This window comes from Paenibacillus sp. FSL R7-0210 (assembly GCF_038009085.1).
GTDB lineage: Bacteria > Bacillota > Bacilli > Paenibacillales > Paenibacillaceae > Paenibacillus_AQ > Paenibacillus_AQ silagei.
Genome location: NZ_JBBPAR010000001.1, coordinates 1,960,590 through 2,421,962 on the forward strand (window position 1 = coordinate 1,960,590; position 461,373 = coordinate 2,421,962).

A 461,373-nucleotide genomic window follows, 5' to 3' on the forward strand; every position below is an offset into this window, starting at 1 on the left:
TAATTCGGTAATACTCATTTTGTTTTGGGTGAAGTGTGATATTTATTATATCGAAAAAGAGTATCTTTTGAACTATTTTCTCCGGAGAGGTCCGCAAAAAGAAGGAATTAATTCTTCTGAAGCGAATAACATCTACTGTAGTGGAAGAAGAACACCATCATTTTCCCAGGGGAGGTACTTACTATGGATGTATTAAAAGTATCAGCTAAATCCAATCCAAATTCCGTTGCTGGCGCATTAGCAGGTGTTCTTCGCGAACGTGGATCGGCCGAGCTACAAGCTATTGGAGCAGGAGCACTGAACCAGGCCGTGAAGGCCGTTGCCATCGCCCGGGGATTTGTCGCACCTAGCGGAGTGGACTTGATCTGTATTCCGGCTTTTACGGATATAGTGATTGATGGGGAAGACCGGACGGCTATCAAACTTATTGTAGAACCTAGATAACTCAAGTGAATCATTTAGATTAGGGGGCTGTCCCAAAAGCCATGAAATGGCTGCTTGGGACAGCTTTTTATTTTGGAGTAGGATCAACGTGAGCACTTGGGTGGACGCTTCGCGAACGGACCGTTGTTTGGGTCGCTGTGGTCTCCAGATTTTTTTCATTCCCTTAGCGGTGAAAATCCGGAGACCAAGGCGACCGCTGCCGCTTTTTCACAATCGTTCCGTCCTCTCCGCTGTTTAAGCGGGAAAAGTTTCTTCAAATCTTTCTAAAATCACAAAAAGAAACCTCTCTTTTGTTAAAATGGAGTTACCACACAACCATTTCAAAGGAGAGGTTTCTTTTGTACATTCAATATACCATGGACCAGCTTTGCTTGCCAATGGATCTGGAAGAAGATATCCCGGAAAATCACCTCGTTCGCGTCGTGAATGCCGCCGTCAATCGGCTGGACAACGCCATTTTTGACGCGGCCTATCCCGGCGGCGGCCGTGACAGCTACCATCCTAAAATGCTCACCAAAGTCATCATCTACGCTTACACTCAGCGAATCTATTCGTCTCGCCAAATCGCCAAAGCGGTCCGGGAGAACATTCCCTTCATGTGGCTGGCCGGACGGCAGCGACCCGACTTCCGCACGCTGAATCGCTTCCGTTCCCAGCGGATGAGAAAGGTCCTCGAAACGGTATTTACCGCCGTGCTTCAGTTTCTGGCTGACGAAAAATACGTGTCTCTGGAGCATTATTTTGTGGACGGAACTAAGATCGAAGCGAATGCCAATCGCTACACCTTTGTCTGGAGCAAAGCGGTCAGCAAACACAAAGCGAAACTGCAAGATAAGGTACAGGCCCTATTCGCTGACATTGAAGCAGCGGAAGAGCAGGAAGAACAAGAGAATCAGGGCAAAGATCTGGCTGAACTCAGCACGGGTTCGCAAATGGACAGTGAGAAACTCGAACAAGCCGTGCAAAAGCTTGAAGCTCAGCTTGCCGAAAAACCGAAAGACAAGCCCCTAAAAAAGACGGTTCGGAAGTTGCGTAAGGATTTGCTCCCTCGACTGCAGAAGTACGAACAATATCAAAAGCTGCTTGGGGACCGGAATAGTTTCAGCAAGACCGATCCCGAGGCAACGTTTATGCGGATGAAAGAAGATCACATGCAAAATGGCCAACTGAAGCCAGGTTACAATCTACAGATCGGGACCGAAAACCAATTTATTTTAACCTACAGTCTACATCAAAGACCGGGTGACACCCGCTGTTTAGAACCACATCTGGCAAAAACAAAGCAATTCCTCGGAAAACTTCCAAAGACGGTCATTGCAGATGCCGGCTATGGAAGTGAAGAAAACTACGCCTATCTGGAAAAGAGCGAGATACAGGCCGTCGTGAAATACAGCACCTACCACAAAGAAAAGAGCAAAGCCTGGAAAGCCGACGTCGGAAAAATCGAGAACTGGACCTACGACGCATCCGAGGATCGCTGGACGTGTTTAGCTGGATACCCGCTGTATTTCCAACGAGAGAGCAAGGAAACCACAGAGAGTGGATACGAAATTAAGAAGCGTCATTACCAAAGTCAAAGCTGCGGAGGTTGTCCGCTAAAAGAAAACTGCACGAAGGGAAGCGGAAACCGGGAAATCGCAGTCAGTTTGGAGCGGCTTAGATACCAGAAACAGGCGAAAGAAATCCTCCGAAGCGAGGAAGGCTATCTATTGGCCGTACGTCGAATGACGGAGCCGGAAAGTGTATTTGGACAATTAAAAAATAACCGGGGCTTCCGGCGCTTTCTGCTTCGCGGCATGGAAAAAGTGACGCTAGAGGTCGGTTGGCTTTCGCTTGCTCACAACCTGCTGAAGCAAGCAGCGAATGACCAGAAACGCAAGGGAGCGATCCTCCAATAACGGAGAATCGCTCCCTTTCTTACAAATTAATCCTTTAAGAAGGCATGGAATTTTTCCCCACCAGTAGAGTATCTACTTTTGGGACAGCCCCTTTTTGCTGTGCTGACTGCCGCTTCAGTTAGGTGCATATACATGAAATAGACGCTGGGCTGTCAACGGTTCATTTGGATATTCAGGTGAAGAAAGAAGGAGAGCTGACCTATGGTGGGAAACAGGAGGCTGAAGGTGGCGGATTTTCATTGTGATGCTCTGAGTAAGCTGCAGGCGAATCCAGGGATAGACTTCAAGAATGATCCCCGGCTGGATGTGACCGCAGAGCGGCTGACAGAGGGAAATGTCGGACTGCAGGTTTTTGCCATCTATTTGTCTGCGGTGCGCGGAAGGGCAAAGTTCGAGGATATTCTGGGGCAAATCGAGTGCTTCCATCAAAAGGTTACCGGTCCTGGAGGGCTGCAGTGGCTGAGGTGGAAGGAAGAAGCGCAGGAAGGCAGCTTCACTGCACCGGCTTATGGAATGCTCTCTCTGGAGGGTGTGGACGGTCTGGAGGGCAATCTGTTCTATGCCCAGTTATGCTTCGAGCTGGGTGTGCGTTGCCTGGGGATTACCTGGAACTATGCCAACTGGGCGGCGGACGGTGTGCTGGAGCGGCGGAACGGCGGTTTCACTGAGCATGGCCGGCAGCTGATCGACTGGTGCAACGGGAGCGGAATGCTGCTGGATGTGTCGCATTTGGCCCCGGCAGGCTTCTGGGAGCTGCTGGAGCACAGTACCCGTCCGTTCATTGCTTCGCATTCGAATTGCGCAGCGGTATGCAGTCATCCCCGCAACCTGAGTGATGATCAGCTGAAGGCACTGATTGTAAGGGGCGGGCGAATTGGGCTTACCTTTGTCCCCTGGTTCGTGCGGGATGAAGGAGCAGCCCGGAGGGAGGATATGCGGAGGCATATTGAGCATGTCTGTGGTCTTGGCGGGAGCGGACAGCTGATGTTCGGCTCGGATTTTGACGGAATTGAAGCGTGGGTAGAAGGGCTGGAGCATCCGGGGCAATACGCGGAGTTCGCCGAGATGCTGCTGAAATACTATCCCGAAGCTGAGGTACGGGGCTGGCTGTATGAGAATGCGCTGGGGTTCTTGAGGGAGCAGCTGCCTTCTTCCGCAGGTTTACCCTCTCTTCTCACCAGGAAGTGACTATGAATTGGAAAAACCAGGATGAAGCATTCACAGAATCGTAATATGCCCGGAAAAAAGCCTCGCATTGTGATGCGGGTCTTTTTATTTTCGGGTAATTAGATGTATAATGTTCAGTGGCTTGTACAGATACTAGAGAAAATACAAGGAGTGACTTGAAAATGAGCAAGACTGTACCCGTAGGTGTGTCGGCCCGGCATATTCACCTTACGCAGGAGCACGTAGAAGCATTGTTTGGCCCAGGTTATCAATTGACCGAGTTCAAACCCCTGTCCCAACCCGGACAATTCGCAGCGAATGAGCAAGTGGCTGTCATTGGTTCGAAAGGGAAGTTCGACAAAGTAAGAATCCTCGGACCTGCCCGTCCGGCTTCGCAGCTGGAAGTATCCCGCACAGACTCCTTCAGCCTCGGCGTGAAGGCACCTGTCCGTGAATCCGGCAATATTGAAGGAACACCAGGAATTACGATTAAAGGACCTGCCGGTGAAGTTGAGCTGGAGACTGGTGTTATTGTAGCAGCGCGCCACATTCACTTCCACACTTCCGAAGCAGAAGCTTGGGGCATTGCCGATAAGCAGCTCCTGAAGGTACGTCTGGGCGGCGAACGCGGCCTGGTGCTGGAGAACGTGATTGCACGCGTATCCGACAGCTTCAAGCTGGACATGCACATCGATACCGATGAAGCTAACGCTGCCGGTGCCAATAATGGCGATACCGCTGAAATCCTAGACTAGTATTTTATAATAGGTAAGACAAGAGCAGGGGATCCTTCCTCTGCTTTTTTGTTGTCGATTTTTTTGAAAAGAAAGAAATGAAAGTTTTCATATTTGCTTTTCTGTGTTATCATTATGTGTTATGACTTTGCTGAGCGCTATGTGGAGACGCCGCAAAAGGAATATACAGTAATTGAATTAAGGATTCACCAATATATGTATGCACAATGAAGGAGATAAAATGACATTTAACGATTTGAACCTGATCCCCCCGATTCTTAAGGCGCTTAGCCTGGAAAACTATACATCCCCGACCCCGATCCAGGAAGAGTCTATTCCTGCGGCATTAGCCGGCAGAGACATCCTTGGCTGTGCACAGACAGGTACCGGTAAAACGGCGGCCTTCTCGTTGCCGATTATTCAGCTGCTGAGCCAGCAGCCGGGCAGAACCGGCGGAGGCAAGCGCATCCGTTCCCTGATTCTTACGCCTACCCGCGAGCTGGCGCTGCAAATTCAGGAGAATATTCAGGCCTACAGCAAGTTCACAACGATCCGTTCGACAGCCATTGTCGGTGGCGTATCACAGAAGGCCCAGGAGCGGGCGCTGGCAATTGGTGCCGATATTCTGATTGCTACACCGGGCCGTCTAATCGACCTGATCAGCCAAAAGCGTGTGGATCTGCAGTATGTGCAGATTCTCGTGCTGGATGAAGCGGACCGCATGCTGGACATGGGCTTCATTCATGATGTGAAGCGGATTATCGCCAAGATGCCGCTTAAGAAGCAGACGTTGTTCTTCTCAGCGACTATGCCTGCGGAGATTTCGCAGCTGGTGAAAACACTGCTTGTCAATCCGGTGAAAATCGAGATTACTCCGGTATCCTCCACGGTAGACAGAATTGAGCAGTCGATCTATCTGCTGGAGAACGGAAATAAGCAGAATCAGCTGAACCGTCTGCTGCAGGACCCGTCGATTGTATCGGCGCTGGTATTCACACGCACCAAACGCGGCGCGGACCGGGTAACCCGGGATTTAACCCGCATTAATATTACAGCACAGGCTATTCATGGGAACAAATCACAGAATGAGCGCCAGAATGCGCTGAGAAATTTCAAAAGCGGAGCGACACGCGTACTGGTAGCTACAGACATCGCTGCGCGCGGAATTGATATTGATGAGTTGTCCCATGTCATCAACTTCAACCTGCCGAATATTCCGGAAACCTATGTTCACCGTATTGGCCGGACCGGCCGTGCGGGGATGAGCGGCATCGCCATCTCGCTGTGCGAAGCGGAGGAAATTCCGTATCTGAAGGATATCCAGAAGCTGATTGGCAAGACGATTCCGGAGATCAAGGAGCATGCGTATCCGATGTCTAAGAGCAATCTGGCATTGCTGGCAGACCGTCCCGGCAAAGCGCCGGTCAAACCGTCGCAGAAAGCCAAGACGAATCCGCCCCGCAAGCCGAAGTCGGAATGGTTCGCGCAAGGCAAACAGCAGAGCGGCGGCAACACAGGTGGCGCTAAAGGCGCTTCTGGAAGCGGTCATGCAGGCAGTGGAGCTAGAAGCGCATCGGGCAGCAGTTATGCTGGCGGTGGAGCGAGAGGTGCTTCGGGGGGCCAAGCTAATGCCAACGGGCGTCCAGGCGGCAGCCAGAGCCAGAAATCGCCCAGCGGCTCATACGGCCGTTCAAACCCTTCGGGCAGCAGACCTGGCGGTCAGAGCGGACGTCCGTCCAGCCGTCCAGCGGCTAAAGCGGGCCGCTCGTAATTCGATTTTGTAACGTGCAGTAATGCTTGACCTTATCTAACACAAACACCCGCCATTCTCAGTATCTCACTGAAAATGGCGGGTGTTTGTCTGCTCCATGGCCTCTTAACGGTTATATCGCTTCTTGTCTGCCGCTGACAGCTTCCGCTGCAAGGTAGGCGCCCAGCTCCTCGCGCAGCGCGGTGCTAATGGAAGTCATTGGCAAGCGGAGCGTGTCTGAGGAGAGCTCTCCGAGTTCGCTGAGCAGCCATTTGATCGGGGCCGGGTTGGACTCCTTGAACAGCAGCTTCATCAGCGGCACTAGCTGATCATACGCAGCCTGTGCAGCCTCAATCTGACCGGCTCTGTACTGCTCGTAGATGCTGAGGAAGCGGCCTGTATGTACATTGGCTGAGGCCAGCATGCCTCCGGCGGCCCCATAGCCCAGCATGTCGAAGAAATGCAGATCGTCGCCGCAGAGCACGGGCTTGCCGCCGCTCTTGGACAGCTCGGAGACGAGCAGGGGGGAGCCGGAGCAGTCTTTTAACCCTACGACATTGTTCATCTCCAGGATCGTACGGGCGGTGTCCAGCGTCATGCCGACTCCAGTGCGGCCCGGGATATCGTAAGCCATAATGGGCAGACCCACCTCTGCCGCCTTGCGGAAATGAGCGATGATGCCTTCCTGGGACGGACGGCTGTAATAAGGGACAACCACCAGTGCGGCATCGGCACCTGCGTTCGCCGCCAGCTCAGTACGGGCCACGGTAGAGTAGGTATCATTTGTACCTGTGCCCACCACGAGCGGGATAGAGCTGGACTTCAGAAGTTCCCGTGAGGTATCCACGAGCGACTGTAATTCCTGTATATTGACTGTCGGCGATTCTCCAGTGGTTCCATTGACGACCAGACCATGAATATTGTTCTTGATGATGTTGTTCACATAACGCTGATACGATTCCAGATCAAGCTCACCAGCAGCATGGAACGGGGTGACCACGGGAACATAAATTCCATAAATCTGTTCTTCTGTTAACATGAATATCGTCCTCCAAAAATGTAAAATCCGTTTGTTCTACTGTACCATGGATTATTACATCGTTGTTAGCTATAATAAATGATGTGGGTTATCAATAATATTGATGTTAGGGTGAGACGATGGATTTAACGTATATGCGGACCTTCCGCGAAGTGGCCAAGCGGCAGAGCTTCACGCGTGCGGCTGAAGAGCTGGGCTATGCACAGTCCAGCGTCACGACGCAGATACAGAAGATTGAGAAGGAATACGGCGTGCCGCTTATCGAACGGCATGGCCGCGCCTTGCGCTTGACACCGCCGGGAGAGGAACTGCTTAAGCTGTTCGTGGAGATTCTGGATCTCTATGACCGCTCTAAGGAAACAATCGCCCAGCAGATCGGCGGAACGCTTACGATTGGAACGATTGATTCGCTCGCCGCCTTCTATTTGCCGCCGTTCCTGCAGCAGCTGCGGACGATGTTCCCTGGTCTGAATATTCATTTGCAGACCGAGCAGGAGGCCAATCTGATCTCTAAAATCAGGGACGGAGAGGTTGATATCGGTCTTCTGCTGGACCGCAGCACGGTGGATAGCGCGCTTACGCGAACGATTATCCGCGATGAGCCGCTTGTCCTTGTGGCACCAGCCAGCCATCCGCTGGCCCGGCTGGAGCAGGTGACCCTCCAGGATCTGAACAACTGCGAGCTGATTGTCTCCGAGGAGAGCTGCATTTACCGCAGCCTGTTCGAGAACCTGCTCCGGGACCACGGGATCGTGTTCCGGATTGGTTTTGAGCTGTCGAATCTGGAGGCGATTAAGCGTTGTGTACGCAATGGCCTGGGCATAGCGCTGCTGCCGCGGATTGTGGCGGAGGAGGAGATCGAGCGGGGGAACCTGTCCGAGCTGTCTTTTGCCCACCCGGAGATTCATTTCGATCTGCAACTGCTGCTGCATCCGAAGAAGTGGAAGTCCCTGCCGCTCCAGTCGCTGATTCAGATGCTGCTTGAGGATGCCAAGGCGAAGACTGTTGCGCTGTGAAAGTAACGTACGGAGCAGAGGGGAGCCGTCTCGTAACAAATTCATATCAGTAGAAGAGCACTGCCGTATCGCCCTCATGAAGGGTGCGGCAGTGCTCTTTTTGAGTTATAAGCTAATATTGATGATTACTTTAATACCTTTCCAGAATCAGCTGGGTCTTGAGGCCATCAGCAGGAAGAAGCCAGCCCTCGGCGTTCAGCAGGCTCATCAGCCCGGCACGTAACCCGGTTACACTGGTGCTATCGGTGGTTTTGAACGAAATTTCCACGATATTCTGGATGCCGCTTCCCGCCTCATCACGCACTGGCCATACCTCAAGAGTGATCTCCTGATTGTTCCAGGTGCCTGTATACCGCTCGAAGGTCAACGGGCCATGCGCCCGGGAGGCTGCCAGCTTCTGCTTCCCCCAGTTCGATGCAGACCAGTTCTTCAATTTGCCCGGCAGCTTGTCCAGCAGCAGCTTCAAGGCTTCTTCCTCAGAAGGGAGTACGGCTCCGGCAGCTTTGGTGCTGACCTTCTTGGTATTAGAGAAGCTAAGGGTCTGCTTGCCATACCCCCAATCCACCTCTGCTTCATAGTTATCATCTGAGGCGTCGAAGCCCTCCTGATTCGCCAAGGTGAGCGCTGCCTGGATATTTCCGTTCACGACAGGATAACGTTTCTTGTAGGTCAATTCATAATCGGATTTGTTCTCTTTTTTGCGCAGCCGTATATCCCACCCCTTGCTGTTCAGCTCAAGCGTGTCGGTATCGAAATACCCGACTCGAATTGCCTGTGGAGTAGAATTCAGGTCGAATGTATCCACGACCTCACTGCGCGGTGATCCGCTGCTGTCCAGTACAAGATCAGGGTCTGCCAGAAACTTCACCTCATAGGCTGGAACGGCGTTAGCTGCGGCTGAGACGCGCTCCGGCAGCAGGATGCCCTGTCCGGCCATTCCACCCCCTACTGCCACAATACTCAGCATGAAGGACAGGGTAAGCTTTTTCCATTTTCTCAAGCATCATCACTCCTATGATCAGGTTTGGGTACATGACCCACTTTACGGGTTGAGTATATGGGAGCAGTTAAAGTGAAAGGGGAATTGCGTTAATCCTGCATAGACTTACTCAATGACGGCTAACAGTTTTTGGTGGCCAGCAGGCTGCTCCGGAAGCTCTCCATCTGCACTGAAGGATGCCGGTCCTTGTTATGCACGGCATAGATATAACGCGGTGACATCTCCCCTTGAATAGGCAGCACTTGAATTAGACCTTGCTGCTGCTCCCACTGTACCGCCATCCGGGACATCACGGAGATGTGGCCGCCCAGCTGCACGAGCTGCTTGATGGCCTCCAGTGAATCGACCTCAATCGTATTGCGCAGCTGCAGCCCTTGCTGTCCGAACCAGCGCTCCGTCAGGCGGCGGGTACTGGATTCGCTTCCATGCAGCGCAAAGGGAGTCTTACTGATCTCCTCCATATTAAGCTGAGTCTTGCGGGCGAGCGGATGCTTAGGAGAACAGATCAGAACGAGGTCATCTGTAATCAGCGATTCCGCCTGCAGGGCAGGCTCCGTGAAAGGCTCGGAGGAGATCACACCTAAGTCGATTTCGTGGCGGATCAGCATCTCCCGGATGACCGGGGAGGGCTTCACAGACAGAGCCATGCGGATGCCGGGGAACTCCTGGGAGAACGCATGTAATATGGATGGCAGCAAATAGGTTGCAGGTACATAACTGGCCCCAATCAGCAGCGTTCCCCGGTAGAGGGTGTCGAATTCTCCGGCTACCCGGCGGGCCTCACGGGCAAGCGCATTAATCTTCACGGAATAATGCAGGAGGGCTTGTCCTGCCTCGGTGAGAAAGGTTTTGCCGCTGCGGGCCTCGAACAGCCGGACCCCGAGCTCTTCTTCAAGCGACTTCATATGAAAGGTTACGGTCGGCTGCTTGATCCCGAGTACCTCGGCTACGCTGGTCATATGGTGCAGCTGGTCGATCAGTTCAATAATTTGCAGTTTCATCAGATTCATGGAGTTACCTCTTCCAATCGTTAGTGGGATATCCCCCACCATAGATTTTATCTATGAACGTTAACAGAATTCATATATAAAGTTAATTACGTGTTTACATGAAAAATAAACAACCTGCGAATACAGACGTTAGACTGAGGACAGCTCAAGAAGACAGGCAGGGATCGAAATGAATATTCAGATAAAGGGGATTCATAAAAGCTTTGGCGGACAACCGGCGCTGCTGCCTGCCGGGCTTGAATTGAAGCACGGTAAGTTCACTACCTTACTGGGGCCTTCCGGCTGCGGCAAAACCACGCTGCTGCGGATGTTAGCGGGCCTTGAGCGCCCGGATGGCGGGGAATTATACGCTGACGGGAAATGTTATTTCTCCGCTGCGCAGCGGATCGATGTTCCGGTGCACAAGCGGAATTTCGGGATGGTATTTCAGGATTTTGCACTCTGGCCGCATATGACGGTGTATGAGAATGTGGCTTTCGGGCTGAAGGCCTCAGGGCAGCGTGCGCAGCTGCGGAGCAAGGTACTGGAGACACTGGAGATGGTCCGGCTGCAGGGGATGGAGAACCGGTATCCGCATCAGCTGTCGGGCGGCCAGCAGCAGAGGGTTGCTTTTGCCAGAGCGGTAGTTGTCCGTCCGGGTGTGGTGCTCTTCGATGAGCCGTTAAGCGCGCTGGATGCCGTACTCCGGGAAGAGATGAGAGTGGAGATGATGTCGCTGGTGCGGGACATGGGTCTCACTGCACTCTACGTGACCCACGATCAGATCGAAGCGATGTCGATGTCCGACGAGATTGTCGTTATGAAAAGCGGGCGGATATTGCAGACTGGAACTCCTGAAGCGGTATATGAGGCACCGTCAGAACCGTTCGTGGCCTCATTCATCGGCAAGTCGAACTGGCTTACGCCGGAGCAGGAGATGGTGCGGCCTGAGCATATCGGATGGAGCCGGACGGCGGGCGATGATCTGTGTTATTCCGCTGTTGTACGAAGTGTCAGTTATGTCGGAGAACGTTATGAGATCCGTGCGGAGGTGGAGGGGGCCGGAATATGGACAGCCTATCTGAACAACCGGATTCCTGTAGGAGAAAGGGTTCAGCTCTATGTCTCACCGCGGCGGATATGCCGGATGAATTCGAATTCAAATGAAGAAGAACCTAAAAGGAGCGAATTATAACCATGAAATGGAACAAACCGCGTAAACAAGGGGCAATGCTGCTGTTATCTGCTGTGATGAGTATGAGTCTGGCGGGTTGTGGTACGGGCAACAGCACCAGTGCCGGCGGGGCCAGCACGAGTACACCTGAGGCAACTGGGGCAGCTTCGTCAACTCCTGAAGCTACAGAAGCTGCGTTAAGCGGCAAGCTGGTGCTGTATTCCGCCGGACCGCAGGGCCTGGCAGACAATATTGTGAATGGCTTCAAGGCCAAGACAGGTGTCACGGTGGAGATGTTCCAGGGAACGACCGGCAAGATTCTGGCCCGGATGGAAGCGGAGAAGGCAAACCCGGTGGCCGATGTGGTGATTCTGGCTTCCCTGCCTTCCGCACAGGCTCTTAAGGCGGAGGGGCTGACGCTGCCCTACCCGGAAGCGGCCAATAAGGACAAGCTGATTCAGGACTGGTCGGATGCAGAAGGCAATTATTTCAGCTCAAGCGCATCAGCATTGGGGATTGTCTATAATACGAAGCTGGTAGCGAATCCGCCCAAGACCTGGGCAGAGCTGGCAGATGCGGAGTGGAAGGATGCCGTTAACATTCCTGATCCGACACTGTCAGGCTCGGCGCTGGATTTCATCACAGGCTATCTGAGTGTGAACGGCGAGCAGGGCTGGGAGCTGTTCAAGAATTACAAGGCGAACGGTGTTGCCATGGCTGGAGCGAATCAGGAGGCGCTTGATCCGGTGATTACAGGAGCTAAGAGTATTGTGGCAGCTGGAGTAGATTATATGGCCTACAAGGCCAAAGCCAAAGGAGAGCCGCTGGATATTATCTATCCTGAGGAGGGTACGGTGGTAAGTCCGAGACCGGCAGCGATTCTTAAATCAAGTCCGAACGTGGCCAATGCTAAAGCATTCATTGATTATCTGTTGTCTGATGAAGCTCAGCAGCTGGTAGCGGATGCGTATCTCATACCGGGCCGCGAGGATATTGAAGCTTCGAACCGGACCAATCTGAAAGACATCCCGCAGCTTAAGGCAGACTGGACCTGGATGAGTGAGCATGGAAATGAGACGGCTTCGAAATTCGCGGAAATTTACAAATAAAGGCTTAAGGTTGAGGTGAAAGCAATGAGTCCAGTCTCCATGGACAGTAACCGGATACTTCGGAGAGCGGGCTTGCTGCTCTCCTTCTTTTTGCTGGCAGTCAGCATCGGCATTCCGCTTCTGCTCATCTTCTGGCAAAGCGTTACCCCGGATCAGCGGTTGGACTGGATGGCCCCTCTCCGTACGATCACCGGACAGAGTCTGTCCGGGGTGCTGCTGAACTCGGTATGGCTTGGTATATGCGTAGTGGCAGGAACTACGCTGCTTGCGATGCCGCTGGCCTGGATGATGGCCAAGACCCGCATGGGGCTGCACCGCTGGATTGATGTTATTCTGCTGATTCCATTCATGACCCCGCCGTATATCGGCTCCATGGGCTGGATTCTGTTCATGCAAAAAGGCGGATATCTTCAGCAGTGGCTTCCGGGTGCGGTTGCGTTAAGTGATTCTTTCTTCAGCTTCTGGGGAATGGTCTTCATTATGAGCATGCATCTGTTCCCGTTCCTGTATCTGCTGCTTCGGGATGCACTTATCCGCATAGGCGGCAATCTGGAAGAGGCGGGAGCGGTGCACGGGGCAAAGGCAGGCTACCGCTTCCGGCGGATCATCATGCCGCTGTTGCTGTCGGCCTATGGCATGGGGGTGATGCTCGTCTTCGTCAAGACGATTGCGGAGTTCGGAACACCGGCTACCTTCGGCCGCAAGATCGGCTATTATGTCATGACCTCGGAAATTCATAAATATATTTCCAGCTGGCCGATTGACTTCGGCAAGGCTACATCGCTCGCATCGGTGCTGTTGTCGGTCTGTCTGGTCATCTGGTACATGCAGTCGGCGGTCAGCCGCCGGTTCACTTACCGTCTGGTGGGGGGCAAGGGACAGCGCTCCAAGATGTATTCCCTGCGCGGCGGTGCAGGCTGGCTAGCGGGCCTGTATCTGGCTGCCCTGCTGCTATTATCCATAGGCATCCCCTACTTCTCGATTATCGCCGCCTCGCTGATGAAGCTGCGCGGTTCCGGGCTGTCGCTGGACAATCTGACGCTGGATCATTACAGGGAGCTGCTCTCCTGGGGATCGGCGAGCCTGAAGGCGATTGGGAACAGTCTGGGGCTGTCGCTTGCCGCAGCATCGGTGGCTGTCGTGCTTGGAGCCGGCCTTGCCCTGGCCATCGGCAGGTCTTCGGGGCGGCTGCAGCGGATCATTGATCTGCTGAGTCTTTTGCCTAATACGGTTCCGGGCATTGTAATGGTGGTGGGGCTGATTCTGCTCTGGAATGCGCCATGGATGCCCTTCACGCTCTACAACACCTACGGGATGGTAGTGCTTACGTATGTGGTGCTGTTTCTTCCTTATACCGTGCAGTATGTGAAGTCCAGCTTCTCGCAAATTAACGGGTTGCTGTTTCAAGCGGCCCAGGTGAGCGGAGCAGGCCCGTTCTATATCTTGCGGCGGATTCTGCTTCCGCTCATTATGCCCGGTATGCTGGCAGGCTGGATGATGACCTTCACCATATCTGTACGGGAGCTGGTTGGATCGCTGCTGATTCTGCCGCCTTCGATGCAGACCTCGGCTACGTATATTTTTGCCCAGTTCGAACAGGGGCAGGTATCGCTTGGCATGGCCATGGCGGTGGTATCGGTTGGCTTGACGGTGCTGCTGCTGCTCGGCATTGAACTGCTGAATTCCAGAACAAAGTGGACCGGATTATGACGAAGCTGACCATATGGGGCGGAGCCGGTGAACACGGGCGTTCCGCTTACCTCCTGAGTGGAAGGGGCTACCGTCTGCTGCTTGATTGCGGCGTCAAAAAAGGCGGAGCCGGACAATATCCCCTCATCGAACCCGGGCAGGCGGCAATGCTGGACATGGTACTGCTCTCTCATGCCCATGAGGATCATTCGGTAGCGGTGCCGCTGTTGTATGCGCAGGGTTACAAGGGTGAGGTATGGACAACGCGGGAAACGCGGGCGCAGCTGGATGCCTATTTCCGCTCCTGGCGTTCGAATATTAACCGTGAGGGCCATGAACTGCCATACACTGAAGCAGATGAACAAGCGATCCGTTACCGGTATCTGGAGGAGGAGGGCAACTGCCTGTCCTGGTTCAGACTGATTCCCGGGGTTCAGGTCATGTGGGGACGAAGCGGGCATCTGGCGGGATCTGTATGGTTCCTGATCGCTGCGGAAGGGCACTCAATGTTCTATTCCGGTGATTATACGGCGGAATCCTTGTTACTTGCGGCTGATTCACCAGCTGAGGCGATACAAGCAGCCGGAGGCATCCCGGATGCGGACCAGAGGCTGAGGGTATGGTCGTGCGGCCAGCGTCTTGATCTGGCGGTTGCCGATGCGGCGTACGGAATGGACGAGGAGAGCCAGTCTGATAAGCTGAGGCAGCTGGAGCAGGCCATCCGCAGGACTGCGGCACGGGGGGGCAAGGTGCTGCTCCCGGTTCCGGCAGGCGGACGCGGCCAGGAGATGATGCTGTGGGCCGCCAAGCTGTTCGGTGATCTGCCGATGGTAGTGGAAGCGAAGCTGATAGAGGGGATGGGGCGGCTGGCAGCCTCGCCGTTCTGGCTTAGGAGTGCTGAGCGAACAGGGGGGTATTCCGCAGCGGATCACATAGCAGACTTTCTTGCCGCCCGCCGCTGGACGATGCCGCAGAGCGAGGTGGAACGGGAGGAGCTGCTGTCAGGCTCCGGTCCTTCCCTGTGGTTCGTGCCGGATGGCATGATGCAATCGTCCTTGTCCCGCTGGTACTATGCGAGGTGGGCGTCCCATTCAACCTATTCCGTGCTGATCACCGGTCATGTAGCGGCCGGTACCTTCGGATACAAGCTGCTGCATGAACCGGGACAGCATGGAGTATGCGAAGTGCTTAAGCTGCGTTACAAGGTGCATCAGGGCCTGGAAGATGTGCAGCGTATGCTGAAGTCTCTTCCGGTCCGGCACGCCGTACTGGTTCATGCCGCGAAGCCAGAGACCGACAAGCTCCGTGAAGCCTTGATCCAGGGCGGGCAGCTGACGGGCTGCACGCTGCATTCTATGGGACCGGGGGAAACGCTGGATTTGGGTTAACTATGAAAAGATGAAAGAGGCTGTCTCGTAAGCGGAAATTTGCTTATAGAGATGGTCTCTTTTCTTATTTTTTAGGAAATTATGAATTTCTTCGGATGTCTAAAGGGGAGCGGATGGAATGTATTTGAAAAACCGAATACAACTTGTTGGGGGGCGGCGCGTGGGCCAAATGTAGGCGGAAAACCGAACACATTGGGCAGTGCGGAGGCGCGTGGACCCAATGTATGCGGAAATTCGAATACAATCGTTGCTGCTGCGAGAAGGAATGCACCCCATGCTCCGCAGCCTGTAACATTGTTAGAAAAATCCTGCAAGAAGTGCAGCAATACGGCCGAATAGAAACGACTGATGCTAAATTCCTGCAGGAAATGCAACAAAGCTAGTGTTAACTTGCTCTGAACACCGGAATTTCTGCAAATGATGCAACAATGTACCACAACCAGTAACTTTTTTAGTGAAGTCCTGCAAAATGTGCAACAATGCTGCTTCATACAAGCGGTTGGTGAGAGAAAACGCTCAGAATTGGTGAGAGATGGGCGGAACACCGCCAGAAAAGGAAGAAAGATTTTAGGACGTATGCGAAAATCGACTACGAGGTGTGTAAAAGGAAAATGGGCTGGAAGTATATCACCAGAAGGCGATGAGGCACCAGTATACTTCGCCCGTTAGGGGGATTTTGTCTGCTTCCCGCATAAACAGCGGAGCGGGCAGAATGATTGTGGAAAAGCGGAGCGTTCGCCTTTGTGTCCGGATTTTCACCGCTAAGGGGGAATGAAAAAATCTGGACACAACAGCGATGGGAACAACGTTCTGTTTGCGGAGCGTCTACACAAGCGCCTATGTTGATCCTGCCTCGTTCATGGCATTTGGGACTTCCGCTTTTCAAAGCGCCTTCCTGCCCTTATTCAAATACAGGAAAACAAAGCTCACAAAGATGCCTGCTGACCATGTCTTCCGTGTATCTCTCCATAACTGGCCGCCCGGGATCAAGCTTATGGCCGCTGCGTGACAACGCCGGGAGAATCTCGGCCCATGCTTGTCCGACAGCTTCAGCCGTATGCTGGAGGGTTACCACTGCGTAGGCTCCGCCGGGAAGCTCGCCGTAAGGTACTGAGGCCCCGGAGGGAGGATTCTCAGGCAGGCTGATGCAGGCATCATATCGGCAAAGCTCCGGCCTTGTAGTTGCAGGGTTATCCTGCGGAATGCCGAACAGCACCGCCGAGCCTTGAAGCAAGCCTTGTTCCCGCGCCCACAGCTTCAATTGTTCCATCGCCTGAGCGTTGCCGGGGCCGTAGGGGCCTGTCTGCCGTACATAAGCTATACGTGTTGCCGGAATGCTTTCGAGCTGAATGTTCATCATTAATCATTATCCTTTCTGTGGTTAAGTGGTCAAATGGAGTACAACCCGAATGCTAACATGGACTAAAATAGAATGCATTTCTTTTTTTGTGGGCTTACTAGGCGGCAAGATGTTGACATCAAAAACTAGAATATGGTATATAAAAGGGAGTGTTAGCACTCAAGTGAGTGGAGTGCTAAACGATGCTCGCAATCCGAAGGTTACTTTTGAAAGGAGATTTATTTATTCATGGCTAAAAAAGAGTTTAAAGCTGAATCCAAAAGACTGCTGGAAATGATGATTAACTCCATTTATACGCAGCGCGAGATTTTTCTGCGGGAGCTGATCTCCAATGCAAGTGATGCCATCGATAAAATCTATTACAAGGCACTGGCCGATGATAGTCTGGTGTTCAATAAAGAGGACTACTACATTAAAGTAAGCGCCAACAAGGATAGCCGCACGTTAACCATTGCCGACACCGGCATCGGGATGACGCAGGAAGAGCTGGAGAACAATCTGGGGATTATCGCGAACAGCGGCTCGTTTGCTTTTAAGAAGGATAATGAAGCTAAGGATGGACACAACATCATCGGACAATTCGGGGTCGGATTCTATTCCGCATTCATGGTGGCGGACGATGTGACCGTAATCAGCAAGGCGCTGGGCAGCGAGCAGGCGTTCAAATGGGAATCCCAGGGTGCGGACGGCTACACGATTGAGCCTTGTGAGAAGGATACGGTCGGTACCGAAATTACGCTGAAGATCAAAGAGAACACCGAGGACGATAACTACGACGAATTCCTGGAAGAATACCGTCTGAAATCAATCATCAAGAAGTATTCGGACTTTATCCGCTTCCCGATCAAGATGGACATTACCAGCAAACAGCCTAAGGAAGATGCTGAGAATGAATTCATCGATGTCACCGAAGAGCAGACGGTCAACAGCATGGTGCCGATCTGGCGCAAGAACAAGAAAGAGCTGACCGAAGAAGATTACAACAACTTCTATGCAGAGAAGCGTTACGGGTTCGACAAGCCGCTGAAGCACATCCACATCAGTGCGGACGGCGCAGTGGTCTACAACGCGATTCTGTTCATTCCGGAGAATACTCCGTTTGACTACTATACCAAGGAATATGAAAAAGGCCTGGAGCTCTACTCCAACGGCGTGCTGATTATGAACAAATGCGCCGATCTGCTGCCGGATTACTTCAGCTTCGTCAAGGGGATGGTCGATTCCGAGGATCTGTCGCTCAATATCTCCCGTGAGATGCTGCAGCATGACCGCCAGCTGACGATGATTGCTAAGAACATTAAGAGCAAGATCAAGAGCCAGCTCCTGAGCCTGCTGAAGGATGAGCGTGAGCAGTATGAGACGTTCTATAAGTCTTTTGGCAGACAGCTGAAGTTTGGGGTCTATAACGACTACGGTATGGAAAAAGAAACACTGCAGGACCTCCTGATGTTCCACTCCTCCAAGGAGAAGAAGCTGGTGACGCTGGCTGAATATGTTGAGAGAATGCCGGAAGACCAGAAATATATCTACTACGCTTCGGGTGAATCGGTAGAGCGCATCGAGAAGCTGCCGCAGACCGAAATGGTGCTGGACAAGGGCTATGAGATTCTCTACTTCACTGATGATATCGATGAATTCGCAATCAAGATGATCATGGCTTATAAGGAGAAGGAGTTCAGAAATGTCTCCAGCGGCGACTTGGGGATTGAAGAGAGTGCCGAGGATAAGCCATCCGAAGAGGAAGAGAACGAGAACAAGGGATTGTTCGAAGCTATGCAGGGCATTCTGTCCGGCAAAGTGAAGGCAGTCAAAGCCTCCAAACGGCTGAAATCCCATCCGGTCTGCCTGTCCACTGAAGGCGAGCTCACGATCGAGATGGAGAAAATCCTCAAGGCCATGCCTAACGGCGGCCAGGATGTGCAAGCGGACAAGGTGCTGGAAATCAACATTCACCATGATGTCTTCAAGTCCCTGAAAGCGGCTGCCGAAGGCGACAAGGAGAAGCTGGGTCTGTACACCAACCTCTTGTATAACCAGGCGCTGCTGATCGAAGGATTGCAGGTTAATGATCCGGTGCAGTTCACGAACGATATTTGTAAAATCATGGTCTAACACCGGCGCTGCCGCCGGGCTGTTGACCTTGACTGATTAAAAGACCCCGCGACTGGCTGCTTAGGCCGGCGCGGGGTCTTTTTGGAAAGAATTTATATGTTTTGTGGGGTTATTTAGTGCATATATGGAAAGCGTCCTGCGGCAGGATGACCGGCGCAGATAATGGACATCCTCCAGAAGGAAGGGGCCTGAGCGTGTTCACAGTGACTTGAAGGTCTCGATGAACTTGGTAGCCATGGACGACAAATATTTATCCTTCATCCATACGGCGGCTACGCGGGTGCGCAGGGTCTCGCAAAGGATCTCTTTGTAGATCAGGTTGCTGTGATTAGCCAGCTCGAACGCCGACTTGGGCACGATGCCGATCCCGAGTCCTGCATTGGCCCAGAGCAGCGTGGTCCGGGCATCATCATTCATACAGAAGATCTGTGGCCCAAAGCCGTGCTCCAGGCAGGTCTCGCGGATGAGCTGCTCGAAGCGGCGGTAGATAATCAGCGGTTTGTCCTGCAGCTCGCCAAGCTGAGCAGCACTCTGGCTAGGGGCCCAGTCATAATCAGCGGCCATCACCGCGATCATCGGCTCCGAATGGAAATACAGGCATTCCAGATTGCTGGTGTTGAACGGGGTGCGGATAATGCCCACCTCAACAATGCCCTTGTTCAACAAGTCGATAATCATGAACGTATTGCCTTCATGAATCTCAAAGGTTACGCCCGAATACCGCTTATGGAACGCTGTCAGCGGCTCGTGCAGCAGGGTAGCGCCTGATGAAGAGACCGTTCCAATGGTAAGGCTCCCCTTTAGTCCTTTGGCATAGTCGCTGATCTCCCGGGCGGTGGAGTCCGTTAACTCCAGGATCTGCTGGGCCCGGTTACGCAGAATGATTCCGGCATCCGTCAGCTGGATGCTGCGCGGTCCGCGCTCCACCAGCTTGACTCCGAGCTCCTCCTCCAGCAGCTTGAGCTGCTGGCTGAGCGGCGGTTGGGCCATTTGCAGCTTCCTGGCTGCGGATGTAATTTGTCCTTCCTCGGCAATCGCCAGGAAATACTTTAATTGGCGGATATCCATGGTTGAGCCTCCATTTGTAAGGGTTATGACATACGTTATCCATATGGGATAGATACGAAACCAATATTATGAATATGTAAGCGGGTATGACATAATCATAACGGGTCTTTTATTTTTTTCAAGAAGGATAACAGAAACGATATGTTGAGGAACAATAAACAAGGGGGTGAGACCCTGCAAACCGTAACGATTCAAATCCGCATTTTTCCACCCCGTCCGTCTGTACTGGTGGATATGGGGGGCGAATATATTCGAACCGTCAACGAATTAACGGAGCAAGCAGAAAGATCTGGAACGTTTCCGAAACTAACTTCAAAAACCGTTCATGCCAATCTCCCCTCTGCTGTAAAGAATCAAGTGATTCGAGATGCCAAAAGCCTATTTCAGCGGTTCAAGAAAACGAAGAAGCGACCTCTTCTCCAAAAGAGGGTGTACTACGTGAACAATCAAAATTATACGATTTGGGGCAACACCATTTCTTTCCCGGTGATCCTGGATGGAAAAGTACAACGTCTTGCGGTTCCTGCGCTTCTTTCGGATCGGGAGCGAGACATCCTTTCGAATGGGAAGCTTGGACTTCTGCGCGTGGTTCAAAAATCAGCAAAATGGTTTGTTCAAATTTCAATCGAACGCCTCACCAAACCAGTCGATGGTGATGAAGTGATGGGGATTGATCTAGGCTTGAAAGTGCCTGCTGTTGCCGTAACCTCAAGTGGCAAGACCAAATTTTGCGGAAATGGACGTAAAAACAAATTTGTTCGCCGTAAGTACAGCAGCTATCGCCGCAAATTAGGAAAGCTTAAAAAGTTATCCGCGATCCGTAAACAGAGCGACAAGGAAAGTCGTTTTATGAAAGATCAGAATCACAAAATCAGCCGCCAGATCGTGAATATGGCGATTCAAGAAAAGGTGTCTGTCATCAAGCTAGAGAAACTGACGAATATTCGTAAGACGACAAGAACAAGTCGTAAAAACGCTAAAAATCTACATCAATGGTCGTTCTATCAGTTGCAAATGTTCATCGCATATAAGGCGACACTTGCTGGAATCCAAGTGGTTGAAGTGAATCCGGCATACACCTCGCAAGCCTGTCCCTCTTGTGGAGAGCGGAACAAAGCAAAGGATCGAACGTATCATTGCAACTGCGGGTATACAGCACATCGGGATCGGGTCGGTGCCATCAACATCATGCGTCAACCTGTGGCAGATGGTAACAGTCTGCCAGCCTAGATAGCTATAAGCTCTGATCTAGGATGGGCGAATGAACTCGCCCTTAACTTAGCAGTAGGGCAAAGCGGAAACGTATGCGCCCGCTAACTAGCTAAGAATCCCACCCTTTTAAGGGTGTGGAAGTTCAAATACTACGCTAAGTTAGGTGAGGATGAATGTGCGCAAAATTGCAGTATTCTTAAAACCGTACAAGAAAGAAGTGACAATTGGGCCGATTTTCAAGCTGCTGGAGGCGATTCTCGAGCTGCTGCTGCCGACGATTGTAGCCCTGATCATCAACAACGGAATTGGCAAGCAGGATAGCAGCTACGTCTACCGGATGGGGTCCCTGATGGTGCTGATGGCTATTCTGGGCTTCGGCTGCTCCATGGTATGTCAATATTATGCGGCGCGGGCCTCACAGGGGTTCGGCACTACGCTGCGCAACAAAATGTTCAAGCACATCTCTTCGCTGTCGTATGCCGAGCTGGATGTCATCGGCACGCCTTCGCTGATCAACCGGATCACGAACGACGTTAACCAGCTGCAGTTGGCAGTAGCCATGCTCATCCGGCTGGTCATCCGTGCGCCATTCATCTGTATCGGGGCTATTATTATGGCGATGATTCTGGATTTCCGCCTGTCGCTGATCCTGATTGCCGCCACTCCGGTCTTCGGTGTTATTCTGTACTTCATCATTACGCGCAGTTCACCGATGTACCGCAAATATCAGGCGAAGCTGGACGCTCTGGCGCTGGTGCTCAGCGAGAATCTCTCAGGCATCCGGGTGATCCGGGCCTTCGCCGAGAGCCGCCGCGAGAAGCAGCGCTTCAATGAAGCCTCTGAGGATCTGACGCAGACGGCCATCCGTGTCGGACGGATCTCCGCTTGGTTGGGACCGATGACGACACTGGTAGTGAACGCGGCGATTATTGCCATTCTATGGGCAGGCGGCATTCACATTGAAGCCAGGAGTCTGTCGCAGGGTGAGATTATTGCATTCATTAACTATGTAACCCAAATCCTGCTGGCCCTGATCGTAGTCTCCAATCTGGTCATTCTGTTCACCAAAGCCTCGTCGTCTGCCAGCCGCATCAATGAGGTGCTGGCGATGACAGCTTCGGTTGTTGAAGTGCCTGCTCATGCACCTGCTGCGAAGCGGGACGGAGCAGCGCCGGTGATTTCCTTCCGCAATGTCTCTTTCGGCTATAACACGACCGGTGAGCTGGCCCTGGAAAATATCTCTGTAGATATCCTCAAGGGGCAGACGGTAGGATTAATCGGCAGTACCGGCTCGGGCAAGAGCACCTTCGTGAATCTGATTCCGCGCTTCTACGACGTTGTGGAAGGGGAGGTTAGGGTCGAGGGTGTAAACGTACGGGACTATCGGCTGGAGCAGCTGCGCAGCAGAATAGGCATTGTGCCGCAGAAGGCGGTGCTGTTCACTGGGACGATTGCCGAGAATATCCGCTGGGGGAAGGCGTCTGCTACCCGGGACGAGATCACGGCTGCAGCGGACGTTGCCCAGGCTGAGGAGTTCATCACCCGGCTGCCGGAAGGGCTGGATACGCTGGTGGTACGCGGCGGGCATAACCTGTCCGGTGGCCAAAAGCAGCGCCTGACCATTGCCCGCGCTGTCGTCGGACGTCCGCCGATTCTCATCCTGGATGATTCCTCCAGTGCGCTGGACTTCGCTACGGATGCGGCACTGCGCCGCGCACTAAGCAAGAACAGTACAGATATGACCGTACTGCTTGTATCCCAGCGGGTGAGCACAGTAAGGCAGGCTGATCAGATTATCGTCTTCGATGAAGGCCGGATTGCCGGAATCGGTACGCATGAGGAACTGCTGGAGAGCTGCGCAGTCTATCAGGAAATCTGCATGTCACAGCTCTCAAGCGAGGAGGCTTTACAATGACCAGTACAATGACCTGGAAACGTCTGTTTCAATATACCCGTGAGTACCGGAAAATAACGTATGGAGCTATCTTCTGCGCCATCCTGAGCGTGGTTGCCAGCCTGATCGGGCCGCTCCTGATTGGCCGCGCCATCGACCATATGATCGGACCGGATCGGGTGGAGTTCCCGGAAATTCTGCGCCTGCTGCTGATTCTGGGCAGTGTATATCTGGTCGGCAGCTTCTTCGGCTGGCTGCTCACTTATTATACGAATAAGCTGGCGTTCCGCACGGTCTATGACCTGCGCCGCGAGCTGTTTGACAAGCTGGACGCCCTGCCGCTGAAGTTCCATGATAACCATCCCCAGGGCGACAGCATCAGCCGGTTCGTGAACGACATGGATGCCGTCTCTGACGGGCTGCTGCAGGGCTTCTCTACGCTGTTGACGGGGATCGTAACCATTGCGGGGGCCATCGGGCTGATGCTCTATATCAGCCCGATAATGACGCTGGTGGTGCTGCTGTCTGCCCCGGCAACCTTCTTCGTTGCCCGCTTCATTACGATGCGCTCCCAGCAGCTGTTCCGTGAGCAGGCCAAGATTCTCGGGGGGCTGAACGGCTATGTTGAGGAAATCGTCGGCGGGCAGAAGGTGGTGCAGGCTTATCATTACGAGGACCGCTCCTTTGCAGGCTTTGCGGAGCGGAATAATGAGCTGTACAAGACAGGGACGAAATCGCAGTTCTATGGCTCGCTCTCGAACCCGACTACGCGGCTGGTTAATAATATCACCTTCTCGCTGATTGCGATGATCGGAAGTGTGCTTGTTATCGGAGACCTGTTCTCCGTAGGGGACCTGTCCAGCTTCCTGATCTATTCCAGTCTGTTCGCGAAGCCGTTCAATGAGATAACCGGTGTGATCACACAGCTGCAGTCCGCCACAGCTTCGGCGCAGCGGATCTTCACCATTCTGGATCTCCCGCAGGAAGCCCCGGACCAGCCGGATGCATATGTGATGGAGAACAGCCGGGGGACGATCACCTTCGACAAGGTAAGCTTCGCTTATACACCGGAGCGCCCGCTGATCAAGGACTTCAGCCTGGAGGTGAAGCCGGGCACACGCGTGGCAATCGTCGGCCAGACCGGGGCGGGCAAGACCACATTGGTCAACCTTCTGATGCGCTTCTATGAAGTAGACAGCGGAACGATCCGGATTGACGGAGTAGATATTACCTCCATCACCCGCGACAGTCTGCGGCGCAATTTCGGCATGGTGCTGCAGGAGACCTGGCTGTACGGGGCTTCCATCCGCGACAACATTGCTTACGGCAAGCCGGAGGCCTCCGAAGCGGAGGTGATTGCGGCCGCCAAGGCCGCGAATGCGCACAGCTTCATCAAGCGCCTCCCTGAAGGCTATGACACCAGGATCAGCACCTCGGGAGATAATCTCTCCCAGGGCCAGAAGCAGCTGCTCACCATTGCCCGCGTAATGCTGGTTGATCCGCCGATGCTCATTCTGGATGAGGCGACCAGCAGCATTGATACGCTGACAGAGGCGCGGATACAGAAGGCCTTCCTGGCGATGATCACCGGGCGGACCAGCTTCGTCATTGCCCACCGGCTGTCCACGATCCGCGAGGCGGACCTCATCCTGTTCATGAAGGATGGAGATATCGTGGAGAGCGGAACGCATGACGGGCTGCTGGAGAGCGGAGGCTACTACGCCCGCTTGTACAACAGCCAGTTTACGGCGGTGTAACTAGGAATACGGCTAGCGTGAATAGCTGCGGCAGCACTTCTCCGGAAGTGTGCCGCAGCTATTTTTTAGCCCTGCGCAGATCAGGTATGATCCTTGCCCGGATGCAACTGGTTGCGCATAACCCCTGGAGTCACTCCATGGGCCTTGCGGAAGACCCGGATGAAGTAATTGGTCTCCATGCCAAGGTTGAGGGCGATATCCTGCACGGGACGTTCAGGGTCCTCGGTCAGCATCTGCATGGCGCGCTGCAGCCGCAGGTTCTGTAGATACTTATGCGGAGTGACCCCGTATTCCTGCAGGAACAGACGCTGGAAATGCTGGACGGAATAACCGACAGCCGCCGCCAGATTGGTGATCAGCAGCGGCTCGGTGAAATGCTCGTTGATCAGGCTGACTGCTTTGTTCAGTGCCTCGTTGCGGACGTTTTCGTTCTCCAGCCGGGTCGCTGCACCTGTGGAGACTTCACTTCTGCGCAGCATCAGCAGCAGCCGGTACAGCGTCACCGACAAGTCCTGCATCGACTGTTCCTCCTGACGCGCCGAGCTGTTCCCATTCACCGTGTGCCAGATCCCGCCCAGCATCTCCCAGCACTCCTCGAACCGTTCGAGGCGGAACGGGGCTGGCGGCAGCAGGCTGAGACCCTCCAGAACGGAGGCAGACTGGCTGCCGTGGAACCCGATGAAGCCGACATGCCACGGCTCGTGGGATAACGGATAATATTCATGCCCGCGGTCAGGCGGAAATGCATAGGCCATCCCAGGCTGCAGCACCGTTTCGGTGCCGTCCTCCAGGTCACGGAACCGCCCGCTGCCGCTGCGGATCAGGAAAATCTGATGCACCGGGAATCCGGCAGGACGCACATGGTGATACTGGATATGACGGCCGACAGAGTACGGATAGAGAGGGAAAGCATTCAGGTCACGCGGCATTTCAATCAGAGAGAAGGGGAGCATACGAACACCTCATATTCATTTTGTGCTATGCAAACGCTATAATTATCCTACCATTGATCACGGATTATCCTTTATTATAAATAGTGTAAATCGTTATAAGCAAGAGGGACAGAGCCGCAGAAGAAATTGTATCAGTGAAAAGTCCCATCCTGACATCTACCATCACACCTAAACGAGAGGATGAAATAATATGAGCAGCAAAGTTCCTGCAATCAGCAGCAAGGCTCCTGTAATGCTTCACGGCGCCGACTATAATCCCGAGCAATGGCTGAAATATCCGGGGGTGCTGGAAGAAGATATCCGTATGATGAAGCTGGCAGGCTGTAATGTCATGTCTGTCGGGATTTTCTCCTGGATCTCCCTGGAGCGCGAAGAAGGGGTATTTAACTTTGAGTGGATGGACCAGCTGCTGGACCGTTTTGCGGAGAATGGTATTTATGCGTTCCTGGCTACTCCGAGCGGTGCGCGTCCGGCATGGATGTCCGAGAAGTATCCTGAAGTGCTGCGGGTGGAACGGAACCGGGTGCGCAATCTGCATGGCGTCCGTCATAATCACTGCTTCACTTCTCCGGTCTACCGTGAAAAAACAGCGCTGATCAACTCCAAGCTTGCTGAGCGTTATGCGCATCACCCGGCAGTGATCGGCTGGCATATCTCTAATGAATTCGGCGGCGAATGTCACTGTAATTACTGTCAGGATGCCTTCAGAGACTGGCTCAAGGAGAAGTACAATAATGATCTGGATGAGGTGAACCACGCTTGGTGGGCTACCTTCTGGAGCCATACGTATACTTCCTGGGAACAGATCGAGTCCCCTGCTCCGCATGGTGAGACTCAGGTTCACGGGCTTAACCTGGACTGGCGCCGGTTCGTAAGCGATCAGACGATCAACTTCTGCCAGCATGAGATTGACGCGGTGCGGGGCTTTAACCCTGACCTGCCGGTGACCACCAACATGCATATGATTGACGGCGTAGACTACCGTAACATGGCGAAGATTCTTGATGTGGTATCATGGGATGCTTACCCGGACTGGGGATATACCGAGGACGATGATGACGCCCGTCTGGCCGCTTGGACAGCGATGCACCATGATATGTACCGCAGCTTCAAAAAGAAGCCTTTCCTGCTCATGGAAAGCACGCCTTCCCTCACGAACTGGCAGATTGTCAGCAAGCTGAAGCGTCCGGGAATGCACAAGCTGTCCTCACTCCAGGCAGTAGCGCATGGTTCAGATTCTGTACAGTACTTCCAGTGGCGTAAAAGCCGCGGCTCCAGCGAGAAATTCCACGGCGCTGTGATCGACCATAGCGGACACACGGAGACCCGTGTCTTCAGGGATGTAGCTGAGGTAGGCCGTACCCTGGCAGGACTGGAGGATGTTGTAGGTACAACAACTCCTGCTGAGACAGCCATTTTGTTCGACTGGGATAACCGCTGGGCGGTGAAGGATGCCCAAGGTATCCGCAATTCCGGCCTGAAATATGAAGAGACGGTGCTTCAGCATTACCGGGGACTGTGGGAGCTGGGAATTCCGGTGGATGTGGTAGGCTCAGGCGATGACCTGTCCGGCTACAAGCTGGTGATTGCTCCTATGCTGTACCTGATCAGCGAAGAGAACGGGAAGCGGATTGAGAAGTACGTAGAGCAAGGCGGCACCTTCCTTGCCACCTATTGGTCGGGAGTGGTCGGCGAGACCGATCTGTGTCACCTGGGCGGCTTCCCTGGACCGCTGCGCAGAACACTGGGCATTTGGGCCGAAGAGACAGAAGGGCTGCATAGCCGCGACCTGAATGGTCTGGTGCTGGACCCTGGCAACAGCTTGAAGCTGAGCGGGGAATACGATGCGCATGAGATCGCCGAGCTGATTCATCTCGAAGGCGCGGAGGCGCTGGGTCATTACCGCAGCGACTTCTATGCTGGCCGACCTGCACTCACTGTGAATAAGCTGGGAGCGGGTAAGGCTTATCATCTGGCAACACGTGTGAAGGACGCGCAGTTCTATGTGGATCTGTACGCCGCAATTACCGGAAAAGAGCGGATCAGCCGCACACTGAACACTGAGCTTCCGACCGGTGTAACTGCCCAGCTGCGTTCCGATGGTGAGCATGAGTATGTATTCGTGCAGAATTTCAGCGGCTCCGAGCAAGTAGTGACGCTGGACGGACAAGCCTATACTGATGTAGAATCCGGCGCAGCGGCTCCGGCCGAGCTGAAGCTGGCAGTGAATGGACTGGCAATTCTGAAGCGTGCAGCGGCCAAAGCATAAGTGAAGCAGCTAAATCGCGTAATATAGTTACAAGTATCAGCACAGATAGAGTGAGTTACAAAAGAAGGCAGAACCCCATCGACGGGTTCTGCCTTTTGAGTATGCTTTAGGTTGTGGCTGGACCGTACAACCGCTCAATCCCCTCAATCACCTGCCTGAAGTATTCACGCTCATGCGGGACAAAGTGCGTGAAGTCCACCAGCTCGTCGATGTCCGTTCGTTCACTGTTCCCGGTGACCTGGAAGCCCTGCACATGAAGCTTGCTGTCTGCTCCCGAGATGAAGCTGCGGAAGTCAGCGAAGCGGGCCTCTACGATTCCAGCCACTTCTTCCAGCTGCGGGGTGAATTCACTTAGTGCATAGCGGTTCTCGTAGACAAATACATGCGCCCGTTCACGGTCCATGAATCCGGCGGAATCCATCTGGTAGGGGATGACCCCCAGCGGCTGCAACTCGTCAAAAGCAATTGAAAGTCCCAGTTCCTCCTGTACCTCGCGGATACCGTCCATAACGGTCTCGTCAGCCAGCAGATGTCCGGCAGCGGTGATGTCGAGGAGCCCGGCATAATCTCGCTTCTGCTCACTGCGCAGCTGGAGGCAGATCCTCAGCCCGCTGTCAGCTTTGCGGACAAACCAGCAGTGGAAGGTCTCATGCCAGAGTCCTTGGCGGTGAACCTCGTCGCGGGGAGCCGTCCCCGTCCGGTTCCCTTGTTCATCAAACGTAGTAAGTATTTCCTGAACCATAATAGTTGCTCCTTCACAAAATGCTAATTGATCCCGTGCACGATACCGCGCAGGGGTTGACGATAAGTTATAAACATCTTACCATAAATAAGGAAATACAATAATATCCAGTAAATTAGAGGATAGAGCCCTAGAGCACATGATGGATGAACGGGGGCGCCATGAAGGCTGTGGCTTCGGCTTCGCTCTGGCCGGATTCCTGTTCTATATGTATAACAATTGAGGAGGAACATTAGTGACGCTGGTAACACAGCCTGATCCTTATAAGTGGCAAAAGACCCCCGGAGCTTCAATCGAAGCCCCGGGGGTCTTTCTCTATTAAATCTTGTAATGGCCGTATACTAGGCTGTACTTATCTAGCCAACCAGCCGCCATCCACATTCAGAATGTGGCCGTTCAGGTAGTCGGATGCTGCGGAGGCCAGGAATACGGCAGGGCCCTTCACATCATCGGCAGTTCCCCAGCGTCCGGCTGGAATACGCTCAAGGATGGAGTCGGAGCGGCTCTGGTCCGCACGGATCGGAGCGGTGTTCTCGGTAGCCATGTAGCCCGGAGCAATCGCGTTGATGTTAAGGCCCGAGCCTGCCCATTCATTGGCGAAGGCTTTGGTCAGACCGGCTACGGCATGCTTGCTTGCGGTGTAGCCCGGCACGTTGATGCCGCCCTGGTAGGAGAGCATGGAGGCGATGTTGATGATTTTACCGCTCCCCCGTTCCAAGAAGTGACGTCCGGCAATCTGCGACAGCAGGAAGACAGTGTTCTGATTGAGGTTAATGACATCGAACCAGTCTTTCTCACTGTGGTCCTTGGCCGGAGTACGGCGGATCATGCCTGCACAGTTGACGAGGATATCCACTTTGCCGGTGAAGGCAACGGCTTCGTCGAACATGCCTTGAAGCTTGGAATGGTCGCTGAGGTCTGTGGCGATACTCAGTGCTTTGACGCCAAAAGCTTCACAGGCTGCTACGGTCTCGTCACTGGAATTAAGAGATACGGAGACTACGTCTGCACCGGCTTCTGCGAAGGCGATGGCAATGCCTTGTCCAAGACCTTGCGCTGCGCCTGTTACGATTGCTGTCTTACCTGCCAAGCTGAATAAAGATGACATATGATTATTCTCTCCTTTGAGCGATTTGAATTGTGAAATTAGCCGCATTCAATGTTGACGCCGGCCTTGTGGAACAGCTCTGCGGTCTCCGGGGCAAGCCCGCTGTCTGTCAGCAGCACATCGACCTCCCGCAGGGAGGCGAAGGTGCGCAGCGCGGTCTGTCCGAACTTGTGATGATCGCAAGCGGCGAACACCTGGCGGGCCGTGGAGACTAACGCCTGTTTGAAATCTATAAGATCGCCGGTATAGATGGACAGGCCGTGTTCAATATGAACGGCTGTGGCCGAGAGAAAGGCTTTTTGAATATTAAGCTTCTGTACATAGGACACGGCTTCGGGACCGGCCAGCATATTGCGGACACGGTAGCCGCCGGGTACGACCAGACGGATGTTATCTCTCTGGACCAGCTCACTGATGATGTAGACATCATTGGTAATGACCGTAAGAGGCATATTCGTAAGCCGCCGGGCAATCTCAAGCGTTGTGCTTCCGCCGTCCAGGGCAATGATGTCATCCGGAGCGATATGCGCCAGGGCACGCCGGGCAATCTCCGTCTTCTCCTCGGCGTATTTATCCAGCGGATTGCGCAAGGGCAGAATGCCGAACTGATCGCTCTGTGCCAGCACGGCACCGCCGTGGACGCGCATAATCAGTCCCTGCTCCTCCAGCTTGCTTAAGTCCTCGCGGATCGTTTTGCCGGTGACCTGGAGCTTGTCGCTCAATTCATTCACGGTTACATCCTTCTGGTTCAGCATAACTTCCATAATCATCTCGTGCCGCCGTATCGGGTTCATCCGCCTGCCTCATCTTTCCGTAGTTGATTTGCTACTATTGTAATTCTTTCATCCCTACGGGGTCCATATCATCATACCGCTTGTTGTCTCCGGCCATGCTCCAGATGAAGGTATAGTTATGTGTACCGACACCGCTGTGAATGGACCAGCTTGGCGAGATGACAGCCTGTTCATTGTGCATTACGATGTGGCGGGTCTCGGTCGGCTCGCCCATCAGGTGGAAGACGATGGAATCATCCGGCAGATCGAAATAGAAGTAGGCTTCCATCCGGCGCGGATGCGTGTGGGATGGCATGGTGTTCCACATGCTGCCCGGCTTCAGCTGAGTCATCCCCATTACAAGCTGTGCGCTCTGCACGCCGTTCGTGTGGATGAAGCGGTGAATCGTCCGTTCGTTGGAATTCTCCAGACCGCCCATGGCTCCGGATTCGGATTCAGCCAGCGTAGTCTTCGTAGTCGGGTAAGACTGGTGTGCCGGAGCGGAATTCAGATAGAATTTTGCCGGCTTAGCGCTGTCCGCACTCTTGAAAATAACATCCTTCGAGCCTTGGCCCACATACAGGCATTCCTTGAAATCAACCTCATATTCAGTATCGTCCACAACAACCGAACCCGGGCCGCCGACATTGATGATTCCCAGCTCGCGGCGTTCCAGGAAGTAAGTTACGCCAAGCTCCTTGAGGTCCGTAGTCAGAGTTACCTCTCCGTTCACCGGATTCGCTCCTCCAACGATCATGCGGTCTTCATGGGTCAGGACAAGCTTCAGCTCGTCTGGTGCAAAGATAACCGGGATATGGAACTCCTTACGCAGGCGCTCAGTGTCAAACTGCTTCACTTCATTCGGATGTGATGCAAAACGTCTTTCCATCGAATATTCAGTCTCCTTAGAAAATATATTTTCGTTCGTATAGGTACAACTTAATCCATTTAAGTTCATATATCAAGCATAATCTTTTTTAGTACGTTTATTTTAGTTTATTTGTTCGGGAATAAGATTGCCATCTGAACTGAAAGCGTGCACAATAGAGCTGGAGTACAGGGGAATTATTCAGGATTGAAAATATGGAATTCATACCTACGGAGGGTGAACGAGATGGCAGATATGCCTCAGCAACAGACGACTTCTAAAATACGCCAGCGGCAGATTATATCCGCTATCGCGGTGGAGGCGGAGCGCCGCCCGCTGCTGTACAGCGGACTCTGGTTCCATGATGATGTGCGGAACAACTTCTATTATGCGTCTTATCTGTTTGCCGCTGCGGTGGATGACACCCTGGAGCTGCCGTTTGGCAAGGAGGATGCCAAGCGGAAAGCCGAGTCTGTACTATTAGAAACCGTTAGGCTTCAGAACCGGATGCCGGGGACCCCCCTGTATGGACATTGGCCGCTGGGGCTGCATCCCACTCCGGGAGAGGCTGCACCGCATGAGCTGCCGGTTGAGATTATGGGCAGCCTGATGGTCTGGTTCAACCGGCAATATTGCGACCGGTTCAGCGCGGGACTGCGGGTGGCGTTCCATACGGCTATCGGCCATATCTACCGCAGCGCTTTCTTCCGTAAGCAGGTAGCGACCTTCGGCCATCATGAAGCCAAATATACGGCCGCGAAGCTGATCTTCGGCAGGCTGTTCGAGGATGATCTGCTGAGGGAGGACGGGCGGCACAGTCTGGAGCTGACGCTGGCACATATCCGGGCGAAGGGAATGCCGGAATATGGCAGCCTGCCGTGGTTCTGGCACTGGATTCAGGCGTTCACCTGCGCCTGGGAGCTGGAAGAGGACAGCAGCCTGAAGTCTACACTTGGGGAAATGCTGGACTACCTCTGGAGCGAACGGAGCCTGTGGTACCTTAAAGGCGCCTGGGCAGGCGCCCATTCCCGGGGCTGGCCGCATGATGTTCCGGCAGACGGCAATCTGCTGCATGATTATGTCCAGTTCGGCGATTTCGCGCTGCCGGAGGAGATGCCGCGCACCGAATATGCAGGGTTCCTCTATTATGAAGCGCCGGAGGAGGCGCGTTCCGCTGCCCTGAACCGCCAGATACCGGTAGAGGTCTGCAAGAAGACCGAGAAGGTGGTTGCCGGTTCCCCGGAGCGCCAGCCGGCGCTGCATTCCTACGCCTATCTGACGAAGGATTACGCGGCAGGCGGGATGTGGGAGCGGGTGGAGGAATTCGACAATGAGCAGCTGCGCTGGGCCTTCTCGCTCCCGGTTCCGGCGGCGGCGGGCGTGAACCGGCTTTATTTTTTCCATCCGGGTCAAGGCTATCAGCCAGGAGATCCCCGGCACCAGAGTCCTTATATGGAGGTGCTGTATCATCAGAACACGATCCTGTCGCTGTTCCCGGTGCCCGAAGGAAAGGATACAGCCATCGTCGGGGTGCTCCCGTTAGGCGAATGGATCAGGCAGCCCAAGGCACTGCTTGGCTATGCGGGCAATGTGTATTTTGCCGTCTATGTATCACAGGAATATGAACTGCTGGAGCGGCCATCCTATCTGGAGGTAACGTCCAAGAACATGCCCGGAGCCGTCGTGGTTGAAGCGCTAAGCACAGATCAGGCGGCGGAGCTGGGGATACACTGTCTTGAGGAATTTACCGCAGCCGCTATACAGCGGGCACCGGAATTTACGGAAGGAGAGATCCTCTCGGCAGCGTATACGGCTTGGAGCGGGAATGAGCGCCTACAGCTCAGGATAGACAATAAGCATACGGGAATACAGGCGTTGATTAACGGGAAACCGGTATCATTTGAACATTATAAGGTCTAAACGGGATGCTTCGCTGCCTGGGGATATGAAGATTTTTTCGGATTGGAACTATCTTAAATTTTAAGCTACAATGACATAGAGCCCGGGGGTCAGCAATGGCTGCCGGGTTCTTTGCGCTACCCGCATAGGCCTTAAGCATGGCGCAGCAATGAAGGTAATATCTTTGGCGCTGCAAGGAAAGAATAAGTTGACTAATTTGCAGCAGAGGATCTACTACTGAAGACATGGGGGAGAGCAGGATGACAGAGACGGAATATCGGCTGGAGAAGGATTTTTTGGGCAGCAAGCAGGTGGAGCATCAGGCCTATTACGGGATACAGACCCTCCGGGCGGTGGAGAATTTCCCGATTACAGGCTACCGTGTGCATCATGAATTAATCAAGGCGATGGGGATTGTCAAAAAATCCGCTGCGCTCGCCAACATGGAAATCGGCCGCCTCTATAAGGGCCTGGGTGCGGTGATTGTCCAAGCAGCAGACGAAGTGATCGCGGGGAACTGGGATGAGCAGTTCATCGTTGATCCGATTCAGGGCGGCGCAGGCACCTCGCTGAATATGAATGCCAATGAAGTGATTGCGAACCGTGCGCTGGAGCTGCTGGGCAAGGCCAAGGGGGATTACCTGCAGCTCAGTCCGAACACTCATGTGAATATGGCGCAATCGACGAACGATGCTTTTCCGACGGCAATTCATATTGCCACGCTATCGCTGCTGGAGCAGCTGCTGATCACGATGCGGACGATGCACGGTGTATTTTTGCAGAAGGCTGCTGAATTCGATTCCGTCATTAAAATGGGGCGGACCCACCTGCAGGATGCGGTGCCAATCCGTCTGGGACAGGAATTCGAGGCGTACAGCCGGGTGCTGGAGCGTGATATTCAGCGGATCGAGCATACGCGTGGCCATCTCTATGAGGTGAACATGGGAGCTACCGCCGTGGGTACCGGACTGAACGCCGATCCCCGGTATATTACGCGGGTCGTTGAGCTGCTGGCTGAGATCAGCGGGCTGCCGCTGGTCAGCGCCGAGCATTTGGTGGATGCTACGCAGAATACGGATGCCTATACCGAAGTCTCGGCCTCGCTGAAGGTCTGCATGATGAATATGTCCAAAATCGCCAACGATCTGCGCCTGATGGCCTCGGGCCCGCGTTCCGGCTTCAATGAAATTACGCTGCCGGCCCGCCAGCCGGGATCGTCCATCATGCCCGGTAAGGTGAATCCGGTGATGGCCGAGGTGATTAACCAGGTGGCTTTTCAGGTGATTGGCAATGATCACACGATCTGCCTCGCCGCTCAGGCCGGTCAACTGGAGCTGAACGTTATGGAGCCGGTGATGGTGTTCAATCTGATTCAGTCGATCAGCATCATGAACAATTCCTTTCGGGTGTTCACCGACTATTGTCTGGCAGGGATTGAAGCCAACAAGGAGAAGCTTGCGCGTGAGGTGGAGAGAAGCGTCGGTATCATTACCGCCGTGAACCCGCATCTGGGGTATGAGGTCGTCTCGAGGATTGCCAGGGAAGCTATTCTGACCGGAGAATCGGTGCGGGCCTTGTGTCTGAAGTACAATGTGCTTAGCGAGGAAGAGCTGAACCTGATTCTGGACCCGTATGAAATGACCCATCCCGGCATCGCGGGGGCAGCGCTATTGAATCATGAATAATAATCGTGATTTGTGTAAAATCAGGCTTCCTCTCATGGTATAATAGACACGAGCATTTACACCGGGCATTATCCTATATTCTGTAATGGCTTACTGGAGGCAAAGTGTGGCGAAGGCAAAAGTGGCAAAACGTCCCACCCGCGACGAATTCGTGCTTGAGGAGCTGGGCAACCAGCTGGTAGAGGCGAAGCAGGAGGATTCCGAGATTCTGCTGACAGTCTGGGGGAAGGAAGAAGAGGTGCGCGGGGTGATTGTAGAGATGGATTCGCGTACCGGCAGGGTGCATGTCAGAAATAACGAAGAGATTATCAAAGTGCCGTTCATGGACATTATGCAAATCAATTATCCCCGGGATTAGGGGGAGCGGCAGATGAACAAAACGAATGCCATGCGCATACTGGATGCAAGGAAGATAAGCTACACCATTCATAGCTACGACAATGAGGACGGGCTGATTCACGGAACAGCGGTTGCTGAGAAGATTGGCCTGCCTCCTGAGGTAGTATTCAAGACACTGGTCGCACACAGCGGACCGCAGCCGTATGTCTATGTGATCCCGGTTGTTGAGGAGCTGGATCTGAAGAGAGCCGCCAGAGCCGCCGGAGTGAAGAAGATTGAGCTGCTGCCGCTGAAGGACCTGCTGAAGTACACGGGATATGTCCGCGGGGGCTGTTCCCCTGTCGGGATGAAGAAGCTTTACCCTACGTTCATTCACAGCAGTGCGGCGGAGCTTGAGACAATCGCGGTCAGCGCAGGCCGGATCGGCGTTCAGATGGAGCTTGAGCCGAAGCTGCTGGCTGAAGAGGTGTCTGCAGTTTTTGCAGAGTTGATTAAAGAGTAAATGTAACGAATAAAGCCGGAACTCCTATGTGTGTAGGGTTCCGGCTTTTGCTTCAAGCAGTAGTCCATTCGCTGAAATGCTCCGCTATGAATTGCAGCTCGCGCTCGTAGTGGGCCAGGTGGCCTTCTTCCACCATTGTGACAAAAGCAGGATTGCCCGCCCCGGCCTCCTTCTTCAGCGTATCGCACATAGCCGTGAGCCGCCGGGTCAACCAGTCGTGCAGATCTTCCGGGACAGGGAGTCCATAGGCTTCAAAAAACAGCTGGATCCGCCGCTGCCGGTCTGCTGCATGCAGGTCTGCCTGGTAAGGTACCGTGGAGCCTGTCAGATAGTCAGGAGCAAAACCGGCGAGCGGAACTGAGGTGTAGAGGCTATAGGCAATGTCCCATAGGCGCGGGCCTGGACCAGACATATCGAAATCAATCAGCGCCACAGGCGCACCATGCTGAAACACCACGTTGTACAGCGCCGCGTCATTATGGCAGATCACTTCATGTGCGGCAGGATCGGCATAGGGAAGCTGCCACTCCGTATGTATACTATTCGGTACAAAGCCCTCTGTTGCATCATGATAGCTGCGTAACAGGCGTGCCAGGCCCGTAAGGGTCTCTTCAGACCACATGTACGGCTCCAGCTCAGGATAAGCGTTGCCCGGAACCTCGCCGGGAAGAAAGGACAGAATCTCGCGCCCTGCTTCATCTACGCCTAGGAATCTGGGTGCTCCTGCGAAATTCTGCTGCTCCAAATGCTGTAGAAGTGCATGAATACTTGTGCTCCAGCTCCCTGTGGGACGGCGGACGGTGTCTGCCTTGCGGATGATCTCATTTACATTTCCGCCGGTTAATTTCTCTTCATCGTACGGGTTCATTGGTTAAAGGTACCTCGCTTTCTTTGATGAGCGTGCAGCCAGCTGCAGGGGTCAAGGCAGCAGCTTCGCAGCGATTAACCCCAGATACTCCTTCAGCGCCAGCCCGGTTGTGGAGACGGCTCCGGCAGACGGAGTGAATTTGCTTACATAGAGTGACATAGGACGGCTGGCCTGGAAATCTACCGGAAAAGCCTGCGGCGTAAGTCCGGCATGCCCGAACTGGACCATGCTGCGCGGCATATGGAAGCCCGAGGTCACCAGAACGGGACGGCTGAAGCCATGCTCCTGCATGAGCTTCGCGGTGTTGACCGCATTCTGCTCTGTATTGAGCGAGCGGTTCTCCGGCAGGATGTCCTCTGCGGGGATGCCGAGGCCGATGAGCTGCCGCCGGGCGATATCCGCTTCATTGCCGCTGTCGGCGAATACCTGTCCCCCGGAGAAAATAATCGGCAGGCCGGTCTCGCGGTACAGCCGCGCAGCTGCCAGCAGCCGGTTCGCTGCCGGACCGGACATATTGCCCTGCCCGTCCAGATCCGGGGTGCCGGAGGTGGCCCCGCCGCCGAGGATTACGATCACATCCCCCTCTGCGGAAGCAGGCTGAGGGTACTTCCGCTCCAGGCTTCCGATCAGCGTGTCGCTGACGGCAGAGGTCATCGACAGATAGAGCAGCAGCGTGACCGCCAGCAGCACGATTGCGGGACGGCGGCTGCTTCTCCACAGCCAGACCACCATTGCCAGCAGCAGCAGGACGAATAACCCGGGCGGCAGGACAAAGCTGTATACGAATTTAATGAGGTAGATCATACGGTCACCAACTTTTAAACATAGGATATAAGACATTTAACAAAAAAATCACCTGCATAGCAGGTCCATTCCAGTTGCAGGGTACCACGGGTCCGGCTGGAGTTCCCGGCTTCACCCGGCTGTTTTGGCGATCCGGCGCTGCGCTGTTTTGTGCTTCGCGCTTTACACGCCCTCCATGCGCGCTTTTGGTGAGCTTACAACTGAAGTGGACTGAGATTCCTTTATTTTTCCAAAATTAAGGTTGATAATGCCGAAACGGACTGAGATTCCGCTATCTTGTACTTTTGAGCCTCTAAGGACACATGTTAGGACGCATAAAGGATTCTCTGTCCGCTTAGCCCGGAATTTCACCTGATTTGCTCATATAGCGGAATCTCAGTCCTCTTAATGTTCAGTTAGAGAGTCATGTAGGCGGCGGGATTCAGCGAATCACCTTCAACAATAATCGCAGTCAGTCCTGAATCCGTACGGGTCTCATGCCATTCCCCTTGCTCCCAAAAGACGGCTTGACCTGCACTCACAGCTGTAAATTCAGCTTCCTCTCCGCGCACAACCCCTTCACCGTTCATAATGAGCAGCAGCTGCGGACAGCTCGCCTGATGAAAGCCGATTACTCCCTGGTGTCCAAGATATACGCAGCCGATATGTGTTAACCCCTCAGTCTGGATAATCCGGGATATGATGAAATCGGAATTAAAGGCTGCTATGGGTTTGCCGGATTCTGGTTTGAAATGGTATATCTTCATTATGTAACTCCTCCTAAGATGTACCTCCCCCTGAGTGTGGGAGGGGCGCTCCGTCGCCTGCCTTGCCCGGCTCCTCCGTAAGCTGGCGGTAGCCCATGGGGGGCAGGCCGGTCCAGCGCTTGAACTGCTTGCTGAAATGAGACACATCTCGGTAGCCCAGCCGGTAGGCGATGCTCTCCACAGACAGGCTGTTATCCAGCAGCAGCAGCTTGGCATGGCGGATAATGAGATCGGAGAGATACTGCCTTGGCGGGAGGCCATAGATCTGCCGGAAGGCGCGGTTGCAGTGGTTGGGGCTATAGCCGAGCCTGGCTGCGATCTCCTCGATGCTTCCGGCTCTGCTGCCGGTTGCCGCTGCCGTGAAGACGGATTCCTGCAGCAGCCCTTCAATGGCATTCGCCAGGGCAACGGTCTTCTCCGTCACTCCCGGCAGGGTGCTCCGGGCAGGGGAAGGCAGGGCAGCCAGCACCCAGCCGGTAAGGGCGGCGAAGAACTGGAGCGATGCGTTCAGCATCACGAGCCGGCCCCGCTGTGCATCACTGGCCTCCGGGAGAATGGTCGAGCGGATGATGTCATCCAGGGAGGAACGGATTGCCTTCAGCTCCGGGGTGTCTCCGCTTAGACTGACGGTGTCCATCGTCATCAAGGAGCGGCGCAGAACCAGATCGTCAATGTCGAAGTGCAGGCAATAATAAGACATCTCATCCCCTGCGGCTGCGCCCAGACTGGAATGCAGCACACCGGGGCGGATGAACAGAATGTCGCCGCTCTTCTGGATGTAGGATTGTCCGCCTACGGCCATGTGCTGCGAGCCCTGCAGAACGATGTTGATCTCGAACATCGGGTGAGTGTGTGCCGGATATTGCCATTCCTTGTTCACCTTGCGCCAGTGGGCGGCAAAGAGATGAAAGGCAGCTTGAACATCCGGGGACATGCGTCCATCCATAGAATGCTGTGTGCCGGGATCTAATACGTTCATGTTCAACCTCTTCTTTGTTAAAAGATGGATCTATTATAGCATAGGCCGCTGCGTCCGATTGATTTGTCCAAATAATTGGCGGCTTTGCGCCTGTTGCCTGAGGGGAGGGTAGCGCTAACATAGAGCTAGAGCCCGGCACGGCCGGGACACAAGCTGGAGGGAGTGTATATACTGTATGCCAACGAACAAATTCTTCAATGCCCATCATTCACCGATAGGATCATTCTCAAGCTTCACCCTCGGATTTCAAGGAGCGTCCGGCGGCTTTGACCTCGAACTCGGCAGGCCGCCGAGACAGAACATATATATCGGCCTTGCACGCAAGGATGGCCGCGGTTACGATACGTTGCCCTTCCACGAGCAGGGCAGCGACGATGAGAGCAAGCGCTACGACATCGAGAACCCGGACCCGAGCCCGGATAAGCCGCAGATTCTGTTTCACTTCGGGGAAGACGAGATTACGCGCGATTTCCGGCTGACCACCGACAGCTGGCAGGCAGGCGATCTGACCTTCCGCATTCTGTCACCAGTCCGGCCCGTTCCGGACCCGGGGACGGCTTCGGATGCAGAGATGAAGGAAGTGCTGTTGCCAGCCGTGCTGGTAGAGCTTGAAGTCGATAACACAGCGGGCAGCTCTGCGCGTCGTGCTTTCTTCGGCTTCCAGGGGAATGACCCGTATAGCGCCCTGAGAAGATTCGATGGAGGCAAGGAGGAGCTGACGGGTGTCGGCCAGGGCCGGTTCCTGGCGATTGCCGCGAAGCAGGGAAGTGTTAAGGCGGCAATGCATTTTACAATGGAGGATATTCTTGCAGCGGAGCTGGAGGAGAACTGGACGTTCGGGCTGGGTCAGGTTGGCGCGCTTATTATGGATGTGCCAGCCGGCGAACGCAAGGTGTACCAGTTCGCGGTCTGCTTCCACCGCTCCGGTTATGTGACTTCAGGAATGGATGCGAGCTATTACTATAACCGTTATTACAGCAATGTTGAAGCTGTTGCGGAATATGCGTTATCCCGGTTCGACACGCTGAAGAAGCAGGCCGAAGAGGCGAACGGGATGCTGGAGGGAACAGGCTTAAGTGACGACCAGACCTTCATGCTTGCTCACGCCATCCGCAGCTATTACGGCTCCACCGAACTCTTGGAGTACAGAGGCCAGCCGTTCTGGGTCGTCAACGAAGGCGAATACCGGATGATGAACACCTTCGATCTTACGGTAGACCAGCTGTTCTACGAGCTGAAGATGAACCCGTGGACCGTACGCAATGAGCTGGATATGTTCGTGGACCGGTTCAGTTATGTGGACACTGTCCGTTTCCCGAGAGATAGCACCGAGTATCCGGGCGGACTTAGCTTCACGCATGATATGGGAGTAGCCAACGCCGTGTCGCGTCCGGGGTACTCCTCCTATGAGCTGTACGGCATTGACGGCTGCTTCTCGCATATGACCCACGAGCAATTGGTCAACTGGATTCTCACTGCAGCAACCTATGTGGAGCACACGGGCGACCGCAGCTGGATGGAGCGCAATCTGACCGTACTGGAGAGCTGCCTGCAGAGCATGCTCAACCGGGATCATCCGGACCCGGCGAAGCGCAATGGCGTGATGGCGCTCGACAGCTCGCGGACCATGGGCGGTGCAGAGATCACGACCTATGACAGTCTGGATGTCTCCCTGGGCCAGGCGCGCAACAATATTTACCTGGCGGGTAAGTGCTGGGCAGCATATTTGGCGATGGAGAAGATTTTCCGCGATAACGGCAATACGGAGCTGTCACAGACTGCCGGCAGACAGGCCGAGCTCTGCGCAGCAACCATCGTGGGCAGTGTTACCGAAGGCGGCTATATCCCGGCAGTAATCGGAGAAGGCAATGACTCGAAGATTATCCCAGCCATCGAGGGTCTGGTATTCCCTTACTTCACCGGCTGCAAGGAAGCCTTGGAACGCGGAGGACGGTTCGGCGAATATCTCGAGGCACTGGACACTCATCTGAAGGCTGTGCTTGTAGAGGGAGTCTGCCTGTTCGAGGACGGCGGCTGGAAAATCTCCTCCACCAGCAATAACAGCTGGCTGAGCAAAATCTATCTCTCCCAGTTCATCGCCAGAGAAATTCTCGGCTTGAAATGGGATGAGCAGGGACGCGCGGCAGATCAGGCCCATACGGCTTGGCTTACGCATCCGCAGCTCTCGATCTGGAGCTGGAGTGACCAGATTATTTCCGGCGAGATCACCGGCAGCAAATATTATCCGCGCGGTGTGACGGCCATTCTGTGGCTGGATGAGCAGCGTGGGTAAGCATTCGTACGCCGTATAAGCGAAGGGAAGAATCGAACGTTGCACAAGTGAAGGAACGTGTTAAACATTATAAGTTGCATTCTTTGCAGGATTTTGAAGCGCAGATGTGGATACGCAGGATTATAGGGTGAGCTTTCAAGAAGCATACGTTTAAAATTACAAACAGCGAGCCTCCCGGGTGCGGGGGTTCGCTGTTTGTATTATGTGCGAATCCCCAATGATAGGGAGGCCCGCTGTTTGTTGTTATGCCATTACCAGACTAGAAAATACGGTGCTTCCAGCCGTTGAGCTTCGCTACGGCTTCAACATAGTAGTAGTCGCCATAGATCAGCGACACATCTGTGAGCGAATCGCCGCTGGCGGCTCCATGCAGCAGAATGGCTTCATGGTCCGGCTGGTCCCAGGTGGCATAATTCTCTGTAAGTGAACGCAGTATGCGCTCTGCGGCATCCGCATACACGCGTTTCTCGCCCGGCGGTACAAGCTCTGCCAGTTCCAGCAGGCCAGAGGCGGCGATTGCTGCGGCCGAGCTATCTCTGAACATGCGCTTGTCATCTGCAAGCCGGAAGTCCCAGTGCGGCACGTGATCCTCCGGGAGAGCCGCGATGAAATAATGGGCGATGCGCTTGGCGGTATTCAAGAAGCGCACGTCCCCGGTGTTACGGTAGGTGTTCGTGAAGCCGTACAGCCCCCAGGCTGAACCCCGGCTCCAGCAGGATTCAGGGGAATATCCCTGTCCGCCGAAGTTCTCAATATAAGCGCCGGACTCTGCATCGAAGGACAGAATATGCCTGGTGGACCCGTCCTCGCGCACACCATAGGTCATTGCTGTCTCCGCATGGCGGGTAGCAATATGGCTGTAGCGCGGATCGCCGGTGATCCGGCTGGCCCAGAAGAGCAGCGAGATGTTCATCATGCAGTCGATGATCACCCAGCCGTGCTTGTCCCCGTTCCAGGCGCGGATGAACCGGCCAGCCGGATTATAACGTGCAGCCAGGTAGTTAGCCGCTTCAAGTCCCCGGCGCAAGCCCTCTGCATCACCTGTAAGCGTATGCTTGATCACCGCAGTAGCCAGGAACTGAAAGCCGACATCGTGATGCAGCTCTTCGGTCGGCTTCGCGAACCACTGTCCAATCGTTTCGTCCCAGGGCCAGGCAGTATCCTTATAAGCATCCTTGCCGGTCATATCATACATAACCCAGAGTATTCCCGGCCAGAAGCCGGAGGTCCACCAGTCAGTCCCGGGATTATCGAATCTGCCGTCTGCTCCCGCAGCATGAGGACTCCGCTTCCCGAGCGCCTTGATCATGCCGTTTACTTTCGGTTCCAGACGGTTCATTACTTCCTGCCAATAAGCTGTAGTCATCGCTGATGCCTCCACTTGAATTAGATTATGGCCTCAGTATAACGCCTCTGGCGAACTGGAAGTTGTCATTTGATATCACGAAATGTTGTTATATTGTCCTATTCCTCGCAAGTAGGCTCTCAGGTTCCCTTGCGGTATTGCAGCGGAGAAAGGCCGAGTACCCGCTTGAACAGCTGGTTGAAGTAGGAAGGATTCGGGAATCCGACAGCGCTGCCGATTCGCTCCACCGTCAGGTCCGTCGTCTCGAGCAGCCGGCAGGCCTGCTTGAGACGACGGGCGGTAAGATAGTCGACCAGGCGGCCGCCTGTTTCCTGATGAAAAATCCGCGAGACATAGGATTTCGAGAGGTGAGTCTCCTCCGCAAGCTGCTCCAGATTCACCTCTTCCTGATAATGCGCTTCAATCCAGTTCATGATCTGCTCCGAATAGCGGAGCTTCCGCCGTTCTCCGGTATGAATCAGTGACTGCTCCCCTGTTCCCAGGCAGCTTAACAACTGCAGAAGCAGCATCGTGATATCCTCGGTATGTTCCCCGGATGATTTGCTCCGGCACTGGTTGTAATTCCCATAGATCCATTCCATAGTCTCCAGGCGGTCACCAAGATCGAAGCCGCAATAGGGATTGCTGCCTTGCCATAACGCATTGAACACCGCTTTACGTTTGGCGAAGCCCTGCAGCAGATGCTCTGCTGTCAGGGGGTCGAGATAGAAGATCGTCCGTATGAACGGGCATTCGGGTGAGACGTCCGAAGAAATCCGGTGCAGCTGATACGGCTGGAAAAAGAAAAGCATGCCCGGCCGGATATCATACATCTGCTGATTCACAACAATGCTGCCCTGCCCGCCGTGTACGAACATGATCTCACAGCACTGATGCCAGTGGTAATATCCCTTGTAATGATCGTCGGTATAGATGCGGTAGTCCCAGATCAGCGACTGCCGGTTCGCAAACAGAACAGGCTCGAATAGCTGTTTCATCCTTGGTTTACGCTCCTGTCATGACAAAATAAAGATATTTAATGGTTTCTATTATAACGTTGACCCCACCAGGGCGCTACAATAAAACAGGAGCTTCACTCTATGGATTAGCTTAGGAGGCAGCGCGCCGCTGCCTCACTTTGTGTACTACGAGAATAAGCAGTGGAAGTGCGAGCGAATAGGTTAAATTCCAGTCCACCCAGTAAGGGGGGATTTCTTTGACATAGAAGATGATGTCCTTGGAGATGAGCTGTGAAAGTCCGTAGATCAGGAACGCGACAGGGAAGATTAGAGGGCGGTGGCTTTTCAGCTTGAATATTTGCGCCATTCCGAGCACAAAGGCATAGAAGTAGAGTGCTGTTTTGAAATAGGTCGTGATAATCCAGGCGGTAGCCATCAGCGCTTCAAGCCGCTGCAAGAAGTTGGCGATATTGATTTTTTGGGCCAGGATATAGGCGGCATAGAAACTATGCTCCGAGAAATAGACGCCAAGAACGGTCAGCGAGAGAAACAGAATCAGGTTCAGACCTACGGAGCCTATGCAGAGCGCGATGAAGATATCACGGTTAATCTTACTGTTCTTGCGGGTGTAAGGGTAGATCATGAAGAATACGCAGATCTCTCCGAAGGGATAGAATACACCGATCATGATCGAATGCAGCATATCCGGCAGGGGTGTAGTCATCATGGGATAGACACGCTCCAGCCGGACCTGCGGAAATAAGAGCAGCATCAGGGCCACCAGGAATAAGGCAAACAGCGGAAAGAACACCTGCGCTGCCCGGCCGACCGTCTCAAGCCCCAGACGCAGACCGTACACCAGCAGAACAATGCTCATGAACCGGATTACTCCGCCGGGAGTTCCCTCGTAGATCTGGGTACACATGAAATCCTCAATTTCCCGGACATACGTAGAGGCCGCGATGATGAAGAAGAACAGATAGTACCCGCCTACCGCGCTGCCTAGCCATTTCCCTAGCACCTGCCGGCTGATCTCAATAATATTTTGGTCCGGACTGATATTTGCTACTATAACAAACAGGAAGACTAGTGCAATCCCTGGCGGTATACTGATCAGGGCGGCGATCCAGGCATCCTGATGGGCTTCGGAAGTCATGGCTGCAGGATAGACCAGGGCCATATCCCCGATAAAGGTGAAAAGACCGAGGATTACCAACTGCGCTGTGCTGATCCGCTCTTTTTCAATACTCATCTCTATCCCCCCTTTACATGTGACCTCCAGGGCCTATGAACCCGGAACCCTCTTAGTATGGCATCCCCTTCCAGAATTATGTGAATCAAGTACAGGTCTGAATTTGAGGAATAATTATCAAGAAATGCTACCAAACTAACCTGAATAGAAGGTTCACGGGAAGGAGAAGTGGCCTGGATGAAGAGTACGGTGGAGGGGAAGTTATCCAGCCGGCTGGAGGTCAATAATGAACAGCTGTACAAGCTGCTGGGCGAGAGCACTGACCTGGTGAGAAAACAGCTGAAGCTGGGAGAGCATACGGAGCTGGCTATTTTTTATATTGATGGCCTGATAGATAATCAGCTGCTGCATAATTCGATTCTGTATTCGCTTCAGGAGGGACGGACCACGGCTCTTCTGGAAGAACAGGACCCTGATAAGAAAATAGAAATCTTGACCAGCCGTGTGCTAATGGCCGGTGATCTTACCGTGGTTCAGGATTACGCCAAGTTCGTACACGACCTGTTATCCGGCAACGTGATGCTGATGGTGGAGGGGACGGCATCAGCGCTGCGGATCGGGCTGCCCGGCTGGGAAGACCGGGGTGTAAGTGAGCCGAGCTCGCAGTCTGTGGTCCGCGGACCGATGGAGGGGTTCAGTGAGAATCTGCGGACCAACACCGCGCTAATCCGCCGCAAAATCAAAGACAGTCAGCTGTGGCTGGAAACGATGCAGATCGGCCGCGTCACCCAGACCAGTGTCTCGATTATGTATCTCAGCCACATTGCGAATAAAGAGCTGGTGCAGGAGGTGAAGCGGCGCCTGAACAGCATCGATACGGACAGTATTCTGGAGAGCGGCTATATCGAGGAATTTATTCAGGACAAGGTGGCGACCCCCTTTCCCACGATTTATAACAGTGACCGGCCGGATACCATTGCGGCAGGCATCCTGGAAGGGAAGGTGGCAATCCTGGTCGATGGAACCCCTTTTGTGCTGCTGGCCCCGACCGTATTTGTCTCCTTCTTTCAGTCGGCGGAGGATTATTATCAGCGGGCGGATATTTCTACCCTGCTGCGGTTCATCCGGTTTCTATCTTTTTTTATCACCTTGTTTGCCCCTGCGTTCTATGTGGCTATCACAACCTATCATCAGGAGATGATCCCGACCAATCTGGTGATCAGTCTGGCCGCCCAGCGGGAGACGGTGCCGTTTCCGACTTTTGTCGAAGCGCTGATGATGGAATTGACCTATGAGATTCTGCGGGAAGCAGGCGTACGTATTCCTAAAAACGTGGGCCAGGCTGTCTCCATCGTCGGTACGCTGGTCATCGGGCAAGCGGCTGTTGCGGCGGGATTCATCTCCTCGGCGATGGTTATCATTGTATCCATAACAGCGATCTCGAGCTTTGTGATTCCCGAAGCCGGGATGTCCATCGCTGCACGCATAATCCGGTTTTTCCTGATTGCACTGGCCGGGTTCATGGGGCTGTACGGAATATTGTGCGGAGTATTCATAGTGGTGCTGCATCTCGTCAGCCTGCGCTCCTTCGGCGTTCCTTATATGAGTCCGCTGGGGCCCTTCAGGCCAACAGACCTTAAGGATTCGTTCTTCAGGTTCCCCTGGCCGTTCCTGAGAACAAGACCGCAAGAGAATAGAACACAGAATCTGCATCGCCAGAACAGATCCAAACGCGGAGGTTCCTGATATGACAAGCCGTATAAAGAGAGCCGTCGCTGCTTGCCTTTCCCTGCTGCTGCTTTCGCTATTGCTTAGCGGGTGCTGGGAGAGGAAGGAGCTGAATGAACTGGCTTTTGTGCTGGCGCTGGGCCTTGATAAAGCGGAGAACGGCTACAACGTAACGATGCAGGTGGTCATCCCCTCTTCTATCTCTTCACAGAATTCAGGAGGAACAGGGGGGAGCGGGGTTCCCGTAGTTGTCTATAATTTCACAGTGCCAACAGTCTATGAATCCCTCCGCAAGTTCAATCTGATCAGCTCCCGTTCTCCCTATCTGGGCCATATTCGTGTGCTGGTGATCGGAGAAGAGCTGGCACGGGAAGGGGTAGGCGAGACGCTGGATGTGATTAAAAGAAGCCGGGAGCCGCGTATGGACTTCTATGTGATGGTTGCACGGAAGACTACCGCCGAGAACGTTCTGAAGGTGCTGACCCCGCTGGACCGGCTGCCGGCCACTAAATTATTCAGCTCCCTGGACAAGTCCTACAGGATTTCATCCAAGACCGTCGCGGTCACATTGGATCAATTCATCGAGGACCTGCTCCTCCAAGGGGAGAGTCCGGTGTTAACCGGAGTGGAGGTGGAGGGTGATCCCGAGGCAGGCAGCGAGAAAAGCAACGTGGAACGGACAGACCCCAGGACGAAACTTCGCTATGAGGGTGTTGCCGTATTCAAAGGGGACAAGTTGCTTGGCTGGATAGATGATGACTATACGGTTGGCTTCAATTACGTGACTGATAATGTCACCAAAAATACGGGACACTTCAAAGACGAAGCCGGAGGTCTGATCATTATAGAGGCGCTTACTTCCGTTACCAAACGGAAGGTGAAAATCATAGACGGCGAGCCACATATATATTTGAGCGCCGAAACACTATGCAATGTGCAGGAGGTTGAAGGCGCGGATAAGCTGGATACGGAGGCCAAAATCATATCACTGGAAGAGGAGACAGAGGAACGGGTTGTAAAGCGGATGAAAGATGCTGTAGAGGGAATCAGCAGGCAGTTCAATGTGGATATCTTCGGCTTCGGGCAATCCATTTACCGCAAGAGCCCCAAGGCATGGGAGAGGCTGAAGGAACGGAAGGGAGAAGGCTATCTTAAGACCCTGCCTGTCCATTACGAGGCCAGTGTGACGATCAACCGGATCGGTACAATTGATAATTCATTTTATGAAGATATTAAGGAGTGAGCCTGTATGCTGCTGGTGTTGATGTTTGCTCTGATTGCCGCAGGCTGTGCAGCCATGGATCTGTCCTCCCTGAAGGGCAGGCAGAAGCAGCGCGATCGTGTGGTGTGGGGTCTGCTCTGGATCGGCGGAATGGCGGCCACGATATGCACGCTGCTCAAAATCCAGGTTCCCAGCCCGCTGCTGCTGATTATATTCATCTACAAGCCGATCAATGATTTGGTATCTTCATGGTTCTGATCATGAGTTCGGAAATCCCGGCAGGCCTTCTCGTTGAAGGCCTGTTATTTGTCATGCACCGGTAGTTTTTCGTAAATGTCGAATTGAGATTGACGAATTGATTTTATAGTCGTATGATGTGTTATAAAGTTCCTGAGTATTAATAAGTAACTATATAATAAAATAATAACAACGGGAGGAATGAAAGTGGAATCATCTACATTTGTACTTTTTGGCGCAACCGGGGACTTGGCGAAGCGGAAAATCTTCCCCGCTCTATACAACCTGTTCACTGATGGCAAGCTTTCCGGTCCTCTCTCAGTCATTGGACTGGGCAGAAGGGAGCTCACTAATGAGACGTTCCAGCGTCAGGTGCTGGACTCCCTGCGCACCTTCTCGCGCCGTTCGGTAGAGGATACAGCGGCGCTGCAGAATTTCCTGCAGGCTTTTGAATATAGTGTGCTGGATGTTGGGCGTCCTGAGGATTATGTGAAGCTGCTTGGGCATGTACAGCGCCGGGAGGAAGAGCTGGGGCTTCCGCAGAACCGGATGTTCTACCTGTCAGTCGGTCCCGAATTCTTCGGGGAGATTGCCGGTAATATCAATGCCAGCGGACTCGGGAATACCAAGGGCTGGAAACGTCTGATCATCGAGAAGCCGTTCGGACGGGATCTGCAGTCGGCGCGTGTGCTGAATGAGAGCTTGAGCGCAGCTTTTGCAGAGGAGGAAATCTTCCGGATTGATCACTTCCTCGGCAAGCCGATGGTACAGAACCTGGAGGTGCTGAAATACTCTAACCCTGTGCTGCGGGCCTTGTGGCAGAACCGGTATATCGCGAATGTCCAGATTACCGCCAGTGAGACGGTGGGTGTGGAAGAGCGGGCGGGTTACTATGATAAGGCTGGGGCGCTGCGTGACATGTTCCAGAACCATATGCTCCAATTGCTGATGATGATGGCGATGCAGCTTCCGAAGGGCAGTACACCGGAGGACGTCCGCAGCAAAAAACGGCATGTCATCCGTTCCGTCCGTCCGCTGCTGCCCGAAGAGGTATCACAACATGTAGTGCGCGGCCAGTATGCAGCGGGGGAGATGCGCGGACAGCAAGTGCCTGCGTATACCGCTGAACCGGGCATCGCAGCCACTTCACAGAATGAGACGTATATTGCAGCACGCCTATGGATTGAAGATCCGCTGTGGAACGATGTGCCGTTCTACATTCGTACAGGTAAGCGCATGAAGGAGAAATCCACGCGGATTGTTATAGAATTCAAAGAGCCGTTTAATGATGTGCATAACAAGAACCGTAACAAGCTGCCGCTTGACCCTAATCTGCTGGTGATTGATATTGGCCCGCATGAGGGCATCTCTCTGACTCTGAATACCAAGAATCCGCTTCAGCACGGGAAGCTTGAGCCGGTTAGCATTAAGCATGAGCCGGGCAATCCTGATGTGCCGGAGGCTTATGAGAATCTGATCTATGATGCTATGCTCGGCGACGCTACGTTCTTTGCCCACTGGGAGGAAGTAGAGTTGTCCTGGCAGTGGGTTCAGCCTATAATCGAAGCAACAGCAGATGGCAGCCTGCCGCTGCACCTGTATCCTGCCGGATCTAACGGCCCGGCGGCGGCAGATCAGCTCCTTGGCGAGTTCCACTGGTGGCTGGATGAGCCGGAGAATGCAGAGCCTGCACGCGTTCACCGTACAGCCGGGATAGAGCCGGAAGTCATCCGGCCGGGAGCGTAAGCGGCGGCGGTAACAGCAAGCGGACAGAGTTAGCTTATATATGACTACACAATTCGGAGGGATTCGTAATGAAAGTCGGTTTAATCGGACTTGGCAAAATGGGCTTCAATCTGGGCCAGAACCTGCTGGAGCATGCCCATGAAGTGGTAGCGTATGATGTGAATCCTGCTGCGGTGCAGGAACTGGCCGAACGCGGTGCGTCCGGGGCAGCAAGCCTGGAGGAGCTTACGGGCCAGCTTGATTCTCCGCGCGTTCTCTGGATCATGGTCCCCCATACTTTTGTGGATTCAGTAATTGCTGAACTGACGCCGCTATTATCCAAGGGAGATATCATTATTGAAGCCGGGAACTCTCATTATAAAGAGTCGATCCGCCGTCATGAGGAGCTGGGTGCCCACGGAATTCACTTCCTGGATGCAGGAACCTCCGGCGGAATGGAAGGCGCGCGCAATGGGGCCTGCTATATGGTTGGAGGCGATGAGGAAGCGTGGGCGGTGGTCGAGCCGCTGTTCCGTGACACTGCGGTAGAGAACGGATACCTGTACGCCGGCAAATCCGGAAGCGGACATTTCCTCAAGATGGTGCATAACGGCATTGAATACGGGATGATGGCTGCGATCGGTGAGGGCTTCGAGGTGCTGGAGAAAAGCGGATATGACTTCGACTTCGAGCAGGTGGCCCGCGTCTGGAACAACGGCTCGGTCGTACGCTCCTGGCTCATGGAGCTGATCGAGCGCGCCTTCTCCAAGGATGCCAAGCTGGAAGACATCAAGGGCGTCATGCATTCCTCCGGGGAGGGACGCTGGACACTGGAGACCGCCTTCGATCTCCAGGCAGCGACTCCGGTCATAGCCATGGCTCTGCTCATGCGCTACCGGTCGCTGGAGACCGACACCTTCACCGGCAAGGTCGTCGCCGCCTTGCGTAACGAATTCGGCGGCCATGCGGTGGAGTCGAAGTAAGCAGCGGCAATTAGGCTGAAGCGGTGATATCAGGGGGCTGTCCCAAAGCCATGAAATGGCTGTTTGGGCAGCCTCTACTATTTCGGCTTTGGGCGGAGCAGTGCTTTTCCCGCCAATGGAGAAGTACTGCTCTTTGTTGTGCCTGCACAGAGAATCAGACAACCCGCCCGAAGCATATAAGTACAGAAACATGAAAATGGACGGGGGAGATGGCAGGTGTCCCGCAATCAGGAATTCAGAGTCTATCTGGTCACGAAGAGAGATATTTTACGGTTTGTCGTGGTTGAAATCATTATCGGCAGTATGACGTATAAGCTGGCTTTGAACCTTTGTCATAATGCGATTCTGGCGGGGGCGGGCGGCTGGGCCTGTACGGAAGGGCTGAAGCGGCTGGTGAAGCTGGGCGGGTGATGGGTAATAACGGGGATTCCCCGGATTGTCTATCTGATGTACTATATATAGAAACAGATTAGACATAGATAGACAGACAGAGGGAATGGTGATGCACAGATGGTTAACCTACTGGAAGTATTACACAAAGAAATTATGCCGGCAGAAGGCTGCACTGAACCGATTGCGGTAGCTTATGCCGTCTCGTTGGCGGCTGAGCTGGTTGAGGAAGAGATTACAGGAATCGAGCTGTTCCTCAGCGGCAATATCATCAAGAATGCGATGGGTGTGGGGATTCCTGGTACAGGCCAGACGGGCTTGCCGATAGCGGCTGCCCTGGGTGCGGTGGTGCGCCGCTCGGAGCGGAAGCTGGAGATTCTGTCCGGGCTGACCCCGGCGGAGCTGGCAAGTGCAGAGGGACTGCTGGAGCGTAAGCTGCTGGAGGTTGAGCTGAAGGATACGCCGGAGAAGCTATATATAGAAGCGAGAGTACACAGCAAGAACCATACCGCCACAGCGATCCTGGTAAAAGAGCACACGAATGTGCAGTATCTGGCGAAGGATGGCCAGCGGCTTGAGCCGAAAATGGACAAGGCCGACTGCGGAGACCCGCTTAGTCTGGACCCCGAGGTATACTCGGTCTCACTCGAAGATATCTATGCCTTCGTTCAGAATACACCATTCGGGGATCTTCGCTTCCTGCTGGAGGGAGCGGTTATGAATAAGGCGATCTCGGAGGAAGGGCTGCGCGGGGAGTATGGTCTCCAGGTGGGCCGGAAAATGAGTCAGCAATCCGCCCTCAATCTGTTCGGCGCGGATGTGGCGAACCGGATCATTGCCGCAACGGCAGCCGCATCCGATGCACGGATGGACGGCAGTGCCATGCCGGTAATGACGACGGCGGGCAGCGGCAATCAGGGGATTGCCTGTACCATGCCGGTCATTGCCCTGGCCGAGCTGCTCGGCAAGGATGAGGAGACCCTGGCAAGAGCGATGGCGCTCAGCAATCTGATTACCATCCATGTGAAGCATTACATTGGCCGTCTGTCCCCGCTCTGCGGCTCAGGCATTGCCGGTGGAGTGGGGGCGGGCAGCGGCATTGTCTATCTGATGGGCGGGACGCTGGCGCAGATCAAGCACTCCATCCAGAATACGATTGCCTCTACTTCCGGCATGATCTGCGATGGTGCCAAGCCAACCTGTGCGCTCAAAATCTCAACGGCCACCAACGCGGCCATCCAGTCTGCTACTCTCGCCATGAACAATATCTCCGCGAGTCCGAGTGATGGTGTCATTTTCGAGAAGGTGGAGGATACGATCAAGAATATGGAGACCCTGGTCCAGGAAGGGCTTGCCGCCACAGACCAGGCGATTCTGAATATTATGCTCTCCAAGGGAGCCGCTTCTTCATAGGGAGCAGGACAAGTGCTGGATGTCTCAGCATTTAGCGTTTGTAATCCGGCTGCGGCAACGAAACGGGCTGTGGATTGGCAAGTACCCAATTCACGGCCAATTCGCATAATCTGGCCGGCTCATCATTGCCGTTGCCATGGCGCAGGTAACCGGCTAATTCCGCCGCTTCCTTGAGGTGCGCAGGGTCCAGAGGTGTGCCCGAGGCGAAGTGCCGGAGCAGCGCATTCAGCATTTTACGGAAATCGGCATCCCAGTTGCCTCCGCCGTTATTCATGATTTCATGTGAGATCCGGCCGGTGATGCGAATGACCTCTCCCTGCACGGTGAGCGCATGTCCTGACGCCGGGATTAGTAATTCCCACAGCTCCTGGTGCTGATCCTGCCATCTTGTGCTGTTTACCCCGATCTTGGAAACGCCGTCATGCATCACCCGCGCTGCTACAGGCTCCACATCGAATAGCTTGTACAGGGATTCGAGTGCATCTGCGGTTTCACTCAAGCGCTCTTTATTGAAATTGGATCTGGCGAATTCAAATGCTTTGCCGATCTTACTCACGGATTCCTTCATCTCCGGTGTGATCTCCGCTCCGGCATCAAGCAGGATCTGCGAGATTTCCAGCATGCTATCGATATCGCTATTCCGGCATTGTAATAAAGCTTTGGACAGCGGGGTGTTCCCCGACTTATTTACCGCATGGACATTTGCGCCATGGGCCACCAGATCCCGTACCGCCTGAGTCCGGTAATAGTTAACCGCAGCGTGCAGCGGGGTCTGGTTCTGATAATCCAGGGCTTCCAGCTCTGCACCAAGCTCCAGGAATAATGGAATATTGCCGGACCAGGTTCCAGCCTGGGAATACAGCGGGGTACGCTGGTATTTGTCCCTCGCATTAATATCGGCACCCTGCTCCACCAGCCAGCGGACCAGCTCATCCGGAATCTGCCGCATGCTGAGCGCGGGTTCTTTGTAATATCCCAAGGTTGCATCCCAATCACATTTTTCAAAAACAGCCTTTAGTGCATCGACATCCCCTGATTTAACCAGCTCGCCGAAGTCGGCGGGTAAGGTTTTTCTCTTTTTGCCCATTTGCCCATTTCTCCTCCCTAAAATGATTTCCCATGAACTTAGTACAGCACTTCCACATTCTTCTCGGACAACAGCTTCAGCCACGCCTCCGAAGGCTTGCGGTCGGTAATCAGCACATCGATCCGGCTTAGCTCTGCGAGCCTCGCGAAGGCCGTCTGGTCGAACTTGGTATGGTCCGCGAGCAGCACAACCTTATGTGCCTGGCGCAGCATATATTTCTTCAGCTCACATTCCGGTTCATTGGAATCGGTGACCCCGCGGTCCATATCGAGGGCCTTGCAGCTGATTACGGCGGTGTCCACATTGTAGCGCTGAATGGTCTCATGGGCTACGGGGCCGACAAGCGACAGGGAACGGTGGCGGAGTGAGCCGCCTGTAGAAATAATGCTGTGGCTCGAACTTGCGAACTCATGGAGAATGTTGATCGAATTGGTGATGATCATCAGATTACTTTTATTACCCAGCAGCTTCAGGAATTCAAACGAAGTCGAGCTGGGGTCGACCATCAGCGTATCCCCGTCATTAATCAGATCCAGCGCCTGGATCGCTATTGCGCGTTTGATATCCGTATTGAGTGCTCCCCGGGTCAGAAAAGGCAGGTCCTCATTGGTATGCCTGTTCAGCATGGCTCCGCCGTAGGTCCGGCTTACAATGCCATCCTTCTCCAGCTTCTCCAGATCTCTGCGGATCGTCTCCTCTGTCACCTCGAACATCCGGCTCAGATCGGACACCAGCACACGCTTGTCCTGATGGACAAGGTCGATTATTTTTTTGCGTCTTTCGGCAGCGAGCATACGTATCACCTTTCCAGAGTTGATAGTCTTAATATAGCCTGTTATTTCTGTGTTGTACAACACAATTCACCTGATTTGCTCTGAAACCCACAATAATGATTGCTTATTTCCCGTAAAACAAACAATAAACAAATAAAAACAACTTATTTAGTGTTTAAAGTGTTGACAACACAGATTAACGGCGATACGATGAGAAGGTCAACAGGGAGATGTGCGCTTACAGTGTTCATTAACTATTTACGTGCCCGGGAGGCTGGTTAAGCAATGAGTACTCATGTCTATTATGTGCCGTCGATTAACATGATGGGGAAGGGCTGTCTGAAGGACATCGCCCCGTACATTCAAGAGCTGAAGCTGAACAAGGCGCTTGTGGTCACAGACAAGTTCCTGATGAAGAGCGGAATCGCCGGAAGGCTGCTGGCTGTGCTGGAGGAGGCGGGGATTCAGTATGTGGTATATGATGAAGTGAAGCCGAACCCTACCTGCAAAAATGTTCATGACGGCGTAGATTTCCTGAAGCAGCACGAATGTGACTATCTGATCTCCATCGGCGGCGGCTCGCCGCAGGATACGGCTAAGGCCATCGGCATTGTTGCCACCAACGGGGGGCATATTGCCGATTATGAAGGCGTTCACAAATCCAAGAATAAATCTCTGCCGATTGTCGCGGTGAACACGACGGCCGGGACTTCAAGTGAAGTGACGATCAACTACGTGATTACAGATGAAGAGCGCAAGATCAAGATGGTCATGGTAGACAAGAACAGTATCGCCACCATCTCGGTGAATGATCCGGAGCTGATGGTCGATAAGCCTGCTGCGCTGACGGCGGCTACGGGCATGGATGCACTGACGCATGCGATTGAAGCGCTGGTCACTCCAGGCGCATATCCGGTAACCGATGCTACGGCACTGGCTGCGGTGGAGCTGATCTTCGGCAATCTGGCGCGGACGGTAACGAACGGACAGGATATTGAAGCGCGTGAGCAGATGGTCTATGCGATCTTCCTCGGCGGCCTTGCCTTCAATAATGCAGGCTTAGGCTATGTGCATGCCATGGCCCATCAGCTTGGCGGGGTGTATGATCTGCCGCACGGCGTGTGCAATGCAATGCTGCTGCCTTACGTGGAAGAAGAGAATGCCAAGCATGTGCCGGAGAAGTTCAGAGCAATTGCCAGAGCGGCCGGTATGCAGACTGAAGGACGCAGCGACAAGGAATGTGCGGATTACGTCATTGAGGCGATCAAGGCCTTGTCCAAAGAGGTTGGCATTCCTGCCAAGCTGTCCGAGCTGGGTGTAGCGGAAGTAGATCTCGATCTGCTGGCTGAGAACGCCATGAAGGATGCCTGCGCGCCCGGTAATCCTTTTATTCCTACCAAAGATGAAGTAATCGCGTTATTCCGCAAAATTCTGTAAATCACCTCCCATAGAATAGGAGATTCCCTATGACCTATCATATCGCCGTCGATATCGGCGCCTCCAGCGGACGGCTGGTGCTCGGACAGCTCGTGGACGGGAGCCTCCAACTGGAGGAGATTCACCGTTTCAGCAATGGCTTCACGGAGCAGGAAGGCTCCTGCTTCTGGGATATGGATTATTTATTGAATGAAATTATTAACGGTCTGCAGCAGGCGAAGCTAAGAGGCATTCACGAATGCACCCTCGGCATTGATACCTGGGCGGTAGATTATGTGCTGCTGGATGCCGAAGGCAAGCAGATAAGCCGGGTCTATGCCTACCGTGACCACCGGACCGACGGGGTGATGGAAGAAGTCGGGCGGCTCCTTCCGCCCGAGAAGGTCTACGCCAAAACGGGCATTCAGCAGCTTCCCTTCAATACGCTGTATCAGCTATATGCGCATGACCGGGAAGAACTGAAGGCGGCCGATCAGATTCTGCTGGTGCCGGATTATCTCTACTACCGGCTCGGCGGACGTAAGATGAACGAGGTTACCAATGCATCCACGACGCAGCTATTGGATCTTGCGGCCCGTGATTTCGATGCCGAGCTGCTGGAATTCCTGGGTCTGCGGCGTGAACAGTTCGCTCCGTTAACCGAGCCTGGGGAGGATCTCGGCTTCATTACGCAGGAGCTGCGCGCGGAGTATGATCTGCCGGAATGCCGCCTGATCTGCGTGGCTACGCATGACACAGCATCTGCGGTACTCGGTGTGCCTGCTCAGAAGGACCGTGCGTCAGCCTATCTTAGCAGCGGAACCTGGTCTCTGCTGGGAGTAGAGCTGGATCACCCGATCAATAACAGCAGAGCGATGGCCGCTAATTATACCAACGAGTGGGGCGCTTACGGGACTTACCGGTTCCTGAAGAATATTATGGGCCTCTGGCTGATTCAGGAAGTGCGCAGACTTGACGGCGGAAGATTTAGCTTCGCGGAACTAGCAGAGCAGGCCGGTGAATGCCCAGGCTTCCGCAGCCTGATTCCCTGCAATCATCCGCGGTTTTTGAACCCGGACGATATGATTCAGGAGATCCGACAGGCCTGCCTGGAGAGCGGCCAGCCTGTGCCGCAGACTACGGGCGAGCTGGCCCGCTGTATCTTTGACAGTCTGGCGTTATCCTACCGCAGTCATCTGGCTGAGCTGGAAGAACTCACCGGGGAGCTAACTCAAGTGCTGCAGATTGTCGGCGGCGGCGCTAACAATGGGCTGCTATGCCAGTTGACGGCAGATGTTACCGGCAGGGAGGTGCTGGCCGGACCGACCGAATCCACAGCCCTGGGTAATCTGGCTGTGCAGATGATTGAGGCGGGGCGCATGGCAGATATCCATGAAGCCCGGCAGATCATCTCACAGTCCTTCGCGATTCAGTCTTATCTTCCACAGCCGGTTCCTCAGCTGGCGGAGCTGCTGGTCCGCTGGGAGCAGCTTCATCCGGGAGCGGATGTTCACAATACGTATTAGGAGGCAACAGCATGGATCAGAGCATCATTAACAGCTACAACGAAGCCAAAAAATTATATGCAGCCCATGGAATTCAAACGGATGAGGTACTGGAGAAGCTGGCGCAGATCAAAGTATCGCTGCACTGCTGGCAGGGCGATGATGTACGGGGCTTTTTGTTCAAGGATAAAGAGCTGAGCGGCGGCATTGCCGTGACCGGCAGCTACCCCGGACGGGCCGGTACACCGGATGAGCTGCGTCAGGATCTGGAGAAGGCCCTCTCGCTGATTCCCGGCAAGCATAAGGTCAATCTGCATGCGATCTATGCCGATACGAAGGAGCAGGTGGATCTGGATGAGCTGGCGCCGCGCCATTTCGCCAACTGGGTGGAATGGGCCAAGGAGCAGGGCTTAGGCCTTGATTTCAATCCGACTTGCTTCTCGCATCCGAAGGCGGCTGACGGCTTCACCCTCAGCCATGCGGACGAAGAGATCCGCAGCTTCTGGATTAAGCATTGCAAGGCTTCCCGCAGCATTGCCGAGCACTTCGGCCGCGAGCTGGGCCAGCCGTGTGTGACGAATTTCTGGGTGCCTGACGGCTACAAGGATACTCCGGTAGACCGGCTGGCACCGCGCATGCGACTGAAGGAATCGCTGGACGAAATCTTCAGCGAGGAGATGGATCCGCAGTACACTATCGATGCCGTGGAGAGCAAGCTGTTCGGTATCGGCTCGGAGAGCTACGTTGTCGGTTCGCATGAGTTCTACATGGGCTACGGCCTGACACGCGGTAAGGCCATCTGCCTGGATGCCGGGCATTTCCATCCGACGGAAGTGATCTCGAACAAGCTCAGCTCTATCCTGATGTTCAGCGAGCAGCTGCTGCTGCATGTCAGCAGACCGGTCCGCTGGGATAGCGATCATGTGGTCACGATGGACGATGAGCTGCTGGAGATTGCCCGCGAGCTGGTTCGCGGGGATCTGCTGCCGCGTACGCATATCGGCCTCGACTTCTTCGACGGCAGTATCAATCACCTGGCGGCTTGGGTAATCGGCACGCGCAATACGATCAAGGCGCTGCTGCGCGCTATGCTGGAGCCGGTAGAGGAGCTTCGTGCCATTGAGCGGGCCGGAGATTATACCTCACGGCTGGCCCTGGTGGAAGAATTCAAGTCCTACCCGTTCGGTGCTGTCTGGGATTACTACTGCGCTTCGCAGGGGACCCCGGTCCGCGAGGGGTGGCTGGCTGAAGTGAAGCGCTATGAACAGGATGTATTGGCTTTAAGATAAGATCAGGCTGCTGAAATCACAATGACTGCTGAAATAATAAATAACAAGTACCCGCACGCTTAGGGTGCATATAGAAGGAGAGAGCATATGAGTACTTCCGTAATTGAATCCAAAGGGTATATATCCGGCGTCACCGCGCCTTTTATCGAGGAAATGTCCGAAATTACCCATCACATGTGGTCGCTGGGCTGGGATGAGCTGAACGGGGGCAACGTCAGTTACCTCCTGGATGAAGAAGAGGTAGCCAAGTATATCAATATCCGCGAGCCGCTGCGCACGATCAGCCTTACCTTCCCTGTAGCCGAGCTGGCGGGCAAATACTTCATCGTTACCGGATCAGGCAAGTATTTCCGTAATGTGATCAAGGACCCGGAGGCCAATCTGGGTGTGCTGCGTGTCAGCAGCAGCGGCGAGAGTGTGGAGGTGTTATGGGGATTGCGTAATGGCGCTGTTCCGACCAGTGAGCTGGCTTCCCACTTCATGAGCCATATCGAACGGCTGAAGGTAGATCCGGCGCACCGGATTGTGCTGCATACCCATGCAACAAATGTAATTGCCATGACCTTCACCCATGATCTGGATGAGCTGAAATTCACCAAGACGCTGTGGGAGATGTGCACAGAATGTCTGGTGGTCTTCCCGGATGGCGTCAGCGTCATTCCCTGGATGGTGCCGGGGAGCAGCGAGATCGGCCGGGCCACCGCTGACCGGATGAAGGAATACCGCGTGGTCATCTGGCCGCAGCATGGGATATTTGTTACTGGTGCGACGATGGATGCCACCTTCGGACTGGTTGAAACGATTGAAAAGGCTGCGATTGTCTATAACCTGATCGGCGGAAGAGAGATTCGGCAGAAGATCACCGATCAGCAGCTGGCAGATCTGGCTGCAGCCTTCCGGGTGACTCCAAAAGCCGGAGTGCTGGACTTATAAGACTTTTCAAATCTCTTGAACTGGCAGTCATTTGCATTTGCCGCCGGGAACCGTCATACTATGCTTACTTAAAGTAATCATCAAGTAAGTAATCATCGTATGAAATGGAGGCTAGTGAATTATGAATGCTGCTGCATTGTTTGAACCTTTTGAATACGGAGGCTTGTCCCTCAGTAACCGTGTGGTGATGGCGCCGATGACCCGGGTGCATTCTCCTGAGGGCGTACCTGGCCCTGAAGTGGCGGCGTATTACCGCCGCCGCGCGGAAGGCGGGGTGGGTCTGATCATTACCGAAGGCACGGCCATTGATCATCCGGCGGCAGTCAGCCATCAGGATATCCCGAACTTCCATGGCGAAGCCTCCCTTGCGGGATGGGCGCAGGTCGTGCATGAGGTGCATGCTGCCGGAGGCAAGATTATGCCTCAGCTCTGGCATGTCGGCATGGCCCGCAAGATCGGTGAGGGGCCTAATGCTTCGGCGCTGCCGATCGGTCCGTCCGGGCTGAATCTGGCCGGAGAGCAAGTCACAGAGCCGATGACTAAGAGCGAGATTCAGGCCATCGTCAGTGCTTTTGCCAAGGCAGCGAAGGCGGCCAAAGCCATTGGCTTCGACGGCATTGAGCTGCACGGTGCCCACGGCTATCTGATCGACCAGTTCTTCTGGGAGAAGACCAACCGCCGGACCGATGAATACGGCGGCGATCTGGAAGCGCGCACCACCTTCGCGGTGGAAGTGATCGATGCCTGCCGCCGTGCGGTAGGACCGGATTTCCCGATCGTACTCCGCTTCTCGCAGTGGAAGAGCGGGGCCTATGACGCTAAGCTGGCGGAGACGCCGGAGGATCTGGCCCGTTTCCTGACCCCGCTCAGCAATGCCGGGGTAGATATCTTCCATTGCTCCACCCGGCGGTTCTGGGAGCCTGAATTTGCAGGCTCTGAGCTGAATCTGGCGGGCTGGACGAAGAAAATTACGGGCAAACCAGCGATTACAGTGGGCTCTGTCGGCCTGGACAGCGCATTCACCAGTGCGGTTATGGAGAAGAATGAGGATAACAACCTTGAGCGGCTGCTGCTCCGGCTGGATAAGGGAGAGTTCGATCTGGTGGCGGTAGGCAGAGCCTTGATCAGCGATCCGGCTTGGCCTGCCAAGGTACAGGCAGGCAAGATTAACGAGATTATTCCGTTCACCTCGGAGTCTACCAAGACATTGTATTAATCAATAGAGCTTGATCTGTAACACCCTGTGCCAAGCCATTAGGTTAGACTTCAAGTCTATCAGCTCATGGCTGCCTGCATGGGGTGTTTTTTTGCGGGTGAATCTTTGAAGATGTACTGATTGTTACTGTTTCTTATAATAATGTCAATATGCCAACACTCTTCTGTTTTCTCTCGAATACTGCTATTAATATAGCTGGATTTAGCTTGAGAGGGGAGCTGGAAAATGGCCATTTTATCTACAGGACCGATTGAGAATAATATTGCAAGCAATACGGGGACCCGCCCGACTCAAAGGGTAACACTCAAAATAGACGGCCGTAATATAACCGGATTCTTCGATATTCTTATTTTGGGTTATACCCTGAACGGCATACGCACCTTATATGTGCAGGAGGAGATCAGTGTGGCCCCCTCCCAAGTGGTTACCAAAATTTACTATGCGGACCTGGATGCTTTTGAATTCGTGTTCAACACGACAGGAACAGCAGTCTCCGAGGCGCAGGTATCCCTATGGGGCCAAAATGCCAGCGGGCAGCTGGTGACAGCACACCGTCTGGTCTCGCAGGAGTTGCTGGGAGAAGAGGCAACAGGAGTCACCGGAGCCACAGGAGTAACGGGAGCCACAGGAGTAACGGGAGCCACAGGTGTGACGGGTGCAACGGGTGTGACGGGAGTAACGGGTGCGACGGGTGCGATGGGTGTGACGGGTGTGACGGGGGTAACGGGGGTAACGGGTGCCACTGGAGTAACGGGTGCAACAGGTGTGACTGGTGTAACGGGAGTCACAGGCGTACTGGCGTCATCTTATGCTTATATTTTCAATACGGCGGCTCAGACCGTGGCTACCGAAGCGGATGTTACTTTTGACAGCAATGAGAGTCTTGTCGGCTTCTCGCATACCCCTAATACAGCTCAGATTAATGTTGAGAACGCAGGAGATTATGCGGTAATCTTCATTATCACCGCAGTGGAACCGAATCAGTTCACTTTGTATCTGAACGGTGCACCTGTAGGTGGCAGCGTCTATGGTTCAGGAGCGGGAACACAGCCTAACCCCGGGATGGTTATTATCTCTGTAGTCCCCGGCGATGTAATCACTTTAAGGAACCATTCCAGTGCCGCTGCAATCAATTTACAGACCTTAGCCGGAGGAACGCAGATCAACTCCAACGCATCGATTTTGATCTATAGGCTTGGGGGTTAAAACGTCCGGAGGCAAGCTGGTTGTAATAAATAAGTCCGGGACCTTACATAGGCCGGGCTTTTTTGTCGTATAGGAACTTATATTATCCGTCTGTTGTGGATAAGAGGCATAGCGTGGGAAGAAGTACTCTTTGAATGATCCGGAGGCCGCATGAGTATATGAGGAGCTCAAAATGTATGCGGAAAACAGCATACATTTGCTGGCGCGCAGGCTGGTGGCCCGAATGTATGCGGAAAACAGCATACATTTGCTGGCGTGTAGGCTGATGGTCCGAATGTATGTGAAAAACAGCATACATTTGCTAGCGCGCAGCACATTTCTCGCTGAAACGGTACCGTCCTTTAAAAGGACGGCAAAGCGTTTCCACTTGCGCTGGAGATACTCCTGAGTTGCGTGCCTCATACTGAAGCTCTAAGCAATGAAGTTATTTTAAATCTGATGCTATACAAGAAGCAATAGTCGGACTACTGACTTGCCCTCTCTTCCTGCCGCCGCGCGGTAGGACCGGATTTCCCGATCGTACTCCTTATCCCGGCCCCAGGAGGAACTTCTTCTCGCATACAGACATTGCGCTATCCCCTCGGGATTTGTGGGTCGCCACTACCTCCCCGTCATACAGGATTGTGCAGCTTATCCAAGTGGCATCGGCATCCTTTTCAGCTTGTACCCTAGTAGAGGTTAACGGTATGAACGTGTCTTTGGGGACAGCGAATTCCTCTCTGTAAGGGAGTTGGATAGAATCGAAATACACACTCTGCGGATGGTCACGGGCATTGACTTCCACCTCCAGATTAAGTGCTGCATCACTATCACTTTCAATTAGCACCTCTACGAGTATAGCGTCCGCTTCCGGTTCAACCGTTGCTATTGACTCCTCAGCTTTCTTTTCAGGTATTGGATCTGTAGCTGTTCCACAGGCTGACAATAGGATCACTACTCCTGCCAGTACAGCCAGCATCCAAAGATTCTTAAGAATGCCCAGTGATTGTAGCCCTCTATTCATGCCGGTTCTCCTCTCTATGCCCAAGATAATATCCGATCATCTCATCTATAAAAGACATCATTGCGCTATCCATGCCCATCACGACAGGAGTCGCACCATCAGCGGGCCGGATCATTTCCCAATATCTATCCAGCAGCGTCTCATTACCTTCAAAAAGGTCCAGCGCCATGTTATATAAACGGCCAGCCAGCATTTGAGCTTCTGAAGAATAGGGGGACGAGGCCATCAACGATACGGCTTGCTCTAAAAGGCGTACAAGCTCCTCCGCTTTGTTGCTGCCGCCGCCCAGGATAGGGAGACGCTTAAGCAGCTCAACCTCCTCAACAGTTAGTGACGGCTCCTCCCTGAATTCGGCTGGAATGATTCCATCGCTTAGAGGACGGTCATTCATAGCCGCAAGGACCTGCATTAAATCTTGCAGATGCTCTGTACCTTTGAGCCGGACGGTATGAAGAGTAGACCTGAGATAATACTGCTTGCGGCTTAACTCTTCTTTTTTTTGTTCGATCAGCTCGATCTGCTCATGCAATGATGCTATCCAATGGTCATGTTCATCCGCAGGGCTCTGATTCTGTAACAGCTCTTTTATTTGCTCTAAGGTGTAGCCGATCGATTTCAATAACAGAATTTTTTGAAGCCGGATTACAGCTTGGTTATCGTAGAAGCGGTAACCGTTCTCAGAGACCCTTGTGGGCTGCAGCAGTGCAATATGCTCATAGTGGTATAAGGTTCTTTTGCTGATATTCGCTGTCTTCGCTAAATCGCCAATACGGATCATAGTCACGACTCCCTCCTTATCATCACTATAAACGATAACGTATACGTTACAGTAAAGCCCCTAGCTCCTGAAATGTTCAGAATGGATTATCTTGGGAGCGGTATGATATAATTTTACATTAGAAAGCACGGAAAATATGGGGACATCAGCAGAGGATGTGACTTTAGCATGGCGAAGGGGAGCAAGGATTACGGGCAGTATTTCGATTTCACGGATGCCAAGATCGTCAGCGAGACTGAAGGCAAGACCACTTACCGGATCAAAGGCAGGAACGTGCAGATCAATAGCCAGCCCGATTACAAGGAAGGCAAGCGGCGGGGCAAGGAAGAGATTGAAGTGCTGTATCATTTCGACATTCCGCCGGAGATGGCGGATTTCGGTGCAGGCAAGAGCTATCATATTACCACCTACGGCTGCCAGATGAATGAGCATGACACGGAGACGATGAAGGGGATGCTGGAGCAGCTCGGCTACCGGGCGGCTGAAGACCGCAGCGAAGCTGATATTATACTACTTAATACATGTGCGATCCGCGAGAATGCGGAGGATAAGGTATTCGGAGAGCTGGGCCATCTCAAAACACTGAAGCTGGAGAAGCCCGGCCTGCTCCTGGGGATCTGCGGCTGTATGTCCCAGGAGGAGGGCGTGGTCAACCGGATCATGAGCCGATACGGCTTCGTGGATCTGATTTTTGGCACACATAATATCCACCGCCTGCCGGAGCTGATTAAGGAAGCGGTGTTCAGCCGCGAGCTGGTCATTGAGGTCTGGTCCAAGGAAGGCGATATCATAGAGAATCTGCCGAAGAAACGGGAGGGTCTGCGCGCCTGGGTGAATATTATGTACGGCTGCGACAAGTTCTGTACGTATTGTATTGTGCCGTTCACCCGGGGGAAGGAGCGGAGCAGACGTCCCGAGGATGTCATTGCCGAGGTGCGGGAGCTGGCCCGCCAGGGCTTCAAGGAAGTAACGCTGCTGGGGCAGAACGTGAACGCCTACGGCAAGGATTTTACGGACATTGATTATACCTTCGGCGACCTGATGGACGACATGCGGGGGATTAATATTCCGCGTATCCGGTTCATGACCTCGCATCCGCGTGATTTTGACGATAAACTGATTCACGTGCTGGGCAAAGGCGGCAATCTGGTGGAGCATATCCATCTGCCGGTGCAGTCGGGAAGTACAGCCGTGCTGAAGCGGATGAGCCGCAAATATACCCGTGAAGCCTATCTGGAGCTGGTCCGTAAGATTAAGGCAGGCGTGCCGGATGCGGTGCTGACTACGGATATTATCGTCGGCTTCCCCGGTGAGACGGAGGAGCAGTTCGAGGAGACACTGTCCCTGGTGCGCGAAGTAGGGTATGATATGGCGTATACCTTCATTTATTCTCCGCGCGAAGGGACTCCGGCAGCCGGGATGGACGATAATGTTCCGCCAGAGGTTAAGAGCGCGCGTCTCCAGCGTCTGAATGATCTGATCAAGGAGCAGAGCCGTCTGGGGAATGAGCGGATGCTGGGCCGGCGGGTGGAGGTATTGGTGGAAGGTGCGAGCAAGAATAATGCCCGGATGCTGGCCGGACGTACCCGTGACAGTAAGCTGGTGCATTTCGAAGGCCCGTCCTCCCTGATCGGCACGCTGGTGCAGGTGAGCATCACCGGCGCGAAGACTTGGTACATCCAGGGGGACTATCAGGCGGAAGCCGCAGCGGTCCTCTAATTATAGAGAAATGAGGCGAGAAGAATGAGCCAGGAAGAAGCACGACTGAATGAATATGGCATGCAGACCCACAATACCCGCGATTTAATTGTCCGGGAGGATATTATGGGCAAGGCGAAGGACTTGGCTGCACTCATCTCCACCAGTGAGGAGGTCCGTCATTTCCAGCAGGCCGAGCAGAAGATTCTGAATCACGAGCGTGTGCAGGGACTTATTGCTACAATTAAGAAGAAGCAGAAGGAGATCGTGGCGTTCGAGAGCTTCAAGAACCAGGCGATGGTCGCGAAGATTGAACGTGAGATTGAAGAGCTGCAGGATGAAATCGACAGCATCCCGGTTGTGAACGAGTTCCAGCAGAGCCAGAGCGATATCAATTATCTGCTGCAGATGGTGATTTCAGTGATTAGGGATACCGTCTCGGATAAAATCAATGTGGAAGCAGGCACCGAGGCGCCGCCCTCCACTTGCGGAGATTAATGCAGAATCACCCGGGGGCGGATGTGAATCCGTCCCTTTTACATATCTGCGGCCTGCTCCGGTTGATTTTGGGCGGACAGGTTTGGTACATTAAAAGATACGAACAACAAACAATAGCTGCGGCAAAGGATGATCTATAGTGACTGAGAACGCGGAACAAACCTATAACGCCAAGAAGTACCGCACTCCGGATGGCGTTCCGGCGGATATTGTCATGTTTACACTGACCAAGCGCGAGCGGAAGACCGTCACGAAGACGCTGCCGCTGCGCGAGCTGAAGGTGATGCTGGTCCGGCGCAAAAAATGGCCGTGTGCGGGCATGTGGGCCCTGCCGGGCGGCTTTTGCCAGGAGGATGAATCGATCTATGATGCTGCTACGCGCGAGCTGAAGGAAGAAACGGGTGTGGACGGCGGACATCTGGAGTATCTCGGCGTCTACAGCCAGCCGGGCCGTGATCCGCGCGGCTGGATTATCAGCCATGCTTTCTTTGCTCTGGTGGAGGAGTGGATGCTGGAGCAGCGGCAGGCCTCGGATGATGCAGGCGAGGTTGGCCTGTTCACACTGCAGGAAGCGCTGGAGGAGCTGGAGCTGGCTTTTGACCACCATGATATTATTACCGATGCCTACCTGCGGATTCAGCAGCAGATGCTGCAGACGACGATTGCCCGGCAGTTCCTGCCGCGTCATTTCACGCTGAGCGAGCTGTACCAGGTGATCCAGACGGTGGTGCCGGAATTCAAAGAACCGAATTTTATCCGCAAAATTACGTCAACACGCAGCCGTCAGGGTATATTAAAAGAAGTGAGCGATGAAGCGGGAAATCCGCTCAGCTCCAATCAATACTCCCAGCGCCCGGCACAGCTCTATATGTTCACGGACCATGAGCCGTTATTATCCATTTATACGTAAGCTGCCGGGAAGTGCAGGCCCATTAACCTTTTAGGAGGCTATCCTACCATGAGAGCACTGATTGTAATTGATTTCACGAATGATTTCGTTGACGGGAACCTGCCTGTCGGCCAGCCCGGCATCGATATTGCGCCCAGAGTCAGTGAATTGACCGAGCAATTCGTGCGCAGCGGGGACTATGTGGTGATGGCTGTAGATCTGCATGAAGCAGATGACCCGTACCACCCGGAGACCAAGCTGTTTCCGCCGCATAATCTGCGGGGAAGCGAGGGCCGTGAGCTGTACGGCAGCCTGAAGGCTGTCTACGAGGCGAACCGCGAAGCCATCTACTGGATGGACAAAACGCGTTACAGCGCCTTCTGCGGCACGGATCTTGCGCTGAAGCTGCGTGAACGGGGCATTACCGAGGTACATCTGATCGGGGTATGTACGGATATCTGTGTGCTGCATACGGCAGTGGATGCCTACAACCACGGCTTCGGGATTACGGTGCATGAGGATGCCGTCGCCAGCTTCAATCCTGACGGTCATGTATGGGCGCTTGGACACTTCCGCGGCAGTCTTGGGGCGAACGTTGTCACGGGCGCTATAGAGAAGTAGCACATCAGCAGAGACAGAACCCAAATACAACAGTGGAATGACTAGGAGATGAGGACTTGAGGAGAGAACTTGCTCTACATACAGACAAATACCAGATTAATATGATGTATGCCCATTGGATGAATGGTACACACAAGCGCCGGGCGGTGTTCGAAGCCTATTTCCGCAAGCTGCCGTTCGGCAACGGCTTCGCTGTATTTGCCGGGCTGGAGCGGATCGCCCAGTATATCGCCGAGCTGCGGTTCACGGAAGAGGATATCCGCTACCTGTCGGAGCAGGAGGAGAACTATGCGCCGGCCTTCCTGGAGGAGCTGCTGCAGTTCCATTTCCAAGGCAGTCTCCACTCCATGAAGGAAGGGGCCCTGGTGTTCCAGGATGAACCGCTGATCCGGGTCGAAGGCACGATTATGGAGGCGCAGCTTGTCGAGACTGCGATCCTGAACTTCATGAACTATCAGACGCTGATTGCTACCAAGGCGTCACGGATCAAGCAGGTGGCCCCGAATGATACGCTGCTGGAGTTCGGAACGCGCCGCGCGCAGGAAGCGGATGCCGCAGTCTGGGGCGCTCGCGCCGCTTATGTCGGCGGCTTCCATGCGACTTCTAACATGCTGGCCGGCAAAAAGTTCGGTATCCCTACGAAGGGCACCCATGCCCATTCTTGGGTGCAGAGCTTCCCGAGCGAGCAGGAGGCGTTCGACGCTTACGCGCGGGTAATGCCGGACGGCGTGACGCTGTTGGTGGATACATTCGATACCCTGCGCAGCGGTGTGCCGAATGCGATCAACACGGCGAAGAAGCTGGAAGCGCAGGGCAAACGGATGAATGGCATCCGGCTGGACAGCGGTGACCTTGCTTATCTGTCCCGCAAGGCACGCGAGATGCTGGATGAAGCCGGGCTGCAGTATGTGAAGATTGTGGCCTCCAATGATCTGGATGAGAACACCATCATGAACCTGAAGTCGCAGGGGGCGGCGATCGACACCTGGGGGGTCGGAACCCAACTGATTACCGCTTCGGATCAGCCTTCACTGGGCGGTGTCTATAAGCTGGTAGAGATCGAAGCGCCAAGCGGCGAGATGATCCCCACGATCAAGATCTCTTCGAATCCCGAGAAGGTATCCACTCCCGGCAAAAAGGAAGTCTACCGCATTATCGGCCAGAACGGCAAGGCGCTGGCAGATTATATCAGCTCCGCCGATGAGCCAGCACCCCGCAGTGGAGTACGGCTGAAGCTGTTCAACCCGCTGCATCCTTATATGAAGAAGCATGTGGAACGCTACGACGCGGTGCGGATGCTGGAGCCGATTGTAGTGAATGGGTTCCAGGTCTATACCCTGCCGGAGCTGGCGGAGATCCGCCGTTACCATGAGGAGCAGCTCGACCTCTTCTGGCCGGAGTACTTGCGCAAGCTGAACCCGGAAGTGTTCCGCGTGAATCTCAGCGAACAGCTATGGAACCGCAAGCAGCAGCTGATTGCAGAGCATATGATTACCGATGTGGAGTAACCGGACTGTAGTGCAGGAATAGAGATGTTGACTTAGCCCCTTCAACCGGATGAATTGTCTTTCGGCTGAAGGGGCTGTTGCTGCATCAATGGAGGAAGGCCGCTGGGCAGGCTTCTATTTGCTATCATAACGGGCACTTCTTACGTAGGACCATATGCTTATTGACATAGATTCTCTGGAATAATATATTAAATATGTTCCGATTTACAATTTTGGTAGAAGAAGATTATTTTTTTGGGACAAAAGTTTAAGCGCTTTAACTTTTGTCCGGCAGGCAGCATCCGAAATATCCAGTAAGGAGGTGAACTTTTCCTACAGCTGTCCGTTTGTGAATACAATGGGTTCTCTTAAGTATCCACCCCAACCACAAGGAGTGAATGGATGATGAACAAGCAAGGGAAACGCAAGCTGCACTGGAAAAGTCTGATGCTTCTATGTCTGGCCATATTTATCCTGCCTGCCGGGTCTGCCTTCGCCGCTGTGAACAAACCGTTCCCGCAGCACACCACCTATACAAGCGGAACCATTAAACCGAATAATGTCACTCAGACCGTCATGGATAACGCCGTCAAGACCAAATGGGATGCCTGGAAAGGCGCATATCTTAAGCCTGCCGGAACAGGCAAATATTATGTGAAATATAATTCAGCCGGGGAGACGGTCTCTGAAGCACATGGCTATGGCATGCTGTTCACCGTGCTGATGGCCGGCTACGACAGTAACGCACAGACCTACTACAACGGACTCTACAATTATTACACAGCACATCCAAGCGCCATCAACCCCTATCTGATGTCCTGGAAGCAGAACAGCAGCTTCCAGAATATCGAAGGGGAAGACTCCGCAACCGACGGAGATATGGATATTGCCTTCTCGCTGCTGCTGGCCCACAAGCAATGGGGAAGCAGCGGAACCGTCAACTATCTGCAGGCTGCGACGAATATGATTAACGCCATCATGGATAATGAGATTAATCAGACCCAGTGGACGATCCGTCTCGGGGACTGGGCGAACAGCGGCTCATACAATACGGCTACCCGCCCTTCAGACTTCATGCTCAATCACCTGAAGGCCTTCCAGGCTGCTACAGGGGATGCCCGCTGGCAGAATGTAACGAACAAGACCTACACCTTAATCAACAGCCTCTACACCGGCTATAGCTCAACCACCGGCCTGCTGCCGGACTTCGTGGTCTACTCCAGCAATACCTATAAGCCGGCTGCGGCTAATTTCCTGGAGGATGCCAACGACGGCAACTATAACTATAATTCCTGCCGCACCCCGTGGCGGATCACCACCGATTATCTGCTGACAGGCGATAACCGGGCCTTATCCCAGCTGAATCAGCTGAACAGCTGGATCAAGACCAAAGCAAGCAATACGCCGGGTAACATCAAGGATGGCTATAAGCTGAACGGAACCACCTTCGGCAGCTATAACAGCGGCGCATTCTATGCCCCCTTCGGCGTAAGCGCAATGACCTCCTCCGCCAACCAGAGCTGGCTGAACTCCCTGTGGAGCCATACGGCGAACAGCGCGGCAGAGGATTACTATGAAGACAGCATCAAGCTGTTCTCCATGATTGTCATGTCAGGCAACTGGTGGGCGTACTAAGCGTTACCTAGCAGCTTCCCGGTGTAAACCTGGTGAAGCTGCTTTTTTAATTGATTAGGAAATTATGATTTACGTCCGATATGGATAAGTTGTGCATAAAGTTGGGGGAAGTGTCTTGGAGCATCGGCAGGATGACTATATTCTGGATCAGTAATAGGAATGACTTCGCTGATTTCACCGAATAGCCGGATATGGTCGAAAAACCGACCACATTCGGTGCGGCAGAGGTGTGTGGGCCGGATATGGTCGAAAAACCGACTACATTCGGTGCGGCAGAGGTGTGTGGCCCGGATATGGTCGAAAAAGCGACTACAATGGGGATGCCGCAGGCATTTTGTTCTGGCATTATGGAGAAGATTATCACTCTAGCAGTACTGGTTATAAATGGCTTGTTTCCTTGAGACGTTTATATTATGTCTACATCTGTCAGACTTTGTCCCTACATTGAATATGCAAGAATAGAGGAACATGACATAATGTGATATTTAATTCAACAATATAACAAATAATAACAAAATAATCTTCAGAAAATATATATCATTTGACATCTTATGGACTATATCAAAAATATAGGGACAGATGTATTATTTAAGTTGTAATCGGCCGATTAACAATGGTTGGAAAGGCGGAAGAATTGTGAAGATTAAAAAGTTTCTGTCTGTTCTTCTTATCTCTGCTGTCGTATTGATACCATCGGCTTCCGCATTTGCCGAAGAAAATGTACAATCCATGGAAATTTCTCCAGCATCGGTTGGAATTGGGGATACTGAGTCTACTGCAATAAGTTTAATATTGAATGGAGAAGGTGGGGTCTTAGGGGGAGTTACCTATGATCTTTTTATTCAAAATGGAACAGAACAAGATTGGTTTAAATGGACCAACACTACGCCTAACTATGTACGAGCTAATGCCTTAGTTGGAGGGTTCCCAGGCAATGGGCCCACTAGGGCGGCAGTTATCATAAAAAAGGAGGGCTGGGGTGACACTGGTCCTATTTACCTCGATCAAGCAAATACAGCGGAAAGACAAAATTTTGCTAATATGGTCATTGCCCCAGGAGCTACTGTATACGTAAGAGTTGATTCGCCCAATAACCCGAATATGTCGGCATACCATTTTGTATTTTTTGCACTTCCACTTTAATATGTAGAATGATAAAGGGCATCTCCTTTACAGGGGATGTTCTTTTTCATTTGCTAACTTACGTATTCTTCTACAGTATCAACAACACTAGATTATAAAGTTCATTCCCCCTTCACAAGGTAAAAAATACTACTTGTCTTATCAATTTCTTAAACATGCCAATGATACTGTACTAAGAGTAAATGTTGTTCCAAAAGGGATAAAGATCATTGACGATGCTTCGCATTACACGAAATTCTGTGATATTTTTAACATCTTAATTTTTAATTTTATTGCTAAATTAAGGATGACATCTCATCCACAGTTTGCTTGGGAAAGTGCGGAATTACACAGAATTTTCACATTTTGTCGTTTTCATGGAAGCTTTCTTTCTATTGAAATAACACCGCACTGTCGCATATAAAGAAACCTGCCCGAATCTATAAAGAACTGTGATTTCCTGAGCGTGGAAAATGCAAGATATGTCACTTCGCGGCTTGCAAAATCAAGTTACAATCGTTGAAAAAGTCAAAAGGATGTACTAAGAAAGGGGTTATGTCGGTGGTACAATTGCCAATAGTAAATGAACTGGGATTCTTTGAGATTCGTCTGGAATCCATTGGAGGCCTGGGCGCGAACCTGGCAGGTAAAATGCTGGCGGAAGCAGGAGTGGTCGGCGCAGGGCTGAACGGCGTCAGCTTCTCATCGTACGGTTCGGAGAAGAAGGGGTCTGCGGTTAAGGCTCACATCCGCTTCTGTGATATGGATACCCATATCCGCGATACTTCACCAGTCGAGCGTCCGCATGTTGTCGGCGTATTTCACGAAGCACTTGCCAAGACCGTGAATGTAACCAGCGGAATTCATGAACACAGCACCGTTCTTGTGAACTCGGCCAAGACGCCGGAAGAACTCAGAGAGCTGCTGAAGATGAAGGCCGGCACAATTGCGGTAATCGATGCTACCAGCATCGCACTCAAGGAGAAGAACCGTGTTAACATGGCCATGCTCGGGGCGCTGTTCCGGCTCTGCCCGTTCCTGGATACGGATATCATGAAGGGTGTCATTGAGAAGTCGCTCGGCAAAAAATATCCGCAGGCCGTCCAGTCGGCCATCACGACCTTCGAGCGCGGTTACAATGAAGTGAAATTCATGCAGTTCGAGCTGGCTGCCGGCGACAGCATGCCGGAATATGTCCGTTCCGATATCTCGGCTCTCGGTTATGAGACTCAGCCGATGGGCGGAACGATCACGAATCCGGGCGGCAGCTTCCTGAAGAATCTCAGCATCTCCCGTTCCGGTATGCTTCCGGCATTTGAGATCGAGTCCTGTATCAACTGCGCACAGTGTGACACGGTATGTCCTGACCAATGCTTCGTGTGGGAAGAGCGCCTGGACCGCAAGGGCCGTTCGCAGATGTTCCTGCTCGGTATTGACTACCAGTACTGTAAAGGCTGCCTGAAATGCATCGGTGCCTGCCCGACCTCGGCATTATCCAGCATGAGGGAGAAGGAAGGCTATGCGGACAGCCATGCCGTGAAGCATCAGTTCGATCTGGTAACTCCAGTCTAAAACCCGGAAGAAAGGTGGAATACATTGTGGCTATTGATTATGAAAAAGAACTAGGCTCCGCCAAGGTGGAGCAGAAATTCCTATACGAGTCCGGCAATGAAATGGCGGCCTATGCCGCACATCAGATTAACTATCATGTCATGGGTTATTTCCCGATCTCCCCATCGACTGAGGTGGCTCAGTTCCTCGATACGATGAAAGCCAGCGGCCAACACGATATTATGCTGGTACCGTCCGACGGCGAGCACAGCTCCGCCGGGATCTGCTACGGTGCTTCGACGGCAGGCGGCCGTGTGTTCAACGCAACCAGCGCTCAAGGGTACATGTTCATGCTGGAGCAATTACCTGTACAAGCAGGTACGCGGATGCCGATGGTCATGAATCTGGTCTGCCGTTCGATCTCAGGACCGCTGAATATTCACGGAGACCATTCCGATCTGTATTTCGCCCTGAACACCGGCTGGCCGATCCTGATGTGCCGTGATCCGCAGTCGGTCTATGATATGAACCTGATGGCGCTGAAGCTGGCGGAACACGCCAAAGTCCGGCTGCCGGTGATGGTAGCCTCTGACGGTTACTTCACCTCGCACCAGAAGCGCCGGGTACAGGCTTTTGCCCACCGTGAGGATGTTCACAAGTTCGTTGGCGAACAACCGCCTGCCGGCTTCACCGATACGCTGGACCGTAACAATCCGGTCACTGTGGGACCTTACATGAATGAACCGGATTACATCAACAACCGCTATCAGCAATCCGTTGCGATGTACAATGCGGGTGAAGTCTTTGAAGAAATCGCCCAGGAATTCGCAGAGCTGACCGGACGCCATTATGAGATGATCGAGCAGTACCGGATGGAGGATGCCGATGTTGCTGTCTTCCTGATGAACTCGGCTTCGGAGATCATTAAGGATGTAGTGGATCAGCTCCGTGAGCAGGGAATCAAGGCAGGGGCAATCTCCCCGAACATGATCCGTCCGTTCCCGCAGAAGCAGATTGCTGAAGCGCTGAAGCATGTCAAAGCCATTACTGTAGGTGACCGTGCCGATTCGGTCGGCGGACACGGCGGTAACATGGTGAACGAGATTAAGGCGGCACTGTTCACTTACGGCAACACAACGACTAAGGTGATTAGCCGGATCTACGGTCTGGGCGGTAAAGACTTCTATGCCGAAGACGGACACCACTTCTTCCAGCTGGCTATGGATGCCGTTGTTGCGGACCGTGTAGAGATTCCTTTTGATTACTATGGCCACAATCCGGGGGCGCCGGAGAATGCGCCGAAGCGCCTCTTGAAGCCGATGGACTTCGATAAGCTGAAGACCGGCCTGATCACGGTAACTCAGAACGAAGAGACCGGCAAGCTGAGTGTCAGAGTTCCGCCGGTCCGTTCGCTGATGAAGAAGCCAAGACGTCTGTCTCCAGGACATGGGGCATGTCCGGGCTGCGGGATTTTCTCCGGGCTGGAGCTGTTCTTCAAAGGGATCGAAGGGGATATCGTAGCGCTCTACCACACCGGCTGCGCGATGGTAACGACTACCGGCTATCCGTATTCCTCCCATAAATCGACGTTCATCCACAATCTGTTCCAGAATGGTGCTGCTACACTGTCCGGCGTGGTTGAGATGTTCTGGGAACGCAAACGCCGCGGTGAGCTTGACGGGCTGGGGCTGAAGGAAGACTTCACGTTCGTTATGGTTACCGGCGACGGCGGGATGGACATCGGGATGGGACCTGCGATCGGTGCAGCGCTGCGCGGCCACAAGATGATCATCGTGGAATATGATAACGAAGGATATATGAATACAGGGGCGCAGCAGTCCTATTCGACACCGCTTGGACACCGGACTTCCACCTCAAGCATCGGCAAAACCCAGCAGGGCAAGGTGACCCAGCACAAGGATACAGCGCAGATTATGGCAGCTACCAACATTCCTTATGTCTTCACCGGCTGTGAAGCTTATCCGCAGGATATGCTGAAGAAGGCGGCGAAGGCCCAGTGGTATGCGCAGAATGAAGGTCTGGTCTACGGCAAGATTCTTATTGCCTGTCCGCTGAACTGGATGAGCGACGACAAGGACGGCACAGATATCGTTTCCCTGGCTGTCGAATCCTGCTTCTTCCCGCTCTATGAAGTAGAGCAGGGAATTACGAGTATCACCTACAACCCGGAAGACAAGGACAAACGGATAGAAGTATCTGCCTGGCTGAAGACGATGGGCAAGACCCGCCATCTGCTGAAGCCGGAGAATGAACCGGCCCTGCGCAGCTTCGAGGGTGAAGTTCAGCGCCGCTGGAGCCGCCTCAAGGCGAAGCATGAGCATCCAGACTTGTAAGGTGTAAGGTCTATTGGAGTCTTAGCATTTGTAAGCAAGCAATAGCTAAAGTTTGTACCCGCCCGGCAGAGTCACTCTGCCGGGCTATTTTGCAGCTGTAACCAGAACGGAAGAATATTATAAAATAATCATGCAAAGTGATATAGTAACGAGGGGAAACGCAAATGAAAAAGGTTGCATTCAAGAAGCTTGCAACTCTATCGATGGTGTAGTTCACCTGCAAGGGAAGGGATAGGAGGGAAACATGGCAACGGTGTTCTTAATCATTATTTATCTGGCGTTCATCAGCCTGGGACTGCCAGATTCGATGCTTGGCGCAGCCTGGCCGATTATCCGGCTGGATTTCGGGGCGCCGGTCGAGCTGGCCGGACTGCTGTCGATGATAGTAGTCGCCGGGACGATTATCTCAAGCTTGGCCAGCAGTGTGGTGCTGAAGCGGCTCGGGACGGGGATGGTTACTTTTATCAGCGTGGCGGTAACCGCTCTGGCCCTGCTCGGCTTCTCTTATTCCTCTTCCGTCGTGTGGGTGGCTCTGCTGGCCTTGCCTCTGGGTCTGGGGGCCGGTTCGATCGATACAGGGTTGAATAATTATGTGGCGACTCATTACAAAGCGCATCATATGAGCTGGCTGCACTGTTTCTGGGGGATAGGGGCTATGCTGGGGCCGATTCTGATGTCGCGTTATATTGCGAATGGCGAGTCATGGAGAATGGGATTTTTCGCGGTCAGCATGATTCAGTTCGCGTTAGTCGTGGTACTGTTCTTCAGTCTGCCGCTGTGGAAGCGGGCGGGCCAGGGCAGCAGACCGCAGCCTCAGGAGATGCCGGAGCAGGCAGAATCTCTACCCGCTGCTGCATCCCTAGCGGGCAGCAAGGTGCTTCGCATCCCGGGCGTGAAGCTGGCGATGCTCACCTTCCTGTTCTATTGCGGAGTGGAAGCTACGGTGGGGCTATGGGGCAGCAGTTATCTGGTGAACGTCAAGGAGGTATCCCCGGCAACGGCGGCCGGATGGGTCTCGCTCTATTATGGGGGAATCACGGCCGGGCGGCTGATTACCGGCTTCATTACCTTCCGGTTCAGCAACCGTACGCTGATTCGCGGAGGGTTGGCAATCTCACTCGCGGGTGCGCTGCTGCTGGCCTTGCCGCTTCCGGCGATATGTTCACTCGTTGCTTTTATTCTGATTGGCCTCGGCTCGGCACCGATTTTCCCCTGCATGCTGCATGAGACGCCCGCCCGGTTCGGAGCGGAGCATTCGCAGAAGATTATGGGGTATCAGATGGCCTTGGCCTACACCGGCGGTGCGTTCTTGCCTCCGCTCTTGGGCTGGGCGGCGGCGCGGAGCACCTTCATGATTCTCCCGCCGGCAATGATTGGGTATATAATAGTGATGATAGTAAGCTCTGAAGTGATCAACCGAATGATGAGCAGACGACAAGGAGAGGTGAGCCTGTAATGAGATTCATAGAATGGCAGGATGGAGCATGGAGCAATGAACCGGTGTCAAGCAGCACCGCGGACGGTCAACTGGTGGCCCATGCAGCGGAAGGCAGCGATTACTGGGAAAAGACGATGTACGGCTTCCAGCATGACAACGGTCATGCGCTGCTTGCCCCTTGGGATAAGGCAGAGGCGATAGAGATCAGCTTTGCGCTGGACGGGTTCACGGAGCTGTACGACCAGGCAGGTATTATGCTATGGCACAGCGGTGAGCAATGGATTAAAGCTGGTATTGAGCTGAATGACGGTGTTCCCCATATAGGTGCAGTCGTGACGGATGGTTACTCTGACTGGTCATTGTCCCCTGTGCCCGAGTGGAAGGGCGAAGTGATTACGCTGCGGGCTTCACGGATGAAGGATGCGGTAATCCTCAGAGCGCGAACAGAGAATCATCCCTGGCGGACTATCCGCGTTGCCCGGTTCCCTTATGAGACTGGCAGCCAGGCGGGACCCTTCCTGTGTGCTCCAACGCGGGCCGGGTTTCAGGTCACCTTCACACGCTGGGCGGCTACAGCACCCGATGCAGACGTTCATATAGACCCGCCAATCGTATAGACTTCCCGGAAAAGGCAAAACCGCCGCTGCGCGTATCTTTCACGCGCAGACGGCGGTTTTGCCTTTTACAATATACTATCTTATAGACCGGAAGGCAGACTAGACTATCTTTTTCTGCTGCGCACCATTGCGGTAGGCCCGCACATTTCATCCCGGACAGAATAAGTGTAGATATGGTGAGGGACCGGAACACAGTGGTGGCGTCTGACGACCTCGACATGGTGGACCACCTGGACCACCTGGGGATGATAGTAATCTTCATATACAACCTGTGTGGGATCTGTAACCGTTTCAGCAGGACATTTCGGACAATTTCTCATTACACTCAGCTCCTTCGCAGTGGACTTATGCCAGTATACGCGTTATGCAGGAGCCTGCTTGTTCATTCGTCTAGATTCCGGCAAAATAGGTGTCCGGCCATGCTGCGTCTCACGAACGCTTGTAGATCTCGCGCATGACATGGCGCAGCTCGGGCAGGATTAGCCGTTCCATAGCCAGTTTGATTGCACCGGTGGAGCCGGGCATGGAGAAGACAGCGGTACTGCCGATTGTCCCGGCAATGGCCCGGCTGAGCATGGCGGCAGAGCCGATATCTTCGGTGAAGCTCAGTAGCCGGAAAATCTCCCCGAAGCCCGGCAGCGACTTGTCCAGCAGAGACGCTACGGCCTCATAGGTGGTGTCACGGGGGGAAATGCCGGTCCCTCCGGTCAGAAGCACAGCTTCGATACCGGAATGAACGGAGCTTTTGTAGACCAGCTCCCGGATATCTTCATAATCATCCTTGACGATGGTGCGGCCGGTCACGGTATAACCGGCGGCTTCCAGCAGACTCTGGATCAGCGGACCTCCGGTGTCCGTATCGATGGTGCGGGTATCCGAGACCGTTATGATGTAGCAAGCGACTGAATCCGGGGCTTCGCTCCGGTGTTCTTCGACGGATGATATACGAACCAGCTCCTTTTTGTATCTGCTGTGCAGCTTATATTTCCCATGATAGGGGATGGAAGCGGCAATAACAAGCTCCCCGGGGGAAGCTGATGTATGCCTCACCAGGCAGGGCCGCCTTGCACAGAGGCGGTCATTGTAGTACACTCGCTACCATAACCGATTGAGGCAGGGAGAGAGCAAACTTGGAACAGTCATTACCAGTATATATCTTGTCGGGATTTCTCGGCAGCGGCAAGACCACATTACTACAGCGTCTTTTGGATCATTGGAATCATCAGGGCCTTCGGCCGGCCGTGATTATGAACGAGCTGGGTGAGGTGAATCTGGACGGCTTGCTCGTGGAGCAGTCTGTGCCGATGGCAGAGATGCTGGGCGGCTGTATCTGCTGCACCAGCAGGGGGGACTTAAGTACGGAGCTGACCACGCTGGTCAAAAAAGAATCGCCGGATGTAGTTATCATCGAGGCTACAGGCGCAGCCAACCCGCTGGAGATTGTGGATGCAGTAACGGAGACTTCGCTATATCAGCAGGTGGAGCTGAAGGGGCTGATTACCGTTGTCGATGCCGCCCATCTGCTGGAGCTGTACCGCTCCCAGCAAGGGGCTACCTACCGTCTGATGCAGGAGCAGATCCGCTGTGCATCCGTCCTGATCCTGAACAAGACAGACCGCATTCAAGCCGCAGAGATTGCAGAGATCTCGGAGGTGCTGCGTAAGTGGAATGCGTATGCGGAGATTCTGCCGGCGGTACGCTGTGAACTGGAGCCAGAAGCGCTGCTTGGCAGTGTGGGAGCCGTTCATATGGAAGACCGGCCTGAGGGCGGGGAGCATACGGAGGGCGGAGCTGAAGGGGTGATGCATGCTTCGCATGATCATGTGATGGCTTACACGCATTATTTCCAGAATCCCGTGAACAGCGAGGAATTCGAACGGTTTGTGAAGGAGCTGCCGCGCGATGTGTACCGGGCCAAGGGGATCGTAACTTTTACCGATACCTCCAGCCGGTTTCTGTTTCAGTACGCCTACAGAGAAGCGGATTTCATGAGAATTACGCCCCAGGGCGAGGTGCCGGATGTTGCGGTATTCATCGGTGAGCATTTCTCCTCCGGTGAGCTGCGCAGGGAGCTTCTGCGCCTGGAGAGACGTCTGCTGACCAGACCCGCAGCGGTCAAACGAAGCCTATAGTTAACCATCTGCAGTTCCTTATGAATGGTTCGTTCTTATTCTTGCAGGTTAATACATAGGCATACCCTATACTAATTGCAGGAGGTTGTAAGGCTATGACCCGAATTCAATATCAGGAATGCATTAATGCTTTGATTAAATGTATGGATGCCTGTAACTATAGCTATGTCTCAAGCCTCAAGGAATATGATCTGGCCGATCTGCGGGAGAGCATCCAGCTGGACCGTGAATGCGCAGACATCTGCTCCTTCGCTATTCAGGCGATGACCCGGAGAAGCCCGTTCGTGGCCGAAATCCTCAAATTATGTGCTGACATCTGTGACCGCTGCGCGGACACAAGCAGCCGTCATAAGCATAACCATTGCCAGGATTGCATCGATACCTGCCGCAATGCAGCCATGGCCTGCAGAAGGGTCAGTGAAGCTGTTGAAGTCTACGCCTGATATCACCCTTTAGGACTAACTTATATAGCATCGAATACTTAACAGGAACCAGGGCGGGTGCGGATTTTTTTCTGCACAGTTCTGGTTTTTTCAATGTGAATTTCATGGATCTGGGAAAATAAAAAGGAGAATAAAGCCATTCCGGCGAATGTTACATAAGAGAATAATCAGGCTGCCGTTCGATGCGGCCCATAGGCATGCACGAATGGAAGGAGGCCTGGAAGCCACGAATGCAACATCTCTAATTACAATTACCGAAGGAAGCAAGCGCTATGGAAGCCGCCCGGTACTTACCGGAATATCGATGACAGTTCTTCCCGGCACGGCCACGGCTCTGATCGGCCGTAACGGGTCCGGCAAGAGTACGCTGTTATCCATCCTCGCGGGGCTGCTGAAGCTGTCCTCCGGTGATCTTACCTGCGACCGTCGGGCGATAACTACAGGTTATGCACCCGAGGCATTTCCCGGCTTGAAGCTCACCGCCGAGGACTATCTGCGCTGTATGGGCCGGATTGCCGGACTCTCCGGAGCGGCTTCGGCGTCCCGGATCAACGAACTGTTGCAGCTGTTCAGTCTAGAAGCCTACCGCACTCACAAGCTGGCAGGCTTCTCCAAAGGAATGCTGCAGAAGGTCAACCTGATCCAGAGCCTGCTCATCCGGCCGCAGCTGCTGTTGCTTGACGAGCCCCTGTCGGGACTGGATCTGCCGGCACAAGAGACGCTTATCGAAATACTGCTGGAGCTGAAGGCGGAGGGGACGGCACTCGTATTGTCCGTTCATGAACCGCAGATCATCGAAGCTGTTGCGGATACAGTATATGTATTACATGAAGGGCAGACCCTCCGGACGATTCATGGAGCGGAGAAGCTGAAGAGTGCTCCAGTAGTGGATATCGTCTATACAGCACTGCCGGGACAAGCCCAGCGGGCTCTGGAAGCCTTGCCTGGAGTCATCCATGTGCTGCCGGAGCCGGACTTCGCCGGTACAGCGTGTACAGGGTTGACTGTAGAACAGAAAATGTCAGATACCTGCCTGCTGCAGATTCTTGCTGCGGGCGGTTCCATAGTTTCAGTGAAGCCTCTCGGGGGATTAAGTGACCTGGCCGAGTGGATGGATCCCAAGGATCAGAGCGGGAGTGGACGCGGGTGAAAGGGCTAATCGGTTATTTTTTGCACAGTTATACAGTCTCCCAGCGGTTCTTCGGACCGGTTGCCGGTGTTATTATTGCGGTATTAATTCTCTATTCCTATAAGCCTAATCCGGTCATGAGCAGCTACTCGGCTACGGCAGTCTTTCTATTCATAGCCTGTGCGTGGCTCGGCTTAAGCTTCCTTAACCATGAGCAGGCGGTACAGAAGCAGGTGGTTATCGTTCAGCTCCGCAGTGCCCGCCGCTACAGTATCGGCGGTCTACTTACAATGGTCTTGCTTACGCTGCTGCTGGATGTAATCATTGTTATGTATCCCGTCTTGACCGGAAGCTTCCATGAACCTGCCGGACTTCAGCGGATCTTGCTTGGTTTGGCCGGACATGCTCTAATGGGGTTATTAGGGATTACACTCTCCTTGTACCTGCAATCCTCGTGGGTACCACGGGCTGGATATGCGGCCGGAATGATGCTGATCCTCCTCATTCTATCGATTAGCGCCGGTAAAGTGGCTGATGTCGTGCCTGGGCCTGTGGTGTCCATTCTCCTGCCGCCGGTATACCCGGTTATGGACAAGATGATGAACGCAGAGACTCTGCCGGTATCCTCCGTGTTAAGAGCCTATGCCCACGCATTGGCATACATACTATTGCTTGCCGGATTCTATATTTACCGTTCCGGCCGAATGGACTATAACAAAACAAACTGAGCTGTGTCCTTTGAACTTGATGATTTACAATTTGAAAAAAGTGGCGGAGGGGAAATTTGGAACTGTAGGAGCGGTAGCGTCCGCCTTTATGTTTGGATTTCTACTGCGGCTAACAGCTTGAATCGGGAAATCCAAACATAACAGCGGCCGGAAGTCCAAATGTTCACCGCAGCAACGGCCCTTCCAAAATAGAACGAAAAGTTCAATCTACACACAAATCAAATAACCAGATCAAGAACGGGAGGAACGATGAAGGATACACAAATACCGGAGAGTGAACAATCCAAAGAGCTATTTGCTTATTTCGGTCTGGCTGTCTACTATTGCCAGGCGCTGGAGCAGCAATTAACGAATCTGCTGCTGCTGACGAAGCTGTCGCAGGGCAAGACGCCAACTGACGCCGAAATCGCAGAATTGTATCAACGCAAGCTTAGCAATTCACTCGGCCAACTCATCAAAGAAATCCAGCATCACTTCCCCTTCTCTGAGGAAGAGACGAGTCAATTGCAGGCTGTATGGAAGGAACGCAATCATATTGTCCATGATTACTTCAAGGAACGAATTCAAGAGACCTTCACCCCAGCCGGCCGGGCCCATATGATCCGTGAACTGAAACGCTTTAAGAACAAGGCAAGCCGGCTGGAGATTAAGCTGCAGGGCTATTGTACAGAGATGTACAGCAAGCTGGGCCTTGAAGAAGAGCATATCCAATAAGGCATCCAATGAAATATAGCTAACCTTACGAGAAGACTCCCCCTAACGCAGCAAGACTGCGCCAGAGGGAGTTTTCTTTGGTTATACGAGCTGAGCGTAATATTGGGCCGGATGTATGCGGAAAACCGAATACACTAATGCCCCCGAATACGCCGGTTGCTCCGAAGTAGGCGGATGAGTATTGTGGGGAGGGGGTCCACCGACACAAGCTGTGTGGCCCCCTAAAGTTCTTACATCCTCTGCCCGCAGGATGATTCAGATGATTGAATTAATTTGTCTTTACAGGAGTAGCAGACAGCGCCTCCTCCAGCTCCTGCAGTCCGCAGGAGTGGACGATGTCTGGCGCGAAGCGGATCGCGGAGGCTCCGGTTGAGTGTTGCAGCGAGGAGAAGGCCCTGGTCAGCGCAGGGAGCATGGAGCGTTCAAGCGTCTCTCCGGCCTCCCACCACCAGCGGACAATGGTTAGAACACCTGTCTTCTTGTTCATCACCGGCTCCAGCCGGCCGATGAAGCGGTCGCCGTAGAGGAGGGGGAGGACATAGTATCCGTATTCCCGTTCAAGCACAGGCTTGTAGACCTCCCAGCGGTATTGAAAGCCGAATAGCTGGAGTATCAGCTCTCTGTCCCATAACAGATTGTCCAGCGGAGCCAGTGCCGCCGCGAAGGAGGCCGCTCCTCCGGCATGACCGGTCCCACCCTCATTACCAGCCTGCGGCCCGGCTGCGGATTCATTTTCACCCGCAGTATCATCCTGAAGCAATATAGCTTCAAGCTCAGGGACGTCTGCTGTGCGGATGTATAGCGGTAGCTTCAGGCCGTCCACCTGTACCTCGCGGAGCAGGTCTTTCTGCAGCAGCCGCTGCACGGACGCCGTCCGTTCTTTGCTCTTCAGGCCTGCGATGCCAAGCCAGCCGTCCCCGGACCGGTTCCATTGCAGGCCGATGCTGCCGATCCGGCGCAGCACATACCAATCGTGATGCTGCTCCAGCGTCTCGTTAGGATCGCTTGCGCTTAGCAGTTCAGGAGGCAGCAGCTTGGCCGTGTAATCGTAATAACGGCGGGTGTGCACCCGGTGATGGATGGATAGCTCGCCCCAAAAGTACATGCTCTCCATGGCAGCCCGGGAGAGTCTTGCCGGAGCCCAGGACCAGTCGATCTTCTCCGTACTCTCCAGGTCCAGTGACGAGAGTGGCCCTCGTGCATCCAGCTCCGCACGGACATGGGTAATCATGGCCGCCATGGCCTCGTTATGCTGATGCCTGGCAGCAGATTCCCTGCGTCGCTGGAAATACGGCCAGTCTTCCGTGCAGTAGATCGACATGTTCTTATCCCAGCCGTCAATCAGCAGTCTGTCCTTATATAGCAGCTCATTGGCCATCTCAGGCACGAAGCCGGGGATTCTCGCCTGAAGCACCAGCTCGTGGTTATGTCCGGCTATGCTGAGCGGATCATACTGGATACAGCCTACATGCCGGACGAAGTCATAGATGCTCTGCTTGCCGCCGGGCAATCCGTCCGGGACAAGCCGCTGATGGCGCAGCAGGAACAGCCGGGCTTGCCGCTTGCTAAGACTGTAGGTTATCATCATCTTCACCCCATCCATAATATGTATTGCTCCATTATACAGAACAAACGTTCTGATATCAAGTGAAAGACACCCCCTGATGCCTTCCTGCGTCAGGGGGTGTTCTTATTGTAATGTATGATAGGTATATGCGGTTGCCCGCCATTAGGCTAAGTTGCTGTCCTCAAGCAACTGAATTAGATCTGCTCCAGCGATGGCCGGAGTACAGCGGAAGAAGCATGGTCCCCGGATAGAGGAGCTGGCTCGCCTGAGCCGTTCCCGGCTCCCGCACCCAGCTGAAGCTGATACATGCGGAAGTACCTGCCGCCCTGCGCCATCAGCTCATCATGGTTGCCGCGTTCGACAATCTGGCCCCGGTGCAGCACCAGAATCTGGTCCGCACTGCGGATGGTTGACAGCCGGTGGGCGATGATGAAGGTGGTCCGGCCTTTTTTCAGCACCTCCAGCGCCTGCTGGATAATGCTCTCAGTCTCGGTATCGATGTTGGACGTTGCTTCATCCAGAATCAGGATCGCCGGATCGAAGGATAAGGCTCTGGCGAAGGAGATCAGCTGCCGCTGTCCGGCGGACAGGGTGCTGCCCTTCTCAATGACCGGTTCATCGAAGCCTTGCGGCAGATGAGCCAGCAGTTTATCGGCTCCTACCTCACGTAAGGCGCGTTCGACACGCTCTCTAGAGATCCGCTCGTCACCCAGACTGACATTGGAGGCAATGGTTCCGGTGAAGAGGTACGGGTCCTGAAGCACGATGCCCATATGACTGCGCAGCCATTGCTTCGGCAGATCCTTGACCTTTTGCCCGTCGATCGTTATGCTTCCCTGCTGCGGATCATAGAAGCGGAACAGCAGGTTAATGATGGAGCTTTTGCCGGAGCCGGTATGGCCCACAAGGGCGACAGTCTCGCCCGGGCGCGCCTCGAAGGAGATATCGCGCAGGACGAAGTCCTTTTTATAAGCAAAGGAGACATCCTTGAACACCACATTTCCCTTGTAACGCGGCATCGATCCGTCAGTGACCGGTTCTCCCGGCTCATCCATCAGCGTGAACACGCGGCCTGCGGAGACCATCGAGCTGTCCAGATTCGCCAGCTGGTTGACCATCCCCGTAATCGGCTGGAACATCCGGCCCAGTACATCGACGAAGGCATACAGGACGCCAAGCGATACGAAGGTCGACCCGTCTAGGCTGCCGAAGCCGAAGTACCACAGCACCAGCACGAAGGAGAGGCTGCGCAGCGAGTTCACCAGGTTGTGGGAGGTGAAGGCGTTCAGGTTGAGCATTTTGTTCTGATATTTCAGATAGTCGTCATTGAGCTGCTCGAATTCAGCGCTACTCTGCTTCTGGCGGCGAAAAATCCGGATGATCGACATCCCCTGAATCGATTCGTTGATAATGGCATTAATCTCACTAAGCCGCGAGCGGATGATCGTATTGTATTTGGTAGCGATTTTGCGGTACAGCACGATCCAGAGAATAATAATCGGCACGATGAACAAGCTGACCAGTCCCAGCTTCACATCGAGCAGGAAGAGGGCCACATAGACACCGGTGATATTGATGATTCCTGTAGCGAAGTTGGATAACACGGCAATGAAGAGATCCTTGACTGCTTCCGTATCGTTGGTAACCCGTGACACAACCTTACCGGCAGGCAGATTATCGAAGAAATAGACCGGCAGGCGCTGGATATGGGCATAGACATCGGTCCGCAGCTTGCGGATGACCTGATTGGCAGACGATTGCAGCCAGTAGGTTTTGCCGAACTCTGCAATAATGGAGATCACAAGGAACATGGCGTATAGAGCGACTAGCTGATAGATTCCCGGAAGCTCGGGCTTGTAAAAGGAAAACAGATCACCCGCCGATAGCTTGACGGCCGGATAGACCGTCGTCTGCTCGCCGTATTTGATCTGGAGCTTCCCATCTGCGAAGCTGCGCTCGCCTTCGGCCTTCGGTACCGCTTCATTGATGAAGTAGAAGCTTCTGCCTGCCTGAAGCAGACGGACTTCCTGGCCCTTGACTTCACCTGCGGCAAAACGGTCACCGCGTTTGTAATAAGTGTTGTTATATTCCGCAGCATCCTCCGGCGAGGCTGTCTGGAAGTAGGGCTTCTCAATCGCAAGCAGATGGTTGTCAATCATGCTCTTGGCGATAAAAGGCCCTGCCAGCTCAGCCGCTACTCCGATGGTCAGGAGCAGAAGGGCGGCGATGAAGGTCTTTTTGGCGGTCAGTGCATATTGCAGCAGACGTTTGCCTGTACTCTGTGTCAACGGTGACACCTCCTGTATGGGGTTATTCATTCGTCAGATTATTCTCGACCTGCTGGCGGTCGAACTGCTCACGGTACCAGCCGTTCAGTTCCAGCAGCTCCTGGTGTGTACCTTGTTCTGTAATATGCCCGTCTTCGAGGACAACGATCAGATCGGCATGCTCAATCGCCGAGAGGCGGTGGGTGGAGATGAGCGTGGTTTTGCCGCTGCGCTCCTCGCGGATGTTCTCGATGATCTTCGCTTCTGTCCGCGCGTCAACGGCAGACAGGGCATCATCCAGAATCAAAATATCGGGATTCGAGATGAAGGCGCGCGATATGGAAACACGCTGCTTCTGTCCCCCGGAGAGGGAGACGCCGCGTTCGCCAACCATTGTATCCAGCCCGTCGGATAAGGTACCAAGGTCATTCTGGAAGGCGGCGGCGGTAATTGCCTGCATGATCCGTTCATCGCTGGCCCCGGAGTATCCGAACTGGATATTCTCGCGCACCGATTTGGAGAAGAGGATCTGCTCCTGCGGCACATAGCCCATCCAGCTGTGAAGCTGGTCGAGGGCGATCTGGGTGATCGGCACACCGGAGATCAGAATCTCGCCTGTGCCCGCCGGGTATTCATGCAGCAGCTGCTTCAGCAGCGTCGATTTGCCGCTGCCGGTCCGTCCGACCACGCCAAGCGTCTGGCCTTGGGAGAGGGATAAGCTGACTCCGCTGAGATTATCGATGGTAGAGGTCGGATACCGGAAGGTCACATTCTTCAGCTCGATGGTGGTCGGCTGGTCAACCGGAACCGGATCAGCCACATCCTTGACATCAGGCTTGGCATTCAGCGTCTCGTCGATCCTCTCCAGTGAAGCGCCGCCGCGCTGCATGATATTAATCAGCTCGCCGATCGCGAACATCGGCCACACGATCATCCCGAGGTACATGTTGAACGACACCAGATCGCCCAGCGTAATCTGATTGCGGAATACGAGATAGATTCCGTAGGTCAGGGCGATGATATAGCTGAGACCCACGAACAAGCGGATCGTCGGCTCGAAGAAGGCATCGACCCGGGCGACCGCCATATTTTTGCGGTACACATCATCTGTAATGTCAGAGAAGCGCTTCTCATCGTGCCGCTCCTGCACATAAGCGCGGATGACACGGATGCCCGATACGGATTCCAGTACCTGGTCATTCATGTCGCCAAAGGCATCCTGCGCCAGACTGTAGCGGTCGTGGATCGCTTTGCCGTAGAACACCATGGCTACCGCAATCATCGGAAGCGGGATGACCGCGGCCAGTGTCAGCTTCCAGCTGACCAGGAACCCCATGGCGAACAGGACGACCGTGAGATATACGGTGGAGTCGACAAGAGTGAGCATCCCGAAGCCTACGGTTGCGGAGACGGCGCGGATATCGTTGGTGGCGCGGGCCATCAGATCGCCGGTGCGGTTACGCTCGAAGAAGGCGGGGGTCATCGTCATGAGATGATTCATGAACCGCGAGCGCAGCAGGCGCTCCACCAGATTCGATCCCCCGAACAGCTTGTGCATCCATATGTAGGTGATCCAGTAAATGATCAGCAGCATAAGTACGATCAGGCCAATGTATTTCATCAGTGAACCTGCAGTGATGGCGCCGGTGACGATTTCGTCAATGGCGTTGCCCAGCAGGCGTGGAGGCAGGAGTTCTAACACACCTACCACAATAAGAAGGATGAGGCCAATAGTATAGCGCCTTTTTTCCCGGCGGAAGAACCAGCCGAGATTTCGGAGTACGGAGAACAAGGTGAATCCCTTCCTTTCGTGCTTGAAGTAATTTCGAAGTTAGCTTGTTTAACGGAACATTTACGGACATTTCGCAGCGGATCATAACCTCATAGCACACGAAAAAGCGTACCATCCGAAAACGGATGATACGCCTCTAATTGCGGTTATCATGTCCACGGTGCTATAAGCAGCACAGAGACATGTGAGAGATAAGTTAAGCCTGTTCTCATACGTTACGCGTAATACGCATGAACCTCAGGAATTCTCCACTGCTCGGGCTGCTTCGGTATTCAGTTGGGTATAGTTTTCTACAATAGTGGCGAGGTATACCATATCCATATTCAACACCGAGATCACCCTTTCTTCATTTTGGTAATTACTTGAAGACGTTTCGTTATGTTCCGAGTTTATCATCACACTTTAAGAATTGTCAAATTTAAATTTTGTGGTGGAGACGGCACCTTGCCGTAATACCGCTTCGATTTGGTGAATTGAAGTTTTTTGGGTATGATTGGGGTAGAGGGGAGGAGTGGAGAGATGAACATATTAATTAGTCCGGAAGCAGCCGCCTGGTTCAAAAGAGAACTGAGCCTCCAGGAGGGCGCATATATCCGGTTGTTCCCCCGGTACAGCTCAGGCGGAGGCCTGCATCCCGGCTTCTCGCTGGGCATTGCTACCGAGCAGCCTGGACGTCCTGCTGTGCAGTTCGGGGAAGGCGGCTTGACCTTCTATATGGAGGAGCAGGATCTGTGGTATATGGAGGGGTACAATCTGTCGATTGTCTATTCACAGGCGGACGATGATATCGAATACAAGTATGAGCCTGTGCCGGTGGCATAAGGGGAGAGCTGGAGCAATTGGCAGATCCCGGCACTGCCGGGGATGCGGAACAAGCCCTTGCCGTCAGGCAGGGGCTTGTTCCAAAATATAAGAATTTATAGGTTTCACACCATAACTTATCCTACTATTTCTCGCTGAAACGGTACCGTCCTATAAAAGGACGGTCAGGCCGTGTCCACTTGTACGCACCAGGCCAACGAAGCTGCCCGCCGCTCAGGTGGCGCGATTAGTGCGAGCTGCGGAAGGTCTCTTCCTCCATGGCGAACTCGAAATCATCAATGTCATATACCTGGACGGGAACTCCGCCTTCGATGATGCGCTGGATCAGCTCGAACTGGTCGGTCAGAATCGGCACCTTCTCACGCTGGGACGCCAGCAGCAGCTCTGTCTCAATCGGATCGAACGCTTCGCCGTAGGAGGCATTGTCGATGCTGTTGATGATGGTAATCTGCGCGTGTCCGCCAAGGAGGATGCCGGAGCTTTTGGCCCAGGGGATATTCAGGCAGCGGTTGATCTTCTTGGCATTCAGCGGCTCCTCGAAATAGTTGATCAGCTCGCGGATTCTGAGTCTGACATGCTTGTCGTCATCCGCCTGGCTCATCACCGGCTCATCGCTGTCCCGCAGCTCGTAAAGCTCCATAATGGTGGTATAAGGGACTATATATTCTACAGGGCTCCGCGGGATGAGAAGCTGGCCGTAAATCGCCATCATGACGGCTTCCGTCACAAATTGTCTGGGCATCATTATCCTCCTGAATTTCGGTACTGCAACCGTAACTGTTTAAAAATAATAAAACACTGCAGCGCGCAAATGTCAACTGCACCCTGATGAAGAATGAATTGGAAAGGACCTGACACGCTGTGAAACCTTGGAAATCTTATTATACCTTTGTTCGGCCGTATATGAAATGGATTGTGCTCACTCTGATCATCGGGATGGTCAAATTCAGCATTCCGCTGACGCTGCCGATGATTCTCAAATATGTAGTCGATGAGCTGCTGGGTAATCCGGCATTGACGATAGCGGAGCGTGTCTCGAAGCTGATGACGGTAATCGGCGGGGGCCTGATTCTGTTCGTGATTGTCCGCGGGCCGGTGGAGTATTACCGCCAGTATTTCGCCCAGCTGATTACGAGCAAGGTCCTCTTCGATATGCGCAATAAGCTCTACGGGCATCTGCAGCGGCTGTCGCTGCGTTATTACCAGAATACGAAGGTGGGCGAGGCCATCTCCCGGTTCATCAATGATGTGGAGCAGTCGAAGAACCTGGTTGAGGTCGGAATGATGAATGTCTGGCTGGATATGTTCACCCTGCTCTTCGCCCTGGGCTTCATGCTCTATCTGAATCCGGTGCTGACGCTGGTGGCGATTGCCATTTTGCCGCTATATGGGATTGCCGTCAATACGCTGTACAAGCGTCTCAAGGTGCTGACCAAAGACCGGTCGCAGGCACTTGCCGTCATTCAGGGCTATCTGCATGAACGGATTCAGGGGATTGCGGTCATCCGCAGCTTTACGATGGAGCGGGTGGACCAGCGGCAATTCGAGGAGATCAACGGCAAGTTCCTGCAAAAAGCGCTGGCGCAGACGCGTTGGAATGCCTTCACCTTCGCGATTATCAACACCCTGACCGATATTGCTCCGCTGCTTGTCATCGGATACGGGGGATACCAGGTCATCCAGGGCAATCTGACGCTCGGGACCTTCGTGGCCTTCTTCGGCTATCTGGACCGGATGTATGCGCCGCTGCGCCGCCTGATCAACTCCTCGACCGTGCTGACCCAGGCTTCGGCATCGCTTGAACGTGTGCTGGAGCTGCTGAATGAGCCGTATGATATTGTCGATGCTCCGGGCGCGAAGCCGCTTCTGAAGGCAGCCGGGAAGATCGAATTCAGCAACGTGTGGTTCAAGTATAACGACGAGCACGAGTGGGTGCTGCGGGACATTAACCTGAGTATTGCTCCGGGCCAGACGGTGGCTTTTGTCGGAATGAGCGGAGGCGGCAAATCCTCGCTGATCAGCCTGATCCCGCGCTTTTACGATATCAGCGAAGGCAGCCTGCGCATGGACGGCCACGATATCCGCGGACTGACGCAGGAGAGTCTGCGACGGACGGTGGGCATGGTGCTGCAGGATAATTTCCTGTTCAGCGGCTCGGTACGCGACAATATCCGGTTCGGGAACCCGGAAGCGGGGGAAGAGGAGGTGATGAAGGCGGCGGTGTCTGCGAATGCCCACGACTTCATCATGCAGCTGCCGGAAGGTTATGATACCGAAGTGGGGGAACGGGGTGTGAAGCTGTCCGGCGGACAGAAGCAGCGCGTGGCGATTGCACGGGTATTCCTGAAGGACCCCAAGGTGCTGATTCTGGACGAAGCGACCTCCGCGCTGGATCTGGAGTCTGAGCATCTCATCCAGCAGGCGCTGCAGTCCCTAGCATCTGAGCGGACGACGCTGATTGTGGCCCACAGGCTGTCCACGATTACCCATGCCGACCAGATTATCGTGCTGGAGAACGGGGAGATCACCGAATGCGGCACCCATGAAGAGCTAATGGGACTTGCGGGGAGCTACGCCCGGCTGTTCAACGTTCAGCGGCTGGATGCATAACGCGGCTATACTATTCTTAGTCCAATAAAAGAGGCTGCAAGTCCACCCGCTTAGGTGGACTTGCAGCCTGTTTCGTCTTGCCTTGCTCTTGAGGTGGATACCGGCTTACATCCGGCCAATCAGCAGCGACAGGATGCCGGCGGCAATCAGCGGTCCCACGGGAACGCCTTTGAACAGAGCCACTCCAAGGACGGTTCCGATGAGAAGCCCGGCGACGATGGTCGGCTGGCTGCCCATGAGCACGGCTCCGCGTCCGCCCAGATAAGCGACCAGGACGCCAACTCCTATGGCGGCCAGGGATTTCCAGTGCAGGAACGAATGTCCGACGGTCTGGAGGGAGATCTTCCCGCTGGCCAGCGGCGTCATGACCCCGATGGTCAGGATGATAATGCCGACGGTCAGCCCGTATTTCTCCAGCCAGGGAAAAGCCTGCTGAAGTCCCAGCACACGGATCAGCAGCAGCACGACCATGGCGATGGTTATCGGTGAGTTACTGCTGATGACACCGAGCGCTGCCAGACCCAGCAGCAATAACGAGGTTATATCCATAGCTTGGATACACTCCTTCTCTTAAGTAAGCCTTGTACTCACAATATGATCGGCAATCAGCTTGCCGTGCCCACGCCCGCTTTCGATGAATACCTCGTTGGCATTCCGTCCGGAAGCGATAACCCCGGCGACATAGATGCCCGGTATATTACTCTCCATGGTAGCGGGGTTAAAGGCTGGTTTATCCATAGAGTCATCCATCTGCACCCCGGCAGAGGTGAGCAGGGCTCTGCTGGGACGGAAGCCGGTCATCGCCAGTACGAAGTCATTATCCAGCTCGGTAGGTTCCCCGTTCACAGAGGAGGTTACCAAGACCGAGGCCGGGGTGATCTCCGTGACGCGCGATTCCAGATGCAGCGTTATGCTCCCCTTCTGCACCATACTCTCGAAGATCGGACGCACCCAGGGCTTGATATTGTCCGAGATACTGCTTCCCCGGTAGACCATATCCACCTTGGCGCCTACCCGCAGCAGCTCCAGCGCAGCATCCACCGCTGAATTACTGCCCCCGATTACAGCCACCTTCATGCCGGAATAAGGATGTGCCTCGCCAAAATAATGCGTGACCTTCGGCAGCTCCTCCCCGGGAATCCCGATCAGGTTAGGCTGGTCGAAGTAACCGGTAGAGATGACTACGTTCGCTGCGCTGCGCTGCTGCTCCTCGCCGCGCTTGTTGACCGTATGTACAACGAAGCTGCCATCCTCCTGCGGCAGAACGGACAGCGCTTCTTCATAAGCGGCAATCTCAAGCTGATGCTGCGCGGCCGCGCGGCGGTAGTAGACCAGCGCCTCATGGCGGTAAGGCTTGTCATTCGGAGAGGTGAAGGGCACATCTCCAATCTCAAGCAGCGGGGTGGTGCTGAAGAACTGCATGTTGGTCGGATACAGGTAGATGGAATGGACAATGAAGTTCTTTTCCACAATCAGGCTGGAGAGCCCTTGGCGCTGGCATTCGATGGCTGCAGACAGTCCGCAGGGACCGGCGCCGATAATAATAACGTCTAGCATAATATCTATGTCCTCCTAAGGTAGTATTCTATTCAGTAAATGGTACCTTATATTTTTGTTTTTTGCCATGGCCGGCGAATTCCGCAAATTGGGTATTGATCAGATGTCAAGATGGGTATATAATTAGATATATATCTAAAGTATGAAATGGCAGTTCCCCCAGACTGCCTGACGAATATCCGTAGGAGCGTGATCCCGCTTGCAGTTAGACAAAATTGTCGCCTATCACAAGGCTTTATCCGATCCCACCCGGCTGCGCATTCTTCTGCTCCTGTCCCGGGGCGAGGTTCACGGTCACGCCTTAGCCGAGAAGCTGAATCTGTCACAGCCTACGGTGACCCATCATGCAGCCAAGCTGCGTGAAGCTGCTCTCATTCAGGAGCGCAGAGACAAGAACACTGTATATTTCAAGCTAAATCCCGAGTTTATCCAGTCAGGCTCTGAGGCCTCGCTGAAATTTATTTTTGCAAAGGGGGTGGAGGAGATGGAGGAAGAGTCGCCTGAACACAGTCTGAAGGAGTCGGTGCTCCGTAATTTTTTTGCCAAAGACGGACGGCTGCGCCAGATTCCCGCACAATACAAGAAGAAATTAATCGCGCTGCAATATATGGTGGAGAAGCTTAAGCCGGGTGTAGTCTATTCAGAGAAAGAGATCAACGAGTTCATTAAGCCGTTCCACGATGATTATGCCACAATCCGCCGCGAGTTCATTATGCACCAGTTCATGTACCGGGAGAATGATAAGTACGAGCTTAACCCGCCGGAGCTGTGGACTCACTGGGAAAATGTCAAATAATGATCTAATAAATGGGGATTTTTTATGACAAGTGCGAAACTGCTGATTAAATGTTCAAATAACGAATAAAATGGAATTGTAAGCGTTATCTGACATAACTTCGAAAGGAGACCTTCAGTATGATATTCAAACGTGCCAAAAAAAACTTGCAACCCGTTCATCCGACCGTTACCTTGCCGCAGATCAAGCAGGCTGTAAGGCAATTTGAAGAAGATATGCCCGCTCCCATTAACCGTACCGCTCTGATCCAGGAAGATAAGAGCATTGACCTGAACCGGCTCAAACGATATTTAGGCGGAGTCCCGCAGCAGAAATTCTATATGTCCAGCGAGACCTTTGAGATTTTTGAAGAATCTGACAAGCTGGTGCCGTACTACCTCGACATGGTTCAATCGGCGGTAGACAATTATATCAGTGACACCGGCAAGCTGCCGCTGCTCGAAGACGCCTGGCTCCCTGAGGTTCATTACCGGCTGTTGTCCACCGAGCGTTATCTGAAGGAGACACCGCCGTTCCCGCTCTACATTACCGACGAGGAAATGATGCTTACGCACCGGGCAGAGCATTTTGAACATCTTGAATCCTGAAAGCTCTGCGTACCTGATTCCCCTATACAGGCCATTCTGACGAAGGAGAGGTTATCCTTCCGGGCGGAATGGTCTTTATTTTGCTCCCCGGAGCGTAGTACAATAAGCATCTGGTGTTTTGACTGCAGAAATGGAAGACAGAAGGGGAGCGTATACATGAGAGAGGTACAAGCGTTGCTATTTGATCTGGATAACACCCTGATGGACCGTGATCAGACCTTCCGCAGCTTCAGTATGAAGTTTGTTCAGGATTTCCTGGGACATCTTAGCGAAGAGCAGGCCGCGGAGGTTGTAGAGGATATGATTATCAGGGATGCTGACGGATACCGGGATAAGGATGGGTTCTTCGCGGAGCTTAGCGAGGTTCTTCCTTGGGAGAAGGCATTGACCACTGCGGACATACGGGCCTATTATGACGAGACCTATATCCGTCACGGTGCGATGATGAAGCATGCGCTGGAGACACTGGAGTATTGCCGGGACCGGGGATATCCGCTGGGACTGGTCACGAACGGCGGCACAGATATTCAATATGGAAAAATCGATCTGCTCGGACTCCGCGGCTACTTCCGCACGATCGTCATTTCGGGTGAAGCCGGGATCAGCAAGCCTGATCCAGAGATCTACCGGTTAGCCCTGGAACGTCTGGGTTCCACGGCAGAACAGACTGTATTCATCGGCGATCATCCGGTGAATGATATCTGGGGGGCGGCGCAGAGCGGGATGGATACGATCTGGCTGAAGCGCAACCACCCTTGGGATGAATCACTGAACGTGAAGCCTCTCGCTGTCATTCAGGAGCTGGAGGAGCTCCGGGGTATTATTTAAGCAAGTTAGGCCCACTGTTGACAAACGGTATCCGGGCCGTATATTATAACAGCATATTATTTCGGAAGGAGACGATGTCAAATGGCAGTTTATACTAGCGGTTCAGGATTGGTTGCTACTGTTGTGGATACGTGTCTTCCGGGAAATGCGGCTGTGGAGTAATAATTGATCCCCAGCTTCGCAGGTAAGCTCTATGATGCCTTCTAGAGCCGCCGGGAACCGTATCGGTTCCGGCGGCTTTTTTGCGTGTGCAGGTCTGCTGCATCACGCCCGGATAGTGGATTCTGCTCTTCTCGCGCAGAGGAGCAGACTCACTACCCTGGAATGACTCTGCCCGCAGCGGACGGTCTTTGCTGTACAACAGCAAAAGCCGGACCGCGGCCGAGTCTGCCTCTGCCGCCGGAACCTTTGGGTTCCGGCGGTTTTTTGTGTGCGCATGTGGAGCCAATGCTGCCCGGAGATACATGGATGATGTGATAAGCGGAGGTATGAGAACGATAATAACCCATTCAGGAGGAAATGCATGAATATCGATATCAAGCTAGAACAGTACGGCTGGAATGAAGAATGGAACAGAAAATGGACAGATAAGCTGCGGCTGCTGGACGCCAGGGAGTATGCAGCGGGCCGGATTGCCGGAGATTTCGGCAGTAAATACAGGGTGATTACTGCAGCAGGTGAAATATGGGGTGAGCTGTCAGGCAAGTTCCGGCATTCGCTGAGCGGGTCCGGCGAGTATCCGGCAGTAGGGGACTGGGTGGTCCTGGCGATGCAGGATGGGGGAGCGCATGCGGTGATCCATGGTGTGCTTCCCCGTCACAGCATCATCTCGCGCAAGGTGGCTGGCCCGACTCAGGAGGAGCAGATTGTGGCTTCCAACGTGGATACTTTATTCCTGGTCAGTGCATTGAATGATGATTTCAATGTACGGCGGATGGAGCGTTATCTGATTATGGCCTGGAACAGCGGGGCGAATCCCGTCATTCTATTGACCAAGGCAGATCTGTGCACCGATGCGGAGCTGAAAATGGCCGAAATGCAGCAGGCGGCTCCCGGTGTCCCGGTCCATGTGGTCAGCGCCTTACTGGGCGACGGTCGGGAGGAGCTCCAGCCCTACATCGGCAGCGGCCAGACGGTAGCTCTGACCGGTTCGTCCGGCTGCGGCAAATCAACGATGGTCAACTGGCTCAGCGGCCGGAATCTGCAGCTCACCCAGGATGTGCGGGAAGGGGACAGCCGCGGACGTCATACGACCACACACCGCGAGCTGTTCGTCCTCCCGGATGGCGGAATCATCGTCGATACGCCGGGAATGCGCGAGCTGCAATTGTGGGAGGATGACGGCGGACTGGACCTGGCGTTCGGTGAGATCAGTACGCTTGCGGCGGAATGCCGTTTCAGCGACTGTACTCATAAACGGGAGGAAGGCTGCGCCGTGCTTGAGGCTGCCGCCAGCGGTGTGCTGGACGGGAAGCGGCTGCAGAATTACCACAAGACGCAAAAGGAGCTGCAATTCCAGAACAGCAAGGAAGCGAGACAGAAGCGCAAGACAGCCGCCGCTTCTGCCAAAAGCACCCCTCCCCGCGCCAAGGGCAACAGCTGGCAGCGGGTGCTGGACGAATATTGAGCGGCGCTGAAATCCCAAGGCGTTGTAGAAGCATGGAAGCGAGCATGCGAATAGGGATGAAAGTTTGCATGACGGAATAAACTTGCTAGATGCTGTGCATTGTGTAAGCAGGAGCTACGCCACCCTGGAGAGTAGTTGGAAAAACGTATCTTAATTTGGTGACTTAAGAGCATTTTGGGAAATTAGTTGGATAAACGTCACTTGTTACCCCGCTAATACCTCGATTGGGAAGAGTTGGAGCAGATTAAGTGCCTTTTTTCCAACTGCTATCTAGCTTAAGGCAACTTGTTCAATAGCAAGTGGAGAAAATCCACCTGCTTCAGCAACTGTTATAGCAGTGGCATCTGGACCTGTCCGTAAGAACTCCGTTTCAACGTCAAGGGAGCTATCCCACAATTAGATGTTCTACTGTGGAGCCAAGTTCCCGATTTTCTAAAAGCTTCAAACGTTAAAAAAAGCAGCGATTCTCCCATTATGGGGGAATCGCTGCTTTTTAGTGCTCAAGTTGATCCAACTCCGAAATAAAGAGCTGTCCCAAGTTTGGGACAGCCCGTTTTACGTATGCTGGTTAAAGTATTAGCAGATTAGAACGATGCTGCTGCTGTCTTAGCCAGTTGCAGACCGGAAGCGATAATGTCAGCGGATTTGTCCGGGTTCTGGTTGTGTCCTTCGATGATTACCTGTGTAGTTTCCTTGAAGCCCCAGAAGTTCAGGTTGCCCATGATGAAGTTAACGGCCATTTCAGCACTTGCTGCCGGGCCTTCGGAGTACACGCCGCCTCTGGCGTTAAGAACAGCTGCTTTTTTGCCAGTCAACAGTCCTACAGGACCTTCAGCAGTATACTTGAAGGTAGTTCCAGCCTGGTTCAGGTAGTCGATATAAGTGTGCAGTACAGCCGGAACGGTCATGTTCCAGAGCGGGAAGGCAAAGACTACTTTGTCAGCGGCCAAGAACTGGTCCAGATATTTCTTAACAAGTGCAGCGCCTGCTGCTTCTTCAGGAGTGGCTTCGAAGCCTTGAGCGGCTTTGTATACGCCAGTGATGAGTGTGTTATCGTAGTAAGGAAGCTGTTCAGCGAACAGGTCGAGTTCAGTAATCTGGTCCTGCGGATGAGTCTCCTTGTAGCTGGACAGGAATTCGTTGTAGAGCTGAACACTTACGGATTGCTCGGCAGGGCGGTTATTAGCTTTGATAAACAGTACATTCGACATTATGATTTCTCCTTAGATATCTATTTAATATTAACTATCGATAATATAGCATTTAATTTTTAGTTTGTAAATATCAGTCGGATAAAATTTTTATTCTGCCTATAGAAGCTGCTGTCCTTCGTCAAAGGTACCATATCTTCTATAACGGATTCTTAATTTGCCACTCAAAGGCCCATATGTAGTATGACTAATTTCGCAAGCGGTGGAGGCGCAGCCAGGGACAAGTTTAAGGAATCAGCGGCCCGGTTATATAGGTGATATAAGGAGAAGAGGAAATGATTCCCTCTCCAGATCACGGGACTAAGCCCCCATTTAAAGGAGCGATTGACATGTCCATCGACCGTTTCATCCTGAAGAAGCTGGACAGCTGTCACGAAGAGCATACCCGGCGTAACCTGGTGAAGTTGTTCAAATTGCGAATTAAAAAGGCGGAGAAAGAGGAGAACCGGAACCTCCGGATTGGCTGACTGATGGTATAATGTTGACTCCTAAGCCCCTGTAACCCATAGACTAAGCGCATCCCTCACTTGCGGGCATGTGCTTTTTTAAGTTGTTTAACTTTATATGTATACCGGCAAAAAAATATCCCTCTGTTTAATAGAGGGATAAGGCCAATGAATCATTTTCACTGTAACTGTGCAATATAGCTTCTGAGCCTTTAATTTCGATACTGATCAGGGAATTCAAACAGGTCTGCAGGGCGTTTTTGCCTTTTTGAATTTTGAGTTCAAGCGTACTGTTGAGCAGTCGAAGTACTTTTTGGGTCGGCTGTTTGTTTTCTGTTGTGAAATATACAGGGACAAGCTTGTTTTGAAAAGTGATGAGCATTCTCATTTTGAAAACCACCTCGCTAAAAGTATTTCATGGTATTGATCTTACCCTGTGTTTCTTAATTTTACCTTAAAATTAGCTTATGATAACATAAAGATTGCAAGTTTTATAGTTTTGCAGTTTTTTTGAAAGCCACTCATTTACATTAATACTTACATGTATGCTACAGAGGAAGGGATAAAGAATGTGAATAAGCAAGATTGTATCTGTCTGGCACAGTATCTGTTCCCGGGTGAGACCCGGCGTAGAGTGGTGGCAGAGCTCCTGCGCACAGCCTCCGGCTCCAAGCGGATCTGCAGAATGAAATTTAATGAGCGTGAATATGCGCAGGACGTATGCCTGCAAGTACATAAGGATAAGATCCTCCTGACAGGGTTAACGGAAGAGGAAGATTTCAGATGCGAGCTGAAAGAGCCGGCAGAGATGAAGCGCGCCTGCTATTACCTGTTCAATTGCTTCGAGCGTGCGCAGTCCCGGAAACCGTCCGCTCCTGCGGTATTCCTGTCCAGACGGAGTTATGAGGAGATTCATGAGAAGGCCGGAACATGGACGTTGTGTGTGCTGGCGGCTTCACTGGAAGCGGAGACAGGTGATCCTGACAGCTCCGCTGAATTGGCTAAAGTGCTTAAGAACCGGACAGCTTCCGGTGAACTGCGGTTATGTGCGAAGAATGGGGAAGGCTGGACCCTGCAGCAGATTTCTTACATTGAAGCTTCTTCGGGCGGATGGGTTCTGCGCAGCAGCAGTGAGCAGGATGACGGTTATATCATTGCGTTCCCGCTGACCCGGGCGGAGCTGTGTCATGCTTTTGGGGAATGGCTGCTCTATTAAGATTGTTCTTGCAAAATAACCCCGGCGGAAGCACCGCCCAATTCAGACGGGTCTGGCTCGCTGGTCCTGTACAGCGTGAATACGGCGCTGCGATCATTCATAGAGTGGGCGGGGTTGACGAACCGAATATAATGTAAGCGCTTCATATATTGTACTTTAACCTTTCCATAGACTCCCGCATATGCATAGAGCAAGGGCGAAAGACCCGGGAGGAAAGGAGTGGAGAGGATGAAAGGGTTCAAAAGACTGTCATTGCCGTTCTTGTTGATACTTGTGCTTGGCTCTGTTCTTGCAGGCTGCGGCAGTAAAACCGGTGATGTCAAGGTGAAAATCGGCGAAGTTACCCGTTCCGTGTTCTATGCGCCTGAATATGTGGCCTTATCGCAGGGCTTTTTCAAGGATGAAGGGCTGGATGTGGAGCTGCAGACGATACCTGGCGGAGATAAAACCATGACGGCCCTGCTCTCAGGGGCAATCGATGTGGCGCTGGTCGGTTCGGAGACCTCTATTTACGTGTACCAGCAGGGGGCGGATGATCCTGTAATTAATTTTGCGCAGCTCACGCAGCGGGATGGAACCTTCTTGTTTGCGCGTACACCGGACAGCCATTTTACATGGGACAAAGTGAAGGGGTCGACCTTCCTTGGGCAAAGGCAAGGGGGCATGCCGCAGATGGCGGGCGCATTCACACTGCTGAACAAGGGGATTGATGCGGGGAAGGATCTGACGCTGATCCAGAACATTGATTTTGCCAATATTGCCGGTGCATTTGCTTCCGGGACTGGAGATTATGTGCAGCTGTTCGAGCCTCAGGCATCGATCTTCGAGAGTGAGGGCCGGGGCCAGGTGGTCGCTTCCTTCGGGGTAGAGAGCGGGTATCTGCCGTATACCGTATTCATGTCCAAGCAGAGTTACATTTCTAAGAATCAGGACACGGTGCAGAAATTTACCAATGCGGTCCAGCGTGCCCAGTTGTGGGTGAAGGCTCATAGTCCTGAGGAGATTGCTGACGCGGTAATGCCGTATTTTGACAAGATTGACCGGGGCATTGTGGTCTCTGCCATCAGCCGTTATAAGGAACAGGATACCTATGCGGTGAATCCGGTGATCGATGAGAAGGAATGGAATAATCTGCTGGATGTCATTGACCATGCCGGTGAGCTGAAGGAACGGATTCCAGCCGCTAAGATTGTTAATAACAGCTTTGCAGAGCGGGCAGAGAGCACCATTAAGGAGTGAGGAGGCCGACCACTATGCTTCCAGTAGTCGAGTTGAAGGAAGTCACGCACGCCTACCTGGGAGACCGCGAGGCTTCGCTTGCTATAGAGGATCTGAATCTCAGCGTCAGCCAAGGCGAGTTCGTCAGCCTGGTCGGACCGAGCGGCTGCGGCAAAACGACGATTCTGTCGATCATCGCCGGGCTGCTGCAGCCTTCACGCGGTGAGGTGCTGCTCAGCGGACGTAAGACCGCGGGACCTTCGCCGGAGGTCGGCTATATGCTCCAGCAGGACTATCTCTTCCCCTGGAGGACGATTGAGGATAACGCGCTGCTCGGGCTGGAGCTGACCGGAAGGCTCACCGGAAGCTCGCGTGCCAAATCGCTGCAGCTGCTGGCCGATATGGGGCTGGAGGGCAAGGAGCAGGCTTATCCGGCACAGCTCTCGGGAGGGATGCGCCAGCGTGTCGCTCTGGTGCGGACACTGGCTACCGACCCCGGCCTGCTGCTGCTTGATGAGCCATTCTCGGCGCTGGACTACCAGATTAAGCTGCAGCTGGAGGATCTGGTCTCGGAGACGCTAATGCGCCGGGGAACCACGGCGATTCTGGTTACGCATGACCTGTCTGAAGCGATTGCGGTCAGCAGCCGGGTCATTCTGCTCCAGCCGAATCCGGGCAGAATCCGCAGGATTTTTGAGATTCCGGAAGCGATTCGCCGCACCCCGCCGCTGTATGCGCGGGACCTGCCGGGCTTCGCGGAGCTTTTTCACGAGGTATGGAAGGAAATGGAGCTGGCAGGGAGGGAAGAAATGTGAATACAGAAGCGCAGCCCCGTGAGACGGCCTCCCGTGCGCAGTGGCTGGAACAGAAGCATGCGGATTACAGGAAGAAGAAGCTGCGCCGCAAGAGTCAGGTGCTTATGGTCCGGAGCAGCCTGCTGCTGGTGTTCTTCGTGCTCTGGGAAGCCGGGGCCAGAATGGGCTGGATCGATGAGCTGTTGTTCAGCTATCCGACGAAGGTGTTCGGGCAGATCTGGGACGACATGGTCAGCGGGAGTCTGTGGCCGCATTTGGGAATGACCGTGGGCGAGACCGCAGTGGGCTTCATTCTGGGTACCCTAATCGGGACGATGCTGGCTGTCGTCATCTGGTGGTCACCTTTTCTGTCCGCCGTGCTGGACCCTTATATGGTCGTATTCAACAGTATGCCGAAGGTGGCGCTGGGCCCGATCTTCATTGTCATGTTCGGGGCAGGCTTCACCGCCATTGTCATTACCACCTTATCGATTACCGTGATTATCACGACTCTGGTAGTGTACAACAGTTTTTGCAGCGTGGACCCGAATCTGGTCAAGGTGGTCCGCTCCTTCGGTGCCTCCAAAAGCCAGGAGTTCTGCAAAGTCATTCTTCCGGCTTCATTCCCGGCGGTGGTCTCCACCCTTAAGGTGAATGTCGGCATGTCCTGGGTCGGGGTTATTGTCGGTGAATTTCTGGTTGCGAAATCGGGGCTGGGGTATCTGATCATCTACGGCTTTCAGGTGTTCAACTTCACCCTGGTCATGTCGAGTCTGCTCATTATTGCGGCTGTGGCTACGGCTATGTACCAGCTGGTGGTGTATGTGGAGAAGCTGCTGCTGTCGAGACGGTAAGAACCATGTCATATTGTGTCTCTTGGCAAAATCTTGTACCATGACTATATCTTTATTTAAATGATGAAGCTTAACGGTGTAGGAGAGATATTCACATGGGATTTCGTATTATTAAAACGGCGGCTGCAACTTTGCTGTCTATTCTGCTGGCAGCCGCCGCTGGTATCCCTAATGCGCAAAGCGCGGGACTGCTGGCCATTCTCGGGGTGGAAACGACCCGTAAAAGGAGTCTACGCACGATTTCGGCGCGCTTTTTCGCCTCATTGGTGGGACTCTTTTTGGGCTGTATCCTGTTCTGGGCCCTGGGCTTTCATTATTGGGTACTAGGACTGTATGTATTGTTCGGCTTCCCGCTGATTGTCAAAGCCGGATTCAAGGAAGGGATCGTCACCAGCTCGGTAATTGTGTTCCGCGTGTTTGGACAAGCTGATATCACGGTTCATATCCTGCTGCAGCAGGTGGAGCTGCTGATTATCGGCCTCGGCTCGGCCGGACTTGTGAACTTCATCTATATGCCGCAGACCGGCGGGATCATTGCGGGCATCCGCAAAGAGGTGGACGGCTACTTCTCGGTCATCTTCCGGCAAATGGCCAGAACGCTCCGTGATCCCGGTTATATCTGGGACGGGAAAGAGCTGATCGGGGCAGGGGAAGCTGTGGAGAAGGGGCTGAGCGCGGCATCCAGGGAAATGGAGAATCATGTGATCCACCCGGATGAAGCCTGGAATGTGTACTTCTATATGCGCAAGGAGCAGCTGGAGTCCATCCAGAATATGATGCAGCTGCTCTCGCAGGTGTACCGGCAGCTGCCGCATGGAGATATGGTGGCCGAGCTGTTCGACCAGCTTAGCGGTGATGTGCTGGCTGAGGAATATACCGGCCGGACCGAGCGGCTGCTTGAGGAGCTGCAGCAGGAGTTCCAGGAGATGGAGCTGCCGGATTCGCGTGAGGAATTCGAGATCCGCTCAGCGATTCTGCAATTATGCCGCGAGCTTGCGCTGTATCTTAAGATTGCCAAGCGCTATAAGAGCCCGGTGGAGCTGCGTCCGGCGAAGGATAAGCAGCCTGCGAAGGGCAAAGCGTAAGCAAATCCATGTAATTTAGGTGTCAGGTATTCACATTCCGGTGTAAAATAACGATAAGAAACATAAGCACCCAAAGTGAGCTTGTCTCTTAAGTTATGTCCAAAACCCAAGAATCTTGGTCTGGCAGGTGAGGAATATGAATAACAGCAATGATCAATATATCGGCAAACAGCTGGTAGCGAACCTTTTTAATCATAGCGGTGTATTTGTCTTGCCGGCATTGACCCTGCTCACCGGAGAGCATATCCGCCTGATTACGCAGCACAAGATCGTTCTGGAGCCGCAGGATGTGGTCCAGGTCGACAGCGCTGCATTCTATCAGCTGGCTGTGGATGATTGTACGGCGGCGATGGAGAGTATTTTTGAGCAGCTGCGCTATACGAAGACGAAGCGTCTGCCGATGATTGAGCTCAGGAATGAAGTGATCCCGTTCATCCAGCAGGTGAGCGAGAAGAATGATTTCTTTGGAATATTGTCTGCGCTGCAGACTAAGGATGACTATACATACAGGCATAATGTGGCGGTGGGCATCATCTCTACGCTGCTTGGCAAATGGCTGAAGCTGAAGCCGGACGAGCTGAGCATGCTGACGATTGCTGCGACGCTTCATGATATCGGCAAAATTATGATCCCGGCCGAGATCCTTACTAAGCCGGGTCCGCTGAGTGAGGATGAATATGCCCTGATGAAAAAGCACACCACCTATGGCTATGAGATGATCCGCGATACGGTGGGCACCAATCATATGCAGGCGCTTGTGGCGCTGCAGCACCATGAACGTATGGACGGAAGCGGCTACCCCTTCGGCGTGCTGGGCCACCGGATTACGGATTTCAGCAAAATCGTGGCGGTGGCGGATATTTTCCACGCGATGACTTCAGACCGGTTCTATCGAACAGCCGCACCGCTGTATGAGGTGCTTAAGCAGATGGACGAGAACGTCTACGGCAAGCTGGACCCGTATATCTGCAGTGTGTTCATTAATAAGCTAATGCAGTCGATGATCGGCAATGAGGTGCTCCTGACGGACGGGCAGATCGGCAAAATCATTATGATTCTGGCCCACGACCCGCTGCGTCCGCTGGTGAACATCGGTGAGGACTTCATCGATCTCAGCCGCCACCGGCAGCTTGGCATCGTACGTGTACTTTCCTAGCAGGGGGCCTCTGCCCTTCCCGGCTTAAAATGCTGGCACAACAAAAAGTAGCGGTTTTCCCGGTTTGGGGGAGCCGCTACTTTTGTTTTTTTTCGCTTCAGGAGACTCATAATGGACTAAATCCGGCAATAAAATGAAGCAAAGGGCTTCAGTTACGGCATCTGAGGGCTTACCCAAATTTATTTCTACTCTAACAATCAACAAATGCCCAGAACGTGCATACACTTGATAGTGAATGATTGTATGGAGGAGGTTCAAAGATGTCATTAAGCCATAAACGTCAAACAAGGGAGATCATTACGAAGGCAATTTGCGGCAAAGGTCGTAAGTTCTCTACAGCAACCCATACCGTGACTCCGCCACATCATCCGACTAGTATTCTGGGGGCTTGGATCATTAACCACCAGTACGAAGCGGTTGCCGCCGGGAACGGAATCGAAGTAATCGGTACCTATGATGTGAACATCTGGTATTCGTACGACAAAAACAAGCAGACCGAGGTTGCCAAGGAAACGGTCTCCTATGTGGAGCTTATTCCATTGTCGTACCTCGACCCGAGACACCGTGCTTCCACGGCACAGGTCTCTGCGGAGGCAACGCAGGAACCCAATTGTGTGGAAGCCGGGGTATCGCCGGGCGGAGGCAGTGTGACACTGCGGGTGGAACGCGAGTTCGATGCGGAACTGGTGGCTGAGACCAAGCTCCGCGTGTTTGTCAGTGATCAGGCCGATGATCTGGAAGACAAGGATTATGATTTTGAAGGCGAGAATTATGATTACGATGATTTGGACCCTGACGCCCTGGATGATGAGTTGTAGGAAGGTGTGCGCCGCTGCCTGAAGTACTGTGTGGGTTATGATCCATTATATGATGAGAGGGCAGCGGCGTAGAGGGCGAATGCCCTCTTTTTTTTAAAATATAAAAATATTTTTTGAATGGTAAGGATGTAGGCTTCATGCTGTTGAGTACCCTTCAAGGCGAAATGAAGCGGAGGGGGATGCTGGAGCTGGAGAAGCGTCATTAATCAGGAATATTAAACAGGGCAGCGTTCGAATGTTCAAGTATAGTGCGACAGGGTCTTTGTAAGGATGCTTGTGCTATTTCCATTTGATAATTTGGGGGTCAGGTTTCCTCAGCGGCTTATCGCTCAAAGGGTATTGTCCGGTACAGGACGGTGCGCGAGGGGATACGGCCCTGAGGAATTTTCGTATGGGCGGAGGCATTAGACATGAATGAAGGGCTGAATGTATTCCGGCAGCTTGCGCCGGAGCAGATCGAACGCAGGCTCCGGCGCTGCGGGATTGAGGCTGACTCCATTTCTATCGGCAGAGGGTCGCGGCGGCAAGATACAAGAGACACCCAAAACCACTCGGATGGACAAGACCCCGCAAGCTACAGACAGCATTACCGCGTGCTTATTTTCAATCTGTCCGTGCTGGACTGCCAGCCGCTTGGAGCGGGGGCGGCTATGGGCGGGGGGCTTGGGGCTGGATGGTTGGCTGGGGATGGGAGTGGTGGGGGAAGAGTTGGGGGGCAAGAGGAGTATGAGAGTGGTGGGGTAGGAGTTGGAGGGCAAGGCGGGAATGGGAGTGAGGGAGTAGGAGTTGGAGGGCAAGGCGGGAATGGGAGTGAGGGAGTAGGAGTTGGAGGGCAAGAGGAGTATGGGAGTAGTGGGGTTGGAGTTGGAGTGCAAGAGGAGAATGGGAGTGGGAGGGTAGGAGTTGGAAGGCAAGAGGAGTATGGGAATGGTGGGGGAGTAGCTGGGGGGCAAGAAGAGTATGGGAATAGTGGGGGAGGAGTTGGGGGGCAAGAGGAGTATGGACATGGTGGTGGAAGAGTTGGAGGGCAAGAGGAGTATGGGAGAGGTCGGGGAGGAGCTAGGGAGCAGGGTGAGTATGGGAGTGGAGTGGTAGGAGCTGGGGAGCAAGAAGAGTATGAGCGTGGAGGGCCAGGAGTTGAGGAGCGAGAGGAGTATGGGAGTGGTAGTGTAGGAGTTGGAAGGCAGGGTGAGTATCGGAATGGTGGGGATGAGTTTGGAAGTTTAGGTGGTGGAGGAAGGGAGTTGCGGGGGGCTGCAGGGGTTCTGCGGACCACTGCGGTGCGGGCGTTGTATAGTCTGGGACTGGACAGCGGCGAGGTGGAGCTGCGGGCCATGGGCGGGCGGCGGTACATGGTGACAGGCATCACTCCGGTGATGCCTGATCCCGCAGGAGCGCTGCATCAGCCGTACCGGTCAGCATCCGCAGCGCTTGCGCGGATGCTTGACAGTGAGCAGCCGGGCCGGCCGGGGCTGCTCATGGGCATGGACCCGGAGTTCCTGCTGCTCCGGAAATCCTCTGGCCGCGTCGTGCCGGCGTCGCGGTACCTGCCTATGGACGGCGTCGCGGGCTGCGACGCCGGACCCCCGGGAACGCGCGGCGTGTTCCCGGTGGCGGAGCTGCGCCCCGCGCCGCGCGGGGAACCGCGCGCGCTGCTGGCGCAGCTGATGTCCGCCGCACGCGAGGCGGACCGGCTCATTGCCGACCGCTCGCTGCGCTGGCGGGCGGGAGGTATGCCGCTGCGGGGCTGGGCCCTCGGCGGCCACCTGCACTTCAGCGGCGTCACGCTGTGTGCGCCGCTCCTGCGCGCGCTAGATAACTATCTGGCGCTGCCCCTGTTCCTGCTGGAGGACATCCGGGCTGCGGCCCGGCGTCCCCGCTATGGCGTACTCGGCGATTTCCGCCCTCAGCCGCATGGCGGCTTCGAGTACCGGACCCTGCCGAGCTTCCTGGTCTCCCCGGTCATCGCCAAAGGCGCGGTCTGTCTGGCTCACCTGATCGTGAGCCATTATGAAGACCTGCCGCTGCGCCCGCTCGACCGGGAAGACCTGCATGCCGCCTTCTACAGCGGCGGCAAATCTCCTCTGCGCACAGCCTGGCCTCCCCTGGAGGCGCAGCTGCGCGCACTGGGCGGCTACGCAGCCGCCGCCCGGTGGATTGATCCGCTGCTGCGCGCCATAGCGGAGCAGCAGAGCTGGGATGAGTCGCGGGATATCCGCGGCTCCTGGGTACGGAGCGCCCCGCCGGACTCCGGGGCGCTGCCCTCCGGGCGGGCGGATGCATATCAATAGAGCCCGCCGCCCGTCAAATCCCGATAGCCGCCAGTTACAGCTTTCCCGCACCGCTGGTTGCGGGAAAGCTGTAGCGATGGCGGCTATATTTTAAACAAACAATCGTACTTAAGTACTCCTCTCAATTCCTCTCAATTCCTCTAAATTACTCTTAATTTCTCTGGATTTCTCTTAAATACTTAAGTTAGTCAACCAATCATCCCCTTCAAACGTGCGCCCATCCATGAAACTTCGTTTGGAGCGAACATTCAGGGACAGGTGCATAGCGATAGGTGTACTCTGTACAACTATACACACTTCTAAAGAGGCTTTTTCCCTTCTAAGTGTAGTCTGTACAACTAAATTTGCCCGAATTGCGAGAACCCGGGTTCAGATGGATTTTTAAATGTACAAACTACAACTAAACGGATAATCGGTGGAATATCGGACGATTTAGTTGTATGAATTACAATTAAGCTTAACGCCCAATACAACTTACTATTCTAATCACGCTATCGCAACTATATGGGTCTGTTGAAGTAATTAACGAAGTGATTAACAAAGCTGATTATCTGAGTGATTGCATTTACTACAGCAGAATCGCCGTTTGCCAGCGCTGAGATCCATTCTGATGTAGTTCGTACATTAGATTTCTGGGATTTGGTCCGAAAACTCTCCTTTTAAGGATTTCTAATGTACGAAGTGCAATAGATCCTATTTTTCAGCCAATCACAGGGCCATCTAATGCACAAACTACAATAGAATAAAAAAACCTGCCGGGAACACTCTTCACCATGCTTGACTATGCCTGCCTGAGCCTCCGTCACCATATTTCGCACTCACACCTGCATCCGCAATTTCGCACTCACACCTGCATCCGCAATTTCGCACTCACACCTGCATCCGCATTTGCCACTCCACACTCGCACTCGCGTATACGCATCTGGACCAAGCATTCTCACCTGTATTCCCGCCACATATGGCCCGCACTCTGACCAAATATTCTCAGCTGCACTTACAGGCTCACCCACATCCCATACTGATTTTTTGACCAGCATTCGTAAACATACACATTACACTCTCATCTACACCTAACAAGCTACTCACGTCCGCCCTCACATCCTCACCCACATCTTCGTCCGCCCCAGCATCCCGCCTCAACCCGCCCTTACACCTGCCCCAACATCACCACATTCCTCCCACCCCAGACCCATACATCTCCCACACGCACACTTCACACTCCTCCTCACTACCCCCTAATCCCCCAAGCGCCAACCCGTCCCCATCCCCCAGAACACCCCGACCAACTTTTAGCACACGCTGCGGGCGTGCCGGGGGTAACCCGGGGAGCGGAGTTTCTGCTATAATAGAGAACAGTATGAAGTAGGTATGGAGGTAGACGATGGCAAACTATACGCCGATGATTCAGCAGTATCTCAAAGTCAAGGAAGGGGCGAAAGACGCTTTCCTTTTCTTTCGTCTGGGCGATTTCTATGAAATGTTCTTCGAGGATGCCCTCTTGGCATCCAAAGAGCTTGAGATTACATTAACAGGCCGCGACGGCGGGGTGGGCGAGAAAATTCCAATGTGCGGAGTGCCGTATCATGCCGCCGAGGGGTACATACAGCGGCTGATCGAGAAGGGCTACAAGGTCGCGATCTGCGAGCAGCTGGATGATCCTGCGGTGACTAAAGGGATGGTCCGCCGTGATATCGTCCGGGTCGTAACACCGGGTACGGTGATGGACGGCAAGATTATTTCGGACAAAAGCAACAACTACCTCGTCTGCGTAACAGAGGAAGACGGGATGATGGCGCTGGCCGCCTGCGATTTGACGACAGGTGAGCTGTATGTCACATCGGTACTCGCAAGTACCGAGTGGCTGCGCGATGAGATTGGCATCTATGAGCCTGCGGAGATTATCGGCGATTCGGCCCTGCTGGAGGAGCTGCGCAGTGAAGCTTCCCTGCTGGCCAAGCCTGTGGTCTATACGCCGTGGGACAAGCAGGAGGAAGCGCTGGCCCGCCGCCAGTTCGGCGAAGCGGCCTGGGTCCGGCTGGAGAAGGAGCGCGGCCGTGTGCTGGCGCTGCTGATCTCCTATTTCAGCGAGACCCAGCGGCGTTCACTGGGACAGCTTACCCAGATCTCACCTTACGAGCCGGGGAATTATATGATTCTCGATCCGTTCACCCGACGGAATCTGGAGCTTACCGAGACCGTTAGGGAACGCTCCAAAAAAGGCTCGCTGCTCTGGCTCCTGGACCGCACCGAGACCTCCATGGGCGGACGCCTGCTGCGCCGCCGGATCGATAAGCCGCTCTTGCAGCGCGCGCCGATTGAGCGCCGCCTGGAAGCGGTCGACTATCTGTATAACCAGTTCATCGTCCGCGAGGATCTGCGCGGGGCGCTGAAGGAGATCTACGATCTGGAGCGGCTGGTCGGGCGTATTGCCTTCGGCAGCGCGAACGGGCGCGATATGAACGCACTCAGATTGTCCCTGGCCCAGATTCCTGCGCTGAAGGAGATGTGCCTGACCTCCGGCTCTTCTACCTTAAGGGAGATCGGTGCGTCTATGGATGAATGCGCGGAGCTTCGTGAAGATATCGAGCGGGCGATTGTGGAGGATGCACCGGTGTCCGTGCGTGACGGCGGAATCATCCGCGCGGGCTACCATGAGCGTCTGGACGAGCTGCGGGAAGCCAGCAGCAGCGGCAAGCGCTGGATTGCCGAGCTTGAGGCGAAGGAACGCCAGGTGACAGGGATCAAATCCCTCAAGATCGGCTATAACAAAATTTTCGGTTACTATATAGAAATTACCCGCTCCAATCTGTCCTCGCTGCCGGAAGGCCGTTATGAGCGCAAGCAGACACTGGCCAATGCCGAGCGTTATGTCACTCCTGAGCTGAAGGAGAAGGAAGCCCTGATCCTGGAAGCCCAGGATAAGATGACAGATCTGGAATATAGTCTGTTCACCGAGCTGCGCGAGCGGATCAGCAGCCAGGTTCCGCGCCTGCAGGCGCTGGCCGAGAAGGTGGCGGAGATTGATGTGTATCAGTGCCTCGCAGCCGTCAGCGCGGAGCACCGGTTCGTGAAGCCGAAGCTGTCTGACAGCTACGATCTGCGGGTTGAAGGCGGACGCCATCCGGTCGTAGAGGCGGTGCTGAAGGATTCGGCGTTTATTGCCAACGGCAGCACACTCAGCAAGGACGATGGCAATATCCTGCTGATTACAGGGCCGAACATGGCCGGCAAAAGCACGTATATGCGCCAGGTGGCGCTCATCTGCATCATGGCCCAGATCGGCTGCTTCGTGCCGGCGGCCAGCGCCGAGGTAGCACTGATCGACCGCATCTTCACGCGGATCGGTGCAGCGGATGACCTGATCGGCGGCCAGAGTACGTTCATGGTCGAGATGGCTGACATTCAGGTCATGACCGAGAAAGCGACCGCCCGCAGCCTGATCATCATCGACGAGCTGGGCCGGGGGACCTCGACCAGTGAGGGGATGGCGATTGCCCAGGCGGTGATCGAATATGTGCATGATACCATTGCCTGCAAGGCACTGGTCTCCACACATTTCCATGAGCTGGCCCATCTGGAGCAGAGCCTTGAGGGGCTGCGGAATTATTCGATGGCGGTCCAGGAGAGCGGCGACAAGGTGAACTTCCTCCGCAAGCTTGTGCCGGGAGCTGCGGACAGCAGCTACGGGATCTATTGTGCAAGGCTGGCTGGATTGCCTGAAGGAATTATTGACCGGGCTTACGGGCTGCTCCAGAGCATTGAACAGGCTTCTCCGCCGGGCGCCGCAGCGCTGAATTACGGCACGGGTTACAGTGACCGGAGCGGGAGCGGAACGGTTATACAGGAGCATCAGGCTACCGCTGCGCAGACGCCGGATGCCGGAGAAGGAGCTGCCCCAGGCAGCCAGTCCTATTCGGCTGAACGCACCGCGCAAGCTCCAGCACATCCGGACCCGTATTCCGAAGCAGCAGCTTCTATGGCTGCCGGACAGCGGGAGGCTGCCGTATCCCTTGCTTCTCCCGTAGAGGAAGAGGACAATGAAGTGGTGCAGCTGTCTATTTTTGGCGAGGAAGAGCCGCGCAAGAACCGCAAGGGAGCAGCAGTGATGCCTGCTGTCAAAGACAATCCGCTGCTCAAAGAGTTAATCAACGCCGTGCAAGGCGCGGATCTGATGAACATGACCCCGCTGCAGGCGATGGGCCTCTTGAATGAGCTGAAGCTGAAGGCAAGAGAACTGTAGTTCAGCGGAACTGCTGCCGTTGAAGGTGTGCTTAAAACCGAATACGATTGGCTGTTACAGCGGAATAAGTAGCAAATATATGTGAAAAACAGCATACATTGTGCTCGCAAGCAGGCACACGGCCCGAAAGTATGTGAAAAACAACATACATTGTGCTCGCAAGCAGGCACACGGCCCGAAAGTATGTGAAAAACAACATACATTGTGCTCGCAAGCAGGAATGTGGCCTAAATGTATGTGAAAAACAGCATACATTGTGCTCGCGCGAAGGTAATCTTATTCATCCGTTAGGGTGATTTTGCAATGCCATTTCTACTTGTCCGAATAAGGCTTTTACAGTCCGTTTTTTACAGTCCGTTAATGTTCAATATGATCTATATAATAAATAAATGCGGGGTGAACGAATATGGCTAAAATTCATGTGCTGGATGAGCATATTGCCAACCAGATTGCTGCCGGGGAGGTAGTCGAGCGTCCTGCTTCTGTAGTGAAGGAGCTGGTCGAGAACGCGATCGATGCGGGCAGCACCCGCATTGAAGTCTCTGTGGAAGAGGGTGGACTGCAGAGCATCCGGGTGAAGGATAACGGCTCGGGGATCGAGCCGGAGGACTGTGAGACCGCTTTTTACCGCCATGCGACCAGCAAAATTGCCAGCGGCCGTGATCTCTTCCTGATCACCAGCCTCGGCTTCCGGGGAGAAGCGCTGGCGAGTATCGCAGCGGTATCGAAGCTGACCCTGCTGACCGCAAGCGGAGACGACGGGAAGGGGCGGGTGCTGGACATTGAGGGCGGCAGGCTGATCCGTAATGAAGATGCAGCTTCCGGCAAAGGCAGTGACCTTACCGTGCGGGAGCTGTTCTATAATACGCCTGCCCGCCTGAAGTATATGAAGAGCATCCAGACCGAGCTGGGCCATATCTCGGATGCCATGTACCGGATGGCGCTGGCCCACCCGGATATCTCCTTCACCCTCCAGCATAACAGCAATCAATTGCTGCATACGCTGGGCAACGGAGACCTGCTGCAGGTGATTGCTGCTGTATACGGCACCTCAGCGGCTAAGGCCATGCTCCCGGTGTCGGCGGAAGACCCGGACTTCCGGATCTCCGGCTATATCAGCCGTCCCGAATGGACACGCTCTAACCGCAATGCGGTTACGACACTGGTCGGGGGACGTTACATCCGCAGCAACGGACTGAACGCGGCCATCATGCGCGCTTACCATACGCTGCTGCCGATTAACCGTTATCCGCTGCTGGTCCTGAAGCTGGAGATGCACCCGTCACTGGTGGATGTCAACGTGCACCCGGCCAAGCTTGAAGTGCGCTTCAGCAAGGAACCCGAGCTGTACGGGTTCATAGAGCAGCAGCTCCGCTCGCTGCTGATGGGCCAGAGCCTGATTCCGCGCCCCACGAAGGAGATCATCGGCGGCAAGAACAGCAGCTCATTCATTCAGGAGCAATTCGCCTTTTCCAAAGGCGCAGCTCCGGACGGTATTCAGCAAGGTACGGAAGCGGGCGGTGCGGATAAGTTAGCAGATCCGCGCAGCTCCGGCCAGGGAATGCCTGGCGGTGCTGGCGCCGCAGCGGGCAACCAGCTGCCTTCCAGCGGACGGAGCGGCGCTCCATTCTCTGGCAGCGCTGGTCCATTAACGGACGCTGCCACTCCAGCCGCTGGAAGCCCTTATGCTGCTTCCCAAGCATCCGGGAATGCCCAGCCTTATAGCGGCAGCAATGCACAGGAGCAGCAGGCCAGAGAGACGGCCGCTGCATACAGCGGCGGGAACGCCATCCAGGGTTCATACCGCCAGCCGTCCTCCGGCCCCCGCGACAGCTACCGCCCCCAGGCAGCTATGGCTGGCCGGGGGCAGCAGCAGGCAGCCGGGGAGCTGTACGCTCCTGCGGAGCAGACCGGCTCCGGTCTTCCGCAGTTTCCCGAGCTGAATTATATCGGCCAGCATCATGGAACCTATATTATCGCCCAGAATGACAGCGGACTGTACCTGATTGACCAGCACGCTGCGCATGAGCGGGTGAATTATGAATTTTATTATGAGAAATTTGGCAAGCCTGAAGATGCCTCACAGGAGCTTTTGCTGCCGATTACGCTGGAGTTCACGCCTTCGGAGAGCAGGCAGCTTAGCGAACGGCTGCACTGGTTCGAGCAGGCGGGGGTTGTGCTTGAGCATTTTGGCGGGCAGACCTTCCTGGTCCGTTCCTTGCCGTACTGGTTCCCGGAAGGGGACGAAAAGGCGGTAATTGAAGAGATGGCAGAGTGGGTCTTAAGCGAACGGTCGATTGACCTCGCCAAGCTGCGCGAGAAATCCTCCATTCTCTGCTCCTGCAAGGCTTCGATCAAAGCCAACCAGAAGCTTACAGAGCTGGAAGTGGAATCGCTCCTCACCCGGCTCGCGGCCTGCCGCCAGCCTTATACCTGCCCGCATGGACGTCCGATCGTTGTGTCGTTCTCGGCCTATGATCTGGAGAAGCTGTTTAAGCGCGTTATGTAGTGGCTATATTGTACATTTATAGAGTGCAGAACGGAGGCAACATGATTATAACGACGGGCTTTGACCCGATACCGCAAGTGGTGGCCCGGGCCCGGGAGCTTGCGGACCGCACAGGCTGCGCCTATGCTCCGAGAGCGAAATTCTCGATGGGCAAGCTGGCAGAGCATTACGGGGACGAACAGATTCTGGTGGTTCTGCAGGAGGTCGTCCGGCTGATTGCGCCGGGAATGCCACCGATGGAATTCCATCCCAGCATGGGCTTTGTCCGCGCCAAAAGAATCTTAAGAGGCGAGCCGGACCCTATGATCGCTGCCGCAGGCATGCTCCCCGGAGACAGCGTGCTGGACTGCACGGCCGGACTTGGAGCAGATTCGCTGCTGTTCGCTGTCACTGGAGGGGAGACCTCCAAGGTGACGGCGCTGGAGAGCTCGCTGCCGCTGTATGCCCTCCTGCTGGAAGGGATGAGCGGTTATGTGTCTGGCCAGGTGAAGGTGAACGAAGCGCTGCGCCGTATTGATGTGCAGCACGGGGATCATCTGGAATATTTGCGGGCCCAGCCGGACAAAAGCATCGACATCGTCTACTTCGATCCGATGTTCCGGGTGCCGCTGACGGATTCGGCGGCGATCTCGCCGCTGCGGCAATTCGCCAATCCTGCTGCGCTGTCGACTGACAGTGTGGCTGAGGCCACCAGGGTTGCCCGCAAGACCGTGCTGCTGAAGGAGAAGGCGCTGAGCGGAGAATTCACCCGCCTCGGCTTCAAGGAACTGCTGCGGGCCAATGCCAAAACATCGTACGGGGTGATTACCATTGACAACTAAGACCAAACGCAAGGTGCTTGTCCTGCTGGGTCCGACTGCGGTCGGCAAGACCAAACTAAGTCTGGAGCTGGCCGAGGCCCACGGAGCCGAGATCATCTCCGGGGATTCGATGCAGGTCTACCGCGGGATGGATATCGGGACGGCCAAGATCACGCCTGAGGAGATGAAGGGCATCCCCCATCATCTGATTGATATTCATGATCCGCAGGACGCGTACTCCACGGCTGAGTTCCAGGAGCAGGGGGCACGGCTGATTGAGGAGATCAGCGCGCGGGGCAAGCTGCCTTTTATTGTGGGCGGAACGGGACTATATATTGAATCGTTATGCTACGGCTTCCGCTTCTCTGAAGCGGTAGCTGATGAGGCTTTCCGTGAGCAGCAGGAGGCTTACGCCGAAGAGCATGGGGCTGATGCCCTGCATGCCCGTCTGGCAGCGATAGACCCGGCCAGTGCGGAGCGGCTGCATCCCAATGACCGCAGGCGGATCATCCGCGCGCTGGAGATTTTTCACCAGACGAACGTCCCGTTATCCGACTCGCTGGCCGGCCAGAACAAGGAGTCTCCCTACGAATTATGCCTGATCGGTTTGACAATGGACCGGAAAATACTATATAAACGTATTGAAGAGCGAATCGATCAGATGCTGGCGGAGGGCCTCGTGCCTGAGGTGCAGCGGCTGCTGGATCAAGGCTACGGCAGGAGTCTTGTGTCTATGCAGGGTCTGGGCTACAAGGAAATTGCCGCCTACCTGGAGGGGGAGATGACGCTTGCGGAAGCCGTGGTGCTGCTGAAGCGTGATACCCGCCGGTTTGCCAAGCGGCAGTTGTCATGGTTTCGCCACATGAAGGAGATTCAGTGGATTGACGTTCTGGAGAGCCAAAACTTTTCTGAGAATTTTGCAAAATTAAATGGTATAATAGCAGGAAAGTTTCTCACAGGTCTTGAATATACTTCTGAACAATCTAATTGAACCATTGGGGGTACGTCATATGAACAAGTCCATTAATATTCAAGATACGTTCTTGAACCAGCTGCGCAAAGAGAATATCCCTGCTACAGTATATTTGACCAACGGCTTTCAAATCCGGGGAATTATCAAAGCGTTCGACAACTTCACCATTGTCATCGACAGTGACGGGCGCCAGCAGATGGTGTACAAGCATGCGATCTCCACATTTACGCCGCAGCGAAGCGTATCACTGATGCAGGACAATAACAGCGAGAATTAAGATTTTACCGTCTTGAAGCGAAACCTTTTTGTTTATAAATCGTTTGAATAGAGAGTGCGAGAGAGCAACCTGAGAAGGTTGTTCTTTTCATTCGTGAACATCATTTACGTTTTTTCCGTTAAGGGAGTCAGGAGGCAGCATGTCCAGAGACCAGTTAACCCGGAGCGGCGGCAACAGAAACAGAGGAAGTCAGCCGCCAAGCTCCCAAGGGAAGCCGAAGAAAAAAAAGAAAAGATTCTTAACCAAAAAGCGTGTGCTGTGGAGTTTGTTTTTTTCAGTTGCGCTAGCTATTTTTTGTGCGCTGGGCGGTTATTTGTTCATCATGCTGAACGGGCAGAAGCTGCTGGATGAGAACAGGGACAAGCTGACGATCAATCCGCCGACACAGATTTTTGACCGGAACCGGAACCTGATCGGAGAGCTGTCATTGGAGAAAAGCGATCCGGTGGAATATGAGGATCTTCCCCAGATGCTGGTTAAAGCATTCGTAGCCACCGAGGATAAACGGTTCTTCGAGCATAACGGGGTGGATCTCTGGTCCATCGGACGAGCGGCCGTTAAGGATATTGCGGCCCGCAGTATGGTAGAAGGCGGGAGTACAATTACCCAGCAACTGGCGAAGAACATCTTTCTGAACCGCGACAAGACCTTCTTCCGTAAGGCGACCGAGGTGTCGATTGCCGTTGCACTGGAGAAGCAAGAATCCAAAGAGAGTATTATCACGATGTATTTGAACCGGATTCCGTTCGGCGGAACCACTTACGGGATTAAGGCAGCATCGATCCGTTATTTTGGCCAAAGTAATCTGAATGAACTTAAATTGTGGCAAATAGCGACCCTGGCTGCAATGCCCAAAGGGCCATCCCGCTATAATCCGCTGCGTAACCCCGATCTGTCGAAGGAACGCCGGGGCGTAGTGCTTCAACTCATGTATGAGCAGAAGCTGATTACCAAGGAGCAGATGGACGAAGCGAAGGCCGTGGATTACAACTACAAGCCGCCTGAGAAGAAGCAGCGTTACCAGGCATTCATTGATTATGCGATTGGTGAGGCTGAGGACAAATTCGGGCTGACCGAGGATGATCTCAATATCGGCGGGTATAAGATTTATACAACCATGGATAAGCATGCCCAGGAGACGATCGAGGATGCTTTTGCCGACAGTGATAACTTCGAGAAAAGTGTGGACGATGAGCTGGTTCAGGGCTCAATGACCATTGTGAATCAGGAGAATGGCAGCGTTGTAGCCTTGATGGGCGGACGTAATTATGAGAAAAAAGGCTACAGCCGGATCGACGGCAGCCGCCGCTCACCGGGTTCTGCCTTCAAGCCCCTGGTATCCTATGCACCGGCACTGGAATCCGGCAAATTCACGAATGATTCCATGCTGAGCAATGAGAAGCAGTGCTTCGGCAAGTATTGTCCGAACAATCTGCACGGGTACTCGAAGTCGATCAGCATGGGCGATGCGCTGACGAAGTCGGAGAATATTCCGGCGGTCTGGCTGCTGAATGAGATCGGTGTAAATACCGGCTTCCAGTTCGCCAAGAAGCTGGGGATCAACCTGAAGGATGAAGACAAGAACCTGTCGCTCGCCCTCGGCGGGATGAGTGAGGGAACGAACACGATGGAGATGGCCCAGGCCTACAGTGCGTTCGCCAATGGTGGAGAACTGCGGGAGGCATACTCCATCAAGTCGATTGATGACAAAGACGATAAGACTGTCTACAAGGCAAACACCAAGCCAGACCGTGTAATGAGTGAACAGACGGCCTATCAGATGACAGAGATGATGCAGCGTGTTGTACAGGACGGTACAGGTAAAAAAGCAAAAATTAACCGTCCGGTAGCCGGTAAGACCGGTACAACACAAAGCGGATATAAGGGCATCAGCTCGAACCGTGATGTCTGGTTCGTCGGCTATACGCCGGAATGGACGGCAGCGGTATGGATGGGCTACGACAAGCCGAGCAAGACCCATCTGCTGAAGAACAGCAGTCCGCTGGCCGCGGCCTTCTGGGGCAAGGTCATGGAGAAGGCGCTCGAAGGTGTGCCTGCCAAGCAGTTCCCGGTGCCGAAGGGCGCTGCTCCAGAGGTAGAGGCTACGCCGACGCCTGAAGCGGTATCGGCGGTAACGGGCTTCCAGGCTGCGTATGATCCATCCACGATGACGGTCAATATGAGCTGGAATCCTGCTGCGGCCAGCGGTGTAGAATACCGTATTTACCGCCGCGAGACGTCTGAAGCAGACTTCACCCCACTCATGAACACTATGGCCTCGAATATCGGGGACATCAGTGCGATGCCGGGACTGTCTTACGAATATTATGTTACTGCATATTATCAGGAACTAGATCAGGAGAGCGAGCCTTCTGAGACTATAACGGTGTCCGTTCAGGATGAGCTTCAGACCCCTGAGCCAGAGATGACGCCTGACCCGAATCTGCCTACGGATAACCCCGATAACGGCGGCGATTCCGGAAATGGAGAGAACGGCGGCAATCCGCCAGACAATGGACCTGGGAATAACGGATCAGGTAATAATGGTCCAGGCAATCACGGTCCAGGTAATAACGGCAATGGTCAAGGAGGGGATAACGGCAGCGGAGCAGCCACAACCCCGCCTGAGATGACACCGCCGCCTGCGGCTGCCACGGCAGAGCCACTACCGACACCGGAGGCGACGACCGGTACTGTCGATCCTGGAATCATCCCTGACCCGAATGCCGGAACCGATCCGGCAAGTGATCCGGGCAGCGGTTTTGTTGAAGGACCCGGAAATGTGCATTAGACTGACTTGAAGTCAAATTCATAGCATTAACGATTACCCTGACAGCTCCGGGAGCTCTGCGCTATGCAGAATTGCCGGATGTCGGGGTTTTCTTGTTTTGAGTGTCTCTGCAAAATGTGTTAAGCTGAATGCACCATTATCAGAAGAGGGTTATTCATATGAAACGTAAATTCGGAGACCGGGCCAACTGGCGCAGGATTACCCGCCGCCATTTTGCCTGCCGCTATGTGGAGACCCGGGAGTTCAGCGGTTATATCACACTCTACACTATATACGGGCTGAAGGAGCCGCTATGGAAGAGTTACGGCAGGCATACATACCGCATTGCGGACAAGGGATATTCATGGCTGCAGTATTTTCCCAAGGACAGCCACTATATTGTGACGGCCATGTTTGATGAACGGCAAAATATTGTGCAGTGGTACATTGACACCTGCAAGGTCCAGGGCGTGACCGATCAAGGGGTTCCCTGGTTCGACGATCTGTATCTGGATGTTGTAGTGCTGTGGAATGGTGAAGTATTTCTGCTGGATGAGGATGAGCTGGAGGAAGCGCTGGAGCGGGAAGATATCACGGACAGTGATTATCAGTTAGCCTGGTCAACAGCCAATGCAATTCTGCGTGCGATAGACGCTCATGCCTTTCCGTATTTCTCCCTTTCACTGAAGCATCGTGCCGAATTGTTTCATCACGGAGAATTTAGGAGGAAGTAGATCATGGATTGGTATGTCTATCAACGGGGTTCATCCCCGATCCGCAAAGTGTCGCGCAAGCGCCACCACCGCACGAAGAGGGTGCTGATGGTCTCGCTGCTGGTACTGATTGTGGCCGGATTCATCTGGTGCGGAGTAGTCTTTAACAGAATTAACAGTGCAGCAACCACCTCGCCCATGGTGAAGGCGGACGCCGGAGTTATTCTGGGGATGTCGATGTGGGGCGATGAACCGAGCCCCGGGCTGAAGGAACGGCTGGATTATGCGCTTGAGCTGTATAAGTCTGGTGCATTCAGCCATTTTGTTGTCTCTGGAGGGCTGGATCAGCCGGAGTATAAGTACACGGAAGCCGAAGGCATGCAGAGGTATCTGGTTGCCCATGGAGTACCTGACAAGGTGATCTATCTGGAGGACCAGTCTACCAGCACTTACGAGAACCTGCTGTTCAGCAAGACAGTCATGCAGCAGGAGGGATTGTCTTCAGCTGTCGTGATTACCCATGATTTTCATGGCCGCCGCGCCTTGGAGACTGCGCGTAAGCTGGGGTATAAGAACCCGGAGCTTGGCGTCACGGAGTCTAAAGTGATGTCGATGCTTAAGTATAAGTCCCGTGAGATTCTGGCCTACACCAAATGGAAATTGCAGGAGCTGTCGCTGTAAATCTGCTAATTTCCAAAACTGCTAATAACGCCTTTTATACTGGAATAGACTGGTTAGAGCAAGTCAGACCTGTATAATGAGGTGAACTAGGTGAACGGACATGTAGCGGCGGCAAGCAGCGGACGGGAAGAACGCAGACCGTCCAGGCAGATTAACATTGTGCTGAATAATCAGGCTCCGGCCCCGGTGTCCGGCTTGCCGGCTGATCACGCAGGCGGCACGGCAGCTCCCAAGCCCGGCAGCCATAGCGGACTGTTCCAGGAGCTGAGCCGGGAGCTGGATGCACTTGTAGGTCTGGATAACATCAAAGAGCTGGTCTTCGAGATCTATGCCCTGCTGCAGGTGGCCCAGATGCGCAGTGAAGCCGGACTTGCCACCGGAGGCCAGGCCTACCATATGGTATTCAAGGGCAATCCGGGGACTGGCAAAACTACGGTTGCACGGATTGTGGCGAAGCTGTTCCAGCGGATGGGTGTGCTCAGCAAAGGGCATCTGATTGAAGTAGAGCGCGCAGATCTGGTAGGCGAATATATCGGACATACTGCCCAGAAGACGCGGGATCTGGTGAAAAAAGCGCTCGGCGGTATCCTCTTCATCGACGAAGCTTACAGTCTGGCCCGCGGCGGAGACAAGGATTTCGGCAAGGAGGCCATCGACACTTTAGTGAAATCGATGGAGGACCACCGCAGCCAGTTTGTCCTGATTCTGGCCGGGTATTCCGGCGAGATTGACTATTTTCTGATGAGCAATCCGGGTCTGCCCTCGCGGTTTCCGATCCAGGTTGAATTTCCCGATTATACCATCGACCAGCTGCTGCAGATTGCCGAGCTGATGGCCAAGGACCGTGATTATATTTTGATGCCGCAGGCCATACTCAGACTCAAGCAGCATTTGCTTATGGAGAAGACAGAGAGTCTGCATGCTTTCAGCAATGCAAGGTATGTACGCAACAGTATTGAGAAGGCGGTACGCGCACAGGCTGTGCGGCTCTTGAACCAGTATGAGAGTACAAGTCCGGGCAAGCAGGAGCTGATGACGCTGCGGACCGAGGATTTCAAAGGATAGTCCAGGAAGAATAGATGAGGAGCATGGAATGAATGGCAACTACAACACATGACACAGAGACAGAAGTGCAGGACCGGGCGATTCTTGTCAGTCTGGTGACTGACAAGATCAAACGCACCGGGATCGACCCTGAACTCTCGCTCCAGGAGCTTGTACAACTAGCAGAGACCGCCGGGGTAGAGGTTCTGGATGTATTACGGCAGAATAAGGAGACCCCCGATTCCAGGTGGTTTATCGGTAAAGGTAAGGTGGAGGAGCTTCGGATGGCCGCTGACGGGCTTGGCGCGAATACCGCGATCTTCGATCAGGAGCTGTCCGGGGCGCAGGTGCGTAATCTGGAAGAGGCGCTGGATCTCAAAATCATTGACCGCACGCAGCTGATTCTCGATATCTTCGCCGGACGCGCGAAGACCCGTGAAGGGATCATCCAGGTAGAGCTGGCCCAGCTGTCTTATCTGCTGCCGCGTCTGTCCGGGCAAGGCAAGAATCTGTCGCGTCAGGGTGGCGGAATCGGTACGAGAGGTCCCGGAGAGAGCAAGCTGGAGACGGACCGACGGCATATCCGGGAGCGGATTACCGAGCTGAAGCGCCAGCTGGATGAGGTGGTCAAGACCCGTGAGCTGCACCGTGAACACCGCCGCAAGAGCGGTGCGGTTCAGGTGGCACTGGTAGGCTATACCAACGCGGGCAAATCCACGCTGCTGAAGCAGCTGACCGATGCCGATGTGTACATCGAGAACCAATTGTTCGCTACCCTTGACCCGACTTCGCGTGTGCTTCAGCTTCCGGGCAGCAAGGAGGTCGTGCTTACGGACACCGTTGGCTTCATTCAGAATCTGCCGCATGATCTAGTAGCCTCCTTCCGCGCTACGCTGGAGGAAGTCAATGAAGCCAATCTGGTGCTGCATGTGGTGGATTCCTCTTCTCCGATGCGTGAAGAGCAGATGGAGGTCGTTCAGACGATTCTGCAGGATCTGGGCGCGGCAGGCAAGCCGCAGATCGTATTGTTCAACAAAATCGATCTGTGTCAGCCGGAGCAGCTGGAGATGCTCCCGACCGGTGAAGGCTTCCTGAAGATCAGTGCTTTTAATGAGGAGGACCTCTCAAGGATCACGGAGATCATCAGCGATCAGCTGGCCGGGGATACTCTGATCTTCCGCATTCCCGGTGACCGCGGGGATCTGTCCTCTCTGCTCTACCGGGTGGGCGAGGTGCTTGAACAGGATTATGACGGAAGCGATGTACTCTATAACGTGAGACTGAATAAAGAGGACTACGATAAATGGAGCTACAAGCTGGCTGAATTCGTGGAGCTGCAATAATGGCTTATCTGACCCGCTGGGAGTTGGCATGAACCGCTAAGATAGGAAGCATTCATAGCCCGCATAGCAACAGTCTGCTTCGGATATTGATCCAGGCAGGCTTTGTTGTGCGGGTTTTCCAGGAATCGATGCCTATCAGGCTGCACATCACTTGCGGAAGCAGGACACTATTATACAGAATGTTAGGAGAGATGAAGGGGACATGGCAGGATTTGCAGAGGATTTATTACAGGCAGCGGAAGCTGCAGAGCTAGAAATCGAAGGTGCGGTCAAGGTGCTGGACCGGATTGTGGATCATAATCAGTGGAAGGTGATCGAAGCCTTTCAGCGCCAGCATGTGAGTGATTTTCACTTCGCGGGTTCTACCGGATATGCCTACAACGACCGGGGGCGCGAGGTGCTGGATCTGGTCTATGCCGAAGTATTCGGTGCGGAAGCGGCGCTAGTGCGGCCGCATTTCGCTTCAGGAACTCATACCATATCTACCGCTCTGTTCGGTGTGCTGCGGCCCGGAGATGAGCTTCTGTACATTACAGGACGTCCCTATGATACGCTGCATAAGGTAGTTGGGAAGCCAGGAGACGGGACAGGCTCTCTGGCCGATTTCGGCATCGGCTACCGGGAGACAACGCTGACAGAAGAGGGTAAGGTTGACTGGGATGAGGTCGCCTTAGCGATAAATGACAAGACCAGGGTGATCGGAATCCAGCGTTCGCGCGGCTATGACTGGCGTTCGTCCTTCACGGTCGCTGAGATTGGCGAGATGGCAGCGCGGGTAAAAGCGATTAAGCCGGATGTTATCGTATTCGTGGATAACTGTTATGGAGAGTTCACCGAGACGCTGGAGCCGCCGCAGGTAGGCGCTGATCTGGTCGCCGGTTCGCTGATCAAGAATCCCGGCGGCGGAATCGCTGAGACCGGCGGTTATATCTGCGGCCGTGCAGAGCTGGTGGAGCTGGCGGCCTACCGCCTGACTGCCCCTGGAATCGGCGGTGAGGTAGGAGCGATGCTCGGCACTACGCGCGGCCTGTATCAAGGCCTGTTCATGGCCCCGCATACGGTGGGACAGGCTGTGAAGGGAAGTATCTTCGCATCGGCGGTATTCCAGCGCTGCGGCTTCACTACCAAGCCTGCCTGGCATGAGCCGCGTACTGATCTGATTCAGGCGGTGGCTTTTGACGGACCCGAGCATCTGATTGCCTTCGTACAAGGTATCCAGCGCGCAGCAGCGGTAGACAGCCACGTCGTGCCTGAGCCTTGGGATATGCCGGGGTATGAGCATCCGGTCATCATGGCTGCCGGGACCTTCATCCAGGGCGGAAGCCTGGAGCTGTCGGCCGACGCGCCCATCCGCGCACCATATATCGGGTATATGCAAGGCGGATTAACGTATTCTCATGTCAAATACGGGGTATTAATGGCCTTGCAGAGTATGAGGGAGCGCAAGCTGCTATAGTTCTTGAACACATAGGAGGCAGAGGCTGATGAACGAAGCAGAAGCTATCGAGGGATTGTTGCAGAAAAGGAGTGCGGACAAGGCTCCACTAGTCGTCATGATGTGCGGAGTAGCGGGTTCGGGCAAAACGACTTTTGCGCTTAAGCTGGAGCATGAGGGGTTCGTCCGGCTGTCCATCGATGAGGATATCTGGAGTACATATGGCCGCTACGGGATAGATTATCCTGAGGAGGAGTACGAATCCTTGAAGGAACAGTCGGAACGCAAGCTGCGCAAAGAGCTGGTGCAGTTGGTTCAGGCGAAGCGTCATGTGGTGGTGGATTTCAGCTTCTGGCAGCGGCAGCGCCGGGATGGTTACAAACAGCTGATCGAAGAGCATGGCGGGAAATGGGCTGTGATCTTCCTCAAGGTACAGCCTGAAGAGTTACGGCACCGGCTCCTGCTGAGGAGCGAGCGGATGGATGCCAATGCGGCATTCACCATTACCGAGGAGATTCTGACCCGCTTCCTGAACGGATTCGAGACTCCGGCTGGAGAAGGGGAATGGATCGTTGAAGCATGACATGCTATGAAGCATGTGCAGTAGCCTTTAAGGCCCCCGCAAAGCACCTGTTTCGTCATCGAAGCTGAAGCCCCGCTATATGGGCGGATTTTGCCTGCGGATTGCTCTTTGTGATATACTTCGGGGAAGCCAATCCCATGCATTTGACACTTTGATCTGTTAATCTCACAAAGGGTGAAAGAAATCTTGTGAGAAAAACTCACATACCATTGACACGCCATATAAGGAAATGTACAATGAGATGAGAAAAAGATCATTGGAAGGTTGGATGAGTCATGGGTGATGAAATCCGCAGAAATATGGCATTATTTCCTATTGGAATCGTAATGAAGTTAACAGATCTATCCGCCAGACAAATTCGTTATTATGAGCAGCACAGCCTGATCGTACCTGCGCGTACCTCCGGCAACCAGCGTTTGTTCTCTTTTAATGATGTGGAACGTCTGCTTGAGATCAAGGCACTGATTGAGAAGGGTGTTAATATTGCTGGCATTAAGCAGGTGATGAATCCTGTCTCGAAGGAATCTGAAGAAGCTACGGTTATTACCCCTGACACAGAGGTGAGACGTAGAGAGTTGTCTGATTCGCAGCTTCACCGTCTGCTGAAGCAGGAGCTGGTTTCCGGTAAAAGACCGGGACAAGTGTCTCTAATTCAAGGTGAGCTAACCCGGTTTTTTAATAAATAATATAGAGCTGTTGAAAGGGAGAGGGTAACGTGAGCTTTACTAAAGAGGATATTCTGCGCATTTCCAAGGACGAGAACGTCCGGTTTATTCGCCTGCAATTCACCGATTTGCTGGGAACGATCAAGAATGTTGAGATTCCGGTAAGCCAGCTTGAAAAAGCACTCGACAATAAAATGATGTTCGATGGCTCTTCCATCGAAGGTTATGTGCGGATTGAAGAATCCGACATGTATCTGTATCCTGACCTGAGCACCTGGGTTATCTTCCCTTGGGTGACTGACAGCCGTGTGGCACGTCTGATTTGTGATGTGTACATGCCGGATGGCACACCGTTTGCCGGAGACCCGCGTGGTATTCTCAAGCGTTGTCTGCAGGAAGCGGAAGAAATGGGCTTCACAGCTATGAATGTCGGACCGGAGCCGGAATTCTTCCTGTTCAGAACAGATGAGAAGGGCAATCCGACTACAGAGCTGAATGACCAGGGTGGTTATTTCGATCTGGCGCCGATGGATCTTGGGGAGAACTGCCGCCGCGAAATCGTATTGACACTGGAAGAGATGGGCTTTGAAATTGAAGCCTCCCACCATGAAGTAGCTTCCGGCCAGCATGAAATTGACTTCAAATATGCCGATGCCATCAAGGCAGCGGATCAGATTCAGACCTTCAAGCTTGTCGTGAAGACGGTAGCCCGCCATCACGGCCTGCATGCAACCTTTATGCCTAAGCCGCTGTTCGGTATGAACGGATCTGGTATGCACGCTCACCAATCCCTGTTCAAAGGCAAAGAGAATATGTTCTACGATGAGAGCGATAAGCTGGGCCTAAGCAAGACTGCCCGTTATTACATGGCGGGGATTCTGAAGCACGCACGTGCTTTTGCAGCGATCACTAACCCGACGGTCAACTCTTACAAACGTCTGGTGCCTGGTTATGAAGCCCCTTGTTATGTAGCCTGGTCTGCAAGTAACCGTAGCCCGATGATCCGTATTCCGGCTTCGAGAGGACTCAGCACACGCGTTGAAGTTCGTAACCCGGACCCTGCGGCTAACCCTTACCTTGCACTCGCTGTTATGCTGAAGGCAGGTCTGGATGGAATCAAGCGTCAGCTGGATCTTCCGGCTCCTATCGACCGTAACATCTATGTGATGTCCGAAGAAGAGCGGATCGAAGAAGGCATCCCAAGTCTGCCAGCCGATCTGAAGGAAGCCCTGAACGAAATGATCCGCAGCCACGTGATCACAGAAGCCCTCGGCGAACACGCCCTGGCCCACTTCTACGAGCTGAAGGAAATCGAATGGGATATCTACCGCACCCAGGTCCACGAATGGGAAAGAGATCAGTACATGACATTGTACTAGGATACAGCAGCCCCCGGCGCTATACGCGCTGGGGGCTTTTTTATATGTGGACGCGGGAGGATTTCTTTTTGTTTTTAACGATGTTCTACTCCAAAATAAAGGACTGTCCCAGTAGCCATTTCATGGCTTTTGGAACAGCCCCTTGTAATTCATCTTAGCAATGCCGCCGGCGTTTTTTATGCTTACAAACGATAATCGCTTTTTGACCCGGGTGCAGTTTTACGACAATTACTTTTCGATGCTTCGGGCAAGACATAGTAGCTGCCTCCTATTGATTTGACATATAACAGAATATGTTCCTGGGATCAATATGGAGTGGACGTAATTACTACACTTCAATAAAGGGGCGGGTTAACCAACCTCTCCTCGAAAATTGTTCAATCCCCACCAAGCCCCTGCAAATTAGAGGGGAATTGGAGCCACTGCCTCTTTTTGCGGGGATAGGAGCGGTGGAGAACTCTTGGGTTAATTCGGATTTAGGAGAATCTAAATAGCCAGTCACCGGTGGATTTCCGGCGACTGGCTGTTTGAACTTGCAAGATGTTGTGATCCCTGTCCCGTAACAGGGGGACCGCCACCTTAAGTGGTCTGCAGGCTTTTATCCATTATCATGAATAAGCTCTAGCTGCGACTCCGTATTGATAACGAATCCAGTACCTCCATTATCTGATGAAACTTTAATGGTATAGACTCCTGCTGGCCTGGCAGGTCCTTCTTTGTAAACTTGATAACCGTTACTTGCCGTAGTATGCCCATTAAAATAAACCGAACCATTAGGCGAATATATTATTATTTTCGTTCCTTTGTGGTTTTTGTCTACCAAATAATAAATCCCGGACTGCTGTTGGTATATGGAACTGAACGTCTCTGATTAGGTTAATGCATGATTATATATTTTGGTGATCCTCATGAAGAAGAGCCCTATATTCATTCTTTGTTAAACCAAACAACATAGAATCATGATATTTACCATTGATATAGAAGATTTGACGTCGGACTCCTTCTTGAACGCATCCTACTTTTCTAAGCATAGCAGCCGATGCCTTATTTCCGTCCAGAACATAATCATTAAATTTATTAAGTCTACGCTCGAAAAATGCATATTTTAAGAGCATGTGCACTGCCCTGGTACCGTAACCCTTACCTCGATAGGGATGATCAATTACAATACCTATGCTGAAAGTACCATTCCTCTCGTCAATGCTGTTTAGATTAATACCACCTACCGTTTCACCGTTCATATTTTCAATAGTAAACATGATTCGGCCATTAGTGGATGTAAATTCAACGTTCTCTTCAACGAATTTCTTCGCACCCGAGATTGTAGGCGGCAATTCAATAGTACATTCCAGTAAACGACGGGCAGGGGTATCGAATGCAGTTAAATATATAACTTCCCAATCCTCAGCCTCTATTGAACGCAATCTAATTTCATCATCCTGCCAATAATAGTTTGTATAATCTATATTTCGCATAAGTACACCTCCAAATAATATCACGATTCTATAAGTTTATCTCATGAAATATATATTTTGGAGGTGCTTTCTGATTATAAGTAATCTTAACATGTTGACATTACTTAGATGGTGAAGTTCTAAGATTATTGTTCAAAGTCAAACGGGGGAGGGCGGAAGATCTGTTACATTAGTGTATAAGTTATTCCGAAGTATGTTTATAAAAAAGCGCTTACTCCCACCAAACGTAGTATGTGCCTAGCTGCTCTGTAAGTTGGTTGATCGTAGCGAGGATCTCTGGCGAATATTCGGTGATCAGAACGCCTTGGATGAGCGGCATTGCGAGATAGAGCTTACTCAAAACGGCCGTTTCCGCTGGAAAAGCAGGCTTATGCTGCGACACGCTAATCCGCCATGATTCCATGAGCAACTGTTCATACTCTTCCTGGGTGTCTGGATTATTATGAAGCAACTGCTCGATATGCGTATCCGTCATAAACGGCAACTTAGTGGTTTCAAGTTCATTTGCATCTACTAAGCGGCCAGCCAGCTTCCTCATGATCGCGTTTACGCCGATGTTAGCCGGGGAAGCTTGCATACGGGCTTCTTCCCATATGAGCTCGGTGACACGCTCGCCGGCTTCCAGTGGGAACTGGAGACTCCCATTTCTATAGCTCACCGCTTCTAAAAGTTCACCAGCAGATATAGTCAGATAACCGCCGATAAAAGCACTTCTGACCAAGGAGTCCAGATGATCAGCATGAAGAACCCCGTCCTTGTTCCTCAACACGCTTCGCTTTGAGCCATCGATATAGTCCATAACCTCTGTTGCGCGAATACTCGCATGAGACAGGATGTCAACGATCTCCTCTGACAACAAAGCCTCCCGGGTCCATTTATGATGATCCGCACCGGGAAGGGATTCCAGCGTATGACTGAACGGCGCATGTCCGATATCATGCAGCAATGCTGCTGCCCGCAACGTACGGTTATCCGGCTCAAAATGCACTGTAAGCGCAAATACACCTAATGTATGTTGTAAGCGGCTGAAGGTATGGTGGGTATTGATGAATGAAGCTCCGCCATGCCGAATATAATGAAGACGCCGCACCCGCTTGCTTCGGAGTAGTGCTTTTTCTAGATCAGAGAGCTGAATCCTTAACTTCCATAGAGGTTCATAAATTTCGTCTAACGCACCGTCAAGCCTTAAGCGAAAATCCATTCAACGTTTCCTCCCAGGTTTCTTAGATTATTCTTCAATGGGAACCGAGGACCGGAAGGCATACCATAGCAGTCCATAAGCTATTCCAAAGTAAAGCAGTACACCCAGTATGGATATAGACAGAAGAATGATGATAACTTTATTTCCATTCATATATTTACCTCCTAAATAAAAACCTCTCCCAAGTTTTAGTGTAGGGGAGAGGCCGAAAAGAAAAACGCAAGAGGTTCTCACCCTCGCAAATTTATTGTAAACGTCACAGAATGTGTATGCAACACTGAAATTTCCAGGATTAATAGTAGGAATCTCGTATTCTTGGCCGGGGCGAGAGCAAGAGAAGTATGTTCTGCACTTGGGACTAGACTAATAGACCTTTTACATACTATTCCATCTCCTATATACTTAACCAGAAGAGAATCCTAGTGGGAGTTATGGGAGCGGATGATGAAGAATACATATAAGATTATGCTTTCGCTGATGCTCGTCCTGGCGCTAACCTGTTCGGTGGCTGGGGCGGAAGGAGCGGCTGTGCCAGCGGAGACCCAAGCAAGGCTTATGGAGCAATATGGGCTGGATGCGCCGGCTCTGCCGTTGTGGGATTGGAGCAGCATTGATGTCGGGGGCAGTGGAATTACAGGTGGGATGCTGTTCGTGTACCGGATGATATTTAATCCGCTGGGTGTCATGTTGCTAGAGATACTATATATTTTGTAGTAGAGGGGGAAAAGAATGAATTCGCGTTATGATACGCCAAGCCCTGCACGCAAAGTCCGCAGGAGATCGGGCGGTAAGTCGTTACTGGTCCTTATCCTTGTTCTGATTGTGATGGCGGTTACGAATCCGGGAAAGGAAGCATTCAGTGAATATTCTGTAAAGAATCTGGAAAATACGCTCGGTCAGGAAATAGGCGACGGAATTACCAAGCAGGTGGCCCAGCCTGTAATTGAGTCTTTGACCGTGAGGGATAACTACATTTTGTTTTCTGTATTCAGTGTACCGGACCTTAAGAATACCAATTTTTTTACCCGGGATGGCGGGGCCACGAAGAAGTATATCGGATTGTTCAAAATCCTGTTTATTAAGCTGTAAATATGGTTTACATATTGTTCCATGACCCGGTATAATTGAATAGATTCGAGACGGAATCTTTAATATGGTTGTGGAACAAGGAGGAACGAAGTTGAATACGGCTTATAAAGTACTGTCCAGTGATGCTGATCTATTCGCTGCCGCACTGGCACAGGTACAGGTCTACGTCGTTCAGCTGGTTGATGGCAAACCGCATGTGATTGCTGATTATGCCGGACCTGTACAGAAATGGACACCGGAGTACATTGTGCTGGCCGGAATGACTTATAGACGCGATGAATTTGAATTCCGGGTACGATTGAACAAAAAGTAAGCAGATTCGCTGCCCACTACCTGCAGCTCTAACTAACATTACTGCCGAATCACACAATCTTTGGAGCCATTTTTGGCATCTCTTATACTATCCAAGTGTAAAAGAGGTGTAAAGATGAGCCAAAGAGAACGTAATCGGATTCGCAGAGCCATTAATGTCCTGCTGACACAGCGGGCAATTCTGCTGGAGAGACTGGAAGAAATCAATGAGAATCTGCGCAGAGTGCCTAGAGGTTCGCGGGCCAGAAGAGAACTGCTGGCAGCCAGAGAATCGATCCGCGAGGCCATCCGTTTGAATACGGTGGCTATCCGTCTGTTGAGAAGTGTGCTGTAGTCTGTATCCGCTCTAATTCATATGAATCACAAAAACCCTTGGGACGCAATCTGGCGTCTCAAGGGTTTTTGCGACGTTCCTATTCCCGGATGGTGACACGGGTACCTATGGGAACGAGGGCGGCTAGAGCCAGAACATCTGCGTTATACATACGAATACAGCCGTGTGAGACCATGTGGCCGATGGAGGATGGGTCATTGGTTCCGTGGATGCCGTAATGCGGCTTGGACAGTCCCATCCAGAAGGCACCGAACGGACCGCCCGGATTGGGCTGTTTGTTAATGATGGTGTATTCGCCTACAGGCGAGACGGTTAACATTTTGCCGATGCCGACAGGGAAGCCTCTGGTGACAACGTCATTATCCAGCAGGTACAGCATGCGCTGTGACAGATCGACGATAATTCGGTAATTGGGCATACAGATCAGCACTCCTTTGTAACAGGATATGTGCGGAGCTAGACAGCGGTTCGCAGAAAAAATGGCCAAAAAGCCGAATGCGAACAAATGTTTGCATTCAGTTTTTTGGCCACTACACGAAGTAAAATGAACATAAAACAGGCTGCTTCGCATGGTGCGGAGCAGCCTGTTCTTAAGCGGGGAGTAGATTAGTGGATATCGCGGAATAATCCGATGACCCGGCCCAAAATCGTAACGCGGTTGAGGCGGAGAGGCTCGTACGCCGGATTCTCCGGCTGCAGCCTGATATGATCCCGTTCCTTGTAGAAGGTCTTGACAGTTGCTTCATCTTCTTCGGTCATCGCTACAACAATATCGCCGTTGTCGGCAGTCTGCTGCTGGCGCACGATGACATAATCCCCGTTCATAATTCCGGCATCCACCATACTGTCACCAAGAACAGATAGCATAAATACCTTGTTATCGCCTACATAATGAGCAGGCAATGGGAAGTAATCCTCAATATTCTCTGTAGCTGTAATAGGAACACCAGCTGTAACCTTACCCACGACCGGGATGCGGGTAACGGTCTGGACAAATTGATGCACATTCTCTGAATCTTCCTGGCCGAGTAATTCAATGGCACGTGGCTTCGTTGGATCACGCCGGATCAGGCCCTTCTTCTCAAGCCGGTCCAAGTGACCATGCACGGTAGAGCTGGAGGCCAGGCCGACAGCCTCGCCAATCTCGCGGACGGACGGAGGATAACCCTTGCTGCGGACTTCATTACGTATAAATTCCAGGATCGCCAGCTGACGACTAGAAATCTTTGACATCGGTATCAACCCCATATACTATGTTTGGGAAAATTATAACATAGAACTTCCGTTCGTACAAACATAAGTTCTAAAATGAGGAAAATAAGAGAATGAAAATAAAGAGAACAAATGTTCCGAAAAAACTATTGATCGAAACACATGTTCGTGTTATATTATTTTCGAAAGCAAGAACATGTGTTTGGAGGATGATGATCATGTTAAAGTATAGTACATACAACAGTATCTACAATAATGAGGATATCAAGGTGTCCGCTCCCGGTAATCCAACTGCTCATAGTTATGTAACCAAGATCAAGGACGGGATTCTTCATAGTCTCGCTGCGCTCTCATCACTATTCCGTCAGGTCAGCCTGATGAAGCTGGTTCTGGTGCTGATGCTTGTTATTTCGGGATTCACTGTGGTGGGGAATGTTTTTGCCGGTTCGGTCTCGTCGATGAAGCCGGATAAGCGGATCGTAGTCGAACGCGGAGATACCTTATGGAGTATTGCGTTAAGCAACAAGCCTGAGGACATGAAGACTGCCGTATATATAGAAGGAATAATGAAGACGAATCATTTGGAGAACAGCGGCATTAAGGCCGGAGATATTCTGACTTTACCTTTATACTGAAGGAATATGTCAGACTAATGATCGACTGTGAGAGCTTTCAGGGGGTAGACCTTGACAAGCTCTTTTTCTCATGGCAAAGTTAAAATGAATTTAGAGGGAGGGAAACGTATTGAATATTGACGAATTGGTCGCACGCATCAATGAATTGGCACGCAAAGCTAAGAACGGCGGCCTGAATGACGAGGAACTGGCTGAACGTGCCAAGCTCCGCGAGATGTACCTGGGGAATATCCGCACTAACTTTCGGGCCCAGCTTGATACCATCGAAATTGTGGACAATCCGGAGCATGAAGAAGGCAATAACGGACTTAAGCATTAGCCTGTTGCCTTTTCATAGATAATACAGGATGACTAGGGGGAACTTACATGGCCCGTTCTTGGGAAAGAATGGTTCAACGCAACACGAAGCAAATTAACCAGCAAAGAAAGAAGCAGGGGAAGGACTCCATTTACACTTCCAGCACTAAGACTGCCGCTAAAAGCATCGATATTTTCAAAGGCCGCAATATCGTATTCCCCGTTGTACTGATGCTGCTCGGTATCATGTTCTGGGTGGTCGGCTCGATTGACGAAGCCAAAGGAAGCGGGATTCTGGCCAACTGGCTGGGTGTAGTGCTGTACTTCCTGCTCGCTGCGCTGCTGTTCTTCCGCCGTCCGTTCCTTAAGGTTGAGCGTGCGCGTATCTCTACTATTAAATACAACCGCGAACGCTTCCTGGCTGCGGCGGATATTGAGAAGATCACTTTATCGCGCAGTGTAGTTACCATTAAGTATAAGGGTAAGCGCAAGTAGTGGATTTTCTCCAAGCTGATTAACCGTTATGACACCGCTGCGATGGGGGAACGCCTGGAGCAGTTCGCCAAGAACAACAACATTGAGGTCGTGCACGAATAGGAAGACAGACCAGCATATAGGGAGTGGGAGAACAAATGCCGATTACCGCCGTACTATTTGACCTTGACGATACTCTGCTGTGGGATGACCGCAGTGTGGAAGAAGCTTTCCGCCATGCTTGTGAGGCTGCTGGAGATTCCGTTGATCCCGGGGAGCTGGAAGCTGCTGTACGCAGGGAAGCCCGTACACTGTACGAATCCTATGAGACGTATCCGTTCACGAAGCTGATCGGTATTAACCCGTATGAAGCGCTGTGGGCGAACTTCACTGCCGGTGAGCAGCCTGAGTTCCGTCAACTTGAACAGCTTGCCCCTGTCTACCGTAAGGAATCCTGGCGCCGTGGCCTGGCCTCACTCGGGGTAGAGGATGAAGCACTGGCTGCACAGCTGGCTGACAAGTTCGCCGCAGAGCGCCGCAGCCGTCCTTATATCTATGAGGAGACGCTTCAGGTGCTGGACGAGCTGCGCGGTAAGGTGAAGCTGCTGCTTCTGACGAACGGCTGCCCGGCCCTTCAGCAGGAGAAGCTGGATGGTGTGCCGGAGCTTACCCCGTATTTTGACCACATTGTGATTTCGGGAAGCTTCGGCAAAGGCAAGCCGGACAAGGGAATCTTCGAGCATGCGCTCGGACTGCTGGATATTGCACCGGAACAAGGTATAATGGTGGGCGATAAGCTTACGACAGATATTCTTGGGGGCTTGTCTGCCGGACTGACCACGGTCTGGATCAACCGCAATAGCAAAGCCTCGGACCCGGAGATTACGCCGGATTACCAGATCAGCCATCTTTTAGAGCTTCTGCCGCTGGTAGACTCCTTATAATTGAAACATCTGTGTTTTTAAAATTGTAAAAGGTCAAAGAGCAACGGTCCTCCCGTCACTGGAGAATTGTTGCTCTTTGTTTTTTTATTTTAAAAGTATTTTCGTACCCCGCTTAAACAGCGGAGAGAACGGAACGATTGTGGAAAAGCGATAGCGTTCGCCTGAAAGCTTTCCGCAGGAAAGCTCGCTTCGGAAGCATCAGCAGTCTCCGGATTTTCACCGCATAGGGGAATGAAAAAAATCTGGAGAGCACAGCGATTGGAACAACGGTCCGTTCGCGGAGCGTCCACCCAAGTGCTCACAATCAAAGATATGACTATTCTCATGTTCACGAGTGAATCATGCAGCTTCTTTAAGGCAAATTGAATAAAATGTGTATAATAAGAAGAGTAGCGATCTGACTTTCATTGTAATATAGAATGGATATGTTCGTAGATGAAAAGAATCTACCTATGAACCGGGAGGACTTCAGATGATGAAGCCAAGGATACGCAGGGGACTTATATGCATTATAATGGGGATGACGCTAGCCGGATGCTCGGGGAATAAGGAAGATGAGATGCAGATGCATGCTGCGGCCAATTCCTCCATGTCACCGATTAAGGTGGAGCTGAGCTGGACCCCGGAGGAAGTAACCGCAGGTAAGGCAGTTAGCTTCAAGGCTGTGGTGACACAGGACGGTGAACCGGTGGATGACGCCCGAGAAGTAATGTTTGAAGTCAACGAGGTAGCCGATAAGACCAAGAAGGTTGAAATCAAGGGTGAAAGTGCGGGAGAAGGGGCTTATGTCGGGGAACATACCTTTGAAGAGGCGGGCGAATTCAGTGTCACTTCACATGTGACTGCCCGAACGCAGCATTCCATGCCAAGCAAGAAACTTGTGGTAGCGCCGTAATAGAAATGAAATCAATGGAAATACAAATAATGCAGGGTGGAAAGGAAGGCTTTCCGAAATCCCTTTATTCTGCTAAAATTACTCTAATGTTTCACTGGGGGGATGGAAAGTGGCCAAATACACACTTGCTGAGAGCTTGCAGCAGCGCATATTGATACTGGATGGAGCTATGGGTACCATGATTCAACAGGTGCCGCTCACCGGCGAGGATTTCGGCGGGGATGACCTGGATGGCTGTAATGAAATGCTGGTGCTGACCCGGCCGGAGGTTATTCAGGACATTCATGAGAAATACCTGGAGGCCGGTGCAGATCTGATCGAGACGAACACCTTCGGTGCCACCTCAGTGGTGCTTGCCGAATATGATATTCAGGACCGTGCAAGGGAGATTAACCTTGCGGCCGCCAGACTTGCACGTAATGCCGCTGATAAATATGATACACCGCAGCGCCCGCGTTATGTGGTAGGAGCTATGGGACCAACCACCAAGACGCTCTCTGTCACCGGGGGAGTCACCTTCAAGGAGCTTATAGACAGCTATGAAGAACAGGCGGTTGCCCTGATCGACGGCAAGGTGGACGCGCTGCTCCTGGAGACATCCCAGGATACCCTGAACGTGAAGGCTGGAAGCATTGGTATCCGTAACGCCTTCGAGAAGAGCGGAATTACGCTGCCGGTGATGATTTCAGGAACGATTGAACCTATGGGAACTACACTTGCCGGTCAGAATATAGAAGCCTTCTATATTTCGCTGGAGCATCTGAAGCCGGTGTCCATCGGACTGAACTGTGCTACCGGACCTGAGTTCATGCGGGATCATATTCGTTCTCTGTCCGCTATCTCTTCAGCGGCCGTCAGCTGTTACCCGAACGCAGGTCTGCCGGATGAGAACGGGAATTATCATGAATCCCCGGATTCCCTGGCCCGTAAGCTGGGCGGCTTCGCGGAGAAGGGCTGGCTGAACATTGCCGGCGGCTGCTGCGGAACGACTCCTGATCATATCCGGGCGATGGCTGAAGTGATGGCGGCTTACCCGCCGCGTAAGCTTGACGGCCAGCATCCTCCGGCCTTGTCAGGGATAGAGCCGGTGTACGTGGAGAGTGAGAACCGTCCGTATATGGTCGGTGAACGGACCAATGTCCTCGGTTCCCGGAAGTTCAAGCGTCTAATCGTCGAGGGGAAATATGAGGAAGCTTCGGAGATAGCCCGTGCCCAGGTGAAGAGCGGCGCACAGGTTATTGATGTCTGCGTGCAGGACCCGGACCGGGATGAGACGGAAGACATCATGCGGTTCCTGGAGCTGGTGGTGAAGAAGGTCAAGGTGCCGTTAATGATCGATACGACGGACCCGAAGGTCATTGATCTGGCCTTGCAGTATTGTCAGGGTAAAGCGATCATTAACTCCATTAACCTTGAAGATGGTGAAGAGAAATTCGAGCATGTTACGCCTTTGATTCATAAATACGGGGCAGCGATTGTTGTAGGCACCATCGACGAGACCGGCCAGGCTATCCTGGCTTCGGACAAGCTGGAGGTGGCCAGACGTTCCTACGATCTGCTGGTCAACAAATACGGTCTGGCTCCCGAGGATCTGATCTTCGATACCCTGGTGTTCCCTGTAGGAACCGGAGATGAGCAGTATATCGGCTCCGCCAAAGAGACGATTGACGGCATCCGTCTGATCAAGGAGGCCATGCCTGCTGTTCACACGATTCTCGGTATTAGTAATGTCTCCTTCGGTCTGCCGGAAGCCGGCCGCGAGGTGCTCAATTCGGTATTCCTGTACGAGTGCACCAAGGCCGGTCTGGATTATGCCATTGTGAACACCGAGAAGGTGGAGCGGTACGCATCGATCCCTGAAGAGGAGCGCAAGCTTGCAGAAGAGCTGATCTATAATACGAATGACGATACCTTGTCTGCGTTCGTGGCGGCTTTTCGCGGCAAAAAGGTGGAGAAGAAGGAGAAGATCTCCAATCTCTCTCTGGATGAGCGCTTAGCTTCCTATGTGGTAGAAGGCACTAAGGAGGGGCTGATTCCGGATCTGGATGAAGCGCTGAAGACCTCGCCTCCGCTGGAGATCATTAATGGACCGCTGATGGCGGGGATGTCTGAAGTAGGACGGCTGTTCAATAACAATGAATTAATCGTGGCAGAGGTACTCCAGAGTGCGGAGGTCATGAAGGCCTCTGTAAGCCATCTGGAGCAGTTCATGCAGAAGGATGAGACCTCGGTTAAGGGGAGAATCATGCTTGCGACCGTCAAGGGTGATGTGCATGATATCGGTAAAAACCTGGTCGAGATTATTCTCTCCAACAACGGTTATGAGATCGTCAATCTGGGGATCAAGGTTCCGCCAGAGAATATTATTGAAGCCTTCCGCAAAGAAAAGGCTGACGCCATCGGCTTGTCGGGACTGCTGGTGAAGTCGGCGCAGCAGATGGTGCTGACTGCGCAGGATCTTCGGTCGGCCGGTATTGATGTGCCGATTATGGTGGGCGGTGCGGCACTGACCCGCAAATTCACCAAGACCCGAATCCGTCCGGAATATGACGGACTCGTCTTATACGCGAAGGATGCCATGGACGGTCTGGATATCGCCAACCGGCTGATGAACCCGCTGGAGCGGGTGAAGATTGAGGAGGAGGTCCGCGAGGAGGCTGAGGCTGCCGTAGCTGTCGCTCCGCAAGCGCCGCTTCCCGAGCTTACGCGCGCAGTCCGCTCCAAAATCTCGGCTGATGCCCCGGTGTTCATCCCGCCTGATCTGGAGCGTCATGTCCTGCGGAATTATCCGCTGGGACATGTGATTCCTTATGTAAATATGCAGATGCTGCTCGGCCATCATCTCGGTCTGCGCGGCTCTGTAGAGGCGCAATTGGCAGCGCGGGACCCGCGTACGGTAGAATTGAAAGAGACCGTTGACGATATTCTGCATCAGGCGATGCTCGAAGGCACGATCGTGCCGCATGCGATGTACCAGTTCTTCCCGGCCCAGTCACGCGGGAATGACATTCTGATCTATGATCCGCAGGATCAGGCTAAGGTGCTGCATACCTTCACTTTCCCGCGCCAGAATGTGGAGCCGTATCTCTGCCTTGCTGATTTCCTGAAGCCAGTGGAGAGCGGAGTCATGGACTATGTTGGCTTCCTGGTGGTTACTGCGGGACATGGTGTCCGTGAATTATCGACTGAACTTAAGGATAAAGGAGATTATCTCCGTTCCCATGCTCTACAGGCAGTCGCTCTTGAAGTCGCAGAGGGTCTGGCTGAACGTGTCCATCATATGATGCGCGATACCTGGGGATTCCCGGACCCGGCAGATATGACTATGAAGCAAAGACATGGCGCGCGTTACCAGGGCATCCGTGTATCCTTCGGCTACCCGGCCTGCCCGGATCTGGAGGATCAGGGGCCGTTATTCAAGCTCATGAAGCCTGAGGATATCGGCGTGCAGCTTACCGAGGGCTTCATGATGGAGCCGGAGGCTTCGGTCTCGGCGATGGTCTTTGCCCACCCTGAAGCGCAGTACTTCAATGTGGAGAAGCTCTGAGCCATCCGCATGCTAACCGGCCAGAAGGGGCTTTGCCCCGACTTTTCGGAACCTCCCGTTACCGGGAGGTTTTTTGCTGCAAAAGATGCTTTTGCAGCAAAAACAGAGTAGAATTCTTGTCATAAGAACAGACAAGATCACAAAAAATAATGAAGACATCAGAGCGAGAGAGAGGAGGGGCATAATGGAAATCTATTTTCTCGGAACGAATGCAGGGGTGCCGACGCTGCAGCGCAATGTGACGTCGGTTGCACTCCGGCTGCTTGAAGAACGGCGAACCTTCTGGATGTTCGACTGTGGGGAAGGGACACAGCATCAGGTTCTGCGTTCACCGCTGCGGCTGGGCAAGCTGGAGAAGCTGTTTATCACCCATCTGCACGGTGATCATCTGTTTGGCCTGCCCGGACTCATCTCCAGCAGGGGCTACCAGGGCGGGACTTCACCGCTTACGGTGTACGGACCTCCCGGGCTCAAGGCATATCTGGACATATCGCTGTCTGTCAGCCAGTCCCGCATTCCTTATAAGCTGGAGATTGTGGAGCACAGCGGCGGGCTGATTTTTGAGGATGAGACCTTCAAGGTGGAAGCAGGACTGCTGGAGCACCGGATTGACAGCTATGGCTACCGGGTTACGGAGAAGGACAGTCCGGGTAACCTGAATACGGAGCTGCTGAAGAGCTATGGACTGAAGCCGGGACCGCTATATGGCCGGTTAAAAAAAGGCGAGGATATCACGACTGATGAAGGCGTGCTGATCCGGGCGGCCGAGGTGATTCATGCACCCAAGCGCGGACGTATCGTAGTTATTCTGGGAGATACCCGGCCTTGTGCGGGCTCACTGCCGCTGGCGCAGGATGCCGATCTGATTATTCATGAGGCGACATTTGCCCATGGCCTGGCAGAAATGGCTCATCAATATCATCACAGTACGGCACAGCAGGCTGCGGAGCTGGCAAGGGATGCAGGCGGGGCTGAGCTGATCTTGACCCACTTCAGCTCGCGTTACACTTCGCAGGAGGAGCTCGCTCCGCTGCTGAAGGAAGCGCAGGAGATCTTCCCGAATACGCTGCTGGCAGAGGAATTCTGCACCTTCCCGGTCTACCGGAGAACCCCGGGAAATGACGCTGCGGACTGAATTATTTTCCGGGAAAGCGCAGGAAATGACAGGGCTATGCCAAAAATAGCCGGGCGCTGCTGGCGTTCGCTAGCGTTCGACGAAGAATGTTAAATTTAAAGTAAAAGGTAAGGATTAAGGGTACGAAGCAGTAGAGAAAATGCCGAAACAAAGCGGCTAAAAATAGCAGGCAGGCGGGCAATAAATCCATTCGCAGCGCGCTTCCCGGAGAAGCTCCCGCTGCTCTGAAATATAATTCATATGATTAATAATAAATAAGATGAACTACTTATTTCGAGTCTACAGGAGGAGTTATGAACAATATCGGAGGCTTGTTAATTGATCTGGATGGCACCTTGTATCATGGCGGCAGAATGATTCCCGGGGCCCAGCGGCTGATATCAGCGCTTCGTGCGGCGGAGATTCCGTTCCTGTATGTGACGAATAACTCTTCAAGAACACCGGCGAGTGTAGCTGCGCATTTGCGCGGAATGGGCATTGAAGCCAGGCCCGAGGAGGTCTGCACTTCATCGCTGGCTGCCGCCCGTTACATTGCCGGAGAATCTCCGGGAGCATCCGTGGCGATACTTGGAGAAGAGGGGCTGGTGGAAGCCTGCACAGAGGCAGGGCTAACCCTGGTCTCCGAGCATCCGCAGGTTGTCGTGCAGGGGATCGACCGTTCTTTTACATATGAAGCACTGGCCCGCGCCTCGCGTTGGATTCGTGAAGGAGCCAGATTCGTCCTGACCAATCCCGACCTGATGCTTCCCTCCGATGACGGAGTGATGCCCGGTGCAGGTACGATAGGTGCAGCTATTGAAGCAGCCAGCGGAGTGGCGCCCGTGGTCATCGGCAAGCCCGAGACGCACCTGGTGACATATGCGACATCTCTGCTCGGTATCAAGCCGGAGGATGCGGTGATGGTGGGTGACAATATGAGAACGGATATCTTGGCGGGTGCCAATGCAGGTTGCCGGACTGTACTGGTGCTTACGGGACTTACCACCCGGGATAATCTGGAGCATTACCAGCAGCTGACCGGAGTCAAGCCTGATGAAATTTGTGCTGATTTAGCTGAACTTATGGTACTGCTCGGTGTATAATGACAAAGGTGACCATTTGACCATCCAAGAAGGGAAGATGACAATATGCCGGAATTGCCGGAAATGGAGAATTACAGAAAGCTGCTTAGCCAGCATCTAATAAACGTACCCATTACAGGGGTAACCGTAAATAGAGAAAAGACTATTAATATGGAGACTGAAGAATTCGTGAAGGGACTGGTCGGTGCCCGAATTGTATTCGTGGAACGCCGCGCCAAGCATATCCTCTTCCACCTGCATGACGGCCGCAGACTGCTGCTGCATCTGATGCTGGGCGGACTACTGTTCTATGGTACAGAGGAAGAACGTCCTGACCGTACTACACAGGTTGAGCTTGCGTTCGGTGAGCATATCCTCTACTTCATGGGACTGCGTTTGGGCTATCTCCATCTGCTGTCTGTCAAGGAGGGTGAAGCGGCAATGGGGAAGCTTGGACCCGAGCTGTTGGACCGCCGAATGACGGCCGAACGCTTCGCCGGACTGCTCAAGGGACGGCGCGGCGCGCTGAAGAGTCTGCTGGTTAACCAGCATGTTATGGCCGGAATCGGCAACTGCTATGCTGACGAGATTGCTTATGAAGCCCGTCTGCTACCATCTACGCTTGTTCAGAATCTGTCACCGGAAGCGGTGACCCGGCTGTACGACAGCGTGCGTAAGGTGTTAACGGATGCCACTGAAATCGGCGGGTATATGGAAATGCCATTCATGACCGGCGACACTGTGACCGGTTCTTATAATGATGCCTGTAAAGTGTATGACCGTGAAGGCGAACCTTGCCTGCGCGGCGGGGGAACCATAGTGAAGACAGAGCTGTCCGGACGCAAGGTATTCTATTGCCCGGATTGCCAGCATGACGCATAGCCCCTTCATAGGGGCGCATGTCAGCATACGCGGCGGGTACGGGCAGGCTGCCCGGTCCGCCAGGGAGAGCGGGGCTACATGTTTTCAGTATTTTCCGAAGAATCCGCGCAGTCTGAAGCTGAAGCCGGTAGACTACCGCGATGCAAACAGCTGCGCAGAATACTGCCGGGAGCAGGGGATGGCTTCCATTGCCCACACCCCGTATCCGACGAATCTGGCTGCTGGCCCGGGCGACAGAGAGGTGATGATTGCCTCCCTGCGCAACGATCTGGAGATTGCCGAGGCGTGCGGATCGGTGGGCATTGTGGTGCATTTCGGCCATTTTTCCGGGATGGAGCCGTTACAGGGTTATCAAAAAATTATACAATGTATGAACGAGGTACTGGCAGACTGGACGGGCAGAACCAAGCTGCTGCTTGAGAATATGGCAGGGAATCATGGGTATGAAGGCATGACGCCCGAAGAGCTGGTCAAGGTCCGTGAGCTGTGCCGCTACCCGGAGAAGATCGGCTTTTGCTTCGATACCTGCCATGCTTTCGCTGCGGGGATCTGGAATCCGGAGCAGACGGAGGAGCTTATGATGCGCGGTGAGAAGCTGGGGTACTGGGCGAATCTGGCGGCTGTGCATTTGAATGACTCCCGGTTCCCCTACGGCTCAAGGCGGGACAGACATGCTGGAATCGGTAGCGGATACATCGGGGGTGCGGCGCTTAGCCAGCTTGTGAAGATGGAGTTCCTGGCTGATAAAGTGATCGTTATGGAAACAGAAAAGGGACCGGATGGCACGCACAGAGCGGAGATTGCTGCTGTGAGGACCTGGTTTGAGGCGGGGGAGGATTGAAGATGAAGGAAATGAATCAGCCGGAGCTGCTGGAGCTGCTGGCCACGAAGGGCGAGCCGCTTGTCCTGTTCCTGCATACCCCGCTATGCGGAACCTGTAAGGCAGCACGGCGGATGATTGAGGTGGCGGAGCATCTGCTTCCGCCTAATCTTGTGATTGCTGAGGGGAATGTGAATATGCTCCCTGATCTGGTGAACACCTATCAAATCTCAAGTGTGCCCGCTCTGCTGGCCGTATCTGCTGACCGCAGCGCTGAACCGGACATCATCTATTCCATTCACTCTGTTGAACGGGTGCTGGCATACATAAGGAGAGTGACATTATAATGATATCTTTACAACATCTGTCCCTGCGCAGGGAGGAGAGCCTGATTCTTGACGATGTATCCCTTACTATGAAGCAGGGGGAGAACTGGGTCATTCTCGGGCGTAACGGCTCCGGCAAAACCACCCTGCTGGAAATGATGACCGGCTACCTGTTCCCCAGCAAGGGCTCTGTTGAAGTGCTGGGGTACAAGTACGGTCAATGTGATCTGCGCGAGGTGCGCAAGCGAATCGGTTATATCGGCCCGTCCCTGATGGAAAAGCTCTCGCTGACCGACCCGGTCTGGGAGGTTGTAGCTACTGGTGCCTATGCGTATTTACGCTTCTACCAGGAGATTCCGCAAAGTGTGAAGGACCGGTCGCTTAGGCTGCTGGAGGAGATGAACCTCGGCGAACTGGCTTATCATCCGTTCGGCTTGTTATCCCAGGGGGAGCGTAAGAAGGCTATGCTGGCCCGCTGCCTGATCGCAGAGCCTAAGCTGCTTATTATGGACGAGCCTTGCGCCGGTCTTGATTTATATGAACGGGAGAAAATGCTTGCCGAGATCGACAAGCTGCGGCAGCATAACGTTGGAGTGGTGTATGTCACCCATCATGTGGAGGAGATTGTTCCGCTCTTCACTCACGTGGCGCTGATCCGTGACGGGAAGCTGGCAGGAGCCGGTCCCAAGGAAGAGGTGCTGACGCAGGAGATGCTGATGGCTACCTATGATCTTCCGGTCAAGGTTGAATGGGATAACGGACGTCCCTGGATAAAAATAAGTTCTGGAGGCCAAGCGATTTGAACGATGCTACGGAAGACAAGATCATTTCAAGATATATCTGCACGGCGAATCATGGCTTCGCCCCCTATGCACAGGAGGAGCTTAGACGCCTGTTCGGAGCGGTGAAAAGCACCTTGCTGCTGCCGGGAGAAATCTTCCTGGCCACGCTTGAGGCGGAGCCGGAGGAGGTAGTGCAGCGGCTGGCACAGAACCTGCCGGTCTTCCTGCGCCACATCCAGCCTGTTGATTTCCAGGACACCGGTGATCTGCCGGCTCTGGAACGGCTGGCGGTATACTTAAGCCGGCGTTCGGAGCTGCAAGGCGAGAAGGTGTCGCTGCATGTCCGTAAAGGCTCGTCCTCCTTCTGGGAGCAGAGTCCGGGTGAGCTGCGCGAATGGCTGCAGGGCAAGCTTGATAGCCTGGACGCCGAGTTCACCGTACAGGAGCCCGCTTGGGTGATCTCCGTCTATGCGGACGGTGACGCGCTGTATGCCGGTGTATCCCGGCCGGAGGCGAACCTGTCCAGCTGGAATGGCGGCATGATCCGCTTCCGCAAGGAGGATGGACAGATCTCACGGGCCAAATTCAAGCTGATGGAGGCGGAGAAGGAATTCGCCATTCCGTTCTACAGCTTCAAGAATGCGGTCGATATCGGCGCTTCTCCGGGCGGCTGGACCTCGTTCCTGCTGGAGCGCGGTCTCAAGGTTACCGCTGTTGATCCGGCGCTGATGCACGAATCCTTACGTAAGAATCCGGCACTCAAGATTCTGCGCAAAAATGCCGGAGAGGTCAAATTCCGTGAGAACGAATTTGACCTGCTGGTCTGCGATATGAGCTGGAGCCCCAAGCTGATGGCGAAGCTGGTCACTGAGCTGCTGCATAGCCTGACACCGGGCGGCAGCGCGATTGTTACCGTGAAGCTGATGCACAAGAAGCCAATGGCGGTGATCAAGGAGATCATCACCATGTTTGAAGGCCAGCGGATGCAGGTCCAGCGTGCGAAGCAGCTGTTCCATAACCGGGACGAGATTACACTTTATATGATTAAGTATTAATTCATATTTGCAGGATTATGGGAAAGCATCCCGCAGTCTGCACCTCCGGCTTCTTGCCGGTTCCGGTGCAGGCAGTGGGGGGCTTTTTTTGCGTTATACAACATTCTATATGAACAGGCGGAGAAGAGATGGAATTCACAGGAAAGTTAAGTCCCGGACAGATTCTGGGAGGGCGTTATTATGTAACCGGGCTGATAGGAACAGGCGGAATGAGCCGGGTATATCTGGCGGAGGATGTACGGCTGCCGGGTATGCTGCGGGCCATTAAAGAGAGCGTCATCCGGGAGGGGAGTTATGGTGCGGGCGCCATTCAGGCGGAAGCGGAGCTGTTAATCTCGCTACGTCATCCGCTGCTCCCGCAGATTGCGGATTTCTTCCCGCCGGACGCTGACGGCTACACCTACCTGGTGATGGATTATATCGAGGGCATCACCCTGCATCAGTATATGGCAGAGCATCCCGCTGCAATGACGGGAGAGCGAATCCTCAGCTATGCGCGGCAGCTGCTGGAGGTACTGCATTATTTGCACAGCCATGAGCCGCCAATTATCTACCGGGATCTCAAGCCTTCGAATATCATGCTGACTGGAGAGCATGAGCTGAAGGTCATTGACTTCGGGATTGCGCGCAGGCTGAGAAATGGCTCCGGTGAGGACACCGAGAAGCTGGGAACCGCCGGATTCGCTGCCCCGGAGCAATATGGGGGCGGGCAGAGCAGTCCGGTGTCGGACCTGTACGGACTTGGCGCACTGCTGCTGTATATGGCCTCCGGCGGAGAGTTCAGCGCCTGGCAGCCCGGGATGGAGCGGAAGCTGCAGGGGCGACTCCCGGGCCGGATGATTCCGGTCATACGGCGGCTGCTGCGGCATCACCCGGAGGAACGGTATGGCAGTGCTGAGGAGGTAAGGATGGTTCTCCAGCAGTTGGAGATTGGCGGTGCGAGGGAAGCCAGACATGAGCGTGAGCGAACGAACATGCTCAAGGCTGCGGAGGACAAGCAAGCGCAGCCCTCTACTGCGGTGGTGGCCGTATTAGGGGTGTCCCCCGGAATTGGAACCACACATACCTCGCTTGCTGTCAGCCGCTGCCTGTCACCCGAAGGAAGGACGGCATGGGTAGATTGTAATCCCGGTTCGCAGGTATTTAACCGCATGAAGGAAATGGCGGGAGGTCCTGAAATAAGCGGTGTTCAGGGAACACAGGAGCAGCCGTTCACCTGGATGGGGGTAGACTACTGGAAGCTTCCCCCTTCGGAGGGACTCCCGCAGGGGCCGGACCAGGCCTATGATTACATTATCCTGGATCTTGGAACCGGCTGCGGGGAGGGGGCGCTGGAAGTGTTCACCGGCAGCAGCTTCCCCTTGTTGATCGCCTCAGGTGCGGATTGGCGGCTGGAGGATACCCTGCACTGGCTGCGCCGCAGAGGTCTGACTCCCCGGCCGGAATGGCTTATTGGTCTGCCACTGGCCGGAGAGCATACGGTGGCGCTGCTGGCTTCCCTGCTTGAACCTGCCAGCGTATACAGCCTGCCGCTTCAGCAGGACCCTTTTCAGAGTAAAGGAAAGCTGGTTCAGGCCATTAGGGGGCTGATTGGACCGCTTAAGGGTGCACGTTCTCCTGCAAAGAATATTAGATTGTTTCAGAAAAAGAGCTGAATGCTCAGAGCTTTATGACAGTTTTTCAGAAATCGGGCTTTATTTCTATTTCAGTGCAGGGTGCAGGTGTGCTAGAATGGAGCGATATCTATAATTATTGAACCTCTTGGTATTTACAATATAGAATGGAGCTTGCAGAGAATTTATGAGTTTACTTAGTGTAGAAGACGTTTCCCATAATTTCGGGGACCGGGTGTTGTTCAAGGATGTGTCCTTCCGTCTGCTGGATGGAGAGCATGTGGGAATCGTGGGTGCGAACGGCGTGGGCAAATCGACGCTGATGAATATTTTGACCGGCAAATTATTGAAGGACAACGGTAAGGTGGAATGGACGCCGCGGGTCCGTTACGGATATCTGGATCAGCATACCCTGCTTACCGCCGGTAAAACCGTGCGCGATGTGCTTAAAGATGCCTTCCTGCCGCTGCTGGAGCTGGAGCATGAGATGCTGGCGATTACCGATAAAATGGGGGAGGCGACGCCCGAGGAGCTGGACCTGCTGCTTGAGCAGATGGGCGACATTCAGGAGCAGCTCGATATCGGCGATTTTTACCTCATCGATGTGAAGGTTGAAGAGATGGCGAACGGACTGGGCCTGACGGCGATCGGTCTGGACCGGGATGTCACTTCCCTGAGCGGGGGACAGCGGACCAAGGTTCTGCTGGCGAAGCTGCTGCTGGAGAAACCGAATGTACTGCTGCTCGATGAGCCTACCAACTATCTCGATGTGGAGCATATTGACTGGCTGACGAACTATCTGAAGCAATATCCGTATGCGTTCATGCTGATCTCCCATGATACGGAATTCATGAACAAAGTGGTCGATGTGATCTATCATCTGGAGTTTTCGAAGCTGACCCGCTATACGGCCAATTACGAGAAGTTCCTGGAGATGGCGGGGATGAATAAGGCCCAGCATATTGATGCATACGAGAAGCAGCAGGATTTCATCAAAAAGCAGGAGGACTTCATTCAGCGCAACAAAGCGCGTGCCTCCACCTCAGGCCGGGCCAAGAGCCGCGAGAAGCAGCTTGGACGGATGGAGCGGATTGACAAGCCGGAAGAGGCGATGAAGCCTACGTTCCAGTTCAAGGAGAGCCGAGCCAGCGGAAAGACGGTGTTCGAGGGCGTTGATTTCGAGATCGGGTATGACCGTCCGCTACTTCCAAGTAAGCTGAATATGATGATTGAACGCGGTGACAAGATTGCGATTGTCGGCTACAACGGGGTCGGCAAATCGACGCTGCTCAAAACGATCCTGGGTGTCATCCCTACGTACAGCGGAAAAACCTACCTTGGTGATTATCTGAGTTCTGCCTATTTCCAGCAGGAGCTGAAGGCGGAGAATATCACGCCGATTGAAGACGTATGGAATGAATTCTCCGGTCTGACCCAGAATGAAGTGCGTGGCCATCTGGCCCGCTGTGGTCTCAAAAACGAGCATATCACCCGTCCGATGAACATGCTGAGCGGCGGCGAGCAGGCTAAGGTCCGCCTGTGCAAGCTGATGATGCGTGAGAGCAACTGGATTCTGTTCGATGAGCCTACGAATCACCTTGATATTGTAGCCAAGGCTGAGCTTAAGCGGGCGCTTATGGAATACAAGGGAACGATTCTGCTGGTGTCTCATGAACCGGAATTTTACGAGGATTGGGTGACGAAGGTCTGGAATGTGGAGCAGTGGTCCGCGCAGACCGTATACTAATGGAGTCCGGGAAAAGTGGAGGTCTGCGCTTTTCCCGGTTTTCACCAAAAACCTACCTACATAGGGGGCTGTTCAGAGATGGGTTCTGATCAAAACACGCCGGTTCCGGCTTCTTCGGCCGGCAGGGATGGCAGATATTCAAGACAGGTCCGCTTCGCGCCGTTCGGCGCAGCAGGACAGCAGGGACTGGCACGTTCCTGTGTGCTGGTCGTTGGCATGGGGGCGCTCGGGACAGGCATTGCCGAGACATTGGCCCGCTGCGGGGTAGGGCGGCTTATCCTTGTTGACCGTGACTATGTGGAATGGAGCAACCTGCAACGCCAGCAGTTGTATACGGAAGAAGATGCCCGTGTGCGGACGCCCAAGGCGGCTGCAGCCCGTACCCGGCTGATGGCGGTCAATTCGGAGATTGTGATTGAAGCCCATGTGCTCGATGTGCGTGCAGAGGAGCTGGAGAGTCTGCTTCCCGGCGTAGATCTGATTATGGACGGGACCGATAACTTCGATACCCGGCTGATCATTAACGACCTGGCGCAAAAGCACGGCATCCCCTGGATCTACGGAGCCTGTGTTGGAAGTTACGGCATTACGTATACGATTCTGCCGGGTGAAACCCCCTGTCTGAATTGTCTGCTGGGCACTATCCCCCTGGGCGGGGATACCTGCGACACGGCGGGCATTCTTCCGCAAGCGGTGCAGATGGTTACCACGAATGGAACGGCTGAGGCGCTGAAGCTGCTCGGCGGTTTCAAGGACAAGCTGCGCGGCAAGCTGCTGACCTTCGATATCTGGCGTAATGAGCAGCAGGAGATTGGGGTTCAGATGGCGAAGAAGTCGGACTGTCCCTCATGCGGTGAATCACGGAGCTATCCATATCTGTCAGCCTCTAACACAGAGCGCAGCGATGTGCTGTGCGGCAGGGATACCGTGCAGATCCGTCCGGCACACCGCAGAAGTCTAGATCTGGAGGAGACAGCTGCCCGCTTGTCCAGGCTGAATAGCGGCAAGGTGGAGAGCAATCCGTATCTGGTTTCTTTTACAGAAGAGCCGTACCGGATGGTTGTGTTCGCAGACGGGAGAGCCTTAATACATGGAACCAATGATATCGCTGCCGCCCGCAGCTATTATCACCGGTATTTCGGATAATGGAGGAGAAACGCAATGAACAAGGGAACCATCCGTCATATGGCTGTATTTACACTGAAATCTGCCCCGGATTCGGAGGAGACCAGAGCTTTCCTGCGGGATGGTGCTGAGATTCTTAGCGCTATTCCGGTGGTGGAGAATTTCGAGGTGCTGCGTCAGGTCAGCGCCAAGTGTGACCACCAGTTCGGCTTCTCGATGGAGTTCGCCGATCAGGCGGCTTATGATGCCTACAATAATCATCCGGCGCATCAGGCTTTTGTGGCAGAGCGCTGGGACACCCAGGTGGCCGCATTCCAGGAGATCGATTTCGTACTATAATTAGTGCCGCAAAGAGACCATTCCCCCGAATGGTCTCTTTGTTTTGCGGGAATTCTAGGTATCATCTGCGGCGGCACAGCCGGTGCAAGACTGGTACAGGGGGACTATCCCGGTGAATGAAAAGATAGCATGGTATATACCCGGTCCGCGCCCGGATAGCCTTGAAGCTGATGCAGACAGAGAGGATAGGGCTGCCGGCCATATCGGGCTTGAGGAGGCCATCCATAGCCTTGGTATAAGAACAGCAATAAGCGAAGACCTGGATAGTCTTCGCTTATTGCTCTCAGGCGGTGAGCCTGTGCTTCTGCTCGCGGAGCTGGAGGAACCCGGAGGCTGGGCGGGCTGGGAAGCTGTCTCGGAGGCGCGGAAGGAGGGGATGGTTCTGCCGGTGATGGTCATATCCGGAGGGGCGCCTGGAGTGAAAGGGGAAGCGGCTGTCTCCGTATTCGATGCCGGAGGCAACGAATACATGGAGAAGCCTGTACATACCGGTGAGTTCAAACACAGAATATTGAATCTGCTTAAGCTGACAGGCCGCCGTAGAGATGCGGCCTCGCTGCTTAAGGTGGACGGATTGCTCCTCGATCGCGGACGCCGGCAGGTCATCCGGGATGGAGCCGAGCTGAAGATGACCCCCAAGGAATTCGACCTGCTGTATTATCTGGCAGAGAATCTGGGTGAAGTCTGTCCCCGTGCTGAAATATTGCAGCAGGTATGGGGGTATCATTTTCAAGCGGATACCAATGTGGTGGATGTGTACATCCGGCATCTGCGACTGAAGGTGGATAAAGGCCGCCGGAATAAACTGATTCATACGGTGCGTGGAACCGGATATGTACTGCGGACACCGGAGAGCGGGGCCACAAGCTGACGGCCGCTGCAAGCAGCTCTCCGGCTAATAGACATGTACTCTCTCGGTACAAGCTATAATAGATCTTCTGGCTGTTACAGTACGCGGCGTGATTTCAGGTAGGTTTTTTTCCAGTTACCCGAATTCAGATCTGAAATGGTCACGCCGGGTGAGCCGTAAGTGTGAAGGATCTTGCCATTGCCGGCATATACAGCCACATGGGTGACGTTCTTGCCGTTGGCCCGGCTTCCGCTGGAGAAGAACACCAGATCGCCGACACGCAGATTGGCTTTGCTGACCGATTTACCCACTTTAGATTGGGCAACGGATGTACGGGGCAGATCTACACCATATTTTTTGAAAATATATTGAGTAAAGGAGGAGCAGTCAAAATAACGTGTAGTTGAAGTGGAGGCACCGAACTGGTAACGCGTACCCAGATACTTTTTACCGAAGCTGACCACTTTGGAGCCAGTGGAAGATGCTGATACAGAATCGGCACTTACAGAATCGGCAGATACAGCATCAGCGGATACAGCTGAAGCGGCAGCAGGGGCTGTTCCTGCTCCGGTTGCGAGTAAGGCGCTGAACCCGATTGTTGTGCACAGACCAATTGTCATTGCTTGCTTGAACCAGTGTTGTTTATTCATGTTGTATACCTCCAAGGTTGTAATGAATTCTAGTAGTTTCGTTCGTCTGATTCGTAGTATAGCAGGTTATGACAGGCCTAAATTATGGAAGAGATGGGCTAAATGCAGGCGGGATATGCAATGTAAGCGTTTTATTAAAATCACATTAAAAGTTACAAAATATTAATATTTGCGTAGTGAGTTCGCCGAAAAAAGCCGGGAAACCCTTGATACACAAAGGGATTCCCGGCTTTACGATTTTGAAACAAAGGTTACAGCGATGTCTCCAAAAATCTATGTATTCAGTCCTTGCTCTGAATAATTAGCAGAAGTCCGCTCTCAATATGAACGGTTCCGCTCTGCTCCAGCAGCACATTGCTCACGGCCAGGGATTGCCCTAACTTGAGGGTGGCGTTCTCCAGAGGATATTGGAAGCCCTGAAGGGTGATGCCCGTTACCTCGGGAGTCAGAGGCAGCAAGGAGACATAGGAATACCCCCGTTCCTCCACAACCGCCTGAGAGCCGGTAAGCGTAATGTAGTTGTTCGCATCCATAATAGAGCAGGCTACCTGCCGTTGCAGTGCTCTTGTCATCATTTGAATGCTGGCCAGCGTATGGTCCATGCGCGTACCCGTTACCCCGATCATCAGAATAGACTGCGGCTGGAGGTTCAGAGCAAGATCCAGGGCCATTTCACTGTCGGTAAGGTCTTTGTTGACCGGATCACAGCTTATAGTCTTCTTGCTTCCCGCCTGAATCCGCTCCAGTGCCTCAGGAGAGACAGAATCGAAATCACCAACGGCAAGCTGGGGGGTGAAGCCATGATCAATCAGGAACAGCGCTCCCCGGTCAGCACCGATAATATAATCCTCTTCATCTAATAAGCGCAGGCATTCCGCGGTCAGTTCACCGCCTGCAACAATTACAATACGCCCGGATGGCAATAGCTCCCCCTCCTTGTTGTTCAATTAAGTTCATCATCCTGAACAGTATATAGCAGTTTCAAAAGTTGTACAATTGCCGCGCTGACGCTAAAATAGGATTAGTGCGTCTGACCGCACCCATCCATTATGGATGATAAGGAATGCTTGAGCGCAGGAGGTGAGAGGGATCGTTAACGTGTTGTTTGTATGTCTGGGGAATATTTGCCGTTCGCCGATGGCGGAGGCTGTGCTGCGCAGCAAGATTGAACAGCGTCAGCTTACGGATCAGATTACAGTGGATTCTGCAGGAACGGGAGACTGGCATATCGGGAAAGCGCCACATGAAGGGACAAGGCGTATCCTTGATCTGCATGGCATCAGCTATGAGCATATGAGAGCAAGGCTGGTAGCCAGTGAGGATTTCGAGAGATTCGAATATATCATCTGCATGGACAAGTCCAACGGGGAGAATGTGCGCAAAATTCCCGGCGGTGAGCAGTCCAAGCTGTTGTTCTTCATGGATCTGTTGCCGGATGAGGAGCTGCGTGAGGTGCCTGACCCGTATTTCACCGGTAATTTCGAGCAGGTCTATGATTTAATCAACGCCGGTTGTGATGTGCTGCTGGAACGGATTATTCAGGAGAAATAAATTATCCTTCTATTTCTCGCTGAAACGGAACCGTCCTTTAAAAGGACGGCAAAGCCGCTTCCACTTGGCAGGCATAGTGCTACAGCCGGACCGGTTGCCGTCCTTATGATTTAAGGAACGGCACCGTATGTCCGATTCGTGATGAAAGCGCAGTCAATCGTACTGCATACATAAGTTCGTAAGATGTTCACTTTTGGGGTTCTATTTGCTGTTTCAGGAGCTGAAGAAATAGAGTAATGATTCCGGGAGCTCTTTTTGCCAAAAACCCCAAAGATGCTGGCCGTCCTTCTCGCGGTAGGACACCGTGGCTCCCTTGGCTTCAAGCATGGCCTTGGTCTCCCGGTTCATCTCCACGAAATCATAGACGCCGGTATCGGTCTTGTAGTCGCGCTCTTGAAGCCCTACAACCATGTTGATCTGAAGCCAGGAGAGATCCTCCTCTTGTGATAGCAGCTCGCGGGTCTCGGGATAGTAGGCGCCGGAGAGGCTGAGCACACGGCTGAATAATCCCGGATACGCCAGCGCCAGGTGGAGGGAGACACTGCCGCCCAGGGAATCACCGGCTACGATCCGCTCCTCCGGTGTGCGCCGGACAGGATAATTATGTTCAATGAAGGGAATAATCTCTTCGGCGAAGCATGTAAGGTACTGCTTGAAGCGGCTGCCGAACGGAGCGTATTCAGCGGTGCGGACTGCCACGTTCACTTCGACGCCCACTATAATGAAGGGTTCCACATCCTGCTCCAGAATCAGCTGACCAGCCAAGGTGGCAATCCGGCCGAAGTTGAAGAATTCTTCACCGTCCTGGCAGTAGACGACGGGATAGCTGAGTACTTCATTATATCCGGGGGGAAGATAGATACGCAGCTTGCGCTCTTCCTGCAGGTGTTCGCTCCACAGTGTTTGTTTTACAATTGTACGTTTCAGAAAAACAGGTTCGCTCATTGTCAAATCGTCACCTTTCATGTCGGATTTTGCTTAAGACTTAGTGTTGCGTTAAAATTAACCAAGCGGCAAATGTGGGATATATCATTTACTTGATAAATATCCTTCAATCTGTTATAGGATATTTAAACGCCTGTTATACATACAAAATTTATGGAAACATAAATTTTATGCGTATTTCTTTGACGAAACAGATACAACAGGTGTATAATAATTCTATAACAGAGACCACTGATATTCAAATTTTTTTATTGAGGTGAAGATAATGACTAGAGTTCCTTATGAAGTGTATACAGAGGACGTTGAAGCCCTTACGGTTCTTTCCCCGGATGGAGAAATTATCAACAAGGAAATGATGCCTAACCTTACCGATGATCAATTGAAAGAAATTATGTACCGTATGGTATTTACCCGTACCTGGGATGACCGTGCTGTCAACCTGGGCCGTCAAGGCCGTCTCGGCTTCTATGCACCGGTATCCGGTCAGGAAGCTACAATGATCGGCAGTGAGTACGCTTTGCAGAAAGAAGATTTCGTCTGCCCGGGCTACCGCGATATTCCACAGCTCGTATGGCATGGCCTTCCATTATATCAGGCGTTCCTGTATTCCCGCGGACATCAGCATGGCGGACAGATTCCTGATGGCGTTAATGTACTTATGCCGCAGATCATTATCGGAGCACAGATTCTTCATGCTACCGGTATTGCTATGGGCTTCAAATTGAAGAAACAGCAGAACGTTGCAATCACATATACCGGTGACGGCGGTTCGTCGGAAGGCGACTTCTACGAAGGCCTTAACTATGCAGGAGTATTCAAGTTGCCAGTGATCTTCTTCGTTCAGAACAACGGCTATGCGATCACCACTCCGTTCTCGAAGCAGACTGCAGCGAAATCGATCGCCCACAAGGCCGTTGCCGCAGGGATTCCCGGAATCAAGATCGACGGTATGGACGTCTTTGCAGTAATCGCTGCTGTACAGCAGGCTGCTGAACGTGCCCGCAAAGGCGAAGGTGCCACGCTGATCGAAGCGGTAACCTACCGTTTCCGTCCGCATTCCCTTTCTGATGATGCCAGTAAGTACCGTACGAAGGAAGAAGAAGGCCAATGGAATGAGAAAGATCCGATTGCCCGTCTTGCCAAGTACCTGGAGAAGAAAGGCCTCTGGACGGAAGAGGACACTCTGCGCGTAAGAGAAGAAGCGAAAGCAACTGTGAACGAGCAGATTAAGAAAGCAGAACAGACCGAAAAAATGACCATTCCCGGCTTGATCGACAGCATGTTCGAGGTAACTCCGAAACATCTTGAAGAACAAAAAGCCGATTTTGAATAAGGGGGATATCAGGCAATGGCACAGATGAATATGAAAGAAGCAATTCGTGACGCAATGCGCGTTGAACTGACTCGTGACCCCAATGTTCTTATCTTCGGAGAAGACGTTGGTAATGTAGGCGGCGTATTCCGTGTAACGGAAGGGCTGCAGAAGGAATTTGGCGAGGAGCGCGTCTTCGATACACCGCTGGCAGAGTCTGCCATTGGCGGTTTGGCTTTCGGTCTTGGCGTGCAGGGCTTCCGCCCGATCGCTGAGATCCAGTTCGTAGGCTTCATCTTTGAAGCTCTGGATCAGATCGTTATTCAGGCGGCGCGCCTGCGCTGGCGTTCCGGGGGCAAGTACAATGCTCCTGTAGTCTTCCGCACTCCATTCGGCGGCGGCGTTAAGGCAGCCGAGCTGCATACCGATTCTCTGGAAGGTCTGATCGCCCAGAGTCCTGGGATCAAGGTAGTTATTCCTTCTAATCCTTATGATGCGAAGGGACTGCTGATCGCTTCGATCCGCGACAATGACCCTGTATTCTTCATGGAGCACTTGAACCTGTACCATGCTTTCCGGGCAGAAGTGCCTGAAGGTGAGTATACCGTTGAACTCGGCAAAGCGAATGTAGTACGCGAAGGTACGGATGTATCTATCATTACCTACGGCCTAATGGTACATACAGCGACCAAAGCGGCCGACCAGCTCGAAAAAGAAGGCATCAAAGTCGAAATTATCGACCTTCGTACCGTTAGCCCGATTGATATCGACACCATTGTGGCTTCCATCAAGAAGACTAACCGCGCGATTGTTGTACAAGAAGCTCAGAAGAGCTCCGGCGTAGCCGCTGAGGTTATTGCCCAGATTAACGAAAAAGCTCTGCTGCACCTGGAAGCCCCTGTGCTTCGTGTAGCAGGTCCAGATACAATTTTCCCGTTTGCTCAAATCGAAGATACTTGGATTCCTACCCCTGCACGTGTCATCACGGCAGTTAAGAAAGTCATGGAATTCTAGGAAGTAACGACTTTGCCGTCCTTGTATTTAAGGGCGGCAGCCGTTTCTGTCTTCTATCAAACAGGACTGATGGAATAACTCAACATAATTTATAGGAGGTTATCAAGGTGGCAAAATTTGAGTACCGGTTCCCTGAGCTGGGCGAAGGTCTGCATGAAGGCGAAATTATCAAAATGCATATCAAAGCCGGCGACAAAGTAACCGATGACGATATCGTAATGGAAGTTCAGAACGACAAGGCGGTAGTAGAGGTTCCTTGTCCGGTCAACGGCACAGTGCTTGAAGTCTTCACCAAGGACGGCCAAGTATGCCGTGTAGGGGAAGTTGTAGCCATTATTGATGCAGAAGGCGACATCCCTGAGCAAGAGGGCGGCCATCCGGCAGAGCAGGCTTCCCAGGAAGCTGATGCAGCCAAGGGCGGAGCGGATACTACTTCTTCTCCGGCAACCAGCAGCCCGGCTACTGGCGGAGCAACGAACTTCGAATACAAGTTCCCTGAACTGGGCGAAGGCCTGCATGAAGGGGAAATCATCAAGATGCACATCAAGGTTGGAGACAAAATCACTGACGACGATATCATTATGGAAGTTCAGAATGATAAAGCAGTGGTGGAAGTTCCTTCTCCAGTCAACGGTACTGTAGTCGAAGTGTTCACCAAAGACGGCCAGATCTGCCGTGTAGGTGAAGTTGTGGCGATCATTGCTGCAGAAGGTGATGTTCCTCACGAGGAGGGCAGCCATGCTGAAGCATCCGGTGCCCAGGCAGCAGCTCCTTCCCAAAGTACTGCTCCGGCAGCGGCAGCAGCTCCGGCTCCTAACCGTGAAGTACTGGCAACGCCTAGCGTGCGCAAATTCGCCCGCGACAAGAGTGTGGACATCTCCCAGGTGAACGGCTCCGGCAAGAACGGTAAGATCACACTTGAAGATGTGGAAGCCTTCCTGAAGGGCGGTTCTACAGCCCCAGCGGCATCGGCTCCAGCAGCATCTGCACCAGCGGCGGCAGCACCGCAAGCCAAAGCCAAAGAAGCAGCACCGGCAGCAGCAGCTTCCGGCAATGCAAGTCTGGAAGAAGAACGCGTACCATTCAAGGGTATCCGTAAGGCGATTGCCAATGCCATGGTTAAATCGGCTTACACTGCACCGCATGTTACGATCATGGACGAAGTGGATGTTACGGAGCTTGTAGCCTTCCGTGCCCGCATGAAGCCGGTAGCCGAGAAGAAGGGCGTTAAGGTTACTTATCTTCCGTTCATCGTGAAGGCACTCGTGGCCGCTTCCCGTCAGTTCCCTGCGCTTAACGCCATGATTGACGAAGCTACGAATGAAATTGTCTACAAGAAGTACTACAACATCGGTATTGCTACAGATACAGACAACGGCCTGATCGTTCCTGTCATCAAGGACGCTGACCGCAAGAGTATCTGGATGATCGCAAGCGCGATTACAGATCTGGCTGTACGCGGACGCGACGGCAAGCTGGCTCCGAATGAAATGAAGGGCAGCACGATCTCGATCAGCAATATCGGCTCTGCCGGCGGTATGTTCTTCACTCCGATCATCAACTTCCCTGAAGTTGCTATTCTCGGAACCGGACGTATCACTGAGAAGCCTGTTGTGAAGAATGGCGAAATTGTTGCAGCACCTGTAATGGCACTGTCCCTGAGCTTTGACCACCGGATTATTGACGGCGCAACAGCACAGAATTTCATGAATTACATTAAGACCCTGCTTGCAAATCCTGATATGTTAGTTATGGAGGTGTAATTAATGGTAGTCGGAGACGCTTCAATCGAAATCGACACATTGGTAATTGGTGCAGGTCCCGGCGGGTATGTGGCGGCAATTCGTGCCGCCCAGCTCGGCCAAAAGGTCATCATTGTAGATAAATCGGAACTCGGCGGCGTGTGCTTGAACCGCGGCTGTATTCCTTCCAAGGCCCTGATCTCGGCCGCTCATCAATTCGAGGCTGCCCAGCACGGTGAAGTATTCGGTGTTACTGCCGAGAACGTTAAGGTGGACTGGTCTAAGACTCAGGCCTTCAAGAACGGCGTAGTCAAGAAAATGACTTCCGGCGTTACCAGCCTGATGAAGGGCAACAAGATCGAAGTATTTAGCGGAGAAGCTATGTTCATCAGCACAAACGAAGCCCGTCTGTTCAATGATCATGAATCCCCGCGTTACAAGTTCAATAACTGCATTATTGCAACGGGCTCCCGTCCAATTGAACTGAAGCCATTCCCGTTCGGCGGACGCATCCTGTCCTCCACGGAAGCGCTGGATCTGCCTGAAATTCCTAAGAGCATGATCGTTATCGGCGGCGGCTACATTGGTGCGGAGCTGGGTCAGATGTATTCCAAATTCGGCACCAAGGTTACCATCATTGAAGGTCTGGATACCGTTCTGCCTGGCTTCGACAAAGACATGACCCGTCTGGTTGCTAAGAATATGGCTAAGACCGGCATTGAAATTGTAACTAACGCCAAAGCCGAATCTGCGGTTCAGAACGACAAGGAAGTTACTGTGAAGTACTCCGTAGGCGGAGAGTCCAAAGAAGTGACTGCTGAATACCTGCTGGTAACCGTAGGACGCCGTCCGAATACTGACGGCGAGCTGGGCCTGGATCTGATCGGCGTTGAGCTGGATGACCGCGGTCTGGTGAAGGTAGACCATCAGGGACGGACTAATATTCCTAACATTTTCGCAATCGGCGATATCGTTCCGGGTCTTGCCCTGGCGCACAAAGCTTCTTACGAAGGTAAGATTGCTGCGGAAGCCATTGCCGGACACAAATCGGTTGTAGATTACAAGGTAATGCCGGCTGTAGTCTTCACAGATCCTGAATGCTCCAGCGTAGGTCTGACCGAGAAGGAAGCTAAGGATAAGGGCTATGCGGTTAAGGCCGGCAAGTTCCCGTTCGCAGGCAACGGCCGTGCCGTGTCCCTGAATGCTCCTGAAGGCTTCATCAAGATTGTAGCGAAGAGCGACAACAATCAGGTGCTCGGCGCACAAATCGTCGGTATCGAAGCTTCCAACCTGATCGCTGAGCTGGGTCTGGCGATTGAAATGGGCGCAACGCTTGAAGATATCGCACTGACCATCCATGCGCATCCAACCCTTGGCGAGATCGTTATGGAAGCGGCTGAGCTGGTAGAAGGCCACCCGATCCACGTAATGAAATAATAACCGCTTAAGCTTATGCGGTAAGAACACAAGAGGATGTTCCCGAAGCCATGCAGATGGTCAGGGAACATCCTCTTTTGAGTGAGGTCACTGTCCTGAACGTTCGGAAATAGCTGGCAGTCAGCCCAATTCGGGCAGAGAAATGTATGTTTTTTTGCTTATTTTTATCGTTAGGGAAGTTACAACGACCGTCAGCTCATGGTAAACTAATAGAAGAAAAAAGAGAGTGGGGTGTGATACGGCTTGCGTAATTACTTGGATTTATTGCAGGATATTCTCGACAACGGTACAGCTAAGAGCGACCGGACAGGTACAGGTACAGTGTCCGTCTTCGGGCGTCAGCTCCGCTTCGATCTGTCGAAGGGCTTCCCGCTGATGACCACCAAGCGCATTCATTTGAAATCGGTGGTACATGAGCTTCTATGGTTCCTCAAAGGGGATACCAATACAACGTATCTGAAGGAGAACGGCGTCTCGATCTGGGATGAATGGGCCGATGAGAACGGGGAGCTGGGACCGGTATACGGCTCGCAGTGGCGGGCGTGGGAGAGCAAGGACGGGCAACATATCGATCAGATTGCGAATGTGATTGAGTCAATTAAGCATAATCCCGATTCACGGCGTCATATCGTTAGTGCGTGGAATGTAGGCGAGATTGAGCAGATGAAGCTTCCGCCCTGCCATTTCGTGTTTCAGTTCTATGTAGCGGGCGGCAAGCTCTCCTGCATGCTTACGATGCGTTCGGTGGATACGTTCCTTGGTCTTCCGTTCAACATTGCCAGCTACGCGCTGCTTACCCATATGGTGGCGCAGCAGACGGGGCTTGAGGTCGGAGAATTCATCTGGTCCGGCGGAGATGTGCATATATATACAAATCATATGGAACAAGTGGCCACACAGCTTGCACGGGAGCCTTATGCGCTGCCGAAGCTTAACATCCGCAGAGTACCGGACAGTATTTTTGATTATACCTTTGAGGATTTTGAATTTACCGACTATGTCTATCATCCGGGAATCAAGGCACCGGTTGCTATATGAGCATTACCATGATATGGGCGATGGCCTCAAATGGCGTAATTGGCAAAAATAATGACATGCCCTGGCATTTGCCGCTGGATTTCGCTTATTTCAAAGCAGAGACACTCGGCAAGCGGATGCTGATGGGCCGAAAAACCTGGGAGTCGCTGGGCAGCAAGCCGCTGAAGGGCCGTACCAGCCTGATTCTGACCCGCGATAAGAGCTTCGCACCCGAAGGGGCTGAGGTCATCCATACGCTGGCTGAGGCGCTGGCTGAGGGGCGCAAAGAGGATGAGCTGATGGTGATCGGCGGAGCCGAGATCTATAGCCTGATGCTGCCGTATGCCGACAAGCTGCGTGTTACACGGATAGAGGCGGAGATTGAAGGCGATACGACATTCCCTGAGGTAGACTGGAGCCAGTGGAAGGAAGTTTCCAATACACCGGGACTCAAGAATGAGCAGAATCCGTATGATTATCGTTTTATGGTGTACGACCGCAAGGAGTGACAATGAAGCGTTTTCTCTGACACAAGATGTGAAATAGTACAAATAATCAGCAGATTAGTCCATTACAGTGCGAAAGTATTGAATGCTAATATAATTAAAATTAGAAATGGTGTACTATACATCAACACGAAGAGAACGGATGGGGGAAACGTATATATGTCTACACCTACTGGATTTATGGAGTATAAGCGCCAGCTCCCAGGGGACCGCGATCCCGAGCAGCGCGTGAAGGATTGGGAAGAATTCCACGAGCATCTGACCGAGGACGAGCTTCGGACCCAGGGTGCCCGTTGTATGGATTGCGGCACACCGTATTGCCACACCGGCCTGGATATGAGCGGCGGTACTTCAGGCTGTCCCGTGCATAACCTGATTCCGGAGTGGAATAACCTGGTCTACCGTGGCTTGTGGAAGGAAGCACTGGAGCGCCTGCACAAGACCAATAACTTCCCTGAATTCACCGGCAGCATCTGTCCTGCACCCTGCGAGGGCTCCTGTACCGTCGGTCTGATTGGACAGCCTGTTACGATTAAGACGATCGAGCTGGCCATTGTGGACAAGGGCTTTGAAGAGGGCTGGGTAGTCCCGAGTCCGCCGGAGAAGCGTACAGGCAAGCGGATCGCCATTGTCGGCTCCGGTCCGGCAGGACTGGCCGCAGCAGCCCAGCTGAACAAGGCGGGTCACACGGTAACGGTCTTTGAGCGCAGTGACCGGATCGGCGGGCTTCTGATGTACGGCATCCCGACGATGAAGCTAGACAAACGTGTCGTACAGCGCCGTGTCGATCTGCTGGCTGCAGAAGGTATCGAGTTCGTGGTTAACACTGAGATTGGCAAAGACATTCCGGCGCAGCAGCTGGTGGATGAATATGATGCCGTTGTTCTCTGCGGCGGGGCTACCAAGGCAAGACGCTTCAACGTGGAGGGCCATGACCTCAAGGGGGTTATGTATGCCATGGATTACCTTAACGGCACGATCAAGAGCTATCTGAATTCCAATCTGGAGGATGGCAACTATGTATCCGCCGCAGGCAAGGACGTAATCGTGCTGGGCGGAGGCGACACAGGCTCTGACTGTGTAGCGACTTCCTTGCGGCATGGCTGCAATAGCATCACCCAGTTCGGCACACATGACAAAGCGCCGCTTACGCGTGATCCGATTGCCAACCCTTGGCCGCAGTTCCCGAATGTCTACACCCTTGATTATGCCCAGCAGGAAGCCAAAGCGGTCTTCGGTGAAGACCCGCGTGAATTCTCTATCATGACGACGAAGTTCGTCGGCGATGAAGAAGGCAACCTCAAGGAGCTGCACACGGTGCAGATCCGCCGGATGGTGGACGAGACAGGACGGAAGATCTACCAGCCGGTTCCGGGCACCGAGGCTGTCTATCCGGCCCAGCTGGCGCTGATCGCGATTGGCTTCGACGGACCGGAGCAGGATATCATTGAGCAGCTTAAGCTGGATACGGACCGCCGTACCAATGTGAAGGCCCGTTATGGCAAATTCAACACGAACGTGGATAAAGTATTCGCAGCCGGAGATATGCGCCGCGGGCAGAGTCTGGTCGTCTGGGCTATCAACGAGGGACGTGAAGCAGCGCGTGAAGTGGATAAATACCTGATGGGTTCGACTGTACTTGCTTAACCTATATGTACCAAAAAGCCGTCCTTCAGCATTGCTGAGAGACGGCTTTTTATTATGCTTTTATTATGCTGCTATATTATTGAATGGCCTTCACCGCTCACATGATTACGGGGGCTAGTCTTCCAGCTTGAACCGTTCAATCTTAAGCTGCAGATCGCCCGCCATCCTGGACAGCTCCGTAGAGGAGGCGGAGATCTCTTCCATGGAAGCGAGCTGTTCCTCTGTAGCTGCCGTTACACTCTGGAAGGCGTCAGAAGTAGAACGGGAGATGCCGGAGATCTCGTGAACGGAAGCGGCGACCTCCTGCGCTCCCGCTGACATCTGCTCGGTAATAGCCGAGATGTCATGCAGCTGGCTGTTGATTTTGGCCGTAGACTGTTCAATGCTGTTGAAGGATTCCTTGGCTTCGGCGGTAACCTGAATACCCAGCTCAACATCAGCTGCAACGGTATGCCGGATCGCTTCATAGGTCTGGTCGATCAACCGGGTCATCTGCTGGAGGGTATCTTGAATATCTCCGGCGGTATTCTTCGATTGATCGGCCAGCTTCCGCACCTCAGCAGCCACGACGGCGAAGCCCCGGCCCTGCTCTCCGGCCCGGGCCGCTTCAATGCCGGCGTTCAGCGACAGGAGATTCGTCTGTACGGCGATCGCCGAAATTGCACTGCTCATCGCGGACACCTCATCGTTCAAGCCGTTTAATTGCCCGATCAGCTGTGAAGAGTGGTGGGTAGAGGTCCTGATGGCATCCATTTGCTGGCTGACCTGTTCCATCTTCCGGCTGCCGCTGCGCACATCTGCTTCAGTGCTTGCGGAAGAATCGACGATGGAGGCGGCGGCTTCGGCGATCCTTTGAATACCGGAAGACATTTCCTCCATCGCGCGCGAGGTCTCTGCCATGGCCGAGGTCTGTGTCTGCGCACCCTCGGAAGAATCCTGAACCAGTTCAGCCACGTAAGCGGTGGCTCTGGAGTTCTCTTCGGTGGTTGCATTCAATTGCTGGCTGGAGGCTGCGAGTTGTCCCGAGGTGTCCGAAATATCCGATACGATGCCGCGCAGAGAGCCTACCATCAGGTTGTAATTCTGTGCCAGCTGACCGATCTCATCCACCCGGTTCATCTGAATCTGCTCATTCAGATAGCCTTCGCTTACCCGCTGTGCAGAACGGTTCAGGCTGCGGATCGGCTTCGTGATGGAGCGGACAATCAGGTACATCAGGGTTAAGGCGACAAGCAGGGCAACGGCCAGAACCATAAGTCCGGTATAGATAATGGGCTGTGAGGCATCCGAGAATTCTTGGGTAGGCAGAATGCCGACAATTTTGAAGCCGGTGTTCGGATCGGTTGTATAATAACCCTGCATGTCCATCTCCGTGTCCGGATTGGTATAGTGCAGGTCCCCGCTGTCGTTTGCCAGCATTTTCACTATATAATCTGCTACATCCTCACCTGCTGCTTTGCCGGGATAAGAGACGAATTTATTATTACGGTCCACAATGTAGAAGTAGCCGGTTTCACCCGGATGGGTAGTATGGATTCTTTCACTCATTGCCTTGAGATTGAGGCTTGTGGTCACAACTCCTTTGCCATCCTCCAGCGAATGGGAGATGAACAGCGTATAATTGCCGGTTGTTGCGGAGACAAAAGGATCAATGATTGTAGTGGTACCGGCATTCTGCATGGACGCCTTATACCAGTCCCGTGTACGCGGATCATAATCCTGTTTGCCGGGGTCCGGAGCCTTCATCCAGGCACCTTGTTCGTTGCCCGCCGTAAGAATCTCAAGCTCAGGATGTGCCTTCATGAACTGATCGATGAGTGTGCGTGTTGCGGGAGCCTTCACATCGAGCCCGGAAGACTCAATCTGGCGGCTGAGCAAATCTACATTCCGCATAGCAGCGGATACATATGCTTGGATGGTCCCGGCGACCAGATCGACACTGGAATGCGTGGCTTTCTGCATTTTAAGCTCCAATTCCCGTTTCGCACTGGAATAGGAGGAATAACTGACCAAGAGGATCGGGATCACCAGCATAATGGTGAAAAGCATCATCATTTGTCTTTGCAGTGATCGCGATCTGAGCTTGCCGGTGAAGCGGTTGACTGACTTGAACATTGGAACGGTTCCCCCTCTGGTACATGGAAATCGGCTGGTAGCTAGCCGTTTCTCTCTAAATACCTCAACTCATATTCGGTTTATCGACACATTCTTTTCATATCTTGAGGATTTGGTGTAAAATATTTAATTGCATTCACAATCTATTCATCGCCCGCTTGACGCGGCCTCGAATATCGTATAGATTAAGAACCAACATTTATAACGTAACAGCGTTGACCAAGGACCTGGTATCCGTAAACGCCGTAAGCAGAGAGGGGATTCACCGGCTGAAAGATCCCCCTAGTGCGTAAGACACCAATCCTGCCTTGGAAGCTGCAGCTTATGCTGAAGATGGGCATAAGTCTGCCGGAACCGGCCGTTATCCGGATTAGAGGACCGCAGGCTTGGATAGTCTTGGGGTTGAAACAGGGTGGTAACACGGCGCATTCGTCCCTGACGGATGCGTCTTTTTTGCGTTCTCATTATGGCAGCGAAATGTTCTGGAGCTGGACACACTTTTCGACGAAAGAGGCTGATCTGTATGCGTCAAACCAATCTATTAGTTACCACTATGCGCGAAGCTCCTGCGGAAGCAGAGACAAGGAGCCACCAGCTGCTGCTGCGTGCCGGATATATCAGGCAGGTGGCCGCCGGGGTATACACCTATTTGCCGCTCGGACGGCGGGTGCTGCGCAGGATGGAGCAGATCGTGCGCCAGGAGATGGAGTCCGCCGGTGCGCAGGAGGTGCTCATGCCTTCGATGCAGCCGGCAGAGCTCTGGAGAGAATCGGAACGTTATGAGGTGTACGGCAAAGAGCTGATGAAGCTCCGGGACCGTCACGACCGTGAGTTCGTGCTGGGTCCGACCCATGAGGAAGTGGTTACAGCGCTAATGCGCGCAGAGATCAGCTCTTACCGGCGGCTGCCGGTGACTGTCTATCAGATTCAGACGAAGTTCCGGGATGAACGTCGTCCGCGCTCAGGGCTTCTGCGGGGCAGGGAATTCCTGATGAAGGATGCCTATTCGTTTGATACGGATTGGGAGGGCTTGGATCTGGCCTATCAGGTGATGTACAGCGCTTATGAGCGGATCTTTGACCGCTGCGGCCTGAAGTACCGGGCGGTGCAGGCGAATGCCGGAGCGATTGGCGGCAATGGCCAGAATCATGAATTTATGGCCCTGTCAGAGATAGGTGAGGATACGATAGCAGTCTGCTCCCTGTGCGGATATGCTGCGAATCTGGAGCAGGCGGAAGTGCGGAGCGGAGCCGAACTGGATAGACAAGATTTTGCCGGACGACCTGCTCCAGAGCGATTCCATACGCCTTCCCAGAAGACAATTCAGCAGCTGGAACAGGAGAGTCTGCTCAGACCGCATGAGATCATCAAGACATTAATCTACACGGGCGGAGGCAAGACAGTTGCTGTGCTGGTCCGTGGAGATCATGAGGTGAATGAGCTGAAGGTGCAAAAGCACCTCGGCTGCGGTGACATTACGCTGGCTGATGCCATGCATGTGCAGGAGGCTGCCGGAACCGGAAGTGGTTATGTCGGTCCTGCCGGATTGTCCGTGCCTATCCTGGTGGATGCTGCTGTTGCAGCCATGACAGAAGCAGTCACAGGCGCGGGGGAAGAGGATTACCATCTGCGTGGAGTGGTGCCCGGCCGGGACTTTCCGCTGACGCAGGTGGGGGATTTCCGTAATGCGGTTGCCGGCGACTGCTGTCCGCAGTGCGGCGAAGGGGAGCTGGATTTCCAGCAGGGCATCGAGGTAGGGCATGTCTTCAAGCTGGGCACGGTCTACAGTGAAAAGCTGGGGGCAGATTATTTGGATGCAGACGGCCGCACCCGGCCTATGGTAATGGGCTGCTACGGCATCGGAATCTCCCGCTTGCTGGCCGCAGTGGCTGAGCAGAACAACGATGACCAGGGGCTGATCTGGCCGCAGGGCCTAGCTCCGTATGCGGTTCATATTCTGCTGATGTCGGTCAAAGATACAGCGCAGCGTGAGCTGGCCGAAGCCCTGTATGCACGGCTGACCGCCTTGGGCATCGATACCCTGCTTGACGACCGCGATGAGCGGGCCGGGGTCAAATTCAAGGATGCCGGACTGATCGGTATACCGGTTGCGCTGGTGGTCGGCAAGCTGGCCGCAGAGCAAAGGATTGAATACATGGACCGCAGAACGGGTAACAAGGAAGTCATTGATATGGGCGAGGCCGTGCTGCGCGTAAGCAGGCCTCAATAATGAGCAGCGGATTTTGGGGGCCAGGAATGGTATAATAAACTACTGGACAACTTTTGTAATGAACCAAGGGTAAGGAGCGATTATTGTTGAAGACACTCATTATTGCGGAGAAACCGGACATGGGGCGGAATATCGCCGCCGCAATAGAACCGAAGGCCAAAAACTACCGTTCCTATCTGGAAGGGGAGCAGTACATCATCACCTGGGCGATTGGGCATCTGATTGGCCTGGCAGAGCCCGAAGCCTACGACAATAAATATAAAAAATGGAACATGAATGATCTGCCGATCATCCCCGAGGAGTTCAAGCTGCTGCCCAATGCACGTACCATGGATCAGCTGAAGGTAATCGGGGAGCTGGCGAAGCGCAGCGATCTGCTGGTGAACTCCTGCGATGCCGGGCGTGAGGGCCAGCATATTTTCTCATTAATCCAGCGTTACCTGGAGCTGAACCAGCCGGTGAAGCGGCTGTGGATCTCCGACCTGACGCCGGAGACGATCCGCAAGGGCTTCCAGGAGCTGAAGGACGGATCGGAATACGAGAATCTGACCAAAGCGGCCCGGGCGCGCAGCGAGGCGGACTGGCTGATCGGGATGAACGGCTCGCGCGCTTTTACCACCAAGCATAATGTGCTGCTCTCTGTAGGCCGGGTGCAGACCCCGGTGCTGGCGCTGATCTATGACCGTCAGAAGACCATTGAAGCCTTCTCCTCGCTGAAGTTCTTTGAGGTGGAAGGGCATTTCACCCAGAATGAGCTGATGTATAAGGGAATGTGGCAAGGCGACCGGTTAACGGAGGGTACGAAGGCAGAGGCGCTTGCGGCCAAGGTCAAAGGCAAGCCCGCCCGGATTGTTCTCTATGAGGTCAAAGAGACCAAGGAATATCCGAATAAGCTGTACGATCTGACGCTGCTGCAGCGTGAGGCGAACGGGAAATATGCTTTCTCCGCCAAAAAAACACTGGATATCGCCCAGGCGCTGTATGAGAAGCATAAAGTAATCTCGTACCCGCGTACTAACTCCAACTATGTCACGGAGCAGAATATTCCTGAAATGCACAAGACGCTGTCGGCCCTTCAAGGCACGCAGTACGACGATTGGGTGAAGGGTGCGAACCGTAACCTGGTCCATAAAGGCAACAAGTTTATCTGTAATCCGTCTAAGGTGGAGGATCACCATGCGATTCTGCCTACGAACCGTAAGGCGAACGGGCTGAGTGCGGACGAGGCTAAGCTGTACGATCTGATTGTCCGCCGCTTCCTCTCCCAGTTCTACCCGGCTGCGGAATATAAGGTGCATACGGTGATGACCGAAGTGGAAGCCGAGAAGTTCAAGACTACGGTCAAGGAACTGCTCAGCCTCGGCTGGAAGGTGATTTACGCAGACCAGAAGAAGGACAAGTCCAAACCGGCCAAGGGCAAAGGCAAGGAAGACGAGGAGGAAGAGGAGCTTGAGGTGAACGAGCCGTTCTCGGTTCAAGCGGAGGGTGAAGTGATCTGCAGCGATGCGGTTGTGAAGGAGAAGGATACCCAGCCTCCAAAAGCTTACACCGAAGGAACCTTGCTGAAGGCGATGGAGAGCGCAGGCAAGCAGATTGAGGACGAAGAGCTGCGCGATGCCATGAAGGATTCGGGGCTGGGCACTCCGGCGACCCGAGCCGCTACGATTGAACGGCTGAAGAATGTCGGCTATGTGGAGATGCAGGGGAAAAAGATCGCCATCACCCAAAAGGGGCGGACGGCGGTTGAACTGATCCGCGGCGCTGGCGTGGAGCTGCTGACCTCCCCGGAAATGACCGGGCAGTGGGAGCGCCGCCTGAATGAGATTGCCCGCGGCACCGCAGCGGACGGGCAATTCATGGAGAACGTCAAGCGATTCGCTTCGATGATTGTGGACAAGGTCCGTGTGCAGTCGCGCGCCGCTAAGACCTCCTTCGAAGGGGATACACCTTCGCTAAACAGCGGCGGCAAGGGCCGCAGCCCGGCTGCTGCGACGCGCAAGCCCGCCGAATCCAAGGCGGCCGGGCGCAAGCCGGCAACGGCCAAACCGCGCAGCGCGGCGTCTGCCGCTGCCGGGAAGAGCGGGGATGCCGGGCCGAAGGTCATCGGCAGCTGCCCGCGTCCAAGCTGCGGCGGCATGATCTTCATGGGCCGCAAGGGCTACGGCTGCTCCCATTATAAGGAGGGCTGCGCCTTCGTGATCTGGAAGGAGAATCACGGGCGCACGCTCACCGATACCCAGGTGAAGGCCCTGATTGAGAAGGGCCGAACCGGGAAGCTGAAGCTGACCGGTGAGGACGGCGCGCCGCTTGAAGGCAAGCTGGTGCTGCAGAATATGGATACCGGCCAGCTGGCCGTGGAATCATAATTCCTAAATACCAAAAGCGCCCCGGCCAGATTTTCATGGCGGGGCGCTTTGTTATAGGATGATGAGCTTCACCTGCAAGAAAGATTACGGGGATACATTCAAAGCCGCTTCAATGGCGGCACTTAAGCCTTCATAGGAGGAATCCGGCAGCAGGACGCCGTTCACCATGAATTTCGGTGTGCCGTTGACGCCATAAGCTCCGGCGATTTTGAAGTCCTCTTTGACATCGTACATATACGTATGGTTCTTCAGATCCTGCTCGAACCGCTCTTGGTCAATCCCTGCAATATTGTCCTTCACGAACTTAAGGATGAACTTCTGGGTTGCCCAGATCTTGCTCTCATCGCCCTGGCTCTCGTAGAGCTTGTGGAGATACTCCCAGAACTTCTCATTATTCTGCTGATAGATAGCTTCCCCCGCACTGGCGGCCAGGTAAGAGTCCCGGTCAATGAAGGCGAAGTTCATGAAGTAGAACTGGACTTTCCCGCTGTCTACGTAGTCTTTGATGAACGTATCCAGGTAGGAGGCGGTCCAATTTTTGCAGGCAGGGCATTTGAAATCGGCGAATTCAATCACCTTCACCTTGGCGGATTCGCTGCCCAGATGCGGCTGCTTCTCGTATTTCAGCCCGTCCACCACGATCTTGCCCTTCACATCGGTGTAGTTGGGGAGATTATCGAGCGCCTCAGTGCCGGACGATTTGCCCTGTGTAAGGAAGAAGGCAAGAAGGGCGATCAGCAGCACGGCAATCACTGCAAGCAGCATAGGGAGCAGACGCCCGTGATTCGGGGTATTCCTGGAACGGTTAGCTTTGTTATTCATGGCCAGCCTCCTGCACGATGTGAAAATCTACTCAAATAGTATAATCATACCGGCGGCAGGCTGCCTATGCCATTTGTAACAATTGCCCGATTCTGATGGTGCAAGTCAATCAGCCGTGATGCTCCCGCAGCGCAGCGGTGCGGATCACCGGAGGCACCTCGTGAATGGCAGAGATGGTCAGGACGGACTGCTGCATCTCCCGTTCCAGCTCAATCAGATTGTAGAGCCACTCATTCGGCTGCTTCAGATAGATGCTATTGATCCCGGCAGTCAGCGCGGGCAGTACATCTGTACGCAGGGAGTTGCCGATCATCCAGGTGATATTACGGTCGAACGGATAGGTAGTCAGGATATTCTCAAGCGCCTCCACATTTTTGTGCTGGCGGATATAGATGCGGTCATCGAAATAGGCGTCCAGCTTCATTTGGGCGATTTTGCGCTGCTGGATGGTGTCGTCGCCGCCGGTATAGAGATAGAGGGAATGGCCGTCCTGCTTGAGGGTATCCAGCGTCTCTACCATGCCGGGATAAGCTTCCACCTCCTGGTCGTACACACTCAGTCCCAGCTTCATCAGCTGCCGCTCCTCGAAGGCATCCGGCTTGCGGTTATATTTGCTGCAGAAGTAACGGTAGGTGGCAATCAGCGATTTCGGGAAATTGTCGCTGGCCAGGCCGCTTGTGCTAACGGTCTCGACATCGATCTCCACCTGCTTGCTGCGCAGTTCGCCGATGGTAGGCTGGTAATCGCTGAACCAGTCAGACATCAGCTCGAAATATTGTCCAAGGATAAGGTCAAAATACTTATTGCAATGCACCAGGGTATCGTCGAGATCAAAGATCACTTGTTGGGTCAAATACTTCATGAGGTTCACTCCTAAGTTGGTCTGTTAGATACGGATGTAGGACTCCAGAAACATCTGGAGCTCCGAGGCCCCGTCAGGACGTATGCTGTAGCGTTCGGTGCCTTCACCGCGCAAATGGACCCGCAGAAGCCCGGCGACTCTTAGACTAAGCAGGTGATGCATCAGCATCTCCCGGGACAGGCTCAGCTCGGACTGCATCTCCCACAGTGTCTTCGGTTCGTTCGCTACGAAGCGCAGCAGTCTCAGCCGGGTAGGATCAGAGAGAGCCTGTGTTAAACGAAGCAGCACCGTTGGAGGCTCCTCCTCATTGTCTGAGGGGACATCAACCGGATATTGCACCAGCATCAGGTTCTTGAAGAAGCAGTACGTGTTGATCGGCCGGTTATGCACGGTAGGCAGCAGCACAATCGTCTTCAGTCCGGGAATGTCCTCAATGACAATTCCGCCGGAAGCATATTCGATCAGCGGGACCATGTCCATTTTGCTTTCCAGCATTTTTTTCTCAGAAGCGTCTTCAATCAGCAGCGGCAGCAGGGTATGCTCCACATGGCGGAAATAATGCTCATACCATATCCGCAAAAGAGGCGTATATCCGTTCTTGATCCGTGCGCATTCCTCGGCCGTGAATTGATGGAAGAAAGGCTCGGTCCGCCGGAGGCAATCCTCCAGAGACAAGCTCTCCAGCTCAGCCAGGAACTGCAGCACCTTGGAAGCCTCGCCCCGGCTGTAGGCCCAGGCGTAGAGTACATCATAATCTTCGAACGGCCACTCGGCGGCCTGCTTCAGTGCAGCCAGCTGTGCGGGAGTGAAGCGGCCATCCACATCCCGGATCCAGTCGGTGCCGATGTCCAGATTGGAGGTCCATTTCTTGGTCACATATAACATGAAACTGTCCAGCAGTTCGTATACGGGGGAAACATCAATGTTCAGTTCATACTTCATTTAAGCCGGGTCACCTCCAGAAAATCAGTCACTTCTATATATTATCTCTTGTTTTGAAGAGGGTTGTCTACTATAATGTTCGGTGTTTGCCGCATGGACATCTGGTTCCGTTCATCAATGAATTACATAGGAGGATTTATTTGTGTCAGATTCTATACCGATGCCGCATGGACAGAGCGGTAGAATGAATTATTCGATTTTGATTGCCGTGATTATTCTGGCAGGGCTGAGCCAGGGGATGCTGCTGCCGGTCTTATCTATTCTACTGGAGCAGGAAGGCGTATCGTCCTCGCTGAACGGACTTAATGCGGCTGCCTTGTATGTAGGCTCATTTGCCATGACCTTGATTGCAGAAAGGGTACTTGGCGCCATCGGCTTCAAGAAGCTAATCGCCGCGGGTCTCGCGCTGGTGCTGGTATCACTCCTGCTGTTCCCGCTCCTTACCGGCGTGAAGGTCTGGTTCGTGCTCCGCGTGCTGGTCGGGATCGGCGATTCAGCGGTGAATTACGCCGCGCAGCTCTGGGTGCTGCTCATGACACCGGCGGAGCACCGTGGACGGAACCTGTCGCTCTACGGGATGTCCTACGGACTGGGCTTCAGCCTCGGACCGCTGGGCATCAGCCTGCTGCGGTTCGGGCAGCCCGCACCGTTCCTGATTACAGCCCTGCTGTTCGTAATCGTGCTGCTGATTGTGGGCTTCAAGCTGCCTGACTCGCGGCCGGAAGCTATGGATCACAGCGAAGGCCAGGCGAGCAGATTCGGCCGGAGCTACCGGCTTGCTTGGTATGCGCTGATTCCGGCACTGCTATACGGCTATATGGAAGCCAGCCTGAACAGCAGCTTCCCGGTATACGGGCTGCGCACCGGGTTCAGTGCAGACCAGATTGCCGCGTTGCTGCCCTTTGCAGGCATTGGAGGCCTGCTGCTCCAGCTGCCGCTCGGCATATGGAGCGACCGTTATGGCCGCAAGGCCATCCTGATTGCTGCGGGGACAGGAGGAGGCCTGGCCTTCACGCTGCTGCCGCTTACCGGCGACCATGTCCTGCTCACCCTGCTGGTGCTGATGGTGGCCGGGGGGCTTGTTGGCTCCTTTTTCTCGCTAGGATTAAGCTATGCCGCCGATATCCTGCCGCGCAAGCTGCTTCCCGCTGCCAATGTAGTCGCTTCCTTCCATTATAGTCTGGGAAGTATTGCGGGGCCGGGCATCGGCGGGCTGCTGCTGCAATTCGGCTGGGGCGGCAGTGTGTTTGCCGTAATGGGCGGCCTGTATATTGTATTTGGGCTGGCAGGGTTATTGTTCTCGCCACGGAAGACGATATGAGGTAGAATAAGAACGAATGCTCGCATGGAATTTGATCCCGCTTTCAGAGTACACTATAGAGTAGAGTCGAAGACAGGAGAGGCTGACCTATGATTACAGTTGAACATTTGGCCAAAGCGGTCGGGGAAGATAAAACACCGGTGCTTCAGGATATCGGATTTCAATTAGAACCGGGAGAATTTGTAGCGCTGCTGGGAGCCAGCGGCAGCGGGAAATCAACACTGCTGCGCTGCCTGGCCCTGCGTGAGAAGTGGGACAGAGGGAATTTCAGGGTAGATGGGCAGGATATTATGAAGAGCCCCTTCGCCGGCAAACGTAAAATCCGCCGGGAATGGGCTTATCTGGAGCAGAATGCGGAGCTGAATCCGAACCGCACTGCACTGAAGAATGTGCTGATTGGACAGGCCTCCCAGACGCCGCTGTGGCGGATGGCTACAGGCATGGTCCGCTCAGATGATTATATGGGGGCGATGGACCAGCTTGATCTGCTTGGCCTGCTGGACAAGGCCAAGCTGAAGTCCGGCCAGCTCAGCGGCGGTGAACGTCAGCGTGTAGCCATTGCCCGGGCATTGGTCCACGGCGCCAAAGTCATCCTGGCGGATGAGCCGGTGACGGGCCTTGACCCCAAGACTGCGGAGAATGTGCTGGAGACCCTCCGCAATCTGTGCAAGGAGACAGGCCTTACCGTGCTTACGGTGCTGCCGATCGAGCTGGCCGAGCGTTATGCCAGCCGTCTGTGGGTGCTGGAGGACGGAAGAATCAAGCATGATGTCAAAGGACGCCGGCTAACCTCACAGGAGCGGCTGCATCTGTGAAGTGAGGCAAGGCGTTCAGTAAGGAGAGCGTAAATGAAGTTGAATATGCGTATGCGTCTACTGGGAGGACTTGCCGCAGCCGCCCTGTCGCTGTTTGCCCTGTCGGGCTGCACTTTCATCAGTGATCCGGTATCCCAGATGAGGGTGCCCCAGCTGCCTGCGGACAAGGCTTCGCTGATGGCCGCCATTAACTCTTCTCTGAAGGCGCTGGATGGCACCTTGACCCGTCCGGCCAATGATGATAACAGCTCTATTTTTACAGAGGACCTGGACCAGGATGGCGTGATGGAGACGCTTGTGTTCTACCAGAACAAGAATGAAGCCGTGGTTAATCACGGAATGATTCTGGAGAAGCAGGGGGATACCTGGGTCAAGAAGCTTACGTTCGATGGTGTTGGCAACAATCTTGATTCTGTAGATCTTAAGGATGTAACAGGTGACGGTAAGCTCAACATTATTGCCGGGTATTCCCGTGGGGAAGAGAAGGGCATGGTCGTCTACAGCTATTCCGGGGGAGTGCTGGAAGAGATTCTAACGAAGCCGTACACCAAATACATCATCGATGATCTGAATGAGGATGGAATCGCGGATATTACCGTGGTGTATTTCAAGCGTAATGAATTCGCAACAATTGCTACTTACCAGTACAATGACAGCTTCCAGGTGCTGGATCAACTGGACGACTTAGACCCTTATTTCAATAGTTATTACAATATTGTCTCAGGAAAAGTAGCTGCGAACAAAGAAGGTATAGTCCTGGATTCAGCCGTGGATTCTCACTCAGCGTATACAACAGTGGTTGTAATGGAGAATAACAAGCTGCGTGTCGCTATTCCCGGGAATGACCTCACCTTCAAGGACCGCAAAATAGTCAGCGAGGATATTGATTCGGACGGAATTATTGAGATAGGGATGCTGGTTCCCCCCAAGGGATGGGAGTATTTCGATCCGGAGACCATTCCGTATTTCAATTCCTATTACAAATGGGACGGGAAAGACGGCTTGACCTTCAGTACCCAGCTCTATAATGATCCGCTGGACCGGTTCACTATTAACTTCGCCCCCGAATGGCAGGAGCGGGTGACCGTGGACACGAAGTCGGTTCAGAACAAATCACTCAAATTCATTATGACGGATACCGGAGAGACGGTCGCCGAAGTAACATTCTTCTCGCCTGCGGAATGGGACAATGCGAAGAACACCGGCTGGAAGCTGCTCGGCCGCGATCTGGATAAAATGATCGGGTACCGGGGAGGACTGGAACAAAATACAATCGGAGGAGGAGACGGGCGAATTCAATCCTCTATTGAAAGGAAGGGAATCAATGAGTAAAGTACTGATACTGGAGGACGAAGAGTCTATCCGCAGTTTTATTGTTATTAATCTGAAGCGTAACGGCTTTGAGGTGCTGGAGGCGGCAGATGGCCATGAGGCGCTGCATAAGCTGACTACTATACATGACATTGATATCGCCCTGCTGGATGTTATGGTACCCGGCATCGACGGCTTTGAGGTATGCAGACGCATCCGGGAGACCAATGAACGCCTCGGAATTATTTTCTTGACGGCCAAAGTACAGGAACAGGACAAGGTCTATGCGCTGTCGGTGGGAGCAGATGACCATGTCAGCAAGCCGTTCAGTCCAACCGAGCTGATCGCACGTATCCAGTCGCTGCTGCGCCGGGTCAATGTTCACCGCGAGCAGTCGGCCAAGGTCTCGTTCCAGTCGGGTCCGTTCACATTAGATCTGATCTCCAAGCAGTTCAAGCGGAGCGGGGAAGCCATTGAGCTTACCCCAACAGAATTCTCGCTGGTGCAGTTCTTCCTGGAGAAGGAGAATACGCCGCTCAGCCGTGACTCCCTGCTTGATCATGTCTGGGGCAAGGAATATATGGGGGACCCTAAGATTGTTGACGTCAATATCCGCCGCTTGCGCCAAAAAATCGAGAACAATCCATCGGAGCCTGAGTACCTGCAGACGGTGTGGGGGCACGGCTATAAATGGAAAGGCCAGGTACAATGATCAAGAAGGGGATGCGCAGACAGATCGTACTGCACTATATTCTTGTAGTCTTTGTAGCGCTTCTCCTGGTTGAGACAACCTTTCTGCTGGCGATCCGCACCTATTATTACGACAGCATCTACACCAAGATCACTACACAGATTAGTGCAGCCGAAAGTATGGTTAAATATGGGGTCTTAAACGGCACATCAGCGAACCAGTTGAAGGGGTTACTCGATTATTTTAATCTGGAGTATACCGAGCTGGAGGTCCTGACCCTTAAGGGGGACATCCTTACCAGTACAACAGGGTTTCAGCCGGACCGGACCATCACCACCAGTGATGTCCCGGAGGCGGTGGGCGGCAGTATAGGACGCTGGCTAGGCCGGCAAGCCGGAACTAATGAAAGTGTCATGGCGGTCTCCAAGATGGTGCGTATTAATGCTCACGATACTTATATTCTGCGGTATCTGACTTCCATGGAAGGCGTTAATAAAGATCTGCTTAATCTGACCCTGCTCTCCATTGGCATCGGTGTGGTAGTGCTGACGATTGTTCTGCTTCTCAGCTTCGGTCTCGCCAATTCGATTGTGCGTCCGCTGAATAATATTACGGCCGTGTCGGCGCAGATGGCGAAAGGCAAGTTCACGACCCGGATCAAAGGCGATTACCGGTACGAGATCGGCGAACTCGCTTCAACGCTCAACTATATGGCGGACGAGATTGTCCGCAGCAATCAGATCAAGGATGATTTCATCTCCTCGATCTCTCATGAGCTGCGCACTCCGCTGACCAGCATCAAGGGCTGGAGCGAGACCCTGGTCTCCGGCGGCTATGACCCTGAAGAGACCAAGCTTGGGGTCGGAATTATCTCCAGGGAGAGTGACCGGCTGATCGGGCTGGTGGAGGAGATCCTCGACTTCTCGAAGCTGCAGCAGAACGAAATGAAGCTGTCGATGGGGCAGGTGGATATTAAGGTTCTGCTGCAGGAGACGCTGCTCAATATCTGGGCCAAGGCCGAGAAGAAACGGATTCATCTGCTGCTGGAATGTGAGGAGACGATTTTCATCAAGGCGGATGCCAACCGTCTCAAGCAGGTCTTCCTCAATCTGGTGGATAATGCGGTGAAGTTCTCGCCGGAGGATTCCAGTATCGTGCTGTCGGCGGAGCGTCTATCCGGTACCGAGATGGCTGTCACTGTCCGCGACAGCGGTATTGGCATTAGTGAAGCGCACCTGGCCAGAGTACGGGACCGCTTTTTCCAGGTCGATGCCCTTAACGGGGGAACGGGCCTGGGGCTGGCGATCTCCCAGCAGATTGTGGAGCTTCATAACGGCAAGCTGGAAATGGACAGTGAGCTGGGCAAGGGTACCCAGGTTACCGTCATTCTCCCGCTGGATGACAGCCAGCAGGGGAATGCCCGTCCCAGCAACTCACCGGTAACTTCATAAGCAAGCCAAGTGAAAACGGCTTTGGCGTCCTTACAGGGACGGCACCCGTTTCAGCGAGAAATAGAAGGATAAGTTATAGTGTGAAACATATAATTTCTTATATTTATACAAAAGGGATACAGCTATCATCCGGACAGACCGGAGCTGTATCCCTTTGTATGTAGCAGCCCTAAGGGCTGAACGATTGTTATGAAGGCATTCCTTCCGCACGCAGACGGCCGGCCTTCTCATAGACCTCCTGAAGCAGGCGGGCAGGCTGGGTACGAACCAGCGGCTTGGCTGCGACAATCTCATGCGGGCCGACAACCACAATGTTGTCTGCACTGCCTTTGATCACAGCGCCGTCCTTGATCACAGCACCTTCACCGATAATGGCGTGTTCGATCAGAACACCGCGTCCAATACGGGCACCGGGCATTACCACACTCTGCTTGATTCTGCTCTGCTTGCCGATCTCTACACCGCTGAAGATGACCGAGCGCTGAGGGCTGCCTTCGAGTTGGCAGGTTTCGTGAATCAGGCAATCTGCTGAAGTAGCTTGTTGAGTGCGGGGTCTGAGCGCAGCCAGCTTGGTCCGCTGTGCACGGCTGTACATCGGCCAGCGTGAGTTATCAAGCTGGAAGCCGTCTTCTTGCAAGAGATCCATATGAGCTTCCCAGAGGCTGCCAACGGTACCCACATCTCTCCAGTAGCCCTCGAAGCGGTAAGCGAACAGTTCATCATTCGCATCCAGCATGGATGGAATGACATCCTTACCGAAATCATGACCGGACTCCGCATTCACGGCATCCCGCAGCAAATGAGCCTTCAAGTACGCCCACTCGAACAGATAAATACCCATGGAAGCCAGATTGCTCTTCGGAGCCTTCGGTTTCTCGGCAAATTCGGAGATCTTGAAATCTTCATCCACGTTCATCACGCCGAAGCGGCTCGCTTCATCCCAAGGAACCTCCATAACCGATATCGTTGCCTTCGCAGACTTGGCGATGTGATAATCGAGCATTTTGCGGTAGTCCATGTGGTAGATATGGTCTCCCGACAGAATAAGTACATGCTCCGGGTTCTGGCTGTCAATATATTCAATATTCTTATAAATAGCATCGGCGGTGCCTGTATAGCTGTCTCTGCCTTCAATCCCAGAAGGGAGCAGTCTTACACCCCGGTCACTGCGGCTATGCAGCCCCCAGGGCTCACCTTCACCGATATGCTGGTGCAAGGATTCTGCTTCGTACTGAGTCAATACTCCGATGGTATCAATCTTGGAATTCACACAGTTGCTTAGGGGAAAATCAATAATTCGGTACTGTCCGCCGAAAGGGACTGCAGGCTTAGCCATGCTGGAAGTTAACGGGGCCAATCTGCGGCCTTCCCCGCCCGCCAGGAGCATGGCGATACATTCTTTCTTACTCATGTGTTATCCCTCCCATTTTTTTGTCAATGCTTGTAATATACACGAAGAACAAGCGCTTGAAACGACATAGGTGAATTATATTGCTGCATATCTGCAAAAATTACATGTTTATTTTCAATATTCAGAAATTGCCCGGACTTCTCTCAAAATCATTTTCAAAATCTATATATTCGGGTAATGTAATAGGTGCATCATATATCCTAAGGTGGTGATGATTTGGCCGATTTACTAAAAACAGAAAACCTCCCGTCCGCTGAAGATATTTATCTGTTCCATGAGGGCACGAATTATCGCAGCTATACGATGCTTGGCGCGCACATTGCCGTCCAAGAAGGGCAGGCCGGCGTTCGCTTTACCGTGTGGGCTCCTCATGCGGCATATGTAGGACTGGCGGGAGATCATAACAGCTGGGATGGAACATCCGATCTTGATACGTTATATAAGATACCCGATTCAGGATTTTGGAGTCGTTTTTTTCCGGGAATGGAGCCGGGAACTTTTTACAAATACAGGATTACAGGAGCAGATGGTACAAGCTTCCTCAAAGCAGACCCATATGCCTTCCACGCGGAAGTTCGCCCGGCAACAGCATCTGTTGTAGCGAATCTGGACGGCTACAAATGGGGGGATGCTGCTTGGAGGCGGAAGAGTAAAGGTCCGTATCAGGCACCCATGAATATTTATGAAATGCATCTGGGCACCTGGCGGCAAAAGGAAGACGGCGAACTCTATACTTATCGGGAGATCAGCAGTCTGCTGATTCCTTACCTGAGCGAAATGAGCTATACCCATGTGGAGTTTATGCCGCTCGCTGAACATCCATATGATCTGTCCTGGGGCTACCAGGGAACCGGTTATTTTGCGGCTACCAGCCGCTTCGGAGAGCCGCAGGATCTGATGTATCTGATCGATCAGCTGCATCAGGCCGGCATCGGGGTCATTCTGGACTGGGTTCCTGCCCATTTTGCCAAGGATGCTCATGGCCTGCGTCTGTTCGACGGTTCGCCGCTGTATGAGTATGCTGATCCGATGCTGGCGGAGAAGCCGGGCTGGGGCACCTTGTCCTTCGATTTCAGTAAGCCGGAAATCTCATCCTTCCTGATCTCCAATGCCTTGTTCTGGTTCGAGAAGTATCATATTGACGGCATGCGCGTGGACGCGGTTACGAGTATGCTGCGGCTTGATTTCGAGAAGGAACCCCATCAGTACCGGACGAATGAGCATGGCGGGCTGGAGAATCTGGATGCCATCCGGTTCATTCAGCAGCTCAACCAGACGATCTTCCAGTATTATCCGAAGGCGCTCATGATGGCGGAAGAATCCAGTGCCTGGCCGGGCGTAACCTCGCCGGTGCATGAAGGGGGCCTGGGCTTCAACTACAAATGGAATATGGGCTGGATGAATGACACCTTGGGCTACATAGAACGGGATTTCGATTCGCGCCCTTATCATCATAATTTGTTGACCTTCCCGATATGCTATGCGTATGCCGAGAACTATACACTGCCTCTGTCGCATGACGAAGTAGTGCACGGCAAGAAGTCGCTGCTGGACAAAATGCCGGGGTCCTATGAGCAGAAATTCGCCGGTCTGCGCCAGCTTCTGGGGTATCAGATCAGCCATCCGGGCAAGAAGCTGCTGTTCATGGGCGGAGAGTTCGGGCAATTCATTGAATGGAAGGATCAGGATCAGCTCGACTGGCTGCTGCTGGATTATGAGAGCCACCGGCGGATGCAGGCCTATACAGCTGCGCTGAATAAGCTATACCTTGCCGAAAAAGCGCTGTGGGAGCTCGATCATGACATGACGGGCTACCAGTGGATCGATGCCGATGACAGCGGGCAGAGTGTCGTATCCTATATCCGCAGAGGCAAACGTCCGGTAGACACGCTCTTAATTATCATCAACTTCCAGCCGGCCGAGCGCCGCCATTACCGTATTGGCGTGCCGCGTCCGGGTGTTTATGAAGAGTTATTTAGCTCAGAGAGCAACGAATACGGCGGATCGGGCTTCCACAATGAGCCGCTGAAGAGCACCAAGACCGAGTGGCATAATCAGGTGAACAGTATAGAACTGACCCTGCCGCCACTTAGCTTCTTAGTGCTTAAGAAGTCAGGCCGCAAGACCGTTTAAGGGCAGGAAGTGTCCGAATAAGCCACTATATAAGGGGGAGATGGAATGAAAGTATTATTTGCCGCGGCGGAAGCCCATCCATTTATCAAAACAGGCGGACTGGCCGATGTCATCGGCGCTTTGCCGAAAGCCCTCAAGGCGGCCGGGGTCGATGTCCGGGTAATTTTGCCCAAATACAAAGGAATTCCTGAGAAGTATTCCGCTCAGATGGAGCATGTCGCTACTCTGGAGGTCCCGATTGGCTGGCGCAATCAGTATTGCGGGATCGAAAAGGTGGTATTTGAAGGGATTCCCGTCTATTTCATCGACAATGAGTATTACTTCGGCCGTGACGGAATCTATGGCTATATGGATGACGGCGAGCGGTTCGCGTACTTTAACCGGGCGGTGCTGGAATGTCTGCCGGCCATTAGCTTCCAGCCGGATGTAATCCATTGCCATGACTGGCATGCTGCGGTGGTTCCGCTGCTGCTGCAGGCGCATTACCGCCATAATCCGTTCTACAGTGAGATGCGTACGGTATTCACCATACATAATCTCCTGTATCAGGGAGTCTTCCCGTATACCGTGCTGGGTGAGCTGCTGGGTCTGGACGACAGTTATTTCCTGGGCGTGGAGTATTACGGGAATGTGAATTATATGAAGGGCGGGATTGTCTACAGTGACCATGTCACCACCGTCAGCCCGACTTATGCCGATGAGATCCGGACCCCGTACTACGGCTATGGTCTTGATGGTCTCCTGACTGCGCGCTCTGACGCGCTCAGCGGCATTGTGAACGGAATTGATACCAAGAGCTATAATCCGTCCAGTGATACGGCAATCTTCACCAAGTACCGCTCTAACCTGGCCAAAAAAGCCGAGAACAAGCTGGGACTCCAGCAGGAGCTTGGATTGCCGGTGGCCCCTTACATTCCAATGGTAGCTATGGTTACGCGTCTGGTGGATTCCAAGGGACTGGATCTGCTAACCCGTGTGCTGGATGAGCTGCTGTACTACGATGACATTCAGTTCGTGCTGCTGGGGACGGGGGATGAGGTCTACGAACGCTGGTTCCGTGAGGCGCAGTGGCGTTATCCGACCAAGCTGTCGTCACAGATTACCTTCAGTGATGCCTTGTCCCGCAAAATCTACGCCGCCAGCGACATCTTCCTGATGCCGTCCAAATTCGAGCCTTGCGGCATCAGCCAGCTCCTCGCGCTGCGTTACGGCAGCATTCCGGTGGTCCGTGAGACAGGCGGGCTGAACGATACCGTGCAGGCATACAACGAATATACCGGTGAGGGCAACGGCTTCACCTTCAAGGATTACAACGCCCATGATATGATGCATACGCTCCGCCGCGCCGTATCGTTCTACCACAAGCCCGAGCACTGGAAAAAAGTAGCCAAAAACGCATTCTCCGGCGACTACAGCTGGAACGTATCCGCTCAGCAGTACATTGATATTTATAACAAGATTACTGTGGCTGCGGAGGAATAGGTACAGTAAGGTTTAGATGGGAAAAGGCACCCCTCAGTTCATGATGAACTTAGGGATGCCTTTTTGACGTTGTTCACCGCAACGGCGACCATGCAACGTGTTCAAAACTTAAATGTGTCTAATTTCATCAAGCCTCCACAATATGCCGGAACAGAATCCGGTACTCGTACGGCTCCAGTGCCACATTCATCATCCCGCGTTCCGGGGCTACTGCTTCGCCGGTCAGCGCATCCAGCCAGTCACTGGTCTCCATCGGGTGGCTGAGCGTGCGTTGCTGCGGTGAATTGTTCATCCAGACCGTGAAATGGATCAGCTCATCTGCGCGCTCATAGACAATGCACGGGTCATGCTCACAGGCCTGAAGAATCCGGAAGCGGCCTTCACGAAGCGCCTTATGCTCCTTGCGCAAACTAATCATCATCCGGTAAAAGTCATACAGCTCGCGGTCTTGCTTGCCCTGATCCCATTCCATACATTTGCGGCAATCCGGGTCCTCGTAGCCGGTCAGGCCAATCTCATCGCCGTAATAGATGCAGGGGGTGCCCATGAAGGTGAACAGGAAGACGACCGTCAGCTTCAGCTTCCGTTTGTCTTCACCAAGCACGGTGAGCAGGCGGGGGGTGTCATGGCTGCCGAGCAGATTGAAGACCACCTCGTTCGTCTGCTGCGGATAACGCATGAGCAGGCCGCCGATCCGGTGACCGAAGGTGATGCCGTCCATCCCGCCGTTGAAGAATTCCAGCACCGTCCCCGAGAAGGGATAGTTCATCACCGAATCGAACTGGTCGCCGAGCAGCCAGGTTAAGGAGTCGCTCCATACCTCGCCGACGATGTAGGCATCCGGGTTCGCGGCTTTGACCACCTTGCGGAAATCACGCCAGAAGTGATGGTCCACCTCGTTGGCCACATCCAGCCGCCAGCCGTCCACCTTGATCTCCTTGATCCAGTATTCGGCCACCTCCAGCAGATAAGATTTTACTTCATGATTGGCGGTGTTGAACTTCGGCATATTGCCGTAGAAGCCGAACGTGTCATAGGTGGGAATACCGTCCACAATCTCAGCCGGAAAAGAGTTCACATGGAACCAGTCCCGGTAGACGGAATACTCCCCTTTGGCCAGCACATCCTGGAAGGGCGGGAACTGGTCGCTGCAATGGTTGAACACCGCGTCAAGCATGACGCGCAGGCCCCGTCTATGGCATTCCTCGACGACCTGCTTCAGCAGCTCATTATCGCCGAAATGCGGGTCAACTCTCCGGTAATCCACAATGTCATATTTATGGTTGGAAGGGGAGACGAACAGCGGCGTGAAGTAGAGGGCGTTGACGCCCAGCTCCTGCAGATCATCCAGATGGTCCAGCACGCCCTGAAGGTCGCCGCCGAAGAAATTATTCAGCTCGGGCTTGCCGCCCCAAGGCTGCGTGCCTTCCGGATTAATCAGGGGATTGCCATTCGCAAAACGCTCGGTCATGATCTGGTAGAATACGGCATCCTTTGCCCAGGGAGGAACCCGGAACAAGTCGATCCCGTGGATATAGGGAAATTCGTAGAAGTGATTCGGCGGCGGCGGACACTCAGAGCGAATACCGTTATCGAGCAGATAGACCGTCTCCATACCCTTACTTACGCGAAAAGTATAGCTAAGCCGCTTATATTTGGGCCGGACCGCCGCTTCCCAGTAGTCGAATTTGTCATCGGAGGCGGCCTTCTCCATGATAATGTCATAAGAGGTATGCTGCCAATCATACTTGTCGCCGGTAAGGGCGACTACGTAGTCCACATCATCACGTTTGGTGCGCACACGCAGATGAATCGTTTCAGTATCATAGGCATAGGCCCATTTGTCACGGGGAACATGGTACATCGCTTCAAGCAGCATAGTAGCACCTCCTGTAAGTTGGGTGGAAGCTGTAATGATTCGTGCGGCATTTGGAGATAATCTATAGTAGATAGTATTATATACCACCTTCATAGGATGTGCATTTTTTTGTCGCCGTAACAGGTTTTTGTCACAAAATCGTCTTTGCATATTCATGCGAAGTGATTTATAATAAGTCGGTCCATGGGACGGATAGAATAGAGAATATAAATAGAACAGGGAGACGAGACAAATGAACAAATGGGGTAAACTTTCTATGGGACTGCTGCTGGCAGCAGGACTCTTGGCCGGATGCGGCTCCAATAACGATAAGAACAATACCGCAGCAAGCGGAAATGGCGGTGCTGCAAGCACGGAGGCGCCGGCCAAGAAGCTGATTATGGGTACAAGCGCAGACTTTCCTCCATATGAATTCCACAAGATGGTTGAAGGTACGGATACGATTGTTGGTTTCGATATCGAGATTGCCAAGGAGATTGCCGCTGATTTGGGCCAGGAGCTGGAGGTTAAGGATCTTCCGTTCGACTCTTTGCTGAATGAGCTGGCAAGCGGCCGGATCGATATGGTGATCTCGGGACTTAGCCCGACACCGGAACGCGCTGAAGCTGTAGGTCTCTCGGACATCTACTATAAGGCAGAGCAGGCTGTCGTAGTGCGTGAAGCCGACAAGGACAAATTCGCCAGCATGGACGCACTGAAGGGTGCCAAGATCGGAATTCAGACCGGTTCCATCCAGGAGGGGATCGCCAAGGGCATCGAAGGCGCACAGCTGACCTCCCTCAGCAAAATCTCCGAAATCGTCCTGCAGCTGCAGTCGAACCGGGTGGATGCTTCCATCATGGAAGGACCTGTTGCCAAGTCCTTTGTGAAGAACGTCAAGGGCCTCGTGATCACGGATGCCAAGCCGGAGGTTGAAGATGACGGCTATGTCATCGGTGTGAAGAAGGGCAACACCGAGCTGCTCGATCAAGTGAATAAGACACTCGGACGGCTGAACTCCGAAGGCAAGATTGATGAATTTGTAGCGGCAGCAAGCGAGCTTGCTGAGAGCAAATAACACGCGAAAGCCGCATATACAGTTAGCGGAGATCAAGATAGGCCCGCAGCTGGCTGCGGGATTATGCTCTACCATGCAGAAAATGGCGGTGATCCGCCGTTTTCTATTTTTTTGAGAAGAGGAGGGTTTGAGGGCAATGAATGTATTCGATATGGCTTATGAGTACCGCAATTTATTCTTATCCGGTCTGCAGTACACACTGCTGCTTGCGGTGCTGGGGGTATTCTTCGGTTTCGTGCTAGGCATCCTGGTTTCGCTCCTGCGGATGTCCAAATGGAGAATTCTGCGCTTTATTGCCACCGCATGGGTGGAATTCTTACGCGGGACGCCGATGCTGGTGCAATTGTTTCTGATTCACTACGGCCTGCCGGAGTTTGGTATTTCGCTGTCCCCGATTCAGTCGGGTGCGATCACACTTACGATTAACAGCTCGGCATATTTGGCTGAGATTTTCCGTGCCGGAATTCAAGGGGTGGACCGCGGCCAGATGGAGGCGGCTCGTTCACTCGGAATGAAGCAGGGCATGACCATGCGTTACATCATTTTGCCGCAGGCATTGAAGAACGTATTGCCTGCCATCGGCAACGAATTCATTACAATTATTAAGGAGTCCTCTATCGTATCGATGATTGGTGTAGCGGATCTGCTGTTCCAAGCCAGAACAATAACCACCATTACTTATGAAGGACTTAGTCCGCTGCTTGTAATTGCGGTCATGTATTTCGTACTAACATTCACACTATCCAAGCTGCTGGGTATATTGGAACGGAGGCTGAACACGGATGATCGAGGTTAAGAACCTGCGGAAGAGCTTTGGGAAGCTGGAGATCCTGAAGGGTATTGATCTGAATATTCACAAGGGTGAGGTTGTTGTTGTCATCGGTCCCAGCGGATCGGGTAAAAGCACCTTTCTGCGCTGCCTGAACCTGCTGGAGCAGCCCACAGGCGGGGAGATCAGCTTCGAGGGTCAATCCATTACCGCGAAGGGCCATGACATCAACGTGACCCGCGAGAAAATGGGGATGGTGTTCCAGCAATTCAACCTGTTCCCGCACAAATCCGTGCTGCAGAACATTATGCTCGCTCCGCTCAAGGTGAAGAAGCAGCAGGCTGCTGAGGCCGAGAAGTACGCGATGGAGCTGCTGCGGACTGTAGGCCTTGAAGACAAGCGCGATGCTTATCCGGCGCAGCTCTCCGGCGGACAGAAGCAGCGGATCGCAATCGCCCGGGCGCTGGCTATGCAGCCGCATGTCATGCTGTTCGACGAGCCAACCTCGGCGCTGGACCCGGAGATGGTCGGTGAAGTGCTGGAGGTTATGAAGCAGCTGGCGGTGAACGGCATGACCATGGTGATTGTGACGCACGAGATGGGCTTCGCCCGTGAAGTAGGGGACCGAATCCTGTTCATGGACGGCGGAGTGATTGTGGAGCAGGGGACACCGGCAGAGGTGTTCGGTCATCCCAAGCATGCCCGCACTCGCGATTTTCTCAGCAAGGTATTATAGAAGGCTGGTTAAATAACCCCACCATATGGGGTTATTTTATTTTGGCGGAGTGCACAATGGGTGATATAGTATACAAATGATCAATCTACTTGAAAAGGAGTACATACAGATGAGAGATGATCTTTGCCGGATCGGCATTATTGATATTGGTTCCAACTCTATACGACTTGTAATTTATGACACGACGCAGGCAGGCGGCTACAAAATCATCAAGGAATGTAAGTACTCTGCCCGTTTGAGCGAGAAGATTACGAAGGAGGGCAGGCTGGAGAAGAAGGATATGGATACGATCATACCTGTTCTTCAGCAGTTCAAGGAGATCTGTGATGATTTTGAAGTAGAGAGAATTCGCGCAGGCGCCACCGCCGCCATTCGAAATGCAGCGAACTCAGCGGAGATCATCAGCTATCTGTCAGAGGCTTCGTCGATTCCGATTGAGGTGGTCAGCGGATATCAGGAGGCGTATTTCGGCTTCCTTGGGGTGATTAATGCTTTTGACGTCCAGGATGGCTTCGTGATTGATATCGGCGGGGGCAGTACCGAGGTTACCTTATTCCGCGGACGGCGTTATCAGCAGAGTATCTCGTTCCCGTTCGGTGCGGTCAACACCAATCAGATGTTCAGCCAGGGCGGCAACTGGAATGCGGATCAGCTCCGCAAGCTGCAATTATACGTAACCGGCAGGCTGGTGGAGCATGACTGGCTATCTACGGGCACAGGACTTCCGCTATACGGGCTGGGAGGAACGCTTCGCTCACTGGCTAAGCTCGATCAGAGGAACCGCGATTATTCGCTGCCTAATTCCCATGGTTACGTACTGGAGAACGAGACGATCGAACGGTTCATGGAGGTTCTGCCCGCTACCCCGTTTGAGAAGCGTAAGGATCTGGACGGGCTGTCCAAAAGCCGGGCGGATATCATCGTGTCCGGGCTGATTATTTTCCATACCGTCTATCATTACATTGGAGCCAGCCGGGCGCTGATCAGCGGCGAAGGCCTGCGTGAGGGCATGCTGCATGATCTGCTGGAGCCGGAGCAGCCGGTGCGTGACAGCGCGCTGGAATACAGCCTGGATACGATTATCCGCTTCGATATCCGTACCTCCAAGCGGCATCTCGACCATATCAACAAGCTGGCGCTGAGCCTGCTGGGGGCCTTTGATCGGGAAGGGGACCGGGAGGAGCAGGAGATGCTGGTCTATGTGGCGATTATGCTGCACCGGACAGGCTCCAATATTAACTATTATCAATCCAAGCGGCACACTCACTACTGGCTGATGAATTCACCCATCCGGGGACTGACGCACCGCCAGCTGATTCTTAGCGCGTACATCGCTTCCTACAGCACAAAAAGCCGGAAGCAGAAACTGTCCCTGATGCATAAGGACATTTTGCTGCCTTCCGACGAGGAATGGATTCATAAGCTGGGTACATTAGTGCAGTTAAGCATTGCGCTGGACAGCACCGAGATCGGCATTGTCAGCGGGCTGAAGTCCCGTCTGCATAATCATACGCTGGATCTGGAGCTTCAGGGCGGACAGGTGCTTATCGGCCTGGAGGACATTGAGAATGCACTCAAAGCCTTCAGGAATGCTTGGTCGGTGAAGGTAAAGCTCGGCTTCCCTTCCAGCGGGTAACATCCATAGCGGCGAACTGGCTCCGGAGCGGGGCCTTTTTGTCGTCGATCCGTTCATAATATCCGTTGGGCTGAAGGAAGCTGGATTTGACATTGTCCATCAGCGACAGCTCCAGAATCTTGACAATCTGACCGCGGATACTGCTATCCTTCACCGGACACATCAGCTCGATCCGCCGGGTCAGGTTGCGTGTCATCCAGTCGGCACTGGACAGGTAGACCTCGGGATCGCCGCCGTTCTCGAAGTAATAGATGCGTGAATGCTCCAGGAAGCGGTCCACAATGCTGCGTACCGTAATGCGCTCACTGAGGCCTTCAATTCCCGGACGCAGACAGCAGACTCCCCGGACGATCAGGTCGATAGACACTCCCGCCTGGGCCGCGCTGTACAGATAATCAATAACCTCCTGGTTCGACAGAGAGTTCATCTTGGCGATAATCCGTGCAGGCCGGCCTGCGGCGGCATGCTCCGCCTCACGCAGAATCAGCTTCTGGAGCGACAGACTCATATTGGTCGGTGCTACGATGAAGGAGTTCCAGTTGTAGTTGGCGGAGTAGCCTGTCATCTGATTGAACAGCTCTGACGCATCCAGGCCAATCTCATGATTGGCGGTGAACAGGCTAAGGTCGGTATAGGCCTTGGCCGTGCTGTCATTGTAGTTGCCTGTCCCCACGTGAACATAACGGCGCAGCTCTGAGCCTTCCTGGCGGACGATCAGCGTCACCTTGGCATGGGTCTTGAGGCCGACGAGACCGTAGACCACGTGGCAGCCGGACTGCTCCAGCTTACGCGCCCAGGCGATGTTGCGTTCCTCATCGAAGCGGGCCTTCAGCTCCACGACCACCGTAACCTGCTTGCCGGATTCGGCTGCGTTGGCGAGGGCAGTAATCAGCGGAGAATTGCCGCTGACCCGGTACAGCGTCATTTTGATCGCCATCACCTGCTCATCCTCGGAGGCTTGGATAATGAAATCCGTCATCGCATCGAAGGATTCGTACGGATGATAGACCAACACATCACGGGTGCTCAGCACCTCGAAGAAATCCTCATTCTCCTCGAATTCTGCCGGATACATCGGCTCGACAGGCGGGTTGAGCAGATAGCTGAAGCCCTTCAGACTGCTGGTGAAGCTGCGCAGGAAGCCGAGATCAAGCGGACCTTCAATTTCGAAAAGGAAGTCCTCCAGCTCGAATTCAGCCTGAAGCTGCTCCAGTGCATAGGGATGGATGCCTTTCTGGACCTCCAGACGGGCAGGCACACCACGGCGGCGTTTGCGGAGCTCCTTCTCAATCTCCTCCAGCAGATCCTCCGCACCTTCTTCATCTATCGTCAGGTCGGAGTTACGGGTCAGGCGGAATTCGCTGACAGCTACCGGATCATAACCGCTAAATAAGGTCTGAATATGATGGCGGATCACATCTTCAATGAATACGAATTGCCGTTTTTTGCTGTTCGAGCGGTGAGGCAAGGGAATGCAGCGCGGCAGATTGGACGGAATCTGCAGAATGGCGAAGTAAGGCTCATCCTCCTGGCTGTCCTTGCGTGTCAGCACGACAGCCAGATAGATGAATTGGCTGTGAACCAGCGGGAATGGACGGCTCTGGTCCACGGCCATCGGAGTCAGCACAGGGAAAATAATATCACGGTAGTATTCCTCAACCGACAGCTCCTGTGCCGGTGTCAAGTCTTCATAATCAACGAACACGATGCCCTCTTTGTGCAGGCTGCGTGAAATATCCTTAAAGGTGCGGTACTGGTCGGCGACGATTTTGGTCACCCGTTTGCTGAGGCGTTTATAGAGGCCGGAGGGCGTGTAGCCGGTAAAATCTTTTTTGGTATATCCCGCCCGGATCTGATCCTGGATGCCCGCTACCCGGACACTGATGAACTCATCCAGGTTACTGGACACAATGGCCAGGAATTTGGCCCGCTCAATCAGCGGGTTCTCCGGGTCCTGTGCCTCGCCGAGCACCCGGCGGTTGAACTCGATCCAGCTGAGGTCACGGTTAAGATAGGCTGTTGCAGGACTGATATTGTTGATTTTTTTCTCATCTGTATTCACGTTCATGGACCCTCCAAGTTGCTTCAATGTCTAGTTATGATATCGTATTCTTTCATTCTACTATTTGCTTAAGCGAGAAATGTTAAAACTGTGTAAAATTTTTGCGAATATTCAGGAAACATGGCATAATTCTGCAGAGTCTCTTCATAATGATTAAGAATATGTAATATTTGCATCCTTGATAACGCTTTAATAGGGCTAATTATTTCCAATATCCACAAAACCATAGTCAATGGTTACAAAGTTGTGATATATTCATTACTGTTAGTTTACAAACCGCGCGTCACCATTGAAGGAGGCAATTCATGAAACTCAAGATCAGAGCCATCACCGCCCTGGCGGCCGTACTGGGACTCGGCACCTTGCTTCACGCAGCTCCCGTTCAAGCCGACAGCGTACATATCGCTGGAGAGACTACAACCTATTATACTCTATCCAATCATTATGGCATAAGTGTAGAAGAGCTTATGAATGCGAACCCGCAGATTTCAGCGCTAAATATTTATCCCGGGCTGAAATTCACCATTCCGGGTGATGTTCAAGCCAAGACTGTGGCAGCAGCCAATACTGCAGCAGCTTCAGTAGAAGCTGTGGACGCTGCAGAAGTTCAAGCCTTTAGTGTGCAGCCGGCAACCAACACTGTTCAAGCCTGGGGCAAAGAATTCAATTATGCCAAAGTGCTGCAGGTCAAGGCTTCCGCCTATTCCTCAGCAGCCAGCGAGAATGGCAAGTGGGGCGCAGTCGATTATTTCGGCAATACGCTGAAGCTCGGAACCATCGCCGTTGACCCGAGCGTGATTCCGCTGGGAACGAAGGTGCTCGTAACCGGGTATACCCATCCGGGCCTTCCGAAGCAAGCTTTCGTAGCTACAGCCACGGATATGGGGAGCGCGATCAAGGGCAACCGGATCGATATCTTTATTCCGGGCAGCCAGAGCTTTGTAGCCGATTTCGGTTATCAGTATGTACATTTATATATTATTGAATAAACCGTTAATGATAAGTTGCACCACTGCAAGCATAACAGGTATTAATGAAAAGGAAACAAAACCAGGCAGCTTCGCCGGTTTTGTTTCCTTTTTTGTTACCCTGCTTATCAAGCGGTTATTTGCTTTTGCTGACCTGGAGCATCTGGGGAACGGTTACGAAGCTGTATCCGCGCTGGCGCAGATTGCTGATAATCTCGGGCAAGGCCTGCAATGTTCCCTGAAGATTACTGCCCCTGCCGCCGCCCCCATGCTGTAGGATGATGGCCCCTCTGCCGGCCCGGGAGAGGATGTTATGCTTGACCTGATTTTTGGATAGTCCTCTCCAGTCGAGCGAGTCGACGTTCCAGTTCACCAGCTTATAGCCATGCGCTTTCGCCCATTTAAGCTGCGGCTCGTTGATGTCTCCATACGGCGGGCGGATCAGCTTTGGCTTGTATCCGGCCAGCAGCTGCAGAATATTCTCCGTCCGGATAATCTGGATGCGGAAGGCATTCAGACTCAGCTTGCTGAACTGGGGGTGATTATAGGAGTGATTGCCGATAGCATGGCCTTCGCGGATCATCCGGGCTACCAGGGCGGGATGCTTCTCCGCACGGCTGCCGACCACGAAGAATGTAGCTTTGACTTTATATTTGCGCAGCACATCCAGGAGCTGCGGGGTGAAGCGCGGATCAGGCACATCATCGAAGGTGAGAGCGATCATTTTGCGGCGGGGACCCTGGGTCTTGAGGGTCTCCGGGTATTTGCGCAGCAACTGGCTGAGGGAGAGGCCTTTGCTTTTTTTATGGCGCCTTACTGAAGATTGGGAGGCCGCTGATCCTGCCGGTACCGCCGTTTCCTCTTCAATAGAAGCTTGTGGCCGGGAAGATGGCAGGATCTCTTGTGCTGGCACTGGCGCAGGACTATCTGCCGCTGCAGCAGAGACAGACACAAGCTCCGCAGCTGGTGCAGGAGCAGACAGGGCCAGGGCAATAACGGTTATGAGCAGCACAATGCGGCGGAATATTACCAGTTTCATCGGAATGATGCCTCCTCCAACCACGGGTCCGGTTATTTTAGAATATAAGGGTTGTTATTTCCAAGCAGCCGTGAAATTATGCCATACAGGCAGCAGAGCATTCAAAGATTTATCACATCCGCAAATCGTTGTATACTGAAATGGATCATAGATACGGGAAGGATGGAGACAAGAATGACCGATTTGTTCACACCTTATGAACTGAAGGCTCTGACCCTGAAGAACCGCGTGGTCATGCCTCCAATGTGCCAGTATGCGGTTGAGAAGCAGGATGGTATTCCGACGGATTGGCATCATGTGCATTATGTCAGCCGGGCTGTCGGCGGGAGCGGCTTCATTATTGTAGAGATGAGCGGAGTTCACCCCGATGGACGGATCACGAACCGGGACACCGGGATCTGGGAGGACGGACAGATTCCGGCGTTCAAGCGGCTGACAGATGCCGTTCATGCCCATGGTGCTAAGGTTGCCATCCAGCTCGGCCATGCCGGCCGCAAGGCCGTCGATGCCGTTCCGCCGGTTGCACCTTCGGCAATCCCGTTTGATGATACCTATGCTATGCCCAAGGCGCTTAGCCGTGAAGAGATTGCGGAGCTGATTATCGCCTTCCGGGAAGCGGCGCGGCGCGCGGTTGAAGCGGGATTCGATACCGTTGAGCTGCATGGAGCCCATGGATACCTCATTCACCAGTTCCATTCCCCGCTCTCCAATGTCCGGGATGATGAGTATGGCCAAGACCCCATCCTGTTCGGTGAACAGGTGGTAGAGGCGGTGCGTGAGGTACTGCCGGCTGAGATGCCGCTAATCATGCGGGTGTCCGCCAAGGAATACGTCGAGGGCGGTTATGATGAAGCTTATGCGCTGGAATTCTGCCGCCGCTACAAGGATGCAGGCGTAGACCTGTTCCATGTATCCTCGGGCGGGGAAGGGCCGATTGGCTCGAATGGAGGCCCTAATGCGGGGCCGGCTTACCAGGTGGGGCTTGCCGAATACATACGCAGCGGATTACAGGTTCCTGTTATCGCTGTAGGGCGTCTGGAGTCATATGCAGAAGCGCAGGCAGTGATTACGGAGGCGAAGGCAGAGCTGGTGGCTGTAGGCAGAGGCATGCTTAGCGATCCGTACTGGGTACATCATGCTGCTGAGGCGCTGGGCGGAATTGATCCGTCCGAGCTGCCCGCACCTTATGTGCGCGGAATCTGGAACAAGAAATAGAGGGCATCATTTGTGAATAATGTCACAGATTTTAAGTTCCTTCTCAGGCATGGTTAATAAGATTAAATTTGAAGGAGCTTGATAACGTGGCGACGGTGATTAGTAATGAGCGGCTGGCTGAAGGAGTGTACCACCTGGTAGTTGAAGGAGGAAACAGCGGGGAGATGGGGCAGTTCTACATGCTGCGGGCATGGGGAGCCTATCCGCTGCTGTCCAGACCGCTTAGCATACATCAGGTGAATGATAACGGTGTTGAATTCTTATATCACGTAGTGGGTGAAGGAACAGAGATCCTTGCCGGACTGAATCCGGGCGATCCGTTGGAGCTGGAGGGACCGTTCGGCACAGGCTTCCCGCAGGTGGAAGGCAGGGTAGCGTTAGTGGGCGGGGGGATCGGAATTGCTCCGCTTTATTATTGTGCGCAGAAGCTTCCAGAGAGCGATATCTATCTCGGCTTCAGCCGCGAGCCGTTTCGTACAGAAGCCTTCCGTCCTCTGGCTGCTGAGCTGACCGTCGATGTAGGCGGACTAATTCTGGACAGCGTGGATTTCTCGGCGTATGACCATATCTTCGTCTGCGGCCCGCATCCGATGCTGAAGGCTGCACAGCTCAAGGGCAGCGCTCCAGATCCTGCGGGTAAGCGCCCTGACGTCTATCTGTCACTGGAGAACCGGATGGCCTGCGGTATCGGCGCTTGTCTGGTCTGCAGCGTCTCCTGCAAGGACGGGCAACGCAAAGCCTGCGCAGACGGTCCTGTCTTCCTGGCTGAGGAGGTATTATTCCATGATTAATACAACTATTGATACAACTGCAACGATTGCCGGTGTATCCTTCAAGAATCCGATTGTGATGGCTTCCGGCACCTTCGGCTTCGGCCGTGAGTATGGCCGGTTATATGATGTGTCCCTGCTTGGCGGAATCTCCGGCAAGGGGCTAACGCTTCACGCCAAAGCTGGTAATCCCGGAATCCGCGTCTATGAGACGCCTTCCGGTATGCTGAACAGCGTGGGGCTTGAGAATCCGGGAGTAAAGGCCTTTCTGGCCAAGGAGCTGCCGTATTGGGAGACGCTGGATACCGCACGTATCGTGAACCTAGGCGGCAACACGCTGGCGGATTACGTGCTGGGTGCTGAGCTGATCCAGCGGGATGCGGATGCCCGTCTTCTGGCCGGGACGCAGGCCGTGGATATGATTGAGCTGAATATCTCCTGCCCGAACGTGAAGGAGGGCGGAATTGCTTTTGGCGTGAAGACTCCGGCAGCGCAGGAAGTGGTTCGTGCGGTACGGGCGGCTACAAGTCTGCCGCTGGCCGTGAAGCTGTCGCCCAATGCCGAGGATATTGCGGAGATGGCTGTGATGTGTGAAGCAGAAGGGGCGGACGCCGTCTCTCTGATCAACACGATCTCCGGGATGAAGATCGACGTCCGCCGCCGCCGCAGTGTGTTCAATAACCTCTATGCGGGACTATCCGGACCAGCGGTTAAGCCGGTGGCTCTGCGTATGGTGCATCAGGTAGCCCGCCGGGTAACCATTCCGGTAATCGGCATGGGCGGCATCACTTCAGCCACGGATATTATTGAATTTATTATGGCGGGAGCGACTGTAATACAGGTTGGAACCTACAATTTCATGAATTTGCGGGCGGGCAGCACACTTGTGGAAGAATTGCAGCAGTTTATGAAGGAAGAGAATATTTCCTCACTGGATGAGATCCGTGGTATTGTATAGGCAGCAAGCCGGTTTGCAATGATCTTTTTGCCGCAGAATGAGAGATCTCTACAGCCTATGGTTAATATAAAGGGAGGGGAGTTCTGCTTGACAACGAATCTGGTGCATCCTGACGATATTGTGCTGTCCGAGACCGAGGTGGGCCGTGATCTGCTGCTGCTGATTACCGGGGGAGTGCGCCATATCGGTGCAGCAAGCACGGCGTACATGGACGGAGAATTCGCACGGGTGATGACCTCTGCCGTTCCCCATCATAAGGAGCATACGATCAGTGAAGCCATTGCGCTGAAGGCTGCTGCCGCATTGAACCGGACAGTCACGGTTGTGATGGGCATTCACTATGACGATCTGAGCAAAGAGGGCATCCTTGCGGTCGTAAATATTGTGAATGATAAGGTGGAGCAATATTTAGTACAGAAGGCCGGAACAAATTTTTGAAACGATCCCCATCTCCCTGCGTAAAAGATACCATTGAACAACTAACTTTTATTTTGGAGGAATGAACGATGTCTATATTCAAAAGATTGCGTGATCTGACCATGTCCAATGTGAATGCGATTATCGATAAAGCTGAAGATCCGGTTAAAATGACCGACCAGTACATTCGTGACATGACGGAGGATCTGGAGGATGCTGAGAAAGCGGTAGCTGCCCAGATCGCTATTGAGAAGAAATTTAAACAGTTGTACGAAGAGCAGGAAGCGCTCGTGAACAAGCGTAATCAACAAGCTCATGCAGCCGCTCAAGCCGGTAACGCCGATCTGGCCCGCCGTGCTCTTGAAGAGAAGAAATCAGCAGAAGCCAAGCTTGTAGAGTACAAGGCCAGCTTCGACCAGAACAAGGCTTCCGCCGACAACCTGCGCGGCAAGCTTGATGAAATGCGCAAACAGCTTACCCAGATGAAGAACAAGCGGGAGACACTCGTTGCCCGTTACAACGCTGCGAAGGCACAGACCGAAATCAACAAAGCGATGAGCGGATTCAGCTCCGACTCTGCTTCTGCCGGACTCAAACGGATGGAAGACAAGATGCTGCAGGCCGAAGCACAGGCAGAAGCCAGCAACGAGATGAGCTCGGGCAACAAGTCGCTCGATGATGAGTTCGAGAAGCTGGGCAAAGACCAGGCGGTTGAAGATGAGCTGGCTGCGCTGATGAAGCAATACGATAAACAATAACATATTGGCATAAGCCGGACTTCAGGCTGATGGCCACAGGCGAAGGGGAGACAGAACCAGCGGTTTCTCCTTCGCTTTATGTTTGTCTTACCTGTTATGAAATATGAACAAGCGGGGGCTGGAGTAATGGATTTCGATACCCTGGTGTCCATGGTAGTATGGACGGTCAGCGGCGCAGTACTACTGTGTGTGCTGATGCTCGTGGATTCGCTGTTTACCCGTTATAATGATATGGAAGAGCTGAAGGCAGGGAATATGGCCGTGACTACCCGGCTGGTGTTGAAGCTGCTGTCACAAGGCTATATTTTATCGGCATCCATTGCTGCGGCGAACCGGCTCGGGACCGCCCTTATCGTCTCGATTGTCTCTTTTATCCTGTTATTCGTGCTGGAGAAGACGGTAGAGCAGCTCCTCAGCCGGTGGGGGAACCTTGAACTGGATCATGGCACTCAGCTTGGCAAGGTCGGCTACGGCCTGATGGCAGGCTCGCTGCATGTGACGGGGGCATTGATTATAGCGGCCTTTATTCGCGGATAAGAAGAAGGATTAGCGTACCAATCTGTAGGAGGATGATGGCTTTGGGTCTTTGGAAAAGAATCGGCAATCTGTTCTCGAAGCCGGAGGCGCCTAAAGCGCCCGCAAGCATGCTGACCCTGTCTCCCGGAGATATCTGTGAGGTCTCCCTGGTCACCTATGAAGTGACGGGCCGGACGAAGACGAGTGGCCGTAATGCTGTTGTACTGACGCTGCGTGACGGGAGCCGGATCGCCTATCTGTATATAGAAGAGCGGGAAGAGCTGCAATACAGATTGTATCACCCGATAGACGGGCGTCTGGACAGTCCTTCCGAGGTCCCGGCTACCCTGGAGCTGGATGACCGGACCTTCTATCTGGAGGAAGAATATGAAGGATATGCCGCCGTTACCGGGCAGACGCCTTATATGAACGGCGGGGAGCAGCATGTCTGGCAATACCAGGCGGATGATTCGCGGCTGCTGCGTGTGGAATGGCAGAATGGACGGTTCATGCTCTATGAGGGTGAAAGCGTCCTTTCGGCTGATGTCAGAGTGATCCGCGCATCTTAAGCTTGAATTGGAGCTGGGCTGCGGCTGCGCTGCTGACTGCGGAATAGAATCGCAATGGAATAAGGGATGCATGCGCTTGTTACAGGCCTGTGCATCCCTTTTGCCATGCCTTCATGTTAGAATAGGGCGTAATTGGTTTAATGAGCAGCAATCTACCGGAGAAGCAGAAGGAGTGAATTCAACAGTGACTAACCGAGAGCATCATAACAAGGAATATAACAACGAATACAGCAGGGATAATAACAAGGAATACAGCAGTGATAAATTTCAGCGGTCAGTGCTGCAGGTTGCAGAGGCGCAAGGCAGGCTGAAGCCTTATGCTGCGCTGCTTGCGCCGGAAGCTGTACCCCTGCATCTCAGCAGCGGGCGTTATCTGGCTGAGTCTGCCCATGCACCACATCCCTTTCCGGCATTTGACCGCTCCAGTATGGACGGCTTCGCCGTGATTGCGGCAGATACTTTAGCGGCAGGAGACCCTGACACGGTGTGGCTTGAAGTCATCGAAGTCATACCCTGCGGCGCAGTAGCCTCCAGAGAGATTACGGCTGGCACTTCTGCGCGCATAATGACGGGAGCGCAGATTCCAGACGGCGCAGACACCGTAATTATGATGGAGGCTACGGAGAGCCGGATAGAGGGCGGAGTCACTTATGTCGGTATCCGCAAGCCGCAAGAGCGGGGGCAGCATATTACCCCTTGCGGGCTGGAGCTTAGTACAGGTGATCCAGTGCTTTCTGAAGGGACTCTAATCGGCGCTGGCGAAATTGCTGTTCTGGCAGCGCTCGGAGTGCCGGAGGTTCCTGTACGCCGCAGACCCAAGGTGGCGGTCTTCGCTACCGGGACTGAGCTGCTGGAGGTGGACGAGCCGTTAGTGCCGGGCAAAATCCGCAACAGCAACTCACCCATGCTGGAGGCGCTAATCCGGGAAGCGGGCGGGGAGCCCGTGATGCTGGGTGCAATCATCGATGATCTGGAGCTGGCCCGCAGTAAGGTGCAGATGGCACTGGAGAGCTATGATCTGGTGATTACTACCGGCGGCGTATCTGTCGGGGATTATGATATTATGGGTGATTTGGTCCGTGAGCAGAGCGGAGAGATGCTGTTCAATAAAATAGCCATGCGCCCCGGCAGCGTCACTACGGCAGCCGTTCGCGGCGGGAGCATCCTGCTCGCCTTATCCGGCAATCCGGGCGCATGCTTCGTAGGATTCCAACTGTTTGCCCGTCCGGTCATCGGGCTGATGCAGGGTGCAGTACAGCCGTATCTGCCGGAGTGGACAGCGGTGCTGGGTGTAAATTATGAGCGGGCCAACAGCTTCACCCGCTATGTCCGCGCCCGTCTGGAGATCCGCGAAGCAGTTCTCTATGTTTATCCAGCCGCCGTGGACGAGTCATCCGTCACAGTTACGATCAAAGACAGCGACTGCCTGATCGTCATCCCGCCGGACAGCGGACAATTATCTGCTGGTGACAAGGTAACCGTGCTGAAGCTGCCGGGTGAGATTCGAGGGTGAATTTGAAGCAAAGGAATTGGGGAGTATCAGAGCTTATGAAGTGAGTTCAGTTAGGAGGGAGATGAGGCTATGGATAAGCGGATGGACGGACGAGCGGATGGATGGACGAGCGGATGGATGGATGAATGACTTGAGGACTTGAGGACGTTCGCTTGAGGCGAGCTTTCAGGGATAGATGTATTCAGTACAATTAAAAACAGTAAAAATCAAGGATTTCCTCCTCTAATTGTAGTCTGTACAACTAAATTTGCCCGAATAGGCCAGAATCGAGGAATCAGGTTAGTTTAAATGCACGAAATACAACTAAACGGATTATCGGCGGGACATCAGGAGATTTAGTTGTACAAACTGCACTTAAGCATCCCCTTAACCTGAAGGAGCACGGCAAGTTCTCAGCATTTCTAGTAGCGACCGGCCAGCAAGCCGATAAGTCAAATGACTAACCAACTAAACCTTTATTATTAAGTTTCAACATATGAAAAATTCATAACAGAAACATGCACAACCAAACAACAACCAAACAACAACCAAATAACAACCACCAAACAACACCAACAATAATTAATAAAAATGAATTGTTAGAAGATCAAGGTATATTGGGATATTGGAACAGTAGGACCTCGGGATCACTCTATAACTCAACAGCTGGAATTAATGAAGTCAGAACTGGAGCAGAAATTGAAGAATGGAGCTCTGGCAACAGACAATTATCCAACAATAGTAGTTAAATTCCAAAAATTCAACACATGAAAAATTCATAATAGTAAGTTCAAAACACTAACCAGCAGCCAACAAGCAGAATCACCCAATCGCGCGACAGCATCCAACGCCGTAACCACAAAACCCGGTCATAAAGGTAACAAATAAAACCCTTCAGTTTTCTAATAGGGGACAATCCCTAGACAGAAACGGGAGGGTTCTTAGGGTTCGTAAGTGGTCAACTAGATCCAGCCTATATGTGTTAACGTTCTACTACAATGTTTACTGGGCTGTTAAAATCAGCGGTCCATCTGCAGTAATTGCAATGGTGTGCTCATACTGCGCGGAGAGCTTGCCGTCAGCCGTTCTTGCGGTCCATTCATCATCGTCGATGGTGATTTGGTATGTGCCTTCGTTAATCATGGGCTCAATCGTAAATACCATGCCTTCTTTGAGTCGGATGCCTTTGCCTGCGGTGCCGATGTGCACGTAGCTCGGCTCCTCATGCAAGCTTCGTCCGATGCCATGCGCCAGCAGATCGCGCACGACCGAATAACCGTGTGCTTCGGCATGCTGTTGTATGGCCGATGTGATGTCACCCAGCCGTCCTCCCGGAACAGCCCGGGCGATTCCCAGATCCAGGCACTCCTTCGTTACCTGCATTAATCTCTGTGCCTCCGGCCCGATCTCACCGACAGCGTAGCTCACGCACGAATCTCCGAACCAACCCCCGTATTGCGCCACAATGTCCAGCTTCAGCAAGTCGCCTTCCTTCACGACCCGTCTGCTGGATGGAATCCCATGGGCAACCACATCGTTAATGGATATGCAGGTCTCGGCAGGGAATCCGTTGTAGCCTTTGGTGAACTGCTTGCCACCTAGCTTGGTGATATGTTTGGCTACCAAATCATTAATTTCAAGCGTAGTGATTCCAGGTACAATGTGTTTGGAGACTTCACGGTAGCAATCGGCAACAATTTGGCTGGCTTGCTTCATCTCTTCAATTTCTCTGGGGGATTTAAGAATAATCATGATATGTGCATTCGCTCCTTAATCTTTCACTATTGTCTGTCTTTTATAGTTTCAGAACTCTGACGATCTCCGTTGCATCTTCATTAAGCTGCCCTCGGCGGAGGGACAATGCAGCACAGCCAACCAGAGCGGCTAACAGCATCTCTGTATATTGTAATCCAGACGGCGCATCGACTACTGTCCCTCCAGGAGAAAGTGATTCCTCCGTAAGTCCAGTGCCAAGCATCATGGACAGCGGGGTCAGCACCTCCCGGCGGAACTCGGCAGTGAGCGGGGAAGAGCGGGCTTCAGGCAGGGAAGGGAATCCCTCACCAGCCTGCTTACACAGCAGATAGATAGCGTGATCCTCCGCCCATAGCTGCAATAGCCGCACCCCGGCGGCAGAACCCTCCAGCGGGATCTTTAGCGGTAGCCCGGGCTCTGCCATAGGCGGGAACTTCAGCCATTCCCCGGCCCGGTCGAGCGCATCCCATAACAAGTCGTGAAGCAAATCACCCTTATTGCTGTAATAATGATAGACCGTACCATAACCGAGACCGGCCGCCGCAGCCACATCCCGGATTTCTAATAAAGGCCCTTTATTCAAAAATACGTCCGCTGCTGCTTTTCGGATCTGCACCAGCCGCCGCAGCCGGATATCTTCGTTCTGTTCCTTCGTGCGGGGAGTCATCTTATCCGTTCACCTCATTTATTTTAGACCTGCTGTCATGTCAATATAAATCATCGGCAGGCAAATGGCAAGGGAAAATCGTTGAACCAACCATCTGGACGACACAAAAAAACCGGATAGAACATCATCCGGTTTCTTCTCCAAATATAAGAATGTATATGTTTCACGCTATAAATTATCCTTCTATTTCTCGCCGAAACGGTACCGTCCTTAAAAGGACGGCAAAGCCGTTTCCACTTATCAAGCCCAGTGCTCCGGATGTCTTAAGGATTCCGGCAGCTTGGTGGACGGGCTGCCTTGCGCAGCTTGCAGCTGCGCCTGAGTCAGGAAGAGACTGCCCCGCAGATCGGCTCCGCGCAGATTCGTATCGCGGAAGTCCGCGCCAATCAGATCGGCGAACCGCAGGTCAGCGCCGCTGAGATCCGCAGCGATCAGATACGCGCCCCGTAAGCTGAGGCAGCGGAGGTCGGCCCCGCGCAGCTTGGCCCCGATCAGATCGGCCCCGCGCCCATAGTTCTTCTGGCGCTTCGGTGCCGGAGAGAGCTGCTTGCGGGCAGCGGTGCGCGCAAGCTCGCTGGCACGCAGCAGCAGCTCGTTGACTTCAGCTCGGTGCAGGGGCACTTCGAGCTGAAGCAGCTGGTCCGGGCTGAGCAGGGTGAGGGCCTGCGTCTGCTCCAGCATTTTGATAAGCGAATCATGCAGGGTCTCGGCCCCGCGCAGCGTGAGTGCCTCGTGCAGATACCATAGCAGCTCATGCAGCTGGCGCATTACGGGAAGAACCTCGAACATCTGTCCAGCAGTCTCGGGAGCCTGACGCCAGTCGCGTCCGCCATAGGTCAGATTGGAGATTTTCTGCCCGGCCCCGAAGCAGTCGTAAACGGTGCAGCCCCGGAAGCCGCGTTCCCGTAGCTCAGTATGAATGCCGCAGAGGAAGTCTTCACGCAGATTGGGACAGGGCTGTCCGGCAGGCTTGTCAATGGCGAAGTCTGAGGATGCAGAGAAATGAAGCGCTGCGCAGCATAACCCGAAGCAGTTCAGGCAATCCGATTGCAGCTCCGGCAGTTCGGGATTCGTAGGAAATTCAGTAGATGAATGATTGTCTGACAAACGTATTCCTCCAAAAAATAAATGAGATTAACATAGCGGTCATACAGCTTACTGCGGCGGTTCATTGTCCAGACGGCGTTCAATCGCCTCGGACATCGTTTTATCTGTGAGATGAGCATAGATCTCGGTAGTCTCCGTAGAAGCATGGCCCAATTGTTCCTTCGTCCGGTAGATGTCATTCTGCAGGTAATAATCTGTGGCAAAAGAATGCCGCAGCTTATGCACCGTCAGATAAGGCTTGCCGAACCGTTTGGCGTATTTGATGATCATCTCCTGGATCGCCCGTTTGGTCATCCGTTTGCCTTCTTTGCTGCCGTTGGGCAGGGCAATGAAGAGCGCTTTTTCCCGTTTCGGCGTCTTGTACCTGTTCTGGCGGAGGCTTAGATACAAGCTGAGATCATCCTTCGACTGTTCCCGGAAATAGACCGGGGTCTTGAAGGTCTCGTCGTTATGACCCTTGCGGAAGACATAAATCAGCTTATTGTTGACATCCAGATCATCCACGTTCAGGTTAACCACCTCGGAGACGCGCAGGCCGGAATTCAGGATCAGACTGGCAATACAGGCATCCCGTTCACGGTTAAGCTGCCAAGAATAATAAGCCTGCTTATTGGCTTCCACAGCTGTGCCATATCCTTCATAGATGTAGCCAACGAACTCCAGCAGCTCCTCGTCCTCCAGAATTTTACCTTTGAGCTTGGCGGCGGTGTCCTTCGGTTTGTGAATGCGCTTGATCTCAACCTTGGCCATAATGTTACGCTTCAGCAGCGGGTAGAAGTTCTCATCCTCGGCAATCTGGCTTAAGTAATGGAACAGCGAGCGCAGCGCAGACAGCTTACGGGATACGGTCACCCGCGAATTGGCATTCTCAGCCCGGGTGGTCAAGTGCAGACGGTAGCCGACAATGCTGTCCATATGCAGGGTCTCCAGCTCAAGCAGTGTGATGTCAGCATTGCTGGCCGCTACAGAGAGACCTTCACCCCGCAGCCAGCCGAAAAAGGATTCATAGTCCCGGATATACTCCAGCAGCGTGGAGGGGGACAGATCCGGCCGTTTATAGTCGATAAACTGCTGGACAAACCAGGGCATCTGCGGCAGCCGCTGATCCAGGTTTGTCCGGTCGGCCGCTTTTTGAATACTGATGAGTTTCACCTTCTTTATAGTTTCCCCAAAGGGGAGGGCTGTCCTTCTATCTTACCATGTTTCTGGCAAACCTTGCTCCTGATGAGACAAAGTTATATGATGGGTAGTAAACAAAAACGGTTGAGGTGAACCTGAATGGAACTTGGAATCGAGCTGGTTCCTAAAGAGCAGAAGCAGATTATCAGCAGATTAATGCAGTTCTACTTGTATGACTTTACCCGCTATCTGGAGCTGCAGGTCGACCGTGAAGGATTGTTCCCGTCCTATCCGGGACTTGAGGCTTACTGGAGCAGCGGTAAAAATAAATTCGCCTACCTGTTCACTGTAGATGGCAATGTCGCAGGCTTTGCCCTGATCGACCGTCTGCTGCGCGACCCGGAGGGCGAGTTCTATATGACGGAGTTTTTTGTAATGCAGCGCTACCGGCGCAGCGGCGTAGGGACCTGGGCCGCACACCGGCTGTTCGATATGTTCCCCGGCAACTGGAAGGTGTCACAGATTCGTGCCAACACTCCAGCACGGGATTTCTGGCACCGGGTTATCGGAGCTTACACCGGCGGTGATTTCCAGGAGCGGTTCAACTCCCGCCAAGGCAATCCAAGTCAATACTTCAGCACATTAAATACGAATAGGGTTAAGAAATAAAATTACCTATTCCTGGCAGGCTTCAGCGCAACTTTGGATCGTATCCAGCGTCTGGTAACTGAGGTGATTAGATTGTCCAAGCAAATGAGCTTATGGGGAGCGGGCTGTATAGCAGTTGCAATAGCAATCAGCACAGGCTGCAGCAATGCTTCGGATCAGAATTCTTCGGGTGCAGAACATACCGATCTGGCATCAGCAACGCCCGCAGCTGCTACTGCTGCAATAACTGCTCCTGCAACCGCGGTTCCGGCTCCGTCTGCAACTGCCGCGCCTGCTGTTAAATCCGTGTCGCTGATTCCCGAAGTACGGGAGTATACAGGAAGCGGCAGTGGCTACGAGCTGGATGGCGTCAATGTCCAAGCGGATTATTCCGCAGACCAGACCTTACCGCTCGGGGTATTTCTGCCGGAGACGATGATCCGTTTTGAACAGGATGGCAGAACGGCATGGGGGACAGAGGACAAGCATAATTATATTACGTTAATTAAGCTAAGCTCTGCGAAGGATGCAGCTGGAGGGAAGTTTGAGCCGGGCACGGACCGGAGGCTGCTGAAGTTCAAGGAATATGAAGGGAGCAGGATGGAGGAGGACCGGAGGGTTGAGGCATTTATTTTCACAGCCTATAACGATTCTTACCGGGCCGAGATCCATATTCAGGATGAGCAACGCGATAAGCTGCTTCCACTCTTCACATCCATGCTGAGTGGTATGGAATACCTGGAGAAGCAACCCCCGATTAAGCCGGGAGTGTTCTTCATAGCCCCTGATGTAGGTACAAGTCCAGGCAACAAGCAAGCGCTCCAGGAGACACTGGACTGTATTGCAGCTTGGGCAGCTAAGGACAAAGAGAAATTTGCTGCAACTATGCAATCACCGCAGCTTAATGAAGCTCTGCAGTTCCTGCTGGATAAGAAGAATGTCTACCGCTTCAATAAACTGACCGTAGCCGGAATTCCTATCGAGGGAACCAAGCGGGCGGGCTTCTATGTGGAGTTTACCCAGATGACCTCTGAGGGCTATATTACTGAGGGCACTTACGAGATTTCATTGCTGCCGAATAAGCAGGGGGAGTGGAAGATCGCTAATATTGATTAGGCAGAGCATCTGCCGAAGCTCGAAAGCTTGAGACACCTGCGGGGTTTCAGGCTTTTTTTGCTGTAATGTATTAATAATCACAACCTTCCCAGGTTCCGGCGTCTATAATCTAAGTTGAACGATGTTCAAAACCATTACAGTGTTCAACGAAGCGGAACAGCAACACCCTGACAGAAGGAGTCTAACAATCATGGGCAAAGCAGAGAGACAAGAGCAGGAGCGCGAAGCGATGCGTAATCTGATTCTGACTACGGCTGGCGAGCTGCTGGCGGAGAGGGGGATCAGGCAGCTGTCGATTCGCAAAATCGCTGAACGGATGGAGTATTCGGCCGGCATTATTTATCACTATTTTCAGGGAAAAGAGGACATTGTGGAGCAGCTTCTTCAGCGGGGCTACCGGGAGCTAATGGGCGGACTAATTGCCGGATCAGAAGCTTCGCCGGATGAAACATCTCCAGAAGAGCGCTTAAGACGCACGCTGAGACAGTTCATTAAGATCACAACCGCAGAAGGCTCACAGTACCGGAGTATGATGCTGAATGATTCGCCGTCTGTGCTTAGCCACACCGGGGTGTTGCATCAGGGGGCTGCCCTGGAACGCAGCGGGATCGCGGGTCTCTGTGATACGCTCCGTCAATTCAGCGGGATGGCCTCCTGTGAGGAGAGGGAGCTAGAGCTCACCGCCCAAATCATCTGGAGCGCAGCATTCGGGCTGATTATGAGGCTGATGGTGGAGGAGAATCTGCCTGAGGCGCAGAAGGAGGCTCTGATTACCCGGCACATAGAAGCCATGGTGCATATTGCACAAGGATAGGAGGATTAGAATGAGCCATAGACGAACCATTACTTTTTTAACGTGGATGGTGATAGTGCTTGGTGTTGTTGCGTCAGGCATCGGGCTATTTTCAGGGGAAGGAGCTGAGAAAGGGGGGAGCCATCCAATTTACACATCCATCCGGGGAGAACAGATTGAATTGTACGGAAGCGGAATCTACAAGAATGATTCTTTGTCCGCAGCAGCCCAGGCGATCGCTCAGGATGGCGTTACTTTAGTGGTGGGCATTCCTTTGCTGCTCGTATCACTGCTGCTGAGTCTCAGAGGAACGATCCGGGGTCGGTTGCTGCTGGCCGGAGCGCTCGGATACTTCACCTATACCTATGCTTCATATTGTTTTTTGGCCATGTATAATGATCTGTTTTTGGTCTACGTCTTGCTGTTCTCGGGCAGCTTATTTGCATTTATTTTGGTCTTTCGCTCGGTGGAGCGGGAGGGGGTGTTGATGAAGACGAAGCTTCCGGGGGTAAGCATTGGCTTCATCCTGCTGCTGATCGCCTTCCTGATTATTATGCTATGGCTGGGCCGGATTGCCGGCGGCTGGCGGAATGGAACCGCACCTGCTCTGCTTGAGCATTACACCACGCTGGTGATTCAGGCACTGGATTTAGCTGTATTGCTTCCGCTCATGGTTCTGACAGGGGCATTGCTCGTCCGCAGGCAGTCTTATGGTTACCTTCTGGCTCCAGTCGTCCTGGTAAAAGCCGCCACCCTGCTGACCTCCATCTCCTCCATGATGATTGGGATGCTGAGGGCAGGAGTTCATGTCTCGATGGTAGAGTTGATCCTGTTCCCAATCTTCAATCTGGCAGTCATCTGGTGTCTCATTCTTGTACTGCGCAACGCGCAGGAACCCGCACCACCTGCAAGCCCATTACCTATAGAATAGAGGCGGACTTAAGTGAGCAACCGGATATTGATCGTGTATGCAAGCAAATACGGATGTACGGAAAAAGCCGCTTTACTGCTGCAAGCCAGGCTGAACGCGGCCGAAGTGGTGAATCTGAGAACTGGCAAGTTGCCGGTTCTAACTGGCTATGACACAGTAATCCTAGGCGGCTCCATCTACTATGGCAGAATCCGGAAGGAGATGACTGCATTCACAGCAACGCACAAGCAAGAGCTTTTAACCAAACGGCTGGGATTGTTCATCTGTGCAGGAATGACAGGGGAGAAGGGGGAGGAGGAACTGAAGCAGGCTTACCCTGAGATTATCTACAACAAGGCGCTTGCCAGGGAGATCATGGGCGATGAGATCTACCCGGACCGGATATCTGCCTTAGACAAGTGGATTCTGCGTATGGTAAAAGGTAAGGAGCACAAGACAGGAGGCGGGCTGTCCATGGATAAGCTGGAACGCTTTGCGCATACGATGTCGGCAGGCGAGTAGGGTAGGGGACGAGGGATAGTTGTAATGAGCAGAGACTGAAAAGTAACATAAAAATAATTATGTTAACTTGAGCAATATCCCCTCACCGATTAATCGCCAAACGTCTAGCCCCAAACATCGCATGATGATTTAACATAAATCTACACCCTATAATTATAATATTTCATTATATGAAAAATTCATAATAGGAAAACAAAATTACCTGCTCTCCTAATTACTACGCTTAAATCCGGCACACCACATTAACTTAGCAACTAACAAAAGGAAAAAGTGAGGCCAACCCCCTGCCAAAACAGGTTCTCGCTGTCAACCCGGGCGAGGTTTCGCACCTGAATCCTGAAACACGTGGAAAAATGTATCTTGTATCAACGCTTTCCGATAGATTTCCTTAAGCAATTGGAAAAACAGCATCTACTGGAGGCAATTATGCTTATTTGCGGGGAAACTGCCTGAAGAAGTGCCATTTTTCCAATTGTTACCCCATCCTGGGCGATTCGATCTTCAGCAAGTGGAGAAAATCCAACTAAGCCCCTCTCCAAATACAACTTTCTGAGGAGCTATTTGTTAAGCCTGCATTGACCAACTTCTGGGCTGCATAATCACAAAGCTACTGTGCCCGCTGTAAGCTGATCCGTCAGCTTACAGGCCATATCCACGGACTTCAGTGCAGATTGCAATGACAGTTGGGAGAGGGTCCCGTTCTGCAAAGAGAGCAGGGCATGCCGCAGGCTTTTCTCATAAGGATTGTTCGGGATTACCGGGATAGCCGTCTTGTCCTCAGAAGTATAGCTGGTCAGGCTGGCTTCAACCTCTCCGTTCGCAGCATTGGTCTCTTGGAATACCAGCTTGCCGCGCTCAAAATAAGCTTCGTAACCAACCGTGAACGGGTACGCTTCCGGCATCTGTGAAGAGACGGTTAACTGCGCACTAACACCGGCCTTAGCGAAAGAAGCATGAACCAGCGCCTGACCGTCCATACCTCCAGAGGTCCCCCAGACGGAAGTGGGTACAGGTGTGTCCAGCAGCCACGCGATAGCATCCAGGTCATGAATCATCAGATTGGCAGCGATGGCGGACAGGCCCAGATCCCCCCACACCGGTGCGGTCTCCCTGCGGAAGCTGACATGCAGCAGCTGGCCGTAGGCGGATTCACGGGCGGACTGTTCCAGGTATTCATAGGCATAATCGAATTTGATGAATTGATTGACGAGGATTCTGCGGCCATACCGCTGTTCGGCATCCAGCAGTTCCCGTCCTTCTTCAGGCTCCAGAACAACCGGCGTCTCGCAAAAGACATGTTTTCCCCGTCTCAGTGCCTCTACCGCATAGATCTTATGTAGCGCAGAAGGCAAACAGAGATCGATGACATCCACTTCGGGATCAGACAATATGTCCTCGATGGACGTTGTAACCTCTACCCCCAGCTCTTCCTTCAGCTTCAGCAGCTTGTCCTCATTTCTCCCGAAGACCACGATCCTGTTCACGAACTCCATTTGCTTCAGCAGAGAGGCGTGATACGCCCCGAATCCAGTTCCCAATATACCAATATTCATTTGCAGCAGCTCCTTGATTTTGATACATTCATCTTAACGCAGTATTGTTGACAACTGAGTGGCAAGAATAGATGACGAATAAGAAGGTTTGGGGGAGACGCATGCGGCTGCACCGATTGATTGCTATACTTTTACTGCTTGAATCCCGGGGCCGGATGAAGGCGAACGAGCTGTCCATCGCCCTCGAAACGTCCGTCCGCTCCATTTACAGAGATATCGATGTGTTGGCGGAGTCTGGAATCCCGCTGGTCACCACCACCGGGCCGAACGGCGGGATTTCGCTCATGGAAGGCTATACGGTGAGTCTGCGGAGACTGCATGGGGAAGAGGTGGTCCAGCTCTTTTTGACCGGGATGGGAATGCCGGCGGGCGGTTCAGGAGAGACCAGTCTGCTGCTCAAAAATGCGCTCCTGAAGCTGGAAGCAAGCTTGCCTGCTCCGTATCAAGAGGATATTCGTACCGCGCAGCGCCGGTTTCTGTTCGATGATACGCCGTGGTGGAGCGGTCAGGCAGCGGTGCCGTATCTTGAGATTCTGCGCACTGCGGTGTGGCGGGGACGGAAGATTGCGGCAGAGTACCTTAAGGTGAATGGGGAGAGCTCGCAGCGGAAGCTGCAGCCTTATGGACTCATCGTGAAGCAGGGGGAATGGTATCTTGCCGCCTACTGCGAGAGCGCCGGGGATCTGCGGACATTCAAGTGCGAACGGTTCACAGCCGTTACTTTATTGGAGGAGACCTATGCCATTCCTGAGCATTTCTCCCTCCAAGCATACTGGAGTCAAGCAGAGCAAGCCTTCGTTCAGACCAGCAGAGCGCGGGAGTTCTATCCGGTGGTCATCCGTACCCGTGTTAAGAATGAGCAGATGTTGCAGGGGCTGGAGGTTATGAATACCGGATCTGATGGAGATGCCTGGCTGTTTACTGTGAATATGTACGATTATAGCTCGGCCTGTGCGAGGGTGCTGCCGCTATTGGTTCATGCTGAAATTGTGGGGCCGCCAGAGCTGAGAGAGTATATCAGCAATCAAGTGCGAATGTGGGATAAAATGTATAATTGAAATAAGGCGACATAATCAACATTATGTTAACTAATTCTACAATCGAAGAGTGAAAATAATAAACCCCAGACCTTGCTTTTCAGCAGGTTTGGGGTTTATTGACTTTGTTGAACCGTACCTTTTCCAAACATAAGAGGATAGAATTCAATTACAGAACATTATACGATAAACTGTAAAGAGGTTTTGATGTCAGCTTACTTAACAAAAGGAGGGCTTGAGATGCTGCGGGGGCTGATCCTACAGTTGAGAAGAAGTAAAATGCGTACCAGACTGCTGCTCCTGTTCACCATGCTGACGCTGCTGCCGTTAAGTGTGCAGGGGATGGTGACGTACCGTCATTTCTCCTCCACCTTAAACGAGAAAACAAAGCAATATACGGTGGATGTCGCCGGACAGGCCAACGCCAATCTGGACAGGCTGCTGAAGGATCTGGAGCGGTTGTCGCTGATGCCTCTGTATGACGAGCAGGTGTTATCTATTCTGGCTAAATACGATGGTCCTATGGGCTCAGGCACATGGGCGCTGTCTGATGATTATCAGAAAATGAAGCTCTATACCTCTGCGCAGGCCTACGATCGCCCGGAAATCCGGGGCATTCACCTGCTGAGCAACAGCGGAACCCTGTTCTCCAACGTGGAGCCGCTGGCGGTCAACACCTCATGGGATGGCAGGCATGACGAATGGTTCAGCGCCCTCAAGCGGTCAGACGGCGAATGGATCCTTCTTCCTCCGCATCATCCGTCTTATTATGCCGGAACCGACCCCTCATCTTATATTTCGGTAGCCAGGGTGATCAAGGAACCCAGAACGCTGAAGCGTCTGGGCTACATACTCATTGACGCTAAGCAGTCAGCCTTCGGCTCCGTCTTCTCTAAGCTGAAGATTGAAGAGTCTACGAACCTGATGATCATTGACGGAGACCAGCGCTTGCTGTATGAGCAAAAGCCGGATAACGGGCAGTCGGCCTACGGCGAGCTTATGGGCTCCGGGCGGATTAAGGAGCTGCATGGCGGGGAGCGGGAGAGGCTGGGAGGCACAGATTATTTGTTTGTCAGCCATAAGTCCCCGTATTCGGGCTTAACCGTCATCGGCCTGACTCCCATTGGAGTGATGCTGAAGGAATCGCGCGCGATGATGATTTTTACGTTATGGCTTGCCCTCTTTTGCCTGGTGACGGTGCTGCTGCTCGCTTATGCGGTGTCGTACCGGATCACCCTCCCTCTGGTTGAGCTCAAGAGCAATATGTCCAGGGTGGAGCGGGGGGATTTCAACATGCGGGTCAGTCCGCTGGCGGGAGATGAATTCGGGCAGCTCGGGCGGGGATTTAATAAGATGATGGAGGAAATCAACCGCCTGTTTCATGAGGTACTCGTGATTGGACTCCGGGAAAAGGAGGCTGAGCTGTCTGCCCTGCAGAGTCAGATCAACCCGCATTTTATCTATAATACGCTGGAATCGATCAATATGATGGCCGTCCAGCGCAGGCATGATGAGGTATCCGATATGGTATCCGCACTGGGCAAGCTGCTTCGCTATACGATTGACAAGGCCGGCCGGCTCGTGTCGCTGGGAGAGGAGATCGCGTTCGTGGACTCCTATGTCCGTATCCAGCAGATTCGTTTCGGCGGTAAGCTGACGGTGCATAACGAGATTGAAGAGGATGTACAGTATTTACGCATTCCGAAGCTCACCATTCAGCCGCTGGTGGAGAATGCCATCGATCACGGGATCGCCGGGCGCGAAGAAGGGACGATCTGGGTGTCAGCGCTGCGTTTTGACAACGAGCTATTGATTACGGTCCGCGATGACGGGAACGGACTGGAGGAGGAGGAACTCACGGCGCTGAACCGGGAGATCGAACAATCTCCTTCCATGGATTCGCTCCGGCGCAGCGAGGAGGAGAGTCTGGGGCTGCGCAATATCGGCCAGCGGATCAAGCTGCTGTACGGGGAAGGCGGGAGCCTCACGGTTGACGGAAGTCCGGGGCAAGGGCTGGCCGTGACCATTACGATAACGATACCGGAATCAGGGGGAGAAGAGGATGTATAAAGTGCTGCTCGTAGAGGACGAAATCGTGATTAGACAAGGGATGCGCGAGCTGATTAGCCGGTCGGCGCCCTTTTTCGAGGTGACGGCTGAAATGCCGGGCGGACGGGAGGCGCTCCTGTACTTAAAGTCCGAGCTGCCGGATGTGATGATTACCGATATCCGCATGAAGGAAATGGACGGACTGGCGCTGGCCGAAAAGGTGAAGTCGATGTATCCCGGGCTGCTGGTCATTATTGTGAGCGGATACGGCGAATTTGAATATGCTCAAAAAGCCATAGAATACGGAGTTCTTCATTACCTGTTAAAACCGGTTGAACGTCATGAGCTAGTTAGCGTGATGGAAAAAGCACGGCTGCTGCTCGATAAACGTCATGGCATCACTTCCCCGGAACAGACGACAGGCCCGCTGCGGGTGGAGAGCGGAGGAGATACACGCAAGATCATACGGGATGTTAAGGAATATATCAGACTGCATATTGACGGTGATCTGCGCCTGCAGACGGTAGCTTCCCATGTCAATCTGAACGCTACGTATCTGAGCCAGCTGTTCAAGGGGGAGGCGGGCTGCAATTATTCAGACTATGTAACCGATTCCCGGATGGAACGTGCGAAGTGGCTGCTCAGCCATACCCAGCTCAAAATTTATGATGTCGCCCGCCTATCCGGCCATCAAAGCCCGAAGCATTTCATGCTGGTATTTAAGCAGCAGACGGGGATGACGGGTGGAGAATACCGCAATCAATTTAATAGTCATGAATGAAATGTTAGTTATTCTAACGTAAAACATAAATATAACGAACCATTCCTGTATTTTGGATGATTTCTACACCGAATACGTCTCCTTTATACTAAAAGAGTCATTAAAACTAACATATCAAAGGGGGATATTCATGAAAAAAGCAGGAGCAATGCTTCTTTCAGCCATGCTGCTGGGTTTAACGGCAGGTTGTGCCAAGCCCGCAGCAAGCGGAAATGCCGAGAGTCCCGGGAAACAGGAAGATGTGGAGTTAAAGTTCTTGATGTGGGGCAATCAAGGGCATATGGATGTGTACAACAAGCTGATCAGCCAATTCGAAGCAGACAATCCGGGTATTAAGGTGACTATGGATTCGGTGCCATTCACGGATTATCAGCAGAAAATATCGGTGCTGGCCGCAGGGAAATCCCTTCCGGATATCGCCTGGGTCTCGGAGCGGATGATCCCGCAGTTCAAGGCTAACGGGATTCTGGCGGATGTCTCCTCCTTCAAAGACGATGCTTCCTTTAACCTGGACGATTATATTCCGAGCACACTAGACTTGTTCCGGGACGGGGATCAATTGCTGGGCCTGCCGTTCTCAACACCGCCGGTGGTCATGTTCTACAACAAGACATTGTTCGACAAGGCGAACCTGACAGACCCGAATACGCTGGCCTCCGAAGGGAAATGGACCTGGAAGACCTTTGAGGAATCGGCCAAAGCAATTGCTGTCAAAGACGCTGGGGGCCGGGTATATGGCGCGAACTTCTTCCGTGACTGGAAGACCTGGGCGATTCTATCTTCGTACGCGTGGTCTTATGGAAGCGGCCCGTTCAATGAGGATCTGACTGCGTTCACCTGGAATGACCAGTACGGCGTGGAGACCATGGAGCTGCTGGAGCGGATGATGTATGAGGATGAATCCCATCCGAAAGCAGGCGAGCAGATCAGCTTCGACGCAGGGAATCTGGGCATGTTCTTCGACAACTACAGCTATGTCTCGAAAGCGCGTGACATTAAAGGGTTTGAATGGAGCATTGCTCCGATGCCGTCCGGCTCCGCAGGCAGTGTTCCGATGCTGGGCCAAGCAGGTTATACGCTGTTCAAGGACAGCAAGCATCCGGAGGAAGCCAAAAAGCTGCTCAAGCTGTTCGCCAGCCAGTCAGGCATTGAGGCGACATCCACCTATTTCGTACCTCCGCGCACATCAGTGCTCAATTCTGATGCGTTCCTGAATCAGCCGAACAACCCGCCAGCTGAGCACATCGTGCAAGCGGTTATCGATGAAATGCCGAAGGCGCGCATCATTCCAGGCCACATCCGCTGGCAGGATATCGACAATGCGGTGCTGCAAGGCTTTGACCGCCTGTTCGGCAGGTCCGCGTCCGCCAAGGACAATATGGCGAAGATGCAGAGCGATGTCGAGGCTATTTTGAAATAAGACTCCGGGCAAGGGGCCGTCAACCGGCGTTCAGCAGAGCGCAGCGTCCGGCTTGACGGACCGCCCGAAATGGGGAGCGAAATACAATGGGTAAATTGAAGCAAAGATTGGAGCTAAGCGGCTTGTCCTTGATCATCAGCCTTCCTGCCAATGATGTAAGACTGGCAAAGGCAGCGCTTGAGGAAGGCGCGGATGCATTGAAGGTTCATTTTAATGTCGGCCACCGGGCCAGCGGTACGCATTTCGGTGCGCTTGACAGCTATGAAGACATTTTTAGCGAGATCCGCTCTACCTTTGACGGTCCCTTGGGGGTAGTTCCTTCAGGCAGCTTAGAAGGTGTGGCGGAAGAAGAGATTAGGCGGCTTGCTCCGCTCGGTTTCGATTTCTATTCGATCTATGCCCATCATCTGCCTTCCTTCATGCTGGAGGATCACAGCTTGGACCGGACCTTTGCCATTAATGACACCTATGATCTTAGTCAGGTTCAGGCAGGGGCGCAATTCGGGATCACGGCGCTTGAAGCTTCAATTGTGCCTGGCAGCGAATACGGTACGGGTCTTAGCTTCGCAGATCTGCTGAAATACCGGTATCTGGCCGACCATTCCGGTCTTCCTGTGCTGGTACCTTCCCAGCGTAAGCTGCTTACAGGAGATGTACCATCCTTGCAACGTGCCGGAGTGAAAGCGATCATGTTAGGTGCGGTGGTGACGGGCAAGACAGAGGAGGAGCTGCGGCGTGCGGTTAGCTCGTTCCGTGGTGCAATAGACAAATTGAGCTAGGGGGGCGGTGGATTCCGGCATGAACAGAAAGGTCAAGAGACGAAACAAGGGTCCGCTTGCCTGCGAGGCACAGGTGACCGGATGGCTTTTTATATCGCCAATGCTGCTCGGGTTCACGTTATTATTGTTATTTCCAATGGGGAAAGCGCTCTATATGAGCTTAAATGACTGGCCGCTGCTTGGCGGGCACCGGTTTGTCGGTCTGGATAATTACAAGGATATTGCGGTGGACCCGCTGTTCTGGAAGGTCTTCGGCAACACGGCTTATTTCACGCTGGGTCTGGTGCCGTTTAACATTGTGCTGGCTCTGATGCTGGCGCTGCTGTTATCCCGAAGCCTAAAGGGCATTGGTATCTTCCGCACCGCGATCTTCGTTCCCGTGATGACTTCGCTGATTGTATGGTCCATCGTCTGGAAGTATATGTTCGCCACCGATTCCGGGCTGATCAATCAGCTGCTGATGTTGTTCAACATTAAAGGAGCCGCCTGGCTGTATGATGAGAGACTGGCGATGCCAGCCGTTATTGTGACAAGTGTACTGAAGAACGTGGGCCTAAATATGGTGTTATTTATCGCTGCGATCCAGCAGGTATCGCGTTCGTTATATGAGGCGGCTGAGCTGGACGGGGCGGGCAAGACCAAAACCTTTTTCAACGTGACCCTGCCTATGATTACGCCCACCGTATTTCTGACTGTAGTGATGACCGTAATCGGCTCGCTGAAGGTGTTCGGCCAGATCTATGTCATGACCCAGGGCGGACCGAGTAACAGCACCAAGGTGCTGGTCTATTACATCTGGGAAAAAGCGTTCAAGCTGTTCCAGATGGGCTACGCTTCGGCGCTCGCATTTGTGTTGTTCTTTGTCGTGTTGATCTTGACTCTGCTGCAGTGGCAGCTGCGAAAGAGGTGGGTATTCAATGAAGGCGACGCCTAACACCAGCAAAAGGCTGTCTGTAGCAGGAGTGTATGCTGCATTAACGGCGGTATCGCTGATTATGCTTGTTCCGTTTCTGTGGATGCTGTCCACCTCCTTCAAACGGCCGCAGGATATTTTCACCTACCCGCCGCAGCTGATTCCGCCGGTATTCCAGTTTCAGAATTATGTGGATGTCTTTACACTGATCCCGTTTCACCGCTTCTATTTTAACAGTGTCTATATCTCGTTTGTCGTCGTGGCGGGAACGGTGTTTTTCGCTTCGCTGGCCGGTTATGCTTTTGCCAAAATTCCCTTCACAGGCAGAAATGCTGTGTTTCTGGTGCTGCTCAGCGCCATGATGATCCCGCATGAAGTGACGGCGATCCCGATGTTCCTGTTCATGCGCGACCTGGGCTGGATTGACACGCATCTGCCGCTGATTCTGCTGCCGATCTTCGGCGCAAGCGGCGTGTTCGGAATCTTCGTGATGCGGCAATTCTTCATTACTGTACCCACGGAGCTTGAGGAGGCGGCGATGATCGACGGCTGCAGCCGGTTCCGCATTTACTGGACAATTATGCTGCCGATTGCCCGTCCGGGCATGGCCACACTGACGATCTTCACGTTCGTGTCCATCTGGAATGAGTTCTTCGACCCGCTTATTTTCATTAATACGCGTGAGCTGATGACTTTGCCGCTGGGATTATCGTTGTTTACAGATGAAGTGGGCACTTCCTGGCATTATCTGATGAGTGCCACCGTCATGGCAACCGTGCCGCTGCTGATCGTCTTCTTCATGGCGCAGAAGCGGTTCATCGAGGGCGTAGCCATGACAGGGCTGAAGGAATAGCACACATAAAGGAGTGGATGATATGAATCCTGCAATAGAGGCAGATGTCGTTGTAGTGGGGGGAGGCCCTGCAGGAATCACGGCGGCCATCGCCGCCGGACGGCTGGGAGCACAGACCGTGCTCATTGAACGTTACGGGTTCGTGGGCGGGATGTCCACCGCTGCTATGGTCTATCCTTGGATGACCTTTCACACCGATAGCGGCGAGCAGGTGATCAAGGGCATCGCCCAGGAAATCGTAGACCGGCTGCAGGCCAGCGGTGGTTCGCCGGGCCATCTCCGGGATACGGTAGGCTTCGTGCATACGTTGACGCCGTACCATCCTGAGATTTATCAAGTGGTAGCTACAGATATGCTGCATGAAGCTGGGGTGAAGCTGCTTCTGCACAGCTTTGTGGATGAGGTGCTGGTCAGTGACGGCGCAATTGAACATGTCGTGGTGACTAATAAATCCGGGCGTACGCCTGTAACGGGGCGCATCTTCGTGGATTGCAGCGGAGATGCCGATGTAGCGAAGCTGTCCGGGGCTGAAACGCTGCAGGGCCGGGAGGGGGATAACCGTTCCCAGCCGATGACGATGAAGTTCAGAATGCGCGGCGTTGATTTGCACAAGGTCAAAGCATATATGATCAGCCATCCCGAAGAGTTCTACAGCAAAACGCCGATCGCTGAACTGCCGGACTTGCCGCTCACCGGGGTAAGCGGATTCTACTCGCAATGGAAGCGGGCCGAGGTGCCGATTAACCGCGATCAGGTCTTGTTCTTTGCCGGTCCGGCAGATGATGAGGTGCTGATCAACTGCACCCGCGTCCAGGGGCTGGACGCAACGAATGCGGAGGATCTGACCTTGGCGGAGCAGGAGGGCCGCAAGCAGGTGCTGCTCATGGCCGAGTTTCTGAAGCGCGACGTTCCGGGCTTCGAACGGGCCTCGATCTCAGCGGTTGCACCGCAGATCGGCATCCGCGAATCGCGGCGGATTAAAGGCTATTACCAGCTGACCCAAGAAGATGTCATAGAAGGCCGGAAGTTCAGTGATGTCATTGCCCGCAGCGGCTACCCGATCGACATTCACGATCCTTCCGGCAAGGGGGTAACAGCTTCCTTCATCGCCGGAGACGGCGCTTACGACATTCCGTACGGTTGTCTGCTATCCGCCAATGTGTCCAATCTGCTGGCTGCAGGCAGATGCATCTCGACCTCGCACGAAGCGCTGGCCACGACCCGCCTGACGCCAAGCTGCATGGCCACGGGCCAGGCGGCCGGAACAGCAGCGGCGCTCGCGGCGGCCGCAGGGGTGAAGCCGCAGGCGCTCGATATCCCGCAGCTGCAGGAGCAGCTGAAACGGGATGGGGTAGTACTATAGAGCTGCGGAGCGGGAATGTAATCGGAAAACCGATTACATTAGGCACTGGGATGGTCCGTGGGCGGAATGTAGTCGGAAAACCGATTACATCGGGCACTGGGATGGTTCGTGGGCGGAATGTAATCGGAAAACCGATTACATTGGGCACTGGAATGGTTCGTGGGCGGAATGTAATCGGAAAACCGATTACATTGGGCACTGGGATGGTTCGTAGGCGGAATGTAATCGGAAAACCGATTACATTGGGCACTAGGAGGGTTCGTGGGCGGAATGTAATCGGAAAACCGATTACATCGGGCACTGGGAGGGTTCGTGGGCGGAATATAGTCGGAAAACCGATTACATTAGGCACTAGGAGGGTTCGTAGGCGGAATGTAGTCGGAAAACCGATTACATTAGGCACTGGGATGGTCCGTAGGCGGAATGTAGTCGGAAAACCGATTACATTAGGCTAGTGTAGCGGCGTTTAGTTGCAGTATAATCATTATTTTGCAACATAACAATTATTATGTTAACTTATTAACGATCACAAGAGTTAAAAACAATGATAAATATACACTAATAAACCCCAAATCCGCTTTACAGCAGGTCTGGGGTTTATTGTAGTCTCAAACACCTCAAGCACCAAGCTCACGCTGTGCACTTGCTTCAGCAAGCTCGCGGATACGGAGTCTTTTATGCGCGGTAATCAGGAAAGGAAGGCCGAGCGCCGTGGTCAGCGCAAGCGGTACGAACACCGCAGGGCCATTCAGAGCGCCGAACTGATCCAGCAGCAGTCCTCCAAGGATAGGAGCCATTACACTGCCCAGATTATTGAAGCCAATCGTACCGAAGTAGGTGCCTTTCCATTCCGGCTTGGCGATTCGGTCAATCAGCATATCCATCATCGTGAAGAGCAGGACTTCCCCGACAGTGAACAGAACCACGCTGAACATCAGCAGGGGCACCCCTCCAGGCATCCCGAACAGCAGCAGACTAAGGGCTACGCAGACATTGCCCAGAATGAGCGGGATAATTGGCGGGAACTTGCTGGCTGCACGCACGATGGGATACTGTACAACCAGCACCGTGACTGCATTAAGCGACAGCATATAAGAGAAGACTTGGCTGCCATTGCTGAAATGGGTGTTCATCGCCAGAAATTGCGCCAGTGTAGAGCTGAAGTGGCCATACCCGAGGACGCAGAAGATGGTTCCCAGCAGAACGGGCAGAAATACCTTATCCCTTCCGGTGACCGCGAGCGCATCGAGCAGCTTCGGCGTCCGGGCTTCTCCATGAACAGGCAGGCTGGCACGGTGCACCGAGAATTGCAGGAACAGAACAAGTCCATAGGCGATATAGACGATCCCTGCGATCACGAACGGGAAGGTGGACTTGGCGGAGCCGAGCTGGAGGCCGATAATCGGACCGAAGACCACACCCAGATTCACTGCCGCATACCGCAGATTGAAGACCAGCAGCTTTTGCTCCGGCGGGGTGATATCTGACAATAATGCCCGTGAAGTTGGTTCAAATACGGCGCGGCACAGTCCGTTGAGCGTGTTCACCAGGAAGAAGACCCATAAATGCTGTGCTGCGGCGAAGCCGAAGAATACGCAGGCCCAGCCGAACACGGAGACCAGCATGACGATCCGGCGCCCGATCACATCCGAGATATAACCGCCGTAGAAGCTGATCATTACCCCTGCCAGCGAGCTGACGGCCACGGTGAACCCGGTCTGGGTAGCGGATGCGCCAAGCACCTGCGTGAGATAAATAGAGAGAAAAGGAATGCTCATTGAAGTAACCAGCCGGCCGAACATCGTTCCGATGATGATGGTCCAGGCCAGCGGGTGAATGTGGCGCAGATGTTGTTTCATTTGAATCCCCGTCTCCTAGTCCATGTTTTTGAATATGAAGCATACTTCTTATCGAATGATTATGTATAATTGTATAGAACAAAGGGGGAAATAAAAGTGTAAGAATTATATGTCACTTTTCACCTTTTAAAAGGGGGTTGATCATATGGACACCAGCAGCACGCATTATCTCTGTTTGGCCGCAGCCTTGGCTCCGGCATATAACCTCCAGCAGCCGATTCCGGTGACAATTGAGCAGTTGACCGGTATCCTGTGCTGCACACCGCGCAATGTGAAGTTTATTCTGCGGAAGCTGGAGGAGCAGCAGCTGATTGCCTGGATACCCGGAAGAGGGAGAGGAAATCGCTCGCAGATGACTTTTTTGCGTCATATAGATGAGGTGCTGGAGGAGAGATTTCAGGAGCTGGTCAGCAAAGGCCGGATTAAGCCTGCCGTCGAATTGATTGGTCAATACCCGGTTAACGAGCCGCTCAAAGAACGCCTGCTGGCAGTTCTCGATAAGCAAATGGGCTTCTGGAGCGAACCCGGCTCCACATCCGGGCAGGAGGTGCTGCGAATCTCCCGTAACCGTGCGATGGAGAAGCTGGACCCGGCCACCGTATACACCGCTTTTGAGACCTATTTGCTGGGGCATATTTGCAGTACCCTGATTACCTATGATGCACAGAACGGGGTTTTCCTGCCGGGGCTGGCCCACACGTGGGAGGCTAACGAGAGCAGTACAAGCTACCTGTTCTATCTGCGCAAGGGGGTGCGGTTCCACCACGGCCGCATGATGACTTCCCGGGATGTAAAAGAAACCCTCCTACGTCTGATCGGACTTAGAAGTCCGGCGATCTGTCATTTTGAGGATATCATTCATGTGGAGCTGGAGGGGGACTACCGTATCCGGTTCGATCTGGTGCAGCCTAATTTCTTCTTCCTGCATCTGTTCAGCTCGATCTATATGTCGATTGTTCCGTATGATGTGGATTTCGCTGTGCATCCGGTCGGCACGGGGCCCTATCAGGTAGCGGATCTGAGCCAGGATGTGCTTGTACTCAGCGCTTACGATCTTTACTACGGAATCCGTCCTCTGCTGGACCGGGTCGAGATCTGGTACCTGCCGCATTTGGCCTCGGGGGTACGTCAATATCAGCTGACGGGTGCCAGTACCAGTCTGAGCAGTGTGGCCGCAGCAGAGGAGGGAAGGAGCCACAGTATCGATTATCCGGCTGTCGGGTGCAGGTACGTTCTGTTTAATTTTCGAAAAGAAGGCGTACACCATCATCCCGCGCTCCGGCAGGCCATGCGTATCCTCTATAATCAGCTTGCCCTGATTCGTGAGCTGGGAGGCAACCGGATTATGCCGGCAGGCAGCTTCCTTCCCTGGCAGAGCAGCAAGTATGAGTTCGCTGAGCCACAATTGGAGGAAGCGCGGGCGCTGCTTGAGGAAGGCGGATACAGAGGAGAGGCAGTGAAGTTGGCCTACCGGACCTGCAAAGAGGATCAGGATGAGGCGATTTGGCTGCAGGAGCGCAGCAGGGAAATTGGATTACAGCTTGAGCTGTATCCTTTAGGGGATTATGATCTGCCGGACTTGGTGAACCAAGCGGATCTTGTGATCTGCGAAGAAGTACTGGAGGATGACTGGCAGTGGGGGATGATTAATTATTTTCGCAATGAGTCGAATTATCTGCATCACCTCTTGCTGGACAGGCAGAAATCTGAGTTGACAGAGCTACTGAAGCCTTTCGCCCGGCTGGCCGCCGGGGAGAGGGCAGAGGTACTGGAACTGGCCGAAGGCAAACTGCGTGATAACGGTTGGGTACTGTATGGCTGTCACATGAATAAAAAAGCGCAATTAAGTCAGAATCTGTTCGGACTGGAGCCCGGCTCCTTCGGATTTTTGGATATCTCCAAGCTGTGGGTGAAATCGGGGTTTGAGTAGGCACAAAGAAACGGTTGCTCTCCTGAAGGGGGGGAGCAGGCCGTTTCTTTTTTCGTGGTGCAATGAACGTTACTCCGTGATTCAGACCGCTTGCTGCTGCTTACCGTCACATTTCTTGCAGACCGTCAGCTTCTCACCCTCCGGGCCTTTGCCGAAATACAAAAGCTTGATCCGGGTGCTCCCGCAGATCGGACAGGTGCCCCTGGCCCGGGAGGGGTTAGTGTAAAGCGCTTTGCCGCGCTTATTCTTGGACATGTGAATTCCCACTTTCATCAGTAATACTCTATCCTATGCCCGGGAGCCGGTATCGATTCGACGGAGATGCATTTTTATTGCGGCATAAAGGAATCTAATGAATTGTTTGTTTACTCTATTGTATGAATCTGGTAAAGTGGTTTTATACTATAGAGCTTGGAGGAAACGTAGTGGTAAAAGCATTGAAATGGGTAGCCTACATAACTATTGCAGCAGCCTTAATTGGGGGAATCGTAGCAGGTAATATTTTTGCACCGGAGCCGGAGTTTTCATTTGATGACAAGACATTTGCCTGGGGATTCATGGTAACATTCTGGGTTAGCGGCGCAGTCTCAAGCATCTTCATACTGGGATTCGCATCCTTGCTTCAGCATGTTGAGTATATGTCCGAAAGACTGTACAATTTGGAAGAGTTAACGCGGCGGCAGAAGGAACTAACCGAACGCGGATTAACCCAGTTCTCCCAATCTTCATAGACTAATAGAAATGCCTTGCCCTGGACTAATCCATGCAGGGCATTTTTGCTATTTTGGAACTGCTGGTCAATCATTCGAAGGAGGACATTATGAAAAAGTTTGTGATCGTAAACGGAACCATGGGAGTCGGAAAAAGTACGATTGTTAGTAAGCTCTATAAAGAATTACAACATTCTGTGTGGCTTGATGGAGATTGGTGCTGGTTAATGAACCCCTGGGTGGTTACCGAAGAGAACAAAAAGATGGTAATGAATAACATCCATTATATGCTCAATCAGTACCTTGACAATTCTATGTTCAAGTATGTCTTCTTCTCTTGGGTGATTCATAAGGAAAGCATATTCGATGAAATTCTTGCAGGCTTAAAAGGAAATGAATATGAGCTAATAAAAGTTACGTTAATGTGCTCTGAGGAAGAATTGATAAAGCGTATGCGTCAGGATGAGAGGAGCGAGAGTGAAATTGAAAATAGCATTAACAGGTTAGCGAATTACAAAGAAATGAATACACAAAAGCTGAATACGAACGGCAAAGAGATTGATGTCATCATAAAAGAGTTCCTACATATGATTGCCGGCGGGAATTAAAAAAGATAACGATGAAGGCGCATATTAACATCGAAAAAACAGCGTATAACATAAATTATACGCTGTTTTACTTCAGATCGACTTTTATATCGATTCCCGCACTAGTTATCACCTTAAATAGAGTGATTTTGCTAGAATAATATATTATTAATGGAATTAATGCCCATTACAAGCATTCGTCTGTTCTTTCTCTGCTTCGAGGCTCCTGACCCATGCTATACTATTGAAAAACATACGCTGGAGGGAGTCCATTGATTCATAGCAGCAAGCACCATAAATGGAGATCAGACAAGCTGTCTCATCTGGGATCATCGATCTTTGCCGAGGTGGCGGCATGGAAGTCAGAAGCCCGGCAAGCGGGACTTAACATTATCGATCTTGGAATCGGCAGTCCGGACCGGGCGCCTCTGCCCGAGATCCGTCAGGTATTAAGTGAAGCAGTACTGCGGGAGGATAGCTATGCTTATCCTTCGTCCAAAGGAAGTGCGGCATTCCGCAATCAGGCAGCGAGATGGATGCAGTGGCGATTTGGCGCGGAGGTAGATCCGGAGGAGGAAATCGTGTCCCTGATGGGTTCGCAGGACGGGCTAGCGCATCTGGCCCTGGCCATCTGCAATCCCGGTGATCTGGCGATTGTGCCGGACCCCGGTTATCCCATTTATTCAGGAGCGCTCGCAATAGCGGGGGTTAGGTCTTGGCCGTTGCCGCTATTGGAGGAGAATGCGTTCCGGCCAGATCTGGAGAGTATTCCTGATGAGGTCTGGCGGGAAGCATCTTTTATCCTGCTCAGCTTTCCCGGCAATCCGATTTCGGTTACTGTGGATCTGGCTTACATGGAACGGCTCGTGGAGCTTGCCCGTAAGTGGGAGGTGCTGGTCGTGCATGATCTGGCGTATTCAGAGATGGGCTTCGATGGTTACCGGCCGATCAGCATCCTCCAGGTACCGGGGGCGCGGGATATCGCCGTTGAATTTCATTCCTTCTCCAAAAGCTTCAACATGGCCGGATGCCGCATCGGCTTCATGACGGGCAATGCGCAGGCCGTCGGGGCGCTGCGGGAGCTGAAAAGCAATGTCGATTACGGTGTCTTCGAGCCGATTCAAGAAGCTGCGGTTGTGGCGCTGGAGCAAGCGATGGACTCCGGGCCGGACCAAGGAGTGGCTGCGCTGTATGAGCGGCGGCGGAACCTTGTGGTAGAAGCGCTGCATCTTGAAGGGTGGGCGGTCCCCTCGCCGGAAGCTACTATGTTTATTTGGGCAAGGCTGCCGGATGCCTATGGGAGTAAGGGTGAAGCCGGAAGCACGCGCCGCTTCGCGCATGACCTGCTGCTGAGAACCGGAGTAGCGGTTATTCCGGGAGATGCTTTTGGCAGCCAGGGGGAAGGGTATGTGCGAATTGCACTGGTAGAGGAGGAAGAACGTCTGCTGGAAGCCGCCCGGAGGATCGGGGAGTTTCTGCGTTCGGGGAGATGAGGATGTGAGAAGTGACATTGAATAACATAATCAACATTATGTTAACTTGTATAATTCGTTGATCTGAATTCGGGGTAATAAGGATCAACTACAGATTTTCAGGAGGTTGACCTTATGGGATTTAACATTGGAGGATTAGGCGATAAAATACAAGGAGTAGTCGGTTCCCTCAAAGAAGGCCGTGCCTACGAGCTGCTGCAGAAATTACCGCTAGACAAGCTGCCTGTCGAGCAATTGCTGCAGAAGCTGCCGCTGGAGCAACTGCTGTCGAGTTCTTTTCTGCAAAAGTTCACTCCGTTCGAGTCCTTGAAGGATCTGCTGCAAAAAGGAGGATTCTCTGCCGGATCAGCAGAGGAGATAAAATCGCTCCCGTCGGATCAGCTCGATGAGCATGTAGCCAAGACGACTTCCTTCGGTTCACTGAAGGATATGCTGATCAAAGCAGCGGAGTTCTATTCCCAGCGGAAATAGATGGACCGCAGGTTGGTTTGAGGCAGGTAGTCTAAACCGCACTGCTGCCGGTTCTGGCAACCTCATATATGTAAGCAAGCCCGCACTGGAATTCTCCGGTACGGGCTTGCTTTATTTTTACATAGTTAAATTCCAGGGACTTAGTGCTTCAACCAAGCCGTTGCCAGCAGCAAAGCCCCTTGGTTAGCCTTAGTGTCTGCCAGCGCGTTCAGCATCACGAAATCGTGGATAATGCCCTGGAAGCGCACAGCCGTAACGGGAACGCCTGCTTCGCGAAGCTTATTCGCATAGGCCTCTCCTTCATCACGAAGCACATCGGCTTCACCGGTGATAATCAAGGCTTCCGGCAGACCGCTAAGCTGGTCCAGACTGGCCCGCAGCGGAGAGGCCGTAATCTGTGCCCGCTCCTCAGGATCGGTGGTATATTGATCCCAGAACCATTTCATGCCTTCGCGCTGGAGGAAATATCCTTCTGCGAACTGATGATAAGATTCCGTATCGAAGGATGCGTCCGTAACCGGATAGAAAAGCAATTGCTTAGAGATAGCAGGACCGCTGCGTTCTTTGGCCATTAGGGTGATGGCAGCAGTCATGTTACCGCCGACGCTGTCCCCAGCGACACTCAGCCTGGAGGCGTCGAGTCCATACGTGGAGCCCTCACTGGCGATCCATTCCAGTACCGCATAGATTTCTTCAATGGCCGTAGGATATTTGGCTTCCGGGGACAGGCTGTATTCCGGGAAAACCACGGCAGCGCCTGTACCCACAGTCAGCTCGCGGATGAGCCGGTCATGCGTGTGACTGTTGCCGAATACCCAGCCTGCTCCATGAATGTAGAGAATGACCGGCAAGGAAGTGCCGGAGGTGCCTACCGGACGGACAATGCGGACCTTCACTTCACCGCCGGGGCCGCCGGTTACGGTCAGATCCTGAAGATCTGCCTCGGGTTTTTCGATATCGCCAGCCTGGACGGTGTTGACCGTTTCGCGGCCTTTTTCCGGACCCAGATCGGGCAGGAAGGGAGGCTTGGCATTATCATCGGCAAATTTCTGAGCTGCAGGTTCAAGAATAACTTTTTTATGATCAGACATAGGTTACAGTCTCCTTCTTCTAGCAGATTAGGTCAAGCTCTCCTCATCCATAACCGCCTGACAAGTTTCTGAAACGTAAAGCGAACGGATCGCCCGGGTCAAAGCGTATATCCAGTAAGAAAGGGGGGAAGCGAGCGTTGAAGAATTATCCCATTACAGAGCAGCAGGCCAAGGACATGTTTGAAGCACACTCCGCTTATATTTATGGGATTGCCCTTATGATGACCAAGCAGCGGGTGCTGGCCGATGATATTACCCAGGAGACTTTTCTGCGTGCCTTTGCAAAATATCATTTGTACGATCCCTCCAGGCCGCTTCGGCCTTGGCTGTACCGGATTGCCGTCAATACGTCCCGTAATCTGTTACGCAGGAAGACCTGGATACAACTCCTGGCAGGCGTCACTATAGAGGGAAAAGAGCACTCCGCCGAGAGCTTCGCCCTGCATAGTGAGAATCAGCTGGAATTATGGCAGGCGGTCAGCCGTCTGTCCGCGAAGCTGCGCGAAGTGATCACCCTGCACTATTATGCCGGATTATCGCTGCCTGAGACCGCAGAGGTATTAAGCATTCCGCTGGGAACCTGCAAATCCAGGCTTCATGCGGCACTGCGCAAGCTGAGAGAATGCGGCGAGCTTGACCCCGGTGTACTGATGATGAAGGAGGGGCTGAAATGACGACAGCTAAGGACAGGCTGGATGTTGAATCTGGAGCAGTAACCGCACAATTACAAAAGGAAGCTGAACACATGATACACAGTATGCCTTCTTCTGTTGATTTTGATGAATTGTGGCAGCTACATACTGGAGGAGTAGGGAAAGCCCCAAGATACAGACACCGGTTATCATCGTACAGGAAGTGGGTCATCGGCGCCACAGCTGCGCTAGCTGTTACAGCCGGATCCATTATTGGGATCGGATTCGTCTCGCCTCCGGTTGCTGAAGCGCTGCGCGTCATTCCGTTCTTCGATTATTTGTATGCTAAAGGTGCGTACACAGCAAACCTCAAAGTTATTGAGCAGAAGCAGCTTAGCAGTTCCGTGGGCCTTGAGGCCAAGGATCAGGGGATCACTTTTGAGATGGCAGAGGTGTATTATGACGGTATTCAACTGGTACTTAATTACGAAGTGACTTATCCGGCATCCTCACCGCCGATTTCAGAGAAGGACGCGGAGGTCTACTATGAACTACATCTGAGAGGCCATGAACCGCAGTCTATTTATACACATGATTTTACGATTACAGGAGACCACACCTTCATAGGGACCACCCGGCAATCTTTTGGAGATAAGGATCTGCCCGGTCAGTTAACACTGGATATGACCATTAATACAATCGGAGCTACCAAAGGAAAATGGGATCTCACCATTCCGCTGGATGCAAGCAAGAGTAAGGCGCTGACTTCCACGGTGTATCCGAAAGATCTGAATTTCACTTACAGGAAGTCATTATATACGCTTGAGAAGCTGACTCTTGGTCCAGTCAATACACAAGTGATTATGCGGAATATATACCCCCGTGAGAAGCTGAACGTTATACTCCAGGATGATATAGGAACCTTGTATACAGATCAGGGAAGAGGTGCAACCAATGACTACTATTATTTCAACTTCTCACCGCTGACAGCGCTCAATCCTAAGCCGGCCTATGTGACCTTGATCGTTACTGAACCGTTGGAGAATGGAGCAGTGAAGCAAGCGGAGGACCGTCAGCGCCTGAATGGATCTTACCCTATAACGTTGAAGGGCAATGAAGGAGGAACAGTGAAGATAACTTCCGTTGATTATGAGGAGAAGCAGACGGTTGTATATTATGAGGCAAGTCAGGTCATGAGCCAGAATACCCCGCTTCGGTTAGAAGAGGAGCAGAACAAGGATCATCCGATCTTCCCCAAAGGACAGCCGGTGCGCATTAGCCGGGATAAATTAGCCTTTAAGCTGATTTTCCCGCCGGTGCAGCCATCCGATAAGCTCGAAATTGTGGCTAATTCCTTCACTTATACGAAGGATATACAACAGTTCCGTCTTCGCATTCCAATTGAGTGGACCCAATAGCTGCTGAAATTCAACGCTTATAAAAGAAAGGCCGCGCCGTCCTGTTATGGATGGCGTGGCCTGTTTGCGGTTGTAGAAGAATTTTACGAACACATTGGGCAGTGCGGAGGCGTGCAGGCCAGATGTAAGACAATGTGCAGGCATGCAGGTACACGGGATGGAAGCACAGCCCACAGGTGACTTTGTTTAATGCATTTAAGAAATAACGAAAAGCAAAAAGAAGCGGAGGGCCAAATGTTCATCGCAGCGACGACCAAGCTTCGAGTCCAGCCCTTAAGTATGTAGCATTAAAATCCCTCTCACCGCTTCCCCACACGCCTTACCCCGGATCTCCAATAGTCCACTCCGGCAAACAACACTGTAATCAACAGCGGGTAGAGAATCGCCCAGCCTGTGAACGGGAACACGGCCAGTGTGGCGGCAAAAGAAATCCAACTAATCGTTACGCCTGCACGGCTGCCGCGCAAGAGGCGGATTCCGGCTGCGCAGCCCCCAATATAGGTAAGAATGAAGGTGGCATTAGGGAAGGTGATCAGTGTGGTTATCGAGAGCGCCCCGCTGCCGTAGAGCGATAATATCAAGGTGAAGCAGAACGTCAGGAAGCCGATGGCCCCTACAGGCGTCTGATACCGATTAGATACAAAGCCCATCCAGCCGGGAGCATAGCCTTGCCGGGACAACGCATACGCCACGCGTGAAGCTGCGCCAGCATAGGCAATGATCGTCGCCGTGCAGATGAAGAGACCGGTGAGTCCGGCGATGAACCCGCCCCACACCCCCAGCGGCTGGCTGATGATCCAGAGCAGGGAGCTATCTGCCCCGCCGTGCAGATAGCTCTGCGTACCTACGGTAGCAAGTGCCGAGAGGAAATACAGGACGCCGACAATTACAGCAGCGATAGTCACACCCTTGACTGCAGCCCGCTCAGGTTCCTTGAATTCTTCGGACAGATGCGAGACGGCTTCCCAGCCGATGAAGCACCAGAAGAGGATAGCGGCCGCCTGCCCGACACTAATCCAGCCATGCGGCGCAAACGGAGTGAAGTGGGCACGCTCCATCCCCGGAAGCGCAGCGGCAAAAGAGAAGACCAGTACGGCAATAATAGCGATCACCACAGCAATTTGCACTTTACCGGCGACCTGCATACCCATCCAGTTCGTCAGGAGTCCGATCACCAGCATCCCGGCGGCAAGGGCGATTCTGGCCGGATCGCCCCAGCCCATCGCTGCCGTCATGTATCCTGCACCGGTCAATGCAGCGACCGGTGCGCCGATTGGAACGGACATCAGGAAGAACCAGCCAACAAGGGCCCCGGCCTTCGGCCCGAAGGCTAGTGTAACGAAGTGGGAGACGCCCCCGGCGTTAGGGAACTTGGCAGAGAGCAGGCCCATGGATAAGGCAAGCGGAAGAATGAGCAGGGTCATGAAGCCCCAGGCCAGCAGCGAAGCTGGGCCAGCCATCTCGGCTGCCAGCCCGGGGACAATTAATACCCCCGAACCGAGGACAGCCCCGATGTATAAGGCAATGGCCTGAGGCATGCCGATGGTACGTTGTAACGAGGTGTGTTTCTTCATATGTATAATCCCGCTTTCCTTGTATTTAGTTCTAGAGTATCAGATAATAGATCCATTGGAAAAACGGAATTATCAAATAACATCCATTCAAAAAACCGATGGATCAAAGGAAGGTCCGCTATGGAATCGAAGCATCTGTTCACCTTTCTCGTTGTGGTAGAGACCGGCAGCTTCACCCGCGCTGCGCAGAAGCTGGATTATGCCCAGTCCAGCATTACCGCACAGATTCAGGCTCTGGAAGCAGAGCTGGGGCAGCCGCTGTTCGACCGGATCAGCAAAAAGATTATGCTCACGGATGCAGGCCGCCGCCTGCTGCCGTATGCCCAGGAAATCTCCAAGATGCATACGATGGCTGAGAATGCCCTCCGATCTGAGACAGAAATCGCCGGTTCACTGCGGATTGGTGCACCGGAATCCCTGGCGGCCTTCCGGCTTCCCGGAATTATCAAGGATTTCCGCAGCCGGTATCCGCAGGTGCAGATTACCCTTAAGCCGGGGGCCTGCTGGGAGCTGACCGAATTCATCCGCTCCGGGGAGCTGGATCTGGCCTTCCTGCTGCAGCCGGAAACAGAGTATAAGGATATGCACTGTGAGACGCTGATTCATGAAGCCATGGCTCTGGTGGCTCCGCTGGATCATCCGCTGCTGGAGCTTGCTGAAGTGGAGCCGTATCAGCTGAAGAACGTAACGATTCTGCATACCGAAGCGGGCTGCACCTACCGCACCTTGTTTGAACGTCATCTGAACAGCCACGGTGTGTTTCCTGATCCGAATCTGGAGTTCTGGAGCATTGAAGCAATCAAGCAGTGCGTGATGGCCGGACTCGGTCTCTCTTTTCTGCCGCAGATTACGGTGAAGCGCGAGCTGGCGGAAGGCAAGCTGGGCCGGCTGAACTGGAATGACCAGTCGCAGCGGGTGGCCACCCAGATCGCTTACCATAACAAGAAATGGAAGTCTCCTGCGCTCAGTGAATTCCTCAGAATGGTAGAGAAGCATGCCGCCGGATGGAGGGAAGCTACTGCGGAGGAATGATATAATAGTTGTACTTAAGAGGGAGGGGACAGATCATGAATGAGCTGGAACTAACATACGAAGAAGAGCTGGAGGCCTTCCTGATCTGGATGAAGGATGCCGGTTATACAGCACATACCCAGAAATCCTACCTTGCTGATGTGCGGGAATTCCTGGACCATCTGAACGGCAAGGAGCTGGGAACGGTGAAGAAGCTGCATGTGGTGTCCTACCTGACCTCGGTCCGTGAGCGGGGAGTCAGCGATGCCACCCGTAACCGCAAGCACGCCTCGGTTAACTGTCTGTTCAAGGCACTGTCCGAGCTGGAGCTGTTATCTATTAACCCGGCGGCAGGGATCAAGAAATCCAAGACCGACAAAAACCGTGAGCCGGTCTATCTGGAGGAGCAAGAGCTGGGGCGGTTCCTGTCGGCGGTGGACGGCAAGTACAGAAGCCGCAATCTGGCGGTCTTCCTGCTTATGTCCTATATGGGGCTGCGGGTAGGGGAAGTACATACGCTGAATCTGAGTGATTATAATGTAGACCGGCGCACGCTGCGGGTCTTCGGCAAAGGGCGCAAATGGCGGGGCATACCGGTTCCCGAGGATGTAGCCCCGTATCTCGATCAGGCGATTGCGGACCGGCTGGTCCCTTGGCGCAGCAAAGAAGAGGCCATGTTCATCTCGCAGAAGGGCCGCAGACTGTCGATCCGGGGAATTCAGGGCATTGCTGCGGATACCTTCAGCCGCTTCCAGAGTGAGCTGCCCTCTTCCCAGCAGCGTGCCTATTCGAGTCATAAGCTGCGGCATTCATTCGCGACTATGCTGCTGCGCAAGGGCGCGGATCTGCGGACGGTGCAGGAGCTGCTGGGTCACTCTTCCATTCAGACAACTACAGTCTATACGCATATCACGAGCCGGGAGAAGGAAGAGGCGATGTCCAGACTGCAAATCAGCAGTGCTGATAAGCTGAGCGGCAGCCTGTAATCCGTCTGTCTAGCAATATTATCACTTGAACTATGAACTTTTGTTCAAACCCTAACGCATAAATTACATGGAATGTGCATTTTTATGATGACAACTTGTCTCTGAATTGCTACCATGAGAAAGGGAAAAACGGGGGCATGAAATCAACCGCAACATTCGCTTTAGCCGCTTAACGCGTCTTCGCGGCTTGTAAATGCTTGGATGCTTAGATTTCAATGCTTAGATTTCAAAAAAGGCCGCCAATCCATGCGGATTGGCGGCCGGCTCATTCCGGCTGGAATTATAGCTCCAGCTTGGCGATTTCACTCTTGAGCTTGTCAGCGGACTGCTGGAATAAGCTCTGTTCTTCTTCGCTGAGCGGAAGATCAAGCACCTCACGCACACCGGAGCGGTCCACAACACACGGAGCGCCGAGGAACACATCGGAGACGCCGTTGTAGTTGTTCAGTAATGTAGATACATTCAGAACGGAGCCTTCATTGTTCAGGATGGACGATACAATGCGGTCCAGTGCAAGCGCGATGGCGTAGGAGGTCGATCCCTTGGCATCGATAATCTCGTAAGCGGCATTCTTCGTATCCTCGAAGATTTCTTTGCGTTCGTCTTCATCGAAGCCCAGATCAATCCCGGCGACATTGGCGAGACTCCAGACCGGCAGCTCGGAATCGCCATGCTCCCCGATGATCTGTCCATGGATACTGCGCGGGTCAATCTCCTTGTGCTTCCCGATCAGGTAACGGAAGCGGGCGCTGTCCAGTACCGTTCCTGAGCCGATAACCCGTCTGCGGTCGAAGCCGCTGATCTTAAGGGTGGCGTACGCCAGGATATCGACCGGATTGGTCGCAATCAGCAGGATCGCGTGATGGTTGTATTTCGTGATTTTCTGGATGATATCTTTGAAGATCGAGATGTTCTTGCGGAGCAGGTCGATCCGGGTTTCACCAGGCTTCTGGGAGGCTCCGGCAGTGACGATAATAATGTCGGCTTCGCGGCAATCCTCATAGGTACCGGCCCAAAGCTTCACGCCTCCTACAAAAGGCATACCATGGTTCATATCCAGCGCTTCACCAAGCGCCTTCTGGTGGTTCACATCGATCAGTACAAGCTCGGGCATGCGCTTACGCAGCAGCAGCGTATAGGCTGTAGTGGTTCCGACTGCACCGGTACCGATGACTACAACACGATTGGGCTTAAATGGGGCCATGTTAAATCTCCTCCAGCATTTGTATTTTGGTAATATAAGGAAGGCAGAGCCATTCCACTTGCTGTCCAATCTTATCCATCATAATCGCTAGGGATAGTGTTTTCAAGCTGTCCGTATTTCATCCATTACCCGAAATAGGGTAAGCTAACAACGATTTTTCTGTTATCCACTCAACCACTTGACAGGAGCGAACTGAAGTATGGATTTATTCCGCAAAAAACCGCTGGCTATTCCCCAGAATGCCGGAGCGGAGAAGCTTAGCAAGACACTGGGCGCCTTGGATTTGACGATGCTTGGGGTAGGAGCCATCATCGGCACCGGGATCTTTGTAATGACAGGTGTGGCTGCTGCGGAGCATGCCGGACCGGGGCTGGTGCTGTCCTTCATCATCGCGGGGATTGCCTGTGTGCTGTCCGCCTTGTGCTACTCTGAATTTGCATCGACCCTGCCGGTATCCGGCAGCGCCTATGCCTACAGCTATGTGGCCTTCGGCGAATTGCTGGCCTGGGTGCTCGGCTGGGATCTTGTCCTGGAATACGGGGTTGCCGCCGCAGCGGTAAGCAGCGGATGGTCCGGTTATTTCCAGGGTCTGCTGGAGGGCTTCGGGATACATTTGCCCACAGCTTTGTCTGGAGCGTATAATGCGGATAAGGGAACATTCATCAATCTGCCTGCCGTCATCATTATCCTGCTGATCTCCTATCTGCTGACACGGGGGGTCAAGGAGACCGCCCGCTTCAACGCAGTGATGGTCGCCATCAAGATATCCGTGGTGCTGCTGTTCATCATCACCGGTATTTTCTATGTGAAGCCGGAGAACTGGACGCCCTTCCTGCCGTTCGGGATTCATGGCGTGATGAACGGCGCGGCCACTGTATTTTTTGCCTATATCGGCTTTGATGCCATTTCAACCGCCGCAGAAGAAGTGAAGCGTCCGCAGCGCGATCTTCCAATCGGGATTATCTCATCCCTTGCTATCTGTACAGTTTTATATATCGCCGTATCCTTGGTCCTGACGGGCATTGTTCCTTATCAGAGCCTGAATGTCAGCGATCCGGTATCCTTTGCGCTGCGGTTCGTGGGCCAGAATATGATTGCCGGACTGATCTCCATCGGGGCGATTGCCGGAATGACGACCGTTCTGCTGGTTATGCTGTTCGGCCAGACCCGCTTGCTGTTCGCTATCTCGCGAGACGGCCTGCTGCCGAAGAGCTTGTCCAAGGTTAGCGCCACAACGCATACCCCGGTGCGCAGTACCTGGATGGTGGGCAGCCTGATCGCTGTGCTTACCGGCTTCGTACCGCTGGACAGGCTGGCGAATCTGACGAGTATCGGCACCTTATTTGCCTTCCTGGTTGTGTCTCTCGGGGTCATTATGCTCCGCCGGACGAAGACAGATCTCCGCAGAGGCTTCCGGGTTCCTTGGGTTCCGCTGGTTCCACTCCTTAGTGCGGCAGCCTGCGGCTACTTAATGTATAATCTCGGCAGAGAGACCTGGATTGGCTTCATCATCTGGGTTGCGTTCGGACTGGTGATTTACTCATTGTACGGCTACAAACGCAGTAATCTGAATACGAAGAAATAATCTTTTAAATACTCATTAATGTAGAAAAGGAGAGAGAGCATTGTCAGCCAAAGCTTCATGTTCCAAGGTTCTAAGAGTGGCGTTGATGCTTCTTATGACTCTGCTGATTCTCTCGGCTTGCTCGTCCGCCCCTCCGCCGGAGGCTACCCGGCCTCCTCAGCCGACTGAAGCGCCGGAAGAAGGGCAGATGATTACAGTCATTACCCCGGATAACAAGAATGTCGAACCCGAAAATGCAAAGAAATATCAGATTCAGACGCGGCTGACCGATTTCCGGCTGCTCAACCCCTCAGCAGGACTAGCCTGGGGGGTAACGCGCAACGAGCTTCGAATGTACATGACGCTCAATAACGGCAAGACCTGGGCGAATATCTCTCCAGCTACGAATGTACAATTTCTAAGCAATCCGGTCTACGGCAAAGAGATTTTTTTCACCGACCCCGAGCATGGCTGGATCATCCGCAGCTCGTTCGGCTCCACCGAGACCGTGGTGCTGCGTACCACAGACGGTGGACACAGCTGGCAGATCTCAGCGTTCCCCGATTCCAACAAGCTGTCCTCCATCTATTTCAGCTCCAGCCGCAGCGGCTGGCTGATGACCAAGTGGGATGCAAGTGCGACCAAAGAGAGCAAAGCCTTGTACGCTACCAAGGATGGCGGAGCCACCTGGAATCTGGTGATGCAGAATGAGCAGTATAATCCGAATCTGCCGACTAGTTCCATTCCGCATGCGGGGGTAACGACCGGGATGATCTTTAATGACGAGAGCCGGGGGTTTGTTATGCTGCAGACCGGCGCTCTGCCCAAGATTTATATGACCAGGGACGGAGGGGCGACCTGGGTATCGGGTTCGGAATTCCTGGTCAATGACAGCTTTGCCGGATGTGACCGGGTGGTTACGGGTGTCCCTGAATTCTTCGGAGAACATGCAGCGGGAGGCTGGATGCCGGTCGGCTGTCAGAAGGAAAAGGAAGGCAGCATGACCTTTAACGGCTATTTTACCGCCAATGGGGGAGAGAACTGGAAATTCACCACATTCGGACGGCCGGCGCTGTCCGGCATGAACCGGAATGTGGCACCTGACTTCCTGAATTCTATGACAGGCTGGTCGCTGGAAGGTAATCTGCTCTATAAGACGGTGAATCAAGGAGTGACCTGGACGGCCCTCCAGGCCAGCACGGTACTTCAATCCAAGCTCCTGGAGTATCCGGAGGTAGTGAAGCTGCAGTTCATTTCAAGTGATGTCGGCTGGCTGCTGATCTCGAAGGAGGAGGACCGCAAGTCGATCCTGCTTCAGACCACTAACGGCGGCGAGAGCTGGCGTGTAATGTAATACTGTACAAGAGGTTGTCCGTTCTGACGGACAGCCTCTTTTTTCACATTAAATCCGCTTAAAGGCCTCTACAATATAAGGAAAAATCTTATTTAAAATTTTCTTTAAAAATGTGAAAAAAATCACATGACAAACTTTGAATCCTGTGATATATTTAACACATAGAGAACAAGTTACTTTTTTCACAAACTTTCAAACAAACTTCCAACCCGAAGAGGAGAGATTACAATGACAACTTTTGAAACGGATTATATGACTAGAAACCTGATGCAACTGTGCTACAACTGTGATGACGCTCATCTGTGCCAGACTGAAGAACAATGCAAAGCCTGCTGGGCAGAGAACGGCATGATGCCGGAAGAAACGAACGAAACCAGACAACTCTTAGACCTCGTACATGCTTAATGTAACCGCCAATCGGGTATTATAGAAGACCATTTAAGTTCCCGGAAGTACCGGAGCCTGAATGGTCTTTTTGCCGTGTGTACCGGTGCTGCCAGACAGACAAGAGGCATATACATGTAGAGAAGCCTATAGAGGCAGGTGTGCTAACTACTTGGGAATAAGGGGGAAGAGACAATGGGAACGGGGAGTGATCCATCCTGGCTGTTCGATTTTACAGGAACGGTATTGCCGGTCTTTCTCGCTCTGGTCGTGGGGATCATCGCTGTATCTGCTGGCCGGGGATTGCTTCAGTGGAGCCGGAACAATAATGCCCCCCTGCAGTCCATTCCCGCCCGTATCGTGAGCAAGCGGACCGAAGTGCGCCAGCAGCAGTCCCAGGAGGATAGTCTCTCCAGCCGGACCAGCACCACCTACTATCTGACCTATGAAGCTGAGGATGGGGTGCGCAGGGAATTCAAGGTGGAGGGACAGGAATACGGGATGAGCGCTGAGGGGGATCAAGGCATACTGACGTATCAGGGGACACGGTATCATGGCTTTCAGCGGCGTCCTCACTACTCCACGGCGGAGTAGCTAAGATGGCAATGTATTATAGATGGTGATAGGACCCCCTTGGTTCCCACTGTGGAGCAAGGGGTTTTTTGCGTGTATCCGGCATAGAGACGGAAGAAGAGGAAACAGCAAATTGGGCGCAGACTGTCACCTCCTGGGCGAATACACATACAATACAGCGAGCAGCAAAAGAACAACGGAGAATCACATAGTCTGCATAGCTTCACCCGTCAATGAAATGAATGTAAGGAGGAGAACGCGTGGCTGTCATCAAAACAAACTCGGAGGACGTAAGAGTGCTTGCACGGCTGATGCGGGCAGAGGCTGAAGAGGATGGAGAGTCAGGCATGCTGATGGTCGGCAATGTCGGCGTGAACCGGATTCTTGGCAATTGTCTGGATTTCAACAACATCCGCAGTGTGAACGACATGGTGTACCAGAGCCCCGGCGGCTTCGAAGCCCCGCAGAAGGGATACTTCTATCAACGGGCGCGGGAAGCCGATATCCGGCTGGCGAAACGTGCGATTGCCGGGGAGCGAACCTGGCCGGCCTCGAATGCGCTCTGGTTCTTCCGCCCTGTCGGCGACTGTCCGGCGACCTGGTACAATCAGCAGAATACCGGACGCTACAAGGCTCACTGCTTCTTCACTCCGACACAGGGAGATTGTCCGGCAGTATACTAGGCAAGACAAGGTATTTATTACACTTTAGGAGGTAATCCGTACATGATCGTTCAACCGTACCGCCCAGTTCCTTATATGATGGGCAGCAATCCAGCAGGCAGCATGAACAATATGAACAATATGAATAATATGGAGAACATGAATAACATGAACAACATGGGGCACATCGGGAATATGGGGAAAATGGGAAACATGGGGAACATGGGCACCATGGTCGCTATGCCGCCTCAGGTCAGCAGCGGCAGTCCCATGATGCCTGGCGGCACGGTGGTCTCCACAGCCGCACCTGTGTTTGAACAGTCCTATGTGGAGAACATATTCCGCCTGAACCTGGGCAAGGTGGGCACCTTCTATTTCACATATGAGAACAACAAGGACTGGAATGCCAAGGTCTATACCGGGGTGCTGGAAGCTGCGGGCCGTGACCACCTGATTATCAGTGACCGTGCTACCGGCCAGCGGGTAGTGCTGCTGATGGTTAACTTTGATTACGCTACTTTCGAAGAGCCGCTTGTCTATCAATATCCGGGCGTTGTCGGGAATCCGCTTGGAGTGCGCAACTGCTAATCCGCTTTTTTCGGCCATTTATCCATAGAATCATCCAAAAACGGCTGTCCGCCTTGGTTTGAGGCGGTCAGCCGTTACTTATGCTCCCGTACGTACATATGCTGTATTTTTCGAGGGGACACGCATGCTTGCTGTTTCACCTAATATATTTATATAATGAAAGTATTATTTCTAATCCGTGATTTTGTATAGGAGATGAGGGCATTGGGGAATTGATACGCAAGGGTTCTTTTAGCGTAATCGAGTCTGACATTTTGAGCAAACGAAGGAGGTGGGCCTATCCAGCCGTACAGATTACGGTGGATAGGAGTATAAATTGAGCGACCCTTTACCCGGTATATTACATGTAGGACTTATTATTTTGCTTGTGCTGCTTAACGGTTTTTTCGTTTCGGTGGAGTACGCGATGGTGAAGGTGCGCAGCGGGCGCATTGAATCGCTGATTGAGGAAGGCAGCAAGAGAGCGCTGGCCGCAAGGAACATCGTCCATAATCTGGATGGCTTCCTGTCGGCCTGCCAGCTTGGGGTAACCCTTGCTTCACTTGCACTGGGCTGGCTCGGTGAACCGGCCGTGGCCACGATTGTGGGGCCGCTGGTCAGGGGTCTGGGCTTTGATGATACTACTGTATTTGTCATCTCCCTGATTATTGCCTTCATGTTCATCACGGTTCTCCATATCGTACTCGGCGAGCTTGCACCGAAGACCATTGCTGTGAATAAGGCTGAGGCGGTGCTTCTGTTAACTGCGGGACCGATGAACGTTTTCTACCGGATCATGTTTCCATTCATCTGGGTGGTTAACGGGCTGGCCCGGGGACTGCTGCGGATCTTCCGTCTGACACCGGCTTCCGAGCTGGCTACTGCGCATACGGAGGAAGAAATCCGCATCCTGATGCAGGAGAGTAACAAAAGCGGCTTGATCGACAACACAGAAATGACACTGGTGGATAATATTTTTGGATTTGCCGACACGATGGCCCGGGAGATTATGATTCCGCGTACCGAGATGATCTGTCTGAACACGCATCTGGAGACGGAGGAGAATCTGGAGATTGCCTTCGATGGAATGAGAACCCGGTATCCGGTCTGTGACGGAGACAAGGACCATATTCTTGGCTTCATTCATATTAAGGATATGATCCGGGAGAAGGCGCCGAGCTATAATGAATTGATCCGTCCGATATTGACGGTACCGGAATCGATTCAGATCAGCAGCCTCCTGAAGGTCATGCAGCGTGCCAAGACCCAGATCGCCATTCTTATTGATGAGTACGGCGGTACCTCGGGGATGGTTACACTGGAGGATATTATGGAAGAGATTGTCGGTGAGATTCAGGATGAGTTCGACGAGGAGCGGCCCGGCATTGAGCAGCTGGGAGAGGATGAGTTCTCCGTTGACGGCCTGATGCTGATTGAAGAGATTAACGACAAGCTCGGAATCCATATGGAGACTGATGATTATGATACGATCGGCGGCTGGCTGTATTCCAAGCTGGAGGTTAATCCGCCGCAAAAGGGCCAGTCCATTGAGTTCGACAATCATTTATTCGTGGTCGAAGAAACCGATAATAAGCGGATTTCCCGGATCAAGCTGCTGAAGCTGCAGTTATTGACGGAAGAAGCCGGAGCATAAGCTGCTGCATACAATATAAGCATGGCGCTACTACAGCGCTGTGCTTTTTTTGTTATAAGGATGAAGTGTTCTGACCTATCTCCGATTCGGCCGGATTTAAGGCGGGTAAGGAAGTGTAAATACATGTAATCTATCCGATTCAAGAAAGGGGCGGGAGCGTTGAAGCATCCTTTTAACACTTACAATGATCTGCTTGTCCTCTTGTCGGTGGCGATAGCCTTTCTCTCCTGCTTCACGGCGCTCGATCTGACGGAACGTCTGCTTCGCGGCCAGCGGAGCTCCCGGTTCATCCTGCTCATCTCCCTGGTGCTTGGCACAGGCCTGTGGAGCATGCATTTCATCGGGATGCGTGCAATGGATATGGCCGTTCCGGTATCGTATAATCTGCCGCTACTGGCGTTCTCTCTAGTGATTCCCGTGGCAGCTTCTTATATGCTGTTAGCTATGCTGAATAACCCGCACACCCGCAGCAGGGTCTATCTGGCTCTGGGCGGCCTCTTGTTCAGCAGCGGCATCCTGATTATGCATTTCAGCGGAATTCTGTCGATGAGACTTACGGCAACGTATGAGCAAGGCGCTTTCTCAATTATAATGGCGGTATTATTCGCCCTGATCGTTCCGGTGGTCACCGCTTCCTACGATCCGAAGTGGCTGGAGCAGGCCTACAATATGTTCAGCTTCAAAAAGCTGCTGCTTGTCCTGACCCTGACCGGCGCGTTCACAGGCATCCATTACGCTGCCATGGCGGGCGCTTCATTCTCTCCAGGAGAACCGTCCAGTGCAGCCGCGCACGTGCTCTATTTGCAGGATTCGATACTGGGAATGATCCTCTGCGGCTCCTTCCTGTTCATTGTGTCGATCGTCCTTGCTCTGTTGTACAGGGACCGGCAGCGGGTACTCCAGTCAGCCGCCTTCAATGAGCAGCGGTATACTGCGCTGTTCGAGCATAACCCTGATATGGTAATCTGCATTGATCCTGCCCGTAAGAAGATAATCAGTGCTAATCCTGCTCTGCGGGACATTACCGGATATAGCAGCGAAGAACTGGGGAATTATAAGGCGATACTATACAGCGAACGGGATGAAGCTGCCGTACGGGATGCCATAACGCGCGCTTCACGGGGGCAGTCCTCCAAGCTGGAGCTGAAGGTACGGAGCAAAGGCGGGGAGCAGCTGATCTGTAGTGTCACCGTCTTTCCTTTGCTGCATCATACGGAGCAGTGGGTCTATATTGTGGCCGAGGATGTGACTGCCCTGATGAAGTATCAGTATGAGCTGCTGGAGGCCAGGGATACCGCGGAGAGTGCGGTGACGATGAAAAGCGAGTTCCTCGCCACCATGAGCCATGAAATCCGCACGCCGCTGAACGGCATTATCGGCGTCAACCAGCTGCTGTCCGAGGAGATCAGCAATCCTGAGCATCTGGAGCTCCTGCGGCTTCAGAGTACAAGCAGCCATGCTCTGCTGCATGTGATGAGCGATATTCTCGACATCTCCCGGCTGGAGGCGGATGCCCTCTCGCTGAACAAGGATTCTTTCGGGCTGAAGGCGCTGCTCCAGGGCTGTATGGACCTGTTCATGGTGAGCACACAAGACAAGCCGTTATCTCTGGAGCTTCTGATCGAGGAGGGGCTTCCTGACAAGTTCACCGGGGATGCTGCGCGTATCCGCCAGATTCTCATCAACCTGATCGGCAATGCGGTGAAATTCACGCCATCCGGCACGGTAACGGTTAAGGTGGAGTCCTATGGCGTCAGGGAGACCGCTCAGGCGCTGCAATTCATGGTGCGCGACACCGGCATTGGCATCTCACCGGATAAGCTGCAGCTGCTCTTCCAGTCCTTCTCGCAGGTGGACGGGTCGCATACCCGTAAGTACCCCGGCACGGGTCTGGGCCTTGCGATCTGCAAGAAGCTTGTAGACCTGATGCAAGGAGAGATCTGGGCAGAACCGGCAGAAGGGGGCGGCACACAATTCTTCTTCAGAATTAAGCTGCAGTCGCAGGAGCATTCCCCGGAGGTATTTTTCGGCAAGGATACAGGGGAGGGGGAGTCAGCGGAGGAGAATGAAGCCGTATAAGACAGCGATTGCCAACAAGAGAGTTAACATTATATAATTTGAAAGTAACTATTCTTTTATCACGATAGTCCTGAGGACGGAAAGGAACTCTCTTTGAGCAAAACAAAAAAGAACAATGTCACGGCTCCCCAGATGAGCAAGCAGGAGAAGCGCAGGGCAGAGCAGGAGCAGCAGAAGCAGAAAACGAGAATTCTGATCGTGAGTACGGTGGCCATCGTCATTATTATTTTTGTAGGCTTATTTATGCTGGCATCGAAGGACTCTTCGCCTGCCGGTACAGACAGTAAGCCGGTTGCCTTCAATTACAGCGAAATGATGCGGCTTGGCAAGGAGGATGCTCCGGTCAAAATTGTGGAATTCGGCGATTTCAAATGTCCGGCTTGCGCCCAGTTCACCGGTGTGATCAAGCCGCAGATCGTTCAGGGCTATGTCGATCAGAATAAAGCAGCCTTCTATTTCGTGAATCTGGCCTTCCTCGGTACGGATTCCAGAACGGCCTCCCTGGCAGCGCTATCGGTCTATCATCAGAACCAGGAAGCGTTCTGGAAGTATTTCGATGCGATCTATGCCAATCAGGGGAATGAAGAGAAGGAATGGGCTACACCTGACTTCCTGGTGAGTCTCGCCAAGCAGCTGGAGCTGCCGGTGGATTACGACCTGCTGCGCAAGGACATTGACGAGCGTACCTACGTAAGCGAGCTGGAGCGGGATATTCAGCTTGGCACCGATACGGGCGTAACGAATACGCCTTCCTTGTACGTGAACGGCATCAAGGTGAAGGAGCCTTTCAATATGGAGGCGATTGACGCCCAGATTCAGGCAGCAACAGCAGCAGCGGGAGCAGGGACCGCCCAATGACCGCCTTCTCTGCCTTCTGCCGGCGTAACTGTCTCTACTTGGCCTGGTTCGTCTGTGTGGTGGCTGTAGCAGGAAGCCTGTATCTCAGTGAGGTCCTAAATTACGAGCCCTGTAAGCTGTGCTGGTTCCAGCGGATCTTCATGTATCCGCAGCTGTTCCTGCTGGGGATCGCCACCTACCGGGGGGACAAGCGGATCATTCCATACGTGCTTCCCCTTAGTCTGATTGGCGGCAGCATCTCCATATATCATTATGCGGAGCAGAAAATTCCGGCGCTCAGCAAGGTGCTTCCCTGTACCATCGGCGTACCGTGCAACAAGGATTATCTGAACTGGTTCGGATTTATAACGATCCCTCTGCTTGCACTTATAGCCTTTGCCTTAATCTCCATTCTGCTCTGGACAGGACGCAAAGAGGAGCCTGCGGAGTAAGAAGCTGACGGGCAGAAGGAAGAGAAGAGAATACCCTTAATTTTAGTAAAAAATAATATGCAAAAACCCTGTAAAATCACGTGGTAAAGGGATAATGAAAGAGAATGAAAGATCAAGACATACCGGATGATGAATTTGGTTGTTTTGAGTGCTTTTCATTCTTTTTTCATTTGTTTCCACGCTTTACGGAAGACGTGTTGTAGCTTAATATTAGTCCTTGTGAGAAGTTGAATATGCGCTGAATTTTCCGGAAGGAAAAACGGGGGAACCACACTTTGGCCAAGGCCAAAAGGGGTGAATCGGAGCAGGCTACTTGACCTGTAACCGTAGGGCTACCACAGTCCGAATCCGCCAGCTAACCTCGTAAGCCACTAGTGGGATAATGACCATGCACACTAAGGCATGCGGATCATTTCCGTATGCTTATTTTGGTGCCTGCATTTATGAAATCCACTTATGAAAACAGCGCAGGGAAACCCGTTTCAACTTAACCAAGAGAGGAACTGTTACTACAATGGTAAGCAAGGTAAAACGACTATTGATCGGGCGTCCGATGAAGTCGAACGAACTCGATCATGAAAAGTTATCCAAGGTGAAAGCACTGGCTGTCCTGTCTTCTGATGCGCTCTCGTCTGTAGCCTACGGAACAGAACAAATTCTGATTGTACTGGTGGCCGCCGGGTTCACCGCTATCTGGTACTCCTTGCCAATTGCATTAGCCGTATTGGGCCTGCTGGCTATTCTGATTCTGTCCTACCGGCAGACGATCTTCGCTTATCCCCAAGGCGGGGGCGCGTATATTGTCGCCAAAAGCAATCTAGGGGTGCATACCGGCTTACTGGCCGGCGGCTCTCTGCTGGTGGATTACATTCTGACGGTGGCGGTAAGTGCGTCGGCGGGGACGGATGCAATCACTTCAGCTTTTCCAAGTCTGCATAATCATAGTGTTCTGATAGCGGTATCTGTTATCGTGCTCTTAACGATTGTTAACCTGCGGGGAGTGACCGAATCGGCCTCCTTCATCGCTATCCCGGTCTATCTGTTCGTGGTTTCCATCTTCGTGCTCATCATCTCGGGGGTCTTCAAATATATGACCGGCGGCGCCCATGCCCATGTTCCTGAGATTGGCTCGGCCGTATCGAACGTGAGTATGTTTCTGCTGCTGAAGGCCTTCAGCTCCGGCTGTTCGGCTCTGACCGGGGTAGAAGCGGTCTCCAATGCCATTCCTAACTTCAAAGCGCCCGCGGAGAAAAATGCAGCCAAAACGCTGATGCTCATGGGCCTCATTCTCGGGGTAATGTTCACAGGTATTACGCTGCTCGCTTACTGGTACGGTATCATGCCTGATGAGAAGGCCACCGTGGTCTCACAGATTACCGAATCTACCTTCGGCCGCGGCGGACTGTACTTCTTCATTCAGGGGATTACGGCGGTTATCCTGTTCCTGGCAGCCAATACGGCGTACTCGGCCTTCCCGCTGCTGGCGTTCATGTTCGCCAAAGACAAATATCTGCCCCATGCCTTCATGGTGCGCGGCGACCGGCTGGGCTTCTCCAACGGTATTATTTTCCTCGGTGTTATGTCGGCTGTGCTGGTGGCGGCGTTTCACGGGAATACGGAAGGACTCATTCCATTATATGCAGTAGGGGTATTCATTCCGTTCACGCTGTCGCAGCTGGGCATGATGGTCCAATGGTACAGAACGAAGCCGAAAGGCTGGCAGAGCAAGTTCGCCGTCAATACGGTGGGGATGCTCACTACATTAACGATCACCCTGATTTTCATAATCACTAAATTCTCCAGCGTGTGGATGGCCTTCATCTTCCTGCCGGCTGTTATCATCGTGTTCCACCGGATTCACCGCCATTATATGAATATTGCCGATCAGCTGCGGATCTGCCCGGCTACCGATAAGCCTTGTATCAAAGGAAGCACCGTAGTCGTTCCGGTCGCCGGTGTGACTCGTGCTGTACTGCATTCGATCAGCTATGCGAAGTCATTGACAGATAATGTGGTCGCTGTATATGTAGGCTTCGATGAAGAAGAGATTCACAAGATGGAGCAGAAGTGGGAGGAGTGGAACCCCGGCGTACGCCTGATCGTCCTGCGCTCCCGCTACCGCAGCATTATCCGCCCGCTGGTGAAGTTCATCGATACAGTAGAGTGGAAGACCTCTTCAACGGATCATATTACCGTCCTGATTCCGCAATTCGTGACCAAGCACTGGTGGCAGGCGGTGCTGCATAATCAGACCAGCTTGTTCATCCGTTCATATCTGATGAATCAGAAGGACATTGTAATCGCGACTGTACCTTTCCATCTGCATAAATAATATAGAAGATTAGGAAGATGGCTGTTTCTGCTTAATGCGGAGACGGCCGTTTTTACGTTATTATAAGTTATTGGTTGACATAGAGAATGAGAATCAATATCATCAGTATAGACAAGATGAAGGTAACAGAGCTTTTGCCAATCATGAGGGTAACATACAGGAGGGGTATTCAATGTTTTCGTTCAACCTGCAAGGATCAAGAAGCGGGAAGCTGGCGGTGGCCGGACTTATGACTACAACACTGCTGCTGTCCGCTTGCGGAAATGATAATAGCAACGCAGGCAGTAACGGTGGAGCAGGCACCGCACCTGCGGCAACCGCAGAAGCGACTGCGGAGGCCACTGCGGTACCTGCAGCAACTGCTGCACCCGCTGTGGAGAAGACCGTAACGGATGCAATGGGACATAAGGTGACCGTTCCCGCTAATCCGCAGCGTGTAATTGCTTCTTATCTGGAGGATTATCTGGTAGCACTCGGCGTGACTCCGGTTGCCCAGTGGTCTACGAAGAATGGTACTCAGGCTTACCTGGCCGCTGAGCTTAAGGACGTTCCGCCGATCAGCTATGACCTGCCGCTTGAAGCCGTCACCAGCTTCACGCCGGATTTTCACATCGTCCAGTCGGAGGGCTCGGTTCAGAACGGTCTTTATGACCAGCTGAATAAGATTGCACCAACCTATGTACTCGGCGATGAGGTCAGCAGTGACTGGCGCGCAGCCTTGCTCAAGATCGGTGAGCTGCTCAATAAGACACCGGAAGCGGAGAAGGCTATTGCAGACTATGACCAGAAAGCGGCTTCAGCCAAAGCGGCTGTCTCAGCGGCAATTGGCGATGATTCAGTAGCGGTTCTGTGGCTGGTGTCCAAGAATTTCTTCATTGTAGATGAGACCCGCAGCAGCGGTGCGGTATTGTATGGCGATCTTGGAGTGAAGCTCCCGAATCTCGTGACCGACATTCCTGCAGAATCCAGAGCACCGTGGAACCCGATTTCACTGGAGAAATTATCTGAGCTGACTGCAGAGCATATCATTCTGGTGAATAGTGACAAGGCAAGCGGAGCTGAGATTACAGAAGGTGCAGTCTGGAAGGGAATTCCGGCCGTTAAGGCAGGGAATGTTCATGAATTCGGCAAAGATACCAGCTGGCTGTACAGCGGCCCTATAGCCAATACCAAGACCATCGATGATATTCTGAGCAGTTTTGTAAAATAGGTTCTTTACCAGCCGGAGAATTGTGCAGGCTTTTATATCCTTAGGATATAGAAGCCTGCCTCTTTTTTAAGTTGAACAATATTCATATCTTTGCGATAATGAGAATCATAATCATCTATATTTCCCTAATAATCCTGATAAGGAGACGGCATATGGCTTCATCCACAGATTCTGCTCTACAAGCTCCTTCTGTTGAAGGGAACACATCTGTCCGGTCGCGGCCGCTTGCCGCTGCTGTTATTCTGGTGCTGGGAATAGCAGCGATTGTCTTCGGCCTGATGGTATCCGTATCGGTTGGTGCGGCGGATATCCGGCTGGCTACCGTATGGGAGGCGGTGTTCCGGTTCAATCCGGAGCTGCCCCAGCATCAGGTCATCCGGGAGCTGCGGATTCCCCGGGCTGCCGCAGGAGCGCTGGTCGGCGCATGTTTTGCCGTTGCCGGTGCGATTATGCAGGGGATGACCCGCAACCCGCTGGCGGATTCCGGACTGATTGGTCTTAATGCAGGTGCGGGCGTTGGACTGGCCCTGGCTTTTGCCTTCGCGCCAACACTATCCTTCGCGTACATCATGCTGTACTGCTTCCTTGGAGCGGCTGTAGCCTCACTGCTGGTATTCGGGATCGGATCGCTCTCCCATAGCGGACTGACCCCGCTTCGGCTGACCCTCGCCGGTGCGGCAGTAAGCGCCATGCTGCTGGCGGTCAGCCAGGGCATTGCTATCCTGTTCAGCCTCTCCCAGGATATCGCCTTTTGGATGGCCGGGGGGATTGGAGGAGCGAGCTGGAAGCAGCTGCAGGTAATATCTCCTTGGGTCGCGGCGGCCCTAATCGGTGCGCTGATGTTGTCGCGTTCGATTACGCTACTGAGCCTGGGCAGGGATGTTGCAGCAGGTCTCGGACAGCGCACCGGTCTGGTACAGACTGCAGGGATGATTATTGTCGTCATCCTCGCCGGAGCGGCAGTCTCCACGGTGGGGCCGATCGCTTTTGTCGGATTAATGATTCCGCATATTACGCGTTACCTCGTTGGGGTTGACTACCGCTGGATTATTCCCTGCTCCGCAGTCCTTGGAAGCATTCTGGTCCTGGTGGCCGATATTGCGGCCAGGATGATTAATGCGCCATACGAAACACCAATAGGTGCCTTAATTGCAGTATTCGGCGTACCGTTCTTCATCTATCTGGCCAGCAAACGCAAGGGGGAGCTGAAATGAACCGTTCCACCTCATTCCCCCCGGCCAAGCCGCGCCGTTCCAGAGAGGCTGGTATTCTGACACTGCTTGCTGTGCTTATCGTCATTCTGTTTCTGGTCAGTATGAATACCGGCTTAATGCGTCTGTCACCGCTCGAAGTTCTACATACCCTATCCGGCAACGGCACCAAGCAGCAGCAGCTGATTCTGTTTGATTTCCGGCTGCCGCGCATCGTGATCTCCTTGCTGATTGGTGCAGGCTTTGCGGTCGCCGGAGTGATTCTGCAAGGCTTGTCGCGTAATGCTCTCGCTGAGCCTTCCACCCTGGGGATCAATGCCGGAGCCGGATTCGCCGTACTGATCTTTATCTCCTTTGTACCGTCTACTACAGCAGCTCCGATCCTCGTGCTTCCGCTACTGGCGCTTGCAGGGGCCTCGCTTACTGCAACACTGATCTACTTCCTGTCTTACAGGAGGGAGGATGGGCTCTCGCCGACACGGCTGATCCTGATCGGGATTGCTGTGGGTGCCGGGATATACGCTTTTCAGCTTATTTTGTCATTAAGACTCGACCCGCAGAATTATCAGTTCGTAGCCATCTGGCTGGCCGGCAAAATCTGGGGCGGAGACTGGCGGTTTGTGCTGGCCCTGCTGCCCTGGATATTGATCCTGCTGCCCTTCGCATTCTACAAAGCCCGGGTGCTCAACGTACTGAATCTGGGCGATGAGCTCTCCAAGGGACTGGGCCTGCCGCTCGAACGGGAACGGCGGTGGCTGCTGGCTGCGGCTGTTGCGCTGGCAGGAGCCTGTGTATCGGTAAGCGGCAGCATTGGTTTTGTCGGGCTAATTGCGCCCCACCTGGCCCGCAGGCTGGTCGGCCCGCGCCATCAGATCCTGCTGCCTGCGGCTGCCCTGACCGGAGCCCTGCTGCTGCTTACGGCAGATACGATCGGTCGCTGGATCCTGCAGCCTGCGGAGGTACCTACTGGTATCGTAGTAGCGATTATTGGAGCACCGTACTTTTTATATCTTTTGGCCACATCGAAAGCGTAGTACAGGGATGTATATATTAAAAAATCTAAGGAGTGTTTATCATGTCGGAACGTTTAAATACAGAGCAGCTGAGCATCGGATATGCGGAGACTATGATTGTAAAGGGGCTGAATCTATCGCTTCCGACAGGGAAGATTACAGCGCTTGTCGGGGCGAACGGCTCGGGAAAGTCCACGATTCTGAAGACAATGGCCCGGATCATGAAGCCGAAGAGCGGCAATGTAATGCTTGACGGGAAGTCCATTCACAATCTCTCCACCAAAGAGGTGGCCCGCCAGCTGGCGATTCTGCCGCAGAATCCTACTGCCCCGGACGGCTTAACGGTATCTGAGCTGGTAGGATATGGACGGTATCCGCATCAGAAGGGCTTCGGCAGCCTGACGCCTGAAGACCGCAGCATTATTGCCGAGGCGATTGAATTGACCGGCATGAATGAATTCCGTGACCGGCCGATTGACCGTCTCTCCGGCGGACAGCGGCAGCGGGCCTGGATCGCCATGGCGCTGGCCCAGCAGACGGATATTCTGTTCCTTGACGAGCCGACGACCTTCCTGGATATGGCCCATCAGCTGGAGGTGCTTCAGCTGCTGCAGAAGCTCAATGAGCAGGAAGGCCGGACGATTATTATGGTTGTCCATGATTTGAACCATGCTTCGCGTTACGCGCAGCATATGGTAGCGATCAAATCCGGTAATGTGATCAGCGAGGGCGCTCCGAATGAGGTAATGACACCGGCAGTGCTGCGTGAGGTATTCGGCATTGAGGCAGATATTGTGCCTGATCCGCGTACAGGTGTGCCGCTCTGTCTGCCTTACGAGCTGGCTGCGTACAAAGTTGCCGGGCTGTAGGAGAGGAACATGAATGAATTCCTGAGGCAAGAATATAAGTCTAAATTTGACCTCCATCTTGAGGTGCCGGAGGGAGCCGTGTATTCCTTCGCTGCTGTTGAGCTGGCAGAAGAGGCGGGGATGAGGACCTTCATGGAGGCTTACCGGCCGCTGATGAAGGCGCTCGACGATAAAGCGGCCGGTGCGTACTTCGGCGGTTATCTGAGCATTATGGCACTCGCGGTCCAGTATTCCGTGACCGGCTTCTTGTGCTTACCGGACTTCAGCTTACGGAACCTTCACCTGCATCTTGTTCCGGCAGATGGCTACTGCAGAATTGCCTTCTCGCTTCGTGAATGGGGGATGGTACAAGCTCCGGCAGATGAGCCGGGCCGGAAGGCTTGGCGCAATGAGGTGTTAACCAGCTTCTACCAGAACACAGCCGGGCCGCTGATCCGGATGGCTTCACAGGTGAGCGGACTTTCGCCCGGGGAGATCTGGGGACAGCTGCCGACCAAATTCAACTATTATGCGGAAGCCTTTGCTGCTGAACTGACAGATCCGCTCCTGCTTCGCCGGCTGGAGGAGGATTATGCGTATCTGAAGGATGAGCTGCCCGCTGCCGTATTCGGGATGCCGCGGAATCCGTTCCAGGTGAAGATACGGAGAACTGAATCGCTCACGGACCCGCAGCAGACGGTTCAGCTGCGTAACCGCTGCTGTATGTATTACCGGACTGAGGGCGGACGGCTGTGTTATACCTGCCCCCGGATGAAGGAAGAGGAGCGGTCCGCACGGCGGGAGGAATTCCGTGCCGAGCGCGCAGCGGCTGGAGAATAGGGCATAATTGGGAATTTCGAAACATAATAATGCTGTATGCAGCTTCGTAACAGGCTCCTGTCATTGACAAGGGAGCCTGTTCGTTGTTAAAGTTGTGGTTGCTGAAGCCGTAATTAACCGGCAGCGAGCACGACCATTATCTTGTTTATAGAGTTAGGAGCATGAAGAATGAATATTGACAACATATATGAGGATTTGCAGCCGCTTGTTACCGCAGGCTCACTGAAACGGCGTGAGAGCCTTAAGAATCTGGTCTATACCCGCATGGGCGGCGAAGCAGATATTTTGGCGGCTCCTGTTACATATGAAGAGATCCAGAGCATCTATGCTTATGCCCATAATCATCAGATCCCGCTTACGATTCTCGGCAACGGCTCCAATGTGATTATCCGGGACGGAGGCATCCGCGGCATCGTGCTCCAGACCTCGGATCTGTCCGGGATGGGCGTCCGCGACGGGCTGCTGTATGCGCAGTGCGGGGCGAAGATTATCGATGTCTCGGGCTATGCGCTGGAGCAGAAGCTGACCGGTCTGGAATTCGCCTGCGGCATCCCCGGCACGGTAGGCGGGGCACTCTACATGAACGCCGGAGCCTACGGCGGGGAAGTGAAGGATGTGCTGCACAGTGCGCTCGTGATTGATCAGAACGGGCAGCTCCTCACCCTGCACAGCGATCAGCTGCAATGGGGATACCGCAGCAGCATCTTCGCCACTGGACAATATATTGTGCTGGAGGCGAGATTCAAGCTTCTGCCAGGCGATCCAGCCGCGATTAAAGCGTCCATGGATGAGTTAACCTATCTGCGGGAATCGAAGCAACCGCTGGAGTATCCGTCCTGCGGCAGTGTATTCAAGCGGCCGCCGGGCCGGTTCGCGGGGCAGCTGATTCAGGAGAGCGGACTCCAGGGGACGCGCATCGGAGGCGCAGAGGTCTCACGCAAGCATGCGGGCTTCATTATCAACGCCGACAATGCAACCGCCAGCGATTATATCGGATTGATCCAGCATGTACGCTCAGCGGTGAAGCACAAGTTCGATGTGGAGCTGGAGACGGAAGTGGAGATTATCGGGGAAGAATTGTAGGCGATAGTTGTGGAATAAGGGGCTGTCCCAAAAGCCATGAAATGGCTGCTTGGGACAGCTTTTTATTTTGGAGTAGGATCAACGTGAGCACTTGGGTGGACGCTTCGCGAACGGACCGTTGTTTGGGTCGCTGTGGTCTCCAGATTTTTTTCATTCCCTTAGCGGTGAAAATCCGGAGACCAAGGCGACCGCTGCCGCTTTTTCACAATCGTTCCGTCCTCTCCGCTGTTTAAGCGGGAAAAGTTTCTTCAAATCTTTCTAAAATCACAAAAAGAAACCTCTCTTTTGTTAAAATGGAGTTACCACACAACCATTTCAAAGGAGAGGTTTCTTTTGTACATTCAATATACCATGGACCAGCTTTGCTTGCCAATGGATCTGGAAGAAGATATCCCGGAAAATCACCTCGTTCGCGTCGTGAATGCCGCCGTCAATCGGCTGGACAACGCCATTTTTGACGCGGCCTATCCCGGCGGCGGCCGTGACAGCTACCATCCTAAAATGCTCACCAAAGTCATCATCTACGCTTACACTCAGCGAATCTATTCGTCTCGCCAAATCGCCAAAGCGGTCCGGGAGAACATTCCCTTCATGTGGCTGGCCGGACGGCAGCGACCCGACTTCCGCACGCTGAATCGCTTCCGTTCCCAGCGGATGAGAAAGGTCCTCGAAACGGTATTTACCGCCGTGCTTCAGTTTCTGGCTGACGAAAAATACGTGTCTCTGGAGCATTATTTTGTGGACGGAACTAAGATCGAAGCGAATGCCAATCGCTACACCTTTGTCTGGAGCAAAGCGGTCAGCAAACACAAAGCGAAACTGCAAGATAAGGTACAGGCCCTATTCGCTGACATTGAAGCAGCGGAAGAGCAGGAAGAACAAGAGAATCAGGGCAAAGATCTGGCTGAACTCAGCACGGGTTCGCAAATGGACAGTGAGAAACTCGAACAAGCCGTGCAAAAGCTTGAAGCTCAGCTTGCCGAAAAACCGAAAGACAAGCCCCTAAAAAAGACGGTTCGGAAGTTGCGTAAGGATTTGCTCCCTCGACTGCAGAAGTACGAACAATATCAAAAGCTGCTTGGGGACCGGAATAGTTTCAGCAAGACCGATCCCGAGGCAACGTTTATGCGGATGAAAGAAGATCACATGCAAAATGGCCAACTGAAGCCAGGTTACAATCTACAGATCGGGACCGAAAACCAATTTATTTTAACCTACAGTCTACATCAAAGACCGGGTGACACCCGCTGTTTAGAACCACATCTGGCAAAAACAAAGCAATTCCTCGGAAAACTTCCAAAGACGGTCATTGCAGATGCCGGCTATGGAAGTGAAGAAAACTACGCCTATCTGGAAAAGAGCGAGATACAGGCCGTCGTGAAATACAGCACCTACCACAAAGAAAAGAGCAAAGCCTGGAAAGCCGACGTCGGAAAAATCGAGAACTGGACCTACGACGCATCCGAGGATCGCTGGACGTGTTTAGCTGGATACCCGCTGTATTTCCAACGAGAGAGCAAGGAAACCACAGAGAGTGGATACGAAATTAAGAAGCGTCATTACCAAAGTCAAAGCTGCGGAGGTTGTCCGCTAAAAGAAAACTGCACGAAGGGAAGCGGAAACCGGGAAATCGCAGTCAGTTTGGAGCGGCTTAGATACCAGAAACAGGCGAAAGAAATCCTCCGAAGCGAGGAAGGCTATCTATTGGCCGTACGTCGAATGACGGAGCCGGAAAGTGTATTTGGACAATTAAAAAATAACCGGGGCTTCCGGCGCTTTCTGCTTCGCGGCATGGAAAAAGTGACGCTAGAGGTCGGTTGGCTTTCGCTTGCTCACAACCTGCTGAAGCAAGCAGCGAATGACCAGAAACGCAAGGGAGCGATCCTCCAATAACGGAGAATCGCTCCCTTTCTTACAAATTAATCCTTTAAGAAGGCATGGAATTTTTCCCCACCAGTAGAGTATCTACTTTTGGGACAGCCCCCTTAGATTCTTACGGCCGGAGCCGCCGCATAATCAGCTTACAGCCAGTGAATATTTTGCCCGGCTCGTTTGCAGATCCACCTTAGCCTCGGATACCTCATGAAGCTCTAGTCCGCTCACTGCCAGCTCATATCCCGGCTGCGGCAGAGGCACAAGCTCACCATCCGCATTCAAGGTACTGCCCGTCCCGCGCAGAATGACCGCACTGTCCAGATAATCATCTATGACATCTTCAGCGTTCCGGTAGTCAACAGTCTCCAGCTTGAAATGGACGGTGTCCAGATCCTCCAGCTCCCGTTTTTCGATGACCAGTGTTGTATCCTTGCGGGCTTCCAGCCAATCTATAAGCTTCTGTACGTTTGCTTCCATCGTATGATCCCATCCTTCGGTTAATAGAGATTGTTAATTCTAAGTTACCCCTTTCCATGCAAATGAATCCGTGCAAATTAGTTGAACTATGCAAGGTGTTTGCCGTTCTTCATTCGTGTGTAAACTATTCTTATGCATTGTAATAATGCCAATATCTTATAAGAAGGTGAAGCGGATGGGAAACGCATTGTTATGGGGCGCACTCTCCGGCTCGGCGGTCTTGATTGGCGCACTCTTGGCCTTATTCCTGCGGATTCCGAATAAGCTGATCGGCTTCATCATGGCGTTCGGGACCGGTGTGCTGATCGGCGCGGCGGCGTATGAATTGCTAGAGGATTCGGCCAGTGACGGCGGACTGGCCCCGACGATTATCGGGTTCACCGCTGGAGCACTGGTGTTCACGGTGTTCGACTGGCTGATCTCGCGTAAAGGCGGAGCCGGACGCAAGCGTTCAGCCAGAGCCTCTTCAGGGAGGAGCGATGCCAAGGGCGGAGGGCTGGCTATTTTTGCCGGAACGGTACTGGATGCGATTCCTGAATCGATCATGATTGGCGCAAGTCTCATTGCGGGTCAAGGCGTTAGCGTACTGCTGGTCATTGCCATCTTCATCAGCAATATTCCCGAAGGCTTGTCCAGTACGGCTGGACTGAAGCAGGACGGCTATGGCAAAGGCAAGATTATGCTGCTGTGGCTCGGCGTACTCGCTATCTCCACACTGGCCTCAGGGGCGGGATATGAGTTCATGGATCACGCAAGCGGGTATACGGAAGCGCTGATTGCCTCTTTTGCCGGGGGAGGGATTATTGCTATGGTGTCCTCCAGCATGATGCCCGAAGCCTACGAAGAAGGGGGGCCGCTCACGGGGTTCATCGCTGCGATGGGACTGCTGTGCTCGCTGATTCTGGATCAGCTGTGAGGGTTGTCAAGCCCGCTGTAATCATGGTATAGTTCAAGACGCACCAAGATAAAGAAGGAATCTGCGCCGCGCGCAGGAGAGGTTCGCGAACTCCCTCTATAAAAAACTAAGCTATCTTAGTAGAGCCAGGTTTTCGAAATCTCGTTCTTCTTTCCAGTTCAGGCCAGGGGCCTAGGGAAAAGAGAGGGGTTTTTTGTCATGTCAGAAGGCAGAATGCAAGAGGAAATGCAGGAGGTTACCCTGCTGGGCAACCAAGGCACGCAGTACAAGTTCGGCTATGATCCGGGGATTCTGGAGGCGTTCGATAACAAGCATCCCGGCCGTGATTATTTTGTCAAATTCAACTGTCCCGAGTTCACCAGCCTGTGTCCCGTGACCGGTCAGCCGGATTTCGGGGTGATGTATATCTCGTACATTCCTGATATCCGAATGGTGGAATCGAAGTCACTGAAGCTCTATCTGTTCAGCTTCCGCAATCATGGGGATTTCCATGAGGACTGTGTCAACATTATTATGAATGATCTGATCTCGCTGATGGAGCCGCGTTATATCGAAGTGTGGGGCAAATTCACGCCGCGCGGCGGCATTTCCATCGATCCTTACTGTAACTGGGGGCGTCCGGGAACCAAATATGAGGCGATGGCCGAGCACCGGCTGATGAATCATGATTTGTATCCCGAGAAAGTGGACAACCGTTAATCCGCAGAAGCCAGCTTCACAGAGCAATAAGGAGGAGAGATCATTATGGTAAATAGAAAAGCATTAGTCGTCTTCAGCGGCGGCCAAGACAGCACGACCTGCCTGGCGTGGGCATTGCAGGAATTCCAGGAGGTTCAGGTGGTCACGTTCAATTATAATCAGCGCCATGCGGCCGAGATTGAAGTCGCCAAGGCGATAGCCGCAAGGTTCGGCGTGAAGCAGCATATTCTGGACCTGGGGCTGCTGAACCAGCTGGCCCCGAACGCCTTGACGCGGGATGATATTGACATTACCGCAGGCGAGGGTGAAGAGCTGCCCAGCACGTTCGTGGATGGACGTAACCTGCTGTTCCTGTCCTTCGCGGCCATTCTGGCCAAGCAGCTCGGCTACTCCAACATTATCACAGGGGTCTGCCAGACGGACTTCAGCGGGTATCCGGACTGCCGCGATGTGTTCGTGAAGTCGCTGAATGTCACGCTTAATCTGTCGATGGATGTGGAGTTCGTCATTCATACCCCGCTGATGTGGCTGGACAAGAAAGAAACCTGGAAGCTGGCAGACGAGCTGGGCCAGTTCGATTATGTCCGGGAGCAGACCCTGACCTGCTATAACGGAATCATCGGCAGCGGCTGCGGCACCTGTCCGGCATGTCTTCTGCGTAAGCGCGGTCTGGAGCAATATGAGGCAGAGCGTCAGGAGGCGGGACTATAATGCGGGGCGAAGTAACCGTCTGCAAAATTTTCACCTTCGACGCTGCCCATCAGCTCATCGGACACAAGGGGAAATGCAGTAATCTGCACGGGCATACCTACAGGCTTGAGGTAGTGCTGAAGGGTGTGCCATCCGCACTGGAAGGGCAGTCGGATGAAGGGTTCGTCATCGATTTCAGCGATATTAAGGCGGCTGTGCAGGAGGCGGTGGTTGGGCGGCTGGATCATGCTTTTCTGGCGATGGGCAATGAGCCTGTGCTGGAGACGCTGAAGGCGACCGGCTCAAAGGTTGCGCTGCTCTCCTTCCGCACCACAGCCGAGAATCTGTCTGCTTACATTGCCTATGAGCTGAAACGGGCGGCGTTGCCGGTGTATTCGGTCAAGCTATGGGAGACTCCGACCTCCTGGGCGGAGGTGCTGGCAGCAGATATCCCCGAGGAGGGACCGGCTTACCGGCTGTATGGAGGCTGCGATGATGAGTAGAATCCCGGTTATTGAAATGTTCGGCCCGACAATTCAGGGGGAAGGGGCGGTCATCGGGGTCAAAACGATGTTCGTCCGCACCTACGGCTGCGACTACCGCTGCCGCTGGTGCGATTCCGCCTTCACCTGGGACGGCTCGGCCAAGGATAAAGTAACGATGATGGAGCCGCAGGAGATTCTCGACGGGCTGCTGGAGCTGGCCGGGGAGAATTTCAATTGTGTCACCATCTCCGGGGGGAATCCGGCGCTGATCGGGGAGGCGATGGGAGAATTCATCTCCCTCCTCCATGAGCGGGGCATCCAGGCGGCGATTGAGACGCAGGGCAGCCGTTGGCAGGACTGGTTCCATGAGGTGGATGTGCTGACGATCAGCCCGAAGCCGCCCAGCTCCGGGATGCAGACAGACTGGGATAAGCTGGATGAGATTATGCATAGAGTCGCTGATAACGGCAAGGCTGCGCATAGCCTGAAGGTGGTTGTTTTTAACCAGGAGGATTATGAATATGCCCGTAAGGTCCATTTCAGGTACCCGGAGGTCCCTCTGTTCCTGCAGCCGGGCAACGATAACGTCACCGAGGAAGGCGACATCTCAGGCCGTCTGCTGGGGCGGCTGGAATGGCTGTTCGAGCGGGTGATTGCCGATCCGCAGATGAACCGTGCACGGGTGCTGCCGCAATTACATGCATTAATATGGCATAATAAGCGTGGGAAATAGTGCGCCCGCTGCCAGGATGAAGCTGAATAGAGTTACTGAAGGCCGGACTTCCGTTACAGGGGAGTTCCGGTCTTTTGCTGTAATAGAAATGGGACAGAATTGTAGCTTCCAGCTGGTTCAATTGTAATATAATTGAACAATAATGTGGGAGAGGGAGGCAATCATTCCATGAATTCGGTAATCAGCAACATGAAGCCCATCCGGCGTTCCAAGCTGCGACTATTTGCAGGGAAGCGGTATTTCACCTGGAAAAGATACTGGAAATGGATCACAGCCAGCGGCCGTCTGGCTACAGAACAACGCGCTGAAGCTCTGCCGTACGAAGCGGCCAGCCATGCTACCCCGCTGCTGCGCAAACTGCGCAATGTGGATATGCAGCTTCAGCACAACAAAATCGTGAACCTGAGGCTCGCGGTGGCGAAGCTGGACGGGCTTGTCATTCAACCGGGCGAGAGCTTCTCCTATTGGCGCAGGATCGGCAAACCGACGCGAAGAAAAGGCTACCTGGACGGAATGGTGCTCCACTATGGCGGGTTCCGTTCCGGCACAGGCGGCGGACTCTGCCAATTGTCCAATCTGATCTACTGGATGACACTGCATACGCCGCTTACGGTTACCGAGCGGCACCGGCACAGCTATGATGTCTTCCCCGATGAGCAGCGGACCCAGCCCTTTGGCAGCGGGGCTACCTGTGCCTATAATTATCTGGATCTCCAGCTGCGCAATGATACAGAGCATGCTTATCAGCTTAAGCTGCATCTGGATGAGACTCATCTGCACGGGGAATGGCGCTGTGCAGGACAGCAGCTCTACCATTACGAAGTCTATGAAGATGGGCACCGCATCAGCCTGGAGCCGTGGGGCGGGTATATCCGGCGCAACGCGATCCGCCGCAGAGTGCTGACGCATAGCGGAGAGCTTGCCGGAGACGAAGCGGTGGCTGAGAACCACGCGCTGATGATGTATTCTCCGCTGCTGCACGGATAAATCCGGACCATTTGGGGCTATAACATAAGATAGTGTAACAAGCAGCCCCATTTCAGAAGGAGTGACCTATACCATGAAGGCAGTGACTTATCAGGGAAAGAAGAAAGTTGAAGTGAAGGAGGTCGCCGATGCGCGGCTGGAGAAGAAGGATGACATCCTCGTCCGCATAACCACAACCGCTATTTGCGGATCTGACCTGCATATCTATAACGGAGAAATACCGGGAATGCATGATGACTACATTATCGGACATGAGCCGATGGGGATTGTGGAAGAGGTGGGCCCGGAGGTTACCAGGGTCAAGAAGGGCGACCGGGTCATTGTCCCGTTCAATGTAGCATGCGGGCAATGCTTCTTCTGCCAGCATGAGATGGAGAGCCAATGTGACCATGCGAATGAAGCGAAGGATACCGGCGGCTACCTGGGCTATTCGGATTCATACGGCGGATTCGCCGGAGGGCAGGCGGAGCTGCTCCGGGTGCCTTACGGCAACTTCGGGCCGTTTGTCGTCCCGGAGGACGCGGAGATGGAAGACGAGAAGCTGCTGTTCCTCTCGGATATCGTCCCGACCGCCTGGTGGGGCGTCGAGAATGCCGGTGTGAAGCCCGGTGATACCGTCATTGTGCTTGGCTGTGGCCCGGTAGGCCTGCTGACACAGAAGTTCGCCTGGATGAAAGGCGCATCCCGTGTCATCGCGGTGGACTATATCGATTACCGGCTCCAGCATGCGAAGCTGACGAATCAAGTGGAGACGGTGAATTTTGAGCAGACCAAGGATGTAGAGCTGAATCTCAAGGAGATTACACGCGGCGGAGCGGATGTGGTGATTGACTGCGTGGGATTGGATGCCAAGAAGACGGTTGTAGAGAAGGTGGAGACAGCCTTGATGCTGCAGGGAGGTTCGCTGGGGGCTTTCCGTATCGCCTCCGAAGTGGTCCGCAAGTTCGGCACCATTCAGTTAATCGGTGTCTATGGCCTGAATTACAATATGTTCCCGCTGGGCCATCTATTCGAACGCAATATCACGCTGAAGATGGGCCAAGCTCCTGTGATCCATTATATGCCTGAGCTCTACAAGATGATTAAGGAGAACAAGTTCGATCCCACAGATATTATCACCCACCGGCTGCCGATCAGCCGCGCAGAACATGGCTACAAGGTATTTCAGGAGAAGGAAGAGGACTGTATCAAGGTAGTGCTTAAGCCGTAACAGGGGAGAGTAGCCTCTGTCAGCTGAGCTTCTATAAGGCATGGAACCCCTCAGAGGCGGTTCTGTGCCTTTGTTTTGCGTTGAATATGAAAAAATGCTGCTTTTTTCGCCGATTTACGTTAAATTAACATAATGAGTCTTACATCCTATGAAGGGGCGTTCTGTCATGCGTACCAATAAACCGCCCGTTCCCGTGCCTCTCCTGATGGTAATCGGAATTGTGGCCATCTCGTTTTCTTCCATCTTTATTAAATGGTCCTCTGCGCCCGTATCGGTCCAAGGGATGTACCGCCTGCTGTTCACCTCCCTGCTGATGCTGCCGTTCGCCCGTCCCTATAGCGGGGCACTCTTTCAGCTGCGGAGGAAGGACTGGCTGCTGCTGGGCGTGTCCGGTGTCATGCTTGCCCTGCATTTTCTGCTGTGGATGGGTTCGCTGAATTATACCTCGGTGGCCAGCTCGACGATGATTATGGCGCTGGAGCCGTTATTCATTATGCTCGGTGCGTACATACTGTATAAAGAGCGTAACTCTATCTTTGCTATCCTGGGGATGGCGATTGCTATCTTCGGCGTTACTTTTATCGGCTGGGGAGACATTGGCTTGTCTGCTGAGAATCTGAAGGGCGACATGCTGTCGGTTGGCGGAACCGTAGCGGTAGCCGCACATATGCTGCTTGGACAAAAGCTGGTGGCGCGTATGCCGTCCTATCTGTACAGCCTGATTGTATTTATCGCTGCGGCCGCCGTATTTGCCGTCTACAATCCCGTGACCGGCACACCGTTCTTCAATTATCCGGCCCGGGAATGGGGCATCTTCGTCCTGCTGGCGGTGGTGCCCACCGTCTTCGGCCATATCCTGTTCAACTGGCTGCTGCAATATACATCGGCGACTACCGTCTCCATGAATATCCTGGGAGAGCCTGTCGGCGCGAGCATTCTAGCGTTCCTGCTGCTGGGTGAGCAGCTCAGCGGCCTGCAGTGGGCGGGCGGCGTGCTCGTCATGGCCGGGCTGGGTGTCTATCTGTATGCCGGGCGAAGGAAAGCTATGAAGCTCCGGCAGTCTCTGCCGAACGCTTCCTAGCTATACGCGGACAGACCCGTGAGGCAAACTTGATTACATTTTATAGAACATAGATAAAGGGGTAACGAAAGCAATGAACGAACCTAATCAGAATGAACCGGATGGCCTCAATAAGGAGGCGGCACCTACAAGCGAGGAGCTGTGGAATGAGGATACCTATGCGGCCTGGACCAGCCGGTTCGGAACCCCTGCGGAGGCTGCGGAGAAGCTGTCGAAGGACCCTGCGGGGAAGCTGTATCCGCTGAATACCTATCTCGGTGAAGTGAAGGGCCGGAGGATCATGAATCTGATGGGCTCCAACGGCATGAAGGCGGTGGCACTGGGGCTGCTGGGGGCTGAGGTGACTGTCGCGGATTTCTCGGAGGCCAATGCCCGTTATGCCGGTGAACTCGCGCAGGCGGCAGGAGTGCAGCTTGACTATATCGTGTCGGATGTCCTGGAGCTGCCGGAAGCGCATCTTAACGGCTCGTATGATACGGTTTTTGCCGAAATGGGGATTGTTCACTATTTTACGGATTTGGCTCCGTTCATGGCTACGGCATACCGCTTGCTGGCACCGGGCGGGACGTTCGTACTGCGGGATTTCCATCCGGTAACGACCAAGCTGATCTCCTCCAAGGGGTCGACGGCCAAGGTGCGTAAGCATAAGGTGAGCGGGGATTATTTCGATACGGCGCTTGAAGAGAAGCAGGTGTCCTATTCCAAATACATGCCTTCCTCAGGAGGAGCACCGGAGGCGGACAAGCCGAATGTCGTCTACTGGCGGCGCTGGACGCTGGGCGAGCTGGTTACTGCTGCCGCAGCCAGCGGACTGATTATAAGAGAGCTGGTGGAGGAGCCCAACCTGTCGTCGGATGTGTACGATAAGGGAATTCCCAAGACCTTCACCCTGGTTGCTGTCAAAAGATAATAAGGTTCACCACCACACGGTATCCCCGTTAGCGCAGTTACACAGGCGCTCCGGGGATACCGTTTATTTGTGCAGAACCCGCTGCCATCCCGGCAAAAGCCTGCTGGAGCGGGGAAAGCGTATAGTCCTTGCGCCAGGCAAGCACAAAGGAGCCGTCAGCCGGAAGAATTCCGGGCAGCTTCGCATAAGCCAGTCGGCCCGCCGTTACTTCACCCTCAATCCCGGAGCGGGAGAACACGCCCACCATTCTGCCTGTGTAGAGCATCCCCTTGACGGCCTCCGGCGAGCCCAGCACCGCATGGTTCCAGACCCTTACATTATTAAGCTGTGCCCACTGGTCAGAGATTCCGCGCAGGAAGGAGGCGGCTTCATGCTGCACCCAGGGCTCGCGGGCTACGGCTTGGGCGGTCAGCTCCTGCTCCCCCGCAAAGGGATGCTCCGGCGCAAAGACCAGCACCGTCTCCTCTTCAGCAATCGCCTGCGTATGGAAGGTATCATCCTGGCCCTCTGCACTATGCAGCACGGCGAGCTGGATCTCCCGGCTGCGCAGACGTTCCCGGATGGCGTCATCCGGCAGCACGGATAGATAGACATCGATCCCGTCATAATACTGTGTGAATTGGGACAGCAGTTTGGGCACAAGATAACTGGCAGGGATATCGCTTGCGGTAAGCTCCAGATTCCCCGAGGCGAGCGAGGTGAACTGTTTGACCGTCCGCTCGGCCTCAGCACTCAGCGAGACAATGCGGACCGCATATTGATACAAGGCGCGTCCGGCATCCGTCAGCAGGACCCGGCCGCTCCGGTACTGGAAGAGGGAAGCGCCAAGCTCACTCTCCAGACTTTTCATATGGAAGGAGACGGTTGGCTGCTTAAGATTCATCTCGGCGGCGACATCCGTTACTTTTTTATATTTTTCGATGAGAACTAGGATTTGCAGCTTTACAAGGTTCATGAAGATTCCTCCGGGATGGGGCAGAAAGACCCCTATTGTTGTATCGATATAGAATTTATCTATTCAATTATACAATTTATATTATAACTTTTATCCTTCGGTTTACAAACTCAGTACTTTTATCTAACGAACGGGCCCTAGAATAAGAAGAGTCAGAAGAGACGCTGATAGACACACAATAATGCTTCCCAAGTGAGTTTTGTACGAAGCAGATGGAACGCAGCAGACACTCACAAAACCTTTAGGAGGAAAACAAACAATGCAATTCAAAAAATCGTGGATCATGGCTTTGACTCTTACCAGCGTACTGGCACTTTCAGCATGCGGCAACGGAAACAACGGGGGAAATAAGGCAACAACCAATAACGGAGGGAATACACCGGCTGCTACAAACACAGAATCCAGCAGCGGTGCGAAGCTGAGCGGTTCGGTCCTGGCATCAGGCTCCACAGCACTTCAGCCGCTCGTAGAGCAGGTAGCTGAGAAATTCATGGATGCGAATGCAGGCGTGGACATTCAGGTTCAAGGCGGCGGCAGCGGAACGGGCTTGACTCAGGTCTCTGAGAAGCAAGTCGATATCGGGAACTCGGATGTATTCGCTGAAGAGAAGCTGAAGGATGCAGCGAAGGCGGCTGAGCTGGTGGATCATCAGGTGGCGGTTGTAGCGATTGCGGCAGTAAGTAACCCGAAGGCAGGCGTAGACAGCTTGACCAAGCAGCAGCTGGTAGATATTTTCACAGGTAAAATCACGAACTGGAAAGAGGTCGGCGGTGCAGACCAGGCCATCCAGATCATCAACCGTCCGGCAAGCTCAGGTACACGTGCTACCTTTGAGAGCTTCGCTCTTGGCACCAAGACAGAGGACCTGAAGGGTTCAATCCAAGAGGATTCCTCCGGTACAGTTAAGAAAATGATCGGCGAAACACCGGGGGCTATCGGTTATCTGGCCCTGTCCTACCTGGATGATTCCGTAAAAACATTAAACTATGACGGCGTTGAGCCTTCAGTAGACAACGTAGTGGCCGGTAAATATCCGGTATGGGCTTACGAGCACATGTACACTAACGGTGAACCTAATGAGACTGTAAAAGCGTTCCTGGATTACTTCCTGACGGATGAAGTACAGACTGGCGACGTGGTCGAGCTTGGCTACATCCCGGCTTCCAAAATGCAGGTATCGCGTGATGTTGCAGGTACTGTAACACCTAAATAACCTTCAACGGTTCACAGTTAGGATTGGATTTCAACTTTAATGTGATTAGAGGCGGATAAACTCTGCCTCTCTTTTCACTTTAGAAAGAGGGAGCATCTTGAGGGGACAACCAACAAACAAGCGGCTGGAAAAACATCATATAGAAAATTTAATCGGACGTATTTATATGTCCTTTTGTGTGCTGCTGCTCATTGTCATCATTATATCCATGGTCTATTTCGTAGCCTCCAAAGGCGTGGCCAACTTCGTTAACGGTGAGGTCAAGGTCTCTGAATTCCTGTTCGGCACGAAGTGGTCGCCTGAAGCAGACACACCTTCCTATGGAGCCTTCCCGTTCATCTCGGGTTCCTTCCTGGTCACGCTGCTGGCTGCGCTTATCGCAAGTCCGCTCAGTATCTGCGCTGCGCTCTTCATGACAGAGATTGTGCCGGGCTGGGGTAAAAAGCTGCTGCAGCCGGTCATCGAGCTGCTGTCAGGCATTCCATCCGTTGTCTACGGCTTCGTAGGCTTAAGCGTCATTGTTCCATTTCTGCGGGATACGCTGCCCGGACAGGGCATCGGGGTGGCTGCAGGCGCGCTAGTGCTGTCGGTCATGATTCTGCCGACGATTACCAGCGTGGCTGCAGACGCGCTTGCTTCATTGCCGCAAAACTTGAAAGAATCATCCTTTGCGCTCGGTGCCACACGCTGGCAGACGATCTCCCGGGTTATTCTCCCGACGACCTTCCCGGCGATTATGACGGGTGTAGTGCTTGGCATGGCCCGCGCCTTCGGCGAGGCTCTTGCTGTGCAGATGGTTATCGGTAACGCGCCGTTCGTGCCTCACTCCCTGTTCGAGTCCGCGTCCACCCTTACCAGTGTCATCACGCTGGGCATGGGGAATACCACGATGGGTTCACCGCAGAACAATGCGCTGTGGAGTATGGCGCTGGTGCTGATGCTGATGACCTTCGTATTCGTCCTGCTGGTGAGAATGCTCGAAAGGAGAAATAAAATTTGAAGCCGAGAACTGCGAATAAAATAGCCACTGTCGTTATCGTAACCTTTGCATTGCTGATCGTTGCCATCCTGGTTAGCTTACTCGGATATATTCTGATCCGCGGTTTCAATCATATTAGCTGGGACTTCCTGACCTCTGCGCCGCAAAAGATCCGCGCAGGCGGAGGCGTCGGGCCGCAGCTGTTCAACTCATTGTTCCTGCTGGTGCTGACCTTAATCATCACCGTGCCGCTGGGGCTGGGTGCCGGAATCTTCATGGCAGAGTATGCCCGTCCCGGCAAGCTGACCAACTTCATCCGTCTGGTCGTGGAGGTATTGTCTTCCTTCCCGTCGATTATCGTGGGTCTGTTCGGTCTCTTGTTGATCGTCAACACCTTCAATCTCGGGTTCTCCCTGATTTCGGGTGCGCTCGCGTTAACCTTCTTCAACCTTCCGCTGATGGTGCGTATTACGGAGCAAGCCTTCCGCACGGTGCCTAAGCAGCAGAAGGAGGCAGGCTTCGCGCTCGGATTATCCAAGTGGAAGATCGTTACCTCGGTATTGCTTCCGGTAGCCTTGCCGACTATTATCACCGGCACGATCCTGTCGGCCGGCCGCGTGTTCGGTGAAGCAGCCGCGCTGATGTTCACGGCAGGGATGAGCAGCCCGCGCCTGGACTTCAGCAACTGGAATCCGCTTAGCCCGTCCTCACCGCTCAATCCATTCCGTCCGGCGGAGACGCTGGCGGTGCATATCTGGAAGGTCAACAGTGAGGGCCTGGCTCCGGATGCACTTCAGATTGCAGCGGGTGCTTCAGCCGTCCTGGTGCTGACCGTATTAATCTTCAATCTGGCTGCCCGTTACTTCGGCAGATTCATCTACCGCAAGCTTACTGCATCCAAGAGAATGAGCTAGGCTTGTTACACACAGGGAGGGCACAGGCTTCCGAAGTGAGTTTTGTGCAGAAGAGTCAGAACGTGTAAGCTATCAGAACTTTTAGGAGGAGTAAGGGATGGGAATAGCAGAGCCAGTGGTACGCGAATCATTTCAAACGGAGGATCTGAGTATTTATTATGGGACGTATGAGGCGGTGAAGGGGATTAGCCTTCCTTTTGCCCAGAATACGGTAACCGCATTGATCGGCCCGTCGGGCTGTGGGAAATCAACCTTTCTCCGTTCACTGAACCGGATGAATGACGATATCTCCGGCTCTACGACCAAGGGCAGCATCTGGATTGACGGTGTGGATATCAATGCTACAGGCACGGATGTAATCAAGCTTCGGCAAAAGATCGGCATGGTCTGGCAGAAGCCCAATCCGTTCTACAAATCGATCTACGACAATATCGCCTTCGGCCCGAAATATCACGGCATCAAGGGCAAGCAGGCGCTGGATGAAATCGTCGAGAGCAGCCTGCGCCGCGCCGCCCTGTGGGACGAGGTCAAGGACCGCTTGAAGGATTCCGCACTGGCATTGTCCGGCGGACAACAGCAGCGTCTGTGTATCGCCCGGGCGCTATCGGTCAACCCGCAGATCCTGCTGCTTGATGAGCCGGCTTCGGCCCTTGACCCGGTCTCGACTGGTAAGGTGGAGGAGCTGATCAAGGAGCTGAAGGAGGAGCTGCGTATCGTGATCGTCACCCACAACATGCAGCAGGCCGCGCGGATCTCGGATTACACCGCCTACTTCTATCTCGGCTCCCTGGTGGAATACGACAAGACCGAGAAGGTCTTCACGAACCCCGAGAACCAGATGACGCAGGAGTACATTATGGGCCGGTTTGGCTGATCGGGAGACAGGTACAGACGGGCATAGACAAAATCGATACCACTGATCGTTCAGACACCATCCATTGCGGGTGGTGTTTTTTTGGGTGCTCAGAAGATAATGGGCCGCGAGGCGGGGCGGACTCAATGTAATCGAAAAACCGATTACATTGCGCGGAGCGAGGGCGTGCGGGCCCAATGTAATCGAAAAACCGATTACATTGCGCGGAGCGAGGGCGTGCGGGCCAAATGTAATCGAAAAACCGATTACATTGCGCGGAGCGAGGGCGGGCGGACCCAATGTAATCGAAAAACCGATCACATTGCGCGGAGCGAGGGTGTGCGGACCCAATGTAATCGAAAAACCGATTACATTGCGCGGAGCGAGGGCGTGCGGGCCAAATGTAATCGAAAAACCGATTACATTGCGCGGAGCGAGGGCGTGCGGACCCAATGTAATCGAAAAACCGAACACATTGGACTGGCGCGAGGAGCAGGGACTGGATGTCGCCACACCCCTGCCTAAGCCCTTCACTTTTGTATGAGTAAATATCTCTTGAAAAACTAATCTTATTAGTTTATATTTTAACTAATAAGATTAGTTTTGGGGAGGGTTTTACGATGAGAGTAACAAGAGAAGGCCATTTGCATCAGCTTACGTGGCTGCCGCGTATTTTTCCAGTGAATTGCTATTTGATCGAGGAAGAACAGGAGCTTATACTTATTGACGCGGGAATGTCCTATAGTCTGCAAGGGATTCTGAATCAGGTTGCCAAGCTTGGTAAGCCGCTGACCCGTATTATTCTCACTCATGGTCATATGGATCATGTCGGGGCGCTTGATGCCTTGAAGAAGGAGGTGCCGGAGGCTAAGGTCTATATCTCGGAGCGGGATGCTGCATTGTTGGCTGGTGACCGCTCGCTTAGAGCCGGTGAGCTGCAGACTCCTATTAAGGGCAGTGTACCCGCCAAAATAGTGACCCGCCCCGACATTCTACTGCATGACGGCGACAGCATCGGCTCGCTGACAGCGTTCAGCACTCCCGGACATACGCCTGGATCGATGTCTTTCCAGGACCGGCGCAGTGGAGCGCTGATCGTTGGTGATGCGTTCCAGACCTTCCGGGCAACGGCGGTGTCCGGCAAGAAGGTCGCCTGGTTTCCTTTTCCGGCTATGGCGACTTGGAGCCCCGAACAGGCCTTAGTCAGTGCCTACAGGCTGATTGATCTTGCCCCTTCTGTACTGGCGGTAGGACATGGTGATCTGCTTATAGCTCCGGTAGAGGCGATGAAGCGGGCGGCTGCGGAGGCCGAAGGGCAAGTAAAGGGAGGAGAGAGGGTACATGGCTAGAGCAGGTCTGGACACGCACACGCTGGTACTGGCTGCCGCAGAGCTGGCGGATGAATACGGGATGGAAGCAGTGACGCTGGCTGCACTTGCCGCGAAGCTGGGTGTCCGTTCTCCGTCACTCTATAATCACATCAACGGGCTTGCGGGGCTGCGTACACTGATGGCGGTATATGGTCTGGAGCAGCTGTATGAGGTCATATCGGAGGCAACGGAGGGGCTAAGCGGAGAGGCTGCAGTACATGCCATGAGTCAGGCATACATCGGATTCACCAGAGCGCACCCGGGGCTGTATCAGACGACGCTAAAAGCACCCGAACAAGGAGACACCGCTCTGGAAGCGGCGGGCGGGAAGATCCTGTCGCTCATCATCCAGGTGATATCCGCATTCGGCTTGGATGAGGAAGGCAATCTGCATGCCGTCCGTGGACTGCGGAGTATACTGCACGGATTCTCCACCTTGGAGCACCAGGGCGGATTTGGAATGCCGCTGGACCTGAATGTCACTCTCACCCGGCTGATTAACACCTATATTGCGGGAATCCGCTGTATGGGATCGGACGCAGACAGCCTGAAATAACAACAAAGAGCAATCTCCAAGTGAGGTTGCTCTTGTTGTCACGGCTTATGTTGCCTAACGGTGTAAATACAGTTTCTGCCTCCCTGTAAAATGTACTCCCCTCGTTCAATATGAACATCATCTCCTAGAACCGTTCTGAATAAATGCAACTCATTCTTGCATAACCCGGTACATACAGCCGCCGCTTCACAGATCGGGCAATGTTTCTCGATGAATAAGAGACTGCCATCCTCCTGCTCCTTAACCTCGGCCATATAACCTTCATTCGTTCGAATCTCAGCCAATTTCTCCAATTTCTCTCTCACATCCGATGCAGCGCCAAGATGCTGAAGATATTGTGCCTGCATATTTTTATTTCGAACATCCAGCAGCTTGTCCAGCCCTTCATTGCCAAATGCCTCTTTCATCGAATTAATGAGACTGATGGATAAATCCGAATATCCGCTTGGGAAAAAACGATTAGCCGCGGGAGTTAATATCCACAGCTTGGTGGGGCGGCCCATGGGACGGGGCTCTTCCACATTCGTAACCAATCCTTCTTCCTTCAGTGCATTCAAATGTTGGCGAATAGCCATTCCAGACAGCGAAAATTGAGAGGAGAGGGTCATAACATCCATGCCCCCACGCTCCTTTAACAGATCAATGATCGCTCTTCGGGTACTGGTGGAGACATCCTTTTTGATTTGATTCCGGCTCATGGTGCACCTCCTGTTTGAAGCAACTGAATCTACATCACTCCCTACATTTTAAACAAAAATGTTGACAAAGTCAAAGCCGGACTGTAGCTTAGACATTATAAACAAAAATGTTTACTAAGTATCCGGATACGATGTATACATACCAAACTTTCTTGGAGGTCACCATTCATGTCGTCTAATCATCAAAGTATTTTCAGTCCACGTTACTTTGCACTATCCATAGGAATTATCCTGTCAGTGATGGCCGTTGGATTCGAAGGTCTGTCCGTAACCACCATTGCTCCCTCGATTGCTGGAGACTTGAACGGTCTTAGCCTGTTCGGGTGGATATTCAGTACGTATCTGCTTGCACAGATTATCGGAACGCTGGTCGTCGGTCGGATCATAGATAAAAGAGGCCCTGCTGCACCATTCACTTTTGCGCTGCTGTTGTTTATCGCAGGACTGGTCGCTGCTGCAACAGCAGGCAATATGTATATCATGATTGGATCACGGGCTCTGCAAGGTTTGGGTGCCGGAGCTATGATGACTTGTGTATATACGGCTATTTCCTTAAGTTACCCGGATGAGTTACGTGCCAAAATACTTGGAGCCTTTGGTACAGCCTATGTTCTTCCGTCCATGCTCGGTCCATATGTAGCAGGCCTTATAGCAGATCAGTGGTCCTGGCGGTTTGTTTTCTGGGGGATCTTACCTGTGCTGGTTGTTTCAGCAGTGCTTAGTTTACCTGCTTTCAGGAAATTGAAAGTGCAGCAGACGGGAGGGGCTAGCGGATCTTCATCTACTTGGATGGCGTTACTCTTAACGATGGGTACAGGCCTTTTCCTGATTGGTCTAAGTATGCTTCCGAGTATGATGGGATTTGTCTTCGGCCTGATTGGCCTCGTCGGTATGATATTACCGCTCCGTCAATTGCTGCCTAAGGGAACGCTTACGCTGCGAAGAGGGATGCCAGCGATTCTGGCAACACGCGGGCTGTTCTTCGCTGCCTATGCCAGCACACAGAATTTCCTGGTATTGGCTTTAATTGATGTGAAGGGAATTACACCTTCTCAGGCGGGTTTAATCGTAGCGAGTGCAGCATTAAGCTGGTGTATCATTTCATATCTGCAAGGACGTTGGGATGCGGCAGATCAGGGCCGTGGACGTCATATGAGAATTATTCTGGGGGTATTTCTGCTTGCCATCGGGATTGCTATCGTCTTTTGGATACCGGTTGTTTCTGTTGCCGTTGCAGTTATGGGTCAGATCATCGCCGGGGTCGGCATTGGATTGGCGCATCCGGTTAGCGGTGTTGTAGCCTTTTCCCAAACAGGGGAAGGCGGCGCGGGCCAAACCTCGGCAAATCTGCAATTTGCGGATTCTTTTACACCCGGTGTAGTTATTGGGATTGGGGGTTCCATCCTTGTCGTGTGTCAGGCTGCTGGAATGTCACTGCAATCCGGCTTAATTGTAGCCATGGGCTTCCATCTCTTGTTGATCGTCATAAGTATCATTGCCAGCACCCGGATCTCACCGCAATCCATCAAGAATGCTGATCCTAAGAAAGAGGGTGTACCGGTCATTGTCCAATGAGGATAGGGAGAAGCTTCTTATAGCCTATGACATCATCGGGTCTAAATGGACGATCCATATCTTATTCACTCTTTCTTGCGGTCCGAAGAAATTTAGCGAAATAACCCGGAGTATCCCTTCCATTACGCAAAGAATCCTTTCCCAGCGTTTAAAGGAGCTTCAACATCATAATCTGGTCAAGAGAACCAGTCCGCAGCGCCCTACAAAAACCATGTATGAACTTACACCAAAAGGAGTAGCTCTCGCTACGTTCATACCTTGTTTAATGGACTGGGGTTGCCAAAACTAAACTAAGCTTGTATAGGAGGAATGAAGATGAATATTGAGGTCAGTGAGATCGCAGCAGAGAAAATTGCGGAAATCTTGTTAAACGCTGAGACAAGGCACTCTTTTCTTAGAGTAGGTGTTGAAGAAGGGGGATGCAGCGGATTATCTTATACCCTTGTCTTGGACGAGCAGCAGACAGAGGAGGATATGGTATTCAATAAAGATAAATTCCGTATATTAGTTCACACGAAGAGTATTCCATATATTGACGGTCTTGAAATTGACTATGAACAAAGCGGAATGATAGGCGGCTTCACCATGAATAACCCTAATGCCAAAGCCTCATGTGGATGCGGGGCCAGTTTTCGAATGGCTAACTATCGGGGGGAAGTTAAAAAATGTGATTAACCTGCAGGAAAGGAAGGAGAGAAGAAATGATATCATTTGAGGTATCTGAACAAGCGATTGATTCTTTTAAGGATGAATGGGGTTTGGCAGAGGCCCAACATGTAAGGATTTATGCAAAATATGCGGGTGGAGGCTCAGATGCTTTTACAATTGGCATCAATGCAAGTGCTACACCGATTGATCCGGCAGTGGTTCAATCTATCGGAGGCTTTCATTTCTTTGTCGAGAAATCAGATGCCTGGATTTTACAGGATGAGCATTTTCAGATTGGCTGTAATGAAAATGGTATATTTTTAAACAAAATCTCCTAATGAGCATATGCAGGAAGTGAATTTGCTCATTTATAGTGATAAGCTTAATTTGGTGTACAAGCCAGATTGATTTAGGAGGCTGAATGACGTGGGCGAAGCAGGTAAGCAAGAGAATGTAACCACCTTTGAAGAGATGGCTGAGGTAGTCGCCCGACTGGGGATTGTGCCGCTGGCACCCCTGATCCCGGAGCATCCGTCTGTGAACGGGCTGACGCTGGCGGAGAATTGGCATACGGATACAGAGCTGGACCCCTGGCGCTGGCGGGTCAGATTTCCCGGAGAAGGCTTAGCCGGCTACGGAAAATTCATCAAGAAAAAAGCCGTGCTCGTATCCCGCGAGTGGCTTCCGGCTTACTTGGCAGCGTCCGGGCCTCGGAAGTCTCTGGAAGAGCGGTATCAGAGCGGCCTGGCCACGAGAGAAGCACTGACTCTGCTGGAGATTATCCGGGCGAATGAGGGAATAGAGACACGCCAGCTGCGCTCTATGGCGGATATGAAGGCCAAGGAGAAGAAAACGGCTTTTGACAATGCAGTAACGGAGCTGCAAGGGTCTCTGGATATCGTAATCTCCGGCGTGAAGCAACGGGTGAATGCGGACGGAGAGCCGAATGGCTGGAACAGCACCTCTTTTGAAACCTCGGGGCACTGGATGCATGAAGCGGGCATTCTGCCCTTTGAGGGATCGAGAGAAGAGGCGATAGCCTGGTTGCGTTCACGTATGGAAGCGGCGTGGGCACCGGAGGCGGTTGCCTGGATCAACAAGGCGCTGGGCTGGAAGTAGACAAAGAACGGTAGTCCTTCATATGAAGAGGGCTGCCGTTTTTGGCGTTTTGACATGGGATACAAATAAAAACGGCTAATCTCATTCCCGCAGGAGACTGGCCGTAAGCGCTTACGAATATGTGATTGTACTGCGTATCTTGTGTATATTGAAGCAGCCTTACAGCATGGGGCCAAGGTAGGCAACCAGGAAGTACAGGAATCCGAACAGCAGCATGATGTAGGCGGTGTACTTGATGGCGTCGGAGGCAACGATACTTAAGTCTTTGGGAGCCTGGACTTCCAGACGTTCTGTTTCCATAGAATCCGTGTTGTCATGAGTGAAAGTTTCTTTCATCTGAATTCCCTCCTTAGATTATTCATGGACTAAAACATTCCTCTTTTGGAACTGTAAACACTATCTATAATTGTATTGTGACATATTTGTGAACTAATTTCAACAATATTGTGAAAATTATTTGACTGAATGTTCACATTTGGGCTGTTTGGGATGCTTTTACCTACTTAACTTCATCTTCGGTTGCACTTTATACATTAGATAAGCGCTAATTTCGCCGAAAAAATGAATCTCTTGCACTTTATACACTAGAATTTTGAGAAAACGGGGGTTTTGAGCTGAAATCCAGAAATCTGTTGTACGAAATACAGCAGAAGGTGTTTTAACCGTAGTTTCCGTGAATTCTATTGCAGAAAGTGCAATCAGCCACTTAGTCACTCATTAAATCTCATAGCAATCTCATCGCATAGCTTTCTTAGGGGAAAAGTCCCCTGGTAAACACAAAGACCCCGCCATATTCCTCAAGAGGAGATAGCGGGGTCTCATTCATAGTACAAAGATTAAGCTTAGGCCCAATCTCCATTACGGAAGATCGGGTCGGTGGAGCCGTCATCGGCAATTCCGTCGATATTCATCTCCGGGGAGCCCATCATGAAGTCTACATGAGTGAGACTTTGGTTCATGCCCTTGTCTACAAGCTGTTCCTTGCTCATATTAATGCCGTCCTGCAGGGTGAAGGCGTAGGAAGCGCCAAGTGCCAGATGGCAGGAAGCATTCTCGTCATACAGGGTAGTGTAGTAGAGAATGCCGCTCTCCGAGATCGGGGAGTGGAAAGGCACAAGCGCCACTTCGCCGAAGTAGGCGGCACCTTCATCCATGGCCAGCAGGGAAGCGAGGGCTTCCTGGCCCACTTCAGCGGTAAAGTCTGTAACTTTACCATTCTCCAGGGTCAGACTGAAGCGATCGATGATGTTGCCCCCATAGCTGAGCGGCTTCGTGCTGCGGACCGTGCCGTTCGCACCCGTCTTCAGCGGAGCGGTGAATACTTCCTCGGTCGGAATGTTCGCCAGGAAGGACATGCCGCGGCTGTTCACCGCACCCGCCTGACACCAGATATGTCCTTCAGGCAATTCGATCGTCAGATCGGTGCCCGGAGCCGTGTAGTGCAGCTTGCGGTATTTCTTCGCGTTCAGCAGCTCACAGCGCTGCTTCAAGCCGGCCAGATGGACACTCCAGGCCTGCACCGGATTCTCCTGGTCTGCGCGCACGGCCTTGAAGATGGCGTCCCAGAGCAATTCAATCTGCTGCTCAGGTGCAGCGTCCGGGAACACCTTCGCGGCCCAAGAAGCAGATGGGAAGGCGAGGCCGGTCCAGCTGACCTGGTTAGCCATCAGCATCTCGCGGTAAGGAGCCATAGCTTGACCGGCGGTCTTCTGATGGTCCGCAATGCGGCTTGCATCTACTCCGTTCAGCAAGTCCGGATTCGCGGAGATGATTGTCAGGAATGCCGCTCCGCCCCGTGCCAGATCCTCCAGCTCATCAGCCTGCCACTTCGGCGGCTCCAGGAAGCTCTCGGACGGTGCGAGATCATATCGGGTACGGGTGACGAATTCATCGGAATAGTTAACCTTGACGAGCTTCGCACCTGCTTCATAGGCCTGGCGTACAATCAGGCGGACCAGCTCAGCCGATACGATATCCGCATTCACGACAAGGGTCTGGCCGGGTTGAATATTAACGCCGATCTTTACAGCGAGCAGTGCGTAATTCTCCAGCTTTTGGTTGAAATCCAGCAATAGCTTCAGCTCCATTCATTATCTAATGAAATGCAATAGCTTATAAAGGGGGTTAGAAGGCCCAGTTGCCCTTCTGGAAGACCGGCTCACGCGTACCGTCAGCGGTAATTCCGTAGATATCCATCTCGGCCGAGCCGATCATGAAGTCAACGTGAGTCACACTGTTATTGAGGCCGCGGTCGGTCAGTTCATCCTGGTTCATTTCTTTGCCGCCTTCCAGACAGAAGGCATAGGCAGTGCCAATAGCCAGATGGTTGGAGGCATTCTCGTCGAACAAGGTATTGAAGTAGAGAATCCCTGATTCCGAGATCGGCGACTGATGCGGCACAAGTGCAACTTCCCCGAGATACTTGGCGCCTTCATCCAGGCTGATCAGATATTCGAGGGCTTCCTGGCCCTGCTCAGCGCTCACACTGGTAATCCGGCCCTGTTCAAAAGTGATCGAGAAGCCGTCAATTACATTCCCGCCGTAGCTGAGCGGCTTCGTGCTGCGGACCGTACCGTTCACGCCTGTTTTCAGCGGAGCTGTGAACACTTCTTCCGTTGGCATGTTGGCGACAAAAGAATGACCTTTGGCATTGATGCTGTCCCCCTGCGCCCATAGATGGCCTTCAGGAAGCTCAATGCTAAGGTCAGTTCCGGGTGCTATGTAGTGCAGACTCGCGTACTTCTTCGCGTTAAGAACATTTGCCTTCGACTCCAGCGTGTCCAGATGCTCCTGCCAGGCGGCAACAGGGTCCTCACGGTCCAGACGGACGGTATGGAAGATGGCCTCCCACAGCTTGTCAACGCGCTGGTCAGCAGGAACCTCAGGGAACACCTTGTCTGCCCAAGGCTGGGACGGGATCGCTACAATGCTCCAGCTGACTTTGTCGGACATCTGCAATTCACGGTATTTCGTAAGCGCTGCGCCCCGTGTCTTCTGGAAGCTCGCAATCCGCTCAGGATCAATGCCTTTGAGGGCATCCGGGTTCTCGGCAATGACCGACAGGAAGGCGGCACCGTTCTCTGCAAGCTCAGTCATTTCACCGGCAAACCAGGTTGGGGCCTTGGTGAATACTTCGGGTGCGGCATGCTCGAACTGCTGGCGGGTAATGAACTCGTCACTCCAGTTCACCTTCACCTGGCTGGCGCCAATGGCATAAGCCTTGGCCGTAATCAGGCGGACGAACTCAGCCGCAGTGATCGGAGCGTTCACAACCAGGATTTGTCCCGGCTGAACATTCACACCGATTTGTACTGCTAAATCAGCGTATTTACTTAGCTTGTCCTGAAGCTCTGTTTCAGTCATTGACATTTCCTCCATTACCATAATTTTTAGCTCTGTATAAGCATTGTACTAAATTATTAACCGCCGGATGAAAAAAGTCAATTACAGCGCAAAAGGAAAGAGAAATGCTGACATATCAATGTTATACTGAATATTGTGGGCATGATCAGATGAAAGGAAGGAAAGAGGATGAACCTGGAAATCACCAAAGCAGAAATGAAACGCGTAGAGGATAGAAGTTTTGTGGGGAGAACGGTATTTACATTTGAGAATCACCGTTCCCCTTATGAGATTACTTTCTACAGTTCCCGTGGAACCGAATGGGATTACAGCCTAAGCTTCGCCGGGGAGCCGGGGAGTGAGGAGCAGTTCCTGGAAGTCGATGCGCTGCTGGAGAATGACGATGATCTGTACAATCAGCTGCTGGATGCAGCGCTGGATGCCCAGGAGATCCCGGAAGAGGAAGCTTAAGCTTCTTTTCGGATATAACAATGCGACCCCGTCCCGTCTGATTGCCTTGGACGAGCAGGGTCGCATTTTTAATTGTAGAGGAGATTATGATTTTCTTCTGTTACGTATAAGTGGCGTGCAGGCGCATGGCTCGAATGTATGCGGACAACAGCATACATTTGCTGACGCGCAGGTAATCTCATTCACCAGTAAGTGTGATCTTGTTCTTAATAGTCGCTGCCCTTAGCCGATGGTGATATTGCCTTCCGGGTAACGGTATAACTCCTTGCTGTTCTTAGGCTTGAGGGCATAGGCCAGGGTAAGCGGTCCGGTCCGGCCGACGAACATAAGAATGATCACCAGCACCTTGCCGATCGTGGTCAGCTCTGTGGTAAGTCCCATGGTGATGCCTGAGGTACCGAAGGCGGACACCGCCTCGAACAATACACTCAGGAAATCGGCGCTCTCCGTTACGGACAGCAGCATGGTGGAGATAACCACCAGCATTAGTGATAGTAATGTCATGGTTATGGCTCTGTAGACATTCTCCTTCGAGATCCGGTGGCGGAACATGACGATATCCTCTTTGCCCCGCAGCTTGGCGTAGGCGGTACTGGCCAGAATGGCAAAGGTGGTAATCTTGATTCCGCCGCCCGTAGAGCCGGGAGCCGCCCCGATGAACATCAGCAGAATCATCAGGAATTGGGTAGATTCCCGCAGCAGCGGAATCTCAATGGTGGTCACCCCGCCGGAGCGGGGCGTAATAGCTTGCAGGAAGGAGGCCATAATCTTGCCTCCGGCATGCAGCGGCTTCAGTGTAGCGTTCAGCTCCAGCCAGAAGAAGACAATGGCTCCGACCAGAATCAGCACGGCTGAAGTCGCCAGCACGACCTTCGAGTGCAGCATCAAGCGCTTGCGCTTGGGATAGTCGATCACATCGGATAAGACGATGAAGCCAATTCCGCCAAGGAAGATCAGCAGCATGGAGGTAATATTCACAACAGGATCTTCTACATACCGGGTTAAGCCGCTGAACGGCCCGTGAATATCGCCGAACAAATCGAAGCCCGCGTTGTTGAAGATGGAGATGCTATGGAATAGTCCATAATAAGCTGCTTTGCCTATCGGCATATCTACTACAAATCGGGCAGCCAGCAGAATGGCACCGGTCAATTGAATCACCAGAGAATAGATCAGAACCCGGCGGATCAGCTTCACGATCCCCTGCATGGAATTCTGGTTCATGGATTCCTGCAGCAAGAGGCGTTCCTTCAATGAGATTCGTTTGTTCAGGACCAGCGTAATCAGCGTAGCCATCGTTACGAAGCCGAGACCGCCGAACTGGAACAGCACCAGCAGTACGATCTGTCCGAACGTCGAGAGCTGTGTTCCCGTATCGACAACGGCAAGACCGGTTACGCAGGTCGCCGAGGTTGCCATGAACAGCGCATCAATGAATGAGATTCTTCCGCCGGTGGAAGCAGCGGGCAGCGATAACAGCAGGGTTCCGGCAGCGATCAGGATCACGAAGCCGAGGGACAGTATTTTGGGCGGCGTTAGCTTCAAATGCCCAAAGAAAAGGTTAGCCAAGTTCATTCTCCTGACAATAGGGATAGGATCTGACAAGATTATAGCATAACTTATATTCTCATCCCTAAACAGGCAGGAAATTGACATATTTTATCGAAATCATTAAAGGCTGTAGGATTCAACAACTTGCACTCTATGAGGAGGCTATACTGCTGTGACAAGTCCGATACGCAATCAGATTGGTGCTGTCTTCATCCCGGTTAGTGATATCGAAAGGTCCAAGAACTGGTATTGCAGTCTGCTCGGACTGCCGCTTGAAGGCGAAGTATTATTCGGGCATCTGTATGAGGTGCCGATGCAGGGGCCGGGGATTGTACTGGACAGCAAAATATTCACAGCCGAAGCCGTGCTGAAGGTGCCGTCCTTCCATCTGCTTACCGACGATATTGATGCCGCTTATGATTATGTCAAAGCCAGCGGAGCTGAGATCCTTACCGATATTGAGAATGACCACTGGTTTAACTTCAAGGACCCGGACGGAAACGTGCTGATGATCTGCCGTTCCGTTATTTAGTTAATCGGGTTAATTATATTTGTTAATCACGTTAATTATACAAGGATAATATTCGCTCTTTATTGCAGGAGGAAAGGAAATGAACGTAACACTAAGGGAATTGCTCCCGGGGGATGCAGCGGCGCTGTTGAACCTCCAACATCGTCTAGACCGGGAAACCTCCTTTATGCTGCTGGCCCCGGGCGAGAGAAAGAGCGGCATTTCCCAGGTGGAAGAGATGATTAGAGGCTTACACCAAGCAGAGAACTCGCTTATTCTGGGAGCTGAAGCAGACGGTGAGCTTGCAGGATACCTGTCAGTCGAAGGAGGGAGCTTCAGCCGCAATAGACACAGTGCTTATATTGTTACCGGCATCCTGAAGCAGTACCAGGGCAGGGGCATCGGCAGCGCATTGTTCAAAGAAATGGACCAGTGGGCCAGGGATTGCGGTCTGGTACGTCTGGAGCTTACGGTGATGCAGCATAATGAACAGGCGGTTGCGCTGTATAAGAAGCAGGGCTTTGAAGTCGAGGGCTTGAAGCCAAAATCGCTGCTGGTGGATGGACAATGGGTGGACGAATATTATATGGGTAAAGTATATAGTTAATCGCATTAACTATTTAGCTGCTTGGATTCGTACATTAGCGAGTGTAATAAACCAACAAACTTTCAGAGCTCACCCCATCATATAGAACAAAGTCATCCTAACGGATCAATAGGATTACCTGCGTGGTAGCCGAATGTATGTTGTTTTTCACATACATTGAGTCCATACGTCTGCGTGGCAGCCGAATGTATGTTGTTTTTCACATACATTGAGTCCATACGTCTGCGTGGTAGCCGAATGTATGTTGTTTTTCACATACATTCGGGCCGTACGCCAGCGTGGTAGCTCAATGTATGTTGTTTTTCACATACATTGAGTCCATATGCCGCTGTGCCAGCCGATTGCATTCAAGTACAAGAACAAAGGCGCTCCCCGATAACTCAAGGGGAGCGCCTTACTTGTTGCAGCATATCTATAAGACTTACTCGTGGTGTGCATCTGATTCTTCGGTGACCGGAAGATCGATCAGGATCTCCACCTTGCGGATACGGTGGCGGTTCATCTCGCGGACCGTCAGGGTGACATGCTCGTAGGTGAGGCTTTTGCCGACAGCCGGTTCTTCCATATGGCTGTACAGCCATCCGCCGATTGTGGTGACTTCTTCATCATGGAAATCAAGTCCGGTAAGATCCTTGACCTCCAGCAGGGAGACATTGCCGTCGAACAGATAATGAGTGTCGCTCAGCTTCTCCACATTTCTGCGCTCATCCTCGTCGAACTCATCGCGGATCTCACCGACGATCTCTTCCAGGATGTCCTCAATCGTAATCAGACCGGAGGTGCCGCCGTATTCATCCAGCAGCAGGGCGATATGCACGCGCTCCTTCTGCATACGGGTCAGGAGGGTCTTTACTGGCGTAACCTCCGATACTGTCACCAGAGGCAGGATCAGGCTTTTGAAATCGAAATCAGGATTATTGTCGTATTGCAGGTAGAGCTGCTTGGTATTAATCATGCCAATGATATTGTCTTTGCTGCCGTCAGCTACAGGGAAGCGGGTATACTGCTCCTTGCGGATAATTTCAAAATTCTCCTGCAGCGAATGATCGGTGAACAGGCAGACCATATCTGTCCGGGGAACCATAATTTCCTTGGCGAGCATCTCATCAAAGGTGAAAATCCGGTTGACATAACCATATTCCGCTTTGTTGATTTTGCCGCTCTCATAGCTCTCGGACAAGATCAGGCGGATCTCGTCTTCACTGTGCGCGTCGCCGTGTTCACTGGCAGGCTTCATGCCGAACATACGGACGAGCAGGTTGGCAGAACCGTTCATGATCCAAATCAAAGGGTACAATATTCTGTAGAACCAAATAATCAGCGGTGCGGTAATCTGACCAATTTTCTCCGGAATATTAATAGCGGCGGTCTTCGGTGCAAGCTCTCCGACCACGACGTGGAGGAAGGTGGCGATAATGAAGGCCAATGCAAAAGCAATGGGCTTACTAACGTTGTGACTCACACCAGCCAGATCAAACAGTGGAATGAGCAGCTGCTCAAAGGCAGGCTCTGCCAATGCCCCGATCCCGAGTGCAGTAATCGTGATACCGAGCTGACAGGCGGACAGATATCCGTCCAGGTTAGCGGCTACCCGCTGTACTGCCAGTGCGTTCTTCTTGCCGTCCAGCACCATTTGGCTGACCTGGCTGCCCCGTAATCTCACTACTGCAAACTCCGTCGCTACAAAAAATGCGGTTAAAATAATCAAAATTGCCACGAGCGTCAAACTAAGTCCTATACCCATATAATCTTTACCATCCCTTTCGTCCCTAAAATAGGTTATACTCATATTATGAGTTCATATGAACCTATTGTACGAACTTTTCAGTGAAATATCAAATGGTGGAGGGTTGCCAGCTATGGAAGCTTTTACACTTAGCCGGATAGAGATGTCCGGACTATTACTGTCTCTAGGGCCCAACTCGGAGCGGAAGCCGCTCCATATTCTGCAGGAAGCCTGGACTAAGTTCCACCGTGACGAGGTGCGGGAGGGGACAAGCCTGCCCGCTTTTCTGTCTACGGATATCCCCCCGATTCTGCAAAAGCTGATCAAAGGCGGCGGCGTCAAAGGGCTGTCCCTGGGTGAAATTGCTTCGCTTGGCGGTCTGATTGAGTATTCCACTTTATCCGTCTCTGCTATGCAGAATTGGGTGAAGCGTGATTTCAAGGAATATCTCGGGTCCCCGCGTGAAGGGAAGAAGTACTCCATTAATCAGGCGGCCATTCTATTTATAATAGATGATCTGAAGGCTGCGCTTGATTTCGAGAGCATCAGGCAGCTCTTTCGTATGCTGTTCCTGGCGCCTGAGCGCGATGACGATGATCTGGTGGAGCCGGCACAGCTGTATCACGGATATGCTGAGCTGTTCGAGGAGATCAAGACCCGTTCCCCGGTGCCGGCGCATGGGCAGGCTCTAACCGGTAATCCTAAGGAATATCAGTGGAAATCGGACAGCGGCATCAAGTCGGCCATGGACAAAATGATGAAGCGGCTCAGCCACCTGAGCAGAGGGCAGCGGGATGCGGTGCAGAATATGCTGCTGATCGCTGCCATCTCGGTGCAGACCTGTTATTTTCAGGCGATGGCCCGGCAATATTTCAATGCGGTGTTATTCCTTGATTTTTGAATCATCCGCTTCTAGAATGTGTAAGTGATACTAGTCAGGAATTATTGGATTAGCGGGAATCAGGGGAGAGGGGCCTTAAGTCATGTGGAATCAAATGTCGCTGCTGCAGAATCCGAAGCAGCGGAAGCTGCTCTTCAGTGCAGGTCTAAGCTGGATGTTCGACGCGATGGATGTAGGGATGATCTCGTTCGTCGTGGCTGCACTAGCCAAGGAATGGTCGCTGGGGCCGGAAAAGATCGGCTATTTAACCAGCATTAACTCGGTAGGGATGGCGGTCGGTGCAGCCGCAGCCGGAATTATGGCGGACCGCTTCGGCCGCAAATCGGTGCTGCTCTGGACGCTGCTGATCTTCTCGATTGCAAGCGGACTGTCGGCATTCGCCGCAGGTTATGCAGTATTATGTGTGCTGCGCTTCATTGCCGGCTTCGGGCTGGGCGGAGAGCTGCCGGTGGCTTCGACACTGGTATCCGAGAGCATGCCCGTCAAGGAAAGAGGCCGGGCTGTGGTGCTGCTGGAGAGCTTCTGGGCGCTCGGCTGGATTCTGTCGGCGCTGATTGCTTACTTCGTCATTCCGGATTACGGCTGGCGGGTCGCCTTCGCCATTGGTGCGGTACCAGCGCTATATGCGCTCTATCTGCGCAGGGCGATCGATGACTCCCCGAAGTTCGCGGAGATCAAGAAAGCACCTCCAGTGCCTTTGAAGAAGCGTATAGCGGCAGTCTGGTCAGCAGAGCACCGGCGTTCGACCATCATGCTGTGGATTCTGTGGTTCACCGTGGTGTTCTCTTATTATGGAATGTTTCTGTGGCTGCCGACGGTGATGGTGCTGAAGGGTTTCAGTCTGGTCAAAAGCTTCGAGTATGTGCTGATCATGACACTCGCCCAGTTGCCGGGGTACTTCACCGCCGCTTATTTCATCGAGAAATACGGCCGCAAGTTCGTACTGGTCATCTACCTGCTGCTGACAGCCGTCAGTGCTGCCTGGTTCGGGAATTCAACGACCGAGGGCATGCTGATGGCTGCCGGGATCTGCCTGTCGTTCTTCAACCTGGGAGCGTGGGGCGGGATGTACGCCTACACACCTGAGTTGTATCCGACTAAGATCCGTTCTACAGGTGCCGGACTCGCCACCTCCTTTGGACGGATTGGAGGCATTATTGCCCCAACGCTGGTCGGCCTGTTGGTTGGCAAGGCGGTCGGGATCGGCTCCATCTTCATGATCTTCTTCGTCACGATTGTAATCGGCGCTCTGGCGGTGCTGTTCCTGGGGAAGGAAACGAAGGGACTGGAGCTAGAGTAGATTGCTTACGGAACAGATTTATACTTAAAAGAACTAACCAGGACTAACAGGCCAGCCGGAAGATTCCGGCTGGCTTTTGTCTTACTTATTTGATATAACCCCTTACTTTTCTGGATTTACCCTATGCAGTGCGTTCCGTATAATCATTAATGTAACCGCTTACTTCACAAATTTGAGGAGGCAACAGATGACAATCAAGGGGACCAAAGGACTTGCACTGCTTCTAAGCTCCATATTGCTGATGACTACGGCTGCATGCTCATCCGGCGGATCGAATGCACCGGACGGTGCCAAGGCTTCTTCCAAGACAGAGGGTTCGGCACCTGCAATTGAGCTGCGTATGACCTGGTGGGGCTCGCAGACACGCCACGATCTGACCACCAAGATGATCAAGCGCTTCGAGGAGAAGAATCCGGGCATCACGATTAAGCCGGAATATTCCGGCTGGGACGGCTATTTCGATAAGCTGTCTACCCAGGTGGCAGGCTCGAATGCTCCGGATATCATTCAGATGGACTATGCGTTCCTGTCCGATTACGCCAAGCGCGGCACCTTGCTTGACCTGACGCCTTATACCCAGGATGGAACGCTACGGACGGAGGACCATGACAGCAGCATGCTCTCGGCAGGAAGCATTGACGGCAAATTGTACGCCGTCACGCTTGGAGTGAATGCTCCCGGCGTTGTCTATAATGCATCTGTGCTTCAGGAGCTGGGAATTGCGGAGCCGCAGGAGTCATGGACGTGGAAGGATTTTGCGGAGATGGCGAATGCAATTGCTAAGAAGAAGGGCGACGGCTACTATGGTACGCCGGATATTTCGGGCACTACGAACATCTTCGAGGTATTCGTGCGCCAGAACGGGAGCGGCCTGTTCGAAGGGAATAAGCTGGGTGTCTCCCGGGAGGTCATCGATGAATGGTTCAATTACTGGCAGGGGCTGCGGGACAGTGGCGGCGCTACAACGGCAGAGGTAACTGCCGCGATGACGAATGCCCTGGAGACCCGGCCGCTGTCCGTTGGCCAGTCTGCCCTTGATTTTGCCTGGTCCAACCAGCTGATTACCTATCAGAATGTGCTGAAGGATCAGAGCCAGAAGCTGAAGATGCAGGTGATTCCGCATATGGAAGGGGAGCAGAAAATCGGCGAATATCTGAAGCCCGGCCAGTTCATCTCCGGGAATGCCAAGACCAAGTATCCCAAGGAGGTGGCGAAGCTGATCGACTTCATGGTCAATGATCCGGAAGGCACCGCTATTCTGGGGGCTGAACGGGGAGTGCCGGTCAATTCCGCAGTGCGGGAGCAGCTGAAGCCGTCGCTTACCGCCGAGGAGCAGTTAATCTTTGATTTTATCGATGTGGTCTCCAAGCATTCCAGTGATATTGACCCGCCTTACCCGCAGGGCTTCTCGGAGATTGATAAGAACTTCAAGAGCGCCAGCGAGCAGATCTCCTTCGGTCAGGCCGGAATTCCGCAGGTAAGCGAGCAGTTCATCTCCGGTGCTAACGCCATACTGGACAAGGCCAAATAAATACAGAGGAGCGAGAGAGCCATTGAGTGCAGATCTGATTACAGTAGATAGACCAGCAGGCATGAAGCGGCGTAAAACAAAGCTGCGCTACAATCAGAACGGGATTGCCCTCCTGTTCCTGTCGCCCTGGCTGCTGGGGCTGGTGTGCCTGACCCTGGGGCCGATGGCGGCCTCACTCTATTTTTCTTTTACAGATTACAGTATTCTGGAGAGCTCCAGATGGATCGGACTGGATAATTTCACCACAATGCTCACCGCCGATCCGCTATTTATCCAGTCGCTTAAGGTGACGTTTATCTTCGTATTCGTGTCGGTACCGCTGAAGCTGATGTTTGCCCTGGCGGTCGCTCTGCTTCTTAACAAAGGAATACGGGGCCTTGGCATCTACCGGACGGTCTACTACATCCCTACGCTGCTTGGAGGCAGTGTCGCTATTGCGATGCTGTGGCGCAAGATGCTCGGCGGCGACGGGCTGCTGAATCAGCTGCTGGCCATGGTGGGGATACAGGCGCCTGACTGGGTATCGAATCCCAAATACTCGCTGTATTCGCTTATCCTGCTGTCGGTATGGCAATTCGGCTCGTCGATGATCATCTTCCTGTCCGGGCTGAAGCAGGTGCCGCCGGAATATTATGACGCCTCTTCGGTGGACGGTGCAGGCAAAGTGGGGCAATTCCTGCATATTACGCTGCCGGTGCTGTCTCCGGTTATCTTTTTCAATGTCATCATGCAGACGATCACCGCCTTCCAGTCGTTCACCCAAGCCTTCATTATCAGTAACGGCAGCGGGGGACCGGTGAATTCCACCCTGATGTATTCCTTGTACCTCTATAAGAAGGGTTTCTCCTTCTTCCAGATGGGCTATGCCTCGGCGATGGCCTGGGTACTGGTGCTGCTGATCGGGATATTCACACTTCTGCTCTTCGGCAGCAGCAAGCTGTGGGTGCATTATGAAGATGGGGGGAAATAAGCTATGGATACAGGCAGCGCCTCGAAAAGTACCGTTTGGCTCAAGCACTTCATCATCTGTCTGATCGCCTTTGTCATGCTGTACCCGGTGCTGTGGCTGGTAGGCAGCTCGTTCAAGCCGGCGAATATGATTTTCTCGGAAATCTGGTTCTGGCCCCGGCAATGGAATTTCCATAATTATGTCAGCGGCTGGTTCGGCTTCCAGGGCAGCTCGTTCTCCCGGTTCCTGCAAAACTCGGCTCTGGTCTCTCTGGGGGCCGTGCTCGGTAATGTGATCACCTGCTCCATGGCGGCTTATGCGTTCGCGCGGCTGAATTTCCGGTTCAAGGCACTGGGCTTCGCGCTGATGCTGATGACGATTATGCTGCCGCTGCATGTGACCCTTATCCCGCGTTATATTCTCTTTAACAGCCTGGGATGGGTGAACACCTTCGCGCCGCTTATTCTGCCCAAGTGGATGGCGACGGACGGCTTCTTTATCTTCCTGACGGTACAGTTCATCCGCGGCTTGCCGAAGGAGCTGGACGAAGCAGCAACGATTGACGGCTGCGGGCCGGTTCAAATCTTCAGCCGGATTATTATTCCGCTGGCGTTGCCTGCGCTGATCACGACGATGATTTTCACCTTCATGTGGACTTGGGATGATTTCTTCAGCCAGCTCATCTTCCTTAGCGATATCGGGAAGTATACAGTGCCGCTCGGGCTGCGCCTGTTCCTGGACTCCAGCTCGCAGTCGGATTGGGGCCCGATGTTCGCCATGTCGGTATTGTCGCTGGTGCCGTGCTTCATTCTCTTCATCACGCTGCAAAAGTATTTCGTGGAAGGAATTGCGACATCCGGCCTGAAAGGATAGAATCTTGGGAAAAGCATAGGGATGGGGCAGATGCAAAAAAGAATGCTCGGCACCTGGCTGCTGCGGATCAGGCGGAGCAAGCTCTCCACGCTGATGGCAGCCAGTATTATTACGTTCAATCTGATCTTTCTCGGGTTCATTGTCCTGCTGGCCTACCGGACCTTCTCGGATGTAACCTTCAAAGAGATCAGCACCACCAGGCTTGCCCTGCTGAATGAGAGCACGAAGCGCGGCTTCGACTTCATGACCAATGTGTCGGGCACCGCCTACTCCATTGCAGCGAACAAGAGCGTGATTGAGGGGCTGGAGAACACGCCTTCCTCCAAGTATCAGATGATCTCCAGAAGGCGGGAGATTACGGAGATTCTCCAGCATTCGCTGGTGCTGAACGAAGGGGTAAGCTCGATTGAGATTTACAGTGATTTGTTCAGCGGGGTGCCGCAAAGCTCCACGGACCTTGTCTTTCCTGTCTCTTCGATTAGGAACGAGAGCTGGTATCCCCAGCTGAAGCAGGCGGATTCGCTCTGGGTTCCCCTGGAGGGCAGCGGCGGCGAAGACGAGCCTTATCTGATCGGCCATATTCAGCATCTGTTCGGAAATGAAGGAAAAACGATCGGCTACCTCTATATCCGGCTGTCTGCAGACGATATCCTGAAGCAGTTCAAGGATATTCCGGCTGTGCTGGACGGCCAGATTCATCTGGTGGATACAAGCGGCAATCTCCTGCTGCTGGTGAACAAGGAGAATGGCTCTGCCGGTAAGGTTGTACTGGATGCCGACTGGCTCTACCAGCATACGTATGAGGGCAATGAAGGCTATGAACTGCTAAAAAAAGACGGACAGTCCTATCTCGTCCTGTTCTCCAGACCGAGCACTATCTCCTGGCGGCTGGTTCAGGTCATCCCGACCCGCGAGCTGCTGCAGGAGGTTCGTAAGGCGGACAGGCAGGTAATCGGGATCGGCCTGCTCTGTCTGCTCCTGTCGGCGCTGCTGGCGTACTTCTTCATCCGTAATATGATCCGTCCGGTGCGGAGGCTGATTCAGGAGATGCGGAAGCTGGAGCGCGGAGATTTCCGGGCCAGTATGAGTGAGTCGCTGACGGAGGAATACACGCAGATGTCTTACGGCTTCAACCACATGGTGAACCGGCTGCAGGAGCTGGTGCAGAGCGAGCGGGAAGCAAGCGCCGCGAAGCGGGAGGCGCAGGCAGGGCTGCTGGAGGCCCAGATCAAGCCGCATTTCCTGTACAACACGCTGGATATGATTCACTGGAAGGCGATGGATTACGACGCCCAAGATATCAGCTACATGATCACCCAACTGGGCAAAATGCTGCGCATCGGCCTGAGCGGCGGCAGAATGCTCATTCGTCTGCGCGACGAGCTGGAGCATGCGCGGTGTTATGTCAGCATCCAGCAGGAACGGCTGCCGATTGCTATCGAGTATACGGAGTCGATTTCGGACCCGGCAGTCCGGAGTTATTTCATTCCGAAGGTTATTCTCCAGCCGCTGGTTGAGAATTCAATTATTCATGGCAGCCGGGAGCCAGGTTCCGGCCCTTTGCAGATTCATCTGGAGGTCAGGGAGGTCAAGATGCCGGGCAGCCAGCCTTACTTGCAAATCACTCTTCTGGATAACGGCCGGGGCTTGGAGGAAGGCTGGTCGATGGAGCAGGTGAGCGGCATCGGCACCCGGAATGTGATGAGCCGGATTCAGTTGTACTGCGGGGAACCGTACGGACTATACTTGGCCAACCGGCCGGAGAGAGGGGTTGCGGCTATGATTACGCTGCCAGTCATTGAGACGGAGGAGCAGCTGGAGCGGCTGCTGCGCGATCAGCTATGAGCCGCTCTATACTGCTGGTGGATGACGACCCGCATATTCTGAAAGCCCTTACGAGACATGTAGGCTGGGAGAAGCTGGGCCTCACTCTGGCTGGAACAGCGGTCAACGGCCATGAAGCGCTGGAGCTGTTCCGCAGATTCTCCCCCGATCTGGTGATGACCGATGTCTATATGCCGGGCATGGGCGGACTGGAGCTTACAGAGGCGCTGAGGGAGCTGGCACCGGAGCTGCCGGTTATTATCCTGAGCGGCTACGAGGAATTCGAGAATGCCCGGCAGGCGATGCGCTGGGGCGTCAGCCATTTCCTGCTGAAGCCGGCCAGGGTAGACGAGATCGAAGCGGTGCTCCGCGCTGTGCTGCTGGATCTGGATGCCGGAGAGCAGAAGAAGCGGCTGGAGGAGCGTTATCAGCAGGAAATCGGCCGCACGCTTCCTTTTCTGCGGGAACGCTTGCTTATGGAGCTGTTGACCACCCGCTACAGTGCGGAGGAATGCTCCGAGGAGCGGCTCGGATATCTCCAGATTACCCGTCCGCAGCGGCTGGCGGCGGCCAGCATCCAGCTGAACCGGCCTTCGTCGCTGCATAAGCTGAAGGAGCGCGAATGGCAGCTGCTGCGCTTCGGAGCGGGCAATATCTGCCGGGAGACACTCCAGCACAAGCTTGCCGGACATCCCTCTGTGCAAGGTCATGTGCTGGACTATTCCGACGATCTGCTGGTGGTGCTGCTGCTGGACCGTGAGGCGGGAGAACCAATCCCGGTTCTGAAGGAAGTAGTGCAGGAGACGATGGATAAGATCCGAAATTACATTCAGCTTCAGACCTATGCCGGTATTGGTTCGGTCAAATCTGCCATCCATGAACTGATCGATTCTTATCTTGAGAGCAGAGAGGCGCTTGCTTCCGCGGAGTTTCAGGAGACCAGTCCCATCTACGCCTATGAGCCGTGCAAAAGCACCAACCCGTGGACGCTGGAGGACTATTCCCGGCTGCTCCAGGAGTGGAATGAGGTGCTGCTGTGCAGGGATTCCTCAAAAGTATGGGAGACCTGGGAGATCATCTTCGGCAGGCTCCGGCAGGAGGATCAGAATAATATTCAGGACATACAGACGGTGTGTGTCGGGCTGTTCACTACGCTGATGTATTACTGGAATGCCTGCTGCCCGGGCCGCACTCCCCCTATGAGCATGTCCGAATTCCTGCAGGCGGTGACGGGATACTATACCTGGAGAAGCTTGACGGAGTGGATGGGCCAGATTATTCCGGCATTCCTGAACGCAGCGTTCACCGAGATGAATGTCAAGAAGAACCGTCTGGTAGAGAGCGTCAAAAGCTATGTGGAAGCCCACTATACCCAGGAGATCAGCTTCATGGGCCTCGCGCAGGAGCTGCATGTGCATCCGAAATATCTAAGCCAGCTCTTCAAACGGATCAGCGGTGAGAATTTCGTCAGTTACCTGAATCAGTACCGGGTGGACCGGGCCATCGAATTCCTGCAATCCGGCCAGCATATGGTGTATGAGATCAGTGAAATGGTCGGCTTCAACAACCCCGCCTATTTCAGTCAGGTGTTCAAGATGATTACCGGGCGCAGCCCGAGTGATTATTTGAAGGGGTAACTCTCCGCTATTGCAGCCCCCAGGGTGAGTATAGTATATTCTTATGGAGACACAAACGAACGTTCTCATTGCCCGGCAGGTAACATCAAGTTGCGGTGCGGTGACAGACGCTCTCATCCAAGATCTTGAGGAGTTAGTCTCTCAAGGTCTTTTTATTGATTTATGGCGGGATGCTGGAGGGTGGGCGGATTCCTGCTGTGCAACTGTGCGACTGTGCGATTACATAGGTGGGCACCTCGGATATTTTCGCGGTTATGCGGACTGAGGATCCGTTATTTCTTCAAAAAGCTATTTCATGAGCCCCGAGCGGACTGAGAAGCGCTTATTAGGGTTATTCGGCCCTGAAATGAGACATTATCGTTCAAATAAGGGATTCTGAGTCCGCTTGACCGTCAAATTTGCCGGATTTGTTCAGAATAACGGAATCTCAGTCCGGCAGAGATAACTAGGGGAGTAATAGTAGCAGGAAGTGGTAGGGATAGCGGTAAGTAGATGTGAGTTGCAGTAAGTAACAGTGAGTTGCAGTGAATAGTAGCGAGAAAGAAGCAGGAAGTAGCAGTGAGAGTAGCTGCATTAACCGTACCTGCACATGACTGGAGCGGCTGCATCCGCTGCATAGGGTATATGATATAATGTGAGAATTACCAAGACATACGGGTGGGGCGATGAAGCATGGCTAAAGACAGGCAGGGGCTACATTTCTCGGAGCTGGTCTGGGAGAGTACGGAGCAGAATGTGGCGATTCCGCCGCGCGGTACTGTAGATGAAGGCAGCCGGAAGCCTAAGTCAGAGCCGGTTAAGAAGACAACGTCCGGTTACGATACAGTCCAGCTTCAGCTCTGGGATATGGAAGAGAGTGTGGAGCCGGTAACCACTACAGAGAGCGAGTTCGTCCAGCGTGCACGTGAGCTTGTAGAACATAAGGAGCCTGCGGCGCTGTTCGTCCCGTTCAAAAGCTATTGGCCCACCTACGGGCATATGACCGGCGCGCAGAGCAGATGGTATTTCTTTTGGCGGGATGAAGTCCGGCAGGGGAGATACCCGAAGACCGATCTCTCATATATCTTCCTGCATATCTATGAGCTGATTAACGGTGTGGGCTGGGACGAGCCTCAGGAGGGCTGCCGTCAGCTCAATCTGCTGTGGGAGGCCTACCGTGATAGTTACAAACGTCTGGATCAGTACCTTGGCGGGTGGATTGCGGATTTCTCTTTTGTCCATAAGCTGGATATCCGCCTCTCGGAGATTGTGGCCCGTTCGCGCGGGCTGGCCGGGGATCTGGCTGAGCTTGAATTGGTCCGCTGCCTGTCGGCTGCCCCGGAGCAGCTTAGGATCGAGGTACTGAGTGTGATGTCGGATTATGATATCAGCAAGTCCAAATTCTATACCGGCGAGGGTAAAATCGCTGCGGATCGTTATATTCCCCAGGTTGTAGCCCTAATTGATGCTTATGTCGCGCGGAAGCATGGCTCGAATCTAATCACGATGTTCCCGCCCGCCCCGCCTGTCGTCCGTGAGCGTTATTTGTTCCGCAGCGCGGTATACGATATCTCCCTGTATGGCTATTCTGTTCTTGTACCTGTTATCCGGGTCAGCAAGTCCCCGCCGCTGCGCAGTCTGATTACCCGGCTGTTCCGGCTGACCGAGAATAAGCTGCGGGCGCTGATGGGATACCGGGGAAGACTGAAGGATGTCCGGGTTGATGCCGATATGGATGATCTCGTCACCCGGTTCCTGGAGCGTGAATTCCGCAAGGCGGAGCAGGAAGAGAAGGGCCCGGCAGTGGTCATTGACCAGCAAAAGCTGGAGCAGTTGGCAAGCGACTCCGAGGTGGTGCGTTCCTTGCTTACGGTGGAAGACACCGGGGAGCCGGGTCATGAGGATGACGCGGAATGGATAATTGAGTCTGAAGGAGCACTTGGAAGCGCTGAATCAGCGGGCGAGAAAAGTATTGCGAATGCGAATGCAAGAGTTGCATCAGCTGTATCAGCAAATGAGGATAACTCTGCAAAAGCTGAAGAGCAGGTGGCCCGGATGACCAGTGGTGGGCGGTTAGGAGGCACGCGGGAAGAGCTCCCGGGTGATTCCCCGTCTGCCGGACAGAAGCTTACCGTTTCCCAGCCGCCAGCCTCAGATAGGGAAGCGGACCGCTGGACATTGTTCGCTTCGGAGCTGACTCTGCTGCAACGGGAGGCCGTGCTGGCCCTGGCAGAAGAGGGCGGTCCTGCGAAGGTGCAGCGGCTGGCTGCAGGAGCAGGAACGATGGCAGAGCTGCTCTACGATGAGATTAATGAGCTGGCAATGGACAGTCTGGGAGACCTCATTATTGACGGGGAAGAGCTGACCGAAGAATGTCTATCCATGCTGGACTATATAAAGAGGTGAAATTCGTAAAATGAACCCACTCAAAATACCGAAGCGGATGACCACCGCGCTCGTCAATTCGCTGACAGCGGGAGTTGTACCGCGTATAGGTCTTGAACATATCGCCGTCGGCCGCCGGCCGGAGGTGGAGGCGATTCTCCGCGATATGGAGAATATCGCCGATGGCGGAGCTGCCTTCAAGCTGATTACAGGCAAATTCGGCAGCGGCAAAAGCTTCCTGCTCCAGATCATCCGCAACTATGCGATGGACCGTGACTTCGTGGTTGCCGATGCCGATTTGTCGCCGGAGCGGCGGCTGGTTGGCACGAAGGGACAGGGGCTCGCCACCTACCGCGAGCTGATGAGCCATCTCTCGACCCGGACCCGCCCGGATGGAGGGGCGCTGGAGATTATGCTGCAGAAGTGGATCATGACGCTGCAACAGGCGGTGATGCAGGAGAAGGGCTATGGCCCTGACGCGCCGGAACTTGGCGATGAGGTTGAGCAGCGCATCTATTCGGTTGCTTCCGAGATGCGCGGGCTGGTGCATGGCTTCGACTTCGCTAAGGTGCTGGCCTCTTACTGGAACGGGCACAAGCTGGCCGATGACGGGCTGAAGCAGGATTCCCTGCGCTGGCTGCGGGGAGAGTTCCCGACCCGTACGGAAGCGCGGAAGGCGCTCGGCGTTGGTGTCATCATTGACGATGACAACTGGTACGACTACATGAAGCTGTGGGCGGAATTCACCGGAGCCATCGGCTATAAGGGCTTGCTGCTGTTTATCGATGAAGGGGTGAACCTCTACAAGATTACCAACAGTATCTCGCGGCAGAGCAATTATGAGAAGCTGCTGACCATGTTCAATGATACGATGCAAGGCAAAGCTGAGCGGCTGGGTATCTTCGTTGGCGGAACGCCGCAGTTCGTGGAGGACCACCGGCGCGGACTGTTCAGCTATGAGGCCTTGCGCTCCCGGCTGGTGGCCGGACGGTATGCAGGCAGCGGGCTGAACAATTACACAGGGCCGATTATTGCGCTGGACATGCTCTCCCACGAAGAAATTCTTATTCTGCTCCAGAAGCTGCGGGATATCCATGCGCTCCATTACGGATATGAAGCAAGACTGACACAGGAGCAGCTGGTGCATTTCATGGAAGAGGCGGTCAACCGGCTGGGAGCTGATGAACTGCTCACTGCACGTGAGGTGGTGCGCGACTTCATGGATCTGCTGCACACCCTGCACCAGCATCCGGAGCTTTCATTCGAGAAGCTGGTTGGAGAGCGGACTTCGCGGCCTGCCGAGACGGAACAGAATGAGCTGGACGGCTTCCTGGCGGAGTTCGACCTATGAACGATAACCCGTTCTACCGGCTGGCCCCGTTCATCAAGGAATTCATCTACAAGAACCGCTGGGATACGCTGCGCGAGGCGCAGGTCGATGCCTGCCGTGTGCTGTTTGACACGCCGCATCATCTGCTGATCGCTTCAGGGACGGCCTCGGGCAAGACCGAAGCGGCCTTCTTCCCGGCGCTAACGGAGCTGCACCAGCGTCCGTCTGCTTCTGTAGGCATTCTGTATATCGCGCCGCTGAAGGCGCTGATCAACGACCAGTTCACGCGGCTGAACGACCTGCTGCGTGAAGGGAACATTCCGGTCTGGCACTGGCATGGCGATGTGCCGCAGGCGGACAAGACCAAGCTGATGCAGAACCCTTCGGGAGTGCTGCAGATCACCCCTGAATCGCTGGAGGGCCTGCTGATGAACCGCCCGAATGCGATCCCGGCCCTGTTCCATGATCTGCGCTTCATCATCATCGATGAAGTTCATGCCTTCATGGGCGCAGACCGCGGAATTCAGGTGCTGAGCCAACTCGCGAGGATCTCGCGGATGGCGGGCTGTCATCCGCGGCGGGTCGGCCTCTCTGCGACCTTAAGCGATTATGCATCCGTCACGGAGTGGCTGGCGGCGGGCACGCGCGAGAGCGTGGAGGTCAGCGCGCCGCAGGGCGGGCGCAAGCTGCGGCTGAGCGTGGAGCATTTCTCGTTCCCGGATGCGCGGAATGAGGAGGAAGCCGAGCACCTGGAGCGGGCGCGACAGGCTTATTATGGCTTCATCTATGATCACACGCATGTGAAGAAGGCGCTCATCTTTACGAACAGCCGCACCGATGCCGAAGAGGCCATCCTGGAGATGCGGCGCATTGCCGCTAAGCGGGGCGAGCGGGATGTCTTCCATGTGCATCATGGAAGCATCTCCGCGATGCTGCGCGAGGAGACCGAGGCCACGCTCCGTGAGGGCGCAGGGCCGGCTGTGGCTGCAGCGACGCTGACGCTGGAGCTGGGGATTGATCTGGGCGAGCTGGAGCGGGTGCTCCAGCTCGGCGCGCCTTATAGCTGCGCGAGCTTCGTGCAGCGGCTGGGCCGCTCGGGCAGGCGCGGGGACGCCGCCTCCGAGATGATCTTCGTCACGCCCGAGGAGGAGGACGAGGAGGCGCAGCTCCCGGCGCGCATGCCGTGGACGCTGCTGCGGGCCATAGCCGTAATCGAGCTGTATGTACGCGAGAAATGGGTGGAGCCGCTGACCGTGCGCCAGCTGCCGGTCGGTCTCCTGTATCATCAGACGATGAGCATTCTGAAGAGCATGGGTGAGGCAGAGCCGGAGGAGCTGAAGGAGGCTGTACTGAGCCTGCCGTCCTTCCGCAGCATTGATCCCGCTGATTATGATGACTTCATGGAGTACATGCTGGGCATGGGCCATATCGAGAAGATGGATGAGGGCAGCCTGCTGATCGGGATGGCGGGTGAGAAGATCGTTAACAACTTCCGCTTCTATGCGGTATTCAAGGACGATGAAGAGCATGTCGTCTATAACGGGACGGAGGAGATCGGGTCCATTACCACCGTGCCGCCTCCAGGCTACTGCTTCACACTGGCAGGCAAGCTATGGAAGGTCGAGGAGGTGGACAACCGCCATAAGGCCGTCTATGTCAAAGGCTCACGCGGCAAAGTGGACACCTTATGGCTCGGTGCAGGCGGAGATGTCCATACCCGGATTATGACGAAGATCCGCGAAGTATTAGGATCTACGGCCCTGTACCCATACCTTGCACCAAGCGCGGCCGCCAGACTGGAACGGGCCCGCAGGCTCGCGAAGGAGAGCGGACTGCTGACGCGTTCCGTTCTGCCAGCCGGGGGAGACTCCATGTTCATCCTTCCGTGGGCTGGCAGCCGCCAGTTCCGCACGCTGGAGCGCCTGCTCAAGAACAATCTGAAGGAGCCGCTTGGCTTGCGCTCGGTCGTGCCGATGGAACCGTATTATATGGTGGTCGCAGGCAAAGTGGGTGCAGAGAAGCTGGAGGATGAGATTATTGCTGAGACCGCTGCCGCTACGGATGCACTCACGCTCCTGAAGCCGGATGAAGCCCCTTACCTCGGCAAATACGATGAGTTCATCCCGCATGACCTGCTGCGCAAAGCCTTTTCGCTCGACGGTCTTGATGTACCGGGTCTAGTCAGCGTGATCAAACAGTGGAAGCAGCCTACGGCATAATGGATATAGGGATAACCAAATAACGGAGGTGAAATCATGAGCGAGATTGCTAAAACACCACAAACACCTTATTACGCAGTGATTTTTACATCGGAACGAACAGATGCGGATACCAAATATGTGGAAATGGCGGATGAAATGGAGAAACTTGCATCCGTCCAACCTGGATTTCTCGGAGTAGAAAGTGCCAGAGAAGGTGTAGGTATTACTGTATCTTATTGGGATTCTCTCGAAGCTATACACAAATGGAAACAAAACGAACGACATTTAGTAGCCCAGCGCAAAGGGATATCTGATTGGTATCTCGCTTATAAAACAAGGGTTTGCAAGGTTGAAAGGGATTATGGATTTGAGAAGGCTTGAATAAGCGAGTATGGGACTACAACAAGAAGCAGCCGATCCTATAGTGACCGGCTGCTTCTTGTTATACGGCGGGAATTATAACTTTTGCACCATATAGCTGGGATTCATTCCAATCAAGCATGCCCAGTAATTTGGTAAACGCAATCTCTTTTTCGACGATTAGCTTCCAAAATTCCGGATCGTTGCGGGCATTTTCTAAAGCGGAATCTCCGGCTTGCGTTAATAAAACAGCGGAGCTTCTCTCTTGAACTCTAGATAGAGAATTATTCGAAAAAGTAAGCTCAGACGAAGGGTTACTCTAGTTGTGCAATGAAAGAAGAAAGGGTGAGAATTCATGGAAGCAAATATGTTAGAGCGTCTACCAGATCCAGCAATGTTACAAAAGCTAATGAAAATCCAAGCATCACTAAATATTATTCTTTGTCCGGAGGAATGGCTTCGTTACCATAGCTATGTTCAAGATTGGAATGAGGGTGTTTCTATGGCGAAAATAGATAATGGATCAGGGGATCATCTGTTTATTTTGTTTTCCCCTGAAGGCTCCATCATAAAAGGCTTCGATCATGAATCCGGATTAAGCCCATATGCGCAAGATGAACATAAAGTATGGCAAGGGATTTATGATGACGTCCCAATGGAACTATTATCTTTACTTGATGATGCTGCAATTGAAAAAGATGATGTGACTTTTTGTATTTGGCGTAAAAACAGTGACACGAACTGGCACAAGGGGAACGTTGAGATTCCAGAAGGAAAGAGCGATGGTTCTGATTTTTTAATGGGCTGTATATTCCATACACCAGAGGATTTTGTGGAATTTGCAACAGATTATTTTGATTGTTCACTATCCCTAGAGGTTGTTGCAGAAATCTACGATGATCTCCCCATTACGGAAGAGATGATCCATATCTTGAATTCCAGCTGTGATGTAAAGGAAGTTCTTCAAGAATTAGAGCTATTACGCTTAAGATGTTGATGAAGAAATCTTGTGACAACAGCAGCCGGAAGTCCAAATGTTCACCGCAGTGACGACCAAGCTTAGAGTTCAATTCTTTAGTGCTTTTTATAAAAATATAAATAAAAAAGGTGACTCCAAGTGAATTCACTTATAACTATAAGGCTGGCATCCATAACAGATGCTGAGGCATTGTCGCGACTCAATCAAGAGTTCAATGGCGGCGTTCACAGACCCCCGGCCCAAATTATTGAACATCTGCATACTAACCGTAACGAGCTGATTGCCGTAGCCGAGTTGAACGGTAGCATCGTCGGTTTTGGCTGCGCCCAAAGCCTGTATTCTTTTTGCTATGAGGAGCCTTATGGAGAAATTACAGAACTCTATGTGCAAGATACCGCTCGAAGAAAGGGAGCTGCCAGAGCTATTATTACTTGTCTGGAAGACGAGCTTAGGTTGCGCGGAGTGAAACGGGTCAAGGTATTGACGGGCAGAAGGAACACTGCGGCTATTCGGACCTACGAAGATTGTGGCTATGTGAAAGACGATGAGCAGATGTTAGATAAAGAGCTGACGAACGAAGCCCGCCCAAGCATACCCTAGAAAAAACAAACCTCATTTCTGCAGTTCCCACCTTGCCCGGAAGCGCTCTACGCGATGATAATTAGCTTATCACGACAGAGGGGGCTTTAATGAATGGTCAACAGAAAAATGAAGCAAACCGCCACCGTCGCGTTCGCCGCGCTAATGGCAGTAAGCCTTGCCGCATGCGGGAACTCGAACAACAACGCCAATTCCAAGGCTAAGGACACCGCCGCACCGAACGCCGCCACAGGCAGCGGCAATGCCGCTGCTACAGACGCTCCGAGCGACAAGAAGGTAACTATTACCTTCCAGAACATCTACCCTGACCCTGCAACACCGTCTTACAAAATGATCCACGAGCTGACTGACCAGTACATGAAAGAGCATCCCAATGTAAAGATTGAGCTGGATACGCTGAACACGGATCAACAGAAGGTGAAGCTGAAAACACAAGCAGCCTCCAAAGAAATACCTGATATTACGATGGTTAACCCTGCCGCTCAAATGAAGCCCTTTGTAGATGCAGGATTATTAGCCCCGCTGAATGATGTGCTCGATCAGAATGGACTGAAAGATACGTACCAAGCGGGTCTGCTCGACTATTACAGCTTCGATAACAATGTGTATGCGCTTCCTGACGGCAACAATATCGAAGTGGTCTACTACAACAAAGACTTGTTCGCCCAAGCCGGAATTGCAGCACCTCCAACCACGTTTGAAGAATTACTGAAGGACGTTAAGCTCTTAAAAGACAAAGGGATTACTCCACTGGCTATCGGTGAAAAGGATTCGTGGACCGGCTCGTTCCTGTTCATGAACATCCTGCTTCGTACAAACGGCGGTCCTGGCTTCCTGAAAGACGTAGTGGATGGTAAGAAAACATTTGAAGATCCTGCCTTTGTTGAAGCGGTAGACGCGTTCCAGCAACTGGTAGCAGCAGGCGCATTCCCTGACGGGGCAACTTCCATCGATGCAAATGCCGGCGGGAATATTTTCAGATCCGGTAAGGCAGCAATGTGGGTTATCGGTACTTGGGAGACGGGCGCGAATGATGCTTCTTCCGTAGCCGGTAAAGTGGGAGCCTTCCAATTTCCTACGGTTAACGGTAAAGGTGATCCGAACGAATTCATGCTTGCACCGGGCAGCGCATTTGCCGTGTCTGCAAACAGCGAGCATCTGAAGGAAACGAAGGATTTCCTGAACTTCTTCGCTTCTGAATATCCTAAAAAACAGTTCGAGCTGAAGAATGCTGTAGGTATCGGGCAAAAGGTAGACGGTGACCTGAAAGCTGCCGGTTACTCCGAGCTGGCTATCACTGTGGCCGGTCTGTTCAACCAAGTAAAAGGCGGCGATCTGTCCTTCGACAACACGATGAATCCAGCAACTTCACAAGTCCACCTCAGCAGCATTCAGAACCTGTTCGTTCAAAAGATGGATTCCAAGGCGGTAGCCAAAGAGCATCAGGCCGCATTTGAAGCCAATAAATAAGCCTAAGACTTCAGCGTTTCGTATAATCTAAGCTTTACTCAATTTACGCCATCTAACGCATTCCCTGCAATCGTATAGCCGTCCTGCTCGATGCGAAGCCAGCTGATTCAGGCTGCTTCGCATCGGGTTTATCATGTGCTTTTTAAAGTTAATAGCATTAATCATTAATGATATGAATCAGTAGATAAAGAAGAATCTGCTTGATTAGGAGGCGGGAAAGATGAAAGTCCTTAAGGTTCCGGCATACACAATCGCTGCCTTCATACTGCCATGTCTGTTGCTCTATGTGTGCCTGGTATTCGTTCCCATACTGGTCTCATTATATACGGGCTTATTGAAGTGGGACGGTCTAACGACCTCTCAGTTCGTCGGCTTCGGCAACTTCAAGAATATGTTCTGGAATGACCCGGTGTTCTGGCCCTCTGTTCGGAGAACGCTGCTGTACGCCGTGGCTTCCATGCTGGAAATCCCGCTCTGTCTGGGGATGGCGATCCTGCTGAACCGCTATCTGCGCAGAGCCAACACGCTGGTGTCGATCTACTTCACGCCGGTCATCTTATCAGTCGTTATTATTGGACAACTCTGGAAGACCATCTATAACCCTACTTCGATGGGGGGCATGCTGAACGGTGTGCTGGTGTCCCTGGGGCTTGAGAGCTGGACGCATAACTGGCTGACCGAGCCTAACATCGCCATGTATTCTCTGTATCTGGTGTCCCTGTGGCAGTATTTCGGCTACCATCTGCTGATTCAGTATACCGGAGTGCAGAACATTCCCGACGAGCTGTACGAAGCGGCCAGAATTGACGGGGCTGACGGCTTCAAGGCGGATCGTTACATTACGCTTCCGCTGATCATTCCGATTTTCAAAATCTCGATCATCCTGGCGTTTATCGGGTCCCTGCAAGCCTTCGACCTGGTTATGGTCATGACTGGCGGCGGTCCTGCACATGCAACGGATGTCATCTCCACCCATATGTATAACAGCTCCTTCTTGTCCTTCAAGTATGGCTACGGCAGCGCGATTGCGACCTTCCTCGTGGTGGTCTGTCTCATTTTTACCGGCATCATCAACATGATCTTTAACCGGCTTGAGCGAAAATTCGAATAGGAAAGGAGTGCGCGGACCATGCGTAAGCTTAAAAAAGGAATCGTGTATCTTCTTTTTGCCATTCCTGTCATTACCCAGCTCTACCCGCTGCTGTGGCTCCTGTTATACTCTCTGAAGACGAATGAGGAGATTCAGGACGGGAGCTTCTTTTCTTTTCCGCGAAAATTCCAGTGGCATAACTACTATGAGGCTTACACCTCGGGCAGTTATCTGAAGTACCTGTCGAACAGCGTGTTCGTTACCGCCCTTACGATGATTTGTGTCATTCTGCTGGCTTCGATGGCGGCCTATGCGATCTCCCGGTTCCGGTGGAAATACGGCAATGTCGTGATGACCATTTTCCTGATGGGGATGATGATTCCGATGCAGGCCACGCTGCTGCCGCTGATGATTATTTTCAAAAACATGCATATTCTCAACACCCACTGGTCGCTGATTCTGCCGTACATCGCGTTCTCGACTCCCATCGCCGTGTTCATCTTGAGCGGCTTCATGAGAGCTATTCCACATGAGATCGAAGAATCGGCGTTCATCGACGGGGCGAGCGTGTACCGGATCTTCCGCAGCATTATCCTGCCGGTGTCGATTCCGCCTGTCATGACCGTATGTATCTTAACCTTCATCAATATCTGGAACGAGTACATCCTGGCCGCCACGTTCATCTCGTCAGAGAGGCTCAAAACCCTTCCATTCGGGGTCTATACCTTCGTGAGCCAGTATTCGGTCAATTACGGGAATATCGGGGCCTTCCTGGTGATGGGCGCGCTGCCGGTAATTCTGATCTACTTCTTCCTGTCGAATCAGATTACCAAAGGGATGGTGGCCGGAGCGGTTAAGGGATAGGGGTAAGCGTGCTGAATTCCCTCATTGCATAAAAATGGAAAAGTTTTATAATAGGAAACGGCAGAACAGGTGCGTAAAGGGGAGAGTCTTATGAAGCTCGGCTTTCATTCCATTCATCATCGGTTGTTCTTGCTGTTTCTTTTTTGCATGTCCAGTATTCTGCTTATTGTCAGCCTGCTGTACTATAACCGGACTACAGACCAATTGCATGAGAAGATCGGTGATTTGTCGCAAAAAAACGTCGCCCAGAGCGCAGGCTTATTCACGCTTCTCTATAAGGGGTATGACGCCTTGTCCAAATCGCTCAGCAATAACTTCGAGATGATCCGCTTGATTAATGAGAAGACGGACGGGCCGGCGGTGGCCTATATCAATGAGCAGACGGTGACGAATATCATCGGCTCGATTTTTTATTCGCGGGACGATCTGGTGGGTATTCATGTGATCACGGACCGCGGCAAGATCTACAACTATGGCAACTATATGAATGTGGTCGATCCGAATTATAGGCAGGAGGACTGGTACCGGCAATTGCAGGCTTCCTCAGGGAAAATGGTCTGGCTCGGGGTGTACCCGCACTCCCTGATCGACCAGGTGGAGGACAGTCCGGTCTTCGCCTTCGGGCGGCAGCTCTATGACCTGAATGAGCATAAGCCGATAGGCATCGTGCTGTATGAGACGGACCCGCAGCCGGTGCTGGACGCGCTGGAGAATCTGAAGCTGGGCGCGCACAGCCAGGTCTACCTGATGTCCCCGGATGGACGGTTTGTCACCTCGGCCACAGATCCGCAGCCGGACACTGCCCGTCTGCCTAAGCTCCCCGCTTCGGAGCATGTGATGGTTCAGCAGGAGCGCGGCCAACTGGTTGTGGCGTCTAAGCTGTCTTTCTCGGGCTGGTGGGTGATGAGTATTACTCCGGATAAGGATCTGAATGTGGAGCTGGTGGAGATGAAGCGTTATCTCTTGATCGTGATCTCGGCGCTCATTCTGGTCTCCACGCTGATTGCTTCGATCGTATCGCAGACCATCTCTTCGCCGCTGAAGAAGCTGATCCGCGAGATGCGCCAGGTAGAGGTGGGGAACTTCGGCGGCATGGTCAAGGTCTCTTCGTATCAGGAGATTAACATTCTGGTCGCTTCCTTCAACCGGATGGTCCGGCGGATCGAGGAGCTGATTGAGCGGGTCAAGCTGTCCTCGGTCAGCGAAAAGAATGCGGAGCTGCACGCTTTGCAGTCCCAGGTGAACCCGCATTTTCTATACAATACGCTGGATATGATCTACTGGATGCTCGATGAGGAGGGCAATGAACAGCTTGGCGAGCTGGTGCTGTCGCTGTCCTCAATGTTCCGCTACAGCAGCCAGTGGGAAGACGGGGCTGAGGTGAGCCTGAGGGAGGAGCTGGAGCAGATCGGGCATTACCTGAAGATTATCTCGATCCGTCTGGAGGGCCGCCTCGTAATCGTGACGGATATCGATGAACGCTGGCTGAACATAAGGGTCCCGAAGATGACGGTGCAGCCGGTCATTGAGAATGCGGTCAAGCATGGACTGGAGCCGCTCTCGCGTCAGGGGATTCTTAAGGTGTACACCCGGCAAGAGGACGACCACCTTGAGCTAATTGTGGAGGATAACGGGGACGGAATGAACGGGGAGCAGCTTGCAAGGCTACAGGAGTCGCTGAATGTGGATGGTCCGGATAATTCTGGCGCTAGTGGCAGAGAAGGCGGCAAAAGCGGGATCGGACTCCAGAACCTGCACCGCCGCCTGCGGTTCATGTTCGGAGAGGGTTACGGTCTGCAGATTCAGAGCTTCCCCGGTGAGGGGACGCAGGTGGCGATCGTGCTGCCTATTCCAGTGGAAGGAGAGCTGCCGGGATGAATATTCTTATAGCCGATGATGAACGGGCCATCCGTGAAGGCATCAAGCGTACGATTAAGCAGATTAGTGCAGAGCATCAGGTGTTCGTGGCTGAGCGGGCGGAGGAAGCGGTGAAGATTCTGGAAGAGCAGCACATCCATATCGTGCTGACCGATATTCTAATGCCGGGCATGAACGGGCTGGAATTCATGAAAATCTCGAAACGCCGGTATCCGTATGTGAAATGGATTGTCATCTCTGCCCACAGCGAATTCTCCTATGCCCAGGAAGCGGTCCGGCTGGGAGCACGGGACTATCTGCTCAAGCCGATCGGTAAGCATAAGCTGACCGAGCTGATCGACAGCCTGACAATCGAAATCCAGCAGGACAACCAGCTCTCGCGGCAAGGCGAGCGGCTGAAGGCCAGTCTGCGGTTCCTGCGCGAGGGGGTTTTTCAGCGGCTGGCCTCCGGGCTGGATATCGGGAATCTGGACATCGACGCGTTCATTGAAGATTATCACTCCTTCTATCTGGTGATGGTTCAGCTGGAGCCTGGGGATCAGAGCGCCCGGCTGGAGCATTTCATTGTCGAGAATGTTCTCTCCGAGCTGATCGAGCGGTATGGGCGGGGCTTCGTGGTCAGCTATGACCGCCAGCACCTGCTGGGCCTGATCTCACCGGGCGAGAGCGTCCGGGTAGAGCAGTTCCAGGAGGAGGTGAAGACGCATCTGACGCATTATTTGAAAATCCCTTTTCAGATGATCTATTCCGGGCGGAGCTGTGACTTCCATACGGTGCCGCAGATCGTGAAGCGGATGCGGGAGGCTTCGGCCTTCCAGGGGCCGCCGCTTGAGCCGCTCAAGGGGAGTGGGGAGAAGGCGATTGAAGTGGCGCTGCACTACATTAAGGAGCATTTCTACGAGGAGCTGTCTTTGGAGAGAATAGCTTCGGTGGTGTTCCTGAATCCGGCGTATTTCAGCCAGCTGTTCAAGCAGAAGACGGGGCAGGGGTACAAGGAATATGTCACCTCGCTGCGGCTGGAGCAGGCGAAGCTGCTACTACTGAATCCGGGGCTGAAGCTGGCCGATATCGCAGAGCGGGTAGGCTACCAGGACATGCGCCATTTCACCCAAATGTTCCGCAAGAAATACAACCTTACCCCCACAGAATACCGCCAGCAGGAGAGCATCAGCATTCTTAGGAGCAAGGGTACTCTGTGAGGATGTCTACGACTTCGATTCTTCCGTTAATCAACAGCTCTGGGAGCGCGTTACTGAGATTACCCTTCCAGTATTCTCTGGCTTGTTCGATTTTACGGGAGAATGGGGCCCCGTCTTCCTTGGGTAATAGACTGCCGTCACCTTCAAAAATAGCTCCAGTGACCTTAAGTTTCACGATCTGCAACACTTTCCGGTGATAAGAATCGAATATGCTTTTCCACATCAGGGCGTCTTCATAGCTCTTTGCTGCGTATAAGCAAGACAAACGTGAAGGATACTCAGGATGTTCCTGTAGCCTTACCATTTCAACGATCACCTCTCGAACCGCTCGGATGGTCTGCTCCGCATACTTAACCGTAACATCTGCATCCTCTTTATCCAATTTCAAACCGTCATCAGTATAATTGCCGTGCAGGATTTGAATAACGTCTTCCCCTTTGGAATTCAACTGTTCTTGCTCAAAAAAGTAGTGATACAAGGTGTTTTTTTGCTGGTTGTCAAAATGAATGATTTGATTCAGGGCCATCTTCTTCCGGGTTACAATGTGGTAAACGTACCTTTCGCTTGCTTGCATAGTCTGCCTCCTAGTAGAATATCTGATTTAAACGTGTGAAAATTACCTTTAACTCATCACTTGCTGAAGGTGGCTGTGCTTGATTAGGTGCAAGAGATAGGCTTAGTTGCAATCTGTACAACTAAATCGCCGGATGTGCCGCTGAATCTCTGTTTAGCTGTATTTCGTACAACTAAAATGCTTCTGTATCCGTCTTTTCGCCCATTCCGCCAAATTTAGTTGTATGGAATACAGTTAAGAGAGGTGTGCCTTCGTTTTTATTGTTTTTAGTTGCACCGAATACACTTATTTCTGAATATTAGCTATGAACGCAGCTTCATACCTTACTGCAATTATGGAATTAAAATAGTGCAGTGGGCATGTTGAGGCCGTTTCACCTAAAACACAACATAACCCATCGTAGTCTGTGCACTATTGAATAGCAGAATAGTTAAAACAAACATGATGATGAGAATGGTATAAATAAAGGTGGAGACTATTCCGCAGACCAGTCCGGCAATCGCCAATCCCCGGCCTTGCTCATAGCTGTAACGGATCTCCTTGAAGGCAAGTGAAGCCAGAATGATTGCGGTAATCCCAAACAGGATGCCGACGTAAGGTATTACGATGGAGAGAATACCCAGCACAAGTGCTGCAACCGCTTTGCTGTTCGTTCGCTCCTGCGGAGGCTTCGGGTACTGCTGATAGTAATTCTGTTCGCCATAGGGTGGAAGGGGATTATTCATAATCTAACTCCTTCATAGGTAGTGAGCGAATGCTCCTATTCAATCCATCAATAATTAACCCAGTGCTCCAGCGTAACAGCGCGGGTAAGGCCAATGGATTCGGCGAGGCGGATGGAGGCGAGGTTGTTCTCCAGCACCTGGTACCTGGGAATGTAGCCCCGCTTCAGGGTATGGAAGACTGCTGTACGGACTACACGCTGTGCCAACCCCCGCTGTCTGGCAGCTTCTATGGTACGTACGCCGCCTATCTCCCAGATTCGCTCCTCATTGCGGTACACCATACATGTACTGAGTGGCGTATCCCCGTCAAATAACGTCACAGCGAACGCCCCGTCTTCAAAATACTGCGTGATTTCCTCTAGCGAATAATCATTCGCCATCCACAGCGGCAGCAGCCGTTCATCGATAGCTTCACTGACCGTGCAGGCCTCATCTGCGCTGAACCCCTGGCCTTCGGCCGAAGAATAAGAATAGAGACTACGGACCCGCCGCAGTGCGAAATACGGTTCCAGCGCCTGACGGTATGCATCCTCCTGAAGCTTGAAGACCAGGTTGGCGTCCTGCGGCAACCGCTTGAGCAGGGCAGGGAAGACCTCAGGACTGCTGTAGTCCATCAGCACAACGGTGTCAGCCTCCGGGTAGGTCCGGTGATCATAGCCGAAGGTTGCGGCAGGCATAAGCAGCAGCACGCCCCACTCCTCCTGCTGTTCAATCAGCACGCTGTCGATCTGAGCATGATACGCCGTCATCATTTTGAGCAGCGTAACATTCTTCAGCGGATTCCGGCGTAATCTTTCCATTATGGCTGTATAGTGACTCATGCGGGATCACTCCTTTTACTCAGATTAATAGATAGTTCAATGTCATCCAGACGCTGGAACAGACACTCATATTGAGATAACAATGCAGGATCCTCTACCTGGACACTGGATCTGTAAAAAAGGATATCGCCCGTCCCCTCATTGATCCGGCCCCCTGCTTGAAGAATCTGCTTCAGATGCCTGGCGGTTCCGAGACTGCCGGAGATGAAGTTCACCCCTTCGGGGAATATCTTCCGCAGGCTTCCCTCGAAGTAGGGGAAATGGGTACATCCAAGGACCACCGTGCTGTACCGCTTAAGGTCCAAGTGTGCCAGCTCACTTTTCAGATAGGGAATAATTCTCTCTTCGTCAAAATCAAAATGCTCCGCAAACTGAACCAGCCCGGGAAGCGGCAGACTATCTACAATCTCCCCGTGATCGATACGGTGCACCAAATCATGATACTTCTTCTCCTGAAGCGTTAAGCGGGTGGCCAGTACCAGCACCTTCTTCTGCTTGCCCTCCGATTGTTCAACCGCAGGCTTGACTGCCGGCTCGATCCCGAGGACCGGAAAGTCATACCGCTGCCGCAGCTCTTCGATTACGATGCTGGTGGCTGTGTTACAAGCGATAACCAACGCTTTGATATGCTGACTGGCCATAAAATCTACCGCTTGCAGGATGTATTCCCTGACTTCGTCTTTTGTCTTCTCCCCGTAGGGAACATGGTCTGTATCTGCATAGAAGAGGTAGTCCTCTTGCGGCAAGAGCTTAAGCGCCTGATGAAGCACCGTTAACCCGCCAATTCCGGAGTCAAAAAATCCAATTCGCATATGTCCACTCTTTCCGTCATTATTAAAAGGATTCTATTATTCTATCATTAGACTTATTGTAGAACTATAGCGCATGGATAAAAGACCAGACTTCCGCCTCTGTTGCCGGAGAGGGAAGCCTGGACAATAAGCATATCAAAGCTGAAATCAGCTCTCGTTCTTGGTCACGCCGTTTAGACTCGGCACGACATCTGCTGCTTTATCAGGAGTCACCATCTGGGGGATTTCGCTGATGCTGGCGTGATTCTGCTGGTTGTTTTTAGAATCGGCGCGGTTATCTGCACGGTCATGCTTCGGGTCTGCACTATTCTTGGGCATACTGTTCACCTCCGTCTCTGCGGGTTAGTATGAGATAGAGGTTTGTATTTTATTCCAGTGGCGGGTACAGGTTATAGCCGAAGGAGGAGAGGGATTATGGCTGAGAAGACTAAGGTTGTAGAGGTGGTTCCGTATGATCCGGCCTGGAAGGCGGAATATAGCAGAATTGAGAAGCGGATGCTGGAGATCGCCGGAGATCTGATTATCGCAGCGGAGCATGTGGGCAGCACCTCGATTGAAGGACTGTGGGCCAAGCCTGTGATTGATATCGATCTGGTGATGGAGAGCTATGACCAGCTGCCGGAGATCATCCGCAGACTGCATGCGTTCGGTTATGAGCATCAGGGTAATATGGGCATTGAGGGCCGGGAAGCCTTCAAGAGCAACCAGGATGACGGATTCATGAAATACCATCTTTATGTATGTCCCAAGGACGGCAAGGGTTACGTGGAGCATATCCGGTTCCGTGATTATCTGCGCAGCCATCCCGCTGCCCGGGAGGAATATCAGGCGGTCAAGCAGCGGCTGGCTGAAGCGTACCGTTATGATATCGATGCGTATTGTGACGGGAAGACCGCGTTTGTGCAGTCTATTTTGCGGAAGGCGTCACAGCAGCAGGAGTGAGGGTGAGCTTACCTGGGCCGGGTCCAGAATCCCTCAGCGGACGGCTTGCCCGGCAGCACTGCCTCGTATACACGCATTCCCGCCGGGTCAAGGAACCCGAATGTTCTCCAGCCGTTTAACTGCGGGGAACCGAAACAGATATGCAGCTCGCGGGCTGTGTTGTCACAGACCATGGACCATAAGGTGCCTAAGCCTTCGCTGTAATGGTGACAGCAGATCCCTTCGGGATATTCGCGTCCTGCGGCAGCTTTCATGGCTTCTACAGGATTGATAGAGGTGTTATCGTCCATAAGTGCTGCACGCAGCGCGTCATATCTTGTCCATGAGTTCTCCATGACTTGCTGATTGTGTAGCTGCATGGAGGGCAGGGTGTAATGGTTCGCCGAGAGCACAAGCTGGCTTACGCTTAAGCTGGCAGCAGTAGCAGGATGGTACTGGATCTCTTTCTCGGTACCAGCCGTCTCCACAAGGGCGATGTTCCCCTGGGCGTCAGAGATCAGGAAGTTTCTGTAGTCGGCCACCGGCATGCTGCGCATGAGCTGGACCGCCCCTTCCGCGGTAGTACATTGATCCAGCAAGGCCCGGACTACGCCTGGAAAAATAAAGCCCTCCCCGGTCATCTCCGGCCGGACTCTCCCCGAGGTGGTGGTTACGGTAAGTCCTGCTTCATTCATCCCGTCATAACGCCCGAACAGCTGCAGCGCAAAGCCGGTATGCGCCGGTTTGCCCTTCACCCGGGTTGTGCTGAGCAGCAGCTGATTATACGGCTCATCCTCCCAGCCAAAATCATAATTACGCATATGACAGATATGTCCGCTCTGTTCCCCACTTGCTCCAGTTCGGTAGGCTGCCTGTGTGCAGTGGCCCGGTGCCTGAAAATAGGAATAATAGAATACGACATGGGCGGCCTCTACGCCGGTCTCATCGGCGAAGCCTTGAATTTCTTCATTCAAGCCGGGGCAGTAGCGCTCGAAGCTCTCCATGGCTTTGTCTGCAGCATAGGGAGTCAGCGGGGAGGCTCCCATGAAGGGGGAGGACAAGAAGGATAGCATGGCGGAGTTATTCTTATGATGGGCGCCCAAGGCGCGTCCGACCTCATAATGAGTGCCTTCGGTAACGAGATGTGTAAATTGTGCGGTCTTGCGCTGTAACAGGGGATTAGCATCCATGTGAATGTTCCTTCTCTCGGTTATTCTCTGCGCAGAGTAGGTTCATTATAACGGGCGTATAGATCAGGCGGCAAAGCCTGCTGCGCCCCAAATCCCCGGATGCGCAGCCAAGCGGCGAAGCGCTGTTATGAATTAGTCACATTTTCACTGGAATAGAAGGAAATACTTGTATTATTGAGGTTTTTAAGGTAAATTATTGGTAAGACTTTCGGATTACAATTCTTCCGGAAGTGCAACCTAATACTTGGTATATGCAAGCCGAAGAGGAGCATTTCCCCCAAATGCTCCTTTTTGCGTGGGCAGGCTGTTAAGGTGCGAATGAAACGGTCTGAAGCACATAGCGGATGAGGAAGAAGGCAATGATCAGTATGGAGAAGGCGCTTAGCAGAAAAGAAACAATCTCTCTACCTGAACGTTTGGTTCGCCGCATTACGGTCACCTCGGAGTATAGGAATGGATTAGCCGTCACAGGTTATGCTCTATCCATCCATATTATACATAATTATTCCAAGACTGTAATACAAGCCAAAACAGGCTGTGCAGACCAGACTTATGTTTGTTATTGTTGCCCAAATTAAGTTAGAATGAACCTACGCCAAAACAGCTTAGAAATCATTTACTTCAATGGAGGCATTGCACCTATGTCAGATTTTAATACAGAACATGAGAATCAGCCGCTGAACCGGACCCTGTTGAATGAAGCCGGGCTGGACCCCAAGGAACCCGTGGATCTTAATAACTGCGAGAAGGAGCCCATCCATATTCCCGGACTTATTCAGCCGCATGGTGTATTGCTGGCCGTAACTCAGGACACAGCTCCTAGGATTGTCCAAGCCAGTCTGAATACGGGTAAGTTACTGGGAACAGCTGCCGAAGCACTGTTAGGAACGCCTATGGCTGACTTGGTAGGCCCGGAGCAGCTGAAGATGATGCTTGAACGCAGTGTGAATGCGAAAGAAACAGCAGATTTACAATATATAGTTATAACGATTAAAGTGGCAGATCAGCCGGAGGACTTCTTCTGCATCATTCACGAAAGTGAAGGTCTGATGATCGTTGAACTGGAGCCTGCCTCCATCGATCAGAGCGACAGCCCCAATGACTTCGACTGGATCCGCACGTTCTTCGGACGGCTGAAGCATACGGCGAACCGTCTCGAAGCCAGCCAGGCCGCCGCCGAGCAGGTGAAGGAGATGCTTGGTTATGACCGGGTCATGATCTACGAATTCGATGAACAGTGGAACGGCAAGGTGATTGCGGAAGCCAAGGAAGAAGGACTGGAACCGTTCCTTGGCCATCATTATCCTGCGTCTGACATTCCGAAGCAGGCACGTGAGCTGTATCTGCGCAACTGGCTGCGGACAATCGTTGATGTGAACTATCTTCCGGTTCCGATCACCCCGGTGCTGCAGCCGCTTACCGGTAAGCCCTTGAACCTCAGCTTGTCCATCCTCCGTAGTGTGTCTCCGCTCCATATTGAGTATTTGCAGAATATGGGGGTAGGCGCAACGACCACCATCTCGCTGATCAATAATAACAAGCTCTGGGGACTGATCACCTGTCATCACTATTCTCCCAAGTATGTCCCGCACCGTATCCGTAATCTGTGTAATTTCCTGGGCGCCTTCTTCTCCAGTGAACTGTACCAGCGTCAGCAGCTCGACAATTATCAGACGGAGCTGGAGCTGCGGACCAAGGCGATGAGGATTGTCGATATTTTCACAGGTAACGTCAGCTCTTCCCGGGTGATTGAACAGCTCGGCGATGAAGAGCAGACACTACTGGGGATGATGGAGGCCTCCGGCGCAGCCGTGTGTTATCAGGACAAGCTGATGCTGTTCGGAGTAGCACCCTCCCAGGAGCAGGTGCGGGAGCTTGCCGGCTGGCTGGCAGGGAAGTCGAAGGATTACACCTACTGCACCTCCAGGCTCAGTCTGGAATATGAATCAGCCAAAGCTTACAAGAATAAAGCCTCCGGTGTCATCTATCTCGCCCTGACTCCAGGACAACAGAATTACATGATCTGGTTCAGGCCTGAGGTGGTCGAGATTGTGGACTGGGCCGGAGATCCGGCTAAGGCCGTCATTCAGGAGAATGACGGACAGCGCCTGTCTCCCCGCAAGTCCTTTGAGAAATGGCGGCAGGTGGTTCAGTCCACCTCACTTCCGTGGAGAGAGCAGCATCTTAACATTCTGCCTCAGCTCAAATCTATTCTGCGCGGACAGACCGAGAACCAGCTGCGTCAGGCGGAAGAACAGGCCCTGCAGAATGCCCGCAGTCTGCGCCACAACGAACAGCGGTATCTGCAGCTGATGGATCTGTCTCCGGTAGCCTTTTTCATGATTACCGATGATGTGATCGCCTACTGCAATAACCGTGCAGTGGAGCTGATAGGTGAAGAGAAAGGAAAATCCCTGATCGGGCAGCCGTTCCTGAACTATGTGCAGGAGTCTTACAGGCCAGCCCTGGAGCAGCACTTCACAGACCTGAGCCAGAATGTGACCCAGTTCGTATCTGATCAGGGACAGTTCGTGAGCAGCGACGGGCAACCGCTGGACGTAAGCCTGAGTCTGGCTTCGGTCATTCATGGCGGCAGACCATCCATTATGGCGGTGCTTAACACTGGAACCGGTACAGAGGCGAAGGGTGAAGCCTATATCGATGCGGCCAATCAGATGCAAAGCTATCTGACGACCGATTCACTAACCGATCTGCCGAACCGCCAGGCCCTTGTGCATGAGCTGGATCAGCGCTGGGAGGATACGCTGAATACCCGGGAACCCTTGCTGCTGCTGTCGATTGATATCGATGATTTCCATTCCTATAATGCGGTACACGGGCTGAAGGGCGGCGATCTTTGCATCCAGTCGGTAGCCGATGTACTGAATATCATCAGCATCACGCACGGCACCTTCGTGGCCCGCTTCAGCGGGGCGAACTTCATCCTCACGATGGCGGGTGCGTCCGCCTCCCAGGCGGAGCAATTAGCCGAGTCCGTCCGTCAAGGTGTCTCTGATCTGCAGATTCCCCGCGACCGCTTTGAAGAGGAAGGGGTGGTCACTGTAAGTATAGGCGGCCTGTTGAAGGTACCGGTTCCCTCTGACCGCCCGTCTGACTTCATTGCCAAGGCGGAGAAGGCTCTTTATGAGGCGAAGTCTGCCGGGAAGAACCAGGTCGTGTTTTATTAAAAATATAAGAATTTATATGCTTCACACTATAAACTATCCTTCTATTTCTCGCTGAAACGATACCGTCCTTTAAAAGGACTACGAAGCCGTTTCTACTTGACACCCGCTAGTACTATCGTGCATCCAGAGAAGAAGCCGGATGAGTCCATATTGGACTTGTCCGGCTTTTTTAGATAGAGTTTATATGTTTTGGGGCCCCCGCAAAGTTTTTGAGTCATCACCTACGCTAAAGCTCCACTTTGTGGGGTTATTTTGCTGTCCTATTCGTCCAATCCCCCGCAGGTAATCCGCATACATTACAGAGTAACCGTTGGTGCTGTCCAGAATCTTGTATACCATCATCCACATGATCCGCATTATCCAGAGCGAGGTGAACCGCATTGTCTGTAGAGAAGCATACACTGGCGGCAGGAACGCCCTATGCCACACCTTATTATGTCATTAGCAGCGGCGTCCCCGGACCTGTATTCATGATCATCTCCGGTGTTCACGGCAATGAGCCGGCGAGCAGCCGTGCAGCGCAAGGCATCGCCAGCCGGCTCAGCCGGGGAGATCTGATGCTGCGCTCAGGGAAGCTGATTATCGTCCCGCTGGTGAACCAAATCGCACGGCGCAAGGGGATTCGCGGGAATCCTGACCTGAACCGTACCTTCCCGCGCGGACAAGGCGCCCCGGCCCGTCATCCGTTGTCGGCAGCTGTATGGCAGCTTGCCTTGCGCTACCGCCCTTCGTGGGTGCTGGATCTGCATGAGGCGAACGGGCTGTCCGAGCTGAATCCGAAGCGGGTCGGCCAGACCCTGATCATCAGCCCGGTCAGCCGGGCGCATGGACTGGCGAAGCAAATTGTGAAGCGGATGAATCAGACGATCACGAATAGAGCTTACCGCTTCAACATACGGCATAGGGAGCGTGCAGGAACTTCCCGGATGGCCTTTCAGCGCCTGCTCGGTGCCCGGGCGGTGACCGTAGAGACCTGCTGGAGCCTGGACTATGCCTTAAGAGTAAGGCTGCAGAGTGAGATCGTCTACCACTTTCTGCGGTCTCAGGGGATGATCGGCTAATTAAGGGGATGACACAAGGGATTGACACAACTGAATATAGTGTATATATTATATATATACACTAGTTACAACAAACACAAAGGAAGCTGATGCTGCTGCATGAATATCGTGATATCAAGTACATCTGGCGAACCGATCTACGCCCAGATTGTGGGGCAGGTCCGCCAGATGATTCTCCAAGGCGAGCTACTCTCGGGTATGCCGCTGCCATCGATCCGCTTACTGGCGAAGGAGCTGCAGATTAGCGTCATTACCACAAAGCGGGCTTATGAGGAGCTGGAGCGGGAGGGGCTGATCAACTCGATTGTCGGCAAGGGATCTTTTGTCTCCGGGGCCGATCAGGAATATATCCGGGAACAGCGGCTGCGGATGGTAGAGGGCAAGCTGAAGGAGATTATTGACGAGAGCAGACAGCTGGGCATGGAATACGCTGAACTCGCGGAGATGCTGAAGCTGCTCTATGAGGAGGAACAGGAATGAGAACTGTAATTGAGCTAGACCATGTAACGAAGAGCTACGACCGTTTTGAGCTGAAGGATATTTCGTTATCTATCAAGGAGGGCTACATTACCGGGCTGATCGGCCCGAATGGCGCAGGTAAGACCTCAATGATCAAGATGATAATGGGCTTAATCTCGCAGGACCAAGGGGACATCCGGGTCTTCGGCCAGAACAACCATCAGGAGCAGGCAGCGATTCGGGGGCGGATCGGCTACGTCTCGGATGAGAGCTTTTATTATGAGAATATGACCGTGAAGCAGATGAAGAATATTATTGCTCCGTTCTATCCAGGCTGGGACAACGATACATATCTGAGATTTCAGGAGCAGTTCAAGCTGTCGCCGGGTAAGAGAATCAAGGATCTGTCGAAGGGGATGAAGATCAAGTTCTCGCTCGCCATCGCTCTGTCCCATGGTGCCGATCTGCTGATTATGGATGAGCCTACTTCGGGGCTTGATCCGATCTTCCGCCGGGAGATGCTGGAGCTGCTCAGTGAGCATATTCAGGATGAGAAGAAGTCGATTCTGTTCTCGACTCATAACACCACAGATCTGGACCGGATTGCCGACTATATTGTATTTATTAACGAGGGACGGATCATCTTCAATGAGATGAAGGAGAGTCTGAGCGAGCGCTATTTGCTGGTCAAAGGCGGGAAAGAGCTGCTGGACCGGGATGTACGCCAGTGGTTCGTGGGGTTGCGGGAGAACGGGCTGGGATTCGAGGGCCTGATTAGCAACCGCGCGGAGGGTGAACGTTATTTCAGGGACACGGCAATCTGCGAGACACCTACGCTGGAAGAGATTATGTATTATACGGTAAAAGGGGACGAAGCTCATGCATAACTCCATTGCGCTAATCCGCAAAGACTTCATACTTACCCGGAAGTTCGCTTTGCTGCTGATTCCCTATTTTGTACTTATGTTATATTCCAATGCACAAGCCTATACGGTATTCTCGTTGTTGCCGGCACTATTGCTGCTGATTAACGCCTGTACCATTGATATGCAGCATAACAACCAGAAGTTTCTGGCCACGCTCCCGGTGCCGAGACAGCGGTTGATTCAAGCCAAATATCTGACGATCATTCCACTCTCGCTATTCAGTCTCATTTGTACCCTAATCATGTACTGGGTTGCGGTGACTATGGGCAAGCTGGATGAACCGCTGCGCTGGAGAGAGCTGGGGCTGATTACGGCAGTTATCCCGCTGTTAGCCTCTTTCTATCTCCCGCTGTATTACTGGTTAGGGCAAAAAGGAATGCAGTTTGTCAATATAGTTTTTATGATGGTCATTATGCTGAGTTTCACTACATTTGGAAGCTTGAACAAGGAATTTCCGGCTCTCGCTCAATGGGTTCAGGACGGTAAAACAGACAATATGCTGCTCGTAGTCATCGGCGTGCTGGCATACCTGATCATTATTTATGCCTCCTATCTGATTTCGTCGCGGATTTATGTGAACAAGGATATTTAGTCTCAATGCCGGTATAGGCTGCATCACAAAAATGACCTCAGCTTCCACCATCCAGTGGCAGTCTGAGGTCATTCTTGATCATTCACACATGGTTCACTCAGCGGAAGTTACCGCTCCGTTCCAGGTTCTCTACGAAGTCCTTGGCTTCCTTGAGGCCCAGATTCCGCGCTTCGCGCACGACCTTGATTGCCTGGATCTTCTTGCCCTCGGCTATTAGCAGGCGGATTCTCCGCTCGAGGTCCGGTGCCAGCTCCGGGTTCTGCACGAACATCGGCGCAGGAATATGGCTGGTTCGGCTGAAGGAGGGGTCAGCGGGCATTCCTCCGTAAGGATCTCTTTGATTGAGCCGGGCTTCCAGCTCATTCACACGCCTCTTCAGACTGAACACGCTGAGCATAAGCAATAGCGCCAGCACCAGAGCCAGAATGGCGATGAGATCGATCGTATCCATATTGTCCATAGGTAGTCTCCTTTCAGTAGCAGGTTTCATCAAGGATGCCTGTGCCATTATACTCTACTACCCCTTAGAGAGAAGAATGAACACTTGAGGCCTGATTGTTGATTGTATCCGCTTGGGCGGGACCCTACAATGAGTTACAGGAACAGTACACCTATTGCTTCAACGGTACGCGGATTCCCAATTCATCTGGAGGAGTGATCGCAGTGAACGAAGCTACACATATGAAGGCGATTCGGATACATCAATTTGGAGGGCTAGAAGAGTTAAGGTATGAGGATGCGCCCATCCCCGTTCCCGCAGCGGACGAGATTCTGGTTAAGGTGGCAGGGACCGCATTCAATCAGGCAGATGTCAAAATCCGCAAGGGAGACCTGCAAGCTATTTTCCCGCATGAATTTCCTTACATTCCTAACTTTGAGGTGTCGGGTACGGTGGAGGCAGCCGGAGCAGAGGTTACGGACTTTCAGCCGGGGGACAGAGTCTATGCTGCGCTCGATATGTCCCGGGACGGTGCTGCCGCAGAGTATGTGGTTACCAAAGCGCAGTATGCTGCGCTGGCGCCAGTCTCCCTGGAGCTATCCGATGCAGCTGCGCTGCCGATTGGTGTCTTAACCGCATGGCAGGGGTTATTCGATCATGGTAATCTGCCGCAGGGTGGACGTGTGCTGATTGCCGGAGCCGCTGGCGGGGTAGGCAGCTATGCAGTGCAATTTGCCAAGCAGCACGGAGCGTATGTTATCGGGACTTCCTCAGCGGCCAGTATGCCGATGCTTCAGGAGCTGGGGATTGACGAGATTATTGATTACACCAAGGAGAGCGTCACGGACAAGCTGACGGACAAGGTGGATCTGATCCTCAATCTGTCCCCTGAGAGTACTGAGGTACTCAACACATGGCTGCCGCTGCTAAAAGAGGGAGGAGCGCTGATCTCGGCAGTGAATCCTACGGACGAAGCACTGGCAGCGCAGCTTGGCGTTAAGGCACACCGGCTGTTTGCACAGGAGGATCGTACGCTGCTGACGCGGGTTGCAGAGCTGGTGGATGCGGGCAAGCTGAAGCTCTGGATTACTGAGCGTCTGCCGCTGGCCGAGCTGGCTGCCTCCCATGCCATGAGCGAGGCCGGTAAGCTCCGTGGTAAGGTGCTTATTACAATTTAAGCCTTCGCGATCAGAGTCGACTGCATAAATAAGACCTCATTATAGATCACCGCCAGCTCCTCCGGAGTATAAGGCATCCCGCTGTGCAGCCATTCTTCCGTAATTCCGAGAAAAATAGACGCGGAATGCGCAGCGAGATACTCCGGAGGAACCGCCGGGTGGTCGGTAAATACGCCATTCATCTTCAGCTTCCGGTAGAAGCTGCGTTTGATAACCTCCTTGAATTGCCCCGGAAATACCGCATCCCCTTTAGCCCCGAGAAATAAGCGGATTCGCTCGCCGTGCTGGTGCAGATACTCAAGGATATGCACCAAGGGCGGATAGGGCAAGCCCTTCAGATAATGCTCTGACATCTCTTCGCGTACGATTTTGACAACCATCACCTGCTCCAGACCTGTCAGTATTTCCCGCTGCAGCTGCTCCAGCAGATCGTATTTATCTGTAAAATGCAGATAGAACGTTCCCCTGTTAATATGTGTTCTAAGCGCCAGCTGGCGTACACTCACCTTGTGAAATCCTTCCTGCTCCATGAGCTGGAGGAAGTTATCCTCGATCAAAGCCCGGGTTCCCGCTGACATCATTTCATGTATATCGCCCATACTGTGTTCGCCTCTTCCGTTAGCTGCTGAAACTCTATCTTTTTAAAATAGGATATTTAAAGCCAAAATTCAAATGTTAGCTATGCCAAAGTCTTTCTGTTTACCATAAATGAGATTAAATGGTGTATAATTGTGGGAAAGGGAGGCGATTGTAATGACTGATTTCTTCAATCCGGGACCTCATGCGAATTCGACTGATCCCGGCGGGCACAAAGCCAATCATGACGTTAATGAACAAAAGCTTCATAAAGAAGGGCCTCAGGGATTATGGCGGCAGATCTCTGATCTGTTAATTGCAGTAGGTGTTATTGCTTTGATTATTGTTGTGATCATGTGGATTTTATGATTAACATCTCCAAATGAGCGGTGGTCTGGAACAGGTATGTAGTTTCTGGAGTGCTGCTTTTTTTATGCTCATCCAAGCCAATAACCCCGAGCCACTCTTCCTTCGCCATCAGCCCTGCCCTCGATATTCACTCGGGGTTTGGCCGGTGAACTTCTTGAACTGCCGCATGAAATGGACATCGTTCTCATAACCGCATCTTGCAGAAATCTGGCTGACGGTATAGGTGGTGCTCTTCAGTAAATAGGACGCATGGCCCACGCGGTTAAGGATGATGTCGCTGACGGCCGGAATGCCGAAGATTTGCTTATAGATCTGCTGAAAATAGGACGGGCTCATGTTCATCCGCTCCGCGAGCTGTTCGACAGAGTACCAGGTGGAGGGGGAACTGAGCACTTCATTTCTCAGGTTCAGGAATGAATCATAGTATTTGCTGACCGGCTGGCTAGACTCCACATGATGCCGCATATCGCTAAGCTTCATGAACAGGCAACGAATAATGGAGTCGATAATCTCCTGGCGGAAGCTGCCGTTCTGCAGATTCTCCCAGTGAAGCTCATTCACTTTTCTAGTGATATAGAGCGGGTCATGGGCCTTCATTAAGGTGTCCAGCGGCAGCTTCAAGCGTTCAAACCAAGCATTCGCCCCCTCCAACTCGAAATGGAACCAGTCATGCACCAGCGGCAGCTCAGCGTCTCTGTAGAAGTAGTGGCTGTTTCTGTTATAGATGATGTAAGTATTCGGTTCAGCATAGACGCTCCGCGTCTGAAGCCTCAGCTCCATCTTGCTCCGAAAGAATACAAAGACGTAATCGCCGGAGCCTTCCGGGCGGTCAATCGTCATGCCCTCTGGATGAATAACATTCGAACCGCACCGCTTTAGGGTGATCATACACAATTCCACCTTTTAGATGATAGATCAGTCAATCAATAGAATAATTCATTTTCTTTCCCGGGACAAGGGAGTACTCTGTGATAGTGAATATGGAGAATACTTCAGTAATGAGAAAGAGGGTTAATTCTAATATGACCGGAACAACGACGAAAGCAGCTACGAAATTCTATACCCCGAACTACCCGAGACCCCAATTTGTCCGCAGCCAGTGGCTGGATCTGAACGGAGAATGGGACTTTAGCTTCGATGATGATCACGCAGGCATTGCGGCGCGCTGGATGGATCATTTTCCGGCCACACATACCATTAACGTTCCATTCACCTACGAGACAGCGGCCAGCGGCATCGGTGAGGAGACCTTCCATCCACGGATCTGGTACCGCAAGCAACTCGTCCTGTCCCCGGCGGTAGAAGGGAAGCGGACGGTGCTGCATTTTGAAGGCGTGGATTATAAGGCGGTCTGCTGGGTGAACGGCGGCTATGCAGGAGAGCATGAGGGGGCGTATAGCCGGTTCTCCTTCGATATTACCGATCTGCTCAGGCAGGATGGCGTGAACGAGATTGTGCTGATGGTGACCGACAGCGACAGCTGTCTCCAGCCCCGGGGCAAGCAGCGCTGGGCGGGCCGGAACCACGACTCATTCTATGTGCAGACCACCGGCATCTGGAAAAGCGTCTGGCTGGAGCATGTCCACGCGACCCGGTTGGAGAAGGTCAAAATGACCCCTGATATTAACCGCCAGATGATCCGCTTGGACTACAGCCTGCAAGGCTTGACTGAAGCAAAGGATCTCCGGCTGGAGACGGAAATTACATATCAAGGCGAAAGAGTTAATCTGCATAGCCTGTCGGTGGATAGAGCTTCGATGACCGTGGAGGTCAGCATGATGGAAGGCATTAACGGGCCATGGCTGCAAAACCTGTGGTCTCCGGGGAACCCGAATCTTTTTGACATCGAGTTCGTGCTGTATGCGGGTGAACAGGAGATAGACCGGGTCGGCTCGTATTTCGGTATGCGCAATATCTCTATCAAGGGCGGCCAGATCCTGCTGAACAACCTCCCGCTGTATCAAAGACTGATCCTGGACCAGGGCTACTGGACCGATAGTCATCTGACCCCGCCGTCAGAAGAAGCGCTGATTCAAGATATTGAAGCGATTCTGGAGATGGGCTACAATGGGCTGCGCAAGCATATGAAGGTGGAGGACGCCCGGTTCCTGTACTGGTGTGACGTCAAAGGGGTATTGGTCTGGTCGGAGATGGCTGCCGCTTATGAATATAACGACGAGGCGCTGGAGCGGTTCACCAACGAATGGCTGGAGGTCGTGCGGCAGCAGTATAATCATCCGTGCATCATCACCTGGGTGCCTTTTAACGAATCGTGGGGGGTGCAGAATATCCTTCATGACGTCCGGCAGCAGACATTCACGGAGGGTATCTATTATTTGACCAAATCTATCGATCCTTACCGTCCGGTGATTACGAATGACGGCTGGGAGCATACGGTATCTGACATTCTGACGCTGCATGATTATGTCGAGCGGGGCGAAGCACTATATGAAACTTACAAAGATAAAGATTCTATCACGGGCAGCAGCGGTACGTATAACGAGTGGAAGTTTGCTTTTGCAGAAGGTTACAAGTATAAGGGGCAGCCTATCATCATCAGCGAATATGGGGGGATTGCCTTCAAAAGCGAACACGGCTGGGGCTATGGCCATCAGGTGGATAGCGAGGAAGCATTTCTGGAGCGGTTCGGCAGCTTAACATGGGCGATTCAGGCCATTCCATTCATCTCCGGGTACTGTTATACCCAGGTTACCGACGTTCAGGATGAGGTCAACGGGTTAATGACTGCGGATCGCGAGCCGAAGGTGCCGCTGGAGCGGATTAGAGAGATTAACCTGGGCCGGGGGATGTAAACTCTTTCAAAAAATCATAGAAGGGGTTGACGAAAGGAGAATATTAAACTATCATTCATAATAGTTACAAAAAATTAATATTTGTCAGGCAGCATTAGCCGGCAAGAAAGGAGACTGAGTTCTTTTTGAAGAAAGGAATCGTATGGCTACTGAGTATTGTGCTATTGCTATCGTTTGGATCTGAAAGAGCATCTGCGGATGACAGCTCCAGACTTGATCAAGAGGTTAATGATGTGATGGGAACTCCATATAAATGGGGAGGAACCAAGGCATCTGAAGGGTTTGACTGTTCCGGATTTATCATATACATATTTGGCAAGTTCAACTTAGATCTTCCGAGAACATCCAAGTCGCAGGCAAGTGCAGGCGAATATGTAGCCAAGTCCGATTTACGTCCGGGAGATCTTGTCTTTTTCGAAACCGGGGGCAACGGCATCTCGCATGCAGGCATCTATGTGGGCGACAACAAATTTGCACATTCCTCAAGCAATAAGGGTGTTACGATCACCAGCCTGTCATCAGGTTACTATAAAGAACGCTATGTTACTGCCAGAAGAACCATTTCTGAGAGCACTTATCAGAAGATGACTGGCAATTAAATATAGTAATACTACGAGCCTCTAGAACTTCTAGGGGCTCTATTTATATATAAGGACTGATCTTTAAATGATTTGACACGGGAATGAGGTGAGATTATAATGGTCGAAGCAACTATAGTCATGACTGCTATGAAGGAGGTCAACCTTGGAATTAGAACAATATATTGGTGTGAATGTGCAGCGCGCGGCACTTAAATTGAATAATTACTATCAAAAGGTAGTTAACCCGTTTGACATCACAGTGGATCAGTGGGAAATCCTAATCGTACTATGGGAAAAGGAAGGAATTACGCAAAAAGAACTTGCCGAGAGACTGCACAAGGACCAGACTAATGTTGCACGAATGCTGTTCAAGCTGGAGAAGAAGGAATTCATTTATCGTGTGGTTCATGAGACGGATCGAAGGTCTTTGCGTGTATATTTAACGCCTAAAGGACGGGATATCAAAGAAGAAATCCTTACCCCTTCCAATGAGGCATATAACAAAACGATCCAGGGGTTATCCAAAGAGGAAGTTGAGACGTTTCGCAGGGTTCTTACTGTAATCTACAACAACGTAAAAGACTTATAGCCGACAGAGGAGTTTCTCTGCACTTAAAAGGGAGAGACTTTTCTGGCAAAATACTTGCTGAGGCAACTATGGTCGAGACTATTAATATCATATTCTATTTCTAAGGAGAGTTGTAAGATGGAACTATCAGCAGAAGAAACAGGAGTTTTTGACGCCAAGTATAGAGCATTAACCATTGGAATTATTCTTGCTGTAACTACCGTTGCGTTTGAAGGTTTAGCAGTGGTTACAATTGCTCCAAGCCTGGCACAGAAATTGAACGGGCTGCATTTATACGGCTGGATATTCAGCTCTTTTCTGTTGGCACAAATCCTGGGAACGATGATCATAGGAGCGCGGATTAACAAAAACGGCGTATTTGCATCGTTTGGCCTATCCATACTATTTTTTGTGATTGGCATCGTGATTGCGGCTACTTCCGTGAATATGCTTACCCTAATTATAGGGAGAGTTTTTCAAGGCTTTGGTGGAGGTGCTATCATTACATGTGTGTATTACAGCATTACTGTAGGTTATCCCGATAAGCTGAGAACGAGAATACTTGCTTTGTTTTCCGGCGCATATATTTTACCTGCATTAATTGGCCCTTATATTGCCGGGCTTATAGCGGAGCATGTCTCCTGGAGAGTTGTTTTTTGGCTGGTGCTTCCCTTCATTGGTTTGGCCGTTTTGCTGACGCTTCCCGCTTTCCGAAAATTTACAGGTAGAGTGAATACACCGTCCAAGAATAACCGAAAAGAAGGCTTTGCAGTACTACTGACTATTGGCGCGGGAATGCTGCTGGCTGGGCTGGGCTTTATAACCGATTGGAAAGGCATGGTGCTGTCGGCAGCAGGCTTGCTTATCATGATTCAGCCCTTGCGGAAGCTGCTGCCAGAGGGCACCTTAAGTGCCAGAAGAGGTTTGCCGGCTACGATTGCTTCCAGAGGATTCTTTGTGGCCAGTTATAATGCGACCGAGAGCTATGTTGTCCTGGCTTTGACAGATGTGAAAAAGCTTCCTGCGGATATGGCGGGATTAATTGTAGCCGCAGGTGCATTAAGCTGGTCAGCGGCAGCCTGGATCCAGTCCAAGTTAGATGCCAAGGATCATGGGACGGGACGGAAGAAGCGGGTAACCGTTGGTATTGGATTTATGATTATTGGAGTGGCTGCGGTCATTCTCGCTGTTGGCCTTCCCGAAGGAGGGATCGCATTTGCAGTGATTTCACAGCTTTTCACTGGCTTCGGCATCGGTTTGGCACATCCTACGACCGGAGCGATTGCACTGCAGCATACCACAACAGGTGAGGAAGGAGAGATAGCCGCCAGCCTTCAGTTTACAGACGCATTTAGTCCGGGACTAAGCATTGGAATCGGCGGAGCCCTCATTGCCGTTAGCCAATCCCTGAATTTGGGGCTGTTGACTGGGATTATATTGGCTCTGTCTCTTCAATTGTTTTTCGTTCTTTTAAGTTTTATGCTTTCCTTCCGTATTAAGCAGGCGAAGGGCTTCTTCTAACAGAAAGATTAACAAACTCCAGATCGATATAAGTATTTCTTATAAAAATACCTGAAAGAAATACGGCGCATCATCGCAGCCGATTCAATGATCATCTTCGGATTCCATGGAGAGTAGTTTACTCCTTCCGGTGGCGTGGACTCCTTCATTACCAGTATCGAACAGCTGCGGCATGGATTGGACATCTTTCCTGTAGACTGAGATAATACAATGGAATCCATCTAAGGTGGTGTATGCAGATGCCGGCAACCTGGACATTTCATGCAAGCAGAATCAGAGTATCCCCTAATGTTAACTAATCATTTACAGGGGGAATGAACAATGAGAATTTCTGACCGGTTATTGAAACAATATCTGCAGCATGTGTACTGGATATGCGGAGGGCCATGCGGAGGTAAAAGCACTATGGCAGAGCTGGTATCCGCCAAGTGGGGAATGAGTGTCTATTCTTCCGATGATCATACGTTTGAATATAAGCAGCTGGCTAATCCGCAGGACCATCCGGCTATTCTAAGGTATTTCGTAGATTGGGAATGGTATTTCCTCGGGCAAGGCAACGACAGGAACCAGTGGCTAGTCTCTGCGGCGGAAGAAAGCGTAGAATTCACCCTGCTGGCGCTGCTGCAAATGGGCAAAGGCAAACCTATTGTGGTTGACACGGATATAGCCCCGGAGTTTCTGCGGGCGATAGCGGGTGACGAGCGGATGGTCTATGTATATGCGGAGGATGAGCTGATCCGCCGGGATTATTTCAATCGGGATCATCTGCGGGGGATGCTGGATCTCTTCCCAACCCTGTCAGATCCGGAGCGTGCCAAGCGTGAGACACTGGAGGGGATCATTGAGAATACCCGCAGGTCTTTACAGCGGGCAAGACAGCATCATGTGCAGCATTATATAAGAAATGCCCAGACCACCAAGGAAGAGATGCTGGCCAAGATTGAGACGCATTTTGGACTAAACTAGAACCGCCCGGCCACCCTTCATGAGGTGGCTGGGTGTGTTTTCCGAAAGGACACAACTATGAACCTGTCAGAACTAACACAACATACTGCATCCCGCCTAAGTCCAATGCGACTGATCCCATGGGCATGTAGATGACCGTGAATTAGCCTGATCTCTACTCCTATAATCAGACGGCGACGTTGCCCTGGAATCCACCGGGGGGAGTCGCCGTTTTTGTTAGGGTGTGTAGCTCATAGTGTGCCCTGGCTCCTCGATATGCACCATCACCCGCACCAAATAATCCTCCGGATGCTTTATAACGATCTCATCCAGCAGGAATTCCTCGTAAGCATCTCTTTTAATAACATAAGTTCAAAACCTTCACAAGCAGGAAACCTAACCCGGATAGCAGGACCGATCCGATCAAGCCGGCTCCGAAGGCCTTGAGGCCCATGCGTCTAAAAGCAGCTAAATCTACGTTCAGGCCGAGGCCCGCCATAGCCATTGCAATGAGGAAGTACGCAGCAAGTATAAGCTTATCCGTGATTGCTTCAGGGATGATCTGCAAAGTATTGACGGTGCTCATTAGCAGGAACCCCAGGATAAACCACGGAACCGGTACATACCTCCAATTGGAGGGTCCGGCCTTCGGGTTCGCCTGCCTCTCCTTGCGGTTGGTCCAGATTCCGATGATCACGGCGATCGGCACCAGCATGGTAACACGCGTTAATTTGACGATGACTGCCAGATCAACCGCTTGCTTGCCGGCCGGCCCGGTTGCTGCAATGACATGAGCGATTTCATGTAGCGTGGCACCTGAGAAGATGCCGTAGCCTAGTGGAGTCAGGTTAAGAAAAGGGTAGAGAAGGGTGTACATCAGTGTGAAAATGGTGCCCAAGATCGCAACGGTTGCCGCGCTGATCGCCGTTTCCTCGTCACTGGCTTTGAGCTGCGGAGCGATGGCTACTACCGCTGCCGCTCCGCAGATCGCTGTGCCGCAGGCCGTCAGCAGTCCCAGTCTGTTTTCTACCTTGAACAGTCTCGCCAGACCAAGCACGGTACAGATTGTGAACCCAATACAAACCAAGGCGATTAGCAGCACCTTAGGGCCAGCCTGAAGGATATCCTTCAGGCTAAGTCTCATGCCCAGCAGAATGATGCCATATCGCAGGAGTTTTTTGGAGGTAAAGGAGATTCCTTGTGTTAGATAACTTGGAACGCCTAGCGTTGCTCTCCAGATCATTCCGAGTAGAATAGCTATGACTAATTGTCCCATAATGCACACGAAGGGGAAGGCGGATACGTATTTGGCGAACAGGGCCAACATTAGAGGCAAGGCGATACCGAGCGCAAATCCCAGCTTCTTCTTTTCTTCCATGTGCACAGCTAAGTGTAGATTCATCGAGGTCACGTCCAATAGGTTGAATTTGGTTCCTTTAAACACTATATTCAGTTATGATTGATTAGGGAAATACGGATTTTAAATGCACATCATAATAAATTGTTATCTTAAAAGGGGCGTGCGATCGATCATGCTTGAATCCCTGATGGTGTATGTAACAGTTGTGGAGCAGCGGAACTTTTCCAGAGCGGCAGAGCTGCTGCATCTGTCACAGCCTGGAGTCAGTCTGCAGATCCGTAATCTGGAGAAGGAACTCGGTGTGAAGCTCATGAACCGTTCGCCCAAATGGGTGAAGCTAACGGAAGCAGGCGAGCTGTTCTATAGACGGGCGAAGGAAATGCTGAATCTCTATGAGTCTGTTAAGCTCGATCTGGCCCGGCTGCATGATACCGTCAGTGGAAGCTTACATATCGGGGCTAGCTTTACAATTGGCGAATATGTGTTGCCCCGGCTGTTCTCATCCTTCGCCAAGCAATATCCCGATGTGGAGATGGGGATGACGATTGCGAATTCAACAGAGATTGTCTCTGCCTTGCGGGAGAATAAGATTGAAGTGGGGCTGATCGAAGGAAGCATCGAGGCGGCGGATCTGCAGGTTGTTCATTTTATGAAAGACGAACTGATTATCGTCGCTGCTGAGAATCACCCGCTCTCACGAACGGGTGCGGTGGAGGTGGGCGTACTCCAGGATCAGATATGGGTGCTGCGTGAGAGCGGTTCGGGGACGCGTTCGTTCAGCAATCATTTTTTGGCACAAGCTGGCCTAAGGATGAAGCGCTCCTATGAGATCAACAGCAGTCAGGGCGTGAAGGAGGCCGTAGCTGCCGGACTGGGGATTTCCATTCTCTCAAAGTGGGTGGTCCGCAGGGAGATCGAGACCGGTAAGCTCTTAGAAATTCCTGTGCAAGGCCTGAGCCTTGAAAGAGACTTCTCGATTGTGCGGCTGACCGGTCATGTTCCCAGCAGGGCGAACGAGGTGTTCGTGGAGAGATTGGTTAAGCTGGATAGTACATTTTAAATAAAAGATTGAAACAAGAGAAAAGATGGATAATAATGAGAAAGTTAACTTTATCAAATTAATTGGGGGAAAAGCAATTGCGTAAACGGAGAGTAACCAGCACCTTTTTAATCACTATTTTTGCAGTATTCTATTTATTTAGTGGAGTATCGGCTGCTAACAGCATCTCACCAAGTAGTGACTTCAAACCATTATGGAACATCTCAAATGAATCTGAACTGGATATGTTCCTACAAGCACCTTACCATGTGCCAAATACCAATATAGTTTATCTTCACACCAACACTTCGGTTAATTCGGAGACAAAAAGCTGGATAGTTAGTGTAGTTTCAGCGGTAGATAAGACTACAGGTAAGAAAAAATGGTCATTTGAGTTTTATAAAAAAGGGATGCCTTATCCATGGACGACTTCTGACTTCGCATACAGTCAAAGCGGTTCTATTTATGCATTGGTGAAAGACGGGGGTGGATCAAGATTATATTCTGTTAACTCCTCCGGAAAGCAGAATTGGGTGATAAACGTTCCGGATGCCCAGGACCTATACGCAATGAACAATGGTACAGTGTTGTTAATAAACTCCGATAAAGTAGATTCAAAAGGTAACCGCACACCATGGGCTTATGCATATAGTCAAAACGGAAAAAAGATGGGGGAGAAATCACTAACACAAATGTACTCGGTTATAGACGGAAAATATCTTGTCACGCAAACCGGGCCATTTGGAAAATCCAAACTTGAAGTGTTTGGCCCAACGTTAAATCGATTGTTTACTTATACGCCTCCTGCAGGAGCAGTGTTATACGTTGACGAAATGTCCTGGCGTATAAATAAAAGTGATATTCTTCTGCGAATGAACTTACCAAAAACAGGAAACCGGTTAATCGCAATAGATTCAAAAGGCAAGACGTTGTGGGGAAAAAATATAGCTGGAGACGCTTCGGTTCAATCCATAGGCGAGAATTATGCAGTATATGAGAATAATGAGTTAAGTGTTTTTGGAGCAAAAGGACTCATTGTAAAAAAGCCAATTCAATTAGGTGATCCTATGAATGTGGTCTTAAAAACTACAGATAATAAGATTAGAATTCACTCTGAAAATTGGATGGACATTCTTGATCCAATTACACTTAACATTATGTATCATATTCCGTATGATGAGAAACAAATGACGTATTATTATGCCGGAGATGGATATCTTTATTTATTAAAAAATGGTTACCAATTATTTCAGTTTAAATTAGACAAGGTAACAAATTCAAAGTAGCTAAATGGAGAGCATTTTTATCGTTAAAAGTTAATATTAATAGCCATTAATGAAACTACCGCTGATGATGTAGCGGTAGTTATTTTTGTAGTCAATTATAAAGTTATCTTATAACTTCTTCACAAAACCCGTATTTCTTTTAGTTCAAATAAACTCTTGATTTATTCAATTAAATGTTGATCTGTATATATTGTGACATAACATATTGACGTTTTTATTCGAGCAGCTTCCGCAACTGAAGAATGTGAACGATCCCCAGACCGTTACTCCCTTCTTGCCTTGGTCTGCCGATCTTCCTCCGCACTGCCGCGTCCAGACTTCTTAATTTCATAGGAGTTCCTGCCTGCATCTGATTACAAGGTGTGGGCTATTTGACGCTTACTTCGAAGACGATCTGGACAGCCGCAATCTTATTTTCTTTTTTAATAGAGTAAAGAAAGCTAATATTTTATTTTGTTGAAATTTATCTAAAAATAAAAATAATTAGCAACAATTGACATTTTAAATAGGTATATGTAAAATCAAGGGACTAGCATAGACAGACACTCAATTTCTTTATATTTAATATAAGGAAGGAGGTGATAGTTATGAGAGCAACTGCTTCAGTACAATCGGAACACCTGTTCGCAGACTTGCTTGAACGTATGGATAATATTGACTTTGTCAAGCAATTTGCCAGTAATCCTGATGCAGCGTTGAGAGAAGCCGGCCTGGAAATCAGTCTGGCCGAATTGACCCAGCAGTTAGGACAAGACCAGCAATTATTTTCAGCTGTAGTTGATAAATTGTCCAACAATGTGGAGTTCATTAACAGATCGAATATGGCATTGAGTTCATGTGATACGCCTAAATGATCTAAATACTTAACCAGCAAGCTGAGTATGCGCCCCCAAGCCGTACTCAGCTTTTAATAAATTTGTAGAGGCAGTTAAGGAGACCGGGAACCAATGAATGAGGAAATGCTCAGTATAGCTTCGCAATCTGATCTGGAAGAAATGTCCCTGCTGAATGTTCCGTTTATGAAGGAATTGAATGCGGAAATTGAAGCACAGCGTTCCGGGCTTATACGGTGGGATGTGCTTAAGGACGATGGTGTAATTACAGGTTGCCACCGTACAGTACTGCTGTCAGGTTGGGGGTTTTTGTACGGAGTGTATGTTCGTCCTTCAGACAGTAATATCTGGACCTGCTATAAGCTAGTTCAGCATACTGTGGGAGATCTGTCCGGCCAAATAACGGAAGGCTTCATAACATGGATTGACGATCAGCCTTCCTGGAAATCAGTAATGATGAAAAGATTGGATTTTACAGCTTCTCCGTCCCCGGTATACAGGATTTTCTTCCAAGATAAGGGACTTCAGAATCTGCTGCGGTCCGAATCGAAGGAAGAATCACTGCACTGGCGGATGGCGGTACCCCAGGACTGTCCTTTTATTGAAGACCTGGGGCGATATAATAGCTCTTTTGTCAATTCGATTGTTGCCCATGCTGATTTCCGCGACTTTGATAGCCGCTCCGGCTGGTTAGTTGGAGAGAATGGCAGGGAGGTGGCTGCTGCCATCAGATGGTTCATTTACGGAGACACCTTATTCCTAATGTTCAGTCTCTCAGTAGTCCCCGAACTGGACATTACTCCTGCAGTAATTAAATTGCTGAGTCTGGTCAATTTGGATAATATCAACACCTACAGAGTGAATCTGGAATATCAGCGTAAAATGACACTTCTGCGTTTGTCAGGATATTCACCATATACCAATGAACGTGGTCATGAAACAGGCTATCTCTCCAAAATAATCAAAGGAACTCTTCCATGCGAAAATACAAACTGACCGTAGTCAATCTGAATTCTCTACCCAATCTGGGCTTCAGTTCGGTATTTCCGGTCGGTGGCAACTATGTCCGATCATTGCTCCTGGAGATGAACACAGAAGCAGCTTTTATCGATTTTGTAGAGCGTCCTGATCTGTTTGAGAGTCTGGAATTTTGCAGCTGGGAATTCGACTGTATTGCTTTCTCTATACGCAACCTGGACTCTATGGAATTGGATGGCGAGTATTTGTTCAAGTACTATCTAGAAATTACAAAAGTCATAATTGCCCGGGCCAAGAAACATAATCCAGCAGTAAAGATTCTGCTGGGAGGCAGCGCCATAACCGCCTATCCCGAGGGGTTCACCGAGAAGTTTCCCTTTGATGCTGTAATAGAGAATGATACTGAACAGCAGTTGTTCAGCTTCATTAGCGCACATATTCATGAGCTGCAGGATGAAGGGCAGGCTGTTCAGATGCTGAGTCCCTGTCCTTTCCGCTTTTCCTTCGAAATCGGTTATGACGAGGCGCTTGTCCAGGCTTATTTGAGAATCGGGGCCACACAGATCGGCATCCCAACTCGCTGCGGCGGGCGTTGCCCTATGCAATGTATCTATTGCTCTTATGGTCTGCTTGATCAGAATACTAATTATACAAGATCACTGGAGCATATCCGCAGTGAAATTCTGAGTTTGTACAAGACCGGCGTCAGAGAGCTGTTCTTTACAGATTCTCTGATTAATATTTCACTGGGCCACGCCAGAGACATTTGCAAGCTGCTAATTGAATTGAACCTTCCGGGCCTCAGATGGTCTGCCTATGCAAGACCTACAGGGAATGAAGAATTTATCAGGTTGGCTGCTCGTTCTGGGTGCAGGATGCTCAGTGTATCCTTTGATACCTTCTCCCCTAGCATGCTGATTAGTCTGAAGAAAGGCTTCACGCTGGAGGCTGTTCAGAAATTTCTGGAGCTGTGCAAGAAATATGAATTGCCTGTTGTCGGCCTACTGCTGTTTGGCGGCCCGGAGGAGACCCAGCTGACGATCCGGGAGACCTGCGAGTTCGCCAACCGCTATCTTGAGCCGGGGCAGCTGTTTTTCTCCTTCGGCATACGGATTTCACCTGGAAGCGGGCTGGAGGTCTTGCTGGGACAGTCCAGAACGGAACTGGTCATTCCTCATTTCTTGAGCTTTGACGACCGAATCTTTGACTATGTCCTAACCTATTTGGATGGAAGATTCGTATCTATGAATCTACTGCTTAAAATCAGCAAATGGCGCGCCTCCTATAAAAAAATGCATTACAAGAAAACCAATCATCCCCATCTGTCAGTTGTGCATGCTGAAGTTTCAGCCCCGGTTAAAGAGGAGATTTTATGATTAATTATACGTTCAATGACTATCTGGAGCATTGGGCCTTACATAGAAGTAAGCTGGTTGCCTTAGCCGATGCAGAGGGTGAGCTGACTTTTAGGGAGCTGCTGAACCGGGTACGGAGCTTGCAAGGATATTTCTATGAAGAGATTGGGCTACGTACAGGCGATACGGTCGGTATATCCAGCCCCCGCTGTGTGTCGCTGGTTCTCATCTATTTGGCGGCACTGGGCTTAGGATTGTCTGTGGTCCCTCTGCCCGAGCAGCTTGAAGCCAACCACTATAACAAAATTTCAGCATTAATACCTATGGATGCGCTGGTGTCCCTTGAAGGAAATACAGGACACAGCAGGACAGAGTATTGTCTAAAAAGAACCGGCAAAGCCGAAGGCGATACCAGAGCGGCAGCGGAGTATTTCTTTGTTCCGCATGAGCTGGGTTATCGGCATATCCGCCATAACTATTCTTCTATGGAAGAACAGGCTATCTACTATAATCTTACATCCGGATCAACGGGAGATATCAAGTCGGTCAGAGCCGGAAGCAGGGAAATAATATTGAATGCTTGGCTTGTTGACCGGCGGCTTACTTTGAAAGCCGGGGACTGCTATTGCTGTTTGTTTGCACCCGATATGCATCCCCATGAATTGTTCACCCGGCCAATTGTCTTCGGAGCGGCGTGTCTGCTGCTGAACAACCACTCTTTAAGAAGCTTTGGCGGCTACATGAGGCGGTATCAGATCACTCATCTGCTTGCCACTCCGCATACCTTGACCAATCTATTGCTGATATGTCCGGAAGAGAAGGACTGGCTCAGTGTGCAATATTTGATCGGAAGCGGGGAGAGCGTTTCCTATGTGCTGAGAGAGAAATTTTACACACAGGTGAGACAGAAGCTGCTCATCGCCTGGGGCTGCACGGAAACTACCGGAATTGTGCTGGTTGTGCCGGAAGAGCTCTTTTTGCAAAAGGGAAGTATTCTGGGAAGTCCTGTGCAGGGCTACGAGATCCGCATTGAAAAAGACACACAGGAATTACTGATTCGTGGAGAATGCGTCATGAAGGAATATTGGAAAAGCACGGAGCCGCCTCCTGTTGACGGGTACGGTTATTATCACACGGGTGATCTGGTGGAACAAGGTCCAGGGGGACTGCTGGCGTTCGCCGGAAGGCGGGATGCCTTCATCAAAGCAGGGGGACGTAAAGTGTCCCTGTATGGGCTGGAGCAGCAGATCAGGCAAATTCAAGGCATACGTGAGATAGCTGTCCTGTACTCCGATATTAGTCATACACTTGGCGTGTTCTACTCGGGAGAGGCCGATGCGCATGCCGCGTACATTGATATTCTGGAGCTAATGAACCATATGCTGTCCCAAGCCCAATTTCGCATCATTGAGCGAAGTGAATTACCGAAGCTGACCAACGGGAAGCTTGACAAACAAAGACTGGTTGCAGAGCTTCACTGAGGAGGGCCTCTATTGACTGTCAAGGAGTATATCTATAGTTTGCTGCACAGCCGATTCTCGATTCAAATCCAGCATATTCATAATGAGATGAGGCTGCGGGAGCTGGGATTAGGGAGTTTTGATGTCTTTATCTTCGTTTCCGAGCTGGAGAAGTGGCTGGATTTCAGCATTCCCGACCAGGATCTGGTAGCCTTTGAACGGCTCGCCGATGTGGTCCGATATATCGAGAAGCGACAAGAGGAAAGGGGGGGATCACTTGAACAAAGAGGATATTCTTCATAAATTGTGCGCCTCGGGAGAGGAGCAGCAGGAGCTTTTCAGAAGGGCCAGGGAGATTAGAGATGAGCACTTTCCGCAAGGGGTTTGTGTACGGGGTGTCATTGAAACGACGAACCTGTGCACCTGCAATTGTGATTATTGCCCCATGCGGCGTGATAATTTGAAAATGAACGAGCTTTATTCATTGAATGAACAGGAGATATTAGGGGCGGTTCAGCAGATTAGAACTTGCGGAATTCATACTGTTTTTCTGCAGGCCGGAGAGACCCCGATGACAACCGGAAGTCTGGGTGAAGCCATAGGGAAGATCAGATCACTATATGATGGAGATGTGGCTATTATCCTCAATCTGGGAGTCAAAACGGTTGAAGAATATGCCTACCTGTATGAGCAGGGAGCAACCGGTTATATTTTAAAATTCGAAACCAGCGATTCCGTCAATCATGAGCGGCTCCGGCATGAGTCCTACGAGCAGCGAATTGAGGCTATCCGCCATTTGCTGAACATTGGCTATAGCGTAGGCACTGGAATGATAATCGGACTGCCCGGCCAAACTCTCGACACCATCGCCGACGACATTCTTCTGGCTCAGTCGCTGAAGGTACAGATGTGCAGCGTATCGCCTTTTCTTCCAGCTCCGAACACACCATTGCAGTCTCATCCTCCCGGCTCCATTCAAATGACACTGAATGCGATGGCAATCATGCGGCTGTTGTCTCCCGACTGGCTCATCCCTTCGGTAAGTGCACTGGAGAAGATCAGCACAGGCGGGCAGGTTGCCGGGCTTCGTGCTGGAGCCAACGTTATTACGGTCAACTACACGCCCAAGAAGGAGTCGGATAAATACCATATTTATGGTGAGAACCGGTTTGTCGTCACACTGGCGCATGCGCTGCAGACAATAGAAGCGGCTGGGTTGAACACTTCTATTGGAGCAGGGAGCGAGGCAACTGGGCAGATCTCATACAGTAAGGAGAAATCTCATGAATCTATATCAGGCTAAGCCTTCTCTGTTGTTGATCGACCAGTCCGAAAGAGCCGCCGGCGCACCGGCAGGCCTGCCGCTGTTACCGGCGTATTATGTGCGGGACCAAGCCAGCAGAAGCACTACAGTGCTGAACGCTGAGACATTCAAGCTGCTGGAAATGTTAATAGAGCCCACTCCTTATTCCGTATTCTCGAGTCATTATGCAGAAGAGGAGCTTAAGGAGATAATGCGTATTCTGCATGAGCATGAGCTTATTCAGGTTGATGCGCCAACGAAGAATTATGCCAGGCTGCTGCGGGCGCCGGAGGACCCGCGGTTAACGGGCATTCCGCTAGTTCCACGGACGATTATGATTAACTGTACACCTAAATGTAATTTGCTCTGCAAGCATTGCATTGTTTCCGACAAGCATCATCAGCAGCGGGAAGTACTCAGATTTGAGGAACTGAGCATTTTTCTGAATGATATTGATGAGCATGGTTTGGATAATCTGGTGCTGTCTGGTGGGGAACCTCTGTTGTGGCAGTCTATCGCCAAGGTGCTGGAAGATTCGCTGAATAGAAGTTATACAGTAATACTGTACACGAATGGTATGCTGATTAATGATAAGTGGCTGGGGATATTCAAGAAGATTGAGAGCCTCAAGCCGGGAGGATTGCAGCTGCATGTTTCGCTGGATGGCGGAACACCAGGCACGCATGATGAAATCAGAGGCGTTAAAGGAAGCTTTCAGCGAATCGTGACTTCCCTGGAGCGGTTGCAGCAAGCAGGAATACCGGTTGCTTCCGTGGAGAGTATGGCTACCCGGGAATTGTACGAAGAACTGGATTCGCTTATCTCCATCTGTGAACGCTACAGCATCAAGAGCTTATATCTGCATCCTGTGTTCAATTTCGACCAGGACTCCAGAATTCAGGAGCTTGAGCTTGATTATGACTTCAGAATCCGTTTCCTCAAGCGCATACAGGATATGTCTCAGAGCGGTTACAGCGTGGATGTCCGTTATAGCGATCCTTATTTTCCAGCGGGTCTGTTCAAGAAGGAGTCCGCCCGGTCCCGGAAGGAAGCGGAGCTCTTCCTGAAGAGCATCCTCAGCGGTGACAAGAATAAGATCAATCAATTCAGCATCAACAGGCAGCAGCCCGAGACCTTGATGAACTGCGATGGGGGAACTAGCCAGATGTTCGTGGATTATACCGGCGCTGTGTATCCGTGCATGATTTATGCCAACTCCGGCAAGGACGACGATTATTGTGGGAATGTCAAAGACCATACGCTGTTGGAAATATGGAATTCCCAAGGTATGAACAGAGCCAGAAAGGTGATTACGAGGGAAGAATTGTCGGTCTGCTCCGGCTGCGAGCATTTCGATCACTGCGGGCCAACTGTTAAAAAATGCAGAATCGGTTCGGAGATTGCCTTGAATGATTTCTATGGTCCTTCATATCTGTGTGTGAAATACGCTGACAAATTGGGGATTTCAACTCAAATGGTAGCAGCCTATGAAGGCTTGCTTGGAAGCTTCTCCAGATGATCCCATAGAAAGGAAGCTTTATGCGCAGACGATTATGGAACAGGTTTTCGTTTTTTTTCATTAAAACTCCGATTGCCGCCATCTTCATCATTATCATCTTGACGTTAGGGTTATTCACCTGGATGAACAACACCACAATTCGCAGCTACCTTACAGTGACAGGTATACCGCTTGAGCAGGCAGATTCTACACTTGTCCGTGTGCAGGGGGATTTCGGAATTGCCGGGTTAGGACTCCATGCTCCCATAACCTGGTATCTAAGTGCCGGTGGAGACAGGTATGAGGGCACAGTTATCCGTGCGGACAATAAGCTGAGCGATAGCATTATTGAAGTCGAAATCAGCCGCAAGCAGTGGCTGCAAGCCAAGGCGCAATCCGGGAGTCGGCTCTACGAACCGTATGTATACATTGATCTCCCCCAAGGCAAGCAGACGGTTTGGGCCAAGATGATCAACAAAGAGGTGAGTCAATGAACGGAGCCTTGCGAGATCAGCTTCTGGCTTTATGGCCTATCATCCGCAAGTACAAATGGAGCTTCCTTAACCTTTTTATATGTGTTGTGTTTACGTCAGTCATTGGAATGGCCTATCCTTATATCTTTGGATTGCTGGTAGATGAGGTGTTCTACCATAGGAATTTCCGTTTTTTAGTCTATATTATGACCGCTTACGGGTTGGTTTTTGTGGGCGAACAGTGCCTGCATATATGCTTCAACAGCGTTTGGGCGTATCTGGCCACCAGGTTTTCATTTGATATCCGGAAGAAGCTGTATGATAAACTGTTTTCACTGCAGTCCGTATTTTTCACCACCAGTAAATCCGGTGACCTGATGGCCGTCATTAACCGGGATACCGATGAAGTGATGTCCTTCATTCACTTGAATGTTTTTTTTCTGACCGCTAATATCATCCGTCTGGCTACAGCTGTGGCATTTGTGCTGTATGCCAATATATATCTGGGTCTGCTGATGCTGCTGGCTATCCCTGCAGCAGTATTCACTGCCATGGCTTTCGGCCAAGCTCTGAAATCGCGTATGGAAGAACAGCGAGAGCAGTATGGTGATTGGATGAGCTGGTGCCTGGAGAGAATTGCCGGAATGCGTGACATCCGCCTTCTTGGAGCTAGCAAGTATAGTACAAGAGTTTTTGTGCAGATGATGATTCAATATATGCGGACCAGGAGCCGTTCCAGCAAGATGGAGTGGATCTCTGAGAGAACGGTGAAGGTCATCAGTCTTGGATCTGACTTGGCCCTATATGCCACGGCAAGTTACCTCATTGTCCATCAGCACATAACTTTAGGTGTTTTTATTGCCACTATTGAGTATTTTTCCAAGGGAGGCGAACTTCTGCAAAAAATTAGCGGCGCCAGCAGAAGCATTCAGAGGAACAAAGTTGCAATCAGCCGGGTCTTCTCGCTGCTTCAGGAAAAAGGGGAGGAGATGAACGTTGGCGCTCCCAGCCTTGCTGTAACTGAAGGGGAAATTGAATTCAGGAGCGTTTCTTTCCGCTATTCGCCGGAAATTCCGGTTCTGCTGGGTATCAGCTTCTTCATAGAAGGGGGGACTACGGTCGCTGTTGTAGGCAGAAGCGGAGGCGGGAAGAGCACGCTGATCTCGCTGCTACTAGGCCTATACAAGGCGGATGAAGGTGACATTCTCATTGATGGTGTCTCTATTGCCGATTGCAATCTTCATTCCTTGCGCAAATCGATAGGTGTGGTCTCCCAGGAAACTTTTCTGTTTGAAGGGAGCCTTCGGGAGAATCTGCTCTGGGGCAGTCCATATCAACCGGATGAGGCACTATGGCTTGCTTGCGAGAAGGCGTTTATCGCAGAATATGTCCGCGGACTTCCGGATGGACTGAGTACCCGCATTGGCGGAGAGCATGGGAGTTCTATGTCAGGGGGGCAAAGGCAACGGATTGCTCTGGCGCGTGTGTTTTTAAGGAAACCCCGGATTTTGGTCTTTGATGAAGCGACATCGGCATTGGATGGTGAGGCGGAGAAGGCCATCCGGTTCAGTTGGCAGGCTCTTGGAGAGCAAGTGACAACAATTATTATTGCCCACCGGCTGTCTACGATTGTCCATGCAGATAAGGTTGCGGTCATCAATCAGGGTCGTATTGCAGCTTACGATCATCATGAGAAGCTATTGGCCGAGAGTGATGCCTACCGTCAGCTTTTTGATGAGCAATATTCAGAAAGCGGTTTGGGGGTGCGGAATGAAGCAATCACTACATAACCTAAGAATGAAGCTGTACTGGGCGAAGATATTCCGGGCGCAATGGTACCGCCAAAGGGATAGTCTAGTCCTCCTCATCTTGTTCAAAGTGCTGTTGCTGGGACTGGGACTCGCCTCCCCGTTGTTATTCAAGCTCTTAATTGACCAGGTGATTGTGAATCGAGAATTGAATGTACTCTGGATGGTGTGCACAGGCTACGTTGTGATCTACATTGCTGAGACTGTCATTTCGGGAGGTCAGATATCCATCGGCAACAAGTTCTCCAACCTGCTGGGCTTTGCGGTCCGCAAGGCGGTGTGGGACAAATATTTAAGAATGCCTCTCAGAACCTATGATCAGATGAACATTGGGGATCTTAAGGCAAGAGTAGACCAGGATGCGGATTCAGTTGACCGATTGTTCAAGGTGCAGCTTCTGGACTATGGCTACAGCTATGCTTTTCTAATTATCGGAGCCGTAATGATGATGATCTTCAGCTGGAAGCTGGCCTTATTTGGCTTATTAATGGTACCGGTCTCTTTCTGGATCACCAGAAGATTGAGCACTGGTGCCCAACGTGTCTCAACGGATTACCGCCGGATCTATGGACAATATGAGGGCTGGCTGCAGCATTCGATTCAGGGCTGGCGGGAAATTAAAACGAGCAGGATGGAAAAACGGGTATCACTGAAGTTTACGGAATATTGGCACGACATCAGCAAGGTTTTTTTTCAAAAGGAAATGTACTGGTTCACAGGCAGAATACTTCAGGAATTCAAGGATCTTTTCATTACCCGGATGAATCTCTACTTCATAGGCGGATTATTTATTCTGCACGGGGAGATGACGATCGGAAGTCTGCTGGTATTTATGAAATATTATGAAATGATGTTCACGCAGTTGGGAGCAATTAATGAGCTCGACATGCAGTTTACAGGCGATCTCCCCGGACTTGAGAAAATCAAGGAGATGATCGGTGATGCAAATGACCAACCAGCGGATGTCAACGTACCGCTTACTGCCATTCTGTCTGGTGATTGTGCGCTGAGCGTTGATGACATTTCCTTTGAATATGGTCTCGGAGGCAAGCCGGTTCTGCAGCAGATATCTTTTGAAATTCAGGCAGGAGAGAGAATTGCGATTGTAGGCAGAAGCGGTTCCGGCAAAAGCACGCTGGTGAAGCTGCTGTTAGGGGCCTATCCGCCACATACCGGAAAGATAAGGCTCGCAGGTCAAGAACTTCATCGCATTGATGAATCTATATTAAGGCGGACGATTGGCGCTGTGATGCAGGACCCGGCGATTTTCAACATGTCGATCATGGACAACGTCAAGCTTGCCAGGCCCAAAGCTGCGGCAGCGGATATTGAGGCAGCTTGCAGATTAGCGCATATGGATGAATTCATTGTCAAGCTGCCGCAACAGTATGATACGGTAATCGGGGAGAAGGGGGTCCAGTTGTCCGGCGGGCAAAAACAGCGGTTGGCTCTGGCCCGGGTACTGCTCTCGAATGCCAGCATTATTATTCTGGACGAAGCTACGTCCATGCTGGACCATGAATTGGAGACAGCCATTCACCAGGCCTTCGAGCAATTGCCGGATGACAGAACGATAATAACGGTTGCCCACCGTCTCTCTTCAGTGCTGCGGGCAGACCGGATTATGCTGGTGGATGAAGGGACTATTGTAGCAGAAGGCAGTCATCATGAATTGTGGCTGGAGAATGCGCTCTACCGGAAATTGTTTGACCACAATCTTAATGGCAGTCTGCCGCAAGCTTGAATAATGAATAGCCTGATGACTTGTTTTCTCTGGTAACAAGATCAAACAAGAGAACGCCGAAGAAGCTTCGATACAAAGTTGCCTACTTACCTAAATCAGTTCTAAACAATTCCTAGAATTTTTAACGAATAGAGCGTTTAGTAGGGAACTTTGTATCAATCAACAACAATCGATAAACCCGCGGTGCTTCACCGTTTTTCCAAGACGATATATTGATTTTGAAAAAGAAGAAGGATTAGTATTTAATAGTTCTATCCTGCGCTTAAGAACACAAGGTATTCTAGCTAGAAGAAATGTAGCAATCTATTCTGGGGACTCAATAGACTCTGCAGCTAGATACTAAGGGCCTTGCACTAAATAGTAAAATTAACCCAATTGATTAACAGGACTAATTAGAACTATATGGAATGTAAGATGCTGGGACTCAGGGATCACAGTTATTAAAAGCATCGTAAAAAATAACTATATTTGACCGGCCGTATTAACTAAATGAAAAGTGTTGTGTCAATAAAAGAAAAATAATTTACAAAATGATCTATGTAAAGATAAAGAGGAATGAATCAGTATTATAAGTATACAAGTACAATAAGCCAGATCAGATGTAAAAACTGTAAAAACGGCTCGAAGAAGCTTGAATTAGGCTAATCCTATTTATTTACTCGTTACTTCTTCACAAAACCCGTATTTTGTACATATGTCTGTATGAAGACTAACAGCATGATAGGCCCATACTTTGTTCATCCAACCAATTGTCGGTGGACAAGAACATGGTCCCATTGCCGACAATGCCCCCCTTTTGGCCAAAAAAAACAACCCCTTAGGAGAGTTGTTTTAAGGTGTTTTTGACAATCTTTTTGTTACACCCTCGTCTCAAGATGTTACCGGAAATCTTCATCCGCCAAATCCAGATTGACGCTTATAGCGGTTCGACTGCCGTCTGCCGCAGCATATATCAATTGGGAGGGTTGAATGTAAGCAGCATCACCTGCAGCATATAAGCCTGCTATTGAAGTTCTGCCAGCCTCATCCGTTTGAATGCCTTCCGATACCGTTCTCTCCAAACCCAATTCCTCTACAAAAGACAGACTCTGTTTAAATTGTGGGAAAATAAAGCCACCACTTCTCGGAATGGTCGTACCATCTTGAAATTGAACACAATGGAGCAGACCATTTTCACCAATGAAAGATCGGATCGGCTGTACCTGTACCCTAATCGCTTTTGATTCCAAAAGTGATACGTGCTTGTTCTCCAAGTTTGCCTCCTTACCATTTGTGCAAATCAACAAATCTTTGCTCCAAGTATACATTAACTTTGCGACATGCATAATCGCTGCTGGTTCAGCTACTATAACAAGGGGCTGATCTCTCAATTCCCAACCATCGCAGTAAGGACAGTTAAATAGACTTTTTCCATATAGCTCCTTAAACCCGTCAATTTCCTGAAAGATCTCCCTTAACCCCGTTGCCAAAATAACTTTTCGTGCTCTAATACTTTCGCTGGAATCATCCAGAATCCAAAATTCGGATCCAACCTTTTTCACAGCATGGATCTCTGTCTTTATATGCTCTACAGAAGGATAACTCTGCAATTCTTCATAAGCGATAGACCTAAATTCCGAGGGCGCAATTCCATCTCTTGTAATAAACCCATGGGATGCATGAGTAACCGCATTTCTCGGCTTATTATTGTCGATTAACGCCACCCTTCTTCTTGCCCTGCCTAATACAAGTGCTGCATTTAATCCAGCGGGGCCTCCCCCAACAATTACACAATCGTAAATCATATTCTAATCACTCCAGTCCAATTAAAGAAGATTTAAAAGACATTTAATATCACTTATAAGCTTTGATAACTGACCAAAGTTTTTCCTTTAGAGGAAATTTCCATTTTACCAAGTTGTTTAAGTTCCCGAAATAAAACTATTCCGGTTATTGAGCATGAAATAAAATCTGCGATAGGGCTTGCCATCCAAACACCTGTCAATTGAAATAGGTGAGGCATAATAACGAGCAGCGGAACAAGGAGAATTACTTGGCGAAGAAGCCCTAAAATGGTTGCTTTTTTTGCTTTGCCAATTGCCTGAAAATATTGCGAAGATACCATTTGAAAGCCAATAAGTGGCGTCATCATCAGCATTATCCGCATACCATAGGACGCCGCTTGAATCAAGGTAGTCTCGCTACTAAAAGCCTTGATAATTGGCACTGTAAGAAATTGCGTACATAAGAAAGCAAATACACAAATGGCGGTTGCAATTATCATTTCCAGTTTCAGAGTTTCCCTTACCCGTTTATACTGTTTCGCACCGTAATTGAACCCAATAATGGGCTGTGCCCCCTGTGCGATGCCTATAACAGGCATGTAAAAGAAAATCATAACAGAGTTGATTACGGTCATAGCCCCAATCGCTATATCGCCGCCGTATGTTTTCAACCCGGTGTTCATCAATATAGCAACGGCAGTAGCGGCAATTTGCATAACAAATGGGGATAATCCTATACTCGCAACCTCCTTGAAAGCCTGCCAGCTTGGCACAAGATTTTTCATTCGTAATTTCAAAGTGCTATTTCCTTTTACAAAATGCGCGATTACCCATGCGGAGGATACGAGTTGCGAAATCAGCGTGGCCCATGCAGCACCTTTGATCCCCATATCGAAACTAAATATAAAGATAGGGTCAAGAATAATATTAAGCACTGTACCTAGCAGCATGGTCAACATGGATTTTGTGGGATTTCCTTCGGCCCGGATGATATTGTTAAGCCCCAAGGCAATCCCCTGAAATATTGTTCCATATAAGATAATTGTTATATAGTCTGACGCATAACCAATTGTGGCATTACTCGCCCCAAATAAGTTGAGTATTGGCACCTTGAACATCAGTCCAAAAAATGATACGAGAATCATCAGTATAGCCAGAAATGAAAACGAATTGCCAAGTATTTTTTCCGCATCCTCTTTGCGGTTTTGGCCCAGCCGAATGGAAATCATTGCGGACGCGCCTACGCCAATGAAGAAACTGAATGCCGTAATCAAGGACATAAATGGGAAATTAAGCCCAATCCCAGTCATGGCGAGAGCGCCCAACCGGCCAACATAAAGCCGGTCGACTAGCGTGTAGATTGAATTAACCATCACGCCGATGATAGCCGGTATTGAGAATTTCAATAAAAGTTTGCCTACTGGCATTACGCCCAGCGGTTCCATATGATTATTCATAGTGAATGCCCCTTAAAGTCTTTTAATGTACTTTCTAAAAGAGTTTGTTTATTTGGAGGCAACAAGCTGCCGGAGGGCATCTTTCGGCAATATGCCTAATTCTTTATATAGGGGCTTTCCATCTCTGAATATAAGGGTTGCCGGTATGCTCATTATCTGAAATTGTGAAGAGGTCACCGGATTTTCATCTACATTAATTTTAATTACTTTAATGGAATCATCTGCTTCCTTTTCAAACTCCTCTAAAACAGGGGCGAACATTCTGCATGGACCACACCAAGAGGCCCAAAAATTCACTACCGTTATACCTTCAGTTTGCACCATCTCTTTAAAATTAGAATCTTTCGCGTGGTGAATAGCCATCGTGATCATCCTTTCGAGTTAAATATATTAGAGATATATTATATCTTTAATTAAATATGAGATTTCAATTGTTTATCTGCGTCCTGTTTGACGACTTGTTTCATTTCGCTTGTCGAGCCGTTGTTTGTCTTGCGTTACAATGCCGACTCGCTGAGCCGGATACTCGTTAACTTGTCCTATAATCCTCCTCACCTCCTTACATATCGCATTTATATAAAGATATTGTAGTTACATAATATCTTTAAATAACCGAAAAAACGATTGAACATTCAATCTCCTTGAATTGCCCGTATGGATTATCGGCTCTGCTGCCACACTTCTTCATTGAAAATCAAAGACTTTATGAATCTATAATAACTCCGTTACTCGTAGAATGCAAGCGTCCGAATGCCCTCACCGAATTTCTAGGAAGGATAAAAGAGACGAGACAGTTAATTTTGTAGCTATCAAGCAGGAATGTGAATCTTTAGAGTCCTCCAGCCCAACAACCGCAAAGCGGATAGACGCAGCTTCTCTTCAGGGTTCGCCACCCCCGTTGAACAACATCCACCGGATTCAAAAACTTCTATTTTGACCATTCAAAATGCCTCCTCTTATCCATCAATTTATTTTGATGTATTGAATAAATTTTTTTACCCGCTATTTATGTTGTCGACGGGTAAAAAACACAACACACGTCACCTGGCAATACATATTTCATAACCTTCGATACTGTAATAATTCCAGCGGCCTTCTTTGCGGCTCAAAGGGGTACTCGTCATTTTTCAAAAACCGTTTAATATTCCGCACGATATATTTAGCATCAGCCCCGACTCCGCGAACCGTCGCTGACGCAAAGGAACGCTGATTAGATAATCCAACATAATAAAGTCCAGGAACTTCTGTACTGACACCGGCAACATGCAGAGGTCTACTATCTGATGCAAATGCACCTGTCCCACTCAGAGAGGAGATATTAGGACGATATCCTGTAGCGAATATCACAACATCAATGGCTTCCCGTTACCCATCCTCCCAAATAACACCTTCAGGAGAAAAAGCTGAATACATTGTTCTCTGATCCGGATTACCGTTTTCCCATTATGCGCTGCGGCGTAAATCGGACTGGCTGCTGGACAGCTAATGTTACGTTAGCATGATTGGCAAGTTCCACTGCAATCTGCACTCCCGAGTTTCCACGGCCGACAACGACACCCCTCTTTCCCAGGAACGATTCCGGGTGTTTATACTCGGAGGAATGAAGAATTCTGCCTTGAAAACTATCCGCTCCTGGAAGACTCGGAAGATGAGGATGATGAAACGAGCCCGATGCGCTAATGAGAGTTTTTGTCCTAAATCTGTCTCCTGCTGAGGTTATAACATCAAAGCCTTCGTCTCCTAATTATATTTGTTCTACTTTTTGGTTTACCATTATCGGGAGTTTGAATTTCTCCGCATATTGACGTAAATAAGGAATGACCTCATCGCGTAGCGGATACTCATTTGGAGCTTTTGGAAAAGGGTATCCTGGCAATGACGAATACCGGGCGGGAGAAAACAATTTCAAACTATCATAATATTGCGGCCATGATCCCGCGGGCTGTTCACCGGCTTCCAGGATCATATAATTCAGACCTGCCTTTTGCAAATGATACCCGGATGCAAGCCCAGCCTGCCCCCTCCGACAACTACAGCGTCTAGAGTCTTCTGCAATATATCCACCAACCTCTCCTCATCGAACAAACCTATGTCTAACAGCAGTTATTCTTATTTAGTGCATGGATTAACAGTTCCAAGCTCTCTGCAACCTGCTCCCTTTTATTCTCCGGGATATCCTTCATAATGTTTCCGAAATAAGCGTTCAGAACGGAGCTGATTTGATCATGGAGTATCTGCCCCTTTGGGGAAAGTGTTAGCTTTATATACCGCCGGTTATCCGGATCTGTAATCCGTTCAATCCATTCATTCTCGACAAGACCGTTGACCGTTCTGCTCATGTTACTACCCTTTCCGGAAAAGTAAGCACCTTTGAATAATGACTAACCTCCCGGTCTTTACGTACCTTTCAGAACCTTTCAGGCTTTGACCACTCTTCATGCTCCGATACAATATCAACGGCGCCTGCCTGTATCAACATATGCTTCCATTCTTCAAGCTCCAAGGGAGTCGTTCCATACCTTTCAGACAGATCCTCCTTCTCCATGTCCGTTATCCGCTTCTTCCAAATGGACTCATGGATCACCACTCTGCCTCCTGGCTTTACTACGCGAACCATTTCATTAAGTACTTGCTGGGAATCATCGGGAATTCCGACCGCGCACTCGTTAATTACGGCATCGAAGGAGTTCTCGCTGAAAGGTAATGCCTGGGAGTCCCCCAGTCGAAATGACACACGATCTGTATTGCCTGACCTTTGAGCTAAGTCTGTAGCTGATTGAATCATCTTTTCAGCAATATCTATCCCCTTTACTTGGATGGATAAAAGCCCTTGAGTACCTCACGCATATCCTGCTTGATGTTAATATCCGGGCGCTTTTCTTTGGCCAAGGTTTCCGCCTCATCTACAGTCGCTGCCTGGCCAAGTTCAAGCAGGACTCCCGTAGCCACAGTCCCTGTACGGTTCCGTCCGCCGGCACAATGGAAATACACTGTCTTCCCGCTGTTCACTGCTGCTGTTACCGCTTGGATTGCGGCTTGAACTGAACCTTCCTGGCCGCTCTCATCTTCTACAATGGGAAAATGATGACGGGTTACATGCTCTGGAAAGCCTTCTGCCTTCGTGCCAGTATCCCTTAAGTCAAACACATCGGTAATCTCTTGCTCCTGCAGAGCTTCAAGCAGCGCATTTTCCCCGCCGATATATACTTTACCTTCGATCAGTTCATGATAATTTGCCATTATAGTTCTCCCCTGTCTCTATTCTCTAGCAGCAGTTACTTCCGCACGAGAGTTCTTTAAGCTGCGCATACCCGGTTACTTCATTAGACTTCCAAGGGATGATTACCACATGTTCCTCAGCATTTTGTTCTACCTTCTGAATCCAGTTCAGTTCGGCATGAGCCCGCCCGCTCAGCACAGGATCTGTTGTCCCTGCAGCAGCAAAGCTTTGATTAATCGCCCACCATTTCGTTGGAATACCCGCACGCTTCAAATCCTGTTCCAGGCGGGAAGCTTCATACACTGGCGTTGCCTCCGCCAGAGTGACAATAACGACGCTTGTCTCCTTCGGATCACGAAGTCTCGGCAGTGAATGCTGCACGGAATCCGGAATGACGCCCGAGGAACGGGCGATTTCCTTATGGTATTCTTGAGTGGCATCCAGCAATAACAGCGTATGTCCGGTTGGTGCTGTATCTATAACCACAATCTCTTCCTCAGAGCGCTCTACCAAGTCAGCAAATGCACGAAACACGGCTATCTCTTCGGTACATGGCGATCTTAAATCCTCTTCCAGAAAAGCAAGCCCCTCTTCATCCAGAGAATCTGCATTCTGGCGGATCACCTCTTGCTGATATTTCTCCAGTTCCACCTTCGGATCAACCCGGCTGATAGAAATCTGATCAGAATGATCACCGAATACATATTCCAGATGAGCTGCCGGATCTGTTGTACTGAGATGAACCCGGTGTCCCCGTTCGGCCAGACCAACCGCTATGGCAGAGGCTACGGTAGTTTTACCTACGCCGCCTTTTCCCATCGTAAAGATCACCCGAATCCCGCTACTCTCCAAATCGGAGAGCATAGCTTCAAATGAGGGGATGTCAGCATTCACCTCTACCTGTTGTACATGATCCGAATCCCCTTGGACTGGAGCGAAGAATGCACGTAAACTTTCGATGCCTGATGGTTGAACAGCTCTATACCGAAAACATCCTGCAGATTGGAGGCTGGGTCCGTACTCACCAGCAGCACCCGTTTGCCGGAGTCAGCCAGCGCTACTGCTGCTGCACAGGCTGTTGAGGTTTTACCCACTCCGCCTTTCCCGGTGAAGAACAGGTACGGTGTCGGCAGCATAGTCAGTGGATCAAAGAGATTAGACATGGTATGCCTTCTTTCTTTTATTATGGCATCTATTATGACTTTGTCTTGATTTCAAGACGGATGCGAGGTTTGGCTATCAATTCAGCTGCGGCAATCCCCGTCCACTGCTATAACTCTTCATTCGTGGGGTAGCCCTGTTTCTTAACCACTTTCCCGTCCACAAAAGTAACCGGCAATACTTCAGGACCTTCATCAGTCAGCAATTGTCTGACTTCAGCATTCGTAACAAAAGCATCCGGTTCACTGGTTAGATTATATCTGGATACATCTACAGCTTGCTTCTTCAAGTTATGAACTACAGCAGATATACGAATTAATTCAGGATCAGCAACAGGTCCGCGTACACCGGTGGAGCAGCACATCGCCGGATCATAGATTTCAATTCTTTTCATGAACTCCATCTCCTCATTAGAAATACAGCCGGGAAGCCCCGGCTGTACCCTACATTATTTTCCTGTTTCAGCGAATTGTTTGATGCGCTCGCCCACTTGATCACGAACCCGCTGGAAGACAGCCCATTTTTCTTCATCTGTTCCTTGCGCTTTCGCCGGATCATCAAATCCCCAGTGCTCACGTTTCACTTTAGGCGGAGTAATTGGGCATTTATCTGCGGCATCTCCACACAAGGTAATCACGAGGTCTGCGTTATTAAGCAGTTGCGGATCAATCATATCCGACGTTTGAGCTGAGATGTCAATTCCTACTTCGTTCATCGCTTGAACGGCTTTCGGATTCAGTCCGTGAGCCTCTATGCCGGCACTGTACACATTCCATTCATCGCTCAAATATTCCTTAGCCCAGCCTTCGGCCATCTGGCTCCGGCAGGAGTTTCCTGTACACAAAAAGTAAATGGTTTTCTTATCCATGAGTCGTAATCTCCTTTGAGTTTAAAATAGATTTAACGTTATATAGAGGCCAAGTAGTGTGATAAACAGCGTGGGGATCGTCAGGATAATACCTGTTTTGAAATACGTTCCCCAGGATATCTTCACCCCTTTGGTCGAAAGCACATGCAGCCACAGCAAGGTCGCCAGTGAACCAATCGGTGTAATCTTCGGTCCTAGATCAGAACCAATGACATTCGCATAAATCAAGGCTTCCTTAATCAGTCCCGAGGTGTGCGTAGCATCAATGGCCAGTGCATCGATCATCACCGTAGGCATGTTATTCATTACGGACGAGATAATTGCAGCAATAAAGCCCATCCCCATCGTTGCGGCGAACAATCCCTGATCGGCCACAGCCTGAATAACATCCGCAAGGACATCCGTCAGTCCCGCATTGCGCAGACCATATACGACGACATACATCCCGATGGAAAAGAATACAATCGCCCAGGGCGCACCCTTCACGACTTCCATCGTGGGGACATATGGGCTCCTTCTTGCCATGAGAAGGAAGAAAATGGCGATAACCCCGGCTACCACAGACACCGGAATGTTCAGGAACTCACTCACGAAGTATCCTACCAGCAGAAGCGCTAATACCCACCAGGATAGTTTGAACATTTTCTTATCTTTTATCGCTTCCTGCGGATTTTTCAGCTGGGAGCTATCGAATTTCTTGGGGATGCTTTTACGGAAAAAGAAGTACAGAACTAGAATACTTGCCCCTAAGGAAAACAAAGTAGGCATGAGCATCCGACCAGCGTATTCCATAAAGGTAATCCCGAAAAAGTCCGCCGATACGATGTTCACCAGATTACTTACAACCAGCGGTAAAGACGTCGTATCCGCAATGAACCCGCTGGCAATGATGAACGGAAAGACCTTCTTCTCATCAAAATTCAGTGCGCGGACCATAGCCAGCACAATCGGGGTCAAAATGAGCGCAGCTCCGTCGTTGGCAAAAAACGCGGCTACTACCGCACCAAGAATGGTGACATAGATGAACATCCGGGTTCCATTCCCGCGGGCAGCTCTGGCCATATGTAAGGCAGCCCATTCAAAGAATCCTATTTTATCGAGGATGAGCGAGATCAGGATGATTGCAACAAAGGCCAGTGTGGCATTCCATACAATCAAAGTGACGTCCTTAACATCGCTAAAGCTGACTACACCGGCAAGTAAAGCGAGTACAGCCCCGCCACAGGCAGACCAACCAATGGACAAGTTCTTAGGCTGCCAAATGACAAATACTAAGGTAACAATAAAAATGAAACCCGCTAAGAATACTGAAATCAATCCGCTAACCTCCATTTAGTCACATGAAATCCTTAAGCCTTTCTTATCGAGCTCTTCCAATTCATGATCTTGTGAAGGAACGAAGGCAATCAGGTTCTGAATTAATTCATGCTGGATGCTATTTGGATTCACCGAGTAATAAATCCACTGCCCTTTCCGGTTCTCCTTGACCAGCCCCGCATCCTTAAGCTTCCGCAAGTGCTGGCTCACAGATGGCTGACTCGTCTTAAAAATCTCAACAAGCTCGCATACACAGCATTCCTGCTTCTCCAAAAGCTTCATCATGGTCAGCCTTGTTTTGTCTCCCAAAAGCTTCAAGGTCTGCGATACTTCTTCTAAATCATTCAGATCAAAACTCATCTTCTTTCCCCCTTGCCTCCATCATTATATAAGCAATCGCTTATATAAACAAGTGCGAATATGCACATCCTAACTCTGTCCCTTTTAGTTACAATCACAGGCTGAATATTCGCCCTTTAATAAAAATAATAGCGATTCTGTTTCCGGTAGTGCATCTAAAATGGTGTGAATATAAGAATCTTCCTCTATAGCCAAAGCATAATAAACCCACTGTGCCCGTTTTGTTTCTTTCACGAGTCCCTGCGCCTTTAATTTTCTTAAATGCTGGCTTACATTGGGTTGAGACATATTTAGAATATCCACCAAATCACAAACACACCATTCTCTATCCTTTAACAATCCCATAATTGTAAGTCTGGTTTTGTCACCCAGTACTTTCAATTTCTCTGCCATTTCTATGTTGAACATATGCACTGTCCTCTCAGAATTCCGAATCACGCGGTACATAATTATATACTTATATATTAAATACCATGAGATCCAAAAGCAAGAAAGGTCCGTTAAGTACCTTTCGATTTCTTAATCATTTAGCACTGGTACTCCTACTTCTCTTAATAATTCAATGACTTTTAATTCGATTTCATCACGTGTGGCTCTAACATCTTCTACCCTGCCCATATGTGTTAAGGGATCAGCAATATCCCACTGAACATTCTTGATGGCAAAGGGAACAATTGGACATTTCTCATTCACTTGCTCACACAACTTAATAATCACTTTTGATTGCATGATAGCACCCGTTTCAAGACCTGCACTCTCGACGATAACATGCTCACCGCCATAGTTTTTTGCAAAGGCTTCGGCGATTTGACTACGGCAACGATTTTGAATACAAAGGAAATAAAGTCGAATTGGTTGAGAGATTTATACATGACCGAGGTCTTACACAAACGCCATCAGGAGGAATTACATCAAGTTAAGCTGCATGCCAGGAAATACTCCAAGGAAAAAACCAAATTCCAATGCTCCTTTTCCCCCTCGTTTGTTCGTCCGAAACAACTACTCTGCTGCGAGACCTGCTGTTAAATCAACAAAAGGTAAAGTGAAAATCTAATCTAACCTTAAGAGGAGTGTTTTATTATGAGTAAACTTACAAATGACCAGATCCGTCAGAATGTACGGGGACGCTATCAAAAAATCGCTGTGAAAAAGGTCGAAGCTGCCTCTTCCTGCTGCGCACCAGCTGACAGCAGCTGCTGTGAATCCCCATCCGATTTCGATGCCCTATCCGCTAAGTTGGGGTATTCCAGCGAGGATCTGGCTGCAGCTTCTGAAGGTGCAAATTTAGGCCTCGGATGCGGTAATCCCCAGGCTTTTGCTGGACTGCAGGCTGGTGAGCATGTTCTGGACCTCGGGAGCGGCGGCGGATTCGATTGTTTCCTAGCCTCACGCCAGGTAGGTGATCAGGGCCATGTAATCGGTGTGGACATGACGCCTGGTTTAGATTGGGTGAGATTGAACATCTTCCCCTCGCCAACAATTCGGTAAATGTGATTATCTCTAATTGTGTGATTAATCTCTCACCGGATAAGCAACAGGTTTTCCGTGAAGCGCATCGTGTCCTCCAGCCAGGGCCGTCTGGCCATCTCCGACATTGTAACTACAGCAGAACTTCCCCCTGAGATCAAAGATGATCTGGACGAATGGGTCACGGGCTGTATCAGAAAATGTGTTACCGGCAGGTTGGTATTTTTGAGAAGCAAGGTGATATGGATGGGGAATTTATTGATGTGATGATTATGGAGAAACTGCTATAAATTGAATAGTACTTCAAAAGATGTTCTGTAAGTTACAAAAAGAAGTGATACCATAAATAAAATTGTAGTTTAATCAAATTATAAAAAACCGAATCACCAATAATATACATTTTTGTATTATGGTTGATTTAACCATTCTATATAAACAGTTCATTTCCTCCAATTAAAAAAACGCCTGACTAAAAGGCGTCTTTTCTTTAGTTATCATTTAGATCATCTCAATTGCATTGGTTACTAACCTCAGTTGCCATTTTCATCGTCTGGACCATGTGATATTCTTTCTTCACAATCTCTTCGAGTTTTACGATAGCTTGAGCATGAACACGATTATTAGATGCGATCATTTTAATAACTGTCGTTCTATAAATTTCCCATAAACGACTTAGCTCCGTGCTTTGTTCTGCTAACTTCTTATAGAGATTGGTATGGGACGATTGATCTTCCAGTAACTTAAAAAGCCTGTTATTCTTCTTATGATTCTGTGCAAAAGAACTGCTTCTCAAGGCAAATATGCTAGTTTCGTTCAAATTACCTACAAGTTCTTCGAATTCCTCTACATAATCGGTCAACGCTTTTAGTCCCAGCTGATAATGAAGACCATATTGCTCAAGAAAAACGACTTTATCATCCAACAGATTGCTTCTCAATTCTGAGATAAACGAGTCCTGTACAGAAAATTCATGATTAAAATTCCTTATCGATCCTTCATGCACAGAAACCATTATGAATCTGACTTTTTTGCCGCTTTTCATTAGATATTGGGTAGATTCCATAATGACTTCAAGTGGAGTTTGATAATCGTGCATTCGCCCTGGAGATAAGCAATCTTCAATTACTGTGTATGCCTCCCCACTCGCACATTTTCCATGAATAAATGTCGGATGGATAAAATGTATTTTTCCGGACTCTCTTCCATTGGAATAAAAAAAGCGGTCCACATCGAGAAAGACATATTTCTTCTTGTCTAAAGCGCCTTGAATCATCGCATCCAGGAAAGGTATATCAGATTGCTCAATAAGCTGATCCTCAAAGCGAAGATAATGATAGAGCTGTTCCGTGTCATATTGAACTTTCGGCAGCATTAATCCTTGCTGAAGCAAGCTTTCAAAATTGTCTTCGGGGAATGTCTGGTTGATGAGTTTTTTCCAGTACTGCGTTTTAAAAGTCAGAGGCAGCTTCTCGAACGATGTATGATGACTAATGAGAATCGCCATCAAGTTATTATTGACACAATCAAGCCATATGTCATTATAAGGCAAAATCCGATGGGTAGGTATCACATGGTCAACTCCCTATGATGAGCTCACTGATTAGGTTGATAGCCAGCTCACATCATTTAACGTACCGTCAGGGCGAAGAATAACTTCTTTTGGAAGAGCATGAGACAGAAAATGAACATTGCCGCAGGTTAAGCCATATGCCCCCATATGGGGAAACGCGATCCAATCCCCCGGCTCTAGAGGGGGTAGTATGACGCTGCCTTGCAGCACATCTGCGGGAGTGCACAATTTACCGCAAACATTGTAGGAGATCCGGCCTTCTCCTTCACCGGATTCGTATAGCTTGCGCTCCCCCGCCTTCCAAAGCTGAAGAGGCAGAGGCTGCTTGAAGCTTCGTCCCATCAGGCTGGAGAAAGCCCGATGGTGGGTTCCCCCATCGACAATGGCGAAGGCTTTGCCTTTGGAGAGCTTGGTGTACAGCACTCTGACCGCATAAACCCCCATAGTTGCGGCAATTCGCCGCCCTGATTCTACGAATACCATTTCTAATTCCAGATCCCGATTGCGATCTAACTCCCCGGCAAGATACGCCCCGAAAGCTTCGACAGGAAACGGCTCATCGCCTTCAAACATGGGAACGCCGAAACCGCCGCCGAGCCCTAAGCATCGAAGCTGCAGGCCGAATTGGTTTCGCACCTGCCGAGTGAGACCGAACATCATCGGAACGCTCTCCCGGTAAAAGTCGAGATGGAAATTTTGCGTGCCCTGGTACGTATGCAATCCGATCAGCTCTAGCCCTTCAAGGGTAATGGCGGTTTGCACCGCTTCATTAATTTCACTGTCGTCGATGCCAAACTGGGAGGCAAGTCCGACCGATGACATACGCGAGCCTTTGGCTCCAGTAGACAAATTGACCCTTAACATAACGGGAGCGACAATACCAAGCGCAACCGCTTCATCGTGAATGACGAATAGCTCCGGGATCGACTCCGCATTAATCGCGTAGATCCCATGGCGAAGCACATGATGAATCTCGTCCGCGCTTTTGCCCGGCCCGGTAAACACGATGCTGTTCGGATTTACCCCGTTAGAGCGGGCCATCTCATATTCCCCCACCGATGCTACTTCGATCGGCGAACCCCAGCCGTTGATGAGACGACATACCTCCGGATTGGGGTTGACTTTCATGGAATAATATAGCGTCACATCCTTGGGTAAAGCGTCCCGCAGCGACAAATAATCGGAGGCCAACTTGCCCTCGTCATATACATAAACGGGTGATCCAAACGGCTCCACTGCTTCCAGCCAAAAGGGTTGGCCCGCTTCCTGCTGATTCGACAGTCGTTGTGAAACCATAGTCATATGACAGCTCCCCTCCATTCCATGATGGCTTCCTCCAGCCTTTGACGGGCAAGCTTCTCAGCTTCATCGTCCACACCCCAGCTCAGAGCCGAGACCCGGCAAGGCCGGATACGGTCTGCCGATTCCCCATCACGGTGGAAACCATACACGAATGCCCCGCCTTGTCCGGCAGAGATCCTTATCGATGTCACCTTTTCAGCAAATTCTGCAAATGTGGCTCCAGGGTGGAGCTTGAAATCATAGGATTGAGTCTCCATTCTAGGAAACCCGCGTTCGAGCAAGTGCTTACGAATCTTTAGCAAATACGTGACCATGGTAAGACGGGCGTTGATCTCAATAACCGGTATTAAAGTTCCGTCTTCATCCAGTATGGAGTCTACCCCAATGAAACCCTCGTAGCCCCGGGAATGTAAAGATGTACCCAGCTGCTGCAGCTGTTCGGTATAAGCTATGATCAAGGGTTCAGGCAGATCCGGGTGTAGACGGCTCCCCCTGTACACTCCTGCATCCGTAATCCTCTGCTCGGTCATAGCCAGGATCTCGCAATCTGTTCCCCCCAGCCAGAGCTGTGCCGTCAGATGGCGCTTGACCTGATGCCAGCGTTCCACCGTCACCACCGGTTGCCCGCCTCCCCGGGAGATCTGCCTCTGTAAATATCCGAGCAGCGTCTCCAAATCCGCGCCACGATGGATATGGAACAGCGCTTTGCCGGAAGAACCGTAAGCGGTTTTTACAACCAGCCGGGCTCCAGGATGCCGTCCCTCCAACTCGGCGCAAGAACGGCGGATCGCGTCAAGCCCCTCGCATATCCTGCCGTCGCTGACTGGAAAGCCGATTTCTTCGCATAATTTACGCGTTGCGATCTTGCTGTTCAGTTCCACGGACAATCGGGCTGGCGGGCCGATCCAGCTCCCTCCGTTTTCCTTGAGAAACTGATCCTCCTGCTCGTCCATCAAGTAAGGAACAGCAATCCGGCTGCGAAACTCACCCGTATATTCAGACCGTTCGCCAATCGCGATGGATGGTATGGCTATCCTCTCTTCTTCCAAATAAGCTAGGAATTCAGGATCCGGAGCCTCTTTCAGGAGAACAAGATCATCCCGGTCAGCCAAATAAATTTGGTAGAGATCCATTTGCGATACGAGCCGATCTCCGGACGCATTGTTAATATGGGGTAAGCGAATCTCTTGAGCGGCTTTTCCTTGTTCCCAATTGATATTGGAGTACCAGAGCTTCGGTGCGCGCGTTCCGGTTAGATGCTCCACATAAGGTGCGTTATTCATGTTCCCGTCACCTCCACTTTCTCCGGCTTGAGACCGGACTCCAGTCCTTTAAGCCAGCCTAGCTCCGACTTTAAGATTTGAAAGGGGTTGGCTCCGAACCATTCCAGAGATACCGGGATTTCGATAGGGTCCAAGATAAGGCGCTTCATGATGGCTTGGCAGTCCATTTCTCCATCGGCCAAGGGTACGATACCTCTGCGGCTGCCGCTCGGAGAATAGATATTGTTAGGAGAGAATACTTCGAGCCATTGCCGGGATTCCACATTCTTCAGATGGATATTGACAATCCATGGCTTCAAGCGTTCGAAGGCGGCAAGGGGATCAGCGCCCGATTCCCAAATGTGCAGAAAGTCCAAATTCAGCTTCAAGGCAGGGTGGCCGGTTTGCCGGAGCAGTTGAAGTGTGGAATCTAAGCCGTCGGCAGCGGTTCCCGGATGAGTCTCAACCACTGTATAGACCCCTTCCCTCTCTGCTATGGCGCAAAGGATTTTTAGACGTTCGGTGCAAAGCTCCCAGTCCTTCTCATCAAGAGATTGACTGCTCAGGTTTCCGGCGAAAATCCTCAGCTTATCTGTGTGGAACGCTTTGGCCGCCTGTACGGTGTCCTGCCATTCCTTAAGTAGAACGTCCATTGGGAGATTCCCCATGAGAGGGATGTAATCGCTCAGCATGCTGATTTCGAGCCCGTAGCTGAACATTTCGTCCAGCATACCTTCCAGCTCCTGGCCCCGTTGGCGAAGTAAAGCCTTGGCATGCACGCCCCACAGTTCTATACCGTTGAAGCCCTTATCAAGAGCATAACGAAGCAGCTCCTGGAAGGATACCAGCTCATGCCGAAAAGAAATCGTGCATAGATTATACCGCAGTCAGATCACCGCCTATTCCATTCATCCAGGCCAGGAATTGAAGCTCCGCATCCCGAATTTCCCGCAGCCTGGCAAGAGCCGAACGCAGCAGCGCTTCGTCCCCGATGTTCTTGCGGTATTTCACAAGCAAGAAATTCAGTGTCGTCCATAACTTCACGATCCCGCTGATTCGGTTCGTCCCTTCCAGCGCCTGCCCCTTGTCCATCACGCCCAGCTGGGCAAAGCTATTCCATATGGAAGAGCGGAGCTTGGTTATGGAAGCAATGCCGATCGAGTTCTGGTTCAACCAGTTCGACGTTTGTTCCGGGCTTAAAGCTAGAGATTCCTGCAAATCCCGGGCAAAGCTGTCCAATGCGGCGGTACCCGAACTGTATTGAGAACGGACATACATTTCGTAGTTTCGCTTGGCTGCGTAGGCGAAGATATCATGCTTGCCGGGAGCCTCGAACCCCTTCCCTTCTTGATCCGGCTGAAGCTCATAGAAAATGATTTCCTCCTCTTCCGGCTCCGCCGATGCCCGCATAAGCTCTTCTCCGGTCAGGAATCCGTTGAAATCGACAATGGGATCGAATACTCTGAAGGCGTTACGCGCTTCATCGAAGCTATCTGCGAGGATATAATGCTCGAATCCACTCTCCGCCATGCTCAGCATATGGGGAGGGAAAAAATCCAGATCGGATGGGCGGCATTTCACTACCGCACGGTTCCCTGACTGAACAGACTGCTTTAGCGCCTCAGGTCCACATCCCTTGTAAACCAGATGGATGCCGTACAGAAAGGGCAAGCTTTTGTTCAATCGCACATGCTGGCTCGCCGTAATAATACGCGAAACATAATTGACATTCCAGTAATCCAGCAGAAACAGATCAGGGTTGGCCCCGGACCGGTATAAGTGGGTCAAGATGCAGGAAGCTGCACATTCCATCGCCGCCAGCTTCATCATTTCCGGCTTGGCATCCGGCGTATCCGTATGAGACGTCATATCTTCATTCTCCTTCTTCATTTGAGGAAATAAGGCAAACAAAGGACGGTATTTTGCCGCTGACAGGATCGGCTTCGAGCCTTGAGACGGTTTCTATGGACAATTTCACCGGCTTGCCCGCCGCTTGGTGAAGAAAAACGGATAGCTTGGTCTGCACGTCCTCGAACTCGCTTGGCGAGGCTTCAGTCGCCAGCCGGACGGAAAAAGAGGTGTACGTATTCTGCACGATCTGAAATTGGCGGACTCCTCTGGCTGCAGCAAGCTCCCAAAAAAACTTGTCCAAATACCGGAAGACGGCGGAATGCACCTGCGCTCCAGGCAGCCGAATCTGGGATGTTCGAACGGGAAGCAGCCCAAGAAGGAGACGGCCGGTTTCAGGGTCCCTGCGAATACTTCCGATATCCCCTGTCCGGTAACGGACATAAGGCAGACTCCTCATGATCAGCGAGGTGACCAACACTTCGCCGAATTCCCCCTCCTCTACATGGAGTCCGGAGGCCGAATCGATAATTTCCACATATACGGCGGACTCATCGATTTCCAGTTGGCCGCTCTGGCCTGCGAACGCGATACACCAGAACTCTTCCAAACCGTAATAGTCTACGCATGGAACGCGGAACACCTCCTCGATCCGTTCTTTCTGGGAGCCATGCAGCGTTTCGCCCCAGTTCTGGGTAAACAGGAGGGAAGACGGCAACGAATATCCCCCGTCACGCATATATTCGGCCAACGCGCAGAGAGCGGAAGCTCTCCCCTGGATATAATGAGGATCTTCCCTGATCATCAGCTCTGCATAATGACTAAGGGACCTGGGCTCCGCCAGCAGACGGTTGCTCAGCAGCAGCATCCGGTGTCTGAGCGGCAGCCCCCACTTTTTTCTATGCCTATACAGGGTCAGCGAGAGCTTCCATATCTCCTCCGGGGTTTTCACGCAGCGCAGCGGCACTCCGGTAGTTCCCGAGGTGAACGATTCGATCACCCGCCCCGCATCGGGATGTTCGAAAAGGGCGCGGTTGCCTGCGATCAAGTGTTTGTCTGTAATCGGCAGCTGATGGAAATCAACGTCCGTATAAGGGTTATAAAACGGATAAGTCCGGCGCAATTCGTCGGCCAGCTCTTGCAAATGGCCCGAGGTGAACACTTTCATGAAGCCACCTTGCGTTCTACTAAATGCAATACGGCCTGGACGCTTCGGAACGATTCCGGGCGAATATCGTCCACATCCAGCTCAAAGCTGAATGTATCCTCCAGGGCCGCCAGAAGCTCCAGGATTTGAATGGAGTCGATTCCCAGATCATCTACCAAGGCATGGTCCAGCTCGACCTCGCTTGTTAGCCTCTTGGCCACAGCGGCTATTGTTTCTCTCACCTTAAAGAATAGATCTTCATGCTCGGTGGACATGCTCTTCCTCCTTCACCATAGATTTCAGGGCTTTGCGGTCCAGCTTTCCGCTGGCGGTTCTGGGCAGAGCCGTAACGAAGCGGAATTCTCTGGGACGCAAGGCCGAGGATAACCGCTTTACGCACCAGGCATGCAGCTCCGAGCTGCTGACAGGCTCTGTGGAAGCTTCGGATACGACCACGGCAATCAGACGATGTCCCCATTGAAGGTCTTCTACGGCCGACACAGCAGCGTCCGCCACCCCAGGCAAGCTTAATAGGACGCTTTCGACCGCTTCCGGGTACACCGTATGTCCCCCGACAAGGAGAGCGTTATCGGTCCGCCCGGTCAAGTGCAAATATCCATCCTCGTCCAGATAGCCGGTATCCCGGGTATGCAGGCCAAGGGGGCCTAGGATCTCGCGGGTGCGATCCGGATCGTCATAATAGCCGATCATCACATTCGGCCCGCGAACGACCACCTCTCCACTCTCCCCTGTTGCCGCCTCCCTTCCGTCCTGAACGATGGCCAGCTCGACGCCGTTAATGGGTATTCCGGCGGATTGCGGCTTCGTCCTCAACTGCGCATAGGGCAAATATGAGACGCGCGGGGATGCTTCGGTCAGTCCATAGGAGGGCGTCAGCCGCACGTGAGGCAGACGGTCAGCCAGACGAAGCAGCATGACGGCAGGCATCGGGCCGCCGACAATGAGCATCTGCCGAAGCGTGAGCAGATCCTCCGCCGACCATTTGGCGGAATGGATTAGAGGCAGGATCGCAGATGGTACAGTACATAAGAAGGTCACCTTGTTCGTACGGACGCACTGGATCATCTCGAAGGGATGCACGAAGCCCCCGCTTAGCACAAGATTGGCTCCGGAGGCCATGGCAGCAAACCATTCCCCAACAATGGTCGAGCAGTACCCCAGTGACTTCGAGAGCAGAACGATGTCCTTGTCGCACAGAGACGTGTAGTCCAGGATTGCGTCCACATTGGACAGCATGTTGTGGTCGCTCAGCATGATACCCTTCGGCTCTCCCGTCGAACCGGAGGAGAGGAATATCATACGCGCGGCCTCTGGCGGCGTGTACCGGCGTACCGGCCGCGGAGCGGCGCTGATTCCTGCAATCGGTCCGCTTGTCATACCTGCATACAGGCAGAATGGCAGCTCTTCCCCTTGCATGTTCCATTCCGCAAGGATTGGAAGCTTCTCTTCCGAGACGAACACAGCTTCGGGTTCAAATTTGCGGATGAGGCGAAGCATGTCCTGTCCTGGCATGTAGCTGTGGATGGGGAGCGGAATGCCTCCCGCCAAAATGACGGCCCCGATGACAGCCAGACACTCCGGCGTCGGAGCCATCCAGACGGCCCCGATAAAATTCGGACGCAGCTGCTCCTGCTTCAGCCGTTCAGCGAGCAGGTCCATGCGGTTTCCGAGTTCCGCATAACTTGTCCAATCGGACTCGCCGCTTCGTGCCGCGTAAGTGATTCCCCGGTCATGCCTTCGTGCACGTTGAAACAATTCCCTGAGGGTGCCTGTGCCATTCATGCCGTAACCCCCTCTTTATGAGATGCCTGTCCGGCCACAGATGTATCGCGCTCGAAGGTCGATGCCATAGCATAATACTCAGGCGATTGCTTCATGAGCTCTTCGTGGTCGCCTTCCGCCACCAGACAACCGTTCTCCATCACCAGAATACGGTCCGCGTTCATAATGGTTTGCAGGCGATGGGTGGCTACCAGAACTGTCTTGCCCGCCATGGCGTGGCGTATGGAATTCATGAGTTCACTCTCCGTAAGCTGGTCCAAGGCGGAGGTCGGTTCGTCCAGGATAAGAATATCGGGATTGTGCAAGAGGGCACGCGCAATAGCCAGCCTCTGCCGCTGTCCGCCAGATAGCTGGAAGCCTTTATGGTCAATCTTCGTGTTGAGTCCTTCCGGCAGTTGATCCAGCAGAGATCCGAGCCGCGCATTTAGGGCTGCTTGCAAGATCATCTCCTCCGTTGCGTCCAGCTTCCCGACAGCAATATTTTCCATAAGGGTACCCCGGAACAAGTAAGGCTCCTGGAACACGATGCCAACCTTGCGGCTGATCGCGCTGCGGGTCATCTCCTCCAGATTCTGTCCGCCGATTCGAATTTCACCTTCGAGAACGGGCATCATCCCGATAAGCGCCCGGAAAAGGGTGGATTTCCCAGACCCGCTTCGCCCGACGAAAGCATACACCTTGCCCGGAGACAGCGACAGGGATAGATCCTTCAAGATTTCCGTTCCACCGTACCCGACGCGCAGACTGCACACCTCGATATCGGACGGCGTTGCTTCAAGCTGAGGCTCCCTTGCAGGCGAAGCCTGCTTCCTCTCATTTTCCGAATAGAGATCGATCGGGGTCTGGATGAATTGCTCGATTCTGCCCATTGCAACTTCCGCGCCTTGAAGCTCTCTGAAAAAGTTGTTAATCTGCTGTACCGGATTCAGAGCGTTTTGCAGATAGGTTACGGAAGCAACCATCATGCCAACAGTCATAACTTGGTCAAGCACCTGGTAGCTGCCGATCCAATAGATGGCAGCCAGAATCAGGCTAATCACGAAACCACTGATTTGAAACGACATGACGGCATACAGCGTTTCCCGGGTGCTGGCCTTCACCAGCCCCTTGTACATCGTTTCATTCCGCTTCCGTTCCCATCCCTCTAGTCCTAAAGCCCGGATTTCCTGCGAGCTTTCGATCGCTTCATAGAGATAGGCTCCGATCTCTTCATTGTGGGTTCGAACGTCGGACGAATAACGCACCACAGCGTTGCGGAACAGCCCTGGCACCCATAAGAGGAAGGGGATGCTAAGCGTCGCAATGATGCCAAGCCGCCAGTCCATATAGAACAGGATTCCGAGGGATATCAGCATCATAAACAGCTGTGAGGTAATCTCGACCAGAATGTGATTGAGGAAATTACCCATCGTAGCTGTATCCATCCCGAGCAAGGCCGTGAATTTCCCGGGTCCTTGCTTCTGAATTTCCGGAATGGGAATCTGCCGGACATGCTTCAACAGCTCGTCCCGGATATCCAGCATATTACAGATGCCCAGATAGCGGAACAGACCTACCCGGATAAACAGGAACACGATGGAGAGAACACCGATTCCCAAGGAAAGGCTAAGCAGCGGGACAATCAGGTCACGGTTTCCTTCAATCAGCACGTGGTCGATCAGATAGGCGAAGATTAAGGGCTGAAGCATGACGAGTCCCAATTGCAGGAACGTGCAAGCATAAGCGATCAAGGTTAAATTCCATTTGATCTTCACGTAGGGAGCAAGACGTCGGAAGAGTTTAAACGTGTGCATGATGGTTCCTCCCGGCAAAATGTTGAATAAGCGGCTTCACCCTGCGCATCCATTCCTCCGTGTCACCCTGCGGCTGCCAATCCAGAACCGACAACGGCGATTCACTCAAGCAGCCTGTCGCTTCCAAAGAGCTGCAATGATAGATTTCGTTCAGCGTTCTCATCGAAGCTTCCAGCAGGGCGGTCTCCTCCGCCTGACCCGCTATCTGTCCAAGGGGAGCATTCAGGAGACTACTGATCTGCGGCATAATAGTTCGATAGTCGTACATTAGAGCGTTGCGCCGCGCTCCTTGCGAGAGATTGCCATGAAGCTTCTCATCCAGCAGAACCTCGGTGCAGCTGCGAACCAGCCCGTCCAGATCGATCTTCGGATGTTCACCGGACCAATCTACCTGGACGAAGGAACCGTCCCCGCCGTCAACAAGCAGCTCCCGGAAGCCGTCCCAGTTGGTGCAGACCACAGGAAGACCGTGGGCTTTCGCTTCCAGGAGGTTGAAGCCAAACGTCTCTCCCGGATCGGTGGAGAGGTTGACCAGCAGCCTGGATTCCCGGAACAGGCGGTCTTTCTCACTCCCGTGGACGGGACCTGTAAATTCCACGGCTTGCTCCAGTCTATATTCCGCTACGATGGCTTCAAGCCGTTCTTGATACCGGTCCGCTTCCTGCACAGACCCCGTATATTCTCCGGCAATCGTCAATAGCGTGTCCGGGACACGCTGCTTGATTTCCGCCATAGCCGCTAAGAGCACATGAATGTTCTTGACCTCTTCCAGCCGGCCGATGGATAACAGACGTTTACCGGCAAGCGGTCGAACCGGCTCCGCAGCCAGCAAGGTGTCGATGCATAACGGGATCTTATGGGCGTGCGCATACCGGGGGGAGATATTCACCAGCGCCTGTCTGCAAGATTCCGTGCTGGCAAGCAGCACATCCTGTTCTGTAATCCAAGGCGCACAGGACAGCCAGGTTGTTAGCCAACGGGCAGATGCGACGGAGTGGGCGATAACCATGAAGCGAAGCGGAAGCTTGGCGAAGCTCCGAACCAGCATCAGGAAAGGCATGAAATAAGGAGCGTTCACATAAAGCGTATCGATTCCATATTCCCCGCATAAGCGGGCCAGACGCTCCGATGCTTGCGGAAGCGAAGACATCGGCTGCTTGGAGAACTGGCGAAGCGAACCCCCGAAGATCTTGGCAAAGCGCACCGGCGGAATGCGGATGAGCTCCGTATACTCAGCCAGATACCCTGTCCATTGGGCATCAATCACCCGTTCGTTCAACCGGGGGGAATGGCCGTCGAAGCAGCCCACCCTGGGTCTGTACTCAGCATGCAAATCGAGGTTTCCAGCGGTGATAGACATCGGTCAATTCCTCCTTCAGCTGTTGCTCCGTCCTGTGCAGCTGCTCCACCTTATCCACCAGCAGTCCGATTTCCCCGGTTCGTCCCGGCATGGACGTACGGATCGCCAGGTAGGCGAGCGTGCTCCACATTTTTATGAAGCGTTCCAGCTGCGACTGATACAGCTCCGTACCTTGATTAAGCGCTTCCGAAAAATATTGATACAGCAGCCCGTAGCTGTATTTGCGTTTGGAGAGGATGCCGAGCTGGGATACAGCATCCTTCAAGGCCCCGGGCGGATACATATCGGGCGACTCCACCGTCTGCATAATCCTCCGCCTCACCGTGCCGGTTAGCGACCGTTCACCCGGATCGGTCTCGATCGTATCCTCGAAGATTCTCGCCACCTCGTGAGCGTCCGGCGCATGGAGCCATTCGGGATGAAGCAGCAGTCCCCCGCCCAGCTCATTGCTTAGAAAAGCATCGTGTACATGGCTCGCAGCCACTAATCCTTCCCACTCAAAATAGCGGTCGTATACCATGAATTGACCGCCCCGCATTCCGTGTACGATGACAAAATGGGGCTGATGCATGGTTTGAAACGTTCTTTTTTGATAAGGCATATGAAACAGGTCCAGCTGTACCAAAACAGGAAGCTCCGGATGACGCCGCAGGACCTCCAGGAACTTCTTCAGGTTGACGAGCTTTTCGGCCCCGTAATCATACCATTCCACGGCCCCTTCCCCGTACAGGCGGGTGAACATCTGCAAATATTCGGACGGGGTGATGTCCGCTGAGAAATAGGTCAGCTTGCCGTCCTCCGTAACGCTGAATGGCGCGTCCCAAGCACCGATATAGAGCGGACGTTCATCCCATCCGGCTTGCTCCAAGCCATAACCGAGTCCGTTCAGAAAGCAATGGGCTTGTTTCACGTCAACCCCCGGTTTGAACGGCCCGTTTGGCCAAGATGCGCTGTGAGATCAAGCGCGCGGTGGCGAAGTTCTCCTGCAGAAGCTCGTCGTCCTCGTAAAAAATCTCGTACTGCTGTTCAATCTGCATCATCAGGTTGACCAGCAGCACCGAATCCACGCCTGCATCCTCCAATGGGGAGTCCCCGTTCAATTCCTCCGCCAGCTCCGGTCTGGAGGTCAAATCGGCCACCCGGTCAATCACGAATTGTATGATATCCTGTTCATTCACGTTCATCATCATATCCATCCTTTTCTATGATCTTAAGATTTGGTTTCCACTTGGGCGATGGGCTCCCCCTTAAGGGCATGGATGAAATCGACTAAAGAACCGACCGTTTGGAAGACGGCAGGATCCAAATCCTCCTCGGGAACAGTTACGTTGAACACTTCCTCGATGTAGACCACCAATTGGAGTACCATGATCGAATCTACGTTTAAGTCTTCGTACAGCCGGTCTTCCTCTTTAATGACGTCCGGGAGAGCGAGCTCCAATTGTTCGGACATGACCTGCCTCAATTGAGCTATCGTTTGTTCCTTATCCATGAATACCATACTCCTCTTCTACCAATTGTTTTCGCATAACCTTCCCTGTACTCGTCTTCGGAATGTCCTCCGTAAAAGCAATAAAGCCCGGAACTTTATAAGCAGGCAGAAACCGCGCGCACCACCTCTTCACCTCCTCCTGAGACAGCGCATCGCCCTTCCGGACGATTCGGGCTTTGACAGCCTCCCCCCAGACGGGATGCGGAGCCTTGTGCACGACAGCTTCCTGAACGCCGTCCAGCCTCCGGATGACATCCTCCACCTCGGAGGGAGCTACCTTCAGTCCTGACACATTAATCAGATCATCCATCCGGCACTGAACATGAAGCCTGCCACCCGACCAATATCCCATATCTCCGGTATGAATCCGGCGTCCGCCTGTGGCAATGATGATTTCATCCGGCTGCTCCCGGGTTCCGGGCCTTTCAATTGCCATATGTTCCAGCAAAATCCCGGCATCCGTGGAATCGGAGGGCCGGTCGCCAAGCGAGATGCAGCCCTCCTCAGAGCACCCGTATTGCTGGATCACCTCCACCCCTGCACCCCCAAGCCTGTTCAGCAGTTCTGCAGACATCGGGGAACCAGAGGATACCAGCTTTCTAAGAAGCACCTTCTCTCTCATCAGACTGAGCAGAATTTGAAAGAGGAAGGGTACCGCATACACCACATGGCGATCATGCTGCTGCATGAGATGCAGGGCGAATTTGGGGTTCTTGTCCGTCACGATAACCGGCTCTACACCGCGCTTAAGTGCGGAAAGCGTGCCTGTGATGAATCCGAAGGAATGGGACACGGGCACCAGAATGATCGGTGTATCCTCCCCGCTGCAGGGCAGCAGCTTGTTGTAGGCCTCGATTTCCATTTGCACATGAGACCAAGACCGCTGCACTAGCTTGGGAGCGCCGGTCGTGCCGGAGCTGAATTGAAGCAAGGACGGCTCCCCATGAATCCGATCCAGGCGTGAGTGTAGAGGGTGAAAGACGGCGCTGCCTCCTGCGTCGGTCAGCAGACCCGTACAGCCTGCGTCTTCGGCTTGACGGAGAGCGCTTTCAATCGGGGTATCGCCGTTGATCAGAAGCACCGAACCCTCATTCCTGATCATCAGCTCCGTGGCGGCCAGAATATTCGCCGGTTCCTTCATACATACAGCTGTCCGCCGTTTCTTCCAAGCAGAGGAACCCAATAATGCGTATATCGCGTTTATTCGACGTTCCAGTTCATGCTGGTCATAATGTTCTTTATTAACAATGAACATGGGGTCTCCTTTCCCATGAGATTTTTTTACTTCTTTGAGTATTTTCGCCACATAACGACGTTTTCCTTCCCTTGTATTCAGGATTGCTAAAAAGAGACCCTTTCGGCTGGATCTTGCCCAGCCGAAAGGGTCCGCATGTTTCTGTTTACGCTTTTACTTAGCGAGATATTCGATGAACTTTATAAAGATAGTAGCTACTTCAGCGCGGGTGGCATTGGCTTGGGGGGCAAAGAAGTTGCCCGGCTTGCCTGATACAATTCCGATGCCCTGCTGTGCCTGAACGGCCTTCAACGCCCATGAGCTGATTTGACTCTCGTCCGCGAAGGACTTAGATTGACTTTCAGGTATCTCATAGCCCTTGTACTTCATGTAATTGTACAGCATCACCAGCATCTGCTCGCGTGTAACCGGTGAATTGGGTTCAAACAGGTCTGCGTTTATACCGTTGACGATGCCGCTTTCGGCCGCCCACTCGACTGCCGCCGTGTACCACTGCCCATCCATCACGTCGCTAAAACGGGAATTCGTGTAGCTGGAGCGGTTTACGTTCTCAAGATTGGCCAGTACCTGCACGTACATCGCACGCGTCATTGAGGTGCCCGGTGAGAACGTCGTGGACGTCGTGCCGTTGAAAAGACCGTATGTGTAGGCGGAGTTTACGTAGCTGTAGAACCAGTCGTCCATGTTGACATCCCTGAAAGGATTGCCAGACACCACACGGAAGCCCAGCGGGGTGTCGTCTTCAAATACAAATTCCGTACCCTCATGGATGTTCAGCGACATGCCTTTGTCTAAGCCGGCACTCGCGCCGCCGTGTAGTGTCACTTCGGCGCTCTTGCCCGCCGGAATGGTCACCTTACCTTTTGAGTCTATAGTCGTGCCTTCGGGTACCTTAATCTTCGTCCCGCCCTTGGTCGTAATCTCGCCGCCGCCGGGCAGGATGGTGTTGCCGTTCTTGTCCGTGACCGCAGGCTTATCCTTCGGTGTGTTCACTGTGTAGGTCGGCTTCAACGATCCAGTGACTGTCCCGGTGCTGGTATTGCCCGTATTGCTGGTGCTGGTATTGCCCGTATTGCCCGAACTGCTGGTATTGCCGGTATTGCCACCAGAAGCACCGGGTACGCTCGTTTTTCTCTGCGCGAACATCCAATCAAAGACGTCAGTGTAGTCATTGTTCCAAGTCGGCAACTTAGAGGACTGCGCCGTAGGCTTAAGGCTCCACTCCTTGTTGGAACCTACATTGGACAAAGTATCTGTGTACCCTGAAATATTGTTCCACAGAACTGAAGCTTCCATCTCATGGCCGGAAGGAATCCAATTGGTTCCATTAACAGGTGCTTCCGCCTTGGTCCATTGGTCATAAGGCCAGACGAATATTTCATTTCTGTCGATGAACGTGTGCCTAGCGTTTTCCAATAGGGGCATTATATTCGCTATATAAGCTTCCGCCCCTGTTTTTATTGTTGAAGAATCAGTGGTGTTAACGAATGACCAGTATGCAAAGCTTTTAAGAGCATCGGCTTGTTTCGCGTTGATTGATGGTGGAAAAGACATAGGCGCCGCGGCTGCGAGCACATCGGGATATGTCGTCAAGAAAGTATTCGTATAAGCGGCTCCCATAGAGAAGCCTGCCATGTAAATACGGTTGGGGTCAACAAGTCCCTTACTTACCAGATCATCGATATAAGCCTTTAAGGTAGCGGGTGTTGCCTGAACGTTGTTTTGCGCCCGCAAAGCGATGATATGACTAGCGTATTTAGCGTTCTTCTCCATTTTTTTCATAAGCGCGGTGGCTCCGTTGGCGGACCTGATGGGCGCAAAGGTATCCCCGTCCTGTGTACCGCCGCGGGTAGAACCGTGAGCATAGATGTAAAGGGGAAGCCTTTTTACCGGAGCGCCGTTGCCGTCCTTATGAATATAGAGTCCATACTGCATCGCGTCCGCTTTATCAATTTTGGGACCCACTTCAAATTTGTCGATGATTTCATTGACGGTACCTGACTGTGCGAAAGCCGACTTAACAATGGCAGCCTTGCCATCAAGCTTGATATCGCCACTAGATACAATGTTGTAATTCTGGACGGTGGATTTGGATGCTTCCAAAGTGGACTGTCCGCCGGTTAATGTCCAAAATTCCAATTCTACAACGATGTAGCGGCCTTTAGTAAGTCCAGCTTGATAATCAGGGGAGTTCTGGTTCACACCCTTATACCCTCTGGGTCTAGGTTGGTCATTGACGTATACTCTATTGACGGTGCGTGTGCCTTGATATGCCAGGCTACCGTCGAACAAAGTATTCCTCGCCGATACTGTAAACAGGTTTGAACTAAGGCCGGCACCCACAGCTTCATTTCCCGCACCCAGATCAATGATAACAGCTGTGGTAAATTCTCCGGTGGCAAAGTTATCGTTGTATACGATAAAGTTAAGTAACGTTGCGGCCGGATCGGGTTTGAAGGTAACATGGATTACCTTGTCATCGGTGTTCACATTATTCAAGGTATAGGTATTGTTTGCAATCTCTACAGACTCTCCATTTACAGTTACGGTATCCACGACATAACCGCCGATCGGAGTGAATGTAAAGGATTGGCTTCCGCCGTCAGCTACCCGAATCAAGCCGGATGGCGAGATGGTGCCGTTTAATCCTGCCGTGGCGTTAACGGGGTGTCTGGTTACCGTGGAGCTCCCAAGCAGCAGCAAGCTATTTTTGAAGCTGTCAGAATTGCCATAACCCGCGTCGGGCTTACCTAAAGCGGATACAACCTCATAACGGTCATTCCCTGCACCAGTTGAGTTATTGATATACACATCAAACGTAATCGGGGAATTGCTTGTGAATTCAATGGTTCTTCTAGGTATCTTCACTTCCGCGATATACCCGGTATCCGTTCGTGTAACTGAACCGTCGCGGCCCTCAGCGGCTTGACCTGAGAAAATACCGCTTGCGCCAATACGCCACTGGTTTGAGCCACTTTTTCCGTCACCGACATAAAATTCCACGCTGTCGGTCATGTACTCAGTGCCAGGCGTGTGACCGACGCACACATTCGGGTCTGTAACCACAACGCGTGCATACAGGAAGTCTTCGTCCCAAAATACTTTGGCTTTGCCGGTGGCCATGGGGCCTATTTTCTGGTCGGGTGCGCTACTGTTGTTGATGTCAAACGCCGCAGCTTGTTCCCACAGTTTGTCGTTAGTGCTGAGTACAGGTGAACCGTATCCGGCAACAGGCCGATGGTTTGCTGCGGTCTGCGCGAACATCCAATCAAAGACGTCAGTGTAGTCATTGTTCCAAGCCGGCAAGTTAGAGGACTGCGCTGTTGGCGCTATGCTCCAAGTCCCCATCGTTATGTCATTGTAAAGAACAGCCGCTTCAACTTCATGCGCCACCGAATCACTCAGGGCAGGTGAATGGTTCGGATTCGGTTTCTGATTCGGCTGATCAAATTGATTGTAAGGCCATACAAGAGCCTCATTGCTCTCAAAGCGCGAAGCTCTCGCGTTGATCATTTTTGGCATATTGGTGTTTATGAAGTTAGCGAGGTTAGTCTGGTATACTCCAACGTTATACTCATTGATAAACATCCAATAGGCCAGGTTGGTGTGAACGTAGTTGGCGTTCGCGTTCGGTGAGCCGCTTACCGGAGACATAGGTGCGGCGGACGCGAAGAAGCCGGGATAAGCGTTAATTAAGCTGTTCGTATACTGACCGCCCCATGAGAAGCCCGCCGCGTAAATGCGGTTAGGGTCCACTGCACCGCTGGCAACCAGGTCGTCTATAACCTTCTTAACATTGGCTGTGGAGGGAGTACTCGTGCCATTATAGGAAATATTCAGGATATGGCTGGCGTATTTCTCGGGGGACTTTTCCATTTTCTTCATCAGAGCGACCGAGCCGTTCGCGGATTTCATCGCCGCTTTTGGGTCAGTCGCAGCGCTTGTGCCGCCGCGTCCCCTGCCGTGGGTATAGACATACAGCGGCAAGCCCCGCGACACTTCGCCGTTTCCATCCTTGTGAAGGTAGAGCGCGCGATTGACCGAATTGCCCGTAGGTGCTGTAAATTGGTCAAGGATCGGATTCACAACTTTTTCCTGTTCAAAAACCGCGTAGTTAAGCGGATCCCCTTCTGTCAGTGGGATCTCGCCGTTTTGGACGACGCTGTAAACCTGTTTTGTTGAGTTCATGTTGCCATCCAGTGTTATATTTCCGCCGCTCTCTGAATAGAACTCAAACTCAACTACGATGTAACGGCCGCGTTCCAGTCCGTCCTGATAATCCGGTGAACGGCTTACCGTCCCCAGATAGCCGCGTACCTTCGGTTCGTCATTGGCGTATACCCTAGTGATCTTGCGCGTCCCTTCAAAGGTTACCGAGTCGCCGTTCAGGGTCGTGTTCCTGGCCGAGACGGTAAACAAGTCCGGATTAAGCTTGGAGCCTTCCGCCGACTTCCCTTCGCCTAAGTCTATGATAACAGCCGTCGTGTACTCGCCACGGGCGAAGTTGTCATTCCATACGATAAAGGGGAGCAACTCCGCGGCCGAATCATTTTTGAAAGTCACTTGAAGGGTATGGTTAGCGACAACATTTGAGAAGGTATAAGTGCCATCATCGGATAGAACTGCGTCCTCTCCGTCTACCTTTACGGTATCTACAATTTTGCCGTAATCGGGGGTAACCGTTAAGGTTGTGTCTGAGCCGCTGGCTATTCTCAGAACATTGCCGGGTGCGTTCGGCGTTATTCGGCCGCCCGATTCCGCCGTGGCGGTGATTGAGAATCTGTCGTCCGCTCCACTAGCGGCAATGAGATTCAGGCTGTTTGTATAAGAAGCAGCATTGTTGTAAGCCGCGTCCGGAGTTCCGAAACAGGAAACGACTTCATAGCGGTCACCGCCCTTTTCCGACGAGTTATTGATATATACTTCAAAGGTAAACGGGCCTGCCTGCAAGTTCAAGGTTCTTTTAGGTATTCTCATCTCCACGATATATCCTGTGTCCGTGATCTCAGTCCACGCAGCTCTGCCTGGAGCGTTTTGCCCTGAAAACACGCCCGTCGCGCTGATGCGCCATTGATTCGCACCTTGGGTTCCAGCGCCGGCATAAAACTCTAGGCCGTCGTACTGATAATCATTGCCGGGTCCCTGATATAGATTGCCATCCTCCACGACTACGCGGGCATACAGGTAGTCTTGGTCCCAAAGGATCCTGGCTGTGCCTGTGGAATGGGGCCTGGGGTCGCCGGGCACAGTGCTTTTGTTGATGAGATGCTCCATTGTCAGGGCCCACAGCGGGTCGTCTGACCCGAGTTCGGGAGTTCCAAAAATGGCGGTCGGCGTTTCATTTGTCTGCAAGCTTGTAAGAGCTGTAGAACTGCTGTCGCCATTAAGTGCTTCTGTATACTCGTTGTTGTCAGTGGCGGCGGCAAAGCTGGTAGGCATTAGTGCCGCCACCATTAGCAAGCAACAGAGGAATGCGAGCACTCTGCCAAATCGTTTTGACATCATTGAAAATCCTCCTTTTTTCGATCCGTGCACCCACGGCTTACCCCTATCGTAAACACCAAGGCATCAACAGCTTACTTCATCGCAGCGAATATAACAGCGCTTTCATAATTTCCTCCTCCATAAATTAGTTGTTATTTCACCCTATGTAGAATTTCACAATTTATTCAAGGATCAAGTTTGATTAGATATTCACCAAATTTGCAATAGTACCATGTTCTTGTCCATTAAAACAGAAAACCCACGCTGGGCACGGGTTCTAATAGGGCTATGTTCTTGTCCACTGACAAAAGATGTTTGTGTTTGTCAGTAAAAAGTATTTTCGTATAACTTCCCCGTATGCGCATCAAGCACTTCGGGCGTCCGCTCGTACTCGCTACCAATCATTCGATACACTAGTTCGTACGGGGCCTCTTCCGCCCTAGCATTGTGCATACGTTCCCATTGCAGACGCAGCTTGGCCTGTGCCGTCCATCGGAGGATGGCTGTCTGGGAATCAAATGAAGGCACGGTCTCCAGCTTCTTTAACTGTTCTGGCCTTATGGAGGGGGACATCAAACTTTTGACCCTCCCATTAGAGCGGTCAACAGCTAGTTGATAGCATTCATCCCTGACAGATACGTCTTCAACATATACACCAAAGCGAATGATTTCCAAACGATCTTCGTCGTCGGTCTCTTCAGTTAGAAGCTTGAGATACGGCAACATTTCGGCTGCTAGTCCTCGGACATAGTCCATAGCTACTTCTATACATGCGTCTCGATCCCAGGTTAATGGAGCTAATTGATCTGGCTTAACATGCGAAACAAAGTCCATCAGTTGTCCGGTTTGGCTGTCTACTCGCGCCTTAACCGCTCCCTCCATCTGATTAGCCCAATAGGCCTTCCAAGACCGGTCATTCTTGGCTGGACGCTCTTCATTCTGTTGCTTCCACACCATCAACTTGGTGTTCGAGCCAATATTGTCGTCTTGTACTAACTGAAATTGGTCGTTGTCTACGCTAATCCACTCTTCTAGGCTTCTTGCGGGCGGGAACTCACCTGGCCACTCGTCCAGAGTTCTTGGGTCAGAAGGGACAGCTTCTGCCCTATAGGCTGTCGGAACTTCCTCCTGTGATGATGCAGTATAGATTAGTCCTCTACTTCGGGGGGCGTAAACAAGATGGACCTGATCGTCACCATCCGTGTACACGGCTTTGTCCAATACGCAATATTCCACATGTAGCAAAAAATTCGCCTTCATCCACGCCAACTGTTCCTCTTCTGGTGTGATCATGGTTGGGAGTGCTGGCCCTGGAACGGTTCCGTAGTACCTAAATCCGACCACGCGACCGCTGGGGTGAACCATAATCAGGCATCCCGTCTCAGGAAGCGGCAGCCCCATCGCCTTCTGCTGTCGTGTGTACCCAAACATCCCTTCCATCCACTCCATCTCACAATACGGAAAATCACGCAGTGCGCCGGGATAATGATCTTCCAGGAATTGCTCTGCCTGCTGTTTGAGCTCCTCCTCAGATAGCCGTGTCCCGTTGTCCAATGAGGCCCAGGAAATGGCATAGTCTAGCAAGTTGCCGTCCCTGGAGATTGTAGCAGAAACGGCGTCATCACTCCCCGTTTTAACCCATAAGAATCCCGCTTCTCCCTTCCCTGTTCCCCTCATGGTGTTCTCTTGATAGTCATTGACGATCAAATCATAATCCGGTGAAACGGCAAACTGGTGCTCTGCCTGTTGTCTTAACTGCAGGCGTAATGTATCCAGGTCTCGTTCGGGAAAATCTTGAGCCATTTCGTTGCGCAAATGCTCCAGCCCCTTCCGTAATTGTGTTTTTACAGTACCTAATGGCATGTCCAGGAGATGGGCGATTTGCTGCTGGGTCAGGTCCTTCTTATATTTTAAGAACAGGAGCTGACGCAGCTTCGGATTCAGACTGGCCAATGCACGCTCCAGATCCAGGGTTTGATCGATATCATTAACGACCAATGGCTCTTGCGCCTGCGGGTCTTCGCTCAGGTGAACACGCTTGGATTTCTTCAAATGATTGAGCGCCCGGTTCACCACAATTCTGGTAAGCCAGCTCTCAAACGCTTCGGCTTGCTGCAGCGTATGCAGTGACTCATAAGCCTTAACCAGGGCATCCTGAACGATATCCTCCGCATCTTTGGACTCCCGTACATAATGGCGAGCCACTCGGTGCAGCTTATCCGTTCGATCCTTTATAAGAGAAACGAAGGCATCGTGATCTCCGTTTTGTGCGGCATTGATTTGTTGCTGTGCATCGATCATTGTCGTTCACCTCCTGTTATATAGACAGCTAACTCGGGGGTTTGGATTTAATTAATGTAACATTATTCTGGAACTGACCGATCAAGTGACCACCCGCATGCGGCAAGCATGGGTGCCAAAGAGGAGTCACTCTTGGCTTGTTCCTGCTGAAGCTCCTTCATCCACTGAAGCAGTTCTTCCAGCCCGGTACGGATATTGGAGAACACACAGTCCTTTGTTAGACCACCACATATACATGCTGGGATTCGGGCAGTATTGAACTTCGCTTTATGTGGCAAGCTCGTTTCACCGCCAAGTTATCATCCATGCCAGGCGCACCCAAAAAACCGACCTAGTAATAAAGGTCGGGTTTAATTTGGAATTTTAGCAAAAAAGATCTATTATACTTTACCTTCAATCAGTTCATGATAATTTACCATTATAGTTTCTCTCCTGTCTCATTAGCAGCAGTTACTCCACTATCGCGACTATTCACCCGTTTCAGCAAATTGTTTGATGCGCTCTCCCACTTGATCACGAACCCGCTGGAAGACCGCCCACTTCTCTTCATCTGTTCCTTGCGCTTTTGCCGGATCATCGAATCCCCAATGCTCACGTTTCACCTGAGGCGGGGTAATGGGACACTTATCTGCTGCATCTCCACATAAAGTAATGACGAGATCAGAGCTGTTCAGCAGCTGCGGATCAATAATATCTGATGTTTGACCTGAGATATCTATACCTACTTCACTCATCGCTTGAACGGCTTTCGGATTCAACCCATGAGCCTCAATGCCTGCACTATACACATTCCATTCATTGCTCAAATATTTCTTGGCCCAGCCTTCGGCCATCTGACTCCGGCAGGAGTTTCCTGTACACAAAAAGTAAATGGTTTTCTTATCCATGAGTCGCATTCTCCTTTGATTTTAAAATAAGGTCAATGTTATATATAGACCAAGCAGTGTGATGAACAGCGTAGGGATGGTCAAAATAATCCCTGTTTTGAAATACGTTCCCCAAGATATCTTCACTCCTTTGGTGGAAAGCACATGCAGCCACAGTAAGGTAGCCAGTGAACCAATCGGTGTAATCTTAGGTCCCAGGTCAGAACCGATGACATTCGAATAAATCAAAGCTTCCTTAATTAGTCCGGAAGTGTTCGTGGCATCAATGGCCAGTGCATCGATCATTACGGTAGGCATGTTATTCATTATGGAGGAAATCACTGCGGCAATAAAGCCCATCCCCATCGTTGCTGTGAACAGCCCATGATCTGCAACGGCCTGGATGGCATCAGCTAATACATTCGTAAGGCCCGCATTTCTCAGACCATATACGACAACATACATGCCGATGGAAAAGAACACAATGGCCCAAGGTGCCCCCTTCACCACTTCTATTGTGGGGACAGCAGGACTTTTTCTTGCCATGAGCAAGAAAAAGATCGCGATGATACCCGCCACTACAGATACCGGAATGTTCAGAAATTCACTGACAAAGTATCCCGCAAGCAGAACCGCAAGTACAAACCAGGATAACTTAAACATCTGCTTGTCTTTAATAGCCGCTTCAGGTTTTTTTAGCTGGGAGCTATCGAAGTTTCTTGGAATACTTTTACGGAAAAAGAGATAGAGCACACTGATGCTTGCCCCTAAGGAAAATAGGGTAGGCATTAACATCCGTCCGGCGTATTCCATAAAGGTTAGCCCGAAAAAGTCGGCTGATACGATGTTCACCAGATTGCTTACAACTAGGGGCAATGAGGTAGTATCTGCTATAAACCCGCTGGCAATGATGAACGGAAAAACCTTTTTCTCATCAAAATTCAGCGCACGGACCATAGCCAGCACAATCGGTGTTAGAATGAGCGCTGCTCCGTCATTAGCAAAGAATGCCGCGACTACAGCACCAAGAATGATGACATAGATAAACATCCGCATTCCATTCCCGCTAGCAGCTTTGGCCATATGTAAAGCAGCCCATTCGAAGAATCCAATTTTATCGAGGATTAACGAGATCAAGATGATTGCTACAAAGGCCAGTGTGGCATTCCACACAATCAGCGTAACATCCAGAACATCATTCAAGCTGACGACACCGGCAATTAAAGCGAGTAACGCTCCGCCGCAGGCAGACCATCCAATGGACAGATTTTTAGGCTGCCAAATGACAAAAATCAAAGTGACTATAAATATCAGACTTGCCAGAGCTACCAATGGTATTCCCCCAGTTTATGTCTAACTCCACCCATCCGAGCACTCCCTTCAAAGAGTTAAGTTTAATCTCAGGCATCATTATATAATTATACACTTATATATTCAATAGAAAACTGTCATTCGCAGCAAACAGCATTAGACGGTTTATTCAAATGCAATAAAAGGTCACTTGCATTCGGGGTAAGATTTAGGATGGCCTTAACATGGGGTTTATCTACTTTATTTAAAGAATAATAGACCCACTGCCCCCTTTTCTGTTCCTTTACCAATCCGCTGCTTTTTAATTTACGTAGATGCTGACTAACGGCTGGCTGAGAAATGTCAAAGAGATCCACGAATTCACATACACACCACTCTCGCTCTTTTAAAAGAATTAGAATTGTGAGTCGTGTTTTATCTCCAAGGAGCTTTAAATCTTCTGCAAGATCATTTAATGTATCCAATTTTGAATCTCCCCTCTCTGTATATAAGACAATACTTATATTCTAAAACCTTTATCATCAATTATCAACTAAGCACAATTTATATTTGCACTTTGCAACTAAATGCAGTATAACTAGTTCAAGAGGTGAAAACAATGGAAACTCCAAGAGAACTACTCCAAATCATGAGTCGGCGTTTAGGATTACTCAATAAGGATTGCTGTAGCGTAGGAGGATGTAATCTTTCCGCTACCCAAAGTCATCTGTTATATGAGATCGATCGGAGTCACAATCCTTCCATGCAACAAGTCGCCGAAACACTTGGCACAGATATTACAACCTTCAGCAGACAAGTTCAATCTCTGGTGAAAATGAATTTGGTTAAAAAGACATCTGATCCCGCAGATCGAAGAATTTATAACCTGTCACTCACTCCTGAAGGTAAAATGGTAGCTGCAACTATTGATCAACAAATGAATGAATACCTGAACGAGGCCTTCTCACACATGAGTGAGTTTGAAGTAGAAACATTACTACGGTCCATTAAGCTTTTCAACGAATCTATGGGAAAACTCAGCAATTGCTGCGCACCCGTAAAAGGGTGACCTTCTCTTCTCTTTTACTTGTATATTGCAAATTATTTCAGCTGCGGTAATCCACAGGCTATTGCTGAACTGCAGGCGGGTGAACATGTTTTGGACCTTGGGAGTGGCGGCGGATTTGATTGTTTTCTGGCTTCCCGGCAGGTAGGTAATGAAGGCCATGTTATAGGTGTGGATATGACACCTGAGATGATCAGTCGAGCAAGAGATAATGCCCTTAAAGGAAAGTTCAGTAACACCGAATTCAGATTGGGCGAAATAGAGCATCTTCCCGTCGCTGACAATTCGATCAACGTCATTATTTCCAACTGCGTGATTAATCTCTCCCCAGACAAACAGCAAGTATTCCGTGAGGCTTATCGTGTTCTTCAGCCTGCAGGTCGTCTTGCCATATCAGATATCGTAACTACAGCTGAGCTTCCTCCTGAGATCAAAAATGACCTGGATGAATTATATTCGGGTTGTATCTCTGGCGCCTCTTCCATTGCCGATTTGGAGATCATGCTTCAGGAATGCGGCTTTACTGATATCAGCATTGAGCCAAAGGACGAATCTAAAACATTCATTAAAGATTGGGTTCCAGGTGCGAATGTTGACCAATACATCGTCTCTGCTGTAATTAAAGCGAGAAAGTAATCTTAAGGGGATGTTGATATGATCAGTACATTAACTGTCCGTCAGGCCACACCTGAGGATATTGAAAGCATTCTTCGTATCTACAATCAGGGGATCGAGGACCGGATCGCTACACTTGAAACAGAGATGAAAGACTTCTCATATATGGAATCATGGTTCAACGATCACCAAGGCCGTTTTAGCGTTTTGATTGCTGAACGCGAAGGTGAAGTCGTGGGCTGGGCCTCACTGAACCCATATTCTCACCGTTGCGCGTATAACGGCGTCGCTGACCTTTCTGTATATATTGATCGAAGCTTTCGTGGGCAAGGTGTAGGCAGCTCCCTCCTGGAGTCCTTACACAAGGTAGCAAAGGAAAATAGTTTTTATAAAATTGTTCTCTTTACCTTTCCGTTTAATGAGAGTGGTCAAGGATTGTATCGAAAGATGGGCTACCGGCAGGTTGGTGTATTTGAGAAGCAAGGAGTGATGGACGGAGCGTTTATTGATGTGATGATTATGGAGAAGCTGCTATAAAAATGAAGATCAAAAGGAGAAGTTCCATCCGCAAACGGAGGAACTTCTCCTTTTGATCTATTCCTACAATCTCACTTTCATGGAGGCTCCGCATATCGGGCCTGTAAACAGGAGGATCTTAAACATTATATCTGATCTTAATATCATGATTAAAGAATCATTAAGATTCATTTAGCCCCATTTAGGTTGCATTAAAAAGTTAATAAATACGCGATAACTTCAGAAAATCGGGGATGAATGCTAGATTACAAGGGATTTTCTTCATTTTTATATCCTATAGAGTCTTATTTAGTCTCCTAGAGAACTTTCAGCATTTTACAAACAGTGATGCTCAGCGTAAGATTCCTTTTAACAAATGCTGAATTCCCGTCAGGCGGGAAGCGGGGGAACCAAATGGCTGTGACCAGCCGAAATGGGGTGAATCCAAAGAAGATTGAACTCTTCACTGGTAGGACGACTCTCACCGTCCGAATCCGTCAGCTAACCTCGTAAGCACTGGAGAGAGCCTGCATTAACCATGCTTTTTTGCTGCGATCCCGCAAAACCTTTCCATTACACTTATCCATCGTACAGAAAACCAAATATTCCGTTTGGCTTGAGCATGCTGCTGTATGTGAGAATGAAACTGAACTGACAGCCTATGTAGCCACAGCTGAGCAGACCCATAATCTGCAGCGTTATATGAAATCTATAGACAACCTAGGAGGCATTATTCATGATTAACGCCAGACTGTCACGAATCGAGTTGTTCGCATTTAGCTGCCGCCCTTCCTTCATGCATATTTCAGAGCCTTACGGATGCTGGTATGGGGTGTTGAAGTTAACCTTCGGAGGACAGATCAGCTATGGGAATTGCATTCTTTGTGCGGGTGACAATGCGGTGGATTTAATCAAATGGGGCTCTTTTCTGAAAGAGATATGTCATTGTACTGCAGAAGAAGCCACAGAATACGTCCGGATGCACGGACAAGAATGGGCTCCCAATCAACTTAACATGATCAAGACTGCACTCGATAGTATGTTCATTCAAAATGACCAAATCCGAATGAAGGTAGGAGCCGGATCGGAGCGGTATCGCCATCAAAGGACAGAGCAAAGAATCCATTCAATTAATACGGTGAAGAGTCGTCTGAATCCAACCATTTTATTTGCAGAATCGGTATCCTATTATTCACTGCTATAGACATGATCAATTTAAATTATCAAAACTTCAATTGGTCAAAAATCTTAACGAATATTTTTGCAATGTTCTTGGCATCGTCGATACCTCTATGGTGAGTACCTTCAAGCGGCAATTCAAGCATAGACAAGGCTCTCTCCATGCCTACGCCCCGCTTGCGGTCATTTTCCCAACAGGTGACTTCCAGATCAAAAATGATATAGTTCATATCTGCTCCTTTTGAAATTCGAATCGATAGACCCATCGCTCCGGGGCTATGTCTTTTGTTATACTTCCAAGTGAGGTTTCAAATACTTCATTTCGCACTTTAATATAAACCCACACAGAGGAGCGCAAAGACATGAACTTTTTCAAAAAACTGTTTGGCGGCAAGGAAATGGGCAAATCAGAAGACGGTACCACCATTTATGGTTATGACGCTTCGGATGAGCAGCAGGTTACGCCTCCCGCCAATATTTTGTACATGGAAGATTTAAACGAACATTTCAATCGGGTCTTTCCAAACCGGGAAACCGGCGTGTTCCACGAACTGATTTCAGACATCGTACATATTGATGTGAACATTATGGAAGCTACACCTGATGAGCCATACCGGGTGCTGTACACCAATGGGATGAGCGATCTGCCGCTGACGCTCCCGCAGGAGATCCGTGAAGAGTATAAGCATCTAGAACGCGCGGAGCTGATGATGTTTTTGCCGGCGGACTGGCCGCTTACGCAGGAGGATTTCGAGGCGGAGGAGAACTACTGGCCGATCCGGCTGATGAAGATGCTTGCCCGATTCCCGCATATGTATCAGACATGGCTTGGATACGGCCATACGATCCCCAACACGGAGGATTACGAGCCTTATGCGGCTAATACGGAGCTATCCGGCGTGATCCTGTATGCTCTGCCGGAAGAGGTTAGCACCGTCCATACGAAAGACGGCAATCAGGTTCAGGTTTATTTCCTGGTTCCGCTGTACCGGGAGGAAATGGAGTTCAAGCTGGAGTCCGGTATGGATGAACTGGTCGCCAAGCTGTTCGAGCTTCCAGAGGATTTCCTCGTTCTGAATCCGAATAGACGCAACGCTTGTAAATAACTGCCCGGATGAACAAGTTTGAAACAGCTTGAAAAGGCTGAGCCTAAGTCAAGGATATGACTTTGGGCTCAGCCTTTTTATTTCTTATTTCCTAGAACCGCTCATTGATCTGCTCCCCTAACCATGCGCCTTTGCGGACAAGTCTGCGCTGCAGGTCCGCGATGTCGATACTGCGCGTTTCCCGTGAGCCTTTCTCAGTCAGAATTGCCGCAGCCGTACCGGAGGCTTCGCCCATGGCAAAGCAATTGGGCATGACCCGGGTGGAGCCTTGGGCCGCTCTATCGGTTGATATCGCTCTGCCGGCTACGATTACGTTCTGAATACCGGCCGGAAGCAAGGCGCGATAAGGAATGCCGTGGGACTCTCCCGGCGATAGACGTATCATCGTCATGCCGCTCGTAGGCTTTGCCATATGAATATCAATAAAGTAGGCATTGCGGGCAATATCGTCAGGGAACGAACGGCACGCCAGAAAATCGTCGGCAGTGATGATATAATCGCCGATGATCCGCCGGGTTTCCCGAATGCCGATCTGTTCGCCCGTCAACGTCAGGAAAGCGTTCTCGAATCCGGGAATCGCTTCCCGCAGCCAACCGGTAATGTGTTCAACAAGCGCGCGGCCTTCGATTGCTCCGCGGGTCAGATCATCCGTATTTGAACCATCAATCCCGAATACATGGCCGAAATTGAAGCCTGCCGTATGATTGTTCAGCCAGGAAATACCGGCCCAATCTCTCGCGACGCGCAATCGCCCTTCGTGTTTCGCCTTGTTGATCGCATGTTTCAGATCGTGGCCGTGCGTCTCCGCACTTGAGAGAAATTTGTTCCTGTCCAGGTTATTCAGGACGAAGCACATTGTCCCCGGCTGCAGCTCTCCGTCATCTCCACCTTTGGCGAGCTGCCCGCCCGCAAGATAGGTGAGATCCGCATCGCTGGTTGCATCAATGTATATCTTCCCCTTCACAGCCTGGGTTCCGGTCTTGTTATTAATGATCGCCGCTTCAATGATGCCGTCCTGTTGAAGAACTTGACTGACGAAGGTATGATACAGCACTTTAACGCCAGCCTCCATCATCTTTTCGTCCAATACGCGTTTTAAAATTTCCGCATCAATCGGCACCCAATCCAGGCGATCCTTCCATGCTTCCTGAAACGTCTCCTCCATCCTGCTTTTCATAGCAAGCAGAATTTCCAGCCCAATCCCACGGATTACCGGCTTGATCTGATCGGTATACGGGCAAAATGCAGGAACCTGAGAGACCGTCGCCATGCCGCCCAGGTATCCTCTTTGCTCTATCAGCAATACGGATGCCCCGTTTCTTGCCGCTGCGAGCGCTGCGGCTACTCCTGACGGTCCTCCTCCGGCAACGACAACATCCACCTCCGTGTAGACAGGAATATCACGCTCGGGTATTTTAACGGTTAGTGCCATATCGGTCATTCTGACCACCTCCACCTGTTTTCTTCCATTGTAGTTTTAACTTACATCAACCGCGGTGAGTCTGAACGCTCTTGTTTCTTTAATTCACTTGGGGCTACACCCCAATATTTACGAAACACTCTGGCAAAATAGCTGACATCACGATATCCTGCCGCTTCTGCTGCATCATACACCTTAACGCCGCTGTATAAGAGCTCTTTGGCATGCTCCATACTCCGCTTCAGGAGATATTCCGAAATGGATTTCCCTTCCTCCCGCTTAAAGAGCCGGCTAAGGTAAGAGGGATTGACATATAATCTTTCGGCCAGCGTGTGCAAGGTCAGTTCTTCTTTCCCCAGCATTTCCTCCACGGCTTCGATCATTTGTTTAACGAGCCGATGGCTGGAATGCTTTCGCTCGCGTTCCCGGTATTGGGTAATGCGGCTGGCCACTCTTTTGGACCATTCCACGATCTGCTCTTTGGAGAGCAGGGATTCAAAGGACAGAAACATCGAATAATCCTCCTGCAGCACCTCCTGCATCGACCAGCCTCGCGATTGAATCATACGTGTAAATAAGCTGCTCAAATACAGCAAATGCTCGTATACCTTTTGGGTTGAGACCGCTTGGGAGTATACGTCCTTGAAATAGCAGTCCATCAGCTCAGCAACCGTTGTCGCGTGATCCGTATGAACCGCAATCTCCAGCTGTTTTTCGAACTCGGCGTCATAATGAAACGGCTGCTCCATGTTGGTTACGTCCAGGTAAGGAACGAACACCTCATTTCCGTAAATGGCCCGCTCCTGCAGCGCACGGCGTGCCTGCCGGTAGGACAGCGAAACATGATCCCATGAGCCTGGGGTCCCGAGTCCGGCGCTGGCGGTAAGCTTCAGACACTCTTTCACAATGTTGAAGAGACGGGGAACGTGAACATTGATCCGCTGGATGATATCTGGAGCCGATTCTTCCGGTTGTCCCAAAAAGAGCAGCACGGTTGCTCCGTCCGCATCATTAAAGACCCGGCAGTCTTCATGCTGTAAACATTCAGCCGCTATGCATTCCAGAGAAAACTGCAGCAACGCCTGATCCGAAGACGTAAACCGTTCTCCTTGCTCGTGAATCGGATCAATTTCACATACGGCTACTGCAAACCAGGTATAGAGGGCAAGCTCCAGATTCAGCTCTTCCATATGCTTCTTGAGCTCCCAGTCCGCATACCGGCCCTGTATCCAGTTTCTATAAAAATCATCCTGGAGCTGAGGCAGGCGGTCCTGCCATTTCCGCTGCAGCTCAATCATGCTGTGCTTTTCCATCAGTTCCTCTCGTATCTCTTCCGCAGCCGCAAGAATAGCCTTCAAAATTTCATCGTCTCCGGCCGGCTTCAGCAAGTACTTCATGACGCCAAGCCCCACAGCAGCCTGCGCATACGGGAAATCGTCATGGCCGCTTAAAATCACGATTTTCATGTGCGGTTCCTGCTGCAGCACCGTTTTCGCCAAGGTCAACCCGTCCATCTCCGGCATCTCGATATCGAGCAGCATGATATCCGGCTTCCTGCGCCCGATCATGGACAGCGCTTCTAAGCCGTTCTCGGCAAGCGCCACTACTTCGATGCCATGCTCATTCCACGGTATATTATTGGCCAGGCTATTCAATATTCGAATTTCATCTTCAACAATCATGAGATTCATGTTCCGGTTCCCCTCTCTCCTCCCGGCAGCGCTCTGCCGGCAAATCGATGATCGCCGTCGTTCCGTTCCCTTCCCCGCTGACGATCTTCAATTCCGCCGTCTCCCCATAGTAAATGGTGATTCGAGCCTGGACATTGAGCAGCGCAAAAAACTCGGAGTTCTTTTCAGGGGGGGCCGTGTAATCCCCGAACCTGATTCTTGCCAGGGCCTGTTGAATCCGCATAAGCCTTGGCCCTGGAATCCCTCTTCCATTATCGGTTACCTGGATGATCAGCCGGTCATTAGAGACATCGGTGCGAATGCTTAATGCTCCGCCTTTTTTTCGTTTCTCCAATCCATGCAATATGGCATTCTCAACCAGCGGTTGAAGCAGCAGCTTCAGAATATGCAAATGCTGGCTATCCTCAGAAGCGCAGTACTCCACCGTAAATCGCTCGGCAAAACGGATTTGCTGAATCCGAATATAGTATTGAAGGTGCTTGAATGTTTCCTCCACCGTAAACGACTCCTGCCCTTTACTCAAACTCAGCCTGAAGAAGTTCGACAAGTTGAGCACCATCGTACTGATCTCTTCCGCTTCATAATTTTTGGCCGTCCAATAAATCGAATCCAGCGTGTTGTACAAGAAGTGGGGATTGATCTGAGCCTGCAGAAATTTGAGCTCCGTCTTGGTCATTCTGAGCTGTTGCTCATAGATGTCCTTGATCAGATGACGCTGCTGACTCGCCGTTTCGTTGAAAGCCTCCGTTAAATACCCCAACTCGTCCTGCCGCCCGTTCTCCAGCCTGATATTCAGATTGCCTTTACGCAGCTGCCGCATGCCGGACACAAGTCTTGATATCGGAGAAGCAATTCCGCTGTAGATAAACCAGGCAATCCAGACGGCAAGCACGACACTGAGTGCAATAATGCAGTACGCAAAAATTTGCAGCGGCCTCGACTTATCATAAATCTCACGCTCGGGCTGGATCAGCAGCAGCGACCATCCGCTTCGGGGAGAAGTCACCCGCAGAATCAAATTTTTCTCATCCGTTTCCGGGGTTTCCCGGACAAACACACTGCCTGGTTGGACGTCCCTCCATTCGAAAGACAATGTTTCTGCAGGAGCACTCGATACGATTAACCGCTCCCGGGCATCAAACAGATAGACCTTGGAGCTGCTGTTCGCCAGCAAATGGGACAACGAGCGGAGCAGCTGATTTTTCGAAATCGACAGCATGAGGACATTTTCGCCTTTTTCGCCGCGATAGAAATCCATAAGTCTCATCATAATAAGCTGATTCCGGTTATAGATAGGATCCGGGATTCCGGACAAATTTTCTTCATGGCGTTCTGACAAGTAGTATATGCTTGCGCCATTTGCCTTCAGAGCCTCACCGTACCATGGCTCAGGGCCTTGGGATTCACGGTGCAGCAGCCCGAGCTTTGTTGTGATCAGCGAGTTGGAAGGACGATGATAAATCATGGTGTCGCTTAAATATTCATTGACCATAGTTATATTCGTAAGCTCTTTCATGACACGCGTGAAGTCCATAATTGCCCCGGAGGTCAGGGTCTTCTCCTGATGAGACAGCAGGGCGGATAAATTGGTATCAGTTGCGATCAAGGTGGACAGATTGTGGATGCTTTTTAAGGTCAGGTCAACAAACTCCAACGCGGAGTTCATGGCACTGAGTGTGCGCTCGCCAAGCTCCTGCTCCAAAATCCGCTGAGACTTTACATTGGCAAACATACTGAACGCCACCAGCGGCAGCAAGATAAGAAGAAAATAACAGGTAAGCCTAAACTGAATCGACTGCTTCAAGACGTTGCGGAATTGCGTCAGCCACTTCATACGATTCCCCCACGATTCTGCATGCCTTCATTATAGCTTAGACCCTGTTATCCGTCCTGTTCATTGCCCGTTGACTTCCTTCGTCATTTCCTCGCCGCCGTTTTTCTTCCAGTCTTCAACAAATTGATCAAAGCTGTCTACCGGCTGCTGGCCTATGATGATTTTCGTGAATGCTTCGACCTCCATTTTGGACAGCTTAGGCCCGTATTTACCCATTCCTGGCGTCGGTACGCCCAGATATTGATTACGGATGGCAACCTCGTTAATCTTGTCGACAATCTCATTCAGCTTAAACTCCATACCGAGCGAGTCCAGACGCTCTCTGGATACTTCAGAATTGAACGGTACAATCGCTTCGCCGAGCGTTAGCCGGTAAATATGCTTGTTGTGCTCATCAAAGTTCGTAACCACCTTCCCGTCCTCCATATTCCATACCTCGCCCTCAAATCCGAGCATGAGTGTGCGGTATCCGTCTCCGATCATGAAATCAAGCATCTTAATAACAGCCTCCGGATGTTTGCTCGTAACCGGAATCACATTAAACCCGGCAACATAGCTGTTGCCCCAGGTTCCCTGCTTCCCGTCAGGTCCGGTTGGATATTCGAGGGGAATCCACTCTGCATTGGGATCATTTTTCTGGTTGGTCAAGATGGGGCCGCGGGTATCATACCAGTTCCCGGAGAACAGGCCCACTTTGCCGCTGGCGACTTTCTCGTCAACATTAGCCATCTTATTTAGAGCCCACTCGGGATCAATCAGCTTTTCCTTATAGAGATCGGCAAGATAGCTTAGTGCTTCCTTCATTTCCGGCAGTGTGCTGGAATTCACCAATTGCCCGTCCCGTTCAGTCCATTGGCCCCGCTGGATTCCCCATGCCCCGATAAACGGAGCTACTCTGCCGAGGTTTTCCTGCAGGATCAGGCCAAACGTATCATCTTTGCCGTTTCCGTCGGGATCATCCTGCGCAAAAGCGCGAATCACCTGTTTGTATTCTTCCAGCGTTGTCGGTGGTTTGAGTCCCAGACGGTCCAGCCAATCCTTACGTGCAAACATGATTTCATTGCCCGGGATCGGGTTCAAGCTGGGAATCCCATAGATCTTTCCGTCCACGGTGACGACCTTCCAGGCTTCCTCCGGGATACTTTTCTTCAGATTCGGTCCGTATTCGTCGATTAAATCATTCAGAGGGGTAAGGGCCTTCTGCCGGACATAGCTTTCGAACCAATTGGCGTCATAGGACAGGAGCATATCCGGCAGATCATCGGAGGCCATAATCACGTTCAGGGCATCCCCGTAACCGTCCGCAGGAGGCGTGAGCAGCTTGATGTCCAAGCTCGTGTTCTCGCGGATGTAATCAATGTAAGGATTATTGTTCTCGTCCATGCCCGGCGGGAACTTCCGTCCGGCATTGCTTAATACGATATCAATGGCCTGGCGTTCTTCCTTCCCTTTGCCACCTTCCTCCTTCGTGCCGGATGAACATGCGGACACCAGCAGCATGGAGGTCACCGCCAGAATGGATACGGATCTTTTTACCAAGATTGAGACTTTCATGTGACAATCCCCTCTCTTTTCATGTTACATGCAGTTCTAGCCTTTTACGGATCCAAGCGTAATCCCTTTGACAAAATGCTTCTGCAGAAACGGATACACGAGCAGGATCGGAACTGTGCTGGCAATCAGCGCCGCAGCCTTCAAGGACTCCAAGGCCAGCAGCGTGCTGTCGATATTGGCGGAATACCCGTTGTTATTGCTGATGTTCGATTGATTGAACATGATCAGCTCACGCAGATACACCTGCAGCGGGAAGAGATTCCGGTCCGTCACATACAGGACGGTGTCAAAGAAGGCGTTCCAATGTCCAACCGCATGGAACAAGGTAATCGTTGCAATGACCGGCATGGATAACGGAACAACGATCCGGACGAGCGTTCCGATATTGGAGGAGCCGTCAATCTTGGCGGATTCCTCCAATTCGGGCGGCACGCCTTGAAAGAAATTTTTCATAATAATAACATTGAACGCGCTAACCGCTCCAGGAATGATATAGACCCAGAAGGAATTCAGCAGCCCGGTCGCTTTCACGACCAGAAAGGTCGGAATCATGCCCCCGTTAAACAGCATCGTGAACACAATCAGGAACATGATGGCTGATCGTCCTTTAATATAAGTCTTGGACAGCGGATAGGCCAGCATACAAGTGATCACCACATTCACCAGCGTTCCGATGGCCGTACGCAGCAAACTGACCTTGAAGGCGTTCACAAAGGCGTGCTCGCGCAGTACCTTCACATACGCCTCAAAACTGAAATCTACAGGCCATAACGTCACCCTGCCGGATGTTATCGCCTGATGACTGCTAAAAGACTGGGCCACGATATGCAGGAATGGCAAAAGCGCAAGCAAAGCAACGAAACCCAGGATCAGGTAATTAAGCCTCGATGCCAGACGTTCTCCCCTAGTAAGTCTCATAGATTCACCCCCTCTACCATAAGCTGTTCTGGCCAAGCTTCCTGGCGGCTTTGTTGGCGAGGACGACCAATATCAGACTGATGACTGATTTGAACAACCCGACAGCGGTAGTAAAGCTGAATTGGCCCTGCGTGATTCCGGTCCGGTAGACATAAGTCTCGATAACATCGGCCACATTGTAGACCAGCGGATTATAGAGCACAAAAATCTGTTCGAAGCCGACATCCAGAACGCTCCCGAGGCGCAGTACGAACAGGATCACGATGGTCCCGATGAGCGATGGCAGGGTAACGTGGAGCAACTGCTTCCATTTGCCCGCGCCGTCTACGACAGCGGCCTCGTAGATCTGTGGATCGATCGATGCCAGCGCAGCCAGATAGATGATGGCCCCCCATCCCGCTTCTTTCCAGATATCGCTGACCACCAGCACCGTTCTGAACCATTCCTGACTGCCCAGGAAGAAGACCGGCTCCAAACCGAGCATGCCCAGAAACTGATTGACGATGCCCGTTGCCGGGGACAGCACGTTGATCAGAATGCCTCCGATGATGACCCAGGACAGAAAATGCGGTAGATAGACAAGCGTCTGGACCCCGCGCTTATACAGCATGTGCCGGACTTCATTCAGCATCAAGGCCAGGATGATCGGACCCGGAAATCCCCAGATCAGCTTGTACAAACTGATCAGCAGCGTATTTTTGAATACCGTGTAAAACTCGCTGTCCGTAAACATATTTTTAAAATGCGTAAGTCCCACCCATTCGCTGCCGCGGATGCCGGCAAAGGCGCTAAAATCCTGAAAGGCAACGATGATGCCCCCCATTGGCACATATTTAAAAATGATAAAATACGCGAGTCCCGGCAGCATAATCAGATATAAGTCCCAGTACTTTTTCAGGGCCTGAAACCGCTCCGGCTTTACTGTATGAAGGGGATGGTTCTCGGGCTGCCGGTCCGCCGCTGCCAAATCTGAATCCATAGGATACCTCCTTTACCCGTAGTCATAATTTCTTATCCGTGTGACTTCCTCATTGTACCTGCCATTTGGCAGTTGCTTTAAGGGCATTTGCATGACCTTTTAGGTGAATTTCTTGACCACTTGGCCGGGAACAACAATATTCCAAACCGAAACTCTCCATCTGCGCAACTTTACATACAAAAAAGCTGGCTAATAAGCCAGCTTCTAGTCCATCCAGTATACTGAGTCTTTCTATTATTCTTTCAGGCCTCCCGCCTGGTATCTTTTTCCCAGGAACGGTAGTAATCAATTTTATCCCGCAGAATATCCAAAGTCTGATGAATCGTCCGAGCCTGCTCGATTAATTTCCGCTCATGCTCCTCCAGAAGTTGTCTGCGCTGGGGAATGCCCTCATTGCCAAGCCGCATCATATCAGCGAACTGTTGCATAAGTGCGATCGGCATTCCTGTAGTCTTAAGTTTTGCGAGTAATACGATCCATTCAAAATCATGCTCCCGATAGATCCGATGACCATTCTCGGCACGGGGTATGGGGTCCATCAGACCGATCCTTTCGTAATAACGAAGGGTATGTACGCTTAACCCCGTCATCTCAGCAGCCTGCTGAATGGTCAGTTCTTTACCGGTCATAACGAGTCCGCTCCTTTCAAAATCAGTTTAATTGATCAAGCTGTTCTGGGCTAATTTGTAGCTTAAGCGCCCCCAAATTTTCTTCCAATTGCGTTAGACCGCTTGCAGCAACAACGGGAAGAGCTCTCGGGTGCTTGTGCAGCATCCAAGCCAGGACAAGCTGATTCGGTGTTGCTCCCAGCTCTCCGGCAACCTTCCTTAGCGTATGCAATCGGGTCATCTGATCCTCTCTCCGGTATGCATCGGGTAGGACAGCTTCCTTTTTGTTGTACACGCCTCCAAGGAGGGGGGAATAAGCCAAGAGCGTAAAATCATCGTGCTGACTGCAGTAAGCAAGTAAATCCTCATCGGTACTGACCTGCACTCCGAAATCCGCATCCGCTCTAGGCTGTAAATACGTATACCGCTGCTGGATGCAGCAATAGGATTGCCATCCTTTTGACTGACTGACCGCTTTGGCCTCAAGGAGCCTGGACAGCCGGTAATTGCTGCAGCCTATAGCCCTTACTTTACCCGATTTGACCAAGGAATCAAAGGTCTCCAAGGTTTCCTCAAGTTCAGTTTCGTTATCGTCTACATGAGCATAGTATAAATCTACATAATCTGTTCCAAGATTCAGCAAGCTTTCGTCAATTGCCTTCTCAATCGCTTGGCGGCCTAAGCCTTCCATTTTTTCGCTTTTTGGCACTACCGGTTTCGCTCCTGCTTTGGTGGCCAAAATGATCTGATCTCTGTTTTTTCTTTCTTTCATCCATTCGCCAAGCAAAGACTCGCTTTCTCCGCCAACACAGCCTTCGTTCCAGATCGCATAATTATTGGCTGTATCCAGAAAGTTTCCCCCTGCTTCAAAAAAATGATCAAGCAGCTGGAAAGAGGTTTTTTTGTCGGTTCGCGATCCAAAATTCAGACACCCCAAAGAATAAGCGCTTACCACCAATCCTGTATTTCCCAACGTAAAATGTTTCACACGAAATCCTCCCTTTAACATCTATTAAGTTCCACTTACTTGCATCTACGTGACCAGTATAAAAGCTTAAGCGCACTCTAAGTCAATACTACTGCTTGCGCTTCGTTTGAAAGCGCCAGCCAGCCTCATCTCCCCGTTACCCCTATCGTAAAGCAGTTATAAAAATAGGCCAACCAGAAATCTCTGGCTGACCCAATAATACGAGATCCGCTAGATTAGCGGTTCTGCTTGTTCATTTACTTGACTAGGTTTAGCGAGGTTCATTTTCGGCGGGATATATCCGAGCTGCCTGCCCATTTTTACAATTTGTCCTCTATGATGAAATTCGTGGGTGATGGTGTGCGAAAATAACCATAACTCGGTTAGCTCTACACTGTCACTATGCCAGGCTGCTGGTTTGGTGGAATCCCATTTGATTTTAAAGTCAGTTAGAAATTCATAAACCAGCTCATCCGTGTTCTTAAACACTTCGCGCATTTTCTCTACATTGTCAACGGATTCCACGTTTATTGTGGGAAGTGATTTGCCAAGGGCGACTCTTTTATATTTAACTCATTCGAAGTATTTTTTTGTATACTTATCTAGCAGAGCCTCTACCTTATTCAATAGCTTAATGCCTTCTGCGCCCTTCTTTTCAGCTGCATTATATTTGGTGAAATTTATTTTGGTCGTCTTCATGCTGTCCCGCATTAAGATGAACGCTTCCAGTTGGAGTTTTGCCCCTGCCAGATGGTAGTTGTAGATTTCTTTCAATTCAGCATTGTTTTTGTTGGGTTTAATGTTTTTCAACCCGGATACATATTTAGTATAGTTGGGCACTACACCATCTTTGCCAAATCATATCACGAATAGTTTGCGGGCAGCAAAAGCAGCAAATTACTTTCCTCCAATATTATACAACTTAATAGTATGAAGCGTCTCACTAGCTGCGTAAGAAAAGAAGGAATACTCATCCACTTTGCTTCCTAATGAACTTTTTCTAATCAAATCCGGATGAAAGCATAGCATCCAAGTCTCCTGAACCGCTATCACTCGGATCGTAGTCAACGTTAATAGCTCTTCCAGCCACGAAGATCATACTTCCTTCAATGAAATCATAGTAGCGGCGTCCGTATTTGATATCAAAATTCTCACCGTTCTTTAATGATATCGTATAAAATCCGTTTTTACCGGCTGCCAAGTTGGGTTTATTTAACTAACGTTCAATTGGTTCAATCATATGCCTCCACAGGATCAACGCGCTGCGAATCGGCTATATTTGCAACTGCCCGGTACAGATTCGGTGGATATTCGGCGATCCGGTGGCATAGGTACAAGTACCACTCATGGCCATAGGTCAAATAGATCTGAACCGGATAACCGGCTGATTTCAGCCTGCTACCCAGCTCCGACCGGATGCCGTACAGCATCTCCAGCCTCGCGCCACGCTCCGTCAATAGACCCCGCTGTATCACTTCCTCTATGATGCGCTCATCATGCGTAGCAACTGAAACCCGGTGTCCGTCTCCGAGCGCCTGTCCCACTAGCTGCAAATACCGCTCATTCAGCGATTCGGATCGGGGTATCGCGACCTCATCCGACTCCTGATAGGCGCCTTTCACGATTCGTATCCGGCCTGGCGAAGCGGATAGCGCGGCCAAATCATCCGGCGTCCGATGTAAATGCGCCTGCAGCGTAATGCCGATATTCGGATAAATGGACACGGCCCGCTTGTATACCTCGAGGATCTGCTCTGTCTTAGCGGACTCTTCCATGCTGATGAATAGCTCCAATTCTGTTCCCTGCGCTCGTTCCGCTAATTTGACCAAGTTCGTATAAGCAAGCTCGGTATCCAGTGTTAATCCGATATGCGACAAATCGAAGGATACGCGGGCGGATGCCCCCTGTTCATTGAGATCATCGATTAGCGCTGTTATTTCCAGAGCGGCCGCCTCGCATTCCTCGGCATTTACCGTATTCTCGCCAATGTACTCTAGCGAAATGGCATAGCCTTTGGCAGTAAGCCTCTGCCCCGCTTCAAGCCCGTCTTTACGGGAGTCGCCTGTTACATACTGTAAAGCAGCCTTTTTCAGTAACCCGTATAGCAATGGCGATTGCTCCACATAAGCCTTGATATCCATTCGTCTGGCGACCGACTTTAATGCGTCTGCCGCTTGCTGTTCCCAGTCTTTGTTATCATGCATATTACGTTTCCCCCTTCTACAAGTATTTCAAGTGTACTTGCGCAGAAGGATGTAATCTTGTAAAAAATTGCTCTTCTAAATCGACATCGCATACTGCCTGGGCGTTGCCCCTACAATTTTCAAGAAAGCCTTGGTAAAATGGCTTTGGTCATAATAACCTGCCTCTGCCGCGATATCAACGATAGGACGTTGCTTCGCCAGCTGGATTTTGGCATGATTGATGCGCAGCAGGTTTTGATAGGCGTGAGGGGGCAGATGGCTCCCTTTCTTGAAGAGCCGGATCAGATGAAAGCGGCTGATTCCGGCTTCCTGTTCCAATTGCTCAAGCGTGACCTGTCCGGTAAAATTCGCCTGTAAGTAGTCTTTGATCCGCTTCACGTATTTTTGCTCCTGAACACCTGATGAACCTGTGTGCCCCAGGTCATTCTCGTTAGGGTCAACCAAAGCTTGCACCAGTTCAATGAGAGCCGTCTCGGTTTCAAGCGGAGTACCGCTGCCTGCGAGCGCACCCATCGTATGATTTAATCGTTTGCGGCACGCTTCATTCTTGCCTCCGCCCAGCAAGAACGGGATGTGCAGCCGATTAAGCTCCCCCGGTCCAAGCTTGTGCAGCCAGTCGGGGTGGATAAACAACATCTTATAGCGCCATTCCACGTCCGGTGCCGGATGGCAGGCATGCAGCATCATCGGCGGAAAACTGATCATCCTACCCGCTTCCACCTGAATCTGTTCACCGTCGCACCAAGCGTTCGTGTGGCCTGCATCTATGAGCCCGACCGAATATTCTTCGTGAAAATGTCTATGGTAGGCTAGATCGTCCGCCGTACAGTGCTTCCCCTCCAGAAAGGGAAGCGCTTCATCCCGGTAAAACGTAACTTCAGGCATGACTACAGTTCCTTCGTCATAAAACTGCTATTCGGATCCGGGATATAATCTGCAAACGGCTCACAATACGTGAAGCCGAAATCTTCATACAGCTTGCGTGCGGGGATGAATGAATCCATGGAGCCAGTCTCCAGACTGATCCGTTTATATCCGCGGCTTATGGCTACTTCAATAATATGAGCAAGAATTTTTCTGGCTACACCTTTGCGCAAATGCCTTTTAGCGGTCCGCATCGATTTGAGCTCAGCATGTTCTTTGTCCAATTCCTTGATCGCCCCGCAGCCCAGAAGCTCTTCATCCTCCCAAGCGCACCAGAACGTAATTTCCGGCTGCTTCAGCCCGTCCAGATTAAGGGCATGAATGCTCTCCGGGGGAGAGTCCTCTGCCATTCCTTGCAGATGTTCTGCAATTAATCCAATCACTTGTGCCCCGCTCAAATCATCTACAAGAATTTTCACTGCAACCACTCCTACGTTAATGTTAAGTATGAATTATACCTGTTAATCTTCTGTATTTCATATTACTCCCATGGCAGGTTTTCTGACAACATCTAAAATAAAAAAGCCGCTAAAATAGCGGCTTCAATGGGACTATAAATGCTTAACCTTACCACTCCGCAATGCTGCCGTCGCGGTGCCGCCATACCGGATTTCTCCAGCGGTGGCCGTCCTCTGCCATCTTCCGCACATACTCCTCGTTCACAGTAATGCCAAGGCCCGGTCCGGAAGGAATATGGACATGCCCGTCACTGTAGGCAAAGACGGACGGATCAGTGATATAATCCAGCAGGTCATTTCCCTGATTATAATGGATGCCCAGGCTTTGTTCTTGAATGACTGCATTGTAAGACGTTGCATCCACCTGAAGACAGGCGGCCAGAGCAATCGGCCCAAGCGGGCAGTGTGGCGCGACTGCGACGTCGAATGCCTCGGCCATGGCGAAGATTTTCTTGCATTCCGTGATCCCTCCTGCATGAGACAAGTCGGGCTGAATAATGTCAACCACCCCGTCCTTCAGCAGATTTTTGAATTCCCAGCGCGAGTACATGCGCTCACCCGTGGCGATCGGAGTGCTGGTATGATGTGCAATCTCCCGCAGGACCTCGTTGTTCTCCGGCAGCACCGGCTCTTCTATGAACATCAGGCGGTAGGGGTCCAGCTCTCTGGCCAGTCCGCGTGCCATCGGTTTGTGAAGCCGTCCGTGAAAATCAACAGCAATTCCGAACTCTGGTCCGCAGGCCTCCCTAATGGCGGCGACCCGCTCGACGATAGAATAAATCTTGTCATGAGTATCAATGAACTGCATCTCTTCGGAGGCATTCATCTTAATCGCCGTGAAACCAGCAGCCTTCTTCTCCAGAGCCGCCTTGACAACATCGATGGGGCGGTCTCCGCCTACCCAGGAGTACACCCGCATGGAATTGCGGCAAGCGCCGCCCAGCAGCTGGTACACAGGCGCATTGTAGATTTTCCCTTTAATATCCCATAACGCCTGATCGATCCCCGCTATCGCACTCATCAGAATAGCCCCGCCACGATAGAATCCTCCCCGGTACATGAGCTGCCATAGATCTTCAATCCGCTGGGGGTCCTGCCCAATCAAATAGTCCATCAGCTCTTCTACCGCAGTCTGCACCGTATGTGCCTTGCCTTCGACCACTGGCTCCCCCCAGCCGGATATCCCTTCATCGGTTTCAATCTTCAGAAACAGCCAGCGGGGAGGAACGATAAAGGTCTCAAATCCGGTGATTTTCATAGTTTTTTTGCTCCTTTGGTGTTGTTCATTCTGGCCTTGCGGACTTCCTCGGCGAAATAGCGGGCCCTCTCTGTGATCTTCCCATAGTCGCCCTGCTCCACTGCTTCCCGGTCGACGAGAGCGCTTCCAAGACCGACGGCAACAGCTCCGGCGGCAATGAAGGCTCCTACATTCGCAAGGGTCACGCCTCCTGTCGGCATCATCCGGATGTGGCCAAGGGGCCCCTGCAGTTCCTTGATGTAGGAGGCACCGAGTGAACCGCCCGGGAAGACCTTAAGCAGGTCTGCGCCCGCTTCATGTCCTCTGACTGCTTCGGTCGGTGTCATTACACCTGGAATCGAGATTCGCCCGTGCTGTAAGGTCAGTTCTACAATCGCCTCATTCAAATTGGGGGAGAAAATAAAATCGGCTCCTGCCGCGATTGCCTGCTCGGCCTGCGCCAGCTTAAATACAGTCCCCGCCCCCACTAGCAGGCTATCTCCGTATTTCGCCTTCATGTCTGCGATCAGCCTGTATACTTCCGGGGTATCGGCTGTAATCTCCAGCGCTCCGACTCCACCGTCTGCCAGTGCCGCAGCAATGTGCTCCACCCGTTCAGGTGCAGGTCTGCGAATAACGGCAACCAGCCCGGAGGTTATCAGCTGCTCAATCTGTCTATCTTTGTCCATGTCCTTACTCCTCCTCGGGAATGCCCTCACTTACCGGATAATATCCTCCATGCCGGTTCCCCCGGCCAAGAGAAGTTCCACATCCTGCCGGGCCGGGAGACCTTCAACGTCGCCGCTTACCCCGACAACAATGGAACCGACAGCATTGCCGCGCCGCACAGCAGAAGGCAGCTCCTCTCCCTGGAGCAAACCGCTTATAAAGCCTGCGGCAAAACCGTCACCGGCACCCATCGGATCAATGAGTCTCTTCACGGGAAACCCGGACTCAGTTCCAGAGATTCGTCCGTTACTGTAATAAGCCCCGTCCGCGCCGAGCTTGATAACGGCAGCACCGGCCCCGGCTTTCAGCAATCGGTCTGCGATCTCTGCAGGATCACTGCAGCCTGTCAGGAACTGTCCCTCCTCCATACCGGGGAGCACGTAGTCGGCAAGAGCCGCGATTTCGTTAAGAACACGATAAGCCTCTTCTCTGTTCCACAGCTTCCAGCGGATATTGGGATCAAATACAATGGTTGTACCGTGTTTTTTGGCCGCTTCCAGGGCCCGAAAGGTTAATCTCCTGCACTCATGGCTAAGCGCCGGAGTAATACCCGTAACATGCAGGATGCGGGCACCTCCAACATAAGCCTCATTAAGCTCCTCCGCTTGCATCAGGCTGGCCGCCGATTGTTTGCGGTAGTAGTACACCTGTATTTGGTCCGGGGATATTTGTTCTTTGAAGAACACTCCCGTCGGCGCTTCATCTGTAACTCTGACTTCGGAAGTATCAACGCCTTGTCCTCTTACGAACTGCCTGATATACCGTCCAAATGGATCATTTCCGAGCTTGCTGAACCAGCCTGTGGTATGCCCCATTCGGGCAAGTCCAATGGCCACATTGGTCTCAGCTCCTGCAACATGCTTGTGAAAACCATTCACATACTCCAGGGGAACCATCCGGTCCGGTGCCAGTAGCACCATGGTTTCCCCAAAGGTTACGACCTCCATTGCCCCTCCTCCTTCTGCTTCTTCACTAATTGTCTCCTAAAAAAGATCGTATCTTTATCATTTTTATTTCAATATAGATATGATCTTTACGGTATGATCATATTATCTTGCTCTTCGCCAGTCAATACTAAATCAATGGTCAGACGTATCTGTTTATTGTCACGAAGCTCATATGCTAGAATGAATGTATTCCAAGTCAAAGGGACGGCTAATTATGAAACAGAATAAACAAACCGCGTTTCAAGCGACAATAGAGCTTATGAAGCAGAAAATTATAGGTGGGGAATGGGCTCCAGGAGACCGGCTCCCTACTCTTCAGCAGCTGGCTGTTGATTTTTCGGTTAGTGTCACTACTGTACGTGAAGCGCTGCGGATATTAGAGAGTCAGGGGAATGTCAGCATTGAGCACGGGCGCGGGATGTATGTGCGGAATGATCCGCTGCTGCTGGATGATCCGGCGGTCGCCTTAGAGGAATTAGACAACATATCGATCGTGGATCTGCTGGAAGCCAGACTGCTCATTGAGCCTGAACTTGCCGCTTTAGCCGCGCAGCGGGCCGATCAGGATCAGATCCGCCGGCTGCGGGTACTGGCAGATCGTATGGTGCAGCAAATGGAGGAAGGCGGCTCCTTCTTCGAGACCGACCTCGCCTTTCATCAGTTAATCGCCGAAGGGGCAGCCAATCCGGTGGTGGCGCGGATGCTCCATTCGATTCTTCCCTTGCTGGCCGAAGGACGCAAGCAGACCAATACGTTGCCCAATATGCGGACCAAGGCTTCCAATTACCATGTTCTGATCGCCATTGCCATCGAGGAACGGCAAAGCGAAACAGCACGGCAGCTAATGGAAAGCCATATTCAGAGTATGCTGACTACCCTTAAGCAGTAATTATCAAAGTAAATAAGAAGCAATATGTCCCGGTCCCCTATAAGAAAAAGACCTGTGCGGGGCACGGGTCTTTTTCTTCTTTACTAACACAGTTCAATCACTAACAGGTTGTGTCTAGTAGTTGGTTCAGTTCAAATGCTGACTCCACCTTGAATTATACAGTTTCGAGCTTGAGCCGGCTAAACTCCACTGTGCCCTGGCTAACGAAAACGGCAAGTTTACCATGTTGAATATCGTACATTCTGGCACTCAGCGCCACTTCCCCACCGACATAAATCTCGCAAATTGTATGATCGATAAACACCTTCAGCTCATACTCCTGATTCGGCATCAGCTTGAGTGGACGTTCCAGTTCCACATCGTAAGGAAAGGTTTTGCCCCCCTCCTCCGTTTGTATTATCGGTCCACGAAAGGTAATCCGGCTTCGTTCGGGTTCCACCGTGATATAGTAGGCAATATCCAGACCCTTATCTGCCCTTAGCATGATCCCCAGACCCTGAGTCATCTCCGAGAAACGAACGGTTGCAGAAATTTTGCACAAGTCAGGCAGCTCCTCCTGTGAGATACAACCTGCAAAGGCATACGGAGATTCGCAGAGCAGCACATCGTCCGTGATCGACCAATCTCCGATGATTCCCTCAAACTTCGCAGGTACCTGTTCAGCAAAAGCAGAGTCAACCGTTTCCGGAACCTTCACGCCTAATGTCCCATCCGGACGTTGAATAATTTCATGCACAATTATATTGCCGCCCCAATCCCAGGTGTCATAATCTTTGCCTGGAGCTTTGGGCGGGTTCCAGCCGAACAGGTCGTCATCCTTCGTTGGATTCCAGCCGAATAGATAACGCTTCTGCCCATCCGATACCGACTTGGCCGCATAATAAGCCCGTCCATCAAATGCTTCTTCCTGCGGTGTAATCCACGGTCCGTTCAAGGAACGACTCATCCGGTAAAAGGTGCCGAAACGCCCTGTATATGAAGAATAGATCAGGTACCACCAGTCCCCCATCTGGAACAGGTCAGGGCATTCATGCGCTCCCACATGCAGCTTCGGTGCATAGAGCGGTTCCCGGTACTCCCAATGCTTGAGATCCTTGGACGACAGCAGACCGGTACAGCCTTTACGGTTAGTCGGTCCTTTGGCCAGTGCGGCGATCAGCATCCAGTATTGTCCTTCTTCTTCATTCCAGAACACAAAGGGATCACGCCAGTCCGCCAGCTCATAAATTTCGCCGTCCGGACCAAAAGTGTCTTCAGGAATCGGCTCCCATGTTCGCAGATCCTTGCTAACGGCATGGCAGGCAAACTGTTTCCCTTCGGGAAAGATACAGTAGAACATGTGATAGACATCGTCCACTTTGAGAATATGTCCGGTCCCGCCTTCGATTTTGCAGGCTCCTTCTTCCCGGTAATTCACAAAATCTTTCGTGCCAAGAAGATGCCAGCCCTGATCAAGACCTTCGCGGTAATTGTCTCTCCACCCGTGCAGATAAAACAGTTTAAACTCTCCATCTTCATAGTAAGGAATTACATCCCCCACCCAAGCGTTGTCTGGACGATAAAAAAATTCTTTCATTAATAATTTCTCCCTCTTCTTTAAGTATGATGATACTCGGTATAAAGCAGAGAAAGCCGGAGTCATGGCGAAGGCGGACATCACCTTGCCTCCCCGGCTTTTCCTTCGCCATTATTGATTGACTGTATCCAGCAACAGCGAGATGATTTGCGCGCTTTCCGCACGATTTACGGTTTCATGTGGCATGAATAACTGGTTGCCGCGCCCGGTAACTAATCCGAGCTCCTGTAAGGCAGCCACTGCATCTACAGCCCATGCACTAATCGTACCGGCATCTTTGAAATTACTCCTTTGACCGAAGACAGGATTCTGCCCTGTATGAAACAAATACGCCTTGTGGATCATGGATGCCATTTCTTCACGGCTTATGGTTTCCTCAGGTGCAAAGGTATCTGTGCTTTTCCCCGTTAAAATCCCCGCTTCGTATGCTGCGGCAACGGAGGAAGCATACCATTTCGTAGATTCCACATCCTTGAATGCAGTGGAGTTCGTCCCTATTATTCCAAGTGCCCGGGTGATCAGGGAAGCGAACTCCGCTCTGCTTACTTTTTGCTTCGGTGCGAAATCCGTCTCACTCACGCCCAGGACAATTTGCTTCGCTGCCATCCTTTTGATAACATCATGGGCCCAATAAGAGGCATTCACATCTTCAAAGGTTTTGTCATAGGTAAGGACGGCAAATTTACTGAAATGGTTCACTTGTGCATTCCATTTACCGTCTGAATAGCTTCCGCCCCTATACTCCACTCTGCCGTCCGCAGCGATGTTATAGATACCCGTCAGATCCTGGCGGGAATTCTCTTTTGCACTCAGCCTGATGGTGACCGGTTTGGAGAATTTCTCAAGTGTAAGCATCGTTCCATCGGCTTTTAGAATAGCCAATTTGAAGTCATAGACCTCTCCTATTGCGGAGATGTCCGCATGATTCTTTTTTCCGGCTTGTGCAAGCAGCTCTTTACTTTGCTCTGAAGATAATGCATCCATTTCAATAGAGATTTTCGACTGCCCAAGCTCGCTGTCAGTAACCAGCGCCTGTAACCCCTTTAATACCTCTGCAGGAACTTCGATTTCCACATCTGTGTTCTTAACTTTCAGAGCATTCTTGCCGTCATTAGCCGCCATAGTCACAGGAAATAGCACCTGCCGCTCGCCCTTTGCCAGTTCGAATGCCAAATTGCCCTGACTCTCCGGTTTGCCTACCGGAACCACCGGCTTCCCCGGAAGATTGCTTGGAACGGCTGTGTCAGTCGGGTTGGCCGGACCGGCTGGTTCACTTGGATGGGCTGGATCTGGCGGATCAGTTGGATCAGTCGGGTTATTCGGATTCACCGGATGCTGCACCTTAACCGGTACATTGAAATCATCGACATTAATATGTCCGAACCCGCCTGTGGATTGGTCAACCACCTTAATATAGAGCTCCTCGCCGATATACTGCGAAGCATCCCAGATCTTCCGCTGATACTCCTCATAGTTGGTCGCAGTCTCTTTGAATAGCTCTTTGCCGTCCGATGCCCGGACCAGCGCAACATACAGCTTATCGATATCACGCCCGCCGCTGACCAGGAAGTTGAGCTTGCCGTTCCCGCCAAGGATGAAATTCTGCGATTTCAGCGTTCCCGTCAAGCTGTCACCGCCGGCCGCCTCGTTGAAGCCCCACAAATGATATCCTCCCGGAATTTTATGCGACGGATTGAAGTAGATCGTGTCCCAGAAGAACTTGGCATCGGTCACATGGACATCCTGGAAGGCATCTCCTTCCGTAATCCAGCCTGTTAAGTCTCCTGTAGCAAAATCGTGGTTAGGCAGATCCGTAATATCGGTGTATACAGAGTTGTCCCAGTTGTCAGGCACGTCAACGGGAGCAGCCGGTTCACCCGTCAAAGCATTCATATTCCATACTTCCATCGACTTGACTGTAATATCGTTGTCGGCCCAAACTTGCAAGCCCAAGGAATCGTATTTTCCCACGTAGACGCGGGTTGTCAGTTTTTTCTTGTAATTTGCAAAGGCTTCGACAACAGAGCGGTCCAGGAAAATATGCAGCTTCAGGTTCTCTCCGTCCAGATCCACGTATCCGCCTTGAATGCCGTCCACGCGCACATCCGGATCAATACTGCTCTTGGTCCGGTCCACATTGAAGGTCCCGTTCGCCTTATCATAGTAAATCAGCGTTTCTTCCTGGCCGTTATCGGAGCGCCGTACCTTAAGACCGAATTTCTGGGCTTCGCCCGGATCAATTTCCATCACAATCTCCAGCATGTCGCCTTTGACACTCCGGATCAATTGATTGGCGGCAGCCAAATTCTCGTCCGTGAAATCAACCACCTTATCTCCCCGGAGACTCTGCAATTCCTCAATGGGCTCAATGCGCAATTCATCATGCTCATCCAGGCTCAGGGAAACCGGCAATGCCAGATTATGAGCCCATCCAGCCTGATATTCAGCCTGCGGCGTTCTTACATTTTGCACCATAGAGTATACGACCGTTCTGCCGTCAGGTGTAACCATCCCGCTCTCTGCGGTCAAATATCCATCTCCCACATCCATTTTGGAAGGCGCGTCCTGATCAGGTATAAACTTGAAATTATTTCTATCCCAGGTTCCAATCCAGTAAAAGACTTCAACATCTCTTTGCACATCGTCAGCTGGAGGAACCTGCTCTGGCTTCTCATGGGGATTAACCATGAAAATGTATTTTTGTTGTCCTGTACTGTCCTCACCTATCGGCAATAATACCGGCAGCTCCCATACCGTACCAAGCTCCGGATAAAGATTTCTGTCACTAACGTATAAAGGCCCCTTATACTCCCAGTTGTACATATCGTCAGACACATACACCAGAGCTGTACCGCTGCTGAAGTCTTGAAGACCGGATGTCACCAGCTGATACCACTTGTCGGTCTCTTGGTCATACCATACAAACGGGTCACGGAACTCATTATGGATGCCATTGCCGTTCTGCTCCGTTACCGGCTCAGGGTATTTCACCCATTGCTCCAAATTAGGGTCCGACAGATCAGCTGGAGTCGCCAGGCCCGTTCTTTGATTTGGTGACAAAGAGTCATTGCCGGCAGTATAGAACAGGACAGGATTGCCGTCACGGTCATACGCTGCGCTGCCTGACCACGCACCGTCAGGATCAAGCGTGCCCGCTTCTGGCGAAAGTGCAGGTCTCACATTTTCCCAATGCACCATATCGTCACTCACCCAATGTCCCCAGTGGATCTGATGCCAGAATGGACCTTGCGGGTTATGCTGATAAAATAAATGATACTTGCCGTTATAGTAAATCGGTGCATGCGCTTCATTCATCCAGTTTTGCGGAGGCATCGCATGGTACTGCGGACGGTGCTGATCACCGTCAAACACACTGGGATCCTCGTCAATGTCACCATTTGGAATTTCCGGAACCGCGCCGCCGTGAAGCGCTTTCACATTCTTATACTCAGCAAGGATCTCTTGACCCGTGAGCGCTTTGTTCTGCAGCTTCACTTCATCTATAAGTCCGCTGAACATATTATAGGAGAACAATCCCGCAAACTCTGCAGATTTATTGTTTTTTCCGATAATCAGCTTTTCCGTAGAAGGGGTTATCGGAACGTTGACAGGAGTTGCCCCAGAAGCCACTTCCTGACCATTTAGATATAATTTAATGATTCCGTCCGTTTTGTCGAACGTAGCTGCTACGTAATTCCATTTATACTTTTCGAGTGGATGGTCTTTGACCCATACCTGAATCCACTGTCCGCCAATGCCGACCTGCATTGACCATTCGCCGTGCCGGTACATCCCCAAAGCGAAACCTTCGGTCTTATCCTGATCAGACTGGTTCACGATAGCAGACAGCTTGTTTCCGTCTCCCCATTCATAGCTGCGTGGAGCGACCCAAGCCTCAAGCGTTAACGCGTCACTTACTGGAATGGCATCCTTTGCATTAACCTCGATATCATTAGAGTATCCATCGAATAGCAAGGCGCCGCCTTTGACTCCGCGCGGAGTCCATCTTGGATCTTTGGAGTCCATATATCTGGCGTTATTAAATACGTAGTTTACATCATGCTCAAGATTGCTCACTTGCTCAAGCGCCTTTTTTCCTGCGCCTTCATCCAGGTTCATGTAGAAAATGGTTCCCGTACTATTCGCTTGAAAAGCGTCAACGGAGATGCGGGCTTGATCAGATTGATCTATAACTTTGATATACAGACTCTTGTTGTAGTGCTTCTGCATTTTCCAGGAAATTTTCTCATTCGCACTGACTACAGCAGTTTTCTCAAGCAACGCATTAGTGCTGGCATCATATAATGCGACATAGGCCTCCTGAGGATTAACGATATCTACAACAGTGAAGTTTATTGTCCCGGTCCCTCGAAGTGTAAAGATATTGGAGGTAATCGAACCCTGTCCTTCCAAAGTGGACTTGGCATAATAGTTACCTTCTTTACCAGCTTGGGCATCATTGTCCACTTGAAAAGCGTTGCCCTGAGCAGTCCAGCTCTCTAAATTTCCGGTTTCAAAGCTGTGATTCTGGATTTCGGTCGGCATAATGTTATCCGCCATAACTCCTTCTTCCGGTACAAGCTCATTGAAGGTGTGGAAGGCGTCCGCAAAGATTACTCCCCAATCCGCGTGACCATTATCCACGATCTCCACATACAGCTTCTTTCCGATATACTTGGAGAGATCGGCTTTATACTGCTCCATATTCGCAAGTCTCAGGCCCTGTGCCGGATCCGGGAACCCGGACTCGTTAAATTCGGTGTTGCCATACCTGGAAATTAGTTCACCTGTGTCCGCATTGATAACGTTCACATACACTTGATCCGTATGCTTGCCTCCGCCCAGTCTGAAGGTAATCCAGCCTGTTCCGCCCAGCTCGAAGGTGCTGGACCGAAGCTTACCTGTTGCGCTCTCGTTATACTTCAATCCATTTAAATGATAAGTGCCTTCCTGGTTATACGGGATTTGTTCAACCCAATAGGTGGTTTCGTCTGACACGCTGTTAGGTCCAAACGCTTCGCCTTCTACAACCGTCCAGCCTGTTAAGTTCCCGGTTTCAAAGCCAGGATTCTCAATTTGGTAGCGTTTGAAATCCGGCTTGATATCTGTGGCGGTAATTCCTTCCGCAGGCTCGGATTCATGGTACATGAAGAAGGCGTCCGCAAATACCACTCCCCAATCCGAGGTAGCATTGTCGATGATCTCTACATACAGCTTTTGGCCCAGATATTCGGAAAGATCCGCCTTATATTGCTCCATATTGGCAAGCCGCAAGCCTTGTGCGGGGTTCGGGAAGCCGACATCGGCAAAAGCGCTATTGCCATACCTCGCAATCACTTGTCCCGATTCAGCCTCCACGACATTGATATAAGCCTTGTTTGGATTTTTGGCACCGCCAAGCTTGAAGCTGATCCATCCGCTGCCGCCGAGCTCGAAAATGCTGGAACGAAGCACACCGGTCGCAGCTTCGTCATGTTTCCAGCCGTTTAGATGATAAGCCCCTTCCTGATTGTACGGGATTTGTTCCGCCCACCAGGTGGATTCACTCGATACACTGTCCTGGCCGAACGCTTGGCCTCTGACAACGGTCCAGCCTGATATATCCCCGGTTTCAAATCCGTGATTCTGGATTTGATAGACTGTATCCGTAACTGACAACCCCTCGTCAGCCTGGGTAATTGAATAGACCGCATCCGTAACCGACAATCCTGCGTCAGCCTTAGGGGTGAATGTCTCCCGAGTGCCTACTCCAGCTCCGGCTGCAGCCGAGATTCCGGGAGCTACAAGCTGAAGAACCATCACCCCTGCAACCATTCTGGAGATCCATGCTTTGTTTCTTTTGGCTTCTTTCATCAACGAGCCTCCTTCATCATTTCTTATTCATGAAATCATTCATACGTATTTTTGAAATGACTCTCCGGATACAAGGATGCATAGTCATGAAGTAAGAGAGACGTGAATGAAGCGGTTTCATATCGAGGGAGCAAAGTGGCTTAAGTGTTTGTTGCATTATCCATGGTATAGTAAGGAGCGCCTAGGCGCTCCCATTACCATATAGACTGCATATCCCATATTTCCATGGACTTAACCAGCGGTTCCCCATCGCCCCAGATCTCAAGTCCCAGAGCATCCTTGCGGCTCGGATACACCCGGGTGGTCAGACTTTTCAATCCGTTGGCATATGCTTCGACCATAGAGCGGTCCAAATAGATGTGCAGCTTCAGATTCTCTCCTAACAATTCCAGCTTGCCTCCTTGAATCCCGCTACACTTTTCACCCGGGTGCAGTGTCGTTTTCGTGCGGTCCACAAGGAACTTAGCTTCATTACAGTCATAAACCAGCAGTGTCTCTTCTTCCCCATCCGGTGTACACCGGACTTTGATTCCGAGTTGTCCGGCATTGCCCGGCTCCAGTTCCAGCTGAATCTCAAGCATGTCGCCTTGTACATCCCCCAGTAGCAGATTAGCTTCAGCCAACGACTTGTCTTGGAGGGATAGCCGCTTGGTGCCCCGCAGCGACTCCAGTTCCTGAATCGGTTCTATTCCCAATCGCCCATCATCTCTTAAATACACGCTTAACGGCAAACCTCCGTTATGAGCCCAGCCCGATTTGTATTCCATCTCTGACGTACGGTCCCCTTGGGCAATTGTGAACACAATATTTCTGCCCGTTTTCGGATCAACCATGCCGCTCGGACCGGTAAAATGGAAATCACCAACATCTATCAGTTGCGGTTCTTCTTGATCCGGAATAAATGACAGCTCATCCTTCTCCAGCTGCCCGATCCAATAGAATACCTCAACATCGGCACCCTTTCCTACAGGACTAACCAGCAGAAGATGCTTGCTGTCCCCTTTGTTGTCAGTGCCTAAGGGAAGAAGTACAGGCAATTCCCAGATGGGGCCAAGATAAGGGAACTTCTGAATATCCGCCTGATAGAAAGGACCTTTATACGTCCAATTCAGCATATCCTGCGAGGCAAATGCTAATGCTGCCCCGCCTTCGCCCTCAATTCCCGATCCTACCAGGGCATACCAGCCGTCCTCATCCTTCCACACGAACGGGTCCCGGAAATCTCCGAATGCGCCCATCCCCTTCTGCTGCACGATGAGCGGCTCCGGGTGTTTAATCCACGTAATGAGATCCGGGTCTCCGTCCTGCGGATAAGTGCTACGGGCAAGTGCAACCCTCTGATTCGGTGAAGCACTATCATTGCCTGCTGTAAAGAACAGAACCGGCAGCCCCTCTGCATCATAAGCCGCACTTCCCGACCAGATCCCATCCGGGGCGAGCTGATCCCTCTCAGGCGCCAGCGCTACAGGGAGATCACGCCAATGCACCAGATCTTCACTCACCCAATGTCCCCAGTGGATATGATGAAAGTACGGTCCTTGCGGATTGTGCTGATAGAACAAATGATATTGCCCGTCAAAATATATTGGCGCATGAGGCTCGTTCATCCAATGTGCCGGAGGGCTGACATGATACTGCGGCCTGTGCCGGTCCTTAAGCAGAGGTATACGATCCAGCTTAATGTCGTCATAATTCAACTTCGGCCGGACGCCTCCATGTGCGGAATCCAACACTTCCTGATAAAAAGCTGCTGCTTCTTCGTTACTCAGGGCACGGTTATAAATCTTCATCTCATCCATGATCCCGCTGAACATATGAAGGCTGAACACTTCGGCAAGCCTGCTGCCGTGATTATTCCTGCCGATGAACAAATCCGTGTCCATCGCCTCCGCTATGCGGGAACCGCGGGGCACAGCAGCCGATGTGATTTCGGTGCCGTTCAGCAGCAGCTTGATTTCACCCGCTTCTCCATCGAATACGGCGTTCACATAAGACCACTCATTCTTGGGAAGTTCATAACCATCCGGCGCCCAGATTTCCTTCCATTCTCCTCCCTCAAGCCCGATTTGGAAGGACCAGGAGCCATGACGGAACATGCCGAGCAGATATCCCTGCCTAGTCTTGTTATTGTAGCGGTTCACTATGGCAGCCAGTTTGCCTTCATGTCCCCACTCATAGGTGCGCGGGGCAATCCATACTCCAATGCTGAGAGCCGATAGAAATTCCGGCTCTCCGTTACGCTCTTCTCCGTGGACAGAATGAGCAATATACGTTGAGTAACCATCGAAGAGGAGAGCACTTCCTGCTACTCCCTGTCTCCACGGCGGAGTACAAGGGTCGGTAAACTCCGCATTATTGAATACATAATGAATCTCATCTACCGTCTTAGTGACGCTCTCCATAGCGCTTGCTCCGCTTCCTTCATCGAAAGCCCAATGCATCATTAGTCCCCGGTCACCTTCATGGCCGCTCATTCGTCATTCCTCCCTTGAGACTGCCTTGTACTAACACTTGGAATCTGAATGGACTTCAGCGTATGGATTTGAAGCGAGTTCAGAACAGCCTGTCCTGATTGTGTGCTTACCTGGATATTCTCAATCGGAGCATCCGGGAAAATCTGATCGGTTAGCACAACCAGACCATTAGCTGCATAAACTTCAACTGCATTGCGATCCAGCCAGATGTGCAGCTTAAGCTTGCCGTTCGCAGCGGCCAGCCTGGCACCGTGACGGCTTGCGAACGCCGGGTGGAAATCCGTCAGACCACTTTTTGAACGGTCCGTGAACAGCCATTCCTGAGCAGGGTCATATCCGATAATAATTTCGCTCTGCTGTCCGACAGATTGCAGATGGATATATACCGCGTCCCCGGATAGGATATCAATCTCTCCTTCAATTTCTAACAGATCACTATTCATCTGCTGTCTAAAAGGAGTCGCCGGCGTAATTGTGATATCGTTCCAGCTCATAGATTCATTCCGCAGCTGCTCTATTTCCCGGACAGGCATTTGGCTCAGCACGACACTTCCGTCCTTACTGGTCAGGGACATGGCACGGGGCAAAGTCATCGCACCTCTCCAGGAGCCGGTAGGCGTCTCGTTGGCATATTTCCAGTTGCTCATCCATCCGATGATTACGCGGCGTCCGTCCTGCTCCGGAATATCGGACCAGGTAACTCCCGCATAATTATCTCTTCCATAGTCAAGCCACAGTATATGATCCGCAGGATTGTCATTGATGAACGTCTTTCCATCGAACTCTCCAATAAAATATTGTGTGCGCGATCCCTCCGGACAATTGGGATGATCTCCGATGCTGATGATCAGCACCCATTTCGAACGCCCGGTGTCATCCACCGGCAGTTGAAACAGATCAGGGCATTCCCAGACGCCGTCATGTGATCCTTCTTCTCTACCGAATTCACCGGTCAGCGACCATTCACGCAGATTCTCGGATGCGTAGAACCGGGCATGATCTCCAGCGACAATCACCATAATCCACCGTTCACTTTCCGCATGCCAGAACACCTTGGGGTCCCGGAAGTCTATCAGTTCTTCCTCGGCCAGCACCGGATTTCCGTTATATTTATGCCAGTTCATGCCCTTATCGCTGCTGTAAGCCAGGCTCTGCCGCTGGCGCGGCTGCCCTGTATCCGGATGGTGATCGGCATGCGTAAAGATCGCGACAAGTCCATCCGAATCTTCAAATAAGCCGCTGCTGTTATTCCAATCCACTACACAGCATCCCGAAAAGATTGCTCCGTGCTCATCCGGAAATAGAGCAATAGGCGCGTGCTCCCATTGAATCAGGTCTTCACTGACAGCATGGCCCCAGTGCATTGGTCCCCATTTATTATCGTAAGGATGATGCTGATAGAATAGATGATAGCTTCCCTCATAATAGACTAATCCGTTCGGGTCATTGGCCCAGCTGGAGGGTGGTGAAAAGTGAAACCCTGGTCTGAATTGCTCATCATTATTGTGGTTCCCAGACTCTATCATCTGGTTAATCTCTTCTGTCGTCGGCATAGAACCAAGAGCCCCCTTTCGTGTGGTTACTAGCGCTCCGCCGGCATTGGCAAAAATCAGCATACTGGTAATTTGCTGGTTGGTCAGCTCCTGCAGGGAACTTCCGCTTTCTAAAAGCTTGTATAACAAACAGCCTAGAAAAGCATCGCCTGCTCCTGTCGTGTCGATTGCTTTGACCTTAAAGCCCGGCACATATCCATCCTGACCAGCCAACCGGTAATAGCAGCCTTTTTCCGCTAAAGTGACGACGAGGAGTCCGATGTCATATTGCTGCTGGAGTTCTTGTACGCCTTTTTCAAGATTGCTGCTGCCAGTAACAAAAGCTAGCTCTTCTTCCGAGATTTTCAACACATCGGCATAATTCATCCCCCAGAGAATATTCTGTCTGGCCTCCTCCTTACTCTCCCATAACGCAAACCGGATGTTAGGATCAAACGACAGTAGAACCCCTGCTTCCTTCGCTCTGCGGACTGCCGTCCGGGTTGCCGTGCGGGCAGGCTCATGGGTCATGGACAGCGAGCCGAAATGCAGCACCTGACAAGCTTCAATCTGCCCCAGCGGAACATCCTGCGCGTGTAAGAAGGTATCTGCCCCCGGCTTCCGGATGAAGCTGAAAGAGCGGTCCCCCTGGTCATCCAGGTGAACAAAGGCCAATGTTGTACTCGCTTCATTGGTAACCGACACCCCTGTTACATCTACCCCGTTATTATGCAGTGCATTTTGCAGCAATGAACCGAAGGGGTCTTCCCCAACTTTGCTGATCAGTGCTGATCTGGCACCCAGACGTGAGAGTGCTGCGGCTACGTTTGCCGGAGCCCCCCCTGGATTGCATTCAAACAGCCCGTTACCTCCTGCTGTCTGGCCTGCCGGTGTAAAGTCTATCAACACTTCTCCTATTGCGATGACATCAAGCACAGTTTCTCCCCCACCTAACTTCTATTTATTTTTTCAGATTTGCATTATATCGATCCAACCCTTTTTGGTAGATCTCCATCAGTTCATTCAGGCCCATCTTGTCCAGTGTTTTAATGTAGTTGTCCCAAGCCTTATCTGCGCCGCCCTCTACAATGAATCTTCCTCTTTGGGTATTTACATATTTAATCAGCTCTGGCTCGATCTTGTTGATGGTGTCCAGTTCTTCCGGCTCGAAGAAGATACTCGGATAGTTTTCCTTTTCCATATATGGATTGTAATATTGCTCGAGATCTTTAGCGCGCTGCTGAGCCCGGGGTTCCATGTCCACCACTTTACCGAAGTCATCGATAGTAATGACACCAGGTGCGCCCGATCCCGGAGCAACCTTCTGGCGGAATTCACCTGCTGAGGCTCCTTCAGGAAGCGGTAAATTCACCAGTTTTCCGTTTTCGTCCTTCTTGTACACGACATCCAGCGGTCCCCAGTGGATTTGAGCAGCCATGTAAGGCTCATACTGCTGGTCAATCCAGCGCATGGTGATTTCCGGATTGCTGTCCGCTTTGGTAATGGCAAACGACCCTCGGCCTGGACCTCCGCCATTCGCGCGTCCAATCGTTTGCTCTCCATTCGCGCCTTTGAGCGGAGATAAGAGTACATAATCCTTGGCACGTTCGGTTCCGACAACTTCTTCGACTTCCCACCAGATATAAGATCCCAGTGTCTCATCTGTCGTTTTGCCTTTGGCCAGATACTGTGCAGCATCCTGGGTGAAGGATTCCGGATCAATCAGGCCCTGCTTATACCATTTTTCATGGAAATAATTCAGGGCTTCCTTATATTCAGGCTGAGTTGCGGTGAAAATGACTTTTCCTTCACGGACGACACGGTGCTCCAGATTATCCGGGAGACCAAAGGCCCCGAATAGTCCGGCAATATCCATGCACCACTGCATATGCATGAAGCTTAACGGGATTTCATCCTGCTTGCCGTTGCCGTTCGGATCTTTTGTTTTGAAGGCAAGCAGCGCTTCCGTGTATTCATCCAGCGTTTCCGGTACTTTTAGGCCCAGCTTATCCAGCCAGCTTTTATTAATGACGTGGAAGAAAGGGTTGGTTCCAAGATTGTTTTCTTCCCAGGACGGCAGCCCGTAGATATGCCCATCCGGCGCTGTGATCGATGATTTGATATCAGGACGGCGATCCAGAAGCGCTTTCAGGTTAGGTGCATACTGATCAATTAAATCCTCCAGCGGAATAAGTGTTCCATCTTTACCGTAATTGATCAGCTCGTAATCAGTGAATCCGGCGGCATAGAAGGCATCCGGCAAATCGCCACTTGCAAGCAGCAGGTTTTTCTTTTCTGTATAATCGGTATCCGGGATGTTCTCCCAATCAATCTTCACATTGGTTTCCTGCTCCAGCCGCTTGAAGATTTCCATCTCTGAGAACTCTGGTGCCAGGGCCGCCTTCGGGGCTACCATTCTTAACGACACGGGTTTGTTTACAACAGGAAGACCAGTTGCATTGAAATTGTCTTTCTGATTGGAATTCTCCGCCTGATTGTTTGTCCCGTTACCGTTACCCGAACATCCGCTCAGCGCAAACGCTCCGGCCAATACCAGAATCCCCGCATTTTTAAATAAAGAACTCATTTTCGATAACCTCCCTTTTGTTCATTCCGCCTGCTAATTACTCCTGTTTTGGTTTCACCTATTGCTCTGAATATGCGGTGCATCCCCCCTTTCAAGTACCGCGTCAGAGTACTATCCTTTGATGGAGCCGATCATTACGCCTTTAACAAAGTACTTCTGGAGGAAAGGATACAAAATCAGCAGCGGAAGACTGGATACCATGATGACCCCGTATTTGATCAGCTCTGTCACACGCATCTTGGCGGCATAGGATTCCACATCGATCATCATGCCGGAGTTGACCTGATTCTGGACAAGGATGTTGCGCAGCACTAATTGCAGCGGATACTTGCTCTCATCGTTCAGATAGATCAAGGCATCGAAGAAACCGTTCCAGAAGCCGACCACATGGTAGAGCACCATTACTGCCAGGATGGACTTGGACAACGGCAGAACGATACTCCAGAAGAATCTGGTGTTGGAACACCCGTCAATGGAAGCCGCTTCCCACATTTCGTCTGGTATGGATGACTGGAAAAAGGTTCTTACAATAATGACGTTAAAAACACCGCCTGCCCCGGGAATGACCAGCGCCCACATCGTATTCAGCAGGTGCAGATCCTTAATCAGCAGATAAGTGGGAATCAGCCCGCCGCTGAAAAACATGGTCACCAGCAAAAACCACATAATCACAGACTTCCCGGCCAGATCCTTCCGGGCTAACGGATAGGCTGCAAATACCGTCACGGCTACTCCAATTAATGTTCCCAGCGTTGCATAAAGAATGGAGTTGCCATATCCGATCCAAATGGAGGAGTCACTGAATATCCGTTCATAACCGTCCAGTGTGAAGCCTTTCGGGAATAGCCAGACCTCACCGGAGTAAATGTAATTGGGGTCACTGAATGAGGCAACCAGTACAAAATACAATGGATACAGTACTAGCAGCATAATAATGGTCAACAGAATGTAGTTGATGATGTCAAACCATACATCCCCTCTGCTCTTTCGCTTCACTAATTGATTCATCATCATTTCCTCCTTACCACAGACTGGTCTCTGTCATCTTTTTAGCGATCCGGTTAACGGTGAAGATCAGGATAATATTAATAAGGGAGTTGAACAGGCCGACTGCCGTAGAAAAACTGTATTGGGCCTTCTGAATCCCCATCTCATATACATAGGTAGGGATAATATTGGAGGTGGCGTAGTTTAGATCACTCTGCATCAAAAACGCCTTTTCAAAACCGATACTCATAATGTTGCCCAATGCGAGAATCAGCAGGATAACGATCGTCGGCAGGATGCTGGGAATATCTACATACCAGACACGCTTCCATTTGCTCGCTCCATCCATAATGGCCGCTTCATGCAGCTCGGGATTGACTCCCGCAAGTGCAGCAAGATAGATAATTGTGGCGAAGCCTGTTTCCTGCCAGATTCCTGATAAAATATACAAGGGACGGAACCAACCCTCATCAGCCATGAAGAGAATAGGCTGTCCGCCAAACGAGGTAATTATATGATTCACGATTCCGCTGTTTGGAGACAAAAAAACATTGAGCATGCCAACGAGTACTACAGTAGAGATAAAGTGAGGCGCGTAAATCACGGTCTGTACAAATTTCTTATAGGACTTGCCCAGCATCTGATTCAGCATAATTGCGATGATGATTGGAGCCGGGAAGCCAAATAACAGTGAAAGAAAACTGAGTGAGAGCGTGTTTGTGATAATGGTCCAGAAGTTATAGGAATCAAAGAAATCTACAAAGTGCTGAAATCCTACCCATTCACTTCCCCAGATCCCCTGGCTGGGTGAGAAATCCTTAAATGCAATTTGCACCCCATACATCGGATAGTACTTAAATACGAGGTAAAGAATAATGATTGGCAGTAAAAACAGGTACAGTTCGTAATCGCGTTTGAACCTGCTCCACGGTTTGCGTTTTGGTTGGATCATGGAATGATCCACACGGTTGGTTGTTGAATTCACGCATATTCTCCCTTTCGTGTGCAAATAATTTTTTTGAAACGTTTCCAATTTAAATTTAGAAAAACTCAGTCGGTAGATCTCTATCAAGTACTTCATAAAAATCAATATTGAAACGTTTCCAATTTAGAGTGAAAAACATCAGTTCATAGAGTGCATCCACAGAATAAGCTGAAGTTTTTCGATTAAAGGGATCATGTCGTTTCACCTTGTTTGAATTTAACAGGGATACGATACACTTGTTTATCTAAGGGAATGCCTTCAATCTTGTTATAGAGCAGTCTAATTGTCATACGTGCCATCTCTTCTACCGGTTGCCTGATTGTAGATAGAATAGGATGAAAATAAGGGTTATCCTGAATACCGTCATAACCGATGACCTTCACATCCTCTGGTATACGAATACCCTTCCTGCGTGCTTTGTCAATATAGCTGGCAGCCAGCATATCGGTAATGGCAAAAATTCCATCTACATCGCCATGCTCGTTGAGGAACTCGTGAATATAGGCATTGTCATCTACTATTGGATCCGGCTTCTCATAGATCACATAATCGATACCCAAAGCCTCCGCTTCATGGATAAATCCTTGCCTGCGGTTCATGGTTTCGCTGAAAACGGAAGTAACACTCCCCATAAAAGCCGGTTTCCTGGCTCCTGCTCTCACCAGCTCCCTTAAAGCAAGACGTCCTCCCTCAAAATTATCTGAGGTCACACAGGTAATCTTCTTGTTAAAGTGCCTGTCGATGCTTACAATCGGAATGTTGTTGCTCACATTATTCTCGATATCGTTATAAGTTATGCCCACAATCCCCGCCACTTTGTTCTGCCGGAGCATTTCCAGATAGTACAGCTCCTTCTCAGGCTTACCTCCGCTATTACATAACATAAGCTTAAAGCCTTCCCGATCCAGCTCATCCTCAATGTAATAAGCCAATTCAGAAAAGAATGGATTCCAGATGCTCGGAAGCAGTAGAGCTACCATCTTGGATTTCTGCATCTTGAAATTCCGGGCCACTTCATTAGGGAAGTAATTCAGTTCTTGTATCGCTTCCTCCACTTTTTTGCGTGTCTTGGGTTTAACAGCGCCAGAGTTGTTAATGACTCTGGATACGGTTCCTACAGCAACGCCTGCTAAGTTTGCAACATCTTTAATACTTGTCATATAACACCTCCGAACTCTCTCTGGAAAATATAATATCACCAAAATGGAAACGTTTCAATATTTATTTTGGAAACGTTTCAAAAGGAGGGCGAGTCACGAGTGCAGACACACATCGGGGCTGTCTTGCTCCCAGGAATAATGCTGTAGACTGACAAGCTTCAGTTCTTTTGAAGCCGCCATGTCCAATTTCAATGTTGCATAATGATTGTTTACTAATTTTATTGCATTAATTGTGATTCTGATCATAGTTACTATTCAAAAACCTAAATATACTGAAAACACTATAATTACATTTTTATCATTTATATCCAATTTGGAGATCTGTGAACAAGGATGTAGTTGTAAATTTCACGAAAGGGGTCTTGCCCTCTCCACACTTCCCTCCGTACATTAAGGTTGTTCGCCGCCTTAGTCCTTGCACCCCAGATCGCAGCTTGAGTAAGTACACAGGCTTGATAAAGGATGATTATAAGAACCCGGCACAACTTAAAACCAACCAATTTGATCGGAGGAGTATTAAATATGAAAAAGACTGTAGCTTCACTTCTTGCAGGTATTGTAGCACTTGGATCCTTTGCCTCGGTGGGCACTGCGGCTGAAAACAATGAGCAGAATAATCCCATAGAGCTCTTCTCAGGCTCTTCCCCTATTTCAATTACGGACCAAGCCTGGAAAGCCCCGGCAGGCTCCGCTTCTGAGGACAAAGTATGGGGATATCTTGAGAATGTTAAAGGGAACCTGCATCTTTCGGCTAAGGAGGATGTCCGGGAGAAATTCAAAATTACAGAGCAAAAAACAAACAGCAGGACCGGCAGCCAGCATTACCGGTTAAGCCAGTATATCTCGGGGATACCGGTATATGGAGCCGATCAGACCCTGCATATCGACAAAACGGGCAACGTTACCTCCCTGCTGGGAAGTGTAGTTGAAGATGTATACCAGACCATTCCGCAGCCGCTGATTCAACTCCAAACCATATCCGGAGCAGAGGCCATTCTGGCAGCCAGCCAGGATGCCACGCTGGAACATGGACCGCTAGGTGAGCCGCAAATAACTCCTACAGCGGATTTGTATTATTTTATCGTTGACGGAGAACCTAAATTAGCCTATAAAACGGAAGTGAACGTGCTGGAACCCGAGCCTTTGCGGATACGGTACTTCATTTCTGCGGAGAATGGCAGCGTACTGTTCAAATATAACATCTTAGAGAACCTGACGGGTACGGGCACTGGAGTGTTTGGAGATACCAAAACGTTCGAGACACGCCTCTCGGGTTCAACCTACCAGCTCTATGACAGCACCCGCGGCAAGGGCATTGTGACCTATACCGCCAAGAACAAGACTTCTCTTCCGGGGACGCTCTTAACCAGCACTAACAATGTCTGGACAGACAAAGCCGCGGTTGATGCCCACACCTATGCTGAGAGAACCTATGATTATTATCTCCAGCATTTCGGCCGCAACAGCCTGGACAACAACGGACTGCAGATCCGTTCGACCGTTCATTACTACACTTCCTATAACAACGCATTTTGGAATGGTGCGCAAATTGTTTTCGGTGATGGGGATGGATCTACCTTTACACTGCTGTCCGGTGATTTGGACGTGGTCGGCCATGAGCTGACGCACGGTGTGACTGAGAAAACATCCAATCTTGAATACTACGGAGAACCGGGGGCACTTAATGAGTCCTTCTCCGACATCATCGGAAATTCAATTGAAGGTGCGAACTGGCTGATCGGTGATAAAATATATACACCGGGTGTAGCGGGTGACGCACTCCGCTCACTAGCTAATCCGCCATTGTACGGCCAGCCTGACAAATACAGCGACCGTTATACCGGCTCGGCAGACGAAGGTGGTGTGCATACGAATAGCGGCATCAATAATAAAGCTTTCTATCTGGCTGCTCAAGGCGGTACGTTTAACGGTGTAACAGTCACAGGCATTGGCCGTGAGGATGCCGTTCAAATCTATTACAATGCACTTGTATATTATCTTACAACCTCCTCCAACTTCTCTGCTGCACGTACAGCCATCATTCAATCGGCCACTGAATTGTTTGGAGCAGGCTCGGCTCAAGTAACTGCTGTAACCAAAGCTTACAATGCGGTAGGCGTCTACTAAAACAGAATAACAGGCCAATGATCCTGAGGATCATTGGCCTGTATGATGTAAATCAACAATAATAAGCTCTGGATTGATTTACTGAATGGCTCTGTAAATCATCTCAGACAAATCAATGGCCCATGCCGTGGCTATTTGTTGTTACTGTTGTGGACTGAAATAAAGTGACATCTTCGGCACTTGCGGCAGTCAAAATGGTTAATGAGCTAATCAGCAATACGGTTGTCAATAACAAAAGCTTCTTTTTCAACATTTTCATCATTGAACTCCCCTTCTAAAATATTTCGCATAATTGCATGATACTCTTGTAGCTGTGAAATATTGGCCTTAGCTCTAACAAGCTCATAAAAAGCAATAGCTTTTCTAAAACCTGCTCTATCAAATAGTTTACCACTTAATATGATATTTTCCAGTGTTAGGTTTATTGCAATGGCTGACTTCCCCCGTTTAAACCAATAAATTGATAGTAGATGAATATATTCTATGTAGTACCTAACATCTACAGCAGGTGAGGTATCATCAGGTTTCTCAATGTCACTTTGCAGTTCTTCCAATGCCCAGTCCACCTGGTAGTTGTATCTTAAAGCGGAGTCCAAGATATTTAGCAACCCGGCGGTCAACTCTTCCCTTGCACCCATCTTTAAAAATTTCACGTATTCAGGCAATACTTCCTCCTTTCCCTCAAGTAAGTCAAGAACGAAGGTGTTTGCTCTAGCTGTACTTTTGTAATATTCAATTTCTGCCAATGATTCCTCGTCATCAAGTTGAACCCAGCTCAAATTTGAATACTTTTCTATACACTGGCGGGCGTTTTTGTAATCCCCAAGTTTTTGGAGAGCAATGCCCTTCGCACAAAGACTAAACCCAAAGTAATACACTAGAGAACGCTTTAACCTTTGGGTCTCAGATCCCTTGGGGGCTGTAGCATGTATTACTGCGATCATCCCAATAATCTTATCAGAGATATCTATCATTGCTGTAAAATTGTCTAAGGTGAATGAAGCTTTTAGCATAGCTATTAAAGAGTCGGTATCCATACCATCAAGTTCCAACAACTCCTATTTCACTCCTTACAGACCATTTTATAGCAATAATAAGTCTTTTCCATCCTGTGGTCAATTAATTTGTTGGCTCTTAAATTGCCATTCGCTCCTCTCAACCGAAAAAAACTTGCAACTTGCGCAGGTTTCAAAGATTTCAATCTCCTGTCTCTTCAACTTCAATCTGCAAGCTCCAGATTTTCTCCAACTGCTGCCTTCACCTGACGTTATATTTAGATGTTTATCAAATCGGCAATAGTACCATGTTCTTGTCTTCCGACAAAAAACAAATTCTAAGGAGTTGCTTTTAATAATCATGGCTGACATCATTAACATTACGGCAATCATAAGCATAACAGTGCCAAACGTAAACATGGGCTGTTTGAATGCCCTCAAGTCCATGTCGTATTAGCCAGCCCCTCGAAAGCTACGGTGGTTAGAACGAGCATAATACCAATCGTCAACGCCCTGTGCTGCCTGTCAAAAATTCCAATCTGATTGTTGTTTGTCTCCTACACCTTCTTTGTAAAGTAAATTAGAAATCAAAAAAATGCCGCTTTTAATAGCAGCATTTTCTGAGATCAATTAATTTATTTACAAGTGGTGATATAATTATGCTTTTGGAATTGCCCCTATTTGTTGGAGCAAGCCAAGCATATCGGGTTGACCATACTCTTCAATAATTTGGCCATTAGAGATCCGATAAAAATTCATTGCATTTACTTCAATTTTCTTTCCTGTTGGTGGAAACCCGAGAAACACTCCGTCTTGTGTGCCCTTCATGACAAAATGAGCTGCTATTAGATCCTCTTCTGCTACCAGCTCCTTAACAGTCCATTGTATATCGGAAAAACCAGATCTCATCATATGAATTATGGAGAGATAACCATTTGGACCATTCATTGGTTCTTTTTGCATAGGTACATAAAAAACAGCATCTGGAGAAATCAATTCTTCAGCAAGTTCCTTGCTTGAAGTATTAATGAAGTTCGTGAAACGATGCATCAATTGTTTGTTTTCTGTAATCGTCATATTTAAACCCCTTTCTATTTCGTAAGATATAACGATCTTACCGTTTGCGGTGTTACTTTCCATTAAAAGATGTGCCTCTCCAATCTCCTCGAGTGTAAAGACTCGGGCAATAGGTGGGACTATACCATGTTTTTGGAGATGCTCAAATAAAGGGATCAGTGTACTTTCTTTGATAACTTCACTGGTGAACGCTGTAAAATACACACCTGTGGGTATATCCACTAAAGGTTCAAAGGCATCAAGAGTCCATTCATTTCCTAATATTCCTGACATGCAACATATCCCTCGTTCTGAGATGAATTGCAAGGACTCCTTTACAGTTGGTGTACCAACCAACTCTAGAACCTTGTTTACCCCATTTGGAGCAATAGCATACACCTGTTCTCTCAAATGCTCATTATCGAGCAGTGCATAGTCTGCTCCAGCTTGTTGGAGAAGTGCAAATTTCTCTTTGTCTCGAGTCGTTGATATGACTGTTGCTCCTACACTCTTAGCTAGCTGAAGTGCTGCTAAGCCTACGGAACTTGTCCCACCACGAATAAGCAGCATCTCTCCTGAAGTCAATTGAAGACATTCAAATAAGGATGCATACGCGGTATAATACATTTCCGGTATCGCTGCAAGTTCAGTCCATTTCATATCCCTAGGAATAGGATACACCTGGTCCGAAGGTATAAGTGCATATTCAGCATAACTTCCGTCAAATGCACGGCCTAACCCTCCCATTAATGAAGCGACGGCTGTTCCCTTTATAAATGTGCTATCAGAAGGGTCTTCAATCTCCCCTACGCATTCGATCCCCATAATACGCGGAAATTGAACGGACGGTGAATGCCCCTGTCTAGTAAACATTTCCGAGCGATTTATTCCAAACGCCCTGATTTTTACAAGTACCCACCCAGGTTTGACTATAGGAATAGGTACTTCAGTGATCTGTAGTTCTTGTGGGGTACAGACCCTTTCCAATACAACTGCCTTCATTATTTATTTCTCCGATCTCAAATGGATTCGTTTCTCAAACAGCATGAATATTGCGTTCGTCACAATGGCAAGTCCTGCTGACAATAAGCCCCCCCACAAAATCTTATCGATATTCATGGTCCGTAATCCATCATTTAATATCGTACCTAGCCCTCCTGCATTAATGAAGGCAGCGATGGTTGCCATGCCAATGGTTGTTACCGAAGCAAGTCGAAGGCCTGCAAACAGAGGCTTGATTGCTAAGGGTACCTGAACTTGAAGTAAGATCTGAAATCGGCTCATACCGACCCCTGTAGCAGCTTCAATAACAGATGGTTCAACATGATTCAAAGCTGCAGTGAACTGACGTAGAAGGATATATTGGTTATAAGCAATGAGCACGGTAATGGCTGTCGTTTTCCCCAATCCGGTCACAGGGATCATGATTGCAAACAAAGCCAAGCTCGGAATAGAATACAAAATTGAAAACATGTAAATGAGTGATCTAGATACCTTATCAGAGGCCAGAGCTAAGATGGTTAAAACGATGGCAATGAGCACAGAGAGCAGCATGGTCAGAATGAGGATCTCCACATGCTCCAATAATGCTTGTACCAACTTATCCGGATGTTTAATGGCATAGTTGATCATGTTAAGTTCCCCCAGAAGCGTTCTTGCTCCTTCGAAGATTGAATGAGTGAGTACACAAAATCATCTGCAGGATGAGTTATAATTTCTCTCGGGGTATCGAATTGACAAACCTTACCCTGATTCATAATCACAACTCTGGTTCCTAGCTTGAATGCTTCATTAATATCATGAGTCACGAACAAAAAGGTTTTTTTCATTCCCCCATGAATCTTTAAGAGTTCATCCTGGAGATTCAAGCGCGTAATAGCGTCCAAGGCCCCAAAGGGTTCATCCAGCAGCATAATATTGGGATCGGTTGCCAATGCTCGCGCAAGACCGATTCTCTGTTGCTGCCCTCCGGACAATTGTGAAGGATAACGTCGTTTGAAGTTCTCTGAATCTAATTCAACCAAAGCTAACAATTCTTGTACCCGATCTTCGATTTTCTTTTTGTCCCATTTCAAAAGACGAGGAACGGTAGCTATATTTTGTTCAATATTGATGTGGGGGAACAAGCCTACTTGCTGAATAACATAGCCGATTTTCCTTCTAAGTATTACAGGATCAACTCCAGCGATATCCTCCCCAAATATTTTAATAATTCCGTGGGAAGGATCGTTAAGCCGATTCACCATCTTCAATAAAGTTGTTTTTCCTGATCCAGAGGAGCCGAGGATGGTAATAAACTCCCCTTCACTTATCGACAGGTTCACATGATCCACTGCATATTCATTGGAATCTGAATATGTTTTACTCACATCATGGAATTCGATTGCTGTTGGATTCATGTTAACGCCATCCTTATTTAATGGAATCATAAAATTCTTTGGCCACATCTTCATATTCTTCTTTGTCTACGTCCACTTTCGCGTTTAGTGCGGTTACGGTGTCTGTATCCAATACCGAGCTAACCTTGTTGATCACTTCAGCGATGCCGGAATCCGTTGAAAGCACATTATCACGGATAACAGGCGCCAAGTTATAAGGGGGCCATACTTGTTTGTTATCTTCCAATAGAGTAAACTCGTCTTTGTTTACCAACTGACCTTCAGTAGTATATGCGGGCGCAACATCAGCCTCGTTGTTTCTAAGCACTTCATATTTCAAACTGTTATCATATACTTTGGATGATTTCCAATTGAGCTTGCCATACACTTTCTCCAGTGCTGGAATACCGTCAGCGCGCTGGTCCACCTCTCCTTGGGAAGCAAATCGAATCTCCCCGGCATGTTTTTGCAGGTCAGTAATGGTCTTGATCCCTAATCTTTGTGATACTTCCGTTCGCATAACGAGACCCGCTCCATCATTTGCTTTTGAATAATCGAGCCATGTGATATTGAATTGCTTTTTGTACTCTTCCTTGACTGTTGTATACACTTCATCCGGATCTGTCATCAAATCCATCTGTAATACGGCCAACAACCCAGTACCTGTGTACTCTGGATACATATCGATATCGTTATTAACAATCGATGAATGAATGATAGAACCCGCAATATTAGGAACCCGCTCTACTTGGTATCCCGCGTTCTCCAAAGCCAATGCATATAGCTCCCCGACAATTAAATTCTCAGTAAAGTCTTTTGAACCAATTCGTATTGTCGATCCATGATTATTCGTTTTATTACCACATGCGCTCAACATTATGGACAAAACAAGTGTGATTGAAATGGTTAAAACTAATTTTTTCTTTATGTTCTTTTTCATTTGTGTGAACCCTACCTTTGCAAGAATTTATATCTAAACAATACACGTTCAGACACATCTAAAATGAAGCCTATCCCAATAGCCAGAATCGCTACTGAGATAGCACCAATTAAAAGTAAATCCGTTCGATTGAGTCCTAAACCGGTAAAAATGATCTCTCCTAATCCACCAGCTCCAATTTTGGCAGCCAAGGTAGCGCTGGCGATAATTTCAATCGCAGCGGTTTTAATCCCTGTCAAAATCAATGGTCCAGCCACTGGGAATTGGATTTTCCATCTGATTTGTCGTTCAGACATCCCTACACCTTGTGCAGATTCAAGTAAAGACATGGACACACTTTGTAATCCGGATACTGTATTCATTAAGATTGGAGGGATTCCTAAAATAATGAGAGCGACAAGGGCTGGCCTAATTCCAGTACCCATGATAGGAAGCAACAGAAGTAAGATTGCTAGGCTGGGAATGATTCGTAATGTTTGAAATAACGAGGTGATCCATTTTTCGGAACGACTATATTTAGTTGATAAGGTACCTAAGATCATTCCTATAAGTGTAGAAATCATCAATGCCAATAAACTGATCTCTAAATGCTCTTTCCAAGAATTCAAGAACGTTGACATATGATTCGAAAAATAGTCACTCAGTTGCATCCATAAACTTTCTCTCAAACTCCCTCCCCCTTTCATCATTTTCATTTGATTTTTCATCGACAGAATTATAATATAAGCAATGTATTGGTTTTGAAAGTAGGCACCTTTTTGTTATATAGGAACCTATTAGTAACTATTGGAGGCGATAATGTAGTGATTTCAAAAAAAGAGTTGCCGTTGTGTCCCGTCGCAACGACAGTTGGATTGATAGGTAACAAGTGGAAGCTATTGGTTATGAGGGATCTTTTGAAGGGAACTCAACGATTCGGAGAACTTCGTAAAAGTATCCCGGAGATCAGTCAAAAGGTTCTCACTGAAAATTTACGCTCAATGGAAGAGGATGGAATTGTCATTCGTACTGTTTTTGCAGAAGTCCCTCCGAGAGTCGAATACAGCTTAAGTGACTTAGGAAATTCACTGAAGCCAATTATATTCTCTATGGAAACATGGGGACTCGGGTACCAGAAACTCAATGATGAACTTCCGAACGATATTCATCAGAGTGAATGATGTCAGATTGATACTCTCTGCAATATTTCTATTAGCAGTAAAAAAGCAATTCGGATTAAATCCGAATTGCTTTATCTTTAATTACTCCCTTAATCCTTCTGACTCCAGCAGCCGAAGATTGTTCTTTTGCAATACGGAATGTTCCTAAGTTTGTGGTATCTTCTACATGAGGCCCTCCACATACTTCCCGGCTCCACACTTTCCCTTCGTGATCTTGGATGGTATACACCTTAACGATATCCGGATATTTATCCCAAAAGTTTCCTTCCACATTACTTTCTTTCGCTTCAAGTTTAGGCAGCTCTGAAATAGAGGTAACTGCTTTCGATGAAATTGCATCATTCACATACTTCTCCACCTTAGCTATTTGCTCGGGGGTAAGTTTTTCATCATGGTTGAAGTCAAACCGTAATCGTTCGGAAGTAATATTACTTCCTTGTTGGTGAACATGATCACCTAGAACTTCCCTTAACCCCGCAAGTAGCAAATGAGATACCGTGTGCAGCGCGGTTGTTTCTGCGGAATGTTCAGCTAAGCCACCTTTAAATTTACCCGCAGAAGCAGTTCTGCTCATTTCAGCATGTTTCTTTGCCGCTTCTGTATAAGACGCCTTGTCTTCCATGCTATATCCACTTTCAGTTAAATACTCTTCTGTCAACTCCAAGGGAAATCCATAGGTTTCGTAAAAATAAAAGGCATCTGCCCCCGTAACTTTACCCTTATTCTTCAGATGCTTCTGTATTTCAAATTCTCCTTGCTGTAATGTTCTATAGAAAAGACTTTCTTCCTTATTTACGATTTCAATTACTTTCTTTTTATTGCGGATCAAATCTTCATAAGCTGTTGCTTCATCGATATAAACTTCAGACAACTGACCCACAAAGCTTCCTTGTATCCCTATTTTTTTACCCGCACGGATGGCCCTTCTTAATAGCCTTCTTGTTATATACCCTGCATCACTATTTGCCGGCTCTGCACCGTCATTAATGAGAAACGTAGCCGCTCTCACATGATCCAGTATGATTCTAAAGGACTTTAGATCGTCAGCATAGGATTTACCGCTTAGCTCCATCAACTTGTTCTTGGGATTAAGGAAGAAAGCCGTATTGTAAATATCCTTGTCCCCGTTAAGGGCTGTAGCCACCCTTTCTAATCCGCCTCCATAATCCAGATTGGGATTTTGCATTTTTACGAATCCGGTCTCTCCTTTTGTGTAACACATAAATACGTTGTTCCCAATTTCCAGGAATCTGTCGCTTTCAGAAGCAGGATGATCCAGTGGATCACCGCTTGGGTCAAGATCATAAAACATTTCACTATCGGGTCCACCCGGTTCACCAACCGGCATATGGAGAGGACTTCCGGCCCGGCTCCACCAATTTTCTTTTTCATCGTATAAGAATATTTTCCCGCCTCTGGATGCCCCATATTGCCAGGGATCATCTTCAATGATGGGTTCTATCCCGACGGATTTGAATTTTGCTGACCAGAGCCCAAGGGCTTCCGTATCTTTCGGTATATTCAATTCGTCACTTCCTGCGAAAGCACTGATATACAGCCTGCCCGGATCCATTCCTAATTCGATGATCTGCCAATGCCAAATAGCGTCGATTTGCTTTTGCTTATAGTTATGTTCATTTGCTTTGAACTCCCACCGGCCTATCATTTCAAAAAATGTCAGATGCGACGTATCCCCTACTTCATCAATATCCACTGTCCTTAAGCACTTCTGAATATTAGCAATCTCATTGCCGATCGGATGCTTTTCCCCCAATAAATAGGGAACCATCGGCTGCATTCCGCTTCCTGTAAACAACGTTGAGGGATCATTTTCCGGTAACAAGCTAGAAGAAGGCACTTGGCTAGCCCCTATTCTTTTCATAAAATCAACATAGGATTGTCTCAACTCATCTGGTGTCATTGTAATACCTCCATCAAATATTAGTTATGCTTAAAACAAAAAAGCCCTAAGCTGACATGTTTCTTGTCAACTTAGGGCGAACGATTATGTCCGTGTTACCACCTAACTTCAGATTGCTCTGCGCTCTATCAGTACGGGATTGCTCCGATACTGTTTCCTGAATAACGGTGGAACTCCGTTGAAGCCTACTAAGATTCCTCTGTTCGGTCCACAGCTCCGAGACTGCTTCACTATTAGATCAATGAAGATTCGCACCAACCATCTTCTCTCTGTGAGATCCCTAATAGTTACTATTTCTCATCATAGCCTTTTCGTTTTAAGTTAAAGCAATGCTAGCACAATCAACTTACTTCGTCAAATAACAATTCCGTTCTAACTGGGGAACCTGGAGCCGGCGCTTACCATTTGTTTGATCTGCACAAGACCTGCCTGTAATAAAGCATCACTGAACTTCTCATCACTAACTGCCCTTGCCAGTGCCACAGTACCCACCATACTGCTCACCAACGCATAACTATTAGAGGGATCGATCCCAGCCATATTTGTAATAAACGCGATGAAACGTTGCAGCTCTTGTGTGTACGCTTGCCTAATATTTTCCGGTAGCTGGGCAACCTCTCCTGATAAAGCAGGTAAGATACAACCGGCTTCCGTCTGATCCCGATGCAGAGGGCTTAAGTAAAAATCAATGACGGCCTCAATCGGCGTCTGATCTTCATTTTTATTTTGGTCTGCAATTCTCTGAAGTGTGTCGATGGTGTCACTAATTGCGAAATGACAGGTCTCCATCACAAGCTGATCTTTATTTGCAAAATGGGAGTAAAATCCTCCGTGCGTCAGTCCAGCACCTTTCATAATATGTGGAAGACTAATATTCCGCACGCCGTGGGTGCGAAATGCTTTGGCTGCGCTGGTAATAATATGGCTTCGAACTTTGAGCTTGTGTCCTTTCGGATAAGGCATCCTGCTCTCTCCCTTTTGTATAAGTCTGTATTTATGAATGTTTTTAAAATATTATAATTATCATATTATTTGATGTCAATTTATTATGAAGTGTTGACTCTTTTAAAATATGATGATTATAATATATTACGATCATCATATTTTATTTTGGAGGTACTCATTATGAACTCATTAGAAGCTGTAGATACCCTGGTCATTGGATCGGGGCCTGGCGGTTATGTAGCCGCATTACGTTCGTCACAATTGGGTATGAAAACAGTCATTGTGGAGCGCCACCAGATCGGAGGGGTATGTACACATGTAGGCTGTATTCCTTCCAAAGCGCTGATTGCTGAAGCGGAGCGTATTCATTTGCGAAGACACTGGTATACTGTTGACGAAGCTTCTTCTTTTCAGGAGGCTCAGTTGTTTAAGCAAGCTGTGGTGGATAAGCAGTCTGGAGGAGTTCGGTTTTTACTTAAAACAGCAGGTGTGACAGTTATCGAAGGAGAAGCCAGCTTGATAGACGCGAATACCGTTGAAATTCATCACGCTGAACAGAATGAGCACCGAATAGGCTTCAAACATCTCATCCTGGCAACCGGTTCCCGTCCGATTGAAATCAGCGCTCTTCCTTTCGGCGGACGGATTCTTTCATCCACTGAGGCGCTATCGCTAGCCGGTATTCCTAAGAGCCTTGTTGTAGTTGGCGGCGGTTATATTGGCGTGGAACTGGGTCAGATGTTTGCGAGATTTGGAACCACAGTTACGATGCTTGAGGGCGGTGAACAGATTTTACCCGGATTTGAAGCAGAGCTTGTCGCACCTGTCGTTCGTCAACTGAAGAAGGACGGGATAACCATCTTAACGGAAGCTAAGGTTACAGGAGCAGACCAATATACGAGTCACATCAATCTACATTATATGCGTCAGGATCAACACCATGTTGTTCAAGCTGAATATGCGTTAATTACGGTGGGCAGGAAACCGAACACAGATGGAACCTTGGGTCTTGAAAATATAGGTCTGTCCCCTACTCCACAAGACTTGATCGAGATTGACAAGCAGTGCAGAACATCTATCCCGCATATCTATGCCATTGGAGATATTGTTCAAGGCCCTGCCTTGGCTCATAAAGCTTCATATGAAGCAAAAATTGCAGCAGAAGCGATCGCGGGTAAACCCTCTGTCATCGACTACAAAGCTCTTCCGCTGGTTGTGTTCTCTCACCCGGAGATTGCGAGCGTTGGTCTTAGCGAAACGGCGTGTAAACAACAATCGATTCCTGTTGTCGTTGGAAAATCTATTTTTTCTATTAATGGCCGTGCGCTGGCTCTGAAAGAAACCGAAGGCTTTGTCAAAATCGTTGCTCATGCTGTGTCTGGTCTTGTATTAGGTGCACAGATTGTAGGCGCTGAAGCATCTACTCTTATATCTGAGCTATCCCTTGCGATTGAGATGGGAGCGACGGTAGAAGATATGGCCATGACCATTCATCCGCATCCAACGTTAGGCGAAATCATCATGGAGGCCGCAGAACAAGCCCATCGCAGATTGTAACAAACGATAATTATTGATGCAGGAGGTTTACTTATGGAGAAATCAAACGAAGTATATTGCGTTTCCGACCGGCTTGTTATTCGAAAGTTTGATTTGCAGGATGTACATTCTTTTTATCAATACCGGACGAATCCAGAGGTTTCCCGTTTTCAATCCTGGGATCATTATACGCTTCAAGAAGCTGAAGCATTTATCAGCAGACAAATAGTACATTCCCCGGATCAGCCCGGGACTTGGTTCCAATATGCAATTGCTCTAACGGAGTCAGATCAATTAATCGGTGATTGTGCCATTCACACACTCGCAGATGAACCCCGAATGGTTGAGATAGGATTCACTCTAGCACCTGAGCATCAAGGAAAAGGATACATGAATGAGGCGCTTCGTGCCCTGATTGACTATGTGTTTGGCTTACTAAATAAACATAAGCTGATCGCTTTTACCGATGTGAGGAACACAAAATCGATTCAAGTGCTAGAGCGTTTAGGCATGAGACGTGAAGGACACCTGCTCGAAAATTACATGTCCAAAGGCATTTGGGTAGATGAATTTCAATATGCAATGCTGCGATCGGAGTGGCTTAACAAACAAAACTGATTTCAAAAGAAACTTTCAGGTCAAATAGAAGTTGTTGTATTTACTATTTTCTGGAGACTTTCCTTGATTCTATGTGTAACTTCGTTACCATGATATGTGATCACTTTTTTAATATCCAGCTCCAGCAGTTTGGCAATCGACTTCAACGCAGTCGGATGATCCAACGTGTAATAGTTGTCAAAGGACAGGAGCTTACCAGCTTTTGAATTTAATGCATCGCCGGCAATTAACGTTTGAGTTGGGATATGATATAGCGATATATGATCTGGTGTGTGTCCAGGTGTAAAGACGACTTGAATACCGCCGGCCAGGGGCAGAATATCTCTATCCTTTAGTGCTGTATGAACGTGCACGGACGGTGCAAAAGTTGTACCTCTAATAAGCGGAAGCGCACCCGTCAAATAGGGTACAGTCTCCTCATGTGCGAGCACCGTCACCTCGTTCCCCCTTGCCTGAATAAGCTCCGGCAGACTGCCAATGTGATCGCTGTCTTGATGTGTAATGATGATATGCGTTAGCTGATCAAGTCCAAAGCCTTCCGTTTCAAGTAACTTACGGATCTTATCCAATTGCCCGGGAATGCCAGTATCAACAAGTACAAGATTCCGTTCATCCCACAACAAAGTTGGGTATACAATAAATGATCCCATTTGCAGCTCTATCGCTTTAATTCCGGTATCCGGCCGAGACAGGGACATTCCTTCATCATCCTTTCCTATAAGTAGGTATATTATATTACTTATAGGAAGCCGAAAGTCAACACTTTTTACACTCTCTATTCGGGCAGTCCCTGAAAAGAATTCCCTCGTGTCAGCTTCTGACTCTGATCGGCCCAGCGGATCTGAACCGAACGGGAAGTGAAGATGTCAGGCCCGTCCGATACCTGAAAATGCAAGTGTGCTTCACTGGAGTTCCCTGAATTACCAAGATGTCCGATGAGATCCCCCTGCTGTACGTTATCCCCTTTTTTGACGGCTACACTGCCTTTCTTGAGATGTGCTGTGATGCTGAACTCCCCATTTCCATGATCGATGACCACAACATTCCCTGCCGGTTCTTCAGCGTTCATCACGCCCGGCGTGTTATCCGGAATGTCATTTTTGACTTCAACCACCTTGCCATCTGCGGCTGCATAGAGCGGCTCACCAAAAGCATAATAATTCTCATTGTCCTTTCCCTCACCTTGATAGCTTGAAGCATCCTGTGTGCGGATAATGTCGAGTGCGTAACGCTGGGTTTCATGAGCATAATGATAGTTGGATAACACATCGTTCCCGCCCCAGAACACAAACCATTCGCCCTTCAATGGAAACTGGAATGCAGTCTTGGTCATCGCCTTATCCGTTGCTTCATGCGTTTCAAGCGGCTGAATCAGCAGTCCCGCAATCTGGTGATTTTCGGCAAAAGAGGCTTGAATCCCCTTGGTCCCCGTCTGATCCTTCCATGAGCTTTCAACAAGATTGTTCATTTTAAACTCCGTAACTTTCTCCCATGAAGCAACGCCTTCCATAAAGCTATCGGCAGTCGTCTTGAATTCGTCCAGCGATATGATTTCCTGTAGCTCCGGACTCATCTGTTTGTAGATGTCCTCCTTCGATCCCTTCATTAAGGTATCCATGAAATTGTCTGGTGTAATCATTGCGTCCTCCTCGGCTGTCTGTTCTACCGGTAATTGCTCTTGTGGTTCAGATGCTTCCGAAGTGCCGCACGCAGACAGCATCACACACGTACCAAGCACTACGGCAAGCAGCTTCCAGCTTTTCGAATATCCTCTAGTCATTTCCCTGCACTCCTTTGTTTGAACGATATCTTTACAGTCCAGTGTACGACATCAATCTTATCTGCCGTCTAACTTACTCTTACGACTATCATAACTTTGCGGCGGGCTACCTCTCCAAAATTAAGCATCCGTTAAGGTTACCGGCAAGCAGCACAGTGTTTCAGAATGGTATGATACTTATATAAAAAGCTGGGAGGCTCTATTTCGCCATGGATGAAGTTTCAATTTTGCTTGTTGATGATGAACAGGCGATTCTGCATATGCTCCGAACGGTATTGCTCAAGGAGCAATTCCTGGATATTGATACGGTCACTACCGGTGAAGACGCAATTGCTGCGTGTGAAAAGAAAACCTATCACTGCATCGTGCTGGACGTGATGCTACCAGGCCGAAGCGGGCTGGAAATCTGCCCTTTTCTGCGTCAAATTACAGATGCTCCTATTCTCTTTCTGACAGCGAAAACCACCGATTATGACAAGCTGACCGGCTTCGCGGTTGGCGGAGACGATTATGTCGTTAAACCCTTTAACCCGCTGGAAGTAGTCGCACGGATCAAATCCCTGCTGAGACGATATTTGCCCAGACAGACGGAACCGGAAAAACTGCCGCGGGAAGGGATCTATGACTATGGGCGCTTCCAGGTTATGGAGCCAGCCGGTGAACTCAGAGTCGAAGGTCAACCCGTGAACTGCCCTGCGCTGGTATACCAGCTGCTGCTATTCTTTTGCAAACATCCCAATCGTATCTTCACCAAGTCTGAATTGTATGAGCGGGTCTGGGGATCGGAGGCCATTTCGGACGATAACACCGTCATGGTACATATTCACCGGATTCGTGAGCGTATTGAGGCTGATCCCTCCAACCCTGAATTATTGGTGAACGTTCGCGGGCTAGGGTATAAGCTCATTCAGTCCGACATGGGATCTGGGCGATGAGTGTAAGACGCAGATTGATGACGCGGTTCATTGGCCTGCTTGCAGGTACGGTGATTCTGATCTTGATCATCGGCGGAAGTATAGCTTACTGGGTCATTCAGCAGCTGAATGAGGCCAGCCTTGTTGAAGATTTTGCCACTGTCGGACTCGACCAGCTAATCAGTACAGCAGAGATTTTGCCGGACGGTAGTGTTAAGTATGATCCGGGGTTGCTGAAGCGAATTGATGAAAACAACGGCTGGCTTCAGGTTCTCGATGAGCAGGGTCGTGTGTTGGATGCTTTTCATACCCCTTCCGATGTGCCGAATCACTATAAACCTGGAGAACTCATATCTTATTGGCAAGGACAAAAGCCCTTTCCCTACCGGCTATATCTGCTTATCCGCGAAAGAGAAGGCATTAATTTCACCCTGTTGTATGGAGAGAACAACCAGGCTGTAACCATGCTGGAGCAAGCATATAACGGGGGCCGTTATGCCAATAACAAGCTGGAATTGGCATCCGGGCAGCAGGAAATCATTCGAGCAGCGGATGCCTATCTTCAGATTTTGGATGAACAGGGACAGGAGATGGCTTCTTTCAACAAGCCCGCAGCAGGCATTCCGGACAGCTACAGCATCCAGGATCTGATTCTGCGTACACGATACCCCATCCGGTATGGAATGACCACAGTGACCAGCTATGATGAGCAGAACCATTCCACCTGGATGCTTAGTGTTCCTCTTGCGGGCAATCCGGCGGGTAGCAATGTGAACCCCTTCGGGTTTATTTTTGGACCTGCCCTGATTGCGCTTATGGTATCTATTATCGGCTTGCTGATCCTGCTTGCTGTCTGGTATGCCAACCTGTTCGGGTATCCGATGCTCCATATGCTGCAATGGCTGCAGCGGCTTGAAAGGGGACAATATGAGGAGCCGGCCGGCCCCCGCGGCAGGCCGCTTAGCCAGAAGAAGAACGGGAGATGGCGGCGAAACTATCGGGTATATACGGAAGTGTTACATTCCATCCAGACGTTATCCGCTACCCTGAAGCAGGATAAAGAACTCCGCAAACAGACCGACTCTTTGCGGGAGGAATGGATTGCTGGAATTACCCATGATCTGAAGACACCGCTATCCTCGCTCCAGGGTTATGCACACATGCTGGAGGCAGAGAAATACCAGTGGACTACGGAAGAGGTACGCGAATTCGCGGGCATTATGGTGGACAAGTCCATGTACATGGACAGGCTGGTAAGCGACCTGGCCATGACATATCGTCTGCGCAGCGGCGGATACCAGCCTCCTGTTGAGCTAACGGATATCAATGCTCTGCTGCAGGATTTGGTACAGCGTGCTGAGCGGAACCCGGCTTTTGGAGTGGGCCGCATTACGTTCCATCCCGCCCCGGTTGGGGTACAGGGTTATGTACACGTCCCCTCCTTTGAACGGATCGTTGATAATCTGACCGCCAACGCCTTGCTGCATAATCCGCCGGAGGCGAAGCTGATTGTAAGTGTGCAGCCAGGTATACAGGCAGGCGATTTCATCGTTCAATTTGCCGATAATGGACGCGGTATGGATCAGGAGACGGTGTGGAAGCTGTTCGAACGATACTATCGCGGCACAGATACAGGTGCGCCCGATGTCGGCTCAGGCCTGGGCATGGCGGTAACCAAAGGGCTGATTGAGGCCATGCAAGGGCGAATTGAGGTTCGATCGAATCCCGAAGAGGGGACAGAAATACGTTTGATATGGGACGCCCGTTCGAGGGCTGGAAGAAAATAATCCAGAGGTTCCAATGTGGTATAATCATAAGAAAATATTTGAAAATATATGACGAAGAGGTGTTCTGCTAATGGCATTAACGTCCGCATTCACGAGCCTCAACCTGCCTGTTAAAAACGTAGCCCAATCGAAAGTGTTCTTCACTGGACTTGGCTTTGAGCTCAACCCGCAATATCCGGATAACGAGACTTCGGTAGCCCTCTTGATCGGCGACAACCTGCAGGTCATGCTGATCGATCAAGCCTTCTTTCTTACACTCACGGAGAAGGAAGCCGTCGATACGGGCAAGTATGCGCAGATTACGATTGCTTTGGAATTCGAGAGCCGGGACAAGGTTGATGAAATCGTGAACACCGCACTCTCCTTAGGCGGGAAATTGCACGCTGAGCCTGAAGATCATGGATTCATGTATCATTGGGGCTTCGTGGATTTGGACGGCCATCTGTGGGCGATTAACTATATGAACATGGATGCGGCACAGGGTTGAGGCTAACGACGAATACACTCGTACTAAGGCTGCAAAAGAAAGACGCCGGGCAACTTCCCCGGCGTCTTCTTTGATAGTTTAGTGTTTTAAACCGAATACAATTGTCGGTACAGCGGAATATGGACCGAATGTATGTGAAAAACAACATACATTGTGCTCGCAAGCAGGCATATGGACCGAATGTATGTGAAAAACAACATACATTGTGCTCGCAAGCAGGCATATGGACCGAATGTATGTGAAAAACAGCATACATTGTGCTCGCAAGCAGGCATATGGACCGAATGTATGTGAAAAACAACATACATTGGGCTCGTAAGTAGGCATGCGGCTTGAATGTAAGTGAAAAACAGCATACATTCAGGCCGCGCGAAGGTAATCTTGTTCATCCCTTAGGGTGATTTTGTTCTAATCAGTTTTTTTCAGTATAGGATTTGAAATTGTCCATGATCGCTTGCCAGCCTGCTTGCTGGAGCTCGACGGGATTGGCGTTTTCCGCATCGAACGTTTGAATGATCTTCGTCTCATTCCCTTGACGGGCGAACGTAATCTCCACTCTTCTTCCGTCTTCTATGGTGTAGCTGATCACCTCATGCTGATTCACGACATCGTATACGCCGCCAAAATCAAAGCCCATGCTGCCATCCTTCGCTTCCATCCGTGTCATAAAGGTACCGCCAGGCCGCAGATTGTTCTCGGCTCTTGGCGCATGCCAGTCCTCGGAGGCCTGATTCCACTTAGTGATGTGCTCCGGCTCAGTCCAGTAGCGCCATACCTTCTCGATAGGGGCTTGTACCACAGTTTGTACGGTTACTTTCGTCGTTTGATTCTCTTCCATTTCAATAGACACCTCTCTCATGAACTTCGTCGCTTGGTTACTTACCATTGTCTCCCAACTGTTTGTGCAATATCCCCTGGAGTATTACTTCAATGGCCCAGAAGAACCTCTCCTTGGAGGCGGTATCCCCCGAGAATAAATCAGTCTTCAGACTGTTCATGAGCGGAAACCGTACCGGATCTGCTTCATTATAGTAACTTTGGGCAGTTTCCATCAGTTCGCTTGCTCTCTTAGCCTTCTCCAACGCAATGGAAGACACGTACAGGAGCAACAGGTCCGTTCCCCAAGCAGCGGCCGTAGAGGTGATTCCGCCCTTCTGGAGGACGGTAAGTAAATACTCATTCAGACGAAAAGCATGATTCCCAATGGGAATCGTCTGTAGGGATAGCTCCGCTAATCCGGGCTGCTCGATAAGCAGCTCCGCATAGGCATGCAGCGCTTGAAATAACTGCTCCTTCCAATTATCGTCCGTCAGCTCCGGCAGATTCAACTCTCCGAGACCAAGGTCAAGCACATATGAGCTCAATTCCTGCAGATTTTTGACGTAAACATACAGGGAGGAAGGTCCAGTGTCCAGTTGCTTGGCTACCTTCCTCATGCTCATACCAGAGGTTCCTTCCTGCTTCAGCAGCTCATACGCGGTCTTGACAATGATTTCATGACTAAGGGGTTCTTTGGCTGGCCGGTTGCGGCGGCTCACAATTTCACGTTTAGGTTTCATCATACTTTCCTTATAACATGCCGGAAGCCAATAGTAAATACATCGCCGAAGATAACATCAGCCTTGCTGCTCATACAGGTCTTGATAAGATTGCATGAGTGCTGCGAACTTTGGAGCGGCATTCTCTGAGAAGCTCAGGATGAGATTTTCGTTAGACACATGTGCTTTCTCTGAGGCATACTGGAACATTTTCTCTTCATATTCATCAATTGCCCCAGCTGTGTCCTTATTTCTTACAATGGCAAGGGCCAGCTCCAGCGCATCCAGCATCGCGAGATTCACCCCTTCTCCGGCAAAAGGAGACATGACATGTGCTGCATCTCCAATCAGCGTGACACCAGCGCTGCGTTCCCAGCGAAACCCGACGGGCAGAATGTAAATCCGTCTGGGTACAACCGCATCTTCGGCATACCGGATATAATTCTTGAGCGGTTCACTCCAATCGTGAAACAGCTCAAGCAGCTTGACCTTCGTCTCCTGCGGATTATCGTTCCGAATTTCGTCTAACCAGTCCCTCTCTACCTTGAAGCTTGCATATACTTTGATCCGTCCGTTGCCGTTCAACTGGCCCAGAATCCCTTTATGATCATCCAGTGCGAACATCTTGCCACGAGCATTGAATGCGGCCAGATCCGGGTGATCAGCTGCAATTACGTTAAGCTCCAGCATCGTCAGACCTGAATATTCCACATCTGTATCCGTAAGCAGAGGACGAACGCGGGAAAAGGCACCATCCGCACCAATTACAAGATCGGCCACAGCGATATGTCCATTCTCAAAATGAAGCTCCGTCTTACCCTCGCCCAGAGATACAACCTTCTCCAGTTTATAGCCATACTGTATGGTAGACGGATCTAACTTGTTTAAAAGCAATTCACAAAGCACACCACGGTCAATCTCCGGGCGTCTCTGCCCTTCCGAGCTCTCTTCATCGGCCACTTCATCCAGGTATATGGTTCCCGTCTTATCCATGAGCCGGAAGTCTTCGCCCTCAAACCGTGCTGCCTGCAGAAAAGCTTCATATAATCCCGCCTCCTTCAAAGCGAGCTGCCCGGATTCTTCATGGATATCTAAGGAGCCTCCGCGTTCATGGCTTAGGTCCTTATGCTCACGTTCATAGATTGTCGAGGTAATACCATGCTTTTGCAGAATCAGGGCAAGCGTTAGCCCCCCTGGTCCACCTCCAATAATTGCGATCCGGCGTTGTTCTGTAGAATTAACAGTTGTCATGTGTAGACATCTCCTTTTGTATAGATAGTTATTTTCTTAAGAAACCTGCTTCTTGCCTGCAAAAAACAAAGATAAAACCAATGCACTAACTGCAAACCCCAAAGTAATCCAGAAGGTTGAGCCGAAGGCATGACCTAATTGATCGGGTGAATGCTGCGCGGGAAGTCCCCTGATTTGGTTGGCCAGAAAAGCCATCGTGATGGTAACGCCGAAAGAGGACATGATTTGCTGGGCTGAAGTGGTGATGGGGGTAACACGGCTTATTAATTCCTTGGGAGCTGATCTGAGGACATGTGTATTGATCTGCATCATCGTTAAACCTTGCCCAAGCCCTGCAAAAGCAAAGCTGCAAATGATGTATAACGTACTGGTATGGGCATCAATCTGCGTCAGAGCAAGTAAGGAACCGCAAAGTGACAGAATACCCATAAGGGCGACCGGGCGAACACCGAAACGGTCAAACAACCGGCCGCCGGCATTAATCCCGACCGTAGATAACAGGGCTTGCGGGATCACATATAATCCAGCCTCAAGAGGAGTTAACCCCCTCACTTGCTGTAAATACAGCGGGAATAACAGAATACTCCCGAATAAAGCAATTTGATTTAACCAGGCGACAGAAATGCCATGTACAAAGGTAGGCGAACGGAATACTCTTAGCTCCAGCAGCGGGTGCTTTTGCCTAAGCTCATTCCAGATAAATACGGCCAGTATAACCAGGCCCCACGCCAGTGGAGCTAATGTCCATAGATTGGACCACCCCTGCTCACCTGCTTGATGGACGGCAAACACAATTGAGGTAAAGGCAACCGGGGCCAAAAGTGCGCCGATTACATCCAGCTTGTTGTTCGATTTTGAATCCGATGCAGGTAAGTACCTCCAGGCCATGAATAAAGCCAAGATGCCAACCGGAACGTTGATGAAAAAGATCCAGTGCCAGTTGATGTACTCGATCAGCCAGCCCGACAATAACGGGCCTAGAATGGGAGCAAGCAGCATCGGAATACCCAGGATGCCCATCACAGATCCTCTTTTGTCCGGAGGAGCGACCATGAATACAGTAGCAATTCCGATGGGAGCCACCATGCCTCCGCCCAAACCTTGAATGATGCGGAAAACGATAAGCTGAGCAGGAGTAGTTGCCATTGCACATAGCACAGAAGCGAGAACAAATAACACAATGCTAATCATAAACATTCGTTTGGGCGAGAAACGGTCAGAGAACCAGCCGGCTAACGGAATGACTGCCGATAAAGACAAGGTGTACGCCGTTATGACCCACTGAATCGTACTAAGATTGGTATCGAAGGCACTTACTAATTTCGGTACAGCTACATTCATGATGGTGCTGTCTAAGATCACCAGGAACATCCCTGAAGCAACTGCGAGAAGTATGGGCAGTATCTGCTTTAAGGAAAAAGCTGCTTGAACACTGCGGCTACTATTTGTATCTGACATAAACGCTCTCCTCCTTTCCTTCAAAAAGCGTATAAATAAGTTAAGATGATACATTTATAACACAACGAACACCGTTCGTCAAGAACGACGTTCGTTATATATTGGAGAAAGCCCCCTTCTTATTTCTATTCTCAGAATAGAATAAAGAAAGGGGCTGCTCCCGAAATCGTTTGTAATTATATCAAAATCGTATATGATTCCACACTATGCTTAATTGAAATGGCCTCGTCTTAAAGCTCTTCCGGCTTTATAAATTTCACCTCGGGATAACTGTCGTTTGGCCCCTCCAATAGTTGTCCCCCTTCTCCTTTCAATTCCTTATTAAAGAAATCGAGGACATAGTGATTTACGACGTCTGATCCTCTTTTACCATTAATATCTCCTGTGATTCCAGTCAGTTTAATCAGTTCAGAATAGAATTGAAGGTCCGTGAAATTGAAGTGCTGGGTACCCTCTATATAAATCGCAGGCCCTCCCTGATTGATCACATTTTTAATAATGTGCAGCTCTTCTTCAAGTTGTTTAGTGACTTCGTTATCCGGATTGGTCCCCTTCTTGAAATCTGTCAACCAGTCTTTAAAAACTCCGGATCTTATGAACATAAACGGCTTGTTTAGATCATCTCTATTGTCCACTTCGATCAGTGACCCGTCCATATTGACCCCGGCCTTGATTCTAGGATCTACATAAGTTGTGTTAAACGCTGTTGCCCCACCGAAGGAATGCCCCATTACGCCCAGATGATCTAGATCAATTTTTCCTTTAAATTGACTTTCGATTGCACCTGAATTCAGCTTTTCAATTTCGTCGATTACAAACTCCACATCTTTCGTCCATATCTTACCGATTCTTCTGCGATCTTCTACGGTAGTCGTCTTGGTGGTATAGTCCGTTACACGGCCATCCGGAAAAATGGTAGCAAAGGTGCTATACGTATGATCGATAGTGACCACGATATATCCGTGACTGGCGAGATTCTCGGCCTGTGATGCATGGAGAACCCGACTGGTTCCCATACCGTGAGATAGCAGTACCACAGGATAAGGACTTGTAGAAGGCAATATTTCTACATTTTCATAAGAGTTGGTTTTACTATACTTCCAGTAATCGAATACAAAGTCTGGTAGGTTTAATGAATTAGAATAGGTCTGGATATACTTTTTGAACATTTCTTTATCTTTTGGAAAAAGAGCTTCACTCTTCTTGTTACTGCTATTTGCAGTAGGGTACCACACTTGAACCATTAGTTCCCTCTTATCGCTTGGATCTGCAGTTAAGACTTCATCTCTGTTCTGATCCGTAAAATGAAAGGTTTGAGTACCCACTTTCTCCGGACCTTCAAGCTTCGGCAAATGAAAGACTGGCAAGTATACAGACAAGCCGGTAGATATAACAAGCAGAATGACGATGATGGAAGATGAACTATATTTCAACAGCTTCCCTGCTTTTATATTCCCTATATTTCCCATCTTGCCTAAATGCCTGAGTATAACGATGAGTATGAGTAACGCCGTCATCATATATACCAAAAGCAACTGCCATCTGTATCCCTCTACAAATAATTGAACTACTAATATAACGCTGCTTCCTATCCCCAAAACCAGTCCTGTTGTCTTTGCCCCTCTTCTGATAAACAATAGATCTGCGAGCAGCGCGAAACAGGATAGAACTAAAAGTATCTCAAATAATCTCATTTGACACCCTCTCTTTCTACTTCTTCTTTTGCTAAGATGTAAGCTTAACCAATGAAAGTGTATTCCCCGTGACGTCAATATGAACTGAATATGAACGGACAAAAGAAATGCATCAAAAGCTAAAAACCCTCAGGACGCTAGGATAGCGTTCCTGAGGGTTCATCCATTGTACAATGTCGAATGAGCCATTATAAGGGAGGCTGCACCAGTAACAGCTTCCCAAGCTGGATCACCGTTTGATCATACCAATCCGGATGCTGCCGGAAATGCTCACTGCTCCGTTCATTGCCGGATGCCTCGAACACGGCCGCTTTGTCTGTCTTGCCGGTATCGAGCTCGAAGCGAACCGTATGTTGCCCGTTCGGGAGCTCCGGCAGGAATACATACTGATTACGATTATGATCGTTGTAATGGGTGAACCGATCGATAATATAGGGTTCCCCTCCATCCACCGACACCTTTAATCTGCCAGAATCAGGCCCTCCGATATCGAATAATCCGATACGGGTACCCTCGAACTGCACCGTGACCGCCTCTCCAGGATCGGCTGCCCGCCACAGGCCGGGAAACAACCAGCTGTACTCGCGAGCTAGAGCAGAATCACCCGGTGTCAGATATGACCATCCTGTAGAAAAAGTAGTCAGACTATCCAGTGGCAGCATGGCCGCATACTCCCAAGGATTAGCGGGGACCAGCGGATTCTGAGGCAGGTGATGTACGAACCTTCCCGGCTGATCTTGAAGCTCTCTAATGAGCTCGAAGGACCGGGTGATCGTATCCGTGTAAATCTGGTGTCCTTCGGGAATGGTCGGATGGATCGAATCATGCGTAAAAATAACGGCGCCGGGAATGGATACGTCTTCTCTTGAGGTGAACACGAGTTGTCCCTCCGACACCAGATGACTGACCGCTACGCCCAGATGGATCGATGGAATCCCATAATAGTCAGCCACTTCCTCTTGCATTAGAGCGCCCTTCTGGTATTCCCCGGACTGGAACAAGGCCACATCCCGCTCCTTCAGCGTATACACGAACAGGATATCGGTAAACCGGCTCCGCTTGCGGATCTGACGGACAATCCCTTCGATCCGCGCCTTGGATTCGGGATCTCCGCCATCGTTACCGACAAATTCAACAAATACCAGATCAGGCCGGTGACGCAGTACATCTGTCTCCACACGGGCACAGCCCAGATCCGAGCCTGTCCCGTTAATACCTGCATTCACCGCGCGGATATCCGCCTTGGGATATTGCCCACGAAGCCAATCCGCCGTCATAACCCTGTATCCTTCAGAACGCGTATTGCTGCCACCGAAATAGACGATGGTGACCGTATCCCCATTTTCCAGCTTCTGAATGACATTAGGGAGCCCTCTTCGAGGGAATACATCCTTCATCTCGACTTCACCTGACCTCACTTATCGTTTTTAGGAGCAAAGCATTTTACAGCAAACACTTCAAAATAAGGCGAACCATACGTCGCATAGAAATCAAAACGGATTCGGGTGACCGCTTTCGCGTCCACCTTATGTTTGTTCAGGGTGAGATAATTGCCGCGGGTTATGATTGTCCGCTCGCTTCCGTCTTCTAAGGTTAAGGTCAACTCATAATCTTGGATCAGAGACTCAATCGGATCGTCGAAATGCTCCAAATTCAGCTGCGGGTTGAAAACAAGCTGGATTTCGTCCACATTTTTGGGGCTGGCCAAACCAAATTCCAGCCATTCCTGTCCTTCCGTACGCTCAGAAATCCAGCTGTTCGGCAGACCATAAGGTCTGGAGAAGCCGTTGACGACATTCCCCGGATTATACATATCCTGGGCCGGCAACAGCTCCTTGAAGCAAATGCTCTTATTGAATTTCTTCAGTCCGGACGGCTCTTCCGGTCTATAATAGAAGCTGACCGCTCCGGTCATTTTCTCTTCATTGCCGTATACGGCAAGGCCCGCCGTACCTTCCAGTACGATGTAGATTTTGTCGTCAGCCGGTTTCTGGCAGCCGAGGTCCAGCGTAATCCAGTCGTCATGACCGGGTGCAACAGCCAAGCTGTAGTCTTTCAACCCGCTGACGGGAATATAATTTTCCTTCCGTTCCCCGCCGAACAGCTTCACCTGCAGGGTTTCCGGATGCCCGGACCTGTTTTTAATTTTGATCCGTACGCTTTCAGCTACGGATGTCTGAATCGGCAGGACCAGACATAACCCTGTCTCCAGGGAAAGCTCTTCGGTTGGATGAAGATTGTCGTAGCTGCGCTGAGATGAAGCACGAATCGTTAATCCGTCAGCGAAGTACGGGTCCAATTCCTCCTGAAGCCCTACAATCGTTTGTCCGTCCCGGAGCAGCAGCGCCTGCAGCTCACTCATATGATCCTCAGCTATAGCCGCAGGATCTGCCTCATATTTAAAGCATAACGAAGCAGCCGTTCCCACCGCCTGTCCCATACAACCGCAGGTTGCCATTACCCTGGTTGATCCGAAGGCCACATGGGTAGCACTTATATTGCGGCCGGCGAACATAAGATTAGGAATATTTCGTGAATATAAACTGCGGAAAGGGATATTGTACAATCCGGGCACGAAATTCCAGGCTGTAGCCGGCCCCTCATCGTAGATGCCCTTATTGGCATGTAAGTCCATATACCATCCGCCGACGGATACAGCATCCTCGAAATGCGGCTTTGTGGTAAGATCGTTCTGGGACAGCATGTGATCACCAATAAACCGCCTGGACTCCCGCTTTCCCGGAATCGGGCATACATAATCCAGGATGAGATTGGCTACATCATCAAATTCGCCGCTATTTTTGATATAATCCCAAATTCCGTACACCAGTTTCCGCAGTTCCAAGGCGATCTCTTCATTATTCTTGATAATATCCAGATGCCCGCCGTATTCCAGCCACCACAATCCGCCAAGCCCGTTGATTTTCCTTGGAAATGACCGGTGGTTTAAGCCTTGTCTGATACTATCGAAAAAAGCCAGCTTCGTAATATCATACGCAAAGCCAGGTCTTTGGTAGGGAACGGAATACCCTACGTCACGGGCCTGAAACAGGATCGTATCGCCCATGGTGTAATGGTCCGCCACTTCAGGTGCCAATTCTTCCTTATATTCATGCTTCGCCTCTCTCCCCTGCCGGAAGTGAGCCCCTGCCTGATAGCCGACAATGCCATCTCCGGAACAATCGATATAGGTCCGGCTTTCGAAACGGAATTTTCTTTCGGAAGCTAATTGAAGACCCTCCACCCACTTAATTCTGCCGTTCTCCATCCCCGTTTCATGCACACATGTATTCAGGAATAGAGCAATGTTAGCCTCACCATAGACCATGTCGAGCAAGACCGTATCCGAAAGCGAAAGCATAAGCTTCTTGTTGTACAACGGATTATAGTGAAAAATCTTCAGCTTGAGCTCTTCCACCAATCCGCCCTCGCGCGCATAATAGGATGGACTGTTTCCGAGATATGCCGACCCGTTGATATGAACCCTGACCTCGCTGCTCGCATTTCCCCCAAGGACCGGCCGGTCATTTATAAGTGAGACCTGCAGCCCTTGGCGTGCGGCAGCAATGGCTGCGCAGATCCCGGCAATACCTCCGCCTACGACGGTTACATCTGCTTTAATAAGCTCCATTTTGATAACCTCCATGATTAGATCCTTTTCTCATGGTAAGCTTTTTGGGGAGCTTTTTTTTACATGATTTCACGAAAAAATTATACGATTGTTGCAAGGTTATCCCGATTCATACCGGGTGATTTTAATCCGGTATTGTTTGGGTGTATCCCCCGTATATTCTTTAAATAATTTGCAAAAATAACCTTCGTTCACAATCCCTACTTCCTCGCACAATTCCAATATTGAATAATCCCGAACATTTAACAGCTCGAGAGCTAATTGGATTTTTTTACGGTTGATGTAAGTGATCACGCCCTCGTTCATTGTTTTTTTGAATAAGCTGCTAAAATACGATGGAGCTAAATTCACTTCCTCGGCAATCGCCTCGAGCGTTAACCGCTGTTTCAGGTTACGCTCTATAAACTGTATAGCACTCATGATTTCAGCGCGGTGTAAAAGCTGGCCGGCGTGTACATAGTCGTAGGTGAAGTCGCCAATATAGGCAAGCTGCTCCCGGAAAGACATACACTCGATGGGAAACTCTGCTACCTCCGTGGTCAGCTTGTTTCCTGATTTAAACTTCACCGTAATGTCTCTGTACAAGTCCCGCAGCATAGGCACCATGATGGACTTATGGATTTTATGTTCCGTAACGAACTGGTTCAGATCAGTAAAGGCCTGCTCCAGCTCATCCTTGGAGACCTTTCTTTTCAGCCCGTCAAGAAATTCAGCCAGCCTCTGCTGAAATTCTTCTTTTCTGTCATTGTGGTATTGGAAGCGGTGCATAGGTGTTTTTACTGCTTTCTCCGTATGATAATAGAAATCATCACTCACCTTTTGTGCTTCCGTGTAAGCCTGTTTGATCGATTCCCAGCCCCGGTGCGGACCTCCAAAAGCGACAGATACCCTTACATTCAAGTATTGGTGCAAATGGGAGACGATCTGCCCCCCTAATGCCTGGCAATCATATTCCGTTTCCAGATCACTGCGGTTATTCTCCCAGGATAGGAAACCAATAAAACGGTTAGCGGATAAATCCGCAGCTACACCACTGCCCCCATTCATCACTGTTTCCTCGATGATATTCGTAATCGCATACCTCAGGATGCTTTGATCAGACGCTGAATAAGCGTTCCGGAAACTTCCATACCTGTTCATTTCGACAATAAAACAGCAATAGCTGGCTTGGAAGAAATGAAACTGCATGCGGTTGGCAAAATCCGATGCCCGGTGAGAAGGAATTTCCCCTCTGATCAGCTCGTTAAAAAACTGCTTGCGGACTCTATATTTATTTTCAAGCACGGATACGTTTAACGATTGAAATTCCGCTTCTTTTTTCTTAAGCTCATTTAAATTCCCGGCTGCCTTATCTAAAGCCCGGTTCAAATCCGCTTCCCTGAGCGGAACCTTAACAATGTACTCCATTACGTTGGCTTGAATCGCTCTCTGGGCGTATTCAAAGGAGGAATAAGCGGTCAAAAGAATGAACTGGGTACGGGGGAGCGTTGACTTTAGCTGCTCTATCATGGAAATCCCGTCCATTCGCGGCATCACGATATCAGAGATCACGATATCTGGCTTAAGCTTAACGATCTCCTCTATCCCCTCCAGCCCATTATTCGCTTTGCCCACCAAATGAAATCGCTTATCCCTAAGGGAGAGCTCTTGAAAAAACAATTCCAGCCGCTGAAGGATCAGATCCTCATCATCAACAATGAAGCAGGTGTATTCTCTCACCATCATGCATCTCCTTTAAACAAGCCTGCCGGGAATACGGCCTGAACACGGGTTATTTCCTTAGGTATACTCGTGATTTGGAGTCCGAATTGTTCTCCGTAGTGAAGTCTGATCCGGTCATGAATATTGTTTAATCCGATTCTTTTCCTTTTCACTTCCACATCACTGGGTTCTGAAGTTAAAATATGCTGTATGGTATCAGCCGGAATACCCTCGCCTTGATCAACGACTTCTATGATGACCCTGCCGCCCTCTCTGTACGCATGAATAGTAATAGGGCCTTCGATCCCCCCTCCGTTATAACCATGGAAGATACTGTTCTCCACAAGCGGCTGCAGCAGCATTCTAAATACCGGAAAGTCTGTTAATCCTGCTTCGATATCTTCAATCAATTGAAAGCTCCGGTTATAACGGATGTTCTGGATCGCGATATAATCCGATACATTTTGCAGCTCCTGGCGCAGTGAGACCTTCTCCGAAGCGTCGGCGATCCCGTATTCCAGGATTGAAATCAGAGACTCGATCACCACATCTACTTTCTCAATCTGTCCGAGCCGTATGACATTGCTGATAGAACCAAGCGTGTTATACAGGAAATGAGGGTTGATTTGCGACTGCAGCACTTGAATTTCCAGCTTGCGTTCAAGGTCATGATGAAGCTCTGCTCCCCGGATCAGTTCCACAATTTGCTGCAGCATACGATCGAATGCCCGGGAGAGATCGCCAAACTCATCGTTTCGGTTAATAGATATAGTAGTTGTCAGGAGACCCTGCTCCACCCGTTTCATTTTTGTTTTGAGTGCGTAGAGCGGAGTCCTTATATATTTGGCAATAAAAAAGGATACGAACAGGCTTAAGAGAAAGCCCGCAGCCAGAAGCTCGATATAATAGGTTTCCAATCTGGACAAAGCCGCTTTCAAGCGTGATTCATCATTGATTGAGATAATGGTCCAGTTGAACTTTTCCGTCGGTTTTTTCAGAAGGGAGACCTGAGCTCCCTCCTTGGTATGCAATTGAAGGCTTGTTTCTGCGGTATCCAGAATTTGTTCCGCTGATGTTTCACCGATTGAAAACGTATGGTCTTGAATATTCAGGGAGCCTTTATTTCCCGAAAATCCGGCAATGATTTTTCCCGATGCGGTGATTAGAGCCAGATTCATTTGTTCTTGTCTATTAATCTTGAACAAGGTTTCTTCAATGGCATTGAGATCCAAATCTACCGCAATAGCCATAGGAAACGGAGTACCGTTCAGATACCGGACCATGGTAACGGTCCAGCCGGAATATTTAGATTTGTAAGGGTCGCTGACAAAGGTAGTCCTTCTGTTCTGGTCAGCGGCAGCAAACAAGGATTCTCTTTCAGCTAAAGGTTCATCGAATATCCGGGTAGCCGTGCTTCCGCCTAGAATGGATAAATCGCTTTGGATCAGATAAATATTACTGACATAACTGCTGTTGAGTTCATACAGCTCTCTTAATTGCTTTTTAATTACGTCCGTATTGTCAATATTGGCTTTCACCGATGATTCCACCGAGAACAGGATCGTCTGGAAGGAGGAGAAATTAACGGTGAAATACTGGTCTATCTTGTCAAGAATTTGGTTGGTGTAATACACATCCGTGGTTCTTATTTCCTTCTGGACATAGCGGTAAGATAATTGGCTGATCAAGATGATGCAGCTTAATACAAAGGCAAAGACGATCAAAAATAATTTTAAGGGCAGGCTGATTCTTCTTCGCATCGATCATCTTCCTTCTGCATCGGTATGGAACAAATCATAGCATATGACAATAAAGAGAGGGCTAAGGATAGCCGCTCTCTTCGTTTAATTTTTACTTGATTAAGCCTGCTTCCTTAAATTGTTTGATTACTGACTCCCTATATCTCTGCATGTCAAACTTGGTCTCCAATGTATCAAGGAAATTGTCCCAGTTCGAAAGAGGTTCCTTGCCAGTCATAAATTTGACCAGGCTCTCATTAATGTAACGCTGGCGGTCAGCTGCCAATGAATCGTTCGGGTCTTCAGTCAATAAGTTCCCGGGCAACGTGGGCGCCACGTATTTCTGATTGTTCTCAAACGCTTCTGCCGTCTTAGGATTCTGGAAGCTGAAGTACTCCGCATCATCCCCGCGGCGCGGCATTCTGTAATGATCGACCCAGAGGTACTTTTCTTTCATGTCCTTCGATAATTCGGAGGTTTTATTTTTGATCTTGCCGTCCACCACATCCCAGTGAATTCCTTTGATTCCGTAGGCAAAATTCGGATAGGCTTCTTGGTCCGTGAAGAAATAATTCAGCATGGACAAGATCCGGATGATTTTCTCCTTATCCGCTTTCTTGGATATGGCCCATGAATTGCCCTGGAACGATTTTCTCTCTACAATCTGATCACCATAAGGACCTGTCATTGGAGGAATAACGATCCATTCCGGTACCTCTCCGCTGATTTCTTTCATTTTCTGCTGATAATCCGGCTCCAGCCTGCGGGCGTCTCTGATCATGAAGCCCACTTTCCCCTTAAATAACTTTTGGTCGAGCAAATCGGGCGTATTCATCGTCACCCAGTCCGGATCTACAACTTTGGCTTCCATCATTTTATGGATATAAGCGAGCGCTTCCTTCATTTTGGGATCGGTATACAGGAACACCGCTTCATTGTCCTTCACATCAATGGCTGAGGGAGGATTGACACCGAACATCCACATCAGACTATCGAAGCCGTAGGTTTGCAGATTACCTTCTTTATTCATACCGCCGATGAATCCGTACGTATCGTTCTTGCCGTTACCGTCCGGGTCCTTCTCTGTAAAGGCTTTCATAACTTCAAACAGCTCGTCAGGTGTTGTTGGCACCTCCATATTCAGCTTTGTCAGCCAATCCTTGCGGATGAAGTAGCTTCGGCTGATACCGTTTACATTATCATAACCCGGAACACCAATGGTTTGTCCCTGATAGGTCACCGCCTCCCAGGAGTCGCTGCTGAAACGTTTCTGCAATTCAGGAAATTGATCAAGATACGGCGTCAGATCTGCAAGAACGCCTTGATCATAATATTGAGCAAGATCCGCCCGGCTTTTCAAGAAGATCAAATCCGGAATATCTCCGCCAGCTATGAGCGTATTTAATTTAGTCGTGGCTTGCCCGGATTGGGGAATCATCATTTCGAGGTCAATGTTTACGGCTTCCTCCAGCATTTGGCGCTGAATATCTTCTTCACGTGGAGGAATCGGAGCAGCCGCATTGAACGTACCCTGGTTAAACATCGTAATTTTCAATTTGGTTTCAAAGGGACTTTGCTGGCCCTCTGAATTCCCCGATGCTGCCGGCGGTTCCTCTTTGGGTCCCCCACATCCTGACAATACCGTTCCCATACCCACTATTGCTGTCAGCATAGCCAATGTAATTGCTTTACGTTGCATAATGACCTCTCCTTTGCTTCTATATTATCACGGTTTCCCCGTAACAACTCAGGTTGGAATGCCTTTTAACCTTTAACTGATCCCAAGAGCACACCTTTGGTAAAATGCTTTTGCATAAACGGGTAGACGATCAAAATCGGAACCGTAGTCACGACAACTGCAGCCATTTGCACAGCGAACGTACTAACCGTGCCGGAATTGGCAAGCGAATCTGCACTTTGTGTGGCGACGTTAAGCAGGATGTTGCGCAAGATCACTTGAAGCGGCATTAGGCCCGAATCATTGATATACACAATCGCATCGAAGTAACTGTTCCAATGCCCGACTGCGTAAAACAAAGAAATTGTGGACAGGACGGGCAGTGACAGGGGTAAAATGATCCGCCATAACGACTGAAGCTCACTTGCACCGTCCACCCTCGCGGATTCCTCGATTTCTGCGGGCAATTGCTCGAAAAACCCTTTGATGATGACCAGATTAAAGGCACTAATGAGCTGTGGAATGATCAGTACCCATGGGCTGTTCAGCAATCCCAGAGAGCGGACTAATAAATAAGTCGGAATTAATCCTCCCCCAAACATCATAGTGAAGACAATGAATAGCAGGAATGGGCTTCGTCCCGGCAAATATTTTTTGGATAAGGGATAAGCCGCGATTACCGTAAAAAACACATTCAGCGCAGTGCCTGCAATCGTCCGGAACAAGGTGATTTTATACGCCTGCCCGATCCCGTGAGAAATGAATACTTCTTTGTAGGCCAGAAAGGTAAAGGTCTCTGGTATAATCACAATTCCTCTTCTTAACACTTCTGATTCCGGGGTCACTGAAACAGCAACCACATAGAGAAAGGGCAGTAAGCACATCAAGGACAGCAAAATCAGAATAAAATAAACGACGGCTTGCCAGACTTTTTCCCCGGTTGTCAAATTGATCATTTGGATCACCCCCTCACCAGATTTGCCCATCGAATTTTTTGGCCAGCTTATTCGCCGCGAGCACTAAACCAAATCCGATGACCGCTTTAAACAATCCCACAGCCGTAGCCAGGCCAATCTTCAGCCGCTCAAGCCCTTCACGGTAGACCCAGGTGTCAATAATGTCGATCTTCTCCTGATTGAAGCTGTTGGCAAACATGAATATCTGGTCAAAACCGGCATCCAGAATATGGCTTAATTTGAGGATCAGCATCAGAATCATAACTCCCCGGATGCCGGGAAGGGTTACATGCCAAAGCTGTCTCCATTTGGAGGCGCCATCCATTCTGGCCGCTTCATATAAGCTTGGATCGATTCCTGCTAATGCGGCAAGGTACAATATCGCGCCCCAGCCAATATCCTTCCATATTTCAGATAAGATAATCAGCAGCCGGCCCCAGGCAGGTTCCGTCAGGAATGAGATGGGTTCAACTCCAGCCTCCTTCAAAATCATGTTGAACAGCCCATCCCCCGGGGCCAATAACGCCACCATCATTCCATACACAATGACCCATGACAGAAAATGGGGCAAATAAGTGATCGTTTGTACGATTTTCTTAAACCATTGGGTATACACTTCATTCAGCAGCAAAGCCAGAAGGACCGGAGCCGAGAAGCCGAACAACAGCTTATACAGCGATATGATAATTGTGTTTCTCATGATGTCCCAGAAATAAACGCCGTTCATAAAATCCGTGAAATTTCTAAATCCCACCCACGGGCTGTCCCATAGCCCCAAAGCCAGGTTATAGTTCTTAAAAGCAATAATGATTCCCGCCATAGGAATGTATTTGAATACGGCAAAATAAACTAACGCCGGGAACAGGAGAGCGTACATCACTTTATACTTTTTTATCGTTCTTATCCATGAGTTCCGCTTTTGGGGTAGGGGCATGGCGTCCGCTGCCAATTTCGCTTGCATGTCATCACCTCGTCTCTATTTATAGTTGTATAGTAGCACCCCCTGCCCGGATAAATTTCTGTGATTTCTAGAATTTCTTATAAGATATTAATCTGAATTGTGAATGGAGGCTTTACGAAAAAAACCTCAGGACGCTAGGATCGCGTTCCTGAGGGTTCAGCCATTGTATATTATTTCAGGCTAAATCTGCTGCATGAGTACCTTGAGACAAGCGGAAATGCACTGATAAAATAAACGACAGTGAGCGAGGCGACGGTGAGAGCTAGTATCCAGGGGGCCGGGCACCTCTGACGATACGCGCGTTAGCTTGCCTCTATGAAGTACCTCCATTCTGTTAGCTTCTATCCTTAGATTATCCGTTGTGATCTTTAACACACACCTTTGTATAATTTTAGTTATAAGGATAACATCGGGTCAAATGGAATCCGCATTAGCTTGGATAGCCTCCTGCTCTTCCAGCAGCTGCTTCAGCTGTTGGCGTTGGCGTTTTTCCCGTTGACGGCGCTCTTTATCCTCCTCCTTGAGCGCTTTAAGCAGGGAGAAGCACATGCCGATCAGAACAATGGCAAAAGGCAGCGCAGCTACAATGGAAGCGGTCTGAAGGCCGCCCAAGCCGCCGCTAATCAGCAGCACAACAGCGATGGAGGATTGCAGAATTCCCCAGGTTAGTTTGACTCTTGCGCTGGGATTCAGCTTGCCGTCTGACGTTAGCATGCCCAGTACAAAGGTAGCCGAATCGGCTGATGTAATGAAGAAGATCATAATCAGGATCGTAGCTATTAACGATACTATGGTGCCTAAGGGCAATTGCTCCAGCATGACGAAAAGGGCGGTGGTCGTGTCTCCTTTAACGGCTTCAGCCAGCTGGACACCATCGAAGAGCTCCATTTGCATGCCCGTTCCCCCGAATACCGAAAACCAGATAAAACCGAACAGACTCGGTATAATCAGCACACAAATGACAAATTCCTTGATTGTTCTTCCTTTGGATACCCTCGCAATGAATGTTCCGACAAAGGGTGCCCAGGCAATCCACCAGGCCCAATAGAATAAGGTCCACGCCCCTACCCAAGTTCCCTTGGAAAAAGGCGTTAACCTCAAGCTCATATTGACGATGTTTTGCAGATAACTGCCTAATGTGGTTGTAAAGGTATCAAAGATAAACGAGGTCGGACCCGTTATCCATACGAACAGCATTAAAAGAACGGCGATCACCAGGTTGGTGTTGCTGAGGATTTTGATACCCTTGTCCAGACCGCTGGTAGCGGAGATGAGGAACAGCACGGTCACAACCGCAATAATTGCAATCTGAGCGGCTACGGTGTTCGGAAGTCCGAATAAATAATGCAGACCTCCGTTAATCTGCAGAGCCCCGAGACCCAGCGAAGTCGCTACTCCAAAAATCGTAGCAATCACCGCCAAAATATCGATGGCTTTACCCAGCCAGCCGGACACCAGCCGTTCCCCGAGTAGAGGGATAAAGGCGGAGCTGATCAAGCCTTTGTACCCTTTGCGGAACTGGAAATAAGCAAGTGTCAAGCCGATGACGGCATAGATGGCCCATGGGTGCAGTCCCCAATGAAAAAAAGAATAGCGCATGGAGATCCGTGCTGCTTCTGTCGTCCCTCCTGTTACGCCCTCCGGCGGAGATAAATAATGGGACAGTGGTTCAGCCACTCCCCAGTAGACCAGCCCGATCCCCATTCCTGCGCTGAATAGCATCGACAGCCAGGAGACTGTGGAATATTCCGGTTCATCGTCATCGTCTCCCAGCCGGATACTGCCGAACCTGCTGAAGGCTAAATAGAAGGTGAAGATCAAGAAGAACAGAGTCGCCAGCAAATAGAACCAGCCGAAATTATGGATGGAGAAAGTGTACGCGGCATTAGCGGTACTTGCCATCTGGTCAGGCGCCACTGCTCCCCATATGGCAAAAATCGCTACGATGGTAATTGAAATGATAAAAACCATATATGAACCTCCATGAGTAGTGTATGTATACAATAATAAACAAAAAACCCCTCAGGAAAGCATGGAAGGCTTCCTGAGGGGTCCATCCATTGTACTTTTCCGTCAGTGTCCTGCTCAGTTCTGTCTGTTCTCCACCGATTTCATACGGTTCTGGTCGTCAGGCACCCGGTCATGACTGAATTCCTGACCTGTTTCTACTTCCCCATCTTCGGATACAGCCCGGGCAAAGCTAGTGAACTGTCTCTTCTCCTCGTCCTGCTCCTGCTTCAGCTTCAAAAGCTCCTTCGGGTCCTGAGTTGTCATCACGCTAACCTCCTGAGAAATCTATTCATGCTGTTTATCTGCACTATAGAAGTTTTTCCATACTATCGGGGTACTTATGCACGAAGCTCACCACTAATGCAAAACACACCGCCAGGTGCCTTAGCGGTGTGTTTTGTCATTTCAGCTAACCTATTGGCTGACCGGCGAGCCTGCGATGATCGGCTTCACGAATACCGATTCGAATTCCTCGGCCAGCATATCCATCAGGATTGCATCATATTTCACGCCTCCGATAATGCGTGCCTGTCTTCTTCTCCCAATCTCTTTGAATCCGACCTTCTTATAGCATTGAATGGCTCTTTCATTAAAGGCGAACGTCCCCAGCATAATGTTGTTCAAATTCAGCAGATTGAATCCGTAATCGAGCAGCAGTCTCATGGCGTCAGAGCCGAAGCCTTTTCCCCAAAACTCCTTATCGCCGATAAAAATCCCTGCCTTGGCATTCCGGTCAACCAGATTGACATCAAACAGCAGGCAGCGTCCAATGGCCAAGTCGCTCTCCAGATCCACAATGCTGAACATATGCGTTCCAGACTTAAGTACATGCTCTATCCCCTCACGCTCCTTGTCCAGAGACGTTAGTAGATAGGCTTCATTCCCAAGCGGCGCTGTTACCTCCAGATCATTGAACCAGCGGGTCCAAGCCTCCGCATCGTCAGTAGCTACCGTGCTTAAGTAACACTTCTTTCCGGTTAATTTCTTATAATATTTCATTGATGTACTCCTTATTTTCAGATTATTCCTCCGCCTTCACAAGCACTCCATCCCTATTCTCATAGACTCTGCTTTCATTCTTAGTGATCTTGTTCATGATCTCTTCTTCGAGGTTAATCCCCAGGATCTCCGACAGTCCAATCAGGTAGATGGCAACATCCGCTAATTCTTCACCGAGGTCATCTTTCTTCTTCCGGTAGGCTTCGCAGGCTTCAGACAGTTCCCCGTGGGTCAGACAGAATTCCTGATAAATATCTGTGACATTGAACCCCTTCTCAAGCTTATTCTGATATACTCTCTTCTGGAGTTGTGCTAAATCAATCATTGTGATCACTCCTATCCGCTAATTTATTGATCTAATCCCGTATGCTTGCGTAAATGCACTAGCGACATGGGCTTAATCCGCTGGGCTTCGGCGATATTCTCATACAATAGGTGGCTCTTGCCTGCCTGGGCAAACGACTCACGTAAGGCTGCGATCCTGCCTTTTTTGAGATCAAGGAACTGGAAGTCGATCTGCTTCAGATGCTTCATTGCGGTCAAAGGCTCTAACTCCTTTGCGGTCACGGCTGCTGAAATCTCTCTTAGCTGTAACATTTCAAGCTGCGTTGCGGTCCATAAAGGGTCAATATCCTCCAGGGATTTCATCTGATCGAGTTCAAGCTGTATAAGCCCCGGCATATTCGAAAAGTCACACAAAGCCTCAAGCTTCGGCAAGGATAAGTTCAGGTATGTAAGATTGCTCATGGACTCCAGGGCATCCACCTCCGTTAAGTTGCGGATAGCTGCCAGACTCAGCATGGGGACGGTAGAATCTGCAAGCGCATCCAGTGATCCTTTCAAGATGGAGTCGTGAATGAAGAGGCACAGCAGGTTCGGTAACCGGCGGACAAATTCCAGCTCATGAATCGTAGTGCGCAAGATTAAGGTGTCCAGGCTGGCGGCATCGCCTATCGGCGTTAAGTCCTGAAATTGCCCATGGACCGAGAGATATTGCAGCTGCTTGAAGCTTGCGAGGAAGCTTAGGTCTATCGGCTTTTTGGCCGAAATGGATAAAAACTGCAGTCGCTGCAACTTGCCAAGCACACTCAGATCCACACTATGAAACAGATTCAACTCTAAAGCTGTGATGTGCTGTAGTTCCGCTAAGGTCTGCAGCAATTCCTCGGAATAGCGCACTTTCCTGTCGGCTTGGCTAATTGACAAGACCAGATCCGGGCGTTCGGCAAATACATGCTGATCTAATTCCTGCAGATCCTGGAGCTTGTCCACATCGATGACATACGAAATAATCGCCCGCTGTCTGAGCTCCTTCACCGCTTGATCCATTTTACCTTTTGTCCAAGGTGCTCCATTCATTGAGCTAGTCCATACTCCCATTTCCGTGATCCCCCGTTCCTTCGGATATAAAAAGTCCCGCCTGTTTGTGGCAGACGGGATTTTGATTAAGTCATGCTTATTGAGCGGCAGCCTTATAGCTTACGCACCACGTAGATGAGATTCATGCCGCAATCCAGCGTGCCCGGCAGTTTGGTGAACGCGATCTCCTGTTCGACAAGCAGCTTCCAGAATTCCTGATCAGCCCGGGCGTTCTCTAAGGCAGCATCTCCAGCTTGCGTATATAGTCCGGCAGAGCTTCTCTCCAGAATATTAACCGGAAACTGTGCAAATAAAGCATCCAGTTCAGAGCTTCTCATCATATGGACGTAATGCTTGCTGGGAACTGGATAATGATCTTCGTCCTGAACCCCTGTATTCATGAGCCATCTTGTAGCATCGATCCCGAACTGGTCCTTCTCATAGCGGATGCCTTCGAGATAATAGATGGAAGCGCCGATGAAGCTCATCGACCCGACAATCAGGAGGCCGCCCGGCTTAAGTACTCTTAGCAGCTCCCGGATACCATCCGCCTCTCTGTCCAAGAGATAGTTGATGACACCGCCAATACATACTACTGAGTCAAAAGAAGCATCTGCAAACACGCTCATATCCAGCACATCTAGCACATGGAACGCCTTGATTCTGTCCACCAGGGACAGCTCTTGCATTTTGGACTTGTTGAATTCAATCTGATGGCTGGACAGATCAGCGACGGTCAACTCAGAACACATGGTAGCCAGATCTTTGGTGTACCTGCCTGAACCTGCACCAATCTCCAACACTTGGTCCCCAGGCTTGATATAGCGCTGTAGAATGTCCAGATGCACCTGATACAAAAGCTCGCCTGGACCATCCTTCGTAAGCCGTGTCCATTCACGGTCACCATAGTTGTCATACCGGCTTCTCGGGATTTCGGGGTTGTAGCTCATGAAAGCCTCTCCTTTTCATATTCAATTGGGTAATCGGAGTAATATCGCTAATGTCGCTAATATCGCCTGCACTCATACAACCACCTCCTCCTTGGAATCCGTCTGCACTTATTATACTAAGCCTCGGCTTATTTGGCATCCTAAATTTCCCAAACTTAAGTTCCTCAGTGTGGGAGAGCCGTGACTCCAGAGAAGTTTGGGTCTCCGGCCGTCGCCAGACGTCCCCCTGGTCACCCCATTGTCCTTCTTTGGATAGGTTAGCGTAGTCTATTGCTGTCATTATGTCTCCTCCTCTGATGTATAGCGGCATATACGCAAAAGAAGCCTGCTGGCAGCAGGCTCCTCTAGTTAGAACTATAGTTTATTAACAATACTTATTCCAAATTTAAAATCTTAATCTCGCCAGGAGTGTAGGATTGTCCTGCATACTTCCCTCCCCAGTTACAAAGCAGTCTTAATACGGGTTCGAGGGATTGACCCAGCTCTGTCATTGAGTATTCCACCTTAGGCGGTACTTGATTGTACATGGTTCTGCGGATTAATCCGTCCGTCTCCAGCTCCCGAAGCGTTTGGATCAGCATCTTTTGCGAAATATTATGAACAAGCCGCTTCAGTTCCCCTGTACGCATCGGTCCTTGGATTAAATAGTACAGCACAAGCCCCTTCCACTTCCCTCCGATGACCTCTAGTGTAACTTCCAGTTCACAGTGAAAGATTTTCATAACAATCCATCATCTCCTGAGTTGATACACAAACGTTAAGCTGATTTAGATTTGAGCCACTCCACCGTCTGCGAATAATTCAATGCCGTTCAAATAACTGCTCTCCTCAGAGGCCAGGAACATGACTGCATTTGCGATCTCTTCTACCTGCCCTACTCTGCCGAGCGGGACATCTGTTTTGGCCTGTTCCAGGTAATTGTCAAGCTCGGAGCCGAACAATTCATCGTACGCCGGTGTGACGACTGAACCCGGACTAAGGACGTTCATCCGAATTCCAGTTCCTTTGATATCCAGAATCCAGTTGCGGACGAGCTGTCTGATCGCTGCCTTAGAGGCGCCGTAGATACTGAACGCGGGTACCCCCATTGAGCCGGCTGTAGAGCCTGTCAGGATAATGGAACCTTTTTGGTTAGGGAACAAGGGTAGTGCCTTTTGAACGGTGAAAATAGTTCCTTTCACGTTGACATCAAAGGTCTTGTAGTAGTGGGCTTCCGTAATTTCGCCTAACGGCAGGAATTACCCTAGTCCGGCATTGGCAAACAGAATGTCCAAATGTCCCTTTTCCCGCTTGACGGTATCGAATAAGGTGTCCAGATCTTCCAGCTTGGAGATGTCACCTTGAACGCCTGTAACATTCTGACCAATTTGCTGTACCGCTTCATCCAATTCACGTTGTCTGCGTCCTGTGATAAACACGTAAGCCCCATCTCGTACGAACTGCTCTGCCGCCGCAAGCCCGATGCCGCTTGTTCCTCCGGTTACAACTGCTACTTTCCCATCAAATCTACCCATACTATTATACACTCCTTTTATGGTTTGTAGTTCCTATGAACGCTAGTATGGGGGAAAAGTTACAAGAAAAACAGTACCCACTTTTTTGTGATATAGTCACCAAAAGGTGATAATTGAGGCGGTGCAAGCTGTGTTATTCTGCTGAAGCGCTAAATTTTCTGCTTCTCCACCATCTTGTAATACATTCCCTGTTGGACCAGTAATTCGGCTGGACTGCCTTGCTCAACAATTCTTCCCTTATCCACGACCAGGATGACATCTGCATTCTTCACGGTGGACAGCCGGTGTGCAATCACCAGGAACGTCTGCTTCCCTTTCAGGCTCAACAAGGTATCGTTCAAGTCACTCTCTGTCAAGGCGTCGAGAGCTGAGGTGTATTCATCCAGCATCAGAATCCGGGGTTCACTCATGAAAGCCCGTGCTAAAAGAATCCGCTGGATCTCGCCGCCGGAGAGATTGTCTCCATGGTTCTCCACCTGCTTATCATACGCTTCAGGCATGGCTTGTACGAATGAATTCACATGGGCAAGATCAACAGCAGTGCTGAATTTGCGCCAGGTCTCTTCATTCATGTCTTCCTTCTGCAATGGATAAATAATGTTGTCGAGAATGGACTTGTTCCATAACACTCCCTTTTGCGGGGAATAGCCGACATATCGTTTTAGTTCATGAATGTCCAGTTCTTGGATCGGAACGCCGTCCAGGCAAATCTCCCCTTCATCCGGCTCAATGAACCTGTGGATTAGCTCGAATATCGTAGATTTCCCTGAGCCGCTTAATCCAACAATCCCCACGAAGGCTCCGGGCTGAATGTCCAGAGTAAAGTCCGTGATCCCAAAAGAATCTGCCGGAGCGTACCGGTACGAGACATTCCTCAGCTGCAGGAGGGGGACACTGTGATAGTCGGGAGCTGTAGCTCCCGATGAAATTTTCTCCAGTTCAAGGATGTCATTCAGGTTATTAATAATGACCGTCATGCGGCTCCTATCGATGTTCAGCGTAAACAGCGACTTGAAAATCTGATACAGTCTTGGAAGAATCACAATGAAAGCCAGCAATGTGCCTGGTGAGATGCGGCCTCTCAGAATCAGGAACAGACTATAGCCGTAAATGATGCCCGTAATGATGGAAATGACCGTATCCGCGACCAGGTTCAACACCACATGATGAAATAGCCTAGACTGCCGGGATATCTTCCACGCCTCGTCATTCCACTCCCTCCAGCGTTTCTGCTCCGCCTGATGTCCGTTACACCTGTGGACCGCCTTCAGATTCGTGAAGAAATCATTCAAATAGTTGATGCCCTTATCCAAAATGCCATGATACTGCTTATCCAGGCGCTCCGTCCTGCTCCTGAAGCGCTTGAAGCCATACATACATAGAGGGAATGAGAGGATGGCTGCGAGTGTAAGCTCGGTACTCATCGAGAACATGATCCACAGGGTAGCGATTAGCAGAATAGCATTCGAGACCAAGGACATCAGGGTGTCTACCACGAAAATTTCACATAGCATCCCCACCTGCAAGGTGATCCGGTTAATGATTTCCCCCTTGCCGATGCTGTCCACGTTTCTTGGCCGGGTCTGGAGTACGTCAGAGAACAGCCGCAGGCGCAGATTCTTGGATAAATGGTTGCCCAGCTCATTATTATAATAAGAGGTGACGCTGTTCAAAGCTGCGTAAATTACGGGAATCAGAATAAGCAGGAGCATATAGAATGCAGCCGTAACGATCTGCTTGTCAGGCAGGATGTCGTCGAATAGGTCTTTGAACAGGAGGGGCTGAACAGTCGAGACGAATGCGGCTAAAATATTGAAGAGTAGGATCATAACAAGGATTCTCTTACTATTAGACAATATCTCCTTAATCAATGTCCGGGTCGGATTCATAAGTCCGCATAACCTCCTTCAAAGGGCGCAGCTTATGTAATCATAACGGATCGGGATGATGGAATTAACCTGCCTAATAATAGTAAATTACCTTACATATTATAGAATTACTGTCGGTTTAAGGTCTCCAAAAAACCAGCGTCCATAAGAGTTCGCTGGCTTCTCAGTTCTTGTATGAATTACTTTCCTTCCTCCGCTTTCCAGATCCCGGCCGCTGTAGACGAGAATCCGCACTTTTCATAGAATTCCTTATGCTCACGGCTATAAGTGAGGGTTACTATGGTCAATCCGCGTCGAATAGACTCGT

The 461,373-nt window shown here is 51.5% G+C and carries 409 protein-coding genes, 10 pseudogenes, 3 riboswitches and 1 other annotated feature (1 of these 423 cut by a window edge); of the genes and pseudogenes, 251 read left to right on the forward strand and 168 right to left on the reverse strand.

Annotated features, from left to right (window positions below; translation table 11 throughout):
* The first annotated feature begins 183 nt into the window (after nt 1–183).
* From MKY64_RS08515 to MKY64_RS08535, 5 genes are all read left to right on the forward strand, one after another.
* Nucleotides 184–444, forward strand: coding sequence for a stage V sporulation protein S (locus tag MKY64_RS08515; protein WP_019910496.1), 261 nt, complete (start codon nt 184–186; stop codon nt 442–444).
* A gap of 338 nt (nt 445–782) precedes the next feature.
* Nucleotides 783–2,342 (forward strand): IS1182 family transposase, encoded by a 1,560-nt coding sequence (locus MKY64_RS08520; RefSeq protein WP_340950956.1) that lies wholly within the window; start codon nt 783–785, stop codon nt 2,340–2,342.
* A gap of 201 nt (nt 2,343–2,543) precedes the next feature.
* Nucleotides 2,544–3,530, forward strand: a complete 987-nt coding sequence (locus tag MKY64_RS08525; RefSeq protein ID WP_340952187.1) for a dipeptidase — start codon at nt 2,544–2,546, stop codon at nt 3,528–3,530.
* A gap of 161 nt (nt 3,531–3,691) precedes the next feature.
* Nucleotides 3,692–4,264: a phosphate propanoyltransferase gene (gene pduL / locus MKY64_RS08530; protein ID WP_036692683.1), complete on the forward strand. Its 573-nt coding sequence runs from the start codon at nt 3,692–3,694 to the stop codon at nt 4,262–4,264.
* Nucleotides 4,265–4,484: 220 nt separating this feature from the next.
* Complete coding sequence (locus MKY64_RS08535; protein WP_340952190.1) at nt 4,485–6,014, forward strand: DEAD/DEAH box helicase; 1,530 nt, start codon at nt 4,485–4,487, stop codon at nt 6,012–6,014.
* Nucleotides 6,015–6,126: 112 nt separating this feature from the next.
* Here the strand turns inward: MKY64_RS08535 and dapA are convergent, their stop codons facing one another.
* Nucleotides 6,127–7,032 (reverse strand): 4-hydroxy-tetrahydrodipicolinate synthase, encoded by a 906-nt coding sequence (gene dapA, locus MKY64_RS08540; protein WP_340952192.1) that lies wholly within the window; start codon nt 7,030–7,032, stop codon nt 6,127–6,129.
* Between the two features lie 119 nt (nt 7,033–7,151).
* Between dapA and MKY64_RS08545 the strand changes: the two genes are divergently transcribed.
* A complete protein-coding gene (locus MKY64_RS08545) occupies nt 7,152–8,048 on the forward strand; it encodes a LysR family transcriptional regulator (protein ID WP_209879570.1) in 897 nt (298 codons plus the stop codon).
* Between the two features lie 130 nt (nt 8,049–8,178).
* Here the strand turns inward: MKY64_RS08545 and MKY64_RS08550 are convergent, their stop codons facing one another.
* Nucleotides 8,179–9,048: a hypothetical protein gene (locus tag MKY64_RS08550; RefSeq protein ID WP_340952194.1), complete on the reverse strand. Its 870-nt coding sequence runs from the start codon at nt 9,046–9,048 to the stop codon at nt 8,179–8,181.
* Nucleotides 9,049–9,167: 119 nt separating this feature from the next.
* Nucleotides 9,168–10,058, reverse strand: coding sequence for a LysR family transcriptional regulator (locus MKY64_RS08555; protein ID WP_340952197.1), 891 nt, complete (start codon nt 10,056–10,058; stop codon nt 9,168–9,170).
* Nucleotides 10,059–10,227: 169 nt separating this feature from the next.
* Between MKY64_RS08555 and MKY64_RS08560 the strand changes: the two genes are divergently transcribed.
* From MKY64_RS08560 to MKY64_RS08575, 4 genes are read left to right on the forward strand one after another with little or no spacing between them, the layout of a single operon-like run.
* Entirely contained in the window at nt 10,228–11,232 is a 1,005-nt protein-coding gene (locus MKY64_RS08560; protein ID WP_340952199.1) for an ABC transporter ATP-binding protein, read from the forward strand.
* A gap of 2 nt (nt 11,233–11,234) precedes the next feature.
* Nucleotides 11,235–12,320, forward strand: coding sequence for an ABC transporter substrate-binding protein (locus MKY64_RS08565; RefSeq protein ID WP_340952201.1), 1,086 nt, complete (start codon nt 11,235–11,237; stop codon nt 12,318–12,320).
* A 24-nt stretch (nt 12,321–12,344) separates the two neighbouring features.
* Nucleotides 12,345–14,030, forward strand: a complete 1,686-nt coding sequence (locus MKY64_RS08570) for an ABC transporter permease (protein WP_340952203.1) — start codon at nt 12,345–12,347, stop codon at nt 14,028–14,030.
* The gene (locus MKY64_RS08575; protein ID WP_340952205.1) at nt 14,027–15,397 is read left to right on the forward strand and encodes an MBL fold metallo-hydrolase; all 1,371 of its coding nucleotides are present in this window, start codon (nt 14,027–14,029) and stop codon (nt 15,395–15,397) included. Before MKY64_RS08570 ends, MKY64_RS08575 begins: the two co-directional genes overlap by 4 nt.
* 901 nt (nt 15,398–16,298) lie before the next feature.
* Here the strand turns inward: MKY64_RS08575 and MKY64_RS08580 are convergent.
* Nucleotides 16,299–16,757 (reverse strand): AraC family transcriptional regulator, encoded by a 459-nt coding sequence (locus tag MKY64_RS08580; RefSeq protein WP_340952207.1) that lies wholly within the window; start codon nt 16,755–16,757, stop codon nt 16,299–16,301.
* Nucleotides 16,758–16,985: 228 nt separating this feature from the next.
* On the opposite strand from MKY64_RS08580, the gene htpG reads away from it, so the two are divergent.
* Nucleotides 16,986–18,869 carry a molecular chaperone HtpG gene (gene htpG, locus MKY64_RS08585; protein WP_036724793.1) on the forward strand — a complete coding sequence of 628 codons (1,884 nt, stop codon included), beginning with the start codon at nt 16,986–16,988 and terminating at the stop codon, nt 18,867–18,869.
* Nucleotides 18,870–19,067: 198 nt separating this feature from the next.
* Here htpG and MKY64_RS08590 read toward each other — a convergent pair whose 3' ends face one another.
* The gene (locus MKY64_RS08590) at nt 19,068–19,937 is read right to left on the reverse strand and encodes a LysR family transcriptional regulator (protein ID WP_339310111.1); all 870 of its coding nucleotides are present in this window, start codon (nt 19,935–19,937) and stop codon (nt 19,068–19,070) included.
* Nucleotides 19,938–20,078: 141 nt separating this feature from the next.
* On the opposite strand from MKY64_RS08590, the gene MKY64_RS08595 reads away from it, so the two are divergent.
* The 3 genes from MKY64_RS08595 (at nt 20,079) to MKY64_RS08605 (ending at nt 24,800) form a co-directional block, all read left to right on the forward strand.
* The gene (locus MKY64_RS08595; protein ID WP_340952210.1) at nt 20,079–21,167 is read left to right on the forward strand and encodes an RNA-guided endonuclease InsQ/TnpB family protein; all 1,089 of its coding nucleotides are present in this window, start codon (nt 20,079–20,081) and stop codon (nt 21,165–21,167) included.
* 151 nt (nt 21,168–21,318) lie between these two features.
* Complete coding sequence (locus MKY64_RS08600) at nt 21,319–23,064, forward strand: ABC transporter ATP-binding protein (protein ID WP_445671694.1); 1,746 nt, start codon at nt 21,319–21,321, stop codon at nt 23,062–23,064.
* Nucleotides 23,061–24,800 (forward strand): ABC transporter ATP-binding protein, encoded by a 1,740-nt coding sequence (locus MKY64_RS08605; RefSeq protein WP_209879558.1) that lies wholly within the window; start codon nt 23,061–23,063, stop codon nt 24,798–24,800. The genes MKY64_RS08600 and MKY64_RS08605 overlap by 4 nt, the downstream gene beginning before the upstream one ends.
* A gap of 80 nt (nt 24,801–24,880) precedes the next feature.
* Here MKY64_RS08605 and MKY64_RS08610 read toward each other — a convergent pair whose 3' ends face one another.
* Nucleotides 24,881–25,753 carry an AraC family transcriptional regulator gene (locus MKY64_RS08610; protein WP_340952215.1) on the reverse strand — a complete coding sequence of 291 codons (873 nt, stop codon included), beginning with the start codon at nt 25,751–25,753 and terminating at the stop codon, nt 24,881–24,883.
* A gap of 190 nt (nt 25,754–25,943) precedes the next feature.
* On the opposite strand from MKY64_RS08610, the gene MKY64_RS08615 reads away from it, so the two are divergent.
* Entirely contained in the window at nt 25,944–28,022 is a 2,079-nt protein-coding gene (locus tag MKY64_RS08615; RefSeq protein WP_340952216.1) for a beta-galactosidase, read from the forward strand.
* 106 nt (nt 28,023–28,128) lie between these two features.
* Here MKY64_RS08615 and MKY64_RS08620 read toward each other — a convergent pair whose 3' ends face one another.
* The 4 genes from MKY64_RS08620 to kduI all read right to left on the reverse strand — a co-directional run bounded on the left by MKY64_RS08620 (nt 28,129) and on the right by kduI (nt 31,534).
* Nucleotides 28,129–28,764 (reverse strand): NUDIX hydrolase, encoded by a 636-nt coding sequence (locus MKY64_RS08620; RefSeq protein WP_340952217.1) that lies wholly within the window; start codon nt 28,762–28,764, stop codon nt 28,129–28,131.
* Between the two features lie 352 nt (nt 28,765–29,116).
* On the reverse strand, nt 29,117–29,872 hold the full coding sequence (gene kduD / locus MKY64_RS08625; protein ID WP_036724808.1) for a 2-dehydro-3-deoxy-D-gluconate 5-dehydrogenase KduD: 756 nt from the start codon (nt 29,870–29,872) through the stop codon (nt 29,117–29,119).
* Nucleotides 29,873–29,910: 38 nt separating this feature from the next.
* Complete coding sequence (locus MKY64_RS08630) at nt 29,911–30,666, reverse strand: DeoR/GlpR family DNA-binding transcription regulator (protein ID WP_340952219.1); 756 nt, start codon at nt 30,664–30,666, stop codon at nt 29,911–29,913.
* A 34-nt stretch (nt 30,667–30,700) separates the two neighbouring features.
* Complete coding sequence (kduI, locus tag MKY64_RS08635) at nt 30,701–31,534, reverse strand: 5-dehydro-4-deoxy-D-glucuronate isomerase (protein WP_340952221.1); 834 nt, start codon at nt 31,532–31,534, stop codon at nt 30,701–30,703.
* Between the two features lie 225 nt (nt 31,535–31,759).
* Here kduI and MKY64_RS08640 point away from each other — a divergent pair, with 225 nt between their 5' ends.
* The 4 genes from MKY64_RS08640 (at nt 31,760) to ybaK (ending at nt 35,938) form a co-directional block, all read left to right on the forward strand.
* Complete coding sequence (locus MKY64_RS08640) at nt 31,760–33,433, forward strand: hypothetical protein (RefSeq protein WP_051477970.1); 1,674 nt, start codon at nt 31,760–31,762, stop codon at nt 33,431–33,433.
* 239 nt (nt 33,434–33,672) lie between these two features.
* Nucleotides 33,673–35,097 (forward strand): aspartate ammonia-lyase, encoded by a 1,425-nt coding sequence (gene aspA, locus MKY64_RS08645; RefSeq protein WP_036724812.1) that lies wholly within the window; start codon nt 33,673–33,675, stop codon nt 35,095–35,097.
* An 85-nt stretch (nt 35,098–35,182) separates the two neighbouring features.
* On the forward strand, nt 35,183–35,455 hold the full coding sequence (locus tag MKY64_RS08650) for a YolD-like family protein (protein ID WP_268748447.1): 273 nt from the start codon (nt 35,183–35,185) through the stop codon (nt 35,453–35,455).
* Between the two features lie 12 nt (nt 35,456–35,467).
* A complete protein-coding gene (gene ybaK / locus MKY64_RS08655) occupies nt 35,468–35,938 on the forward strand; it encodes a Cys-tRNA(Pro) deacylase (RefSeq protein ID WP_340952223.1) in 471 nt (156 codons plus the stop codon).
* 52 nt (nt 35,939–35,990) lie between these two features.
* Here ybaK and MKY64_RS08660 read toward each other — a convergent pair whose 3' ends face one another.
* The 4 genes from MKY64_RS08660 to MKY64_RS08675 all read right to left on the reverse strand — a co-directional run bounded on the left by MKY64_RS08660 (nt 35,991) and on the right by MKY64_RS08675 (nt 39,335).
* Nucleotides 35,991–36,806 (reverse strand): aminoglycoside phosphotransferase family protein, encoded by an 816-nt coding sequence (locus MKY64_RS08660; protein WP_340952224.1) that lies wholly within the window; start codon nt 36,804–36,806, stop codon nt 35,991–35,993.
* Between the two features lie 51 nt (nt 36,807–36,857).
* Nucleotides 36,858–37,610 (reverse strand): YdcF family protein, encoded by a 753-nt coding sequence (locus MKY64_RS08665; protein ID WP_339314894.1) that lies wholly within the window; start codon nt 37,608–37,610, stop codon nt 36,858–36,860.
* A 395-nt stretch (nt 37,611–38,005) separates the two neighbouring features.
* Nucleotides 38,006–38,356 carry a cupin gene (locus tag MKY64_RS08670; RefSeq protein WP_036724822.1) on the reverse strand — a complete coding sequence of 117 codons (351 nt, stop codon included), beginning with the start codon at nt 38,354–38,356 and terminating at the stop codon, nt 38,006–38,008.
* A gap of 13 nt (nt 38,357–38,369) precedes the next feature.
* Nucleotides 38,370–39,335, reverse strand: coding sequence for a helix-turn-helix domain-containing protein (locus MKY64_RS08675; RefSeq protein ID WP_051477971.1), 966 nt, complete (start codon nt 39,333–39,335; stop codon nt 38,370–38,372).
* A gap of 175 nt (nt 39,336–39,510) precedes the next feature.
* Between MKY64_RS08675 and MKY64_RS08680 the strand changes: the two genes are divergently transcribed.
* A complete protein-coding gene (locus tag MKY64_RS08680; RefSeq protein ID WP_339248993.1) occupies nt 39,511–41,628 on the forward strand; it encodes a glycoside hydrolase family 52 protein in 2,118 nt (705 codons plus the stop codon).
* Nucleotides 41,629–41,887: 259 nt separating this feature from the next.
* On the opposite strand, the gene MKY64_RS08685 is transcribed toward MKY64_RS08680, so the two are convergent.
* The 3 genes from MKY64_RS08685 to MKY64_RS08695 all read right to left on the reverse strand — a co-directional run bounded on the left by MKY64_RS08685 (nt 41,888) and on the right by MKY64_RS08695 (nt 45,184).
* Nucleotides 41,888–42,994, reverse strand: coding sequence for a glycoside hydrolase family 88 protein (locus MKY64_RS08685; protein WP_036724826.1), 1,107 nt, complete (start codon nt 42,992–42,994; stop codon nt 41,888–41,890).
* A gap of 119 nt (nt 42,995–43,113) precedes the next feature.
* Nucleotides 43,114–43,971: an AraC family transcriptional regulator gene (locus MKY64_RS08690; RefSeq protein ID WP_340952233.1), complete on the reverse strand. Its 858-nt coding sequence runs from the start codon at nt 43,969–43,971 to the stop codon at nt 43,114–43,116.
* 112 nt (nt 43,972–44,083) lie between these two features.
* Complete coding sequence (locus tag MKY64_RS08695) at nt 44,084–45,184, reverse strand: GerAB/ArcD/ProY family transporter (RefSeq protein WP_340952236.1); 1,101 nt, start codon at nt 45,182–45,184, stop codon at nt 44,084–44,086.
* Nucleotides 45,185–45,361: 177 nt separating this feature from the next.
* Between MKY64_RS08695 and MKY64_RS08700 the strand changes: the two genes are divergently transcribed.
* The 7 genes from MKY64_RS08700 (at nt 45,362) to MKY64_RS08730 (ending at nt 52,822) form a co-directional block, all read left to right on the forward strand.
* Complete coding sequence (locus MKY64_RS08700) at nt 45,362–46,870, forward strand: spore germination protein (RefSeq protein ID WP_340952238.1); 1,509 nt, start codon at nt 45,362–45,364, stop codon at nt 46,868–46,870.
* Between the two features lies 1 nt (nt 46,871).
* The gene (locus MKY64_RS08705) at nt 46,872–48,095 is read left to right on the forward strand and encodes a Ger(x)C family spore germination protein (protein ID WP_339248989.1); all 1,224 of its coding nucleotides are present in this window, start codon (nt 46,872–46,874) and stop codon (nt 48,093–48,095) included.
* Between the two features lie 6 nt (nt 48,096–48,101).
* On the forward strand, nt 48,102–48,332 hold the full coding sequence (locus tag MKY64_RS08710; RefSeq protein WP_235191856.1) for a hypothetical protein: 231 nt from the start codon (nt 48,102–48,104) through the stop codon (nt 48,330–48,332).
* A gap of 186 nt (nt 48,333–48,518) precedes the next feature.
* On the forward strand, nt 48,519–50,057 hold the full coding sequence (zwf, locus tag MKY64_RS08715; protein WP_051477972.1) for a glucose-6-phosphate dehydrogenase: 1,539 nt from the start codon (nt 48,519–48,521) through the stop codon (nt 50,055–50,057).
* A 68-nt stretch (nt 50,058–50,125) separates the two neighbouring features.
* A complete protein-coding gene (gene gnd / locus MKY64_RS08720) occupies nt 50,126–51,019 on the forward strand; it encodes a phosphogluconate dehydrogenase (NAD(+)-dependent, decarboxylating) (RefSeq protein WP_036724835.1) in 894 nt (297 codons plus the stop codon).
* Between the two features lie 216 nt (nt 51,020–51,235).
* Nucleotides 51,236–51,430 carry a hypothetical protein gene (locus MKY64_RS08725; RefSeq protein ID WP_036724838.1) on the forward strand — a complete coding sequence of 65 codons (195 nt, stop codon included), beginning with the start codon at nt 51,236–51,238 and terminating at the stop codon, nt 51,428–51,430.
* Between the two features lie 99 nt (nt 51,431–51,529).
* Entirely contained in the window at nt 51,530–52,822 is a 1,293-nt protein-coding gene (locus tag MKY64_RS08730) for an L-cysteine desulfidase family protein (protein ID WP_340952242.1), read from the forward strand.
* A 31-nt stretch (nt 52,823–52,853) separates the two neighbouring features.
* Here MKY64_RS08730 and MKY64_RS08735 read toward each other — a convergent pair whose 3' ends face one another.
* On the reverse strand, nt 52,854–53,909 hold the full coding sequence (locus tag MKY64_RS08735; RefSeq protein ID WP_340952245.1) for an ankyrin repeat domain-containing protein: 1,056 nt from the start codon (nt 53,907–53,909) through the stop codon (nt 52,854–52,856).
* A 38-nt stretch (nt 53,910–53,947) separates the two neighbouring features.
* Entirely contained in the window at nt 53,948–54,703 is a 756-nt protein-coding gene (locus MKY64_RS08740; protein WP_340952247.1) for a DeoR/GlpR family DNA-binding transcription regulator, read from the reverse strand.
* A gap of 264 nt (nt 54,704–54,967) precedes the next feature.
* On the opposite strand from MKY64_RS08740, the gene MKY64_RS08745 reads away from it, so the two are divergent.
* From MKY64_RS08745 to MKY64_RS08770, 6 genes are all read left to right on the forward strand, one after another.
* Nucleotides 54,968–56,119, forward strand: coding sequence for an iron-containing alcohol dehydrogenase (locus MKY64_RS08745; RefSeq protein ID WP_340952248.1), 1,152 nt, complete (start codon nt 54,968–54,970; stop codon nt 56,117–56,119).
* A 29-nt stretch (nt 56,120–56,148) separates the two neighbouring features.
* Nucleotides 56,149–57,624: a rhamnulokinase gene (gene rhaB, locus MKY64_RS08750; protein WP_340952250.1), complete on the forward strand. Its 1,476-nt coding sequence runs from the start codon at nt 56,149–56,151 to the stop codon at nt 57,622–57,624.
* Nucleotides 57,625–57,635: 11 nt separating this feature from the next.
* Nucleotides 57,636–58,892 (forward strand): L-rhamnose isomerase, encoded by a 1,257-nt coding sequence (gene rhaA / locus MKY64_RS08755; RefSeq protein ID WP_340952252.1) that lies wholly within the window; start codon nt 57,636–57,638, stop codon nt 58,890–58,892.
* Nucleotides 58,893–58,979: 87 nt separating this feature from the next.
* Nucleotides 58,980–59,825, forward strand: coding sequence for a rhamnulose-1-phosphate aldolase (gene rhaD / locus MKY64_RS08760; RefSeq protein WP_339248978.1), 846 nt, complete (start codon nt 58,980–58,982; stop codon nt 59,823–59,825).
* Between the two features lie 121 nt (nt 59,826–59,946).
* The gene (locus tag MKY64_RS08765; protein WP_340952254.1) at nt 59,947–61,041 is read left to right on the forward strand and encodes an NADH:flavin oxidoreductase; all 1,095 of its coding nucleotides are present in this window, start codon (nt 59,947–59,949) and stop codon (nt 61,039–61,041) included.
* Between the two features lie 225 nt (nt 61,042–61,266).
* Nucleotides 61,267–62,247: a BclA C-terminal domain-containing protein gene (locus MKY64_RS08770; protein WP_340952257.1), complete on the forward strand. Its 981-nt coding sequence runs from the start codon at nt 61,267–61,269 to the stop codon at nt 62,245–62,247.
* Nucleotides 62,248–62,773: 526 nt separating this feature from the next.
* Here MKY64_RS08770 and MKY64_RS08775 read toward each other — a convergent pair.
* On the reverse strand, nt 62,774–63,250 hold the full coding sequence (locus MKY64_RS08775; RefSeq protein ID WP_340952260.1) for a hypothetical protein: 477 nt from the start codon (nt 63,248–63,250) through the stop codon (nt 62,774–62,776).
* Nucleotides 63,243–64,028, reverse strand: a complete 786-nt coding sequence (locus MKY64_RS08780; protein WP_340958038.1) for a MerR family transcriptional regulator — start codon at nt 64,026–64,028, stop codon at nt 63,243–63,245. The genes MKY64_RS08775 and MKY64_RS08780 overlap by 8 nt, the downstream gene beginning before the upstream one ends.
* Before the next feature lie 168 nt (nt 64,029–64,196).
* Here MKY64_RS08780 and miaB point away from each other — a divergent pair, with 168 nt between their 5' ends.
* The 11 genes from miaB to MKY64_RS08835 all read left to right on the forward strand — a co-directional run bounded on the left by miaB (nt 64,197) and on the right by MKY64_RS08835 (nt 77,938).
* On the forward strand, nt 64,197–65,747 hold the full coding sequence (miaB, locus tag MKY64_RS08785) for a tRNA (N6-isopentenyl adenosine(37)-C2)-methylthiotransferase MiaB (RefSeq protein WP_339310055.1): 1,551 nt from the start codon (nt 64,197–64,199) through the stop codon (nt 65,745–65,747).
* Nucleotides 65,748–65,771: 24 nt separating this feature from the next.
* Nucleotides 65,772–66,224, forward strand: a complete 453-nt coding sequence (locus MKY64_RS08790; RefSeq protein ID WP_076086829.1) for a RicAFT regulatory complex protein RicA family protein — start codon at nt 65,772–65,774, stop codon at nt 66,222–66,224.
* A 139-nt stretch (nt 66,225–66,363) separates the two neighbouring features.
* Nucleotides 66,364–67,134, forward strand: a complete 771-nt coding sequence (locus MKY64_RS08795; RefSeq protein ID WP_036699096.1) for an NUDIX domain-containing protein — start codon at nt 66,364–66,366, stop codon at nt 67,132–67,134.
* Between the two features lie 48 nt (nt 67,135–67,182).
* Nucleotides 67,183–67,734, forward strand: coding sequence for a cysteine hydrolase family protein (locus MKY64_RS08800; protein ID WP_209878497.1), 552 nt, complete (start codon nt 67,183–67,185; stop codon nt 67,732–67,734).
* A 56-nt stretch (nt 67,735–67,790) separates the two neighbouring features.
* The gene (locus tag MKY64_RS08805) at nt 67,791–69,242 is read left to right on the forward strand and encodes a nicotinate phosphoribosyltransferase (protein WP_036724857.1); all 1,452 of its coding nucleotides are present in this window, start codon (nt 67,791–67,793) and stop codon (nt 69,240–69,242) included.
* A gap of 381 nt (nt 69,243–69,623) precedes the next feature.
* Entirely contained in the window at nt 69,624–70,856 is a 1,233-nt protein-coding gene (locus MKY64_RS08810; protein WP_235191857.1) for a glycosyl hydrolase family 8, read from the forward strand.
* Between the two features lie 636 nt (nt 70,857–71,492).
* On the forward strand, nt 71,493–71,999 hold the full coding sequence (locus MKY64_RS08815; protein WP_339310051.1) for a hypothetical protein: 507 nt from the start codon (nt 71,493–71,495) through the stop codon (nt 71,997–71,999).
* Nucleotides 72,000–72,539: 540 nt separating this feature from the next.
* Nucleotides 72,540–73,550 carry a 2-oxoacid:acceptor oxidoreductase family protein gene (locus MKY64_RS08820; protein ID WP_209878490.1) on the forward strand — a complete coding sequence of 337 codons (1,011 nt, stop codon included), beginning with the start codon at nt 72,540–72,542 and terminating at the stop codon, nt 73,548–73,550.
* A 26-nt stretch (nt 73,551–73,576) separates the two neighbouring features.
* Entirely contained in the window at nt 73,577–75,883 is a 2,307-nt protein-coding gene (locus MKY64_RS08825; RefSeq protein WP_209878488.1) for a thiamine pyrophosphate-dependent enzyme, read from the forward strand.
* 244 nt (nt 75,884–76,127) lie between these two features.
* Nucleotides 76,128–77,339: an MFS transporter gene (locus MKY64_RS08830; protein WP_339310050.1), complete on the forward strand. Its 1,212-nt coding sequence runs from the start codon at nt 76,128–76,130 to the stop codon at nt 77,337–77,339.
* Nucleotides 77,339–77,938 carry a DUF1349 domain-containing protein gene (locus MKY64_RS08835; RefSeq protein WP_339310049.1) on the forward strand — a complete coding sequence of 200 codons (600 nt, stop codon included), beginning with the start codon at nt 77,339–77,341 and terminating at the stop codon, nt 77,936–77,938. Before MKY64_RS08830 ends, MKY64_RS08835 begins: the two co-directional genes overlap by 1 nt.
* Before the next feature lie 104 nt (nt 77,939–78,042).
* Here MKY64_RS08835 and MKY64_RS08840 read toward each other — a convergent pair whose 3' ends face one another.
* Nucleotides 78,043–78,258 carry a hypothetical protein gene (locus tag MKY64_RS08840; protein ID WP_081751113.1) on the reverse strand — a complete coding sequence of 72 codons (216 nt, stop codon included), beginning with the start codon at nt 78,256–78,258 and terminating at the stop codon, nt 78,043–78,045.
* Between the two features lie 109 nt (nt 78,259–78,367).
* Nucleotides 78,368–78,883: a molybdopterin-binding protein gene (locus tag MKY64_RS08845; RefSeq protein WP_143803890.1), complete on the reverse strand. Its 516-nt coding sequence runs from the start codon at nt 78,881–78,883 to the stop codon at nt 78,368–78,370.
* Between the two features lie 185 nt (nt 78,884–79,068).
* Between MKY64_RS08845 and MKY64_RS08850 the strand changes: the two genes are divergently transcribed.
* The 5 genes from MKY64_RS08850 to MKY64_RS08870 all read left to right on the forward strand — a co-directional run bounded on the left by MKY64_RS08850 (nt 79,069) and on the right by MKY64_RS08870 (nt 83,084).
* A complete protein-coding gene (locus tag MKY64_RS08850) occupies nt 79,069–80,070 on the forward strand; it encodes a CobW family GTP-binding protein (RefSeq protein WP_036724573.1) in 1,002 nt (333 codons plus the stop codon).
* 95 nt (nt 80,071–80,165) lie between these two features.
* Nucleotides 80,166–80,513 (forward strand): four-helix bundle copper-binding protein, encoded by a 348-nt coding sequence (locus tag MKY64_RS08855; protein WP_036699084.1) that lies wholly within the window; start codon nt 80,166–80,168, stop codon nt 80,511–80,513.
* A gap of 205 nt (nt 80,514–80,718) precedes the next feature.
* On the forward strand, nt 80,719–81,663 hold the full coding sequence (locus MKY64_RS08860; protein WP_340952270.1) for an ABC transporter ATP-binding protein: 945 nt from the start codon (nt 80,719–80,721) through the stop codon (nt 81,661–81,663).
* Nucleotides 81,660–82,370: a hypothetical protein gene (locus MKY64_RS08865; protein ID WP_340952271.1), complete on the forward strand. Its 711-nt coding sequence runs from the start codon at nt 81,660–81,662 to the stop codon at nt 82,368–82,370. The genes MKY64_RS08860 and MKY64_RS08865 overlap by 4 nt, the downstream gene beginning before the upstream one ends.
* A gap of 249 nt (nt 82,371–82,619) precedes the next feature.
* Nucleotides 82,620–83,084 (forward strand): hypothetical protein, encoded by a 465-nt coding sequence (locus MKY64_RS08870; protein ID WP_036724577.1) that lies wholly within the window; start codon nt 82,620–82,622, stop codon nt 83,082–83,084.
* A gap of 268 nt (nt 83,085–83,352) precedes the next feature.
* Here MKY64_RS08870 and MKY64_RS08875 read toward each other — a convergent pair whose 3' ends face one another.
* From MKY64_RS08875 to MKY64_RS08885, 3 genes are all read right to left on the reverse strand, one after another.
* Nucleotides 83,353–84,687 (reverse strand): winged helix DNA-binding domain-containing protein, encoded by a 1,335-nt coding sequence (locus MKY64_RS08875; protein ID WP_340952274.1) that lies wholly within the window; start codon nt 84,685–84,687, stop codon nt 83,353–83,355.
* Between the two features lie 158 nt (nt 84,688–84,845).
* Nucleotides 84,846–86,939 carry an ABC transporter ATP-binding protein gene (locus MKY64_RS08880; protein WP_340952277.1) on the reverse strand — a complete coding sequence of 698 codons (2,094 nt, stop codon included), beginning with the start codon at nt 86,937–86,939 and terminating at the stop codon, nt 84,846–84,848.
* Between the two features lie 22 nt (nt 86,940–86,961).
* The gene (locus MKY64_RS08885; RefSeq protein WP_340952280.1) at nt 86,962–88,710 is read right to left on the reverse strand and encodes an ABC transporter ATP-binding protein; all 1,749 of its coding nucleotides are present in this window, start codon (nt 88,708–88,710) and stop codon (nt 86,962–86,964) included.
* A gap of 519 nt (nt 88,711–89,229) precedes the next feature.
* Between MKY64_RS08885 and MKY64_RS08890 the strand changes: the two genes are divergently transcribed.
* Complete coding sequence (locus MKY64_RS08890; RefSeq protein WP_076158436.1) at nt 89,230–89,532, forward strand: HesB/YadR/YfhF family protein; 303 nt, start codon at nt 89,230–89,232, stop codon at nt 89,530–89,532.
* 226 nt (nt 89,533–89,758) lie between these two features.
* Here MKY64_RS08890 and MKY64_RS08895 read toward each other — a convergent pair whose 3' ends face one another.
* Complete coding sequence (locus tag MKY64_RS08895) at nt 89,759–90,274, reverse strand: hypothetical protein (RefSeq protein WP_036724586.1); 516 nt, start codon at nt 90,272–90,274, stop codon at nt 89,759–89,761.
* Between the two features lie 119 nt (nt 90,275–90,393).
* Here MKY64_RS08895 and MKY64_RS08900 point away from each other — a divergent pair, with 119 nt between their 5' ends.
* Nucleotides 90,394–92,142 (forward strand): ABC transporter ATP-binding protein, encoded by a 1,749-nt coding sequence (locus tag MKY64_RS08900; RefSeq protein WP_340952286.1) that lies wholly within the window; start codon nt 90,394–90,396, stop codon nt 92,140–92,142.
* A 105-nt stretch (nt 92,143–92,247) separates the two neighbouring features.
* Here MKY64_RS08900 and MKY64_RS08905 read toward each other — a convergent pair whose 3' ends face one another.
* Both MKY64_RS08905 and MKY64_RS08910 read right to left on the reverse strand, forming a co-directional pair.
* Nucleotides 92,248–92,691, reverse strand: a complete 444-nt coding sequence (locus MKY64_RS08905; RefSeq protein WP_340952288.1) for a DUF441 domain-containing protein — start codon at nt 92,689–92,691, stop codon at nt 92,248–92,250.
* A gap of 21 nt (nt 92,692–92,712) precedes the next feature.
* Nucleotides 92,713–93,699, reverse strand: coding sequence for a YpdA family putative bacillithiol disulfide reductase (locus MKY64_RS08910; protein ID WP_036724590.1), 987 nt, complete (start codon nt 93,697–93,699; stop codon nt 92,713–92,715).
* A gap of 199 nt (nt 93,700–93,898) precedes the next feature.
* Here MKY64_RS08910 and MKY64_RS08915 point away from each other — a divergent pair, with 199 nt between their 5' ends.
* The 4 genes from MKY64_RS08915 to rsgA all read left to right on the forward strand — a co-directional run bounded on the left by MKY64_RS08915 (nt 93,899) and on the right by rsgA (nt 97,537).
* Complete coding sequence (locus MKY64_RS08915; protein ID WP_340952290.1) at nt 93,899–94,495, forward strand: DUF2087 domain-containing protein; 597 nt, start codon at nt 93,899–93,901, stop codon at nt 94,493–94,495.
* A 119-nt stretch (nt 94,496–94,614) separates the two neighbouring features.
* Nucleotides 94,615–95,082, forward strand: coding sequence for a DUF3939 domain-containing protein (locus MKY64_RS08920; RefSeq protein WP_036724592.1), 468 nt, complete (start codon nt 94,615–94,617; stop codon nt 95,080–95,082).
* Between the two features lie 156 nt (nt 95,083–95,238).
* Nucleotides 95,239–95,910: an HAD family hydrolase gene (locus MKY64_RS08925; RefSeq protein WP_340952294.1), complete on the forward strand. Its 672-nt coding sequence runs from the start codon at nt 95,239–95,241 to the stop codon at nt 95,908–95,910.
* A 535-nt stretch (nt 95,911–96,445) separates the two neighbouring features.
* Nucleotides 96,446–97,537: a ribosome small subunit-dependent GTPase A gene (gene rsgA, locus MKY64_RS08930; RefSeq protein WP_445323371.1), complete on the forward strand. Its 1,092-nt coding sequence runs from the start codon at nt 96,446–96,448 to the stop codon at nt 97,535–97,537.
* A 584-nt stretch (nt 97,538–98,121) separates the two neighbouring features.
* Here the strand turns inward: rsgA and MKY64_RS08935 are convergent.
* Nucleotides 98,122–98,748 carry an FMN-dependent NADH-azoreductase gene (locus MKY64_RS08935; RefSeq protein WP_036699056.1) on the reverse strand — a complete coding sequence of 209 codons (627 nt, stop codon included), beginning with the start codon at nt 98,746–98,748 and terminating at the stop codon, nt 98,122–98,124.
* 329 nt (nt 98,749–99,077) lie between these two features.
* On the opposite strand from MKY64_RS08935, the gene MKY64_RS08940 reads away from it, so the two are divergent.
* The gene (locus MKY64_RS08940) at nt 99,078–99,215 is read left to right on the forward strand and encodes a hypothetical protein (protein WP_179090468.1); all 138 of its coding nucleotides are present in this window, start codon (nt 99,078–99,080) and stop codon (nt 99,213–99,215) included.
* 127 nt (nt 99,216–99,342) lie between these two features.
* Here the strand turns inward: MKY64_RS08940 and MKY64_RS08945 are convergent, their stop codons facing one another.
* Nucleotides 99,343–99,582 carry a hypothetical protein gene (locus MKY64_RS08945; protein ID WP_036699054.1) on the reverse strand — a complete coding sequence of 80 codons (240 nt, stop codon included), beginning with the start codon at nt 99,580–99,582 and terminating at the stop codon, nt 99,343–99,345.
* A gap of 183 nt (nt 99,583–99,765) precedes the next feature.
* On the opposite strand from MKY64_RS08945, the gene MKY64_RS08950 reads away from it, so the two are divergent.
* From MKY64_RS08950 to glnA, 22 genes are all read left to right on the forward strand, one after another.
* The gene (locus tag MKY64_RS08950) at nt 99,766–100,410 is read left to right on the forward strand and encodes a hypothetical protein (protein ID WP_036724594.1); all 645 of its coding nucleotides are present in this window, start codon (nt 99,766–99,768) and stop codon (nt 100,408–100,410) included.
* Nucleotides 100,411–100,638: 228 nt separating this feature from the next.
* Nucleotides 100,639–101,649: an ABC transporter substrate-binding protein gene (locus MKY64_RS08955; RefSeq protein WP_340952300.1), complete on the forward strand. Its 1,011-nt coding sequence runs from the start codon at nt 100,639–100,641 to the stop codon at nt 101,647–101,649.
* 14 nt (nt 101,650–101,663) lie between these two features.
* Complete coding sequence (locus tag MKY64_RS08960; RefSeq protein ID WP_036724598.1) at nt 101,664–102,443, forward strand: ABC transporter ATP-binding protein; 780 nt, start codon at nt 101,664–101,666, stop codon at nt 102,441–102,443.
* An 80-nt stretch (nt 102,444–102,523) separates the two neighbouring features.
* On the forward strand, nt 102,524–103,276 hold the full coding sequence (locus MKY64_RS08965) for an ABC transporter permease (protein WP_445671720.1): 753 nt from the start codon (nt 102,524–102,526) through the stop codon (nt 103,274–103,276).
* Between the two features lie 95 nt (nt 103,277–103,371).
* Entirely contained in the window at nt 103,372–104,361 is a 990-nt protein-coding gene (locus MKY64_RS08970; RefSeq protein WP_036724602.1) for an aromatic acid exporter family protein, read from the forward strand.
* 136 nt (nt 104,362–104,497) lie between these two features.
* Nucleotides 104,498–105,517, forward strand: a complete 1,020-nt coding sequence (locus MKY64_RS08975) for an HD-GYP domain-containing protein (protein WP_036699042.1) — start codon at nt 104,498–104,500, stop codon at nt 105,515–105,517.
* A gap of 260 nt (nt 105,518–105,777) precedes the next feature.
* Nucleotides 105,778–106,335, forward strand: a complete 558-nt coding sequence (locus MKY64_RS08980) for an outer spore coat protein CotE (RefSeq protein WP_036724604.1) — start codon at nt 105,778–105,780, stop codon at nt 106,333–106,335.
* A 410-nt stretch (nt 106,336–106,745) separates the two neighbouring features.
* Complete coding sequence (locus tag MKY64_RS08985; protein WP_340952306.1) at nt 106,746–108,626, forward strand: putative amidoligase domain-containing protein; 1,881 nt, start codon at nt 106,746–106,748, stop codon at nt 108,624–108,626.
* Between the two features lie 1,381 nt (nt 108,627–110,007).
* Complete coding sequence (gene mutS / locus MKY64_RS08990) at nt 110,008–112,866, forward strand: DNA mismatch repair protein MutS (protein WP_340952307.1); 2,859 nt, start codon at nt 110,008–110,010, stop codon at nt 112,864–112,866.
* A gap of 406 nt (nt 112,867–113,272) precedes the next feature.
* Nucleotides 113,273–115,375: a DNA mismatch repair endonuclease MutL gene (gene mutL, locus MKY64_RS08995; protein WP_340952309.1), complete on the forward strand. Its 2,103-nt coding sequence runs from the start codon at nt 113,273–113,275 to the stop codon at nt 115,373–115,375.
* 41 nt (nt 115,376–115,416) lie between these two features.
* The gene (locus MKY64_RS09000) at nt 115,417–116,196 is read left to right on the forward strand and encodes a class I SAM-dependent methyltransferase (RefSeq protein ID WP_340952312.1); all 780 of its coding nucleotides are present in this window, start codon (nt 115,417–115,419) and stop codon (nt 116,194–116,196) included.
* Nucleotides 116,186–117,166 (forward strand): tRNA (adenosine(37)-N6)-dimethylallyltransferase MiaA, encoded by a 981-nt coding sequence (gene miaA / locus MKY64_RS09005; protein WP_340952313.1) that lies wholly within the window; start codon nt 116,186–116,188, stop codon nt 117,164–117,166. The genes MKY64_RS09000 and miaA overlap by 11 nt, the downstream gene beginning before the upstream one ends.
* Before the next feature lie 19 nt (nt 117,167–117,185).
* Nucleotides 117,186–117,425, forward strand: coding sequence for an RNA chaperone Hfq (hfq, locus tag MKY64_RS09010; RefSeq protein ID WP_036724623.1), 240 nt, complete (start codon nt 117,186–117,188; stop codon nt 117,423–117,425).
* Nucleotides 117,426–117,564: 139 nt separating this feature from the next.
* Nucleotides 117,565–120,216 (forward strand): transglycosylase domain-containing protein, encoded by a 2,652-nt coding sequence (locus MKY64_RS09015; RefSeq protein ID WP_340952315.1) that lies wholly within the window; start codon nt 117,565–117,567, stop codon nt 120,214–120,216.
* Between the two features lie 158 nt (nt 120,217–120,374).
* Complete coding sequence (locus tag MKY64_RS09020; RefSeq protein WP_076079356.1) at nt 120,375–120,929, forward strand: DUF402 domain-containing protein; 555 nt, start codon at nt 120,375–120,377, stop codon at nt 120,927–120,929.
* Nucleotides 120,930–120,932: 3 nt separating this feature from the next.
* On the forward strand, nt 120,933–121,589 hold the full coding sequence (locus MKY64_RS09025) for a YdcF family protein (protein ID WP_340952317.1): 657 nt from the start codon (nt 120,933–120,935) through the stop codon (nt 121,587–121,589).
* Between the two features lie 90 nt (nt 121,590–121,679).
* Nucleotides 121,680–122,654, forward strand: coding sequence for an AAA family ATPase (locus MKY64_RS09030; protein WP_340952321.1), 975 nt, complete (start codon nt 121,680–121,682; stop codon nt 122,652–122,654).
* A gap of 32 nt (nt 122,655–122,686) precedes the next feature.
* Nucleotides 122,687–123,976 carry a GTPase HflX gene (gene hflX, locus MKY64_RS09035; RefSeq protein WP_340952323.1) on the forward strand — a complete coding sequence of 430 codons (1,290 nt, stop codon included), beginning with the start codon at nt 122,687–122,689 and terminating at the stop codon, nt 123,974–123,976.
* Nucleotides 123,977–124,178: 202 nt separating this feature from the next.
* Nucleotides 124,179–125,432 carry a methionine gamma-lyase family protein gene (locus tag MKY64_RS09040; RefSeq protein WP_340952328.1) on the forward strand — a complete coding sequence of 418 codons (1,254 nt, stop codon included), beginning with the start codon at nt 124,179–124,181 and terminating at the stop codon, nt 125,430–125,432.
* Between the two features lie 28 nt (nt 125,433–125,460).
* Nucleotides 125,461–125,994: an AAA family ATPase gene (locus tag MKY64_RS09045; RefSeq protein WP_340952330.1), complete on the forward strand. Its 534-nt coding sequence runs from the start codon at nt 125,461–125,463 to the stop codon at nt 125,992–125,994.
* A 275-nt stretch (nt 125,995–126,269) separates the two neighbouring features.
* The gene (locus MKY64_RS09050; RefSeq protein ID WP_340952333.1) at nt 126,270–126,680 is read left to right on the forward strand and encodes a MerR family transcriptional regulator; all 411 of its coding nucleotides are present in this window, start codon (nt 126,270–126,272) and stop codon (nt 126,678–126,680) included.
* A gap of 29 nt (nt 126,681–126,709) precedes the next feature.
* Nucleotides 126,710–128,038 carry a type I glutamate--ammonia ligase gene (glnA, locus tag MKY64_RS09055; RefSeq protein WP_036724635.1) on the forward strand — a complete coding sequence of 443 codons (1,329 nt, stop codon included), beginning with the start codon at nt 126,710–126,712 and terminating at the stop codon, nt 128,036–128,038.
* Between the two features lie 887 nt (nt 128,039–128,925).
* Here the strand turns inward: glnA and MKY64_RS09060 are convergent.
* The 3 genes from MKY64_RS09060 to MKY64_RS09070 all read right to left on the reverse strand — a co-directional run bounded on the left by MKY64_RS09060 (nt 128,926) and on the right by MKY64_RS09070 (nt 130,867).
* The gene (locus MKY64_RS09060) at nt 128,926–129,513 is read right to left on the reverse strand and encodes a GNAT family N-acetyltransferase (protein ID WP_340952336.1); all 588 of its coding nucleotides are present in this window, start codon (nt 129,511–129,513) and stop codon (nt 128,926–128,928) included.
* Nucleotides 129,514–129,724: 211 nt separating this feature from the next.
* Nucleotides 129,725–130,714: an HD domain-containing protein gene (locus MKY64_RS09065; RefSeq protein ID WP_340952338.1), complete on the reverse strand. Its 990-nt coding sequence runs from the start codon at nt 130,712–130,714 to the stop codon at nt 129,725–129,727.
* A 27-nt stretch (nt 130,715–130,741) separates the two neighbouring features.
* Nucleotides 130,742–130,867: a hypothetical protein gene (locus MKY64_RS09070; protein ID WP_340952340.1), complete on the reverse strand. Its 126-nt coding sequence runs from the start codon at nt 130,865–130,867 to the stop codon at nt 130,742–130,744.
* A 288-nt stretch (nt 130,868–131,155) separates the two neighbouring features.
* Here MKY64_RS09070 and MKY64_RS09075 point away from each other — a divergent pair, with 288 nt between their 5' ends.
* The 4 genes from MKY64_RS09075 (at nt 131,156) to MKY64_RS09090 (ending at nt 132,449) form a co-directional block, all read left to right on the forward strand.
* Complete coding sequence (locus tag MKY64_RS09075) at nt 131,156–131,428, forward strand: hypothetical protein (protein ID WP_340952343.1); 273 nt, start codon at nt 131,156–131,158, stop codon at nt 131,426–131,428.
* 15 nt (nt 131,429–131,443) lie between these two features.
* A complete protein-coding gene (locus tag MKY64_RS09080) occupies nt 131,444–131,803 on the forward strand; it encodes a hypothetical protein (RefSeq protein ID WP_340952346.1) in 360 nt (119 codons plus the stop codon).
* Nucleotides 131,804–131,894: 91 nt separating this feature from the next.
* Nucleotides 131,895–132,116 (forward strand): hypothetical protein, encoded by a 222-nt coding sequence (locus MKY64_RS09085; protein WP_036695469.1) that lies wholly within the window; start codon nt 131,895–131,897, stop codon nt 132,114–132,116.
* A 114-nt stretch (nt 132,117–132,230) separates the two neighbouring features.
* Nucleotides 132,231–132,449, forward strand: a complete 219-nt coding sequence (locus tag MKY64_RS09090) for a hypothetical protein (protein ID WP_036726416.1) — start codon at nt 132,231–132,233, stop codon at nt 132,447–132,449.
* A gap of 79 nt (nt 132,450–132,528) precedes the next feature.
* On the opposite strand, the gene MKY64_RS09095 is transcribed toward MKY64_RS09090, so the two are convergent.
* Nucleotides 132,529–132,867, reverse strand: coding sequence for a L,D-transpeptidase (locus MKY64_RS09095; RefSeq protein ID WP_076079347.1), 339 nt, complete (start codon nt 132,865–132,867; stop codon nt 132,529–132,531).
* A gap of 188 nt (nt 132,868–133,055) precedes the next feature.
* Nucleotides 133,056–133,682: a transcriptional repressor LexA gene (lexA, locus tag MKY64_RS09100; protein WP_036695466.1), complete on the reverse strand. Its 627-nt coding sequence runs from the start codon at nt 133,680–133,682 to the stop codon at nt 133,056–133,058.
* Nucleotides 133,683–133,879: 197 nt separating this feature from the next.
* Between lexA and MKY64_RS09105 the strand changes: the two genes are divergently transcribed.
* The 18 genes from MKY64_RS09105 (at nt 133,880) to MKY64_RS09190 (ending at nt 152,209) form a co-directional block, all read left to right on the forward strand.
* Nucleotides 133,880–134,296 (forward strand): LysM peptidoglycan-binding domain-containing protein, encoded by a 417-nt coding sequence (locus MKY64_RS09105; protein ID WP_051478099.1) that lies wholly within the window; start codon nt 133,880–133,882, stop codon nt 134,294–134,296.
* A gap of 109 nt (nt 134,297–134,405) precedes the next feature.
* The gene (locus MKY64_RS09110) at nt 134,406–134,615 is read left to right on the forward strand and encodes a DUF896 domain-containing protein (RefSeq protein WP_036726418.1); all 210 of its coding nucleotides are present in this window, start codon (nt 134,406–134,408) and stop codon (nt 134,613–134,615) included.
* A gap of 47 nt (nt 134,616–134,662) precedes the next feature.
* A complete protein-coding gene (locus MKY64_RS09115) occupies nt 134,663–135,088 on the forward strand; it encodes a hypothetical protein (RefSeq protein ID WP_340952350.1) in 426 nt (141 codons plus the stop codon).
* A gap of 137 nt (nt 135,089–135,225) precedes the next feature.
* A complete protein-coding gene (locus tag MKY64_RS09120) occupies nt 135,226–136,011 on the forward strand; it encodes an HAD family hydrolase (protein ID WP_340952353.1) in 786 nt (261 codons plus the stop codon).
* Nucleotides 136,012–136,483: 472 nt separating this feature from the next.
* A complete protein-coding gene (locus tag MKY64_RS09125) occupies nt 136,484–136,906 on the forward strand; it encodes a FixH family protein (RefSeq protein WP_340952356.1) in 423 nt (140 codons plus the stop codon).
* A gap of 169 nt (nt 136,907–137,075) precedes the next feature.
* Nucleotides 137,076–140,453, forward strand: a complete 3,378-nt coding sequence (gene metH / locus MKY64_RS09130) for a methionine synthase (protein WP_445671721.1) — start codon at nt 137,076–137,078, stop codon at nt 140,451–140,453.
* Between the two features lie 184 nt (nt 140,454–140,637).
* Complete coding sequence (gene rnz, locus MKY64_RS09135; RefSeq protein WP_076079343.1) at nt 140,638–141,588, forward strand: ribonuclease Z; 951 nt, start codon at nt 140,638–140,640, stop codon at nt 141,586–141,588.
* Nucleotides 141,589–141,881: 293 nt separating this feature from the next.
* Nucleotides 141,882–142,670, forward strand: coding sequence for a TIGR01457 family HAD-type hydrolase (locus tag MKY64_RS09140; RefSeq protein WP_036726426.1), 789 nt, complete (start codon nt 141,882–141,884; stop codon nt 142,668–142,670).
* Between the two features lie 45 nt (nt 142,671–142,715).
* Complete coding sequence (locus MKY64_RS09145) at nt 142,716–143,531, forward strand: Fpg/Nei family DNA glycosylase (protein ID WP_036726428.1); 816 nt, start codon at nt 142,716–142,718, stop codon at nt 143,529–143,531.
* Nucleotides 143,521–144,372 (forward strand): deoxyribonuclease IV, encoded by an 852-nt coding sequence (locus tag MKY64_RS09150; RefSeq protein ID WP_340952360.1) that lies wholly within the window; start codon nt 143,521–143,523, stop codon nt 144,370–144,372. The genes MKY64_RS09145 and MKY64_RS09150 overlap by 11 nt, the downstream gene beginning before the upstream one ends.
* A gap of 2 nt (nt 144,373–144,374) precedes the next feature.
* On the forward strand, nt 144,375–144,698 hold the full coding sequence (locus tag MKY64_RS09155) for a thioredoxin family protein (RefSeq protein ID WP_339248905.1): 324 nt from the start codon (nt 144,375–144,377) through the stop codon (nt 144,696–144,698).
* Complete coding sequence (locus MKY64_RS09160) at nt 144,698–145,480, forward strand: ABC transporter ATP-binding protein (RefSeq protein WP_340952363.1); 783 nt, start codon at nt 144,698–144,700, stop codon at nt 145,478–145,480. Before MKY64_RS09155 ends, MKY64_RS09160 begins: the two co-directional genes overlap by 1 nt.
* Entirely contained in the window at nt 145,477–146,514 is a 1,038-nt protein-coding gene (locus tag MKY64_RS09165) for an SAM-dependent methyltransferase (RefSeq protein WP_340952366.1), read from the forward strand. Before MKY64_RS09160 ends, MKY64_RS09165 begins: the two co-directional genes overlap by 4 nt.
* Before the next feature lie 128 nt (nt 146,515–146,642).
* Complete coding sequence (locus tag MKY64_RS09170) at nt 146,643–148,169, forward strand: serine/threonine protein kinase (RefSeq protein WP_340952368.1); 1,527 nt, start codon at nt 146,643–146,645, stop codon at nt 148,167–148,169.
* 145 nt (nt 148,170–148,314) lie between these two features.
* Nucleotides 148,315–149,874: an ABC-F family ATP-binding cassette domain-containing protein gene (locus tag MKY64_RS09175; RefSeq protein ID WP_340952369.1), complete on the forward strand. Its 1,560-nt coding sequence runs from the start codon at nt 148,315–148,317 to the stop codon at nt 149,872–149,874.
* 78 nt (nt 149,875–149,952) lie between these two features.
* The gene (locus tag MKY64_RS09180) at nt 149,953–151,020 is read left to right on the forward strand and encodes a ThiF family adenylyltransferase (RefSeq protein WP_340952372.1); all 1,068 of its coding nucleotides are present in this window, start codon (nt 149,953–149,955) and stop codon (nt 151,018–151,020) included.
* A gap of 15 nt (nt 151,021–151,035) precedes the next feature.
* Nucleotides 151,036–151,338 (forward strand): Dabb family protein, encoded by a 303-nt coding sequence (locus tag MKY64_RS09185; protein WP_340952374.1) that lies wholly within the window; start codon nt 151,036–151,038, stop codon nt 151,336–151,338.
* A 112-nt stretch (nt 151,339–151,450) separates the two neighbouring features.
* Nucleotides 151,451–152,209: a winged helix-turn-helix domain-containing protein gene (locus tag MKY64_RS09190; RefSeq protein ID WP_209873657.1), complete on the forward strand. Its 759-nt coding sequence runs from the start codon at nt 151,451–151,453 to the stop codon at nt 152,207–152,209.
* 74 nt (nt 152,210–152,283) lie between these two features.
* On the opposite strand, the gene MKY64_RS09195 is transcribed toward MKY64_RS09190, so the two are convergent.
* The gene (locus tag MKY64_RS09195) at nt 152,284–152,838 is read right to left on the reverse strand and encodes a C40 family peptidase (RefSeq protein WP_209873661.1); all 555 of its coding nucleotides are present in this window, start codon (nt 152,836–152,838) and stop codon (nt 152,284–152,286) included.
* Between the two features lie 281 nt (nt 152,839–153,119).
* Complete coding sequence (locus tag MKY64_RS09200; RefSeq protein ID WP_036726443.1) at nt 153,120–153,761, reverse strand: thiamine diphosphokinase; 642 nt, start codon at nt 153,759–153,761, stop codon at nt 153,120–153,122.
* A 166-nt stretch (nt 153,762–153,927) separates the two neighbouring features.
* Here MKY64_RS09200 and MKY64_RS09205 point away from each other — a divergent pair, with 166 nt between their 5' ends.
* The gene (locus MKY64_RS09205; RefSeq protein ID WP_036726628.1) at nt 153,928–154,389 is read left to right on the forward strand and encodes a low molecular weight protein-tyrosine-phosphatase; all 462 of its coding nucleotides are present in this window, start codon (nt 153,928–153,930) and stop codon (nt 154,387–154,389) included.
* 213 nt (nt 154,390–154,602) lie between these two features.
* On the opposite strand, the gene MKY64_RS09210 is transcribed toward MKY64_RS09205, so the two are convergent.
* A complete protein-coding gene (locus MKY64_RS09210; RefSeq protein WP_340952377.1) occupies nt 154,603–155,334 on the reverse strand; it encodes an alpha/beta hydrolase in 732 nt (243 codons plus the stop codon).
* A 265-nt stretch (nt 155,335–155,599) separates the two neighbouring features.
* Between MKY64_RS09210 and pdhA the strand changes: the two genes are divergently transcribed.
* The 7 genes from pdhA (at nt 155,600) to MKY64_RS09245 (ending at nt 164,009) form a co-directional block, all read left to right on the forward strand.
* Nucleotides 155,600–156,667, forward strand: a complete 1,068-nt coding sequence (gene pdhA, locus MKY64_RS09215) for a pyruvate dehydrogenase (acetyl-transferring) E1 component subunit alpha (RefSeq protein WP_340952380.1) — start codon at nt 155,600–155,602, stop codon at nt 156,665–156,667.
* Between the two features lie 15 nt (nt 156,668–156,682).
* Nucleotides 156,683–157,660, forward strand: a complete 978-nt coding sequence (locus MKY64_RS09220) for an alpha-ketoacid dehydrogenase subunit beta (protein WP_036726449.1) — start codon at nt 156,683–156,685, stop codon at nt 157,658–157,660.
* Between the two features lie 107 nt (nt 157,661–157,767).
* Nucleotides 157,768–159,423 (forward strand): 2-oxo acid dehydrogenase subunit E2, encoded by a 1,656-nt coding sequence (locus tag MKY64_RS09225; RefSeq protein WP_340952382.1) that lies wholly within the window; start codon nt 157,768–157,770, stop codon nt 159,421–159,423.
* Nucleotides 159,424–159,426: 3 nt separating this feature from the next.
* Entirely contained in the window at nt 159,427–160,839 is a 1,413-nt protein-coding gene (gene lpdA, locus MKY64_RS09230; protein ID WP_076079331.1) for a dihydrolipoyl dehydrogenase, read from the forward strand.
* Between the two features lie 243 nt (nt 160,840–161,082).
* Entirely contained in the window at nt 161,083–161,877 is a 795-nt protein-coding gene (gene thyA, locus MKY64_RS09235; RefSeq protein ID WP_209873674.1) for a thymidylate synthase, read from the forward strand.
* On the forward strand, nt 161,874–162,365 hold the full coding sequence (locus tag MKY64_RS09240; RefSeq protein WP_340952387.1) for a dihydrofolate reductase: 492 nt from the start codon (nt 161,874–161,876) through the stop codon (nt 162,363–162,365). The genes thyA and MKY64_RS09240 overlap by 4 nt, the downstream gene beginning before the upstream one ends.
* Before the next feature lie 156 nt (nt 162,366–162,521).
* Nucleotides 162,522–164,009, forward strand: coding sequence for a glutamate synthase subunit beta (locus MKY64_RS09245; RefSeq protein ID WP_340952389.1), 1,488 nt, complete (start codon nt 162,522–162,524; stop codon nt 164,007–164,009).
* A gap of 114 nt (nt 164,010–164,123) precedes the next feature.
* On the opposite strand, the gene MKY64_RS09250 is transcribed toward MKY64_RS09245, so the two are convergent.
* Nucleotides 164,124–166,124, reverse strand: coding sequence for a methyl-accepting chemotaxis protein (locus tag MKY64_RS09250; protein ID WP_340952391.1), 2,001 nt, complete (start codon nt 166,122–166,124; stop codon nt 164,124–164,126).
* A 523-nt stretch (nt 166,125–166,647) separates the two neighbouring features.
* Between MKY64_RS09250 and MKY64_RS09255 the strand changes: the two genes are divergently transcribed.
* Both MKY64_RS09255 and MKY64_RS09260 read left to right on the forward strand, forming a co-directional pair.
* Complete coding sequence (locus tag MKY64_RS09255) at nt 166,648–168,354, forward strand: proline--tRNA ligase (RefSeq protein ID WP_340952393.1); 1,707 nt, start codon at nt 166,648–166,650, stop codon at nt 168,352–168,354.
* A gap of 86 nt (nt 168,355–168,440) precedes the next feature.
* The gene (locus tag MKY64_RS09260) at nt 168,441–170,720 is read left to right on the forward strand and encodes a type IA DNA topoisomerase (RefSeq protein WP_036726462.1); all 2,280 of its coding nucleotides are present in this window, start codon (nt 168,441–168,443) and stop codon (nt 170,718–170,720) included.
* Nucleotides 170,721–170,804: 84 nt separating this feature from the next.
* Here the strand turns inward: MKY64_RS09260 and MKY64_RS09265 are convergent, their stop codons facing one another.
* The 3 genes from MKY64_RS09265 to MKY64_RS09275 all read right to left on the reverse strand — a co-directional run bounded on the left by MKY64_RS09265 (nt 170,805) and on the right by MKY64_RS09275 (nt 173,346).
* On the reverse strand, nt 170,805–171,542 hold the full coding sequence (locus MKY64_RS09265; RefSeq protein WP_036726465.1) for a DsbA family protein: 738 nt from the start codon (nt 171,540–171,542) through the stop codon (nt 170,805–170,807).
* A 109-nt stretch (nt 171,543–171,651) separates the two neighbouring features.
* On the reverse strand, nt 171,652–172,404 hold the full coding sequence (locus tag MKY64_RS09270) for an HAD family hydrolase (RefSeq protein ID WP_036726466.1): 753 nt from the start codon (nt 172,402–172,404) through the stop codon (nt 171,652–171,654).
* Nucleotides 172,405–172,428: 24 nt separating this feature from the next.
* The gene (locus tag MKY64_RS09275) at nt 172,429–173,346 is read right to left on the reverse strand and encodes an ArsR/SmtB family transcription factor (RefSeq protein WP_036726468.1); all 918 of its coding nucleotides are present in this window, start codon (nt 173,344–173,346) and stop codon (nt 172,429–172,431) included.
* A 160-nt stretch (nt 173,347–173,506) separates the two neighbouring features.
* On the opposite strand from MKY64_RS09275, the gene MKY64_RS09280 reads away from it, so the two are divergent.
* From MKY64_RS09280 to MKY64_RS09300, 5 genes are all read left to right on the forward strand, one after another.
* Nucleotides 173,507–174,667, forward strand: a complete 1,161-nt coding sequence (locus MKY64_RS09280; RefSeq protein ID WP_340958040.1) for an MFS transporter — start codon at nt 173,507–173,509, stop codon at nt 174,665–174,667.
* 89 nt (nt 174,668–174,756) lie between these two features.
* Nucleotides 174,757–175,482, forward strand: coding sequence for a phosphonate ABC transporter ATP-binding protein (locus tag MKY64_RS09285; protein ID WP_036726471.1), 726 nt, complete (start codon nt 174,757–174,759; stop codon nt 175,480–175,482).
* A gap of 33 nt (nt 175,483–175,515) precedes the next feature.
* Nucleotides 175,516–176,814, forward strand: a complete 1,299-nt coding sequence (locus MKY64_RS09290) for a hypothetical protein (RefSeq protein WP_200869552.1) — start codon at nt 175,516–175,518, stop codon at nt 176,812–176,814.
* Nucleotides 176,807–177,505: a response regulator transcription factor gene (locus MKY64_RS09295; RefSeq protein WP_036695433.1), complete on the forward strand. Its 699-nt coding sequence runs from the start codon at nt 176,807–176,809 to the stop codon at nt 177,503–177,505. Before MKY64_RS09290 ends, MKY64_RS09295 begins: the two co-directional genes overlap by 8 nt.
* On the forward strand, nt 177,502–178,935 hold the full coding sequence (locus tag MKY64_RS09300; RefSeq protein WP_036726472.1) for a sensor histidine kinase: 1,434 nt from the start codon (nt 177,502–177,504) through the stop codon (nt 178,933–178,935). Before MKY64_RS09295 ends, MKY64_RS09300 begins: the two co-directional genes overlap by 4 nt.
* Before the next feature lie 187 nt (nt 178,936–179,122).
* Here the strand turns inward: MKY64_RS09300 and MKY64_RS09305 are convergent, their stop codons facing one another.
* On the reverse strand, nt 179,123–180,346 hold the full coding sequence (locus MKY64_RS09305; protein ID WP_340952400.1) for a glucose-1-phosphate adenylyltransferase: 1,224 nt from the start codon (nt 180,344–180,346) through the stop codon (nt 179,123–179,125).
* 216 nt (nt 180,347–180,562) lie between these two features.
* Here MKY64_RS09305 and glgB point away from each other — a divergent pair, with 216 nt between their 5' ends.
* Nucleotides 180,563–182,479 (forward strand): 1,4-alpha-glucan branching protein GlgB, encoded by a 1,917-nt coding sequence (glgB, locus tag MKY64_RS09310; RefSeq protein ID WP_340952401.1) that lies wholly within the window; start codon nt 180,563–180,565, stop codon nt 182,477–182,479.
* Between the two features lie 45 nt (nt 182,480–182,524).
* Nucleotides 182,525–183,961, forward strand: coding sequence for a glycogen synthase GlgA (gene glgA / locus MKY64_RS09315; RefSeq protein WP_209873709.1), 1,437 nt, complete (start codon nt 182,525–182,527; stop codon nt 183,959–183,961).
* Nucleotides 183,962–184,088: 127 nt separating this feature from the next.
* Here the strand turns inward: glgA and MKY64_RS09320 are convergent, their stop codons facing one another.
* Nucleotides 184,089–185,840 (reverse strand): alpha-glycosidase, encoded by a 1,752-nt coding sequence (locus MKY64_RS09320; protein ID WP_076079315.1) that lies wholly within the window; start codon nt 185,838–185,840, stop codon nt 184,089–184,091.
* Between the two features lie 232 nt (nt 185,841–186,072).
* Here MKY64_RS09320 and MKY64_RS09325 point away from each other — a divergent pair, with 232 nt between their 5' ends.
* From MKY64_RS09325 to MKY64_RS09340, 4 genes are all read left to right on the forward strand, one after another.
* Nucleotides 186,073–186,897, forward strand: coding sequence for a transporter substrate-binding domain-containing protein (locus MKY64_RS09325; RefSeq protein ID WP_209873716.1), 825 nt, complete (start codon nt 186,073–186,075; stop codon nt 186,895–186,897).
* 136 nt (nt 186,898–187,033) lie between these two features.
* Nucleotides 187,034–187,693 carry an amino acid ABC transporter permease gene (locus MKY64_RS09330; protein WP_036726482.1) on the forward strand — a complete coding sequence of 220 codons (660 nt, stop codon included), beginning with the start codon at nt 187,034–187,036 and terminating at the stop codon, nt 187,691–187,693.
* On the forward strand, nt 187,680–188,402 hold the full coding sequence (locus MKY64_RS09335) for an amino acid ABC transporter ATP-binding protein (RefSeq protein ID WP_209873719.1): 723 nt from the start codon (nt 187,680–187,682) through the stop codon (nt 188,400–188,402). Before MKY64_RS09330 ends, MKY64_RS09335 begins: the two co-directional genes overlap by 14 nt.
* A gap of 109 nt (nt 188,403–188,511) precedes the next feature.
* A complete protein-coding gene (locus MKY64_RS09340) occupies nt 188,512–190,038 on the forward strand; it encodes a Ppx/GppA phosphatase family protein (RefSeq protein WP_209873721.1) in 1,527 nt (508 codons plus the stop codon).
* Here MKY64_RS09340 and ppk1 read toward each other — a convergent pair.
* Nucleotides 189,986–192,106 (reverse strand): polyphosphate kinase 1, encoded by a 2,121-nt coding sequence (gene ppk1 / locus MKY64_RS09345; RefSeq protein ID WP_339248865.1) that lies wholly within the window; start codon nt 192,104–192,106, stop codon nt 189,986–189,988. The two genes, MKY64_RS09340 and ppk1, sit on opposite strands and share 53 nt — an antisense overlap.
* 299 nt (nt 192,107–192,405) lie before the next feature.
* On the opposite strand from ppk1, the gene MKY64_RS09350 reads away from it, so the two are divergent.
* On the forward strand, nt 192,406–193,089 hold the full coding sequence (locus MKY64_RS09350) for a 3D domain-containing protein (RefSeq protein ID WP_209873728.1): 684 nt from the start codon (nt 192,406–192,408) through the stop codon (nt 193,087–193,089).
* A gap of 115 nt (nt 193,090–193,204) precedes the next feature.
* Here MKY64_RS09350 and MKY64_RS09355 read toward each other — a convergent pair whose 3' ends face one another.
* Complete coding sequence (locus tag MKY64_RS09355) at nt 193,205–194,107, reverse strand: polysaccharide deacetylase family protein (RefSeq protein ID WP_339248863.1); 903 nt, start codon at nt 194,105–194,107, stop codon at nt 193,205–193,207.
* A 174-nt stretch (nt 194,108–194,281) separates the two neighbouring features.
* Here MKY64_RS09355 and MKY64_RS09360 point away from each other — a divergent pair, with 174 nt between their 5' ends.
* The 8 genes from MKY64_RS09360 (at nt 194,282) to MKY64_RS09395 (ending at nt 200,823) form a co-directional block, all read left to right on the forward strand.
* The gene (locus tag MKY64_RS09360; RefSeq protein WP_340952408.1) at nt 194,282–195,322 is read left to right on the forward strand and encodes an NADH:flavin oxidoreductase/NADH oxidase; all 1,041 of its coding nucleotides are present in this window, start codon (nt 194,282–194,284) and stop codon (nt 195,320–195,322) included.
* A gap of 86 nt (nt 195,323–195,408) precedes the next feature.
* Nucleotides 195,409–196,113: a dihydroorotate dehydrogenase electron transfer subunit gene (locus MKY64_RS09365; RefSeq protein ID WP_036726496.1), complete on the forward strand. Its 705-nt coding sequence runs from the start codon at nt 195,409–195,411 to the stop codon at nt 196,111–196,113.
* Nucleotides 196,106–197,050, forward strand: coding sequence for a dihydroorotate dehydrogenase (locus MKY64_RS09370; RefSeq protein ID WP_340952411.1), 945 nt, complete (start codon nt 196,106–196,108; stop codon nt 197,048–197,050). The genes MKY64_RS09365 and MKY64_RS09370 overlap by 8 nt, the downstream gene beginning before the upstream one ends.
* A gap of 87 nt (nt 197,051–197,137) precedes the next feature.
* Complete coding sequence (lpdD, locus tag MKY64_RS09375) at nt 197,138–197,488, forward strand: prenylated flavin chaperone LpdD (RefSeq protein ID WP_339248860.1); 351 nt, start codon at nt 197,138–197,140, stop codon at nt 197,486–197,488.
* A 68-nt stretch (nt 197,489–197,556) separates the two neighbouring features.
* Entirely contained in the window at nt 197,557–198,225 is a 669-nt protein-coding gene (locus MKY64_RS09380) for a PspA/IM30 family protein (protein WP_036726499.1), read from the forward strand.
* Between the two features lie 126 nt (nt 198,226–198,351).
* Complete coding sequence (locus MKY64_RS09385; protein WP_036726501.1) at nt 198,352–198,762, forward strand: DUF350 domain-containing protein; 411 nt, start codon at nt 198,352–198,354, stop codon at nt 198,760–198,762.
* A gap of 41 nt (nt 198,763–198,803) precedes the next feature.
* Nucleotides 198,804–199,310, forward strand: coding sequence for a DUF4178 domain-containing protein (locus tag MKY64_RS09390; RefSeq protein ID WP_036726503.1), 507 nt, complete (start codon nt 198,804–198,806; stop codon nt 199,308–199,310).
* 184 nt (nt 199,311–199,494) lie between these two features.
* Nucleotides 199,495–200,823 (forward strand): molybdopterin molybdotransferase MoeA, encoded by a 1,329-nt coding sequence (locus MKY64_RS09395; protein WP_340952413.1) that lies wholly within the window; start codon nt 199,495–199,497, stop codon nt 200,821–200,823.
* Nucleotides 200,824–201,804: 981 nt separating this feature from the next.
* On the opposite strand, the gene map is transcribed toward MKY64_RS09395, so the two are convergent.
* The 4 genes from map to xerS all read right to left on the reverse strand — a co-directional run bounded on the left by map (nt 201,805) and on the right by xerS (nt 205,474).
* A complete protein-coding gene (gene map / locus MKY64_RS09400) occupies nt 201,805–202,554 on the reverse strand; it encodes a type I methionyl aminopeptidase (RefSeq protein ID WP_036726505.1) in 750 nt (249 codons plus the stop codon).
* Nucleotides 202,555–202,597: 43 nt separating this feature from the next.
* A complete protein-coding gene (locus MKY64_RS09405) occupies nt 202,598–203,224 on the reverse strand; it encodes a TetR/AcrR family transcriptional regulator (RefSeq protein ID WP_036726507.1) in 627 nt (208 codons plus the stop codon).
* Nucleotides 203,225–203,464: 240 nt separating this feature from the next.
* Nucleotides 203,465–204,331, reverse strand: a complete 867-nt coding sequence (locus MKY64_RS09410) for a pentapeptide repeat-containing protein (RefSeq protein ID WP_340952418.1) — start codon at nt 204,329–204,331, stop codon at nt 203,465–203,467.
* A 48-nt stretch (nt 204,332–204,379) separates the two neighbouring features.
* Complete coding sequence (gene xerS / locus MKY64_RS09415; RefSeq protein WP_340958041.1) at nt 204,380–205,474, reverse strand: tyrosine recombinase XerS; 1,095 nt, start codon at nt 205,472–205,474, stop codon at nt 204,380–204,382.
* 135 nt (nt 205,475–205,609) lie between these two features.
* Here xerS and MKY64_RS09420 point away from each other — a divergent pair, with 135 nt between their 5' ends.
* The 5 genes from MKY64_RS09420 to MKY64_RS09440 all read left to right on the forward strand — a co-directional run bounded on the left by MKY64_RS09420 (nt 205,610) and on the right by MKY64_RS09440 (nt 209,439).
* Nucleotides 205,610–206,119 carry a GNAT family N-acetyltransferase gene (locus MKY64_RS09420; RefSeq protein ID WP_036726510.1) on the forward strand — a complete coding sequence of 170 codons (510 nt, stop codon included), beginning with the start codon at nt 205,610–205,612 and terminating at the stop codon, nt 206,117–206,119.
* 72 nt (nt 206,120–206,191) lie between these two features.
* Nucleotides 206,192–207,214 carry a hypothetical protein gene (locus MKY64_RS09425; RefSeq protein ID WP_340952420.1) on the forward strand — a complete coding sequence of 341 codons (1,023 nt, stop codon included), beginning with the start codon at nt 206,192–206,194 and terminating at the stop codon, nt 207,212–207,214.
* A 190-nt stretch (nt 207,215–207,404) separates the two neighbouring features.
* On the forward strand, nt 207,405–208,028 hold the full coding sequence (locus MKY64_RS09430) for a TetR/AcrR family transcriptional regulator (RefSeq protein ID WP_340952423.1): 624 nt from the start codon (nt 207,405–207,407) through the stop codon (nt 208,026–208,028).
* Between the two features lie 10 nt (nt 208,029–208,038).
* Nucleotides 208,039–208,938 carry a hypothetical protein gene (locus MKY64_RS09435; RefSeq protein ID WP_340952425.1) on the forward strand — a complete coding sequence of 300 codons (900 nt, stop codon included), beginning with the start codon at nt 208,039–208,041 and terminating at the stop codon, nt 208,936–208,938.
* A 12-nt stretch (nt 208,939–208,950) separates the two neighbouring features.
* Nucleotides 208,951–209,439, forward strand: coding sequence for a flavodoxin domain-containing protein (locus tag MKY64_RS09440; protein ID WP_340952428.1), 489 nt, complete (start codon nt 208,951–208,953; stop codon nt 209,437–209,439).
* A gap of 599 nt (nt 209,440–210,038) precedes the next feature.
* On the opposite strand, the gene MKY64_RS09445 is transcribed toward MKY64_RS09440, so the two are convergent.
* Nucleotides 210,039–210,992, reverse strand: a complete 954-nt coding sequence (locus MKY64_RS09445; RefSeq protein WP_340952430.1) for a Gfo/Idh/MocA family protein — start codon at nt 210,990–210,992, stop codon at nt 210,039–210,041.
* 101 nt (nt 210,993–211,093) lie between these two features.
* Here MKY64_RS09445 and MKY64_RS09450 point away from each other — a divergent pair, with 101 nt between their 5' ends.
* The 8 genes from MKY64_RS09450 to MKY64_RS09485 all read left to right on the forward strand — a co-directional run bounded on the left by MKY64_RS09450 (nt 211,094) and on the right by MKY64_RS09485 (nt 220,187).
* Nucleotides 211,094–212,050, forward strand: coding sequence for a helix-turn-helix transcriptional regulator (locus MKY64_RS09450; protein ID WP_340952433.1), 957 nt, complete (start codon nt 211,094–211,096; stop codon nt 212,048–212,050).
* A 186-nt stretch (nt 212,051–212,236) separates the two neighbouring features.
* On the forward strand, nt 212,237–214,099 hold the full coding sequence (locus MKY64_RS09455) for a cache domain-containing sensor histidine kinase (RefSeq protein WP_340952435.1): 1,863 nt from the start codon (nt 212,237–212,239) through the stop codon (nt 214,097–214,099).
* Nucleotides 214,092–214,859, forward strand: coding sequence for a response regulator transcription factor (locus MKY64_RS09460; protein ID WP_340952438.1), 768 nt, complete (start codon nt 214,092–214,094; stop codon nt 214,857–214,859). Before MKY64_RS09455 ends, MKY64_RS09460 begins: the two co-directional genes overlap by 8 nt.
* A 130-nt stretch (nt 214,860–214,989) precedes the next feature.
* Nucleotides 214,990–216,279, forward strand: a complete 1,290-nt coding sequence (locus tag MKY64_RS09465) for an ABC transporter substrate-binding protein (RefSeq protein WP_340952439.1) — start codon at nt 214,990–214,992, stop codon at nt 216,277–216,279.
* An 86-nt stretch (nt 216,280–216,365) separates the two neighbouring features.
* Nucleotides 216,366–217,058 (forward strand): hypothetical protein, encoded by a 693-nt coding sequence (locus MKY64_RS09470; RefSeq protein WP_340952440.1) that lies wholly within the window; start codon nt 216,366–216,368, stop codon nt 217,056–217,058.
* A gap of 19 nt (nt 217,059–217,077) precedes the next feature.
* Nucleotides 217,078–217,992 (forward strand): carbohydrate ABC transporter permease, encoded by a 915-nt coding sequence (locus MKY64_RS09475; RefSeq protein ID WP_340952442.1) that lies wholly within the window; start codon nt 217,078–217,080, stop codon nt 217,990–217,992.
* Nucleotides 217,976–218,824, forward strand: a complete 849-nt coding sequence (locus MKY64_RS09480; protein WP_076079291.1) for a carbohydrate ABC transporter permease — start codon at nt 217,976–217,978, stop codon at nt 218,822–218,824. Before MKY64_RS09475 ends, MKY64_RS09480 begins: the two co-directional genes overlap by 17 nt.
* Before the next feature lie 13 nt (nt 218,825–218,837).
* On the forward strand, nt 218,838–220,187 hold the full coding sequence (locus MKY64_RS09485; protein ID WP_340952445.1) for an FAD-dependent oxidoreductase: 1,350 nt from the start codon (nt 218,838–218,840) through the stop codon (nt 220,185–220,187).
* A 617-nt stretch (nt 220,188–220,804) separates the two neighbouring features.
* On the opposite strand, the gene MKY64_RS09490 is transcribed toward MKY64_RS09485, so the two are convergent.
* Nucleotides 220,805–222,046, reverse strand: a complete 1,242-nt coding sequence (locus MKY64_RS09490; RefSeq protein ID WP_340952447.1) for an MDR family MFS transporter — start codon at nt 222,044–222,046, stop codon at nt 220,805–220,807.
* A 145-nt stretch (nt 222,047–222,191) separates the two neighbouring features.
* Here MKY64_RS09490 and MKY64_RS09495 point away from each other — a divergent pair, with 145 nt between their 5' ends.
* On the forward strand, nt 222,192–223,976 hold the full coding sequence (locus tag MKY64_RS09495) for an ABC transporter substrate-binding protein (protein WP_340952449.1): 1,785 nt from the start codon (nt 222,192–222,194) through the stop codon (nt 223,974–223,976).
* 81 nt (nt 223,977–224,057) lie between these two features.
* On the opposite strand, the gene MKY64_RS09500 is transcribed toward MKY64_RS09495, so the two are convergent.
* Entirely contained in the window at nt 224,058–224,231 is a 174-nt protein-coding gene (locus MKY64_RS09500) for a hypothetical protein (RefSeq protein WP_340952450.1), read from the reverse strand.
* A gap of 170 nt (nt 224,232–224,401) precedes the next feature.
* Between MKY64_RS09500 and MKY64_RS09505 the strand changes: the two genes are divergently transcribed.
* The 4 genes from MKY64_RS09505 to MKY64_RS09520 all read left to right on the forward strand — a co-directional run bounded on the left by MKY64_RS09505 (nt 224,402) and on the right by MKY64_RS09520 (nt 227,237).
* Nucleotides 224,402–224,707 (forward strand): hypothetical protein, encoded by a 306-nt coding sequence (locus MKY64_RS09505; RefSeq protein ID WP_340952453.1) that lies wholly within the window; start codon nt 224,402–224,404, stop codon nt 224,705–224,707.
* A gap of 89 nt (nt 224,708–224,796) precedes the next feature.
* Nucleotides 224,797–225,294, forward strand: a complete 498-nt coding sequence (locus MKY64_RS09510) for an AAA family ATPase (RefSeq protein WP_340952454.1) — start codon at nt 224,797–224,799, stop codon at nt 225,292–225,294.
* Between the two features lie 251 nt (nt 225,295–225,545).
* Complete coding sequence (locus tag MKY64_RS09515; RefSeq protein ID WP_340952455.1) at nt 225,546–226,766, forward strand: aminotransferase class I/II-fold pyridoxal phosphate-dependent enzyme; 1,221 nt, start codon at nt 225,546–225,548, stop codon at nt 226,764–226,766.
* A gap of 114 nt (nt 226,767–226,880) precedes the next feature.
* Nucleotides 226,881–227,237: a hypothetical protein gene (locus MKY64_RS09520; RefSeq protein WP_051478104.1), complete on the forward strand. Its 357-nt coding sequence runs from the start codon at nt 226,881–226,883 to the stop codon at nt 227,235–227,237.
* A 140-nt stretch (nt 227,238–227,377) separates the two neighbouring features.
* Here the strand turns inward: MKY64_RS09520 and MKY64_RS09525 are convergent, their stop codons facing one another.
* Nucleotides 227,378–228,328 (reverse strand): alpha/beta hydrolase, encoded by a 951-nt coding sequence (locus MKY64_RS09525; RefSeq protein WP_340952458.1) that lies wholly within the window; start codon nt 228,326–228,328, stop codon nt 227,378–227,380.
* Nucleotides 228,329–228,465: 137 nt separating this feature from the next.
* Between MKY64_RS09525 and MKY64_RS09530 the strand changes: the two genes are divergently transcribed.
* Together MKY64_RS09530 and MKY64_RS09535 are read left to right on the forward strand one after the other, a co-directional pair.
* Entirely contained in the window at nt 228,466–229,002 is a 537-nt protein-coding gene (locus MKY64_RS09530) for an RNA polymerase sigma factor (protein ID WP_340940370.1), read from the forward strand.
* The gene (locus MKY64_RS09535; RefSeq protein ID WP_340952460.1) at nt 228,999–230,378 is read left to right on the forward strand and encodes a DUF4179 domain-containing protein; all 1,380 of its coding nucleotides are present in this window, start codon (nt 228,999–229,001) and stop codon (nt 230,376–230,378) included. The genes MKY64_RS09530 and MKY64_RS09535 overlap by 4 nt, the downstream gene beginning before the upstream one ends.
* Before the next feature lie 299 nt (nt 230,379–230,677).
* Here MKY64_RS09535 and MKY64_RS09540 read toward each other — a convergent pair whose 3' ends face one another.
* Nucleotides 230,678–231,952: an APC family permease gene (locus tag MKY64_RS09540; RefSeq protein ID WP_340952463.1), complete on the reverse strand. Its 1,275-nt coding sequence runs from the start codon at nt 231,950–231,952 to the stop codon at nt 230,678–230,680.
* Between the two features lie 120 nt (nt 231,953–232,072).
* On the opposite strand from MKY64_RS09540, the gene MKY64_RS09545 reads away from it, so the two are divergent.
* Both MKY64_RS09545 and MKY64_RS09550 read left to right on the forward strand, forming a co-directional pair.
* Nucleotides 232,073–232,984: a LysR family transcriptional regulator gene (locus tag MKY64_RS09545; protein WP_340940377.1), complete on the forward strand. Its 912-nt coding sequence runs from the start codon at nt 232,073–232,075 to the stop codon at nt 232,982–232,984.
* 35 nt (nt 232,985–233,019) lie between these two features.
* Complete coding sequence (locus MKY64_RS09550; RefSeq protein WP_340952466.1) at nt 233,020–233,949, forward strand: tyrosine-type recombinase/integrase; 930 nt, start codon at nt 233,020–233,022, stop codon at nt 233,947–233,949.
* A 280-nt stretch (nt 233,950–234,229) separates the two neighbouring features.
* Here the strand turns inward: MKY64_RS09550 and MKY64_RS09555 are convergent, their stop codons facing one another.
* Nucleotides 234,230–235,153, reverse strand: a complete 924-nt coding sequence (locus tag MKY64_RS09555; RefSeq protein WP_340940382.1) for an L-lactate dehydrogenase — start codon at nt 235,151–235,153, stop codon at nt 234,230–234,232.
* A 199-nt stretch (nt 235,154–235,352) separates the two neighbouring features.
* Here MKY64_RS09555 and MKY64_RS09560 point away from each other — a divergent pair, with 199 nt between their 5' ends.
* The 18 genes from MKY64_RS09560 to MKY64_RS09645 all read left to right on the forward strand — a co-directional run bounded on the left by MKY64_RS09560 (nt 235,353) and on the right by MKY64_RS09645 (nt 255,709).
* Nucleotides 235,353–236,738 carry an APC family permease gene (locus tag MKY64_RS09560; protein WP_340940383.1) on the forward strand — a complete coding sequence of 462 codons (1,386 nt, stop codon included), beginning with the start codon at nt 235,353–235,355 and terminating at the stop codon, nt 236,736–236,738.
* 85 nt (nt 236,739–236,823) lie between these two features.
* Nucleotides 236,824–238,071, forward strand: a complete 1,248-nt coding sequence (locus MKY64_RS09565) for a WD40/YVTN/BNR-like repeat-containing protein (protein WP_340952468.1) — start codon at nt 236,824–236,826, stop codon at nt 238,069–238,071.
* A 228-nt stretch (nt 238,072–238,299) separates the two neighbouring features.
* Entirely contained in the window at nt 238,300–238,476 is a 177-nt protein-coding gene (locus tag MKY64_RS09570; RefSeq protein WP_179090460.1) for a hypothetical protein, read from the forward strand.
* Between the two features lie 174 nt (nt 238,477–238,650).
* Entirely contained in the window at nt 238,651–239,049 is a 399-nt protein-coding gene (locus MKY64_RS09575) for a DUF2500 domain-containing protein (RefSeq protein ID WP_076079279.1), read from the forward strand.
* A 239-nt stretch (nt 239,050–239,288) separates the two neighbouring features.
* Entirely contained in the window at nt 239,289–239,711 is a 423-nt protein-coding gene (locus MKY64_RS09580; RefSeq protein ID WP_036726550.1) for a cell wall hydrolase, read from the forward strand.
* 174 nt (nt 239,712–239,885) lie between these two features.
* Nucleotides 239,886–240,278, forward strand: coding sequence for a spore coat protein GerQ (gerQ, locus tag MKY64_RS09585; protein WP_245368238.1), 393 nt, complete (start codon nt 239,886–239,888; stop codon nt 240,276–240,278).
* Nucleotides 240,279–240,594: 316 nt separating this feature from the next.
* Entirely contained in the window at nt 240,595–241,911 is a 1,317-nt protein-coding gene (locus tag MKY64_RS09590; RefSeq protein WP_036726551.1) for a hemolysin family protein, read from the forward strand.
* 159 nt (nt 241,912–242,070) lie between these two features.
* Nucleotides 242,071–243,990, forward strand: a complete 1,920-nt coding sequence (locus MKY64_RS09595) for a sensor histidine kinase (RefSeq protein ID WP_339257249.1) — start codon at nt 242,071–242,073, stop codon at nt 243,988–243,990.
* 93 nt (nt 243,991–244,083) lie between these two features.
* Nucleotides 244,084–244,848, forward strand: coding sequence for a DsbA family protein (locus MKY64_RS09600; protein ID WP_340952472.1), 765 nt, complete (start codon nt 244,084–244,086; stop codon nt 244,846–244,848).
* Nucleotides 244,845–245,279 (forward strand): disulfide oxidoreductase, encoded by a 435-nt coding sequence (locus MKY64_RS09605; RefSeq protein ID WP_340952474.1) that lies wholly within the window; start codon nt 244,845–244,847, stop codon nt 245,277–245,279. The genes MKY64_RS09600 and MKY64_RS09605 overlap by 4 nt, the downstream gene beginning before the upstream one ends.
* A 226-nt stretch (nt 245,280–245,505) precedes the next feature.
* Nucleotides 245,506–245,665: riboswitch (cyclic di-AMP (ydaO/yuaA leader) on the forward strand.
* 128 nt (nt 245,666–245,793) lie between these two features.
* Nucleotides 245,794–247,611, forward strand: a complete 1,818-nt coding sequence (locus MKY64_RS09610; RefSeq protein WP_209873826.1) for an APC family permease — start codon at nt 245,794–245,796, stop codon at nt 247,609–247,611.
* A 172-nt stretch (nt 247,612–247,783) separates the two neighbouring features.
* Nucleotides 247,784–248,821 carry an ABC transporter substrate-binding protein gene (locus MKY64_RS09615; RefSeq protein ID WP_340952476.1) on the forward strand — a complete coding sequence of 346 codons (1,038 nt, stop codon included), beginning with the start codon at nt 247,784–247,786 and terminating at the stop codon, nt 248,819–248,821.
* Between the two features lie 152 nt (nt 248,822–248,973).
* A complete protein-coding gene (locus MKY64_RS09620) occupies nt 248,974–250,035 on the forward strand; it encodes a FecCD family ABC transporter permease (RefSeq protein ID WP_340952478.1) in 1,062 nt (353 codons plus the stop codon).
* Nucleotides 250,032–251,066, forward strand: coding sequence for a FecCD family ABC transporter permease (locus tag MKY64_RS09625; protein WP_340952481.1), 1,035 nt, complete (start codon nt 250,032–250,034; stop codon nt 251,064–251,066). Before MKY64_RS09620 ends, MKY64_RS09625 begins: the two co-directional genes overlap by 4 nt.
* 41 nt (nt 251,067–251,107) lie before the next feature.
* Complete coding sequence (locus MKY64_RS09630; RefSeq protein ID WP_036726562.1) at nt 251,108–251,914, forward strand: ABC transporter ATP-binding protein; 807 nt, start codon at nt 251,108–251,110, stop codon at nt 251,912–251,914.
* Nucleotides 251,915–251,923: 9 nt separating this feature from the next.
* Nucleotides 251,924–252,733, forward strand: a complete 810-nt coding sequence (locus tag MKY64_RS09635) for a (2Fe-2S)-binding protein (RefSeq protein WP_340952483.1) — start codon at nt 251,924–251,926, stop codon at nt 252,731–252,733.
* A gap of 168 nt (nt 252,734–252,901) precedes the next feature.
* Nucleotides 252,902–253,816: a UDP-N-acetylmuramate dehydrogenase gene (gene murB / locus MKY64_RS09640; protein ID WP_340952485.1), complete on the forward strand. Its 915-nt coding sequence runs from the start codon at nt 252,902–252,904 to the stop codon at nt 253,814–253,816.
* A gap of 333 nt (nt 253,817–254,149) precedes the next feature.
* The gene (locus MKY64_RS09645; protein ID WP_340950956.1) at nt 254,150–255,709 is read left to right on the forward strand and encodes an IS1182 family transposase; all 1,560 of its coding nucleotides are present in this window, start codon (nt 254,150–254,152) and stop codon (nt 255,707–255,709) included.
* Nucleotides 255,710–255,832: 123 nt separating this feature from the next.
* Here the strand turns inward: MKY64_RS09645 and MKY64_RS09650 are convergent, their stop codons facing one another.
* Nucleotides 255,833–256,168 carry a hypothetical protein gene (locus tag MKY64_RS09650; protein ID WP_340952487.1) on the reverse strand — a complete coding sequence of 112 codons (336 nt, stop codon included), beginning with the start codon at nt 256,166–256,168 and terminating at the stop codon, nt 255,833–255,835.
* A 175-nt stretch (nt 256,169–256,343) separates the two neighbouring features.
* On the opposite strand from MKY64_RS09650, the gene MKY64_RS09655 reads away from it, so the two are divergent.
* The 9 genes from MKY64_RS09655 to MKY64_RS09695 all read left to right on the forward strand — a co-directional run bounded on the left by MKY64_RS09655 (nt 256,344) and on the right by MKY64_RS09695 (nt 263,879).
* Nucleotides 256,344–257,084: a ZIP family metal transporter gene (locus MKY64_RS09655; protein ID WP_340952489.1), complete on the forward strand. Its 741-nt coding sequence runs from the start codon at nt 256,344–256,346 to the stop codon at nt 257,082–257,084.
* A gap of 72 nt (nt 257,085–257,156) precedes the next feature.
* A riboswitch (PreQ1 riboswitch) is annotated at nt 257,157–257,200 on the forward strand.
* Between the two features lie 82 nt (nt 257,201–257,282).
* Entirely contained in the window at nt 257,283–257,783 is a 501-nt protein-coding gene (queF, locus tag MKY64_RS09660) for a preQ(1) synthase (protein WP_036726570.1), read from the forward strand.
* 45 nt (nt 257,784–257,828) lie between these two features.
* Nucleotides 257,829–258,494 carry a 7-cyano-7-deazaguanine synthase QueC gene (gene queC / locus MKY64_RS09665; protein ID WP_340952490.1) on the forward strand — a complete coding sequence of 222 codons (666 nt, stop codon included), beginning with the start codon at nt 257,829–257,831 and terminating at the stop codon, nt 258,492–258,494.
* A complete protein-coding gene (locus MKY64_RS09670; RefSeq protein ID WP_340952493.1) occupies nt 258,494–258,976 on the forward strand; it encodes a 6-pyruvoyl trahydropterin synthase family protein in 483 nt (160 codons plus the stop codon). The genes queC and MKY64_RS09670 overlap by 1 nt, the downstream gene beginning before the upstream one ends.
* Entirely contained in the window at nt 258,969–259,691 is a 723-nt protein-coding gene (gene queE, locus MKY64_RS09675) for a 7-carboxy-7-deazaguanine synthase QueE (RefSeq protein ID WP_340958043.1), read from the forward strand. The genes MKY64_RS09670 and queE overlap by 8 nt, the downstream gene beginning before the upstream one ends.
* A 168-nt stretch (nt 259,692–259,859) precedes the next feature.
* Complete coding sequence (locus MKY64_RS09680; RefSeq protein ID WP_340952494.1) at nt 259,860–260,678, forward strand: VanW family protein; 819 nt, start codon at nt 259,860–259,862, stop codon at nt 260,676–260,678.
* Nucleotides 260,679–260,751: 73 nt separating this feature from the next.
* The gene (locus MKY64_RS09685) at nt 260,752–261,888 is read left to right on the forward strand and encodes a zinc-dependent alcohol dehydrogenase (RefSeq protein WP_036726578.1); all 1,137 of its coding nucleotides are present in this window, start codon (nt 260,752–260,754) and stop codon (nt 261,886–261,888) included.
* 166 nt (nt 261,889–262,054) lie between these two features.
* Complete coding sequence (locus MKY64_RS09690) at nt 262,055–262,969, forward strand: DMT family transporter (RefSeq protein ID WP_340952498.1); 915 nt, start codon at nt 262,055–262,057, stop codon at nt 262,967–262,969.
* Between the two features lie 73 nt (nt 262,970–263,042).
* Entirely contained in the window at nt 263,043–263,879 is an 837-nt protein-coding gene (locus MKY64_RS09695) for a class I SAM-dependent methyltransferase (RefSeq protein ID WP_340952500.1), read from the forward strand.
* A gap of 37 nt (nt 263,880–263,916) precedes the next feature.
* Here the strand turns inward: MKY64_RS09695 and MKY64_RS09700 are convergent, their stop codons facing one another.
* Complete coding sequence (locus MKY64_RS09700) at nt 263,917–264,834, reverse strand: LysR family transcriptional regulator (protein ID WP_340952502.1); 918 nt, start codon at nt 264,832–264,834, stop codon at nt 263,917–263,919.
* Between the two features lie 259 nt (nt 264,835–265,093).
* On the opposite strand from MKY64_RS09700, the gene MKY64_RS09705 reads away from it, so the two are divergent.
* From MKY64_RS09705 to MKY64_RS09730, 6 genes are all read left to right on the forward strand, one after another.
* Nucleotides 265,094–266,047 (forward strand): phosphate ABC transporter substrate-binding protein PstS family protein, encoded by a 954-nt coding sequence (locus MKY64_RS09705; protein ID WP_339314550.1) that lies wholly within the window; start codon nt 265,094–265,096, stop codon nt 266,045–266,047.
* A 166-nt stretch (nt 266,048–266,213) separates the two neighbouring features.
* Nucleotides 266,214–267,047 carry a phosphate ABC transporter permease subunit PstC gene (pstC, locus tag MKY64_RS09710; RefSeq protein WP_445321785.1) on the forward strand — a complete coding sequence of 278 codons (834 nt, stop codon included), beginning with the start codon at nt 266,214–266,216 and terminating at the stop codon, nt 267,045–267,047.
* Nucleotides 267,044–267,940 (forward strand): phosphate ABC transporter permease PstA, encoded by an 897-nt coding sequence (pstA, locus tag MKY64_RS09715; RefSeq protein ID WP_036726586.1) that lies wholly within the window; start codon nt 267,044–267,046, stop codon nt 267,938–267,940. Before pstC ends, pstA begins: the two co-directional genes overlap by 4 nt.
* Before the next feature lie 97 nt (nt 267,941–268,037).
* Nucleotides 268,038–268,814, forward strand: a complete 777-nt coding sequence (gene pstB / locus MKY64_RS09720) for a phosphate ABC transporter ATP-binding protein PstB (protein WP_036695365.1) — start codon at nt 268,038–268,040, stop codon at nt 268,812–268,814.
* A 599-nt stretch (nt 268,815–269,413) separates the two neighbouring features.
* Nucleotides 269,414–270,142, forward strand: a complete 729-nt coding sequence (locus MKY64_RS09725) for an MBL fold metallo-hydrolase (protein WP_340952504.1) — start codon at nt 269,414–269,416, stop codon at nt 270,140–270,142.
* A complete protein-coding gene (locus MKY64_RS09730) occupies nt 270,135–270,719 on the forward strand; it encodes a TetR/AcrR family transcriptional regulator (protein WP_209873878.1) in 585 nt (194 codons plus the stop codon). Before MKY64_RS09725 ends, MKY64_RS09730 begins: the two co-directional genes overlap by 8 nt.
* 38 nt (nt 270,720–270,757) lie before the next feature.
* Here MKY64_RS09730 and MKY64_RS09735 read toward each other — a convergent pair whose 3' ends face one another.
* Nucleotides 270,758–271,417: a helix-turn-helix transcriptional regulator gene (locus MKY64_RS09735; RefSeq protein WP_340952508.1), complete on the reverse strand. Its 660-nt coding sequence runs from the start codon at nt 271,415–271,417 to the stop codon at nt 270,758–270,760.
* Nucleotides 271,418–271,585: 168 nt separating this feature from the next.
* Here MKY64_RS09735 and MKY64_RS09740 point away from each other — a divergent pair, with 168 nt between their 5' ends.
* The 5 genes from MKY64_RS09740 to MKY64_RS09755 all read left to right on the forward strand — a co-directional run bounded on the left by MKY64_RS09740 (nt 271,586) and on the right by MKY64_RS09755 (nt 274,759).
* On the forward strand, nt 271,586–272,992 hold the full coding sequence (locus tag MKY64_RS09740) for an MFS transporter (RefSeq protein WP_340952510.1): 1,407 nt from the start codon (nt 271,586–271,588) through the stop codon (nt 272,990–272,992).
* Nucleotides 272,949–273,281: a winged helix-turn-helix transcriptional regulator gene (locus MKY64_RS33395; RefSeq protein ID WP_445323327.1), complete on the forward strand. Its 333-nt coding sequence runs from the start codon at nt 272,949–272,951 to the stop codon at nt 273,279–273,281. The genes MKY64_RS09740 and MKY64_RS33395 overlap by 44 nt, the downstream gene beginning before the upstream one ends.
* Nucleotides 273,282–273,307: 26 nt before the next feature.
* Complete coding sequence (locus MKY64_RS09745; protein ID WP_340952512.1) at nt 273,308–273,667, forward strand: HesB/IscA family protein; 360 nt, start codon at nt 273,308–273,310, stop codon at nt 273,665–273,667.
* Between the two features lie 26 nt (nt 273,668–273,693).
* Nucleotides 273,694–273,978: a hypothetical protein gene (locus tag MKY64_RS09750; RefSeq protein ID WP_143803904.1), complete on the forward strand. Its 285-nt coding sequence runs from the start codon at nt 273,694–273,696 to the stop codon at nt 273,976–273,978.
* An 88-nt stretch (nt 273,979–274,066) separates the two neighbouring features.
* Entirely contained in the window at nt 274,067–274,759 is a 693-nt protein-coding gene (locus tag MKY64_RS09755) for an AlkZ-related protein (RefSeq protein ID WP_235191919.1), read from the forward strand.
* A 159-nt stretch (nt 274,760–274,918) separates the two neighbouring features.
* Here MKY64_RS09755 and MKY64_RS09760 read toward each other — a convergent pair whose 3' ends face one another.
* From MKY64_RS09760 to MKY64_RS09770, 3 genes are all read right to left on the reverse strand, one after another.
* Entirely contained in the window at nt 274,919–275,095 is a 177-nt protein-coding gene (locus MKY64_RS09760; RefSeq protein WP_155991496.1) for a hypothetical protein, read from the reverse strand.
* Nucleotides 275,096–275,601: 506 nt separating this feature from the next.
* Nucleotides 275,602–276,831: an aminopeptidase gene (locus tag MKY64_RS09765; protein ID WP_036726600.1), complete on the reverse strand. Its 1,230-nt coding sequence runs from the start codon at nt 276,829–276,831 to the stop codon at nt 275,602–275,604.
* A gap of 52 nt (nt 276,832–276,883) precedes the next feature.
* Nucleotides 276,884–278,128, reverse strand: a complete 1,245-nt coding sequence (locus tag MKY64_RS09770; RefSeq protein ID WP_200869557.1) for an aminopeptidase — start codon at nt 278,126–278,128, stop codon at nt 276,884–276,886.
* 162 nt (nt 278,129–278,290) lie between these two features.
* Between MKY64_RS09770 and MKY64_RS09775 the strand changes: the two genes are divergently transcribed.
* Entirely contained in the window at nt 278,291–278,572 is a 282-nt protein-coding gene (locus MKY64_RS09775) for a hypothetical protein (RefSeq protein WP_340952519.1), read from the forward strand.
* 222 nt (nt 278,573–278,794) lie between these two features.
* On the opposite strand, the gene MKY64_RS09780 is transcribed toward MKY64_RS09775, so the two are convergent.
* A complete protein-coding gene (locus MKY64_RS09780; RefSeq protein ID WP_340979518.1) occupies nt 278,795–280,147 on the reverse strand; it encodes a TrkH family potassium uptake protein in 1,353 nt (450 codons plus the stop codon).
* A gap of 148 nt (nt 280,148–280,295) precedes the next feature.
* Here MKY64_RS09780 and MKY64_RS09785 point away from each other — a divergent pair, with 148 nt between their 5' ends.
* Together MKY64_RS09785 and MKY64_RS09790 are read left to right on the forward strand one after the other, a co-directional pair.
* Nucleotides 280,296–280,655, forward strand: a complete 360-nt coding sequence (locus tag MKY64_RS09785; RefSeq protein ID WP_340952524.1) for a VOC family protein — start codon at nt 280,296–280,298, stop codon at nt 280,653–280,655.
* 79 nt (nt 280,656–280,734) lie between these two features.
* Nucleotides 280,735–281,241 (forward strand): GNAT family N-acetyltransferase, encoded by a 507-nt coding sequence (locus MKY64_RS09790; protein ID WP_340952526.1) that lies wholly within the window; start codon nt 280,735–280,737, stop codon nt 281,239–281,241.
* 421 nt (nt 281,242–281,662) lie between these two features.
* On the opposite strand, the gene MKY64_RS09795 is transcribed toward MKY64_RS09790, so the two are convergent.
* Entirely contained in the window at nt 281,663–282,985 is a 1,323-nt protein-coding gene (locus MKY64_RS09795) for a hemolysin family protein (protein WP_076086188.1), read from the reverse strand.
* Nucleotides 282,986–283,100: 115 nt separating this feature from the next.
* On the opposite strand from MKY64_RS09795, the gene MKY64_RS09800 reads away from it, so the two are divergent.
* The 18 genes from MKY64_RS09800 to MKY64_RS09885 all read left to right on the forward strand — a co-directional run bounded on the left by MKY64_RS09800 (nt 283,101) and on the right by MKY64_RS09885 (nt 306,317).
* Nucleotides 283,101–283,868 (forward strand): DUF1836 domain-containing protein, encoded by a 768-nt coding sequence (locus MKY64_RS09800; RefSeq protein WP_340952529.1) that lies wholly within the window; start codon nt 283,101–283,103, stop codon nt 283,866–283,868.
* Nucleotides 283,869–283,950: 82 nt separating this feature from the next.
* On the forward strand, nt 283,951–285,168 hold the full coding sequence (locus MKY64_RS09805) for an MFS transporter (RefSeq protein ID WP_340952531.1): 1,218 nt from the start codon (nt 283,951–283,953) through the stop codon (nt 285,166–285,168).
* Between the two features lie 187 nt (nt 285,169–285,355).
* Nucleotides 285,356–286,699: an ABC transporter substrate-binding protein gene (locus MKY64_RS09810; protein ID WP_209873912.1), complete on the forward strand. Its 1,344-nt coding sequence runs from the start codon at nt 285,356–285,358 to the stop codon at nt 286,697–286,699.
* Between the two features lie 61 nt (nt 286,700–286,760).
* On the forward strand, nt 286,761–287,669 hold the full coding sequence (locus tag MKY64_RS09815; protein ID WP_036726648.1) for a carbohydrate ABC transporter permease: 909 nt from the start codon (nt 286,761–286,763) through the stop codon (nt 287,667–287,669).
* Nucleotides 287,670–287,672: 3 nt separating this feature from the next.
* Nucleotides 287,673–288,521, forward strand: coding sequence for a carbohydrate ABC transporter permease (locus MKY64_RS09820; RefSeq protein ID WP_340952532.1), 849 nt, complete (start codon nt 287,673–287,675; stop codon nt 288,519–288,521).
* Nucleotides 288,522–288,551: 30 nt separating this feature from the next.
* Complete coding sequence (locus MKY64_RS09825; protein WP_340952534.1) at nt 288,552–290,366, forward strand: sensor histidine kinase; 1,815 nt, start codon at nt 288,552–288,554, stop codon at nt 290,364–290,366.
* Nucleotides 290,363–291,982 carry a response regulator gene (locus tag MKY64_RS09830; protein ID WP_340952536.1) on the forward strand — a complete coding sequence of 540 codons (1,620 nt, stop codon included), beginning with the start codon at nt 290,363–290,365 and terminating at the stop codon, nt 291,980–291,982. The genes MKY64_RS09825 and MKY64_RS09830 overlap by 4 nt, the downstream gene beginning before the upstream one ends.
* Before the next feature lie 672 nt (nt 291,983–292,654).
* Nucleotides 292,655–294,367, forward strand: coding sequence for a TerB N-terminal domain-containing protein (locus tag MKY64_RS09835; protein ID WP_340952539.1), 1,713 nt, complete (start codon nt 292,655–292,657; stop codon nt 294,365–294,367).
* Between the two features lie 10 nt (nt 294,368–294,377).
* Nucleotides 294,378–295,697 carry an ATP-binding protein gene (locus MKY64_RS09840; protein ID WP_340952540.1) on the forward strand — a complete coding sequence of 440 codons (1,320 nt, stop codon included), beginning with the start codon at nt 294,378–294,380 and terminating at the stop codon, nt 295,695–295,697.
* Nucleotides 295,694–297,895 (forward strand): DEAD/DEAH box helicase, encoded by a 2,202-nt coding sequence (locus MKY64_RS09845; RefSeq protein WP_340952541.1) that lies wholly within the window; start codon nt 295,694–295,696, stop codon nt 297,893–297,895. Before MKY64_RS09840 ends, MKY64_RS09845 begins: the two co-directional genes overlap by 4 nt.
* Nucleotides 297,896–297,931: 36 nt before the next feature.
* Entirely contained in the window at nt 297,932–298,258 is a 327-nt protein-coding gene (locus MKY64_RS09850; protein WP_339314533.1) for an antibiotic biosynthesis monooxygenase family protein, read from the forward strand.
* Nucleotides 298,259–298,592: 334 nt separating this feature from the next.
* Nucleotides 298,593–299,234 carry a hypothetical protein gene (locus MKY64_RS09855; RefSeq protein ID WP_340952542.1) on the forward strand — a complete coding sequence of 214 codons (642 nt, stop codon included), beginning with the start codon at nt 298,593–298,595 and terminating at the stop codon, nt 299,232–299,234.
* A 120-nt stretch (nt 299,235–299,354) separates the two neighbouring features.
* Nucleotides 299,355–299,816 (forward strand): GNAT family N-acetyltransferase, encoded by a 462-nt coding sequence (locus MKY64_RS09860; RefSeq protein ID WP_340952543.1) that lies wholly within the window; start codon nt 299,355–299,357, stop codon nt 299,814–299,816.
* Between the two features lie 93 nt (nt 299,817–299,909).
* A complete protein-coding gene (locus MKY64_RS09865) occupies nt 299,910–301,286 on the forward strand; it encodes an extracellular solute-binding protein (RefSeq protein ID WP_209873932.1) in 1,377 nt (458 codons plus the stop codon).
* Nucleotides 301,287–301,506: 220 nt separating this feature from the next.
* Complete coding sequence (locus MKY64_RS09870) at nt 301,507–302,397, forward strand: carbohydrate ABC transporter permease (RefSeq protein WP_036726672.1); 891 nt, start codon at nt 301,507–301,509, stop codon at nt 302,395–302,397.
* A gap of 18 nt (nt 302,398–302,415) precedes the next feature.
* The gene (locus tag MKY64_RS09875; protein WP_209873933.1) at nt 302,416–303,240 is read left to right on the forward strand and encodes a carbohydrate ABC transporter permease; all 825 of its coding nucleotides are present in this window, start codon (nt 302,416–302,418) and stop codon (nt 303,238–303,240) included.
* 90 nt (nt 303,241–303,330) lie between these two features.
* A complete protein-coding gene (locus tag MKY64_RS09880) occupies nt 303,331–305,118 on the forward strand; it encodes a cache domain-containing sensor histidine kinase (RefSeq protein WP_340952547.1) in 1,788 nt (595 codons plus the stop codon).
* A complete protein-coding gene (locus MKY64_RS09885) occupies nt 305,115–306,317 on the forward strand; it encodes a response regulator (protein WP_339314527.1) in 1,203 nt (400 codons plus the stop codon). Before MKY64_RS09880 ends, MKY64_RS09885 begins: the two co-directional genes overlap by 4 nt.
* Here MKY64_RS09885 and MKY64_RS09890 read toward each other — a convergent pair.
* From MKY64_RS09890 to MKY64_RS09910, 5 genes are all read right to left on the reverse strand, one after another.
* Entirely contained in the window at nt 306,295–306,891 is a 597-nt protein-coding gene (locus tag MKY64_RS09890) for a DUF2441 domain-containing protein (RefSeq protein ID WP_340952550.1), read from the reverse strand. The genes MKY64_RS09885 and MKY64_RS09890 overlap by 23 nt on opposite strands.
* Before the next feature lie 377 nt (nt 306,892–307,268).
* Nucleotides 307,269–307,616, reverse strand: coding sequence for a DUF4190 domain-containing protein (locus MKY64_RS09895; RefSeq protein WP_340952553.1), 348 nt, complete (start codon nt 307,614–307,616; stop codon nt 307,269–307,271).
* A 47-nt stretch (nt 307,617–307,663) separates the two neighbouring features.
* A complete protein-coding gene (locus MKY64_RS09900; RefSeq protein ID WP_340952555.1) occupies nt 307,664–308,437 on the reverse strand; it encodes a GNAT family N-acetyltransferase in 774 nt (257 codons plus the stop codon).
* A complete protein-coding gene (murI, locus tag MKY64_RS09905) occupies nt 308,434–309,249 on the reverse strand; it encodes a glutamate racemase (protein ID WP_036726685.1) in 816 nt (271 codons plus the stop codon). The genes MKY64_RS09900 and murI overlap by 4 nt, the downstream gene beginning before the upstream one ends.
* Before the next feature lie 147 nt (nt 309,250–309,396).
* Nucleotides 309,397–309,567 carry a hypothetical protein gene (locus MKY64_RS09910; protein ID WP_200869561.1) on the reverse strand — a complete coding sequence of 57 codons (171 nt, stop codon included), beginning with the start codon at nt 309,565–309,567 and terminating at the stop codon, nt 309,397–309,399.
* Nucleotides 309,568–309,663: 96 nt separating this feature from the next.
* On the opposite strand from MKY64_RS09910, the gene MKY64_RS09915 reads away from it, so the two are divergent.
* Nucleotides 309,664–310,191 carry a GrpB family protein gene (locus MKY64_RS09915; RefSeq protein WP_036726687.1) on the forward strand — a complete coding sequence of 176 codons (528 nt, stop codon included), beginning with the start codon at nt 309,664–309,666 and terminating at the stop codon, nt 310,189–310,191.
* Nucleotides 310,192–310,199: 8 nt separating this feature from the next.
* Here the strand turns inward: MKY64_RS09915 and MKY64_RS09920 are convergent, their stop codons facing one another.
* Together MKY64_RS09920 and MKY64_RS09925 are read right to left on the reverse strand one after the other, a co-directional pair.
* Nucleotides 310,200–311,360 carry a C45 family peptidase gene (locus tag MKY64_RS09920; RefSeq protein WP_340952560.1) on the reverse strand — a complete coding sequence of 387 codons (1,161 nt, stop codon included), beginning with the start codon at nt 311,358–311,360 and terminating at the stop codon, nt 310,200–310,202.
* Nucleotides 311,361–311,667: 307 nt separating this feature from the next.
* Entirely contained in the window at nt 311,668–311,790 is a 123-nt protein-coding gene (locus MKY64_RS09925) for a hypothetical protein (RefSeq protein WP_268748454.1), read from the reverse strand.
* A gap of 211 nt (nt 311,791–312,001) precedes the next feature.
* Here MKY64_RS09925 and MKY64_RS09930 point away from each other — a divergent pair, with 211 nt between their 5' ends.
* The 5 genes from MKY64_RS09930 to MKY64_RS09950 all read left to right on the forward strand — a co-directional run bounded on the left by MKY64_RS09930 (nt 312,002) and on the right by MKY64_RS09950 (nt 317,586).
* On the forward strand, nt 312,002–314,548 hold the full coding sequence (locus MKY64_RS09930; protein WP_340952562.1) for a diguanylate cyclase domain-containing protein: 2,547 nt from the start codon (nt 312,002–312,004) through the stop codon (nt 314,546–314,548).
* Between the two features lie 380 nt (nt 314,549–314,928).
* Nucleotides 314,929–315,609, forward strand: coding sequence for a succinylglutamate desuccinylase/aspartoacylase family protein (locus MKY64_RS09935; protein WP_339314509.1), 681 nt, complete (start codon nt 314,929–314,931; stop codon nt 315,607–315,609).
* Nucleotides 315,610–315,708: 99 nt separating this feature from the next.
* Entirely contained in the window at nt 315,709–316,089 is a 381-nt protein-coding gene (locus MKY64_RS09940; RefSeq protein ID WP_340952565.1) for a GntR family transcriptional regulator, read from the forward strand.
* Nucleotides 316,086–316,955 carry an ABC transporter ATP-binding protein gene (locus MKY64_RS09945; protein ID WP_340952567.1) on the forward strand — a complete coding sequence of 290 codons (870 nt, stop codon included), beginning with the start codon at nt 316,086–316,088 and terminating at the stop codon, nt 316,953–316,955. Before MKY64_RS09940 ends, MKY64_RS09945 begins: the two co-directional genes overlap by 4 nt.
* The gene (locus tag MKY64_RS09950) at nt 316,948–317,586 is read left to right on the forward strand and encodes an ABC-2 transporter permease (protein WP_340952569.1); all 639 of its coding nucleotides are present in this window, start codon (nt 316,948–316,950) and stop codon (nt 317,584–317,586) included. Before MKY64_RS09945 ends, MKY64_RS09950 begins: the two co-directional genes overlap by 8 nt.
* A gap of 97 nt (nt 317,587–317,683) precedes the next feature.
* Here the strand turns inward: MKY64_RS09950 and MKY64_RS09955 are convergent, their stop codons facing one another.
* The gene (locus MKY64_RS09955; protein WP_340952571.1) at nt 317,684–318,046 is read right to left on the reverse strand and encodes a 50S ribosomal protein L7/L12; all 363 of its coding nucleotides are present in this window, start codon (nt 318,044–318,046) and stop codon (nt 317,684–317,686) included.
* A 203-nt stretch (nt 318,047–318,249) separates the two neighbouring features.
* Between MKY64_RS09955 and MKY64_RS09960 the strand changes: the two genes are divergently transcribed.
* The gene (locus tag MKY64_RS09960) at nt 318,250–319,203 is read left to right on the forward strand and encodes an NADP-dependent oxidoreductase (RefSeq protein WP_340952574.1); all 954 of its coding nucleotides are present in this window, start codon (nt 318,250–318,252) and stop codon (nt 319,201–319,203) included.
* On the opposite strand, the gene MKY64_RS09965 is transcribed toward MKY64_RS09960, so the two are convergent.
* Nucleotides 319,200–319,802: a TetR/AcrR family transcriptional regulator gene (locus tag MKY64_RS09965; protein ID WP_340952578.1), complete on the reverse strand. Its 603-nt coding sequence runs from the start codon at nt 319,800–319,802 to the stop codon at nt 319,200–319,202. The two genes, MKY64_RS09960 and MKY64_RS09965, sit on opposite strands and share 4 nt — an antisense overlap.
* A gap of 154 nt (nt 319,803–319,956) precedes the next feature.
* Between MKY64_RS09965 and MKY64_RS09970 the strand changes: the two genes are divergently transcribed.
* Nucleotides 319,957–320,148 (forward strand): hypothetical protein, encoded by a 192-nt coding sequence (locus MKY64_RS09970; protein ID WP_340952581.1) that lies wholly within the window; start codon nt 319,957–319,959, stop codon nt 320,146–320,148.
* A 108-nt stretch (nt 320,149–320,256) separates the two neighbouring features.
* Here MKY64_RS09970 and MKY64_RS09975 read toward each other — a convergent pair whose 3' ends face one another.
* Nucleotides 320,257–321,036 carry a helix-turn-helix domain-containing protein gene (locus tag MKY64_RS09975; protein ID WP_340952584.1) on the reverse strand — a complete coding sequence of 260 codons (780 nt, stop codon included), beginning with the start codon at nt 321,034–321,036 and terminating at the stop codon, nt 320,257–320,259.
* A 110-nt stretch (nt 321,037–321,146) separates the two neighbouring features.
* On the opposite strand from MKY64_RS09975, the gene MKY64_RS09980 reads away from it, so the two are divergent.
* From MKY64_RS09980 to MKY64_RS10000, 5 genes are all read left to right on the forward strand, one after another.
* Nucleotides 321,147–322,961: a glycoside hydrolase family 2 protein gene (locus MKY64_RS09980; protein WP_340952587.1), complete on the forward strand. Its 1,815-nt coding sequence runs from the start codon at nt 321,147–321,149 to the stop codon at nt 322,959–322,961.
* 125 nt (nt 322,962–323,086) lie between these two features.
* Nucleotides 323,087–323,560, forward strand: a complete 474-nt coding sequence (locus MKY64_RS09985; RefSeq protein WP_209873978.1) for a C40 family peptidase — start codon at nt 323,087–323,089, stop codon at nt 323,558–323,560.
* Nucleotides 323,561–323,705: 145 nt separating this feature from the next.
* On the forward strand, nt 323,706–324,131 hold the full coding sequence (locus tag MKY64_RS09990) for a MarR family winged helix-turn-helix transcriptional regulator (protein ID WP_036726721.1): 426 nt from the start codon (nt 323,706–323,708) through the stop codon (nt 324,129–324,131).
* Nucleotides 324,132–324,248: 117 nt separating this feature from the next.
* On the forward strand, nt 324,249–325,631 hold the full coding sequence (locus MKY64_RS09995; protein WP_340952592.1) for an MFS transporter: 1,383 nt from the start codon (nt 324,249–324,251) through the stop codon (nt 325,629–325,631).
* A gap of 321 nt (nt 325,632–325,952) precedes the next feature.
* Nucleotides 325,953–326,597, forward strand: coding sequence for a hypothetical protein (locus tag MKY64_RS10000; protein WP_340952594.1), 645 nt, complete (start codon nt 325,953–325,955; stop codon nt 326,595–326,597).
* Between the two features lie 337 nt (nt 326,598–326,934).
* Here MKY64_RS10000 and MKY64_RS10005 read toward each other — a convergent pair whose 3' ends face one another.
* Nucleotides 326,935–327,978: a YeiH family protein gene (locus tag MKY64_RS10005; RefSeq protein WP_340952596.1), complete on the reverse strand. Its 1,044-nt coding sequence runs from the start codon at nt 327,976–327,978 to the stop codon at nt 326,935–326,937.
* A 130-nt stretch (nt 327,979–328,108) separates the two neighbouring features.
* Between MKY64_RS10005 and MKY64_RS10010 the strand changes: the two genes are divergently transcribed.
* The 12 genes from MKY64_RS10010 to MKY64_RS10065 all read left to right on the forward strand — a co-directional run bounded on the left by MKY64_RS10010 (nt 328,109) and on the right by MKY64_RS10065 (nt 341,713).
* Nucleotides 328,109–328,996: a LysR family transcriptional regulator gene (locus MKY64_RS10010; RefSeq protein ID WP_445323326.1), complete on the forward strand. Its 888-nt coding sequence runs from the start codon at nt 328,109–328,111 to the stop codon at nt 328,994–328,996.
* Between the two features lie 77 nt (nt 328,997–329,073).
* On the forward strand, nt 329,074–330,261 hold the full coding sequence (locus MKY64_RS10015) for a hypothetical protein (RefSeq protein ID WP_340952598.1): 1,188 nt from the start codon (nt 329,074–329,076) through the stop codon (nt 330,259–330,261).
* 587 nt (nt 330,262–330,848) lie between these two features.
* Nucleotides 330,849–331,115 carry a hypothetical protein gene (locus tag MKY64_RS10020; protein WP_340952601.1) on the forward strand — a complete coding sequence of 89 codons (267 nt, stop codon included), beginning with the start codon at nt 330,849–330,851 and terminating at the stop codon, nt 331,113–331,115.
* A gap of 93 nt (nt 331,116–331,208) precedes the next feature.
* Nucleotides 331,209–332,090: a hypothetical protein gene (locus MKY64_RS10025; protein ID WP_340952605.1), complete on the forward strand. Its 882-nt coding sequence runs from the start codon at nt 331,209–331,211 to the stop codon at nt 332,088–332,090.
* Nucleotides 332,072–333,448 carry a B12-binding domain-containing radical SAM protein gene (locus tag MKY64_RS10030; protein ID WP_340952608.1) on the forward strand — a complete coding sequence of 459 codons (1,377 nt, stop codon included), beginning with the start codon at nt 332,072–332,074 and terminating at the stop codon, nt 333,446–333,448. The genes MKY64_RS10025 and MKY64_RS10030 overlap by 19 nt, the downstream gene beginning before the upstream one ends.
* Nucleotides 333,445–334,908 (forward strand): class I adenylate-forming enzyme family protein, encoded by a 1,464-nt coding sequence (locus MKY64_RS10035; protein WP_340952610.1) that lies wholly within the window; start codon nt 333,445–333,447, stop codon nt 334,906–334,908. Before MKY64_RS10030 ends, MKY64_RS10035 begins: the two co-directional genes overlap by 4 nt.
* 12 nt (nt 334,909–334,920) lie before the next feature.
* Nucleotides 334,921–335,190 carry an acyl carrier protein gene (locus MKY64_RS10040; protein ID WP_340952612.1) on the forward strand — a complete coding sequence of 90 codons (270 nt, stop codon included), beginning with the start codon at nt 334,921–334,923 and terminating at the stop codon, nt 335,188–335,190.
* Nucleotides 335,117–336,190, forward strand: a complete 1,074-nt coding sequence (locus MKY64_RS10045) for a biotin synthase BioB (protein WP_340958045.1) — start codon at nt 335,117–335,119, stop codon at nt 336,188–336,190. The genes MKY64_RS10040 and MKY64_RS10045 overlap by 74 nt, the downstream gene beginning before the upstream one ends.
* The gene (locus MKY64_RS10050) at nt 336,171–337,709 is read left to right on the forward strand and encodes a radical SAM/SPASM domain-containing protein (protein ID WP_340952615.1); all 1,539 of its coding nucleotides are present in this window, start codon (nt 336,171–336,173) and stop codon (nt 337,707–337,709) included. Before MKY64_RS10045 ends, MKY64_RS10050 begins: the two co-directional genes overlap by 20 nt.
* 20 nt (nt 337,710–337,729) lie before the next feature.
* Entirely contained in the window at nt 337,730–338,182 is a 453-nt protein-coding gene (locus MKY64_RS10055; protein ID WP_340952619.1) for a hypothetical protein, read from the forward strand.
* Nucleotides 338,179–339,951, forward strand: coding sequence for an ABC transporter ATP-binding protein (locus MKY64_RS10060; RefSeq protein WP_340952620.1), 1,773 nt, complete (start codon nt 338,179–338,181; stop codon nt 339,949–339,951). Before MKY64_RS10055 ends, MKY64_RS10060 begins: the two co-directional genes overlap by 4 nt.
* On the forward strand, nt 339,932–341,713 hold the full coding sequence (locus MKY64_RS10065) for an ABC transporter ATP-binding protein (RefSeq protein ID WP_340952623.1): 1,782 nt from the start codon (nt 339,932–339,934) through the stop codon (nt 341,711–341,713). The genes MKY64_RS10060 and MKY64_RS10065 overlap by 20 nt, the downstream gene beginning before the upstream one ends.
* Before the next feature lie 878 nt (nt 341,714–342,591).
* On the opposite strand, the gene MKY64_RS10070 is transcribed toward MKY64_RS10065, so the two are convergent.
* From MKY64_RS10070 to MKY64_RS10140, 16 genes and pseudogenes are all read right to left on the reverse strand, one after another.
* A complete protein-coding gene (locus MKY64_RS10070) occupies nt 342,592–343,497 on the reverse strand; it encodes an NAD(P)/FAD-dependent oxidoreductase (RefSeq protein ID WP_340952626.1) in 906 nt (301 codons plus the stop codon).
* Nucleotides 343,498–343,550: 53 nt separating this feature from the next.
* The gene (locus MKY64_RS10075; RefSeq protein ID WP_340952628.1) at nt 343,551–344,933 is read right to left on the reverse strand and encodes an MATE family efflux transporter; all 1,383 of its coding nucleotides are present in this window, start codon (nt 344,931–344,933) and stop codon (nt 343,551–343,553) included.
* 48 nt (nt 344,934–344,981) lie between these two features.
* Nucleotides 344,982–345,296 (reverse strand): thioredoxin, encoded by a 315-nt coding sequence (gene trxA / locus MKY64_RS10080; RefSeq protein WP_340952630.1) that lies wholly within the window; start codon nt 345,294–345,296, stop codon nt 344,982–344,984.
* Nucleotides 345,297–345,742: 446 nt separating this feature from the next.
* Nucleotides 345,743–345,874: a hypothetical protein gene (locus MKY64_RS10085; RefSeq protein WP_340952632.1), complete on the reverse strand. Its 132-nt coding sequence runs from the start codon at nt 345,872–345,874 to the stop codon at nt 345,743–345,745.
* Between the two features lie 488 nt (nt 345,875–346,362).
* A pseudogene (locus MKY64_RS10090) lies at nt 346,363–346,899 on the reverse strand (flavin-containing monooxygenase).
* 441 nt (nt 346,900–347,340) lie between these two features.
* Nucleotides 347,341–347,718, reverse strand: a complete 378-nt coding sequence (locus MKY64_RS10095; protein WP_340952634.1) for a class I SAM-dependent methyltransferase — start codon at nt 347,716–347,718, stop codon at nt 347,341–347,343.
* A 23-nt stretch (nt 347,719–347,741) separates the two neighbouring features.
* Entirely contained in the window at nt 347,742–348,173 is a 432-nt protein-coding gene (locus MKY64_RS10100) for a protein-tyrosine phosphatase family protein (RefSeq protein ID WP_340952635.1), read from the reverse strand.
* Nucleotides 348,174–348,198: 25 nt separating this feature from the next.
* Nucleotides 348,199–349,119: pseudogene (locus tag MKY64_RS10105) on the reverse strand (ArsA-related P-loop ATPase); the annotation flags it as partial.
* The gene (locus tag MKY64_RS33400) at nt 349,050–349,316 is read right to left on the reverse strand and encodes an ArsA-related P-loop ATPase (RefSeq protein ID WP_445671695.1); all 267 of its coding nucleotides are present in this window, start codon (nt 349,314–349,316) and stop codon (nt 349,050–349,052) included. The gene MKY64_RS33400 and the pseudogene MKY64_RS10105, both read right to left, overlap by 70 nt.
* Nucleotides 349,317–349,348: 32 nt before the next feature.
* Nucleotides 349,349–349,708: pseudogene (gene arsD, locus MKY64_RS10110) on the reverse strand (arsenite efflux transporter metallochaperone ArsD).
* A 54-nt stretch (nt 349,709–349,762) separates the two neighbouring features.
* On the reverse strand, nt 349,763–350,182 hold the full coding sequence (gene arsC, locus MKY64_RS10115; protein ID WP_340952637.1) for an arsenate reductase (thioredoxin): 420 nt from the start codon (nt 350,180–350,182) through the stop codon (nt 349,763–349,765).
* Between the two features lie 21 nt (nt 350,183–350,203).
* A complete protein-coding gene (locus MKY64_RS10120) occupies nt 350,204–351,514 on the reverse strand; it encodes an arsenic transporter (protein ID WP_340952641.1) in 1,311 nt (436 codons plus the stop codon).
* Nucleotides 351,515–351,859 carry an ArsR/SmtB family transcription factor gene (locus MKY64_RS10125; protein ID WP_340952643.1) on the reverse strand — a complete coding sequence of 115 codons (345 nt, stop codon included), beginning with the start codon at nt 351,857–351,859 and terminating at the stop codon, nt 351,515–351,517.
* An 84-nt stretch (nt 351,860–351,943) separates the two neighbouring features.
* The gene (locus MKY64_RS10130) at nt 351,944–352,267 is read right to left on the reverse strand and encodes an ArsR/SmtB family transcription factor (RefSeq protein ID WP_340952647.1); all 324 of its coding nucleotides are present in this window, start codon (nt 352,265–352,267) and stop codon (nt 351,944–351,946) included.
* Nucleotides 352,268–352,378: 111 nt separating this feature from the next.
* The gene (locus MKY64_RS10135; protein WP_340952649.1) at nt 352,379–352,588 is read right to left on the reverse strand and encodes a hypothetical protein; all 210 of its coding nucleotides are present in this window, start codon (nt 352,586–352,588) and stop codon (nt 352,379–352,381) included.
* Between the two features lie 24 nt (nt 352,589–352,612).
* A pseudogene (locus MKY64_RS10140) lies at nt 352,613–352,723 on the reverse strand (arsenate reductase/protein-tyrosine-phosphatase family protein); the annotation flags it as partial.
* Nucleotides 352,724–352,939: 216 nt separating this feature from the next.
* Between MKY64_RS10140 and MKY64_RS10145 the strand changes: the two are divergent.
* Nucleotides 352,940–353,521 (forward strand): annotated as a pseudogene (locus MKY64_RS10145) (methyltransferase domain-containing protein); the annotation flags it as partial.
* A pseudogene (locus MKY64_RS10150) lies at nt 353,503–353,616 on the forward strand (arsinothricin resistance N-acetyltransferase ArsN1 family A); the annotation flags it as partial. The pseudogenes MKY64_RS10145 and MKY64_RS10150, both read left to right, overlap by 19 nt.
* Before the next feature lie 218 nt (nt 353,617–353,834).
* On the opposite strand, the gene MKY64_RS10155 reads toward MKY64_RS10150, so the two are convergent.
* The 19 genes from MKY64_RS10155 to MKY64_RS10245 form a co-directional block, all read right to left on the reverse strand.
* Nucleotides 353,835–354,896 carry a hypothetical protein gene (locus MKY64_RS10155; RefSeq protein ID WP_340952651.1) on the reverse strand — a complete coding sequence of 354 codons (1,062 nt, stop codon included), beginning with the start codon at nt 354,894–354,896 and terminating at the stop codon, nt 353,835–353,837.
* A gap of 30 nt (nt 354,897–354,926) precedes the next feature.
* Nucleotides 354,927–356,198, reverse strand: coding sequence for a hypothetical protein (locus MKY64_RS10160; RefSeq protein WP_340952652.1), 1,272 nt, complete (start codon nt 356,196–356,198; stop codon nt 354,927–354,929).
* Nucleotides 356,195–357,481: an ATP-grasp domain-containing protein gene (locus tag MKY64_RS10165; RefSeq protein ID WP_340952656.1), complete on the reverse strand. Its 1,287-nt coding sequence runs from the start codon at nt 357,479–357,481 to the stop codon at nt 356,195–356,197. Before MKY64_RS10165 ends, MKY64_RS10160 begins: the two co-directional genes overlap by 4 nt.
* Complete coding sequence (locus MKY64_RS10170) at nt 357,478–358,347, reverse strand: sugar phosphate isomerase/epimerase family protein (RefSeq protein ID WP_340958047.1); 870 nt, start codon at nt 358,345–358,347, stop codon at nt 357,478–357,480. Before MKY64_RS10170 ends, MKY64_RS10165 begins: the two co-directional genes overlap by 4 nt.
* A complete protein-coding gene (locus tag MKY64_RS10175) occupies nt 358,337–359,329 on the reverse strand; it encodes a hypothetical protein (RefSeq protein ID WP_339257096.1) in 993 nt (330 codons plus the stop codon). The genes MKY64_RS10170 and MKY64_RS10175 overlap by 11 nt, the downstream gene beginning before the upstream one ends.
* Nucleotides 359,330–359,333: 4 nt before the next feature.
* Nucleotides 359,334–360,476 carry a hypothetical protein gene (locus tag MKY64_RS10180; protein ID WP_339257094.1) on the reverse strand — a complete coding sequence of 381 codons (1,143 nt, stop codon included), beginning with the start codon at nt 360,474–360,476 and terminating at the stop codon, nt 359,334–359,336.
* Nucleotides 360,473–360,730, reverse strand: a complete 258-nt coding sequence (locus tag MKY64_RS10185) for an acyl carrier protein (RefSeq protein ID WP_036726742.1) — start codon at nt 360,728–360,730, stop codon at nt 360,473–360,475. Before MKY64_RS10185 ends, MKY64_RS10180 begins: the two co-directional genes overlap by 4 nt.
* Nucleotides 360,714–362,258 carry a class I adenylate-forming enzyme family protein gene (locus MKY64_RS10190; protein WP_339257092.1) on the reverse strand — a complete coding sequence of 515 codons (1,545 nt, stop codon included), beginning with the start codon at nt 362,256–362,258 and terminating at the stop codon, nt 360,714–360,716. The genes MKY64_RS10185 and MKY64_RS10190 overlap by 17 nt, the downstream gene beginning before the upstream one ends.
* Complete coding sequence (locus MKY64_RS10195) at nt 362,255–364,051, reverse strand: ABC transporter ATP-binding protein (RefSeq protein ID WP_340952661.1); 1,797 nt, start codon at nt 364,049–364,051, stop codon at nt 362,255–362,257. The genes MKY64_RS10190 and MKY64_RS10195 overlap by 4 nt, the downstream gene beginning before the upstream one ends.
* Nucleotides 364,038–365,411: a glycosyltransferase family 4 protein gene (locus MKY64_RS10200; protein ID WP_340952664.1), complete on the reverse strand. Its 1,374-nt coding sequence runs from the start codon at nt 365,409–365,411 to the stop codon at nt 364,038–364,040. Before MKY64_RS10200 ends, MKY64_RS10195 begins: the two co-directional genes overlap by 14 nt.
* Complete coding sequence (locus MKY64_RS10205; RefSeq protein ID WP_340952667.1) at nt 365,374–366,321, reverse strand: DUF6005 family protein; 948 nt, start codon at nt 366,319–366,321, stop codon at nt 365,374–365,376. The genes MKY64_RS10200 and MKY64_RS10205 overlap by 38 nt, the downstream gene beginning before the upstream one ends.
* 1 nt (nt 366,322) lies before the next feature.
* Nucleotides 366,323–366,595 (reverse strand): acyl carrier protein, encoded by a 273-nt coding sequence (locus tag MKY64_RS10210; RefSeq protein ID WP_340952670.1) that lies wholly within the window; start codon nt 366,593–366,595, stop codon nt 366,323–366,325.
* Nucleotides 366,596–366,621: 26 nt separating this feature from the next.
* Entirely contained in the window at nt 366,622–366,903 is a 282-nt protein-coding gene (locus tag MKY64_RS10215) for a phosphopantetheine-binding protein (RefSeq protein WP_340952673.1), read from the reverse strand.
* On the reverse strand, nt 366,896–368,044 hold the full coding sequence (locus MKY64_RS10220; protein WP_340952674.1) for an AMP-binding protein: 1,149 nt from the start codon (nt 368,042–368,044) through the stop codon (nt 366,896–366,898). The genes MKY64_RS10215 and MKY64_RS10220 overlap by 8 nt, the downstream gene beginning before the upstream one ends.
* A gap of 267 nt (nt 368,045–368,311) precedes the next feature.
* Nucleotides 368,312–373,663 (reverse strand): sugar-binding protein, encoded by a 5,352-nt coding sequence (locus tag MKY64_RS10225; protein WP_340952676.1) that lies wholly within the window; start codon nt 373,661–373,663, stop codon nt 368,312–368,314.
* Between the two features lie 303 nt (nt 373,664–373,966).
* Nucleotides 373,967–375,943 carry a sigma-70 family RNA polymerase sigma factor gene (locus MKY64_RS10230; RefSeq protein ID WP_340952678.1) on the reverse strand — a complete coding sequence of 659 codons (1,977 nt, stop codon included), beginning with the start codon at nt 375,941–375,943 and terminating at the stop codon, nt 373,967–373,969.
* 467 nt (nt 375,944–376,410) lie between these two features.
* The gene (gene arsC / locus MKY64_RS10235; protein WP_340952680.1) at nt 376,411–376,830 is read right to left on the reverse strand and encodes an arsenate reductase (thioredoxin); all 420 of its coding nucleotides are present in this window, start codon (nt 376,828–376,830) and stop codon (nt 376,411–376,413) included.
* Nucleotides 376,831–376,851: 21 nt separating this feature from the next.
* Nucleotides 376,852–378,147 (reverse strand): arsenic transporter, encoded by a 1,296-nt coding sequence (locus tag MKY64_RS10240; protein WP_445671722.1) that lies wholly within the window; start codon nt 378,145–378,147, stop codon nt 376,852–376,854.
* A gap of 110 nt (nt 378,148–378,257) precedes the next feature.
* Nucleotides 378,258–378,584: an ArsR/SmtB family transcription factor gene (locus tag MKY64_RS10245; protein WP_339314454.1), complete on the reverse strand. Its 327-nt coding sequence runs from the start codon at nt 378,582–378,584 to the stop codon at nt 378,258–378,260.
* Between the two features lie 134 nt (nt 378,585–378,718).
* On the opposite strand from MKY64_RS10245, the gene MKY64_RS10250 reads away from it, so the two are divergent.
* The 4 genes and pseudogenes from MKY64_RS10250 to MKY64_RS10265 all read left to right on the forward strand — a co-directional run bounded on the left by MKY64_RS10250 (nt 378,719) and on the right by MKY64_RS10265 (nt 381,500).
* The gene (locus tag MKY64_RS10250) at nt 378,719–379,168 is read left to right on the forward strand and encodes a MarR family winged helix-turn-helix transcriptional regulator (protein ID WP_340952686.1); all 450 of its coding nucleotides are present in this window, start codon (nt 378,719–378,721) and stop codon (nt 379,166–379,168) included.
* A gap of 42 nt (nt 379,169–379,210) precedes the next feature.
* Nucleotides 379,211–379,801: pseudogene (gene arsM / locus MKY64_RS10255) on the forward strand (arsenite methyltransferase); the annotation flags it as partial.
* Between the two features lie 18 nt (nt 379,802–379,819).
* A complete protein-coding gene (locus MKY64_RS10260; protein WP_445671696.1) occupies nt 379,820–380,317 on the forward strand; it encodes an arsinothricin resistance N-acetyltransferase ArsN1 family A in 498 nt (165 codons plus the stop codon).
* Nucleotides 380,318–380,663: 346 nt separating this feature from the next.
* Nucleotides 380,664–380,827, forward strand: a riboswitch (cyclic di-AMP (ydaO/yuaA leader).
* A 205-nt stretch (nt 380,828–381,032) separates the two neighbouring features.
* Entirely contained in the window at nt 381,033–381,500 is a 468-nt protein-coding gene (locus MKY64_RS10265; RefSeq protein WP_340952689.1) for a hypothetical protein, read from the forward strand.
* Between the two features lie 19 nt (nt 381,501–381,519).
* Here MKY64_RS10265 and MKY64_RS10270 read toward each other — a convergent pair.
* Nucleotides 381,520–381,654, reverse strand: a pseudogene (locus MKY64_RS10270) (3'-5' exonuclease); the annotation flags it as partial.
* Between the two features lie 183 nt (nt 381,655–381,837).
* Between MKY64_RS10270 and MKY64_RS10275 the strand changes: the two are divergent.
* Nucleotides 381,838–382,581: a suppressor of fused domain protein gene (locus tag MKY64_RS10275; RefSeq protein WP_340952691.1), complete on the forward strand. Its 744-nt coding sequence runs from the start codon at nt 381,838–381,840 to the stop codon at nt 382,579–382,581.
* Nucleotides 382,582–382,672: 91 nt separating this feature from the next.
* On the opposite strand, the gene MKY64_RS10280 is transcribed toward MKY64_RS10275, so the two are convergent.
* The 16 genes and pseudogenes from MKY64_RS10280 to MKY64_RS10355 form a co-directional block, all read right to left on the reverse strand.
* Entirely contained in the window at nt 382,673–384,022 is a 1,350-nt protein-coding gene (locus MKY64_RS10280) for an FAD-dependent oxidoreductase (protein WP_340952694.1), read from the reverse strand.
* A gap of 41 nt (nt 384,023–384,063) precedes the next feature.
* Nucleotides 384,064–385,692 (reverse strand): response regulator, encoded by a 1,629-nt coding sequence (locus tag MKY64_RS10285; RefSeq protein WP_340952696.1) that lies wholly within the window; start codon nt 385,690–385,692, stop codon nt 384,064–384,066.
* Nucleotides 385,673–387,526 (reverse strand): sensor histidine kinase, encoded by a 1,854-nt coding sequence (locus MKY64_RS10290; protein WP_339257056.1) that lies wholly within the window; start codon nt 387,524–387,526, stop codon nt 385,673–385,675. The genes MKY64_RS10285 and MKY64_RS10290 overlap by 20 nt, the downstream gene beginning before the upstream one ends.
* Before the next feature lie 60 nt (nt 387,527–387,586).
* Nucleotides 387,587–389,080: an extracellular solute-binding protein gene (locus MKY64_RS10295; RefSeq protein ID WP_340952700.1), complete on the reverse strand. Its 1,494-nt coding sequence runs from the start codon at nt 389,078–389,080 to the stop codon at nt 387,587–387,589.
* Between the two features lie 36 nt (nt 389,081–389,116).
* The gene (locus tag MKY64_RS10300; protein WP_340952703.1) at nt 389,117–389,998 is read right to left on the reverse strand and encodes a carbohydrate ABC transporter permease; all 882 of its coding nucleotides are present in this window, start codon (nt 389,996–389,998) and stop codon (nt 389,117–389,119) included.
* A 13-nt stretch (nt 389,999–390,011) separates the two neighbouring features.
* A complete protein-coding gene (locus tag MKY64_RS10305) occupies nt 390,012–390,977 on the reverse strand; it encodes an ABC transporter permease (RefSeq protein ID WP_445671697.1) in 966 nt (321 codons plus the stop codon).
* Between the two features lie 242 nt (nt 390,978–391,219).
* Nucleotides 391,220–391,606, reverse strand: coding sequence for a MerR family transcriptional regulator (locus tag MKY64_RS10310; protein WP_339257051.1), 387 nt, complete (start codon nt 391,604–391,606; stop codon nt 391,220–391,222).
* 22 nt (nt 391,607–391,628) lie between these two features.
* On the reverse strand, nt 391,629–392,573 hold the full coding sequence (locus MKY64_RS10315) for an aldo/keto reductase (protein WP_339257049.1): 945 nt from the start codon (nt 392,571–392,573) through the stop codon (nt 391,629–391,631).
* 210 nt (nt 392,574–392,783) lie between these two features.
* A pseudogene (locus MKY64_RS10320) lies at nt 392,784–393,104 on the reverse strand (DinB family protein); the annotation flags it as partial.
* A gap of 21 nt (nt 393,105–393,125) precedes the next feature.
* Nucleotides 393,126–393,392, reverse strand: a complete 267-nt coding sequence (locus MKY64_RS10325) for a hypothetical protein (protein WP_340952707.1) — start codon at nt 393,390–393,392, stop codon at nt 393,126–393,128.
* A gap of 392 nt (nt 393,393–393,784) precedes the next feature.
* Entirely contained in the window at nt 393,785–394,756 is a 972-nt protein-coding gene (locus tag MKY64_RS10330) for a proline dehydrogenase family protein (protein WP_340952709.1), read from the reverse strand.
* Nucleotides 394,757–394,831: 75 nt separating this feature from the next.
* Nucleotides 394,832–395,641 carry an AraC family transcriptional regulator gene (locus MKY64_RS10335; protein ID WP_340952710.1) on the reverse strand — a complete coding sequence of 270 codons (810 nt, stop codon included), beginning with the start codon at nt 395,639–395,641 and terminating at the stop codon, nt 394,832–394,834.
* A gap of 2 nt (nt 395,642–395,643) precedes the next feature.
* Nucleotides 395,644–396,099, reverse strand: a complete 456-nt coding sequence (locus tag MKY64_RS10340; RefSeq protein WP_036726785.1) for a GNAT family N-acetyltransferase — start codon at nt 396,097–396,099, stop codon at nt 395,644–395,646.
* 148 nt (nt 396,100–396,247) lie between these two features.
* A complete protein-coding gene (dgoD, locus tag MKY64_RS10345) occupies nt 396,248–397,396 on the reverse strand; it encodes a galactonate dehydratase (protein WP_340952711.1) in 1,149 nt (382 codons plus the stop codon).
* Entirely contained in the window at nt 397,393–398,064 is a 672-nt protein-coding gene (locus MKY64_RS10350) for a bifunctional 4-hydroxy-2-oxoglutarate aldolase/2-dehydro-3-deoxy-phosphogluconate aldolase (protein ID WP_340952713.1), read from the reverse strand. The genes dgoD and MKY64_RS10350 overlap by 4 nt, the downstream gene beginning before the upstream one ends.
* A 30-nt stretch (nt 398,065–398,094) precedes the next feature.
* Nucleotides 398,095–399,051 carry a sugar kinase gene (locus MKY64_RS10355; protein ID WP_340952715.1) on the reverse strand — a complete coding sequence of 319 codons (957 nt, stop codon included), beginning with the start codon at nt 399,049–399,051 and terminating at the stop codon, nt 398,095–398,097.
* Nucleotides 399,052–399,265: 214 nt separating this feature from the next.
* On the opposite strand from MKY64_RS10355, the gene MKY64_RS10360 reads away from it, so the two are divergent.
* Entirely contained in the window at nt 399,266–399,940 is a 675-nt protein-coding gene (locus MKY64_RS10360; protein WP_340952719.1) for a FadR/GntR family transcriptional regulator, read from the forward strand.
* A gap of 154 nt (nt 399,941–400,094) precedes the next feature.
* Here the strand turns inward: MKY64_RS10360 and MKY64_RS10365 are convergent, their stop codons facing one another.
* The 8 genes from MKY64_RS10365 to MKY64_RS10400 all read right to left on the reverse strand — a co-directional run bounded on the left by MKY64_RS10365 (nt 400,095) and on the right by MKY64_RS10400 (nt 417,094).
* A complete protein-coding gene (locus MKY64_RS10365; RefSeq protein WP_340952721.1) occupies nt 400,095–401,516 on the reverse strand; it encodes a glycoside hydrolase family 32 protein in 1,422 nt (473 codons plus the stop codon).
* A 111-nt stretch (nt 401,517–401,627) separates the two neighbouring features.
* Entirely contained in the window at nt 401,628–407,369 is a 5,742-nt protein-coding gene (locus MKY64_RS10370) for an S-layer homology domain-containing protein (RefSeq protein WP_340952723.1), read from the reverse strand.
* Nucleotides 407,370–407,563: 194 nt separating this feature from the next.
* Complete coding sequence (locus MKY64_RS10375; protein ID WP_340952727.1) at nt 407,564–409,843, reverse strand: GH32 C-terminal domain-containing protein; 2,280 nt, start codon at nt 409,841–409,843, stop codon at nt 407,564–407,566.
* Entirely contained in the window at nt 409,840–412,311 is a 2,472-nt protein-coding gene (locus MKY64_RS10380) for a PfkB family carbohydrate kinase (protein ID WP_340952730.1), read from the reverse strand. Before MKY64_RS10380 ends, MKY64_RS10375 begins: the two co-directional genes overlap by 4 nt.
* Nucleotides 412,312–412,336: 25 nt before the next feature.
* Nucleotides 412,337–413,962: an ABC transporter substrate-binding protein gene (locus MKY64_RS10385; RefSeq protein WP_340952733.1), complete on the reverse strand. Its 1,626-nt coding sequence runs from the start codon at nt 413,960–413,962 to the stop codon at nt 412,337–412,339.
* A gap of 111 nt (nt 413,963–414,073) precedes the next feature.
* The gene (locus tag MKY64_RS10390; protein WP_209874147.1) at nt 414,074–414,970 is read right to left on the reverse strand and encodes a carbohydrate ABC transporter permease; all 897 of its coding nucleotides are present in this window, start codon (nt 414,968–414,970) and stop codon (nt 414,074–414,076) included.
* A 13-nt stretch (nt 414,971–414,983) separates the two neighbouring features.
* Entirely contained in the window at nt 414,984–415,901 is a 918-nt protein-coding gene (locus MKY64_RS10395; protein WP_340958055.1) for an ABC transporter permease, read from the reverse strand.
* Nucleotides 415,902–416,125: 224 nt separating this feature from the next.
* Entirely contained in the window at nt 416,126–417,094 is a 969-nt protein-coding gene (locus MKY64_RS10400; protein ID WP_209874150.1) for a LacI family DNA-binding transcriptional regulator, read from the reverse strand.
* Between the two features lie 522 nt (nt 417,095–417,616).
* On the opposite strand from MKY64_RS10400, the gene MKY64_RS10405 reads away from it, so the two are divergent.
* Nucleotides 417,617–419,221 carry a M4 family metallopeptidase gene (locus tag MKY64_RS10405; RefSeq protein WP_340952736.1) on the forward strand — a complete coding sequence of 535 codons (1,605 nt, stop codon included), beginning with the start codon at nt 417,617–417,619 and terminating at the stop codon, nt 419,219–419,221.
* 206 nt (nt 419,222–419,427) lie between these two features.
* Here the strand turns inward: MKY64_RS10405 and MKY64_RS10410 are convergent, their stop codons facing one another.
* The 6 genes from MKY64_RS10410 to MKY64_RS10435 form a co-directional block, all read right to left on the reverse strand.
* Nucleotides 419,428–420,276 (reverse strand): hypothetical protein, encoded by an 849-nt coding sequence (locus tag MKY64_RS10410; protein WP_340952737.1) that lies wholly within the window; start codon nt 420,274–420,276, stop codon nt 419,428–419,430.
* 597 nt (nt 420,277–420,873) lie between these two features.
* Entirely contained in the window at nt 420,874–422,274 is a 1,401-nt protein-coding gene (locus MKY64_RS10415; RefSeq protein ID WP_340952739.1) for an ester cyclase, read from the reverse strand.
* 3 nt (nt 422,275–422,277) lie between these two features.
* A complete protein-coding gene (locus MKY64_RS10420) occupies nt 422,278–422,904 on the reverse strand; it encodes an ABC transporter permease (RefSeq protein ID WP_340952742.1) in 627 nt (208 codons plus the stop codon).
* On the reverse strand, nt 422,901–423,671 hold the full coding sequence (locus tag MKY64_RS10425) for an ABC transporter ATP-binding protein (protein WP_340952745.1): 771 nt from the start codon (nt 423,669–423,671) through the stop codon (nt 422,901–422,903). The genes MKY64_RS10420 and MKY64_RS10425 overlap by 4 nt, the downstream gene beginning before the upstream one ends.
* 13 nt (nt 423,672–423,684) lie before the next feature.
* On the reverse strand, nt 423,685–424,590 hold the full coding sequence (locus tag MKY64_RS10430; RefSeq protein WP_340952747.1) for a glycine betaine ABC transporter substrate-binding protein: 906 nt from the start codon (nt 424,588–424,590) through the stop codon (nt 423,685–423,687).
* A gap of 11 nt (nt 424,591–424,601) precedes the next feature.
* Entirely contained in the window at nt 424,602–425,258 is a 657-nt protein-coding gene (locus tag MKY64_RS10435; protein ID WP_340952750.1) for an ABC transporter permease, read from the reverse strand.
* A 135-nt stretch (nt 425,259–425,393) separates the two neighbouring features.
* On the opposite strand from MKY64_RS10435, the gene MKY64_RS10440 reads away from it, so the two are divergent.
* Nucleotides 425,394–425,750 carry a winged helix-turn-helix transcriptional regulator gene (locus MKY64_RS10440; protein WP_017688258.1) on the forward strand — a complete coding sequence of 119 codons (357 nt, stop codon included), beginning with the start codon at nt 425,394–425,396 and terminating at the stop codon, nt 425,748–425,750.
* Nucleotides 425,751–425,805: 55 nt separating this feature from the next.
* On the opposite strand, the gene MKY64_RS10445 is transcribed toward MKY64_RS10440, so the two are convergent.
* A complete protein-coding gene (locus MKY64_RS10445) occupies nt 425,806–427,671 on the reverse strand; it encodes an alanine--tRNA ligase (RefSeq protein WP_340952752.1) in 1,866 nt (621 codons plus the stop codon).
* Nucleotides 427,672–427,740: 69 nt separating this feature from the next.
* Nucleotides 427,741–427,984, reverse strand: a binding site (T-box leader).
* Between the two features lie 59 nt (nt 427,985–428,043).
* Entirely contained in the window at nt 428,044–428,634 is a 591-nt protein-coding gene (locus MKY64_RS10450; RefSeq protein ID WP_340952754.1) for a TetR/AcrR family transcriptional regulator, read from the reverse strand.
* A gap of 162 nt (nt 428,635–428,796) precedes the next feature.
* Here MKY64_RS10450 and lpdA (MKY64_RS10455) point away from each other — a divergent pair, with 162 nt between their 5' ends.
* Nucleotides 428,797–430,173 carry a dihydrolipoyl dehydrogenase gene (gene lpdA, locus MKY64_RS10455; protein ID WP_340952755.1) on the forward strand — a complete coding sequence of 459 codons (1,377 nt, stop codon included), beginning with the start codon at nt 428,797–428,799 and terminating at the stop codon, nt 430,171–430,173.
* A 33-nt stretch (nt 430,174–430,206) separates the two neighbouring features.
* On the forward strand, nt 430,207–430,770 hold the full coding sequence (locus MKY64_RS10460; RefSeq protein ID WP_339257012.1) for a GNAT family N-acetyltransferase: 564 nt from the start codon (nt 430,207–430,209) through the stop codon (nt 430,768–430,770).
* Between the two features lie 20 nt (nt 430,771–430,790).
* On the opposite strand, the gene MKY64_RS10465 is transcribed toward MKY64_RS10460, so the two are convergent.
* Both MKY64_RS10465 and MKY64_RS10470 read right to left on the reverse strand, forming a co-directional pair.
* The gene (locus tag MKY64_RS10465; protein WP_340952756.1) at nt 430,791–431,468 is read right to left on the reverse strand and encodes an MBL fold metallo-hydrolase; all 678 of its coding nucleotides are present in this window, start codon (nt 431,466–431,468) and stop codon (nt 430,791–430,793) included.
* Nucleotides 431,469–431,545: 77 nt separating this feature from the next.
* Nucleotides 431,546–432,550: a M23 family metallopeptidase gene (locus MKY64_RS10470; protein WP_340952757.1), complete on the reverse strand. Its 1,005-nt coding sequence runs from the start codon at nt 432,548–432,550 to the stop codon at nt 431,546–431,548.
* A 209-nt stretch (nt 432,551–432,759) separates the two neighbouring features.
* Here MKY64_RS10470 and MKY64_RS10475 point away from each other — a divergent pair, with 209 nt between their 5' ends.
* From MKY64_RS10475 to MKY64_RS10485, 3 genes are all read left to right on the forward strand, one after another.
* Nucleotides 432,760–433,485, forward strand: a complete 726-nt coding sequence (locus MKY64_RS10475) for a response regulator transcription factor (protein WP_340952758.1) — start codon at nt 432,760–432,762, stop codon at nt 433,483–433,485.
* Complete coding sequence (locus MKY64_RS10480; RefSeq protein ID WP_340952759.1) at nt 433,482–435,251, forward strand: sensor histidine kinase; 1,770 nt, start codon at nt 433,482–433,484, stop codon at nt 435,249–435,251. The genes MKY64_RS10475 and MKY64_RS10480 overlap by 4 nt, the downstream gene beginning before the upstream one ends.
* A gap of 70 nt (nt 435,252–435,321) precedes the next feature.
* On the forward strand, nt 435,322–435,738 hold the full coding sequence (locus tag MKY64_RS10485; protein WP_340952761.1) for a VOC family protein: 417 nt from the start codon (nt 435,322–435,324) through the stop codon (nt 435,736–435,738).
* 412 nt (nt 435,739–436,150) lie between these two features.
* On the opposite strand, the gene MKY64_RS10490 is transcribed toward MKY64_RS10485, so the two are convergent.
* From MKY64_RS10490 to MKY64_RS10595, 22 genes and pseudogenes are all read right to left on the reverse strand, one after another.
* Nucleotides 436,151–436,576: an SRPBCC family protein gene (locus MKY64_RS10490; RefSeq protein ID WP_340952762.1), complete on the reverse strand. Its 426-nt coding sequence runs from the start codon at nt 436,574–436,576 to the stop codon at nt 436,151–436,153.
* A 37-nt stretch (nt 436,577–436,613) separates the two neighbouring features.
* Entirely contained in the window at nt 436,614–437,300 is a 687-nt protein-coding gene (locus tag MKY64_RS10495; RefSeq protein ID WP_445671698.1) for a TetR/AcrR family transcriptional regulator, read from the reverse strand.
* A 54-nt stretch (nt 437,301–437,354) separates the two neighbouring features.
* A complete protein-coding gene (locus tag MKY64_RS10500; RefSeq protein WP_340952764.1) occupies nt 437,355–438,527 on the reverse strand; it encodes an FAD-dependent oxidoreductase in 1,173 nt (390 codons plus the stop codon).
* 36 nt (nt 438,528–438,563) lie between these two features.
* Entirely contained in the window at nt 438,564–439,985 is a 1,422-nt protein-coding gene (locus MKY64_RS10505; protein WP_340952766.1) for an MDR family MFS transporter, read from the reverse strand.
* A 230-nt stretch (nt 439,986–440,215) separates the two neighbouring features.
* A complete protein-coding gene (locus MKY64_RS10510; RefSeq protein WP_340952768.1) occupies nt 440,216–441,679 on the reverse strand; it encodes an alpha/beta hydrolase family protein in 1,464 nt (487 codons plus the stop codon).
* Between the two features lie 188 nt (nt 441,680–441,867).
* The gene (locus MKY64_RS10515; RefSeq protein WP_340952769.1) at nt 441,868–443,076 is read right to left on the reverse strand and encodes a GDSL-type esterase/lipase family protein; all 1,209 of its coding nucleotides are present in this window, start codon (nt 443,074–443,076) and stop codon (nt 441,868–441,870) included.
* A 17-nt stretch (nt 443,077–443,093) separates the two neighbouring features.
* On the reverse strand, nt 443,094–445,310 hold the full coding sequence (locus tag MKY64_RS10520) for an FAD-dependent oxidoreductase (protein ID WP_340952770.1): 2,217 nt from the start codon (nt 445,308–445,310) through the stop codon (nt 443,094–443,096).
* 99 nt (nt 445,311–445,409) lie between these two features.
* The gene (locus tag MKY64_RS10525) at nt 445,410–447,035 is read right to left on the reverse strand and encodes a response regulator transcription factor (protein ID WP_340952772.1); all 1,626 of its coding nucleotides are present in this window, start codon (nt 447,033–447,035) and stop codon (nt 445,410–445,412) included.
* Nucleotides 447,032–448,771: a sensor histidine kinase gene (locus MKY64_RS10530; protein ID WP_340952775.1), complete on the reverse strand. Its 1,740-nt coding sequence runs from the start codon at nt 448,769–448,771 to the stop codon at nt 447,032–447,034. The genes MKY64_RS10525 and MKY64_RS10530 overlap by 4 nt, the downstream gene beginning before the upstream one ends.
* Nucleotides 448,772–448,862: 91 nt before the next feature.
* Complete coding sequence (locus tag MKY64_RS10535; RefSeq protein WP_340952776.1) at nt 448,863–450,449, reverse strand: extracellular solute-binding protein; 1,587 nt, start codon at nt 450,447–450,449, stop codon at nt 448,863–448,865.
* A gap of 65 nt (nt 450,450–450,514) precedes the next feature.
* On the reverse strand, nt 450,515–451,384 hold the full coding sequence (locus MKY64_RS10540) for a carbohydrate ABC transporter permease (protein WP_076075216.1): 870 nt from the start codon (nt 451,382–451,384) through the stop codon (nt 450,515–450,517).
* Nucleotides 451,385–451,397: 13 nt separating this feature from the next.
* A complete protein-coding gene (locus tag MKY64_RS10545) occupies nt 451,398–452,345 on the reverse strand; it encodes an ABC transporter permease (protein WP_036726841.1) in 948 nt (315 codons plus the stop codon).
* 414 nt (nt 452,346–452,759) lie between these two features.
* Complete coding sequence (locus MKY64_RS10550) at nt 452,760–454,316, reverse strand: glycine betaine uptake BCCT transporter (protein ID WP_340952778.1); 1,557 nt, start codon at nt 454,314–454,316, stop codon at nt 452,760–452,762.
* 114 nt (nt 454,317–454,430) lie between these two features.
* Complete coding sequence (locus MKY64_RS10555; RefSeq protein ID WP_340952779.1) at nt 454,431–454,619, reverse strand: hypothetical protein; 189 nt, start codon at nt 454,617–454,619, stop codon at nt 454,431–454,433.
* A gap of 150 nt (nt 454,620–454,769) precedes the next feature.
* Nucleotides 454,770–455,354 (reverse strand): GNAT family N-acetyltransferase, encoded by a 585-nt coding sequence (locus MKY64_RS10560; protein WP_339256977.1) that lies wholly within the window; start codon nt 455,352–455,354, stop codon nt 454,770–454,772.
* A gap of 22 nt (nt 455,355–455,376) precedes the next feature.
* Nucleotides 455,377–455,679 carry a MazG-like family protein gene (locus MKY64_RS10565; protein WP_340952781.1) on the reverse strand — a complete coding sequence of 101 codons (303 nt, stop codon included), beginning with the start codon at nt 455,677–455,679 and terminating at the stop codon, nt 455,377–455,379.
* 23 nt (nt 455,680–455,702) lie between these two features.
* Nucleotides 455,703–456,734, reverse strand: a complete 1,032-nt coding sequence (locus MKY64_RS10570; RefSeq protein WP_340952783.1) for a hypothetical protein — start codon at nt 456,732–456,734, stop codon at nt 455,703–455,705.
* A 92-nt stretch (nt 456,735–456,826) separates the two neighbouring features.
* Nucleotides 456,827–457,663: a class I SAM-dependent methyltransferase gene (locus tag MKY64_RS10575; protein ID WP_340952785.1), complete on the reverse strand. Its 837-nt coding sequence runs from the start codon at nt 457,661–457,663 to the stop codon at nt 456,827–456,829.
* A gap of 374 nt (nt 457,664–458,037) precedes the next feature.
* Nucleotides 458,038–458,385, reverse strand: coding sequence for a winged helix-turn-helix transcriptional regulator (locus MKY64_RS10580; protein WP_340952787.1), 348 nt, complete (start codon nt 458,383–458,385; stop codon nt 458,038–458,040).
* A gap of 45 nt (nt 458,386–458,430) precedes the next feature.
* Nucleotides 458,431–459,177 (reverse strand): annotated as a pseudogene (locus tag MKY64_RS10585) (SDR family NAD(P)-dependent oxidoreductase).
* Between the two features lie 149 nt (nt 459,178–459,326).
* Entirely contained in the window at nt 459,327–461,066 is a 1,740-nt protein-coding gene (locus MKY64_RS10590) for an ABC transporter ATP-binding protein (protein WP_340952789.1), read from the reverse strand.
* A gap of 179 nt (nt 461,067–461,245) precedes the next feature.
* Nucleotides 461,246–461,373 carry the 3' portion of a GNAT family N-acetyltransferase gene (locus MKY64_RS10595; protein WP_340952791.1) on the reverse strand. It continues 265 nt past the right edge of the window, so only the last 128 of its 393 coding nucleotides appear in the window; the start codon falls outside the window, past its right edge; it ends in the stop codon at nt 461,246–461,248.

Bases quoted from the DNA above. Each gene is read 5' to 3' on its own strand.
- MKY64_RS08575 (WP_340952205.1), top strand. From the start codon at position 14,027: ATGACGAAGCTGACCATATGGGGCGGAGCCGGTGAACACGGGCGTTCC.
- MKY64_RS09445 (WP_340952430.1), bottom strand. From the start codon at position 210,992: ATGAATATTGGTATATTGGGAACTGGATTCGGGGCGTATCACGCCTCT.
- MKY64_RS10280 (WP_340952694.1), bottom strand. From the start codon at position 384,022: ATGACCGATATGGCACTAACCGTTAAAATACCCGAGCGTGATATTCCT.
- MKY64_RS10215 (WP_340952673.1), bottom strand. From the start codon at position 366,903: ATGGATAAGGAACAAACGATAGCTCAATTGAGGCAGGTCATGTCCGAA.
- MKY64_RS09175 (WP_340952369.1), top strand. From the start codon at position 148,315: ATGAGTTTACTTAGTGTAGAAGACGTTTCCCATAATTTCGGGGACCGG.
- MKY64_RS10045 (WP_340958045.1), top strand. From the start codon at position 335,117: ATGTGGTCCGATATATCGAGAAGCGACAAGAGGAAAGGGGGGGATCAC.
- MKY64_RS09555 (WP_340940382.1), bottom strand. From the start codon at position 235,153: ATGGCCCCATTTAAGCCCAATCGTGTTGTAGTCATCGGTACCGGTGCA.
- MKY64_RS09850 (WP_339314533.1), top strand. From the start codon at position 297,932: ATGAGCGAGATTGCTAAAACACCACAAACACCTTATTACGCAGTGATT.
- MKY64_RS09275 (WP_036726468.1), bottom strand. From the start codon at position 173,346: ATGAAGTATGAACTGAACATTGATGTTTCCCCCGTATACGAACTGCTG.
- MKY64_RS10180 (WP_339257094.1), bottom strand. From the start codon at position 360,476: ATGAAAGTGTTCACCTCGGGCCATTTGCAAGAGCTGGCCGACGAATTG.
- MKY64_RS10135 (WP_340952649.1), bottom strand. From the start codon at position 352,588: ATGCAATCAAAAGTGATTATTAAGTTGTGTGAGCAAGTGAATGAGAAA.
- glgA (WP_209873709.1), top strand. From the start codon at position 182,525: ATGAAAGTATTATTTGCCGCGGCGGAAGCCCATCCATTTATCAAAACA.
- MKY64_RS08775 (WP_340952260.1), bottom strand. From the start codon at position 63,250: ATGAATAGAGGGCTACAATCACTGGGCATTCTTAAGAATCTTTGGATG.
- MKY64_RS10375 (WP_340952727.1), bottom strand. From the start codon at position 409,843: ATGAGCGGCCATGAAGGTGACCGGGGACTAATGATGCATTGGGCTTTC.
- MKY64_RS09835 (WP_340952539.1), top strand. From the start codon at position 292,655: ATGGCTAAAGACAGGCAGGGGCTACATTTCTCGGAGCTGGTCTGGGAG.
- MKY64_RS08855 (WP_036699084.1), top strand. From the start codon at position 80,166: ATGACCCGAATTCAATATCAGGAATGCATTAATGCTTTGATTAAATGT.
- MKY64_RS09340 (WP_209873721.1), top strand. From the start codon at position 188,512: ATGAGAGATGATCTTTGCCGGATCGGCATTATTGATATTGGTTCCAAC.
- rnz (WP_076079343.1), top strand. From the start codon at position 140,638: ATGGAAATCTATTTTCTCGGAACGAATGCAGGGGTGCCGACGCTGCAG.
- queF (WP_036726570.1), top strand. From the start codon at position 257,283: ATGTCAGAAGGCAGAATGCAAGAGGAAATGCAGGAGGTTACCCTGCTG.
- MKY64_RS08560 (WP_340952199.1), top strand. From the start codon at position 10,228: ATGAATATTCAGATAAAGGGGATTCATAAAAGCTTTGGCGGACAACCG.
- murI (WP_036726685.1), bottom strand. From the start codon at position 309,249: ATGCGAATTGGATTTTTTGACTCCGGAATTGGCGGGTTAACGGTGCTT.
- rhaA (WP_340952252.1), top strand. From the start codon at position 57,636: ATGGATCAGAGCATCATTAACAGCTACAACGAAGCCAAAAAATTATAT.
- MKY64_RS09805 (WP_340952531.1), top strand. From the start codon at position 283,951: ATGTGGAATCAAATGTCGCTGCTGCAGAATCCGAAGCAGCGGAAGCTG.
- MKY64_RS10020 (WP_340952601.1), top strand. From the start codon at position 330,849: ATGAGAGCAACTGCTTCAGTACAATCGGAACACCTGTTCGCAGACTTG.
- MKY64_RS10530 (WP_340952775.1), bottom strand. From the start codon at position 448,771: ATGCGAAGAAGAATCAGCCTGCCCTTAAAATTATTTTTGATCGTCTTT.
- MKY64_RS08615 (WP_340952216.1), top strand. From the start codon at position 25,944: ATGAGCAGCAAAGTTCCTGCAATCAGCAGCAAGGCTCCTGTAATGCTT.
- MKY64_RS10230 (WP_340952678.1), bottom strand. From the start codon at position 375,943: ATGATCGATGCACAGCAACAAATCAATGCCGCACAAAACGGAGATCAC.
- lexA (WP_036695466.1), bottom strand. From the start codon at position 133,682: ATGTCAAAGATTTCTAGTCGTCAGCTGGCGATCCTGGAATTTATACGT.
- MKY64_RS09705 (WP_339314550.1), top strand. From the start codon at position 265,094: ATGCAATTCAAAAAATCGTGGATCATGGCTTTGACTCTTACCAGCGTA.
- MKY64_RS10165 (WP_340952656.1), bottom strand. From the start codon at position 357,481: ATGAATAACGCACCTTATGTGGAGCATCTAACCGGAACGCGCGCACCG.
- MKY64_RS08535 (WP_340952190.1), top strand. From the start codon at position 4,485: ATGACATTTAACGATTTGAACCTGATCCCCCCGATTCTTAAGGCGCTT.
- lpdA (WP_340952755.1), top strand. From the start codon at position 428,797: ATGAACTCATTAGAAGCTGTAGATACCCTGGTCATTGGATCGGGGCCT.
- MKY64_RS09950 (WP_340952569.1), top strand. From the start codon at position 316,948: ATGCATAACTCCATTGCGCTAATCCGCAAAGACTTCATACTTACCCGG.
- MKY64_RS09945 (WP_340952567.1), top strand. From the start codon at position 316,086: ATGAGAACTGTAATTGAGCTAGACCATGTAACGAAGAGCTACGACCGT.
- MKY64_RS09450 (WP_340952433.1), top strand. From the start codon at position 211,094: ATGCGGCTGCACCGATTGATTGCTATACTTTTACTGCTTGAATCCCGG.
- MKY64_RS09430 (WP_340952423.1), top strand. From the start codon at position 207,405: ATGGGCAAAGCAGAGAGACAAGAGCAGGAGCGCGAAGCGATGCGTAAT.
- MKY64_RS09045 (WP_340952330.1), top strand. From the start codon at position 125,461: ATGAACGAAGCAGAAGCTATCGAGGGATTGTTGCAGAAAAGGAGTGCG.
- MKY64_RS09475 (WP_340952442.1), top strand. From the start codon at position 217,078: ATGAACAGAAAGGTCAAGAGACGAAACAAGGGTCCGCTTGCCTGCGAG.
- MKY64_RS09875 (WP_209873933.1), top strand. From the start codon at position 302,416: ATGCGTAAGCTTAAAAAAGGAATCGTGTATCTTCTTTTTGCCATTCCT.
- MKY64_RS09170 (WP_340952368.1), top strand. From the start codon at position 146,643: ATGGAATTCACAGGAAAGTTAAGTCCCGGACAGATTCTGGGAGGGCGT.
- MKY64_RS08745 (WP_340952248.1), top strand. From the start codon at position 54,968: ATGAGTACTCATGTCTATTATGTGCCGTCGATTAACATGATGGGGAAG.
- MKY64_RS08980 (WP_036724604.1), top strand. From the start codon at position 105,778: ATGTCATTAAGCCATAAACGTCAAACAAGGGAGATCATTACGAAGGCA.
- MKY64_RS09955 (WP_340952571.1), bottom strand. From the start codon at position 318,046: ATGGACAATATGGATACGATCGATCTCATCGCCATTCTGGCTCTGGTG.
- MKY64_RS09810 (WP_209873912.1), top strand. From the start codon at position 285,356: ATGACAATCAAGGGGACCAAAGGACTTGCACTGCTTCTAAGCTCCATA.
- MKY64_RS10220 (WP_340952674.1), bottom strand. From the start codon at position 368,044: ATGAAGGAACCGGCGAATATTCTGGCCGCCACGGAGCTGATGATCAGG.
- MKY64_RS08610 (WP_340952215.1), bottom strand. From the start codon at position 25,753: ATGCTCCCCTTCTCTCTGATTGAAATGCCGCGTGACCTGAATGCTTTC.
- MKY64_RS09240 (WP_340952387.1), top strand. From the start codon at position 161,874: ATGAGCATTACCATGATATGGGCGATGGCCTCAAATGGCGTAATTGGC.
- MKY64_RS08690 (WP_340952233.1), bottom strand. From the start codon at position 43,971: ATGAAACAGCTATTCGAGCCTGTTCTGTTTGCGAACCGGCAGTCGCTG.
- MKY64_RS08565 (WP_340952201.1), top strand. From the start codon at position 11,235: ATGAAATGGAACAAACCGCGTAAACAAGGGGCAATGCTGCTGTTATCT.
- MKY64_RS08685 (WP_036724826.1), bottom strand. From the start codon at position 42,994: ATGACTACAGCTTATTGGCAGGAAGTAATGAACCGTCTGGAACCGAAA.
- MKY64_RS09325 (WP_209873716.1), top strand. From the start codon at position 186,073: ATGAACAAATGGGGTAAACTTTCTATGGGACTGCTGCTGGCAGCAGGA.
- MKY64_RS09185 (WP_340952374.1), top strand. From the start codon at position 151,036: ATGAACAAGGGAACCATCCGTCATATGGCTGTATTTACACTGAAATCT.
- MKY64_RS10225 (WP_340952676.1), bottom strand. From the start codon at position 373,663: ATGATGTCAAAACGATTTGGCAGAGTGCTCGCATTCCTCTGTTGCTTG.
- MKY64_RS08700 (WP_340952238.1), top strand. From the start codon at position 45,362: ATGAAGAGTACGGTGGAGGGGAAGTTATCCAGCCGGCTGGAGGTCAAT.
- MKY64_RS08870 (WP_036724577.1), top strand. From the start codon at position 82,620: ATGAAGGATACACAAATACCGGAGAGTGAACAATCCAAAGAGCTATTT.
- MKY64_RS08780 (WP_340958038.1), bottom strand. From the start codon at position 64,028: ATGATCCGTATTGGCGATTTAGCGAAGACAGCGAATATCAGCAAAAGA.
- trxA (WP_340952630.1), bottom strand. From the start codon at position 345,296: ATGGCTATTCACCACGCGAAAGATTCTAATTTTAAAGAGATGGTGCAA.
- MKY64_RS10085 (WP_340952632.1), bottom strand. From the start codon at position 345,874: ATGGTCAAAATAGAAGTTTTTGAATCCGGTGGATGTTGTTCAACGGGG.
- MKY64_RS09620 (WP_340952478.1), top strand. From the start codon at position 248,974: ATGGCTTCATCCACAGATTCTGCTCTACAAGCTCCTTCTGTTGAAGGG.
- MKY64_RS09380 (WP_036726499.1), top strand. From the start codon at position 197,557: ATGTCTATATTCAAAAGATTGCGTGATCTGACCATGTCCAATGTGAAT.
- MKY64_RS09615 (WP_340952476.1), top strand. From the start codon at position 247,784: ATGTTTTCGTTCAACCTGCAAGGATCAAGAAGCGGGAAGCTGGCGGTG.
- MKY64_RS10515 (WP_340952769.1), bottom strand. From the start codon at position 443,076: ATGAAGGATGTATTCCCTCGAAGAGGGCTCCCTAATGTCATTCAGAAG.
- MKY64_RS08670 (WP_036724822.1), bottom strand. From the start codon at position 38,356: ATGAAGATATACCATTTCAAACCAGAATCCGGCAAACCCATAGCAGCC.
- MKY64_RS08925 (WP_340952294.1), top strand. From the start codon at position 95,239: ATGAGAGAGGTACAAGCGTTGCTATTTGATCTGGATAACACCCTGATG.
- MKY64_RS10415 (WP_340952739.1), bottom strand. From the start codon at position 422,274: ATGAAGGCAGTTGTATTGGAAAGGGTCTGTACCCCACAAGAACTACAG.
- MKY64_RS10100 (WP_340952635.1), bottom strand. From the start codon at position 348,173: ATGGCAAATTATCATGAACTGATCGAAGGTAAAGTATATATCGGCGGG.
- MKY64_RS10405 (WP_340952736.1), top strand. From the start codon at position 417,617: ATGAAAAAGACTGTAGCTTCACTTCTTGCAGGTATTGTAGCACTTGGA.
- MKY64_RS09790 (WP_340952526.1), top strand. From the start codon at position 280,735: ATGAACGTAACACTAAGGGAATTGCTCCCGGGGGATGCAGCGGCGCTG.
- MKY64_RS10555 (WP_340952779.1), bottom strand. From the start codon at position 454,619: ATGACAACTCAGGACCCGAAGGAGCTTTTGAAGCTGAAGCAGGAGCAG.
- MKY64_RS10310 (WP_339257051.1), bottom strand. From the start codon at position 391,606: ATGACCGGTAAAGAACTGACCATTCAGCAGGCTGCTGAGATGACGGGG.
- MKY64_RS09405 (WP_036726507.1), bottom strand. From the start codon at position 203,224: ATGACTCCCCGCACGAAGGAACAGAACGAAGATATCCGGCTGCGGCGG.
- MKY64_RS10355 (WP_340952715.1), bottom strand. From the start codon at position 399,051: ATGGAGGTCGTAACCTTTGGGGAAACCATGGTGCTACTGGCACCGGAC.
- MKY64_RS10550 (WP_340952778.1), bottom strand. From the start codon at position 454,316: ATGGTTTTTATCATTTCAATTACCATCGTAGCGATTTTTGCCATATGG.
- MKY64_RS09980 (WP_340952587.1), top strand. From the start codon at position 321,147: ATGAGAAAGAGGGTTAATTCTAATATGACCGGAACAACGACGAAAGCA.
- MKY64_RS08975 (WP_036699042.1), top strand. From the start codon at position 104,498: ATGAATAACAGCAATGATCAATATATCGGCAAACAGCTGGTAGCGAAC.
- MKY64_RS09565 (WP_340952468.1), top strand. From the start codon at position 236,824: ATGCTTCTTATGACTCTGCTGATTCTCTCGGCTTGCTCGTCCGCCCCT.
- MKY64_RS10065 (WP_340952623.1), top strand. From the start codon at position 339,932: ATGAAGCAATCACTACATAACCTAAGAATGAAGCTGTACTGGGCGAAG.
- lpdA (WP_076079331.1), top strand. From the start codon at position 159,427: ATGGTAGTCGGAGACGCTTCAATCGAAATCGACACATTGGTAATTGGT.
- MKY64_RS09265 (WP_036726465.1), bottom strand. From the start codon at position 171,542: ATGAATAACAAAGCTAACCGTTCCAGGAATACCCCGAATCACGGGCGT.
- MKY64_RS10010 (WP_445323326.1), top strand. From the start codon at position 328,109: ATGCTTGAATCCCTGATGGTGTATGTAACAGTTGTGGAGCAGCGGAAC.
- MKY64_RS09510 (WP_340952454.1), top strand. From the start codon at position 224,797: ATGAAAAAGTTTGTGATCGTAAACGGAACCATGGGAGTCGGAAAAAGT.
- pstB (WP_036695365.1), top strand. From the start codon at position 268,038: ATGGGAATAGCAGAGCCAGTGGTACGCGAATCATTTCAAACGGAGGAT.
- MKY64_RS10460 (WP_339257012.1), top strand. From the start codon at position 430,207: ATGGAGAAATCAAACGAAGTATATTGCGTTTCCGACCGGCTTGTTATT.
- MKY64_RS09575 (WP_076079279.1), top strand. From the start codon at position 238,651: ATGGGAACGGGGAGTGATCCATCCTGGCTGTTCGATTTTACAGGAACG.
- MKY64_RS10250 (WP_340952686.1), top strand. From the start codon at position 378,719: ATGGAAACTCCAAGAGAACTACTCCAAATCATGAGTCGGCGTTTAGGA.
- MKY64_RS08675 (WP_051477971.1), bottom strand. From the start codon at position 39,335: ATGAACGTATTAGATCCCGGCACACAGCATTCTATGGATGGACGCATG.
- MKY64_RS08605 (WP_209879558.1), top strand. From the start codon at position 23,061: ATGACCAGTACAATGACCTGGAAACGTCTGTTTCAATATACCCGTGAG.
- MKY64_RS09795 (WP_076086188.1), bottom strand. From the start codon at position 282,985: ATGGGTATAGGACTTAGTTTGACGCTCGTGGCAATTTTGATTATTTTA.
- MKY64_RS09270 (WP_036726466.1), bottom strand. From the start codon at position 172,404: ATGAAGTATTTGACCCAACAAGTGATCTTTGATCTCGACGATACCCTG.
- MKY64_RS10200 (WP_340952664.1), bottom strand. From the start codon at position 365,411: ATGTCTATCACCGCTGGAAACCTCGATTTGCATGCTGAGTACAGACCC.
- arsC (WP_340952680.1), bottom strand. From the start codon at position 376,830: ATGGATAAGAAAACCATTTACTTTTTGTGTACAGGAAACTCCTGCCGG.
- MKY64_RS09250 (WP_340952391.1), bottom strand. From the start codon at position 166,124: ATGTTCAAGTCAGTCAACCGCTTCACCGGCAAGCTCAGATCGCGATCA.
- kduI (WP_340952221.1), bottom strand. From the start codon at position 31,534: ATGGAAAGACGTTTTGCATCACATCCGAATGAAGTGAAGCAGTTTGAC.
- MKY64_RS09820 (WP_340952532.1), top strand. From the start codon at position 287,673: ATGGATACAGGCAGCGCCTCGAAAAGTACCGTTTGGCTCAAGCACTTC.
- MKY64_RS09815 (WP_036726648.1), top strand. From the start codon at position 286,761: ATGAAGCGGCGTAAAACAAAGCTGCGCTACAATCAGAACGGGATTGCC.
- MKY64_RS10195 (WP_340952661.1), bottom strand. From the start codon at position 364,051: ATGCACACGTTTAAACTCTTCCGACGTCTTGCTCCCTACGTGAAGATC.
- MKY64_RS08665 (WP_339314894.1), bottom strand. From the start codon at position 37,610: ATGATCTACCTCATTAAATTCGTATACAGCTTTGTCCTGCCGCCCGGG.
- MKY64_RS10590 (WP_340952789.1), bottom strand. From the start codon at position 461,066: ATGAATCCGACCCGGACATTGATTAAGGAGATATTGTCTAATAGTAAG.
- MKY64_RS09150 (WP_340952360.1), top strand. From the start codon at position 143,521: ATGACGCATAGCCCCTTCATAGGGGCGCATGTCAGCATACGCGGCGGG.
- MKY64_RS09540 (WP_340952463.1), bottom strand. From the start codon at position 231,952: ATGAAGAAACACACCTCGTTACAACGTACCATCGGCATGCCTCAGGCC.
- MKY64_RS09495 (WP_340952449.1), top strand. From the start codon at position 222,192: ATGGACACCAGCAGCACGCATTATCTCTGTTTGGCCGCAGCCTTGGCT.
- murB (WP_340952485.1), top strand. From the start codon at position 252,902: ATGAATATTGACAACATATATGAGGATTTGCAGCCGCTTGTTACCGCA.
- MKY64_RS10545 (WP_036726841.1), bottom strand. From the start codon at position 452,345: ATGCAAGCGAAATTGGCAGCGGACGCCATGCCCCTACCCCAAAAGCGG.
- MKY64_RS08960 (WP_036724598.1), top strand. From the start codon at position 101,664: ATGCTTCCAGTAGTCGAGTTGAAGGAAGTCACGCACGCCTACCTGGGA.
- MKY64_RS10490 (WP_340952762.1), bottom strand. From the start codon at position 436,576: ATGGAAGAGAATCAAACGACGAAAGTAACCGTACAAACTGTGGTACAA.
- MKY64_RS09245 (WP_340952389.1), top strand. From the start codon at position 162,522: ATGTCTACACCTACTGGATTTATGGAGTATAAGCGCCAGCTCCCAGGG.
- MKY64_RS09090 (WP_036726416.1), top strand. From the start codon at position 132,231: ATGAGCCAAAGAGAACGTAATCGGATTCGCAGAGCCATTAATGTCCTG.
- MKY64_RS08800 (WP_209878497.1), top strand. From the start codon at position 67,183: ATGAGAGCACTGATTGTAATTGATTTCACGAATGATTTCGTTGACGGG.
- pdhA (WP_340952380.1), top strand. From the start codon at position 155,600: ATGACTAGAGTTCCTTATGAAGTGTATACAGAGGACGTTGAAGCCCTT.
- MKY64_RS08920 (WP_036724592.1), top strand. From the start codon at position 94,615: ATGATATTCAAACGTGCCAAAAAAAACTTGCAACCCGTTCATCCGACC.
- MKY64_RS09210 (WP_340952377.1), bottom strand. From the start codon at position 155,334: ATGAGCGAACCTGTTTTTCTGAAACGTACAATTGTAAAACAAACACTG.
- MKY64_RS09900 (WP_340952555.1), bottom strand. From the start codon at position 308,437: ATGAGTCACTATACAGCCATAATGGAAAGATTACGCCGGAATCCGCTG.
- MKY64_RS08940 (WP_179090468.1), top strand. From the start codon at position 99,078: ATGTCCATCGACCGTTTCATCCTGAAGAAGCTGGACAGCTGTCACGAA.
- MKY64_RS08875 (WP_340952274.1), bottom strand. From the start codon at position 84,687: ATGGATGGGGTGAAGATGATGATAACCTACAGTCTTAGCAAGCGGCAA.
- MKY64_RS10030 (WP_340952608.1), top strand. From the start codon at position 332,072: ATGCGAAAATACAAACTGACCGTAGTCAATCTGAATTCTCTACCCAAT.
- MKY64_RS08770 (WP_340952257.1), top strand. From the start codon at position 61,267: ATGGCCATTTTATCTACAGGACCGATTGAGAATAATATTGCAAGCAAT.
- MKY64_RS09550 (WP_340952466.1), top strand. From the start codon at position 233,020: ATGAATGAGCTGGAACTAACATACGAAGAAGAGCTGGAGGCCTTCCTG.
- MKY64_RS09545 (WP_340940377.1), top strand. From the start codon at position 232,073: ATGGAATCGAAGCATCTGTTCACCTTTCTCGTTGTGGTAGAGACCGGC.
- MKY64_RS10560 (WP_339256977.1), bottom strand. From the start codon at position 455,354: ATGAAATATTATAAGAAATTAACCGGAAAGAAGTGTTACTTAAGCACG.
- MKY64_RS10580 (WP_340952787.1), bottom strand. From the start codon at position 458,385: ATGAAAATCTTTCACTGTGAACTGGAAGTTACACTAGAGGTCATCGGA.
- MKY64_RS09305 (WP_340952400.1), bottom strand. From the start codon at position 180,346: ATGAGTAAGAAAGAATGTATCGCCATGCTCCTGGCGGGCGGGGAAGGC.
- MKY64_RS08545 (WP_209879570.1), top strand. From the start codon at position 7,152: ATGGATTTAACGTATATGCGGACCTTCCGCGAAGTGGCCAAGCGGCAG.
- MKY64_RS09630 (WP_036726562.1), top strand. From the start codon at position 251,108: ATGTCGGAACGTTTAAATACAGAGCAGCTGAGCATCGGATATGCGGAG.
- MKY64_RS10120 (WP_340952641.1), bottom strand. From the start codon at position 351,514: ATGGAGGTTAGCGGATTGATTTCAGTATTCTTAGCGGGTTTCATTTTT.
- MKY64_RS09335 (WP_209873719.1), top strand. From the start codon at position 187,680: ATGATCGAGGTTAAGAACCTGCGGAAGAGCTTTGGGAAGCTGGAGATC.
- MKY64_RS09910 (WP_200869561.1), bottom strand. From the start codon at position 309,567: ATGCCCAAGAATAGTGCAGACCCGAAGCATGACCGTGCAGATAACCGC.
- MKY64_RS09050 (WP_340952333.1), top strand. From the start codon at position 126,270: ATGGGTGATGAAATCCGCAGAAATATGGCATTATTTCCTATTGGAATC.
- MKY64_RS10190 (WP_339257092.1), bottom strand. From the start codon at position 362,258: ATGAATGGCACAGGCACCCTCAGGGAATTGTTTCAACGTGCACGAAGG.
- MKY64_RS09140 (WP_036726426.1), top strand. From the start codon at position 141,882: ATGAACAATATCGGAGGCTTGTTAATTGATCTGGATGGCACCTTGTAT.
- MKY64_RS08910 (WP_036724590.1), bottom strand. From the start codon at position 93,699: ATGCTAGACGTTATTATTATCGGCGCCGGTCCCTGCGGACTGTCTGCA.
- MKY64_RS08580 (WP_340952207.1), bottom strand. From the start codon at position 16,757: ATGATGAACATTCAGCTCGAAAGCATTCCGGCAACACGTATAGCTTAT.
- MKY64_RS09145 (WP_036726428.1), top strand. From the start codon at position 142,716: ATGCCGGAATTGCCGGAAATGGAGAATTACAGAAAGCTGCTTAGCCAG.
- MKY64_RS08515 (WP_019910496.1), top strand. From the start codon at position 184: ATGGATGTATTAAAAGTATCAGCTAAATCCAATCCAAATTCCGTTGCT.
- MKY64_RS08955 (WP_340952300.1), top strand. From the start codon at position 100,639: ATGAAAGGGTTCAAAAGACTGTCATTGCCGTTCTTGTTGATACTTGTG.
- MKY64_RS09605 (WP_340952474.1), top strand. From the start codon at position 244,845: ATGACCGCCTTCTCTGCCTTCTGCCGGCGTAACTGTCTCTACTTGGCC.
- MKY64_RS09865 (WP_209873932.1), top strand. From the start codon at position 299,910: ATGGTCAACAGAAAAATGAAGCAAACCGCCACCGTCGCGTTCGCCGCG.
- MKY64_RS09465 (WP_340952439.1), top strand. From the start codon at position 214,990: ATGAAAAAAGCAGGAGCAATGCTTCTTTCAGCCATGCTGCTGGGTTTA.
- mutL (WP_340952309.1), top strand. From the start codon at position 113,273: ATGGCTAAAATTCATGTGCTGGATGAGCATATTGCCAACCAGATTGCT.
- htpG (WP_036724793.1), top strand. From the start codon at position 16,986: ATGGCTAAAAAAGAGTTTAAAGCTGAATCCAAAAGACTGCTGGAAATG.
- MKY64_RS09685 (WP_036726578.1), top strand. From the start codon at position 260,752: ATGAAGGCAGTGACTTATCAGGGAAAGAAGAAAGTTGAAGTGAAGGAG.
- MKY64_RS09075 (WP_340952343.1), top strand. From the start codon at position 131,156: ATGATGAAGAATACATATAAGATTATGCTTTCGCTGATGCTCGTCCTG.
- MKY64_RS09220 (WP_036726449.1), top strand. From the start codon at position 156,683: ATGGCACAGATGAATATGAAAGAAGCAATTCGTGACGCAATGCGCGTT.
- MKY64_RS10070 (WP_340952626.1), bottom strand. From the start codon at position 343,497: ATGATTTACGATTGTGTAATTGTTGGGGGAGGCCCCGCTGGATTAAAT.
- queE (WP_340958043.1), top strand. From the start codon at position 258,969: ATGAGTAGAATCCCGGTTATTGAAATGTTCGGCCCGACAATTCAGGGG.
- MKY64_RS10275 (WP_340952691.1), top strand. From the start codon at position 381,838: ATGAACTTTTTCAAAAAACTGTTTGGCGGCAAGGAAATGGGCAAATCA.
- MKY64_RS09940 (WP_340952565.1), top strand. From the start codon at position 315,709: ATGAATATCGTGATATCAAGTACATCTGGCGAACCGATCTACGCCCAG.
- MKY64_RS09655 (WP_340952489.1), top strand. From the start codon at position 256,344: ATGGGAAACGCATTGTTATGGGGCGCACTCTCCGGCTCGGCGGTCTTG.
- MKY64_RS10185 (WP_036726742.1), bottom strand. From the start codon at position 360,730: ATGTCCACCGAGCATGAAGATCTATTCTTTAAGGTGAGAGAAACAATA.
- dgoD (WP_340952711.1), bottom strand. From the start codon at position 397,396: ATGAAAATCACCGGATTTGAGACCTTTATCGTTCCTCCCCGCTGGCTG.
- MKY64_RS09775 (WP_340952519.1), top strand. From the start codon at position 278,291: ATGAACCTGGAAATCACCAAAGCAGAAATGAAACGCGTAGAGGATAGA.
- MKY64_RS10450 (WP_340952754.1), bottom strand. From the start codon at position 428,634: ATGCCTTATCCGAAAGGACACAAGCTCAAAGTTCGAAGCCATATTATT.
- MKY64_RS08985 (WP_340952306.1), top strand. From the start codon at position 106,746: ATGAATGAAGGGCTGAATGTATTCCGGCAGCTTGCGCCGGAGCAGATC.
- MKY64_RS09870 (WP_036726672.1), top strand. From the start codon at position 301,507: ATGAAAGTCCTTAAGGTTCCGGCATACACAATCGCTGCCTTCATACTG.
- ybaK (WP_340952223.1), top strand. From the start codon at position 35,468: ATGAACAAAACGAATGCCATGCGCATACTGGATGCAAGGAAGATAAGC.
- queC (WP_340952490.1), top strand. From the start codon at position 257,829: ATGGTAAATAGAAAAGCATTAGTCGTCTTCAGCGGCGGCCAAGACAGC.
- MKY64_RS09695 (WP_340952500.1), top strand. From the start codon at position 263,043: ATGAACGAACCTAATCAGAATGAACCGGATGGCCTCAATAAGGAGGCG.
- MKY64_RS10265 (WP_340952689.1), top strand. From the start codon at position 381,033: ATGATTAACGCCAGACTGTCACGAATCGAGTTGTTCGCATTTAGCTGC.
- MKY64_RS08630 (WP_340952219.1), bottom strand. From the start codon at position 30,666: ATGAACCCGATACGGCGGCACGAGATGATTATGGAAGTTATGCTGAAC.
- MKY64_RS10350 (WP_340952713.1), bottom strand. From the start codon at position 398,064: ATGGACAAAGATAGACAGATTGAGCAGCTGATAACCTCCGGGCTGGTT.
- MKY64_RS10260 (WP_445671696.1), top strand. From the start codon at position 379,820: ATGATCAGTACATTAACTGTCCGTCAGGCCACACCTGAGGATATTGAA.
- MKY64_RS09995 (WP_340952592.1), top strand. From the start codon at position 324,249: ATGGAACTATCAGCAGAAGAAACAGGAGTTTTTGACGCCAAGTATAGA.
- ppk1 (WP_339248865.1), bottom strand. From the start codon at position 192,106: ATGAACGTGAATACAGATGAGAAAAAAATCAACAATATCAGTCCTGCA.
- MKY64_RS09970 (WP_340952581.1), top strand. From the start codon at position 319,957: ATGACTGATTTCTTCAATCCGGGACCTCATGCGAATTCGACTGATCCC.
- MKY64_RS09420 (WP_036726510.1), top strand. From the start codon at position 205,610: ATGGAACTTGGAATCGAGCTGGTTCCTAAAGAGCAGAAGCAGATTATC.
- MKY64_RS10175 (WP_339257096.1), bottom strand. From the start codon at position 359,329: ATGACGTCTCATACGGATACGCCGGATGCCAAGCCGGAAATGATGAAG.
- hflX (WP_340952323.1), top strand. From the start codon at position 122,687: ATGGCAACTACAACACATGACACAGAGACAGAAGTGCAGGACCGGGCG.
- MKY64_RS08935 (WP_036699056.1), bottom strand. From the start codon at position 98,748: ATGTCGAATGTACTGTTTATCAAAGCTAATAACCGCCCTGCCGAGCAA.
- MKY64_RS09625 (WP_340952481.1), top strand. From the start codon at position 250,032: ATGAACCGTTCCACCTCATTCCCCCCGGCCAAGCCGCGCCGTTCCAGA.
- MKY64_RS10505 (WP_340952766.1), bottom strand. From the start codon at position 439,985: ATGTCAGATACAAATAGTAGCCGCAGTGTTCAAGCAGCTTTTTCCTTA.
- MKY64_RS10525 (WP_340952772.1), bottom strand. From the start codon at position 447,035: ATGATGGTGAGAGAATACACCTGCTTCATTGTTGATGATGAGGATCTG.
- MKY64_RS10370 (WP_340952723.1), bottom strand. From the start codon at position 407,369: ATGAAAGAAGCCAAAAGAAACAAAGCATGGATCTCCAGAATGGTTGCA.
- MKY64_RS33400 (WP_445671695.1), bottom strand. From the start codon at position 349,316: ATGTCTAATCTCTTTGATCCACTGACTATGCTGCCGACACCGTACCTG.
- MKY64_RS10005 (WP_340952596.1), bottom strand. From the start codon at position 327,978: ATGAATCTACACTTAGCTGTGCACATGGAAGAAAAGAAGAAGCTGGGA.
- MKY64_RS09490 (WP_340952447.1), bottom strand. From the start codon at position 222,046: ATGAAACAACATCTGCGCCACATTCACCCGCTGGCCTGGACCATCATC.
- MKY64_RS08790 (WP_076086829.1), top strand. From the start codon at position 65,772: ATGAGCCAGGAAGAAGCACGACTGAATGAATATGGCATGCAGACCCAC.
- gerQ (WP_245368238.1), top strand. From the start codon at position 239,886: ATGGGGAAAATGGGAAACATGGGGAACATGGGCACCATGGTCGCTATG.
- MKY64_RS09095 (WP_076079347.1), bottom strand. From the start codon at position 132,867: ATGCCCAATTACCGAATTATCGTCGATCTGTCACAGCGCATGCTGTAC.
- MKY64_RS08905 (WP_340952288.1), bottom strand. From the start codon at position 92,691: ATGGATATAACCTCGTTATTGCTGCTGGGTCTGGCAGCGCTCGGTGTC.
- MKY64_RS09125 (WP_340952356.1), top strand. From the start codon at position 136,484: ATGATGAAGCCAAGGATACGCAGGGGACTTATATGCATTATAATGGGG.
- MKY64_RS09610 (WP_209873826.1), top strand. From the start codon at position 245,794: ATGGTAAGCAAGGTAAAACGACTATTGATCGGGCGTCCGATGAAGTCG.
- MKY64_RS08595 (WP_340952210.1), top strand. From the start codon at position 20,079: ATGTTGAGGAACAATAAACAAGGGGGTGAGACCCTGCAAACCGTAACG.
- miaB (WP_339310055.1), top strand. From the start codon at position 64,197: ATGGCGAAGGGGAGCAAGGATTACGGGCAGTATTTCGATTTCACGGAT.
- pduL (WP_036692683.1), top strand. From the start codon at position 3,692: ATGAGCAAGACTGTACCCGTAGGTGTGTCGGCCCGGCATATTCACCTT.
- MKY64_RS09480 (WP_076079291.1), top strand. From the start codon at position 217,976: ATGAAGGCGACGCCTAACACCAGCAAAAGGCTGTCTGTAGCAGGAGTG.
- MKY64_RS08730 (WP_340952242.1), top strand. From the start codon at position 51,530: ATGGTTAACCTACTGGAAGTATTACACAAAGAAATTATGCCGGCAGAA.
- MKY64_RS09370 (WP_340952411.1), top strand. From the start codon at position 196,106: ATGATTAATACAACTATTGATACAACTGCAACGATTGCCGGTGTATCC.
- MKY64_RS10480 (WP_340952759.1), top strand. From the start codon at position 433,482: ATGAGTGTAAGACGCAGATTGATGACGCGGTTCATTGGCCTGCTTGCA.
- MKY64_RS09650 (WP_340952487.1), bottom strand. From the start codon at position 256,168: ATGGAAGCAAACGTACAGAAGCTTATAGATTGGCTGGAAGCCCGCAAG.
- MKY64_RS10290 (WP_339257056.1), bottom strand. From the start codon at position 387,526: ATGAAGTGGCTGACGCAATTCCGCAACGTCTTGAAGCAGTCGATTCAG.
- MKY64_RS09925 (WP_268748454.1), bottom strand. From the start codon at position 311,790: ATGCGGCGAACCAAACGTTCAGGTAGAGAGATTGTTTCTTTTCTGCTA.
- MKY64_RS09295 (WP_036695433.1), top strand. From the start codon at position 176,807: ATGAGTAAAGTACTGATACTGGAGGACGAAGAGTCTATCCGCAGTTTT.
- MKY64_RS10495 (WP_445671698.1), bottom strand. From the start codon at position 437,300: ATGATGAAACCTAAACGTGAAATTGTGAGCCGCCGCAACCGGCCAGCC.
- MKY64_RS08765 (WP_340952254.1), top strand. From the start codon at position 59,947: ATGAATGCTGCTGCATTGTTTGAACCTTTTGAATACGGAGGCTTGTCC.
- rhaB (WP_340952250.1), top strand. From the start codon at position 56,149: ATGACCTATCATATCGCCGTCGATATCGGCGCCTCCAGCGGACGGCTG.
- MKY64_RS10210 (WP_340952670.1), bottom strand. From the start codon at position 366,595: ATGAACGTGAATGAACAGGATATCATACAATTCGTGATTGACCGGGTG.
- MKY64_RS08600 (WP_445671694.1), top strand. From the start codon at position 21,319: ATGAATGTGCGCAAAATTGCAGTATTCTTAAAACCGTACAAGAAAGAA.
- MKY64_RS09975 (WP_340952584.1), bottom strand. From the start codon at position 321,036: ATGATCACCCTAAAGCGGTGCGGTTCGAATGTTATTCATCCAGAGGGC.
- MKY64_RS09895 (WP_340952553.1), bottom strand. From the start codon at position 307,616: ATGAATAATCCCCTTCCACCCTATGGCGAACAGAATTACTATCAGCAG.
- MKY64_RS10360 (WP_340952719.1), top strand. From the start codon at position 399,266: ATGAAACAGAATAAACAAACCGCGTTTCAAGCGACAATAGAGCTTATG.
- MKY64_RS08860 (WP_340952270.1), top strand. From the start codon at position 80,719: ATGGAAGGAGGCCTGGAAGCCACGAATGCAACATCTCTAATTACAATT.
- MKY64_RS09830 (WP_340952536.1), top strand. From the start codon at position 290,363: ATGAGCCGCTCTATACTGCTGGTGGATGACGACCCGCATATTCTGAAA.
- MKY64_RS10535 (WP_340952776.1), bottom strand. From the start codon at position 450,449: ATGCAACGTAAAGCAATTACATTGGCTATGCTGACAGCAATAGTGGGT.
- MKY64_RS08970 (WP_036724602.1), top strand. From the start codon at position 103,372: ATGGGATTTCGTATTATTAAAACGGCGGCTGCAACTTTGCTGTCTATT.
- MKY64_RS09770 (WP_200869557.1), bottom strand. From the start codon at position 278,128: ATGTCAATGACTGAAACAGAGCTTCAGGACAAGCTAAGTAAATACGCT.
- MKY64_RS09300 (WP_036726472.1), top strand. From the start codon at position 177,502: ATGATCAAGAAGGGGATGCGCAGACAGATCGTACTGCACTATATTCTT.
- MKY64_RS09060 (WP_340952336.1), bottom strand. From the start codon at position 129,513: ATGCGAAATATAGATTATACAAACTATTATTGGCAGGATGATGAAATT.
- MKY64_RS10395 (WP_340958055.1), bottom strand. From the start codon at position 415,901: ATGATCCAACCAAAACGCAAACCGTGGAGCAGGTTCAAACGCGATTAC.
- MKY64_RS10035 (WP_340952610.1), top strand. From the start codon at position 333,445: ATGATTAATTATACGTTCAATGACTATCTGGAGCATTGGGCCTTACAT.
- MKY64_RS08735 (WP_340952245.1), bottom strand. From the start codon at position 53,909: ATGGGCAAAAAGAGAAAAACCTTACCCGCCGACTTCGGCGAGCTGGTT.
- MKY64_RS10485 (WP_340952761.1), top strand. From the start codon at position 435,322: ATGGCATTAACGTCCGCATTCACGAGCCTCAACCTGCCTGTTAAAAAC.
- MKY64_RS10330 (WP_340952709.1), bottom strand. From the start codon at position 394,756: ATGCATGATAACAAAGACTGGGAACAGCAAGCGGCAGACGCATTAAAG.
- MKY64_RS08650 (WP_268748447.1), top strand. From the start codon at position 35,183: ATGGCTTACTGGAGGCAAAGTGTGGCGAAGGCAAAAGTGGCAAAACGT.
- MKY64_RS09750 (WP_143803904.1), top strand. From the start codon at position 273,694: ATGATATCATTTGAGGTATCTGAACAAGCGATTGATTCTTTTAAGGAT.
- MKY64_RS10060 (WP_340952620.1), top strand. From the start codon at position 338,179: ATGAACGGAGCCTTGCGAGATCAGCTTCTGGCTTTATGGCCTATCATC.
- MKY64_RS08830 (WP_339310050.1), top strand. From the start codon at position 76,128: ATGGCAACGGTGTTCTTAATCATTATTTATCTGGCGTTCATCAGCCTG.
- MKY64_RS09740 (WP_340952510.1), top strand. From the start codon at position 271,586: ATGTCGTCTAATCATCAAAGTATTTTCAGTCCACGTTACTTTGCACTA.
- MKY64_RS08640 (WP_051477970.1), top strand. From the start codon at position 31,760: ATGGCAGATATGCCTCAGCAACAGACGACTTCTAAAATACGCCAGCGG.
- metH (WP_445671721.1), top strand. From the start codon at position 137,076: ATGGGTACCATGATTCAACAGGTGCCGCTCACCGGCGAGGATTTCGGC.
- MKY64_RS09700 (WP_340952502.1), bottom strand. From the start codon at position 264,834: ATGAACCTTGTAAAGCTGCAAATCCTAGTTCTCATCGAAAAATATAAA.
- MKY64_RS09435 (WP_340952425.1), top strand. From the start codon at position 208,039: ATGAGCCATAGACGAACCATTACTTTTTTAACGTGGATGGTGATAGTG.
- map (WP_036726505.1), bottom strand. From the start codon at position 202,554: ATGATTATTCTTAAATCCCCCAGAGAAATTGAAGAGATGAAGCAAGCC.
- MKY64_RS08840 (WP_081751113.1), bottom strand. From the start codon at position 78,258: ATGAGAAATTGTCCGAAATGTCCTGCTGAAACGGTTACAGATCCCACA.
- MKY64_RS10305 (WP_445671697.1), bottom strand. From the start codon at position 390,977: ATGGATTCAGATTTGGCAGCGGCGGACCGGCAGCCCGAGAACCATCCC.
- MKY64_RS08710 (WP_235191856.1), top strand. From the start codon at position 48,102: ATGCTGCTGGTGTTGATGTTTGCTCTGATTGCCGCAGGCTGTGCAGCC.
- MKY64_RS10465 (WP_340952756.1), bottom strand. From the start codon at position 431,468: ATGTCCCTGTCTCGGCCGGATACCGGAATTAAAGCGATAGAGCTGCAA.
- MKY64_RS09255 (WP_340952393.1), top strand. From the start codon at position 166,648: ATGCGTCAAACCAATCTATTAGTTACCACTATGCGCGAAGCTCCTGCG.
- MKY64_RS33395 (WP_445323327.1), top strand. From the start codon at position 272,949: ATGCTGATCCTAAGAAAGAGGGTGTACCGGTCATTGTCCAATGAGGAT.
- MKY64_RS10570 (WP_340952783.1), bottom strand. From the start codon at position 456,734: ATGGGAGTATGGACTAGCTCAATGAATGGAGCACCTTGGACAAAAGGT.
- MKY64_RS09025 (WP_340952317.1), top strand. From the start codon at position 120,933: ATGGATTGGTATGTCTATCAACGGGGTTCATCCCCGATCCGCAAAGTG.
- MKY64_RS10160 (WP_340952652.1), bottom strand. From the start codon at position 356,198: ATGACTATGGTTTCACAACGACTGTCGAATCAGCAGGAAGCGGGCCAA.
- MKY64_RS09020 (WP_076079356.1), top strand. From the start codon at position 120,375: ATGAAACGTAAATTCGGAGACCGGGCCAACTGGCGCAGGATTACCCGC.
- MKY64_RS10295 (WP_340952700.1), bottom strand. From the start codon at position 389,080: ATGAAAGTCTCAATCTTGGTAAAAAGATCCGTATCCATTCTGGCGGTG.
- MKY64_RS09535 (WP_340952460.1), top strand. From the start codon at position 228,999: ATGACGACAGCTAAGGACAGGCTGGATGTTGAATCTGGAGCAGTAACC.
- MKY64_RS10050 (WP_340952615.1), top strand. From the start codon at position 336,171: ATGAATCTATATCAGGCTAAGCCTTCTCTGTTGTTGATCGACCAGTCC.
- MKY64_RS09760 (WP_155991496.1), bottom strand. From the start codon at position 275,095: ATGAAAGAAACTTTCACTCATGACAACACGGATTCTATGGAAACAGAA.
- MKY64_RS10075 (WP_340952628.1), bottom strand. From the start codon at position 344,933: ATGAATAATCATATGGAACCGCTGGGCGTAATGCCAGTAGGCAAACTT.
- rhaD (WP_339248978.1), top strand. From the start codon at position 58,980: ATGAGTACTTCCGTAATTGAATCCAAAGGGTATATATCCGGCGTCACC.
- MKY64_RS09460 (WP_340952438.1), top strand. From the start codon at position 214,092: ATGTATAAAGTGCTGCTCGTAGAGGACGAAATCGTGATTAGACAAGGG.
- MKY64_RS09890 (WP_340952550.1), bottom strand. From the start codon at position 306,891: ATGCAAGCAAGCGAAAGGTACGTTTACCACATTGTAACCCGGAAGAAG.
- mutS (WP_340952307.1), top strand. From the start codon at position 110,008: ATGGCAAACTATACGCCGATGATTCAGCAGTATCTCAAAGTCAAGGAA.
- MKY64_RS10425 (WP_340952745.1), bottom strand. From the start codon at position 423,671: ATGAATCCAACAGCAATCGAATTCCATGATGTGAGTAAAACATATTCA.
- MKY64_RS08895 (WP_036724586.1), bottom strand. From the start codon at position 90,274: ATGCCCAGACAATTTGTGACGGAAGCCGTCATGATGGCGATTTACGGC.
- MKY64_RS10475 (WP_340952758.1), top strand. From the start codon at position 432,760: ATGGATGAAGTTTCAATTTTGCTTGTTGATGATGAACAGGCGATTCTG.
- MKY64_RS08680 (WP_339248993.1), top strand. From the start codon at position 39,511: ATGCCAACGAACAAATTCTTCAATGCCCATCATTCACCGATAGGATCA.
- MKY64_RS09680 (WP_340952494.1), top strand. From the start codon at position 259,860: ATGAATTCGGTAATCAGCAACATGAAGCCCATCCGGCGTTCCAAGCTG.
- MKY64_RS08555 (WP_340952197.1), bottom strand. From the start codon at position 10,058: ATGAATCTGATGAAACTGCAAATTATTGAACTGATCGACCAGCTGCAC.
- MKY64_RS10565 (WP_340952781.1), bottom strand. From the start codon at position 455,679: ATGATTGATTTAGCACAACTCCAGAAGAGAGTATATCAGAATAAGCTT.
- MKY64_RS09350 (WP_209873728.1), top strand. From the start codon at position 192,406: ATGAAACTCAAGATCAGAGCCATCACCGCCCTGGCGGCCGTACTGGGA.
- MKY64_RS10285 (WP_340952696.1), bottom strand. From the start codon at position 385,692: ATGAATCTCATGATTGTTGAAGATGAAATTCGAATATTGAATAGCCTG.
- gnd (WP_036724835.1), top strand. From the start codon at position 50,126: ATGAAAGTCGGTTTAATCGGACTTGGCAAAATGGGCTTCAATCTGGGC.
- MKY64_RS09290 (WP_200869552.1), top strand. From the start codon at position 175,516: ATGAAGTTGAATATGCGTATGCGTCTACTGGGAGGACTTGCCGCAGCC.
- MKY64_RS09635 (WP_340952483.1), top strand. From the start codon at position 251,924: ATGAATGAATTCCTGAGGCAAGAATATAAGTCTAAATTTGACCTCCAT.
- MKY64_RS08945 (WP_036699054.1), bottom strand. From the start codon at position 99,582: ATGAGAATGCTCATCACTTTTCAAAACAAGCTTGTCCCTGTATATTTC.
- MKY64_RS08705 (WP_339248989.1), top strand. From the start codon at position 46,872: ATGACAAGCCGTATAAAGAGAGCCGTCGCTGCTTGCCTTTCCCTGCTG.
- MKY64_RS09855 (WP_340952542.1), top strand. From the start codon at position 298,593: ATGGAAGCAAATATGTTAGAGCGTCTACCAGATCCAGCAATGTTACAA.
- MKY64_RS09800 (WP_340952529.1), top strand. From the start codon at position 283,101: ATGGAAGCTTTTACACTTAGCCGGATAGAGATGTCCGGACTATTACTG.
- MKY64_RS09930 (WP_340952562.1), top strand. From the start codon at position 312,002: ATGTCAGATTTTAATACAGAACATGAGAATCAGCCGCTGAACCGGACC.
- MKY64_RS10365 (WP_340952721.1), bottom strand. From the start codon at position 401,516: ATGAAAGAATTTTTTTATCGTCCAGACAACGCTTGGGTGGGGGATGTA.
- MKY64_RS10055 (WP_340952619.1), top strand. From the start codon at position 337,730: ATGCGCAGACGATTATGGAACAGGTTTTCGTTTTTTTTCATTAAAACT.
- MKY64_RS10520 (WP_340952770.1), bottom strand. From the start codon at position 445,310: ATGGAGCTTATTAAAGCAGATGTAACCGTCGTAGGCGGAGGTATTGCC.
- MKY64_RS09000 (WP_340952312.1), top strand. From the start codon at position 115,417: ATGATTATAACGACGGGCTTTGACCCGATACCGCAAGTGGTGGCCCGG.
- MKY64_RS09455 (WP_340952435.1), top strand. From the start codon at position 212,237: ATGTCAGCTTACTTAACAAAAGGAGGGCTTGAGATGCTGCGGGGGCTG.
- MKY64_RS10500 (WP_340952764.1), bottom strand. From the start codon at position 438,527: ATGACAACTGTTAATTCTACAGAACAACGCCGGATCGCAATTATTGGA.
- MKY64_RS09040 (WP_340952328.1), top strand. From the start codon at position 124,179: ATGGCAGGATTTGCAGAGGATTTATTACAGGCAGCGGAAGCTGCAGAG.
- MKY64_RS09845 (WP_340952541.1), top strand. From the start codon at position 295,694: ATGAACGATAACCCGTTCTACCGGCTGGCCCCGTTCATCAAGGAATTC.
- MKY64_RS09470 (WP_340952440.1), top strand. From the start codon at position 216,366: ATGGGTAAATTGAAGCAAAGATTGGAGCTAAGCGGCTTGTCCTTGATC.
- MKY64_RS09320 (WP_076079315.1), bottom strand. From the start codon at position 185,840: ATGCTGCTTGAAGCGATGTACCATGTTCCCCGTGACAAATGGGCCTAT.
- MKY64_RS09730 (WP_209873878.1), top strand. From the start codon at position 270,135: ATGGCTAGAGCAGGTCTGGACACGCACACGCTGGTACTGGCTGCCGCA.
- MKY64_RS10335 (WP_340952710.1), bottom strand. From the start codon at position 395,641: ATGCCTGAAGTTACGTTTTACCGGGATGAAGCGCTTCCCTTTCTGGAG.
- MKY64_RS09160 (WP_340952363.1), top strand. From the start codon at position 144,698: ATGATATCTTTACAACATCTGTCCCTGCGCAGGGAGGAGAGCCTGATT.
- MKY64_RS09690 (WP_340952498.1), top strand. From the start codon at position 262,055: ATGCGTACCAATAAACCGCCCGTTCCCGTGCCTCTCCTGATGGTAATC.
- MKY64_RS09195 (WP_209873661.1), bottom strand. From the start codon at position 152,838: ATGAATAAACAACACTGGTTCAAGCAAGCAATGACAATTGGTCTGTGC.
- MKY64_RS09070 (WP_340952340.1), bottom strand. From the start codon at position 130,867: ATGAATGGAAATAAAGTTATCATCATTCTTCTGTCTATATCCATACTG.
- MKY64_RS09520 (WP_051478104.1), top strand. From the start codon at position 226,881: ATGGGATTTAACATTGGAGGATTAGGCGATAAAATACAAGGAGTAGTC.
- MKY64_RS09725 (WP_340952504.1), top strand. From the start codon at position 269,414: ATGAGAGTAACAAGAGAAGGCCATTTGCATCAGCTTACGTGGCTGCCG.
- MKY64_RS09915 (WP_036726687.1), top strand. From the start codon at position 309,664: ATGGCTGAGAAGACTAAGGTTGTAGAGGTGGTTCCGTATGATCCGGCC.
- MKY64_RS09825 (WP_340952534.1), top strand. From the start codon at position 288,552: ATGCAAAAAAGAATGCTCGGCACCTGGCTGCTGCGGATCAGGCGGAGC.
- MKY64_RS08620 (WP_340952217.1), bottom strand. From the start codon at position 28,764: ATGGTTCAGGAAATACTTACTACGTTTGATGAACAAGGGAACCGGACG.
- MKY64_RS09360 (WP_340952408.1), top strand. From the start codon at position 194,282: ATGACCGATTTGTTCACACCTTATGAACTGAAGGCTCTGACCCTGAAG.
- MKY64_RS08835 (WP_339310049.1), top strand. From the start codon at position 77,339: ATGAGATTCATAGAATGGCAGGATGGAGCATGGAGCAATGAACCGGTG.
- MKY64_RS10125 (WP_340952643.1), bottom strand. From the start codon at position 351,859: ATGAGTTTTGATCTGAATGATTTAGAAGAAGTATCGCAGACCTTGAAG.
- arsC (WP_340952637.1), bottom strand. From the start codon at position 350,182: ATGGATAAGAAAACCATTTACTTTTTGTGTACAGGAAACTCCTGCCGG.
- MKY64_RS09105 (WP_051478099.1), top strand. From the start codon at position 133,880: ATGTTAAAGTATAGTACATACAACAGTATCTACAATAATGAGGATATC.
- MKY64_RS10420 (WP_340952742.1), bottom strand. From the start codon at position 422,904: ATGATCAACTATGCCATTAAACATCCGGATAAGTTGGTACAAGCATTA.
- MKY64_RS09670 (WP_340952493.1), top strand. From the start codon at position 258,494: ATGCGGGGCGAAGTAACCGTCTGCAAAATTTTCACCTTCGACGCTGCC.
- MKY64_RS10390 (WP_209874147.1), bottom strand. From the start codon at position 414,970: ATGAATCAATTAGTGAAGCGAAAGAGCAGAGGGGATGTATGGTTTGAC.
- MKY64_RS10540 (WP_076075216.1), bottom strand. From the start codon at position 451,384: ATGATCAATTTGACAACCGGGGAAAAAGTCTGGCAAGCCGTCGTTTAT.
- MKY64_RS09525 (WP_340952458.1), bottom strand. From the start codon at position 228,328: ATGTCTGATCATAAAAAAGTTATTCTTGAACCTGCAGCTCAGAAATTT.
- MKY64_RS09065 (WP_340952338.1), bottom strand. From the start codon at position 130,714: ATGGATTTTCGCTTAAGGCTTGACGGTGCGTTAGACGAAATTTATGAA.
- MKY64_RS09745 (WP_340952512.1), top strand. From the start codon at position 273,308: ATGAATATTGAGGTCAGTGAGATCGCAGCAGAGAAAATTGCGGAAATC.
- kduD (WP_036724808.1), bottom strand. From the start codon at position 29,872: ATGTCATCTTTATTCAGCTTGGCAGGTAAGACAGCAATCGTAACAGGC.
- MKY64_RS09840 (WP_340952540.1), top strand. From the start codon at position 294,378: ATGAACCCACTCAAAATACCGAAGCGGATGACCACCGCGCTCGTCAAT.
- MKY64_RS09180 (WP_340952372.1), top strand. From the start codon at position 149,953: ATGGGTTCTGATCAAAACACGCCGGTTCCGGCTTCTTCGGCCGGCAGG.
- MKY64_RS10510 (WP_340952768.1), bottom strand. From the start codon at position 441,679: ATGAGATTATTTGAGATACTTTTAGTTCTATCCTGTTTCGCGCTGCTC.
- MKY64_RS09500 (WP_340952450.1), bottom strand. From the start codon at position 224,231: ATGTCCAAGAATAAGCGCGGCAAAGCGCTTTACACTAACCCCTCCCGG.
- MKY64_RS10095 (WP_340952634.1), bottom strand. From the start codon at position 347,718: ATGATTCAATCAGCTACAGACTTAGCTCAAAGGTCAGGCAATACAGAT.
- hfq (WP_036724623.1), top strand. From the start codon at position 117,186: ATGAACAAGTCCATTAATATTCAAGATACGTTCTTGAACCAGCTGCGC.
- MKY64_RS09560 (WP_340940383.1), top strand. From the start codon at position 235,353: ATGGATTTATTCCGCAAAAAACCGCTGGCTATTCCCCAGAATGCCGGA.
- MKY64_RS09280 (WP_340958040.1), top strand. From the start codon at position 173,507: ATGCCGCATGGACAGAGCGGTAGAATGAATTATTCGATTTTGATTGCC.
- MKY64_RS10470 (WP_340952757.1), bottom strand. From the start codon at position 432,550: ATGACTAGAGGATATTCGAAAAGCTGGAAGCTGCTTGCCGTAGTGCTT.
- MKY64_RS10430 (WP_340952747.1), bottom strand. From the start codon at position 424,590: ATGAAAAAGAACATAAAGAAAAAATTAGTTTTAACCATTTCAATCACA.
- MKY64_RS10400 (WP_209874150.1), bottom strand. From the start codon at position 417,094: ATGACAAGTATTAAAGATGTTGCAAACTTAGCAGGCGTTGCTGTAGGA.
- MKY64_RS09920 (WP_340952560.1), bottom strand. From the start codon at position 311,360: ATGGATGCTAATCCCCTGTTACAGCGCAAGACCGCACAATTTACACAT.
- MKY64_RS09155 (WP_339248905.1), top strand. From the start codon at position 144,375: ATGAAGGAAATGAATCAGCCGGAGCTGCTGGAGCTGCTGGCCACGAAG.
- MKY64_RS09355 (WP_339248863.1), bottom strand. From the start codon at position 194,107: ATGAAACTGGTAATATTCCGCCGCATTGTGCTGCTCATAACCGTTATT.
- MKY64_RS10300 (WP_340952703.1), bottom strand. From the start codon at position 389,998: ATGAGACTTACTAGGGGAGAACGTCTGGCATCGAGGCTTAATTACCTG.
- MKY64_RS09080 (WP_340952346.1), top strand. From the start codon at position 131,444: ATGAATTCGCGTTATGATACGCCAAGCCCTGCACGCAAAGTCCGCAGG.
- MKY64_RS08810 (WP_235191857.1), top strand. From the start codon at position 69,624: ATGATGAACAAGCAAGGGAAACGCAAGCTGCACTGGAAAAGTCTGATG.
- dapA (WP_340952192.1), bottom strand. From the start codon at position 7,032: ATGTTAACAGAAGAACAGATTTATGGAATTTATGTTCCCGTGGTCACC.
- MKY64_RS09780 (WP_340979518.1), bottom strand. From the start codon at position 280,147: ATGAACTTGGCTAACCTTTTCTTTGGGCATTTGAAGCTAACGCCGCCC.
- MKY64_RS09385 (WP_036726501.1), top strand. From the start codon at position 198,352: ATGGATTTCGATACCCTGGTGTCCATGGTAGTATGGACGGTCAGCGGC.
- MKY64_RS08740 (WP_340952247.1), bottom strand. From the start codon at position 54,703: ATGCTCGCTGCCGAAAGACGCAAAAAAATAATCGACCTTGTCCATCAG.
- MKY64_RS09115 (WP_340952350.1), top strand. From the start codon at position 134,663: ATGGCCCGTTCTTGGGAAAGAATGGTTCAACGCAACACGAAGCAAATT.
- MKY64_RS08570 (WP_340952203.1), top strand. From the start codon at position 12,345: ATGAGTCCAGTCTCCATGGACAGTAACCGGATACTTCGGAGAGCGGGC.
- MKY64_RS09285 (WP_036726471.1), top strand. From the start codon at position 174,757: ATGATTACAGTTGAACATTTGGCCAAAGCGGTCGGGGAAGATAAAACA.
- MKY64_RS10000 (WP_340952594.1), top strand. From the start codon at position 325,953: ATGAGAATTTCTGACCGGTTATTGAAACAATATCTGCAGCATGTGTAC.
- MKY64_RS10130 (WP_340952647.1), bottom strand. From the start codon at position 352,267: ATGTTCAACATAGAAATGGCAGAGAAATTGAAAGTACTGGGTGACAAA.
- MKY64_RS09735 (WP_340952508.1), bottom strand. From the start codon at position 271,417: ATGAGCCGGAATCAAATCAAAAAGGATGTCTCCACCAGTACCCGAAGA.
- MKY64_RS09330 (WP_036726482.1), top strand. From the start codon at position 187,034: ATGAATGTATTCGATATGGCTTATGAGTACCGCAATTTATTCTTATCC.
- aspA (WP_036724812.1), top strand. From the start codon at position 33,673: ATGACAGAGACGGAATATCGGCTGGAGAAGGATTTTTTGGGCAGCAAG.
- MKY64_RS08525 (WP_340952187.1), top strand. From the start codon at position 2,544: ATGGTGGGAAACAGGAGGCTGAAGGTGGCGGATTTTCATTGTGATGCT.
- MKY64_RS10575 (WP_340952785.1), bottom strand. From the start codon at position 457,663: ATGAGCTACAACCCCGAAATCCCGAGAAGCCGGTATGACAACTATGGT.
- pstC (WP_445321785.1), top strand. From the start codon at position 266,214: ATGTCCTTTTGTGTGCTGCTGCTCATTGTCATCATTATATCCATGGTC.
- MKY64_RS08695 (WP_340952236.1), bottom strand. From the start codon at position 45,184: ATGAGTATTGAAAAAGAGCGGATCAGCACAGCGCAGTTGGTAATCCTC.
- MKY64_RS09015 (WP_340952315.1), top strand. From the start codon at position 117,565: ATGTCCAGAGACCAGTTAACCCGGAGCGGCGGCAACAGAAACAGAGGA.
- MKY64_RS10385 (WP_340952733.1), bottom strand. From the start codon at position 413,962: ATGAGTTCTTTATTTAAAAATGCGGGGATTCTGGTATTGGCCGGAGCG.
- MKY64_RS09965 (WP_340952578.1), bottom strand. From the start codon at position 319,802: ATGGGCGATATACATGAAATGATGTCAGCGGGAACCCGGGCTTTGATC.
- MKY64_RS08660 (WP_340952224.1), bottom strand. From the start codon at position 36,806: ATGAACCCGTACGATGAAGAGAAATTAACCGGCGGAAATGTAAATGAG.
- MKY64_RS09885 (WP_339314527.1), top strand. From the start codon at position 305,115: ATGAATATTCTTATAGCCGATGATGAACGGGCCATCCGTGAAGGCATC.
- MKY64_RS10445 (WP_340952752.1), bottom strand. From the start codon at position 427,671: ATGACACCAGATGAGTTGAGACAATCCTATGTTGATTTTATGAAAAGA.
- MKY64_RS10025 (WP_340952605.1), top strand. From the start codon at position 331,209: ATGAATGAGGAAATGCTCAGTATAGCTTCGCAATCTGATCTGGAAGAA.
- MKY64_RS09570 (WP_179090460.1), top strand. From the start codon at position 238,300: ATGACAACTTTTGAAACGGATTATATGACTAGAAACCTGATGCAACTG.
- MKY64_RS08590 (WP_339310111.1), bottom strand. From the start codon at position 19,937: ATGGATATCCGCCAATTAAAGTATTTCCTGGCGATTGCCGAGGAAGGA.
- MKY64_RS09120 (WP_340952353.1), top strand. From the start codon at position 135,226: ATGCCGATTACCGCCGTACTATTTGACCTTGACGATACTCTGCTGTGG.
- MKY64_RS09880 (WP_340952547.1), top strand. From the start codon at position 303,331: ATGAAGCTCGGCTTTCATTCCATTCATCATCGGTTGTTCTTGCTGTTT.
- MKY64_RS08890 (WP_076158436.1), top strand. From the start codon at position 89,230: ATGAACATATTAATTAGTCCGGAAGCAGCCGCCTGGTTCAAAAGAGAA.